Annotated in this window: 313 protein-coding genes, 3 tRNA genes and 4 pseudogenes (1 of these 320 only partly in view); 214 read left to right on the forward strand and 106 right to left on the reverse strand. The window is 37.6% G+C overall.

All coding sequences use genetic code 11. From position 1 onward, the window contains the following. A protein-coding gene (gene lpxC / locus H4J67_RS00850; protein WP_070374771.1) for a UDP-3-O-acyl-N-acetylglucosamine deacetylase crosses the window boundary here: on the forward strand, positions 1-811 show its 3' portion. Its footprint begins 107 nt before the window's first position; the window shows 811 of its 918 coding nt (coding positions 108-918); the start codon falls outside the window, past its left edge; it ends in the stop codon at positions 809-811. 97 nt (positions 812-908) lie between these two features. On the opposite strand, the gene H4J67_RS00855 is transcribed toward lpxC, so the two are convergent. Beyond that, positions 909-1,379, reverse strand: coding sequence for a DUF721 domain-containing protein (locus H4J67_RS00855; RefSeq protein WP_070374770.1), 471 nt, complete (start codon positions 1,377-1,379; stop codon positions 909-911). 80 nt (positions 1,380-1,459) lie between these two features. Here H4J67_RS00855 and H4J67_RS00860 point away from each other — a divergent pair, with 80 nt between their 5' ends. The 3 genes from H4J67_RS00860 to mutT all read left to right on the forward strand — a co-directional run bounded on the left by H4J67_RS00860 (position 1,460) and on the right by mutT (position 5,770). Beyond that, a complete protein-coding gene (locus H4J67_RS00860; RefSeq protein ID WP_259368442.1) occupies positions 1,460-2,311 on the forward strand; it encodes a M23 family metallopeptidase in 852 nt (283 codons plus the stop codon). Between the two features lie 78 nt (positions 2,312-2,389). Beyond that, positions 2,390-5,089: a preprotein translocase subunit SecA gene (gene secA, locus H4J67_RS00865; RefSeq protein ID WP_182202586.1), complete on the forward strand. Its 2,700-nt coding sequence runs from the start codon at positions 2,390-2,392 to the stop codon at positions 5,087-5,089. A gap of 288 nt (positions 5,090-5,377) precedes the next feature. After that, complete coding sequence (gene mutT / locus H4J67_RS00870; protein ID WP_182176265.1) at positions 5,378-5,770, forward strand: 8-oxo-dGTP diphosphatase MutT; 393 nt, start codon at positions 5,378-5,380, stop codon at positions 5,768-5,770. A gap of 2 nt (positions 5,771-5,772) precedes the next feature. On the opposite strand, the gene yacG is transcribed toward mutT, so the two are convergent. From yacG to H4J67_RS00915, 9 genes are all read right to left on the reverse strand, one after another. After that, entirely contained in the window at positions 5,773-6,009 is a 237-nt protein-coding gene (yacG, locus tag H4J67_RS00875) for a DNA gyrase inhibitor YacG (RefSeq protein ID WP_070374766.1), read from the reverse strand. Positions 6,010-6,121: 112 nt separating this feature from the next. After that, the gene (gene zapD, locus H4J67_RS00880; protein ID WP_070374765.1) at positions 6,122-6,868 is read right to left on the reverse strand and encodes a cell division protein ZapD; all 747 of its coding nucleotides are present in this window, start codon (positions 6,866-6,868) and stop codon (positions 6,122-6,124) included. Between the two features lie 107 nt (positions 6,869-6,975). Continuing rightward, positions 6,976-7,590 (reverse strand): dephospho-CoA kinase, encoded by a 615-nt coding sequence (gene coaE / locus H4J67_RS00885; RefSeq protein ID WP_404842766.1) that lies wholly within the window; start codon positions 7,588-7,590, stop codon positions 6,976-6,978. Positions 7,591-7,600: 10 nt separating this feature from the next. Beyond that, positions 7,601-8,482, reverse strand: coding sequence for an A24 family peptidase (locus H4J67_RS00890; RefSeq protein WP_259368443.1), 882 nt, complete (start codon positions 8,480-8,482; stop codon positions 7,601-7,603). A 69-nt stretch (positions 8,483-8,551) separates the two neighbouring features. Then, positions 8,552-9,802, reverse strand: coding sequence for a type II secretion system F family protein (locus tag H4J67_RS00895; RefSeq protein ID WP_182202589.1), 1,251 nt, complete (start codon positions 9,800-9,802; stop codon positions 8,552-8,554). A gap of 82 nt (positions 9,803-9,884) precedes the next feature. Then, complete coding sequence (pilB, locus tag H4J67_RS00900) at positions 9,885-11,588, reverse strand: type IV-A pilus assembly ATPase PilB (protein WP_182202591.1); 1,704 nt, start codon at positions 11,586-11,588, stop codon at positions 9,885-9,887. Between the two features lie 136 nt (positions 11,589-11,724). Beyond that, positions 11,725-12,153: a prepilin-type N-terminal cleavage/methylation domain-containing protein gene (locus H4J67_RS00905; RefSeq protein WP_182202592.1), complete on the reverse strand. Its 429-nt coding sequence runs from the start codon at positions 12,151-12,153 to the stop codon at positions 11,725-11,727. A 160-nt stretch (positions 12,154-12,313) separates the two neighbouring features. Continuing rightward, entirely contained in the window at positions 12,314-13,192 is an 879-nt protein-coding gene (nadC, locus tag H4J67_RS00910) for a carboxylating nicotinate-nucleotide diphosphorylase (protein ID WP_404842769.1), read from the reverse strand. An 89-nt stretch (positions 13,193-13,281) separates the two neighbouring features. After that, on the reverse strand, positions 13,282-13,800 hold the full coding sequence (locus H4J67_RS00915; RefSeq protein WP_182202596.1) for a TIGR02281 family clan AA aspartic protease: 519 nt from the start codon (positions 13,798-13,800) through the stop codon (positions 13,282-13,284). Between the two features lie 42 nt (positions 13,801-13,842). Between H4J67_RS00915 and ampD the strand changes: the two genes are divergently transcribed. After that, complete coding sequence (gene ampD, locus H4J67_RS00920; protein WP_259368444.1) at positions 13,843-14,436, forward strand: 1,6-anhydro-N-acetylmuramyl-L-alanine amidase AmpD; 594 nt, start codon at positions 13,843-13,845, stop codon at positions 14,434-14,436. A gap of 113 nt (positions 14,437-14,549) precedes the next feature. Next, positions 14,550-15,473, forward strand: a complete 924-nt coding sequence (gene ampE / locus H4J67_RS00925) for a beta-lactamase regulator AmpE (RefSeq protein ID WP_182202597.1) — start codon at positions 14,550-14,552, stop codon at positions 15,471-15,473. A gap of 79 nt (positions 15,474-15,552) precedes the next feature. Here ampE and H4J67_RS00930 read toward each other — a convergent pair whose 3' ends face one another. Then, complete coding sequence (locus tag H4J67_RS00930) at positions 15,553-17,487, reverse strand: DNA topoisomerase III (RefSeq protein WP_182202599.1); 1,935 nt, start codon at positions 17,485-17,487, stop codon at positions 15,553-15,555. A 187-nt stretch (positions 17,488-17,674) separates the two neighbouring features. After that, on the reverse strand, positions 17,675-18,403 hold the full coding sequence (locus H4J67_RS00935) for a cytochrome b/b6 domain-containing protein (protein WP_182176256.1): 729 nt from the start codon (positions 18,401-18,403) through the stop codon (positions 17,675-17,677). Between the two features lie 363 nt (positions 18,404-18,766). Here H4J67_RS00935 and H4J67_RS00940 point away from each other — a divergent pair, with 363 nt between their 5' ends. The 5 genes from H4J67_RS00940 to H4J67_RS00960 all read left to right on the forward strand — a co-directional run bounded on the left by H4J67_RS00940 (position 18,767) and on the right by H4J67_RS00960 (position 25,500). Further along, positions 18,767-18,994: a glutaredoxin family protein gene (locus tag H4J67_RS00940; RefSeq protein ID WP_070374757.1), complete on the forward strand. Its 228-nt coding sequence runs from the start codon at positions 18,767-18,769 to the stop codon at positions 18,992-18,994. A gap of 119 nt (positions 18,995-19,113) precedes the next feature. Next, on the forward strand, positions 19,114-21,009 hold the full coding sequence (locus H4J67_RS00945; RefSeq protein WP_182176255.1) for a tetratricopeptide repeat-containing diguanylate cyclase: 1,896 nt from the start codon (positions 19,114-19,116) through the stop codon (positions 21,007-21,009). A 16-nt stretch (positions 21,010-21,025) separates the two neighbouring features. After that, positions 21,026-22,165, forward strand: a complete 1,140-nt coding sequence (locus tag H4J67_RS00950; protein ID WP_182176254.1) for a hypothetical protein — start codon at positions 21,026-21,028, stop codon at positions 22,163-22,165. Between the two features lie 18 nt (positions 22,166-22,183). Beyond that, positions 22,184-24,307, forward strand: a complete 2,124-nt coding sequence (gene ovoA, locus H4J67_RS00955; protein WP_182202601.1) for a 5-histidylcysteine sulfoxide synthase — start codon at positions 22,184-22,186, stop codon at positions 24,305-24,307. Next, on the forward strand, positions 24,253-25,500 hold the full coding sequence (locus H4J67_RS00960; RefSeq protein ID WP_182202602.1) for a pyridoxal phosphate-dependent aminotransferase: 1,248 nt from the start codon (positions 24,253-24,255) through the stop codon (positions 25,498-25,500). The genes ovoA and H4J67_RS00960 overlap by 55 nt, the downstream gene beginning before the upstream one ends. A gap of 228 nt (positions 25,501-25,728) precedes the next feature. Here the strand turns inward: H4J67_RS00960 and H4J67_RS00965 are convergent, their stop codons facing one another. Together H4J67_RS00965 and H4J67_RS00970 are read right to left on the reverse strand one after the other, a co-directional pair. After that, entirely contained in the window at positions 25,729-26,364 is a 636-nt protein-coding gene (locus H4J67_RS00965) for a hemolysin III family protein (RefSeq protein WP_182202604.1), read from the reverse strand. A 220-nt stretch (positions 26,365-26,584) separates the two neighbouring features. Next, a complete protein-coding gene (locus H4J67_RS00970) occupies positions 26,585-26,803 on the reverse strand; it encodes an EF-hand domain-containing protein (RefSeq protein ID WP_070374752.1) in 219 nt (72 codons plus the stop codon). A gap of 203 nt (positions 26,804-27,006) precedes the next feature. Between H4J67_RS00970 and H4J67_RS00975 the strand changes: the two genes are divergently transcribed. The 4 genes from H4J67_RS00975 (at position 27,007) to H4J67_RS00990 (ending at position 31,097) form a co-directional block, all read left to right on the forward strand. After that, entirely contained in the window at positions 27,007-27,357 is a 351-nt protein-coding gene (locus tag H4J67_RS00975) for a RidA family protein (protein ID WP_182176250.1), read from the forward strand. A 139-nt stretch (positions 27,358-27,496) separates the two neighbouring features. Continuing rightward, positions 27,497-28,633 carry a hypothetical protein gene (locus tag H4J67_RS00980; RefSeq protein WP_182176249.1) on the forward strand — a complete coding sequence of 379 codons (1,137 nt, stop codon included), beginning with the start codon at positions 27,497-27,499 and terminating at the stop codon, positions 28,631-28,633. 7 nt (positions 28,634-28,640) lie between these two features. After that, positions 28,641-29,060 carry a phosphate ABC transporter substrate-binding protein gene (locus H4J67_RS00985; RefSeq protein WP_182176248.1) on the forward strand — a complete coding sequence of 140 codons (420 nt, stop codon included), beginning with the start codon at positions 28,641-28,643 and terminating at the stop codon, positions 29,058-29,060. A 96-nt stretch (positions 29,061-29,156) separates the two neighbouring features. Continuing rightward, entirely contained in the window at positions 29,157-31,097 is a 1,941-nt protein-coding gene (locus tag H4J67_RS00990; protein WP_182202605.1) for an ATP-dependent DNA helicase RecQ, read from the forward strand. 79 nt (positions 31,098-31,176) lie between these two features. Here H4J67_RS00990 and H4J67_RS00995 read toward each other — a convergent pair whose 3' ends face one another. Together H4J67_RS00995 and ygfZ are read right to left on the reverse strand one after the other, a co-directional pair. Continuing rightward, positions 31,177-31,668, reverse strand: coding sequence for a peptidylprolyl isomerase (locus H4J67_RS00995; RefSeq protein WP_182202607.1), 492 nt, complete (start codon positions 31,666-31,668; stop codon positions 31,177-31,179). 36 nt (positions 31,669-31,704) lie between these two features. Further along, positions 31,705-32,691 (reverse strand): tRNA-modifying protein YgfZ, encoded by a 987-nt coding sequence (ygfZ, locus tag H4J67_RS01000; RefSeq protein ID WP_182176245.1) that lies wholly within the window; start codon positions 32,689-32,691, stop codon positions 31,705-31,707. Between the two features lie 171 nt (positions 32,692-32,862). Between ygfZ and H4J67_RS01005 the strand changes: the two genes are divergently transcribed. Then, the gene (locus H4J67_RS01005; protein WP_146797815.1) at positions 32,863-33,114 is read left to right on the forward strand and encodes a succinate dehydrogenase assembly factor 2; all 252 of its coding nucleotides are present in this window, start codon (positions 32,863-32,865) and stop codon (positions 33,112-33,114) included. Between the two features lie 373 nt (positions 33,115-33,487). Here H4J67_RS01005 and nadB read toward each other — a convergent pair whose 3' ends face one another. After that, positions 33,488-35,086 carry an L-aspartate oxidase gene (gene nadB, locus H4J67_RS01010; protein ID WP_182176244.1) on the reverse strand — a complete coding sequence of 533 codons (1,599 nt, stop codon included), beginning with the start codon at positions 35,084-35,086 and terminating at the stop codon, positions 33,488-33,490. A gap of 237 nt (positions 35,087-35,323) precedes the next feature. Between nadB and rpoE the strand changes: the two genes are divergently transcribed. From rpoE to H4J67_RS01090, 16 genes are all read left to right on the forward strand, one after another. Continuing rightward, entirely contained in the window at positions 35,324-35,902 is a 579-nt protein-coding gene (rpoE, locus tag H4J67_RS01015) for an RNA polymerase sigma factor RpoE (protein WP_146797811.1), read from the forward strand. An 82-nt stretch (positions 35,903-35,984) separates the two neighbouring features. Beyond that, positions 35,985-36,605 (forward strand): sigma-E factor negative regulatory protein, encoded by a 621-nt coding sequence (locus tag H4J67_RS01020; RefSeq protein ID WP_182202609.1) that lies wholly within the window; start codon positions 35,985-35,987, stop codon positions 36,603-36,605. Continuing rightward, a complete protein-coding gene (locus H4J67_RS01025) occupies positions 36,605-37,567 on the forward strand; it encodes a MucB/RseB C-terminal domain-containing protein (protein WP_182176242.1) in 963 nt (320 codons plus the stop codon). Before H4J67_RS01020 ends, H4J67_RS01025 begins: the two co-directional genes overlap by 1 nt. Further along, positions 37,564-38,073, forward strand: coding sequence for a SoxR reducing system RseC family protein (locus H4J67_RS01030; RefSeq protein WP_182202610.1), 510 nt, complete (start codon positions 37,564-37,566; stop codon positions 38,071-38,073). Before H4J67_RS01025 ends, H4J67_RS01030 begins: the two co-directional genes overlap by 4 nt. Positions 38,074-38,330: 257 nt before the next feature. Next, positions 38,331-40,121: a translation elongation factor 4 gene (gene lepA / locus H4J67_RS01035; protein WP_182176240.1), complete on the forward strand. Its 1,791-nt coding sequence runs from the start codon at positions 38,331-38,333 to the stop codon at positions 40,119-40,121. 10 nt (positions 40,122-40,131) lie between these two features. Next, positions 40,132-41,052, forward strand: coding sequence for a signal peptidase I (gene lepB / locus H4J67_RS01040; protein WP_182202612.1), 921 nt, complete (start codon positions 40,132-40,134; stop codon positions 41,050-41,052). Positions 41,053-41,054: 2 nt separating this feature from the next. Further along, a complete protein-coding gene (gene rnc / locus H4J67_RS01045; protein WP_070374736.1) occupies positions 41,055-41,744 on the forward strand; it encodes a ribonuclease III in 690 nt (229 codons plus the stop codon). Between the two features lie 17 nt (positions 41,745-41,761). Further along, positions 41,762-42,673 carry a GTPase Era gene (gene era / locus H4J67_RS01050; RefSeq protein ID WP_070374735.1) on the forward strand — a complete coding sequence of 304 codons (912 nt, stop codon included), beginning with the start codon at positions 41,762-41,764 and terminating at the stop codon, positions 42,671-42,673. Positions 42,674-42,702: 29 nt separating this feature from the next. After that, on the forward strand, positions 42,703-43,389 hold the full coding sequence (recO, locus tag H4J67_RS01055) for a DNA repair protein RecO (protein ID WP_182176238.1): 687 nt from the start codon (positions 42,703-42,705) through the stop codon (positions 43,387-43,389). 17 nt (positions 43,390-43,406) lie between these two features. After that, positions 43,407-44,138, forward strand: a complete 732-nt coding sequence (gene pdxJ / locus H4J67_RS01060) for a pyridoxine 5'-phosphate synthase (protein ID WP_070374733.1) — start codon at positions 43,407-43,409, stop codon at positions 44,136-44,138. A 124-nt stretch (positions 44,139-44,262) separates the two neighbouring features. After that, positions 44,263-44,643: a holo-ACP synthase gene (gene acpS, locus H4J67_RS01065; protein ID WP_182176237.1), complete on the forward strand. Its 381-nt coding sequence runs from the start codon at positions 44,263-44,265 to the stop codon at positions 44,641-44,643. 120 nt (positions 44,644-44,763) lie between these two features. Then, positions 44,764-45,009, forward strand: a complete 246-nt coding sequence (locus H4J67_RS01070) for a hypothetical protein (protein ID WP_182176236.1) — start codon at positions 44,764-44,766, stop codon at positions 45,007-45,009. Positions 45,010-45,321: 312 nt separating this feature from the next. Continuing rightward, the gene (gene acs, locus H4J67_RS01075; protein WP_182202613.1) at positions 45,322-47,268 is read left to right on the forward strand and encodes an acetate--CoA ligase; all 1,947 of its coding nucleotides are present in this window, start codon (positions 45,322-45,324) and stop codon (positions 47,266-47,268) included. 454 nt (positions 47,269-47,722) lie between these two features. Next, on the forward strand, positions 47,723-48,832 hold the full coding sequence (locus H4J67_RS01080; RefSeq protein WP_182176234.1) for a 3-deoxy-7-phosphoheptulonate synthase: 1,110 nt from the start codon (positions 47,723-47,725) through the stop codon (positions 48,830-48,832). A gap of 43 nt (positions 48,833-48,875) precedes the next feature. Continuing rightward, complete coding sequence (gene tyrA, locus H4J67_RS01085; protein ID WP_182176233.1) at positions 48,876-50,015, forward strand: bifunctional chorismate mutase/prephenate dehydrogenase; 1,140 nt, start codon at positions 48,876-48,878, stop codon at positions 50,013-50,015. Between the two features lie 74 nt (positions 50,016-50,089). Continuing rightward, on the forward strand, positions 50,090-50,578 hold the full coding sequence (locus H4J67_RS01090) for a thioredoxin family protein (RefSeq protein ID WP_182176232.1): 489 nt from the start codon (positions 50,090-50,092) through the stop codon (positions 50,576-50,578). Between the two features lie 117 nt (positions 50,579-50,695). Here the strand turns inward: H4J67_RS01090 and barA are convergent, their stop codons facing one another. Further along, entirely contained in the window at positions 50,696-53,521 is a 2,826-nt protein-coding gene (gene barA / locus H4J67_RS01095; RefSeq protein WP_182176231.1) for a two-component sensor histidine kinase BarA, read from the reverse strand. Positions 53,522-53,617: 96 nt separating this feature from the next. Here barA and rlmD point away from each other — a divergent pair, with 96 nt between their 5' ends. From rlmD to H4J67_RS01115, 4 genes are read left to right on the forward strand one after another with little or no spacing between them, the layout of a single operon-like run. Next, positions 53,618-54,940, forward strand: a complete 1,323-nt coding sequence (gene rlmD / locus H4J67_RS01100) for a 23S rRNA (uracil(1939)-C(5))-methyltransferase RlmD (protein ID WP_182176230.1) — start codon at positions 53,618-53,620, stop codon at positions 54,938-54,940. Between the two features lie 38 nt (positions 54,941-54,978). Further along, positions 54,979-57,186: a GTP diphosphokinase gene (relA, locus tag H4J67_RS01105; RefSeq protein WP_182202615.1), complete on the forward strand. Its 2,208-nt coding sequence runs from the start codon at positions 54,979-54,981 to the stop codon at positions 57,184-57,186. A gap of 35 nt (positions 57,187-57,221) precedes the next feature. After that, a complete protein-coding gene (gene mazG, locus H4J67_RS01110; protein ID WP_182176228.1) occupies positions 57,222-58,037 on the forward strand; it encodes a nucleoside triphosphate pyrophosphohydrolase in 816 nt (271 codons plus the stop codon). Then, on the forward strand, positions 58,034-58,840 hold the full coding sequence (locus H4J67_RS01115) for an enoyl-CoA hydratase-related protein (protein WP_259368445.1): 807 nt from the start codon (positions 58,034-58,036) through the stop codon (positions 58,838-58,840). The genes mazG and H4J67_RS01115 overlap by 4 nt, the downstream gene beginning before the upstream one ends. A gap of 107 nt (positions 58,841-58,947) precedes the next feature. Here H4J67_RS01115 and H4J67_RS01120 read toward each other — a convergent pair whose 3' ends face one another. The 5 genes from H4J67_RS01120 to H4J67_RS01140 form a co-directional block, all read right to left on the reverse strand. Continuing rightward, a complete protein-coding gene (locus tag H4J67_RS01120; protein ID WP_182176227.1) occupies positions 58,948-59,676 on the reverse strand; it encodes a YebC/PmpR family DNA-binding transcriptional regulator in 729 nt (242 codons plus the stop codon). Positions 59,677-59,976: 300 nt separating this feature from the next. Then, positions 59,977-60,906 (reverse strand): PDC sensor domain-containing protein, encoded by a 930-nt coding sequence (locus H4J67_RS01125; RefSeq protein ID WP_182176226.1) that lies wholly within the window; start codon positions 60,904-60,906, stop codon positions 59,977-59,979. Positions 60,907-61,082: 176 nt separating this feature from the next. Then, the gene (locus H4J67_RS01130; RefSeq protein ID WP_182176225.1) at positions 61,083-61,220 is read right to left on the reverse strand and encodes a hypothetical protein; all 138 of its coding nucleotides are present in this window, start codon (positions 61,218-61,220) and stop codon (positions 61,083-61,085) included. 35 nt (positions 61,221-61,255) lie between these two features. Then, a complete protein-coding gene (locus H4J67_RS01135; RefSeq protein WP_182176224.1) occupies positions 61,256-61,774 on the reverse strand; it encodes a hypothetical protein in 519 nt (172 codons plus the stop codon). A gap of 125 nt (positions 61,775-61,899) precedes the next feature. Then, positions 61,900-62,781, reverse strand: coding sequence for a LysR family transcriptional regulator (locus H4J67_RS01140; RefSeq protein WP_310650680.1), 882 nt, complete (start codon positions 62,779-62,781; stop codon positions 61,900-61,902). Between the two features lie 960 nt (positions 62,782-63,741). Between H4J67_RS01140 and astB the strand changes: the two genes are divergently transcribed. Further along, positions 63,742-65,079, forward strand: coding sequence for an N-succinylarginine dihydrolase (gene astB, locus H4J67_RS01145; protein WP_182202617.1), 1,338 nt, complete (start codon positions 63,742-63,744; stop codon positions 65,077-65,079). A 105-nt stretch (positions 65,080-65,184) separates the two neighbouring features. Here astB and glsB read toward each other — a convergent pair whose 3' ends face one another. Beyond that, positions 65,185-66,117, reverse strand: a complete 933-nt coding sequence (gene glsB, locus H4J67_RS01150; protein ID WP_182176221.1) for a glutaminase B — start codon at positions 66,115-66,117, stop codon at positions 65,185-65,187. 765 nt (positions 66,118-66,882) lie between these two features. Then, positions 66,883-67,920: a low-specificity L-threonine aldolase gene (gene ltaE, locus H4J67_RS01155; RefSeq protein ID WP_310650679.1), complete on the reverse strand. Its 1,038-nt coding sequence runs from the start codon at positions 67,918-67,920 to the stop codon at positions 66,883-66,885. A gap of 262 nt (positions 67,921-68,182) precedes the next feature. Here ltaE and H4J67_RS01160 point away from each other — a divergent pair, with 262 nt between their 5' ends. Next, the gene (locus tag H4J67_RS01160; RefSeq protein WP_182202619.1) at positions 68,183-69,697 is read left to right on the forward strand and encodes a leucyl aminopeptidase; all 1,515 of its coding nucleotides are present in this window, start codon (positions 68,183-68,185) and stop codon (positions 69,695-69,697) included. A gap of 109 nt (positions 69,698-69,806) precedes the next feature. Here H4J67_RS01160 and H4J67_RS01165 read toward each other — a convergent pair whose 3' ends face one another. The 13 genes and pseudogenes from H4J67_RS01165 to H4J67_RS01225 all read right to left on the reverse strand — a co-directional run bounded on the left by H4J67_RS01165 (position 69,807) and on the right by H4J67_RS01225 (position 88,438). After that, positions 69,807-70,508 (reverse strand): VC0807 family protein, encoded by a 702-nt coding sequence (locus H4J67_RS01165; RefSeq protein ID WP_182202620.1) that lies wholly within the window; start codon positions 70,506-70,508, stop codon positions 69,807-69,809. A 137-nt stretch (positions 70,509-70,645) separates the two neighbouring features. Beyond that, the gene (locus H4J67_RS01170; RefSeq protein WP_182202622.1) at positions 70,646-73,336 is read right to left on the reverse strand and encodes a nitrate reductase; all 2,691 of its coding nucleotides are present in this window, start codon (positions 73,334-73,336) and stop codon (positions 70,646-70,648) included. A 97-nt stretch (positions 73,337-73,433) separates the two neighbouring features. Beyond that, positions 73,434-74,936 (reverse strand): annotated as a pseudogene (nirB, locus tag H4J67_RS01175) (nitrite reductase large subunit NirB); the annotation flags it as partial. 68 nt (positions 74,937-75,004) lie between these two features. Further along, positions 75,005-76,189: an alginate export family protein gene (locus tag H4J67_RS01180; RefSeq protein WP_182202626.1), complete on the reverse strand. Its 1,185-nt coding sequence runs from the start codon at positions 76,187-76,189 to the stop codon at positions 75,005-75,007. A gap of 59 nt (positions 76,190-76,248) precedes the next feature. After that, positions 76,249-77,100, reverse strand: a complete 852-nt coding sequence (locus H4J67_RS01185; protein ID WP_182176214.1) for an ABC transporter ATP-binding protein — start codon at positions 77,098-77,100, stop codon at positions 76,249-76,251. A 24-nt stretch (positions 77,101-77,124) separates the two neighbouring features. Then, the gene (locus H4J67_RS01190) at positions 77,125-78,081 is read right to left on the reverse strand and encodes an ABC transporter permease (RefSeq protein WP_259368452.1); all 957 of its coding nucleotides are present in this window, start codon (positions 78,079-78,081) and stop codon (positions 77,125-77,127) included. A gap of 123 nt (positions 78,082-78,204) precedes the next feature. After that, positions 78,205-79,602, reverse strand: coding sequence for a CmpA/NrtA family ABC transporter substrate-binding protein (locus H4J67_RS01195; protein ID WP_220463341.1), 1,398 nt, complete (start codon positions 79,600-79,602; stop codon positions 78,205-78,207). Between the two features lie 350 nt (positions 79,603-79,952). Further along, complete coding sequence (locus H4J67_RS01200; protein ID WP_182202629.1) at positions 79,953-81,026, reverse strand: CmpA/NrtA family ABC transporter substrate-binding protein; 1,074 nt, start codon at positions 81,024-81,026, stop codon at positions 79,953-79,955. A 41-nt stretch (positions 81,027-81,067) separates the two neighbouring features. Next, complete coding sequence (locus H4J67_RS01205) at positions 81,068-81,712, reverse strand: ANTAR domain-containing response regulator (protein WP_220463340.1); 645 nt, start codon at positions 81,710-81,712, stop codon at positions 81,068-81,070. Positions 81,713-82,056: 344 nt separating this feature from the next. Continuing rightward, on the reverse strand, positions 82,057-82,392 hold the full coding sequence (gene nirD / locus H4J67_RS01210; RefSeq protein WP_182202631.1) for a nitrite reductase small subunit NirD: 336 nt from the start codon (positions 82,390-82,392) through the stop codon (positions 82,057-82,059). Between the two features lie 26 nt (positions 82,393-82,418). Beyond that, positions 82,419-84,962 (reverse strand): nitrite reductase large subunit NirB, encoded by a 2,544-nt coding sequence (nirB, locus tag H4J67_RS01215; protein WP_182202633.1) that lies wholly within the window; start codon positions 84,960-84,962, stop codon positions 82,419-82,421. A 215-nt stretch (positions 84,963-85,177) separates the two neighbouring features. Continuing rightward, the gene (locus tag H4J67_RS01220) at positions 85,178-86,959 is read right to left on the reverse strand and encodes a bifunctional protein-serine/threonine kinase/phosphatase (RefSeq protein ID WP_182176209.1); all 1,782 of its coding nucleotides are present in this window, start codon (positions 86,957-86,959) and stop codon (positions 85,178-85,180) included. 6 nt (positions 86,960-86,965) lie between these two features. Next, positions 86,966-88,438 carry a NarK family nitrate/nitrite MFS transporter gene (locus tag H4J67_RS01225; protein ID WP_182176208.1) on the reverse strand — a complete coding sequence of 491 codons (1,473 nt, stop codon included), beginning with the start codon at positions 88,436-88,438 and terminating at the stop codon, positions 86,966-86,968. 701 nt (positions 88,439-89,139) lie between these two features. On the opposite strand from H4J67_RS01225, the gene H4J67_RS01230 reads away from it, so the two are divergent. The 11 genes and pseudogenes from H4J67_RS01230 (at position 89,140) to H4J67_RS01285 (ending at position 105,987) form a co-directional block, all read left to right on the forward strand. After that, complete coding sequence (locus H4J67_RS01230) at positions 89,140-91,608, forward strand: S8 family serine peptidase (protein ID WP_182176207.1); 2,469 nt, start codon at positions 89,140-89,142, stop codon at positions 91,606-91,608. Between the two features lie 184 nt (positions 91,609-91,792). After that, a complete protein-coding gene (locus H4J67_RS01235) occupies positions 91,793-92,629 on the forward strand; it encodes a DUF6689 family protein (protein WP_182176206.1) in 837 nt (278 codons plus the stop codon). Between the two features lie 35 nt (positions 92,630-92,664). Continuing rightward, the gene (locus tag H4J67_RS01240) at positions 92,665-93,567 is read left to right on the forward strand and encodes an FHA domain-containing protein (protein WP_182202635.1); all 903 of its coding nucleotides are present in this window, start codon (positions 92,665-92,667) and stop codon (positions 93,565-93,567) included. 26 nt (positions 93,568-93,593) lie between these two features. Continuing rightward, complete coding sequence (locus tag H4J67_RS01245) at positions 93,594-96,947, forward strand: serine/threonine-protein kinase (protein ID WP_182202637.1); 3,354 nt, start codon at positions 93,594-93,596, stop codon at positions 96,945-96,947. Next, positions 96,937-97,659 (forward strand): sensor histidine kinase, encoded by a 723-nt coding sequence (locus tag H4J67_RS01250; RefSeq protein ID WP_182202639.1) that lies wholly within the window; start codon positions 96,937-96,939, stop codon positions 97,657-97,659. Before H4J67_RS01245 ends, H4J67_RS01250 begins: the two co-directional genes overlap by 11 nt. Then, on the forward strand, positions 97,656-98,294 hold the full coding sequence (locus H4J67_RS01255; protein WP_070374702.1) for a response regulator transcription factor: 639 nt from the start codon (positions 97,656-97,658) through the stop codon (positions 98,292-98,294). The genes H4J67_RS01250 and H4J67_RS01255 overlap by 4 nt, the downstream gene beginning before the upstream one ends. Before the next feature lie 101 nt (positions 98,295-98,395). Beyond that, positions 98,396-100,870 (forward strand): S8 family serine peptidase, encoded by a 2,475-nt coding sequence (locus H4J67_RS01260; protein WP_182202641.1) that lies wholly within the window; start codon positions 98,396-98,398, stop codon positions 100,868-100,870. A 178-nt stretch (positions 100,871-101,048) separates the two neighbouring features. Continuing rightward, positions 101,049-101,639: a PEP-CTERM sorting domain-containing protein gene (locus H4J67_RS01265; RefSeq protein WP_182176201.1), complete on the forward strand. Its 591-nt coding sequence runs from the start codon at positions 101,049-101,051 to the stop codon at positions 101,637-101,639. Positions 101,640-102,227: 588 nt separating this feature from the next. Then, positions 102,228-104,343, forward strand: a pseudogene (locus tag H4J67_RS01275) (putative bifunctional diguanylate cyclase/phosphodiesterase). A 51-nt stretch (positions 104,344-104,394) separates the two neighbouring features. Beyond that, the gene (locus H4J67_RS01280; protein WP_070374689.1) at positions 104,395-104,679 is read left to right on the forward strand and encodes a MazG nucleotide pyrophosphohydrolase domain-containing protein; all 285 of its coding nucleotides are present in this window, start codon (positions 104,395-104,397) and stop codon (positions 104,677-104,679) included. 486 nt (positions 104,680-105,165) lie between these two features. Beyond that, positions 105,166-105,987: an RMD1 family protein gene (locus H4J67_RS01285; protein ID WP_259368446.1), complete on the forward strand. Its 822-nt coding sequence runs from the start codon at positions 105,166-105,168 to the stop codon at positions 105,985-105,987. A gap of 95 nt (positions 105,988-106,082) precedes the next feature. Here the strand turns inward: H4J67_RS01285 and speB are convergent, their stop codons facing one another. The 3 genes from speB to H4J67_RS01300 form a co-directional block, all read right to left on the reverse strand. Beyond that, the gene (speB, locus tag H4J67_RS01290; protein ID WP_182176199.1) at positions 106,083-107,009 is read right to left on the reverse strand and encodes an agmatinase; all 927 of its coding nucleotides are present in this window, start codon (positions 107,007-107,009) and stop codon (positions 106,083-106,085) included. 12 nt (positions 107,010-107,021) lie between these two features. Beyond that, positions 107,022-108,932 carry a biosynthetic arginine decarboxylase gene (gene speA / locus H4J67_RS01295; protein ID WP_182176198.1) on the reverse strand — a complete coding sequence of 637 codons (1,911 nt, stop codon included), beginning with the start codon at positions 108,930-108,932 and terminating at the stop codon, positions 107,022-107,024. Positions 108,933-109,249: 317 nt separating this feature from the next. Then, a complete protein-coding gene (locus tag H4J67_RS01300) occupies positions 109,250-110,776 on the reverse strand; it encodes a carbon-nitrogen hydrolase family protein (protein ID WP_182176197.1) in 1,527 nt (508 codons plus the stop codon). Between the two features lie 289 nt (positions 110,777-111,065). Between H4J67_RS01300 and H4J67_RS01305 the strand changes: the two genes are divergently transcribed. Then, on the forward strand, positions 111,066-112,040 hold the full coding sequence (locus H4J67_RS01305; RefSeq protein ID WP_182176196.1) for a transposase: 975 nt from the start codon (positions 111,066-111,068) through the stop codon (positions 112,038-112,040). A gap of 501 nt (positions 112,041-112,541) precedes the next feature. Here H4J67_RS01305 and H4J67_RS01310 read toward each other — a convergent pair. The 7 genes from H4J67_RS01310 to mutY all read right to left on the reverse strand — a co-directional run bounded on the left by H4J67_RS01310 (position 112,542) and on the right by mutY (position 118,361). Continuing rightward, positions 112,542-112,925, reverse strand: coding sequence for a YdbL family protein (locus tag H4J67_RS01310; RefSeq protein WP_182202643.1), 384 nt, complete (start codon positions 112,923-112,925; stop codon positions 112,542-112,544). A 9-nt stretch (positions 112,926-112,934) separates the two neighbouring features. Continuing rightward, positions 112,935-113,117 (reverse strand): YnbE family lipoprotein, encoded by a 183-nt coding sequence (locus H4J67_RS01315; RefSeq protein ID WP_070374683.1) that lies wholly within the window; start codon positions 113,115-113,117, stop codon positions 112,935-112,937. A 2-nt stretch (positions 113,118-113,119) separates the two neighbouring features. Then, a complete protein-coding gene (locus H4J67_RS20975; RefSeq protein ID WP_182202645.1) occupies positions 113,120-115,753 on the reverse strand; it encodes a YdbH domain-containing protein in 2,634 nt (877 codons plus the stop codon). Between the two features lie 700 nt (positions 115,754-116,453). Next, positions 116,454-116,529: transfer RNA gene (locus tag H4J67_RS01325), tRNA-Thr, on the reverse strand. A gap of 121 nt (positions 116,530-116,650) precedes the next feature. Further along, positions 116,651-116,726: transfer RNA gene (locus H4J67_RS01330), tRNA-Phe, on the reverse strand. A 187-nt stretch (positions 116,727-116,913) separates the two neighbouring features. Continuing rightward, positions 116,914-117,186, reverse strand: a complete 273-nt coding sequence (locus H4J67_RS01335; protein WP_070374680.1) for an oxidative damage protection protein — start codon at positions 117,184-117,186, stop codon at positions 116,914-116,916. 101 nt (positions 117,187-117,287) lie between these two features. Continuing rightward, the gene (mutY, locus tag H4J67_RS01340; protein WP_182202647.1) at positions 117,288-118,361 is read right to left on the reverse strand and encodes an A/G-specific adenine glycosylase; all 1,074 of its coding nucleotides are present in this window, start codon (positions 118,359-118,361) and stop codon (positions 117,288-117,290) included. A gap of 141 nt (positions 118,362-118,502) precedes the next feature. On the opposite strand from mutY, the gene H4J67_RS01345 reads away from it, so the two are divergent. Then, on the forward strand, positions 118,503-118,841 hold the full coding sequence (locus tag H4J67_RS01345; protein ID WP_182176192.1) for a 50S ribosome-binding protein YggL: 339 nt from the start codon (positions 118,503-118,505) through the stop codon (positions 118,839-118,841). A 151-nt stretch (positions 118,842-118,992) separates the two neighbouring features. Further along, positions 118,993-119,727, forward strand: coding sequence for a tRNA (guanosine(46)-N7)-methyltransferase TrmB (trmB, locus tag H4J67_RS01350; RefSeq protein WP_182176191.1), 735 nt, complete (start codon positions 118,993-118,995; stop codon positions 119,725-119,727). A gap of 14 nt (positions 119,728-119,741) precedes the next feature. On the opposite strand, the gene H4J67_RS01355 is transcribed toward trmB, so the two are convergent. The 3 genes from H4J67_RS01355 to H4J67_RS01365 form a co-directional block, all read right to left on the reverse strand. Then, the gene (locus tag H4J67_RS01355; RefSeq protein WP_220463339.1) at positions 119,742-120,089 is read right to left on the reverse strand and encodes a hypothetical protein; all 348 of its coding nucleotides are present in this window, start codon (positions 120,087-120,089) and stop codon (positions 119,742-119,744) included. Between the two features lie 265 nt (positions 120,090-120,354). After that, positions 120,355-120,834 (reverse strand): methylated-DNA--[protein]-cysteine S-methyltransferase, encoded by a 480-nt coding sequence (locus H4J67_RS01360; protein WP_182176190.1) that lies wholly within the window; start codon positions 120,832-120,834, stop codon positions 120,355-120,357. 150 nt (positions 120,835-120,984) lie between these two features. After that, on the reverse strand, positions 120,985-121,416 hold the full coding sequence (locus H4J67_RS01365; protein WP_182202649.1) for a CBS domain-containing protein: 432 nt from the start codon (positions 121,414-121,416) through the stop codon (positions 120,985-120,987). Between the two features lie 192 nt (positions 121,417-121,608). Between H4J67_RS01365 and H4J67_RS01370 the strand changes: the two genes are divergently transcribed. The 7 genes from H4J67_RS01370 (at position 121,609) to H4J67_RS01400 (ending at position 129,605) form a co-directional block, all read left to right on the forward strand. Continuing rightward, positions 121,609-123,852, forward strand: a complete 2,244-nt coding sequence (locus tag H4J67_RS01370; protein WP_182202651.1) for an ABC transporter permease subunit — start codon at positions 121,609-121,611, stop codon at positions 123,850-123,852. Between the two features lie 16 nt (positions 123,853-123,868). Beyond that, positions 123,869-125,506, forward strand: a complete 1,638-nt coding sequence (gene pstA, locus H4J67_RS01375; RefSeq protein WP_182202653.1) for a phosphate ABC transporter permease PstA — start codon at positions 123,869-123,871, stop codon at positions 125,504-125,506. Positions 125,507-125,625: 119 nt separating this feature from the next. Continuing rightward, entirely contained in the window at positions 125,626-126,447 is an 822-nt protein-coding gene (gene pstB, locus H4J67_RS01380; RefSeq protein WP_182202655.1) for a phosphate ABC transporter ATP-binding protein PstB, read from the forward strand. A gap of 49 nt (positions 126,448-126,496) precedes the next feature. Further along, on the forward strand, positions 126,497-127,198 hold the full coding sequence (gene phoU / locus H4J67_RS01385; RefSeq protein WP_182176185.1) for a phosphate signaling complex protein PhoU: 702 nt from the start codon (positions 126,497-126,499) through the stop codon (positions 127,196-127,198). Positions 127,199-127,387: 189 nt separating this feature from the next. Further along, a complete protein-coding gene (locus H4J67_RS01390; protein ID WP_146799161.1) occupies positions 127,388-128,068 on the forward strand; it encodes a TIGR00153 family protein in 681 nt (226 codons plus the stop codon). Positions 128,069-128,077: 9 nt separating this feature from the next. Further along, a complete protein-coding gene (locus tag H4J67_RS01395; RefSeq protein ID WP_182202657.1) occupies positions 128,078-129,343 on the forward strand; it encodes an inorganic phosphate transporter in 1,266 nt (421 codons plus the stop codon). A gap of 186 nt (positions 129,344-129,529) precedes the next feature. Further along, positions 129,530-129,605: transfer RNA gene (locus H4J67_RS01400), tRNA-Phe, on the forward strand. Positions 129,606-129,770: 165 nt separating this feature from the next. Here the strand turns inward: H4J67_RS01400 and H4J67_RS01405 are convergent. The 3 genes from H4J67_RS01405 to tal form a co-directional block, all read right to left on the reverse strand. Beyond that, the gene (locus tag H4J67_RS01405; RefSeq protein WP_182202658.1) at positions 129,771-129,917 is read right to left on the reverse strand and encodes a hypothetical protein; all 147 of its coding nucleotides are present in this window, start codon (positions 129,915-129,917) and stop codon (positions 129,771-129,773) included. Positions 129,918-130,104: 187 nt separating this feature from the next. Further along, positions 130,105-130,278 carry a DUF3545 family protein gene (locus H4J67_RS01410; protein WP_083277925.1) on the reverse strand — a complete coding sequence of 58 codons (174 nt, stop codon included), beginning with the start codon at positions 130,276-130,278 and terminating at the stop codon, positions 130,105-130,107. A 148-nt stretch (positions 130,279-130,426) separates the two neighbouring features. Continuing rightward, complete coding sequence (gene tal / locus H4J67_RS01415) at positions 130,427-131,380, reverse strand: transaldolase (protein WP_182202660.1); 954 nt, start codon at positions 131,378-131,380, stop codon at positions 130,427-130,429. A 247-nt stretch (positions 131,381-131,627) separates the two neighbouring features. Here tal and yaaA point away from each other — a divergent pair, with 247 nt between their 5' ends. The 3 genes from yaaA to H4J67_RS01430 all read left to right on the forward strand — a co-directional run bounded on the left by yaaA (position 131,628) and on the right by H4J67_RS01430 (position 134,825). Then, entirely contained in the window at positions 131,628-132,404 is a 777-nt protein-coding gene (gene yaaA / locus H4J67_RS01420; protein WP_182176181.1) for a peroxide stress protein YaaA, read from the forward strand. Between the two features lie 106 nt (positions 132,405-132,510). Next, positions 132,511-133,029 carry a TIGR03546 family protein gene (locus H4J67_RS01425; protein WP_070374661.1) on the forward strand — a complete coding sequence of 173 codons (519 nt, stop codon included), beginning with the start codon at positions 132,511-132,513 and terminating at the stop codon, positions 133,027-133,029. Continuing rightward, a complete protein-coding gene (locus H4J67_RS01430; protein WP_182202661.1) occupies positions 133,029-134,825 on the forward strand; it encodes a TIGR03545 family protein in 1,797 nt (598 codons plus the stop codon). Before H4J67_RS01425 ends, H4J67_RS01430 begins: the two co-directional genes overlap by 1 nt. A 178-nt stretch (positions 134,826-135,003) precedes the next feature. Here H4J67_RS01430 and flgN read toward each other — a convergent pair whose 3' ends face one another. From flgN to flgA, 3 genes are all read right to left on the reverse strand, one after another. Continuing rightward, on the reverse strand, positions 135,004-135,432 hold the full coding sequence (gene flgN / locus H4J67_RS01435; RefSeq protein WP_182202663.1) for a flagellar export chaperone FlgN: 429 nt from the start codon (positions 135,430-135,432) through the stop codon (positions 135,004-135,006). A gap of 37 nt (positions 135,433-135,469) precedes the next feature. Continuing rightward, positions 135,470-135,784, reverse strand: a complete 315-nt coding sequence (gene flgM / locus H4J67_RS01440) for a flagellar biosynthesis anti-sigma factor FlgM (protein ID WP_070374658.1) — start codon at positions 135,782-135,784, stop codon at positions 135,470-135,472. A gap of 74 nt (positions 135,785-135,858) precedes the next feature. Then, a complete protein-coding gene (flgA, locus tag H4J67_RS01445) occupies positions 135,859-136,551 on the reverse strand; it encodes a flagellar basal body P-ring formation chaperone FlgA (RefSeq protein ID WP_182176177.1) in 693 nt (230 codons plus the stop codon). 184 nt (positions 136,552-136,735) lie between these two features. Between flgA and H4J67_RS01450 the strand changes: the two genes are divergently transcribed. The 22 genes from H4J67_RS01450 (at position 136,736) to H4J67_RS01555 (ending at position 158,948) form a co-directional block, all read left to right on the forward strand. Next, positions 136,736-137,683 (forward strand): chemotaxis protein, encoded by a 948-nt coding sequence (locus tag H4J67_RS01450; RefSeq protein WP_182176176.1) that lies wholly within the window; start codon positions 136,736-136,738, stop codon positions 137,681-137,683. A 65-nt stretch (positions 137,684-137,748) separates the two neighbouring features. Beyond that, positions 137,749-138,582: a protein-glutamate O-methyltransferase CheR gene (locus H4J67_RS01455; RefSeq protein WP_182176175.1), complete on the forward strand. Its 834-nt coding sequence runs from the start codon at positions 137,749-137,751 to the stop codon at positions 138,580-138,582. A gap of 69 nt (positions 138,583-138,651) precedes the next feature. Next, positions 138,652-139,053, forward strand: coding sequence for a flagellar basal body rod protein FlgB (gene flgB / locus H4J67_RS01460; RefSeq protein ID WP_182176174.1), 402 nt, complete (start codon positions 138,652-138,654; stop codon positions 139,051-139,053). 2 nt (positions 139,054-139,055) lie between these two features. After that, positions 139,056-139,475: a flagellar basal body rod protein FlgC gene (gene flgC, locus H4J67_RS01465; protein WP_070374653.1), complete on the forward strand. Its 420-nt coding sequence runs from the start codon at positions 139,056-139,058 to the stop codon at positions 139,473-139,475. A 21-nt stretch (positions 139,476-139,496) separates the two neighbouring features. After that, positions 139,497-140,183, forward strand: coding sequence for a flagellar hook assembly protein FlgD (locus H4J67_RS01470; RefSeq protein WP_182176173.1), 687 nt, complete (start codon positions 139,497-139,499; stop codon positions 140,181-140,183). A gap of 113 nt (positions 140,184-140,296) precedes the next feature. Further along, positions 140,297-141,712, forward strand: coding sequence for a flagellar hook protein FlgE (flgE, locus tag H4J67_RS01475; RefSeq protein WP_182176172.1), 1,416 nt, complete (start codon positions 140,297-140,299; stop codon positions 141,710-141,712). Between the two features lie 327 nt (positions 141,713-142,039). Then, complete coding sequence (flgF, locus tag H4J67_RS01480) at positions 142,040-142,783, forward strand: flagellar basal-body rod protein FlgF (protein WP_146799142.1); 744 nt, start codon at positions 142,040-142,042, stop codon at positions 142,781-142,783. 28 nt (positions 142,784-142,811) lie between these two features. After that, entirely contained in the window at positions 142,812-143,600 is a 789-nt protein-coding gene (gene flgG / locus H4J67_RS01485) for a flagellar basal-body rod protein FlgG (RefSeq protein ID WP_070374649.1), read from the forward strand. Positions 143,601-143,616: 16 nt separating this feature from the next. After that, complete coding sequence (gene flgH / locus H4J67_RS01490) at positions 143,617-144,300, forward strand: flagellar basal body L-ring protein FlgH (protein ID WP_070374648.1); 684 nt, start codon at positions 143,617-143,619, stop codon at positions 144,298-144,300. Between the two features lie 35 nt (positions 144,301-144,335). Beyond that, positions 144,336-145,460, forward strand: a complete 1,125-nt coding sequence (locus H4J67_RS01495) for a flagellar basal body P-ring protein FlgI (RefSeq protein ID WP_404842767.1) — start codon at positions 144,336-144,338, stop codon at positions 145,458-145,460. Positions 145,461-145,475: 15 nt separating this feature from the next. Continuing rightward, positions 145,476-146,591: a flagellar assembly peptidoglycan hydrolase FlgJ gene (gene flgJ, locus H4J67_RS01500; RefSeq protein WP_182176171.1), complete on the forward strand. Its 1,116-nt coding sequence runs from the start codon at positions 145,476-145,478 to the stop codon at positions 146,589-146,591. 54 nt (positions 146,592-146,645) lie between these two features. Next, positions 146,646-148,676, forward strand: coding sequence for a flagellar hook-associated protein FlgK (gene flgK / locus H4J67_RS01505; RefSeq protein WP_182176170.1), 2,031 nt, complete (start codon positions 146,646-146,648; stop codon positions 148,674-148,676). A gap of 9 nt (positions 148,677-148,685) precedes the next feature. Continuing rightward, the gene (gene flgL, locus H4J67_RS01510; RefSeq protein WP_182176169.1) at positions 148,686-149,888 is read left to right on the forward strand and encodes a flagellar hook-associated protein FlgL; all 1,203 of its coding nucleotides are present in this window, start codon (positions 148,686-148,688) and stop codon (positions 149,886-149,888) included. A gap of 114 nt (positions 149,889-150,002) precedes the next feature. Continuing rightward, positions 150,003-150,812 carry a flagellin gene (locus H4J67_RS01515; protein ID WP_182176168.1) on the forward strand — a complete coding sequence of 270 codons (810 nt, stop codon included), beginning with the start codon at positions 150,003-150,005 and terminating at the stop codon, positions 150,810-150,812. A 765-nt stretch (positions 150,813-151,577) separates the two neighbouring features. Next, positions 151,578-152,381, forward strand: coding sequence for a flagellin (locus H4J67_RS01520; protein WP_182176167.1), 804 nt, complete (start codon positions 151,578-151,580; stop codon positions 152,379-152,381). Positions 152,382-152,482: 101 nt separating this feature from the next. Continuing rightward, on the forward strand, positions 152,483-152,908 hold the full coding sequence (locus tag H4J67_RS01525; RefSeq protein ID WP_182176166.1) for a flagellar protein FlaG: 426 nt from the start codon (positions 152,483-152,485) through the stop codon (positions 152,906-152,908). Positions 152,909-152,975: 67 nt separating this feature from the next. Beyond that, positions 152,976-154,352: a flagellar filament capping protein FliD gene (gene fliD / locus H4J67_RS01530; RefSeq protein WP_182176165.1), complete on the forward strand. Its 1,377-nt coding sequence runs from the start codon at positions 152,976-152,978 to the stop codon at positions 154,350-154,352. A gap of 71 nt (positions 154,353-154,423) precedes the next feature. Beyond that, entirely contained in the window at positions 154,424-154,849 is a 426-nt protein-coding gene (gene fliS, locus H4J67_RS01535; protein ID WP_182176164.1) for a flagellar export chaperone FliS, read from the forward strand. Positions 154,850-154,859: 10 nt separating this feature from the next. Next, entirely contained in the window at positions 154,860-155,183 is a 324-nt protein-coding gene (locus tag H4J67_RS01540) for a hypothetical protein (RefSeq protein WP_182176163.1), read from the forward strand. A 10-nt stretch (positions 155,184-155,193) separates the two neighbouring features. Continuing rightward, positions 155,194-157,356 (forward strand): 6-hydroxymethylpterin diphosphokinase MptE-like protein, encoded by a 2,163-nt coding sequence (locus H4J67_RS01545; protein WP_182202665.1) that lies wholly within the window; start codon positions 155,194-155,196, stop codon positions 157,354-157,356. A gap of 12 nt (positions 157,357-157,368) precedes the next feature. Continuing rightward, entirely contained in the window at positions 157,369-158,694 is a 1,326-nt protein-coding gene (locus H4J67_RS01550; RefSeq protein ID WP_182176161.1) for a motility associated factor glycosyltransferase family protein, read from the forward strand. Beyond that, positions 158,679-158,948, forward strand: coding sequence for a hypothetical protein (locus tag H4J67_RS01555; protein ID WP_182176160.1), 270 nt, complete (start codon positions 158,679-158,681; stop codon positions 158,946-158,948). The genes H4J67_RS01550 and H4J67_RS01555 overlap by 16 nt, the downstream gene beginning before the upstream one ends. Before the next feature lie 111 nt (positions 158,949-159,059). Here the strand turns inward: H4J67_RS01555 and H4J67_RS01560 are convergent, their stop codons facing one another. From H4J67_RS01560 to H4J67_RS01570, 3 genes are read right to left on the reverse strand one after another with little or no spacing between them, the layout of a single operon-like run. Next, positions 159,060-159,785 (reverse strand): 3-deoxy-manno-octulosonate cytidylyltransferase, encoded by a 726-nt coding sequence (locus tag H4J67_RS01560; protein ID WP_182176159.1) that lies wholly within the window; start codon positions 159,783-159,785, stop codon positions 159,060-159,062. Positions 159,786-159,805: 20 nt separating this feature from the next. Continuing rightward, entirely contained in the window at positions 159,806-160,486 is a 681-nt protein-coding gene (locus H4J67_RS01565) for an HAD family hydrolase (protein ID WP_182176158.1), read from the reverse strand. Then, complete coding sequence (locus tag H4J67_RS01570) at positions 160,470-162,083, reverse strand: aldolase catalytic domain-containing protein (protein WP_182176157.1); 1,614 nt, start codon at positions 162,081-162,083, stop codon at positions 160,470-160,472. Before H4J67_RS01570 ends, H4J67_RS01565 begins: the two co-directional genes overlap by 17 nt. Before the next feature lie 381 nt (positions 162,084-162,464). Here H4J67_RS01570 and H4J67_RS01575 point away from each other — a divergent pair, with 381 nt between their 5' ends. The 3 genes from H4J67_RS01575 to H4J67_RS01585 are packed head-to-tail and all read left to right on the forward strand — an operon-like array spanning position 162,465 to position 165,114. Further along, a complete protein-coding gene (locus H4J67_RS01575) occupies positions 162,465-163,184 on the forward strand; it encodes an SAM-dependent methyltransferase (RefSeq protein ID WP_182176156.1) in 720 nt (239 codons plus the stop codon). Continuing rightward, positions 163,184-164,092 carry a hypothetical protein gene (locus H4J67_RS01580; protein ID WP_182176155.1) on the forward strand — a complete coding sequence of 303 codons (909 nt, stop codon included), beginning with the start codon at positions 163,184-163,186 and terminating at the stop codon, positions 164,090-164,092. Before H4J67_RS01575 ends, H4J67_RS01580 begins: the two co-directional genes overlap by 1 nt. Further along, on the forward strand, positions 164,092-165,114 hold the full coding sequence (locus H4J67_RS01585; protein ID WP_182176154.1) for a hypothetical protein: 1,023 nt from the start codon (positions 164,092-164,094) through the stop codon (positions 165,112-165,114). Before H4J67_RS01580 ends, H4J67_RS01585 begins: the two co-directional genes overlap by 1 nt. 17 nt (positions 165,115-165,131) lie before the next feature. On the opposite strand, the gene H4J67_RS01590 is transcribed toward H4J67_RS01585, so the two are convergent. The 12 genes from H4J67_RS01590 to pseB form a co-directional block, all read right to left on the reverse strand. Then, positions 165,132-166,430: an FAD-dependent oxidoreductase gene (locus tag H4J67_RS01590; RefSeq protein ID WP_182176153.1), complete on the reverse strand. Its 1,299-nt coding sequence runs from the start codon at positions 166,428-166,430 to the stop codon at positions 165,132-165,134. A 464-nt stretch (positions 166,431-166,894) separates the two neighbouring features. Continuing rightward, entirely contained in the window at positions 166,895-168,049 is a 1,155-nt protein-coding gene (locus H4J67_RS01595) for a class I SAM-dependent methyltransferase (RefSeq protein WP_182176152.1), read from the reverse strand. Positions 168,050-168,104: 55 nt separating this feature from the next. Then, on the reverse strand, positions 168,105-168,776 hold the full coding sequence (locus tag H4J67_RS01600) for a PIG-L deacetylase family protein (protein WP_182176151.1): 672 nt from the start codon (positions 168,774-168,776) through the stop codon (positions 168,105-168,107). Further along, positions 168,769-169,803: a pseudaminic acid synthase gene (pseI, locus tag H4J67_RS01605; protein ID WP_182176150.1), complete on the reverse strand. Its 1,035-nt coding sequence runs from the start codon at positions 169,801-169,803 to the stop codon at positions 168,769-168,771. Before pseI ends, H4J67_RS01600 begins: the two co-directional genes overlap by 8 nt. After that, positions 169,800-170,423 carry an HAD family hydrolase gene (locus H4J67_RS01610; protein WP_182176149.1) on the reverse strand — a complete coding sequence of 208 codons (624 nt, stop codon included), beginning with the start codon at positions 170,421-170,423 and terminating at the stop codon, positions 169,800-169,802. The genes pseI and H4J67_RS01610 overlap by 4 nt, the downstream gene beginning before the upstream one ends. Continuing rightward, complete coding sequence (locus H4J67_RS01615) at positions 170,417-171,319, reverse strand: ATP-grasp domain-containing protein (RefSeq protein ID WP_182176148.1); 903 nt, start codon at positions 171,317-171,319, stop codon at positions 170,417-170,419. The genes H4J67_RS01610 and H4J67_RS01615 overlap by 7 nt, the downstream gene beginning before the upstream one ends. Beyond that, a complete protein-coding gene (pseG, locus tag H4J67_RS01620; protein ID WP_182202667.1) occupies positions 171,320-172,984 on the reverse strand; it encodes a UDP-2,4-diacetamido-2,4,6-trideoxy-beta-L-altropyranose hydrolase in 1,665 nt (554 codons plus the stop codon). 51 nt (positions 172,985-173,035) lie between these two features. Beyond that, positions 173,036-174,325 (reverse strand): aminotransferase class III-fold pyridoxal phosphate-dependent enzyme, encoded by a 1,290-nt coding sequence (locus H4J67_RS01625; protein ID WP_182176146.1) that lies wholly within the window; start codon positions 174,323-174,325, stop codon positions 173,036-173,038. Continuing rightward, on the reverse strand, positions 174,318-175,085 hold the full coding sequence (locus H4J67_RS01630) for a cytidylyltransferase domain-containing protein (protein ID WP_182176145.1): 768 nt from the start codon (positions 175,083-175,085) through the stop codon (positions 174,318-174,320). The genes H4J67_RS01625 and H4J67_RS01630 overlap by 8 nt, the downstream gene beginning before the upstream one ends. Positions 175,086-175,114: 29 nt before the next feature. Next, positions 175,115-175,996, reverse strand: a complete 882-nt coding sequence (locus H4J67_RS01635; protein ID WP_182202669.1) for an aldo/keto reductase — start codon at positions 175,994-175,996, stop codon at positions 175,115-175,117. After that, entirely contained in the window at positions 175,993-177,144 is a 1,152-nt protein-coding gene (gene pseC / locus H4J67_RS01640) for a UDP-4-amino-4,6-dideoxy-N-acetyl-beta-L-altrosamine transaminase (protein WP_182202671.1), read from the reverse strand. Before pseC ends, H4J67_RS01635 begins: the two co-directional genes overlap by 4 nt. After that, positions 177,141-178,139 carry a UDP-N-acetylglucosamine 4,6-dehydratase (inverting) gene (pseB, locus tag H4J67_RS01645; RefSeq protein ID WP_182202775.1) on the reverse strand — a complete coding sequence of 333 codons (999 nt, stop codon included), beginning with the start codon at positions 178,137-178,139 and terminating at the stop codon, positions 177,141-177,143. The genes pseC and pseB overlap by 4 nt, the downstream gene beginning before the upstream one ends. Positions 178,140-178,449: 310 nt before the next feature. Between pseB and H4J67_RS01650 the strand changes: the two genes are divergently transcribed. The 33 genes from H4J67_RS01650 (at position 178,450) to H4J67_RS01810 (ending at position 212,401) form a co-directional block, all read left to right on the forward strand. Further along, positions 178,450-179,919 (forward strand): sigma-54 dependent transcriptional regulator, encoded by a 1,470-nt coding sequence (locus H4J67_RS01650; RefSeq protein WP_182202673.1) that lies wholly within the window; start codon positions 178,450-178,452, stop codon positions 179,917-179,919. A 246-nt stretch (positions 179,920-180,165) separates the two neighbouring features. Continuing rightward, entirely contained in the window at positions 180,166-181,353 is a 1,188-nt protein-coding gene (locus tag H4J67_RS01655) for a PAS domain-containing sensor histidine kinase (protein ID WP_182176141.1), read from the forward strand. Then, complete coding sequence (locus H4J67_RS01660) at positions 181,340-182,680, forward strand: sigma-54 dependent transcriptional regulator (protein ID WP_182176140.1); 1,341 nt, start codon at positions 181,340-181,342, stop codon at positions 182,678-182,680. The genes H4J67_RS01655 and H4J67_RS01660 overlap by 14 nt, the downstream gene beginning before the upstream one ends. Before the next feature lie 217 nt (positions 182,681-182,897). Then, the gene (fliE, locus tag H4J67_RS01665; protein WP_182176139.1) at positions 182,898-183,263 is read left to right on the forward strand and encodes a flagellar hook-basal body complex protein FliE; all 366 of its coding nucleotides are present in this window, start codon (positions 182,898-182,900) and stop codon (positions 183,261-183,263) included. Positions 183,264-183,344: 81 nt separating this feature from the next. Beyond that, on the forward strand, positions 183,345-185,042 hold the full coding sequence (gene fliF / locus H4J67_RS01670) for a flagellar basal-body MS-ring/collar protein FliF (protein ID WP_182176522.1): 1,698 nt from the start codon (positions 183,345-183,347) through the stop codon (positions 185,040-185,042). Continuing rightward, the gene (fliG, locus tag H4J67_RS01675) at positions 185,035-186,084 is read left to right on the forward strand and encodes a flagellar motor switch protein FliG (RefSeq protein ID WP_182176138.1); all 1,050 of its coding nucleotides are present in this window, start codon (positions 185,035-185,037) and stop codon (positions 186,082-186,084) included. The genes fliF and fliG overlap by 8 nt, the downstream gene beginning before the upstream one ends. Before the next feature lie 45 nt (positions 186,085-186,129). Then, positions 186,130-186,924 (forward strand): flagellar assembly protein FliH, encoded by a 795-nt coding sequence (gene fliH / locus H4J67_RS01680; protein WP_182176137.1) that lies wholly within the window; start codon positions 186,130-186,132, stop codon positions 186,922-186,924. 30 nt (positions 186,925-186,954) lie between these two features. After that, the gene (gene fliI, locus H4J67_RS01685; protein ID WP_070374630.1) at positions 186,955-188,325 is read left to right on the forward strand and encodes a flagellar protein export ATPase FliI; all 1,371 of its coding nucleotides are present in this window, start codon (positions 186,955-186,957) and stop codon (positions 188,323-188,325) included. A 66-nt stretch (positions 188,326-188,391) separates the two neighbouring features. Next, the gene (fliJ, locus tag H4J67_RS01690; RefSeq protein WP_070374629.1) at positions 188,392-188,838 is read left to right on the forward strand and encodes a flagellar export protein FliJ; all 447 of its coding nucleotides are present in this window, start codon (positions 188,392-188,394) and stop codon (positions 188,836-188,838) included. A 133-nt stretch (positions 188,839-188,971) separates the two neighbouring features. Beyond that, positions 188,972-191,092, forward strand: coding sequence for a flagellar hook-length control protein FliK (locus H4J67_RS01695; protein ID WP_182202675.1), 2,121 nt, complete (start codon positions 188,972-188,974; stop codon positions 191,090-191,092). An 89-nt stretch (positions 191,093-191,181) separates the two neighbouring features. Then, positions 191,182-191,730 (forward strand): flagellar basal body-associated protein FliL, encoded by a 549-nt coding sequence (gene fliL / locus H4J67_RS01700; protein ID WP_182176135.1) that lies wholly within the window; start codon positions 191,182-191,184, stop codon positions 191,728-191,730. Positions 191,731-191,773: 43 nt separating this feature from the next. Further along, positions 191,774-192,844 (forward strand): flagellar motor switch protein FliM, encoded by a 1,071-nt coding sequence (fliM, locus tag H4J67_RS01705; RefSeq protein WP_146799119.1) that lies wholly within the window; start codon positions 191,774-191,776, stop codon positions 192,842-192,844. A 51-nt stretch (positions 192,845-192,895) separates the two neighbouring features. Then, positions 192,896-193,285: a flagellar motor switch protein FliN gene (gene fliN, locus H4J67_RS01710; RefSeq protein WP_182176134.1), complete on the forward strand. Its 390-nt coding sequence runs from the start codon at positions 192,896-192,898 to the stop codon at positions 193,283-193,285. 5 nt (positions 193,286-193,290) lie between these two features. Next, positions 193,291-193,785: a flagellar biosynthetic protein FliO gene (fliO, locus tag H4J67_RS01715; RefSeq protein ID WP_182176133.1), complete on the forward strand. Its 495-nt coding sequence runs from the start codon at positions 193,291-193,293 to the stop codon at positions 193,783-193,785. Between the two features lie 53 nt (positions 193,786-193,838). Next, the gene (fliP, locus tag H4J67_RS01720; RefSeq protein ID WP_182202776.1) at positions 193,839-194,648 is read left to right on the forward strand and encodes a flagellar type III secretion system pore protein FliP; all 810 of its coding nucleotides are present in this window, start codon (positions 193,839-193,841) and stop codon (positions 194,646-194,648) included. Then, positions 194,648-194,917 (forward strand): flagellar biosynthesis protein FliQ, encoded by a 270-nt coding sequence (gene fliQ / locus H4J67_RS01725; RefSeq protein ID WP_070374623.1) that lies wholly within the window; start codon positions 194,648-194,650, stop codon positions 194,915-194,917. Before fliP ends, fliQ begins: the two co-directional genes overlap by 1 nt. After that, positions 194,917-195,699, forward strand: a complete 783-nt coding sequence (gene fliR / locus H4J67_RS01730) for a flagellar biosynthetic protein FliR (RefSeq protein WP_070374622.1) — start codon at positions 194,917-194,919, stop codon at positions 195,697-195,699. Before fliQ ends, fliR begins: the two co-directional genes overlap by 1 nt. Next, positions 195,699-196,829 (forward strand): flagellar biosynthesis protein FlhB, encoded by a 1,131-nt coding sequence (flhB, locus tag H4J67_RS01735; RefSeq protein WP_182176132.1) that lies wholly within the window; start codon positions 195,699-195,701, stop codon positions 196,827-196,829. The genes fliR and flhB overlap by 1 nt, the downstream gene beginning before the upstream one ends. A 127-nt stretch (positions 196,830-196,956) precedes the next feature. Next, on the forward strand, positions 196,957-199,059 hold the full coding sequence (gene flhA / locus H4J67_RS01740; protein WP_182176131.1) for a flagellar biosynthesis protein FlhA: 2,103 nt from the start codon (positions 196,957-196,959) through the stop codon (positions 199,057-199,059). Between the two features lie 87 nt (positions 199,060-199,146). Next, positions 199,147-200,721 carry a flagellar biosynthesis protein FlhF gene (gene flhF, locus H4J67_RS01745; protein WP_182176130.1) on the forward strand — a complete coding sequence of 525 codons (1,575 nt, stop codon included), beginning with the start codon at positions 199,147-199,149 and terminating at the stop codon, positions 200,719-200,721. Between the two features lie 112 nt (positions 200,722-200,833). Further along, positions 200,834-201,679: a MinD/ParA family protein gene (locus H4J67_RS01750; protein ID WP_182176129.1), complete on the forward strand. Its 846-nt coding sequence runs from the start codon at positions 200,834-200,836 to the stop codon at positions 201,677-201,679. 71 nt (positions 201,680-201,750) lie between these two features. Next, positions 201,751-202,470, forward strand: coding sequence for an RNA polymerase sigma factor FliA (locus H4J67_RS01755; protein ID WP_404842768.1), 720 nt, complete (start codon positions 201,751-201,753; stop codon positions 202,468-202,470). A gap of 51 nt (positions 202,471-202,521) precedes the next feature. Continuing rightward, complete coding sequence (cheY, locus tag H4J67_RS01760) at positions 202,522-202,905, forward strand: chemotaxis response regulator CheY (RefSeq protein ID WP_182176128.1); 384 nt, start codon at positions 202,522-202,524, stop codon at positions 202,903-202,905. Positions 202,906-202,953: 48 nt separating this feature from the next. Continuing rightward, a complete protein-coding gene (locus H4J67_RS01765) occupies positions 202,954-203,697 on the forward strand; it encodes a protein phosphatase CheZ (RefSeq protein WP_182176127.1) in 744 nt (247 codons plus the stop codon). A 13-nt stretch (positions 203,698-203,710) separates the two neighbouring features. After that, positions 203,711-205,807 carry a chemotaxis protein CheA gene (locus tag H4J67_RS01770; protein WP_182176126.1) on the forward strand — a complete coding sequence of 699 codons (2,097 nt, stop codon included), beginning with the start codon at positions 203,711-203,713 and terminating at the stop codon, positions 205,805-205,807. Between the two features lie 66 nt (positions 205,808-205,873). Beyond that, on the forward strand, positions 205,874-207,034 hold the full coding sequence (locus H4J67_RS01775; RefSeq protein ID WP_182176125.1) for a chemotaxis response regulator protein-glutamate methylesterase: 1,161 nt from the start codon (positions 205,874-205,876) through the stop codon (positions 207,032-207,034). After that, a complete protein-coding gene (locus tag H4J67_RS01780) occupies positions 207,027-207,773 on the forward strand; it encodes a flagellar motor protein (RefSeq protein ID WP_182202677.1) in 747 nt (248 codons plus the stop codon). Before H4J67_RS01775 ends, H4J67_RS01780 begins: the two co-directional genes overlap by 8 nt. Further along, positions 207,770-208,744, forward strand: coding sequence for a flagellar motor protein MotB (locus H4J67_RS01785; protein WP_182176123.1), 975 nt, complete (start codon positions 207,770-207,772; stop codon positions 208,742-208,744). Before H4J67_RS01780 ends, H4J67_RS01785 begins: the two co-directional genes overlap by 4 nt. A 26-nt stretch (positions 208,745-208,770) precedes the next feature. Continuing rightward, complete coding sequence (locus H4J67_RS01790) at positions 208,771-209,544, forward strand: ParA family protein (RefSeq protein WP_182202679.1); 774 nt, start codon at positions 208,771-208,773, stop codon at positions 209,542-209,544. A 7-nt stretch (positions 209,545-209,551) separates the two neighbouring features. Further along, positions 209,552-210,346, forward strand: coding sequence for a chemotaxis protein CheW (locus H4J67_RS01795; RefSeq protein ID WP_259368447.1), 795 nt, complete (start codon positions 209,552-209,554; stop codon positions 210,344-210,346). A gap of 91 nt (positions 210,347-210,437) precedes the next feature. Continuing rightward, positions 210,438-210,929 carry a chemotaxis protein CheW gene (locus H4J67_RS01800; protein WP_182176121.1) on the forward strand — a complete coding sequence of 164 codons (492 nt, stop codon included), beginning with the start codon at positions 210,438-210,440 and terminating at the stop codon, positions 210,927-210,929. Positions 210,930-211,004: 75 nt separating this feature from the next. Next, positions 211,005-211,475: a DUF2802 domain-containing protein gene (locus tag H4J67_RS01805; protein WP_182176120.1), complete on the forward strand. Its 471-nt coding sequence runs from the start codon at positions 211,005-211,007 to the stop codon at positions 211,473-211,475. Between the two features lie 113 nt (positions 211,476-211,588). Continuing rightward, positions 211,589-212,401: a VacJ family lipoprotein gene (locus tag H4J67_RS01810; protein WP_310650675.1), complete on the forward strand. Its 813-nt coding sequence runs from the start codon at positions 211,589-211,591 to the stop codon at positions 212,399-212,401. Between the two features lie 109 nt (positions 212,402-212,510). On the opposite strand, the gene H4J67_RS01815 is transcribed toward H4J67_RS01810, so the two are convergent. Beyond that, positions 212,511-212,816: a DUF6170 family protein gene (locus H4J67_RS01815; RefSeq protein WP_182176119.1), complete on the reverse strand. Its 306-nt coding sequence runs from the start codon at positions 212,814-212,816 to the stop codon at positions 212,511-212,513. 127 nt (positions 212,817-212,943) lie between these two features. Between H4J67_RS01815 and ribE the strand changes: the two genes are divergently transcribed. From ribE to H4J67_RS01845, 6 genes are all read left to right on the forward strand, one after another. After that, complete coding sequence (gene ribE, locus H4J67_RS01820; RefSeq protein ID WP_070374607.1) at positions 212,944-213,408, forward strand: 6,7-dimethyl-8-ribityllumazine synthase; 465 nt, start codon at positions 212,944-212,946, stop codon at positions 213,406-213,408. A 12-nt stretch (positions 213,409-213,420) separates the two neighbouring features. Then, positions 213,421-213,837: a transcription antitermination factor NusB gene (nusB, locus tag H4J67_RS01825; RefSeq protein WP_070374606.1), complete on the forward strand. Its 417-nt coding sequence runs from the start codon at positions 213,421-213,423 to the stop codon at positions 213,835-213,837. Between the two features lie 39 nt (positions 213,838-213,876). Continuing rightward, positions 213,877-214,854, forward strand: coding sequence for a thiamine-phosphate kinase (gene thiL, locus H4J67_RS01830; protein ID WP_182176118.1), 978 nt, complete (start codon positions 213,877-213,879; stop codon positions 214,852-214,854). 15 nt (positions 214,855-214,869) lie between these two features. Continuing rightward, on the forward strand, positions 214,870-215,337 hold the full coding sequence (locus H4J67_RS01835) for a phosphatidylglycerophosphatase A (RefSeq protein ID WP_182176117.1): 468 nt from the start codon (positions 214,870-214,872) through the stop codon (positions 215,335-215,337). 526 nt (positions 215,338-215,863) lie between these two features. Then, on the forward strand, positions 215,864-217,177 hold the full coding sequence (gene fahA / locus H4J67_RS01840) for a fumarylacetoacetase (protein WP_182202778.1): 1,314 nt from the start codon (positions 215,864-215,866) through the stop codon (positions 217,175-217,177). A gap of 674 nt (positions 217,178-217,851) precedes the next feature. Next, positions 217,852-220,446, forward strand: coding sequence for a TonB-dependent siderophore receptor (locus tag H4J67_RS01845; RefSeq protein ID WP_182176116.1), 2,595 nt, complete (start codon positions 217,852-217,854; stop codon positions 220,444-220,446). A 227-nt stretch (positions 220,447-220,673) separates the two neighbouring features. Here the strand turns inward: H4J67_RS01845 and H4J67_RS01850 are convergent, their stop codons facing one another. Beyond that, positions 220,674-221,954: a multifunctional CCA addition/repair protein gene (locus H4J67_RS01850; protein WP_182202680.1), complete on the reverse strand. Its 1,281-nt coding sequence runs from the start codon at positions 221,952-221,954 to the stop codon at positions 220,674-220,676. Positions 221,955-222,101: 147 nt separating this feature from the next. Between H4J67_RS01850 and H4J67_RS01855 the strand changes: the two genes are divergently transcribed. Further along, positions 222,102-223,730 (forward strand): AAA family ATPase, encoded by a 1,629-nt coding sequence (locus H4J67_RS01855; protein ID WP_182202682.1) that lies wholly within the window; start codon positions 222,102-222,104, stop codon positions 223,728-223,730. A 50-nt stretch (positions 223,731-223,780) separates the two neighbouring features. Here H4J67_RS01855 and H4J67_RS01860 read toward each other — a convergent pair whose 3' ends face one another. The 11 genes from H4J67_RS01860 to H4J67_RS01910 form a co-directional block, all read right to left on the reverse strand. Then, positions 223,781-225,013, reverse strand: a complete 1,233-nt coding sequence (locus H4J67_RS01860; protein ID WP_182176113.1) for an HD-GYP domain-containing protein — start codon at positions 225,011-225,013, stop codon at positions 223,781-223,783. A gap of 171 nt (positions 225,014-225,184) precedes the next feature. Continuing rightward, on the reverse strand, positions 225,185-225,781 hold the full coding sequence (leuD, locus tag H4J67_RS01865; protein WP_182176112.1) for a 3-isopropylmalate dehydratase small subunit: 597 nt from the start codon (positions 225,779-225,781) through the stop codon (positions 225,185-225,187). A gap of 2 nt (positions 225,782-225,783) precedes the next feature. Further along, entirely contained in the window at positions 225,784-227,217 is a 1,434-nt protein-coding gene (leuC, locus tag H4J67_RS01870; protein WP_182202684.1) for a 3-isopropylmalate dehydratase large subunit, read from the reverse strand. 3 nt (positions 227,218-227,220) lie between these two features. Then, positions 227,221-228,342 carry a 3-isopropylmalate dehydrogenase gene (leuB, locus tag H4J67_RS01875; RefSeq protein ID WP_182202685.1) on the reverse strand — a complete coding sequence of 374 codons (1,122 nt, stop codon included), beginning with the start codon at positions 228,340-228,342 and terminating at the stop codon, positions 227,221-227,223. Between the two features lie 40 nt (positions 228,343-228,382). Further along, on the reverse strand, positions 228,383-229,948 hold the full coding sequence (gene leuA / locus H4J67_RS01880; RefSeq protein ID WP_070374596.1) for a 2-isopropylmalate synthase: 1,566 nt from the start codon (positions 229,946-229,948) through the stop codon (positions 228,383-228,385). A gap of 330 nt (positions 229,949-230,278) precedes the next feature. Further along, positions 230,279-231,310, reverse strand: a complete 1,032-nt coding sequence (locus tag H4J67_RS01885; protein WP_182202687.1) for a CDP-glycerol glycerophosphotransferase family protein — start codon at positions 231,308-231,310, stop codon at positions 230,279-230,281. A gap of 9 nt (positions 231,311-231,319) precedes the next feature. Beyond that, the gene (locus H4J67_RS01890; RefSeq protein WP_182176108.1) at positions 231,320-231,922 is read right to left on the reverse strand and encodes an SDR family oxidoreductase; all 603 of its coding nucleotides are present in this window, start codon (positions 231,920-231,922) and stop codon (positions 231,320-231,322) included. Beyond that, positions 231,922-232,368 carry an adenylyltransferase/cytidyltransferase family protein gene (locus tag H4J67_RS01895; RefSeq protein WP_182176107.1) on the reverse strand — a complete coding sequence of 149 codons (447 nt, stop codon included), beginning with the start codon at positions 232,366-232,368 and terminating at the stop codon, positions 231,922-231,924. Before H4J67_RS01895 ends, H4J67_RS01890 begins: the two co-directional genes overlap by 1 nt. A gap of 69 nt (positions 232,369-232,437) precedes the next feature. Then, positions 232,438-233,508 (reverse strand): CDP-glycerol glycerophosphotransferase family protein, encoded by a 1,071-nt coding sequence (locus tag H4J67_RS01900; RefSeq protein ID WP_182202689.1) that lies wholly within the window; start codon positions 233,506-233,508, stop codon positions 232,438-232,440. Between the two features lie 3 nt (positions 233,509-233,511). Continuing rightward, entirely contained in the window at positions 233,512-234,951 is a 1,440-nt protein-coding gene (locus tag H4J67_RS01905) for a capsule assembly Wzi family protein (RefSeq protein WP_182202691.1), read from the reverse strand. A 67-nt stretch (positions 234,952-235,018) separates the two neighbouring features. Then, positions 235,019-235,618, reverse strand: a complete 600-nt coding sequence (locus tag H4J67_RS01910; protein WP_070374591.1) for a TIGR04211 family SH3 domain-containing protein — start codon at positions 235,616-235,618, stop codon at positions 235,019-235,021. Positions 235,619-235,945: 327 nt separating this feature from the next. Between H4J67_RS01910 and H4J67_RS01915 the strand changes: the two genes are divergently transcribed. Next, positions 235,946-237,442, forward strand: coding sequence for a CYTH domain-containing protein (locus tag H4J67_RS01915; RefSeq protein WP_182176104.1), 1,497 nt, complete (start codon positions 235,946-235,948; stop codon positions 237,440-237,442). 67 nt (positions 237,443-237,509) lie between these two features. After that, entirely contained in the window at positions 237,510-238,400 is an 891-nt protein-coding gene (locus H4J67_RS01920; RefSeq protein WP_182176103.1) for a L,D-transpeptidase family protein, read from the forward strand. A 1,459-nt stretch (positions 238,401-239,859) separates the two neighbouring features. Here H4J67_RS01920 and serA read toward each other — a convergent pair. The 4 genes from serA to H4J67_RS01940 all read right to left on the reverse strand — a co-directional run bounded on the left by serA (position 239,860) and on the right by H4J67_RS01940 (position 244,163). Beyond that, a complete protein-coding gene (gene serA, locus H4J67_RS01925; protein ID WP_182202692.1) occupies positions 239,860-241,089 on the reverse strand; it encodes a phosphoglycerate dehydrogenase in 1,230 nt (409 codons plus the stop codon). A 106-nt stretch (positions 241,090-241,195) separates the two neighbouring features. Beyond that, positions 241,196-241,852, reverse strand: coding sequence for a ribose-5-phosphate isomerase RpiA (gene rpiA, locus H4J67_RS01930; protein WP_182176101.1), 657 nt, complete (start codon positions 241,850-241,852; stop codon positions 241,196-241,198). Positions 241,853-241,903: 51 nt separating this feature from the next. Continuing rightward, a complete protein-coding gene (locus H4J67_RS01935; RefSeq protein WP_182202694.1) occupies positions 241,904-242,506 on the reverse strand; it encodes a 5-formyltetrahydrofolate cyclo-ligase in 603 nt (200 codons plus the stop codon). A 124-nt stretch (positions 242,507-242,630) separates the two neighbouring features. Next, positions 242,631-244,163 (reverse strand): peptide MFS transporter, encoded by a 1,533-nt coding sequence (locus H4J67_RS01940; protein ID WP_182176099.1) that lies wholly within the window; start codon positions 244,161-244,163, stop codon positions 242,631-242,633. Positions 244,164-244,599: 436 nt separating this feature from the next. Between H4J67_RS01940 and H4J67_RS01945 the strand changes: the two genes are divergently transcribed. From H4J67_RS01945 to H4J67_RS02180, 48 genes and pseudogenes are all read left to right on the forward strand, one after another. Next, positions 244,600-247,299, forward strand: a complete 2,700-nt coding sequence (locus H4J67_RS01945; protein WP_182202696.1) for an SLBB domain-containing protein — start codon at positions 244,600-244,602, stop codon at positions 247,297-247,299. A 44-nt stretch (positions 247,300-247,343) separates the two neighbouring features. Next, on the forward strand, positions 247,344-248,624 hold the full coding sequence (gene tviB, locus H4J67_RS01950; RefSeq protein WP_220471604.1) for a Vi polysaccharide biosynthesis UDP-N-acetylglucosamine C-6 dehydrogenase TviB: 1,281 nt from the start codon (positions 247,344-247,346) through the stop codon (positions 248,622-248,624). Between the two features lie 218 nt (positions 248,625-248,842). Then, positions 248,843-249,868 (forward strand): NAD-dependent epimerase/dehydratase family protein, encoded by a 1,026-nt coding sequence (locus H4J67_RS01955; protein ID WP_182176097.1) that lies wholly within the window; start codon positions 248,843-248,845, stop codon positions 249,866-249,868. An 867-nt stretch (positions 249,869-250,735) separates the two neighbouring features. Beyond that, positions 250,736-251,029, forward strand: a complete 294-nt coding sequence (locus H4J67_RS01960) for a hypothetical protein (protein ID WP_182202698.1) — start codon at positions 250,736-250,738, stop codon at positions 251,027-251,029. A gap of 13 nt (positions 251,030-251,042) precedes the next feature. Further along, the gene (locus H4J67_RS01965) at positions 251,043-251,327 is read left to right on the forward strand and encodes a GIY-YIG nuclease family protein (protein ID WP_182202700.1); all 285 of its coding nucleotides are present in this window, start codon (positions 251,043-251,045) and stop codon (positions 251,325-251,327) included. A gap of 1,248 nt (positions 251,328-252,575) precedes the next feature. After that, complete coding sequence (locus H4J67_RS01970) at positions 252,576-253,703, forward strand: polysaccharide export protein (protein WP_182202702.1); 1,128 nt, start codon at positions 252,576-252,578, stop codon at positions 253,701-253,703. Positions 253,704-253,708: 5 nt separating this feature from the next. Beyond that, positions 253,709-254,155 (forward strand): low molecular weight protein-tyrosine-phosphatase, encoded by a 447-nt coding sequence (locus H4J67_RS01975; RefSeq protein ID WP_182202782.1) that lies wholly within the window; start codon positions 253,709-253,711, stop codon positions 254,153-254,155. Between the two features lie 70 nt (positions 254,156-254,225). Then, positions 254,226-256,469, forward strand: coding sequence for a polysaccharide biosynthesis tyrosine autokinase (locus H4J67_RS01980; protein ID WP_182202703.1), 2,244 nt, complete (start codon positions 254,226-254,228; stop codon positions 256,467-256,469). Between the two features lie 180 nt (positions 256,470-256,649). After that, on the forward strand, positions 256,650-257,930 hold the full coding sequence (gene tviB / locus H4J67_RS01985; RefSeq protein WP_182202705.1) for a Vi polysaccharide biosynthesis UDP-N-acetylglucosamine C-6 dehydrogenase TviB: 1,281 nt from the start codon (positions 256,650-256,652) through the stop codon (positions 257,928-257,930). A gap of 185 nt (positions 257,931-258,115) precedes the next feature. Continuing rightward, a pseudogene (locus tag H4J67_RS01990) lies at positions 258,116-259,151 on the forward strand (NAD-dependent epimerase/dehydratase family protein). Positions 259,152-259,207: 56 nt separating this feature from the next. Continuing rightward, positions 259,208-260,635, forward strand: coding sequence for an oligosaccharide flippase family protein (locus tag H4J67_RS01995; RefSeq protein ID WP_182202707.1), 1,428 nt, complete (start codon positions 259,208-259,210; stop codon positions 260,633-260,635). 3 nt (positions 260,636-260,638) lie between these two features. Continuing rightward, positions 260,639-261,547 (forward strand): glycosyltransferase family 2 protein, encoded by a 909-nt coding sequence (locus tag H4J67_RS02000; protein WP_182202709.1) that lies wholly within the window; start codon positions 260,639-260,641, stop codon positions 261,545-261,547. After that, entirely contained in the window at positions 261,540-262,721 is a 1,182-nt protein-coding gene (locus H4J67_RS02005; protein WP_182202710.1) for a hypothetical protein, read from the forward strand. Before H4J67_RS02000 ends, H4J67_RS02005 begins: the two co-directional genes overlap by 8 nt. Continuing rightward, positions 262,718-263,824 (forward strand): glycosyltransferase, encoded by a 1,107-nt coding sequence (locus H4J67_RS02010; RefSeq protein WP_182202712.1) that lies wholly within the window; start codon positions 262,718-262,720, stop codon positions 263,822-263,824. The genes H4J67_RS02005 and H4J67_RS02010 overlap by 4 nt, the downstream gene beginning before the upstream one ends. A 1-nt stretch (position 263,825) precedes the next feature. Further along, on the forward strand, positions 263,826-264,935 hold the full coding sequence (locus H4J67_RS02015; protein ID WP_182202714.1) for a glycosyltransferase family 4 protein: 1,110 nt from the start codon (positions 263,826-263,828) through the stop codon (positions 264,933-264,935). After that, a complete protein-coding gene (locus tag H4J67_RS02020) occupies positions 264,935-265,525 on the forward strand; it encodes a sugar transferase (protein WP_182202716.1) in 591 nt (196 codons plus the stop codon). The genes H4J67_RS02015 and H4J67_RS02020 overlap by 1 nt, the downstream gene beginning before the upstream one ends. Continuing rightward, positions 265,522-266,286 carry a metallophosphoesterase gene (locus H4J67_RS02025; RefSeq protein WP_182202717.1) on the forward strand — a complete coding sequence of 255 codons (765 nt, stop codon included), beginning with the start codon at positions 265,522-265,524 and terminating at the stop codon, positions 266,284-266,286. The genes H4J67_RS02020 and H4J67_RS02025 overlap by 4 nt, the downstream gene beginning before the upstream one ends. Positions 266,287-266,294: 8 nt before the next feature. Next, complete coding sequence (locus H4J67_RS02030; RefSeq protein ID WP_220471605.1) at positions 266,295-267,305, forward strand: ATP-grasp domain-containing protein; 1,011 nt, start codon at positions 266,295-266,297, stop codon at positions 267,303-267,305. Next, complete coding sequence (locus H4J67_RS02035) at positions 267,306-267,992, forward strand: hypothetical protein (RefSeq protein WP_182202720.1); 687 nt, start codon at positions 267,306-267,308, stop codon at positions 267,990-267,992. Between the two features lie 5 nt (positions 267,993-267,997). Beyond that, complete coding sequence (locus H4J67_RS02040; protein ID WP_182202722.1) at positions 267,998-269,176, forward strand: DegT/DnrJ/EryC1/StrS aminotransferase family protein; 1,179 nt, start codon at positions 267,998-268,000, stop codon at positions 269,174-269,176. Positions 269,177-269,781: 605 nt separating this feature from the next. Continuing rightward, positions 269,782-271,722: a nucleoside-diphosphate sugar epimerase/dehydratase gene (locus H4J67_RS02045; RefSeq protein ID WP_182202724.1), complete on the forward strand. Its 1,941-nt coding sequence runs from the start codon at positions 269,782-269,784 to the stop codon at positions 271,720-271,722. 236 nt (positions 271,723-271,958) lie between these two features. Beyond that, complete coding sequence (locus H4J67_RS02050) at positions 271,959-274,076, forward strand: YjbH domain-containing protein (protein ID WP_182202725.1); 2,118 nt, start codon at positions 271,959-271,961, stop codon at positions 274,074-274,076. Between the two features lie 396 nt (positions 274,077-274,472). Continuing rightward, positions 274,473-275,513, forward strand: coding sequence for a Wzz/FepE/Etk N-terminal domain-containing protein (locus H4J67_RS02055; protein WP_310740475.1), 1,041 nt, complete (start codon positions 274,473-274,475; stop codon positions 275,511-275,513). A 17-nt stretch (positions 275,514-275,530) separates the two neighbouring features. Next, positions 275,531-276,565, forward strand: coding sequence for a UDP-N-acetylglucosamine--undecaprenyl-phosphate N-acetylglucosaminephosphotransferase (gene wecA / locus H4J67_RS02060; protein WP_182202729.1), 1,035 nt, complete (start codon positions 275,531-275,533; stop codon positions 276,563-276,565). A gap of 115 nt (positions 276,566-276,680) precedes the next feature. Beyond that, complete coding sequence (locus tag H4J67_RS02065) at positions 276,681-276,938, forward strand: hypothetical protein (RefSeq protein ID WP_182202731.1); 258 nt, start codon at positions 276,681-276,683, stop codon at positions 276,936-276,938. Positions 276,939-276,998: 60 nt separating this feature from the next. After that, a complete protein-coding gene (locus H4J67_RS02070; RefSeq protein ID WP_182202733.1) occupies positions 276,999-277,958 on the forward strand; it encodes a Gfo/Idh/MocA family protein in 960 nt (319 codons plus the stop codon). A 10-nt stretch (positions 277,959-277,968) separates the two neighbouring features. After that, entirely contained in the window at positions 277,969-278,553 is a 585-nt protein-coding gene (locus H4J67_RS02075) for an acyltransferase (RefSeq protein ID WP_182202735.1), read from the forward strand. Between the two features lie 5 nt (positions 278,554-278,558). Then, positions 278,559-279,638 (forward strand): DegT/DnrJ/EryC1/StrS aminotransferase family protein, encoded by a 1,080-nt coding sequence (locus tag H4J67_RS02080; protein WP_182202736.1) that lies wholly within the window; start codon positions 278,559-278,561, stop codon positions 279,636-279,638. After that, positions 279,638-280,807, forward strand: a complete 1,170-nt coding sequence (locus tag H4J67_RS02085; protein ID WP_182202738.1) for a glycosyltransferase — start codon at positions 279,638-279,640, stop codon at positions 280,805-280,807. Before H4J67_RS02080 ends, H4J67_RS02085 begins: the two co-directional genes overlap by 1 nt. A 53-nt stretch (positions 280,808-280,860) precedes the next feature. Beyond that, a complete protein-coding gene (locus tag H4J67_RS02090) occupies positions 280,861-282,276 on the forward strand; it encodes a lipopolysaccharide biosynthesis protein (protein ID WP_182202739.1) in 1,416 nt (471 codons plus the stop codon). 128 nt (positions 282,277-282,404) lie between these two features. Next, on the forward strand, positions 282,405-283,553 hold the full coding sequence (locus H4J67_RS20980) for a glycosyltransferase (protein WP_182202741.1): 1,149 nt from the start codon (positions 282,405-282,407) through the stop codon (positions 283,551-283,553). A gap of 21 nt (positions 283,554-283,574) precedes the next feature. After that, positions 283,575-285,494: an acyltransferase family protein gene (locus H4J67_RS02100; protein ID WP_182202743.1), complete on the forward strand. Its 1,920-nt coding sequence runs from the start codon at positions 283,575-283,577 to the stop codon at positions 285,492-285,494. Between the two features lie 38 nt (positions 285,495-285,532). Continuing rightward, a complete protein-coding gene (locus H4J67_RS02105; protein WP_182202744.1) occupies positions 285,533-286,837 on the forward strand; it encodes an O-antigen polymerase in 1,305 nt (434 codons plus the stop codon). Next, positions 286,834-287,745 (forward strand): glycosyltransferase family A protein, encoded by a 912-nt coding sequence (locus H4J67_RS02110; RefSeq protein WP_182202746.1) that lies wholly within the window; start codon positions 286,834-286,836, stop codon positions 287,743-287,745. Before H4J67_RS02105 ends, H4J67_RS02110 begins: the two co-directional genes overlap by 4 nt. An 8-nt stretch (positions 287,746-287,753) precedes the next feature. Beyond that, positions 287,754-288,476: a WecB/TagA/CpsF family glycosyltransferase gene (locus H4J67_RS02115; protein WP_182202747.1), complete on the forward strand. Its 723-nt coding sequence runs from the start codon at positions 287,754-287,756 to the stop codon at positions 288,474-288,476. 47 nt (positions 288,477-288,523) lie between these two features. Beyond that, positions 288,524-288,628: pseudogene (locus H4J67_RS02120) on the forward strand (UTP--glucose-1-phosphate uridylyltransferase); the annotation flags it as partial. A gap of 182 nt (positions 288,629-288,810) precedes the next feature. Further along, complete coding sequence (gene galU / locus H4J67_RS02125; RefSeq protein WP_182176067.1) at positions 288,811-289,710, forward strand: UTP--glucose-1-phosphate uridylyltransferase GalU; 900 nt, start codon at positions 288,811-288,813, stop codon at positions 289,708-289,710. 433 nt (positions 289,711-290,143) lie between these two features. Beyond that, a complete protein-coding gene (gene pgi, locus H4J67_RS02130; RefSeq protein WP_182202749.1) occupies positions 290,144-291,763 on the forward strand; it encodes a glucose-6-phosphate isomerase in 1,620 nt (539 codons plus the stop codon). A 188-nt stretch (positions 291,764-291,951) separates the two neighbouring features. Then, positions 291,952-293,481 carry a SulP family inorganic anion transporter gene (locus tag H4J67_RS02135; RefSeq protein ID WP_182176065.1) on the forward strand — a complete coding sequence of 510 codons (1,530 nt, stop codon included), beginning with the start codon at positions 291,952-291,954 and terminating at the stop codon, positions 293,479-293,481. A 56-nt stretch (positions 293,482-293,537) separates the two neighbouring features. Then, positions 293,538-293,843, forward strand: coding sequence for a DUF1289 domain-containing protein (locus tag H4J67_RS02140; protein WP_182176064.1), 306 nt, complete (start codon positions 293,538-293,540; stop codon positions 293,841-293,843). An 838-nt stretch (positions 293,844-294,681) separates the two neighbouring features. After that, positions 294,682-296,106: an amidohydrolase gene (locus H4J67_RS02145; protein ID WP_182202751.1), complete on the forward strand. Its 1,425-nt coding sequence runs from the start codon at positions 294,682-294,684 to the stop codon at positions 296,104-296,106. Positions 296,107-296,117: 11 nt separating this feature from the next. After that, on the forward strand, positions 296,118-297,386 hold the full coding sequence (locus H4J67_RS02150; RefSeq protein WP_182176513.1) for an amidohydrolase family protein: 1,269 nt from the start codon (positions 296,118-296,120) through the stop codon (positions 297,384-297,386). Between the two features lie 809 nt (positions 297,387-298,195). Beyond that, a complete protein-coding gene (locus H4J67_RS02155; protein WP_182202752.1) occupies positions 298,196-299,071 on the forward strand; it encodes a D-hexose-6-phosphate mutarotase in 876 nt (291 codons plus the stop codon). 121 nt (positions 299,072-299,192) lie between these two features. Next, entirely contained in the window at positions 299,193-299,732 is a 540-nt protein-coding gene (locus H4J67_RS02160; RefSeq protein WP_182176060.1) for a hypothetical protein, read from the forward strand. 3 nt (positions 299,733-299,735) lie between these two features. Further along, positions 299,736-301,346 (forward strand): GMC family oxidoreductase, encoded by a 1,611-nt coding sequence (locus tag H4J67_RS02165; RefSeq protein ID WP_310650674.1) that lies wholly within the window; start codon positions 299,736-299,738, stop codon positions 301,344-301,346. Between the two features lie 873 nt (positions 301,347-302,219). Then, the gene (locus H4J67_RS02170) at positions 302,220-302,510 is read left to right on the forward strand and encodes an OadG family protein (RefSeq protein WP_182176059.1); all 291 of its coding nucleotides are present in this window, start codon (positions 302,220-302,222) and stop codon (positions 302,508-302,510) included. Positions 302,511-302,520: 10 nt separating this feature from the next. Next, positions 302,521-304,302 (forward strand): sodium-extruding oxaloacetate decarboxylase subunit alpha, encoded by a 1,782-nt coding sequence (oadA, locus tag H4J67_RS02175; RefSeq protein ID WP_182202754.1) that lies wholly within the window; start codon positions 302,521-302,523, stop codon positions 304,300-304,302. 6 nt (positions 304,303-304,308) lie between these two features. Beyond that, complete coding sequence (locus H4J67_RS02180) at positions 304,309-305,439, forward strand: sodium ion-translocating decarboxylase subunit beta (protein WP_182176057.1); 1,131 nt, start codon at positions 304,309-304,311, stop codon at positions 305,437-305,439. Positions 305,440-305,652: 213 nt separating this feature from the next. Here H4J67_RS02180 and H4J67_RS02185 read toward each other — a convergent pair whose 3' ends face one another. The 4 genes from H4J67_RS02185 to H4J67_RS02200 all read right to left on the reverse strand — a co-directional run bounded on the left by H4J67_RS02185 (position 305,653) and on the right by H4J67_RS02200 (position 307,403). Next, complete coding sequence (locus H4J67_RS02185) at positions 305,653-305,844, reverse strand: hypothetical protein (RefSeq protein ID WP_182176056.1); 192 nt, start codon at positions 305,842-305,844, stop codon at positions 305,653-305,655. A gap of 80 nt (positions 305,845-305,924) precedes the next feature. After that, entirely contained in the window at positions 305,925-306,374 is a 450-nt protein-coding gene (locus H4J67_RS02190) for a hypothetical protein (RefSeq protein ID WP_182176055.1), read from the reverse strand. Between the two features lie 74 nt (positions 306,375-306,448). After that, on the reverse strand, positions 306,449-307,120 hold the full coding sequence (gene pdxH, locus H4J67_RS02195; RefSeq protein ID WP_182176054.1) for a pyridoxamine 5'-phosphate oxidase: 672 nt from the start codon (positions 307,118-307,120) through the stop codon (positions 306,449-306,451). A 115-nt stretch (positions 307,121-307,235) separates the two neighbouring features. After that, entirely contained in the window at positions 307,236-307,403 is a 168-nt protein-coding gene (locus H4J67_RS02200; RefSeq protein ID WP_157470838.1) for a PA3496 family putative envelope integrity protein, read from the reverse strand. Between the two features lie 240 nt (positions 307,404-307,643). Between H4J67_RS02200 and H4J67_RS02205 the strand changes: the two genes are divergently transcribed. Beyond that, a complete protein-coding gene (locus H4J67_RS02205) occupies positions 307,644-309,866 on the forward strand; it encodes a GNAT family N-acetyltransferase (RefSeq protein ID WP_182202756.1) in 2,223 nt (740 codons plus the stop codon). A gap of 12 nt (positions 309,867-309,878) precedes the next feature. On the opposite strand, the gene H4J67_RS02210 is transcribed toward H4J67_RS02205, so the two are convergent. After that, the gene (locus tag H4J67_RS02210) at positions 309,879-310,136 is read right to left on the reverse strand and encodes a hypothetical protein (RefSeq protein ID WP_070374530.1); all 258 of its coding nucleotides are present in this window, start codon (positions 310,134-310,136) and stop codon (positions 309,879-309,881) included. Further along, complete coding sequence (locus H4J67_RS02215; protein WP_182176051.1) at positions 310,127-310,357, reverse strand: hypothetical protein; 231 nt, start codon at positions 310,355-310,357, stop codon at positions 310,127-310,129. The genes H4J67_RS02210 and H4J67_RS02215 overlap by 10 nt, the downstream gene beginning before the upstream one ends. 179 nt (positions 310,358-310,536) lie before the next feature. Here H4J67_RS02215 and H4J67_RS02220 point away from each other — a divergent pair, with 179 nt between their 5' ends. Further along, positions 310,537-311,451, forward strand: coding sequence for an ABC transporter ATP-binding protein (locus H4J67_RS02220; RefSeq protein ID WP_182176050.1), 915 nt, complete (start codon positions 310,537-310,539; stop codon positions 311,449-311,451). 5 nt (positions 311,452-311,456) lie between these two features. After that, complete coding sequence (locus H4J67_RS02225) at positions 311,457-312,461, forward strand: ABC transporter permease (RefSeq protein WP_182176049.1); 1,005 nt, start codon at positions 311,457-311,459, stop codon at positions 312,459-312,461. Between the two features lie 144 nt (positions 312,462-312,605). On the opposite strand, the gene H4J67_RS02230 is transcribed toward H4J67_RS02225, so the two are convergent. Next, the gene (locus tag H4J67_RS02230; RefSeq protein ID WP_182202758.1) at positions 312,606-313,205 is read right to left on the reverse strand and encodes a DUF4202 domain-containing protein; all 600 of its coding nucleotides are present in this window, start codon (positions 313,203-313,205) and stop codon (positions 312,606-312,608) included. Between the two features lie 291 nt (positions 313,206-313,496). Here H4J67_RS02230 and H4J67_RS02235 point away from each other — a divergent pair, with 291 nt between their 5' ends. The 3 genes from H4J67_RS02235 to H4J67_RS02245 all read left to right on the forward strand — a co-directional run bounded on the left by H4J67_RS02235 (position 313,497) and on the right by H4J67_RS02245 (position 317,860). Continuing rightward, positions 313,497-315,134 carry a CTP synthase gene (locus tag H4J67_RS02235; RefSeq protein ID WP_182176047.1) on the forward strand — a complete coding sequence of 546 codons (1,638 nt, stop codon included), beginning with the start codon at positions 313,497-313,499 and terminating at the stop codon, positions 315,132-315,134. Between the two features lie 156 nt (positions 315,135-315,290). Continuing rightward, positions 315,291-316,589 carry a phosphopyruvate hydratase gene (eno, locus tag H4J67_RS02240; protein WP_182176046.1) on the forward strand — a complete coding sequence of 433 codons (1,299 nt, stop codon included), beginning with the start codon at positions 315,291-315,293 and terminating at the stop codon, positions 316,587-316,589. An 845-nt stretch (positions 316,590-317,434) separates the two neighbouring features. Then, positions 317,435-317,860 carry a hypothetical protein gene (locus H4J67_RS02245; protein WP_220463331.1) on the forward strand — a complete coding sequence of 142 codons (426 nt, stop codon included), beginning with the start codon at positions 317,435-317,437 and terminating at the stop codon, positions 317,858-317,860. Positions 317,861-317,984: 124 nt separating this feature from the next. Here H4J67_RS02245 and H4J67_RS02250 read toward each other — a convergent pair whose 3' ends face one another. Next, positions 317,985-318,878: a mechanosensitive ion channel family protein gene (locus tag H4J67_RS02250; RefSeq protein WP_182176045.1), complete on the reverse strand. Its 894-nt coding sequence runs from the start codon at positions 318,876-318,878 to the stop codon at positions 317,985-317,987. Between the two features lie 215 nt (positions 318,879-319,093). Between H4J67_RS02250 and H4J67_RS02255 the strand changes: the two genes are divergently transcribed. The 10 genes from H4J67_RS02255 to rpoS all read left to right on the forward strand — a co-directional run bounded on the left by H4J67_RS02255 (position 319,094) and on the right by rpoS (position 326,527). Further along, a complete protein-coding gene (locus H4J67_RS02255) occupies positions 319,094-319,711 on the forward strand; it encodes a hypothetical protein (protein ID WP_182176044.1) in 618 nt (205 codons plus the stop codon). A gap of 112 nt (positions 319,712-319,823) precedes the next feature. Next, entirely contained in the window at positions 319,824-320,126 is a 303-nt protein-coding gene (gene ftsB, locus H4J67_RS02260) for a cell division protein FtsB (RefSeq protein WP_182176043.1), read from the forward strand. Positions 320,127-320,133: 7 nt separating this feature from the next. Beyond that, positions 320,134-320,892: a 2-C-methyl-D-erythritol 4-phosphate cytidylyltransferase gene (gene ispD / locus H4J67_RS02265; protein WP_182176042.1), complete on the forward strand. Its 759-nt coding sequence runs from the start codon at positions 320,134-320,136 to the stop codon at positions 320,890-320,892. Next, the gene (gene ispF, locus H4J67_RS02270; protein WP_070374503.1) at positions 320,889-321,389 is read left to right on the forward strand and encodes a 2-C-methyl-D-erythritol 2,4-cyclodiphosphate synthase; all 501 of its coding nucleotides are present in this window, start codon (positions 320,889-320,891) and stop codon (positions 321,387-321,389) included. Before ispD ends, ispF begins: the two co-directional genes overlap by 4 nt. Position 321,390: 1 nt before the next feature. Then, positions 321,391-322,425: a tRNA pseudouridine(13) synthase TruD gene (gene truD, locus H4J67_RS02275; protein ID WP_182176041.1), complete on the forward strand. Its 1,035-nt coding sequence runs from the start codon at positions 321,391-321,393 to the stop codon at positions 322,423-322,425. Then, complete coding sequence (gene surE, locus H4J67_RS02280) at positions 322,425-323,171, forward strand: 5'/3'-nucleotidase SurE (RefSeq protein WP_182176040.1); 747 nt, start codon at positions 322,425-322,427, stop codon at positions 323,169-323,171. The genes truD and surE overlap by 1 nt, the downstream gene beginning before the upstream one ends. Positions 323,172-323,247: 76 nt before the next feature. Beyond that, positions 323,248-323,910, forward strand: a complete 663-nt coding sequence (locus tag H4J67_RS02285; RefSeq protein WP_182176039.1) for a protein-L-isoaspartate(D-aspartate) O-methyltransferase — start codon at positions 323,248-323,250, stop codon at positions 323,908-323,910. Between the two features lie 138 nt (positions 323,911-324,048). Then, positions 324,049-324,627: a YqaA family protein gene (locus tag H4J67_RS02290; RefSeq protein WP_182202760.1), complete on the forward strand. Its 579-nt coding sequence runs from the start codon at positions 324,049-324,051 to the stop codon at positions 324,625-324,627. Between the two features lie 29 nt (positions 324,628-324,656). After that, positions 324,657-325,517 carry a peptidoglycan DD-metalloendopeptidase family protein gene (locus H4J67_RS02295; protein ID WP_220471606.1) on the forward strand — a complete coding sequence of 287 codons (861 nt, stop codon included), beginning with the start codon at positions 324,657-324,659 and terminating at the stop codon, positions 325,515-325,517. Between the two features lie 86 nt (positions 325,518-325,603). Beyond that, a complete protein-coding gene (gene rpoS, locus H4J67_RS02300) occupies positions 325,604-326,527 on the forward strand; it encodes an RNA polymerase sigma factor RpoS (RefSeq protein ID WP_182176037.1) in 924 nt (307 codons plus the stop codon). A gap of 60 nt (positions 326,528-326,587) precedes the next feature. Here rpoS and mutS read toward each other — a convergent pair whose 3' ends face one another. Beyond that, complete coding sequence (gene mutS, locus H4J67_RS02305; protein WP_182202785.1) at positions 326,588-329,167, reverse strand: DNA mismatch repair protein MutS; 2,580 nt, start codon at positions 329,165-329,167, stop codon at positions 326,588-326,590. Between the two features lie 337 nt (positions 329,168-329,504). On the opposite strand from mutS, the gene recA reads away from it, so the two are divergent. The 3 genes from recA to metH all read left to right on the forward strand — a co-directional run bounded on the left by recA (position 329,505) and on the right by metH (position 335,684). Further along, entirely contained in the window at positions 329,505-330,551 is a 1,047-nt protein-coding gene (gene recA, locus H4J67_RS02310) for a recombinase RecA (protein ID WP_182176036.1), read from the forward strand. 427 nt (positions 330,552-330,978) lie between these two features. Then, complete coding sequence (gene metA, locus H4J67_RS02315; protein ID WP_182202762.1) at positions 330,979-331,926, forward strand: homoserine O-succinyltransferase; 948 nt, start codon at positions 330,979-330,981, stop codon at positions 331,924-331,926. Between the two features lie 59 nt (positions 331,927-331,985). Continuing rightward, a complete protein-coding gene (metH, locus tag H4J67_RS02320; protein ID WP_182202763.1) occupies positions 331,986-335,684 on the forward strand; it encodes a methionine synthase in 3,699 nt (1,232 codons plus the stop codon). 121 nt (positions 335,685-335,805) lie between these two features. Here metH and H4J67_RS02325 read toward each other — a convergent pair whose 3' ends face one another. Continuing rightward, a complete protein-coding gene (locus H4J67_RS02325) occupies positions 335,806-336,936 on the reverse strand; it encodes a HupE/UreJ family protein (protein ID WP_182202765.1) in 1,131 nt (376 codons plus the stop codon). Between the two features lie 237 nt (positions 336,937-337,173). Here H4J67_RS02325 and dinB point away from each other — a divergent pair, with 237 nt between their 5' ends. Beyond that, a complete protein-coding gene (dinB, locus tag H4J67_RS02330) occupies positions 337,174-338,235 on the forward strand; it encodes a DNA polymerase IV (RefSeq protein ID WP_182176032.1) in 1,062 nt (353 codons plus the stop codon). A gap of 439 nt (positions 338,236-338,674) precedes the next feature. Here the strand turns inward: dinB and H4J67_RS02335 are convergent, their stop codons facing one another. After that, positions 338,675-340,327, reverse strand: a complete 1,653-nt coding sequence (locus tag H4J67_RS02335) for a dipeptidyl-peptidase 3 family protein (protein WP_182176031.1) — start codon at positions 340,325-340,327, stop codon at positions 338,675-338,677. A 193-nt stretch (positions 340,328-340,520) separates the two neighbouring features. Continuing rightward, positions 340,521-340,781: a 30S ribosomal protein S20 gene (rpsT, locus tag H4J67_RS02340; protein WP_070374488.1), complete on the reverse strand. Its 261-nt coding sequence runs from the start codon at positions 340,779-340,781 to the stop codon at positions 340,521-340,523. A 310-nt stretch (positions 340,782-341,091) separates the two neighbouring features. Here rpsT and murJ point away from each other — a divergent pair, with 310 nt between their 5' ends. The 12 genes from murJ (at position 341,092) to H4J67_RS02400 (ending at position 355,778) form a co-directional block, all read left to right on the forward strand. Continuing rightward, the gene (murJ, locus tag H4J67_RS02345; RefSeq protein WP_182176030.1) at positions 341,092-342,681 is read left to right on the forward strand and encodes a murein biosynthesis integral membrane protein MurJ; all 1,590 of its coding nucleotides are present in this window, start codon (positions 341,092-341,094) and stop codon (positions 342,679-342,681) included. A 122-nt stretch (positions 342,682-342,803) separates the two neighbouring features. Beyond that, positions 342,804-343,730, forward strand: coding sequence for a bifunctional riboflavin kinase/FAD synthetase (gene ribF / locus H4J67_RS02350; protein WP_182176029.1), 927 nt, complete (start codon positions 342,804-342,806; stop codon positions 343,728-343,730). Positions 343,731-343,845: 115 nt separating this feature from the next. Further along, positions 343,846-346,683 carry an isoleucine--tRNA ligase gene (gene ileS / locus H4J67_RS02355; RefSeq protein ID WP_182176028.1) on the forward strand — a complete coding sequence of 946 codons (2,838 nt, stop codon included), beginning with the start codon at positions 343,846-343,848 and terminating at the stop codon, positions 346,681-346,683. A gap of 225 nt (positions 346,684-346,908) precedes the next feature. Further along, positions 346,909-347,436, forward strand: coding sequence for a signal peptidase II (lspA, locus tag H4J67_RS02360; protein ID WP_182176027.1), 528 nt, complete (start codon positions 346,909-346,911; stop codon positions 347,434-347,436). 1 nt (position 347,437) lies between these two features. Next, positions 347,438-347,872 carry an FKBP-type peptidyl-prolyl cis-trans isomerase gene (gene fkpB / locus H4J67_RS02365; protein WP_182176026.1) on the forward strand — a complete coding sequence of 145 codons (435 nt, stop codon included), beginning with the start codon at positions 347,438-347,440 and terminating at the stop codon, positions 347,870-347,872. Between the two features lie 41 nt (positions 347,873-347,913). Further along, complete coding sequence (ispH, locus tag H4J67_RS02370; protein ID WP_182176025.1) at positions 347,914-348,843, forward strand: 4-hydroxy-3-methylbut-2-enyl diphosphate reductase; 930 nt, start codon at positions 347,914-347,916, stop codon at positions 348,841-348,843. A 396-nt stretch (positions 348,844-349,239) separates the two neighbouring features. Continuing rightward, the gene (gene pilV / locus H4J67_RS02375; protein WP_182176024.1) at positions 349,240-349,857 is read left to right on the forward strand and encodes a type IV pilus modification protein PilV; all 618 of its coding nucleotides are present in this window, start codon (positions 349,240-349,242) and stop codon (positions 349,855-349,857) included. Between the two features lie 88 nt (positions 349,858-349,945). After that, complete coding sequence (locus H4J67_RS02380; protein ID WP_182176023.1) at positions 349,946-350,935, forward strand: PilW family protein; 990 nt, start codon at positions 349,946-349,948, stop codon at positions 350,933-350,935. Then, positions 350,926-351,447 carry a PilX N-terminal domain-containing pilus assembly protein gene (locus H4J67_RS02385; RefSeq protein WP_182176022.1) on the forward strand — a complete coding sequence of 174 codons (522 nt, stop codon included), beginning with the start codon at positions 350,926-350,928 and terminating at the stop codon, positions 351,445-351,447. Before H4J67_RS02380 ends, H4J67_RS02385 begins: the two co-directional genes overlap by 10 nt. Positions 351,448-351,449: 2 nt before the next feature. Further along, complete coding sequence (locus tag H4J67_RS02390) at positions 351,450-355,022, forward strand: pilus assembly protein (RefSeq protein ID WP_182176021.1); 3,573 nt, start codon at positions 351,450-351,452, stop codon at positions 355,020-355,022. Beyond that, complete coding sequence (locus tag H4J67_RS02395; protein WP_182176020.1) at positions 355,022-355,438, forward strand: type IV pilin protein; 417 nt, start codon at positions 355,022-355,024, stop codon at positions 355,436-355,438. Before H4J67_RS02390 ends, H4J67_RS02395 begins: the two co-directional genes overlap by 1 nt. Before the next feature lie 4 nt (positions 355,439-355,442). Continuing rightward, positions 355,443-355,778, forward strand: a complete 336-nt coding sequence (locus H4J67_RS02400) for a TapY2 family type IVa secretion system protein (RefSeq protein WP_182176019.1) — start codon at positions 355,443-355,445, stop codon at positions 355,776-355,778. Between the two features lie 9 nt (positions 355,779-355,787). On the opposite strand, the gene H4J67_RS02405 is transcribed toward H4J67_RS02400, so the two are convergent. The 3 genes from H4J67_RS02405 to nadE form a co-directional block, all read right to left on the reverse strand. After that, the gene (locus tag H4J67_RS02405; protein WP_182176018.1) at positions 355,788-356,369 is read right to left on the reverse strand and encodes a GspH/FimT family pseudopilin; all 582 of its coding nucleotides are present in this window, start codon (positions 356,367-356,369) and stop codon (positions 355,788-355,790) included. 214 nt (positions 356,370-356,583) lie between these two features. After that, a complete protein-coding gene (locus H4J67_RS02410) occupies positions 356,584-357,159 on the reverse strand; it encodes a GspH/FimT family pseudopilin (RefSeq protein WP_182176017.1) in 576 nt (191 codons plus the stop codon). Between the two features lie 84 nt (positions 357,160-357,243). Next, positions 357,244-358,095: an ammonia-dependent NAD(+) synthetase gene (nadE, locus tag H4J67_RS02415; RefSeq protein ID WP_182176016.1), complete on the reverse strand. Its 852-nt coding sequence runs from the start codon at positions 358,093-358,095 to the stop codon at positions 357,244-357,246. Positions 358,096-358,299: 204 nt separating this feature from the next. Between nadE and glnB the strand changes: the two genes are divergently transcribed. After that, the gene (gene glnB, locus H4J67_RS02420; protein ID WP_070374471.1) at positions 358,300-358,638 is read left to right on the forward strand and encodes a nitrogen regulatory protein P-II; all 339 of its coding nucleotides are present in this window, start codon (positions 358,300-358,302) and stop codon (positions 358,636-358,638) included. 135 nt (positions 358,639-358,773) lie between these two features. On the opposite strand, the gene H4J67_RS02425 is transcribed toward glnB, so the two are convergent. Beyond that, on the reverse strand, positions 358,774-359,538 hold the full coding sequence (locus tag H4J67_RS02425) for an outer membrane protein assembly factor BamD (protein ID WP_070374470.1): 765 nt from the start codon (positions 359,536-359,538) through the stop codon (positions 358,774-358,776). 187 nt (positions 359,539-359,725) lie between these two features. Between H4J67_RS02425 and rluD the strand changes: the two genes are divergently transcribed. From rluD to clpB, 3 genes are all read left to right on the forward strand, one after another. Then, positions 359,726-360,703: a 23S rRNA pseudouridine(1911/1915/1917) synthase RluD gene (rluD, locus tag H4J67_RS02430; RefSeq protein WP_070374469.1), complete on the forward strand. Its 978-nt coding sequence runs from the start codon at positions 359,726-359,728 to the stop codon at positions 360,701-360,703. Further along, positions 360,663-361,481: a peptidoglycan editing factor PgeF gene (gene pgeF / locus H4J67_RS02435; RefSeq protein ID WP_182202767.1), complete on the forward strand. Its 819-nt coding sequence runs from the start codon at positions 360,663-360,665 to the stop codon at positions 361,479-361,481. The genes rluD and pgeF overlap by 41 nt, the downstream gene beginning before the upstream one ends. Before the next feature lie 127 nt (positions 361,482-361,608). Further along, the gene (clpB, locus tag H4J67_RS02440) at positions 361,609-364,182 is read left to right on the forward strand and encodes an ATP-dependent chaperone ClpB (protein ID WP_182176014.1); all 2,574 of its coding nucleotides are present in this window, start codon (positions 361,609-361,611) and stop codon (positions 364,180-364,182) included. 11 nt (positions 364,183-364,193) lie between these two features. Here the strand turns inward: clpB and H4J67_RS02445 are convergent, their stop codons facing one another. Further along, complete coding sequence (locus tag H4J67_RS02445) at positions 364,194-364,640, reverse strand: DUF4124 domain-containing protein (protein WP_182176013.1); 447 nt, start codon at positions 364,638-364,640, stop codon at positions 364,194-364,196. Between the two features lie 180 nt (positions 364,641-364,820). Here H4J67_RS02445 and pssA point away from each other — a divergent pair, with 180 nt between their 5' ends. Then, positions 364,821-365,618 carry a CDP-diacylglycerol--serine O-phosphatidyltransferase gene (gene pssA, locus H4J67_RS02450; protein WP_182176012.1) on the forward strand — a complete coding sequence of 266 codons (798 nt, stop codon included), beginning with the start codon at positions 364,821-364,823 and terminating at the stop codon, positions 365,616-365,618. Positions 365,619-366,061 lie beyond the last annotated feature (443 nt).

The following is a 366,061-nucleotide window of genomic DNA, read 5'->3' on the forward strand; positions in this document are numbered from 1 at the left end:
TATTGTTTTTCGCCGCATAGATTTAGATCCGATTGTTGAAATTTCAGCAACGCCTGAAGCTGTGGGCGAGACAACTTTGTGTACGTGCTTAGTCAATGAACAAGGTGTGAAGATTTCCACCGTCGAGCACTTGTTATCAGCTGCCGCAGGTTTAGGTATTGACAACTTAATTGTTGAAATAGATTCTCCTGAAATCCCGATTATGGACGGTAGCGCATTGCCGTTCGTTTATTTAATACAGTCGGTTGGTATCAAAACATTAGCAGCAGCAAAACGTTTTATTCGCATAAAGAAAACTGTTCGTGTTGAAGAAGGTGACAAATGGGCAGAATTAAAGCCTTATCATGGTTTTAAAATTAATTTTGCTATTGAATTTGAACATCCTGTTATTTCTAAAACATGTCAGACGATGAGCATGGACTTATCTAGCTGTTCTTTTATTAAAGAAATTAGTCGAGCACGTACTTTTGGCTTTATGAGTGATATCGAATTTCTTCGCTCTCACGATTTAGCTTTAGGTGGCAGTTTAGAAAATGCCATTGTACTTGATGAATACCGCATGCTTAATAAAGATGAATTACGCTATGACGATGAATTTGTTAAACACAAAATACTCGATGCGATTGGCGACTTGTACATGTGTGGTCACAGTATTTTAGGTGAGTTAAACGCCTTTAAATCAGGACATGGCTTAAATAATATCTTATTAAGAGAAGTCTTTAAGCAAAAAGAAAGTTGGGAATGGGTGACTTACGAAGATGAAACACCGTCTCCTATCCAATATCAAGAAGTAACGGCTGCCGCATTTTAATTAATTTAAAGTTAATGTTATTCAATAAAAAAAACCAGTCAAATGACTGGTTTTTTATTTTAAGATAAAGGGTATAAATCATATCTAGGCAAAATTATTATATGGCGTTTTTGTCAGCGTGTTTTGCCAATTTTTCTAATTTTTTACGTAAACTCTCAGGCGCGTTTTTAGCAATAGCCAATAATTGGTTAGCGGTGTTTTGTGAGATATGTAATGGCTCCGCGGGTTTTTCTTCAGATTGATAAACGACTTTATTGCGATAAGGTGATACCTTAATTTCAATTTGATCAAAAGCCTTGTCGGTAGCGATGGCCAGTTCACGGCAAATATTCATCCGTTCAAACTGTAGTCTTTGGCTCCAAACAGCAGATGTGACTTCAATTACTAAAGAATTTTGCTTAAAATTGGCAATATGCCAGACATCTGCTGGCAGGTCAGGGCAAGTTTGGCGTACAATGTCAGACAAGATAGTTAAAGAGTTGGTTTTTGCTGCTATTTGTGCCAAAGTGCCTTTCGATGATTGAAAGAGCTCTGACATATCTGAAGGTTTTCTTGTTTTGCGTGCCATTAACCACTCTACTTTGGAATAGTATTTAAGTAATTATGAGTTTAACACTACTATATCGTGGAAAGAACGTTAGATTTTCAATGACGCTGAATAAGTTGCATTGGTTGTCTGCGATTACTGTATTTGCGCTAATATCAGGCTTTGTTGTTCATTTGATTTTTTCTGCTGATGACGTGCCAAAAGCTGTACCCTATGCTTTGAATTCACCCGCTAAGATAGATCCTCGGCAATTAAGTGAACCACAATTAACCGCACTAACGATGAAACTCGCTGAGTTGCAAAGCCAAGTGTTACGACTGAATGCTTTAGGTGACCGTTTAGCAAGTGAAGCTTCAATTCCAGAGAATGAATTTAATTTTCAACAATTACCACCATCAGGTGGTCCTATGCTGCAGAGTGAAAACCATTATAAAAAGCCACTGGCAGAGTTGTTAACTGAAATATCAACATTAGAAGAAAGTTTACACCACGAAGAAAATCAACTGACTACGCTTGAATCTTTGACTTTGGGTCACCATATAGAAAGTAGCAGCTATTTGTCTGGTCGACCAATAATTGGTGGTTGGCTCTCTTCATATTACGGTGTACGAAAAGACCCATTTAGTGGCAAACCAGCGATACATAAAGGTGTAGATTTCGCAGGTAAAGAAGGTGCTGCGATAATTGCAACGGCTTCAGGTGTTGTTTCTTGGGCAAGTGACCGGTACGGCTACGGGCAACTTATCGAGATTAATCACGGTAGGGGATTAAAAACTCGTTATGGTCATAATAAAAATTTACTCGTTAAAGTAGGAGATGTGGTTAGCAAAGGACAAATTATTGCACGTATGGGTAGCACGGGGCGCTCGACTGGACCTCATATTCATTACGAAATTTTACGCAATAATGCACAAATAGATCCAATTAAGTTCGTATATAGAAAAGCAAAATAAAAACAATTTATGTGACCCTTGTTGGTCACGTTATTTTCAGCGGAAGTATTTCTTCTAATATCAATATGGTTTAACAAGATGTTTGTAAAGTTAATGACAAAAATGTTTGGTAGTCGTAATGATCGATTAATTAAACAAATGAATAAAGAAGTTTTAAAAATAAACGCCTTAGAGCCCGTTATGGAAGCTCTTTCTGACGAAGAACTAAAAGCAAAAACCGCAGAATTTAAAGAGCGTTTAGCCAAAGAAGAATCTCTATCAAGTATCCTACCAGAAGCATTTGCTGTTGTACGTGAAGCCAGTAAACGTGTCTTTGGCATGCGCCACTTTGATGTACAAATGATCGGCGGCATGGTCTTAAACGATGGTAAAATTGCGGAAATGCGCACTGGTGAAGGTAAAACGTTAACCGCGACACTTCCTTCTTACCTCAATGCATTAACAGGTAAGGGTGTTCACGTTATAACGGTGAATGATTACCTAGCAACACGTGATGCTGACTGGTGTCGACCATTATTTGATTTTCTAGATATGACGGTAGGTTGTAATATTGCCGGATTAGCATCAGCTGAAAAGCAAGCGGCTTATAATTCAGATATTACCTATGGTACTAACAACGAATTTGGTTTTGATTATTTACGTGACAATATGGCCTTCTCGCCAGAAGAACGTACGCAAAAGCCATTAAATTTTGCTGTTATTGATGAAGTCGATTCAATTTTAATTGATGAAGCTAGAACTCCCTTGATTATTTCGGGTCAAGCCGAAGATAGCTCTGAACTTTACCGTCAAATTAACCTTGTTGTGCCTACGTTAGTACTACAAAACGAAGAAGACAAAGATAAAGATACCGGACAATCTAAAGATTTTGTTGAAGGTGATTTCACCATTGATGAGAAGTCTAAGCAAATCTATCTAACAGAGCATGGCCAAATAAGAATTGAAGAAATCATGAATGAGAAAGGTCTCATTCAAGACGGCGATTCTTTGTTTTCAGCAACCAATATTACCTTATTGCATCATGTTATGGCGGCATTACGTGCCCATAAGCTTTTCCAAAAAGATGTCGATTATATTGTTAAAGATGACGAAATCGTTATTGTTGATGAACATACCGGTCGTACGATGGAAGGCCGTCGTTGGTCAGAAGGGTTACATCAAGCCGTTGAAGCAAAAGAAGGAGTGAATATTCAAAACGAAAATCAAACCTTAGCTTCGATAACGTTCCAGAATTTTTTCCGTATTTACGAAAAATTATCAGGAATGACAGGTACTGCTGACACAGAAGCATTTGAGTTTAATCATATTTATGGTTTAGAAACCGTAGTTATTCCAACCAATCAACCGATGATCCGTAAAGATCTTGCTGATCTGATCTATTTAACCGCAGATGAAAAGTTTGAAGCGATTTTAGAAGATATTAAAGATTGTGTTGAACGCGGACAACCTGTGCTTGTTGGTACGATTAGTATAGAAACCTCTGAGTTTTTATCTGACTTCTTAAAGAAAGCAAAAATTAAGCACAAAGTATTGAATGCTAAGTTTCACCAGCAAGAAGCTGAAATTGTTGCTGATGCGGGTAAAGTTGGCGCAGTAACTATCGCAACCAACATGGCAGGTCGCGGTACTGATATCGTATTAGGCGGAAACTTTGATGCGATTGTTGCTAAATTAAAAGACCAAAGCAAAGAAAGCATCGCTAAAGCGAAAGAAGAATGGATAATACAGCATAATAAAGTCTTAGAATTAGGTGGCTTACACATAGTTGCCACTGAACGCCATGAGTCTCGTCGTATTGATAATCAATTACGCGGCCGTTCAGGACGTCAAGGTGATGCAGGTTCAACTCGCTTTTACTTATCGATGGAAGATGCCCTGATGCGAATTTTTGCTTCAGAACGTATTTCAAACATGATGCGCAAGTTAGGCATGGAGCACGGCGAAGCCATTGAACATCCATGGGTCACTCGCAGCATCGAAAATGCTCAGCGTAAAGTTGAAGGTCGTAACTTCGATATTCGTAAACAACTGCTTGAGTTCGATGATGTTTCTAATGATCAACGCCAAGTTATTTATGAACAACGTAACGAGTTAATGGACGAAGCTGATATCGCTGATGTTATTAAAAATATTCGTACAGATGTAGTAACTGGTATTATAAATCAGCATATTCCTCAGCAATCTATGGAAGAAATGTGGGATATCTCTGGTTTAGAAGAGCGCTTTAAGGGCGAGCTATCTTTAGAGTTCCCTATTGCAAAGTGGCTTGAAGAAGATACTAAATTGCATGAAGAAACTTTACGCGAAAAACTACTCGCAGAAGTTGAAGCTAACTATACCGAGAAAGAAGAGCAAGCTGGTGCTGATGTTATTCGTCAATTTGAAAAAGCTGTTATGTTACAAAGCTTAGATTCTCATTGGAAAGAACATTTAGCAGCGATGGATCATCTACGTCAAGGTATACATTTACGTGGCTATGCTCAGAAAAATCCTAAGCAAGAGTTTAAGCGTGAATCTTTTGAGTTATTTGGTGAATTACTTGAGACCCTCAAATATGACGTTATCAGTATTCTTAGCAAGGTAAAAATTCGTGCTGAGTCTGATGTTGAAGCTGTTGAAGAGCAACATCGTAAAGCTGAAGATATTCCAAAAGAATATACTCACGAATCTGCTAGCAGTACAGAGACAAAGCCAGAAATACAACGAGTGGGTCGTAATGAAGCTTGTCCATGTGGTTCAGGTAAGAAATATAAGCAATGTCATGGTAAATTAACCTAATCGTTATTTATTAAGATGTTTGAAAAAAGCGCCAGTTATTAACTGGCGTTTTTTATGTGCGCAATGCTAATGACGATAATTGTTGCAGTGTTCAGTTATAATTTTTGTTACAGACGAGTCATCACTAGCTAAATACGTTCGAACAATGTCGTTTTCAGCGATATGGCAATGCATGGTTATATATAATTATGCGTAGGGTATGATTAGACGCTTTGGTGTTTAAGCTTAGATTTGTTTTTTACGTTAACAACAAAATCATTGATTAATTTAAAGCTTTAGGAAAGAGTTATGCAAAAAGTAGTACATGTAGCTGTCGGTGTTATCATGCGAGAAGAGCAGTACTTTCTTACCAAGCGCCTCGATAATGCGCATCAAGGCGGGAAATGGGAGTTTCCTGGTGGTAAAGTGGAAAAAGATGAAACAGTTGCTCAGGCTCTGCACAGAGAGCTTCAAGAGGAAGTAGCAATAGATGTTCTCTCTTGCTACCCGCTCATTGAAGTTAGCCATGATTATGGCGATAAAAAGGTGTTATTAGACGTTTATGTGGTTGATAACTTCCAACACGAACCTATTGCCCAAGAAGGGCAGCAATCAGCTTGGTTCACATTAGCGCAATTAAGCCAATGTGACTTTCCCGCTGCTAATGTTGCGATTGTTGAAAAACTGCTGATGAATAATTAATACTATTCTGGTTCAACAAAAAACTTATTACTTTGCAAGAACTCACCTTCGAGTGCGTCAAGCATCTCTTCGGTTAACTGAATATCACCTTGTAATGGCTGGCTGATTTTATGTCCTTCATCAGCCCATTCACCAATGTCAATTAACTGGCAACGTTTGCAGCAAAAAGGGCGAAACTGACTCTCTGGTTGCCAAATAACTTCTTTTTGACACGTTGGACAAGATACTTTTAAGGTCATAGTTGGTGCTTGTAATTAAATATTTAGTGGTGGGATTATACCCTTCCTATACCAAGATGAAACCTGCATATTGAATGGATAAAGGGTATTTGTGAAATTAATTAAGGCAATGCTAACAGCGAGCTAATTGAAATGAAGTGGCTTTATTTGAATACTTACGTCCGGTTTCATCACAAAGAGACATAAAGCGAATAGAATAACGCAGACGATTGCCACTTACCGTTGGGTAATAAGGTGATTTTTGGTCAACTTTAATACGAAGTAATAAAATACCCTCACCATTATCTTGGTAAAAACCACTCTCGGTATCTATTTGTTTGAATTCTGCCCGTTGGCGAATAAACTTTAATATCATATCTAAAGCGCTTTTAACTTGTTCAAGCAGGGCGAGCCAGCCTTGGACATCTTTAGCAAGAATCTCACTGTCTTGATGTAACCAAAACTGTAGTTGTGGTAAATCAAAACTTGAGCTACCACCTTGCATGGCAAAGCGTTGTTTTAAGGTCGCTAGAAACTTGTCGTGTTTGAGTTGTGCCCACACAGGAGTATTTGGTTTTAATAGACAAATAAGCTCGACAGTTTGTTGTAGATTTTCAGCTAAGATACTGTCATCTATTTCAGGCGCTTGTGACCAGATCACTAAATTTTGTTCTAGTTTTTCAAGATCTTTAATTAAGTCACCGCGAACATCATTTCGTTCTAAGGTATCAATAATGGCAAATAAGGCGTTAAAGAAAACTTGATGGCTGACTGAAATTTTACGCTGCAGGCAATCTTGTGCCTGAGCAAATAAATGTTCAAGTTTAAGGTAGTTACGGATCCGTTCGTTAAGTGGATGTTCATATAAAATTTTAGTCATTAACCTGATGTCATCAATAAAGCTGAGTGTTTAGCTTTCCATACTAACGACACCCAACAGAAATGGCGAATTTTTTTGCTAAAAATAGTAAAATTTGTACAATTTTACTAACTCGTTGCTAAATTTCGATATTTTTGGTCGAGCTTAATGACACTCGCTTTTATCAAGTTCAAGTCAGAACTGGAGTTATCAATAATATCATCGGCATGTTTTAAGCGAGCTTCCCTTGATATTTGACTGGCAATAATACGCTTTATTTCATCCGACGAACTAGGATCACGCAATACCGCACGCTTAACTTGTGCTGATTCGCCGATATCAATTACTAAAATGCGGGCAACTAAACTCTGTAAGTTGTTTTCGATAAGTAGAGGGGCGACAAGCAAGCAATAGGGTGACTGACTTTGCTGGATCTCTTCGAGTATCGTTTGTCTTATTAACGGGTGAAGTAAATGATTAAGCCATTGTTTGTCAGCTTCATTACTGAATATTTGACTGCGTAATAAGGCCCGATTAAGGGTGCCGTCTGGCATAATAAACGTCTTGCCAAAATGCTGAGATATTTGCAGTAATGCGTTGCTGTTCGGTGCGACAACTTTTCTTGCCGCGATGTCGGCATCAATAATATCGATACCTAAGTTGGCAAAAAAATTAGCAACGGTTGTTTTGCCACAACCAATACCACCGGTTAAACCAATAACGATCTTTTTTGCTATAGTCATTGTCATCCTGCTAAAGCACTTGGGCTAAATACCAAGACCAGATATTTTCACCCCATAAAAGTGTTATCCAACCTGCGATCGCAAGGTAAGGGCCGAACGGAATCGCCTGTCCTTTTTGATGATTTTTAAATAGCATTAAACTAATGCCAATAATGGAACCGACTACCGACGCCATTAGAATAAGTAAGGGTAATAACTGCCAACCTAGCCAAGCACCAAAGAGTGCAAACAGCTTAAAATCACCAAAGCCCATGCCTTCTTTACCGGTAGCTAATTTGAACAGCCAAAAAATAGTAAAAAGGCTAGTGTAGCCGGCAATAGCGCCGATAACAGCATCTTCTAAGGGCACAATTCCATTTGATAGATTAACGATTAAGCCTAACCACATTAATGGCAGAACAATTTGGTCAGGGAGCAGCATATGATCAAAGTCGATCATCGTTAAGGTAATTAAGCCCCACGTCAATATTAAGGCGTAACAAGTGATAACAGTGACACCAAAATGTTGAGCAATAACTAAACTTAATAAAGTGGTACTTAATTCAACTAATGGATAACGCGCAGAAATTTTATTTTTACATTGGCTACATTTTCCTTTCAACACTAACCAGCTAACCACAGGAATGTTTTCATAAAAACGTATGCTATGTTGGCAATGTGGACAGGTAGAATCGGGCGTTGATAAAGTGAGGAGTTCTACTTGCTTTGTCGATGATGGCTTGAGCTCATCGGCAAGAAATTCTCGACACTCTTGATACCAACCTTGTTCTAACATTTTTGGAAAACGATAAATAACTACGTTTAAAAAGCTACCTATCATTAACGAGAAAACAAAAACAAAGCCATAAAAAATCAGCGAGTTACTTTCTAACAGATGAATAAATTCAGACAAGATAAAACCTTTTATTATTTATTAATTAACTATGGTGAAAACTAGGTATAAAAATATTAGCGCGCGACACTAAACAATTTTACCTATTTCAAAAATAGGTAAGTACATAGCGATAATTAATCCGCCAATCACTACGCCGAGTACTGCCATTATCATCGGCTCTAATAAACTGGTCAGTGAGTCTACCGCGTCATCAACTTGTTGCTCATATATTGTGGCAACTTTGGCAAGCATATCATCCACAGCGCCTGATTCTTCACCAATCGCAACCATTTGTATAACCATATCAGGAAAGATATTACAGTTACGCATTGCTAAATTCATTTGCATACCCGATGACACTTCGGCGCGAATTTCAAGAATTGCAATACGAAAAACCGCATTACCAGACGCACCTGCAGCCGACTCTAATGCGTCAGGTAAGGGGACACCGGCAGCAAAGGTGGTAGATAAAGTTCTTGCGTAGCGGGCAACGGCTGCCTTTTCGAGTAAGGCACCAATAACCGGAATTTTTAATATTATCCTATCAACTCGGTCTCTAAAACTTTGGCTGTTAAGATGAGCTTTTTTAAAAAAGAAACTGGCAATAAATAGCCCCGCTAACCCTATATACCAATAAGCTTGCATAAATTCTGATAGGGCAATAACAAATAAAGTAAACGCAGGTAGCTCAGCGCCAAAGCTGGTAAAAATTTCTTGAAATACCGGCACGACAAAAATTAACAATATTGAGGTAACAATAAATGCTATCACTAATACAGAGATAGGATAAGTCATCGCTTTTTTAATTTTAGACTTTAATGCTTCGGCTTTTTCTTTGTAAGTCGCAATACGATCATAAATGGTCTCAAGTGCGCCCGATTGCTCGCCAGAACTGACTAAATCACAATATAAGTCATCAAAGTATTTAGGATGGTCGCGTAAACATCCAGATAAAGGAATACCTGATTGCAGTTTATTACTGATATCAGCTAACAATCTTTGCATATTGCCATTGCTATGACCTTTACCAATCATTTCAACCGTTTGTACTAAGGGGACACCAGCGCCAAGCATGGTAGCAATTTGCCGTGTAACAATGGCAATATCTGCAGGTATTATTTTTTTATCATTGGCATTACCAAAAATAGATTTGGCTTTCTTTTTTACTTTCCCTGGGGTAATGCCTTGTTTGCGTAGCTGAGATTTTAGTTCTAGCATGCTGGTCGCGGGTAGCTCACCATTAACTTTTTTACCCTTACGGTTTACCCCTTGCCAAACGAACGTATCAAGAGCTTTAGCTTGCGGTATGTTTCTTTTTTTAGCCCCTGAAGTTGCCATATAGCGTTTACCTGTAACGTTAAAATATTAATCATTGTTAATACTAGTCAAGATCACTAAAAATAATAGTGAGCGGTTTATTTTATGCAGAAGTTACACGGTTTATTTCCGCCAAGCTTGTTACCCCCTGATGGGCTTTTTCTAAACCTGATTGGCGTAAGTTATTGTAACCTTCTTTTTGACACTGCTGAGCGATATCCATAGAATTACCGCCTTCCATAATAATAGAAGACATTTTTTCACTGATTTTTATCACTTCATAAATACCAACACGACCTTTGTAGCCGCCCGTACATTGATTGCAACCAACGGTTTTAAATAATTTTATTTCACTAAGTTGTTCAGGGGTAAAACCTTGTTTTTCTAGTTCAGGTTTAGGTATAACATCCTCAACTTTACAGTGGTTACATAAACGTCTGGCTAAACGCTGGGCAATAATAATACTGACCGAACTGGCAACGTTATATGAAGGAACACCCATATTTAATAATCTAGTCAGGGTTTCTGATGCCGAGTTTGTGTGCAACGTAGACAACACTAAGTGACCGGTTTGCGCGGCTTTAATCGCTATTTCAGCAGTTTCAAGATCACGAATTTCACCTACCATAACAATATCAGGATCTTGGCGAAGAAAAGAGCGCAGCGCATTAGGAAAGGTTAAACCAGCACGCACATTAATTTGTACTTGATTAACGCCATCTAAATTTATTTCTACCGGATCTTCTGCTGTTGATATATTACGCTCTTCGGTGTTAAGAATATTTAACCCAGTATAAAGAGACACTGTTTTACCTGAGCCGGTCGGTCCTGTGACTAATATCATTCCTTGTGGCTGCGCTAAAGCGTCTATGTAAATTTTTTTTTGCGCCGGCTCATAGCCGAGCATTTCAATACCTAACATTGCGCTAGAAGAGTCAAGAATACGCATCACAACTTTCTCACCCCACATCGTCGGTAGCGTTGAAACACGAAAATCAATTGATTTTTTCTTGGACAAGGCTAATTTTATCCGTCCATCTTGGGGAACTCGCCGTTCAGCGATATCGAGCTTTGACATGACTTTTAAACGTGCCGCCATACGAGAGGCAAGTGATACGGGCGGCTTTGCCATCTCAGTTAAAATGCCATCAACACGAAAGCGTATACGATAAGATTTTTCGTAAGGTTCAAAGTGTAAATCTGAAGCCCCTTTGCGAATAGCATCAAGTAGTATCTTATTGATATAGACAACAATTGGTGCATCTTCTTTATCACCGGTAGCGCTATCATCTTCTTGGCGCTCCTCTTGAACGTCAATACCTGCAAGTTCAGCAGCATCAATATCAGTAATATCTAAAGCATTACTTTCTTCTTCCAGAATTTTATCAATAAAGACTTGTAAGTTTTGATCATTGGTTAACACTAACTCGGTAGGAAACCCGGTGTTAAATTGAATATCTTCTAACGCATCTAAATTGGTTGGGTCAGACATCGCGACAAATAACACTTTGCCACGTAAAAATAAGGGCAGTGCATTATGCTTGCGGATCAATTTTTCGTTGCGAATACCATCAGGGATCATCGTACTATCGAAAGCGTTAAGATCGATTAGCGGAAAGCCAAAACTACGAGAGAGTATGACCGCGATACTGTCCGCGTTTAAATTTTTATCTTCAATAAGAAATCGTACGAAAGGTTTTGTTTGTTTAAGGAAGTCAGCACTAATCGATTCGAGCATATTCTCGGCGACAATGTCATGCTTTAAAAGTGCAGTTAACACACTTGATTGTCCGTGATGTCCTTTCATGTAAACCTTTTAGTCGTAAGGAAAATGTTAACTATAATTATATGTTAACCCGTTTTAAGTTGAGTAAAAAGAAGTGTTGATAAAATTTAGGTAAAAAAAAAGCTCCAGAGGAGCTTTTTAATTTTATTTAATACTATTAACAAAGAGCATTACAGTTATCAGTCCAAACAATTTTTCCGTTAGCGTATACTGCCGTCAAAGTATAATCACCGCCAATTGGATTGACAACGGTCAATACACCATTTGCATTATCTGTAACAACCCAGGCAATTGATGTTACATTGGTCGCTGCAACTCCAGCATCGTCTGCAGGAACACCATTACTTCCAGCGGCACAGTTTGTTAAGCCACCTTGTACTTGAGAGCAAACTTCAACAGCTGTTTTTACTGAACTACCAGCTAAAACAACTTCAGTGTATTTCGCTTTTTCAGTATATTGTTGATAAGCAGGTAGTGCAACTGCCGCTAAAATACCGATGATCGCAACAACGATCATTAATTCAATAAGGGTAAAACCCTTTGCTTTATTTAAAGATTTATTTCTTAAAGATTTAACATTGTTCATAATAGGTATATCCATACATGATTACGGGGGCTGAATTTATATTGCGACAAAAATCGGGAAATGTAAAATTTTGTGACACTTTTTTTATCATTTTTTTGATATTAGTTAAAAAAAAATCAAAAAGTAACTTCTTTTTAACTAATTATCACACACTAAAATGTTAAACAAAGCGCATAGAAAGGTCAATAGCATTGATATTTTTAGTTAATGCGCCCACTGAAATAAAATCGACACCTGCTTTTGCATAGCTTTTTAGTGATTCTATGGTCATATTGCCAGAAACTTCTAATTTGGTTTTACCTTGTGAAATTTCAGCGGTTGCTATAACCGCTTGCTCAATCATTTCATGACTAAAGTTATCAAGCATAATAATATCGCTGCCAGCCTTTAATGCTTGAGTGAGTTCTGCGATATTTTCAACTTCAACTTCAACCGTTTTATTTGGATGGTTTTTTCGAGCCGTTTGAATCGACTTCTCGATGCCACCACAGGCGGCAATATGATTTTCTTTAATTAAAAAAGCATCAAATAAACCAATACGATGATTAACACCGCCGCCACATGTTACCGCATACTTTTGCGCACTGCGTAAACCAGGCACTGTTTTTCGGGTATCAAGTAACTTAGTGTTACTCGCCGATAATTCTTTAACATAGCGACTAGTTAATGTTGCGGTTCCTGAAAGGGATTGTAAAAAATTTAAAGCACATCGTTCGCCAGTAAGAAGAACACGTGCGTTTCCAGATAATTCAAATAAAGTGCTATTGGCTTTGACACTTTCGCCGTCGTTAACAAACCAAGTAATATCCGTTTTTGTCTTATGTATCACATCGAGCTGGGCAAAAACTTCGTTAACCCAAGCCACACCACAAATAATACAATCTTCACGGGTAATGATATTAGCAACCGCTATATTTTCCAGTGGAATTAGCTCAGCTGTAATATCTTGGCTATTTTTTAATGCGTCGGCGTTATCAACACCTAAATCTTCACATAATGCCCAAGTTACTGTTTTTTTAATATCGTGTTGTAGTTGCACAGAAAGCATTGAATTTTATTCTCTTGTTGGTAAATAATTAAGTGAGTTTTTAGTGGGGCGTTTATCGCCAGTAAATCACAGCAGGTAGATCATTGCTCGCGTAAAATAAGTTTCTTACCTATCTGGCTGAATTCTACCCTTTTTAATGCACTCATGCCCAATAGAATTTCATTAGACTGCATGCTGGGATTGATGTGGGCGCTAACATCATACAAATAAATATTACCAATACTGAGCTGTTGTAATTCAGTTTGATAAACAGTGGTAGTGCCATTGGCCGTATTAACGAGTGACGGTCTGTTTCCCTTGAGCTGCAATTGCTCTGCTATATGAGCGGGAATCGACACTTGTGTTGCTCCAGTATCGAGTAAAAAAACCACAGGCATCTCATTTATTTCACCATGTACTACATAATGACCTTGGCGGTTTTGTTGTAACGTTACTTCCGCTTTACCCTGTGCATTTAAACTCATCTGCGGATCTTTGTTAGGATCCCATTGCTTATCAAGTACATCTTGAAAAAAAAACACCATTAATGCCAACGCAATTAACCACGCTAACCAAATAAATATTTTTCCCATTTTGTTTGTCGAATCAAATTCAGTCATACTCTGTTCACAAATTTTGAAATTAAATATTAACGCTATTGTATGACGAAAGACTTAAAAAATAAATTGTCCGCCAAGCAAAATAATAATATGCCTATTATCAGTGGCTGGCTTGTGAATGAAGAACAACAAAAATCACCACATTTTAGTGTGCGAGATAAAAATGATACGGTTCATTTATTGGTGGTACATAATATCTCAATACCGCCAAATCAGTTTGGTGGTGGCTATATTACTGATTTTTTTTTAGGAAAGTTAGATAGTAAAGCACATTGTTATTTTGAAGAAATTGCCCAGCTAAAAGTTTCTGCTCATTGTCTAATAACCAGAGTAGGGCATATTATTCAATACGTTTCATTTGATGATAAAGCTTGGCATGCTGGTGTATCCTCCTATCAAGGACTTGATAAATGTAATGATTTTTCTATTGGTATTGAGCTTGAAGGCGCTGATGATATTCCTTATGAAGCGGCGCAATATCATACTTTGGCGCAATTAACCCAAGCATTGCAACAATGTTATCCCGACATTAAAAGTAATATAGCCGGGCATAGTGATATTGCGCCAGGGAGAAAGACAGATCCGGGTGATGCTTTTAATTGGCAACATTTTCATGATTGTTTAAAGTCTAGTTAATTCAATAGCAAAGGGTATATACTCGTTACCAATGAAAATGCAGATATCAGAGTGTTTGAATGGCCACGGCGATATACTCATTCTACAAGTGGATAATAAATTAGGAAAACTATATGAGTCTTATTAGCTTACTTATTGCCTTGGCGGCAGAGCGTTACTTGTCGACGACAGCGTGGCAATTTCAAACCTATTTTCATGCTTATGTTGATCTATTTAAACGCACTAAATTAATGCATTTAGCCAAACTGTCAATTGTCTCACAGCTTATCTTTATTGCCATCCCCGTTGTTGTTTGTGACTTATTGCTCGAGCTCGTTGATGATGGCTTACTCTATTTAATCTTTTCAACCTTGATTTTGATTGTTTGTTTTGGTTGTACGAAAACGCGGCAGAGCTACAAAGCTTATTTATTGTCAGCTTTTCGAGGCGAGCCGACAACATGTGAATTGCATCACAGCCAACTGCAACAAGATACCTGCAGCGCACCAATGAGTTTTGGTCAATTATTAGTATGGCTAAATTACCGATATTTTATTGCCATTATGATTTTATTCGTTGTCTTTGGACCTGCTGGTGCATTATTTTATCGTCTACTAGTGACCATGAATGAATGTCCTGAAGTGCTTGCAGAAGAATGTTCAGACAAGCAAGAAAAAGCTAACGCTGAGGTTGATGAAGCCGATGTTGAAGTAAATAATGAGGTTAAAACAACAGATTCTATCGAAAAAAATGAATCTCAGTTATTGAAAGATATGCTCTTTTGGGTCGACTGGTTGCCAGTACGCATGGTTGCTTTTGGTTATATGCTGGTAGGACACTTCTCAAAAGCCATGCCGGTATGGTTAGAAAATTTATCTGATATCAACAAGCAGCCCAACCAAATATTGATTAGTGTTGCGCAAAAGTCTGAAGATTTTATGGTTGACCCTGATGACTGTACTGCTGAACCTTGTTTATTAGTGAGGTTGGCAAAGCGGACTCTGTTGTTATGTCTAGCTGTTATAGCGGTATTAATATTAACCGGTATCCTTAACTAATCTCTTTTATATACTTTTTGGATGGCACCTCGTGACATTCTTTTTCAAGTACTTAGTAGAGTCAATCATCAGTAAAATATTACCCTGCCTTTTTAAAGCGCGTCTTTCTTTTTGATTTTCGCTTAAAAGGCACTTTGGGTAATTGCTCAAAAGACTGTTGTTCAGCTTGAATGACCATACTTTTTAGCGTTGCAGTCAACGGCGTAATAAAATTTTGATAGTTACTTCTCCGCTCACTAATATCATTAAGTGTTGCTTCCCACTGTGCGGTCATATCAGGCGTAGTTGCCATTTTAGGTAAAGCGTTAATTAGTGAAGTGCCAATATCTGTAGCCGTTATATTTTTACCAATACGTTGTAAAAACCCTCGTTTAAAAAGTAGATCAATAATTCCTGCACGTGTCGCCTCGGTACCCAAGCCATCAGTTTCTTTGAGGATCTTTTTAATCTCGGAATTTTGTACAAAACGGGCAATACCTGTCATGGCGCCGAGCAGTGTTGCATCGTTGTAAGGGGTTGGTGCTTGTGTCACTTTTTCAGCAATTAAACCTTGTTGGCAATGCAGTATTTCGCCTTGGGTTAATTTTGGCAATAATTGCTCTGTAAAAGATGCTTGGTCATTACTTGTTTGGGGCGTTTTTTTTGTTTTGCTTGATTGGAACATGATTTTCCAACCAAGTTGCTGTGGAACTTTAGCATTAACGGTGAATTTACCTTGCGCTATCTCTAATTCTACTTGTGTTTGTTGGTAACAATAAGGCGGGTAAAATTGTGCTAGATATTGGCGAACAATGAGCTGATAAATGTTTTTTTCAAAAGAGTTAAGAGAAATATTATTGGCTGACTTCTCTGTAGGAATAATCGCATGGTGAGCACTTACTTTACTGTTATTCCAAGCCTTACCTTTAACCGTGCAGTTGGCATTTTTGGCAAACTCGGCATACTTGTCCTTTGACTCTGCTAAAATTTGTATAATAGCTTTGGCTTGTTGATGATGTTCTACCGGCAAGTATCTAGAGTCTGATCTGGGATAGGTGATTAATTTATACTTCTCATATAATGCCTGACAAACATCCAGTACTAGTTTTGCATTCATTGAAAACAGCTTCGCGGCATCAATCTGTAATGCTGACAAATTGTAGGGCAGTGCGGCAAATTGCTTTTTGTCTTGTTCGGTAAGCAAGGTCACTATAGCGGGCTTATCTGTGATACGACTAACAACGTTTTCTGCGAGTGCTTTATTAATTATTTTTTTATTTTCATCCATATAGGAAGTACAAGCTTGACTCGGCTGCCATTTTGCGATGAATTTTTCACCGCCAGGAGTGATAATATCGGCATAAACATCGAAATAATCATGGGGAACAAAGTCTGCGATTTGGCGATCTTTCTCAACCACTAAACCTAACAAGGGCGTCTGTACTCGCCCTACAGAAAGCACACCATTAAAGCCTACTTTTTGTCCTTGCAAAGTATAGGCGCGGGTAAGGTTAATACCGTATAACCAATCAGCACGTGAACGAGCCAGCGCTGATACAGATAAAGGCATAAAATCTTGGTTACTTTTTAATGCGTTAAGTGACCTTTTTACTGCTGGTAAATTTAAATCGCTGATCAATAAACGTTTTACTTGCTGTTTTTTTGTCTTAGACACTTTTAAGAAATCAATTACTTCATCAACTAATAATTGACCTTCTCTGTCGGGATCACCAGCGTGAATAATTTCACTGGCATTTTTTACCAATTTTCGTAAGACATTAAGTTGTGAACGTGTTTGAGCTTTTGGGGTCAGTTGCCATTGCTCGGGAATAATAGGCAAATGCTCCATTCGCCACTTTTTAAAGTCATCGTTGTAAACTTCTGGATCGGCTTGCTCAAGAATATGACCAATACACCAACTCACGATATCACCATTGCCGAGCGCTATATAGCCTTGTTGACTTTTATGGGGTTTGGGTAAAGCTGCCGCAATGGCACGTCCTAAACTTGGCTTTTCGGCAATATATAGTTTCAATAGAATTTCCAAGGGTTCAATACTAACCATTAGAATAAGTTTAGCACAATAACTGGTTTTTTATACAGTGCTTATTCTCAGTTATAGTCAAATTGTTTCATCCGTAACTAGGTTTAGTTAGGAGGCGACCCACTTATTCACTATGTGGTGAGTAGGTCATTATCACAGCGGTAGGATAAAAGTAGTTTTACTTGTCTTTAGGTAAATATTTAAAGCCGTGGATCATTGAAGAAACAATAGAATGTTTTTCACGTCGCTCAGCAAAAAATACCGCTAAAATATGTAGTGGGATCAACAGCAACAAAAAGTAAAAGCTGTAAACGTGAGCAGTTATAAAAGGCTTTCTTACATTACGCATTTCTTTATAAGCATCTGCATCAACATTTTCTTTACTGTAAGGCTTAATTAAGGATACTTGGCTTTTATCTTGAGCTATGTTGCTAGCAAAATACTGCCCAAAAGGAGGATAATAAATGTCAGTACCCGCAATCACTAAACCTGAAATCATTTGAATAGAAAGACTTAACATTAAAGCGCCAACCATAAGTTTACCCAGTGGACTATGACCTTTAAAGGTCTTATTTTTATCTTTTTTGAAATCGGCTAGTTCTTGTTTAAATACTTTGTTAAAAGGCAGTGTTTGTCCCCAGCGTTCATAACCTTTACCAATAAAACCAAGAATAATTCTAAAAATTAAATTTGCAGCAAAAACATAGCCCACACATACATGTATTGTTTTAAGCAGTATTTTACCTTCTGTTGAGATACCTAGGTCTTTACCAAAATAAATAACGCTACCAATAACAATAAGCAAAAGTACTGACAAGACATTCAACCAATGAAATAAACGAATATTTCTACTCCAAACAAAAGTTTTTACTATAGTGGAACTGATATTTACTGGGTTATCTTGCATGATGATGACTCTTTTTATTTGTTAACATTTTGCCTGTTTTTTAATAATAACCGAAATATTTATCTGCTTCTAACACTAAGTGATGGTTATTTGGATTATTGGTTACGAGTTATCTTATAGTAGTTGTGTGTCATTACAATTAAGCGGTGTTATTCTATTTTTCTGACGATTACCTAGCAGATAATTTAATTTAATTTTCTGCAAGTGTCAGCGTTTTTCAAGGTAAGTTCCTGTAAACTAGACAAACAGCCGTAAAATAATTCTGTGTATTAATTCTGTGCATTATAGTGTGTATTATGGACACCCATTTAACATTTATTTGTTGGAGGTCATGCAGCGAATAAATAACCAAGGAAACTTAGCATGAAGAAAATTGTCTTATATAGTATGAGTAACTGCCCTCATTGTGACACGGCGAAAGCGTACTTAGATAAAAACAACATTGCTTATCGTTTATGTAATGTGAAAACAGCCGCGGGACAAAAAGAGTTTCGCAGAGCAAACTTTAGATCCGTACCGGTAATAAAGATAGGCGAAGAATATCTGCAAGGTTTTAAAGTGGCGGCTTTTAAAGCGCTTTACGAGGATTAATATTGGTTAATATATTGCTGATGATACAATTTTATGGCTTTAACTCGTTTTAAAAAAAGGTCTATGTTAAGGTTAAAATACTTACATTAATTAACAAGATCATTAATTACGGATGTGTAATGAAATTTGATTTTTATCGGTTTTTTTCGGTTGTTGTTATTATATTTTTTTTGTCCTGTAGTCAATCACAGGCAAATAGTAGTGGCCAATTAGCCGCAGAACAAACCGATGAGCTAAGTCGCTTATTGAATATGGATGAAGAAATACGACAACAACCTCTACAGTCTTATCAACAATTATTAAACGCAGAAAAATCTTTTTCAACTATGCCAAAGCTACAACAATCTTGGTGGTTGTTACGTAAAGCTCAAGCAGAAAATTTACTCTATTTTTATGAAGACTTTAATAAGACCGTCGCACTAGCCAAAACGCTTATTGACAACAAAACTCCATTAATAATTCAAAGTCACCTTTATATTTATCAGGGGATAATTTATCGTCGTCATGCTCAGTATGCAGATTCTGTAATTATTCTACGAAAGGCTATGTCTATAGCAAAAAAAAATAATTTAACTTACCTTTTTATTCTTGCTAAACAAGAGCTTGCTTTTACAAAAAGTATAACTGAGCTCTTTGAGCTATCATTGAATGAAATGCAAGAAGCTTACTTAGACGCTTATTCGCTAAAAGAACACTTTCTAATTGCTGTTATCAATGAAACCTACGGTGCTATTTATGGCTATATGGACGATTATGAAAAATCGATAGAATATTACCAAAAAGCATTAAATACTTATGAACGTTTAAATTATCCAGCTCATATTTCAGAGGCTATTTATGGCATTGCTGTAACTTATCGATATTGGCAAAAATATGATTTGGCAATTCGCTACTTCGAGCTTTATCAAGAAAAAATTGCCTATACCCCTAACACTGAAATTTCTTTTTTTTCAGCTTACGGTTTAGGTATGACACTGGCCGAAAAAGGCGATTGTGTTAAAGCTATCAATGTTATTAATCATGCCCTAACATTAAATGGCTTGATTGATTATAATGCCGAATTATATAAGCAACAGGTTCACTGTTTTATTATCTTGGGTGAGTTAGCACAAGCGCAAGCATCGTTGACTAAAGCTGAAAATATATTCATGTCTTTACCTGAATTAGTCGGCACTAAGTGGCAATTAGAAGTTATAAAGCTTGGCTCAGAGCTTGCTCACGCAAGAAATAATGACAGTGAAGCTTTTCAATTATCTCGACAGTACTATCAAAAATACAATGAGTTATTGGTAAAAAATTCCAGCACACGATTAACCACAGCGCGTGCTGCGATGGAAAATGAGCGAAAATATATCGAACAAGCACTTACCCTGCAACGAGAAAAGGTCGCCGCTTTAGAAAATGATTCTTATGATCAACAAAAATTACAGAACCTTTATCTACTGATTTTTATGCTATGTGCCGGTGTGGTTGTTATTATCGTGATAACCATTCAGTATAAAAATAATAAGAAAATGTATGCACTGTCCATTAAAGACCCATTATCAAATTTATATAACCGTCGCTATATTTTTGAGTACTTATCGAATTATCTTAATGATGTCTTAGTCGAAAAAACTGAACTTTCGGTCATTTTATTTGATATTGATGATTTTAAAATGGTCAATGATAAGTTTGGTCATCCTGTTGGTGATACAGTTATTAAAAAAATAGCTGATCTTTGTCATGATGTCTTTCGTAATGAGGATGTCATTGGCCGTGTTGGTGGAGAAGAATTCTTATGTATTTTACCTCGTACCGACGAAAAGCAATGTAAAGTAATTGCTGAACGTTTTTTAAAAAAAATAAGTCAGCAAGATTTCCTAGTCGACCCAAGTTTACAGTTAACCGTAAGTATCGGTATAGCAACCTTGTCTCAACTTAGCCCAACGAGTGAAATGTTATACCTACATGCCGATACTGCCCTTTACCAGGCAAAGCGTAACGGTAAAAATAATGTGGTTATATATCAATAGAAAGCCATTATCTCATATGAATAATACAACACTGTTAGCCGTCCAAGCTATTACATTATTACAGAACTATATAAAACAGCTTGGCTTTACTCCTGTCATTCACTTTGAATTAGAAGGTTGTTATCAGCTCGATAGTAAAATAAAAAGATTTTCATTAGATTATCAAAGAATTAACCGTCAGTTAGCGCATGCTGGAATTGACGGAGAATTAGTGCCAGAATATTGGTATAGTCAGTGGGAGTATGTTTCTTTATTTAATGGCCAGTCGCCGTTAAAAGAAGCTAATAATTTAAGCCAAGCGTTACACCTTTTACCTCGTTTTTTTGCCGAACAAGGCATCAGTAAAACATTAATCAAACCAGTTGTCTGGTCTGGCGATAAAGGCAAGTTAGCCAGTGGTAGTGGTGATATTTTCACCACAGAAACACGGGCAGTGCATATCCCTAATGCTGTTCAAATGAATATTAGTGCACTTGATAGCGAAGGTAAAAACATTATTATTGAACGCGGCTTTGGTGAATATTTACAGCAATGCTTTCTAGATACTAGCTTAAATTGTTGTTTAATTTATTTACCTGAAGAAGAAGCTTTTGAGCGATTAGCATTAAAAACTAAATACGGTTTAGCGGCTGAGTTATGTTCACCCGTTGATATTTCAGGCGGACACCAAGGCAGTATTGCCTTGTATAAAGAAGTGGGTAAACATAATCAAGCGATGGGCGAAGAGCCGGTACTTTATAATCACAAAAATGAAGTGCTAGTTAAGCGACAAAATTGGCAAAAAACCGCTCGTATCGAGCATAGAATTGGTGCTTCAAGTATGCAATACAATGCCTATTTTAATATTATTTACTCTTTATTGAACTTAATTGACGCGCTTGAAGTATATAAGATGGATAACTGTCGCAAATTGCTCCGTAAAGAAGTTCATCATCAAGATTTACCTTTTTCATTGTATGATAATACAGTGCAAGAAAAATTGGGCGCAATATCACTATTTGCAAATGATCACTGGTTAAGCGAACGTTTAAATAAGCTATCGGGTCAATTTATAAATGGTGAGCAAATATCAGGACAGTTACTGTTAGGCGACAAATTAAAGCAAATGATTTTAGCGCCGTATCAACAAAAACTTATTCTCACTCATACATCATAATTAATTTAAAAATAAAATATGACACTTATTAATAATCAAAATATTACCCCACATCTTAATGGTTTATCTATAGATGATAAACGCGCCGAGCTAAAAAGCTACTTCCATAACACTTGGACGACTTACGAGTCGTTGTTTGCTTTAATCAACAAAGATGAAGCCTATTATTTACGGCCTGAGACTTTACGCCATCCACTTATTTTTTATTTTGGCCATACGGCCACTTTCTTTATTAATAAATTACTTTTGGGTAAGTACATTAATAAACGTGTTAATACCAAGTTAGAAGCTGTTTGCGCTGTTGGTGTTGATGAAATGAGCTGGGACGATCTCAACAGTGAGCATTACGACTGGCCTAATGTTGATGAAGTAAGAGAGTACCGCCAACAAGTGTTCACTGTGGTTAATAACTTAATTGATACGATGGAAATTAGCTTACCTATCCAACAAGACTCGTTAGCTTGGGTGATATTGATGGGCTGTGAGCATGAACGCATTCATCTTGAGACTTCATCAGTTATTATGCGCATGTTACCGCTAGATTGCTTAACACAGCCATCTGAAGTAGCTGGGCAATGGACAAGTTGTGCTCATTTTTCAATGGCTCCAGAAAACGAATTATTACCTGTTACAGAACAATCTATTGTATTAGGTAAAAAGTTGACCGACGAAACTTACGGCTGGGACAACGAATATGGTGAGTTATCTGTTGATGTTAGTGCTTTTTCAGCGTCTAAATATTTAGTCTCTAATCAAGAGTTTTTAGCTTTTATCGATGCAGGTGGTTACAAAAAGCCACATTATTGGAGCGAAGAAGGGCAAAAGTGGCTAAGTTTCACCAAAGCTGAAATGCCACGTTTTTGGCGAAAAAATAACGATGAATACGTGCAGCGCAACTTGCTTAATGAAATGCCGTTACCTTTGAATTGGCCTGCAGAAGTGAACTACTTAGAAGCGAAAGCTTTCTGCCATTGGAAAAGTGAAAAAACTCAAACAAATATTGCTATGCCTACTGAAGCGCAGTGGCATTGTCTAATGAATAATGCCAGCGATAATGAAGAGCAAGTATTAGGTAATATAAACTTGGCGCGTTACGCTTCTTCATGTCCGATTGATGAATTTTCAACGGGAGATTTTTATGATGTTATTGGTAATGTATGGCAATGGAATGAGTCAGCAATAGATGGTTATGAGGGGTTTAAAGTTCATCCACTTTATGATGATTTCTCTACGCCAACCTTCGATGGTAAACATAACTTAATTAAAGGCGGTTCATGGATTTCTACTGGTAATGAAACTATTCCGTCGTCTCGTTATGCTTTTCGTCGTCACTTTACTCAGCATGCTGGTTTTCGTTATGTTGAAAACATCGATGGCAAAATACCATTAACGCCGGTTAATCGATATGAAACTGATCGGGAAGTTTGTCAGCAACTCGACAGTCATTATGGTGAGCAACATTTAAGTGTTGAAAACTATTCACAACAAGTTAGCCAATTATTGCTCAGTAAAGTAAAAGATCTGGGCATTAATACCGATAAGTTATTGAACTTAGGCTGTAGTGTTGGACGAACGGCTTTTGAGTTGTCAGAGCATTTTCAGCATATTGATGCGGTAGATTTTTCTGCGCGTTATATTCAATTTGGTGTGCAACTTCAACAACAGAAAACACTCCGTCACACCAATGTTATTTCTGGTGACATACAGAGTTTTCATGAGGTGTCTCTTAAGGCTTTATCGCTAAACAACAACACTGACCATATTGTTTTTAGTCAGGGTGATGCGAGCAATTTAAAACCTATTTTTAAAGGTTATGATGCGATTTTAGTTGAGCATGCGCTAGAAAAAAGTTATCAACCCAAACAGTTGTTAGCCACACTGTCTAAGCGACTTAATAAACAAGGTTTACTTTTTGTATTAACCGACCATCAATACTCAGCGAAACATACTGAAAAAGAGAACTGGTTGGGTGGGCTTAAAGTCAATGGTGAAAATGTTATTGGCTTTGATGGTTTACAGGAAAAATTAGCAGAAGAGTTTACTTTTTTAGACGCACAGCCATTAACGCGTGTGATTAAGAAAAATCAATGCACTTTCACCGTAACAACCACCGAAATGTCGGTTTGGCAACGGAAAATATAGCAAGGGTGAAAAATATTTTACCTGCACATATCGCCTTTGGTCAACAGCTTGCAGAAAATCAAAAGGTCACTATTAAGCACAATTTGAGTAACTCTTGCGGACAGTCTTTGTCCGCAGCACAATTGTGTCTTTTAGGTGAAACGAGTCTTGATAATCTTCTGGGTGAACAAGCGTTATCCTATGCGTCGATAAGTGGTAGCCATTATTTGCGATCACTTATTGCTGGTTTTCATCAAGACTATAATCATCATCAAGTTGAGTTAACTGCTGACAATGTTCTAACTTTTTGTGGCGCTCAAGAGGCGTTGTTAGCTATTTACCAAACAGTGCTTAGCGAAAATGAACGAACACAAGATAATTCAGTTGAGCAACAAGCAGCGATTGAAATTGTTGTTATTACACCTTGCTATCCCTCTTTGGTGACGATGGCAGAGCAGATGGGGATTAAAGTAAGGTGCCTTACGGTTGATTTCCAACAAAACTGGCAAATTAACCAAGCGGCACTTTTAGCGCTAGTAAACGAAAATACCCGGCTAATTGTCTTAAATTCTCCCCATAATCCCAGTGGTAGCATAATAGACACCCAATTTTCGGAACAGATATTAGCCATTGCAAAACAGTTCAATTGTTACCTTTTAGCCGATGATGTCTCTCAAGCAAGTAACTATAATGATCTGAAATTAGCTCATCGCTATTTAGATTATGAGCGGACGATTGTTGTATCGGTATTATCGAAAAGTTTTGGTTTGGCTGGGCTACGTATTGGTTGGGCTGTGTCTAAGGATAAATCACTGTTAAAAAAATTATTAGCGGTAAAAGCTCAAGGTTCAATTTGTACTTCAATCGTTGATGAAAAGCTGGCAGAGCTTGCTTTAGAAAACCATGTTAAAATAATCAGTAAAAATAATCTTATTATTAAAGATAATATCGCGTTATTTCAGCAGTTTATCGAAAAAAATCAGTTTCATTTTAGTTGGTGTCCTCCTCAAGCAGGCTTACTTACATTAGTGAAGTGTCACAGAGATTTACCTATGCTTGAATGGGCAGAGCAACTCGCCGAACAAGCGGGAATATTCGCTTACCCATCATGCTTATTTGGACTTACTGGACCATATTTTCGTTTAGGGCTGGGTGCTAAAAACTTTTCAATGATACTGGAATCATTACAAGGATTTGTTGATAGTCGCTTATAGTTGACTGTGAATTGAAAATTGGATTGAAAGCTTAATTAATTTGTTTTTGTTATGAACCTATTAATTAGCAGCATTCTGCATTACCAAAAAAGTTGACGATAACTTGATAATTAAGCCTTAGGGCCTGTAAAATCGATAGCCTTTTAACCGCTGTTTTAGGTACCAATTAATTTATCCTCTTCACCAGCAATTATATTCCTGGTTATTTTTTGTCAGTCGTATCGGCGTTTATAAGTAGAGGTAGATCATAAAGAAGTGACATGCTGCACCACCTAAAACAAATAAATGCCAGATAGCATGGTTGAAATGTATACGCTTTTGAACATAAAAAATAACCCCCAAGCAATAAATAATACCGCCAAGAGCAAGTAGTGTTAAAGCTTGATTTGATAATTTTTCATTTAACTGTTCAATAATGGTTATAGATATCAGTCCCATACCTAAGTAGGTGATCAGTGATGTTTTTTTATAGCGGTGGCCAAATTTCATTTTAAAAAACACGCCTAATATAGCCATACTCCAAATAACTGTAAGCATAATGGTACCGAGTTGGTCGTTTAAGGCAACCATCATTAAGGGGGTGTAAGTTCCTGCGATTAACAAATAAATAGCACAATGGTCGAGCAATTTAAAAAGCTTTTTTTTGTTAGGATCCTGAAAAGCATGGTAAAAAGTTGAAGCGGTGAATAATAAAACCAAACTGGCACCGTATACGGCATAACTCACTATTTTTACTAATGAGTTATCGGCAAAAGCTGCAGTGAGTAGCATGTAACAAGCCATAACAGACAATATAGCACCAAGAGCATGAGTCAAGGTGTTGGCTATTTCTTCATTTTTACTGTAACTAGCTTGGCTTGTCATTTGTTATCCTGTTATTTTTCATTATTTCTTTAAATATAATTTCAGTGTACGCGTGTAAGCTGATTTTGGATGGTAACAGAAATAACAATTGAAACAAGAGGTCAGACCAATGAATTTAAGGTATAAAAAAAGAGCTTAGTTAAGCTCTTGATTAGATAAAAAATAGTAAAGTTACTTTCTCAACAAATAATTAGAGAAGGGTAATTTTTAATGAAAAACTCTACAAAGCTAACTCAATGACCATAGCTTTGAGTTCTTCTTTGGAAATTGAATTATTATGATTAACATCAAATTTATTAAAAATACTCTCACACATACGGATGCCTTTATCTTGCAAAAGACAGTCAATTAATTCAACAAATTCACTTCGACTAATCGCACCGTCTTTATCTTCATCAAAAAATTCAAATAGTTCGTCAACCCACTGATTAATGTCCATCAGTTATCCTTATAAGTAGTATTGCATCTACTAAATACTTTATCTTTTATTGTGCTATTTGTGAATGATTAATTGCAACATTGTGTTAATAAGCGTGATTTATTATCTACTAGCGTAAAGTTTCGTCACAGCACTAGTCTCAAAGCTACATTTATTAGTTAATAGAGTATATACTTTAACATATTTAATTATGACTAAATAAAATGACAATAATTAGGCAAGAAACAAAAACGCGAATGAGCCGCATCGTTAAGCACAATGGTGTTATCTATTTATGTGGGCAAGTTTGTAAAGATGCGAGCCAAGGCATTGAAGAGCAAACACGTTCAATGTTAGATAAAGTTGATGAATTGCTTGAACAAGCAGGTAGCGACAATAAGCATATTCTATCAGCAACTATTTATATTAAAGATATGAATGATTTTTCAAAAATGAATGAAATTTGGGATAATTGGATCCCTCAGGGATTCGCTCCTGCAAGAGCTTGTGTCAAAGCTTCAATGGCAAGAAATGAATTACTTATTGAAATATCGGTCATAGCGGCTGAAAGATAGTTATTTTTTAAACTTGTTCTCTAACATTTTTAATATATTAATCTATACTTCATTAGTTTACCTGTAAACTAATCGATTTTAATAAAATATAAACATGTAAAAAAATAAGCACATAAAAATACAAACTAAGGTGGATAATATGAAAAGTAAAATAGCGGTACTAGCGCTTGCTAGTAGCTTTATTTCCTATGCGGCTCAAGCAGATATCAATTTAAGTGGCTTTGCTTCAATAACAGGTGGTATTACTACATCGAGTGATGAAAAGTTATATGGTTTTAACGATACATTTGACTTTAAAAATGGTTCTTTACTGGCTATTCAAGCATCAAGTAATATAGGTGAAGGCCTTGATATTACTGCACAAATTGTTTCACGTGGTGAGAATGATTGGGATACTGAATTTGAATGGGCCTACGTTAGCTATAACGTAAACGATAAATTTAGGGTTTTGGCTGGGCGTCAACGAGCACCTTTCTTTATGTACTCAGACTTTTTAGATGTTTCCTATGCCTACCCGTGGATAACACCACCAAAAGGTGTTTACGATTTAATTTTTAATACTTTTGACGGTCTTAGCGGCATATACAGCAGTACTCTTGGAGAATTTGATACGACTTACCACTTTATTGCGGGTAATAACTCTGATGAAATCGAAGTATTTGGTGAAAAATCATCACCTAACATGGATAATATCTTAGGTGGCGCTGCTACCTTTAACAGAGATTGGCTAACCTTGCGAGCTGCTTATTTTAATGCTGATGTATCAATACCTTCAACAGGATTAGATGGACTTGCTAGTAATTGGAATGCCTTTGGTTACCCTGCATTTGCAGACAATACTAGTATTTTTGAAGACAAAGCAACGTTCACTGAACTTGGCTTTCAAATTGACTATGAAGGCATCTTAGTTGTTGGCGAATATACAACGCTTAAAATAGATAATACGATATTAGGAGAAGAAGAGTCTTATTATGTGATGCTAGGTAAGCGCTTTGATAATTATTTAGTACACATTACTTACGGTGTTGATGAAGACACTGCGGTGAACGATTTTACTAGCGTTATACCGTCAGGAACTCCTCTTGACGCTTTAAAATTACCAACACAAAAGACTATAACTGATCAAAAAAATGACTCTAGTTATGTTACTATTGGTTTACGTTGGGATTTTCATAGCTCTGCATCATTAAAATTTGAATATACCGGTTTTAATGATGACCTTAACGGTGCTAATGATGCTGGTTTATTCCGCACTTCACTTGTTACTGTTTTTTAGGGGATTGATGATGAAATATATAAAAGTCACTGCGATCTTACTTTCAATAGGCTTTAGTATAACGGCTTCTGCTGATATTGCTGTTATTGTTAATCCGGCTAATTCTAGTGCGCTTAGCGACAGAGACATATCTCGGATCTTTTTAGGTAAAAATAAGAAGTTTACTAACGGTGCTGCTGTTATGGCAGCCAATTTAAAAGATGAAAGTCCTGCTCGAGAAGAGTTTGAAAGCAAAGTGTTGCAAAAGACTAGCTACCAAGTTAAAGCTTATTGGGCTAAGCTAATTTTCTCTGGTAAGGCGAAACCTTTAGCCAAATTTGACAATGACGCAGATGTTTTAAGTTTTGTTGCTGATAACCCTGATGCTATTGGCTATATCGATGCTGCTAATGTCAGTGATAAAGTTAAAGTGATTAAAACCTTTTAAGTAACTCTGTTATTATAAAACGAGTATCAACAGTGATTTTAAATTGGCTGTTGATATTCGTTTTTTTTTAACTCATTTATTTAATAGGTATTTTTTGTGTTATCTCTTGTTAACTCACTCAAGCAAATCTTTGGTTTTGATGCATTTCGTGATGGACAGCAGCAAACGATTGAGCAGCTCCTCAATAGCCAATCTTCTCTCGCTATATTTCCAACTGGCTCAGGTAAATCATTATGCTATCAGTTAGCGGCTATAGAACTACCTCACTTAACGATTGTTGTTTCACCCTTGCTGGCGCTAATGAAAGATCAATTAGCTTTTTTAGCGACGAAAAATATAGCAGCGGCAAGCATCGATTCAACATTAACTCCACAGCAAAATCAACAAGTCATGGCGGATACGCGTTCAGGTAAAATAAAAATTCTTATGGTGTCGGTTGAGCGTTTTAAAAATGAGCGTTTTCGCCAATTTATTGAGTCTGTGAATGTATCTATGTTGGTTGTTGATGAGGCACATTGTATTTCTGAATGGGGGCATAACTTTCGCCCTGATTATTTAAAACTCCCTAACTATCGTCAAGAACTCAACATCCCGCTGGTGCTTTTGTTGACCGCAACAGCGACCAAAAAAGTCAAGCAAGATATGGCTACTAAATTTGCGATCTTGCCAGAGCACATCGTACAAACAGGCTTTTATCGTCAAAATTTAGATTTGTCGGTGTTAGCGGTTTCAACAAAAGATAAAAATCAAAAATTGCTAACAAGTATCGCTGATCAAACCGGTTGTGGCATTGTTTATGTAACTTTACAGCAAAGTGCTGAGTATGTGGCAAACTTTTTGACGCAACAAGGTTTGAATGCGCAACCTTATCACGCCGGATTTATAAGTGAAAAACGACAGAAAATTCAAGAAGATTTTATGTCGGGAAAAGTAAAGATTATCGTGGCTACTATTGCTTTTGGCATGGGCATAGATAAAGCAGATATCCGCTTTGTTATTCATTATGATTTACCCAAGTCAATTGAAAATTACAGCCAGGAAATTGGCCGAGCAGGGCGTGATGGCTTAGCGTCAAATTGTATTACCTTGGCAAATTTAGATGGACTAAATACCGTTGAAAATTTTGTTTTTGGTGATACACCCGAACTGAGTGGTATTGAATGTGTTATAAAAAACGTTCAACAAGAATCCCAAAATGATCGCTGGGAATTACAAGGTTTATCGCTGTCAAATGCCAGTAATATCCGTCAATTACCCATGAGAACCTTACTTGTTCAGTTAGAGCTGCAAGGTGTTATTAAACCGCTATTTTCATATTTTGCCGATTTTAAATATAAATTTACCACCAATAAAGACGAGGTGTTAAATTTATTTGAAGGTGAGCGCAAAGATTTTCTTGCGACTATTTTTAAATACAGCGGTTTTAAAAAAGTATGGGGAGAGCCAGACTTTGAGGCACTATTTCAGCATTATGGCTGTGACCGTGGCCGAGTGATTGTCGCTTTGGAATACCTACAAGAAAAGCAATTGATCACCTTGGAAACAAAAAAAATCACTGAAGTATTCAGTGTTAACAAGGCCTTATTGTCAGCTGATATAATTGCTAAGTCACTACATGATTATTTTGTCGAAAAAGAAGAAAAAGAAATAAAACGTATAGCGACACTGGTGCGCTTCTTTGAATTATCCTCTTGCCTAAGCCGAAATTTATCCTTGTACTTTAATGATAAAAATACCCCTGAAAATTGTGGGCATTGTTCAGTATGCCGTGGAAACGTTGCTAAGCTAAGTTACTCACAAGAAAGTATTCTGCCAGATGACACTGCGATAGTTGACATGCTAACGGCACTTATTCAGCATATGTCGACCAAGCACAAAGGTGTTTTATCTTTAGAAACGATGTGTCGATTTTTAACTGGATTAACCGTGCCGCTTTTTAGTCGTAATAAAATAAAACAGTTATCTGGTTTTGGCTGTTGTGAAAATATTCGCTATCAAGAAGTGCGTGAAAAAGTGATGAATGTGATGAATATTTAACGGCAACTAATTAATAAAAAAGCGAAATATAAGTACTTATATTTCGCTTTTTATTTTTACAACTCAGTATTTATGAGGATTAGTCGTGGTTGTGACCACAATCCCCTTCATCATGGACATGTCCATGTTTCAATTCATCTTCTGTAGCATCACGGACTTCTAAAATTTCTACATCAAATTTTAAATCAATGCCTGCCAAAGGGTGATTTCCGTCAACAGTTATTTCATCATCGGTGACATCAATAACAATAACTGTTTGCTCACCATCATCAGTCGTTGCACGTAATTGTGAACCAACCGCAAGATCTTCAACACTTTCAAACATACTTTTTGGTACGGTTTGTACAAACTCATCGTGGCGATCGCCATAAGCATTTTCAGCGCTAACTGCGATTTCGAATTTATCATCAACAACATGATCTGTTAAAGCATCTTCTAAGCCCGGAATGAGATAACCTGTACCGTGAATGATAGATAAAGGGCTGTGGTCATAAGAGCTGTCGATGAGTGTGTCTTCGCTGTCTGATACGGCATAGTGTAAAACGACAACTTTGTTTTCTGAAATTTTCATGATATGTCCTAAATTTTAAATAAATGTAACTCGCGACTATTCCGCTAAGTTATAAGGCAATTCTACTAAGCTTAATGCTGAGTTTTCGTGGTTTTTAATCCGTAAGTTTGTGGTGCTATCGATATCACTGGCTAAAACAGCCTGTAGATAATAAATGCCATCATCACTAATATAGCTCGCTAAGATGTCACCAGCTTTACGCCAGTTCGCACCTAACTGTTGTTCAATAATATCCCCTGCTTGCAAGGTTATTAACTCATTATTTGCTGATTTACTCTTTAACGAAAATAAAGCGCGTTTGTTTTTTCCTAAATACTGCATGCGAGCAACAGTCTCCTGCCCTAAGTAACAGCCTTTAGTAAAGCTTATGCCGTGAATTGCTTGTAAATTCAACATTTGTGGCACATAAGAAGCAACTGTTTCTGGCGCTAGTAAAGGAAAGCCTTCATTAATTTCGATTAAATTCCACAGCGCTTGAGAATAAGTGGCTAAGGCAAAGTCATTAATAATTTTTTCAGCAGCCTTCGCCTCATCAATTATAAGATAACGTTTTAATTTTCCTGCAAGGTAGACAATAGTGGTACTACCGACTTGTAAAACCGGTGTCAAACTATTAGGTAATTCAACAAACTGTTGATGGAGTATCTCTGTTGCCTTTTTTCCTGCAACCGCATAAAAAACTAACTCTGTGGCTTGTTCAATGGTTACTTTGGCAAATACGCCAAATTTTTTCAGTTCGGCTAGTGATTGGCTAATACTGGTTTTAGGTTGTAAAAGTAAATGAATGTTTTGACGATTTATCAATCTAAACACTGAAAAGACTTTACCTTTAGCGTCGCAATGACCCCCCAATAATAAATTATTATCTGTCAGTGTATTTACATCACAAGTCACTTGTCCTTGTAGGTATTTACTTTGTTCTGCTCCATGTACAGCAATTGCACCATATTCAGCTAAACTAATGATACAAGCATCAGGAAGGTTATCGTAACTAGGTAAGGTATTTTCAACAGAGATTGTCATAATTAAATTGGCATTTTTGTTTTATTGATAGGTTAAATAATGAGGACTTTCTTGTGAAATTCAAGGTGTATATGATATTCGTTAGTTTATTTTTCTAGATCTGATAAACAATATTGTAATGGCAAATGACTTTGTTAGAATAAGCCTAAATTTTACTTTACTGGGTGTTATATGTCTTTAACTGATAATAAACCGCGTTTAAGATGGGCTTGCCGTCGTGGAATGCTCGAATTAGATATACTTTTTATGCCTTTTGTTGAAGAGGCTTATGATTTGCTCTCAGAAAAAGAGAAGCAAGTGTTTGAACGTTTACTGGAAGAGCAAGATCCGGAATTATTTGCTTGGTTTATGGGGCATCAAGTTTGTGAAGACAAAGAACTCAACGCCATGGTGCAACTTATCCTTAAACGAGTTAAAGTTTAATATAGTTGTTGAGCATACGCATAATAAATTTAATCTTATGCGGATGTTCTATGTTGAACCTAACAGTTTCACTCTTGATATAATGGGTGAATGCCAGTTTTCGGCTAAAGGTAAAAGACAGTTAAGCGCGTCTAGTCGTATTGGTTTTTGGGGGTGTTGGTTGGTCTTTGAAGATAATTTACCAGCACCAGTTACCTTGCTGAAAAATCATTTTTTTAAAACGTGTCTTGCAAAACTGAATTTACCCAGTTTTTTTATTTTCAAAACGAGTTTGTCTGCTAAACATTATTCAAGGCTATGCCGTGTTATCGTTAAGTTAAATAACCCAAATTAGGGTGACTAAACTTTTGATAACTCAGCATAACACTTAATATTAAGGACGTAGAATGGTTGGGGTTGCTACCTGACTTAATTCAGGATAATCAAGCGTGTAGTGCAAGCCACGGCTTTCTTTACGTTCCATCGCACATCTAATAATTAATTCAGCTACTTGTACTAAGTTTCTTAATTCTAGTAAATTATTACTGACTCGAAAATTTTGATAGTAATCCTCTATTTCTCTTTGCAATAATTCAACACGGTGCAGCGCTCTTTCTAAACGTTTTGTTGTTCTAACAATACCGACGTAATCCCACATAAATAATCGCAGTTCATGCCAGTTATGTTGTATAACAACTTCTTCATCAGAATTTGTCACGCGACTTTCATCCCAAGCGGGTAACGCAATAATACTCTGTTGACGGTCAATTTTTTGTTCTATGTCTAATGCCGCCGCTCGAGCAAACACTAGACATTCTAATAACGAATTACTTGCCATACGATTAGCGCCATGTAAACCGGTATAAGCGACTTCACCAATAGCATACAAGCTCTCGACATCTGTTTTACCTTGTTTGTTAATCATGACACCACCACAAGTGTAATGGGCAGCAGGTACGACGGGCATAGGCTGTTTGGTAATATCAATGCCTAAAGATTGAGTTTTTTCATAGATATTAGGGAAGTGTTGTTTAATGAAATCAGCCGGTTTGTGGCTAATATCTAAATACATACAATCAGCGCCGAGGCGCTTCATTTCAAAATCTATGGCGCGTGCAACAATATCTCGGGGTGCAAGTTCGGCGCGTTCATCGAAGCTTGGCATAAATCGACTGCCATCGGGGCGACGTAAAAGAGCCCCTTCGCCACGTAATGCTTCCGTTAACAAAAAATTTCCTGCATCGGGATGGAATAAACATGTTGGGTGAAATTGGTTAAACTCCATATTAGCGACACGGCATCCTGCTCGCCACGCCATCGCTATACCATCACCGCTGGCAACCTCAGGATTTGAAGTGTATTGATAGACCTTACTTGCACCACCTGTAGCTAAAATTGTTTTACGGGCAAATATACGTTCAACGCATTCGCTGTTTCGGTTCCAAATGTAGGCACCAATACAACGTTTTTGCTGGTTATTGGTATCGTTTGGTTGTTCACAGACTAAATCAACAGCATTGTAACGTTCAAAGATTCGAATACGGGGGTGATTTTTAACTTGATCAACTAACGTGGTTTGAATGGCTTGGCCTGTGGCGTCAGCAGAATGAAGAATTCTGCGATGACTATGACCACCTTCACGGGTTAGATGGTAACGTAACTCACCTTTTTCATCTTCTTCTTGATCAAAGTCAACACCTTGGCCAATTAGCCATTCCAAACATGTTCGTGCATTTTCAGCGGTAAATTGTACTATTTCTTGGTCACACAAGCCTGCACCAGCAATTAAAGTGTCATTTACATGATCAGCAACACTATCATTCTCATCAAAAACAGCAGCGACACCTCCTTGAGCGTAAAAGGTTGAGCCTTCATTAACCAAGGATTTGCTGAGTACAACGATATCGGCATTATTTGCTAAATGTAAAGCAAGCGTTAAACCCGCGGCACCGCTACCAATAATTAATACGTCACAGTTGTGTTGTTTGTTCATAAAGTTATGATTTTAATGTATTCTACACATAGCATGAATCTTAACGGTTATTTACCTGCGGTAACAGATAAAACGGGCTGTATTTAGAAATAAAGACGAAATTTGGATAGTTTTATGACTTATTTTAATTTTTTTCGAACTTTTTCAAATTAGTGTAGTCCTACTTCATGTGTTTACCATGAGCCAAATGTTGAACCGGATTTTAGAAGTAAGTAATAATTAGGAGTATTGGCTCAGATGAGCGAAATAAACGTTGACCAAAAATTGGTTGAACGAGTACAACGCGGAGATAAAAATGCTTTTAACCTTTTGGTGACAAAGTATCAGCATAAAGTAGCAAATTTAGTGTCGCGTTATGTAAAAAATCACAGTGATGTACCCGATATAGTTCAAGAAGCATTTATTAAGGCCTATAGAGCTTTACCTAATTTTAGAGGAGATAGTGCTTTTTATACTTGGCTTTATCGTATAGCCGTTAATTGCGCAAAGAATCATATGGTGGCGAGTAATCGAAAACCACCGGGCTCTGATATCGAAGTAGAAGATGCTGAAATTTATGATTCAGGTGAAGCTTTACGAGAAAATGCTTCTCCTGAAAAGTTATTGTTAACCAATGAAATCAAAAAAGTTATTTTTGATACCATTGAGCAATTACCCAATGATTTACGAACGGCAATCAACCTTCGAGAGTTAGAAGGGTTAAGTTACGAAGAAATAGCACATATTATGGATTGTCCTGTTGGGACTGTGCGTTCGAGAATATTTAGAGCTCGAGACGCGGTAGATAAAAAAATTAGGCCATTATTACAAAGCTAGTTATTAAGAGTAGTTTTTTGGTATAAAAGATAAAATTAATTTAATTCACACGAATGTAAGTGTTAATTTTTAAGGTGTATATATGAGTGAAGGTAAGTTTGAGACAGTGTCATCTTGTGTTGATAATTTTCAACATAATGATAAAACGTTTGATGATATTATCAACGATGAACATTTGTCGACTACTTGGGATCGTTATCATTTAATTGGAGATGTTTTACGTAATGACACTCCTGATGTTTTACAACTTGATTTATCTGCTGAGATAGCAAAAGCTATTGCCGCTGAGCCCAGCGTTTTGGCACCGAAAACGACTAATATTTTCATGCTTAAGTTAAAAAATAAAGTGGTTGAGTTTGCTAAACCCTTCGGTCAATTGGCGATTGCTGCTTCAGCCGCAGGTTTAATGGTTTTAGGTGTACAAAGTAATGTTGCACAAAATAATGAAACTATTTTACCTAGCCAAATAGTAAAAACTATTCCTATGGCAGGTTTCGCTGAACCGGTAAGCTTGAACTTTCAAGAACCAGACAGAGCTTCACAAAAGCAAGCTTTTATTGATCAACAACGTCGTTTCCATGCTTTGCTGTCTGATCATCAACAACAAATTAAATTAGGTTCACTAACGGTTGATACCGCAAATACAGACAATGAAAGTGAAACAACTAGTATTGACAACAAAAAGGCAAATAAAAGTAATTAATGAAATTCTTAAGTTATGTTTTACTGCTGTTAAGCATCAGCTTTTCAGCAGTTGGTGAAGAAAGTGAGTCGGCAAAAATTTGGCTCGAACGTTTATCTAACGCATTAAATCAACTTAATTTTAGCACGTCTTTTGTTGTTGTTAAAAATAATCAAGCTCAGCCATATCACTGGTTTCACGGTGTCGATGAAAGTGGTAAAGAACTTGAGGTACTTTCTTTACTTAATGGACCGCGTCGCGATATTTTACGCAAAGGCAACGTAGTTAGCTATATCGAACCTGAACTGCCTCCTTATTCAGTTACTTCTCAACAAATTAGTGGTCCTATTCCTGCTATTTTAGCGGGCGATATTTCTCGCTTAGAAAATATTTATGACTTCATTTCTGTTGGCCGAAGTCGTGTTTTAGGCCGACCTGCACAATTGATCAGAATAGAGGCAAAAAATACCCATCGTTATGCCTATTGGCTTTGGTTAGACCAACAATCAAGTATGCTATTAAAGTTGTCTATTGTGACGAAACAAGGCCAACAATTAGAACAGATTCAGTTTACGCATCTTGAGATCACAGAAAAACCTTCAGAAAGTGTTTTACAGTTAAATGAGACTGAACTTCCTGTGCTAGTTGATATTCCTGAAGAATACCAACAGCAAGAGCTGCAATGGGATGTTAACTGGTTGCCAGAGGGCTTTACGCAAATTAACGCTAATCGACATAAAATATCACTAACAAAACAACCCGTTGAATTTATGCTGTTGAGCGATGGTTTAGTCGATATTTCAATTTATGTTAATGGTAGTCAAGAAAAACAACGCAATGCTGACTTTGTTATGGACGGAGCTACTTTGGTATTAAACCAAGTGAGCGATGGTATTGAAGTGAGTATTGTTGGAAAAATACCGTTTAAAACAGCGAAGGCTATTGCCGACGCAATCACAATAAAACCACCTCAAAAACCATGATTGAAGAAAACGCTACGGTTGTTGCTATAGAATTAGCGGCGGATGAAAATGCCGGTCTAACCGCTATGCATAAAGTGACTGTGGAGAGTCAAATTAAATCAAGCTGCAGTGGCTGTAAACAGGTTGATAACTGTGGCAGTGGTCAAGTGGCTAAAGCTTTCCCACAAGCTAAACTTAGCTTAGAATTAGAAACTGAATTAGCGGTAAAAATTGGTGATACTGTGGTCTTGGGTTTATCAGACAAGCATTTATTATTAACCGCTTGGCAAGTGTATCTATGGCCATTGATGGGGCTAGTCATCGCGTCAGTATTTGGCCAATGGTTGGTTGAAAATAGCATATTTAGCCACGAGTTATTTGCGATAGCGTTAGGCGTTTTGGGTGGGTACATAGGTTTTGCGCTTGCGAGGCACCAACAAAAACGTGGTAAATATTGTAATTTGTTAATCCCAAAAATTCTCCGTATAAATAAGTCAATGATCAATATTGTCGAAATTACCGATTAAAATCTTTGCGACTGATTCTGTGTTCAGTACAAGCCTTTAAAGTAGACGCTTCTGCGTATTAATATTAGCCGTTAAATAACGATTATCTGCGACTAATGCCTAACAATGTACCTATTTTCGACTTGCTTAAACCTCTATCTCGAAGTTGAATGGCTATATACACAAGTTAACACAACATAAAGATAGCCCCAGCGCGCTAAATTCGCTAAAATCTCATCACTATTGAATTAACCACAGCATTATTTGAACTTCCATTTATGAAAAATATACGTAACTTTTCAATTATCGCCCATATCGATCATGGTAAATCTACACTTTCTGATCGCTTGATCCAACATTGTGGTGGCTTACAAGAACGTGAAATGGAAGCACAAGTCCTAGACTCTATGGACATTGAGCGCGAGCGCGGCATCACGATTAAAGCGCAAAGTGTTACGCTTGATTACCTAGCCAAAAATGGTGAAACGTATCAGCTTAACTTTATCGATACGCCGGGTCATGTTGATTTTTCTTATGAGGTTTCGCGTTCACTTGCTTCTTGTGAAGGTGCCTTACTTGTTGTCGATGCCGGACAAGGCGTTGAAGCACAAACTGTTGCCAACTGTTATACCGCCCTTGAAATGGATCTAGAAGTTATTCCAATTTTAAATAAGATTGATTTACCTCAAGCCGATCCGGATCGCGTCAGTGAAGAAATTGAAGATATCATTGGTATTGATGCGACAGGTGCAGTGCAGTGTTCTGCAAAAACTGGCTTAGGTATCGAAGATGTTTTAGAAACCATCGTTGCCAATATCCCTGCGCCAACAGGCGATCCTGCGGGTAACTTACAAGCCTTGATCATTGATTCTTGGTTTGATAATTACCAAGGCGTTGTTTCATTAGTGCGTGTGATGAATGGCGAAGTGAAAAAAGGCGATAAAATGGTGGTCATGTCGACAGGACAAGTTCACCAAATTGATAAAGTCGGAATATTCACACCAAAACAAAAAGAAACGGGTATTTTAAGAACTGGTGAAGTTGGTTTTATTATTGCTGGTATTAAAGAAATACATGGCGCGCCAGTGGGCGATACTATTACCATTCATAAAAAAGAAGCTGCAAAAGCGCTTGCCGGTTTCAAAAAAGTTCAACCGCAAGTTTATGCTGGGATTTTCCCAATAAGTTCTGATGACTACGAAAATTTCCGTGATGCGTTGAACAAGTTAAGTTTAAACGATGCTTCTTTGTTTTTTGAGCCAGAAAACTCATCCGCGCTTGGCTTTGGCTTTCGTATTGGTTTCCTTGGTATGTTGCATATGGAGATTGTTCAAGAGCGTTTAGCGCGTGAATATGATCTTGACCTTATTACAACAGCCCCTACGGTTAACTATGAAATTGCTTGTACCAACGGTGACGTAATATCTATTGATAACCCTGGAGATTTACCGGCTATCAACAGTATTGACGAAATTCGTGAACCTATTGTTGAAGCCAATATCTTAGTACCCCAAGAACACTTAGGTAATGTTATTACTTTATGTATCGAAAAACGCGGTGTGCAAAAAGATATTATTTATCACGGAAAACAAGTAGCGGTAAGATATGAGCTGCCTATGGCTGAAGTGGTCATGGACTTTTTTGATAAGTTAAAGTCAACCAGTCGAGGTTATGCTTCACTTGATTATAATTTTATCCGCTTCGAAGCTGCCGACATGGTGCGCGTTGATGTGATGATAAATGGCGATCGTGTTGATGCTTTAGCAATGATCACCCACAGAGGTAACTCGGTCGCACGTGGCCGTATGCTCGTCGATAAATTAAAAGAACTTATTCATCGTCAAATGTTTGATATTGCTATTCAAGCGGCGATTGGTAATAACGTTATTGCTCGTACTACCGTTAAGCAATTACGAAAAAATGTTACTGCAAAATGTTATGGTGGTGATATTTCTCGTAAGAAAAAACTACTTCAAAAACAAAAAGATGGTAAAAAACGTATGAAACAAGTTGGTAACGTTGAAGTACCGCAAGAAGCGTTTTTAGCTGTACTTAAATTAGAAAGTTAGTAGGGAAGTTATGGCTGTTTATTTTTCAATATTTCTCGTTATTATTACTAGTATCACTGGCATTGTTTGGTTAGCTGATAAGTTTTATTTAGCGCCACAACGTAAATTAAAATTAGCTGACGCTCAAGCCCAATGTCAAGAAGTGTTGCCAGCTGACGTTATCACTAAATTAGCAGAGCCTTCAGCAATTGTTGATACGTCCGTACAAATATTTCCGGTTATCGCTTTTGTTTTGATTTTACGTTCTTTTTTATGGGAACCGTTTCAAATACCTTCGGGCTCTATGATGCCAACATTACTTGATGGCGATTTTATTTTAGTCAATAAATTCGTATATGGATTACGCGATCCTGTTGCACGTAATAAATTTATTGAGGTCGGGCTACCAGAGCGTGGCGATGTGGTGGTCTTTAAATATCCACAAGACCCAAAGATTGATTATATTAAGCGTGTTATTGGTTTACCTGGCGATAGAATTATTTATCGTAATAAATCCATATATATTAAGCCTGCTTGTCAAGAAAGTGACGTTAAATGCCCAGACTTTGAGCAAGTAATAAACACCTTTAAAAAAGAAAATGAGTCACCTGACGGTTCATACGGCCTGAGCCGTTACACGGCTGATATGCGAAACAAGACACATGATATTTTAGTGGATAATCAAATACTGCCACGCACGCAGCACTTTTATCAACAGAGAAATACCCAACGTGATGAGTTCTTTGTACCTGAAGGTCATTATTATGTGATGGGGGATAACCGCGATAATAGCCTTGATGGACGCTTTTGGGGCTTTGTACCCGAAGAAAATCTTGTTGGCGAAGCCGTAGCAATTTGGATGAGTTTTGATTTTGATCGTGACGAAGATAGTTTTTTACCTAAGTGGATACCGACTAATGTCAGGTTTTCACGTTTAGGTGGAATAAACTAATCGTGAAAAGCTCAGCAGTCGCACTAACTAGACTCAGTAAAAAGTTAGGATACACCTTTAATGATAATGACTTATTGCTTCAAGCATTAACACACCGAAGTGCTAAAGGAACTCATAACGAACGTTTAGAATTTCTGGGCGACTCTATACTTGGTTTTGTCATTGCTGAAGTACTTTATCAGCAATTTCCTTCTCATGACGAAGGTGATTTAACACGTATGCGCTCTAGCCTTGTGCGAGGTGTTACCTTAGCTGAAATTGGCCGAGGCTTTAATTTAGGCGAATACTTAATTTTAGGCCCAGGTGAATTAAAAAGTGGTGGTCATCGTCGAGATTCCATTTTAGAAGATGCCGTTGAAGCAATTATCGGCGCTGTCTATTTAGATTCAGATAACGACACCACTAAAGCGTTAGTGCTTAGCTGGTTTGCTGAACGATTAGATATTATTAGACCCGGTAACGAACAAAAAGATCCTAAAACACGTTTACAAGAATATTTACAAGCACGTAAAATTGCTTTACCACTTTATGAAGTCATTCACACCAGTGGTCAGTCTCATAATCAACAGTTTACTGTGCGATGTACAACCAATGTGATAAACACCGAAGTGATCACTAAAGGCACTAGCCGTCGTAAAGCCGAACAAGCCGCAGCGCAACAAGTACTCGCGCTCATTTTTGATAAAAAATAACTCAGCGAAATATTATCATGACAAGTGAAAATAAACATTGTGGCTTAATTGCTATTGTCGGTCGTCCTAATGTTGGTAAATCAACATTGCTTAACAGCTTGTTAGGCCAAAAAATTAGTATCACCTCACGCAAGCCACAAACGACACGCCATCGTATTTTAGGAATTTTAACAGAAGAAAATAAACAAGCGGTATTAGTTGATACTCCTGGTTTGCATTCTGATGAGAAACGCGCGATTAATCGCTTAATGAATCGTGCTGCAAGTAGTTCAATAGCAGAAGTCGAATTAGTGGTTTTCTTGGTTGAAGGTACACATTGGACAACTGATGACGAACTTGTGCTTAGTAAGATAAAAAAATCTGGCGCTCGTTGTATCTTAGTGATTAATAAAATCGATAATGTCCAAGATAAGGAATCATTATTACCTCACTTGCAGAAATTAGGCGAGAAGCACAACTTTAGTGATATCGTACCTATCTCTGCAGCGAAAGGCGATAACGTTGATACCATTCGTCAACTTTGTCTTAGTTCACTGCCCGAAGGTGATTTCTGGTTCCCAGATGATTATGTTACTGACCGTTCAAGTCGTTTTATGGCTTCTGAAATTATTCGTGAAAAACTTATTCGTTTCACCGGCGATGAATTACCCTATTCAACGACCGTTGAAGTTGAACAATTTAAAATGGACGAAAAGGGTATCATCCATATTAATGCGCTGATTTTAGTGGAACGAAAAAGTCAAAAGCGTATGGTTATAGGTAATGGTGGGGAGCGACTTAAAACAATTGGTCAAGAAGCTCGTCGTGATATGGAAGCGCTTTTTGAACAGAAAGTGTTTCTTGAAACTTGGGTGAAAGTGAAATCTGGCTGGGCTGATGATGAACGTGCACTGCGTAGTTTAGGCTATGGGGATGAATATTCAGGTTAGATTTCGAACCGTCTACTGGACTAAAAATAATGGAAGAATTTGAGCAAAGTGCTTTTTTATTGCATTCACGACCTTATCGTGAAAATCAAATATTGCTTGAATTCTTAACCGCTCAACAAGGAAAAGTGTCTGCTATTTCTTATTTAGGTAAGTCCTTAAAATCTAATAAAAAAGCTTTACTACAACCTTTCTCTCCGCTAAAAATTGTTTTGAAAGGTCAAGGCAGCCTCAAGTATTTACAACGTGTCGAACCCGAAAGAAAATCCTACCAGCTCAGTGGTAATTACCTCTACAGTGGCTTTTACCTTAACGAGCTACAAGTGCGTCTACTGGGTGAACATATCCCTTATGACGAACTTTTTAGTCAATATCAACAAAGTATTGAACAATTATCGGAACAACGTTCAATTGAATTTATATTGAGGAATTTTGAAAATAGATTACTAGAAGAATTAGGGTTAACTATTGATTATTCAACGATATTTTCAGAAAATAATCATCGTTATCATTATTTCCCAGAACAAGGTTTTGTCCCAATAATAAGCAATCAGGTACAGACCGGTTACAATGCTGTGCATTTAAAAGCGATAGCCGAAGAAGATTTATCATCTAAAGACGTCATGCAAACGTATAAAGTGCTGATGCGGCAAATTATTAATCATTTACTAGATGGTAAACCACTTAATAGCCGGAAATTATTTACAAAAAATTCATAAATTTAAGAGATAAAAAAATGAGCGAACTATTATTAGGCGTTAATGTTGACCATATTGCTACCTTAAGACAAGCAAGAGGCACAAATTATCCTGATCCTGTCTATGCTGCATCAGTAGCAGAGCACGCTGGAGCCGATGGCATTACCGTCCATTTACGTGAAGACCGCCGTCATATTCAAGACCGTGATATTTATGTACTAAAGCAAACATTGCATACCCGAATGAATTTTGAAATGGCGGTCACTGATGAAATGCTGGCTATAGCATGTGAGGTTAAACCAGAATTTTGTTGCCTAGTCCCTGAAAAACGTGAAGAGTTGACGACTGAAGGTGGCTTGGACATTGTTGGTAATTTTGATAAAATTAGCCGTGCAGTGGCACAACTCACTGCAGCAGGTATAGAAACAAGTTTATTTATTGATGCTGATAAAAGCCAAATTGATGCTGCTATTGCAAGTAAAGCTCCTTATATTGAAATTCATACTGGCCATTATGCTGATGCAAAAAATGAACAAGATCAAAAAATTGAATTGATCCGTTTAATTGAAGGTATTAAATATGCGCATGCTAATGGTTTGAAAGTTAATGCTGGGCACGGGTTAAATTACTTTAATGTTAAACCTATTGCGGCAATTGAAGAGATAATCGAACTTAACATTGGTCATGCTATTATTGCTCGAGCGGTGATTGACGGATTAGACAAAGCTATTCGCGATATGAAACAGCTAATGAGAGAAGCGCGTAGTTAGCTTTTTAAAGCACAGCACCTAGAACCTACTTGGCAGAGCTAATAAAGTTTTGCCTTATTTAACGAAGTGAAGCTAGATAAAGGTTAATACCACATTTATCTAGCGCTTAAAAAAGTGATTCATTATGTCTGTAGTTGGTATCGGTACTGATATTATTGAAATAAGCCGTATCGAAAAAATGGCGATTAAGGTGCAAGACCGATTAGCGCTTCGTGTGTTAACGCCTATAGAGTATGAAAAATACCAATCGTTAAAAACCCCTGCATTATATTTAGCAAAACGCTGGGCAGGAAAAGAAGCAGCATCCAAAGCGCTTGGTACCGGCATAGCCGATGGAGTTTCATTTCAAAATTTTGAAATAAAATCATTAGCTTCTGGTCAGCCACAACTACTACTAAATGGTCGTGCAGCAGAATTAGCAACTGAATTAGGGGCTGAAAACTGGCACATTTCGCTCTCTGACGAAGCATTATATGCTACCGCGTTCGTGGTACTTTCTCGCTAGTTAAAGCAATAAAAAAATCTTCGTTGGTAAAATCTGTTCTATACTGATAATAGGCACCGCTGTTTATCTGGGTTATATTGATACGATGACGTTAGTATCTATTTAACGGGTGAGTGAGTTATGCAATTACAAAAGCAACCTTTTAATGAGAGAAGACACGAATCTCCTGAGCATTCAGTTTGGTGGGAGAAGTTGACACTTGCTCAAAAGTTTTCCGCGGGTAGTCTAGGTAAGTTCGGTTATGAATTGCTTTTTATACGTAATAACAATGGGCGCAGCATTGCTGTATTATCAAATAATAGTGGTACTGTTATCATTACCAAAGATGGTGAAATTGACGGTTCCCCCGATATCACTATTCGTTAACGTATCTATTAAAGGCTTCTTAGTCCGTTAATAGCAATTTATTTTGCTTTTTTTTAACCCAGCAATGACAGCGTTGTCATTGCTGGGTTTCAATGTTATCTTATTAGCAGGCAATTATTTTTTTTCATTTTAATGTAAATTTAATCAGGCGTATTCGACTTTAGTTGAGTAGTCGCACTAATTAACTTCCTATATGATGTTGTCACTGTTTTAAAAATAACCTCAAAATCTATTAGTGCTTAGATGAATATCAATAGCATTTAAGCAATAATCAACTTGATATAATATCAGGTCAGCAATGAAGGACTCAACATGAAAGAATTGAAAAGCTGTTATCCAGTTTTAGAACAAGCTAAAGCACACACTCATATTGATAGTGCAACATACGATGCGATGTACAAGCAATCGATTGAACAACCTGATGTATTTTGGGGTGAGCAAGCTGAAAAATTTCTAGATTGGTATAAACCTTGGGACAGTGTCAGTGATGTTGACTTGAAAACGGCTGATATTAAATGGTTTTCTGGTGGTAAATTAAATGTAAGTTATAACTGTATTGATCGTCACTTGGCTACTAAAGCCAATGATACGGCTATTATTTGGGAAGGCGATGATCCCAGTGACGACAAAAAAATTACTTATCAAGAATTACATGATCATGTTTGTCGTTTAGCGAACTTATTAAAAGCACGTGGTGTTAAAAAAGGTGATCGGGTTTGTATCTATATGCCGATGATCCTTGAAGTGGGTTATGCCATGTTAGCCTGTGCTCGAATTGGCGCGGTACATTCTGTTGTCTTTGGTGGTTTCTCAACTGAGGCTATCCGCTCACGAGTTTCTGATGCTGATTGCCAAGTTGTTATCACTGCTGATGAAAGCTTACGTGGTGGTCGTGTTATTCCATTGAAAGTGAACGTTGATGAAGCTGTTGCCGAATGCCCCAATGTACATACAGTTATTGTCGTTGCTCGCACCGGTGGTGATGTCGCATGGAATCACAAAATAGACATCAGTTACGAAGAAGAAGTTGCCAAGCAATCAGCTGTTTGTGAACCAGAGGTCATGGATGCAGAAGATCCATTGTTTATCCTTTATACATCGGGTTCAACAGGCACACCAAAAGGTGTTTTACATACCTGTGGTGGTTATTCACTCTATGCCGCGATGACTCATAAATATGTTTTTGACTATAAAGATGGCGAAATTTATTGGTGTACTGCAGATGCAGGTTGGATCACCGGTCACTCTTATATTTTCTATGGCCCGTTAGCTAATGGGGCAACTACACTAGTTTTTGAAGGGGTACCTACTTACCCTGATGCTGGACGTTTCTGGCAAATATGTGAAAAACATAAAGTTAATATTTTTTATACGGCACCTACAGCGATAAGAGCCTTGATGAGTATTGGCGACGATTTAGTCCATCAATCAGATCTTTCATCGTTGCGTTTACTCGGTACGGTTGGCGAGCCTATTAATCCTGAAGCTTGGCATTGGTATTATGAAGTGGTTGGTAAGTCTAACTGTCCTATTGTTGATACTTGGTGGCAAACAGAAACGGGGGGTATTTTAATTACTTCGTTACCCGGTGCTGTTGATATGAAACCAGGTGCAGCCGGTAAACCCTTTTTTGGTGTTCAGCCAGCATTGTTTGATAAAGAAGGTAATACACTTGCAGGTGCTGACCAAGGTTTGTTAATGATAACGGGTAGTTGGCCTGGGCAGTTACGGACAGTTTATGGCGATCATGACCGTTTTTACCAAACCTATTTAAGCCAATATCCTGGTAATTATTTTACTGGAGATGGCGCACGTCGTGATGAGGACGGATTTTATTGGATCACCGGACGTGTTGATGATGTCCTTAATGTTTCGGGCCATCGTTTAGGTACTGCTGAGATCGAAAGTGCTTTAGTGCTTCATCCTGCTGTAGCCGAAGCTGCTGTTGTTGGTTATCCTCATGAAATTAAAGGCCAAGGTGTTTATGCTTATGTGACTTTAATGGCTAGTGCGAGTGAATCACCAGAGTTACTGAAAGAACTAACTGAGTTTGTTGCTAAGGAGTTAGGCCGTTTTGCAAAACCTGATTATATTCAGTATGCACCTGGCTTGCCAAAAACACGTTCTGGTAAAATAATGCGTCGCATCTTACGTAAAATTGCTGAAAACGATATTGATACTTTAGGGGATACATCGACCTTGGCAGATCCTAGCGTTGTAGAAAACTTAATAAGTAATCGAATTGTTCACGATAGTTAGTCATTAACGAGCACTTAATTAAAAGCGCCTTAGGGCGCTTTTATTGTTTTTATTAGCGGGGAAATGGCTCGAAGACGTAAACTAATGGCATAAGTCGAGCATGCTGCGAAAAGCCATGCTGGACTTATGCTTAGACCCTTTGCTCTGCATGCTAAATAGCTGCTGAGTTACTCTACTTCCTATATCCATGAAGTCACGTCACCACGTTATACCTTTTATCCTGAACATAACCTAGAATAAAAACACTAAAACTACTGTACCTTCAAAAAAAAAACCTGTAAGATATTGTTTACAAAAATAGTAAATAATTCTTTACGAAATAGCAATTAGCGGAACTATTATGAAAAGCCAACAACATCGATATTATTACTAACCCTTCTTTTACTAAGTCACACTTAGTTCTTTTGTTCTATATTTACTTTAATAAACAATCTTGCGATAAATGGAAAATACAATGTCTAACTCATTACCGAACGCTCAACCTAGTAAAGGTCCTCACGTAAAAACCCTTAACGATATTCATGTCAATTCAGAAGATGTATTAATAACGCCTGATCAATTAAGAGATGAACTCCCCTTATCAGAAAGTGGACGTAATTTTGTTAAAGCTGCCCGCAAGGTGATCGCTGACATTATTCATAAAAAAGACCATCGCTTACTCGTTATTTCAGGTCCTTGTTCTGTGCATGATCTCGATGCCGCTAAAGAATATGCGCAAAAGTTAAAAGCCTTACATGATAAGCATCAAGACAGCCTTTATATTGTTATGCGTGTTTACTTTGAAAAGCCTCGCACTACCGTTGGATGGAAAGGTTTAATAAACGATCCTCATATGGATGGTACCTTTGATGTTGAAACGGGTTTGCGTAAAGCTCGAGAATTATTGATTTACTTAACGGATTTAGGTTTGCCATTAGCCACCGAAGCGCTTGATCCCATTAGCCCACAATACTTGGCTGAACTTTTTAGCTGGTCGGCGATTGGCGCTAGAACAACTGAATCGCAAACACATAGAGAAATGGCGTCAGGTCTTTCTATGCCTATTGGTTTTAAAAATGGCACCAATGGTAGCCTAGATGTAGCTATTAATGCTTTGCAGTCAGCAGCGTCTTCACATCGCTTTATGGGAATAAACCGTCAAGGACAAGTATCATTGATTAAAACTTCTGGAAACCCTGATGGTCATGTTATTTTACGTGGTGGTAAAAAACCTAACTATGATGCTGCTAATGTTGCGTTATGTGAGAAAGAATTGAATGTACAAGGTTTAGAGCCTGGTATTGTGATCGATTGTTCGCATGGTAATTCAAATAAAGATTACCGTCGCCAGCCATTGGTGGCAGAAAATGTATTTGACCAAATTATTGAAGGTAATAAATCAATTATTGGTATAATGTTAGAAAGTCATATAAATGCAGGCAACCAAAGTACTAATGGCCCGAAAGAGTCATTAAAGTATGGTGTTTCAGTTACTGATGCATGTATTGATTTTAATGATACGGCACTTTTATTAGCAAATGCGACCGATAAACTTAATGATGTTTTAAAGAAGCGTTTATCTTAAATCGATATAAAGGCGAGTACGCGAAACGTAAATGAGTAAATTAATGGATAAGAAAAGTATAGCTCCTCAGTTAACCGCATTGAGAAATGAAATTGATGAGATAGATACTCAATTAGTCGAGTTATTAGCCAAGCGTCGCAGAGTGACCACTAAAGTAGGTGAGCTAAAAAGCCGAGTTGGCATGCCAATTTATGCACCTGACCGAGAAGCTCAATTACTGACGATGCGGCGTCAACAGGCGATGGAGGCAGGCGTGTCTCCAGAATTAATTGAAGATATTTTAAGACGGTTAATGAGTGACTCTTACATCAGTCAAGATGCGAGCGGTTATCAATGTGTCAATATAGAGAGTGGCAAAATAGTTGTTATCGGTGGTAACGGACAGCTAGGTAAAGTGTTTGTTGATTTATTTGAGCGCTCTGGCTATCAGGTAGTGGTTCTTGAACAAGATGACTGGCCAAACAGTGATAATATCCTTGCTCAAGCCGGTGTCGTTATTGTTGCTGTACCTATTCGCTTAACATCAATGATCATTCAAAAGCTTTCTCGTTTACCCAACACATGTATTTTAGCTGATGTGACTAGCGTAAAAGAAATGCCACTTTATGAAATGATGAAAGTTCATCAAGGACCGGTTGTTGGTTTACACCCCATGTTTGGACCTGATGTGTCAGGCTTGATTAAACAAACAATTATTACTTGTGAAGGGCGTTTACCCGAGCAATATAATTGGTTGCTGAAACAATTTCAGGTCTGGGGAGCAAAGATTTATCCCGTCGATGCGTCGGCGCACGATCAAGCAATGTCTATGGTACAAGTTATGAGACATTTTTCAACAATAGCCTACGGTTACCACTTAATGACTGAAGGGGCTGATATTTCTCAACTTGTTGAAATGAGTTCGCCTATTTATCGTTTAGAGTTAATTATGGTGGGTCGTTTATTTGCTCAAGATCCTGTACTTTATACTGATATCATTTTTTCAAATCAAGATAATGTTGCGATGATGAAGCGTTTTGCTTATCGGTTTCTAGAGTTGTTAGAAGATGTTGAAATGGGTGATAAAGATGCTTTTGTTACCATGTTTAGCCAAGTCTCTGATTGGTTTGGTGATTATGCCGATATCTTTTTACAAGAAAGCAAAGTCATGTTATTAAAAGCTAACGAATTAAAAAAACATTAAACAATTACCGCGCTACTAAAATATTGCTAAACAGCAGTTTGCGGTGTCACGGACATAACATAAGCAGAGTCGCAATGATAAAAGTCTTACTCACAGTATTCACTATAGCTTTTTGCCATCTATTGTCATTATCAGTTCACGCGGAGGATAATAATGGCTTTGCCTTAGGTGTGATCAGTGAAGCTAGCTTGTTGAGTGACTTTAGTGCTTTTAATAAAAACTTCAATGAGTCTTTAATTACTGAGCAAGAAAAAGAAATTGTTGCGCAGTGGCCTGAATCGTTAAAGGTTGACATTTATTTTGCGACTTGGTGTCATGACAGTGAACGTGAAGTGCCTAAACTACTTAAATTACTGCAAGGCAATAAGCAAATTAGTGCCACACTTATTGCACTTGATTACCAAAAAGAAGACCCTCAGCAATTAGCGAAAGATAATGATGTTAAATACACGCCAACTATCATTGTTTATCGAGATGAAAGTAAAACCGAAGAGCTGGGGCGAATTATTGAAAGACCCCAGACTAGTTTAGTTGCCGATATTAATCAGCTATTACTTGATTAGCCTTTAATCTTAATCGATTTTAGGCTCTACCATAAGATTTAACCTTAAGTAAGTCATTGAGCCTATAAGCTTAGCGGTGTCACTTGTTTTTAAAGCTAAAGTATTATCAAATAATTATTAGTGCTCAGTGTTAGGCTTTTTATTAAAAACTTCTGGTGCTTGATTGATGACATTATCAATGTGTTCAAAGAATTCAAAAAATTCAGGCTCTAAGTCATCGATAGTGACACCACTTTTCAGTTCTGTTTCTATCTGATGAACAACACGTCCTAGGCTGGGGACACCCGAGTAACAACAAGCGCCATTAAGCTTATGAATAAGTACTTTTAATTGTTCTACATCTTGAGAGGTCAATGCTTCAGAAATATTTAGTTTTGTTTCAGGCAGGCTTTGCACTAAACCTTTAAACATCTCTTTGGCAAGTTCTTCTTTATTGCCTGCTCGTTTTAATGCTAAAGGCCAGTCAATTACTTGATGGTTTCGTCGGTGCATAATCGTTGCGTTGTTAGCATTAAAAACTTGTTGATTTAAATCTGTGTTATCGATGTTTTTATTTTTCATTGTTTTAATATCTTGTGGCTGTGTTAAATCACAATATTCATAAATACAGTGGCGTAACATAGCTTCGTCAATAGGCTTAGTCATATAAGAGTCAAAGCCAAGTTTCAACAGTTTATCTTTTTCTTCTTTAAGGGCATGGGCGGTTACTGCGATAACGGGAGTATTGTCATTAAAAGTGATTGCTTTAATGCTTTTTAGTGCGGAGATACCATCCATAATCGGCATTTGAATATCCATGAATATCATTGCAAATTTTTCATGTTTACAAATATCTACCGCTTCTTGGCCATTAACGACAGTAGTAACCTCATTGACTTGTTCGAGTAAAAGTTCATTAATAAGCTTTAAATTGGCTTCATTATCGTCAACAGCCAAAATTTTAACTGGAATTTTATTGTCTTCTGACGTTGAACTTACGATGTCTAGCAGGTGATTTCGCGGTAACAGTACCTTATTTAATCGCTCTGGCGTAATGGGTTTACTTAAACAGCTTTTCGCTCCACAAGCGATCAATGCTTCCTGTAAATTAGGGGAGTTACTGTTAATTGCTAAATGAATTTGAGTCACGTTTTTTGAGAGTGTGACGATAAGCTCTTTTAGCTCAACTAATGCTGTGGGTGTTATATCATGACTTATTAGGGCAAAATCAAAATGTACCTTTTGATTCAATAAATCGTTAACTTGTACTAAGTTTTGGACCGGATGAACATCCAATTGCCAATCGGTAAGAATTTCGCTGGTCGCAATACGGCTATGCGTATGAGGTTCAAAATAAAGAACACTTTTACCGGCTAACTCATGATTATCAAAAATATTATCAATAGAGATAGGATTTACTTCACAACGAAAAGTAAACCAAAATGTTGAACCTTGACCTTGTTCGGTAGAAAAACCCATATTACCATTCATTTCAGTGACTAAGCGCTGAGAAATAACCAAGCCCAATCCTGTACCACCATAAAGTCGCGTAACACTTTTATCCGCTTGACCAAAAGCCTCAAAAATAGTTTTCTGTTGCTCATGGCTCATACCAATACCGGTATCTTTAATGGTAACTTTTAAAATCGCAATATTATTTTCAATACGCTCGCTTTCGACATCAATATCAACAGAACCTTTGTCAGTGAATTTCATGGCGTTGCTGGTCAGGTTGATCAAGACCTGCTTAATTCGCATGGCATCACCAATGAGAGCATCAGGTAATTGCGGATTAACACGTAAAGATAACTCAATATTTTTCTTGTGAGATGTTGGCGCAAGTAATGTTAATGTTTCCTCGACCGTTTCTCGCATCGAAAAAGGAATGTTTTCGATAACCATTTTTCCAGCGTCTAACTTTGAAAAATCTAAAATATCATTAATAATGGCTAACAAGTTAGCCGAGGAACGCTCTATGGTTTGTAAATAATCGCGCTGGGTAATTGTCAGCGGTGTCTTTAATACCTGGCGAGTAAAACCAATAACACCATTGAGTGGTGTGCGCAGTTCGTGACTCATATTGGCTAAAAATTCTGATTTAACTTTATTCGCTTCTTGTGCTTTTCGTTTAGCGATATCAAGTTCAACGTTTTGTATTTCAAATTGCTCTAAACTTTCTCGTAAATCGGTCGTGGCTTGATCTATGCTGCCTTGCATTTCTTCTTGGTAATCACCTAATGATTGTGCCATCGCATTGACACCATTTTTCAAAAAGTTTAATTCACCAATCAACTGTCCTGTGACCCGACTCTCTAGCTTTCCTTCTCTAATACGATCAACGGCAAGTACCATTGCGCCTATTGGACGCGTAAAGTTTTTAATTAATCGATAAGAGAAAAAGGCACTAAAAACACTACCAAGCAAAACAATGAGAAAAGAAAATAGCATCTGGTCTTGTTGTTTTAAACGTATATTACTGCTGTCAATCTGCATAGCAATATAGCCAATATTATCTTGAGACATTGAGCGAGTTGCCTCATTTATCAAGGTTTCATTAATAATAGGACTATGAAAAATAAAGTCATCACCATTTTTAGAGAAAATAGTACTATTGGGAATAACTTGTCCTGCTTTTAGACGTAATAAATTAGCGTCACCGTGGTAAGAGCTGGTGACAAAAACTTGGTTATCTTTAGTAAAAACAGCAATACTTTTGATAATTGATGATTGGCTGCGATGGGTGAAATTCATCAAATTACGCAGTTGAACACGATCTTTGTTTAACATACCTAAAGAGCTAGCAATTGCTAGGGGTTCAATAATACTTTGAGAGCGCTGCGTTAAAAAAGTATTTAATTCGTCATAACGGCTATATGAAAAATAGCTAGCTATCGAGAGAGCGATTAACGTGGTTGGCACTATGGTAAGTAAAATTACCCAATCTTTCAGACTTATTTTATGCATTATCTGCTGAACTTTAGTGTAAAATCATAACATTGAATAACCTTATCATGGCATATCGTCATATAAATTTATAGCACTTAACAGGTATATTTCGTTATGGCGAATTTTTTCAAAGCAACAGCTAAAAAACAAGAACTAGGTCAAGAAGTTAGCATTAAGGTAACTCGTCTTGATATTAATGGCTGTGGCGTAGGTTTACACAATAAAAAGCCTATATTTATTGATGGTGCTTTACCTGATGAAGTTGTGAAAGTGAAGGTTATTGAACAAAAAAACAAATATAGTCGTGGCAAGTTAATTGACGTATCTGTTGCTAATAAACAACGTATTGCCGCTAAGTGCCAACACTTTCTCAGTTGTGGTGGCTGTGATTTACAGCATTTAGCCATTAGTAATCAGCTTGATTTTAAGCAGCAGAAGGTCAGTGATTTATTTTCGCGAAGCAACCACGAACAGTCACTGCCTTGGCAAGCGCCTATCGTCAGCCAGCCTTGGCATTATCGCCGCAAGGCACGTATTGGTGTGCAATATAATAAAGCAGGCCAAGCCATTATTGGTTTTAGACAGCGGGGCAGTAATCAGCTGATTAATATTAAAAGTTGCCCTGTACTCGTCGAGCCGGTAAATAATATTTTTTTACCCTTAAGAGCATTGCTAAAAAAATTATCAGGTAAAAATGCTATTGGTCATATTGAAGTTATTGCCACAGAAAAAGTGACGGTAGTCGTGCGCCAGTTAGAGCCGCTGACCAAGCAAGATAAAAGTCATTGGCAAGCATTCAGTGATGATTTTTCTTGTGATATTCTCTTTGATTTAGGTAAAGAGGTAGTAACGCTCGATAAAGCGACTTTAACTAGTTTGCACTATAGTTTAGTTGACAATATTGTTATTTCTTTTAGTAGCGACAACTTTATTCAGGTTAACCACCAAGTTAATAAAAGCATGATAAATCAAGCTATTCAATGGTTAAACTTGACCGAGCAAGATATTGTTTTAGATTTATTTTGTGGTTTAGGTAATTTTAGCTTACCAATAGCTAAAAAAGTTGCGCAAGTTGTGGGTATTGAAGGTGTTGAACTTATGGTCAGCAACGCGCAGAAAAACGCTTTGCAAAATGGTTTAAGTAATTGTGAGTTTTATCAAGCTGACTTAAATAGTCATTGGAAAGAGGAAGCTTGGGCAAATAAAAAATATACTAAGCTGCTATTAGATCCCGCGCGTGCTGGCGCTTATCAAGCGTTACAACAATTAGTACATTTAAATATTAATAGCGTGTTATATGTCAGTTGTGATCCGGCAACCTTAGCCAAAGATAGTGAATTATTGCTAGCACAGGGTTATCGTATTGAAAAAATATCCTTAATGGATATGTTTTCTCAAACAAAGCATATTGAGACTATGGTATTGTTTGTGAAGTAGACATTTATTTTTTTTCTAAAATTTAGTAGGTTATTTTTATGGTTTCGGTACGTAAATCTCATCAAATATCGGAAATAAATTTTGAGCAATGGTTAAGTTCATTGGAGCTTAGTGAACAAAAAAATCAAGCACTTGAAAAGCTTTGGCAACAAGTCAGTGATTTTTATGTTGACCAGCAAGAATGCCAGACTAAGTCTTTAGAGATGGTTGAGATCCTTGCCAGTTTGAATTTAGATCGCGATTCTTTATGTGCTGCATTTTTACTGCCGTTATATGAATACCAATGCATATCATTAGAATATATAGAAGAAAATTTCTCTAAGAAAATTCTTAATTTATGTAATGGCGTTAGCCAAATGCAAGCGATAAAGACATTACAGCAAGGCCAATCTAATCAAGTGTCGGCCAATCAAGTTGATAATATTCGTAAGATGTTAGTTGCCATGGTTGACGATGTCCGTGCGGTCGTTATTAAACTTGCTGAGCGAGTCTGTTACTTAAGGCTGGTAAAAAATGCCGATGAAGAAACGCGAGTTTTAGCTGCCAAAGAAACCGCCAATATTTATGCACCACTCGCGAATAGATTAGGCATTGGACAACTAAAGTGGGAGCTTGAAGATATTTCCTTTCGCTACCTTCATCCCAAGGTGTATAAAAATATAGCGCAACAATTAGATGAAAAACGCTTAGACCGTGAACAATATATGGCTAATTTTGTGAGTAATCTTAGTGGGCAATTAAATGATTTAAATATTGCCGGTGAAGTATATGGTCGGCCCAAGCATATTTTTAGCATTTGGAAAAAAATGCAGCAAAAGTCGCTTGATTTTGAACAACTTTTTGATGTTAGAGCCGTGAGGGTTGTTGTTGATAAACTTCAAGATTGCTATGGGGCATTAGGTATAGTTCATACCAGCTGGCAGCATTTACCTAACGAATTTGATGATTATGTCGCCACACCAAAACCTAATGGTTATCAATCGATTCATACGGTTGTATTAGGCCCAGAGGGAAAATCAGTAGAAGTACAAATAAGAACTCAGCAAATGCACGATGATGCAGAAATGGGGGTTGCGGCTCATTGGCGTTATAAAGAAGGCAGTACTGGCAGTAAAAACACAGATAAAAAAACTGGCTTTGATGAAAAAGTTAGCTGGCTAAGAAAAATTTTACAATGGCAAGATGACGTCAGCGAAAGTGGCGATTTACTCGATGAATTACGTAGTCAGGTCTTTGAAGACCGTATTTATGTATTTACACCTAATGGCGATGTTATTGATTTACCTGCCGGCTCTACACCTTTAGATTTTGCTTATTATATTCATTCAAATGTAGGTCATTGTTGCATCGGCGCGAAAGTCTCTGGACGCATTGTACCTTTTACTTACCGCTTAAAAACAGGCGATCAAGTCGAAGTATTAACCAGTAAAACACCTAACCCAAGTCGTGATTGGTTAAACCCTAATCTGCATTATACCCATGCACCAAGAACACGGTCAAAAATTCAACATTTTTTTAGATTACTCGACCGTGACAAACATATTGCCATAGGTAAAGAACAGTTAGAGACAGAATTATCTAAAATCGATTTAACCGATACTGATTTAATGTTAGCGAGTAGGCGCTTTAATATAAAATCGATTGATGATTTATATGCAGCTATTGGTTCAGGTAATGCCCGTTTGATGCAAGTGATTAATCATTTGCAATATCACGACGAGAAAAACAAACCACCGGTGGAGCTTGACCCACAAAGTTTAGTCAAACCTCAACAGGCACAACAAAAATTTCAAGCCGATATTAATGGTATTACGGTTTCGGGCGTCGGTAATTTATTAACGCATATGGCCAAATGTTGTCATCCGGTGCCAGGCGATGATATTGCTGGCTTTATTACTCAGGGACGGGGTATCTCGGTACATCGTAATGATTGTGACCAATTAGCGAATGCGCTAGCTCAGCAACCTGAACGAGAAGTAGAATTACAGTGGGGTGAACAGAATCAACAGAGCTATTTAGCAACAGTGAAAGTTATAGCGAGTGACCGTCAAGGTTTAGTGCGTGATATTTCTACGATTGTTTCCAATGAACGCGTTAGTATTGTTGGCATGGAAAGCCGTTCTGATCCAAGCAAGCAAACAGTCGCTATGTTGTTAAATATTGAAATTCCAAATAATGAAATATTAGGACGTTTAATTGGCAAATTACTTCAACTTGATGATGTATTAGAAGTTAAGCGACTCTAGTTGTATTTTATCTACTTTATGGAAAATGTATAAATATGTTAACTGAACAAGCCTCAATGAATAAGCTACGTTGGATCATGACCGAGTTACGCGACCCTAAAACAGGTTGTCCGTGGGACATCAAACAAGACTTTGTTTCGATAGTACCGCATACCATTGAAGAAGCCTATGAAGTTGCTGATGCGGTCATTGACGCTGTTGAACAGCAAGACTTCTCAGAATTAGAAAAAGAATTAGGTGATTTGTTATTTCAGATTGTTTTCTATAGTCAGCTCGGGCAAGAACAAAAACAATTTGATTTTGACAGTGTCGTCGCGGCCATTTGTGAGAAACTCATTCGTCGACACCCTCATGTCTTTGGCGATAAAAATCTAACATCTGATGCAGAAATTAATGCCAATTGGGAAAATGAAAAAGCGCAAGAAAGACAACAAAAAAACCTCAACGAACACATCAGTATTTTAGCCGATATCCCGCGAAACTTACCCGCACTTTCTCAAGCCGCTAAAATTCAAAAACGCTGCGCACATGCTGGTTTTGACTGGCATAATATTGAAGATGTCTTTGCTAAGGTTGTCGAAGAAGTCGAAGAAGTTCATCTTGAAATTGAGCAAAATAATCCGCAAGCGCTCGCTGAAGAGTTAGGTGACCTAATGTTTGCCGTTGTCAATCTTTGTCGCCATGCCAAACAAGATCCTGAGCAGTTATTACGCCAAGCAAATCAGAAATTTACAAAACGGTTTCATGGTGTTGAAAAACAAGTGGCAAGCTCTGGCGTAGAATTTGAACAACATTCGCTAGTAAAACTTGAAGAATATTGGCAACAAGTCAAACTTGATGAGAAACAATGATGAAAGAAAATCTTCCCCAATTAACTGACTGTCTACTCGCACTAGATAATAATATTGCTACGCTAACCTTCAATCGCCATGACGTGCGTAATGCGCTAACAAGTACCACAATTGCTGATGATATTGTTACCACCGTCGAATGGGTTAATAAAACGTCTACTGTGGCTGTGCTGATTATTACCGGTGCCGGCTCTGCGTTTTCATCGGGGGGAAATATTAAAGATATGGCTGAACGTGGTGGTGATTTTGCTGGTGACGTACAAGAACTTGAAGCTCGTTATCGTCAAGGAATACAGCGTATTCCACTAGCATTACATAAATGTGAAGTCCCTATCATTGCTGCTGTTAATGGCGCTGCAATCGGTGCCGGTTTCGATGTTGCTAATATGTGTGATATCAGAATCGCCTCAACAAAAGCTAAGTTTGGCGAAACCTTTGCTAACTTAGGTCTTATTCCAGGTGACGGTGGTGCATGGTTTATGCAGCGTGTTATTGGTTATCAAAAAGCCGCGGAGTTAACTTTTACAGGCAGAATAATTAATGCTGATGAAGCGAAAGAAATGGGGGTGGTGTTAAATGTTGTTGATGCTGAGTGTTTAATGGATAACGTTATGGCTTTAGCAAATGATATTGCCAGTAAACCAACGGCGGCAATGCGTTTAACTAAGCGGTTAATGAAAATGGCACAACGTACTGACTTACCAGACTTTCTTGACATTTGTGCGGTATTTCAAGGAATGTGTCATAACAACCCTGAGCATTTAGACGCGGTAAACGTGATGATGGAAAAACTGGCTAAATAAAGGGGCGGTACCCTTTAACATCGATTATCCTGTAAGGTTGATACGTACTGATATGGTAAAAACAGGATGCCTGAGAAAATACATCCTGAACTTAATACTCTTACAGATTACGACTCTGCAATATCGGCATTATGATAAACGTTTTGTACATCATCACAATCATCTAACATAGCGATGAATTTCTCGAAATTTGCTGTGTCATCTTCACCGGTAATTTCAGTGTAGGTTTGCGGTACCCAAGTGATTTCTTCAACTTCTAAATCAAACTCTGGCATTGAATTAGCAAATTCAGTTTTTATTTTGAAAAACTCAGTATGTGGTGCATAAACAGTAATGATACCGTCTTCAAGTTCAACATCTGTTATATCAATGTCAGCCATCATTAAGGTTTCTAAAACAGTTTCATCATCTTCACCTTGAAAAGCAAAGACAGCTTGATGATTAAACATGTGAGAAACGGTGCCCGATGAACCAATTTTAGAATAGGTCTTGGTAAAACATTGGCGAACATCTTTAATCGTTCTATTACCGTTATCCGTTAAACAATCAATAATAACCATACAGTTACCTGGACCAAAACCTTCATACCTTGCGGCAACAAAATCTTCGCCTCCAGCACCCGATGCTTTCTTTATCGCATTTTCAATCACGTGAGTAGGTACTTGATCTTTTTTAGCTCTATCGATTAAGCCACGTAGTGTTAGGTTACCATCTGGGTCAACACCGCCTTCTTTGGCACTTACATAAATTGCTTTACCGTATTTTGAATAAACTTTAGTTTTTGCGCCTGCTGTTTTCGCCATTGATAATTTGCGATTTTGGTATGCTCTGCCCATCTGAATGCATCTCGTCGTTCTTAATAGATTGATGGGCTAGATTCTACCCGCTGAAGTCAATTTTGACTAGCCTGTAGTGAATTAATCATCGATATTTTTATTTTTAACGTCATTAAATCATAACTAAGGGGCTTGAACTCTTGGTTAACTAATGACGCAAAATATTGCTAAAGATAAATAGATATGACTTTAGTAAAACCTTAAATAACTTCTGACAGTAGTAACAGTGAATATTTTCATCCATTTAAGTGAAATAGACACTAAGGTAATCTTTTTGTTTATTATCTTCACTGAAAAGCGTTATTTTTTGAGTAGTGTTTCTGCTTTTGCGCCAAGGTAAACATATAGGCCTAACCCAACAAGTAGGCCAACTGAAGTAGCCATCATAGCAACAGCATTAACTAAATATTCAGGAGAGCCAAGTACTGACTTAAACATTAGCAATAAAGCTTCTATTGAAACAGCAATTAAGATAGTGGCAATAAATCGAGTGATTGTTCGTCTTGTTGAACTATGGCGTAATATATCTTTTTGCATTAATACTTCTTCTTCTATCGTTGTTTTGCCTAAATCAAAAATGGCCAGTGCTAAGGTGAGAAAAATAATAATACCAAAAGGTTTTATTTGTAGATCTTCAGGGGTTGGTGAGAGTAATAAATTAACTATTTCGCTACCGGCAGAATATAAAAGAATACCAACAATAAAGAATAGTCCAACGACAATACATGAATAGACACTGACGAAAAAAGGATGGAATTTTTTTCTTTTTACATCACCCATTAAAAATTCAATGGCTTGAGCTAAGTTAATATCAATCACCAATACACCAATAACATCGCCACTTTTATTAGCATATTTCATTGATGTAGAAATACATAGATTATGGCTAGAGGTTGATAAATAAGGCTCAGTAACAATGATGGTATTATTTTTATCTGCCTTTGTATAATAGGGGCGATAAGAGCGGTCTATCCCAAGGCCTTCGGCAATACCTTTATTTATATTATTTTTCTTAGAAATATTTTTACTACTTTGAACGCCATCGCTATCTAAAGTGAACATCAACTCAATAAAAGGGTAATGTTTAGTTAGCCAGTTCATTGAAGTTTTTAGCAGGGTTTCATCTTTAAAAAAGTTTTCATCAAAGGCTCCTGCGACGATTGACGCCATAAGTTCATGAATAGCATTATGATATTCATGATATCTATCTATTACACTTATATAATTCATTAAACTCTACTTTGATGATAAATATTACTTAGGGGGAGTAGTAAGTTGAATAGGGTTAACCTACTGGTATTTATATTATGAGTAAGCTGAGTGGAAAAGTAGCAACGCCATTGATACCCTTAAATATTTAGCATCTTCTGGTTTCGTTGCTACTGTTTATTAAATAAGCCATTCATCTACCTTGGTTGTCGAATTTCGTTAAAATTTTGGCTATTTTCTGTTTCTTCAACATCCCACTGACTAACAGATAAGTGCTTGATGTTAATGAGTAAAGTCGTAAAAGATAAAATACTGTTTAGCATTCGTTTAATCATGTTATATCTCCTATAAGCTAATATTAAGTTATTGATTAATCTGCAATCAGTGGTGACGTTTTTGAAAGTGATGCCAATCGATATGCTTTTTGCTTGATGATTTTTAAGTTACCTAACGTAATCGTGTTTTCATCAATTAATATCGCTTGGTTTAAATCAGCTAAAGCACCGTTAAGATCATTGTTTTTGTACCTTGAAATACCACGATTACTGTAACTTAATGACTTAAGGTAAAGTGCATTGGTGTTATTTAACTTCATGGCTTCAATACTGTCGATTGCGGCAGTACATGCTGACTCTGACTGTACTGCATTATCTGCTTGCAAATAGGCAACACATAAACTCATATGACTGTTATATGAACTTTCATCTTGATGGCGTTTAGTGAGTTTCTTAATGCTTTTATTAAAGTTACCTTTAACAATATCTTGAGTACCTCTGGTATCTTTAACTACCGCAACTTTTAATGCGATGTCACTTTCAAAAGCTGATACAGGGTTACTTACTAGTAAAGTTATCAATAATGGGGTTAATAAAGCTAATGTAGTTTTCATTTTTTTTCTCTCTATTTAAAAGCGCATCCAGTTGATGCAGGTCTACTATAGAAATTTTCATCTCGCGAGACAAACGATTAAAATCGACGTATTGAGTGAATAAATTTCATCCATCATTGGCATCGTTATCCGTTGTTATTGGCGAAGGTTTCTTTAACCCAGTCAGCAAATAAAGTTAGCTCAGTTTTATTTTCCATATTTTCATGTTGGATCAAATAGTATTTGTCATTGGTATTGAGTTCTTCATCGAAGAGTTTTACTAATAACTGTTCAGTAAACCATGTTTTACTGATTGGAAGAGGCACTAATGCTATGCCCATTCCTTGTTGAGCCGCTCGTGCAACGCCAAACATACTGTCAAACTGTATAATTTGTTTTGGATCAAAATCATTAATATTGACGTTGTCGGCCCATTGATGCCATGACCAAGGACGAGAGCGATGTAAAATCAGTGGGGTATTTCTTAATGCCGAAGTCCCCATGCTTTTAAGTTTTTTATAAAGTTTTTTATTACAAGCTGGTGTATAACGCACAGGGAATAATTCATGAACAATACTCGCATTTGGCTTGCCATTCGCCAATACTATTGATAAGTCAGCAATTTGTGAGGGTTCGCTGCCTGATTTTATCGTTTCTAATTGTAAGTTTATTTCTGGATTTTTTTCAGACCATGTACTTAACTGGGGAATAAATAACTCACTGGCAAAAAACTCAGGCAAACTAATGACAATAGTTTTATTTTGTTGATTATGAGTGAACTCCGAAATTGTTGATTCAAGCTGATGAATTATCGGTTGAATAGATTGATAAAACTGTTTCCCTGAACTGGTTAGCTCTATTGAACGTGTTCCTCTTTTAAAGAGGTCAAAACCTAATTGTTCCTCTAGCTGTTTTATTTGATGGCTAACCGCTGAAGGTGTTAAAAACAATTGTGCGGCAGCATGTTTGAAGCTTAAACATTTTGAAGCCACGCAGAATGACCGTAAACCACGGATGGGTGTTTGAATAGGCATGTGAGTAAAATAAATTGATGAAGACAGATAGTAATAGCAATAGTTATACCAAAGTGTAACTAGTTGATATTATTGTTAATACTTTTTTTGTAAAGCGGCCGTTTTTTTTGGTTTGCACCATGTTGGTTCATTTGCACTATAAGAACAATCTGTTTATAGAATTATAAGCAGAAAAAAAGGACATCAATGATGTCCTTAAATGTAGCAGTTTAGCAATACAAACAGGTGTTTTAAAGAATCTATAAATTATTATTAGAGCGACTCAACAAACAACTGCATCGTAAATTGATTTATTAGGCACAGCAAACGAGATAAATTCATTCGATGGATCAATATTTTTCACCTATAAAATTAAATGGGAATAAATCATGCTATTAAAAAGGTATTTTTTACCAATCAACATAGTGTAATCAAGGGCGTTGTAAAATTATTAGCAAGTGTCAGTATTCAGTATAATTGAGATCAATAATACTCATTCGTTAGAAATTTATTCGCTAGGCACAGTAAGTAAGATCCATTTTATAAAAGTTAGCTTATTTAATTGCCTAGCTAAAAAAAAGCTAAAAAAAAGGACATCAAATGATGTCCTTAAAATGAAACAATTTAACAATATAAGCAGTACTATTAAAGAATCGGGGAAGATTCAAAATACAAATGCATCGTAAATTGATTCGTCAGTCACAGCAAACGAGATAAATTCATCTGATAGGTTAACTTTTTTCATCTATCAATTTTTATACAATTAATAAGTGTTTTCGGGCTTATAGCCCTTATGATATTTATATCTTATACGCTTTATTTACATTATATATCGTTGCAGGTTATGTTCAGTTATGGCGCTATTACTATTGATAAATTAAACGTTAATATAAAAGTTTTATATATTGATGATCAATATTTTGATTGGTGCGTATTTTATTATATTGTTAAAAAAATTAAAAAGTTGAGGTAATAATGAAAAGTTTTGAAGTGAATTTTGATGGTTTAGTGGGCCCAACCCATAATTATGCGGGTCTTTCTGAAGGGAATGTTGCCTCATTATCAAATACCAATAACAGCTCAAACCCTAAAGAAGCAGCCTTGCAAGGTCTGAAAAAAATGAAAGCGTTGCACGATATGGGGTTAAAACAAGGTGTATTTGCCCCTCAAGAACGTCCTGACCTATATACACTTAAAAGGTTGGGCTTTCACGGCAGCAATGCACAAATATTGTCAGCAGCTTATGAAGCTTCGCCAACACTACTCGCCGCCTGTTGTTCTGCATCAACGATGTGGACAGCCAATGCGGCAACCGTTTCTCCATCAGCGGATACGGTTGATAAAAAGGTCCATTTTACCTCAGCTAATTTAGCGAATAAGTTTCATCGCTCACTCGAACCTGAAACGACCAGCAAAATCCTTAAAGCTATGTTCAACGATGATAAGTATTTTCAGCATCATCAGCACCTTAACGATAATGAACACTTTGGTGATGAAGGGGCTGCTAACCATACGCGATTATGTGAAGGCTATGGAGATGGCGGTATAGAGATCTTTACTTATGGTCGTTATGCTTTTAATCGAAATAAACCAGCACCCGTTAAGTTTCCTGCTCGTCAAACGTTGGAGGCTAGTCAGGCGATCGCAAGATTACATGGCCTTTCTGAAGATAAAGCTGTTTTTGTTCAACAAAACCCCGATATTATCGATCAAGGTGTTTTTCATAATGACGTGATTGCCGTCGGTAACCAGAATGTTTTTCTTTACCATGAGCAAGCATATTTAAATACGGCAGAATTCAAAGCCGAAGTTACTCGAAAGTATAACGGCGAAAAGCTGCACTTTCTTGAAGTTTCAACCGAGCAAGTGTCGATTGAAGCGGCGGTTAATACCTATTTATTTAATACTCAAATTGTCACATTAGCTGATAATTCTATGGCTATTATTGCCCCGATGCATTGTCGGGAAAATAGTCAGGTTAATCATTACCTACAAACATTAATTGCCGGTGATAACCCAATAAATCATGTTGAGTTTTTTGATGTCAATGAAAGTATGAAAAATGGTGGTGGTCCGGCATGTTTACGACTAAGAGTTGCGCTCACCGAGCAAGAGTTACTTGGGGTTAATCCTGACTGCTTGCTAACACCAGCATTATATAACCGATTAGTGACTTGGGTTAATTGTCATTATCGCGACAAATTAGTCATAGATGATTTACGAGACCCACAATTAATTATTGAGTCGCGCACGGCATTAGATGAACTTTCACAAATCTTATCTTTAGGTGCAGTTTATCGTTTTCAACAATAATTATATACTTGCACAATAAGTGACTTTGAGCAGCCGTTTTTAACTAGAAACGTGCTGCTTTTAGTTAACCTAGGTATTTAAGACACAAATAGCTGATGCCAGCGATTAATGGTAAATAGATAAGCCTAATTCTTCTGCAATACCTTCTACTAACTTCATACCAACAACAGAATTACCAAAACTGTTTAACGGTGGGCTCCATGTACAGATCACGCCATAATTTGGCACGATAGCAATTAAACCACCACCCACACCACTTTTAGCGGGTAAACCGACAGAAAAAGCGAACTCACCAGATTGATCATACATACCACTGGTTGATAATATTGCATTAACGCGATGTGCATCTTTTGGACTACAAATAACCTGTTTTGTTAATGGGTCGACACCTTTGTTGGCTAAAAATAGTAAACTTTGCGCGAGCTGCTCGCAACTCATGCTAATTGAACACTGAGTAAAATAATGGCTGAGTACATCAGGAATTTCGGCTTCAATATTACCAAAGCTTTTCATTAAGTAGGCTAGGGCGGCATTACGATTACCATGGGTGAATTCAGATTGATAAACTTCAAGGTCAACACGAATGTCTTCATTGTTTGCTAGCTTCCTAACAAAGCCTAAAAAAGCCAACTTACTTGCTGAGTAATGACTGGTTAATACGTCAGCCACTAATAAAGCACCCGCATTTATTACCGGATTTCTAGGAATACCTTTTTCCCACTCCAACTGAATAATAGAATTGAAAGGTTGACCTGAAGGCTCCATTCTCACACGTTGCCACAAAGAATCACCTAGGCGATTCATGGCCATCACTAAACCAAATACTTTTGAAATACTTTGAATAGAAAAAGCGTGCTGATAATCACCGGCGCCAATTGTTTTTCCGTTAATGGTAGCGACTGCGATGCCGGCAGAGTCGGCTTTTACGCTAGCAAGAGCAGGAATATAATCGGCTACTGCGCCCTCGACAAAGCTATCACGATAAGAAAGCAGTAATGCGTTTAGCTTACCTTGTAAGTCAACTATATTGTTTTTCATATAATGGCTCGATGTTAAAAGTGCAGAAGCGTTATTATGCACAAAATAAATTTAAGATGTTGCCTTAAATAGACTTATTTTCTTTGCCGTTTGCAAATGAATTTTATAATGTAATGTAAATTTACAGAGAAATAAGTGGTATAAAAATCATAGAATAATTACTTTTGACAATTTAATGTTTTAGTTTGCTGTTTTAGTTTGCTGTTTTAAATGAGATGAAATTTATTTATTGTTTAAATCTATCTTAGTTTTTTTCGAAACATCTATTAGTAATAAGATTTATTTAATCAAAAAAACAGAAATCAATGTGTTGTATTATGAAACCATCCCATTCATTAAAAAGGGTCAATATGTTTTTGTAGTGTAAGCACTTGCTTGTTCATTGCGTAGTTTTGCGGGCTTAATCGATTTTAGAGTAATACCTCTGGATGAATACCAGTGATAATAGTATTATTGGTTTAAATGACACCTTACAGCTGATGGTGTTTTGGTTTTAATACCGATACCGATGGCGCATTAGACAGTTATGGTGTTTTTGAAAAGGTTGGTGGTGGCAAAGAATCGGGTAATTCAGACTTTCTCAGTTCCTATGGTAAAAAGTATGATATTACTGCAACTAATATGAATCATCATTTTTCTTAATCAGGCTTCTGAGAAACTTATCAATTTGATTTTTCGTATATCAATTATTTAATATATCGAGTAGAAATAACTAAAAAATAATCGAATGCGAATAGCATTATATTTATTTTTTAGTTAAAAAATTTAACCTACGCTTGTTAATTGATTTTTTACGGCTGCAATAAAGCTATCGATATCTGTTTTACTAATATCTAAGTGGGTTACCAAGCGCATGTTTTCACTGGGTGATATTATAATGTTCTTTGTTTTTAGCGCATTAGCCATGGCATTAATATCGATAGATCTGTTAACCTTTACAAAGACCATGTTAGTGGTGACTTGCTCTACATTAACGGTAAATCCGCTAATGCTATTAAGTTGCTCTGCCAAGTAATAAGCATTTTCGTGGTCAATTTTAAGTTTTTCAACATTTTCGGTTAATGCTATTTTAGCGGCTGCGCAGAGAATACCCGCTTGACGCATTCCACCACCAAGCACTTTTCGCCATCTTCTTGCCTGCTTTATGATTTGCGTTGAACCTAGCAATAATGAGCCAATTGGTGCGCCTAAGCCTTTAGATAAACAAATTGACATGCTATCAAAATATTGGGCTATCTCAGTAATATCTACGTCTAATGCGGTCGCAGCGTTGTATACGCGTGCACCATCTAAATGTAAGCTTAATTGATGCTTATTAACAAACTCGCGCAGTTCTGCTAAATAGTGTAACGGCAGTACTTTACCGTTAATGGTATTTTCAATGCTAACCAGTTTTGTGTGAGCAAAATGCGAATCATCAGGTTTAATTGCTTGGGCAAGCTTAGTTAAGCAAAGGGTGCCATCTTTCTCATTTTCTATCGGTTGTGGTTGAATTGACCCTAGTACTGCAGCACCACCACCTTCAAATTTGTAGTTGTGGGCTTGTTGGCCACACAAATACTCGTCACCTCGCTGGCAGTGTGCCATTAAGGCGAGTAGATTTGCTTGTGTCCCTGAGCTACAAAAGAGTGCAGCATCAAAGCCATGACGTTTGGCAGACCATTGCTCTAATTCGTTTACGGTTGGGTCGTCACCATAAACATCATCACCGACCTCTGCCTGTGACATTGCATTACGCATTTTAAAGGAGGGTCTTGTTACGGTGTCAGAGCGAAAATCAATCATGTTAAATCCAAGTGCTATATTAATAGCAAGAAAGTATAAACGTTTATACCACCCTAAATATAGGTAATTAACACCATTTTTAAAAAGACATACATTGATAATGTTTTTTATTAAATACCAGATAAAAAATCAATGATATTAATCTTTAATAATAATTAATTGATCACTATAAGATCATATATTATAAAGATATTTCCTTTGAAATAGTCATTGAACTAATACGACTTCTATTGTCGTATATATTGATATTATTCTTATTACCCATCAAATAGAGGTTTTTATGTTGTTAAAACGTACCACCAGTTCAGTTGTTTTAGGCGCTATGCTTGCTAGTACAACGGTACTGGCAGAAACAATAACTTTTGCAGATTCTGTTACAACAGTTGCAGATACCTTAGTTATCTTTCATACAAAAGAGGGAAAAAATAGTGACTTCTCTGCATTCGATAAAGAAAGTAAAGGTCACTTAAGTAAAGCAGTGAAAGCAGAAGATTTTAGCAGTGAATACGGTAGTTTTTTACAAGTCGTTGCACCTTATGGTTTACATTATGACCGTATTTTAATTGTTGGAACAGGGCCACAAGCACAACTGAGTAAAGATAAGTTGACCGCTTTGGGTGGTAATTTATTGGCTAAATTAGACACTAAATTAACTAAGGTTATTAAAGTATCAACTGATGATTTAGTGTCTAGCAATACTGCAGCATCTTTATTGGCACATGGTGTAAGTTTACGCGCTCATCGTTTTGAGCAATATCACAATGAAAAGCGTAGTGAAAAAACGTTTATGTTTGATGTTGAAAATGGTGAGCAAGCTCAAGCCGCGTATGCTCCATTAGCTAATATCGAGCAAGGTGTATTTTTAGCGCGTGATTTAACCAGTGAAGTACCCACAGAGATGACACCTGTTGATTTCGCTAATGCGGCAAAAGAGTTAAAAAAACTCGGTGTTGAAATAAAAGTGTTAACACCTAAACAGATTAAAAAATTAGGTATGGGAGCACTTGAGGCTGTTGGTCGTGGTAGTAAAGAAGGGGCACGTTTAGTTGTTGCTCATTATCAAGGCAACAATGAGACACCGATCGCTTTAGTGGGAAAAGGTATTACCTTTGACTCTGGTGGCTATAGTATTAAAACAGGCGCATCTATTGCCCGAATGAAGTCGGATATGGCTGGTGCAGCGGCAGCCTTAGGGACTATTAAGGGACTTGCTTTAAATAAAGCTAAAGTGAATGTTGTTGCTGTCATGGGGATGGCGGCTAATATGGTCTCTCAATTTTCTATAGCACCTGGTGATGTCGTTAAAACAGCAGAAGGGCTAACGGTAGAGGTGGTTAATACAGATGCAGAAGGGCGCTTGGTTTTATCTGATGCACTTTGGTATGCGCGTCAATACTATAAGCCAGAAATCATGATAGATTTAGCTACTTTAACGGGCTCAAAAGTTCGAGCATTAGGTGATCGTTATGCTGGTTTATTCTCAGATGACGAAGCGTTAGTTACCGAATTAACCTTTGCAGGTAAACAAGTGAATGAAAATTTATGGCGATTACCGCTAGGGTATAAAGATATGCTTGAAACGGACATTGCTGATTTAAAGAATACTGGTTCAGGTGGACCAGGTGCAACCACAGCAGCCAGTTTTCTCCAGTACTTTGTTGGTGATGTACGATGGGCTCATCTTGATATTGCTGGTAATGCCCTTAGCAGTAAAGCAAAAGATGAAGTACCCACCGGCGGTACAGGCTTTGGGGTGAGGTTATTGTCTGAATGGTTAATGACTAAAGAAAAATAGTATAGGGTTATTAACTGAGCAACACAAAAATTGACTTTATTAAAAATAGACGGGGTAGGTCGAGCGTTAGCCATTTACATCCGTCTATAATTAATCGGTAATTAGGGGGTTATTTCTCACCGTTTAATATTTTTTCTAACGTTAAATCTGTTAATTTCATCGTACTTTTTACCACATAGAACATAATTGCAATTAGCATCACCATTGAAGGTATCGCAATCACGGGGTAACTTAACAATGTCATTTCGCCAAGTTGCTCATTAAACTCTACTGTGCCAGCGGGGCTAATAACAATCCATTTAGCTAATAGGTAATTCATCGTGGCAGAAAAAACAAAGGTTGAAGCTAAAAGATGATTTGCCGACTGAATTCTTGCTTTAAACTGATCCGTTTTGTTTTTGCTTGCTAGCGTTTGATAGATTAAATCTAAATTAAATAACAGTGGATTTAACAATATTTTAGCAATTAAGGGTTTTCCCCAAAAACCAGATATCAAGACAACTATGCCGATAACAGATGGGATGGCAGCTTCTTTAATAGCGAGCCATTCAACGTCCAGTTCAAATAAGCCTATGCCACCCGTTAACAAAGTACTGAAAAATCCTAATAAGGAAATAAAATTCATCGACTTGTTTTTAATGAAATCATACAAGCCATAACCGAGTGGAAACAATAAAGCGACAATTAAGGCTGGTACAGTGCCTAAATACTCATCTGTCGAAAGTTTCATTAAAATAATCGATGGAATAGCAATATTATAAAGGAGTTCTAAAAAGGTATTTGGGCGTTTAGCAGGTGTTTGAATTGGCATTATATTTCATATTTAGGCACAACTGACCATCGCCAGTTTATTTAAGTCTGCCGACATTTTATCTAATAATAGCTAAAATGTCATATTATAATCTACTAGTGCTCGCAAGCTTTACATTTACTGGCAAGCACTATCCATTATTCTTCCCAGGAGCTGTTAATTAATGTGGCTTTATCGATGTGATGTTCACTAAGTAATGCAGCTAATTCTGATTTACATGAACCACAGTTTGTGCCACATTTTAACCCCTCTCCTAATTGTTCAACAGAACTACAGCCGCCTTTAATGGCGCCTACAATGTCTTTTTCACCAATATTAAAGCAGCTGCAAATTTGTTTACCTTTGGCGAACGCTTCACTTGAAGTCCCTGCGAGTAAAGATTTAATATTGGCTTCGCTTAAAGATGACTGACCAAAAGCATAATTAAGCCATGCGCTTTCAATACGGGGCTGTGTTGTTGACACATAACACAAGAAAACTAATTTATTGGCTTGTAAGCAAATAATGTAAGAGGTGCCTGCTTGGCTAAATTGGTGCCACTCACCAGATATATGGCTGCTTGTTTGACACCAATTTAAAAGGTCATTTTCAAATTCAATATTAGCAAATTGATAACTGAGGCCATAATGGGTGCGTGCTTTATTCCAAAAGTCATTACTCATTTTGCATTGCACGATAAATTCTTCGCTAAGATGAAGTTGACCAAACTGGGTAAAGTCTGTTTTGCTTAATGCTATCGCCCCATGCTTTATTTCAGGTTGACCAGAAAATGGGTCGGTAATGCTCGCATACAAGTTGTTAACATTTGCGCTAGACGCAAATTGCTTATTCCAATGAATAGGCATAAAACATTCATTAGAACGTTGGTTTTTATCTAACTTTGCATGCACTTTTGCTTGCCCTGTTTCTGATGAAATATTGACTATTTCATCATCTATTATGCTTAATCGCGCCGCGTCATCAGGATTAATATAAAGGTAACATTTATCGGTATGAGCGGTGAGCTGAGGAGATTTACCGGTTCTAGACATCGTATGCCATTGATCTCTTAATCGACCACTGTTTAACCTAAAGGGAAATTTAGCGGATAATTTTTGAGTTGGCTGGCGTGGCGTAATAGGAAAAAAGACAGCTTTACCTGAAGGGGTAGAAAACTTCCCCTCTTCATAAACACGTTTTTTACCTTCAGGATAGGTATCATTAACGGGCCACTGCAGAGGCTTTAAACGGTTATACTGTCGTGGAGTAATGGCTGAAAATGCAGAAATATCAAAGACACGTTTGCCATTGTTTTCAAAACCTGACAATTGAGCGAATTCTCTAAATACCTCACTAACGTGTGAATAGTTAAAGCCTGAAAAACCCATGGCCGTGGCAACGTCCGCAATAATTTGCCAGTCGTGCTTTGCTTGTCCGCTCGGAGCTATAGCATTAGTTTGGCGCGAAATTCGGCGCTCTGAGTTGGTAACGGTACCGTTTTTTTCTAGCCATGGCGTTGCCGGTAGTTTTACATCAGCAAAGTCTAACGTATCATTGTTTTCAGCACAGTCTGAGACCACAACATATTCACATTTATTTAATGCTTGGGCTATTTTTTTAACGTCGGGCAAGCTTACCATCGGGTTAGTTGCCATTATCCAGACCGCTTTTATTTTACCTTCATCGATAGCGTCAAACAGATCAACCGCCTTATAACCTGCTTTAACAGCGATAGTGGGGGATTGCCAAAAACGTTGCACTGTTGAGCGGTGTTCAGGGTTTTCAATATCCATATGAGCGGCTAATTGATTAGATAAACCTCCCACTTCCCTACCGCCCATAGCGTTGGGTTGACCTGTGATAGAAAAAGGTCCACAACCGTCTTTGGCTATTTTTCCGGTGGCTAAATGACAATTAATAATGCTTTGACACTTATCCGTGCCTGAGTTTGACTGGTTGATGCCCATGGAATAAAAGCTGAGTACTTTTTCAGTGTTGGCAAATAGTTGATAGACACTGGCAAGGGTTTGTTGGTCAAGATCGCAATAGTCTGATACTTCAGCGAGTGACCATTTTTTTGCTGCTAATAAAGCTTGTTCGAAACCTTGGGTATGTTGCTCGATATAGTCATTATTTAAGCCATTGTTAGTGCTTAAATAATTTAATAGACCGTTAAAAAAGGCTGCGTCAGTGCCAGGCTTTATTGGTAAAAAATAATCAGCTATTTGACAGGTTGCGGTTTTACGCGGGTCAATAACCACAATTTTCATCGCTGGATTACGTTTTTTAGCACGTTCAATACGTTGAAATAATACCGGGTGAGTCCAAGCGGCATTTGAGCCGGTAATTAATAACAGCTCTGTGCTGTCTAAATCGTCATAGCTACATGGTACAACGTCTTCACCGAAACTGCGCTTATAAGCGGCAACCGCTGAAGACATGCAAAGGCGTGAATTGGTATCAATATTAGCTGAACCTATATAGCCTTTCATTAATTTATTCGCCAGATAATAATCTTCAGTCAGTAGCTGTCCTGAGACATAAAAAGCCACGGCATCAGGGCCATGCTCTTTAATAATTTGTGTTAATTTATCCGCAACATGATTTGTCGCCGTTGACCAATCAACCGTTTTATTATTTATTTGTGGCTCAAGCAAGCGGTTGGTTAAATCTGTGGTGGCTAATAAATTGGTACCTTTAACGCACAGTTGTCCAAAGTTGGCTGGGTGCTCTATAGTGCCGACTAATGCACTGGCCTTGCCATTGTTAACGGTAATATCAATACCACAACCTACACCACAGTATGCACAAGTTGATTGAACAATATGTGAGGATTGAGAACAACTCATAAAATTTACCTTTAAAACAGAGAATGATATACAGCCCGCTTTATATGGGATGTTTTGTTTATTTATTTATGTTCGAATTTTATTCGATGACATTTAGACAAATATCTTGTTTAACTTTCACAGCACGGCTTGCAAATTCTGCCTCAGCCAGATTTTTCAATAAAGCGCTACAACCGCCACATCCGCTACTGGCTTTAGTACAAATTTTAATATCATCTAGGGTACAAGCTCCTTGATCGATTGAGCTAATAATATGGCTTTTTGTAACCTGATGACATGAACAAATAATGGCGCTATCAGGTAGTGCACCAACGTCTAATGTTGGCTTTTCACCTGACCAAGGCAATATCAGCGCTTCGGGTGATGCCGGTAAATTTATGGCATTAAGCATATATTGCAATAACGTATCGTATTCACGGGTATCACCAATTAATACCGCACCAAGCATTTTGCTTTTATCATTAGAGATAACAATTTTCTTGTAAACGCCCGCCGGTTGATTTTGATAGGTATAAGTTATTGCCCCGGTTGTTTTTGCATGTGCATCACCTATTGATCCTACTTCAACCCCCATGAGTTTTAATTTAGTACTCATATCGGCACCGGTAAACAAGGCTTGTTCACCCATAATATGTTTTGCCGCCACTTTAGCCATCTGATAACCCGGCGCCACTAAACCAAAAATAAAGTTGTTCCAGAGGGCACATTCTCCAATAGCATAGATATTTTTATCTGAAGTTTGGCAGTGGTTATTAATCACAATACCGCCTCGTTCTCCCATTTCAAGTGCGAATGACTTGGCTAGGTTGTCATAAGGGCGAATACCTGCGGAGAATAAAATAAGGTCAGCTTCTAGCTCGGTATTATCACTAAAACAAAGCTTGTAACGACAGTTTTCGCCGTCTTCAATTACGCTGGTGGCTTTTGATGTATGCACCTCAACACCCAAAGCTTCAATTTTTTCTTTTAATAAGCGACCGCCACCCGCATCAATTTGCACCCCCATTAATTGTGGCGCAAATTCTACGACATGGGTTTTTAAGCCTAAGTGACTTAGCGCATTTGCAGCTTCAAGGCCGAGTAAACCACCGCCGATAACTACCCCTACTTTACTGACCTTTGCGCTGGCCTGAATCTTATCTAAGTCGTCTATGGTGCGATAAACCAAACAATGCTCGCGGTCTTTTCCTGGAATAGGCGGTACAAAAGGATAAGAGCCAGTGGCTAAGATGAGTTTGTCATAAGCGATAACTTGGCCGTTTTGCGTGACAACATGCTTATTGCTGCGGTCGATATCAACAACTTTGGCATTAGTTTGAAAATTTACCGTCCAATCTTGGTAAGTTTTTTCGTCAGCCATGGCCAGATCTGCCGCTGTTTTACCGCTAAAGTATGTTGAAAGGTGAACACGGTCATAAGCAAGGCGAGGCTCTGCTGACAAAACGGTTATCTCAATGGCTTGAACAGCTGTGTTCAATTGAGCCAATTGCTCAACAAAGTGGTGACCGACCATGCCGTTACCGACCACGACAACTTTTTGTTTCTCTATGATTTGTTGGTTACTTGAGCTAATTTTATTTACCTGCTGCAATAGTGACATGGGGTTACAATTTGTGATAACGCTTAACAAACCTGTAGAGCGTTATCATTATAAGTGTTTTTGGATAGCTAAAAATTTGCACTTACCCAAAGCCAGATTTTATCGGTATCAACTTTACCAGCAGTAGAATCGCCTGCTGAATAAGCCGCATACTTTAAGCCTGCCTTATAATTATTAGCGAATTTTTTCGCGTAAACGGCATTAATTTCGCTGCCTAAATCATCAACCGTATCGGTTGATTCATCAGCAGAATAATCATGAATTGTCACTGTCCAACCGCCGCCGAATGCTTTACCTGACACAGAGGCATAAAGATCAACCAAGCCTTCTTTTGGTGTGCCTAAAAACTGATCTGCCCAACCATTAAATTTATGCAGTGTCGCCAGTGGTGTTGAAAACCCAACCATTGAATCATCACTGCCCAGAACTTCTGCACCTAATTTAAGGGTTAGCGCATCAAAGCTATAGCCACCTTCTATGGCCATATAGCTTGCAGAGTAGTCAGTTGCGCCGCTTTCTGAATCTTGAGTAGCAAATTCGGCTGAATATGAAAACTTGTCTTTTTTACCGTTAAAACTCACCCCGAAAGTATCTAAGCTATTAGCGGTTCCTTCATCAACTTCTAAGAGATAGCTGTAAACAGTTAGTTTGCCATAACTGGTTTTGTAGGCGAGGTTAAGTAAATGGTCTTTTGCATTAAAATCTTTTTCATTGGAAAAAATACGATTACGTTTATTAATGTAGCTATAGCTCATTTTTACATTGTCTAATGCGTCATAAGTTATGGTCGCGGCATCAAATGTCTGTCTATCTTGACGCCATCCTACATGCCCAACATAACGATGATTATCTAAGGTCAGTACTTGGCGACCGACTTTAGCGGTGATCCCATCTTTTTTGTATTGCACATAAGCTTGGTCTAATTCAGTCGTTTCTGGATCGGCAATAACAGAATATTCAGTATTATTACCCACGGCATCGTTATACTTGTTAATACCCGCCAATTGGCGTGAGTCTTCAAATTCAACAACTGCGGTAAAATTATTGTAGCTAGCACTGGTGTAATTTAGACGAGTTCTTAGCGTTAACGCTGAGGCATCTTTTTTGGTATTGTCTTGATCAACTGTTTCATATCGCAAGTTTAAATCTATACTGGCCTTAGCTTTAGTCTCGCTATTTGCTGTTGCTGAAGCACTGGCACTTGCTAACAAAATCACTGCCGTAATTTTTGAGAATTTATCAACGTTTTTCATGGTTTATCCCTTAAAGTTTTTTAAATTATTTTTATAATTTTTCAATTTAGCGAAATGTATTAAGCAACACTGGACGTCTTTTGTTTTACTTCAGCTTTTTCAGTTGTTTTAGCTGTAGGAATAACTTCAACTTTTCTTTGTTTTTCATACAAAAAAGTTAAAACAGCTGAGCGCAACCGGTTATATTCAACATCTTCTGCTAGCGCTAAACGGTTTCTTGGATGAGGTAAGTTGACGTCTAATATTTCGCCTATTGTCGCGGCTGGCCCGTTGGTCATCATGACAATGCGATCTGATAATAAAACAGCTTCATCTACGTCATGGGTGATCATGATGACGGTGTTGTTAAGCTTTTGCTGAATTTCCATTAATGAGTCTTGCATATGAGCTCGCGTTAAAGCGTCGAGCGCACCAAAAGGTTCATCCATCAAAAGTACTTCTGGTTTCATTGCTAAGGCTCTGGCAATACCAATACGTTGCTTCATACCGCCCGAAATTTCGTCAGGACGTTTGTCTTTTGCATGATCCATATGAACTAAACGTAAGTTATGTTCGATCCATTCTTTCATTTCGCTTGAAGACATTTTATTTTTGAAAACTTGTTTTACCGCTAACTCAATATTTTGATAGGCGGTTAACCAAGGCAATAATGAATGGTTTTGAAAAACAACAGCACGTTCAGGGCCGGGTTCTGTTACTTCTTTGTTATTTAATAATACGCCACCTAATGTTGCTCTGTGCAAACAGGCAACAATATTCAATACGGTTGATTTACCACAACCTGAATGACCTATAAGTGAAATGAATTCACCTTTTTTGATTTGTAAATCAACACCCTTTAACGCGGTAAAGTCGCCTTTAGGGGTTGGAAATACCATATCTACTTTGCTGATGTCTAAAATAATACTCATGTGATTTCCTTAATCCTATATTGGCTAAAGTTGTGAGCTTGATTTGTCCCAAGACAACATTCTTTGCAGTTGCAGCATGGTTCTGTCAAGCATATAGCCAATAAGACCTATGGTTAATACTGCGGTCATAATGCGACTAAGAGATTGCGAGCTGCCGTTTTGGAATTCATCCCAAACGAATTTTCCTAACCCTGGATTTTGTGCCAGCATTTCAGCTGCAATAAGTACCATCCAAGCAATACCTAATGACATTCTCATGCCAGTAAAAATGGCAGGAATGGAAGCAGGTAAAACAATTTTTTGAATATGCACGTGTTTAGGCAGGCTTAATACTTTACTGACATTTACCCAGTCTTGATTTATTGAGGCCACACCGAAAGAAGTGTTGATGACCATAGGCCAAAGACTACATAAAGTGACTGTGACTAAAGAGGTGATAAATGATTTAGCAAACATAGGATCAGGGGATACATAAAGTGCACTGACTACCATGGTTACTATCGGTAGCCAAGCCAAAGGAGATACGGGTTTAAAAATTTGTATAATAGGGTTTATTGCCGTATTTAAATTTTTACTTAAACCAATGGCAATACCTAAGGGAATAGCAACAACAGCAGCCACTAAAAAGCCACTAATTACCGTCACTAAACTGGTGAATATTTGGTCTAAAAATGTTTCTTTACCAGTATAAACTCGTATTTTAGCTTGATAGCTTGGATCTTTTGCCATACGCACTTTATTTCGTACGTCCTGGCGAATATAAAAAGCATCTTCTTTGTCGCGTTCAGCATTATGCTCATCAATTAAATTAACTACTTGAGTAGCCACTGCACTGGGTCCAGGGAATTTTCCGAGCGAAGTATCAATGCTACTTGCCGTAAACGACCATAGCAGCATAAAACAGAAGATACCGGCCATAGGTAATATCAACGCTTGTGCCTTTTCTGAAATAAAGGACCCGATTATTTTGTTATTACTCATTGGCACAATACCTAATGTTTTTTTATTAATTACAGCCGTCATTTTTGTTCTCCTTTATGCGCTGCCAGTTAATTGACGGCGCATAACTACTCAGTAAAGTACTGGCTAAAATACGACAAGGTTCTAAAGTTTGTCACCAGCTTTTAGGCCAATTTTAAACTTGTTTATATAGGCGTTTGGTTGAGTACCGTCATAAACAATGTTGTCAATAAAGTGTTTTTGAGGAGTACGGAAACCGTCTTCACCGACTAAGTCTGAAAAGTCGCTTTTAGACAATAACTTGTCATCAACTAATGATTGCGCTGCAGCCATGTAAATATCAGGACGATAAACTTGTGCGGCAATATCTTTGTACCAACTATCAGGTTTGTCATCGCTAATTTGTCCCCAACGACGCATTTGTGTTAAATACCAAATAGCATCAGAGTAGTAAGGGTAAGTGGCGTTGTAGCGAAAGAATACGTTGAAGTCAGGTACTGAACGCACATCACCTTTTTCGTACTCGAAAGTCCCTGTCATGCTGTTTGCGATAACGTCGTAATCAGCACCAACATAGTTTGACTGAGATAAAATTTTCACTGCTTCTGGACGATTAGCATTATTGTTGTCGTCTAACCATTTAGCGGCACGAATTAGTGCGCGTGTTAAACGAATGGTGGTATTTGGGTATGTTTCAGCAAAGGCTTTAGTAATACCAAATACTTTTTCTGGGTTGTTCTTCCAAATTTCATAATCGGTAACGACCGGCACACCAATGCCTTTAAATACGGCTTGTTGGTTCCAAGGTTCACCTACACAATAACCATAAATAGTGCCGGCTTCCATTGTGGCTGGCATTTGTGGAGGAGGGGTTACTGACAACAGCACTTGTGCGTCAATCTTTCCTGATGTATCACCTTTATGAGGAGCGTAAAATCCAGGATGAATATCACCAGCCGCTAACCAATAGCGTAACTCGTAGTTATGTGTCGACACTGGAAACACCATACCCATGTTGAAAGGTTTACCTTCATCAAGATACTTTTCTACAACAGGTTTTAAGGCATCCGCTTTAATCGGATGAACAGGTCTTCCATCGGCTTGCTTAGGAATATTGACCTTCATTTGCTTCCAAATTTCATTAGAAACAGTAATCGCATTGCCATTTAAGTCCATTGAAAAAGGTGTGATGATTTCAGCTTTAGTCCCGTAACCAATCGTTGCTGCAATGGGTTGGCCAGCAAGCATGTGAGCACCATCTAAACGACCATCTATAACGCCATCAAGCAATACTTTCCAGTTCGCTTGTGATTCAATCGTGACGTATAGTCCTTCATCTTCAAAAAAGCCTTTTTCATAAGCAATCGCGATGGGGGCCATGTCAGTTAATTTAATAAAGCCAAATTTAAGTTCTTCTTTTTCTGGGTAGCCTAGCTCTGCTGCTTGTAAAGACGAAGTCAGTAGGGAGCCAGAAATACATAGTCCTGCAATTACAGTACGGCATAATTTTTTATATTCATTTTTTAAAGTTGTTTTCAACATACCTTTCTCCAAATAAAAAAGCCCACAGTACTTCGGATACAATCCGAGTACTGTGGGCTTCAATGCCAAACTAACAATGACTACGTCGTTGCAGTGCGATTAGTTTTAACGAAATAAGTTTTGAGTCAATTTTCACTTTATCGTTAAAACAACCGCTGTTGATTGAATGAACATGAAAACGCTATTAACTATGAAGCACAATTAGTGCCATTTATTAATTGTATTTAAAATCAGTGGTTTACTTTGTTTTATGTGTTTATGATTAAATATTTTGCTCCAACAGTGATAAGTATTTGCACTATTTTGGTGTCTATAGAGCTGCAGGCAGATACTCCATTTTAATAAGGGCTCTACTTATTCTTGTATATAGCAGCTTGATAAATATCTTCCCTGTAGATCGAAGCAATGTCTAGATCCGTTATTTGTTGTCTGTTTATGTGCCCACACGCTTGCATTAATTTGGCAATGTTTTCACCGTAATGATGTGCTGGCCTATTGAATGTGGGATCACCTAATGTCGAAAATTGTTGATAACTTTCTACTTTACGTGGTGATGTATTGTTAAGGGTTAGGCAACTTCCCATTAATGAAGGCGCAATTACGTCGATATGTGTGTCTAAATACTTTGCACGACTCAATAACCTCGCTGCTTCAAAGCGATTGGGAATATTTTCAAGCCATTGGCATGCTTCATATAAAGCAGATATTAAGGCAAATGTTGTTTCTGGGTGCTTAACTTGCCAATCAGACATTAATCCAAGCACCTTCTCAGGTGAATCTTCCCATAAGTCAGAAGAAGTAACACCTGTGATGCCAACACCTTCTCGAACCGCTTTAGCATTCCAAGGACTACCGACACAAAATCCATCAAGATCCCCTGAATGCATAGAAGGCACCATGTTTGAAGGAGGTACAATTAATAAATTAATGTCTGATGGATCGATATCACTATTCTTTAGCCATTCAATAAGTTGATAATGATGACAGCTATAAGGAAAAACGACAGCGAAGGTTAATTTATTACCTTCTTTTTTTCGTTGCTCTATTTCATGTCTCAATATATTGGCCGAAAATGGCATACTGATCTCATTGGTATTGTGTTGTAATAATATTTTTTGGTAGAGTTTAGTCGATAACGTGATGCCATTACCGTTACGGCTCAATATCATAGGGGCAATCACGGTTGACTTTTGTCTGTGTAAACCTAAGTTACAGGCAATGGGCATAGGGGCTAACATTTGGGCGGCGTCAATAACTCCGCTATGCAATTTATCTCTTAATGTGGCCCAAGAATTTTGTTTGGTTAGGTTTACGTTAAGCCCCCATTTTTCGAAAAATCCCATTTCATGAGCAATGACTAAGGGTGCACTATCTGTTAATGGCATAAAGCCAAGGGTTATATTTTTTTTTTCAATATTAAGCATAATTGATATTCTCTACAATTTTTTAACACGTCTTTAAATATCTAAAAAATGCTAGCAACAGAAAGGATATTTTTGGCAACATCATCCATTTTTTGGCTGTTATCCATCGCTATTTTTCGAATGAAGTGATACGCATCTATTTCAGACAGTTGTTTTGTTTCCATTAACCAACGTTTAGCTTTATCGATACTTTTCTGACTAGACAATTTTTGTTTAGTGTCAGCAAGTTCTTGTTTTAGTCCTTGAAAAAGCTCAAATCTCGCAATAGCCACATCAATAATTGACTTCACTCTTGTTTGGTTAACTTCCCCTACCACATAAGCACTAACCCCTGATTTGACCATCTGATTAATGGTAGTATTGGCACATTGTTGTTCTGAAAAAACTACGATAGGTTTAGGGGCGAATTGAGAAATTTTATTAAGGTTTTCAAGCATATCTCTGTTTGGAGATTCTATATCAATAATGATAACGTCTGGGTTTAGCTGTTTAACATCTCTTAATAAAGGTACGCCAGAATGAGCAACATGATAGATATCATATTGCTCATTTATCAGTACGCTCATTAATACCTTTGCTTTTGCATGGTTTATTTCGGCAAGCAATACTTTTAATCCTGAAGGAACATCCTGATGTATGGTATTTTTATTAGGCAAAGACAAGGTTTTATTTTTCAATTTATTCAAATTAAAATCAAGAATTAAGTATATTTAGAATATTAAAGCATAATTCACACCAGAAGTTTAATTTATTTAATATCAATTGGTTAAGTTATTACTTTTGTTTTCTATACTCGTTTTTATTAGTTTTTGATGCAGAGATGCACCAAAATAACCTCTTCCAGTATTAACTGTTTTAAACACGTTAGCATGTAGGATTGGGATAACTAATCTTCGCGTATGCTGACATTTTTGTAGCCGATGCTAAGTGAGTCATATTAGGCTTAAATTTAATGATGAATGGTAAAAAAATATAAATCCCAGCATTGTTGACTTTGCTAGGATTTTTATGAAAATAAAGGATGAAATCCTTAACCAAATATTTCTAACTTTCCATCAGTAACTCGTGTTTCGTAGGTTTTAATCGCTAAGGTATCATCATCTAAACAGGCTCCTGAATTTAAAACAAAGCGCTGTTTTAATAAGGGTGAAGCAACGTAAATATTACCTTTAGTTTCACCAATTAAACCACGGTATAAAACGTTTGCTTTACCAAAGGGATCAAAGTTAGAAATAGCATAAACGGTGTCCTTGCCTACTTGGAATAAAGCCACTTGTTCTTTGTTTGCTAATAATGCACAAACACCTGAATTTTTAATTAAATCACTGGTTGAGCAAATGGTTTGCCAGCTATTTTCTGTTGTCATTTTATTTTCCTTATTCGTAAACGTATTTATGAAGGTGTTAAATCAACGGCTTGAATTTGAACGCCATATTTTTTCTCATCACCTTGAGCGGGTCTAATTTGATCACGCTCAGTAACGAATTCGATGTTGCCATCGACAGTGTCAGAGTTAACAAACTGACGAAAACGCTTTAATTGCTCTTCACTTTCGATGGTTGTTTTCCACTCACATTGATAGGTATCAACAACATTTTGCATTTGCTTTTCTAATTCAGCATTAATCCCTAAGTGATCGTCCTTAACTATTTTCTCCATGTAGGCTAAGCCGCCTTCTAGGTTTTCTAACCAGACAGAAGTACGGGTTAAACGATCTGCGGTGCGCACATAAAACATTAAATAACGATCGATATATTTCACTAAGGTTTCATCATCTAAATCAGTCGCGAATAAGTCGCCATGGCGAGGCTTCATGCCGCCATTGCCACTGACGTATAAGTTCCAGCCGTTTTCAGTAGCAATAATACCAATGTCTTTACTTTGTGCTTCAGCACACTCGCGTGTACAGCCCGAAACCGCAAACTTAATTTTATGAGGAGAACGCAAGCCCTTGTAGCGATCTTCTAAGAAAATGGCCATTGCCATGCTGTCTTGTTGGCCGTAACGACACCAAGTGCTGCCAACACAAGATTTAACCGTACGTAACGATTTACCATAGGCATGACCAGTTTCCATACCTGCATCAATTAAGCGTTTCCATATCGCCGGTAATTGGTCAACACGTGCGCCGAATAAGTCGATACGTTGGCCGCCTGTTACTTTGGTATATAGGTTATATTCTTTAGCGACTTCACCAATAACAATTAACTTATCTGGGGTTACTTCACCGCCTGGCATACGGGGAACGACAGAATAAGTCCCATCTTTTTGCATATTACCTAGAAAGACATCGTTGGTGTCTTGCAGTGATACATGGTCGGGTTTTAATATGTAATCGTTCCACACCGAAGCGAGAACAGACGCTGCTGCTGGCTTACAAATTTCACAGCCTAGACCTGAACCGTGTTTTTCTATTAACAGGTCAAAGGTTTTAATTTGTTCTGCTTGCACAATGTGAAATAACTCAACACGGCTGTAAGCAAAGTGTTCGCAAAGGTCAGTGCTAATTTCTACCCCACGTTTTTCTAATTCGTGATCTGTTACTTTTTTCAATAAGGCGGCACAACCACCACAGCCTGTTCCTGCTTTCGTTGAAGACTTTACTTCACCGACATCAACGGCGCCACAATCAATAGCAGCAATAATATCGCCTTTGGTGACATTCAAACATGAACAGATAGTTGCAGTATTAGGTAAAGCATCCACGCCTAAGGTAGGTTTTTCGCCTGAGCTGGGTAAAATTAAACCGTCAGGATTTTCTGGTAATTCAATACCATTTAATGCGTATTGCAATAAGGTATCGTATTCACTGGTATCACCGACTAAAACCGCACCTATTAATTCTTTACCATTGGCACTGACCACTATTTTTTTATAAATTTGGTCAGGTTGGTTTGAATAGACGTAGCTTTTACAACCCTGAGTACGGCCATGAGCATCGCCGATCGATCCTACATCCATACCCATTAATTTTAATTTAGTGCTCATATCTGCACCAGTGAACTGCTGTTCACCGCCAATAATGTTATCGGCGGCCACTTTAGCCATAGTGTAACCTGGCGCCACTAAGCCAAAAATAAAGTTATTCCACAAAGCACACTCACCAATAGCGTAAATATTTTCGTTAGAGGTTTTACAGTTGTTATCAACCACAATGCCGCCTCGCTCGCCAACCGCTAAATCAAATTCACGTGCTAAATTATCATAGGGGCGAATACCGGCTGAGAATAAGATGACGTCAGTTTCTAAATGTGTTCCATCGGCAAAATTCATTCGGTGAACACATTCTTCACCGTCGACAATTTCATTGGTGGCTTTTTGTGTATGTACCTGAACACCAATGCCTTCGATCATTGAACGCAATAAAGCGCCGCCGTCTTTGTCTAATTGCACACCCATCAATTGTGGGGCAAACTCTACAACGTGTGTCTGCAGGCCTAGTTCTTTAAGGGCGTTAGCGGCTTCTAAACCTAATAACCCCCCACCAACAACCACACCAACTTTACCCGCTTTAGCTGACGCTTGAATGTCTTCTAAATCTTGAATAGTACGATAAACCAAACAATGGTCACGTTCTTTACCTGGAATAGGGGGAACAAAGGGGTATGATCCTGTCGCCATAACTAATTTATCGTAAGCGAAAATGTCACCCGACTCAGTCGTAACAGTTTTTGCAGCTTTATCAATATCAGTGACTTTTGCGTTGGTAAAAAAATTAACGCCTATTTCGTTGTAATATGCTGGCGTAGTCATGGCTAAATCATCAGCAGTTTTTCCAGAAAAGTACTCTGATAAGTGAACGCGGTCATAAGCTAAACGGTCTTCAGCTGATAGAACGGTAATTTCATAGCCGGCATGTTTCGCCATTTCATCAACAAAGTGATGGCCAACCATGCCATTACCAACGACGACGATCTTCTGAGGTTGTGTACTCATTTTTGGAACCCTACTTCTTTAAATTACTGCTGTATTAGCAGAATTAGATAATGATTTGTTATTAGCAATAAACGAACCAAGTAGTTTTCTCAATAAATTCAGTCAGATAGTTATTTAGGTGTGAGTTGTAACAGCGATTTTGCACTGCAGTGAAGGCATCAACGCACCAGAGGTGTGCACCATAATCATCAGCGGTAAGTGCAAAGGGGAACGGGTTAATTAATTAAAGATACCATCAAGGCAATAAACAATAAGGTTGATACTAATTGCCAAAAAAAGATAGGATCACGCTTTAACAAGGGTTGGTTTTTGTATTCTTCAACGGCAGATGAACTCGGTTTATTTAAATCACTAAAAAATTCTGAAAAGGCTCTATAGCGCTGTCTTGGGTCTGCAGCTGTTGCTTTTTGAAGGCTTAAATCTAACCACAAGGGCAGCTCTGGTCGAAACTGTTTAATGCTACGATATTGTATGTCGTTATAATTTTTAATGGTGACTTCAGCACGTTGCATTGGTTTGTAAGGAAGTTCACCAGATAACATTTCATAACAAATAACCCCCAATGAGAATAGGTCACTTTGATAATCAGCTTGCATATGCAATAAGGTTTCAGGCGCAATGTAATTTAATGAACCGTGTGGCACTTGTTCTTTTATTGTTTCTTGGTTTTCATCAAGTGAAGCGACAAATACGGTGCCGTAATCAATCAATTTAATTTGACCATATTCATCGATCATAATATTGTCGGGCTTTAAGTCGCGGTGAACTAAATCTAAACGTTGAAATGATCGTAATGCGCCGATCACTTGTTTCATTATATCGCGGACCTGCGCAATGCTAGGTTTAGGGTTGTCATGTAACCATTCACCCAGGGTTTGACCTTTAATGTATTCACATACATGGTATAAAAACTGGCTGTCTTTTTTAGCAGATAATACACGCATGACATTAACGTGTTTAATGCGTTCTCCCACCCAAGCTTCCCGCATAAAACCTTGTAAATAAAAGGCGTCATCTGAAAAGTTAGCAGAGGGTGCTTTTAACACATAAGGCTTATCTGTTTTAACATCGACGACTAAATACAAGTGTGAACGAATACTGGCGTGTATTATTTTTTTAACGAGGTAATTATCAAGCTTTTGACCAACTTTTAATGCCGGAGGGATCGCTTTTGAACTCAGGTCGCGTTCAATTTCTGCCAGTTTCCGATTCGGTATCGCGTCAATATAAACCAGTAAGCAGGTTACATTGTCATGACTACCGCGCTCAAGTGCGGTGGCAACAATTTTTTCAGAAAGAGCTTCTAAGTCAGACTTATTGGGTGATAACGGCAATGAATCAAAGAGTGTTTTAAAAGCAGCTTTACTAACAAAGTCATGAATACCATCACAACTTAGCATGAATAAATCTCCTGCCTGTAAATCGACTTGATAAACATCAACTTCTAAATGGCTATCAGCACCTAATGCGCGTGTTAATAAATCCTGTTGCCCTATTTGTTTACGATTATGATCACGGGTTATAATTTCTAATTGTTGCTGGCGATATTTTGTTATACGGGTATCGCCAACATGAAAAATATAACCGGTGTTTGATTTAGCAATAAGCGCTGAAAAAGTCGTTAGCCATTGAGGCGAGTCTTGATTAACTAGAGCATCAACAAATCCGCTTTGTGAATACAACCAGTTATTTAAACTGCTTAATACTTTAGCGGCAGATTTCTGTGTAGACCATGTTTCGGGCGTAGCAAGATACTCTTGAATAAATTGAGTGACCGCAAGTTGTGAAGCTTCAGCGGCTTTACTTGCGCTCGATACTCCATCTGCTATCGCCACAACCGCGCCTTTAGCGCGTAATTCAAGCTTTTTTGGCACAATAGCAGCAAAAGCGTCTTGGTTTTCTGCCTTTAAACCTTTATGAGAAAAACCACCAAAGCATAGTTGTAAATCTACAACCGTGCTTTGGAGCGTTTGCTTGTCTGTATTGATAACAGTCATGTTAGCTTAGTGACCGACATTAATTAATTCAACTGTGCCATCTTCACGTACCTCAGTCATTGTGCCTTTTGGCTCTACCATAAAGAGTAATGTAATAAAGCCTACCACAGCGGTAGCGGCAATCACCATAAAGAAAGTCGAGTAATCAACCATAGTTAATACGGTTAAGTAAACCACCGCACCCACGTTACCGTAAGCGCCTGTCATACCGGCAATTTGTCCCGTTAAACGACGTTTAATTAAGGGGACTGCTGCAAATACAGCTCCTTCACCCGCTTGCACGAAAAAAGAACAAGCCATAGCTGTTACTACTGCTAGGGCTAATGGCCATTCTCCGGTGATTTCAGACATGGAAAAATAACCCACAGCTAAACCTGCTGTTAAAATTAATAAGGTTTTCTTTCGGCCAAACTTGTCTGATAGCCAACCACCACCAGGACGAGACATTAAATTCATAAATGCATAAGTAGAGGCTAACATCGCTGCGTACACCATGCTTAATTCGAATGTTTCAGCGAAGAATAATGGTAACATCGAAACAACGGCCAACTCAGAACCGAAAGTTGCAAAATAAAGCACATTTAACACAGCCACTTGCTTGAATTCGTAACGATGAATTTCTTCGACCGGTTTTGAAAATAAGTGACCGTTTACTTTAATGGTTTGTTTTAATTCAATGGCAAACAAAACCACTAAGCTAATGTAGGCAATGACGGCACTTTGTTCTGTTAATAAACTGACACCGGCAGGTGATAATTTCCAGGTGAGTAAAGCTAAAGCGCCATACATAGGAATTTTCATAACGAGTAATAAGAAGAAGTCGCCCGTTGAGGTCACTTCCATTGCACCTGTTTGTTTAGGTTTGAAATACGTTGAACCCTTAGGTGTATCCGTTACGTTTTGATACCAGACAACACTGAAAACCAAGCTTAATACACCGGTAAAAGCAACGGCGTATCTCCAGCCATCTTCACCACCAAAGGCTAATGCTAGTGTAGGTAGTGACATGGCAGCAGCGGCTGAACCAAAGTTACCCCAACCCCCATAAATGCCTTCAGCCGTCCCTAATTCGTTAGCGGGGAACCATTCAGAAACCATACGGATTCCAATAACAAAACCCGCACCAATAAAACCTATTAAGAAGCGCGAAAGTGCCGCTTGTTCAAACGTATCTGCAAGCGCAAACATAAAACAAGGGATACTACAGACACCAAGCAAAACCGCGAATGTTAAGCGCGGACCGTATTTATCGGTGAGCATACCAATGACAACACGTGCTGGAATAGTTAACGCTACGTTTAATAACATTAATGTTTTTATTTCAGCTTTTGTTAGCCCTAATGAATCAGCAATAACTGACACCAAGGGAGCAAAGTTAAACCAAACAGCAAACGTAATGAAAAACGCTATCCAACTCATATGTAATGCTTTCATCTTACCTTTGAATGAAAATATATTGAGACCTTCTTGACCGCTCATGTACCACTCCTAAAATTGAGTCAATTAAATAAGCAGGTTTATTTAATACTCATCATTGATTGAGTTACGTAGAGCAAAGGTAGTGCCATCATTATTACTTTATCTATCACATTGTTTTAAAAGCTTTTATTGTTATTTCTCTTGCGCGGATGACTTTTAGTGCACAACACAATGACGATTACGCACACATAGAGTGCAAAAACAGAGTAAGTAATCAATGCATCATAAATGAGCGCTGATATTAGGCATATACCTTTAACAAGCAGTCAATAAAACAGTAATGGTATTACCTTCCTTACAAGTACAATCCTTAAAAAAACGATTGTTGTTGCGAGAGATTAGTTAGATGAGCGCTTTATGGTTGAGTCATTAGTGGGATTGATTTGAGCTTAGGTCACCAGAAAAATGATGACTGAACGGTCCGCTTGATTAAGTCTCAAGTGATGTTATTTCAGATGTAGTGGCTTGGTGTTTAAAAGTACCAAAGCCATTTATTAGCGTATGGATTAAGAGGGTGAATAAAATGGCTGTGCTAAAACAGAACGCCGCTTAAATCTCCTTAATGACTTATCTGGAAAATTAACGACTAGGGGTTTTCCCTTATATAAAGTAGGGGCTGTTCCCGATGGTCTTATTTGCCAAAATCTAGTCAAATAATAGCGTAAATAAAATACACTTTTAAAGACGGGTAGATATAAAGTATGAAGGCAACAATAAAGAACATGGCATTAACCATGTCAATCGCAGGTATCAGCCTAAGTGCAACCGCAGCTGCAGTAATTGGTTCTCAATTAGAGCAACAATTACAAAATATGACAGTAACGGACAGTGCTATGGTTGTTGTTTCCTATGATCAACTTGATGCATTAACAACTACCCAGTTGCAAAGCTTATTAAACCTTGGTTTAACTCAAGGTGTACAGTTTAAATCACTACCTATTGTTGGTGTGATGGCAAACGCCAGTCAGATTAATCACTTAGCGGCAATGCCAGGTGTTCGTTCGATATTCGCTAACCGTTCATTAGAATATTATAATGCTGAAGCACGTCAGATAACAGGTGTAGAAAAACTGCAATCTAGCACATTCGATAGTAACAATGGCATGAAATACACGGGTAAGGGCGTTACCGTTATTGTTAATGATTCAGGTATCGATGCAACATTAGATGATTTAGAATATGGCGTTAAAGTGATTGAAAATGTGCAAGGCGTTACCCATGCTCAAGCGCTTTCCTTAACAGGTTTTGACGGTATGTGGCTAGAAGGTCAACGTAACACTGACTTAAATGTTGGTCATGGAACACATTGTGCCGGTACTGTCGGCGGTTGGGGGACTCAGTCTGGCGGCAAATACCAAGGTGCGGCGCCTGGCGCTGATATTATTGGTTATGGCTCGGGCGCGGGTCTTTCTATTTTAGATGCGCTGGGCGGCTATGATTATGCTATTACCCACGTTTGGGATTTTAACTCGCCCATTCGAGTGATGAGTAACTCTTGGGGCTCTAGTGGTAAATATGACTCTGCAGGTCCAATATCTTTAGCGTCTTATAAAGCTCACAGAATGGGTATTATGTCGGTATTTGCTGCCGGTAATAGTGGTTCAGGCGAAGACACGCATAATCCATATGCTCAAATTCCATGGGGTATCTCTGTTGGTGCAAGTACCAAGCAAGGCGATTTAATCGATTTTTCATCGCGTGGTAAACGTGGTGAAAACGGTAATTTTAGTATGCCAGACGGTTCAGCTTGGACTTATATCAATGAAGTGACTATTGTTGCCCCAGGCGTTGATATTATTTCGACTCGTGCTAAAACCAATATCGCTTCTAATGGCGGTGCCGATGATATTGGCGTGATTGAAAACGAATACTTACCATTTTACACAAGAATTTCAGGCACTTCGATGGCAGCGCCTCATGTTGCCGGTATTATTGCCTTGATGTGGGAAGCTAATCCCAATTTAACCAATTTACAAATAAAAACTATTCTTCAAGAAACCGCTACTAATATGCCCGGTTACCAATCTTGGGAAGTGGGCGCGGGTCATGTCAATGCATATGCAGCAGTTGCTGGAGCCCTAGGTTATAACGAACAAAACAGTGCAACGGTGAACAATCTCAATACATTTAATGCCAATGCGATTATTATTGATGATGAAGCACCTGAGCCATTTAGCGTTTTATTTACCCCAGTAGGTGAACCTGAAGTCCATCTATTTAACGTTCAAGATGATGCCGCATGGATAAGTGCTTCGTCTGAAACATTGGCCAATCTGGTTAAACTTAAATTGGAAGCTCCAGACGGTACCGTCTATTTTGGTAACTTAACAACGCCTGTGCTAAGTAGCACCATGCGAGTTTCTGCACCAGCACAAACCGGGAAATGGAAACTATCTGCCTTTGGCATCACTTCTTTATCAGGTGTACAAGCTGATCCAACAGGTACCACTAATGGTCCTGGTATTCCTGAATATATCGAAGGTGATATTTCGATTTTAACCTCAGGTGGCTACGAGGGGTTAAACGACATTGCCGGACATCCTGCAGAAAAAGCAATTGAATTTGCGGTCAGTGAGCGTTTAGTTGATAGTAAAAACGATCAATCTTATCGTCCTGATGCTAAGTTAAGACGTAAAGAGCTGGCGCAATATTTAGTCATGGGTATGTCAATTAGGCAGCACCGTGGCTTCTTAAATGATAATAAAACCGTCTTTACAGATGTTAACGCAAAACACGCACCTTTTGTTGATGCCGTCACGGAAACTGGCTCAGCACTTAAAGATCGAGTACAAAACCAAGCACCGGTGATGATCTCTAATGGTGATAGTTTTCAACCACACGCTAAGGTGAATAAACAAGAGTTAGCTTATTCACTGGTACAGGCACTCGGATTAGAAAGACAAGTTAAAGACTTTAGTAGTGAGATAACCGTTGAATATAACGGTGAACGTATTGCTATTAGGGACTCAAGCGATATTAATGAAGCGCTAAAAAGTTATGTGCAGGCTGCAATAGATATGTCATTAATCGGGGTTCGTTTCGCGATTGAACAAGGACCTTATGACCTATCGCCAACTGTTGTTGCATACTTTGAACCAGCCAGCGTTGTTAAGCGTGGAGATTATGCCATTATCATTAGTCGATTATATGATGGATATTTACGTAAATAACTGTTAACAATTAACATTTATATAATTAACATCGATAACAAAACCAACCTTACTAGGCTTGGTTTTGTTGTTAGTAAAAGCACCATAGAACTTGCTAATTGACGTAGATCAACGTAGGTTCTAGTTAGAACAGTGTAAAAAATAATCTGATGACATTGTCAGGTTACTACCCAGAGGACAAAATATGTTGCATATAAAAAAGCTACTTACTTTAGTACTAACATCAACAGCTATGTTGGTCAGTACAATCTCATTCGCTTCTGAATCGGTGTCAGTCAACGTACAAGGTAATAAGGTCGAGGCGGTTATTCATTTACCAGGCAATATTTCTGCCGATATGACTCTACAATTTGAAAATGCAGTTGGTTTAACGAAAGAGAGTTTAGGACTAACGGCAGAAATTATTGACGTTACCTCATTAGATTTTATTGACCGTTTACCCGATGGCTTAAATATCTCTCCCTCTGCAGCATTTCCAATGATGATTACCATTGAGCCTTTGGCGAACAGTGGTTTTTCATTTTCAGGATTAGCTTCGGTTGATTTACATACGCATAATTTAGAATATACCGCGGGTACACCGCTGCGATTCTTTAAAGCGCCACTTAATGGTGAGTTTAAAGATATCACTATGACTATGGGTGCCGGTAGCTATAGAACACGTGGTTCAACAGGGCGTTTCTCACAATTTATTATTGTTGCCGATTTACGGGCTCCGTTGGTTGTTGTTAACCAAAAATTTAACGATTTACAAACCGCACTTAATGATTTTTCATCCAAAATAAATGCAGCGGTTTTTTCAATGTTACTGCAAGATGTAAATGAAATTAACCAACTTATTTTGTCGAACAATTACCATATGGCGAGTAGTAAGCTTAATGACTTTAATCGCCGTATTAATGATAATAAAGGTATAAATATTCCTGATGTTTGGCGTTCAAGTCGAGATATTCATAATGTTGCTGGCGAGCTTATGGCTTATGCCAACACCTTACGGTTCAGCTTGCGATTAATCAAATAGCATCGACAAAATAGTGTTCAATTAAGGGTGATCTTATGCCAGCTAAAATTACAATTTGTTATCCGGACCAACCAGCGATAGAAAGTTTTCTTTATGAAGATAATGGTTACCGTTTAGGGCGTTCTCACGAATGTGAGTTGTTGCTTGATCACCCAACAGTTTCTCGCCAGCATGCTAAAGTTGCCCATTTAAACGAAATTTGGCAACTCGATGATGAGCGCAGTCGTAATGGCACTAAAGTTAATGGTATAGCCATTACCCATTCTACTTTAAAAGATGACGCGATTATTTCTATTGGCGAACTCGATTGTCTTTTTGAAACTAAGTCGTCAAAACAAGTTGATGCGATAATTACTCACAATGCATGGCGGTTGTCGAGTAGCCAAACACCTACTTCAATACCGTTGACCGAGCATTTAAAACAAAATCTCTCTGAACAATTGCAAAATATTATCATGTTAACGGGCACTCAACGCGGTATCGTCTTACTTGGCGATACGTTAGCTTCACTTAATGTGAGTATTGCCCATGGTATGCAGCGAAATGATTTTAAACTATCAGAGTTTGAAGGCAGTGTTGGCGCGATAACACGTTGTTTTGAAAGCGGACAAAACGTGGTTGCCATGGATGTTTCATGCCATGAACTGTTAAGTGCTCGTAAAAGCATTGAACTGAAAAAAATTGCTGCTTTAGCCTGCATCCCACTGTTTTATGAGCATAAAGTGGTGGGAATTATTTATACCGACAGCAAAATGTCTGATAAAGTGCTGACCGAGTTGGATATAGAAATCTTAAGCAGTATGAGCCAACAACTCGAAGCAACCGTTCAGGTGATGTTGCTGCAACAATCTATTGATTCATTGCAACTAATTCTTAATGAGAACTCGATATGGACATCTAGCGAAAAAGACTGTAGTTTGCTTAATTTGTGCCACTAATACTATATTATTAGTAAAAAGGCTGTATGAGCGATTCGAAATCACCCAAGTTAATACATAGCGATGATGATCAGCTAAATGCGACTCAAATAATACCCTTATCTAAGCCGCTTGATGCTGGAGAGTGTCTTGTTGGTCGTTTTGAAATTGAAAGTCTGCAAGGACAAGGCCGTTATGGTTTTGTTTACCGGGCCTATGATAAGCAGCTCGATACCGTTATCGCCATTAAAGTCCTCAACACATCGCTGAGTCAAGATAAGCAAACCATTGCTGATTTTAAAAAAGAATTATTATTGGTTCGTCAATTAAGTCACCCCAATATTATCCGCGTTCATGAATACTACCAAGATGAAGATGTTCACTTTTTAACCATGGATTGGATTTCGGGTAGCAGTCTAGAAGAAGCTATTGCATCAAATTCACTCACAACTGAACAAACTTTTCAAATTATTGAGCAATTATTAGATGGCTTAGCCTTTGCTGAAAAAGCGGGCGTTACTCATAAAGATATTAAGCCTGAAAATATCATGTTAGATGAGTCAGGTCGGCTCTTTATTGCTGATTTTGGCTTGTCTGCTTTTAATAAAGAAAGTAACGCTGACCGTGTTTCAGGGACACCTTATTATGCGCCACCTGAGTATTTACAAACCGGTAAAATAAACTTAACCACTGATTTGTATGCCGCAGGTGTAGTGATCTTTCAATTATGTTGTCACGGTTTACCATTTAGTGGCCACTCGGTCGATGAAATTTTACAGACTAAGTTGTTAGATAAACCTAAATTTAAGGCCGTTAAAGAAGAGTTTACCTTTCTAAAGTCATGGTCATTAACACTCATTTCTCCGCATCCCGCATCCCGACCCACTAATATTAGCCATGCGCAGAATCAATATATTAGTTTATTAGCAGAAAAAGATAATAAACCTATCAGCAAAAAGCGGTTAATAGTGACGGTTATGTCGATGATGGTATTTTTTATCATCGCAGTGGTTTTGTTTATGAATCGTCAAACACCGATTAAAGCCAATGCGGTCGATCATTACGCGGTGGCGATATTGCCTTTGCAGACACAAGAGGGCGCATTTGATCAAACTTTTGCTAACTATTTGAATTACCAATTAACCGATATTAAGAACTTAAGGGTGATTGAACAATCGAGATTAAGCCAGCTATTAGCACAACTGGGTATTACACCTCCCATTGATGACGCTAATATGGAGTTGATATCTGACTTACTGCAGATTGACGTGCTTATTAGCCCACAAACCTTTATTGCCGGTTCTGAGGCTAAAGATATTCAGTTTCAGTTGGTATCTGTTGATGGTTTTAATATTCAACGCGAAACCTTAATAAAAGCTCCTTATGACAAGAAAGATTGGCAAGAAGTGACTCGACATTTTGTTGATAAATTTAGGCAGCGTTTAGACATAGAAGTGAATGCCGAAAAAACCATTGAGATTGAAGAAAACCCTTTAGTTGATTTATTTCCTATTAAAACACTTATTTTAAAGGGTGACTTTGAGCAGGCGCAGCAAGTGTTAAGCCAAATATTAGTGAGAGAACCTACTGCTGCGCAAGCTTGGCTGCAACAAGGTGAATTAAACCTGACGATAGGTTTATTCATGGAAGCCGAACAGGCTTATAGCCAAGCGATAGCATTAAGCGCCACTAATTCTTATACGGCGAAACTAGCGAGTGCACGCTTAAATGATTTAGCGGGTAAAGTCGAACAAGCTCAAGCTGATTATTTAAGCTTAGTGAATGCATTTCCTTACAACACTGAACTTAAGATGATGCTATCAGAGTTCTATTTTTTAATTGAACAACATAAAAAAATGGAAGTCTTATTACAAGAAGTGGTAAAAATTGATCCAAACCATCCTAGTGCATGGTTTATGTTAGGTAGAGTGGCATTTTTACAAGGTGATTTTGAAAAAGCGTTAAATGAATATTTTGTTAAGGCACTGATCACCGCTAAAAAACTAAAAAATCGTGTTCAAGAAGGTGAGGCGCTAAATGCCTTTGGTGTTGTTTATGAACAGTTAGGAGAAACAGAACTTGCCTTTGATTATTATCAACAATCGTTAAAAATTAGAAGACAACTAACTAACTTAGCCGATGCAGCGACCACTATGACTAACTTAGCCGCTATGCATTTAGCGGTTGGCGAATACCAGCAGACGGAACAATACCTAACAGAAAGTTTAGCTATCTATCAGAAGTTAGACGATCAAGAGGGCCTTTCGAATACTTATAATGAGCTAGGAAAATTGGCTGAAGAGCAAGCTTCGTATCAAACAGCCTTAGAAAATTATCGCCATGCGTTAAATATTCGAGTTGAACTCAATAACTTAATGCTCCAAGCAGAGAGTATGAATAATATTGGCTTCACTTATTTTATGTTGCTTGACCCAGAACATGCCTTGGTTTATTGGCGTCAATCAGAGCAGCTATATCAGCAAGTACAATTTCCCATTGGCATTATCCATGTACGACAAAACTTGGGGCAGATGGAACTCGCTAAGGGAAACTGGCGCAATGCCTATCACCTGTTTAACAACACTTTAACCGATGCTGAAAAACTCAATATTACCGAAGAGTCGATCGTTTCACGTAGCTACCTAACAAAACTCGCTTTTTTACAAGGTAATTTTTATGCGAGCATTGAAGAGTTAACGGTGACTTATCAAGCGGCTGTTAAAGCTAATGACGTTAGAGCTATGGCTGAATTTGGTCTATGGTTAGCCGATTGGTCATTACAGCTGGGCGACCAAGAGCAAGCGGCTAAGCACTTAGCCAACATAAACGATATAGTTTCGCATCATGGCAATAAAGAACATATGAGTAAATTTCAGTTCTTAAAAAGTCAGACGGTAGGGAGTTTATTGACAGCGGTTATTGAAAATAAAAATAATAGGGTTTTAGATCATGCTCATCAATCTATTTATATTCGCCAATTAATTTATCAGGCAAGACAGTCTCTACACCAAGGCAACAAAGATATCAGCGTTTATTTGACCCCACTAGCTAACGTTGATTTTAGCCTGCAACAATATCAGTATATTGAATATTTAGAGCTTTTAGCCGTACAACAATATTTTGCAGGAGCTTGGTTTGATTTAAAAGCCACACTAAGGTCAGCCGATATTTTATTAAGAAAAATGGGCGATTATTGGCGCAGTTTTCAATTTGATCGTTTACGTGCTCAATTGGCGATTGTCAATCAACAAGACCCAACAAAATATTATAAAAAAGTGACTAAAAAGCTGATGCATCTTAAGGTTAATTTACCTCCAGAATTCTCTGGTAAATTCATAGAAACTCAAGACTATTTTGAATTAAATGATTCATTAATGGAGTTATCACGCCATGACCAATAATGCCAATATTGCTAAAATGGTTAATCAACTTAATGAAAAGCAAAAACAAATATCACAACAGCTTTATTCGGGTAATGAGCAAATGCGTGGTTTGGCAAAACGCGTTTGGCGAGTGCAAGAAGATGAACGCAAGCATATCGCTCGAGAATTACATGATGGAGTAGGACAACTGCTAACGGCTTTGATTAATCAACTGCAGCAAGTTAAAAAAGGAGACGAGAGTATAGCGCTTGATGAGAGTATCGATCTTGCACGTCAAGCCTTATCAGACACTCGCGTGATTTCTCGTTTAATGCGCCCCAGAATTTTAGATGACCTTGGGCTTATTCCTGCCCTTGATTGGTTAGTGCGTATTATGGCGGACCCAGAAAAAGCGACGATTGAATTTCATCATCAAGTTGACAGTATTTTAGATAGTGATACTCAAACCCTAGCGTTTCGAGTAATACAAGAAGCGCTGACCAACGCGATTAAGCATGCACAAGCACAAAAAATTATTCTCAACTTAATTGCGACTGACAATCTTTTAATGATTAAAATAAAAGATGACGGTATAGGAATGAAAGCAGATCAAGAAGCGAGTCCTGAGGGTTTTGGCTTAGGCGCAATGCGCGATAGAATAAGTGCCTTCGGTGGTCAATTAACAATAATTTCGCAGCCAGGACAAGGCTGTGAAATAAAGATATTGGTAACGGGGAGGAATGGCCGATGATCCGTGTTCTTATTGCAGATGATCATACTATTTTACGTCATGGACTGGTCAGTTTATTAAGTAAAGATGATGATATTCAGGTGGTTGCTGAAGCAGCAGACGGACTTGAAGCAGTGAGCAAAGCGCTGGAATTAAAACCCACCGTTATCGTTATCGATATTAGCATGCCAGGATTGAACGGTATGGAAGCGGTTAAACGCCTAAATGGCCAACTGCCAGGCACAAAAGTGTTAGTGCTAACTATGCATGAAGAACAAGAGTACGTCATTCATATGGTTAGAGCGGGTGCTTCTGGTTATTTATTAAAAGACAGTGCGAGTGACGAGCTCATCGATGCGGTAAAAGCACTAGCTGCGGGGAAAACCTATTACAGCCAATACGCGGCAAGTGTGTTGGCATCACAATACAACAAACCAGCAGAAAATTGGCAAGACCCCTACAAAAACCTAACTAATCGTGAACGTGAAGTCTTTCATTTAATCATTGAAGGTAAAACCACCAAAGAAATTGCTCGTTCATTAGATATAAGTGTTAAAACAGCAGAAAACCATCGCGGTAAAGTGCTAGATAAATTGAGCGTTGCCAACGCTGCTGAATTGGTCCGTTATGCGGCCAAAAACAACCTACTGCTATAAACAAGGTATATTAACCTCTTCCTTGTAGGGGTTTTACCTGATTATTTTAAAGCTTAATGTTTGGCATGCTCGATGTATCAAAACATATAAGGGTTATTCCAATGCTAAAAACACAATTAAAAAATAAAATATTAATCGCTGGCCTTATCGGTGCAGGCTTAACTTTCATGTCGCTAAATATTGCCGCTAAATCTATCGGACCTGAACTGAAAGGTTTGATGGCGACTGCTGAAGTACATGAAGTTTTTAACGTCATCGTTACTTTCGAAGGTAAAGGAGCTATTAATGCACAACAGCTAAACGTTATTGAATCGACGGGTGTTATTGGTGGCGTAAGCTTTAAGCAGTTTCCTATTGTCGGTATAACGGCAACAAAGGCGCAAATAGAAGCTATTTATAAATCAAATAAAGTACGCTCTGTTTACTACAACGCACCATTGTCATTAGAAAATAATAGAGCAACACAAATTACCAGTGTTGACCGCTTACGTGATGATAAATCGTTACGTAGTAACGGTATGCCATATTCTGGACGTGGTATCGGTGTTGTGGTTAATGACTCGGGTGTTGATGGCACGCACAGCGACATTAAATTTCCTAACCACGTTGTTCAAAACGTATTGGCACAAACTAACCTAAAATCGTTATCAGATATTTTACCCATAACTTACCAAGAAGATATCGCAAACAGTGATATTGCTGGTGGTCATGGCTCTCATGTTGCGGGCATTATTGGCGGCAACGGTGCGATGTCCAGGGGTGAATATCAAGGTGTTGCTCCTGGCGCAAAAATTATTGGTTATGGCTCAGGTGCTGGTTTATTTATTTTAGACACTATTGGTGGTTTTGATTACGCTAAGACGCATCAATTTGATTATAATATTCGCGTTATTTCAAACTCTTTTGGTAGTACAAGTGATACAGGTACTGACTTTAACCCTGACCATCCAACCAATGTTGTCACTAAAACGTTATCAGATGCGGGTATTATTGTCGTTTTCTCTGCGGGTAACTCGGGTAGTGGCGAAGCGACAATCACTGGTAACTTCAAAAAAGCGCCTTGGGTCATTACCGTAGCAGCGGGTGATAAAGACGGTAAATTAGCTGACTTTAGTTCACGAGGTGTTAAAGGTAAAGGTGGTGAAGTTACGGTTGGTGGTGAGCTCTTTCAGTGGGAAGACCGTCCTACTGTTACTGCCCCAGGTGTTGATATTATTTCAACCCGTGCTTCATTATCTAGCTTAAGTGCCTTGAGTGTTGCCGATGATAGCGACGTGATGGAAGCTAATCACGTACCTTATTATACTTCTATGAGTGGTACGTCGATGTCGGCTCCACATGTTGCTGGTGTTGTTGCTTTGATGTTAGAAGCTAACCCTAGCCTAACGTGGCGTGAAGTGAAGTCAATATTGCAAGAAACCGCAACCAATATGCCAGGAAGAGAAACGTGGGAAGCAGGCGCAGGTTATGTCAATGCCTACGCGGCAGTACAATCAATTGTCGATAAAAGTTTAGCCTTTGGCAAAACAACTAAAATCAACCGTGATTTTAATGCTAAAGCGTTAACCTCAGTGCAGTCAGAAGATGATATGTCTGTGCCGTTTAGTCCTGTTGGTGATAATAAAGGTGTTGTTGTGACCGTCAATGCTGAAGCTTCTATGGTGATGGTTCGAGCAAACATTGATGATAATACGGTAGCACTTACCTTGACTAGTCCTTCGGGCAAACGTTACGGGTCAAGTATTGCTTTACCTGTTTTAGGTCAAAACATTGCAGTGACAGCGCCAGCTGAAGCGGGTGATTGGATACTTAAAGCAGGTGGTATTGGTAGTCTTTCCGGTGTTGCGCTTGACCCTACTGGATTAACCAATGGTTATGCAGTACCTGGTGATATTGACGTAACAGTTAAGATTATAAAAACTGACGGTTATCTTGGTCTTGATGACTTGACTAACCACCCTGCTAAAGCGTTTATTGAATTCGCAGTTAGTGAAGAATTAGTCGATGCAAATGCGCTAGGTTTCGAACCAGATAATAACCTTACCCGCCAAGACCTAGCTGATTTTTTAAGCTTAGGTGCTGGTATTCGTCAATCAAATTTGGCAACAACAACCACATTTGCTGATGTTACAGGAAATACTACTTACACTGCTGCTATTAATGCGGTTAGTGAAAAGGGTGCCGCTTTACGAAATGGTGCACAAGATCAACATGCGGTAATGTTGACTAATGGTACTCATTTTAACCCACAAGGCTCAGTTAATCGTAATGAGTTAGCTTATTCTTTTGTACAGTCACTGGCTTTGCAATCGGATGTAGAAAACTTTACCGGTGACATTAAAGCTCTTTATGGCGAGCAACTGATAGTGATAGCAGACCAAGCTGATATTCCACAAGAAATGAAAGGTTACGTACAACGAGCCTTGCAATTAGGGATATTAGGCGCAAGGTTTGACGTTCAACAGGGTGCTAACGATTTAGTCCCTACTATAACGGCGACCTTTAACGGTGAAACACGAGTTAGCCGCGCTGATTACGCAGTAGCCGCGACACGTTTTTTTAATAACTACCTATAGACTGAGTATCAAGGCAATTAAAGCCTATCGGGTAACATCAGATAGGCTTTAATTACCCACTATTATTACAATATATACCAGTACCAGATTAGCTTTTTATTAGCGCAACACATTGATGAATTATCTTTTTTAGCATTACTCATTAATATTATTTTTTGAGAATAAATAGGAATATCAAATGAAAACTAAATTTATAACAGCCAGTGTCACAAGCTTTATCTTCGCGTGTAGTTGTTTAGTTAATGTCGCATCGGCATCACTAATTACCATCGATTTTGAAAGCTTAGCTATAGGTGATTTTACAGAAGGTTTCGACAACGGCTTTTATATTAGTGCTATTGGGGAAGATACTAAGATTGTAAACCCAGAATTTTATACTGGTAAAACCGCTTTTTCTGATGGTGGTTCACAGGTACCATCAAATTGGTTTTTCTCAACTAACGGCTTATTTACTTTTGAAACGTTTGATATCGCTTCACTCTACAATCAGGGTGACCGTTTCATTGTGAAGGGTTTTCTAGATAACGTACTTCAAGGAATTGACGCATATACGACGACTACCTCACAATGGAATGGTCAGTTATCAACTGAAGAAGCGTCTAATTTGAAGGGGGTTATGGTAGATAAAATTAGCATATCGATGTTAAGTACCAATAATCTTTATGGTATAATGGATAATGTCGTAATGAATAAAGTACCAGAGCCGACCAGTTTAGCTATTTTTGCCTTAGGTATAATGGGATTAGCAGTAAGACGCCTTAAGCAATAAGCGTAATGATTGTTTAGGTTGTTAACTTTTTATAAAAAACACTGATGGTAATCATCAGTGTTTTTTTATCAGATGAATTTGGGTATTAAGCTTATAACCTTGTTAATAGCCGAACAAGGTTATAAGCAAAGCTAATAAAATAGCTATTTGCTTTAAATATATTGTCTGCACAAGGATAACAGTGAATCAGCTGGTTGTGATTTTTTATTGTTGTTCAAGATAGACCTGTTCGCTAAGGTCGCTAAGCACTTAACCTCGTTCGCAGAAAAATAGCTCGAATTATTCTCTGTATTAACATAATTATTTTTTAATAAAGAAATCTTTACTTTACTAAGGGATCAACCGCTGGCCAGTCAATAAACTGGCGAGTATCTGCGCACTTGACATCCTTTTAGCCTAACCTTATATTTAAAACACTTTGCCTTGAAACAATCAAGGTTGCCTAAAAAGTCTCAAGTGCAATATTTAGGCAGGCGAACTCTCCAATATCGATATAAAATAAACGTATAGTAAAGTGTATTACTTGCAACTTCCAGTAGTGTTATTGAATACTTTTTGCTTGAATTGTCCAACAAGGAACTATGTTAAATGGTGTTTGAACAGGATCAAAATACTACTGCGCTAGAGCAATTCGAGGTAAACCCCCATGATATAGAGATGTATCTCGATGTGGTTTTTAATAATCACGACGATCCTATATTCGTAAAGGATAATGAATGTCGATTGTTACTCGTTAACGATGCTTTTTGCCAGATTTTTAACTTAACTAGAAACGAAATCATCGGAAAAACACTCGCTGAAACAGTACCTCATAGCGAGCGTGATCATTTTTTAGCAATTGATAGGTTAGTACTAGATAAAGGGGAAGCGACTTTAAGTGAAGAAACCCTTACGATTAATGGCTCAGATACTAGAGCTATATTAACTGAAAGAATCGATTCATAGATGGTAAAGGTGACTATTTTATCGTCGGGGTCATTAATGATATTACCAAACGAAAACTAGCCGAAGAAGAATTAAAACTCGCTGCCAGTGTTTTTACTCATGCCGGTGAAGGCATCATGATAACCGACGCCAAAGGGACCATTATTAATGTCAATAATACCTTTGTCACTTCAATCGGTTATAGCGCTGTTGAGGTGATTGGACAGAAGCCGAATTTTTTACAATCAGGAATACACCCCGCCGAGTTTTATAGCGAGATTTTGCAAGTGCTGCAGACTAAAGGGGCTTGGTCTGGTGAAATATGGAACAGTCGTAAAAACGGTGAAATTTATGCTGAAATGCTTAATATTAGTTCGGTTAAAGATGTTAATGGTCAAATAAGTACTATGTTGCGTTATTTACCGACATCACTCCAATGAAAGAACATCAAAGTCAGTTAGAGCATATTGCCCATTATGACGTACTGACCAACTTACCAAATCGGGTGCTACTGGCCGACCGATTATCTCAATCTATGTTGCAATGTAGCCGAAATATGCAAACACTCGCTGTGGTTTTTTTAGATTTAGACGGCTTTAAACTTGTTAATGATGAGCATGGCCATAATGTGGGGGATGAACTGCTAGTTGAAATTTCCATACGCATGAAAGCGGCACTTCGCGAAGGTGATACTTTAGCTCGTATTGGTGGTGATGAATTTGTTGTGGTATTAACTAATTTAACAAAGGTTGAAGACTGTGAGCCGATATTAGATCGCTTGTTATTAGCCGCATTTGAGCCAGTGACCGTTAGTAACGTCGTGTTAAATGTATCAACCAGTATAGGCGTAACTCTTTATCCACAAGACAGCGTTGATGCTAACCAACTTATGCGCCATGCTGACCAAGCCATGTATGTGGCGAAAGAATCAGGTGAAAATCGTTATCATCTATTTGATACTGCGTAAGATGATGCGGTTAAAACACAACAGGAAAGCCTTGAGGCCATTCGCAGTGCACTCGATAACCAGCAATTTGTGCTTTATTATCAGCCTAAGGTTAATATGAAAACAGGCAAAGTGATTGGTGTTGAAGCCCTTATCCGCTGGCAACATCCCAGTAGAGGATTATTAAATCCCCTCGACTTTTTGCCTATTATTGAAAATAATCCGATGAGTATCGAATTGGGCGAATGGGTTATTGATACCGCACTAACACAAATAAGCCAATGGCAAAAAATGGGCCTCGACCTTCCGGCTAGCATTAGTGTAAATATTGCCGCGGTTCAATTACAGCAGCCTGACTTTACTCAGCGATTAACAACTTTATTAGCAGCGCACCCTAATGTTAAACTTTGCTATTTAGAACTAGAGGTATTGGAAACAAGTGCCTTAGATGATGTCCATCATGTTTCAACAACCATGCTGGAGTGTATTGCATTAGGCGTAAGCTTTGCCTTAGATGATTTTGGCACGGGGTATTCCTCCTTGACTTACTTGAGACGACTACCCGCAGACTTAATTAAGATAGATCAAAGCTTTGTTCGAGATATGCTGATCGATACCGATGATTTTGCCATTGTTGAAGGTGTTATCGCTTTGGCTAAATCATTTAAACGTGAAGTTATTGCTGAAGGTGTTGAAACGATTGAACATGGTAAGGCGCTGTTGCAACTAGGCTGTAATTTGGCACAAGGTTATGGTATAGCCAAACCTATGCCACCGTTTGATGTGCCAGCATGGATCAACAATTGGCGACCAGATGCGAGTTGGCAACTATAAGTACTAAATATGTACGATAAAAGACAAACGTAAACAAAATAAGTGAAAAAAATGAAGATTAACGAAATAGCAGAGAAGAACTATCTTTGGGTAGAAAAAATGGGTTGGCATAATAAAACAACGCTAGAAGCATTAGCCCTTGTTGCATCAGAAGTCGGTGAGGCTATTAATGAATGTCGGCACGAAAAACCTAGTGATGCCTTTGGCGAAGAGCTTGCCGATATTATCCTAAGAGTGCTTGATATTTCCCATTGGCAAGGAATTGATATTGAAAACGAAATTTTAAAAAAAATGAGCAAAAATGAAATCAGAGGCACTAGGGGAAGACTTAAATAAGTTAAAGATTAATGCTTATTTCTATTTACTTTCGCTGCAAGTAAACGCTCACATTTAATTTATCATAACGTACAGTAACAACCAGATTGTTGCTGTTAGTTTAACCTATAAAGAACATCCTCTTTTTACAAACAAAAAAATCACTACATCTTTTAACCATTCTTGTAAAACTCCCAGCAGATATTCATTACGCTTTTGTCTTCCGGTTAGTTTAAGCCCTATTTTATTTTTTAAGCTAAAAACATTAACTAAAATATAGCAAACATTGTCGCCATTATATGCGCCGTTAAACAACTAAACGATATCAATTTTTTTATCAGACTGATTAAAAAATTGATATTGAGTATTTCTATTAACGGCGCAGAATCTAGCAAATTTAGTTAGTTACTGTTCATCAAAACAACTTTTTTGTTGATCAATAGCGACTAAATTTTTTAATGTATTTTAAATCGAATAAAAATCAGACAACCACTTATAAGAGTAATCATGAGTAACTTAATGGCAGGTAATGAAGTCATTTTTAGCAACGATAAATTATCAGTTTATAATTTTGGCGATAATTTTTTATCAGAAAAATCGAATATAGATAAACGCTTTTATGAAGGCGGTACTCGTTACAGAGACGCCGTACAAATAATCGTGGCAACAGGAGAGTATTGGATATTTGACTATGGTGTAGTGGTTTTTTGGGCAGTAGCCACAGGTGAACGCCAAGCATTAATCAATCGACTTAAGAGTGATAACACCCTCTATATTGAAAATATTGAAGAACATTTATGCTTTACTTTTTCTAATGAACTGATCATTAAAAAAGATACCATAGTACTACCGGATAACGATCCGTTAACACGTCTTGCGATAAGCCATGCGTTGGCGCAATCAAACAAATTGATGGAATTTGAACTTCAAGCACAAAATAAAATAATGGATTATTCTCATATTTCTGAAGAGTTGTCTAAACTGGGTAAAATATCGATTAGCCAAAAAGAAATAGCTAAAATTAGAGGTACGCTACTGAGTACTAAAAGCGATATTATTTTACATTATGGATTACTTGATACCCCAGACTTTATTTGGGAATACCCTGAATATGAAGCGACTTACGAACGTATGGCGCGTTATATGGATATTCATCAACGCGTCGAATTATTATCTAAAAAGCTTTCGACTATACATGAACTATTTGAAATGTTAGCGGCTGAACAAAAGCATCAACATTCATCATTTTTAGAATGGATTATTATCGTGTTAATTGGTATTGAGATTGTTTTGTTTATTGTTCAAGAGTTGAAAATTTTGGCGAATTAACTCGCCAATCTTTATTGTTAACATTCACTTTTTTAATGTTGGCTTTAACTTAGTAAACAGGTAAGTTATTGCGTAAAAATAACTTACCTGCTTTGTTATACAAGCTTATGCTTAGCGGTCCAAATATGTGCTAATTCTAACGCTATTGTTGCAGCGGCTAACGCAGTAACTTCACTGTGATCATACGAAGGAGCAACTTCAACTACGTCCATGCCAATCAGATTAATACCTACTAAACCTCTCAATATCTTCAACACTTTATCTGTGGTTAAACCGCCACATACTGGCGTACCTGTACCAGGAGCAAAGGCGGGATCTAAACAATCAATATCAAAGGTTAAGTAAACTGGCGTATCGCCAACCCTAGCTTTAATTAATGCGGTGATCTCACTGACACTCATATCATTAGCTTGCATGGCATTAATGACAGAAAAACCATGGTCTTGCTCTTTGTAATTTGTGCGAATACCGACCTGAATAGATTTATCTCTATCTATGAGGTTTTCTTTAGGCGCATGATAAAACATAGTGCCATGGTCATAACAACTACCATTGCTATAAGTATCAGTATGCGCATCGAAATGTATCAGTGCCATAGTGCCAAATTTTTTCGCATAAGCACGTAGTATTGGCAAAGTAACAAAATGATCGCCGCCTAGCGATAAAACCGTTTTGTCTGCATCAAGTAACTGACCTACAGCCGTTTCAACTTGCGTACAAAAATGTGCAGAGTCTCCTGGAGAAAAAACCAAGTCGCCAGCATCAATGATTTTACAGTGTTTTAATAAGCTAAAAGGCCAAGGAAATCGCTTACCTTCCCAAGCCAAATTAATTGAAGCTTGCCTAATAGCAGTAGGGCCCATTCGAGCGCCTGAGCGCCCGGTGGTGGCCATGTCATAGGGTAAGCCTAAAACAACAATATCAGCAGCCGACTCAATGGGATTTTGCACTAAAGGCTGACGTAAAAATGTCATTGCATTTGAGTAAATTGACTCATCAACTTGATTGAAAATATTTTTCATTGTACTTAATCTCTATAAATCTTCAAGGTAGGTGTAGCCTTGTAAGCCATCAACTAACTCTTTAAAAATTTCTTCACCTTCGCTTTTTGATAATCTAGCATCGATAAGCTCGGCATAGGTTTTTTTAAATAATTCGGCATCTAAATGCACATAATTCAGCATATCTTCTACCGTATCGCCTTCATTAATTTCAGTGATTTCTGCTTCACCGTCGTCATTGATGAAGACTACCGCACTGTGAGTGTCACCGAATAAATTATGCATATCACCCAAAATTTCTTGATAAGCACCCACTAAGAAAAAGCCAAGTAAATAAGGCTCATCTTCTGTCCATGCCGGTACCGGTAATGTGCTTTCAATACCTTGTCCGTCAACATAATGGTCAATAGTGCCATCGGAATCACAAGTAATATCTAATAATACCGCTCGTTTTTCATGTGATTTTTCTAAGTTACTTAAGGGTAAAACAGGAAAAACCTGATCAATGCCCCATGCATCGGGTAGTGATTGAAATAAAGAAAAATTAACAAAAAATTTATCAGCAAGTTTTTCGGTTAAATCATCCATTATTGGGCGATGAAAACGATTTTTGCCATCCATTAATTGATTTAATTCATAACAAACACGTAAATTAATTTGTTCAGCCCAAGCGCGTTGGGTTAAATTTAATAATCCCATCGAAAACTGGTTGTGTACTTCAGCCAAATCACTTTGGGTGTCATGATAAATTTCAATTAAGGCGCGATCATCATTACGGTCATTTAGTTGCGTTAACGAACGCCACATATTACTTAATAAAATAGATTCATCAGGCGTAGGTGCTATTATATTTTCTGGTTCGTAAGACTCAGTGCCAATAACATTAGAAATAAGTACCGCATGATGTGCGGTTAATGCTCTGCCTGATTCCGAAATAATCATTGGCATAGGTTGATGATAACTTTTACAAATATCACCAATAGTATGGACGATGTTATTCGCGTACTCAGCAACGCTGTAATTCATTGAGTTATGAGATTGGCTTCGTGTACCATCATAGTCAATGGCCAAACCGCCACCAACATCCATGCATAAAATACCTGCGCCTAGGTTGCGCAGTTCGCAATAAAAACGTGCCGCCTCACTAACACCTAATCTTACATCTCTTATATTGGCTATTTGTGAGCCTAAGTGAAAATGCACAAGTTTTAAGGCGTCCAGCATGTTTTCTGCTTTAAGGACTTTTACAACATTAAGTACTTGCGAAGCTGACAAACCAAACTTTGATTTTTCACCGCCACTGGCTTGCCATTTACCTTTGCCTTGAGAGGCTAAACGAACACGGATCCCTAAGCGAGGTTCAACATTGAGTTTCTTTGCTTCGGTTAAAATCATTTCTAATTCAGACATTTTTTCTAAAACGATATGAACCTTATGACCTAATTTTTCGCCAATTAACGCTAAGCGCACATATTCTCGGTCTTTATAGCCGTTACAAACAATAACCGATGAAACCTTTTGAGCCATAGCTAAAACAGCTAATAATTCTGCTTTACTGCCTGCTTCAAGGCCAAGTTGTGTGGACTCTTTATTATTTTGGCTCGCCAAAATTTCATCAACAACTTCACGCTGTTGATTGACTTTAATAGGATAAACTAATAAATATTTTTCCTGATAATCATAATCTTCTATCGCCTTATTAAAGGCTTCACATAGACTGTGAATACGATGATGAATTATTTGCGGGAAACGCACTAATGCAGGCAGTGTTAAGCCTTTATCTTCAATCATTTTAGCGATATTGATTAAATCTACTGTGTGATCCTGACGCTCAAACTTTGGCGCAACATATACATTTCCAGCATCATTAATACCGAAATAGCCCTGACTCCAATGACGTACGTTATAGTGCGCGCGAGCGTGAGCAAGATTATCTTTGTTCATTGATTTTCCTTTACTTATCCTACTTAACAATAGAATGGCAATTCTTCATGGGTAACTAAGGCGAATTAGAATTTAACAGCCGCTTAATGTCCAACAAAATAAATAATGATAGGTAACAATTATTATTGATGAGTGCTGTTGATAATTCAACTTGAGACCTGTTGATAATTCAACTTGAGACCTGAATTAGTGCACAAATTGATAGGGGGAATTTAATTTGCGGGGCAAGTGCACTGATTTTGATATTCGATTTTAGTGCGTTGACCCCGCAGATTATGAGCAGGTAAATATATTTAATTGCTTATAAAAATGACCAACTAATCTTTTTTATGTTGGGTAATACTATACAAATCATGGCGTCTATCACGCATGGTATGTACAGCACCGTGACTATGTAACTGTTTCAATAAATCTAGATTTACGTCTACAATAACAGTCATTTCTGAGTTAGGTGTTGCTTCTGCTTTGATACCCGTTGTTGGAAAAGCAAAATCAGACGGTGTAAATACCGCAGATTGGGCATATTGAATATCCATATTATTTACTTTTGGCAAATTACCTACCGCGCCAGCTATGGCAACATAACATTCATTTTCAATCGCTCTTGCCATTGCACAGTGACGCACACGTGTGTAGCCATTCTGGGTGTCTGTTAAGAAAGGCACAAACAAGATATTCATTCCCTGGTCGGCAAGTATTCTAGAGTACTCTGGAAATTCAACATCATAACAAATCATGATACCAATTTTGCCGCAGTCAGTATCAAACACCTTGAGATTTTTACCACCGACCATAGACCAACTGCGCACTTCTGCTGGCGTTAAATGAATTTTATCATAACGTTCCCATGAACCATCACGGCGGCACAAAAAGCCTGAGTTATAAAGACTGCCATCAACAAAAAAAGGCATGCTACCGGTAATAATATTAATATTGTAACTTATCGCAAATTCGATAAATTTATCACGAATTTGTTCGGTATATTCCGATAGCCTGCGAATACTCTCTGTTAAACGTAAATGGTTAAATTCTGCCATCAAAGGTGCATTGAACAATTCAGGAAACAGCACAAAATCACTTTTATAATCGGATACTGCATCGACATAAAATTCCATTTGTTCAAATAAATCATCAATACTTTTCATCGAACGCATTTGCCATTGCACTAAACCTAAACGAACCTCTGAGCGCGGAGCATTGATAAGTTTTACCGATTTAGTATAAAAGATATTCGGCCATTCAAGTAACGTGGCATACTCCATTGATTCGCTATCACCCGATAGGTAACCGGTTAGTAACTTGCGGACATAAAAATCATTGGCGAGCTGAAAACTTAATACCGGATCATATAATTCTTTGATTTTTACTTTTTCAATATACTGTTTAGCGCTCATTTTATCTGAATGTTGCGCATAGTTTGGCATACGACCACCGGCTACAATAGCGCGTAAATTCAAGTTTTCACAAAGCTCCTTACGAGCATCGTACAAGCGCCTAGCTAATCGTAAGCCGCGATAATCAGGATGAATAAAGACCTCTATTCCATATAAAGAGTCGCCTTTAGGATCATGATTATCAAAGGTCATATTGCTAGTGATTTCAGAATAAGTATGTTCATCGCCAAAATCAGCATATTCAATTATTAATGAAAAGGCACAACCGACAACAATGCCATCAACAACTACACAGATTTGCCCATCTGGAAATTTAGTTAATAAGGCTTTAACCGTGGGTTCATTCCACGTTGCTAATTCTTTATTAAGGTAAACTGATTCACTCGCCTTGCGAAGCTCTGTCATATCTTGCAATGTTAAATGACGGACGGTAACACTATTTGCTTCCATTTAAATTCCTAATTAATTTTGGTATTAATCATACTTTTCTCTCATCGTAGAGTGCAAAAAGACGATTATTGTGATTTTTATACCAAAAAATCAACTTATACAAGCATATTAAAAAAAATCAGGACAAAGACACTCACTTCAAGACCTAAGCAGACACTCACTTAAAAGACCTAAGCAGACACTCTTTTAAAAAGTTAAAAAAGACCTAAGCAGACACTCACTTAAAATTGAACAATAACAGTCTTTGCACTAAGCTAAAATAACGTAGCTATGTTATTTAGGATGAATGATGGCAACGCCAAGGAAGCAACAAATTAGTTTAGAAGACACCCCTTATTATCATTGTGTAGCTCGTTGTGTTCGACGGGCTTTCTTATGTGGTGAAGATAAATATTCAGGCCAAAGCTATGAACACCGTCGAGGCTGGGTAGAAGACAAACTTCATTTTCTTACGCAAGTATTCGCTATCGATGTCTGTGCTTATGCGGTAATGAGTAACCATTATCATGTAGTCGTATTTATTGATGAGGCAAAAGCTAAGCAATGGAGCATGATAGAAGTTCTTGAACGTTGGCATACTTTATACAAAGGTACCTTACTGACCAAGCAATATTGTCAAGGTGAAGCCTTAGCAAAACCATTACTTGATATAGTTAAGTCAACCGCTAAGGTTTATCGAAAACGTCTGATGAAAATTAGTTGGTTTATGGGTTATATCAATGAGGGTATTGCTAGGGCCGCTAATCAAGAAGATGACTGCAAAGGTAGATTCTGGGAAGGTAGATTTAAATCACAAGCGCTATTAGACGAAGCTGCTCTTGCATCTTGTATGGCATATGTTGATTTAAACCCTATTCGAGCTAATGCTGCACAAACACCAGAAAATTCAGAACATACAAGTATTAAACTTCGATGTGAACAGGCAGAAAAAAGCAAGCAGCCTAGCACGCTATTACCCTTTATTGGCAATCCAATAAAGGGTATGCCAAAAGGTTTACCTTTTGAACTCAAAGATTATCTTAAATTAATTGAGTTAACAGGTAGATGCATTAGAGAAGGTACATCTGGTTTCATAGAAGAAAACCAACCTGCAATACTTAATCGATTAAATATATCGGCTGAAAATTGGTTGATAATCACCACTGAGTTTAATACCCAGTTCCATGGTGCCATTGGTCATGAAATTGCACTGAGTAATTACTGTCAGCATCAACAGTTAAAGCGACGACAAAATTTGAGTCATTGCAAACAACTATTTTCTTAAATAGTTAATCCATCAAAATATCTTCAGATTGTTAATCAGGTGCTTCCTGCGGACAAAATTGCCAAAATATCGATGATTTAAGAAATATAAAGTTGAAAAACTGTTTTAGCACACTTTCATATGACTAAAAATCGATATGACTGACGACAGAAGATCAGTTATTAAAATATTTCTGTTGTTTGAATTAAAGTGAGTGTCTGTGCTTTTTAGCACACTTTCATATGACTAAAAATCGATATGACTGACGACAGCAGATCAGTTATTAAAATATCTATGATATTTGAATTGAAGTGAGTGTCTGTGCTTTTTATTATGATATTTGAATTGAAGTGAGTGTCTGTGCTTTTTATTTTTATATCGAAACGAAACCTTAACATTGTTGTTAAGGTTTCGTTTCTTTCTAGAGAAGGCTATGCTTATACTTAAATACCATCAGTAACAGCATCTTTTTTGGTGGTTTTTGGTAACGTCCTTATAAATCATAATCTTGGTTTGTTCACTCTATGCGCTCGTGCTGTTCGCTTTAGGTGCAGTTACTAGACTTTGTTTTTTAACCCATTGCCCCGCGCTATTTTGGATAAAGTGGCTTGGTTGAGTTTTATCATAAGCTTTTTTACCCGCTAAAGCGGTGACTTGTTGCATGGTGATTTTATTGGTGCGTGCTAAATTCATATAAATACTTTTGCGCTTTTCGTTAACACTGGTGACTAGGCTTTTCGCGTCTGGGCTATCAATAATAAGACCTAAGTAACCATTAGACATTTCACCAACTAAACCTTGTTGTTTTGCATCGTCGAGTGAAATAGCCCAAGCTGAAAAGGCTATAGTAGAGACCAATAGAGCACAGCTTATTTTTATTATGAATTTCTTTGTTAAATTTTTCATGGTTTTTCCCTAAAATATGTCGCTTTCAGCACTAAATATGTCGTCTAGTTCTTTATCTACCTTCACCTTTATTTCATGATCAATTTTCAAATTTAAATTAATGGTGATCGGTTCTTTTGCACTAACTTCTATCTTATGTGTACAGGCACTGATAATGAAAACAGTGAATAGCACGATTAGTATTTTACTCATACTTACTCCTTCTTTTTTTGTAAACCTTTGATAAGGCTTTCTTCAAAACGTTGAGTTATTGATAATGATTCAAGTAAACCAAGTAAGTCATAACTCAAATTCAAATTTAAATTAACATCGTTATCAATATCTGGATTGCGACCTTTTATTACTGTGTTTAACTGCATGTAACCGTCGTCTGCCATTGTAACTGCGGAGGAAAGCTGATGATAATGCAAGTTTTGCAGTGCATCAAACGCCAGTTTTAGTTGACTGTTGTTTGCTTTAAGCTCTGTTACGGCTGGGTTATCAATGACCTGTATCAGTCCATTGCTAGTATTATGCAGTTCACCTTTTTCAATAATATATTTATCACCATCAAAAGTAACGGGAAGTTGGCCTGATATGTTACCCGTTACAACAATACCTTGTTTTTCATCTAATGCTAATACTTGCTCTAAGTCTATACTATTAAGCTGAACATTAACTGAATGCCCATGTTCGACAGGCCATTGTATATTTGGAATAAAGAAGCTGCCCCCTAAAACATTCGCCTTAAGTTTGTTGGCTGAAAGCTGAAAGCTTTTATCGAATGTCCAGTTAGTGTTAATTGATAGCTTTGAAATAGGGGTAACCGTTTCAATTAATTCAACGGTTAGGTTTTCTTTAGCATTAGGCAGAGTCGTTATTTTTCCTGCGAGTAAGGAAAAATGTTGTTGCCAATTGAGCTCTTGCAACCAAATGCCATTGATTTCACCACTGAGTGAGGTAATTGCCAGCGAAACGTTAAATGGTGTGTTTTCAATATTGTTTAAAGCGTTTATTTGACCCGAAATATTATAATCTAATAGGCCATCAATCAATTCAACTTCAGTCGGCAATTGGATATTTAACGATAATAAGTTGGTGAGTTGTAAATTTTTGGCGGTAATAACTAGATTAGGTGACTTGACTGGGCCAGTAAAAAAAATACTGCCTAGGTTTACTCCGTCAGCACTGGCTTGAGCATTAAGCTGAATATCGTCAAAGCTGCCGTTGATTTCACTAAAAACATTAAACGAAGTTATTTTTAGTTTGTTAGGAATATTCAGCTGTGAAGCGTGATTACCAACTTTTAGTTTAATACTTAGATTGTTGTCCCCTAACAGCGTTAAGCTACCCGTTAACTTTGTTGTTAATTTTTTTAGACTTAACAGTGTTTGAGGTTTTTGTGCAGTGGACGTTTTTGTGGTGATTTTATGGGGCGATTGATTATTATCTTTGCCCTCAGTCATTTGTTTAAGCACCACAATATTATTTAAGGTGATTGAAGAGTCTGCTGTTAAATTAATCGTTGTTGTTTGCTCGGTTTTATTTAGTGAGCCAATTAAGTGTAAAGCAATAGGCGCAGGAGTGTATTTGGCTATGTTGGCCAACTTCAGCTGACTATCAATAATAAAATGCTCTACTGCTAATGCATAAGGTGTTTGTGGGGTAGGTAAGGCAAAAGTAATATTATCAATTTTTACTTGGTGAGGTCGTGCGCCGCTAATGACGCTTATTTCAAGATGACTAAGGTAGCCCTTACTATCGTTCAGTGTTAATCGGGCATTACCTTGCGGTTTTATGGTTACGTGCGTCAACGGATTCTCTTTAAGTATTGACATCATCGTTGGTGATAGCCCTGTTTGGGTTAACTTCGCTAACAACTGTGGCTGACTATACTCCACTAATATTTCATTTTTTCCAACAAAGGTTAACGCGACGGTTATCTTGTCTTTAGCGGAAATATCAAGGGTCGTTTCTGTGGGGTTTAAATCAAATCGACCATCGAAGTTCAGCGCGCCTAATAGTTTAAATGGGCCGCTGTTGTCTATGCCGTTTTCAGAAATTATAGAGATATTGCTTATTTGATTTTGCAGGCTAATAGCGTTCGCATGATACTTTATCTGTGTGTTGATATCCCCTGTGATCTCGCTAGCTGCTAAGTTGTTTGTTAATGCTGCGGTAATAGGTAATCGATGGGCGCTTAAAAAGCTTTTGAGTAAACTTAATTTACTTGAGATCGCAATGGAAAAACCTTCTTTCTCTCGGGTTAGCTTAGCCTCAATAAACCCTACGCTTTCGGATGTTGTTAGTGTAAAAGACAAGTTATTAGCTAGTGTTGATAAATTAGCAATATATTTTGTCTCAGTTTTATTGCTAAGCGTAAACGGTGAATAGGAAAGTTTAGTGACATTTATTTTTGCCGGTAAATTAAACTGCTTAATCTGTTGTGCATAAGTTTGTAAGCTTGTTGAAAGCAATTGGCTTAAGTTTTGATTTTCTTGCTCTTTGTTTAAGATAGCATCATCTTTTTTGGAGAATAAATGATCTGTACCTTTAATCTCTGCCAACCCTATATCAATATCCGTTATATTAAGGGTAGGGGATAGTTGCCATTGTATAGTCATACCGACAATTTGAATATTAGCCTTTGGGGTCTGTAAACATGCCTTGTTGACTCTAATGGCCATATTACTGGTAAGGCTTACATTTAGGCAAGTCAGCGCTATTTTGTCTGAATTGAATTGTGTTTTTACAAGGTAATTGATAACTGAAACTCTAGCACTGTAAGTGATAGTGAAAATAATCAGTAAGGTGATAACAGCAATTAAGATAAATTTAAGAAATCGCACTTAGGCTCCCTTGCCATAGTTACTTTTTTAACCCAAGTAGAAAATATGTTAATTGTTATTAATTGCTGATGACCGTGAGTCGACAGTCTATTTATGGTCACAACAGTTAACAGGGTAGCCTAATTTTACACAATCGAATATAGCTAGTGATTGATGAATTACAGGAAAAAACAAGATTACAGGTACTTTTTACCATATCAGTAGGTGGTTTTACTTTTCTTAAGACGAAAAAAAACCTTAACATTGCTGTTAAGGTTTCTTTCCTTCCTTTTGGAATGGAAGAAAGGTTGCTGACTGCCGGAGTTAAACTGCAGCCCGTTAAGAGTGACTGAGTTTATCAGTAGGTGGTTTTACTTTTCTTAAGACGAAAAGAAACCTTAACATTGCTGTTAAGGTTTCTTTCCTTCCTTTCGGAATGGAAGAAAGGTTGCTGACTGCCGGAGTCGAATTGCCGCATGTTAAGAGTGACTGAGTTTATCAGTAGGTGGTTTTACTTTTCTTAAGACGAAAAAAAACCTTAACATTGCTGTTAAGGTTTTTTTCCTTCCTTTCGGAATGGAAGAAAGGTTGCTGACTGTCGGAGTCGAATTGCCGCATGTTAAGAGTGACTGAGTTTATCAGTAGGTGGTTTTACTTTTCTTAAGACGAAAAAAAACCTTAACATTGCTGTTAAGGTTTTTTTCCTTCCTTTCGGAATGGATGGTGCCGACTGCCGGAGTCGAACTGGCGACCTACTGATTACAAGTCAGTTGCTCTACCAACTGAGCTAAGTCGGCACACAAAGATGTGTGCGATAAATTTATTCTATTGAACTATCTATCTTGGCACCGAACAAATGTTTCTACACTATTTCTATATTAAAAAGTAAGCAACAAATATTCAAATAGGTTGAATAGATGGTGCCTCGACCCGGAATCGAACCAGGGACACGAGGATTTTCAATCCTCTGCTCTACCGACTGAGCTATCGAGGCAGTGTCTAATCTGCTGTCTTTTCGGCTTTGCCTTGAAGACGGGGCGTATTAAACTGTTTTTCGATTTGTTCGTCAACCCTTTTTTTTAAATAAATGTTTGTTTGCTTGTTTTTTCTGCTTATTGGCGGAATAGTCAGCGTAAAATCACCATTTAATCAAATTCTTAATAAAAAAAGTTGTTGAACCCTTACTTTTTCGGTGGAACGTAACCTTCAATTTCTGGTTCTTTTCCTTCAAAAAGATAAGCAACCATAGCCGTTTCTAAAAAAGCACGGTCATTTGGCTCCATCATGTTCATTTTTTTCTCATTAATAAGCATGGTTTGTTTTTGTTGCCAGTTTTTAAATGCTTCTTGACTGATATTATCAAAAATACGTTTACCGACTTCTCCAGGATAAAGTTGAAATCCTAGTCCTTCAGCATCTTTTTTTAAATTTTGGCAAAATATAATACGGCTCATAAGTTAATTCTCTTGTTCTAGGTTGTAAGTTGGTCTGTGCATTTATACTTTTACCACTTTAATATTCATCTGTATCTTAAAGTGGTATCGATATATAAATATCATGGTTTTAATAAGCTGATCAATTTTTGAGTTGATGCTGCTAAGCCAACCGATGCAGTTGTGGCTAAATTATACCACTGTTGTTGGTTGTTTTCGTTGATTTCTTTTGCTGGTAATTGTTCACAATCAATCACTACTGGTGATATATCTAAATGGAAGTGACTAAAGGTATGGCGAAATTTTGCCAAAGGTACAACGGACGTTTGTTTCAAATGGAGCTTCACTAATAATGCGGCAATCTCTTCTTCGTGCTCGACCTCTAAAAAACACCATAAACCTCCCCATATGCCACTTGGCGGCCGTTTCTCTAATAATACTTGCTGGTTAATACGAGGTATCACCATAATAGTTTGTTTTTCTGGAATGGTTTTCTTTGGTTTTTTTTGTGGGTAACTACTTTGTTCATTCAGTGAAAAAGCTAAACAACTGTCACTTAACGGGCAAAGATCGCATTTAGGTTTACTGCGCGTACAAATAAGTGCGCCTAGATCCATCATCGCTTGATTAAACTGAGCAACACCTTCTTTGGGCGTTAATACCTCTGCAATCGGCCATAACGCTTTTTCATACTTACTCTGACCATTATGGCCTTCAACCATATAACAACGAGCTAATACCCGTTTTACATTACCATCTAAAATAGCGTGATGCTTATTCAATGCCAAACTTAAAATTGCACCAGCCGTTGAACGACCAATACCTGGTAGAGCAATAACTTGTTCAATGTCCTCAGGAAAAGTACCTTGGTATTGCTGAGTAATTATTTTTGCTGTTTTATGTAAATTACGAGCTCGAGCGTAATAACCTAATCCTGTCCAGTGATGTAAAACGTTATCTTCATCGGCATTAGCTAAATCGGTAATTGTTGGAAAACTGTCCATAAAACGATGATAGTACGGAATAACCGTTGCTACTTGTGTTTGTTGCAACATTATTTCAGAGATCCATACACGGTATGGGGTTTTATTGTGCTGCCAAGGTAAGTGCTTTCTGCCTTGGGCTTGATACCAGTCGAGTGTTTGCGTGGCAAAAAACTGTGCTGATTTCAGTGATATTTGAGTTTTATTTGTCATAGCGACTTAGTTTACCTAATAAACGGGCGCGAATAAATGTGCATTTTTTATTGCAAAAATTTATAATGCCATTATGCTCTCGTCCATATTAATCTCGAGATTATTACTCGAAATATACTTGCTAAGATTTAAGGAATTAAAATGAAATTAAATGCTAAAAACCGTAACCGCCGTTTACGTAAAAAATTACGTGTTGATGAATACCAAGAATTAGGTTTTGACGTCGCTTTTAAATTAGCTGACGGTACAGACAATGATACGGTTGATACTTTTTTGAATAACTTTTTTAATGAAGTTATTCAACCTAATGGTTTAGGTTTTGGTGGCGAAGGCGATGTTTTATGGCATGGTATCGTTTGTACTCAAAATATCGGTAAGTGTACCGATGAACACCGCACCGCTGTAGAATCTTGGTTGAATGAAAATGGCGCTACAGCAGTAGCTGTTAGTGATCTTTACGATGTTTGGTGGGCTGAATAACTTTATTCATCATAAATGAACTTTACCCGGCATTGTAAGCATTTTTCAGTGCCGTTACTTATGTACAATAAGTGCAGACTCAGAAAATTTTGACCGCTTTGTTTAAAGCACATTTATTTAGAATAAAACTTGGATTATATTGAAGAAATATATGGTAGATAAAACTGAAAACACCCACAAAAGCATTGAAGAAGCTGAAAAAGAAGGCAAGTATATTCGCAAAGTACGTAGTTTTGTTAAGCGCGAAGGGCGATTAACAAAAGGACAAGCGAATGCATTGGAGCAATTTTGGCCAACAATGGGCTTAAACCACCTCGATGGAATGATTGACTTTGCTCACTTATTTAATAACAGCAATCCTATTATCTTAGAAATTGGTTTTGGCATGGGTAAATCTTTAGTTGAAATGGCAAAAAATGCCCCAGAACTAAATTTTGTTGGTGTTGAAGTGCATCGTCCGGGTGTTGGCGCTTGTATTTCATTAGCAGATGAAGAAGGCGTTAATAATTTAAAGGTTTTTGAACACGATGCGATAGAAGTACTTGCTGACTGTATTCCTAATGGTTCATTAACGACTGTGCAATTGTTTTTTCCTGATCCTTGGCATAAAAAGAAGCATCATAAACGTCGAATTGTTTCGTTAGAATTTGTCGAAACTATTCGTCAAAAGCTAAAGGTGGGTGGTGTTTTTCATATGGCTACTGACTGGGAAAATTACGCAGAATGCATGATTGAAGATATGATCTCAGCGCCGGGCTATAAAAACTTAGCCACCGATGGCGACTTTGTGCCACGTCCTGATTCTCGGCCATTAACGAAATTTGAAAACCGTGGTCATAACTTAGGCCATGGCGTTTGGGATATTCAATTTAAACGCCAAGATTAATATAGAATGAACAATTAATTTAAGTATTCTTGTTCAACGTGAAAAAGATGCTGGCTATTACGTAAGTTGCCGGTGTCTTTTAACCACTGCGTACTAATGATTTCTCGTTGCAAGGCGGCTTGCAAAATACGCACTTTATACTGCGACCAATAATAAATCGTTGCCTGTTGATGAATTTCGTTATTTGGGAAAACCTCACTTCTGCTTTCTTCTAATTCGGCTAAAATATCGGCAATAACTTTTGGCTTTAACTCTTTTTCTATCTGTAGCTTAAATTTAGTGAAACGTTTTGCTTTAACTAATAACCATGCCATCCACAATATTACGGCAACAGCAAAAAAAAATAAAATATCTATACTCATGACTGATTTATTCTATAAAAACATTGCGAGCATCTTATCAGTCAAATTGAATTTGGCTAAAGCTTATTTTTATTTTATAACTCGGATATCAGCAAAAATTAAGCCGCCTGTCTTCTGAGCTCTATGTTAGGTTAATTAAACGCTATATTGTGGTTTTTCCTCGGCGAGTCACTTTGCTTTTTTGCTAAGCAACATAGCAATTAAACGCTATATTGTGGCTTTTCCTCGATGAGTCACTTTGCTTTTTTGTTAAGCAATATAGCAATTAAACGGTGAATTGGGCTTGTTCATGCATAAGTAACTTTGCTTTTAAAGCTAAACCGCCAGCATATCCTGTTAATTTTCCATTGGCGCCTATGACACGATGGCAAGGGATAATTAAAGCGATTGGGTTTTTTCCGTTTGCTGCGCCAACTGCTCTTACGGCCTTTTCATTATTAATTTTTTTTGCTATCCATAAATAACTTTTTGTCTCACCTTGTTTGACAGTCAGCAATGCTTGCCATACTTTTTGCTGAAACGGTGTACCTTGTGGTGCAAGTGTCAAGTCAAAGACAGTACGATGACCAGAAAAATATTCTGCAAGCTGTTGAACCACCCGGGTAAAGTGAGTAGGGCTCTCTATGTAACTTTCATCAATAATCAGCGGTAAAGCGCCATCTTGAAAAGCAAGTGCAGTTAGCCCTTGGTCATTAGCGGTTAATGCAATATCGCCGTAAGGAGATGGGGTGATAGTAAAGTACATATTGATTCCTTTGTTAAAGCATAACCCATGAAATATCGTGAGGATAAATAACTATTTTAAAGATAATTAACGTTAATGCACAGCACTAAAATTGCTTCTTCAGTTAAAACGCTAAAGTGAAATAAAGCATAAGTCGTTTTATGTCAGTCGTTATTTATTAGTGGCTAACTTGTTACGGTATTGTCGCGCAATAACTTTTAAAATATCACGCCAACTGATAATACCAATGGGTTGCATTTCATCATTTACAATCGGCAGGCATGAAAGGTGGTTGTCATGAAACATTAATACTGCGTCATTCAAACTGACTTCTGCTTTGGCTGTCGTTAGGTCTCTGTTCATGATGAGGTGTAACTTCTTTTGTAACATTGAATGGTCACGGGGCGTTTCGTTTTTAGTGCCAATTGTTGGACTTAAATGCTTGTATATATCTCTATCGGTGACCACCCCGACAAGCTGTTTATCACAAAGTATCAAAATGTGGTGAATACGGTGTAGGTCAAATATTGCTTTTGCTTTACTTAAATCATCGTCAAGTTCTAAGGTAATTAAGTTTGTCGACATAATTTTACTTAAGCTCATCATTCTCTCCTAATATTTGATTTTTTGTTTGATCGTCACGATAAACAAAACTTTGTTAGTTAACAATCATCTTCTAGTCAAACTAGCTCTTTAGTGATTTATATAAAACTAATTGTTGGTTGTCACAAAAGTGTCACACAACTGTCTTATAATTCATATTGTACTAAAGTCTCCATAATTGAAGGTGTTTAAGTGGCAATTGCATTAAAATCGACTGGCCCACGCCAGTTGAAAAATACATTAGCACAATGGTTAATAACAATAGGCGGTATAAGTGTTTTATTTACACTTGTGCTGATCTTTCTATATTTACTGTATGTGATAAAACCTATTTTTGAGTCGGCAACAATAGACCCTGTTGGTCAATTTGAAATCAGTACCTCGGCACCCACGTTATCTGCGGGTATTGATGAACTAAAAGAAATCGCTTTTCAAATTACTGAGCAAGGTGATATTAACTTTTATCAGCTTGTCAAAAGTGCTGCTCATGAAAAAGGTACGTTAGTACTTAGTGAAAAATTATTGAGTGATGATAAAACCTTAATTAATGTGGTTAATTCTGGTATAGAAAAGAAACTGCTCATTGATAGTGACGGCGACATGCAGCTTATTGCCGCTAAATTCTTTTCTAATTTTGACTCAGGTACACGAGAAATTATTCCAAGTGTTACTTATCCTTTAGGAGAAAAGTCGATAGCCGTTGACGAAAGTGGCGAAGTTCTTACTGAACTTTCATTTGGTATGAATGATGAAAAAGCAGTTTTTGTTGCGTTTACGCAAGATCAGCGTTTAATTAAGACTAGCTTAATTGCTGAAGATGACTTTACTTACGACAGCGCTTACGAAACTATTTATCAAGAAATTGATTTTCCTGCTAATCATGTTAACGAAATCTTGGTCACTCCTGATATGGGTTTAGCTTTTGTTCGTAGTGATGACCAAGTTTTTGTTTTTGATCTTAGTGATGAAGATGAGGTTAAACTTAAAGCCACAATTATTCCGTCTTTAGAACAAACTAGAACCAAACCCCACCATGTTACTGCAATGGCATTACTTTCTGGTAGTAGCTCAATCTTATTAGGTAGCAGTGCGGGTGAAGTTACACAATGGTTTGAAGTGGCTACTGACGATGGTCGTCAATTTAAAAATGTTCGTACTTTTAACGTTAGTGACACAGAAGCCGTTACCCAAATTCATACTGAACAATTTCGTAAAAGTTTCTATACTTTAACGACATCAGGAAATATGGGGGTTTTTTATACCACCAGTGAGGCTGATTTATGGCGTGGTCAACTAACAACTGCCGAACCTAGCGTATTTGCAATTTCGCCTCGTGCTGATGGTTTAGTTGTGATTGACGAAAACCAGCTAAAAATATTCAGTGTTGAAAATGAACATCCCGAAGTGACTTGGAGTGCTTTGTGGGAAGAAGTCTGGTACGAAGGTTACCCAGAGCCAGAGTATATTTGGCAGTCAACTTCCGGTTCAGATGATTTCGAAGGTAAGTTTTCTTTAGTTCCCATTACATTTGGTACTATGAAAGCAGCCATGTACGCGATGTTATTTGCTGTACCTATTGCGTTAAGTGCTGCGATTTACACGGCTTACTTTATGACCCCCGGTATGCGGAGAAAAGTTAAGCCAACAATTGAATTAATGGAAGCATTGCCAACAGTTATTTTAGGGTTCTTGGCGGGTTTATGGTTAGCGCCAATAATAGAAAATTATTTGCCAGCAATCGCAATGCTATTAATTATGTTACCGCTTTCAGTTTTTGTAACTGCATTTGCTTGGCATAAACTGCCTAAAGATATGAAAAATATTATTCCTGAAACATGGGCGCCGATCATACTTCTTCCTGTCTTATTGATTGCCGGTGGTAGTGCATTTTTGTTATCTCCTTTCTTTGAAACCTTGTTCTTTGGTGGTGATGTTCGTCAGTATATTACTAACGACCTTGGTATTGACTTTGACCAACGTAATTCATTAGTAGTTGGTTTAGCGATGGGATTCGCTGTTATACCAACCATTTTTTCTATGGCAGAAGATGCAATATTTAGTGTACCTAAGCATTTAACCAGTGGTTCACTTGCTTTGGGTGCTACACAATGGCAAACGCTTGCGAAAGTTGTTTTGTTAACCGCTAGTCCAGGTATTTTTTCGGCAGTGATGATGGGCTTGGGCCGTGCAGTAGGCGAAACTATGATAGTGCTGATGGCTACGGGTAATACCCCAATTTTAGATTGGAGTATTTTTCAAGGTATGCGTACCTTAGCAGCAAATATTGCTGTAGAAATGCCAGAGTCCGAGGTAGGGAGTTCGCATTATCGAATTCTATTTTTAGCTGCTTTTGTTTTATTTGTTTTCACTTTTATTTTTAACACGTTTGCTGAGCTGATACGTCAGCGCTTACGTGAAAAATACAGCTCGTTATAGTTAAGGAACTGAGTTTATGAATAGTTGGTTTAAATCTGGTTCTCCGTGGGTGTGGTTGTCTGCTGGCGGAGTAAGTATCAGTTTAATTTCAGTTCTAGGTTTATTGTGGTTAATTGCTTCACGTGGTTTATCCTACTTTTGGCCTGCAGACATTTATCAATTTGAGACGGTTAATGAAAAAGGCCAAGTAGTTACTGTTATTGGTGAGATATACGATCGTGAAAGCCTGCCAAGCAGGCAGTTATCGCATTTAAATTTAGGTTTAGATCCGACTAAAGAAACCATTGAGCGAATTTTGGTGAAAACGGGTAACCGTGAATTAGTTAATCTAGACTTTCGTTGGTTGTTAATGCCACTTATTAACAAAACAACCATGCCTGAAGATGTTGTGGTGGTTGAGCGTCGCACCAATGGTAATTTTTATGGTTTCATTGAAGGGATTATCTTAGATGGTCAGCTTGTAGGCCTAGAAAAAATGTCTGAATTGCTTGAACGTGTTGATAACTTTCAAGACGAAATGGATGAATTACAAAAAGTTGATATCGGCGCTATTAATTATCAAATAGAACGCTTGCGGCTGAAAAAGCGTAAACATAAACTTGATGAGACTTTAACCGTTGAGCGTGAGCAAGAAATTGATGCAGAAGTTGCCCGTTATAACGCAGATTATCAAGTACTAGAAAAAAAGTTAATGGCTATCCGTGACAAAGTATCTCGTGATCAACTTGTGGTACGCGCTATGGGGGGGGAGGTTATAGAGATAAATTTTGCAGAAATACTCAAAGTTACTTATAACAATAGACTATCTATTGTTGGTCGAGCTGCGGTATTTATTCAGCAAATAGGCAGTTTCTTAATTGATGATCCTCGAGAAGCAAATACCGAAGGGGGAGTATTTCCTGCAATATTTGGTACTGTCTTAATGGTTTTACTGATGACGGTTATTGTTTCTCCTATGGGCGTTATAGCGGCTATTTACTTACATGAATATGCGGGTAAAAATGCCCTGACTAAACTACTTCGTATCTCCGTTATTAACTTGGCAGGTGTACCATCAATCGTTTATGGGGTCTTTGGCTTAGGTTTCTTTGTTTACATGGTGGGTGGTAGTTTAGATCAGCTGTTTTATGCCGAGACATTACCTAGCCCAACTTTTGGTACGCCAGGTGTTATGTGGTCGGCTATTACTTTAGCGATACTAACATTACCTGTTGTTATTGTTTCAACCGAAGAAGGTCTATCACGCATTCCGTCAGCTATGCGTCACGGTTCTTTAGCGCTAGGTGCAACCAAAGCAGAAACGTTATGGCGTATTATTCTACCAATTGCTAGTCCGGCAATTATGACGGGTATTATTTTAGCGATTGCGCGTGCGGCCGGTGAAGTTGCACCACTGATGCTGGTTGGAGTTGTAAAAATGGCACCAAATTTACCACTTGATGGTAACTTCCCATATTTACATTTAGACCGTAAGTTTATGCATTTAGGTTTTCATATTTATGATGTAGGTTTCCAAAGTCCTAACGTTGAAGCGGCAAGACCATTAGTTTTTGCAACTGCATTTTTATTGGTGACAATTATTGTCTCACTGAATATGACAGCGGTTACCATACGTAACCGTTTAAGAGAAAAATATCGCATGCTAGAGCATTAACTTTATTGAAGAATACTCTTCTTATTTTAGTTAAATATACTGAAATAAGAATGACCTAAAATATAAAGTAAAAAAGTTTTAACAGTCACGAACAAAATTAAGCATTGAAAGAGAAAACTATGATTTCAGTCATCCCAAGAACATTAGATCCAAAAGTTAAACTTGATCTTAACAATTTATCGCCAGAACAAGTGGCGTTAGAAATTAAAAATTTGAACTTATATTATGGTGATAAACAAGCACTTCAAAATATCAGCATGTCTATTCCTAAAGGACAAGTTACCGCGTTTATTGGTCCCAGTGGTTGTGGTAAATCTACGTTGTTACGTTGTATTAACCGTATGAATGATTTGGTTGATATATGTAAGATTGAAGGTGAAATTAATCTTCATGGCGAAAATATTTATGGAAAACATGTTGATGTTGCAGCGCTGCGTCGTCAAGTAGGTATGGTTTTTCAACGACCTAATCCATTTCCTAAAAGCATTTATGAAAATGTTGTCTACGGTTTACGTATTATGGGCGAAAATAATCGCCGTGTATTAGATGAAGCTGCAGAAGTTGCGCTGCGAAGTGCAGCATTGTGGAATGAAGTAAAAGACCGTTTGCACGATAGTGCACTGGGACTTTCTGGCGGTCAACAGCAACGTTTAGTGATCGCTCGCGCCATTGCGATTAAGCCAGAAGTTTTATTGCTTGACGAACCTACTTCGGCACTTGACCCTATTTCAACATTGACGATTGAAGAATTGATTAATGACTTAAAAAAGCAGTTTACTGTGGTCATTGTTACCCATAATATGCAACAAGCCGCACGTGTTTCAGATCAAACAGCATTTATGTACATGGGTGACTTAATTGAATACAGCGATACCAATACGCTGTTTACCACGCCGGCAAAAAAGAAAACTGAAGATTATATTACTGGCCGTTACGGTTAATAAAGACGATTAATATTCTACTTTTAATGTAGAATAACAAGGAAAAACAATGGATAACATCAATCTTGGTCGTCATATATCAGGCCAATTTAACGAAGATTTAGAAAACGTCATCAACCATGTCATGCATATGGGTGGTTTGGTTGAAAAACAATTAAGCGATTCACTCACGGCTGTTTATGATGCGGATGAAGTATTGGCAAAAAATGTGCTAGCGAACGATTATAAAATTAATGCCTTAGAAGTCAGTATTGACGATGAATGTACACGCATCATAGCAAAGCGTCAGCCAGCTGCTGGCGATTTACGTTTAATTATGGCTATTGTAAAAACAATTGCTGATTTAGAGCGTATCGGCGACGAAGCACAGAAAATTGCTCGGGTAGCACTCGAAAACTTCTCTGGAGAGCAAAAAGCGCTATTACTTAATTTAGATAATTTAGGTCGTAAGGTTTTAGAATTTTTACAAGCAACTCTTGATGCTTTTACACGTATGGATGTCGACTCAGCTGTTTTAACTCATGGCAATGACGAGAAGATTGATCGTGAATACGAGGCGCTAATGCGCCAATTAATGACTTACATGATGGAAGATCCGCGTTCTATCCCACAAATAATGAGTGTTATCTGGTCAGCTCGTGCTTTAGAACGTATTGGTGACCGTTGTCAAAATATTTGCGAATACATTATCTATTTTGTCAAAGGAAAAGATGTTCGCCACACAACAGCTGAAGATATTAAATCTTTGTAAATTTGGAAAAAGCCGCTACGTTTAAATAACTTTCTATATACCTGTTATGTTTCGACAAATCATAGCTATATCTAGTTAAAAGCACAGGAATTGTCAGGTGATCGTGATAAAACGCTTGAAGATCGTGTTAAATGGGTTAATATCCGCGACGAATAATAACAAAGAGCAATTTGGCTCTGGGAATAAATTATGGCTAGAAATTCAATACTAGGTGTCTTTGCAAAATCACCTATTAAACCATTAGAAAAACACATTCGATTGGTCACTAAGTGTTGTAATCAACTAACTCCTTTCTTTGCTGCTTGTGCTGAACAAGATTGGTCAAAAGCAGGGAAACTTCGCAGTAAAATCTCAAAATATGAACGCGACGCAGACAAATTAAAACGCGAAATACGCCTTGAACTTCCGGGTGGCTTATTTATGCCTGTTGATCGTGCTGATTTGTTAGAGTTACTTTCACAACAAGACAAAATTGCTAATAAAGCAAAAGATATTGCCGGACGTATTTTAGGACGCAAACTGATAATACCAGAAACACTACAAGATTCTTTTGTGGCGTATGTTGCTCGAAATATTGAAGCCGCAGAAAAAGCAGCTGACGCGATTAATGAATTAGACGACTTATTAGAAACAGGTTTTCGTGGTCGAGAAGTAGCATTGGTTGAGAAGATGATTAACCAATTAGATGAAATAGAAGATGATACAGACGGCATGCAAATTAAATTGCGTAGCGACTTATTGGCGATTGAGAATGACTTAAATCCTATTGATGTAATGTTTTTATATCAAATTATTGAATGGATAGGTGATTTAGCCGATTTAGCCGAACGTGTTGGTGCTCGTTTAGAAATTTTACTGGCTAGAAAATAAGGCTTATTCATGGATATATTATTAACACATGGCCCTATGTTGGTCATTATTGCCGGCGTTGTTGGTTTCTTTATGGCGTGGGGCATTGGTGCAAACGATGTGGCTAACGCAATGGGTACATCAGTTGGCTCTAAAGCGCTAACGATTAAACAAGCTATTATCATAGCGATGATTTTTGAATTTGCTGGTGCATATTTAGCGGGTGGTGAAGTTACTTCAACTATTCGCAAGGGTATTATTGATGCTTCTTACTTTGTTGATAGTCCGGAATTACTTGTTTTTGGTATGATTTCAGCATTATTTGCTGCTGCTACTTGGTTACTTATTGCTTCTATTTTAGGTTGGCCTGTATCTACAACACACTCAATTGTTGGCGCCATTGTTGGTTTTGCTGCCGTTGGTGTTAGTGTTGATGCTGTTGAATGGGCTAAGGTTATCGGTATCGTAGGTAGCTGGATAATTACGCCACTTATCTCAGGTATTATTGCATTTATTATTTTTAACAGTGCACAAAAATTAATTTTTGATACGGATAACCCATTAATTCAAGCTAAACGTTGGGTACCTTTTTACATGTTTTTAGCGGGCTTCGTACTTGCTTTAGTCACTATTAAGAAAGGTTTGAAGCATTTAGGCTTAGACATCGGCTCTGTTGAAGGTTATGTCTATGCGATTATTGCCGCAGTTATTGTAGCTCTTATAGGTAAAATATTCATAAACCGTTTAGAATTTGATGAAAGTGCTGCGAAGAAAACACATTATGCCAACGTAGAAAAAGTATTTGCGGTATTAATGATCGTTACTGCCTGTGCAATGGCATTTGCTCATGGTTCAAACGATGTTGCTAATGCGATTGGTCCACTAGCTGCGGTAGTAAGTATTGTTGGTAATGACGGTCAAATTGCAGCTAAGTCAGCTATCGCATGGTGGATTTTACCACTAGGTGGTTTTGGTATTGTTGCTGGTCTTGCATTATTTGGTCACAGAGTTATTGCAACCATAGGTAATGGCATTACACATTTAACGCCAAGCCGTGGTTTTGCAGCTGAATTAGCAGCAGCATGTACAGTTGTTATCGCCTCAGGTACAGGTTTACCTATTTCAACCACACAAACGTTAGTAGGCGCTGTGTTAGGTGTAGGTATGGCTCGTGGTATTGCTGCAATTAACTTAACGGTTGTGCGTAATATTGTTGTTTCTTGGGTTGTTACCTTACCGGTTGGTGCAGGTTTATCTATCATTTTCTTTTGGGGAATGGTGGCAATTTTCACCTAGGCACACTGAGAAAATTTACTTTTAAAAAACCAACAGTAGATGTTGGTTTTTTTTATTTAAACTCCTGAATTTGTAAACTTTCAGTGGTAACCACTATATAATTAAAAAGTGATTAGGTAATGCTTGCCTGAACCACTATTACCCTATATTATAGCGCCTCTTTGATGTTCTTTAGAATTTCAAACTGCCTTGATAGCTCAGTCGGTAGAGCAGAGGATTGAAAATCCTCGTGTCCCTGGTTCGATTCCGGGTCAAGGCACCATATTTCTCTTTATTGAGACGAAAAAGCCCATAAGCAATTGTGGGCTTTTTTTTGTTCTAATAGAAAAATTATTTTCAATTAAATGATTATCACCCCACTAAATTCAAGTTTTATATCAAACTATTTTTAATAGACATTATGTTATAAATATTGCCCTTGATATTACTAGAACTTAATAATGATGAGTACAAAACAAGCGGATGAATCATTAGGTATTTTTTTCGCTTCATAGAGTGAAAAAAGAGCAGGGCGAATACCTGGTAATATCCCTATTTGGATGGGAGTATTAGCTGAGTTAACTAAGTTTGGCATTTTTTTTAGCCTATTTTATTACCTTGATTTTAGTGCCGGTTAACTACTTGCTTGTTGAACAGATAAAGGCGTTTTTTGGTGTTAAACCTACGGGGTATGTTCTGGAGCAAGTTTAGCTTTTACATTTATGGTATTTCAAGCAATAAAAAACCCAGTTAAAAACTGGGTTTTTTCATTTGAAATAAAACTAGAAATCTTCCAGCATAAATTCTAACGAGTCTTCGTAGGCTTTTAGCTCTTTTTCTAATTGGAATCTTTCTTTTATAAGTTCTATTTCACGCCATTTTCTTTTCTTATTAGTGCTTTCTGAGGACTTAGGTCTTTTACCAAACGAGCCCATTACTTGTTCAAGTTTATCCATAGAACACTCCTTTTTATTTAACAGCACCTTTTTAATAACACATTCAAGATGATAAGCAAATAATTAAAGCAATAAACTCCGATAATACTTGGTGATAAAGTAACTGTTTTTAGGTTTTATTTTAAACTAACCGTATGAAAAATAGCTATTAAAGTAACTCAGCAAGCTGTTTTTCTAATTTTATCTGGTCAAGGGTAAAATTTCTGATCCCTCCAGCAAGCTTTTCTGTGGCCATAGCATCTTCATTCATTGCCCAACGATAACTACTTTCTGATAATTTTTCTTGAGCGGCTAATTTAGGTTGCTCACTAAATAATTTTTGCTCAAGCGGGTCACTACACTTCGATAATTCGTCTAACAGGTTTGGACTTATCGTTAAACGATCACATCCGGCAAGTTGACGTATCTCATCTATGTTTCTAAAGCTTGCTCCCATCACCACCGTTTTATAACCTTTACCTTTGTAATAGTTATAAATGCTAGTTACCGAGATCACACCAGGGTCTTCATCCGCTGCGTATTCACTTTTACCGCTATCCTTTTTGTACCAATCTAAGATCCGGCCAACAAAAGGTGAGATTAAATAAACCCCTGATTCGGCACAAGCTTGTGCTTGAGCAAAACTAAACAATAAAGTTAGGTTACAGTTAATACCAACCTTTTCTAGTTGCTCTGCCGCTTTAATACCTTCCCAAGTTGATGCCAGTTTAATAAGGATACGATCGTTATTAATGCCTGCTTCTTTATACATCGCCATAAGCTTATGCGCTTTGGCAATTGAAGCTTGAGTATCAAAAGATAAACGTGAATCTACTTCTGTTGAAATACGACCTGGTACTGTTTTTAAAATTTCTAAGCCAATTAATACTGATAGTTTATCAGCGGCATCAATAACTTGTTGTTCTGTATTTGATGACTGTGCCTTTGCCCATGTTACCGCTTCGGTAAGTAAATGTTGATAACCTTCAAGTGATGCTGCTTTTAATAATAGCGATGGGTTTGTGGTTGCATCTTGTGGTTGAAAATTTGCGATTGCTTCAATATCACCGGTGTCAGCAACTACTGTAGTCATTTTTTTTAATTGAGAAAGCTGGTTAGTCATGTCCTTTACCTTTTTACGAAAAACTTAAAATTGGAGAATTATTACAACATAAATGGCTGAAAAAGTGATAAACCTTTGATGTAATGCCTAATATGACTATATTTGTAACAAATTTTCAATATATAGCAAGTATGTTCGACATTTTTTTAACTATGACGGTAATTGGCTTATCATTTATCTTCATGTTTAGCGGATTTATTGTATTATATGGGTTATATATTTTGATATTGTATTAAACGGGACCGTTATGCTACTTGTTGTTTCTCCAGCTAAAAACTTAGACTTTGAGTCACCATTACCCACTAATAAATTTTCTCAACCTGAGCTTTTAGCGCACAGTAAAGATTTAATTGACCATTGCCAAAAATTAACACCTGCAGAGATATCAACCTTAATGGGCATTAGTGATAAACTTGCTGGGTTAAACGCTGCTCGATTTGGTGAATGGTCAATGCCTTTTACTGTTGATAATGCTCGCCCAGCGGTATTAGCGTTTAATGGTGATGTTTATACCGGATTAGACGCCAAAACATTTAATGAAGATGATTTTGATTTCGCACAAAAACACATGAGAATTTTGTCAGGATTATACGGTTTACTCAAACCTCTTGATTTAATGCAAGCCTACCGCTTAGAAATGGGCTCAAGGTTAGCGAATGATCGTGGCAGCAACTTGTATCAGTTTTGGGGAGACATTATTACTGACCATGTCAATGAAGCATTGGCCCAGCAGGGTGATAAAGTGTTAATTAACCTTGCCTCTAATGAATATTTTAAATCAGTAAATAAAAAAAAGCTTCAAGGTGAAATAATTACTCCAGCATTTAAAGATTGGAAAAATGGTCAATTTAAAATGATCAGTTTCTTTGCCAAAAAAGCACGAGGTTTAATGGCACGTTATATTATTGAACATCGCTTAACAGAGGTTGAACAACTTAAATCCTTTGATGTTGCTGGCTATCAATATAGTGAAGAAATGAGTCAAGGTAATGATTTTGTTTATACCCGTAAAGAAACGCAATAGTAGCGCTAATGTATAAGCCTGCTTTAGTTTATTTACTTAGTTATACTTAACCCACTAAGCTTTAAGTGGTAAATAGATAGTAAGAGAACACAAAAAAGGAAAAGGAATGCTTACATTACTCGCTAAACTGTTCAATGCACTGAACTCAGAAAGCTCTACTCGGCAAATATCATTGGCCATAGCGTTAGGTTTTATCGTTGGACTATCGCCACTGCTTACCTTGCATAATATTGCTTTTATATTCGTGGTTTTATTTTTAAGAGTCAATATCGGTGGTTTTATAGTCGCTTGGGGATTCTTTAAAGGGTTAAGTTATTTGTTATCATCATTGATCGTTACTGTTGGTGAGTCATTACTAACAGCAAAGTCATTACACCCTTTATTTGATGCTTTATATCAGTCTTCGTTATTTAAACTAGGCCACCTCCACCATACTTATACGTTGGGTGCTTTGGTGCTTGGCTGTTTATTAGCAGTGCCGTTATATTATCTGAGTAACTTTTTAATTGAAAAGTATCGACTACATATTAAAGCCTTCTTTGAGAAGTTCCGTATTGTTAAGGCATTAAAAGCATCAAAGTTCTACCGTATTTATAGCCACGTTTCTGGCCAAGGAGAGTTGTAATGAGTCGTTTTATTCGTTGGAAAGGGCTAATCGGTTTTTTTGTGGTTATGGGATTATTGATCGCTTTTATTTATTTATTTGCTGACGCTTTAGTTAAGAAAGGTATAGAAAAATCAGGTGAATGGTATTTAGGTGCTGAAGTTAATGTTAACGAAGTTGAAATTAACTATTTACCCTTAACACTGAGTATTGAAGGTTTCCAAGCAACCGATCCTGAAAAACCTAGCCATAATTTGGTGAGTTTTTCACAAGCCTCTGCCGGTGTTGATGTTTGGCAATATTTATTTGGTAAGTTATATATTAGCGAGTTAAATGTTGCTGAGTTAAGAATCAATCAGCCTAGGCAGTCGGTCGGTGAAGTCTATAGACTTGGTGACGATACTGAAAATGGCAGTGACGGCTTAGGTGATTCAATGTTGCCTAAACTTGATGTTAGCCTACCTAAAGCTGAAGATTTACTTAATAATAGTGATTTGCTAACAGTCAAGCGTGGCAAAGCTTTAGAGCAAAGTTATCAAATCGAAAAGATAAAGCTGCAAGCTGCTTATGAAACACTCCCAACTAAAGACGCGTTAGCAGACTATAAAAAGCAAGTAGAGCAACTTGCTAATATTAAGATAGAAAGTTTAGCCGATCTTGAAAAGCTTAATAAAAATTTTACCGTGCTAAAAACAAAGTTTGAAGCTGACCAAGCGGTCATGAAAAAAGCAAAGCAGCAAGTTAGCGCTTCAAAAACATTATTAAGTGAACAAACTAAAGCTTTAAAAGATGCGCCAAGCGCCGATTGGAAAAACATTGAGAGCAAGTACCAACTTGATAGTGTCGATGGTGCTGATTTTGCTCACTTGTTGTTTGGTGAGCAAGCAAGAGAATACTTTGGCTATGCTGATACCGTTTATCGAAATATAGCACCGTTAATTAAATCTTCAAAAGTTGATAAAGAAGCACCAGTAGCTAGCGATCAAGGTCGTTATGTGCAGTTTAATGATGAAAAACCTTTGCCTGATGTACTTATTGAACAAGCAAATTTTTCTTTAATATTGCCACAAGGTGAATTTGCAATTAGCGGCAAAGAATTGACGCATCAGCACTGGGTACGAGGTAATAATAGTGTTATTAACGTTAAAAGCGACAAAGTACAGGGCTTGGGGAAATTAACCTTAGGGTTAGCTTTCTCACTAGATAAGCAAGATGTTTTAGTAGGTAAGGGGCAGTGGCAACTTGTCGACGTCAACTTAAAAGATGTTTCACTACAAAAATCAAGTGCTTTTACTTTAGATCTTAACAGTGGCTTATTATCAGGTAAGGGGGCTTTTTCATTCATCGATGACCAAATTGACAGTGAAAATAAACTTAACCTGGCTAACACTCAATATAGTGGTGCTGGCACTTCGAAGTTAAGTACACTCTTTATTGACACAGTTCAGTCTCTTAAGTCGTTGGCATTAACCATAACTGCAAAAGGTAAAATAACGGCTCCGACGTTATCTATATCATCGCCACTTGATAACCAATTAAAAGATTCAATGGTGCAGCAGGTATCAACTAAATTAACAAGCTTCAAATCTGACATTAAAGCAGGGTTAAGCACTAAGCTTACTCAAGCTTTAGGGGTAAGTAATAAGGAAGCTGAGTCTCTAATGGATGTTGAAGCACTCATCGGAGATAGTGATAAAGCATTAGATGAGCTGATTAACTCAGATATCGTCGCAGCGAAAAAGAAAGAGTTTGAAGATAAACAAAAAGATAAGCTCAAAGATAAAGCAAAAGAAAAACTAGGGAAACTATTTGGTTAGGCTTGCTTAGCTTACTCATCATTAATGACAAGTTTACGCTCAGCTATCGTAGTTGCCAAAGGGGAGATGAGCGGCCAAGCTAAACTAGTTTAATAAAGTCGTTTTAGTTTTTTCTGTAAAAAAGCCTCAGCTTATTATTAAGTTGAGGCTTTTTTTGTTAATTAGCGTGTTGTTTTTACTAAGCTTTAATGCCTAAACTGCTAAGGCCACCACTTTTCTTTCCCTTACTATTGTAGGTCATTGATGAGCGGTTATGATTCTCAAGCAAGGAGTTTCTCATGCGTTCAGCGGCAAGTGAAGATTGCTGTATGATTTGACCGTTAACCTGATTTTTGTCTTTACAACGCAGTAAAATAGCTTCAATTTCAGCAATCTCTTGCTGATGAATACCTGATTTAACTTCGTTTTTCAAAATAATATTTTGAGCGTTTTGTTCATCAAGTTGCTGTATGGCTTTTAGCAAAGCCTCTTTTTGCTCGGTAACGGCAGTTAATGCTTGTGGGCTTTGTTTTTGTAAGACTTCTTTTTCAACGCTGAGCAGCTCATCAAGCTGCTGTAGGTTATGTAACTGTTGAGCAATTAATTGCTCTGCTGCTAACGCTGTCATCAGGTGTAACTCCTGTGATTAGGTTAACAGTAAACTGTTAGCCTAGTTTAAATTCGAAATTTGCTATACTGGCAGCAAGCTTTTCAGGATCAACTTTATACTCACCATTTGCAATGGCTTTTTTGAGTTGATCGATTTTTTTCTGATCAACGGCTGGTGCGTCATTCGCTTTCTTTTGTAACTCATTTAACTGTTGAGCTTGTGGTGTTAAAGAGACTGAATCTTTACCTACAGATCTTCCTTGTTCACTACTTGCTGCATTTTGTGTGGCTTGCTGTTTGACTTGTACTTGTTGATCAAGCTTTTGCTTTACTTGACTGTTATTTGACAAGTTATTGATATTTATAGCCATAATACTATCCTATAGATAACGGGTTGATATTCACTATCTTGTTATCGGCAAGCAGCCTAATAACTTAACCATTATTATAAATTAATTATCACTTCGTTGATAGCCGATACTCGCCCTGTTACCGTTCTACCACTGCCTTCATTTTCAACCGCTATTTGCTCGCCAAGCCCCCCGTCTTCAAGGGCTATGCCGGAGGTCTTTATTGTCAACGTATTCGATTGCGCAATAAGCGTGACATGGCTGCCTTTGCAAACAAAACAAATATTTTTTTTAGTTAGAATGACACCCGCCCTCAACTTTCTTTTAGCTCGGGTACCAATAACGATTCTGGTATCATCTAAGCTCTCACCACGAATTCTATATTTATCGCGATATTCAATGGTGACATTTGAACTATCAACTCTACTGCCCTTACTAATGATACTTTTTGCAACAACTACCGGTATGACCACTTGAATTTTTGCAGGAATATAAAGATACCAAGACGATGGGTCGTCGCAATTTATTTTAACATTTACGTTTCTACCATTATGATTTTCAGGTATATTTGCGATTAAAGGTGTTAAACAAGGTTGAATAATAATTCTGGGATCTAAAGTAGAGACTGAAACGTTTATCTTTCCTTGCTTTGGCAATGGTGTATTATTTTTTATAAATTGTGTAACAAAATCTTGAATTTGCTGTCTGTCCATCGTTTGGGCAAAGGCTATATTTGAAAAAAACGCTGAGATTAGCGAAAGAATGATAAATATCTTGAATATGCTCATAAATTTGTCAACTATTTGCTAGGGAAATTAAAATACTCGTCTATGCTTAATTTATGTATTAGTGTAACAATAATTAGAAGCAGACGAATACGCACTAAACGTCAAAAAATTGAACGTTCAACATATATCTATAAGCACAATCAAGAAGTGTGCCTTTTTGTGAATTAAGTAAAATGAGGTTTGTATGGCAGGAATTTTAGACTCAGTAAATCAACGCACTCAGTTGGTTGGACAGAATAGACTTGAATTATTACTTTTTCGTTTAGTCGGACCGCAACGTTTTGGTATTAATGTTTTTAAAGTACGTGAAGTTATGCCTTGTCCGCGCTTAACCTTACTGCCAGGACAAGACGCTTTTATTAAAGGTGTTGCCCATATTCGTGGCCAAACCATTTCAGTGATCGATTTGAGCAAATCGACAGGTGGCCCAGAAATAGTGCCAGATGAAAATTCTTTTGTCATTATTGCAGAATACAATCGCAGTGTGCAGGGCTTTTTAGTAGGCGGTGTTGAGAGAATCGTCACGTTAAGCTGGAAAGATATTATGCCTCCTCCAGAAGGCGCTGGTAAATCGAGCTATTTGACCGCTGTTACAGAAATAGACAAAAAAATGGTCTCTATTTTAGATGTAGAGAAAATTTTAAATGAAATTAATCCTATTTCAACAGATTTAAGTGAAGATGTTGTTGATGCGAGTGTTGGAGTGAGTCTTGGCGAGCGAGTCATTATGATCGCGGATGATTCAACCGTAGCTAGAAATCAAGTGAGAAGAGCTTTAGAACCTTTAGGCTTAACAATGTTGTTAGCTAAAAATGGCCAAGACGCTTTAGATCAATTACTCGCTATAGAAGCCGAGTGTCATTCATCCATTACTGAAAAAGTCGCTTTACTTATCTCTGACATAGAAATGCCTGAAATGGATGGTTACACCTTAACCGCTGAGATTAAAAATAATGACCGATTGAAAGCTATGCCGGTTATTTTACATACTTCGCTAAGCGGAGTTTTTAATAATGCTATGGTTGCTAAAGTAGGTGCAGAAGATTTTATTCCAAAGTTTCATCCTGATGAATTAGCCATAGCAGTAAAAAAATGGTTAAAGAAAGATGAACTAGAAAATAATGCTAATTAACCCATTGTTTTTAGCGTATTCTATCGTTAATAAATGATAATAATAATTTAAGGCGGAATATAGAAGTGTCAATCCGACAGCTTGATGATAGCAGTTATCATCAGTTTAGAGTCTTCCTAGAGAAACAATGTGGCATTGTCTTAGGTGAAAATAAACAATACCTAGTGAAAAGCCGTTTAGCCCCTTTAATGGCAAAATTTGATGTTACCACATTAGGTGATTTAGTCACTCGTACTCTCAGTCCAATTGAAAGGCAGTTACGTGCCGCGGTTATCGACGCTATGACGACTAATGAAACCTTATGGTTTCGTGATGAGTACCCCTTTGAACTATTGAAAAAACGCTTACTTCCTGAGTTTAAAAATAAAAGAACGCCTTTGAAAATTTGGTCAGCAGCAAGTTCTTCAGGTCAAGAACCTTATTCTATTGCGATGGCAGTTCAAGAATTTAAGCAAAGTAATCCTGCTGCATTTTCGGGAGGTGTTCAAATTATTGGCACTGATATCTCCAATACTATGCTTGAGCATTGTAAGTATGGCCATTATGACAATTTAGCGTTGTCACGAGGTTTATCAGCCGAACGTAAAAGAATGTTTTTTGAAAATGGCGATAAAGGTATGTCGAAAATCAAAGACTCGATTAAGAAAATGGTTAGCTTTAGGCAACTAAATCTCCTAAATAGTTATAGTTTAATGGGTAAGTTTGATATTGTTTTTTGCCGTAACGTACTGATTTACTTTGCACCAGAAATTAAAAAGCAAATAATATCTCAAATTGAAGGCGTGCTAAACCCTAACGGCTATCTCTTTCTTGGCGCCTCAGAATCCTTGACGGGTTTAAACCAAAACTTTGATATGGTTCGCTGTAATCCCGGTATCATTTACCAGAAAAAGACTTAATATACTCCACTCAAATCCCCGTTGGCATAGAAATTGTATAGTTATCTTCATTGATTTGGAGGTAACACTATGGCTATCACTTTTGAAAAAGCACTGGGCATTCACCCACAAACACTTGCTGTTCGTTCTAAACGTGCAGAAGTTATTGCTAGTAATATTGCTAATGCAGATACACCCGGCTATAAAGCCAAGGGCATGGACTTTAAGTCTGCCTTAGCGCAAGCCTCTCAAAAGCAACAATCAGGTATGTCACGAACCCACGAAAAGCATTTTGATGTTCGCATTGCAACCAATAATGGTGTGCAATTTAGAACACCCGATCAACCAGATACTGGCGATGGTAATACAGTAGATGCACAAGTGGAACGAAACTTGTATCTAGAAAACTCAATGCAGTATCAAGCCAGTATTCAATTTCTTACTGGCAGGATTCAAGGCTTGAAAAAAGCCATCACCGGAGCAGGGCAATAATTATGAGCCTATTTAACGTATTTACTATATCTGGCACGGGTATGAGCGCTCAATCTGTTCGCTTAAATACCACCGCAAGTAACATTGCTAATGCTGATAGCGTTAGCAGTAGTGTTGATGCAACCTATCGAGCACGGCATCCGGTTTTTGCCGCAGAGATGCAAAAAGCTGCCGCAGGACAAGATGACTCAGGCGTAGGTGTCAAAGTTTTGGGCATTGTTGAAAGCGATCAGCCTTTAAATATTCAGCACTCTCCGGGACACCCAATGGCAGATAAAGATGGTTTCATTTATAAACCCAATGTAAACGTGATTGAAGAAATGACCAATATGATTTCAGCATCACGTTCATATCAAACAAATGTTCAATTGGCTGAATCAGCAAAAAATATGCTGAATAAAACCTTACAGCTTGGCAAGTAACAATTAAAGGTGGGATAAAATATGGAAACAGTAAGCGGAAGTAAACCTTTAGATGGCATGCGCTGGCAAAAGGAAGATGTTACAAAGACGGATAATGGCAATGGTATGTTAACGCAAGAAGATTTCTTTGCGTTACTGACCAAAGAGCTTTCTCATCAAGATCCAACTAAGCCCGTTGAAAATAATGAAATGATTTCGCAAATGACCGCGTTTTCAACGACTGACGGTGTGGCAACACTAAATGAACAATTTACCTCATTTGCTGCATCCATGTCATCGAGTCAAGCATTACAGGCCTCCTCGTTAGTGGGTCGCAGCGTTTTAGTTGATGATAATGTTTTTGGTATGGCTGAAGGTGAAGCTGTTAAAGGCAAAATGGTCACGGATAAAGCGGCAAGTAATGTAAATATTTATGTTGAAAACACCGCTGGAGAACTTATTCAAACAGTCCCTGTTGGCAGTGTGGCTGCAGGTGAGTTTACCTTTAATTGGGACGGCAAGATGACAAATGGCGAGTCCGCTCCACAAGGTGCTTATCGTTTTAGAATTGCAGGATTAGTGGAAGGTGAAGCATCAGAATTACAAGCGATGACCTATCGTAAAGTTGATAGTGTGACGTTAGCCGGTGCAGGTGGAAATATTTTATTAAATCTTAATGGTGGCAGTTCCATGGCACTAGCAGATGTGGTGGAAGTATCAGAAGGTTAAATTAATAGTTTTTCGAACTAAATAAATTTAAGCCACTGTTATTTCAATGAAGAGTGAATACTCGAAAATTAGAAATAATTAAGATAAACAGTTTTTTTATATGAGGTGCAATTATGTCATTTAATATAGCGTTGAGCGGATTAAACGCTGCTCAAAAAGATTTGGATGTTACATCAAATAACATCGCTAACGTTAATACCACCGGCTTTAAAGAGTCGCGTGCGGAATTTGTTGATGTGTATGCGGCATCATTACTTGCTTCGGGTAAAACAAAAGTGGGTGACGGTGTTTTGACGGCAGATGTCGCTCAGCAGTTTCAGCAAGGTAGTATTCAGTTTACTAATAACGCGTTAGATTTAGCCGTTACGGGTAATGGTTTTTATGCAACAGTACCTGAACTTGACTCTTTAGAAACGTCATATACCCGGGCAGGTCAGTTTAAATTAAACGACAGTAATTTTGTTGTTAACTCTGCGGGTGAGCATTTATTAGGTTTCCCAGTTAACCCTGACGGCACCTCTGCGTCAGTAAGTTTAAGTACAGCGGAGCCTATTCGTATCCCTACTGCCTCTGGTGCTCCTCAGAAAACCAGTGAAGTAGATGTAAGAATGAACTTACCTGCTGGTGGTGATTGGATTAGTAGTGCGCCAGGTAACTTTGATCCCGAGGATCCGTTGACTTTTAACCATTCAACTTCGGTGACTATTTTTGATTCATTAGGTGATAGTCATATAATGACTTATTACTTTATTAAAGATAACCCTTCGACTAATGCTAATCAGTGGATGATGTTTGCTGGCGTTGATGGTATACCCGTAGACTTGGCTGATCCAGGTGGACAGACAGATCCAAATCCAACAGAACCCCCTGGAACACCAATATTAAATCCACAAGGTGGTGGTAATTCAGGTCCATTATCAGCAGGTGGCGGTGTTACTGGTATGCGTATGTACTTTGATTCTTCAGGTGATTTCGTTGCACAATTACCTATGCCAGGTGACGGTGGTGCTGTTACAGTTCCACTTGGAGCAACGATATTATCAAATGGTGCTGATCCAACTCAAACTGTGAAAATTAATTTCAATCTAGACCCTCTTGGCCCTAATCCAAATGAACCTACGCAGTTTGCTTCAAACTTTGAAGTGACTTCGCTTGAGCAAGATGGCTTAGCGGTTGGTCGATTAACGGGTATAGATATTGGTAGTGATGGTTTAATTCGAGCGACATACAGTAATGGTACTTCAGAACCATTATCACGAATTGCTTTAGTAAACTTTGCGAATGAACAGGGCTTAACACAAATCGGTAATACTTCATGGAAAGAAAGTATTAGTTCTGGTGAAGCATTGGCTGGTGAGGCGGGTTCAGGTACTTTTGGTACTATTAATTCATCGGCATTAGAGCAATCAAACGTTAACTTAACCACAGAATTAATCGACTTAATTTCAGCACAGCGAAATTTTCAGGCTAACTCTCGAGCACTAGAAGTTGATAACCAGCTAAACCAAACTATTTTACAGATTCGATAAATAAATTTTTAAAATAATGTCGTCTATGATAAATAAAAGAGATAAAACGTAAAGTGTTTTATCTCTTTTTATATTCAGGGTGAACGGTATAGATTTAGAGCGAAACATAGCCATTCTTAGGCATCCATGATTTCATCGCATTAATACTTTTTTACATGTCAATGCCCGAGCAGCGGACAGTCTTTAACTACTTGTCTTTTAAAACGTTAGTAGTCTCCTTTTTGTTGATGATAAAATGATTACTTTTTCATCTTCCTTTTCTTGTCATATTTCTTCTGGCACTGTTATTGCATTTCTCATTGTAAGATACAATTTTAGAGATCTGTTATGGACAAAATGCTTTATATCGCAATGAGCGGTGCGAAACAAAATATGCATTCGCTTGCCGTTAATGCTAACAACCTTGCTAACGCTAAGACTACGGGTTTTAAAGCCGATTTAGCACAGGCGCGTTCAATGCAAGCTTTTGGCGAAGGCTTGCCTTCTCGTGTGTTTGCCATGACAGAAAATGCCAGCCAAAACTTTGACAGTGGTTCTTTGATGCAAACTTCTCGAGATTTAGATCTTGCCATTCAAGGGCCGGGTTGGTTTGCTGTTCAAGCTGAAAATGGTACTGAAGGTTATACACGTGATGGCCAATTTAGACTCAACGAAGAAGGTGCTTTAGAAACCTCTAAAGGTGAGCTTGTCTTAGGAGATACTGGCCCGATATTTATACCTCTACCAGTCAATAATATTCATATCAGTAAAGATGGCACCATCATGGTTCAGCCTGAAGGAGCACCTAGTTCTCTTCAAGAAGAAGTGGGTCGTCTAAAAATGGTTAACCCGAGGGTGCAAGAGTTAGCAAAAGGTGCTGATGGCTTGTTTCGTCGAAAAGATGGACTAAATGAGAATGCTGACGTCAATGTCAAAGTCGAAAACGGCATGCTTGAAGCAAGTAACGTAAACCCTATTGGGGAGATGACCGCGATGATTTCTTTGCAACGTCAGTTTGAAATGCAATTAAAACTCATGAAAACAGCCGAAGAAGTTGATGCAAGTTCAGCATCTTTATTACGTGCTTTCTAATTTAAATAAATAATTTTTGAGGTGATTTATGAACCCAGCATTATGGATAAGTAAAACAGGGTTAGATGCGCAAACAAAAGATATTGCGGTAATTTCTAATAATTTAGCTAACGCCAGTACTATAGGTTTTAAGAAAAGTCGTGCCGTATTTGAAGATTTACTCTATCAAACGATTAATCAGCCAGGTGGTCGCTCTGCACAAGATACAGAGATGCCTTCAGGCTTAATGCTTGGCGCGGGTACAAAAGTGGTGGCTACGCAAAAAATTCATACCCAAGGTGATATGCAAACTACCGATAACGCTTTAGATCTAATGATCCAAGGTGAAGGTTTTTTTGAAGTGCAACTCCCTGACGGTACATCGTCATATTCAAGAAATGGTCAATTTACCATGGATGAAGAGGGCAATATGGTTACACCGGGCGCGGGTTATTTAATTCAACCACAAATAACTATTCCGCCTGATGCGTTGAGTATTATTGTTTCTCAAGATGGTGAAGTCTCTGTAACTCTTCAGGGGCAACCTGATCCTGCTGTTATCGGTCAAATTAATACAGTTAACTTTGTTAACCCGACCGGTTTGCAGCCAATAGGGCAAAATTTATACATTCAAACAGCGGTTAGTGGTGCTCCACAAGAAGGGGTTCCAGGTTTAGAAGGTTTTGGCATGATAGTGCAAGGCGCGCTAGAAACCTCGAATGTAAATACCACCGAAGAACTTGTTAACTTGATTGAAAGTCAACGGGTATATGAAATGAACTCAAAAGTAATTTCAGCAGTTGATGAAATGCTTAGTTATATTAATCAGCAGTTATAGCGTTAAGGAATCTCTTATGAAAATTCACTTAGTCTTAGTTATCTTCTTTTTATCAATAACGGGTTGTGCCAGTGTTGAACAGGCCAAAACGTTACCTGACGATCCTGACTTTGCGCCGATTTTACCGGAAATGGAAGAAGCCTCTATTATCCCGACGGGTTCACTGTTTAGAGCTAACTACGTTAATAATATTTATTCTGACTCAAAAGCTCATCGTGTTGGTGACATTATTTCAGTGACGTTAAGTGAAAGTACACAAGCACAGAAAAATGCTAAAACAGAGTTGAGTAAAGAAAATAGTGCCAGTTTAGATCCTATTATTGGTTTAGGCGGCGCTGCAGTAAACTTTAAAAATAATGCCATTCAATTTGGCTATAACCAAGGCTCTGACTTTAGTGGTGATTCAAAGTCTAACCAAGGTAATAGCTTAAACGGTCATATTTCTGTACATGTTTTGCGTGTTTTGCCCAATGGCAATTTGATGATCCGTGGTGAAAAATGGATGACTTTAAATAACGGTGACGAATTTATTCGCTTAACCGGTGTTATTCGCGCACAAGATATTAGCTCTAGTAACACAATTGTTTCTGGTAAAATCGCTAATGCGCGCATTGAATATGCAGGTACTGGGACTTTTGCTGATGTACAAGAACAAGGTTGGTTATCAAGTTTCTTTACGAGCTCTTGGTGGCCCCTTTAGGGTTAATTGAACATAAACTTTCAATAGGTATTATTATGAACACTTTTTTCAGAAGTATGAAAGTTACTATCTTGGTGCTAACATTTTTGTTTAGTTCGATGAGCTCTGCACAGCGAATTAAAGATTTAGCCGATGTTGCTGGTGTCCGAAGTAATCAATTGATAGGTTATGGTTTAGTGGTGGGTTTACCTGGAACAGGCGAACAAAGTCCATTTACCGAGCAAAGTTTCAAAACCATGTTAAGTAATTTTGGTATTACTATGCCGGCTAATTTAAAACCAAAAATTAAAAATGTTGCTGCGGTTGCAGTTCATGCTGAGTTACCCGCATTTACTAAACCTGGCCAAAAAATTGATATTACAGTTTCTTCAATGGGCAGTGCGCAAAGCTTACGTGGTGGAACATTAATACAAACTATTCTCATGGGTATTGATGGTAATGCTTATGCCGTTGCTCAAGGCAGTTTAGTCGTTAGCGGTTTAGGTGCTGAAGGTTTAGATGGCTCAAAAGTTATTGTTAATACACCAACCGTAGGCCGTATTGCTAATGGTGCTATGGTTGAACGTGAAGTTATTTCACCATTTACTTCTGGCGATTATATTACCTTTAATCTTAGAGATTCTGATTTCAGTAGTGCGAGAAGTTTAGAGCGAGTCATTAATAGCGAGTTTGCTAACATTAACGACCCCGCCACTTTTATTGCTCGCGCTATTGATGCAACCTCTATTCAAGTTAATGCACCGAGAGATGCGAGCCAACGAGTCAGCTTTTTGGCTGCCTTAGAAAATTTAGAATTCGAACCTTCACGTCCGGCGGCGAAAGTTATTGTTAACTCCCGTACCGGTACTATCGTGATCGGTTCTGATGTGCGCTTATTGCCTGCGGCTATTACTCATGGTGGTATTACGGTAACGATTAATGAAACACGAGATGTGTCACAGCCTAATGCTTTTGCTGATGGCAATACGGCGGTAACGAATCAATCTATTGTTAACGTTAATAAAGATGATAACCGGATGTTTGTTTTTAATCCGGGGGTAAGTTTAGACACACTCGTTCGAGCGATTAATGAAATTGGTGCCGGCCCTGGTGATGTTATGGCAATTCTTGAAGCACTATCACAAGCGGGCGCATTACGAGGAGAATTGATCATTATTTAATGATCAATAAAGCTTATGATTACACCGACTCAATCTTCACTAACTTCATTGGCACCGCAAGCATCTGTGACCGCTAATTCTCAGAATTTTTTAGACATCAATGGCTTGAATTCTATTCGCCAACAGTCTAAAGAAACTGATAAAGGCTCAAAAGATGCGGCTTTACAAACAGCGGCTAAGCAGTTTGAAGCGATTTTCATGCAAATGTTGATGAAAAGTATGCGTAAAGCACAAGACGTTTTAGAGTCAGATAGTCCCTTTAATTCAGAAAGTACAAAATTTTATCGTGATATGCATGACCAACAAATGTCATTAGAATTATCAAATAACGGCTCTTTAGGTTTATCAGACTTAATCGTTCGCCAGCTAGGTGGTGACACTGAAAGTTTTACCCCGCAGTCATTTTTACAAAGTGATAATCGCTTCAGTAAAAGCAACGGCTTACTCAGCGAAGATAATAATAAAGGCAAGTCAATTGTCGACACAGGGATCCTTATTTCGGCCGAGGATCGTCAAACTAATGACTCAGGTGATCGTTCAACTAATAATCGACAAGCATTATTTGATATGCCACAACGAGCGCCTTCTTCGTCTAACACGGCAAATTCGTTAGATAACAAACCGTCGGTTTATGAAATGCTTGCCATGCAAGAGCCTCAGTATCAGCAACCTAAAGACTTTGTTATGGCATTAACCGAAGATGCTAAACGCGTTGAAGAAAAGTTAAATATTCCCTTTGAAGTTGTTATAGCTCAAGCCGCATTAGAAACTGGCTGGGGACAAAAAATCATCAAAACAGAAAGTGGTCAAAGCTCTAATAACTTGTTTAACATTAAAGCCGATAAACGCTGGGATGGCGACAAAATTAATAAGGAAACCCTTGAATTTGAGCAAGGTGCTATGGTTAAAAAACGTGAACCCTTTCGCGTTTATGAAACCATTAGTGACAGCGTTAATGATTACATGCAGTTTCTCTCAAACAGCGAACGCTATAAAAATGCATTAGACAAAGCTGGCGATGTGGAACACTTCCTGCATAACCTACAGAGTGCTGGTTATGCGACGGATCCCAAATACGCAGAAAAAATTAAGGGAACACTACGAACCGTAACCAGTTTACTAAATAAGTAAATAAGCGCTCAGCATATAAATGCATTGAGTTTTGGTTAGGTTAGGAGTGAAGTCATGTCGGTTAACTTATATAACACAGGTGTTAGTGGTTTACTTGCCGCACAGCAGCAGCTGGCGACAACGGGTCATAATATTTCCAATGTTAATACCGAAGGTTATAACCGACAACGCGCAGAACAAAACTCCTCGGTTGGATTATACAGTGGGGGTAACTTTGTTGGTTCAGGCACTTATGTTCAAGACATTTCACGCATCTACAATCAATTTACTTATAAAGAGCAACTTAGTAATCAAAGTAATTTAGGTAATGCAGATACCTTGCATAAAGACTTAGATCAACTTAACGAAATTATGTCTTTTTCGGGTGCTGCAATTAATGGCTCAATCGAAAAGTTTTACCAAACAATGAATAGTATTGCTGATAACCCAAGTGATATAGGTCTACGTAGTATTGCGTTAAATCAAGCAGGTGTTTTAGCAAGTGACTTTAATACATTAAATGACAATATTGAACAATTAGAAAAATCAGCGAATGGTGAAATAGTACAAATGGCGAATGCTATTTCGAAAATTTCAGGTGAGTTGGCAAAAATTAATGAGCAAATATTACAAAGCCAAGATTTAACTTTGCATGGTCAACCAAATGATTTGCTTGATAAACGTGATCAACTGGTCGATGAACTTGGAGAGTATACTTCTGTTAATACAATCGTTGATGCCAATGGTGTTATGACAGTAATGATTGGTAATGGCGCGACTTTAGTTGCGGGAATAACACCTTTATCATTAAGTGTTGTTTCAGGAGATCCTGATTCTAAAGCTACAGAGCTTAGAATTGTTGGAGCTAATAGTTCAGTTGCGCTTAATGGTTCTGTTCTCGGAGGTTCGTTGGCAGCTAAATTTGAGCTTAGAGATGAGCATTTATCGCAACTAAGACGTGAAGTTGATCGAATGGCTATGGCTATTTCAGAGACTTTAAATCAATCACAATCCGGAGGCTTAGATTTAAATGCTCAACAGGGACTTAATATCTTTACCGATATAAATTCCACTGCTTTACAAGCCGGGCGTGTACTTTCACCTTCAACGAATGCTGGAAGTTTGTCTGCCAGTGTCAATATTACCGACATTTCTAAAATACCAACGGATGAATTCGAAGTTCGATTTGATGGTACAAATTACATCATGACAAATATGAATGATGGTAGTTTACAAAATCTTGGAGCACCAGGCTCTGGCACTTATACAACGTCAAATCCTGATTATGGTTTTGAATTTACAGAATTATCAGGAACACCTGCCATTGATGATAGTTACCTCATCAGACTGACAAAAAATAGTGCTTCATTAATGGCCGTAACGCTAAATGATGGTAAAAACATTGCCGCTAGTACCTCTGTAGGTGTGGCTGTTTCCGATAATAATGTCAGTGATGGTAAAATTAGTATTGTTAACGTTACCGATCCTGTTACCGCAAGAACATTCGCTGATACAACCAATAAGGGATTATTAGTTGATGTTTATGAAAGCTCTGCTGGTGTTTTTTCTTATCGTGTTTATGACGCTGACCCTTTATCTCCTCCACCAACTCCCCCATCAGTTGCTGGTGCAATTGCCTCGGGCACTTTTTTAGCGGGTAATAGTGCTGTTATTGGAATGCCTCCTTCTGCATCACCCGCTGCATTTCAAATTGAAATTACAGGTCAGCCAAAAGGTCAAGGTGCATTAGCACCAGAAGAATTTACCGTTGGCGATGCTTTTGGTTTAGGTAATGGAGCTAATGCCACTTTTATGGCGCTGACTCAAGAAAAGGGAGTCTTAAATTCTGGCCAAGAAACTTTCAGTCAAAGTTTAGCTATTTCAACATCTGATGTCGGAGCTAAAGCAAGTTCAGCTGAATTAGTATCAGAAACTGCTGAAGCTTTACATACTCAAGCTTATAACAGAAACCAACAGATTTCTGGTGTAAACCTTGATGAAGAAGCAGCAAATTTGATGCGATTTCAACAAGCTTATCAAGCATCATCACGAATCATTTCAATTGCTAATACCATTTTCGATACCTTGCTACAAGCGTCTAGGTAGGAGTTATATATGCGTGTATCTACAGCTCAATTTTATTTTCAAAATACTCAGCAAATCACTAATAAATCGTCTGATGTAAATGAACAAATAGGATATATTTCAAGTGGAAAGCGAATTCTAACTGCAAAAGATGATGCGGTATATTTTGGTACATTAGCCGGTTATAAGGAAGGTTTACAGAATATTGAAAAGTATCAACGCAATATTACCCAAGCCGAAAATAGAAACAGCTCTCAAGAAGTATCTTTTCTTAATGCAGAAGGATTAATGCAAGAGCTTAAACAGCTTTTTATTCAAGCGAATAATGGCACGTTATCAGATAGCGACCTAAATGCTTTGGCTGAATTAGCGAGTAATAGTCAATCACAATTACTTAATATTGCCAATAGTAAAGATGAAACAGGTAGTTATATCTTTGCTGGTTTTCAAACTGATAAAGAACCCTTTGCTATGCAACCTGACAAAAGCGTTAATTACTTAGGTGATAGTGGCGTTCGAGAAGTTCAAATTTCTAGAAACGTGATGGTAGCAACAAATCAAGCGGGAGATGAGGCCTTTATGGATGTACCTAATTCAATAGGAGACTTTACTCCAAGTTATACGACGAACACTTCGGGTATCCATGTTTCACAAGCTGTAATCGCTACTCCTGGCCAGTATGACGACGTTAATAATCCTCCGGGTTACACCTTTACTTTTTCTTTGCCTAACGATTTAACTGTAACTGATGGCAATAATAATACGGTCTATCCTACTGCTCCGTATATAGCTGGGCAAGAAATTGCCTTTAACGGTGTTGAAGTTCAAATAAGCGGCAACCCATTGCCCAATGACCAATTTACCTTATCACCAGAAGAAAATATTAGTATTTTTGACACCATTAAAGCTGCTACTGATTGGATGAATCAAAGTGGGAGTACGAGTGAGACTCAACGTGCGGTTGATTATCAAGAGATATTATCACAATTAGATAATGCTCTTAATCATATGACATCACGTCAAGTTGATGCCGGTGTTCGACGGTCCCTTATTGAACAACAGAAAGAGCATCACCTTGATAACGAGCTTGTTTTATCAAAGGGAGAATCAAATATTGAAGATTTAGATTTTGCTAAAGCGATATCTACTTTTGAGCAATCTCAAGTAGCACTTCAGGCCGCTCAGCAAATGTTTGTGAAAATGAAGGACTTATCGTTATTTAATTACATTTAAAAGTGTTGGCATACAATATGCTTTATTATTGATGTGTCAAAAAATATACAGTACGGTTCTTAAAGATGTTGTTATCGGCAAAGAACTATACGCTTACATTAGGAGATGATAACAATGGCTTTAGTCGTTAATAGTAATATCGCATCGTTGAATTCCCAGCGTCAGTTGGCAAATTCAACCAATGATTTAGGTACCTCGTATGAAAGGTTGTCTTCAGGTAAACGCATTAACAGTGCAAAAGATGACGCAGCTGGTTTACAAATATCAAGCCGTTTAACTGCACAAATAAATGGTTTGAATCAAGCATCAAGAAATGCAAATGATGGTATTTCATTAGCACAAACGGCTGAAGGCGCGTTAGATGAGTTTACTAATACCTTACAGCGTATGCGAACGCTAGCTGTTCAGTCAGCGAATGGATCTAATAGTACGGCGGACAGAGTAGCCTTAAATACAGAATTTACTGAGCTAGAGAATGAGTTAATACGTATTTCGAGTCAAACAAGTTTTGGTGGGGTTAATTTGTTAGATGGTACATATTCGGCATCATTTCAAGTAGGTGCTGATGCTAACCAAGTTATCTCTGTTTCAATTTCAACCGATTTTTCTGGTATTGGTACAGGGGGATCAGTAGATTCAGCCGCAAATTCTCAAATAGCTATTGGAAATATGGATGTCGCTTTAGCAGCGGCTACTGGGTCTCGAGCAGATTTAGGTGCTAAGCAAAACCGTTTTAGCTCTGCTATTCGCTCAAATGATAATACCGCACAAAATGTGTCAGCGTCACGTTCAAGAATTCAAGATACTGATTATGCTAAAGAATCTGCTATACTGGCAAAGAATAGTGTATTGCAGCAAGCATCGAGTTCAATGCTAGCCCAGGCTAATCAACAGCCACAAATTGCGTTAAGCTTATTACAATAAACTTAGCCTGATGAGTAAATATTAAAGCCTCGTTGAGGTTTTTTTTATGCCTAGCAAAGTTATTAAACATGTTAATTTAAAAAAGAATAGAGTCAACTTAGCTAAGGGATATGTAATTAAAATGGAAAATGCGCAACAGCTAACAGTAGAATGTGAATAAAGAGATAGGAAATTATAGGTACACAGCTAACCGTAACTTGGCACAGCGGTAGTGGTGAATTATCTAATAAAGCTATAAAATGAGTTTAGCACATAGTTAAAAAGAGTATCTAAACGTTCTTTTAGTCAAAAGTATTAATTGATTACGAAGAAAAGTTATACTTTCAAGTTGTAGTGTGTGATTTTATTGAAATACAAGCTAGTAAATTGAAGTACTCCAAGGTAGTGTCGACTTATAAGATACTTGTATGTGTGAGGTGTTTGAAGATGATTTTGTTAAATTCCTTTTAAGTTATAATGCAAAACCTGCATTAAGTTGTTATAACATTAAGGTTTGATTATCCCCCATGTCACATACAGCTTTGTAAGGGGATAATAGCTCACTTATTAGATATTTAAATATATTTCATAATTTTTTTTATAAAATATCATTTAAATTCAAAAGGTAATGGGTTTAGGTTGGTTTTTTTCTAATTTACTTACAAAAAAGGTTAAAGTTATTTTATGTAGACCCGATAACAATTGTACGACAAGTTACTGATAAAAATTTAGAGTAACTTTTAATATAAATTAATATATAAGAGTGTATACACTCAGGAGTTTACAATGGCTTTATCAGTAAATAGTAATATCGCATCATTAAATTCACAACGCCAATTGTCAAAAGCTACAAATGACTTAGGTACCTCATACGAGCGCTTATCTTCAGGTAAACGTATTAATAGCGCAAAAGATGATGCTGCTGGCCTTCAAATATCTAGTCGTTTAACTGCACAAGTGAATGGCTTAAATCAAGGCTCTCGAAATGCTAACGATGGTATTTCATTAGCGCAAACTGCTGAAGGTGCCTTAGATGAAGTAACGAATACTTTACAGCGCATGCGTACGTTGGCTGTCCAATCCTCGAATGGCTCGAACAGTACCGCTGACAGAACAGCACTTAATAATGAATATACAGAGTTAGAAAATGAAATTGTACGTATTGCCAGCCAAACAAGTTTTGGTGGGGTAGCTTTACTAGACGGTACTTACTCTGCAGAATTTCAAGTAGGCGCTGATGCTAACCAAGTTATTTCTGTATCAATGGATACGGATTTCTCTGGTTTAACCACTGGTGGTATAGATAGTGCTGTCAATGCTCAAGCAGCGATTACTTTGATGGATACAGCATTAGCAACTACCACATCCTCTCGTGCTGACTTAGGTGCTAAGCAAAACCGCTTTAGTTCGGCTATTCGTTCTAATGATAATACCGCGCAAAATGTAGCAGCATCTCGTTCACGTATTGAAGACACCGATTATGCTGCAGAATCGGCGATTCTAGCGAAAAATAGTGTGTTGCAACAGGCGTCAAGCTCAATGTTAGCCCAAGCTAACCAACAGCCACAAATAGCGTTATCATTACTGTAATAATAACGAGGTTAAATAATTAATGGCATAATTAAAGGGCTCTTACTAGTAAGTGCCCTTTATTGCTTTTTAATTTAGACAGTATGGATATGGTGAATGTTATGAATCATAATATTAGTGCAATTCCTGCTAAGGTGGAAAATAGCTTTGTCGCTCAGCCTTTAGAGCAAGGTAATGCTGCTAAACAAAATGATAATTTGATTGAACAAACAAGTAAGTCTGAACAAGATAAAAAGTCTATTGTTCAAAAATCACAATCAATAGAAGTAAAAGAGGAAATATCTAATACAGAGGTCGAAGAAGCAATTGAAGTTGTTTCTTCATTTATTAACAGTACACTAAAACAAGTTGCTTTTTCTCGAGATAATAACGCAGGAAAGATGGTGATTACTATGATTGACAAAGAAACAAATGAGGTAATTAATCAGTTTCCCAGTGAAAAAATTATTTCAATGGCTGAACGAATCAAAGAACTTCATCAGGAAGTTGAAAACATTTCGGGTTTGATTATCGATAGTCACGTATAAAGCACTAATGGCTTCATCTGAGAAGTTCTATTAGTAGATTAAAGGTTTGAACATTGAGGAATATATAATGGCTAATATTACTAGTTTAGGTATAGGCTCAGGCTTGCAGTTAGAGAGCATTGTTGAGGCTTACATTAATGCCGAAGCTATTCCTCAGGAATTAAGGCTACAAGAAAAAGAAGAACGCTTAGGGCTTGAACTTTCAGGGGTTGGTAGCTTCAAATCTGCAATGTCTACATTTAATGACACCTTATCAAAGTTAACCAAAAGTGATGCATTTAATAAACAAATTATTACTTCCTCAACTAGTGCTATTGACTTAACCAGTAATGGCTCTGCCAGTAATGGCGATTTCACTATTGATGTTGAACAGTTAGCGACTGGTACACGTTTGCATTCACAGAACTTTACCAGCTCTGCTGACTTTGTGGGCACAGGTACATTAACATTTGGTAATGGTACAGATAGCTTTGATGTGGCTATTGAAAGCGCAGACAGCCTCTCTGCAATTCGTGACAAAATAAATGCGCAAAGTGAAAACTTTGGTGTTACTGCCAATATAATTAATGGTAGTTCAGGGTCTTTTTTAGTCTTTGACTCTCAAGTTACGGGTGCTGCAAACGCCTTGTCGGTAACAAGCTCTGATGCTTCTCTTGATAGTATATCAACGAACAACTCGGTAGAGCGTATCGCTCAAGATGCTAGAATTGTTATTGACGCTTCTGATACTTCACCCGGTACTACGGTGACAAGTAGTACGAATGAATTTAAGAATACTATTGAAGATATTACTATTACTGTCAAAGAATTGACAGTAGCTGGAGAGCCTGCAGAGCTTTCTATTTCCCAAGATAAAGAAAACGCAAACGCACTGATTGAGGAGTTTATTAGTGGTTATAATGCACTTGCAGATGAGTTGATTGGTTTAGGTGCTGCTAAGCAAGGACGATTAGCTTTTGATCCTAATGTTAGACAAGTTAAACGAGAGTTAGCGGACACAGTGATACAAGCGGTAAGTGGCTTGACGGGGTCAATTGAAAGCTTGAGTGATATAGGTTTAGAGCTCAACCGAGATGGTAAACTTGAGAAGTCTACGTTTAGTTATGAAAATTTTGGCAGCGGCCAGCAAAGGCTAGATAATACCTTAGAGAATAAGTTAACTGAACTTGGCGAGCTTTTTGCATCACCTACAGGTATCGCCACACAAATGGCCGATATGATCGATGGTTATATTGGTAGCGATGGTGTTTTGACACAAAGAGTAACTATTTTAAATGAACGCGTTAGTGGTATTGCTGATGAATTTAGTGAATTACAAGCTCGTTTACGATCGTATGAAGAAACGTTAAGAAATCAATTTAGCTTTTTAGATGCGACAGTTTCTCAATATAACGCCACAGGTGCTTTTCTAACATCAGCGCTTGCTTTACCAGATAATAACTAGGGCTTAATTGACAGTTACTATCTGTATATGCAGAGTAATATCGCTAAAGAACATAATATAAAGGTGAGAGTATGCGTAATAATATAAGAACATATCAAAATATAAATGTGGTCAGTGCTATTAATTCTGCAGATCCTCATAGCATTATTTCAATGCTATTTGATGGGATTTTTAAGAGTGTTTCAATTGCTAAAGGTGCCATTAATCGTAAAGAACTTGAGGTCAAGTCAAAAGAACTCAATAAAGCTATGAGTATATTACGTTCATTACAAGATTCTTTAGATATGGAATCAGAGCCTGAAATTTCAACAAATTTTAATGAGCTATATGCTTATTGTATCGATCGTTTAACTCAAGTAAGCGTATCATTAGATTGTGGTATTATTGATGAAGTTGTTGATTTATTAAAACCATTAGCTGATGCATGGAAAAATATTCCTGAAAGTGATAAAGAAGAAGGGCACACTCTACTGAAATCAAAAGTTCAAGTTAGATAAGTTAGTTTTTGTGTTCACCCAACTTAGTGAAGAGATCCGTTTATTAACTCTTAAAGCTGCTAGTTTAGTTCTATGTGAAGAAATAGAACAGTGTCTCAGTGTGCTTGTAGAACGTCATGCTTTATTGGAAAAGTTAAAAATAATCTACCAAGAATCTTCTCAAAATAATCATGATGCATTATCCTCCAACTTTACTGAATTAATACAATGGATTCAGCAGCAAGATGAGGCTAATTGTTGCAAAATTATAAAATTAAGAGAACAAAGTAAAAAAGATTCAATTAAACAGGTTAGAGCTAAAAAAGCGATTCTTCATTATAAAAAACTTACTTGAGAATAATACTTTGAAAAATGAAAATGAAAATGAAATATTTGACCGTATTGCCTCTCTTGAACAAGAGATAGAAGAACTTAAAAAAAATTCCTCACATATACAAGAACATGAAGCTGCTTTGCAAAAATTAGCAGATAAAATGTCTTTACTTGTATCTTCTGATGAAAATTTAATGTCTCGGTATCAAAGTAATTTATTGGCATTTGAAAAGTATCACCCTCAAATTTATAAATTTTTTAAAGATTATATCCCTGAAAAATATATCGTTGATGCAACTGATGGTTTTGTAAATGCTATAAATGTAGAAACTGGACAACCTTTTTACTCTTATCCTTCTGTGTTATCTACACAATTGCAATTTGATAAATTTACCCTATCTCCTAATATCAAGAAATTTAATTTTAATGTATTATCTGAAAATGAGGCTGACTTTATTCACGTCGATTATCTCGATGCAATGTTAGCCTTATTACCTAAAAAGAATGATGGTGAAACACAGCAGAGCAGAAGTACAACAAATCAATTAAGCTCTCTTATTATATTTGGTGTTGGCGCTGGTTATCACCTAGAAATGTTTGCCCGAAACTATAATATTGCATGTATATATATTATTGAGCCTGATTTAGATCTGTTTTTTCTCTCTTTGTTTAGTATCAATTGGCAATTTGTATTGACTACCTTTGATCAAAATGGATGTCAACTTCATTTATCATTGGGTCCTCAAAAAGAAGCGTTTTTTGATGACGTGATGAAAAAGTCAGCCATGAATGGTCGATATCAAATGGCCAATGTAGCGGGCTATATCCATTACAAATCAGATGAAATAGATACACTATTAGGTGAATTTAATCGCCGATATTTAGAAATGGGACATGGTTGGGGCTTTTTTGATGATGCCGTAATGGCCATTGGGCATACGCTTGGAAATATTAAAAATAAAGTACCTCTGCTTAAGAAGTGTGCTGTTAATAATTTAGACTATACCCATTTACCTGTATTTATTGTCGGTAATGGACCGTCATTAGACCAAGGTATTGATACTATTAAGGCGTTGCAAAATAAAGCCATTATTATCAGCTGTGGTAGTGCGTTAAGCGCATTATATAAATATGGAATAACCCCTGATTTTCATTGTGAACAAGAAAGAACATTCCCTGTCGCTGAAAAAGTAGAGTTGTCTTGTCCTAGCGAATTTTTAGACAGTATCGTACTTCTTGCGCCAACAACAGTACACCCAGCTGTTTTCTCAATGTTTAAACGTTCAATTATGGCTGCAAAAGCCAATGAACCCTCTTCGTCATTATTATTACGCGATGAAGTGGGCGCGACATTATTTAAAGCGTATCACTATATCAATCCAACCGTGGCGAATACCGCCTTAGTGATGGGCTATAATTTGGGGTTTAAATCGTTTCATTTATTTGGTATCGATTTAGGGCATAAACAAGGTGGTAATCATCATAGCAAAAAAAGCATGTATTATAATGCTGACGAACAAGACTTAGATTTATACCCTGTAGATATTGAGAAGGCTATCGAAGTGGACGGAAATTTTGGTGGTAAATTTATTTGTGATTCGTTTTTTTATCAATCCAATAGCGCTTTAAGCCGACAAATACTAGCGTTTGATGATTTACACTGTATTAATTTAAGTGATGGTGCCGCTATTAAAGGTAGTGTACCCATGAACGTGGATCAACTTGAAGGGGTTTTAGATAAAAGCCTACCGATTGATAAAACACAAGTTATTGAAAGTATTCACCAGATAAGTGGATATGTTGATGATGATATATTATTCGAACGATTAGTTACTGATTTAGATTATGAATATTTTGAAGGTGTGTGCCAAAGGTTAGTTATCCTAAACAGTGAACCCGTTAATACCTTTAATGAAGCAACCGCACTGTTAATAAATAATACCGTGGTCATGGAAGCATTAACGGAGCATGCACACTCTTTGTTAATTGGTACCGTCATGCATATGCAGGTTGTGTTAACGCAATTACTTTATAGCTCCGCCAATATAGAAATAGCGATTGAAAACTTTAATAAGGGCTTGGGTTTTTATTGCAAGTTTATTGGAAAAGCGTCAAGTCATTATAAAGAAAATGCTGAACAAGCCCATTATATAAAAGATGGTAAATGGATAGTTAAGCTAAGGAACAATAAATAAGTAGGGAATGTTTTGGATTTTTTTATAGATAACTTAGCGATTATAAGTCGGCAATGGCCAGAAATAGCGCAGAAATTAACAAGAAGTCATTTTGATGTAAGTCAAATAGAGTTAGTAAAAGATGAAGAACTTTCACTTGTATTTGACAAAATACAAGTTGCCAGCAGTTATAACCAAAGTGAAGAGGCTAGATTACAAATTAGTCAGCTGCCTATTAACACACCTAATGTTACACTTTACGGTACAGGGTTAGGTGTCGTTCAAAGCACACTGCTTGAAAGTACTCACCTGAAACGGTTAAATGTGATGGTTTTTAACTTATCGTTATTTAAAGCAAGCCTTACTTATTTTGATCATAAAGAATGGCTCTCGGATCCACGCATTAACTTAAGCCTACCTCAAGACACGAATAAAGTTGAAACCCCCTTTATTGCTTTACCTGCTGAATTAGAATTATCAACAAATAGCAGTGCTCATATTAGGGATCGTCTGTGTTTAGCGCTTGATAATGATTATATTGAGCAGTCTCAAGGTATATTAAATACTGCATTACAACAAAAAATTATGGGTAATATTGACTGCATAGCCAAAGAAAAAGATGTAAGTGAACTCTTTTCAACCGATCTGAATACTTCTTCTAAAACTGATTATATTGTTTGTGCTGCAGGGCCTAGCTTAGCCGTGCATATTAACTGGTTAAAACAATCTGCTACCAGAAAAAAATTTACCATTATAGGGGTAGATACCGCGGTTAAATCCTTGGTAAAAGCGGGGGTAATACCTGATATTATTGTATCGATTGATGCTAATGACAAAGGATCTTTTGACGGTTTGGATGGTGATATTTTTATAAATACACCATTAGTTTATTTTCCAGTCGTAAAAAGTGATTTATTGTCCTTTTGGCAAGGACCAAAATATACAGCGTACTCAATGAGCCAATTATATAATACGGTCAATGAATTATACCCAAGGGGTCGATTATATTGTTGTGGCAGTGTTATTCATCCGAGTATTGACCTCTCTGTAAAAATGGGGGCAAAGAAAGTATTACTCTTAGGTGCTGATTTTTCCTTTCCTGGAAACAAAATACATACGCCCTATAAAAATTCTCCTGAAGAAGTTACGTCTCAACAAACGGCAGAGCAGACCAAACACTGGGTTATTAATGGCGAAAATGAAAGAGTACCAACCTTGTTATGTTATCGAGGTTACCTACGTGATTTGGAAGACTATATAGCGTTAACTAAAGGTGTCGATTTTTATAATGGTAGTAGTAAAGGCGCACTAATTAAAGGGACATCAATTAAAGGAGCTACTTCATGGGAGAAACGTTAGTTAACACAGAAAAATTATCTAATTTAATTGATGAAGCAACCTTATTATTACTCCATGCTAAAGAAGGTGAAGCAAATAAATGTTTGGATACCGTATTTGGTGAACTATTACGACTATCTTCTTCACTTGACAGTAGTACGGTAGCTAATTTATCGAAAATAATACCTATTATGTATGATGCTCAGCAACGTCGTGACCATGTCTATTTAGTCGATATTCTAAAGTATGAATTACCTAAGTATATCCCATTATGAAGTTAGGTTTTGATGGTCATATTGATTAATATTTTGCCCTGTATATAAATTATGTATTGAATGTATTGTTTTATTCTTCAATGACAACATATAGATGTCTGTAACGAAAAATCACTTCACTGACAATAAAGTAATCACTTTAGCAACATCAGCAGGCACGTCAACGGCAGCGCTAGATGTTTTTACTTCAATCATTTGTACTGGGATATCATTTTCTAAGAACCGTAAAATCTCAATATCCTCAACTTGTTCTGTAGGTGTTTTTTCAGTGTGTAAAGAAAAAAATTCAAGATGTACTTTTGAGAAAACATAAATACACACTTGTTTATAGCCAAAGTGATAATCGTTGCTTTTAGTGATAGGTATCGGTGAACGACTCATATAAAGTAGGCGTCCAGATTTACTGGTAACAACTTTAGGTACGTTGAATGAACGAAATTCAGCTTCATCCTTTATAGCGCACATCGCATTGATAACCGTATGTGGAGTCGCTAGATAAGCTTGAATGAGTGTATTTATATCGGCAGGCTTTATTAACGGTTCATCGCCTTGAACGTTAATAATAAAGTCACAATCGAGTGTTTTATTGGCCTCTGCTAAACGATCAGTACCTGTCATACACGTATCCGAAGTCATAATCACTTTAGCACCAAAATATTCAGCTTTATTTTTAATCAACTCACTGTCCGTGGCAATATAGACATGTTCACTGCCAACGGCTTTACAGCATAGCTCCCATACATGCTGAATCATAGGTTTCCCTAATAAATCAATAAGCGGTTTACCTGGAAATCTACCTGACTGATAACGAGCGGGGATAACGACTGCATACTTCATAAAAAACCTTATTACAAATACTAGATGATTTCTGACCATGAGTTATATGAAGAGAACCCATGTTCAATGGACAATAAATTAAGTTTTTGTTTTACATTAGAAAAAGGTAAATAAGCAATAAACTCTATATTATTAGTAATAGAGGCTTGTAAGTCTGAAACAGCATCACCAAACATAATGGCATGATTCTTACCCTGACTATTACTCGTACTGCTTGGGGATGATTGTAATATGTTCTTTATATTTTCTGATTTAGACGTTGGAGAACCATAAATACCATCAAACAGAATGTCGAGCTGACGTTGTTTAAATACAATTCTAAGCTCTTCTTGTTCAGAACCACTGGCGATAAATTTCTTACCCTGTAGCCCATTTATAAAGTTCAAAAACCCTGGTGTTATATCAGCGTTTAAATAGAGTTTCTTACACATTGAAGCGTATGAACTCAGCAGTGATTGACGATAATGCTGTAGATCTTCGTCTACTACCGTTAAGTATTTTAACAAAAATACATCGATATGATGAAACCTAGACTTACCAAAATTATTCGTAAAGTAATGAATACAATTATCTATTTCTGATTTTTTAGTGAAATGCGTGCTAAGCGCTGTCTCCATCGCGTCAATTTTCAACTGATTAGAGTTTAATATTACGCCGTCACAATCAAAGATATAAATATCATAATCAGATATTTGGTGCATAAATAGAACCTTTGTTAATAGGGTAACTCGTTGGCGTTAAGGAGATAATAGGATTGTGGATGTATATTTCAGTATATAAGCCAAATATTGTGAGCATTTCTTGCTGGCGCGGATCATTTTTTTCATAACCATCAAAGCCAACAACTTTTATGGAACTAGGCTTCGACTCTACTAACATTGCGAAGATATAGGCAGCGGTAATGTCGAAAGGTATTACGGCATGTGTTTTTTTAGCGGATAGCTCATCTTTATTAACGTCCAAGCCATAATCAATGATCTCACAATGACTAATCAGCGCTAATTCAGATTCTGAAAAACGATGTTTTGGTAATATGAGTGGTTTGTTTAGCTCGGTATAACGACTTAAATCCGCTAAATATTTTGAATTATGCGATAGGGCATAGTAGTCAATCAAATCCGCTGAAATAGCAGCCGAAATATTAATTGAAATAACCGTAGGTTTTTGATTTCGTATATATAATTCAATCGCGTCAGCGTACTTTTCAGTGTTCGGCCCATTGGTAATCACCATGACATGTATGTCATTGAATAGTGAGTTTACAGCGGTTGTCCCCGATACTTTATTTTTGCTGAAATTAAATGATAAGGCTGAATTTAGCTCTGCACCGTTATAAGAAGTTGTGCCCTCTAATTTACTTAAATAGTCAATGGCACCAATTATTTCATCGGTACCATAATGTGTATTTGAGAGTAAATTTTGAATGTAAGTTGGGTGAACATCATTCTGAGCACCTAAAAAATAGAGTAAGTTACTTCCCCAGCCATAGTTTTTTTGCATGGATTCAAAATAACGAATAACTAACTCATAGATAGGTTTCGGGTTATAGGGGGAGTTGGATGTATCTAAAACCGCTAATAAACATTCTGTTTGAGTATTACCCGCACCACGTCCCATGCCGGTAATGGTGGTATCTAACCACGTTACACCTAAGCGATGCGCCTTTAATGTATTGTCTAATCCTTTGCCCATATTATTATGAGTATGGATCCCAATAGGCCCAGTCCATTCTTGACGAAGTGCACTAACAATTCGTTCAACTTCATCCCCGTCCATATTCCCCAAAGAATCAGCAAAATACAGAACATCTAATACACCCCATTCGTTAGCTTGACGTGCTTTATCTGCAACAATATTTGAAGCCTTACCTCCTGCTTGCATTAGGTTCAAACTTACCAGATAACCTAATTGCTTTAGGTACTTTACTATAGGGCCACATTGTTCAACTTCATCAAAGTGAGCGGCAACTCGTACTAAACCAATTTTACTTTCTGAAGCAGTAACAAATAATATATCAATAGCTTCGGCCATATTTAATGAGCTGGCTAATATAGTTTTAGCATCAACCATAACACCATAAACAGGACCAGTCGGTAATCGAAGTGTATTAAGGTAATCTTCAGTTGTATAAGCATATGCGCCCAAAAAATCATCTTTAGGGAAGTTTCTTAAACCTAATTCGACATAATCAATTTTCGCTTTTGCTACAGCTTGAAAATAAGCTTCAGCAACCTCTGAGGGAAAATCCCAGTTATTATAATAACCACCATCACGTAAGGTACAATCTAAAATTTTCATAATTCACTCTTTGATTTATATCCGACATTCGTCATTACTTCTATAAATAAATTTGTTGGTGTAAAGTATAAGCGATAATAGTACCGTTCATTTCTTCATTGATTACACGTTGGCTGATTATAAATTGCTAATTATCTACGATTTATGTGATCAGCTAAATCAATCACCCTAGTTAAGCTATCTAATTTATTAATTATCACTACAAATTATTAGGGCTTTATACCCTAAGTGAGAATATAGTCGGTTACTGTTATATCACATGGTTACATACTCGTTCCAGCGATCAATAATTTGAGCGCTTACATCTAGTATCGCTAAATATCTTACTGTAAACTTAGTGTGATTTTCACTTGTAAATATAACTTGATAATAGGAAAAACTGTGAAGTATTTTGATTATTATAAAGAAAAAGCGGCGGATAGCAGCTTAACCAACACCGAAAAATGTGGGCGCTATTTGAAGCAGAGTGACGATGAACTTAATATTTTTGACGATATTTGCTCAAAACTACCCGCTCTTACTCAAGAAAATACGCTTATTATTGATATTGGTTGCGGTTGTTCAGACCCAGTAAAAAAACTCATTAAGAACAGCCAACAGCACAATAATAATTTGGTGCTGGTTGATAGTGAAGAGATGTTATCCCTATTACCTGATTTAGATAATGTCACTAAAATAAATACACAATTCCCCGATAAACCTTTTGTAGAGGCTTATCAAAATAAAGCAGATGCCATAATTGTTTATAGTGTATTTCACTGTGTTTACCTCGAAAGTGACTTTATTATGTTTGCAGATTCTTTAGTCAAACTTTTAAACAATGGTGGTACTTTATTACTTGCTGACTTACCTAATGCAACCAAAAAGAAACGTTTTTTGTCGTCAGAGGAAGGAAAAGCATTTCATAAAGACTGGAGTGGTGAAGAGTCTATTCCTGAAGTCAATTGGAACCAATTTGAAGCCGGTAGTTTAGATGATTCATTAGTGATGATGCTAATGATGAGGTATCGTCAGATGGGCTACGAAACCTATCTGGTACCACAAAATAAACAGCTTCCTTTTTCTAATACACGTGAAGATATACTTGTTAGGAAGTGGTAATGAAAAAAATTTGGATGTGGCCCCAGACTGATATTAATAGTACAACGGTTATCAGTGACCAAGCGGTACTAACCGAAATAGAGCAATATTTTTCTGCTTTATATGCGCCATATAGAGTCGTTTATTTTTCCCGAGCTAGAGTCAGTATTATGGCTATATCTGCTGTTCGAGACCTATCAAGGCCGCAGTTAACTTTTGTACAACCTTTTTCATCACATTGTGTACTTTCAGCGATATCGCAGCAAAGCACCCCCACAACGATTTTTCCGCAACATTCTGATCGGCAAGTTATCTATCATCAATGGGGTCATAAAACACAGGTAAATAATCAAATATATCAAAATGTATTAGTGGAAGATGCAGTGGATTCGCTTATTCTTACCAACGAACAGAATGAATTATTTCCAAATAATGCCCCTTTTTGTCTTATTTCGTTACCTAAAATTTGCCCTGTATCAGTAGGTGCTATCGTTATTTGTCAACAAGATACTGATTATCAAAAATTAATCAAGCAACGGACTAGGATGGAGCAGGATATAGGTTCGTCTATCGAACCTATTAATACACCTTCATTTCAAGAGGCTACTCTGCAAGCAAAACCAACGCTAGTACCAATAATAGAAGAAAGCATCCAAGCTTTAGTTGAAAGTTCTTCAAAAAAAATACAAACAAATGTAGCTCATATTAGCCAGGTATTTCCAGAGTTAGCATTAACGATTGAAAACTCAAGCAAACGATTACCGTCCAATATTATTATTTCGAAATCAAAATATACGGAGGAAGAATTATACTCGTTAGTGCCTTTTAATGTTATTGAACAGCAACGAACCTATTATAATTATCAACACCAAAGCTGTGAAAAAGTTTGGCTATTACCCTGCCATTGTCAGGCAGACTGGTCAGAATAATGGTAAATAATAGCACTTCATTTAAAACATTGGCCAATAAGACCTTTTCAAATATAGTGTATTTAGAAGATGGCGCGACTGATTGGCAAAGAGTCTTTTCACTGAGTGACTACGCATCGTCTGAATACTTGGTTTCAATAATCGGTTATCACAACGCCTATCTATTAACCGCACAAGATTGCTCTTTTATAATTTACGAAAATAATGTACCTGTAGCCATTTGGCCATTAACATTATATTCAGTGGATAATGTTATGACTTTGCAAAGTAACTGTAAAAATATTATCCCGCCACTCTTTACGTGTGGTGCAAGCAAAAAGACAATTAAAAAAATCTATCAACAATGCTTTTTATTATTAAAAACCTTCAGTTTAAAGAGTAATCAATGCATTAAATTGTCATACAGCCCTACTGTAGATATTTTATGGCAGCGTACTTTTTTACCTGTCATTAAAGATATTGACTATCAGCAATACTTAATTGCCGATATTACTGGTTCAATTGATGATATAAAAAAAACGTTTAGAAAAAGTTATCGCTCACTAATTAATAAGGGGTTAAAATTATGGCAGTGCGAATTACATACGCAGATGCCAGATACATTACTAGCTCAGTTTAGAGCGTTTCACATCAAGACCTCTGGTAAGGATACTCGCCCGATCACTACCTGGATAATGATACAAGCCATGATTAATAATCATGAAGCATTTTGTATTACGTTGCATGATGATAATGAAAACTTAGTTGGTATGGCGCTTTTTAATATCAGCCCATTACAAGTTTCATACAGTGTTGGTGTTTATGACAGAAGTTTGTTTGACTTACCATTGGGTCATGTTATTCAACTTAAAGCCATTGAATATATGAAAGCACTGGGTGTTAAGCGATACTTTTTAGGAAATCGCCATCATTTATTTGAAACACACATGCCGACAAAAAAAGAAAATTCCATCGGTTTTTTTAAAGAGGGCTTTAGTAATGAAATACATATTGAAGCAAATGCCATTTTAACTTTTGAATAAAATTTTTATTTATATACTCACTGACAACTCATATAAGCATCAATCAATAACTCTGACATAAAGAAACCTTTTGATGAACTACGCCCTAATAATTTAATATTGGGGTACTTGGTTGATATCTCTAAATTTAGTTGCCTGAGTAATTTATCATTTTCTTTAGTCATAATCGGAAAACCTTCATTAATAGCACGGTATTGGCTAAAAATGCAGGTATTCGTTTGTTCAATTAACCCCATCTCGCTCAATTCAGCCGATACTTTAGCCAATAACTGCACATTATCTTTTATTTCATCCACAAGCACTTCTACGGTAATCGCATAAAACTCACTCTTGGGTAACAAATTTTGATAGCAAGTGAGTCTAGTCGATACATGGGTTGATGAGAAATTATTAATATATTTACAGCTCGTCAACACGGGGAGTTCATAAACAAAATCAAACAATACAGTTTTTCTAAATGTAGGCTTTTTAATAACGCTAGTAATAGGAAGGTAGTGAGGCAATAGCGCGGAAGGTATAGTCCAAATTAGTTCATCAACGGATTGATCACAATCACCATAATAAACACGTATTTTATCGTTTTTATAGTCAATAGACGTTACGGTAGTATTAAGTAAAACCTTGACTCCAGCGGAAAGAATTTGTTGAAAAAGTCCTTTTGTCCAACTCGCAATTCCTCCCTCTTTTGGATAATACTTTTCCACTCCAGGCGTTGCTTTTTGAAAACCAAGTCTCTCGTTTATATAGTCAACATGCTTTAATGCACAGGTGGTTTGTTCATCAAAGGCAACGACACGATACATATCAAAAAAGTTTATGTAATTAGCAGGAAGCTCTGACGGCTCTGTGCCGAGAGTAGCTCTAACATAAGGAAGGAAGGCGTGTTGGTAGGCAGTTTCACCATATAGTGTTTTTAATGCGGTCTCTAAATCATCAAAATCAGTTAATGTCGGCGCTTTGATAAGCTCATAGCCAGCAATTTTTGCTTGTTGCTGATCTAAAGAGTTAAGGTTTAGAAAAGGAGAGAAATCAGTAAGCTGATTGTTAAAAAAACTACCTGCCTGTTGAGTGTCGAATGAATGTAGATGTTCATTATTATTCCCAAATAAAAAATGATCTAGCTCTGGCTCGCCTGTGCGACTCGCAATATGAACACCATAATCAAAGCTACCAAAATGTGAAGGACTACTTTTAAGTAAGCCACCAATTTCATCTGATGCTTCAACCAAAGTTACGTTATAACCTTTCAAGGCTTTAAAATAAGCAGTTGTAATACCAACTATCCCACCACCAACTACTAATACATGCTTAGTCATACAATTTAACCTAGATTTATTATGTAATAATTTACAGAAGTTAGTTCAACATAAATGTTCGAACACCAAGAATACGCTCACCTTTACTAGGAGCTCTGTCTATAAATAGAAAACCTTCTATACCCATATATGCTTTAAGCCCAAAGTGAAATATAAATAGAGTGTTTTTTCAGACCTAATGGACTTATCAATAAAAAAGTAATGTTAGCTAGTTAGATTACTTTGTAAACTTGATAAATAAGTGTTCATTATAAGTACTTAATTACTGATAATTTACATTCAAGTAATACTTCTTCAGTTCGAGTGTTAAATGCAATTGTTATGCCGCCACTCATAGCTATTATTGTACTGTAGATAATTCATAGTATCCTTATCATCTTCCTGATCTAATCCAGAAGTTGAGCATATAATCTGTACTTTTACCTGACTAATCAAAGGATACATAAAATTTAACATTATATATTTTAAAATATTTCAGGAATATATACATCACCTCTCCAGCCTAGTGTTTGTAAAATTTCATTTATTTCGAAATAAAATGAAGATGATATGATAACAAGCATATTAATATCCTCACCTTTTTCTATTAATTCTTTAATTACTGTCGGAGCAAATAATACAGCTTTGTCAAAGCCACAAAAATATTTACCTGCTTTATCTGGATTGCCATCGATGAGGTAAGCTGGGTTGATATTAGCATTAGAAATGAGTGAAATACCACAAGTTCCAGCGCCCCATAAAATCGTTTTTTTATTTCTTGATATCTTACTAATATGTATCGAAACGGCCTTATTTCTCTTTTGCATATTTTCAATATGTATAGTAAAAACCGGCTGTTTAGCCATTACGTTGTACTTAGTAAATGACGCGATGAGATTGCCAGCATCAGTAATGGTGCTTGACTCTTTATGCCAACCAAATTTATTCGCTAGCTTTACTAAAGAGTATTCTGAAAAAACATGAATATGCTCAATGTGAAAAGCGATGGTTGAACTATTGTGTATTGCCCAGTCAAGGCTAGGTGTTTCAATGAGCAATCGTGTATTGGCATGGCTGACCATATTTGTCGCTTTAAAAAAATCTTCGAAATCAAAAATATGTTCTATGACATGGCGTGAATATACTAAGTCATAACTTTCATTTAATACCTTTACCGAGTCATTTGTAAAAAAATGAGTAAAGACTCTTAGCCCTTTCTCTTTAGCTGCTTCAGCAGATTCAATATTTGGTTCAAAGCCATCGGCATATTTTGCTGAGAATTCAGTTTTTAATGTGGTAAGCATTTCACCACTAGAGGATCCAATCTCTAATATTGAAAATATACTTTCTTTGTCTAAGTGCAGTGTTTGCAAAAACAGGAGGAAATCGTCTCTTAATGTTGTACCCAGATCACTTGGAGGTGGGGTGTAATAATGATAAGAGTATATTTTTTCTAATATATTTTGGTAATTTTCTTGCTGATAAACGTGTGAGCAATCAATGCATCTGAGGTAATTTAAGCTAACGGAGTAGGGAGGTGGAATAACGCTAGGGTCAGGAACGGGATGTTGATAAACAGGGCTATTATCTAACGTAAGATAATGTTTGTTGTTTTCAGAATGACAAACTGGACAATTCATAATGAACCTTTATTTATATGTGAGTAGTGCATTATATTCATTCTTAAACTCAGGGTTAGTTAAGTTCTCTGATAAGCATAAATGCTTCGGCATAACTTACGCCAACACTTGTCCCTCTTACCACCGCTAATGCTGTTATAGCTTCTTTAGAACGAGTGTGAGGATAGGGTCTCATTTCTTTTGCATAGATATCTAATAGTCTATTTTTATCTGCTAATTGCTCTGCAATGTTAATAAAACTGGTTGGTAAAAAATTATTTGCTGTGCTTTTTATTCCCCATTCAGTACTCGAGTTAACTTCAAATGTATAAATGCTAGCCACTTTTGTACCTGGCTGTGGCCTATTCGCGGTAATGACTGCTTGATGTACTATTTGGTGATCTACATTCAAGTCGCCAAAATGATGTGTGTAAATAATATCAGGTAATACCTGTACTAAAATAGACTCAATGGATTGAACAATGTCGATTAGTGGTTCTTGATCCATTCTGTTATCAGGGTAATTAAAAAAATATTGCTTTGCAGTTAAAAATGCTCCAGCGGCATGCGCCATCTCATTACGAATACTAACGTCTGTATCTTCTGAATTAATTCGGGCGGATACCCCATCTGTCATATAGATGATATGAATTTTATCACCACGTTCTTTGTGTTTTGCCAGAGTGCCGCCACAGCCTATTGCTTCATCATCGGGATGCGCGACAATAGCAATTATTATTTTACTCATGAATATGTTCCCATGTTAAAGCACTACCAAAAGAGATATCAGTACGTACTTTTTTACCTAAAATTTCATCGTAATATATTGGAGACAAACCAAAACCTGGTCGAATGATACGAGTGTTTTTTTCTGATAGAGTATCGCCAGCTTTCATGGGGTTAGTGACATAAATAGATCTACCATGATGTTTTCCTGGCCTTTTAGTGTCATTAAATATATTTTTATTACCTAAAGCCAGCCAAGTAGATTCAGTTTCATTGACCAGAGATGTCAACTCTTCTGGGTTGATTGAAAACGCTGCATCTGGCCCTCCTAATGCACGGTCTAAGGTAAAGTGCTTTTCTATAATCGTTGCTCCCATTGCTACGGCGGCAATAGCAGGAATGTTCGTTAAGCTGTGATCAGATAAGCCGTAAAGTAAATCAAGTGACGCTAACTCTTTTATTGCTAATAAATTCATTTGTTCGAAACTACAAGGGTATGAACTTATACAGTGAAGAATAGCAACATCCGAACACCCATGTTCTTTTAAAAAACTAACACTTTTTCTTATTTCGTCAAGTGTTGCAATACCGGTCGACATAATGACAGGCTTACCTGTTTGCGCTACCGCTTTTAATAAAGCGAAGTCTTGAATTTCAAAAGAGGCTATTTTATAGAGAGGGCAATTGACTGTTTCTAATAAGCGAACCGATTCTTCATCGAAAGGAGAGCTAAAGATAATAATGTTATGCTTTTTAGCATGTTCAAAAAGAATCGAAGTCCATTCCATTGGCATAGCTATATCTTTATATAATTGATAATAGCTTTGCCCCTTCCATAATGGATCTTGAATGATGAATTCTGGTTTATCGCACTCAATCGTTAGAGAGTCAGCGGTATACGTTTGAATTTTTATTGCATCAGCGCCACACTCTGCTGCTTTTTCAATGATTTTTTTGGCTATTGAAAGGTCACACAGGTGATTGTTTGACATTTCAGCGATGATAAAGGGCTTGTTTTGTTTAGAAATTTTAAAATTATTTATATTCATTTGTCATCTTGGGTTATATCAAAGTGAATAAAAGGGATATTTACATTAGTGGCAAATAAACCGTCGGTAGAGTGATCATCACCAACCATTACTGGTTTAATGAAATAGTTTTTTTTAGATAGTTCATCGAAAGCATAGCTATTAGGCTTTAATTGCTGAGGCTCTTTAGATGAACAGATAACAATAGTGGCGTACTCTTCTAACGCTAAACGCCTAACTTTAGTTTCCTGTACCATTATTGGTCCATTGGTCACCACAAATATTCTATTGTTGACGAGGTGTTTTTTTATTAAAGGCATTAAACCACTTTCTTTGTTTATATAGCGCCCATTATGCGAAAAGTAATTTGTAAGCATTATAGGTAGTAAGGACTGAGATAAGTGGTATTTGTCTAAAGTATCATTAAATAATTTATTGTATTTATTACCTTTAAATTTTTTATGAGTCATTAAAAAGTCTTCCATACCGTCAAGTGTTAGCTGGCTTTCTTTTTTTAATGCGGCAGTTATATCTTCAAAAGCACCACGGTCAAAGTCTTTTTGTTGGTAAAGTGTATTATCTAAATCGAAGATTATTTCCTCAAATTCCGCTAATTGTTCAAATAACTGTTCAGCTAACATGAGTATTCTTGCCAATAACGAATGAATTTTTTATTTTTTATTTCATCAGGGTGAGGAATATTGATTGTTTCTTTTGACCATAATTTAAGAGCTAAATCGATAATATCAAAACCCGCTAAAGTAGAAAATATTAAACTACCTGACAGACGAGGATTTATTTCTATTAAGTGTGGTATGTTATTTTTATCAAGCATGATCTGTATATTAATGGGCCCTATAAAATTGAAAGTAGCACAACACTCTTTTGCTAGCGAAAGTACTGTTTCATTCTGTTCAACTTCGCCAACCCTAGACACCCCTGCAGTTTCAAGCCTTTTTCTTGCAACACCAAAGACCCATTTTGAGTCATTATCAGTAAGTACATCGATAGTATATTCAACACCTTCAATAACGTTTTGAATAACGCCATCTTGTTTTAAAAAGTAAGGAATCAATTCATTATCTTCAATATAAAAAATACCTTTACTACCTCGCCCATAATTAGGTTTAAATATGGCGGGGGCAGACGTTGTTAATGGAGCCACGGGCAAACCATACACTCGGCACTGTTGCTGGAAATTTATTTTACTTGTGCAAGTTAACACCGTCTCTTGGGGGTTTAATAATATTTTATCAAAGGCGGTTTTTAGTAAGTCAGGATGTTGACATAACAAAATTAATTCTTCGTCAATAAATGGAATATACAAGTCAAATTTATTAACAAGACTGTTAATAAATGGAATGAAATCGTTAGATTTACACAATGGTGATAAATAAAACTCATCACAAATATTTATAGCGAGGGGGGCACTGTGGTGATTTGCATCAATACCAATAACATAATGACCTAGACGTTTAATATGCCTTATTATTTCTGTCGCTGCCGACGAGCCAGCAGCACTCATTAATATTTTCATTTAATTATTAGGCCCTAGTTTTTTGATATTATCAGATCGAAAGTTGATTACATTCAGCTGATAAGATGACGGAGAAACTTTTTTAAATCCGGCTTTGGTAAAGGCTTTTTGTGATTGAATATTTTTATTGTGTATTGTGGCCATATAGGTTGCATTTTGTTTAAGTTGACTTAGGTTTGTTAAGGTACTTACTGCCAGACCTTTACCCTGGTGATCGGGAGCAATGATAATAGATATTTCGTATGTCGGTATATCCGTATTGCACTTATTTTTTGTTAATTGATCGAGTCGTAATAAACCAACGCTATTACCCTGATCATTATGTAGTAAGTAGAGTATTCTGTTTGGATCTAGCAAGCAGGTATTATACCACTGCATGTGCTCTAGCCAGCTTGGTGTTTTTGGATTTATAAAGTATTTTCTAATGTTTTTATTGGATTGCCAACCGTATATTAATTCACAATCATCTGCTTTTGCTGCATGAAATATGATTTCTTTGGGGATGGTTAAAAGGTGCTTGGTTGTTTTTTGTACAAGCTTAGCTGCAACTCTAGCTGCACCTTTGCCATCGCATACTTCAAAACAGCAATTACTCATTTTTTCATAGGCACTTGTATCATTAAGTAAACTATTTAAGGCTGAAACGATAGTATGAATCGTAATGTTTTTATACCAACCTAAGTTAATAGTTGCACCCGCTTGAGCTAAATTATTCGCGATTACCTTTTGGTTTTCAGCATTAACCGTCGTTAAACAAGGTAAACCTGAGCAACAGCGCTCCCAAGCGGTCCCACCACTCGCCCCTATAGCTATATCAGCTGATAGCATCAATTCTGCCATATTTTGACTATTAACTATTAAATAGATCCAAGAATGTTCATTACAAAACGTTGTTAAGGAGTCTACATGTATTGATTGACTTGATATCACCAGATTAACGGTGATTTTAGGTAGTGCTTCAATAAGCTCACCTACAGCGAGCAAAGCTAATTGTGATAAATTATCGGGATCACTACCCCCCATCGTAATAAGAATATTAGTTGGTGTTAGTTCGTTGTTATATTCATCAATACGTTTTTTTCGTCGGAGCAGTGCTTGATCCCTTAATAATGAAAATTCATCTCTAAGTAAAATATAGTCTTGCCCTACTAAAAATTGGCACTGGCTTGGCACTAACGCTTGGTATTCTGCCTTACTACGATTATACGTTTGGTCTAGTAAAAAATCACAGGCGAGGGAACGGTTTGCTAAGTCATCTATCACTAACAGTTTTTGGTAATAAGGCTTCATTAAGCTATGCCATTTATGATCAATCGCATAATGATCAACGATGAATAATTCAATTTTGGGTAATTGTTTAACTTGGGTAATGCATTGTTGAGCATCTTGCTCAAAAGTAGCACCTAGCCAGCTATCACTGCATTGCTGACTAATTTTTTGTTCAACAGGTGGCAGTTGCAGCAGGTTAAAATCGGAATCTAGGATTAACTGATTGATATGACCTTGATGATCACGACAGAGAAAACTGATTAATAAATTATCATCAACATTTTTTTGTGGTATCGTTTTTAACTCGTATACAAGTGCGTGCGCTAAGGTTAAACACCTCATCACGTGGCCGTATCCAATAATAGTTGAGCTATCAACACGAAAAGCAATATGCATAAGTACTTTATTTACTCAGCTTGTTATATTTTAAAATTAAGGGAGTCATACTTAACGCACCTTAAATACAGGTTGTAATAACTCACCTTTAAAAACACTATCAAAATTATTTTTTTTAATGGTGTTGGCTAAAATAGGTAACACGGCTTTATAAGCTAATAATAGCTTGTCAATATCAGCTGATTTATGGGCGTAACTTAAGTTATGTCCTCCACCTAGCAAAATTCCTCTTCTCGCCATTTCTTGCAAAAATAATGATTTTAATTCGATGGCGCTATAACGGCCTTGTTCAGCTATGTTTAAAAATGACCAAACAGGGTGACCGCTTAAGCTTAGCCATTTTTGGGCTTGCATGTCGTCAATTATTTTTTCTAAACCTGCTTGTAACTTTTCTCCCATGGCCGTTAAATGTGCAATCACATTATGTTGTTCCATAAAGTTTAACGTTGCTTGTGTTGCGGCTAACGACAAGGTTTCACCTGCAAATGTACCCGAGAAAAAGATATCTTCCATAAGCATCATTATATCTTTTCGACCGACCACCGCAGAAATAGGATAACCATTGGCCATTCCTTTGCCAAACGTCGCTAAATCTGGCGTTACATCAAATAACTCCTGCGCACCGCCCATCGAGAAACGAAATCCGGTGATGGTTTCATCAAAAATTAATACCGCACCTTGTTTCTTACATAGCTCTTTTACTTTTTGTAAAAAATTATCTTGAGGAAAGTGAGTATTCATCGGCTCTAAAATAACCACGGCTATTTTGTTTTCTTGCTGTCTGAATATTTGTTCTAGTGATGAAATATCATTATATTTAAAAGTGTGCGTTAACGACTTAGTGCTTTCTGGTACGCCTAAACTTCGCGTTGTTGAACCTATGTACCAGTCTTGCCAGCCGTGATAACCACATACCGCAATATGTTCTTTACCAGTATAAGCGCGAGCAAGTCTGATGGCTGCAGAGGTTGCATCACTACCATTTTTACCAAATCGTACCATATCAGCACAGGGAATTAACTCAACCAGTTTTTCAGCAACTTGCATTTCAAGTTGATGTGGTAAAGAAAAAGTTACGCCAGATTTTATTTGCTTAATAACGGCATTATCAACAGTCTCGTTGCAATAGCCTAATGATACTGAAAGTAAACCGCTGACAAAATCAGTATATTGATTATCATCAGCATCCCATACTTGGCAATCTTGGCCGCGTTTAATAAAGAGAGGAGAAACACCTTTAGGGTAAGAAATCTGACTCTTGCTGAAGGTTTGTGATCCTAAAGGAATAGTTTTTTCAGCGCGAGTTAACCATGTATTTGATTGTTCGTATTTTCTAGGCATAACCTTGCTCTTTATCATTTTTGAGTGATGTTAATAACCCTTGATTGCGGGTGAAATCCTGGTTTATTTTCAATAAAGCAGGGTGTTTTGCTAAGTATTTTAATATATCTTGGAAACTAAAATTGTTGTTTTTTGGGTATAGGTCATTATATATTCTTTCAACTAATTCAAAATCTTCTTGTTCATCAACTGTCCATCTATGTGCTGAAAGATCACATTCATGTAGGTATGAGCCACAACTAAATTGCTCTGGATGGTTTCTAATAAAGAGGGTGACATGTTCTAATTCAGAAGGTTTAACGGCTTGTAACCACGAAGATTTCAATGTTTTTTTTGTCATCACTTCAACATCTAAGCCATCAGGGAAAGTGGCTGGTTCACAATTGTTGGTGTAATCAAAGCCGCCAGTTAAATGCGCTAAAATAACATGATCAATAACTTGGGCGTCAATTAATGGACAGTCACCGGTGATCCTAACGATATGTTCACTCGGATAAAGCAGACTAGCTTGGTAATACCTGTCAAGTACGTTGTTTAAATTTCCCCTAAAACACGCGATGTTGAGTGTATCGCATAAACGATCAATCGCATCGTCACTTGGCTCTGTGCTGGTGGCAATAATAAGTTTGTTCACTTGAGTTACTTTAGCTAAACGTGCAATTTGAAGTGCTAGTATAGGTTGCCCTAAAATAGGCATTAATACTTTTCCAGGTAAACGGCTAGAGTTCATTCTTGCTTGTAAAATTATATTAACTGTCATTTTGGTTCATTACTTTTATGGATAAATAGTTACTTATATTGTATCGACCAGTTGCTCGGATTAATTAATGCTTCGTTGCTACAGGATAGTTGTGCAATGGCATTTTTGTGCGTTTTACTGAGTTTCTTTGCTAAATAATAATGCTCAATAATTTGTTCAAGTTGTTGTGTTGAACAACAACCTATGACTGCCTTATTAATAAATGGATTTTGATGAATAATTGATAAAGCTAACGTTAACGCCTGGCAATTTAATTGTTTACATAAAGAATGAAAACTATTTAACTGAGGGTGGAATGGCTGAAAGTAAGGGGCAAGTTCAGGTAATGGCATCAGTAACAAGCCTTGTAAAAAAACAGAGCGAACATGTACTTCAATCTTTTTTGTTTGTAATTGTTGGCGAAGTTCAGTGTTAGTAAAGCGTTGGTCCATGCAGTTTAATGGCACTTGAACGATATCAAGATCAAATTTTTGCATAAGTTTATCCAATTGTTTAGGGTTATACACAGACACGCCAAGCTGATTAATTTTTCCTTGCTGTTTTAATATGCTCGCTTGCTGATAATAATGTTCACCCTTTGCTCCTAATAAATCCTTAGCGCTGTGAAACATCAAAGCTTGTACTTGCTTAGTTTTAAGATGGGCTAAACTGATTTCTAGCAAATCACTTATGGTCGACGTGACCTTTGCTAAAGTGGGAATTTTCGTAACAATGGAAAAGCCGCTACTAGCATTTAATGTACCAATAGCTTGCTCACTATCACCATAAGCGGCCGCCGTGTCTAAGGTGGTAATACCATGAGCTCTCGCCAAAGATAAGATGTTTTCTACTTCGTGGAGGACTACTTTCCCTTGTCGGTTACTTATACCGTAATCGATACCGAATTGAACTGTACCTAAGGCGAGTTTCATAATAAATTTATTACAGTATCAATAACATATTGTTGATCTTCACGCGTTAGTTCTGGGTATAAGGGGAGCGATATAGCACGATGGTAATAATCTTCAGCGATAGGGAAATCCCCCCAGTTAAAACCTAACTCTTGATAATAAGGCTGAGTATGAATAGGAATGTAATGAACATGAGCAAAAATTTTTGCGGCTCTTAATCGTGTGATCATTTTATGGTGTTGTTTTGTATCAGCTTGTGGAAGTAAAACTATATATAAATGATAAGCGGAATAGTTATCTGCGGTTGGTGTTAATGGTGTTAGGTCGGTTTGAGCGAAAGCTTGGTCATATACATGTGCCAAGGTGTTTCGTTGTTTAACAAAAACATCTAATTGAGTTAATTGACTAACACCAAGCGCAGCTTGCAGCTCTGTCATTCGGTAGTTATAGCCGAGAGCTATTTGTTGGTAATACCAAGGACCGTGGCTTTCACCTTTAAATTGCTGTGGATCAGCAGTAACACCGTGGCTCCGGTATAAACGTAACTTTTCAATTAATTCCGGGTTATTGGTTAATGCCATGCCTCCTTCTGCACTGGTAATAATTTTTACTGGATGAAAACTAAAAATACTAATGTCAGAATACTGGCAATTTCCAACGGCTTTATTTTGATAATACGCACCAATTGCATGTGAAGCATCTTCAATAATGGTAAAATTATATTGTTGGCTCAATGTTTTAATTTCTTGCATCAAACATGACTGTCCAGCCAAGTGCACAGGGATAATTACTTTCGGAAGTGTATGGGTAATTTTAGCTTGCTCTAGCTTTGCTCTTAAAGCCAATACACAAATATTTCCGGTAGTAATATCTATATCGACAAAATCAATAGATGCTCCGCAATAAAGCGCACAATTAGCCGAAGCTACAAAGGAAATCGGCGAAGTCCAAACTATATCATTAGCTTGAACCTCTAATGCAAGGCAAGCTATATGCAATGCAGACGTTGCGCTATTTACCGCACAGGCAAAGTCAGTCTGACAATAATTGGCTAGCTTTTTTTCAAATAAAGGGACCTGAGGGCCCTGAGTTAAAAAGTCAGAAGAAAGAACACTAATAACGCTATCGATGTCTTCTTGGCTGATTTTTTGTTTACCGTAAGGGATCATTCTTCAGCCATATGATTAAAACTGATAAGTTCTTTTTCGGTTAAGAAGTGCTTGTTATTTTTTGAATTATATTCAAACCCAGGTTCAACAACTGCCCCCGTTTCATTTAAGGCATTGTGTGTAAAGTCATTACTTCTACTTGAAAAGCTAATACTTGGAGCAATAACAAAGTGGTCATCATATTCATAAGTATGGTAACAATCGTCGGCAGGACACATTATTTCATGTAACTTTTCACCGGGACGAATGCCAATAATATCAATAGTTGATCTAGGCGCCATCGCCTTTGCTAAATCCATCACTCGCATTGAAGGGATTTTAGGAACGAAAACTTCGCCACCGAGCATGCGTTCAAAGTTCTTCAAAACAAAGTCTACACCTTGTTGCAGAGTGATCCAAAAACGAGTCATTTCTTCATGGGTAACCGTGATGGGGGCTTTTTCGTTAACAAGCTTTTGAAAAAAGGGAACCACTGAGCCACGAGAACCAACAACATTACCGTAACGTACTACTGAAAATAATGTTTTGTGACCGCCACTCATGTTATTCGCTGCAACGAATAACTTATCAGAAGCTAATTTCGTTGCACCGTAAAGACTTATCGGATTCGCGGCTTTGTCGGTGGATAGAGCAATAACCCTTTCTACATCATTATCAAGAGCCGCTTCAATGACATTTTCAGCACCATTAATATTTGTTTTAATACATTCCATGGGGTTATATTCAGCGGCAGGAACTTGTTTTAATGCAGCTGCATGAATGACTAAGTCAACCCCTTTCATTGCTCTTCTTAAGCGGTTCCCATCTCTTACATCGCCAATAAAGTAACGCATACAAGGTTGATTGAAAACTTGTTGCATTTCAAACTGCTTCAACTCATCTCTTGAATAGATTATGATTTTTTTAGGGTTATATCGTTCAAGTAATGTCTTAACATAAAGCTTGCCAAACGAACCTGTACCGCCAGTAATAAGAATACTCTTATTATCAAACATAGTTGTCATATTTATCCCCACAAATTCTAGCTTATTTTTAATAGCCACGGTAAACGAATGACTTGCTAATAATATATATTTTAATAAGCAAATTATGTGCCTAGTTACAATAAGACACAATAGCGTATCAATTATTTTTTATTGATTCTTATGGTTTTTCGCTAGTTTCATTACTATTTTTATTATTAAATTATATATCTCTTATTTTTTGTCAAATTAATGACCAATTAGCGTCAATCTTTTGTTGCTTGTTTAGAATATCTCGCTAGAATAAAATTATAGATAACAAAAATATGGTTTTTTTAGATATATGCAGGGTCAAAAACATGTACTTGTCGTTGATAACGACATTGCCAGACGCGATCAAATAGCGACCGTATTATCATTTGTCGGTGAACATTTTCATGTGTGTCCTGAAGATGATATTGAGCAGTATTTTAAAGAAACTGATAATATTCTTACGGTGGTTTTGTGTGGCAAGGTCAGTGATTTACTGGTCGGTTTTGTTAAAAAACACCCTGAAACACCTTTTATCCTTCATGATGTACTCGACGCTACTTTATTAAGTGGTGCTGTTAATGTTTTAGGCAGTTTAGCGGTGCCTTTAAATTATGCTCAGCTTACTGAGCAAGTACACCACTGTCATCAATACCATAACCAATTACCCTCAAAGCGAAACCACAACGGCCCTAATTTGTTATTCCGCTCTTTGGTGGGCGCCAGTGAACCTATGTTACAAGTGCGCTTTTTAATTGAACAAGTTGCTTGTACGCAAGCCAGTGTCTTGGTTTTAGGTGAGTCAGGTACGGGTAAAGAAGTTGTCGCACGTAATATTCATAATTTATCTGACCGCGCTAAGGGGCCTTTTGTTCCGGTTAACTGTGGCGCTATACCCGGTGAATTATTGGAAAGTGAATTATTTGGTCATGAAAAAGGTGCCTTTACGGGCGCTATTTCTACCCGTAAAGGACGTTTTGAAATGGCTGAGGGTGGCACGTTATTTCTTGATGAAATAGGTGACATGCCTCAACCCATGCAAGTGAAGCTACTTCGTGTTCTGCAAGAACGTACTTTTGAGCGTGTCGGTGGCGCAAAGAGTATTAAAACCAATGTTCGTATTATTGCTGCAACCCATCAGCACTTAGAAGATATGATCACCGCGGGCACATTCCGCGAAGATTTATTCTATCGTCTTAATGTTTTTCCTATTGAAACACCAGCATTACGTGATAGAAAAGAAGATATTCCATTACTAATTAAAGAACTTATTTCTCGTTTTGAAGCAGAGCAAGGACAAAGTGTTCGTTTTACTGAGCAAGCGATTGAATCTTTAAAATTACATGCTTGGGCAGGTAATGTTCGAGAATTATCTAACTTAATTGAACGTATGATCATTATGTTTGCTGAGCAAGTGGTTAATGTCAGTGAATTACCGGCAAAGTATCGTCATATCGATGTTGAAGAGTATCAACCTGAATACCCTGATGAGTTGCAAGAACGTGATGCGATAAATGAGCTATTTTCTGGCTTTGATTATGATGACGAAGAAGATACCAGCAGTTTTGATGACCAACCAGAAGAAGCATCTGTGGTTGATGTTTTGCCAAACGTTGGCTTGAATTTAAAAGAATATTTAGCAGACCTTGAAGTGTCGATGATAAACCAAGCACTTGAGAAAAATGATTGGGTTGTTGCACGCTCGGCAGAATTATTAGGGATGCGTCGAACCACATTAGTTGAAAAAATGCGTAAGTATAACTTACAAAAAAACATTAACTAATATCCTAGGTTAATCATAGATATTGAATGTTATATCCGTTATCACAACAGCCGTTGTACTGGAAAGTATCGCAAGGGTTAGCGTCTTTATCTTTGGCTGAATTGAATGCTTTTAGACAGTAAAGCCAAATCTTTGACGGCAAGAATTGTTCTAAAAATAGCTTCTAACATCATGTAAATTAATAAAAAACCTCTTTGGCATAGTTAATGCTTTATTCAGTTGGTATTTCTAAATTGAGTAAAGTATATGGCCGTTGCAGTTTCACATTCATCAGCATCTTCTAAATTGTCTACACCCATTCATTGTGTGGACGATAATCTGTTTCATAAAGCTAAGTTTGCTTTTACTCCGCAGTCATTTGCCCATAGCGATACGTTAGAAAGTGAAGCATACCGTGGCGAGCTATCGTTACTTCGTCAAAAGTCTAATCAACTTGAGCAAATTATTGATGTTATGCCGACCGGGATGATAATGCTTGATGGTAACGGTATTGTTATTAAAACCAATAAAATTGCTAGTTTGTTACTCGATGAACCGATTCTTGGTCAAGCTTGGTTTGATGTTATTAAACGCTCGTTTAAACCTCGTGCCGACGATTGGCATGAAGTGTCATTAAAAGACGGCCGCCGAGTTAAATTAGAAATTACTGCTTTAGGTGATCAACCTGGCCAGTTAATTATGATCACTGATTTGACCGAAACGCGTTTATTACAAGATAAGCTTAGCCATATGCAGCGTTTATCGTCATTAGGTCATTTGGTTTCAAAGCTTGCTCATCAAATTCGCACACCGCTTTCTGCTGCTATGTTATATGGCGCAAATTTAAAAAATAAAAAGCTTTCTTCAGACGATCGAAGTAGCTTTCAAGACAAATTAATGGCGCGCTTGCACGACCTAGAACAACAAGTTAACGATATGTTGTTGTTTTCAAAAAGTGGCAAGCAAAAAGTTGTTGAACCACTTTCAATTAATAAATTGATTACCCATTCAGTTAACGCCGTAGAAGCATTAATTGTTCAGGCCAAAGCGAAAGTAAACATTAAGCTTTGTGATGATGATTGCCAAATCTTAGGTAATAAACGTGCGTTAAGCGGTGCTATTGAAAACTTAATTCACAACAGTTTACAAGTTATTAAGCAGGGTGCGGAGATCTCTATTACCACCTACTGCCAAAATGAATACGCTTATATTAGTGTACAAGATAATGGTCAAGGTATTAGTGAAGAGCTTGCCAATAAAATCTTTGAACCTTTTTATACATCAAGGGCACAGGGAACCGGCTTAGGTTTAGCGGTGGTAAAGTCAGTTGCTAAGGCTCATCAAGGCGACGTTCGCTTAGTGAGTAAGCCAGGAGAGGGCGCGCACTTTTGTATTCACTTACCTATTCTAGACACAAACAATGTTAACGGGGAGAACACTAATGAATCAAAGTAAAATATTAGTTGTTGAAGATGATGCAGGATTACGTGAAGCCCTGATGGATACTTTAAAGTTATCAGGTTATCAATGTATTGAAGCTCAATCAGGTGAAGATGCTTTACTCACGCTTAAAGAACAAAGTGTTGATCTCGTCGTTAGTGACGTGCAAATGGATGGTATGTCGGGCTTAACACTACTCAATAGTATTAAAAGAAACTGGCCAAATTTACCTGTGCTGATGATGACGGCATACGGTACGATTCATGATGCTGTTCAAGCGATGCGTGATGGGGCCTGTAACTATATGGCAAAACCTTTTGCACCAGAAGTGCTGCTCAATATGGTCAACCAATATGTGCCATTGAATGTGACTAGTCGCTATGAACCTGTGGTTGCCGACGCACAAAGTATTGAACTATTGGCGTTAGCAAAGAAAGTCGCGACCACCGATGCTTCTGTTATGGTGCTTGGCCCCAGTGGTTCTGGTAAGGAAGTATTAGCACAATACGTTCATTATCACTCGAACCGAAGTGATAAGCCCTTTGTTGCTATAAATTGTGCTGCAATTCCAGAGAACATGCTGGAAGCGACTTTATTTGGTTATGAAAAAGGTGCCTTTACCGGAGCCATTCAAGCGTGCCCGGGTAAATTTGAACAAGCACAGGGCGGTACCATTTTATTAGATGAGATCACAGAAATGGATCTCGGCTTACAAGCAAAAATTTTACGGGTCTTACAAGAGCGAGAAGTTGAACGCTTAGGGGGTCGTAAAACTATTAAGCTTGATGTTCGTGTTATCGCAACCAGCAACCGTGATTTAAGAGTGGCTGTAAAAGATGGTATCTTCCGTGAAGATCTCTACTACCGTTTAAATGTCTTTCCATTAACGTGGTTAGCATTAAATAAACGCAGAGATGATATTGTGCCATTAGCCAAACATTTAATTACTCAAGCATCGTTAGCGAACAACATGGCTATTCCAGAACTAACCGCTTCGGCGAGAAATAAACTGATGAGTTACGATTGGCCAGGCAATGTTCGTGAATTAGACAATGTTATTCAACGAGCCATTATTTTGCATAGCGACCAGATTATTAATGCTGGTGACTTGTTAATTGAAAATTTCGACAGTGAAATTATTACTGATGTGGCGTTAGAAAATAATAGCGAAGACATGCTTGGTAATGAATTAAAAATACAAGAGCATCAAATTATTCTTGATACCCTCACCGCTTGCCAAGGTAGCCGTAAAGATGTTGCTGAACGATTAGGCATTAGCCCAAGAACGCTACGCTATAAAATAGCAAGAATGCGTGATTCGGGCATTCAAATACCAGCCTAACAATCGCTAAAAACGGTAATATTCCTATAAAGCCAATATTTTCATTTAAAATATTGGCTTTACTGCTATCTGCAGTTTCCACTGATTAAACCTTCCACAGCCTCGATAATTCTTTAATTCTCATACTGGCACCATGCTTGCAATATCATCGTTATATCGTTACTTAAACCGTTATTTATAGGCTTAGTAGCAAAAAATTGACACAAGTGAGTAGCTCATGAATATCGATACCAATTCTTTATACGCACAAATGCAAAGTATGTCGCTTGGAAACTCTTCGTTGCAGGGGGCTTCATTTGAAAAAATGGGCAATAACCTTGGCATGGAAGACAGCGCTATTCCAGCGCTAAACAAGTCGACCAGTAATTTTGGCGATATGCTTAAAGATGCGGTGAATAATGTCAATGATATTCAAAAAGAGTCTGGAGCAAAGAAAATAGCTTTTGAAATGGGCGACCGTAGCGTTACGCTTGCTGACACCATGGTTGCTTCCGCTAAAGCCGGTATTGCTTTTGATGCCACCGTACAAGTACGTAATAAGTTTGTTGAAGCATATAAAGAAATAATGAATATGCCAGTTTAACAATACCTTTGTATAAAATAGATAGTATTTCGTAATAAAATCAAGTGGTAGTGGAGAAATTAAGTGGCTGATAATAATTCAATGGTTGCTGGCGATGGCGGCACCGGGCTAATGGCAAGTGATGGTGTTGATAATATGGCTGATGAGCAAAAATCAGGCTTTGCTTCTGCTATGGGTAATGTCGACTTATTACGCCAAGTCACCTTAATTATGGCATTGGCAATATGTTTAGCTATTGCTGTTTTTGTTATTATGTGGGCCAATCAAGCCGAATATAGATTTCTTGCCAAACAACCTACCGAACAATTAATCAAAACAATGGACTTTCTAGACGCTAACCAAGTGGATTATCGTCAAGCAAACAACACTATTTCAGTACAAAGTGATCAATATCAAGAAATTAAAATTTTACTGGCCCGTGAAGGTTTATCTGATGAACCAACAGAAGGTAGTGAAATTATTATGCAGGATATGGGTTTTGGTGTCAGTCAGCGCCTTGAAACAGAACGTCTCAAGTTTTCTCGTGAGCAGCAATTGGCTCGCACCATTGAAGAACTGCAATCTATCTCTAGAGCAAAAGTCTTACTGGCGATACCCCGTGAAAATATTTTTGCTAAACGTACCCGCAGCCCATCGGGCACTGTGGTATTAACTATGCGTAAAGGGCGGATGTTATCTGAAGAAGAAGTTGACTCTGTTGTTGATATTATTGCTTCTGCCGTTCAGGGGATGGAGCCTAACCGAGTTACAGTGACAGATCAAAATGGTCGTTTACTTAATTCTGGTTCACAAACCTCTGTTTCTTCTCGCTCACGCAAAGAATTTGAAATGGAGAAAAAAAGAGAAAATGAATATTTAAACAAAATAGATAGCATACTCATCCCTGTCGTTGGCTTAGGGAGCTACACCGCACAAGTTAATGTGACTATGGATTTCACCTCAAGTGAAGAAATGCAGCGTCGTTATAATTCAGATTTACCAGCATTGCGTAGTGAAATGAAAGTGGAAGACAGCACTATCGGTGGTTTACTGGGTGGTATTCCAGGAGCATTAAGCAATCAACCACCACTTGATTCAAATATTCCAGAAAATGCTAATGGTGGTGCACAACAAAGATCAATGCCTGGTCGTAAACACCTTGAATCAACAAAAAATTATGAATTAGACGAAGCCATTAGCCATACCAAGCAGCAAGCTGGTGTCGTTCGTCGAGTAAGCGTTTCTGTTGCACTTGATTACTTGGCAACTGCTGATGCTGAAGGCGTCATTACCGATTCACCGAGATCTGTTGAAGAAATGTCAAATATTCGTCGCTTATTACAAGGGAGTATTGGTTTTAATTTACAACGTGGTGATGTATTAGAAGTCGTTACCTTACCATTTTCTCGTCAAATTATTGAGGATGCTCCTAAAGTTCCTTTCTATGAGAATCCGGATATATTAAAGTTTTTCAAATTAGGTATGGGCGCATTAGTTATTATTGTATTGATACTTGCCGTTGTTAAACCTATGCTTAAACGTCTTATTAACCCTGATCAAACACCTGATGATTACGGTGATAAATCACTTGATAGCCACATTGATTTGGGTGATGAAACCATGGATATGCTAACATCAGATTTTGATGCGGCGGCAGTAGGTTTTGCACCTGATGGTAGTTTACAATTACCTGATTTACATCGCGATGAAGATATACTAAAAGCTGTTCGAGCGCTTGTTGCTAATGAGCCTGAACTTTCCTCTCAAGTGGTTAAAAGTTGGTTGAACGAAGATGAGTGATGAAATGCAAGAGTTAGCCCCTGCACCTAAGGGGTTTGACGTTGACAAACTAGATGGTGCAGAGAAAGCTGCGATATTATTACTAAGTTTATCTGAAGAAGATGCCGCGCAAATATTAAAACACTTAGAGCCTAAGCAGGTTCAACAAGTGGGCATGGTTATGGCTGCCATGGAAGATTTCACCCAAGAAAAAATTACCGCTGTTCATAAGCTCTTTATCCATGAAATACAAAACTTCAGTACCATTGGCTTCCAAAGTGAAGAATTCGTTCGCAAGGCATTAACTGCAGCATTAGGTGAAGACAAAGCCGGTAATTTAATTGATCAAATTGTCATGGGAGGCGGTGCAAAAGGTTTAGATTCATTGAAATGGATGGACTCAAAACAAGTAGCCAATATTATTCGTAACGAGCATCCTCAAATTCAAACCATTGTACTTTCCTATTTAGACCCTGATCAATCGGCTGAAATTATGAGCCAGTTTGCCGAAAAAGTGCGTTTAGATTTAATGATGCGTATTGCCAACCTTGAAGAAGTTCAACCGGCAGCATTACAAGAACTTAATGAAATTATGGAAAAACAGTTTGCCGGTCAAGCAGGTGCACAAGCCGCTAAAATGGGCGGTTTGAAAGCAGCAGCTGACATTATGAACTATTTGGATACCAATGTTGAAGGTATGCTAATGGATTCAATTCGTGAACATGACGAAGAGATGAGTCAACAAATTCAAGACTTGATGTTTGTTTTCGAAAACCTTGCCGATGTAGACGACCGTGGTATTCAAGCGATATTACGTGAAGTACAACAAGATGCGTTGATGAAAGCAATTAAAGGCGCAGATGATGTGCTGAAAGAAAAAATTATGGCTAATATGTCCAAACGTGCCGCTGAAATGCTGGTAGATGACCTTGAAGCTATGGGACCTGTGCGTATTAGTGAAGTTGAAGCCGCACAAAAAGAAATATTATCTGTTGCTCGACGATTATCTGACGCTGGAGAAATTATGCTTGGTGGCGCTGGTGGCGGTGATGAGTTCTTATAAACCTTATATTTTTAGGTCAGTCAAAACTTACTGTTATAAAATATTATGAAATTATTAAATAAATCGAATGCTGAAGTTATTAAACATAATGCCGAACAAGAAACCGATGTTTGGTCATTGCCGACAGTTGAATCTGAAAATAAAATTAAAGATGAAACAACCAATGCTATGGGAAAGAAAGTCGCTTGGCGTTTCGAGCCCCCTGAAGATTTTGTTGAAGAAGAAATCGCGCCATTAACGGCAGAAGATATTGAAAATATTCGTCAAGCTGCATTTGATGAAGGCCTTAATCAAGGCAAGGAAGAAGGTTTTGCGAAAGGTTATGAAGAAGGTAAAGTCTCTGGCCATGAAGAAGGTGTGGTACTCGGTCACCAAGAAGGCCTTGAAACTGGCTTAGCTGAAGCAAAAGAAAGTATCGATGAACAATCAGCTGCATGGGCGTCACTTACTGAACAGCTTCATAAGCCATTACTCGATGTCGAAAAAAATGTTGAACAACAATTACTTCATCTTGTGGTAGAACTCACTGAAGCGATTACCTTAGAAGAAGCTAAAACTAATCCTAATATTATTATTGCTGCGATTTCTGCAGGTATAAAAGCGTTACCTAGCCAAGAAGCACAAACGCAAATTTTATTACACCCCAACGATATTAAGCGTGTTGAAAAGCAATTTGGCGCTAAACATGTGCAAGAGCAAGGTTGGCGTTTACTCGCTGCTCCGCAATTAGTTCCGGGTAGTTGTCAAATTGAAAATAGCACCTCTAATATTGACCTTAGTGTTAAATCTCGAATAAAAGAAGTATTGGACTCGTTTTTGCAAGATGCACTACATCAGTAATTTCTTGTACAAAAGAGTCAAAATACCGCTATGGTTGATATTTCTCGCCTTAATGAAAGACTAAAAAACTGCCAAGAGTTTGTGCACCCGCATAAAGTCTCTGTTGCTGGGCGTTTAGTCCGAGTAGTTGGATTAACGCTTGAAGCTGTTGGCGTAAAAGCGGCAGTTGGCAGCCAATGTTTAGTCGAAACGGCGCAAGGCGATTTAATCGCTGAAATTGTTGGTTTCTCCAAAGACATAACTTTTCTAATGCCAGAGCAAAGCTTACAAGGCGTTTTACCGGGTGCACGCGTTGTGCCACTAACAACTAAAGCTCGCTTACCCTTTTCAATGGATTTACTCGGCCGTGTCGTTGACGGTGTTGGTAAACCACTCGATGGCAAAGGGCCAATCAAGAACTCAGGCAATTATCAAATAAACAATAAGCCGATTAATCCGTTATCAAGGCGTGGTATTACTGAACCACTTGATGTTGGTGTACGCGCTATTAATAGTTTTTTAACGGTTGGTATTGGTCAGCGTATGGGCTTATTTGCTGGCTCAGGTGTTGGTAAAAGTGTCTTGTTAGGTATGATGACACGTGGCACAACTGCTGATGTTATCGTTGTGGGGCTCATTGGCGAACGTGGTCGAGAAGTTAAAGAGTTTATCGAAGAAATTTTAGGTGAAGAAGGGCGAGCGCGTTCAGTTGTTGTTGCGGCGCCTGCCGATAATTCGCCATTAATGCGTTTAAAAGGCTGTGAAACTGCCGTACAAATTGCTGAGTACTTTCGTGATCAAGGTCTGAATGTCTTGTTACTGGTTGACTCGCTAACGCGTTATGCCCAAGCGCAACGAGAAATAGCACTGGCTGTCGGCGAACCACCGGCAACCAAAGGTTATCCGCCCTCGGTCTTTTCAAAGTTACCCCAACTGGTTGAACGAGCCGGTAATGGTGGCGATGGTCAGGGATCAATTACCGCATTTTTCACCGTATTAACCGAAGGTGATGATTTACAAGATCCGATTGCTGATGCGGCGCGTGCTATTTTAGATGGACATATTGTTTTATCTCGTGCCTTAGCCGATTCAGGGCATTACCCCGCTGTTGATATTGAAGGCTCGATTAGCCGTGTTATGCCGATGGTGACCAGTGATGAGCATCAACAACTTGCTCGGCAACTAAAGCAAGTCTACTCACTCTATCAGCAAAATAAAGATTTGATTGCTATTGGCGCTTATAGCCGTGGTAATGATCCTCGCATTGATCAATCCATTGATTTAATGCCGGTGATCAAGTTCTTCCTACAACAAAAAATGTTGGAAATTATTCCTTATGATCAAAGCTTAACGCAACTTCAAGAAATACTTTCTGCAGCGCAAGCACACGCGCAAGCAAAACAAGGCCAGCAAAATGCCTAAACATAATAACGTTAACACTATTTTCGAAAAATTTATTAGCTGTTTAGCATTATCTAGGAGGACGTTATGCCATTAAAGCAACTGAATACCTTACATCGCTATGAACAGGATAAAGAAAAAAAAGCAGCGCAAGCACTGCAAACTGCTGAATTTGAATACCAACAAAATCTTGAACGTTTACAAAGTGTCAGTGACTATCGTCTTGAATATATGAAACGTTTGAATGCTCGCTCTATGGTGGGTATTGATAGCGCGACGTTTAGTCATTTTCATGCCTTTATTGCTAAGCTCGATTATGCTGCTGGGCAAGTTGATATTGCGATTATGCAGAGTAAGGCGATGGTGGAGAAGAGCAAACAGCTCTGGCTAGCGCAGCGACAAAAAATTCAAGCGGTAGAACTATTGCTTGATAAAAAAACACAAGCGCTGACTCTTATCGCTAACAAGCAAGAACAAAAAATGTTTGATGAAATTGCTACTCAACAATTTGTCCGTCGTAAAATGCGGGGATAAAGTGAATTAAATTGTAATTTCTAAGTGGAACAATACTTGCTTATTTAACTAATATAAAAAGTATTCGCAATAAACGACGTTGTCATCATTGTAAATATAGCTCAAATTTACCATTGAAATAAAAAGGTTTACTATGCCGCAAGTTACTCCATTAGCCATAGATATCTCGCCAAGTAAGGACTTTAGCCCTGTTCAGTCAGGAGCGATTAGCACATCCAAAAATTCATCTAAAGATTTTGCACAAATGGTTGACCAGCATTATCAAAGTCAACAAAGCGGCAAAAAGCAACAGGCAAGTGGCAATAACATGAAACTTGCTAGCGAAATTAATGCTGAAAAGAAAGCATCCCAAGAAAAATTTTCAAAAACGGATGTTCAACCAAAAGAAAAGGAAATGGGTGGAGTTTCTGATGAGAACGTTAATACAGAAATTAACCAAAGCGAAGCTTCACAAAGATTACCTTATGATGATACAGCGACACGTAAAAAAAATGTTCGAGTAGAAAATAGCCAAGAAGAGACACCGGAACACAAAGCTAGCGGATTAAGTAATCTTGATACTAATTCCACCGCACCTGAAAATACAGATAAGAGTACCGAGCAATTAATGTCGTTGTTATCTGCGTCACAACAACTATTAAATGATACGGTGAAAAATGATGGTGTGATACCATCACAACTTAATGAAAAACCATCAATAGTTGTGGCTGGTAGTCATCAACAAGAAAAAACACAGTTAGCAGCAATGTTAAGGCAAGTGCTTGGTGGCAATAGCCAAGAAAATGTAGCGACCAGTGATAATATCTTAGCAAAAGATAGCGTTGCGCCGGAGTTAGCTAAATCATTAACCGTTCCAGTAAAGGTTAACAGTGAAATGCCATCAAAGAAAGTTGACCTAGTTAGCGAACCCAAAGTCGTTGTTGATAAAGTTGTGCAAGGGGAAGCTGAATTAGTCTTATCCGCATTATTGGAGAAAAAAACAAACAGTGAAGGGCAAGATCCCTCACTAAAAACAACGAATATTAATAGCCAACTTTCCACTCAAACCGTTCCTCCTGCTCAAAGCGAAACGTCGTTAAAAGCAGAGCCTATTGTAGATAAAACCAATAATGTACCGAAACAGGCGATGCCTTTAAGTGATCTTGAAGCGCTATTAGCGGATATGGAAAAAGCGCCCACGGATACTGAACTTGAACAAATTAAAGCTGCACTTAACGCCAATCAGGACAAAGCTGTAATTCCTGACAAAAGTAATCAAAGTATCAGCAATAGTAAAACGTCGGTCGATAAAGAGTTGGCTGGAGCGGTATTACCTGTAACCCTTAAAAATGAAAGCTTGGTTAACGAAATAGCAATTGATGCTGAGAAGGTCAATACGGATAATATTGTTTTTTCAAGTGTAGCTGTTCCAGGTGAAAAACAAGCTCAGGAAAAAAACGCAAATAATAGTCGTGCGGTTAATCAGATAAACCAGAAAACCCTTGAAACACAAAATTTAAATGCCGGTGAACAATTTAAAGAGCTAGCTAAAGATCAATCTGCAGAGCAACAAAACCAAAAGCAGGCACAAAGCTTAACTCAGCTTGATAAAGTGGCTAACAATGACGCTCAAGTCAAAGAAAAAACCATTAATGAAATATTTGATAAGAAACAAATAAGCACAAGTATTGAGAATACTCTTAATAGAGATATGCATCGAGCCAATAATGAAGTAACCAAATCTACGGCTTCTGCGGAGGAGATGATCACCAAATTAACCAGTGACCATGTGCAATCGACAGCCCAATCAGCAACCAATGCCAAGCAAGTGACAGCGTTACAAAATGAAGCCTTATCGGTATACCGTAAAGACTTTACTGGCGCATTGAATGATAAAGTCATGGTGATGATGAACCAAAAGCTTCAGCAGGTTGAAATTCGTCTTGATCCACAAGAATTAGGGAATGTGAACGTAAAAATAAATCTGCAAAATGAGCAAGCGGTTGTTAATTTTACTGTTCAAAATCAGCAGGCTAAAGAAGTGTTCGATCAAAATTTAGGGCGATTAAGAGAGATGCTTGCTGAAAGTGGCGTGAATGTCGGTGATGCGAATGTCGAACAGCAAAGTAAACAAAAGAATGAAGAAGAACTCGGTGAAGGTCGCCAAGGTAACGGTAACGGTAACGGTAACGAGAATGAATTTTTAGATTTAAGTGATACTCAAACGCTGCATTTGGTTAAAGGTTCGTCAACTGGTATAGATTACTACGCATAAATGACAAAACTCATTGGCTCGCTGACCATTCAACGATATAGTTGACCGAAAGTAATTTTAACATTTAAATAGATAATAAAGGCTTGATGATGGCTGATGATAAAGGCGAAGGTAAAGAATTAGAATTAGACGGTAAAGGCAAAAGAAAGAAGATGATCATTATCATTGCTGCTGTTGTAATATTGGCTGTTGGCGGTGGAGCGGCTTATTTTTTTCTGGCTGGAGATGATGCTGTTTCTCAAGAGCAACTTGATGCTGAGCTAGACGGTGATAGTGCCACTGAAACCGAAGCCGCTGAAAGTGTTACTGCCATTACAGGCTCTGCGCTTTATGTACCTATGCCAAGACCTTTTCGCTTTAATGTTCCCGGTGCTGCCCGCGACAGATTTGTAGAAATTAGAGTGCAGTTATTAGTTCGCGGCGCTGATAATGAAGAAGCTGCAAAGAAGCATGTACCATTAATTGAAAGTACTTTACTGGCGACTTTTTCTCAATCAAATGCCGATGATTTAGCAACCAGTGCCGGAAAAACCTCATTGAAACAGAAATCTTTAGTAGAAGTTCATAAAATTATGAAAGAAGTTGAAGGTAGCAATGTGGTTGAAAAAGTATTATTTACCGGTTTTGTAATGCAATAAGGCTATGCGATAAAACAATGCATTTAATTAAAGAGACTATTCAGTGAGTGATTTATTATCTCAAGACGAAATTGATGCGCTATTACACGGTGTTGATGACGTTGAAGAAGAGGAGCTAGTTGAAGACTTTGCCCGTGAAGCTGGCAGCACGTCTGACTATGACTTTTCATCACAAGATCGCATTGTTCGTGGCCGGATGCCAACACTGGAAATGGTTAACGAACGTTTTGCGCGCCATATGCGTATCAGTTTATTTAATATGATGCGCCGCACTGCTGAAGTATCAATTAATGGTATTCAGATGATCAAGTTTGGCGAATATGTTCATACCTTATTCGTGCCCACAAGCTTAAATATGGTACGTTTTCGCCCATTAAAAGGCACCGCATTAATTACTATGGAAGCGCGGCTAGTCTTTATTTTAGTCGATAATTTTTTTGGTGGCGATGGTCGCTACCATGCAAAGATTGAAGGTCGTGAATTTACGCCAACAGAGCGTCGTATTATTCAAATGCTGTTAAAGTTAATTTTTGAAGATTACAAAGAAGCTTGGTCACCCGTGATGGATGTTTCTTTTGAGTATTTAGATTCTGAAGTTAACCCGTCGATGGCCAATATTGTTAGTCCTACCGAAGTGGTAGTGATCAGCTCTTTTCATATTGAACTTGATGGTGGTGGTGGTGATTTTCACATTGCTTTGCCTTACTCAATGCTCGAACCTATCCGTGAGCTACTTGATGCCGGTGTGCAAAGTGATAAAGAAGATACCGACATGCGATGGTCGAAAGCCCTACGCGATGAAATAATGGACGTTCCCGTTGAATTAACCACTAAATTTATCTCTGTAGACCTACCTTTACAAAAGATTATGGACTTAGAGAAGGGCGATATTATTCCTATTGAGATGCCAGAACATATTACGGTATTAATTGAAGGTTTACCGTCGTTTAGAGCAAAACTAGGCCGTAGTCGCGATAATGTTGCGATTAAAATATCTGAAAAAATTAAACGTCCTGAATCAGTGAAAAACGAATTAACGATATTAACTAAAGGAGGTAAGCGCTTAGATAGCGACGCTGAATTACATCTTTTAGAAGACGATTTCGATTATTAATAATTTTATTAAAGCAGCAGTAAACAAGAAAATAAATTTGAGGCCAATGGCATGAGTGATAAAGACGATGATTTAGGCATGTGGGATGAAGCGATGGATGAACAAGCCAAAGCTGCAGCCAAAGCCGAAACTGTTGAGTTAGAAGAGCTTGAAGAAGATGCACCAATAACGGGTGATGAAAAACGTAAACTTGATGCAATTTTAGATATTCCTGTGACTATTTCAATGGAAGTTGGACGTAGTCATATTAGTATTCGTAATTTATTACAGTTAAACCAAGGCTCTGTTGTTGAGCTTGACCGAGTTGCGGGTGAATCCCTCGATGTGTTAGTCAATGGTACGTTAATTGCCCATGGTGAAGTTGTTGTGGTAAACGATAAGTTTGGTATTCGATTAACCGATGTTATTAGTCAAATTGAACGTATTAAAAAGTTGAAGTAATACTGATGCGTTTTTTACTTTTGAGCTTGTTAAGCTTACTTACTTTTTTGGGCCATGCTCAAGAAAGTATCGTCGCAACAACCGTCGTTGAAAAAGACGACGCTCCCGTTATAGCGCAAACAGCACCGGCGACCGTCGAAGTAGGACGACATGTTATGGGTAATATTGATGCCGGTAGCATGATAGTTTCATTATTGGCGGTACTCGTTGCTATCGTTATTGTTGCTTGGCTATTAAAAAAGCTTCAAGTAGGGGGCAACTCAGTAAATGGCTTGAAAGTGGTGACTAGTTTAAATTTAGGCTCCAAAGAACGATTAGTGGTGGTGCAAGTCGGTAAAAAACAATTGTTACTCGGTGTTACCGGTCAACAAATTAATATACTTGATACGCTAGCCGAACCTATTGAAGTTAAAAGTGGTGTGCCGATAGAACTTAGCCAAACATTAGCACGCTTTAGCCGTAATTCTGCTAATAAAGCCAATAGTGAAAAATACTCATGAAAGACTCGATATTAAACGATGGTGCTAAAACGGCGCAATGTTCTGCTAACGCTATGGCAAAAAGAAATCCACTCGAAAATTTACTGACCCGTTTATTTTCTGTAAAAGGTTTTATTTTTTTATTTTTCCTCCTTGTTGCTTTTTTTGCCAGTCAAACAGTATTAGCCGCTGACGATTTAGGTATGTCGGCATTGAAGCTGACCACTAACCCTGACGGTTCACAAGAATATACGGTAACCCTGCAAATATTAATGTTTATGACCGCATTAGGCTTTATTCCTGCTGCGATTATCATGATGACCTCTTTTACTCGTATTGTCGTGATCATGGCCATTTTAAGACAAGCGATAGGATTACAACAAACACCGTCTAATCAAGTGGTTATAGGTTTAACGCTTTTTATGACCATGTTCATTATGACACCTGTCTATAATGAAATAAATCAACGAGCGATTGAACCTTATTTAGCCGATCAAATGACATCAGTACAAGCAATAGATAGTGCAAAAATTCCTTTAAGAGCGTTTATGCTTGAACAAACCAGAATTAAAGATCTACAAACCTTAGCCAATATGGCGGGTATTGTTGAAGTTGATCAACCCACTGATTTACCGATGACAGTGATTATTCCTGCCTTTATTATTAGCGAGTTAAAAACGGCTTTTCAAATAGGTTTTATGCTCTTTATTCCTTTTTTGATTATTGATTTAGTCGTTGCTAGTATTTTAATGGCAATGGGTATGATGATGCTATCGCCGATGATCGTTTCTTTGCCCTTTAAGCTAATGTTATTTGTGCTGGTAGATGGTTGGAACTTGGTGATAGGCACTATCGCAACGAGTTATGGCATGGGGAGTATTTAATGAATCCAGAAGTTTTTGTCGACATACTCAGTGATGCACTATTTTTAGTGATTGTTTTGGTGTCTGCGATTATTATTCCGGGTTTGTGTGTCGGCTTAATCGTTGCTGTATTTCAAGCGGCAACATCGATTAATGAACAAACATTAAGCTTTTTACCTCGACTAATCGTTACCCTTTTAGCCCTTATCTTTGGAGGGCATTGGTTAGTACAAAAACTCATGGATTTTACTATCCGACTGATTGCAAGTATACCCAGTGTGGTGAGCTAGTGGAATTCACCGAGTCAGTTGTGATGCAATATATTGCTGACTTTATTTTACCTTTCGCGCGCATTTCTGCACTTATTATGGCAATGATTGGTTTTGGTTCTAAAATCATTCCGGGTAAAGTTAAAATTTTTCTGTGCGTAACATTAACGGTCGCCGTTATGCCGGCAATCCCGCCAACACAAGTTGGCAGCCTGATTTCTTTTGAAACGGCGCTGCTTATGTTCGAACAAATGGTTATTGGTGTTGCACTTGGCCTAGTTACCGTTATGGTCCTTAATACCTTTACCTTAGCGGGTCAAATTATTGCTATGCAAACGGGCTTAGGTTTTGCATCACTCGTTGACCCGGTTAGTGGCATGAACGTTCCTGCTGTTGGCCAATTTTTCTTGATTTTATCTACCCTGATGTTTTGGGCGATGGACGGACATTTAGCCTATATACAATTTATTGTTGCCAGTTTTGAAACCTTGCCCATCGGGGAGTACAAGTTTACGGCCGATAAATTTAAAGAAGTGGTTGAATGGGGCGAGTGGATGTTTGTTACTGCGTTATCGTTAGCATTAGCGCCACTAACGGCTATGTTATTGATTAACTTTTCTTTTGGAGTTATGACGCGAGCAGCCCCGCAATTAAATATTTTTGCGATAGGTTTTCCGGTAACTATGTGTGCTGGTTTGTTGATTATGTGGTTAACGATGGGTAACTTTTTTACGCATTATGAATTGCAATGGCAACGGGCACTCGATTTTAGCTGTTACCTCATTAATTGTAAGGCAAACTAATGGCTGATGCAGGTAGCGGTGAAAAAACAGAAGAACCTACGGCTAAGAAAATTGCTGATGCGAGAAAAAAAGGTCAAATAGCACGTTCAAAAGATTTAGGCACTATGTTTGTGTTGGTAGGGAGTGCTGTTGCGATAATGCTGGTTGGCGGTATGTTAACTGAAAGCTTAGCCGGAATTATGAAACGGTCATTTAGCTTGAGCCGCGAAGAAGTCATGGACATTCATGCGTTATACAATGTGCTTAGGGGCTCGGTAGGCTCCTTAGTAGCACCAATGTTGTGGATATTCTCTATTATTATTGTCGCCGCTTTTATTGGCAATACTATGTTGGGAGGGATGAGTTTTTCTGCTGAGGCTATGGCGCCAAAAGCTAGTAAATTGTCACCTTTAGCCGGTTTAAAACGTATGTTTGGCATAAAAGCTTTAGTCGAATTATTCAAGTCGTTAATGAAATTTTTTGTGGTTTTTATTGTCGCGTATCTGTTGTTAAGTAGTTTGTTTCCAGAGATATTAGGTCTTAGTTTGGAGCTGATCCCACTCAGTTTAGAGCACTCGGTAACTTTATTGCAGTGGATGTTTTTAGCATTAGCCTTATCGGTAGGTATTATTGCTGCGATTGATGCGCCCTATCAAACTTGGGATCACAACCGTCAGTTAAAAATGACTAAGCAAGAAATTAAAGATGAAATGAAAAATTCTGAGGGTAGTCCTGAAATTAAAAGTCGTATTCGTCGAACTCAATATGAAATGTCACAGCGTAAAATGATGCAAGAAGTGCCAGACTCTGATGTGGTTATTACCAACCCGACCCATTATGCGGTTGCGTTGAAATATGATGTCACCGCCGGTGGTGCGCCAATGTTAGTGGCAAAAGGTATTGATGAAATGGCGATGCATATTCGTACTATCGCTAAAGAAAATAATGTGGAAATTATTGCTTCTCCGGCATTAGCACGGTCTTTATATTACAGTGCAGACGCCAATCAAGAAATCCCAGAAGAGCTCTTCGCTGCGGTTGCTCAAGTGTTAGCTTTTATTTTTCAACTTAACGAACATAAAAAAGGTAAAGCCAAAAGGCCGAAACCGATTGCAAAAAATCTTCCTATCCCCGATGAATTCAAATATTAATACTCTTTATAATTATTAAGTTAAATGTTTTTTGTAGATTTATTCATCACTCTAAATATTTTTAATCGACGTTGGTCTACTTATTGCTATTTAATGGTATGCGTCAAAAAAATATCATAAGAGTAATATGCAGTTAATTGCTTCATTTAAAGCGTTCAAAAAAAGTAAAATAAACCTATTTTCTGGTTTAGGTACGCCAATATTAATTATGGCGGCGCTCGGTATGGTTATTTTACCTATGCCGGCATTTTTACTCGATATACTTTTTTCTTTTAATATTGCCTTATCTTTGGTGGTATTACTGATCACCGTTTATACCTTAAAACCTCTTGAATTTGGCTCTTTTCCTGCCGTACTGTTAATTGCTACTATTTTACGCTTAGCGCTAAATGTCGCGAGTACACGAGTAGTGCTACTTGAAGGCCATGAAGGGCCTGATGCTGCGGGTAAAGTTATTGAAGCCTTTGGATCGGTGGTTATTGGTGGTAACTATGCGGTTGGTTTAGTGGTTTTTGTTATCTTAATTATTATTAACTTTGTGGTTGTTACTAAAGGTGCAGGGCGTATTGCTGAAGTAACCGCGCGCTTTACCCTCGATGCTATGCCTGGTAAGCAAATGGCAATCGATGCTGATTTGAATGCTGGCTTTATTACTGCTGACCAAGCAAGAGAAAGACGTATCGAAGTCACCAGTGAAGCTGATTTCTATGGCTCTATGGATGGTGCCAGTAAGTTTGTTAAAGGTGATGCAGTTGCCGGCATATTAATTTTATTGATTAATATTATCGGTGGACTCGTTATCGGTATGGTACAGCATGATTTAAGCTTTGACAGAGCGGTTGAAATATACACCTTATTAACGATTGGTGATGGCCTAGTTGCGCAAATTCCAGGTCTACTTTTATCGGTAGGTACGGCAATTGTTGTTACGCGACAAAATACCTCTCAGGACATGGGCGAGCAAGTCAGCAGCCAATTAGGTCAAGAACGTTCTTTGTATATTGCTGCCGCCGTTATGTTTGTCATGGGGGTTATTCCGGGCATGCCACACTTTGCGTTTTTATTCTTTGCTTTCATGATCGCTGGAACCGCCTTTTTAAGTGGAAAGTACAAAATTGCCAAAGAAAAACAATTAGCGGATAAGTCAGATGCTGAGCAGGTTGAAACTCAGCAACAAGAAGCAGAAGTAAAAGACTTAGGTTGGGACGATGTTAATCATGTTGACATTATTGGCTTAGAAATTGGTTATCGCCTAATACCTCTAGTAGATAAATCTCAAGGTGGGGAACTCCTTAACCGTATTAAAGGTGTTCGTAAAAAACTTTCTCAAGAGTTTGGCTTTCTAGTGCCAGCGGTACATATTCGCGATAATCTTGATTTAGACCCTAATGTTTATCAAATATCATTAATGGGCGTCACTATCGGTGAAGCTGAAATTAGACACGATCATGAATTAGCGATAAATCCAGGGCAAGTGTTTGGCAAACTTGACGGCGTGGCAACAATCGATCCTGCTTTTGGATTAGAAGCGGTATGGATAAAACCAGCACAACGCGAACATGCACAGTCTTTAGGCTATACCGTGGTTGACTCATCGACTGTCCTTGCCACTCATTTAAGTCAAATACTGACGAATAACGCAGCACAGTTACTTGGTCATGAAGAAGTACAAAACCTTCTTGATATGCTAGGCAAAAATTACCCTAAATTAATTGAAGGGTTCATCCCAGATGTTTTATCACTGGGTACTTTGGTTAAAGTACTACAAAACCTGATGAATGAAGGTGTTGCCGTTCGTGATATGCGCAGTATTATTCAAACGTTAGTAGAGTATGGCCCTAAGTCCCAAGATCCTGAAATTTTAACCGCAGCTGTTCGTATTACCTTGCGTAAATTCATTGTTCAAGAGTTAGTGGGCCCAGTGTCTGAGGTACCTGTCATAACTTTGGCGCCAGAGTTGGAACAGATGTTGCACCAGTCCATGCAAATGGCTGGCGATGATGGTGCTGGCATTGAACCAGGTTTAGCAGAACGATTACAAAAATCACTAGCTGATGGTGCTCAACAACAAGAAATGGCGGGTGATACGCCAATATTGTTAACCTCAGGGATTTTACGAGCGGTACTGGCTAAATTTGTTAAATATACTATTCCAGGTTTGCGGGTAATTTCGTACCAAGAAATTCCAGATGATAAGCAGATAAAGATAGTCAGCGCCATAGGTCAATAATTACAATGTCAGTAATGAACAGCAGAAAATATTTGCGGTTAAATGAATCAATCATTAATAGCAATTGCAGTTGATAAGGGGTTAGTTTTGAAAATTAAACGTTTTGTAGCAAAAGATATGAGAAGTGCGCTGACACAAATCAAAGACGAGCTAGGTGCTGACGCTGTGATTATGTCAAATAAACGTGTACCTGAAGGCGTTGAATTAATGGCTGCGGTTGACAACAACGTAGAAATTAAAGCAACACAACCTGTAATGCAAAATTCTCGTGAAAACAACTCTACAGCGCAAGCAACAAAAAGTTTTGACCGTTCGATAGACAATGATGTAGTCAATATTAGACAAAATAATCCCTTGACCAGTCCTAGTGTTTCGCACAACTCTACAGCAGAAGATAGCCGCTTACCCTCAGACAGTTTAGCGGCTTTATTAAGCCGTCAAGTTCAGCAAGCACCTGCAAATATTGGTCAAGGTATTAATCAAGTTCAGCATGATAAAATTGTCCAGGCAGCCGCTAAGCTAAATAACCCTAGTAACTCAGTGCCAGTTTCAACGCCAACACCGTCAAGTAATATTGAGCAGCAATTTAAAAGCTTCACCGACCGTTTGGAGCAAAATAGCCAAGAACAAGGTGATGAACAATCAAGCGACTCCTATCAACAGCCGGTAATGAACCAAGCACAGTCTTTAGTAACCGATGGGTTACCGCCACAAAATGTAAATAACGCCGACTTAGAGAAGATGAAACACGAAATGTCTTCTATTCGTGAATTATTAGAACACCAAATTTCGGGGTTAATGTGGCAGGATATGGCGCAAAAAGATCCCACTCGCGCGATGTTGGTTAATCGACTAATGTCTTTGGGTATGAGCGAACAAGTTTCAGATCAAATTGCAGGCTATATACCAGCACAAAAAAATGACCAAGATACTTGGTTATTAGCGAAGAAATTTATCAGCCAACAAATTAATACCACTAATAATGACATTATTCATCGTGGTGGTGTGGTTTCATTAGTGGGACCTACCGGCGTAGGTAAAACAACTACCGTCGCTAAACTCGCAGCGCGGTTTGCTCAGATTCATGGCGCAGACCAAGTGGTGATGATCTCAACAGATAATTACCGTATTGCTGGATTTGAACAATTAGCTACTTACGGGCGAATTATTGGTTGTGATGTAAAGCTTGCCAGTGATGCTAAAACCTTAGATACATTGTTGCAACAGTTCTCCAAAAAGAAACTAATACTTATTGATACTGCAGGTATGGGGCAACGTGATATGCGTTTAGCTAAACACCTAACCACTTTAGTTTCTAATGCAAGGGTCAGAATTCGCAATTATTTAGTGTTAGCGGCTAATACTCAGCAACGAGTTATGCAAGAAAATGTTGATCGCTTTAAAAAAGTACCTTTAGCAGGCTGTATTTATACTAAACTTGATGAAAGCCTTAGCATAGGGGAAATAATTTCCACTTCGATTCAAAACGGTTTAGCGATAGGCTACTTAACGGATGGACAAAGAGTTCCTGAAGATATTAAAGTTGCAAATGCTGAAAAACTCGTTACGCTAGCAGATAAAATGAGCGCGAAAAATCAAATTAATAATCCAATAAATTGGCGAACAGCACCGATGAGTGCTAATACAGCTGTATTTCCATAACATGTTCTAAATATGTGATTTTAAGACTATAAAAATATGCAGAATAAATGATTATAGGGTTATACTAAATTAAATTGATGGCTATTCGTAAGAAAGTAGAGAAAGACGATAAATGAATGATCAAGCAAGTGGCTTAAGAAAAATGCAAAATTCAGCTCCGGTAAAAGTTATTGCTGTATCTGGTGGTAAAGGCGGAGTAGGTAAAACTAACGTTTCGCTTAATACCGCTATTGCACTTGGACAATTAGGACAACGAGTTTTAGTTTTAGATGCCGATTTAGGCTTGGCTAATGTCGATGTTATGCTAGGTTTGCGGGTAAAACGTAACTTATCACATGTGCTTTCTGGGGAATGTGAATTAGACGATATAATTATTGAAGGTCCCGCTGGCATTAATATCATTCCTGCTACGTCAGGTTCACAATCTATGGTCGATTTAACGCCAGCTGAACATGCGGGTTTAATTCGCGCTTTTAGTGATATGAACACAAAATTTGATGTACTTATTGTTGACACTGCAGCCGGTATTTCCGATATGGTACTAAGCTTTTGCCGTGCCTCACAAGATGTAATGTTAGTGGTCTGTGATGAACCTACCTCTATTACTGATTGCTACGCCTTAATGAAATTATTAAGTCGAGATCATGGCGTATTTAAATTTAAAGTTGTTGCCAACATGGTGAGAACACCAAGAGAAGGACAGCAACTCTTTGGTAAGCTTTCTAAAGTTACCGATCGATTTTTAGATGTTGCACTTGAACTCGTTGCGGTGATTCCATTTGACGAAAATATAAGAAATTCCGTTAGAAAACAAAAAGCAATTGTTGAAGCTTATCCACAATCGCCTGCAGCGGTTGCTTTTAAATCTTTAGCAGGTAATTTAATTAAATGGCCAGTGCCTAAAGAAGCATCAGGTCATTTAGAGTTTTTTATTGAACAATTGTTAGAACATCAATAACAATAGTAATCAGATATGAGTAGTTTGTTGAAAGTTCTTTATCTTTCCTATAATTTAGCGAGTGAGCGATAGTGGTAAAATCAAATGCTTACAGTATTCAAACTGATAAATCTGCTATAATTTCGCAGCATACAGTTTTAGTTAAAAGAATCGCTTATCATCTATTAGCAAGGTTACCTGCGAGCGTGCAGGTTGATGACCTTATCCAGTCAGGCATGATAGGCCTGCTTGAAGCGTCTAATAATTTTGATCACGGCAAAGGTGCAAGTTTTGAGACCTTTGCTGGTATCCGTATCCGTGGTGCTATGCTTGATGAAATACGCCGTGGTGACTGGACTCCCCGCTCTGTTCATAAAAATAGCCGCATGGTCAGTGAAGCGATAAAATTGCTTGAAGCAAGTTTAGGTCGTGATGTAACTGATATTGAAGTTGCTGAAAAACTTGATATTTCGTTAAATGACTACCATCATATTCTAAGTGAGGTCAGTACTGGTAAAATAATTGGTATTGAAGACTTAAGTACGGGGGCAGATGCTATATCGAATATGGAAGATGTGAATAATAACGATCCCTATGATAATTTTGAAAAAATAGTTTTTAAAAAATCGTTAACAGCATGCATTTCCACTTTACCCGAACGCGAAGCTCTAGTACTGTCACTATATTACGACGAAGAATTAAATCTTCGAGAGATTGGTCAAGTGCTTGATGTAAGTGAGTCGCGTGTTAGCCAAATTCACAGTCAAGCGATGCATAGGTTAAAAGGACGTATGCAATCTTGGCAAAGTTGAGTAGAATATACATATAATTACAATTTTAAAATGTTCTCACCGGAGGGTGCCTTGGATAAAAATATGAAAGTTCTTGTTGTTGATGATTTTTCAACGATGAGACGTATCGTCAAAAACTTGTTACGAGATTTAGGTTTCACTAACATTTCAGAAGCAGATGACGGTAGCACTGCTTTACCGATGTTAAAAGAAGGCTCTTTTGACTTTGTTGTAACTGATTGGAATATGCCAGGTATGCAAGGTATTGATTTGCTCAAAGCCATCCGTGCCGATGCAAAATTATCACATATCCCAGTTTTGCTGATCACTGCTGAAGCCAAAAAAGAACAAATTGTGATGGCGGCTCAAGCGGGTGTTAATGGCTATATTGTAAAACCATTTACCGCAGCGACGTTAAACGCCAAGCTAGATAAAATATTTCAACGCTTAGGTTAATTCATTAATTAGATAGATAATTAATTAATCTAAACGTGAGGTTTTTGCATGAGTGCGAATACAAATGTGCATGTTTCTTTGGAAGAAGCAAAGCTATTGGTCGAATATTTAGAAAGTGGTCAACAAGACAAGGCAGATGAATTAATTGCTGAAATTCAAAATCCAATTAATTCTGAATTGTTTGTTGAAATAGGCAAGCTGACTCGTCAACTACATGACTCATTAAATAATTTTCAATTAGATTCTAGGTTAAATGATTTAGCGACAGCAGATATCCCCGATGCTCAAGAACGTCTAAATTACGTTATAACGCGAACGGAAGAAGCTGCTAATAAAACCATGGATGCTGTAGAATCTATTTTTCCCGTTGTGGATACAATACAAAAGCAAATAAAGGCTGTTAATCCGTTATGGCAAAAATTAATGCATAACAAATTGGAATTAACCGAATTTAAAAGTTTATGTGTTGATATAGATTTATTATTAAAAACGACAGATAGAGAATCAGTGCGTATGCATGATTTAATGACTGATGTTTTGATGGCGCAAGATTTTCAAGATTTAACCGGACAAGTTATTCGTAAAGTTATTGATCTAGTTCGTGAAGTAGAGGATAGCTTAATTGGTATGCTAACCGCTTTTGGTATTACGACAGATAGTAATGCAGAACGAAGTAAACCTAAAGTAGGTGATAACTTAGTTGAAGGCCCGATCGTTAATGCAGCACAACGTGATGATGTTGTCGCTGACCAAGATGATGTTGATGACCTTTTATCAAGTTTAGGATTTTAATAGGAGTTGCTGGATGTCATTTGAGCAAGATGAAGAGATTCTTCAGGATTTTTTAATAGAAGCTGGAGAAATACTTGAAACGCTTTCGGAACAACTCGTAGAACTTGAAAACGACCCTGATAATGCCGAATTATTAAATGCTATTTTTAGAGGATTTCACACCGTTAAAGGTGGGGCTGGTTTTTTAGCATTACATAATTTAGTTGACGTATGTCATGGCGCGGAAAATATTTTCGATCTGTTACGTACCAACCAACGTAGTGTTAGTGCCAGCTTAATGGATGTTATTTTACAAGCGCTTGATGTTGTAAATGAAATGTTTGTACAAGTTCAAAACGGCGAAAAACTTGATAAAGCAGATGCTCAATTACTTGCAGAACTGCATCGTTTAAGCCAACCCGAAGGCAAAGATCAAGTGCCTGCGCCAGTAGCTGTTGAAGCAGTCGCTACTCATGAAAGCGAAAGCTTTTCTTCTAGCGACGAAATGTCAGAAGATGAATTTGAACGGCTTCTTGACGAACTCCATGGTGGTGGCTCAGCTTCAACGCCAGCACATGCAGCAACAGCAACGTCTTCAGACAGCAATGATATTTCAGATGACGAATTTGAATCCTTGCTTGATGAACTTCACGGTCAAGGGGCTTTTTCGCCCGAAGTCGCTGCTAATAATTCAAGTAAGCCATCTTCATCAAATAGCGGTTCATCAGATGAAATAAGTGACGATGACTTTGAAGCCTTATTAGACGAATTACATGGTCAAGGTCAAGCGCCGAAATTATCGGTTACTCCAGCACCTAGCGCACCAACACCAACTCCTGTTGCTCAAACACCAGCCGCGAAGACAGCAATTGTAGCGCCTGCAGCTAAACCTGTCGCTAAAGCGCCAGTACCAGAAAAAGCACCTGCTAAAGCAATGCAGGGTGAAACGACTGTTAGAGTTGACACTAAACGTCTTGATCAAATTATGAATATGGTGGGTGAGCTTGTTTTAGTGAGAAATCGCTTATCAAGTTTAGGCTTAACTAAAGAGGATGAAGATTTAACAAAAGCTGTTTCTAATCTTGATGCGGTAACGACTGATTTGCAAGGTGCGGTAATGAAAACCCGTATGCAGCCAATCAAAAAAGTCTTTGGACGATTTCCTCGAGTTGTTCGAGATTTAGCGCGCAGTTTAGATAAAGAAATTAAATTAGTCCTTAAAGGTGAAGAAACCGATCTGGATAAAAACCTTGTTGAGGCACTCGCTGATCCATTAGTGCATTTGGTGCGAAACTCTGTAGATCACGGTATAGAAATGCCCGATAAGCGCGAAGCATTAGGTAAACCAAGAGAAGGTGTCGTGGTGCTTTCTGCTTCTCAAGAGGGTGATCATATATTATTAACCATCAAAGATGATGGTGCTGGCATGAATGCAGAAAAGCTCAAAGAAATTGCGATTACTCGTGGAGTTCTAGATGTTGATTCAGCTGCTAGAATGACAGATAAAGAAGCTTTTAGTTTGATTTTTGCTCCAGGGTTCTCTACCAAGACTGAGATTTCAGAAGTTTCAGGCCGTGGTGTTGGCATGGATGTAGTCAAGACTAAAATTACCCAGTTAAACGGAACGGTAAGTATAGATTCTGAAATGGGTGTAGGTACAATCTTAGAGATTAAAGTACCGTTAACGTTAGCTATTTTACCGACATTAATGGTTATTGTTGGTAAACAAACATTTGCCTTGCCACTTGCTGGTGTCAATGAAATATTTCATCTTGATTTAACCACGACCAACGTTGTTGATGGACAACTAACCATTATTGTTCGTAAAAAGGCGATACCACTCTTTTACTTAGATAAGTGGTTAGTTCGTGATTTTGTTGAAAAGCCAAGAGAAAAAGGTCATGTGGTCATCGTTCAATTGGGCAATCAGCAAGTTGGCTTTGTGGTCGACAGTTTAATTGGTCAAGAAGAGGTGGTGATAAAACCACTCGACCGTTTATTACACGGCACACCAGGTATGGCTGGCGCAACAATTACCAGCGATGGTGGTATCGCGTTAATTATTGATGTACCTAACATGCTGAAGTTTTACGCAAAAAAATCTGTTGTTAATAAAAGATTACGCTCTTAACGCATAATAAAGCCCTACTAAATTTTATTAGGGCTTTTTCATTCATAATAACAAATGAGATAATAAATGCCCTATAAGGTGTTGGTTGTTGATGACTCGAGTTTCTTTAGACGTCGAGTTACCGATATTTTAAATAAAGATCCGAACCTTACTGTTATTGATGTTGCTGTAAATGGTAAAGATGCTGTTGAAAAGGCTGTGTCTTTAAAGCCTGATGTGATCACCATGGATATAGAAATGCCATTACTTAATGGTATTGAAGCTGTGAAACAAATAATGGCAAAAGCACCAACATCAATCTTAATGTTTTCATCGCTCACTCATCAAGGTGCTAATGCGACCCTCGAGGCCTTAGAAGCTGGAGCACTTGATTTTCTCCCGAAAAAATTTAGTGAAATAGCCAAAACAACTGATGATGCGGGTAGTGTGCTGCGTCAACGAGTGGTTCAATTAGCTAAGACTAACGGTTTATTGAAAAGAAAACTGGCAGTAAAAGCACACGCGTCAAGAATTAGCCTCTCTTCAACGGCTACTAAACCTGTAAATCAATTCGAAATTCAATCGAGAACTCCGCTGCGTACAACTAAAACTGAACCGCATCAAAGCGAAAGTATTCGCAGTCAGGTTGTTAAAAGAAGCTCAGGTAAAAGTTATCAACTACTCGCTATAGGTACATCAACGGGGGGGCCAATTGCCTTACAAAAAATATTAACGCAATTGCCGCAAAACTTTCCGTTACCCATTATTTTAATACAGCATATGCCCGCTGCTTTTACTTTTGCTTTTGCCAATCGTTTAAATACCTTGTGCAATATTAATGTCAAGGAAGCAGAAGATGGGGATATTTTAAAACCTGGTTGCGCTTACCTAGCGCCTGGTGGCAGGCAAATGATTATTGACGGCACGCCAAAATTAGCAAAATTAAAAATTATAGAAGATAAGTCTGAAAAGATTGCTTTTAAACCAAGTGTTGATGTGAGTTTTGGCTCAGCAGCTAAAGTATTTGGTGGCTCAGTATTGGGTGTTGTACTGACCGGTATGGGCTCTGATGGTCGAGAAGGTGCTCGCATGCTAAAAGGTAAAGGAGCGACAATATGGGCACAAGATGAAGCTTCTTGTGTGGTTTATGGTATGCCGCAAGCCGTTACCGTTGCCGGTATTTCTGTTTTATCTTTAGCATTAGAAGATATCAGCCAAAGTATTATCAAGGAAGTTGACCATGGATAAGTTAACCGTTGCTGGGCTTTTTGTCGCAATTACTGCCATATATTTAGGTTTTATTCTTGACGGTGGCTCCCTTGCTGCGTTATTTGAGTTACCTGCCTTTATCATTGTCTTTGGCGGTACTTTAGGGGCTGTAATGTTACAATCATCTTCAGCGCAATTTTTTCATGCGTTGTCTTTATTAAAGTGGATATTTTATCCACCAAAGTATGATATCAACCAAGGCATTGATTCGATAGTTTCTTGGTCTGAAAAAGCACGAGAATCTGGATATTTATCACTGGAAAATATTGCCGAAGAAGAACAAGATTTTTATACCAATAAAGCGCTAAACTTATTAGTTGATGGTATAGAAGTAGACAATTTGCGTGTCTCATTAGAATTAGATTTAGATCTTTATCGCGAGCATAATTTGCGCTCTGCTCATGTTTTTGAGTCTATGGGCGGCTACAGTCCTACCATAGGTATTTTAGGAGCGGTACTTGGCCTCATTCATGCGATGAGTAACCTTACCGATCCAACTTTACTGGGGCAAGGCATTGCAACAGCTTTTATTGCGACTATTTACGGTGTCGGTTTTGCCAATTTAATTTACCTACCCGTTGCTAATAAAATAAAGGCTATTATACACCAGCAAACGATGTACCGCGAAATGATTGCTGAAGGCCTTATCTCTATTGCATTAGCAGAAAATCCACATGCCATTGAAAACAAGTTGTCGGCCTTTCGGTTAGAGCAATGAACCACTTAAGGAAACGCCGACATTCAGTCGAAAATGATAATGTCGACAGATGGTTAGTTTCATATGCCGATTATATGACCTTGCTCTTCGCTTTATTTGTTGTCTTATATGCGATGGCAATGGTTAATGACGAGCCCTTTGAATCTGCGACAGAATCGATAGGTAAAGTTTTTCAAGCCAATGATAAATTACCGAAAAATCGGGGGCATGGTGAGGACATCCTCGATGTTAACACCTCAAAAACGAATAAGCGCTTGTATGGCAATGGTATTTTAGATGTGGCTGGCCCTGAACTTTTTGACGGTGAGAAAACACTATCTAATGTTTCTGACAGTCAGGTAGGCACTAATCTAACGTCACTAGAAAAAGAATTACATACCGCCTTGTTCGAATTAATCGAATCAGGTTATGCGCAACTGCAGATTGATGGCGATTGGTTAGAAATAGAATTAAACAGCGGTATGCTTTTCCCCAGTGGCTCATCATCAGCAACCAACAACGCGACAACAATACTTGCGGTTATTTATGATGTAATTGGTTCTTCCAGTAATTTTATTCGTGTAAGGGGCTATACTGATAACGAACCAATTAATACTGAGATATTTTCTTCTAATTGGGAATTATCAGTTTCTAGAGCAACTGCTATTTTAAGAGTGCTTGAATACTTATCCCTTGACCCTGCTCGAATGGCCATTGAGGGTTATGGGCAATATTACCCACGAGAAGATAATGAAACAGCACAAGGGCGCGCTCAAAACCGTCGTGTTGTTATTGCTATATCAAAGTATGGTTTAGAAAAGTCAAATTTACTTGCGACCCCTACCATCAGCATTAAAGACGTCGAAGCTATAAAGCAGATAGATAATGGTGATGAGGATAATGAAATACGTATCATAAGACTTGATAACGGTGGCATTAGAATTACAACACGAGAAGATGACAACCCCTCTTCTGAGCAGAACAATAATTAGCATAACGAAATAAGTAGGTTAGCAACTTGGTAGTATGGACCGTAGCAAATCAAAAAGGTGGCGTTGGTAAAACCACAACAACAATCTCCTTAGGTGGGTTATTAGCTGAGCAGGGCTATAAAGTGTTGTTGGTAGATACTGATCCCCATGCTTCTTTGAGTTATTATTTTGGTATCGAATCTGAAGATCTTGAGTTAAGTGTTTACGATTTATTTGTTCAATTTTCAACCAAAGAACAAATAATGCAAAGCTTATGTCCAACGAAATACGACAATATAGATATACTCCCGGCAACTATGGGCTTAGCCACTTTAGACCGTTCACTCGGTAATAAAGGTGGTATGGGCTTAGTGTTGAAAAAAGCGATGATAAAAATAGCCGATGAATATGATTATGTCTTAATCGATTGCCCACCGATTTTAGGTGTGCTGATGGTGAATGCTTTGGCGGCATCGCAACGTATTATTGTGCCAGTGCAGACTGAGTTCTTAGCCTTGAAAGGCTTAGACCGCATGATGAAAACAATGGATATTATGCAAGTTGAGCAAGATAAGCCGTTTAAATATACCATAGTGCCGACCATGTTTGATAAACGTACTAAAGCATCATTACTGACCTATAGAAAGTTACAAGAGTTATACGATGATAGTGTTTGGGCTGGTGTTATACCTGTCGATACTAATTTTAGAAATGCCAGTTATGCAATGCAGGTACCTTCAGATTACGCACCGTTAACACGTGGTGTTAGTGCATATAAAAAACTACTAAGCAGTTTATTAGAACTGCAAAAATTAGGTTAATTGTCCAATGGCAAAGTCACTCGCTGCAAGTAAGAAACTAATGCAGAATTATTTATCAGAATTGTTGACTGAAGATCAGCAAGAATCTGACCTGCCAATTATTGCTGTAAAAGCAAAATATCAGCAACCGTTAGAAAAACTTTTGCAAAAAATTGATATTACTGAGCGTATTGCCGACCCAGTAGATGAACCTGTTTATACTGTAAAAAGTTCTGTGAAAGATGAACGACCTAAAATAGTTGAAGAAAAAGTTCAGGAAAAAGTCAAAGAAAAAACACCATTGACTCTTGATGAACCGCTTAAGACAAGAAAAAGTGATCAGCCATTAATTGTTCATCAGAGTAAGAATTATCGAAAGGGTAGTTTTCAAGCGATGTTCTTTAATGTTGCGGGTTTAACGATTGCAGTACCCTTGATTGAATTGGGGGGCATACATAACGAAGACAAGACAACGAGTCTCATGGGTAAGCCTAAATGGTTTACCGGTGTTATGTTACATCGAGATGAGAAAATTAACGTAGTGAATACCGCTTTATGGGTAATGCCAGAAAAATGTGACGAAGCGTTAATAAATTCGTTAAACTATCAATATATTGTCATGCTAGGTAATAGTCATTGGGGATTATCGGCGGAAACATTAGTCGATACAGTGACCTTAGAGCAAGAAGATGTAAAATGGTTAGACCTACCGAACAAGCGACCTTGGTTAGCCGGTTTAGTCAAAGAACGTATGTGTGCACTGCTTGATGTTGATTCTTTGATTAAGTTACTTGACGCAGGCGCAAATATTAACCAAGATTAATGGCTAGATCTTCAGATAGTATTATACTATATACACTAGAAGAATAATCAAACAGATTGATTTTCAATAAGATATTTAAGAGGCAGGCTGTATGGCTGATGATAGACGTAATGCAAAGGAAAACGTAGACAACGATGAAGTGTTGCAATGGGTAACCTTTAAGCTCGATAGTGAAACCTACGGTATTAATGTAATGCAAGTGCAAGAAGTCTTGCGCTATAGTGAAATTGCACCGGTGCCAGGTGCACCTACATATGTATTAGGTATCATTAATCTGCGAGGGAACGTTGTTACTGTTATTGATACCAGACAACGCTTTGGGCTTAAACCTGCGGATATTTCTGACAATACTCGTATTGTTATCATTGAAGCTGAAAAACAAGTTATTGGGATTTTGGTAGATAGTGTCGCTGAAGTTGTTTACTTAAAAAATTCTGAGATAGATGATGCTCCGAATGTTGGTAATGACGATAGTGCACGATTCATTCAAGGTGTTTCAAACAGAGAAGGTGAGTTATTGATTTTAGTCGACCTAAATCAGTTACTTTCTGACGACGAATGGGATGAACTTAAACAGTTCTAGGCTGTTTATTAGGTCTCTTTAAATAAAGCCTGACTTATCAGGCTTTATTTATTTGTAATGGTTTAAGAAGCGTTTATGTTTATTATCTCGCCACTTTTTATTTCAGTTAGCAGTTTTGTGCTTTTTATAGTGCTAATCGGTTATATATATCGACAAAAAACTTATTTTTATCGAGCCCATAAAGTGTTAAAAACACAACTTGAAACGCAAGAGTTGTTTATAAATGAGCTACAGTCGTCACACAATACAGTAAATAAAAAATTGCTTGAGTTTAATCATAAGCTTGAAAGTCTGCAGTTAGAAAACGAGCAAGTCAGTAAACAACTTGAACATCGTATTAAAACACTGCAACAAGAGAGTGTGCTACAAAAGCAATTAATCGACCAATTTCAAAATCAGCAACCGCAAGATAAACTCTATTCACGTGCTTTTAAACTCGTTGAGTTAGGTGCAGAGATAGATGAAGTCGTTCGAGAATGTGATATCCCACTTGCTGAAGCTGAGATGTTAATATCTGTCCACAGAAATAAAACATCGCCTTCTTAAAACCAATCATTTTATGCTTTTACCACAGATAAATAGTTAAAGATTTATGTTGCATTGCATTCTTGCGTGGTAAACTGCGTTATTATTTTTTTACTCTATATCAAGGACGCTAAGTGAAAGTAGCCGCTATATTTTCTTATTTGTTCAATAACCCAACAAAAAAAATTGTGATCATTCTACTGGCTTTAGTTATTTCTGCCTGTTCATCAACACCTACTGAAAATAGTGCTAGTGTTTCAGATCCTAAAGATCCATTAGAGTCGATTAATCGACCGTTTTGGACTTTTACCTGGGATTATGCAGACAAATATGTACTTAAACCAACAGCCCAAGCGTATGTTGAATATATGCCAACAGATTTTAGGTCTGGGTTACATAATGTTGCCTTAAACCTGAATGAACCATCAACGGTTATAAATAACCTGCTGCAAGGAAAGTTTAGTGAAGCAGGTAAAAGTACCGGTCGTTTTATGCTTAACTCTACAATCGGCATATTTGGATTTTTTGACCCAGCAAGTGACTTTGAATGGACCAGAGCAGAAGAAGAGTTTGGTGAAGTCTTAGGCTCATATGGTGTTGGAGATGGACCTTATATAGTTATACCAGCTCTTGGGCCAAGCTCAGTTCGTGAAGAAGTAGGTGACTATGTGGATAAATACTACTGGCCGTTAGCTATTATTGATTTTTGGCCCAACTTACTTCGCCAAGCCGTACTCGGGCTTGAACAACGAGCAGCGCTTGTTGACCAAGAGCAAATTATTAATGAATCTATTGATTCGTATGAATTTGTTAAAAATGCTTACTTTCAAAATATGGAATTTAAAGTTTACGATGGTAACCCGCCCATCGTGATTGATGAAGACAGTGAAGACGAAATTAATGCATTTTTAGAAGAACTCGATAACATGGCAGATGTTGATCAATAAACTTGCTTTGCAGAGTGAAGCTTAGAATACTTCAAGCTTCACTCATTTTGAAAATAAAGGCAGTGAGTGTTAATGTAAACCGCAGATTTTTCGATGTGTTAATTAAAGATTAAGCTAATTTATTATACTGCTTGATCGCAACACTGAGATATTTACGGGTAAAAATTAATGATACTGGCCGAAGTAAAATAAAATACACGGCTAGAAAACTAAACAAAGAGACCATAAAGAGCAGCCCATCTAATTGTGCCATAAATATAAAGGGTGGCACCAACATGATTAACTTCAAAATATTTAATACGAACTTCTCTGGTGCGGTCAATTTAGCGGCTGCTAGTGTTAAAATCTGCTGTCTTTGCCCAAGCGTATAGCTTTCGAGTTCAGGAAGTTTATTTGTGGAAAATATAAAAGCCATAGGTATCGTATTTTTAGTGAGTAATAGCAGTATTCTACAGTATTTTTACACTTAATTAAGCAAACAAGTACCGAATTGTCTCTGGGTTTGGTAGAATTGCGGCAAATTTTTTGTGAGTGAATTATAAATGAATATCATTGAAGCTAATTTTGACGCAGCAGGTAAAAAGTTTGCCATCGTTGTTTCACGTTTTAACAGTTTTGTAGTTGAAAATTTATTAGAAGGTGCAGTCGATGCACTTAAACGCCATGGCAATGTTGCAGATAACGACATTACTATTGTTCGTGTTCCTGGCGCATATGAATTACCCCTTGCCGCTAAGCGCATTGCAAGTAAAGGCGAGTTCGATGGCATTATTGCTATTGGTGCCGTTATTCGTGGCGGAACTCCACATTTTGATTTTGTTGCGGGCGAATGTAATAAAGGCTTAGCGCAAGTTTCAATGGAATACACTATTCCTGTTGCCTTTGGTGTTATTACCACCGATACCGTTGAGCAAGCAATAGATCGTGCCGGACTTAAAGCAGGTAATAAAGGCGCAGAAGCGGCTTTAAGTGCTTTAGAAATGGTTAATGTTTTAGATAAAATATAAGCGGGAATTTTTGTGAAACCAACTCCTAGAAGGAAAGCTCGTGAGTTAGCTGTTCAAGCTATTTACTCATGGCAGCTTAGCCAAAACTCAGTAACTGATATCGAAGTTAATTTTTTGACTGATAACAGTGCACGACGTTTTGATATTCCATATTTTCAACAATTACTCCACGGTGTAACCAAATCAGTTGGTTCTATCGATGAAGCTATTTCTCCGCACGTTGACCGTCCTTTAAACGACGTTGACCCAGTAGAAAAAGCTATTTTACGTGTCGCCATTTATGAATTGAAAGATTGTAAAGATGTACCATACCGAGTTGTTATTAATGAAGCCATCGAATTAGCAAAATCTTTTGCTGCTGACGATAGTCATAAGTTTGTTAATGGCGTCCTTGATAAAGCCGTTAAACTGATTCGTCCAGAAGAATAATTTGCACTCATATTCTCAAAGCAAAGGATTGGTTGTTGTATGAAAGAATTTGAAGTCATTCGACGTTATTTTACTGAACAGGTAGTGAAGCGCAAAGACGTTTATTTAGGTATTGGTGACGATTGTGCACTGGTTACTCCGGGTGAACGCCAACACATTGCAGTAACGACAGATACCTTAGTGGCAGGTGTTCATTTTCCTTTAAATACATCGCCACGTGCTATTGGTCATAAATCGATAGCTGTTAATTTGTCTGATCTTGCTGCTATGGGGGCAGAGCCTAGTTGGCTTTCTTTAGCTCTTACGCTTCCTGAAATTGATGAAAATTGGATCAATGAATTTTGCGTTGGTGTTTTTGACCTTTGTGAATTTTATAATGTCCAGCTTATTGGTGGTGATACGACGCAAGGACCATTGAGTATAACCATTACAGCGCAAGGACAAATTCCTTTTGGACAACATATTTCCCGTTCAGGTGCTAAAGCTGGAGAATGGTTATATGTTACCGGTGAGATAGGTGCAGCGAACCTCGCTTTACAACATATCCAAGGTAAAGTGAAAGTAGCAGCTAAATATCAGCAAGAAATACAAAAACGCTTAGACTTTCCAAAAGCAAGGATTTTGGCTGGACAAGCTTTACGTAAATATGCGACTTCGGCGATAGATTTATCTGATGGTTTAGTCGCAGACCTAGCTCATATCTGTAATGCTTCGGGTGTTGGTGCTAATATTTTTCTTGATGCTTTACCGCTTTCTGCCGCATTAAGTGATACAGTTGGTATAGACGCAGCGTACGATATAGCTTTAGAAGGTGGCGATGATTACGAGCTATTATTTAGTGTGACTGAAGATAACCGAGTAGGCATGGAAACAGCCTTAGCTAACACAGGCAATAAGATCACCTGTATTGGCCAATTGAATGGTTCAGGAAAAATTACCACGACATTAAATAAAAAAGCGGTAGATATTAAGGTTCAGAGCTATCAACATTTCTCTAATACCCCTTCTAATAAATAACTTAAGTTAAATCTAATGAGTAAATCTACCGAGAACTTTCGAATAACTAACCCCATCCATTTTCTTGCTTTGGGTTTTGGTAGTGGTTTATTACCTAAAGCACCAGGTACTTATGGCACGCTTGCCGCCATTCCTTTGTACCTGCTGTTAGCGCCTGCTTCATTTAGTACTTATTTAGCTATTGTTATTATCATGAGTATTGCCGGTATCTATATTTGTGGAAAAGCGGCAGAAGATGCAGGTGTACCTGATCATGGCGCAATTGTCTGGGATGAAATTGTTGGTTTTTTAATCACTATGTTTCTTGTTCCTTTGACATGGCAAAGTATTGTTGTTGGTTTTATTTTATTTAGAATTTTTGATATTTTTAAACCTTGGCCTATTTCCTATGTAGATAAAAATTTACATGGCGGTCTAGGTATTATGGTCGACGATATTCTTGCGGGCTTAGCGGCACTGGCTTGCATGCACCTAATTTTTTAATCAATAGCAAAGAACGTCGAGTTTTAGTTTCTGTTCACTTCTTTTTAAAACCTTGATTAAATAACGGGTTACTTGATACATATCAGCCTATTTATTCGCTGGAAAACCTAATGACATAGTTCATTAGCTAGGCCGTTTTGGTATTTATGATACTCACCAAGCTATTGCTAAGCAAATAGCTTCGGTATTAAACCGTTTTGTCTGATCATTAACCAAAAAGCAGAAGAGTATTTATCTGATGTATTAGGTCGTGATCGCTTCAGCGTTATTTTACGACCAGCACAATTATCGAGATAGCTTTTTAATAAAATTATTGGCTGTAAACTTGTTAGTGCAACTATTTGTTGACAGCTTAACCCTCAGAAAAATAACTCAATGTTATCATTAATACCAATTATTGTTCTCGCTGGTATAATGCAGCCATCTTATATCGTTATCTTCTATACTTATTTTTATTTTAAAACGTATTTTGACGTTTTATTAAGGTAAGCCTTAAATTTCAGGAGTTCTTCAATCAATGTCTACTATGAATTTGTTAAATGAAACCCACAATTCAGCCCGAGTTAGTTGGCTTGTTACTGCGAATAAAGCAGATACCGACTTTCCTATTCAGAACTTACCTTTTGCGGTTTTTAAACGTGCAAATAGCGAAGAAGCATTCCGTGGCGGTGTTGCCATTGGTGATCAAGTTATTGATTTAGCTGCTTTGGCTAACGCAAATGTTTTTGATGGTCTAGCACAAGCAGGCGTAGAATCCTGTAATGCGCCACAGTTAAACGATTATATGGCGATGGGTAAAGCGACATGGAGCGCTTTACGTTTAGCACTCTCTAATGCCTTAAAAGAAGGCTCAGCTTTACAAGAAAAAGTGGCCGCTTGTTTAATCGCTCAAGCTGACGTTGAATATGCACTACCTTGTAATATTGGTGATTACACTGATTTCTACACCTCAATTCACCATGCTACGTCAGTGGGTTTGAAGTTCCGTCCAGACAATCCATTATTACCTAACTATAAATGGGTACCTATTGGTTACCATGGTCGTTCATCTTCTATTGATGTTTCTGGTCGAGATTTTAAGCGTCCTTCGGGACAAACTAAAGCGCCGACGGCAACTGAACCATCATTTGGCCCTTGTAAGCGTCTCGATTATGAATTAGAAGTGGGCATATTCATTGGTAAAGGTAATGACTTAGGCGACGCTATTTCTATTGATAACGCTGAAGATCATGTCTTTGGCTTATGTTTATTTAATGATTGGTCTGCGCGTGATATTCAAGGATGGGAATACCAACCTTTAGGGCCATTTTTGTCGAAGAACTTTGCTTCAACAGTCTCTCCTTGGATTGTGACAACAGAAGCATTAGCACCTTACCGCTCGGCTTGGACACGTGTTGAGTCAGATCCTCAACCAATGCCATACCTAGAGTCAGAGAGTAATCGTGCGATCGGTTCATTTGATATCCAGCTACAAGCCTTGCTTGAAACGCAAAACATGCGTGAAAAAAGTGAAGAAGCCGTTGAAATGTCACAATCTAACTTTAAAGACTCATACTGGACAGTGGCACAAATGGTCGCTCATCATACTGTTAATGGTTGTAACCTTCGCGCGGGTGATATGTTTGGCAGTGGCACACAATCTGGACCTAAGCCTGAAGAAGCCGGTTCAATGTTAGAGCTTTCAAATGCGGGTGCCGATCCTATTACTTTACCTAATGGTGAAAAACGTACTTTCTTAGAAGATGGTGACAACGTCATAATGAAAGGTTGGTGTCAAAAAGAAGGAGCAGTGCGCATTGGTTTTGGTGCCGTATCAGCGAAAATTTTACCAGCGAGTTAACCGTTTAATTAGCTAATTGCTCATTAAGTTAATCGCAAAGCGTTGGTTGTTTATGATCAGCGCTTTTTTTATCACTAAATTTCAATAGCAATAATCTATTTTATTCTCTCACTACTTCTCATTAAATTTTGTTTTGATCTAGATTGCTTTTTTTAGAAACCAGATCTGTGAATACAAAATTATTCAATAAGTGTGCATGAATAAGCGACGAAATGCTAAATAAAGACGATGAATTACCTTGTATATTGTATACACTGTGATTTTAGTGTTAATTTTTAGTGGTTAGACTGTGACTTCCCTAAATAGTGCAATAATTTTATAATTTATTTTTATGCTAATTTGGAATAAGGAAATTCTTTTAGGTCTATTTTGGTATATTTGATTACGAAGATATTTGGATACTAATTTCTGGCTGATAAGCCTGCAGTCACTAGCCTATATAGCCTTTACAGAGAAAATCTCTTTATCAATGACTAGACTTTTATTCGTAATTAAATGTTATTTAATGGAGCACAACTATTTTTGCGGTATTTTCAATTAATTTCGCTCTTGTAAACACTTTTAGCCTGTTTTATAAAGTACCTGCAAGTCTAGGTAGTTTCACCTATTTAATACCTAGTCTAAAAAAAGATAAAAAGATAAAAATATAAACATAAATTTATGAAGGAAGTAACATGTCTACTCAATTATTTCGTACAGCAACGTTAACGTTAGCGGTAAGTATTGCACTTGGTACTGCGCCAGCATATGCAGAAGAAAACAGCTCAAAAGTAAAGGTAAAAGATGTAGAAAGAATCGCGGTTGTTGGCTCACGTTCAGCGCCTCGTTCTGTTGCTGACTCTCCTGTTCCAATTGATATTATTGGTGGCGAAGATTTAGAGAAAATGGGTTCAAGTGACATGCTTGATCAACTTGTCGGCAGTGTTCCTTCATTTAACGTACACGCTAACCCAATTAGTGATGCGGCGACACTAGTTCGTCCGGTAAACTTACGTGGTTTGTCTTCAGATAGCACATTGGTGTTATTAAATGGTAAACGTCGTCATCGCGCTTCAGTTATTGCATTCCAAGGTGGCGGCATTAATGATGGTGCACAAGGTCCAGATATTTCTGTTATCCCAAGCATAGCGTTAAAGCAAGTTGAAGTGCTTCGTGACGGTGCAGCAGCACAATACGGTTCAGATGCAATCGCTGGTGTAATGAACTTTGTGTTAAAGGATGCTGCAGAAGGCGGTAGTTTTTCAGTTAAGCACGGTGAATATTATGAAGGCGATGGTGCTACAACAACTTACGCAGGTAACGTTGGTATGCCATTAACTAAAGATGGTTTCGTTAACTTAAGTTTTCAATATAAAAATGCTGATGCGACTAGCCGTAGTATTCAAGTCGCCAATGCTGCGACCATTTCAGCGGCAGGTAACTCATTCATCGCAGAAGAAGCTCAGGTTTGGGGTTCTCCAGAAGTTAATGATGACACAACAATTTTTGGTAATATTGGCCTTGATTTAGGTAACGATAAAAAATTCTACATGTTCGGTAACTATTCTGAACGTGATGTAAAGGGTGGCTTCTACTGGAGAAACCCACATAACCGTTCAAGCATTTATTCAAATGATGGTGGTGAAACACTACTTGTTGGTGATTTAGATGGCGTAGATAGCGGTATTACTTGTCCTACTATAGCTATTGGCGCTAATGTTTTAGACCAAGCTGATTATCAGTCTATTGCCGACAATAGTACGGCTTTAGGTAAAAACTGTTTTGCGGTTAACGAAACATACCCAGGCGGTTATACGCCAAACTTTGGTGGTAATGTAGTTGATACATCATTAACTATGGGTGTTGAAGGTGAAATTAATGGCGGAATGCTAGACGAGGTTTTCTTCGATATCAGTGGTTCTGTTGGTCGTAATAAATCAAGCTTTAGTATTGTAAATACCATTAACTCTTCAATGGGTCCTGAATCTCCACGTGATTTTGATTTAGGTGATTACACACAATTAGAAAAAACGTTTAACTTAGATTTATCTAAGGGCGTTGAAGTTGGTCTAGATTCACCTATGAATGTTGCGGGTGGTTTAGAATGGCGCGAAGAGACATTTGAAATTGGTGCGGGTGATCAATACTCATTCCTTGCTGGCCCATTAATCGACCAAGGGTTTAACCTAGGCTCACATGGTTTTCCTGGTTTTCAACCATCACAAGCCGGTGCATTCTCTAGACGCAGTGTTGCTGCATACGTAGATGTTGAAGCATACATGACTGACGACCTTTTACTTGGCGCAGCTTTACGTTATGAAGACTTTTCATCATTTGGTGATACGTTAAATTATAAATTAACGGCTCAATATTCTATTAATGATGAGTTATCAATACGTGGCTCTATAAGTACTGGTTTTAGAGCTCCTACCGTTGGTCAAGCTAATGTAAGTAATGTTTCTACCGCATTAGAAGATGGTGAATTAACCGATTCAGCGTTATTACCGCCAACAAGTGAATTTTCAAAATTATTTGGTGGTAAAGAATTAGAGCCAGAACAGTCAAACAGCTATGCATTTGGTGTTGTTTATCAAAATGGAGATTTTTTCTTTACGGCTGATTATTATAATATTGAAGTTGATGACCGTATTACACAATCTGACCGTACAAAATTAGAAGAAGCTGACTATGCTAAATTAGAAGCATTAAATGTAGCTAACCCTCGTTCAGTAGGTACAGTAAGTTTCTTTGCTAACGATTTTGATACCACAACACAAGGTATTGATATTGTTGCAAACTACGGCATGCAGTTGTTTGAAGGTGATACTAAACTTAGCTTAGCTTACAACTGGAATGAAACCGATGTTACGGGTAGTTCTGATATTACAGGTGCTTTTAAAGTTAAACGCTTAGAAGAAGGTTTACCACAGCATAGAGGTTCATTCACTGTTTCTCAAAGCTGGGATAATATTAGTATGTACGTTCGTGGTAACTACTTCGGTGAATACCATGCGGTACACGTAGATTATGACCTAGCGGCTCAAGATGCTGATGCAGCAATTACCTTTGATGCTGAAGTGAGTTACTTTATTAATGACTCATTTACAATCGCAGCGGGTGCACAGAACATCTTTGATCAACAAGCTGAAGAGTTAGATTTTGAAGAAGCTTCACGTAATCATCCTGATGGTTTCACACCTAATAACAACTGGGGTGGTAAGTACTATGAAACATCTCCATTTGGCTTTAACGGTGGCTTCTACTACGTAAAAGCAACTTATAGCTTTTAATTGAGTTGTAAATAGCGGTTAGAACATTAATCGTCTTACTTAAAAAGTCAGCTAATTTAGCTGACTTTTTTGTATAAAAATATCGAGGAGTTGAATTGGTTAGTTAACTCTATCGAGCATAATAACTTGGTCGAGAATAGTAACGTGCTCACCGCTAAGTTAAATTACCGTGCGGGCCAGGCAGATTTACTTTGTACTTGAATGTTTTTTTATTTTTCAGCCAAAGGTTAAGGATTGTTAGTCTGTTCATGGCCTAATTTAAAGCGCTGAACAAACTCAATGCGTTTTTTATTTATGGCTTCTTTAATATCTGCACCTCGTATTCCTTGTTCGATAAACTCTTTAGCGGTTACCGTTAATGCGGCTTCAAAAGCACCACGTAAGTAATCTACTTGTGGATAGGCTCTGTTCTCATTGTACAATCGACCGCGAAAATCAGCCGTACAGACAGACAAGAAATCAGTAAACTCTTCAGGCTTGCGCCATACATCTAAACTATTAAATAACTTAACTAGCGTGTTGGCTTTTAATTCGAATGCTTTATGGCAATGTAAATGAAATTCACAGACTTTGCGCGCTAAAATTTTGTGACCTTTAGGCACTTTTAATTGCTCACATATTTTGTCAACTAATGCTAAACCTGAGGTTTCATGACCTCGGTGGCTGGGCCAATTTTCTGCTAAGGTTAAAAACTTACCCAAGTCATGACAAAGTGCTGCGAATCGTACAGATGTTTTAGGGGAGAGCTTTACCGCTTGTTGCAGTACCATCATAGTATGAATACCCGAGCAAATTTCTGGGTGCCATTTTTCTGGGTTAGGGATCCCCCATAGCGAGTTAAGTTCAGGCCATATTTTCGCTAACGCACCACATTCACGTAACACTTGAAAAAATACTTCGGGGTTATTTTCAGTCAAACTCCGCTGCATTTCTTGCCAAATACGTTCACCTGACAGTGTCGCTAATTCTCCGCTTTCACTGATTTTAGTCATCAAGTCTACTGTTTCGCCAGCAATGGTAAAACCATAATCATGATAACGGGCAGTAAATCGAGCTACCCGTAAGACACGAAGCGGGTCTTCAACAAAAGCTAATGAAACATGTCGCAGTATGCGGTTTTTTAAATCAACTTGGCCATTATAAGGGTCAATAATAGTGGTGCTTTCAGCGCTATCGTTAAAAGGCATCGCCATTGCATTAATAGTGAGATCGCGACGAAGTAGATCCTCTTCAAGGGTAACCGCGCTACTGGCATCGCAAATAAAACCGGTATAACCATGGCCTTGCTTACGTTCAGTTCTTGCTAAGGCATACTCTTCTTTAGTCTTGGGATGCAGAAATACTGGGAAGTCTTTACCTACTTGCGTAAAGCCTAATGTCAGCATCTGTTCAATGGTTGCGCCAACAACGACATAATCATGATCATAGACCTTGTGTCCTAAAAGTTTATCGCGAACGGCACCGCCGACTAAATAGCGGTTAAGTACTGAAAGGTCATTGTTGATCATTATTACTCTTTATTTATTAAAGCTGACATATTTTCAGAAAGCTTAGCATATTTATATAAATTATTTACCTGCTAGTTTTGACTTATGATGGACTACAGGGTAGTTTCTATGACAGTTTATTGACTTTAAAAATTACTTAAATCTATTATGTATAAAGGTTATTTTGGTTTAAAAGAAAGCCCTTTTTCAATCGCACCTAATCCTCGCTTTTTATTTATGAGTGAACGCCATAAAGAGGCCTTGGCTCATTTAAGTTATGGCTTGGGTGAAACAGGAGGCTTTGCACTGTTAACGGGTGAAGTCGGCACCGGAAAAACCACAATCAGTCGGCGCTTAATGGAGCAGTTACCCGAAAATACGCAAGCGGCTTTTATTCTTAATCCAACATTATCAAGCCAAGAGCTACTGGCTACTATTTGTGACGAGCTAAAGATTCGTTACCGAAAGACGGGGGCAACGTTAAAAACACTCACCGATAAAATATATGAAAAACTCAATAAAAATCACCAAGCTAACCTAAATACGTTATTAATTATTGACGAAGCGCAACATTTGGCGCCAGAAGTTTTAGAGCAGTTACGTTTATTAACAAACTTAGAAACAGATACTAAAAAATTACTACAGGTCATTTTAATTGGTCAGCCTGAATTAAAACAATTGTTGCAACGTCGAGACTTGCGACAATTGGCACAACGCATTACTGCTCGCTATCATTTGCTGCCGTTAACTAAGGGCGAAGTAGGGCATTATATTCAACACCGCTTGTCAGTAGCACAATGTGAACGTATGTTATTTGAACGTGCCGCAGTGGCTGAAATTCATCGCATTTCACAAGGTATACCGCGTGTAATTAATTTATTATGTGAGCGTTCACTGACCAACGCCTATTGTAGTAATAATGCTTTGGTGACTCAAAAAATTGTTTTGTTATCTGCACAAGAAGCATTAGGCGATGAATATCAAGCAACCTATTGGTGGCAACACAAAGCGGTTAAGGCGCTAGCCGCATTTACAGTGTTAGCGGTTATTGTCAGTAGCTCGTATTTCCTAGGTCAATTTTTTGGTGAAGATATTAACGAAACGTCGGCGCTCAATATTACTGAGCCTGCGGTTAATAATCTTATAAGTGACACTAGCGCTACAGCGCTTATTATTGCGGCTAATGAAAGTTTAGCGACTAACAATAAAAAAACACCAGATGAAAATTTAGTTGCAGTAACAACAGACAATGCTTCTAAAGTATTTGAAATAGAAAGCGATGGTGACAAAAAACGTGCTGTTGAGCAGCGTATCGTAACAGCTAATAGCACAGCAAACGAGGTTATGCCGGACAAGAATTCTTCAGAGCAACTACCTACCTTAGCAGAGAGTCAATTAGCTGAAGATAAAGCGACAAGCAAAGTTAAAGAAAAGCTTTCTGTGAAGGCGGTTGACGGTGTTTCTGATGATTTGCTGGCGCTTTTTCAAAGCGCAATAGATGATACCGAGCAAGACCCTCAATTCAAAAATAGCGCAAACCAAACTGTCGAACCTGAGGTTAATGCACCAGCATTATCAGATATGCCTGCTTGGGTGCAAAGTGAGTTACCTTCATTAAATTTTCAACAACATATTTATACCAGTGAAGGTGAAAGTTGGGTAAACGTTAATGGCAGAGATCGCTATGAAGGCGACACTATTTCTGAGAAATTAGTGTTAAATCATATTTACGGTCAGAAAGTTATTTTAACATTTAAAGGCCAGCAGTTTAGCTTGCCGGCGCTTTCTTCTTGGTAATATCATTGTGTTAAGTTGTCTGACTAATGTTTATCGGCAAGCGCTAAACGTTAGTCGATAAAGGCAGTTTTGAAAAAACCTAATAAATTAAGGTTAAATTCTTCAGGTCGAATACAGCAGTCAATTTGATCTTTATATTTTGATTCACTCAAGTTAACTTCTTTAATCGGTATCGCTTGGTTGAGGCGTATATTATAAAAAACGCGTACGTACGGGTGTAAGGGTTTTTGTTTATTTAAACGGCTAATTAGCCCTAATTGACCACTGTTAAGTTTGACTAAGGTACCTACTGGATAAACGCCCATACACTGAATGAAGCTTTCAACTAATTCTTCGTCATAATATTTGGGGGACTCTGTAATGAGTTTCTTAAAAGCATTAATAGGGTGAATACTCTTTTTATATGGGCGATCACACGTCATGGCGTCATAGCTGTCGATGATAGCAAGCATTTTACCATATTTTGATATGTCATCTCGCTTAAGGTTATGAGGATAACCAGAACCATCTAAACGTTCATGATGCTCTTGTATCATAGTCATCGCGACATGAGAAATGCTAGGACTGTTTTCTAATATCTTCAAGCCAAGTGCAACGTGACTGCGAATAATACTTTGCTCTCTAGCGGTTAAAGTACCTTTTTTATTTAAAATATCCTGAGGTAATAATATCTTACCAATATCATGCAAAAAGGCACCGAGTGCTATTTCTTGAATCAAACGTTTATCAAAGCCTAAATGTTTAGCAAAAACAGCCATTAAAATTGAAACATTGAGCGAGTGTTCAATAAGATAGGAGTCTTTAGTTTGAAAACGGGACATGCAGGTTAGGGCATCTTGATTTCGAAAAATAGAGTCAACCATAGCGTTAGCTGATTCTTCGACCTCTGAAATGTGAATTGATTTTTTTTGTCTAATTTGCGAGAGAATTTTTTCTTGCAGTAATTTTGCGTTTTTATACAAGTCGTTGGCTTTTTTCATTTCACTGTCAAATGATATAGCTAACTTTTCCAGCGAATTACTTTTTAGTTTAATCAGTTGCTTGGATTTAATATCAGCAAAAACTTTTTCAACATTAACGGTTTGCTTCTCTTTATCAGGCACAATAACGAGCTGAATAATATTAGCCTTACGTAATTGAGTAATACTTTCAAGACACGAAATATAACCTTCAGATTTGATAGAAAGATGATTGTTATCGGTAAATGATTTTACATACATGCCAGGTTTTAGCTGATCGATAGAAATAATTTTGGTGATATCATTTGTTGTTATTTTGGACATATTGTTGGTCGGCTAGTTACAAAGCTATAATCATTAACTGATAATAACGTATTACTAGACATTACTTTAGATTAATTTTAGTCATTAGTGCAATTGATGGGGGAAAAAATAAAGCGTCATCTACTTTTTATGGGTAAAGAGCAGATGAGGCTCTAGCAGGTTATACTTTACTTATTGCCAGCTTGGCATTTTTGCTTCAAAAGCTTTTATCGTGTCTAGCTTGTTTAATGTCCAGCCAACACTGTCGATGCCTTGTTCTAAACAATATTGATGAAACTTATCTAAACTAAACGTGAAACTTAATTCGCCACAAGTGATTGTGTTATTGGTTAAGTCGACGGTTAACGCGAGGTTTTCTTGGCTGCTCATTTTAAATAACGTGTCAATTTCTTCATTACTGAGCTTTATTGGCAGTAAACCAATGTTAATACAGTTACCATAAAAGATATCCGCAAAACTTGGTGAAATGATGGCTTTGAAACCGTATTCCTCTAATGCCCATGGTGCATGTTCTCGACTTGAACCACAGCCAAAATTTTCACGGGTTAGTAGAATGCTCGCACCTTGGTACTGAGGTTTGTTCAAAATGAATTCAGGGTTATTTACTTTCCCTGATACGTCTAGATAGCGCCAGTCATGAAATAAATGCTGTCCAAAGCCTACTCGCTCTGTTTTTTGTAAAAACTGTTTTGGGATTATCTGATCGGTATCTACGTTTGCTGCATCTAAAGGAACAACTAACCCCGTATGTGTTGTAAATTTTTCCATGATTATATTCCTTGTGAATTCAAGTCAACAAAATGACCGGTAATTGCAGAAGCAGCAGCTAGCTCTGGGCTCACTAAGTGCGTTCGGCTGCCACGGCCTTGTCGGCCTTCAAAGTTACGATTACTGGTTGAAGCACAGCGGTCACCTTCTGTTAGCACATCATCGTTCATGCCTAAGCACATTGAACAACCGGGTAAACGCCATTCAAAGCCGGCATTACTAAATATTTTGTCTAAACCTTCCGCTTCTGCTTGCGCTTTTACGCGATATGAACCGGGAACAACGATGGCATCAACATTTGCAGAGACTGATTTTCCCTGTGCTTGATAGCTTGCAACAACACTTGCGGCTGCGCGTAAATCTTCGATACGTGAATTTGTACACGAACCAATAAAGACTTTGTTAATGGTAATATCTGTAATTTTTGTACCCGCCGTTAAACCCATGTAGGTTAAGGCGGCCGCACATGAGTCTTTCTCTACTTGGTCGGTAAAGTCATCGGGCGAAGGCACTACGCTATCGACTGAAGTAACCTGTCCTGGTGTGGTTCCCCAGGTTATTTGCGCTTTAATCTCTTCGGCTTCAAGGGTTAATATCGTGTCAAACTCAGCGCCTTCATCAGTTTTGAAGGTTTTCCAATCATTTAACGCTTCAAGCCATACGTCGCCCTTTGGCGCATATTCTTTACCTATTAGATAATCGAAGGTGGTTTTATCAGGAGCGATTAAGCCCGCTTTCGCGCCAAATTCAATGCTCATGTTACAAACGGTCATGCGTTCTTCCATGCTCAGTGCTTCGATAGCACTACCGCAATATTCAACGACATAACCGGTCGCCCCCGCACTACCTGTTTTGCCAATAATCGCTAAAATAATATCTTTTGCGCTAATTCCAGCGCCTACTTGACCATTAACTTCAATCTTCATGGTTTTTGCTTTTGTTTGGCGTAAGGTTTGCGTGGCAAAAACGTGTTCAACTTCTGAAGTACCAATACCAAAGGCTAATGCGCCAAATGCGCCATGGGTTGCGGTATGAGAATCACCACAGACAATTGTTGTACCCGGTAATGTTAAGCCAAGTTCTGGCCCAATAACATGAACAATACCTTGATTTTTATGACCCATACCAAATAGTTCAATACCAAACTCTTTACAGTTTTTTTCTAATGTTCTTAATTGATTGGCTGCGCCTTCACCCGCAGCATCAATTTCTATTGAGCGGGTTGATATGTTGTGATCCATCGTGGCAATCGTACGCTCAGGATGACGAACAGGGCGGTTATGAAACTTTAAGTTAGCAAACGCTTGTGGTGAGGTAACTTCGTGGATCAAATGACGGTCAACATAAAGCAAAGGTGTTTCACCTGCTTTTTCTTCAACAACATGCTGTTGCCATAATTTTTCATATAAGGTGGTTGCAGATTTTTTAGGACTCATCGGTTATGCCTCTGTTATTTTTTGATTAGCACTATTTTGTCGCGCAATAATTTGTTGGCAAATATAATCACCCACTTCAGTGGTGTTTTTTGCCTGATGTCTTTGGTTTGCCGGCAGTAAATCAGCCGTTAGCACGCCATTGTCTAATGCGCTTGCTACGGCATCTTCAATCGCTTGTGCCGCTGCACTTTCATTTAAGCTGTAACGTAGCATTAATGCTGCTGATAAAATTTGAGCGATAGGGTTAGCGATACCTTTTCCGGCAATGTCAGGTGCACTACCACCGGCAGGTTCATACATACCAAAACCATCGCTATTTAAACTTGCCGAAGGTAATAACCCCATAGAGCCAGTTATCATTGCACAGATATCCGAAAGAATATCGCCAAATAAATTAGGGCATAACAAAACGTCAAATTGGTTGGGATCGCGAACAAGTTGCATGGCGGCGTTATCTACATATAAATGCTCTAAGGCAACATCGGGGTATTCACTCGCGACTTCTTCAACCACTTGGCGCCATAATTGACTGGTCGCTAAAACATTGGCCTTATCAACAGACGTTACCTTATTGTTACGTTTTTGCGCCGCTTGAAACGCCAAGTGAGCAATACGCTTAACTTCTCGACGAGAATAAAACATCGAGTCAAAGCCAGTTTCTTCTTCACCTTCACCGCGACGTCCTTTTGGCTCACCAAAGTAGATGTCGCCGGTTAACTCGCGAATAACCAGTACGTCGAAGCCTTGCTGTGAAATATCACTGCGCAATGTCGATAATGATGATAAAGCCGGTTGTAAGGTCGCCGGTCGCATATTACAAAATAAATCAAAACGGCTACGCAATCCTAATAATGCACAACGTTCAGGTTGCTGTGTAGGAGGTAAGTTAGCCCATTTTGGACCGCCAACCGAGCCAAATAAAATAGCATCGGCTTGTTCACAACCTTTCATGGTCTCATCGGGAAGGGCGTGACCGTGGCTATCAATAGCAGCACCGCCTACAGCGTAATCTTGTGTCGATATTTTTATATCAAATATTGTTGCGATGGTACTTAATACTTTTTTAGCTTCAACCATTACTTCTGGTCCGATGCCATCACCGGCTAGTATTGCTATGTTCGACATGTCTTTTATACCTTTAGTCAATCTTATATGTTTGAATTTACTATAATGAAGCTTGAACGTCGTTTTTTAGTTCGCTTTTTATTTCATTAATGGTAATAGCGCGATGAATACTATTCAGTGCGTGTATCAAGGCTTTTGCTGAAGCGTCGATAACATCGGTCGCTAAGCCGTAGCCATGAAATTTTCTATCTTGCCAGGTAACCACTAAATCAGCTTTACCTAAACCGTCTTCACCTTCACCTTTATTTGATATTTTGTAATCAGCGACCTCAAAGTCAATATCAACCGCTTTTTTAATCGCTCTATATAATGAGTCAACCGGGCCATTACCCGTTTCAGAAACAATATGGCTCTCTTTACCGGCTAATAATTTAATACTTGACGTAGAAAACTCTCCGCCGCCACACTGCACGTTTAATGTTTCTAGATGATAAAATTCTTGCTCTTCACCTTGTTGTTGAATATTAAAGTGCAACGCTTCTAAATCATCATCAAAGACTTGGCCTTTTTTATCGGCTAACGCCAAAAAGTCACTGTATAACTCTTCTAAGTCAAACTCAGCTTCGGTATAACCTAAACTTGCCATGCGGTGCTTAATAACGTGACGACCACTGCGTGAGGTTAAGTTTAATTTTGTTTTACTGATGCCGACACTTTCTGGGGTCATGATCTCATAAGTATTACTGGCTTTTAACATGCCGTCTTGGTGTATACCTGACGAATGACTAAAAGCGTTACCGCCAACAATCGCTTTGTTTAATTGCACGGGCATATTACATAATTCGCTGACTAACTTTGAAGTGCGGGCAATTTCTTGATGGTTAATATTGGTGTGTACATTTAAGAAGTCATGGCGGGTTTTCATGATCATCGCGACTTCTTCTAATGAACAATTACCGGCGCGTTCACCAATACCATTAATGGTACATTCAATTTGTCTAGCGCCTGCTTGTACCGCAGTCATTGAGTTGGCAACGGCTAAACCTAAATCGTTATGGCAATGCACCGAAATTACCGCTTGGTCAATATTAGGCACACGATTAAATAATTGGGTAATAATGCCGCCAAATTCATTGGGTAAGGTATAGCCAACCGTATCAGGAATATTAATGGTGGTGGCACCGGCTTTTATGGCGTTTTCAACCATGCGACATAAATTGTCGATAGGGGTACGGCCAGCATCTTCACAAGAAAACTCGACATCATCAGTAAATTTTCGGGCAAATTTAATGGCATGGATTGCCATTGCTTCAACATCGGCAAAATCTTTCTTCAATTTTTGTTGAACATGAACATCTGACGTTGAAATAAAAGTATGAATACGGAATTGGTCAGCGACTTTTAACGCATCGGCACAGGCTTGAATATCACCTTCAACAGCTCGAGCTAAAGCACAAACTCGGGAATTTTTAATCGTGCGGGCAATTTGTTGCACTGACTTAAAATCGCCTGGCGAAGAAACAGGGAAGCCAACCTCCATTACATCTACCCCTAAGCGTTCAATAGCTAGCGCAATTTGTAACTTTTCATGCACTGAAAGGCTTGCATTTAGTGCCTGCTCTCCGTCACGTAAGGTGGTGTCGAAAATAATGACCTTGCTGTCCATGTTTATTCCTTAATATTTATTGTGCTTAGGGTATTGGCTACTTACATAAAATGCGGGTATAAAAAAACCCGCGGTAATGTGCGCGGGTTTTAATGTTTATCTTTAATTTACAACAATAAAAAACCTATCCGCGCATTGATAATGTGAGGAGGAGGTTAATGCGAATAATGTCTTTTATGGTGATGGTCGTTGTCATTAAAGTCGTCTTATTAAGTTAGTTTAGCTCGCTAGAGCAAACAGTCATCTATTAATAGCGTATTTACTCAAATAATGTCAATTAATTATTAATATTTAAAAAGTATAATGATGGCGCTAATGAATATAAGGCGTTCAAAACTTCCAATAATTAAGGATTTTGCGTTGCTTTAAGTTTCTGATGATATTGCGCGGTAGTGTTTTTATTGCCTGTTTGCCATTGAGTGTAATATCTTCTACAGCCTCTAATATCCGAAATGACGACTTACCATCGCGATAAGGATGCAACTCCTGGGCATAACGATTTATCGCCAATATAAGTGCTTCTGAAGGCGATAATGCAACAGTTAATGCGTGGGGTAATTCTTTGGCATCGGTAAAGTTAATTAAGTAATCACCCGGTTGGCTATTATTGAACGCGATAACTGGCTTACCTAGTAAAGCAAACTCCCCGATAACTGATGAAGTATCCGACACCATAATATCAGCCGACTGCAATAAACTATTTATATTTGACGATGTTATTATTTTCAGGTTTTCTGAAGAGAGTTGAGCATAAAGCTCTAACCACTTTGTATCCATTTTTGGGTGAAACTTAATCAGCCAATTATATTTTTTATCATGCACTAAAGCGGTAATTTCTTCATATAAAAAAGGTGCGCAAGTCAACGTGGGTGAAAAAGTGGGCGCAAAGAGGATTGTTGGCAGGTTATTACTAAAATATTGCTCTTTGGGGGTATTAAATAAATTATCTAATTTTGGCCAGCCTGTTTCTTTAACATCGAAAAACTTATGTTGGTTAGCTAATTCATTAAAGTGATTGGTGGTCGCTGCCCCATGAGTGCAATAGAGATCAAAGCAGTCTCTAATAACAAAGTGACCTTTTTTCTTCCACTCTAAACCATGGAAAACTTGTACTTTAATACCGGGAATAAATCGTGGGATGATATTACCCGGCACAAAGCTAGCGACAGGGTTAAAACTAATCACATCAGCAACACTGTTAAGCACCACTTCATCGGCAGCAAAGTTACTCAGATTAACATCACTACCGGCAACAAACCACGCAACTTGGCTGCCTTGGCTTAGTATTTCTTGCTGTAAAGGTCGCAAAATTTCAAAAGAATAATTTTGTGAGATATAGAAAAGGTATTTAGATGCTTTCATTGATATAAATTAACTCGGATTTAAGATGAACTCACCTTTACGGACAAACAAAATATCACCTGATGTGTATTTTTCATCAATGATATCTAATACATGTTTTGAAAGATCTTCGCATGTTAAAACATTGTCGTTGGGTAAGTCGAATTTGTCTCTGAATTTTGTCATTATTGCTCCAGGACACAAACAATAAGAATTAAAACCATCTTTAGCTAAACATTTAGATAGGGTAACAACACCTGCTTTTGAAGCACAATAAGATGACCAATCAGGGTAGGCATTAAACGCAGCCGTTGATGATATATTAATGATAACTGTATCAGGGTTTTTGGTTAATGCCGCTTTAGCGGTAAGGTAAGTGCCAATTAAATTGACTTGAATATCATTAATCCAAAGATGTGTGTCGCTCTCTAATATTCTTTTTGGATGGATTGTGCCAGCATTGTTTATAACAATATCAAATGAATGGCTCTTAAAATAATCGTTGACGCTCAACTCATTACTTATATCTAATTCAGTTCTACTTGGTGTAGAGATTTTGAAGGCATTTTTGAACTGTTGATAAAAGCTTTGTGCCCAGTCACCCGCACCACCGGTAATTAATATAGATTTCATTACGCTTTCACGTCTGGATTGATATGTTTGTCGGCATTTGTTATTAATTCTTTATATTGATCAACAATTTGAGCTTTTAAATTTGAACTACTGACACCGGAGCCATAGGGGAAATAGAATACTTTAACTCCAAGATCTCTGAGGTAGTCATATTTTCCTTTCCAGTCATCACCGATAACAAATATATCAATGTTAAGATCTTTTACTCTGTCAGTATGTTCTAAAGATCTTTGTGGGATAACGACATCAGGGTATTTTAAGGCACTAACAATTGCTATGCGTTCTTCAAAAGGTATTGCGGGAGGGTTTTTGTAGCTGCATACTAATTCATCAGTACTCACGCCTACAATTAGTGTGTCGCCCAAACCTGCCCCATATTCAATCATTTTCAGATGATTGCGATGAAACAAGTCGAAAGTACCAGAAACGTAAACTACAGAACTCATATTATTAACCTAACTTAGTAAAAAAATATTATATAGCTTTACATGTACAACCTACAGAGTAAATGTTTATTAATCAGTATGATTTATCAAATAATCCGCAATTCGCTTACTACAATTACCATCAACTTTACCAATAAGAAGTTCAGTTAATTCAAGCCTCTGCATTTCTTTTAATTGAGGGCTCTTGAGTTGAATTTTAACTTGCTGAACTAATTGCTCAGTATTGATTACTTGTTGGGCAACTTTTGCAAAGTATTTCAAATCATCATCAAGACGATTATTTAAACGCCACTTGAATATACCTCTGTAGCTCCAACGCACTTTAAAAAAATCACACCAAATAGCGGGTTTATTAAGCGCAGTAAATTCAAACAAAGTAGAAGATGTATCGCTGATTAACAAGCTTGCGGTATTCATAAAAGGGATAATACAGGCTTCCTCTACAGAAGAGATATATACGTTATTGTACTGAGACCAAGATTCAAAAATCGTTTGATGATTCTTGTATTTCTCTTTAATTAAGGAAAAATAATGAGGTTTAATTATAAGGTTATATTCTTCTAAAAGTTCAGGAAAATTATGAGGTAAACATTCAATACTACTTGGGTAATAGGTGGGTGCATATAATATCGTTTCTTTTTCTGGATCTAAACCTAACTGTTTTAAGTCTAAACTAGAAGATTCGTTATTAATGATAGGGTCTAATTTTGCATAACCCGTATCAATAAAGCTTTTAGAGGGAAATCGTTCTTTCAAACGATTCAATCGGTGTTTCCCTTCGACAAATCGATGCTGAATGTCACAATCTGACCAATCATAATAACATGACTTTGGACCAACCCCGTGATTCATCATAGCTGTTTTAGAACATTGATGAACATTTTCTAGATGATGAAACGCATTACCAAAAATTATCCAGTCAGGTTTTTTATTGGAATAAAATTCTTTTGCTTCATTTGAATTATTTACAAGGGTGTAGTTTAATTTTTCACTTTCAACATAATTTATTAATATATCTTGCAGCTGTTTTTGATTGTATAAAATAAAGTGGCAAGACACTGAATTTTTTTCAAGTACATCTTTTACCGGTAAATATTGCGGTAAATAATACAGGTGTTGAATATCAAAAAAAACATTCATAAATTACCAGTTATAACCTAAAGTCGCACGGTAGAATGACTCTCCATAAATATCACTACCAGCTGTTAACGAATAATTAATAAATCCATTTTTATATACTTGTTTTAAACTTAATTCTAGCTCTTGAGCTCTAGAGTACTTATTTTGCGTCGAAGAATCTATAGCAGCGGTTCTAAAGAGTGTTTGTAAATGATACTTGGGTGAAAAGTCCCAGTTTAGTCGAATTGCCGAAGCATTCCCGGCAGAGCCATCCTTCAGCTCTTTGTTATTACCCCACCAATGCCCCATTACAACTTTATCATTACGATAACCTTCACCGTAAATATGGTGAACATACCATAAATCGTGAAATTTAGAGTGCTCAGCATACAATGAAAAATCCTTGTTAATATAGGGAAAGAATAACCCGTAGGTTTGACTTATGTTACCTAACTGAGTGTTCTTGTGTTCTTTGGTATCCTCACCTGCATATTCCATATAAAAGGTAAAAGGGAACCCCTGATAAGACAAGTCAAATTTATTGGTTAACGAAGCAATTTGATTACCCACTTCTTCATCAGAATTGGCACAACCAGTTAAACCTGAGCCACAGTTATCTGAGTTAACGGGGTCAATAATCGCATTCCAAATATCACTTAGGCCAGTACTTCTTTCGCCACCACCAAATTGAAAGGTTCTATTAGCACCTATCGTCCACCAGCTAAAGGGTTGAAAACTCATATGCATAGTCATTAATAATGGCTTTCCTGATGATGTCGAATCCTTATATCTTATCCCCTCCATTTCCTTTAACTGTCCTAATGAAAATTCGTATTTAACATGCCAAGAGGTGATAGGTTTTACATTACTCATGGTAATAGAAAAGGTCGGAGCAGCGTTAGTGGACAGTAATGATGCACTTTCTTGTGAGGGTGATAGCCAATGTTCGCGGTAGCCAATATCAAATTGAGCATATTCATAACCCAATGAAAAGTAGCTGTTATGGGGAATAATATTCTTACCATCGACGATGGTCCCCCCTAAATTTGCGATGGCATATTGATTGAACTGATAAAATCCAGCGGCACTTGCTTGGGCCGTGCTGTCCATGGCAATACCACGATTATTAGCTATGGTGAAGTTTTTATTGTTAGATGTTGAAAGCGTGGTTGATAAATGAGTGATCGCACGCTGCTTTTTATAACGTTTTATATAAGCAGAAATTCTATAAAAAAGCTCAGGATGAGAATCTTTAATTTTATTTAGATAATCTACAACCGTGACAATATGGTAGGGTTTACTCAACATTGGCATTCGAGAAATTGTCGCTAAACGCGCGATTTCAAGTTCAATAAGAGCATCAGTTTTTAACGGTAAGTAAGGGCTAACACCATCGGCATTAGCCTGTTTTGTATAGAATAGTATAAATAAAGCGATAAAAAATAAGTATTTAGTTTTGTGCACAAAAAAAGCCATCATGTAATCTAAAAATCGCAGTGATTATACGCGAGTTTTTCTAACATAATAGGGGTTACTTCCAATTATCCATTGAGCCTTTGCGGCGAGAAGTTAATCTTGGCAGAATTAAACCTAAAAGTAAGCCAATAACTAATACTATAGCGCCATTATAAAACCATTCTTTTTTGATATTGGTATCTTGGTCTTTTAACTTGGCTCGTATCGTTATCAGCGTTTTATTAAGCTGGCTTATTTCGTTGTTAAGTTGGGCTTTTTCACTGCTAAGGTTTTGAATAGTATTTCTACTTTGGGAAAGTTCCTCTGACATACTGTCAGTATTGCTGCTGGTATTGGCTAATTTTTCATTAAGCTCGGCAATAACAAAACGTAAACCGGGTTTTAATGATAGGTACTTACTTTCAACCCATACGTTTCTATTTTTATCATCAATGATTTCAGAGTAATCATTTTCATTTTTACCGGTTACTTTCACTTCAGTGCCCGAATTTATACTGCCTAGAATTCGATAATTATTACCCGCTCCTGAATGCATATAAATAAATAAATCGTCTGAAATATAGCCAGAAGGAAGGTTGGTTGGGCTGTCTTCTGCAAAAAGAGGGGAAGATGAACTGAGAACTAAACCAACCAATAAAGCTTTTATTATTTTCATGAAACTACCATTAACCTTTATAAAATTATGCATAGCAAAATACTAGGGGTTTGGCGGATTGATAGCAAGTTAAGTTTACGAACATTAAGGTTTTATTGATAAAATAAATAAGTGTTCTCAATATTTTGTAAACAAGATATTACATAGCTAATTCATTATGATAGTTTTTACTAAAAGTTTATTAGGGCATCAGCAGCGAGTTAAATTTTTGTATATTGCTATATTATATGAAAGAAACTTATGGGAATTGGTATTCGCTATTTGTTTTCATATGTTGCTGTTGTAAACTCAGTACGTTGACATAATAAAACAAATTATTGGAAGAATATGGTTACCGAAATTGAGCTTAAGTATTTTGTTACAAGTGATAATACTCAAGAAAAAATCACCCAGTTATTCACCACAAAACAGCTGTCATTTAGCTGTGAAACAAAGCAATTATCGAACTGCTATTACGATACAACTCATTTAGATTTTCGCCGTCATGATATGGGGCTAAGAATTAGAGGTTGTGACGGAAAGTTAGAGCAAACCATAAAAACAGCTGGGGTGGTAATTGCAGGTTTACATCAGCGACCAGAGTATAACGTTAATATTGTTAATAACTTCCCTGAACTTTCCTTGTTCCCAAATGAAATTTGGCAGTCAACCCAAAAAGTAGAGCAGTTACAAGAATCATTAATCCCCCTTTTTTCAACGGACTTCACCCGTATTATTTGGTTAGTTACTTTGTCGTCGGGTACCGTGGTAGAAGTTGCCTTCGATCAAGGCGATATTAGTAGCGATGGTCGCAGTATTAAAATTTGTGAACTCGAACTAGAACTTGTCAGTGGCATAACTTCAGATTTACTGTTGCTTGCCAACTTATTATTTTCTGTACTGCTTGTTAGGCCAAGTAGCCAAAGTAAAGCGGCTCGTGGCTATGGTTTATGGAAAAACATCCCCGTTAATTATAAAAAAAATATTACAGATATTCTTCCCATTGACCGTAGTCACTCTATTTCTAATGCCTTTTCTACCGGTATCAATTATTGCCTAGTTAACCTACATGATCATATTGAATACTATATAACGTCGCCAAGCTTAGTCGAGTTAGAAAAAATAACAGAAACTTTATCGTTAATTCGCCACGGTTTTTGGCTATTTGCAGACTATCTACCCGAAGAAGCCGTAAAAATTCGTGATGACATAAGCTATTTTGTGCACTTACTCTCGTGGGTTGATAATGCCGTTAACCTACAAGAACTTACTAATAAAACGGGTAATTATAGACGCAAGTTAAACTACAGCGAACAATTGGTAGAACAACTAAGAATGGAGAAACGTCGTCTTCCAACGAGTGAAAATGTTATCGAATTATTGCATGGCCAGCGTTTTAATACCCTGCAGGCTCATTTGTTAGAAATGCTATTAACTGAAGATACACAGTTTAGTGACTCGTTGTTACCTTTTGCGCAGCAAAGTTTAACGAAAAGTATGGCGGTGTTATTTGCTGATAGCACGCCATCGCAGTCGCTGAGCAGTGAGCAATACTTATCACAAGCAAAACTGTTAAACCGAAGTTTACTGACAGGCACTTGGTTTGGTTTATTGTTTGGTGAAGAAGAACGTAAACAATACAGGGCACCTTGGTTGGACATTCAGCAAGGGATCAGTGAATTACAAACATTGTGGATTATTCACCAGCAACTACAAACGTTAGATGAAAAACCTAAAAAACTCGTTTTATGGCAAGGAAGCAAAGTCGAAGGGTTACTCATTGCGTTAGACAGTTCTAGAAATATGGCATTATTAACAAAACCTTACTGGTTAGATGAGTCATAGCTGTTTATCGGTTCGAATAGAAAAGATTTTAGATAATGTTGAAGATAATTCGTAGGGTTATAAATTAATGAAGTGGGTTGTTAAATTAAGTTTATTGTTAAGTAGTTTTATTACCTGTGTAAGTATGGCGAGTGTCTATAATCTCCCTGCCGCCAATTCAAGGTTATTGGGCGAGGATACGATCCATAAAGCAGTAAAAGGCGATTACTTTCAAGCTTTAGCTGAAAATTATAACGTAGGCTTTTTTGCATTGCTGGCCGCCAACCCCGGTGTTGATCCTTTTTTATTGGCTCTAGATGATAATATTGTTATTCCTAAGCAGATGCTTCTACCTTTTGGTAAGCGTGAAGGTATTGTCATTAATCTAGCTGAGTTACGCTTGTACTACTACCCGAAAGGAGAGAAATTAGTTTACGTTTTCCCTGTGGGTATTGGTAGAGAAGGACTAGAAACACCGCATTTAACCAGTACTATTGGCGACAAACGTAAAAACCCAAGTTGGCGTCCAACAGCAGAGATGCGCGCGCGTTATTTTGCCGAACATGGTAAAGAGATGGTAAGAGAAGTCCCCGCAGGACCCAATAATCCCTTTGGTAAATATGCATTACGTATTGGCACAAGTGAATACCTAATTCATGGCTCCAATAAGCGCTTTGGTATCGGTATGCGAGCAAGCTCTGGCTGTATTCGTATGTATGATGATGACATCGAATGGTTATATAATAATATTCCCGTAGGCACACCTATTCGCATATTCGAACAGCCCATTAAAATGTCTTATGAACAGGATGGCAAAAAGATAGAAGTACATCGTCCATTAACACCTGATGATGGCGCCGAAGTTGAATTAGCGATGACAAAAGCAGTAAAACATTTTATCGGCAATGATGCTCAAATGTTAAAAAAAGTGAGTTCACTACTAGCTAATCCTGAAGGTGTAGTCATATCATTAAATTGAGCTAAAGGATATTGTAAATGGGCATGAAATCAAACGCTGTTAGGATGAACTCAAACTTCGTTAGGATGAACGTAAGCTCCGTCAGTATGAACAAAACTCCGTCATCCTGAACTTGTTTCAGGATCTCGTCCCTAACAACTCAAAGCCCAGATACTGAAATAAATTCAGCATGAACCCAAACCCCATCAGAATGAACCCAACCACCATCAGCATGACCCAACCGCCGTCATCCTGAACTCGTTTCAGGATCTCGTCCCTAACAACCCAAAGCCCAGATACTGAAATAAATTCAGCATGACGAGAATGGAAGCTGAAATAAATTCAGCATGACGGGAATGGAAGCTGAAATAAGTTCAGCATTAAAGCAACACCCATCAGAATGAAGCCAACCGCCGTCATCCTGAACTCGTTTCAGGATCTCGTCCTTAACAACCCAAACCCCAGATACTGAAATAAATTCAGCATGACGGGAGTGTATACTGAAATAAATTCAGCATGACGGGAGTGGAACAGAAATAAATGCAGTATGATGGGAGTGGAAACTGAAACAAGTTCAGTATGAACCCAACTTCCGTCAGCATGAACCCAACCGCCGTCATCCTGAACTCGTTTCAGGATCTCGTCCCTAACAACCCAAAGCCCAGATACTGAAATAAATTCAGCATGACGGGAGTGTATACTGAAATAAATTCAGCATGACGAGAGTGGAAACTGAAACAAGTTCAGTATGAACCCAACTTCCATCAGCATGAACGCAACCGCCGTCATCCTGAACTCGTTTCAGGATCTCGTCCTTGACAACCCAAAGCCCAGATACTGAAATAAATTCAGCATGACGGGAGTGGATACTGAGATAAATTCAGCATCAACGCATCAACGCATCACCCATCAGCATGAACGCAACCGTCGTCATCCTGAACTTGTTTCAGGATCTCGTCCTTAACAACCCAAAGCCCAGATACTGAAATAAATTCAGCAAGACGAGAATGGATACTGAAACAAGTTTAGTTTGAACCCAATCTACCATTAGCATGAACTCACCCCCCCGTCAGCATGAACCCAACCGCCGTCATCCTGAACTTGTTTCAGGATCTCGTCCTTAACAACCCAATGCCCAGATACTGAAATAAATTCAGCATGACGGGAGTGGATACTAAAATATATTCAGCATGATGGGAGTGGATACTAAAATAAATTCAGTATGACGAGAATGGATACTGAAATAAATTCAGCATTACGGGAATGAATACTGAAATAAATGCAGTATGACGAAAGTAAATAACTACAAAAGATCTGAGTTTTTTAAATTCAGTATGACTACAAGTTCGTTCATTTCAGTATTATCAGGCTGTAATAGGTTTTTTTACACGGTCAAATGATGGATTGTTAATGTGGCAATAAAAAAAACGAGACTTATTAAGTCTCGTTTATTATTGTTTACGCTAAATACTTAGAAAAACTAATGAAGAATACGTACGCGTATTGTGCCGTCAATTTGTTTTAATTCACGTAATGCTAGTACACTATCTTGTGCTTCAATATCAATAACTACATAACCAATTTGATCGTCTGTTTGTAAGTACTGTGCTGCAATATTAATATTGTGCTTAGCAAATGCTTGGTTAATTTGGGTTAACACGCCCGGTTGATTGCGGTGTATATGTAATAAACGGCTTGTTCCCGTATGACCAGGCAAAGAAACTTCAGGGAAGTTTACTGCCGAAAGTGTTGAACCGTTGTCAGAGTATTTTGCCATTTTACTGGCAACTTCTAAGCCGATATTAGATTGGGCTTCTTTAGTACTACCACCAATATGTGGCGTCAAAATAACGTTGTCGAATGCACGTAGTGGTGAAATAAACTCTTCATCATTACCTTTGGGTTCAACAGGGAAAACATCGATTGCTGCGCCCGCGACTTTTTTACTTTTAAGCGCTTCAGCTAATGCATCAATATCAACAACAGTACCACGAGAAGCATTGATAAAAATAACACCGTCTTTCATGAGTGCAAATTCTTTTGCTGCCATCATGTTTTGCGTTTGAACCGTTTCAGGCACATGCAAACTAACTACATCAGCTTCTTTTAATAAAGCTTTTAAACTAGGTGCTTGGCTCGCATTACCTAAGGAAAGTTTAGTTTCGATATCATAAAAGCGAACACGCATACCTAACGTTTCAGCTAAAATACCTAACTGTGTACCAATATGGCCGTAACCAATAATACCTAAGGTTTTGCCACGAGCTTCTACCGAGCCAGCTGCAGATTTATGCCATTCACCGCGATGAGCTTTAGCACTTTTTTCAGGAATACCACGTAATAATAATAAAGTTTCACCTAATACAAGTTCGGCAACCGAGCGTGTATTTGAAAACGGGGCATTAAATACTGGAATGCCACGTTTTTGTGCAGCTTTAATTTCAACTTGGTTAGTACCAATACAGAAACAACCAATAGCCGCGAGTTTTTTAGCATGGCTTAGTACATGGTCAGTTAACTGAGTACGAGAACGAATACCAATAAAGTGAACATTAGCAATTTTTTTGATCAAATCTTCTTCAGCAAGCGATGTACTAATACATTCAATATTGCTGTAGCCTTTCATTTTTAACTCTTCAACAGCGCTCGGGTGGACACCTTCAAGTAATAAAATTTTAATTTTTTCTTTTGCTAATGAATTATTGCTCATTTTCTAATATCTCATGTGGGACTATAGTGGTCATTGCCTTAAAAAATATAAAGCATTTAGATGGCTAGATATCTAAACTAGCATATAGTGTATAAACTCTAAAGATTTATTTTACCAGTTTTGCGCCATCTTGAGTGCCTAAAATTAAAACATCAGCGCCACGTAGTGCAAACAAACCATTAGTAACAACACCTACAATGGCATTAATATCATTTTCAAGTTTTTTGGGATCAAGTATCTCTAAGTTATGTACATCGAGAATTACACAACCGTTATCGGTAATTACACCCTGACGATAAACGGGATCGCCACCTAACTTAACTAATTCACGAGCCACATAGCTTCGTGCCATCGGAATAACTTCTACCGGTAGTGGAAATTTACCTAGCACTTTTACTTGCTTACTTTCATCGGCAATACAGACAAATGTTTTTGCTACGGCCGCGACAATTTTCTCTCGGGTTAGTGCAGCACCACCACCTTTTATCATCGACAGATATTCAGTAATTTCATCGGCGCCATCAACATAAACATCAATGCTACCGACATTATTTAATTCAAACACTTCGATACCATGGGCTTTCAATCTTTGAGTCGACGCTTCAGAGCTAGAAACTGCACCTTCAATGTCGTCTTTGATTGTTGCTAGGGCGTCAATAAAGTGATTAACAGTAGACCCGGTGCCTACGCCAACGATGGTATCGTTTTTAATAAATTCGAGTGCTTTAAAGGCTGCTGCCTTCTTCATTTCATCTTGTGTCATGTGAATCCTAATTAGCGAGGAGAAGTTAGGTAGAAGTATATCAGCAGATGATTAAATATCGAAGTGATAGCTGGTGGTTGGGGTGATAATTTTAGGCAGTGGAATATCCCAACTTTCAAAGGGAATAGTGTTAACTTTTTGGCAATCGTGAGCTAAGCCAACTGGTAAGGGTTTAGCGTGTTTGTTTTGTTGATATTGAGCATGCCAAGCCGAAAGTGTTCGGTCATAAAAACCACCGCCCATGCCTAAACGATTGCCATATCGGTCAAAGGCGACTAAGGGGGTAAAAATAATATCAAGCTGAGCGACCGTTATTATATCTTGAACGTTAAGCTTAGGTTCTAAAATACCATATTTATTTTTGACGAGAATAGACGCCTCAGCATATTTTAAAAAGAGTAAATTATTCTTACTAAAAGGATGTATTACCGGTAAGTATACGGTGATGTTATTTTGCCAGCACCAATCAATAAAAGGCTGAGTATTTAACTCGCCATCATTGGCTAAATAAATAGCGATGTGTTTAACGCCTTTAACTACTTTTTCTTTAATGAGTCTTTTCGATAATAAAAGTGATTGTTCTGCTTGCTGGTCAGCGTTTAATAAACTGCGTTGATAGCGAATTTCTTGGCGAAGAACATCTCTTGTTTTCATGATATTTAACCCCTTATAAAATAAGTCTAACGACAACAAGTAAGTTACAGTAAAAATCAGCTATAAAAAAGCCAACAATAAATGTTGGCTTTTCAAAATCACTTTAACGATGACTAACAGTTAATTAAGCGTTAGTTGTTGCCGTTGAACCATTTGCGTTAGTTGTAGATACTTCTGAATCATCAGGCAAATTTTCCCAAAATCTAGATTTGAAACCAACCAGTAAAATAATGATACCAATACCAATACTGAATAAGCTCACTTGGAGATAAAGTGAAGGAATTTGTGCAACGTTATTTGGATCATAGTTACCCGCTAACAAACCAGAAATAATATTACCAATTGAATAGGTTAATACAAAAACACCCATCATTTGTCCAGCGAAACGCTTAGGAGATAATTTACTTACGGCACTTAATGCTACAGGGCTTAAACAAAGCTCACCAACTGTATGTAGGAAGTAAGTTGCTACTAACCAATAAGGGGCAACTTTCATTCCTGAAGCAGCGTATTGTGCAGCAAAAAACATCACGATAAAACCACTGGCCATAATAATTAAACCAAAAGCACATTTTATACCGTAAGAAGGGCTGACCATTCTTTTACCTAAGTTAATCCATAGAGCAGCAAAAAAAGGTGAGAGTAAAACGATAAAGAACGAGTTAGTCATTTGGAACCAACCCGTAGGTATTTCAAATGATCCCACTATACGGTCAGTATAATCACGCGCAAATAAGTTGAGTGAAGAACCGGCTTGTTCAAAGCCAGACCAAAAACAAGCTGAAGCAATACAAATAAGTAATAACGCCCAAAGCTTTTTCTTCTCATTAGGTGTTATTGAGCTACCAAAATAAATAACTGCGTAATAAATAACAAATATTAGAGAAAATGCTACAGCAACATATTGGGCAACAGTGACAGGTTTAATGGTTAACATGCCCTGAAATACAGCAACCGTTACCAGTGCAATAACTGCTAAAACGACACCAATAACTGTCCAGCTTGTTTTTTGTGCTTTAACTGATAATGGATATACCGGCTTTTCTCCTATACCGTTAAGCTTAGGGGTAGTCATTTTGTATTGAATTAAACCTAATGCCATACCAATGGCTGCAGCGCCAAACGCCCAATGCCAACCAACATTTTCCATTAAGTAGCCACAAACTGCATAGCCAATAACTGAACCTAAATTGATGCCCATATAATAAATGGCATAACCACTATCACGGCGAACATCTTCATCTGAGTATAATTGACCTACCATAGCGCCAATATTCGGCTTTAATAAACCCGTACCTAAAATGACGACAATTAAACCAATAAAAAAGGTGGTGTCATTAGGAATAGCTAAGATGATATGGCCAATCATAATAATGATGGCGCCGTACCAAACTGCTTTTTGACCACCAATTAATCTGTCAGCTATCCAACCGCCAGGTAAGCCCATAAAATAAACACTACCGGTATATAAACCATATATAGCCGCTGCAGAAGCGACGGTTAAACCTAAGCCTCCTTCTTGTAAAGTAGCGGTCATAAATAATACAAGTAGCATACGCATGCCGTAATAACTCATGCGCTCCCACATTTCTGTAACAAACAGCGTTTGTAACCCTGCCGGATGGCCAAAAAAAGAACCTGAATCAGGTTTGCTCATAAAAAATTCCTCTAAGATAAGTGTAAATTACAGATAAATATTATTATTTTAATTCGCTAAAAACATTTTAAAATATTGAAATAAGTTCTTTGCGCTGTAATTATTGTCAAATTTATTTGCGAAAGTCAGCGTGTGTTATACCTGTGCTTGCCATGAAAGGCAATAGTTTGGCACCGAGATTTGATTAAGCAGATGTAATGTTTTAGTTACTTTTGATACTTTTAGAAAGAAAAATAATAAACAGACTCTCCAAAATTAATTATTTGACGTCATAAAAGGTAAGCAAGTTACTTTATTCAATAGCTTGTTACTGATAAACTCCAAAGGTTAATTTTAGAACTTATTTAGTCGATATATTTGGCCATTATTAATTTTTATGGTTTATAAGTATTGAGCTAATGTTATACCTCGCATTTATAGGAAATTTATTGCCCCAATGATGAACATTACTCGCTATCTGATAGCAACCTTTTTACTTTTTGCGCTTTCTTTAAATTTACATGCCCAGCAAGTGTCTGCTCAGCAAATTGAACAATTTAAAAAGTTACCTAAATCTCAACAACAAGTATTAGCCAAAAGTATGGGCGTCGATTTAAATGCTATTGAGGCTCAGTTATCAGGAAGTAACACACAAAACTCTCCTATTAATACACAGGTAATGCCACGCGATATAAATAGCCTGAACAATGAAAACCTCAAAGCCAAAGATGCCGAAGAAACAGAGAAAGCTGAAGCGATTTTTAAGACCTTGCCACGGTTTGGTTTAGATGTATTTGCAAATTCGCCAACAACATTCTCTCCGGTTATGGATATTGCCATTCCAGAAGGGTATATTTTAGGTACAGGAGACTCAGTTTCAATACAGGTTTTTGGTAAAGAAAATCGTGAAATGCAATTAACGGTGACACGTGAAGGTGAGTTGGTTTTTCCTAATCTTGGCCCCATTAGCGTTGCAGGATTAACATTTTCAGAATTAAAGACTTTTGTTGTTAATAAAATTCAACAAAAAATTATTGGTGTTAATGTGGTGGTTAGCTTAGCCGAATTACGCTCTATGCGTATATTTGTTTTAGGCGAAGCTTATAAACCCGGCCCCTATACGTTAAGTTCATTATCTTCAGTTACCCATGCCATTTTTGCTGCAGGTGGTGTCAGTGATATTGGCTCATTAAGAAATATTCAAGTAAAACGTTCAGGAAAGCTAATTCAACAAGTCGATCTATATGACTTATTAATTGAAGGTGATTCATCAAGTGATATTTTGTTGCAATCAGGCGATGTCGTTTTTATTCCCCCTCAAGGCAAGTCTGTGTCAATTGCCGGTGAAGTAAGACGTCCTGCTATTTATGAATTGAGCCAATCAGACGACTTTTCTAATGTCATTAAAATGGCTGGCGGACTTTTACCCGCGGCTTACCCAAAATCTACCATCGTAGAGCGTTATAACAAAAGCGATTTACGCAGTATCCTAAGTATTGATTTATCTGATAAAGCCCAAAAAGCTGAAAAAGTTCAAGCGGGCGATTTTATTAGAGTGTTAAAAAGCTCAGATTTATATGTCGATTCAATTACTTTAATAGGCGCTGTAGCGCGTCCAGGTAAATACCAGTTGCAACAAAACATGTTGTTATCCGATGTTATTACCAATGCTGACGCTCACCTATTACCTTACGCCGATTTAAATTACGGCATTGTCGTTAGAGAAATTGATAGTGCCCGTAATATAGAAATTTTACAGTTTAATTTAGCCAATGTGTTTGCTGATAAAAATTCTAAGAGCAATATCCAACTCAGCAGTAATGATAAAATTATCATCTTCTCGAAAGCCTTTAAATTCTCTGAAGAACAATTCTTATTAGACGAGCTCGCCTACACTCAAGAAGAGCTATTAGCGAAAGAAAGAAACTTAGCGATTGAAACGAGTAAGAAAAAAGAGTTTTGGGAAATCCATGAGAAAAATCATGTTATGGCTGAGACTAAAGATGAAAAAATTTATACCTCTATCAATAATATTAACAGTGGTGCAGAGCATGAAAACGTAACAATTCGTGAAATGGCATTGTTTTCTCGCCAACGTTTACTGGTGCCTATTGTTAACAAACTTCGATACCAAGCAGGATCCGGTCAAGCGGTAAAGTTAATTGAAATTGATGGTGAAGTTAAATTTCCAGGGGTTTATCCATTAGGGAAAGGGGCTCGGGTAATCGATTTGATTATAGCCGCCGGTGGCGTTAAAGAATCAGCTTACTTATCAAGAGCTGAGTTAACACGTAATGATATGAGTGGTATTAACTCTGTAAAAATCTCTAAGAATATTCATTTAGTGAATGCCCTCAATAATATTGATGAAGATAATATTCTGCTAAAAAGTAAAGATCGCCTTAATATTCACCGTATCCCTTCATGGAGTGAAAATAATGTTATAGAGTTGCGCGGCGAAGTCCTTTTTCCGGGTAAATATACAGTTCGTCGTGGAGACAGCTTATCAAGTATTATTCTTAAAGCGGGAGGATTAACCGCTTTTGCAGATCCCAATGGCTCTGTTTTTTCAAGAACAAAGTTAAAACAACTTGAAAGACAAAACTTAATAAAAGTAAGTGCCGACTTACGTATTGAAATGGCAACTAAGTCTTTATCAAGTAACAGTGGTATAACTTCATATAGTGAAATTCAATCGTTATTAGCAGACCTCTCTAAGGTAGAACCGCTAGGGCGTTTAGTCATTAATTTACCGCAAGTTATTGCCAAAAATAATTATGATATTGCAATAGAGGGCGGTGATGTACTGTACATCCCAACTCAGAATCGCTCAATTAATGTCATGGGGCAAGTGCAAGTGAATAGCTCGCACATGTTTGATTCATCAAGCAGCGTTGAAGATTATATAACGCAAAGCGGCGGCTTAAAAAAACGTGCTGATGATGAGAGAATTTATATTATTTCATCAAACGGTAGTATCCAAATGTTTGAAGAAAGCAATTGGTTTAGCGGCGGTGCTGACTCAGCTTTAAAGCCGGGTGACTCAATTGTTGTACCACTTGATTCAGAGTACATGAACAATTTAACCTTGTGGACAACAGCGACAACAATTATGTATAACACAGCAGTTGCCATAGCGGCAATTAGTGGACTTTAAAACTTATTTTTTAATAAGTTTAATAAATTAAAAATGGAATGATAATGATTAAAGATTTAAATGAAGTTAAATTAGCGATAATTGGATTAGGCTATGTTGGTTTACCTCTGGCTGTTGAATTTGGAAAAAAATATCCAACATTAGGTTTTGATATCAATAAGCCAAGAATAGCAGAGCTTCAAAGTGGCATCGATAGCACACTAGAAGTTAGTAGCGAAGAGCTTGCTGCGACTAAAGCATTATCATACTCGTGTACTGTCGAAGATTTAAAGTCGTGTAATATATATATTGTTACTGTGCCTACACCCATTGATGAGCATAAACAACCTGACTTAACGCCGTTAATTAAAGCCAGCGAAATGCTGGGTAAAGTCATTAATAAAGGCGATATTGTTATTTATGAATCAACTGTTTATCCAGGGGCTACAGAAGAGTCATGTATCCCTGTTGTCGAGAAATTTTCGGGTTTAACCTTCAATAAAGATTTTTTTGCGGGATACTCCCCTGAACGAATTAATCCAGGCGATAAAGAACATCGGGTGATAAATATTTTAAAAGTTACCTCTGGATCAACGCCTGAAATTGCCGAATTTGTTGATCAGTTATACCGCTCCATCATTATTGCTGGCACACATAAAGCAAGCTCAATAAAAGTGGCAGAGGCGGCAAAGGTCATCGAAAATACCCAGCGTGATGTCAATATCGCATTAATTAATGAGTTATCAATCATTTTTAACAAATTGGGCATTGATACTTTAGAAGTATTAGAAGCTGCTGGTACTAAATGGAACTTCTTACCCTTTAGACCGGGTCTAGTAGGTGGACATTGTATCGGTGTCGATCCTTACTACTTAACACATAAAGCACAATCTGTTGGATATCACCCTGAGATGATTTTAGCTGGTCGTCGTTTAAATGATGGTATGGGGGCATACGTCGTATCGCAACTTGTTAAGAAAATGCTGAAAAATCGAATTCAAGTTGAAGGGTCTAACGTATTAGTTATGGGCTTAACCTTTAAAGAAAACTGTCCAGATTTACGTAACACCAAAATTGTTGATATCGTTAGCGAGCTAAAAGAATACAACATAAATGTCGATATTACCGATCCTTGGTGCTCAACTGAAGCAGCCGAGCATGAATATGGTTTATCTATTACACAAACCCCAGAAGCGGATAGCTACGATGCAATAATTCTAGCTGTTTCTCATGATGAATTTAAAAAACTAGGTGCGGAAAATATTCGTAAACTAGGTAAAAAGAACCATGTACTTTACGATCTAAAATATTTACTTCCTAAAGATAGTGTTGATATGCGTTTGTAGCGTTAATTCTCTTTTCAAGAAATTACCGTTATTGTTATTAGGCATTTGCCACCCGATACTGAAATAAATTCAGCATCAGGTGGTATTACGCCAATACACTAAATATAGATATTGAAAGACAGTTTTTCCATAAAAAATGAGTTCTACAATAAAGTAGGTAAGTTAAACATCACTTCTCAGCATATCAAAACAAACCAAATATAAATTAAAGGAAAATTATGTCTCGCTATAACGAAATCAAATTACAGCTGCAAACAGCGCCTAAAAAATGGCTTGTTACCGGAGTAGCTGGATTCATTGGTTCAAACATCCTTGAAAAATTATTAAAGCTTGATCAAACGGTTACTGGGTTAGACAATTTTGCTACCGGACACCAGCACAATCTAGATGAAGTACAGTCAGAAGTTTCGGCTGAGCAATGGGCAAGATTTACCTTTATTAAAGGAGATATCCGAAATTTTGATGATTGTCAAAAAGCAGTTTCAGGCGTTGATTACATCCTTCACCAAGCGGCATTAGGCTCTGTACCACGTTCAATTGCCGATCCAATATTAACTAATTCTGCAAATATTACCGGTTTTGTTAATATGTTAACAGCCGCTAAAGAAGAAAAAGTAAGTACTTTTGTTTACGCTGCATCAAGCTCTACTTATGGCGATCACCCTGCATTACCTAAAGTAGAAGAAAATATAGGTAAACCATTATCACCTTATGCCGTAACTAAGTATGTAAACGAGCTATATGCTGACGTGTTCAACAGAACCTATGGTTTGAACGCTACAGGGTTACGATACTTTAACGTTTTTGGTAAACGTCAAGACCCTGATGGCGCTTATGCAGCTGTAATTCCTAAATGGACAGCCGCTATGATCAACAATGAAGATTTATATATCAATGGAGATGGCGAAACTAGCCGAGATTTCTGTTTTGTTGAAAACGCAGTACAAGCAAACATATTAGCCGCTACTGCTGATGATGCCGGTAAAAATCAAGTTTACAACGTTGCTTTAGGCGACAGAACAAGCTTAAACACTTTATTTGATAGTTTAAAAATAGCATTAAAAGCGAACAGTGTGAATTATGATAAATCAGCAATTTATCAAGATTTCAGAGCAGGGGATGTTTTACATTCTCAAGCCGATATCTCTAAAGCTAAAAACTTATTAGGTTTTGAACCTGAGTTCAAAATACAACAAGGCATTGATAAAGCGATGCCTTGGTATATTAATTTTTTAACAAAATAGATAATTTTTAACAAAAAATAAGTAAAGTCCGATTTTATCGGACTTTACATTGTTAAATGAAACCCCCGAACATAAACCAGTTCAGCCAATACAAAAAAGCCCACCACCATAGCGGCAGTGTAAACCTTAATCCTGATTGTCCCCCCCCCGTCATATTGAACACGACACCGTCATCCTGAACTCGTTTCAGGATCTGTACTTGGTCAACAAACCCAAGATACTGAAATGAATTCAGCATGACGACAAAAGAACTACGTAATTCTACGTGTATGTCCCGTTATCAAGACACAACCACTGTCAGCCAGAAACCAAGACCGTCAGCCAGACACCACTACCGTCATCCTGATTTTGTCCCCCGTCATATTGAACACGACACCGTCATCCTGAACTCGTTTCAGGATCTGTATTTACTCAACAAACCCCAGATACTGAAATGAATTCAGCATGACGACAAAAGAACTACGTAATTCTACGTGTATGTCCCGTTACCCAGACACAACCACAGTCATCCTGACACCACTACAATCATCCTAAACACAAACCCGTCATCCTGAACTTGTTTCAGGATCTGTATTTAATCTACCAAACCCAGATACTGAAATGAATTCAGCATGACGACAAAAGAACTACGTAATTCTACGTGTATGTTCCGTTACCCAGACACAACCACCGTTATCCTGACACCACTATCATCATCCTAAACCCTCCACCGTCATCCTGAACTAGTTTCAGGATCTGTACTTAGAACGCAAAAAACACAAATACCAAAAGAGTATTTTTAATTTTATATGAGAAACCTGACAAAACAATAAAGCTCAACTACAATATTAATAACATGTAAAAATCATGTTAACAAAGGGAGTTGGTATGAATACATTAGTTTATATTTATATATTAGAGTCGGTGGATGGTAGTTACCACACTGGCTGCTGTGATGAACTTGGCATTGTGTTAGCGAAATACGATAAATATAACCAACTTCTTTTAGGTACTGAAATAAAGCCCCCAGTCAAACTTATCCACCAGCAGAAATTTAAAACTGAACAAGAAGCAAGATTGATAGAAAATGAAATTAGAAGGTGGTCTAAAAAACAAAAACAATTTCTTATTAACAATGATTGGCCTGAAATATCTAAATTAGCGAAAAAATTTATTTACTAACAGGGTCGTCAATATGAAACAGCCGCATATTTATATAATGACAAATATAAAAAACACGACGCTATACATAGGTGTAACGAGTCAGTTAGTTCAAAGGGTCTATCAACATAAATCTAAACTGACATTAGGCTTCACCAATAAATATAACCTGAATAAATTAGTATATTTTGAGTCATTTGAAACTATGTACGATGCGATAACAAGAGAAAAGCAACTTAAAAACTGGCGAAGGGCCTGGAAGAAAAATTTAATAGAAGAAATAAACCCGAATTGGCTAGATCTGAGCAAAGATTTATAAGCCACCCCACCCCCGTCATCCTGAACTCGTTTCAGGATCTGCACTTACTCAACAAACCCCAGATACTGAAATAAATTCAGCATGACGACAAAAGGGCAACGTAACTCTACGTATGAAGCCCGTCAATCAGACCCAGCCACCATCAGCCTGACACCATAAGCCAGACCCCACCACCGTCATCCTGAACTCGTTTCAGGATCTGTACTTACTCAACAAACCCCAGATACTGAAATGAATTCAGCATGACGACAAAAAGGGCAACGTAACTCTACGTATGAAGCCCGTCAATTAGACCCCACCACCGTCATCCTGAACTCGTTTCAGGATCTGTACTTACTCAACAAACCCCAGATACTGAAATGAATTCAACATGACGACAGAAGGGCAACGTAACTCTACGTATGTACCCCGTCAAACAGACAGAACCACCGTCACCTGACACCACCACTATCAGCCAGCCACTAATACCGTCAGCCAAACCCACACCACCGTCATCCTGAACTCGTTTCAGGATCTGTACTTATTCAACCAACCCAGATACTGAAATAAATTCAGCATGACGACAGAAGGGCAACGTAACTCTACGTATGAACACAGTCAAACAGGCAGGACCACCACCAACAGACACCACCACTATAAGTCAACCACCACCGTCATCCTGAACTCGTTTCAGGATCTGTACTTACTCAACAAAGCCCAGATACTGAAATGAATTCAGTATGACGACCAGGGGTAACCCATCTAAACAAGATACTGAAATAAATTCAGCATGACGACAAGGGGGCAATGCGCCTAAACAAGATACTGAAATAAATTCAGCATGACGAAAAAAGGGCAATACACCTAAACAAGATACTGAAATAAACTCAACATAACACCATCAACATAACGACAAACAGCAACGTACCCAAACCAAATATTGACATAAATCCAGCACCACAAGGAGAGAACTCTGTTACTCCCATACTTTCCTTTTTTCTGACTAGACAATAGTTAATAACTTGCGTATTATTCTGCGCAATACAGCTTTAACTATCTAAGCCCAAACGTTCATATATTGAAATGTATATATCGTTTAGATGAAAGCATGCAATTATATTTGTCTGCTGACTATTCCGGCATTAAAATGGCCATAATAATAAAGCGAAAACTGTACGCATTGTTAAGATGTTTTTACAATAAACATCAAAAATTTCAAAACAACACGGCAGTTGACTCACTTAGCGAAGGATTGAATAAACTTACACGATGTTAAAATACTCTAAAAAACTAGTTGTCTCATTGTCATTATTGATGCTGAGTAGTTGTAGTATGATCCCTGGCAGTCATATGGAAGGGGTTGATGTTGAACCTGAAACTTCTACGCTAGCGCAAGACTTATCGAATGTTAGTATTTCGGTGATCGATTCAGCGCTTATCTCTGAATTAAAAGACAATCAACAAGTCTTCACTAAAGCCAAAAAATACAATCCAATGTCAATCGAAGGTTATGATTATGTGCTTGGTATTGGTGATGTGTTATCTATTGGCGTATGGGACCATCCCGAACTTACTATTCCGGCAGCTGTTCAAAGAACGGCTGCATTTGACGGTTTTAGAATTCAAGCTGATGGCACCATTACCTATGCTTATGCCGCCAATGTACCTGCTGCCGGTAAAACCATTAGACAATTACACGCGATATTAGTAGAAAAACTAAGCCGAGTTATTGAAAAACCACAACTAGATATAAAAGTAGTCGGTTTTAATAGCCAAAGAGCTTATGTTACCGGCGAAGTAAACAAGCCAGGCGTATACGCAGTTACCGAAATCCCACTGACGTTAATCGACGCAATTAACCAAGCAGGGGGTTTAAGTGAGAGAGCCGATTGGCGCACAGTCGCTTTTACACGAAACAATAAAACCGAAATCATTAAGCTAAATGATTTTTATACCAAAGGTGATATCAGTCAAAACCGTTTACTAAAACACGGTGATATCCTCCATGTAAATCGCACAGACAATCAAAAAGTATTTGTTCTGGGTGATGTAAACAAAGCGGGTAGCATTGAAATTAATCGTTATGGCTTAAGCCTTGCTGAAGCATTAAGCGACGTTGGCGGTTTAAACGAGCAAACAGCCAATGCTAATGGTATTTTTGTTTTACGCAAACGCCCAGACAACCAAGAAGGTATTATTGCTGATGTTTATCAATTACATGCACAAAATGTAATTGCACTCGTATTAGCCGATCAATTTAAGTTACAACCTCGTGATATCGTGTATGTGACTACGGCACCAATAGCACGTTGGAATCGTTTAATCAGTCAACTAATACCAACGATTCAAACCGTTTACTCTATATCTACTATTAAAAATCAAGGGACGATATTCTAATGGGAATGTTTAACTCCATTTTAGTGGTATGTGCCGGTAATATTTGTCGAAGCCCTACGGGTGAATACTTACTTATAGATAAGCTAAAGAACAAGCTAGGCAATAACGATATAAAAGTTTCTTCAGCAGGACTAACCGCATTAGTGGGTAATAGCGCAGAAGCAACGGCAACGAGTATTGCCTTAAGCAATAATATTGATATGAGCCCACACCAAGGCAGACAACTCAATTCAACATTAATTACTGAAAATGATTTGATTTTAGTGATGGAAGAACGTCACTTAACCGATTTGTTAGGTAAATATCCACAGGCCAGAGGAAAAACCTTCTTGTTAGGTAAATGGATCGATAATACTGAGATACCTGATCCTTATCGCCAAAGTCATGAAGCGTTTGAGCATGTTTATCAATTGGTTGATAAAGCCTGTTCTGCTTGGACCAAATACCTTTAAACTAGCGTTTTAATTTACCCTTAAACAAAAAGTTTAAATTCAGAATTATTTATTAAAAAGTACACTTAATATGTCAATTAATGAAAATATAGCTCAGCCTACTGTTAAAAATCAGCAAAGCAATGATGCACCAGCGAACGAAATTGACTTAATGTCTCTCTTTGGCGCGTTAGTCGATCGTAAGTTTTTCATCTGTATTATCACAGCTATCTTTATGCTGGTGGGCGTTGCTGTCGCCATGTTTTCAACGCCTATCTATCAAGCAACAGCAATGATTCAAGTAGAAGAAAGTGGTGGCTCAGTACCAGGGTTAGATGACATGGCTGGCATGTTTGAAAGTAGCTCTAAATCAATAACAGAAATTGAATTGTTAAAGTCACGCTCAGTTATCGGCGAAGCCGTTGATGCGTTGAAACTAGATGTTGTTGCCAAGCCGAAATTATTCCCAATAATTGGTGGTCGTAGTTTTAGAAAATTCAACCCGACAAAAATAGGCGATGTGGCACCAGCAAATTTTGGTGCAGTAAGTTACGCTTGGGGTGGTGAAAAAATTGATGTGTTCCGCTTCGATGTACCTAAGTACGCTATCAATCGTGGGTATATAGTTATAGCTGGCGAGAATAATACCTATAAACTTTTATCAGCAAATAAAGAAGTGATTTTGCAAGGTAAAGTAGGCGAAGAACTCACTAATGGCATTTTCAGTATTACCCTTAAAGCGTTAACGGCAAGAGCAGGCACTGAATTTACTGTAACCCGTAAAGATCGTTTAAATACCATTGTTGATTTGCAGGCCGCCATTGGTGCCAGCGAAAAAGGTAAAGATTCAGGTATTGTTAATTTAAGTTTGCAGCATGCAACACCTGCTTACGCTGAAAAGGTATTAAACAAAGCCGCTGAAATATATGTACGTAGAAATGTTGATAGAAACTCAGCAGAAGCTAAGAAATCACTCGACTTTTTAGAAGTACAATTACCTGAAATTAAAAAGCAATTAGAAGTGTCTGAAGCCTTATTTAACGATTATCAAATAAACCAAAAATCAGTCAATATCACTCTCGAAACTCAAGGGGTATTAGAGCAAATAGTTGAGCTAGATACCAAGTTACAAGAACTTGACCTTAACCGTCTTGCTATGTCTCGAAAATTCAAACGTACCCATCCTAACTACCAAGGTATTGTTGAACAAATTGATGCCGTACAAAAACAACGTGATGGCCTAGCACAAAAAATAGCTAACTTACCTGAAATGCAACAAAAACTATTAGGCCTAACCCGTGATGTTGAAGTAGGTAACGAAATTTATATGATGCTGCTAGGTAAGGTACAAGAGTTAGATATTGTGCGTGCCGGTACGGTAGGTAATGTGCGTATCATTGATGTCGCAGAAGTGAATACTACCAAGCCAGTAAAACCTAAAAAAGCATTAATTGTGGTTATGGCTACTATGCTAGGCGGTATGTTAGCGATAGCGATAGTACTTATACAAAAAGCACTGCATAAAGGCGTTGAAGACCCAAGTGAAATAGAAGCTATTGGCATGCCAGTATATGCCAGTGTGCCTTTCTCAGTAGATCAAGATAAATTGTCAAATTTAATTAGTGGTAAGAAACGAAACAATCAGATAGGAAAAAAAGTATTAGCCGTAGATAACCCAGCAGATTTATCTATAGAGGCATTACGTAGCCTGCGTACCAGTCTGCACTTTGCCATGATGGAAGCTAAAAATAATGTTATTGCTATCTCTGGACCTTCTCCAGGTGTCGGTAAATCTTTCATATCAACAAACTTAGGGGTAGTGCTCGCGCAGAGTGGCCAAAAAGTGTTGTTGATAGATGCCGATATGCGTAAAGGCTATATTCATAAGCATTTTAGCTTTGCATGGAAAAACGGTTTGTCTGAATATTTATCAGGCCAAAAAACGCTAGAGCAGGTCACTAAATCGACTGATGTAGCAGGTTTTGACATTATTACACGGGGTCAAGTACCACCTAACCCGTCTGAGCTATTAATGCATGCCAATTTTAGTCAATTAATCGCAGAGATAAAAACTAAGTACGACATTATTATTATTGATACCCCCCCTATTTTAGCGGTTACAGATCCAGCGATTGTCGGTGGCCATGCGGGAAGCATGCTACTTGTTACGCGCTTTGGTCAAAATGGTATTAAAGAAATAGATTACGCTCGCCAACGTTTTGAACAAAACGGTATCGATGTGAAAGGTGTGGTATTTAATGGCGTGCTTAAAAAAGCCAGTAACGCCTACGGCTATTACGGATACGCTAACTACGAATATAAATCTGATAAATAACCCGTAGGCGCGAATTTGGCGATACTGTCATTCCCAAGTTGTTTTATTGGGAGTCAATGGGCTTTGTATGTAGATTTACCCGCGCAATTACTATAAAAACATAAATGGATTTTGTTCACAAACAACATCCTTAATAAATTGAATAAATTGAATAAATTGAATAAATAAGTGAAGAAAGAAATGAATGCATCATTAAAGGATCTAAAAATAGGTGTAATTGGCCTAGGCTACGTAGGGCTACCATTAGCAGTAGAATTTGGTAAAAAATACCCAACACTGGGCTTTGACATTAACCAAGCAAGAGTTAACCAGTTATTAAGTGGTCATGATTCAACGTTAGAGGTAAGTGACGAAGAGCTAAAAGATACCCCTTTAATGTCTTATTCATTCTCCGTAGATGATTTAAAAAACTGTAACGTTTATATCGTTACCGTACCAACCCCCATAGATGAACATAAACAACCTGACTTAACGCCTTTGGTTAAAGCCAGTGCAATGCTCGGTAAAGTGGTAAGTAAAGGCGATATCATTATCTATGAATCAACTGTTTACCCAGGCGCAACAGAAGAAACCTGCTTACCCGAAGTGGAACGCGTTTCAGGTCTAACCTTTAATAAAGATTTCTTTGCAGGGTACTCCCCAGAGCGTATCAATCCTGGTGATAAAGAGCACCGTGTTACTAATATTTTAAAAGTAACCAGCGGTTCAACCCCTGAAATAGCTGAAATCGTTGACCAACTATATAAGTCAGTAATTACCGCAGGTACCCATAAAGCATCAAGCATTAAAGTAGCAGAAGCGGCAAAAGTGATTGAGAACACTCAACGTGATGTAAACATCGCGCTAATCAATGAACTTTCAATCATCTTTAATAAGCTAGACATTGATACCTTAGAAGTATTAGAAGCTGCAGGCACTAAATGGAACTTCTTACCATTCCGTCCTGGTTTGGTCGGCGGACACTGTATCGGTGTTGATTCTTACTACTTAACCCATAAAGCACAAAGTGTTGGCTACCACCCTGAAATGATCTTGGCCGGTCGCCGTTTAAACGATGGCATGGGCAAATATGTGGTTTCACAACTAGTTAAAAAAATGCTCTCTAAGCGCATTCATGTTGATGGTGCCAAGGTATTAGTAATGGGCTTAACGTTTAAAGAAAACTGCCCTGACTTACGTAATACCAAAGTGGTTGATATTGTCAGCGAGCTGAAAGAATACAAAATTGATGTTGATGTAGTTGACCCTTGGTGTTCAAGTGAAGAGTCAGAACATGAGTATGGTTTGTCATTAGTAAAAGAAGTAAAAGCTAATACTTATGATGCAATAATCCTAGCGGTTGGGCACAACGAATTTAAAGCGTTAGGTGCAGAAAATATTCGTGCTTATGGCAAAGAGAATCACGTTCTTTACGATTTAAAATATATTTTAGATAAAGAATCTGTAGATATGCGTTTGTAGACGTGAATTTATCCATGCTATTTAAACTCCTTCATTCCCGAGTTGTTTGATCGGACGTGGCATATATGCTACTCATTAGAAAATGCAGGACGTACATTCTCCTGAATCTAATAGATATTGCTAGGTGGGAACTTGGTCGCCTTTTGTATGCAGATTTACCCTTAAAAGTTAAATAAAGAATTAAAATGTCACGATATAATGAAATCAAAACAGAATTACTAGCTGAACCAAAAATTTGGTTAGTAACAGGTGTTGCAGGCTTCATAGGTTCAAACCTATTAGAGACTTTACTTAAATTAAATCAAAAGGTTGTAGGTTTAGATAGCTTCGCCACAGGTCACCAGCGTAACTTAGATGAAGTGAAATCACTAGTGAGTGATGACCAATGGAATAACTTTAGTTTTATTGAAGGTGATATTCGCAACGCACAAGATTGTGAACAAGCGTTTAAGTATAATCACGACGCAGTGGATTATGTTCTGCACCAAGCAGCTTTAGGCTCAGTACCACGTTCAATCGCAGACCCTATTACTACTAACGCCGCTAATATTACCGGTTTTTTAACCATGTTACAGGCAGCCAAAGAAGCGCAAGTAAAAAGCTTTATTTACGCAGCGAGCAGTTCAACTTACGGTGATCATCCGGCTCTACCTAAAGTAGAAGATAATATTGGCAATCCATTATCACCTTATGCAGTAACTAAATACGTAAACGAGTTATATGCTGGCGTTTATGCAAAAACGTACGGTTTTAAAACGATTGGCTTACGTTACTTTAACGTATTTGGTCAACGTCAAGATCCCGGTGGTGCTTATGCTGCTGTGATCCAAAATGCACAGCTTCGATGAAAAAAAAGAAGATGTATTTATTAATGGCAACGGTGAAACCAGCCGAGATTTTTGCTTTATAGAGAATACTGTGTAAATGAATATTCTTGCTGCGACAGCATCAGATGAAGCAAAAGATGAAGTTTATAATGTCGCTGTAGGTGACAGAACTACGCTTAATGTTTTACATAAAGTAATTCAGTTTGGCTTACAAAAAAATAATATTAAGGCAAATTCAGCGCCTATTTTTCAGGATTTTAGAGCCGGTGATGTACGCCATTCTAAAGCTGATGTGTCAAAAGCAGTCAATAACTTAGGCTATGAACCAGAGTTTCGTATATACCAAGGTATTGCTAAAGACATGCCTTGGTATAAAGTATTCTTAAGTAAGTAACTGAAATAGTGTCCAGCTTTTTTCTAGTGTTTTTAATTTAACTATTTTGGAAAATAATGAAAACTAGCTTTATCTACTACTTTCTATCCAAAGGTGGAACTGGAATTATTTCAATTCTGTCAATAATAATATTCACAAGAATGTTATCGCCTGAAGAGTATGGTCAATTATCAATTACGTTGTCGATAGTGTCACTTTTTTGTTCTATTGGATATCAATGGATTGCATTATCAATTGTTAGATTTAACTCTTCTCAAGAAACATCACCAAACCTGGTTACAGCGACAGCCACTTTGTTATTTGTACTGTCATCTTCTCTTATTTTTATAACTTCCTATTTATGGAACAAATTTGTAATAACTACACCTTATAGTAATTTAGAGTTCCTTTTACTAAATATTATGTGCATATCCCTCGGTGCATTTACTTTAGTGGTTCAAGTGCTAAATTCAAACGGGCAAGCAAAGAAATTTGCACTTTTAAACTCTATAAAATCAGTGATGGTGTTCATTATATCTGTAAGCATTTTTAACTATTTTGGTTTCTCAGTGTTATGGGTTGTGTTGTCAAATATAGTCGTAATTGCTTGTTTATTACTTCTATATAGTCCGTCTTTTATTAATTTAAATTTATTGAGTAAATCCAAACACAGTGATTTATTTAGGGCTTTTGTAAACTATGGATTTCCACTAGCTATATCGACGTTGGCCATATTGGTGATCGATCTGTCAGATAGGTTTATGATTGTATATTGGTATGGGAATTCAGAGCTTGCGGCCTATACTGCTGCTTACGATCTAATTCAACAGAGTGTTGGTTCTTTATTTAGTATATTAAGTCTTACATTTTTACCTGTAATTATTAAAAGTTATGATAGTAGTGATAATTCAACTTATCGAAAATATTTAAATAAATACTATGAGTTTGTTTTGTGTTTGGCATTTTGTGTCATCGCATTATTTTGTGGGATGAATGAAGTCATAGCTAACATTATATTTGGTGTTGAGCTTAGAGAAGGAGCATCCAATTTAACACCTATAGTAGCAGTAGCAATTCTAATAGGCTCAATAAAAACGCATTTTATTGATATCCCTATGAAAACAAATAGAAAAACAAAGATTTTATTAAATATATCAATATTTATGGCAATAACTAACCTTGCGTGTAATTATATTTTAATACCAGAAATTGGTGCTTATGGTGGTGCAGTAGCAACATTAATAGCCTTTACCGTTGGTGGGGGGTTAAGTTTGCACTACTCTAATTACCAGGTAGTAGCTTATTGTGAAAAGTCTCTGTTATTAAAAATTTGTTTTTGCCTAGCTGTGCTTTTATTAATAACAAAGGTTGTGTTAGTACCTTCAAATTATGGTCTGACAAGTTCAATTTTATATATGGGATGCTATACATTAGTTATGCTCTCAATCATATATATGTTGGATTTTTTCAAAATAAGAACGAATTTTAAAATGAAAAGGTTTTAGTATATGTTTTCAATAGTTACAGCCAGCTACAATAGAGTGAATCTTCTTCCAAGGCTATATTATAGTCTTTACAATCAGAAGATGAAAATTGATTGGATAATTGTTGACGATGGTTCAACTGATAATACTAAAGAGTATTTAGATTCAATTAAAAATAATGAATTCGTTAACATTATATATATTTATCAAGATAATCAAGGGAAGCATCGCGCATTAAATAATGGGATGAAATATGTTAAACTACCATGGGTAGCGGTTATTGATTCAGATGATATGATTGAGGAAAGTTGCCTTGAAAATGTGAGTAATCATATTTCGCGACTTAATCTAGATGAGGAAGCTTCTGTCGGAGCTATAATTTTTAATAGTAAAGATATGAATGGTGATCTTATCGGTACTAATTTCCCATTCGGCGAAATGAAAGCAAAAACCTTCGAATATTATGATAAATACAATATCACGGGTGATAAATTTGATTTTTATAAGTCGATAGTTTTAAAAAAGTTCCCTTTTCCTGAGTTTACTAATGAGAGGTTCATTTCAGAAAGTACAGTTTGGTCACGGATTAATGAAGAGTACGATTCATACTTCATTAATGAAGCTTATCAGATTGTGGAATATCAGGAAGGTGGGCTTTCTGATATGTCATTTCTTAATAGAGTTAAATCACCAAATGGTGCATGTCTATGCTATTACGAAGCATCTAAACGAAGTTTGTCTACTAAAAAGAACATTAGAAATAAGTCGAATTATTATCGTTTCAGGTTACATGGTGGGCATGAAGTCAATCTTGGTTTAAAAATAAACTTTAACTTAGAGTGTATAACACCCTTATTAATAGGCTTAAGTTTATTTTTAAAAGATCAATATAAAATAGTATTTCATCGTAGGATAAAAAAAGCAAATGACTAGAGGGATTGACCGCTTCGGCTTCATAATACTTTTGTTCTCAACTTTGCAGGGAGTATACTTCACATCTATTGGTGTGGCCCCCTTGACATTACTTGCTGGTGTTGGTGTTATTTTCATGTCAATCCTAATTTCTAGGAATGATACATATTCTTTGCAGGGTATATATAGTGGTTCAAGTGCGATAGTAGGCTTTTATTTTTTAACTTTCATATCTTCTGTATTATCGCTTATTTACTTTGGTGACAATCCTGATCTAAAACGTATGTTAGCTTATCTCCTCGTAATAATGGTAGCTGTGGCAGCACCGGTTTTTTTTAAATATATAAATATTGAATATATTTTACGTATGACGTTGATATGCCATTTTACTTATTTTTATATTCAGTTTATTTTGTATTATCAATTTCAAGTCGATTTTGACCTTATCGGAAATTTGACAGGGCAAAATCAGAAAGGCTGGGGAGGTAGCTTTTCAACAGAAGGAATGGGTCATGTTAGAAGGTTAGGTGGAATGTTTAATGAGCCTGGTTCTTATGCAACATTTATATCACCTATTACTGCAATATTTTTAAATTTTTATTCCAAAAATTTATTTAATAAAATGGTTGCCTACTTGTCATTAGCTTCAATAATTCTATCTTTTAGTGTATTTGGTTTTATCTTTGCGTCACTTATGTTTATTGCGATAATGCTGTCCTATAAAGGAAAGGAGATTGTTTTTTTAACAGTATCATATTTACTTTGTCTTTCTGTTACTTTGCCATATTTCACCTACCGCTTCATAGACAGAAATACAGCAGGGCTTGATACAGGTTTATCGTTTAGGGAAACATTTATAAGTGAGCTTATGACTTTTCTAGGCTCAGGACCTTATGAGTTTCTCTTTGGAACAGGTTTAATCTCCACTTCACTTGATGATAAAGTCAACCTCATTGGGGCTGTAAATGATACATCTATTTTTCTAGCATTAATTTTGAACTTAGGTGTTATTTTACCAACTGTATTTGTTTCATATTTAGCACTTCTGAATTTAAAGAAAAAAGAATATTTTTGTTTGATCGCACTAATTATTATCTTTTTGTCGAAGCTTTCGATTTTTTATATTTTTTTTCCAATTATTTTAACTTTCACATTTATGCAGAATAACTCGTCTATTGATAGGGAAAAATATTGACAACCTTAAACCATATAATAACAAACTTTTCAGGAGTAGGCGGTGCAGAAATGATGCTCATTAAGCTCATAAAATCGATGCCAAGTTATAACCACCGTGTAATAAGTTTAATGGGTATTTCAGATGAATTTAAACTAAAGCTTAGCAGGGAAAATGTGCACTTTTATTCTTTAAATTGCAAAAATGCACTTAGTCTATTTTTGTCTGTATTTAAAATTAAAAGACTATTGAAAGAGAAACAGGAAACTAGCTTGATTATTGCTTGGATGTATCACGCATGTTTTGTTGCAGGAATTCTAGCTTTGTTAGGACGTTCATTTAAAGTTTTTTTTAATATACGTCACTCTCTTGATAATATTTCATCAGAAAAGTTTAGTACTAAATTAGCCATCAAGTTTACGTGTTTTTTGTCGAAATTTGTAAATGGTAGTATTTTTTGCTCCCAAAATGCTTTGATACAGCATCAGGAATATGGCTACAAAGGAAAATTGATTTATATACCTAATGGTATTGAGGTTGATCTACAGACAAAACTTGAAAATAGGGAGTTTCATTCACAAAATGTTATAGGCACTTTAGGGCGTTTTCACAGTGCGAAAGATTACCCAAACCTTTTAAAGGCATTTCGCTTCGTTTTAGATAAGAGACCTAATACTCAATTGAAAATTGGAGGAAATGGTGCAACCTTCAGTAATCGTAAATTTAGAAAAATAGTCGATGAAAACAATATACCTTATAATAGGATTACTCTTTATGGTCAAGTTAAGGAAACCCAACAATTCTATTCAAATATAGATGTTTTCGTTTTGGCAAGTAAAACAGAAGGTTTCCCGAACGTCCTATTAGAAGCTATGTATAATTTTTTACCTGTGGTCAGTACTGATGTTGGAGATGCTCGGCAGATAATTCCAAGTAAAGGTATGCTTGTTGAAGCACAAAATCCACAATATTTAGCAGATTTAATTCTTAGTGTGTTAGATCTTAATGAAGACAAACTAAAAAATATGGCAAAAATTAATCATCAATATATCATGGACAATTATACTATAGAAAGCGTATCGAAAAGTTATCAATCGGTTTTGTCTGAAGTGAATTGGAGCTAATTTGAAAATAATAATTATAGGGGCGTTACCGAAATCACTCACAAACTTCAGAAAAGAATTAATTGTGTCTTTGGCTAAACATAATGAAATTACAGCACTAGCCACAAACGCAACAAGAGCAGAAATAAATATTATTGAGGAGCTTGGTGCAAATTATCTAAACTATTCTGTACAGAGAAATGGATTGAATCCAATAAAGGATATCAAAACATACTTGAAGTTAAAAAAAATATTTATTCAGGAGAAACCTGATTTAGTGGTTGCGTATACAATAAAACCTATTATTTGGGGGGGACTAGCAGCTCGATTTTCAGGTGTTAATAATTTTTATGCCTTGGTAACTGGTCTGGGCTTTGCCTTTCAAAAAGGTAGCTTTATAAAAAATATATTAATGAAAACTGTAAAAGTTTTATATCGGTCTTCATTAAAAAATGCCAAAGGTGTTATCTTTCAAAACAAAGATAATATGCAAGTTTTTATTGATAATAAACTCATTGATAGTGAACGTTGTAGTTTAGTCAATGGCTCTGGTGTTGACCTATCACTTTTTTCTAAGTCTAAACTATCGAATGAATACTCTTTTCTATTAATCGCTCGCTTGTTAGGTGACAAGGGGATTAGGGAATATGTTAAAGCAGCAGGAATTGTAAAAGATAAGTTCCCTAACGCAATTTTTAATTTGGTTGGGCCGGAAGATCCATCACCTGACGGTATTTCTTTAAATGAAGTTACTTCATGGCATGATGAGGGCATTATCAACTACCATGGTGGGACTGATGATGTCAGGCCTTATATAGAAAAATCTAATATATTTGTTTTGCCATCTTATCATGAAGGTATGCCTAGAACTGTGCTTGAAGCAATGGCAATGGGAAGACCAATACTTACTACTAATGTGCCCGGTTGTAAAGAAACCGTTGTTAATGGTGAAAATGGTTGGTTAGTGGAAAAAGCAAATGTTGAACAATTAGCAGAAAGAATGATTTGGTTTATCGAAAATCAAGGAGAATGGCAACGTATGGGCGATAAAAGCCATGTAATAGCAATTGAAAAATTCGATGTTCATAAAGTTAATCAAGAGTTGTTAAAAATAATGGGATTGGATAAATAATGAAACGAATATTTGATCTTTTTATTAGTGTTTTTGCTTTGATAATTCTTTTTCCGATTGTATTGAGCACTGCCATTTTAGTGCGTATTAAACTTGGATCGCCAATATTATTCACCCAACAACGTCCTGGCTTGCATGGTAATTTATTCAAAATGATGAAGTTCCGCACTATGTTAGATGCAGTAGATAAAAATGGGGAGCAATTACCCGACGAACAACGTTTGACTTCATTCGGTGTTTTTTTACGGTCTACGAGCTTAGATGAGTTACCAGGTTTACTTAATGTAATTAAAGGTGATATGAGCTTAGTTGGGCCTAGGCCACTTTTAGTTGAATACCTGCCTTTATACAGTAAAACTGAATCACAGCGCCATAATGTGCGTCCCGGCATTACTGGTTGGGCGCAAGTTAATGGCCGTAATACGGTAAGTTGGGAGCAAAGGTTTTCATATGATGTATGGTATGTTGAGAATCATAGTTTTTGGATAGATATAAAAATATTATTTTTGACTATAAAAAAAGTTTTTGTACGAGATGGTATATCGCATTTAGCGTCAGAAGCAGAATCTAGGTTTAAAGGTCATAAATGAAATTTGTTGTCATAAATGATATTCATGCTAATTACTATGCTTTAAAAGAGGTAAGTAAAACGTTATCAACATTGAAGTTTGATAAATTGATTATCTTGGGAGATACCCTAACTTATGGTGTATTGGTGCAAGAAACGATAGATATATTGAAACAGTTTGAACGAGAATATAACTGTATATTTATCAAGGGTAATCATGACCAAATATATTTTGATATTCAAAATGATAAAGAATATCAATATAAGCCATTTCCATTCTTTATCAATGAGTCAGTACTATTCACTGCTGATAAGTTAACTAGTGACTTTGAGGGTATGTTTAAGTGGCAGGAATCATACCTTTGGAAAGGTGTTTTGTTTACTCATGCAAATATGTATAGATATGGGAATTGGTCTTACTTAAATACAGAAGATGAGTTTTTAAATAATTATAATGAATTAGAAAGGAGGAAACTTCGTGGCGCTGTTTTTGGCCATACTCATCGTGCAAAATATCAAATGTATCAAAATGGGGAAGCCCAATCTGAATTATTGGCGTTAACTGAAAAGGTTGAAATAACTTCATCGTTTTTATTAACAAATGGAAGTTTGGGACAACCAAGAAGCGCCGATGCTTCTTTTTTAATTTGTGAACTCAATGATAATATTTATACATTTGAATCTAAGATTATCAATTATGATGTAGAAGCTCATTGTAGATCACTGTCTGAGTCGAGTCTTAGTTTAGAAACACAAACAAAATTATTAAGTTTTTATAAATGAAGGGTAAAATGATAAATATTCTAGTTACAGGTGCTGGTGGTGGTGTAGGTCAAGGTATCATTAAATCGATTAAGTTAATTGATGATTTAGACATAAATGTTATTGCTGCCGATATGAGTCCACTGGCTTCAGGTTTATACGGTGGCGATGAAGCTATATTAGTTCCGGCTGCATCTGCAAGTGATTATTTTGATGTTATAAGTCAGATATGTGTAGAAAACAATATTAACTATTACTTTCCTGGCACTGATGTCGAATTATTAAAAGCGGCTGATTTTTCATCAGAGTTATATCAAAAATGTCAAACGGAAACCGCAGTGTGTCCTAAGGACGTTATAGAAATTGCGGATGATAAATATTCTACTTACAAATTTCTTGTAGATAATGGCTTTGATGCTCCTAATACAAGGTTCCCTAATGATGTCGATTTAAATAATTTACACTACCCTATAATTATTAAACCAAGGGTTGGTTGTCGTTCTATCGGTGTATATAAAGTAAATAATGCACAGGAGGCTAAAAATGCCATAGACTCTGTGGATGGTCCGGTTATACAAGAATATTTAGACGGTGATGAATTCACCTGTACGGTTGTGGCTGTTAAAGATAAGATCTCGGACGTTCTTTGTTTGAAACGTGATCTTCGTGCGGGAGACACTTATAGAGCTTTCCCTGAAAAAAATACTGTCATTGAAAGTTACGTAAAAGCCTTAGCATTAAAGCTTGGGATCTATGGGTCATGTAATTTCCAATTAAGACTTGATGATGGGGTGCCTAAGTTATTCGAAATTAATAGTCGTTTTTCTGGAACAACGCCTTTTTGCGCTCAACTTGGTTTTAATCCAGTAGAGTTTTACTTGAAGGCTCAATTAAATATGCCTTATGAAAGTGATATTAATTATGATGCTATGGTATTACGACACTGGACAGAGGTTGTTGTTTCTAAGTCTATATTAAATGAGAAGACGATTGCAAAACCCTTTAAAGTTGAGTCATTGAAAGTGTCGAGTATGATATAAATGCAAATTTTAGTGACTGGTTCTAGAGGTATGTTAGGGACAGAGATATGTTTGGAGTTAGAACTTCATAAAATTGATTTTATCAAGTACAGTCAATTTATGTCTTTAGATGATATTAAGTGGGTGGAAATCACTCATATTATTAATTGTGCGGCTGTTGTTCCTCATGCTAAAGAGACATTAGAGTCATATTGGACAGGTAACGTTGCTTTTGTATCCGAATTGTTAAAATACTCTACAAACAAACACTTTATTCATTTTTCATCTTTAAGTGAACAATATAAATTTGATGAATATCAAATAACAAAGTTACTTGGGTCAAATTTATTGAGTTGTAATAGCCATATTTTTTCAAGTTTACAAATTATTCCTGTTCCTACACTTGAAGATAAGTCATTAATCAACAGTTTAGTAGAGAAGTCAAAATATGAAAAAGTAACTGTTGATAGATTAAAGTATAATTTTATAGAAGTTAGTAGATTAGCAAAATTAATTATCAAATCTATCCAAAGCAATGAAAAATTTAATGTTATTGATAACTATATCGAAAAAGATCTATACGAAGAAGTTAAAAAACAAGCGAACCTTGAAAATTTATTTGAAGGTTCAACTATTGACCGTGGATCAGTTAATAATAGCTTAGTTACATTCTCTTCTAATTTACTCAACGATATTTCTAAAAAGTAAAACTTATGTTAAATACAAAATTCTCCCCGTGGCCTAGCTTTACCCCAGAAGAAGCTGATGCTGTACAAAACGTTTTATTATCTAATAAAGTCAATTATTGGACCGGCCAAGAAGGTCGTGAATTTGAAAAAGAATTCGCTAGTTTTGCTAATAGTAAATATGCCGTTGCATTAGGTAATGGCACCTTAGCACTAGACATTGCATTAAAGGCTATGAGTATAGGTGCTGGTGATGAAGTTATTACCACGCCGCGTACTTTTTTAGCTTCGGCTTCAAGCATTGTAACGGCAGGCGCAAAACCTGTATTTGCTGATGTTGATTTAAATAGCCAAAATATTACAGCTGAAAGCATTGAGGCCGTTCTAACTGATAATACTAAAGCTGTAATTGTGGTGCATTTAGCCGGCATGCCTGCTGAAATGGATGCCATTATGGCGTTAAGTGAAAAGCATGGTTTTTATGTGATTGAAGATTGTGCTCAAGCGCATGGCGCTAAATATAAAGGCCGTAGTGTCGGATCTATTGGTCATGTTGGCGCTTGGTCTTTTTGCCAAGATAAAATTATGTCTACCGGCGGCGAAGGCGGCATGGTTACTACTAATGATGAAACATTATGGAAAACCATGTGGGCGTATAAAGACCATGGCAAATCGTGGGATGCCATTTACAACAAGGAACATCCACCAGGATTTAGGTGGTTACATGAAAGTTTTGGTACCAATTGGCGTATGACAGAAATGCAAGCTGCTATTGGGCGTATTCAATTAACTCGCATGAATTCTTGGACTCAATCTCGCCAAGCTTATGCCAAACAACTAGATGAAGCGGCAAGTGCTTTTGATTTGGTGCGCTTAGTTGAAGTACCTGAATACAGTGAACATGCCGAATATAAGCATTATATGTTTATTAAGCCTGACTTTTTAGCTAATGGTTGGGATCGTGATCGCATTGTTAATGAAATTGTTGCTAAAGGCGTTCCTTGTTTTCAGGGGAGTTGCGCTGAAGTTTACTTAGAGAAGGCTTTTGATAATACGGGTTTTAGACCTGAAAAGCGTTTGTCTAATGCCGTTAAATTAGGTGAAACCAGTTTGATGTTTGTAGTTCATCCGACATTAACTCAAGCTGAAATTGATAAGACTGTTAGTGTTGTTAAGCAGGTGTTTGGTTTGGCTAGTAAAGGTTAGTCACGCTTGAAAGTTGTGGACTCAAAGAAATGCAGCATTGGCTATAATTACTAAGTTATATTAGTAGGAATTAATAACAATTAAAAAACCGGATTCCCGATAAGATACTTCGGGAATTACGGCTGAAGAGTATCGTGCTGTTAGATCTGGATTCAGGATAATGGCTCCGGTATTATCTAATAAGTAACTTCCACCTTACGTTGGTTTAATAGACAATCAGAATGCCGATAAGTTATTTTTGTGGATGTTGTTTTAATTGATAGCCGGAATAACTAAAGCAAAGGAAGTGGATCTTCGAGCAGATACTTCTAAGGTGACGGTTTGTAAGTTTGCAGATACAAGTCGTTATTGAACTATATTATCCGAAACAGTAAGTGAGACTTTAGAGTAAAAAATTTAGAACCTCGAATTCCATTAATACAAAAGGCTAATTATTGTGTAAATGTACAGAAATGGATTTCCCCGACCCCATAATAAAATCTGTTATAGGTTCTTTTTTTCAGTTAAATTTCAGTTAAATTTCAGTTAAATTTCTATCTTTTTAGTTTATACTAAGTCGTTCTGTAAAAAGAATATGTATTTTAATTTATAAAAGGAATTAGTTAGTGACTTTGATTCAATCAATTTTGAAATTACCACGCCCCTATAAGCGCGCCATTTCACTATTAATAGATTCAGTATTTTTATTTTTAGCCTTTTGGTGCGCCTTGTTTATGCGTCTTGAAAGCTTCTTTCCTCTATTTAAACAAGATTACTGGCTAGTTTTTTCCTGTGTGTTGCCGTTTAGTTTACTCGTTTTTGTAAAACTAGGTTTGTATCGTGCCGTTTTACGTTATATGAATATGCAAGCTATTTGGGCTATTGGGCTAGGTAGTATTTTTTCTGCGGTATTAATCATTGGTTTTTCTTACTTCTTTACAGCTAATATACCTCGTACTGTTCCTTTTATTTTCATGAGTTTATGTTTAATATTGATTGGTGGTTCAAGAGTTGGCGTAAGGGCGGTTATTAGCCACCCACGCTGGCATAAAAAAAACTCAGTCTTAATTTACGGTGCTGGCTCTGCAGGGCGTCAGTTATCAACCGCTTTATCACAAGGGCCTGAATATCACGCGGTTGCTTTTGTTGATGATGATGTTGCATTACAAAAAAGTGTAATTCAGGGGATTCATGTTTATGCTCCCGAGGCAATTCCAAGCCTTATTAAAAGTAAAAGTATAGAAAAAATATTACTAGCTATGCCCAGTGCTTCAAGGTCACGTCGCAAAGAAGTGTTGAGTAAAATTGAGTCACTCGGTATTCAGGTATTAACTATTCCTGGCATGGCTGATGTTGTTGACGGTAAGGCTAACCTTGAAGAGTTTAAAGATGTTGGTGTTGAAGATTTATTAGGCCGCGACCCAGTAGAGCCTAAACCTGAGTTAATGAATGCTAATGTCGCGGATAAAATTGTTATGGTTACTGGCGCTGGCGGCTCTATTGGCTCTGAATTATGTCGCCAAATTATTCGGCTACAGCCAGCTAAATTAATTTTATTTGAGTCGTCTGAATTTGGTTTGTATACCATTGATAAAGAGCTCAATGAATATAAATTAACACACGGTTTAATCGTAGAAGTATTGCCTATTATGGGCTCAGTGCAACGCGTTAATCGCATTGAAACGGTGATGAAAAGTTTTGCCGTTCAAACTGTTTACCATGCTGCCGCATACAAGCATGTACCATTGGTTGAGCATAATGTTGTTGAAGGTGTCAGGAATAATGTTTTTGGTACTTATTATGCAGCGCGTGCTGCCATAAACGCCAATGTTGAGACTTTTGTATTAATTTCTACCGATAAAGCCGTTAGACCTACTAATATAATGGGGACCACTAAACGTGTGGCTGAGTTGGTACTACAGGCGCTGTCTAAAACACAAGATAAAACGCGTTTTTGTATGGTTCGCTTTGGTAATGTTTTAGGTTCGTCTGGATCTGTGGTTCCTTTGTTTAGAAAGCAAATTAAGGGCGGTGGTCCGGTAACATTAACGCACCCAGACATTACTCGTTATTTTATGACGATACCTGAAGCCTCTCAACTTGTTATTCAAGCCGGTGCTATGGGCACAGGTGGAGATGTATTTGTACTTGATATGGGCGAGCCAGTAAAAATTTATGACCTAGCCTGTAAAATTATTCACTTGAGTGGTTTTTCGGTTAAATCTGATCACAAGCCTAACGGTGACATTGTTATTAAATGTACTGGGTTAAGGCCTGGTGAGAAGCTTTATGAAGAACTTCTTATAGGTGATAACGTTTCAGGGACTATTCATGAGCGTATTATGAGTGCACAAGAAGCCATGCTTGATTGGCATGAGCTAGAACCCTTGCTAAAAAAACTCGATAATGCCTGTCATGCGTTCGACCATGAGTTAATTCGTGAGATATTGCTTAAGGCCCCAACAGGATTTAACCCCACCGATGGAATCTGTGATTTAGTGTGGCTACAAAAAGAAAAAGAGCCAACAAAAACAGCTGAAATTATCGAATTGAAAAAAGTCACTTAATACGCCAGTATTTTAAAACTAATGGCTTGGTGTTTAAATGGTCATTAAACTGTGGATTTTTTTTGTTATGATGATTTAAAAACTATTCGGGATTGAATATTTGGCATAGATTTTTTAGTTATAGCATTACAAACCCTATGATTTTGTTGAGCCAAGTAACACAGCATCTGGCGCTATTTTTCTCTACGACCTCTTATTATCAATAGTTAGAATTAACCTTGTTAGGATTTATTAAAATGAAGCACCGTATTTTGTTTGTATTGGCTTTACTGCCTTGTTTTATTACTGCCGCTGAACCTGAGGCAACTATGTCTTTTCAAGGGTATAGCGGACTAATAAATACCCCTACAGCCACATTGTTTGATGAAGGTACGCTTTACCTTAAATACAGTAATCAAGTTGAAACAAGGGATGGTTATAGAAACGGAGATAATTACAACTTTGGTGTGGGCTTGTGGAAGTATATTGAAGTTTCAGCCCGGTTAGCTGATTACCAAGCCCCCAATGGTGGTAATAGCCCTACAGATCTATCAGCTAACATTAAAATAGGTATTCCTTTTATTCCAAAGGACTGGTTTAGTTTAGCGGTAGGTATTCAAGATCTGGGTGGCGCAGCGAACTATTTTGATGCTAAGTATGCTGTGGCGACAAAAAATATCCTAGAAGACGTTAATATTTCTGTTGGTATCGGACAAAGCGACTCAAACCAAGGGCGCCTTGATGGTGTTTTTGCGGGTGTTGAGTGGCAGCCTTATCAATGGGTAAAGCTTTCAGCAGAATATGATGCAGCTGATACTCAATTAGGTATGCATTTATCTTCACCTAAAAAGTGGTTGAGCAGCGGTATTCAATTAACTTCTGAACTACTTATCTCTAGTAGTAACGAAGCATTAAAAGATGATGTTTATTATGGAATAGGGTTAACTATACCGCTTGATTATGACGCAGGCACTCATTCATCGCACCCAAAAAGTAACTCGATAAACCATGGCAAAGGTGATGGTGGATTAGCACGAACGGGTGAATATGTAGCATTAGCTATAAATAATATTGAGTTAGATGATGCTTATCGCTCAGGTGCACTTGAGCGATTACGGTTAAGAAAATTACTGGTTAAAGGAGGTTTTGAATCAATCAGGGTCGCTGAAGCTGACGTAAATACGGTCTATGTAGAACTTGAAGATCACATTTATAACCGTAACAAAATAGATGGGCTTGGCGTTATTCTAGGGATTATAAGCAAAAACATACATCATAATTACTCGCACTTTACGTTAGTACTGAAAGAGCGAGAAATTTCAACTTTAGTCGTAAAAGGTAGTATTGCTGAATATGATGCCTTCTTAAGAGATGATAAGCCTTTAAAAATTGATATATCAACCGATACTTTTGCCACTGAGCGGTTGACATCGGAAGATGCTGATAATAGCAATAATTTTTGGCTAAAACCACGCTTTACCTTTTGGCCTGGAATAGCCTCCAGAGTAGGTACAGAGCTTGGCGTTTTTGATGCATCTGTAGCCTTAATTAGCCACGTTGAATTACCCTTATGGACTGGTGCTGCTTTAACCGCTGCACATGTTGCACAGTTTGCTGAAACCAAGAACTTTGAAGATGGTCAATATTTCGCTGATGATAAGCAAACAACAGGACTAAAAGAATATAGCTTTCATCAGACCTTTTCATTACCGTATTCGGTAAAAAACATGACTTTTTTTGGTCGCTATCGTGATACTTATAACTATGTAGCGAACGAAGCTCGTTGGCAAAGTGTTGGTGGTGCTCATAAATTAAACCTGTTCACGGCAATATATGAAAACCAATTAGTACCAACAGGCAGGGCTTACGCGGGGTGTAATATTTTAGCTTTGCGTTGTAGGTCGCCAAAAGAACCTGAACCAAGAGAGGTGCTTGTTGGTACGTATAAATATTATAACGCTCATCTTAATGCGACTGCTGAACTACAGGTAGGAAAATACTGGCAACGCGATAAAGGTTTAATCTTTAAAGTAGAGAGAATGTTTGGTGATGTGTCGTTAAATTTAACCTATAAAAATACAAAAATTGATGGTGAAGAAGCTAATCAATTTATTGGCCTTGGCTTTTCAATACCGTTAACACCACGTAAAGATTACAATAATAAATACTTCCAAGTAAGAGGCAAGCCTAAGTGGAATTATTCAGTGAATACGCTCATTGGGGAAAGCCAGAATAGATTAACACCAGGTACTGGCGATAACACTAAGCAGTTTTATAACCTTGATAGTGCCTTTTATAATCATGACCGTTTAGGCAGTGAATATATTTATGAAAATTCGAATCGCTTAAAAGAGGCGTATTATCAAGCGCGTTAATATGTTTACCATTATTAATAAAACCCAGTGATGATTTGAGTTGTTGGGAGTGAGATGAATTTGTAAATACAGATAAAACGGCTATGTAGCCGTTTTTTTGGTTATCGATAATTGAATTATTATTACTTTTTTTTAAGCTTGCTCTGAATACCTTATATGATTTTATTAAACTTATAGCTAACAACACCTGTCTTTAATTCTCGACCGTCGATATCTTTCTCCAAACTTATTTTTGGAGATAATCATGAGTATTACACTTAGCCAAGAACAATGACAAACCATCATTGAAGATCAGCAAAACGTTGGCTTAACTAAATCTAATGCAGTATAATTCGCAAGCTTTAATAGGGAAGTGTCCTATTGTTATTCAAATAGTTAAGTATGGAAAATCTGCAAGTGTCAAATCAGAATCAATCGGATCATAATAGTACTCAGCAATCCACTACATCGTTTTCTCCAGAAGTACTTTTGCTTGCTGAACAACTTGCCGAAAAAAACAACTCAGACGATGAAATTAACTTAGCCGAATTATGGCAAGCTATATGGTCAGGGAAATATATTATCATCGTTATTTCATTTATATTTGCTGTTTCATCTATAGCTTTTGCTTTATCAAAACCCGATACTTATAAAGCGTCGGTTTTACTAGCTCCAGCCTCATCAGATTCTGCCGGTGGAATGGGGGCTCTTGCCGGACAATTTGGTGGTCTAGCTAGTCTTGCGGGTATTAGCTTAGGTGGCGGTGGCACTGATAAAACGGCTTTAGCCCTAGAAATTATAAAATCACGAGCTTTTCTTGAAACCTTTATTATTAAACATGAATTGCTCGTACCGCTTATGGCCAGTGAAAATTGGGATAGAGCAACAGACTCTCTCGTTATTAATAAAGAACTTTATGATAGTAAAAATAAAAAATGGTTAAGAAAAGTCTCACTTCCTAAAATTTCAGCGCCATCTTCATGGGAAGCTTATCAACAATTTTTAAGCTTATTGACAATTTCACAAGATAAAGCAACAACACTAGTGACAATCGATATTGAGTTTTATTCACCTGATATTGCAAAAAAATGGCTTGTTTGGTTAATTACAGACGTTAACAACTTTATGCGAGAGCAAGACGAACAAGAAGCACAGTCGTCTATTGATTATTTAACGAAACAACTTGAGAAAATAGAAGTAAGTGCGATGGAAACAGTTTTTTATCAATTGATTGAAGAGCAAACAAAAAATATGATGCTAACTAAGGTTTCAGCAGAATATGTTTTAAAAACGATTGACCCTGCTCAAGTACCAGAAAAAAAGTCTGGCCCTAAGCGTGCATTAATTGTAGTACTAGGTACAATGCTGGGTGGTATATTGTCGGTACTTATCGTATTAATCAGACACTTTACTAAGAATAATAAATCGACTAAACCAAAGGACGAAAATTTAGCGTAAGCTAATATGAAATTATGATGGAAGTATTTATCTCTGCACTTACCGCTTTTTGCTTTGCCTTTATCGCAATTAAGTTTTTTAAACCGGTAGCAATAGAAGTTGGCTTAGTTGACAAACCAAGCGAACGAAAACTGCATGCCGGACATATTCCGCTTATTGGCGGAATTTCAATCTTTATAGCGGTACTTATGGCTAGTCTTTTATGGCTCCCTAATACTTTAGAACTTCGCATGTACCTCATTGCCTCAGCAATGATGGTTTTCATTGGTGCGGTAGACGACAAATTTGACTTGAAAGTACGTATTAGAATTATTGGCCAGCTTATTGTCGCAAGTCTGATGATTTATGGTGTAGGTGGTTATATTTCAAACTTAGGTGATTTGTTTGGTTTAGGTGATGTAACACTAGGCCCTGTAGGTATTATATTTACCTATGTCGGTATTATTGTTGTTATCAATGCTTTTAATATGGTTGACGGTATTGATGGATTGATCGGTAGTTTAAGCATTAATACTTTTACTGCTATAGCTATATTATTTATTATGAGTGGACAAAACGATTACGTGAGTTACCCGTTAATACTCGCTACGGCGACTATCCCCTATTTAATTTTTAATTTAGGTTTAGCGTCCAAAGCAAGAAAAATATTCATGGGTGACGCAGGAAGCATGTTCATTGGCTTGAGTGTTATTTGGTTGCTTACTATGGGGACTCAAAATGAAAACGCGTCATTTAGGCCTGTAACCGCACTGTGGATTTGCGCCGTACCATTAATGGATATGTTAGCAATAGTGGTACGTCGTTATAAAAATGGTAAATCACCATTTAAACCAGACAGAGACCACCTTCATCATATACTTCAACGAGTAGGTTACAGCTCTCGTAAAACTTTGCTTATTATCTCTATATCTGCAGTAGCAATGTCAATAATTGGTCTTGCGGGTGAATACTTTAATGTTCCGGATATCATTATGCTGACAGGATTTATTTTCATGTTTGTCTGTTATGTCGTGGTAATCAGAAAAATTACAAAATTTGAAAGAGTAAAATAGATAGGTATAATAAATAACTATCCCCCCATGTAGACTCTTATTACTTAACACATAAAGCAAAAAAGTAGACTGCATACCCGAAATTATTTTAGCTAGTCGAAGATTAAATGATGATATGGGAAGTTATTTAGCGACACAACCGGTGCAAAAGCTTTCTAGTAAAAAAAATGGTATGGATGAAGCGAAAATTTTAGTTTTGGGGCTCACCTTTAAAGGTGGTTTCCCCATATATGTAATACAAAAGATTATCGATATTGTTGATAAACTCAAAGACTTTAATATGTCCGTTGATGTTTATGATTCTTGGGCAAATCCTACAGAAGTTAAACAAGAGTATAGTATCGAAGCAATTAGAGCTGTAGGTAAAAATTAGTGTAGTTTACGACGTTAAGCATATTTTAGACAAAGACTCTTCAGATTTAAGGTTATAAAAATGAAAAATTTTGCCATGATTGGTGCCGCAGGATATATCGCACCGCGCCACATGAAAGCGATTAAAGAAACAGGTAACCATTTAGTTGCCGCATTGGATAAAAATGACTCCGTTGGTATTATTGATAGTTATTTTCCAGAGGCTGATTTTTTTACTGAATATGAACGTTTCGACCGTCATATAGATTTATTAAAAAGAAGCGGTACCCAAATTGATTATGTAAGTATTGCAACACCAAACTATTTACATGACTCTCATATTCGTTTTGCTTTACGAAATGATGCACACGCTATTTGTGAAAAACCTCTAGTACTGAATCCTCACAATATTGATGCTTTACAAATAGTACAGGAAGAAACAGGTAAACAAGTTTATAATATTCTTCAACTTCGTTTACATCAAAGTATCATTGATCTTAAAGCCTATGTTGCAGATGAAATTGCTAAAAATCCAAACAAAATTTTTGATGTTGATTTAACCTATTTAACTAGTCGCGGACACTGGTATTTTAATTCTTGGAAGGGTGATGATAATAAATCAGGTGGTATCGCAACTAACATCGGTGTTCATTTTTATGACATGTTAGGTTGGGTTTTTGGTGAGCTTAAACAGAATGAAGCTCATCTAAAACAGCAAGATAGTAGTGCTGGTTATTTAGAGTTTAAACACGCTAAGGTACGTTGGTTTTTATCAGTAAATTATGACTATATTCCTGAAGAAATAAAAGCTTCAGGTCAAAGAACCTATCGTTCAATCACGGTTGACGGTAATGAAATTGAATTCTCTGGTGGTTTTACTGATCTCCACACAAAAAGTTATGAGCATATTATTAACGGCGGTGGGTTTGGTTTGGAAGAAGCACGTAAAAGTATAGAAATTGTAAGCAGTATTCGTAATCAAGATATTGTAACAAATACTTCAGATATTCATCCTTTTGTAAGTAAAGTTTTAAGCAAATAAGAGCACTGTAATGGCGACATATTATAAACATGAAACTGCCATCGTTGATGATGGCGCTGTAATCGGCGATGACTCAAGGGTGTGGCATTTTGCACATGTTTGTGGACAAGCTCAAATTGGAACGGGAGTGTCTCTTGGACAAAATGTTTTTGTAGGCAATAAAGTTACCATTGGTAACAAATGCAAAATTCAAAACAACGTTTCAGTTTATGACAATGTTCATCTCGAAGATGAAGTTTTTTGTGGCCCAAGTATGGTATTCACTAATGTCTATAATCCACGCTCTGGTGTAGAACGTAAAAATGAATACTTAGATACGATCGTTAAAAAAGGCGCAACATTAGGTGCAAATTGCACCATTATTTGTGGCGTTACCATCGGCGAATATGCTTTTGTTGGTGCGGGTGCTGTAATTAATAAAGATGTGAAACCTTATGCTCTTGTGGTGGGTGTTCCGGCTAAGCAAATTGGCTGGATGAGTCAGTACGGTGAACAACTTGATTTGCCTGTTCTAGGTGAAGGAAAAGCCACCTGTCAACATACGAGTGCTACTTACCAATTAATAAATAATCAACTAATAAAAACATCTGAGTAAACTTGATGCAATTCATCGACCTACAAGCACAGTACCAACATTTAAAAACACGTATAGATAAGCGCATTCAAACGGTGTTAGACCATGGTAATTATATCATGGGCCCTGAAGTTCAAGAGCTTGAAGAAAAACTTGCAGAATACGTTGGTGTTAAACATGCAATAACTTGTGCGAATGGCACTGATGCATTGACTTTAGCTATGATGGTTTTAGATGTAAAAGCAGGAGATGCCGTTTTTTGCCCTACATTTACTTTTTTTGCGACGGCTGAGGTGATTAGTTTTGCTAATGCTACGCCAGTGTTTGTAGACTCTGATGAAAACACTTTTAATATTTGTCCTATTGATTTAGAAAAAAGAATTCAAAAAACGATTGCTGAAGGAAAGTTGGTTCCAAAAGCTATCATCGCGGTTGATTTGTTTGGCTTAACGGCTAGTTACCCCGAAATAGAAAAAATTTCCAATAAATATGGTCTAAAGTTAATAGAAGATGCTGCCCAAGGCTTTGGTGGCTCAATTAATGGAAAGAAGGCAGGGAGTTTTGGTGATATTGCCACAACAAGCTTTTTTCCGGCAAAACCATTAGGTTGCTATGGTGACGGTGGTGCTGTTTTTACTAATAATGATGAGTATGCTGAATTATTAAAGTCATACCGTGTCCATGGTAAAGGACAAGATAAATACGATAACGTACGCATTGGCATGAATAGTCGTTTAGATACTATTCAAGCAGCCATACTACTAGAAAAACTGGCTGAATTTCCGACAGAATTAATTAATCGAAATAAAGCTGCAGCTAACTACGAACGAGAATTAGCTACTACCTATAAAACACCAAAAGTACCAGAAGGTTACTTAAGTTCATGGGCGCAATATACCTTGGTAGATGAAAACCGTGATGAGGTGATGGCAAGCTACAAAGCTCAAGGCATTCCAACCGTTGTTTATTATGGTAAGTGTATGCATCAGCAAACAGCGTTTCATGGTTTGGGCTATCAAAAAGGTGATTTCCCTGTTGCTGAAAAATTAGCAAAAGAGGTGTTTAGTTTGCCCATGCATGGTTATTTACAAGGTCTCACTGATTAATGGCTAATCATTTATGCTTATTCCCGTCATGGTATCCTGAAAAAGAAGGGGATGTCGGAGGGAGTTTTTTTCGTGAACAAGCAATAGCTTTATCTAGACATGGACATCAGGTAGGTGTGGTATACGCAAATATTTTTTCCTTTAAAAAATTTAAAAATTATCTTAAAGCGCCAAAGGGGACTTTAATATTTAACGATGAAGGAGTCGAAACATATATCAAAAATGATTTATGTTTTTTACCTAAGGTGCCTAATGCCTATTCTTGGTTTTGCCTAAATACGGGGATGAAACTATTTGAGAGGTATATTGAGGGAAATGGAAAACCTGATGTAATTCATGTTCATTCTATTTTACATGGTGGGGTGTTAGCTAAAGCTGTTAAAGAAAAATATGGAATCCCTTATGTAATAACGGAACATAGTACTCATTATGCGCGAAAATTATTAAATGATAAACAGTTGGAGCTTGCTCAAGGTGTTGTTAATCAAGCTAATAGTTGTATTGCAGTTAGTGAACCCTTTGCTCAAGTGTTGAGTGATATCTTTGATTCTAATACAAATTGGCTTACTATCCCAAATATACTATCTTCTCGATTTGAGCAGGTAAGTGATTTAAGTTTGACACAAAAGAAAATTTTCACTTTTTGTAACGCCTCGTTACTAACCGATATAAAAGGAATAGACATATTACTGAGGGCTTTTACCTCTGCATTTAAAGGTAGTAAGCATATTCAGCTAAAAATTGGTGGTGATGGACCAAGTAAAGTCAAATTGATCGCATTATCGAAGGAGCTAGGAATAGAACAACAAGTTAAATTTTTAGGGCGTTTAAGTCGAGCTGAAGTAGTCGACATGATTTTAGAAAGTAATGCCTACGCATTATCTAGTCATGTCGAGACTTTTGGTGTTTCTATCATAGAATCACTGGCCTTAGGCCGTCCTGTTGTTGCCACTAGATGCGGAGGTCCAGAATCTATAGTCCAACCTTCGGACGGCTATTTAGTTGAGAAGGATAACGTGCAAGCACTTTCTGATGCTCTAATCGAAATGTACGATAATTATGAAAAATTTGAGTCCTCTGACATTCGTAAATCATGCCTTAATCGTTATAGTGAGTCCGCAGTGATTGAATTGCTTTCAAAAGTTTATGCCAAAGTTATTGGCTGCTAAAAGCACATGGCATTAAAATAGGCTTTGCTCTTCAAATTATGGATTGTTAAATAATGGCAGTTAGAAAGTTATTAGGTTTTTCGCTTGGACCTGCAGTTGCTTCATTCGTAAGTTTGATAAGCGTACCTATATTAACCCGTATCGTTACCCCTGAAACCTATGCTCAAGTATCACTAGCACAGGTCACTATCCAACTGTTATTATTCGCAATTTTTTCTGGTTTTGATCAAGGTTATGTCCGGGAATTTTATGAAGAGAAATCTAAAAGAAAATTACTATTACATACATTAGGATTAAATCTTGGACTTTATGCAGTTGTTGTTTTAAGTTTATGGTGCTTTAGCGAACCGATTTCTAATTTTTTATTTGGTTATATTGATTTTACCTTACTGATTTTAATCGCTGTTATTGCATTTCAATCTGTGATTTTGAGGTATATACAACTTGCTTTTCGAATGGAGGGGAGTGCGATCTCTTTTTCATTGGTTCTCATTATTCAATCTATAACCAATGTACTGTTAATTTTAAGTTTTATCTCACTGAATATAGCTACAGACTTGAAAGCGATATTAAGTGCAAATGCTATTTCAATCTTCATTGTTATTGTATTTGGTATTCTGAAACTGAACCCTCCCGTTCATACTAAAGAAATAGTTAATTTCGACAAATCACTTTTCTTAAAATTGGCAAGATATTCACTTCCTTTGCTCGTATCAACTTTATTTATGTGGGTTCTTTATTCGGCTGATCAGTATATGCTCCGTATTATGAGCGATTATCAGCAATTAGGTTTATATGCGGCTTCTTATAAGTTAATTGCAGCCCTGGTATTGTTTCAAACTATTATATCTACCTATTGGGTGCCAGTAAGTTTAGCTTGGGCGAAAGAAGATAAGTCTAGCTACGAATATGAAAGAGTTGGTTTAATCGTGTCAGGATTATTATTAATTGTATTTTTATTAGCTATTTTGTTTAAAAGCTTATTAGTTCTGATCTTGGGAGTTGAATTTAGAGGCGCAGTGGATATTTTTCCCTATCTACTACTTTTTCCTATTTACTATACATTGGCAGAAGTCGGTAGTTCTGGGATTGCTATCGCGCGGAAAACTAAACTATTAATGCCTATTACTTTTATTTGTGCCTGTCTAAATGTTAGTTTGAATTTATATTTAATCCCTATGATGGGGGCAAAAGGAGCGGCTATCTCTACGGCTTTTACTTTTATTCTATATTTTTATTTAAGAGCATATGTATCAAATAGATATTGGAAAAAATTGACTTTGAAAAACTATAATTATGTGACGCTTATTTGTATAATCACATTAATGTTTCACGATAATAGTTATATTAATTACCTCTGTATTTTGTTATTGCTTTTAACCCTGATTTTTTTGTATTTTAAAGAAAAAAAATTAATAAAATTTTTTATTAATCAAAAAATATTTTCTTCAAAGAATCATACCCCCTAGGATTTATTCGCTGAAATACTATTAGGGGGTTATGTTATAGTTCTCCTATCAGACATATCGCAATGAATACACATAAATAACTGAGGTATATACAACCTCTATTTTATTTTATAAGTTTTGGAAATATAGTGAACAAAAAAAAATCACTGACAATTATTATATATAGCAATTTATCAATTGGCGGCGGCGGTCGTGAAACCTGGTTAAATAACTTCGTTAACTCAGCTGATATATTGAGTTATTTTGAAAAAATCACAGTCGTGAATGCGCTTTCTGTGCAGGAAATGGGTAGTAAAATCATTTTCCCTTTGACGGTTCAGCATAAAGAAATCGACGTAACTGCCTATGGCAAAATCAAAAGGATTATTAAATTTTCTCGATTTTGTCGGAGACATCTTAAAGAAGAAATAAACAATCCGAATCACTATGTTTTTTGCATTGGCACCTTTATTGACAATATTGCGGCTAGCTATGGCTGTTTTGGCTCTAAGTGTATTAAAGGTACATGGATTAGAGGGATTTTAGAAAAAGAGCTTGCTCAACGTCGTTCAGGCTTTATGTTAAGCGTTATAAAGTTGATTGAAGTTTTTTTACTAAAGATATCGAAAATAGTCATTTCAAATGGACAAGATACAGCTGACTTTTATAAGTTAAAAGGCGTAGATTCTACAGTTATCAATAATGGTATTTATCTAGACAAGTTTACCCAAAAACAAAATGGTAATCCTATAGTCATTGGTTTTATCGGACGTCTTAATCTCGAAAAGGGTATAGACTTTTTTATTGATAGTTTACCTAGTTTTATTGGCGTTAAAAATCTTAAAGTTATCGTTGCTGGTGATGGAAGTGAAAAGAATCATTTAATTGAAGCAATTACAAAGCTAAAAGGTCAAGTTGAGATTCAACACTTAGGTGTTGTCGATAATGATAAAATACCTGCCTTATTAGCTACCCTGGATATTAGCATCCACCTCACAGGTACAGGTTTATTAGGGGGGGGAGGAGTTTCACATTCATTAATAGAAGCTATGGCTTCTGGAAATAGAATTATTTGTTGGGATAATGCTATTTATAATCAAGTTTGTGGTTCGTCCTTTTTTTATAAGGCAAAGGAAGATAATTTAGACTCCCTAAATGAAGTTCTAAAATTGGCTATCGAGACTGCAGCTAAAGAAAATAAACCTGATACTAAAATGATCGAATCAGTAAAAGAATACTCATTCCAACATCATGTAAAATCTTTTCTTTCTCTAATTTCTCAAACAATTACTAAATAAATTTATCACAGGAATAGTATTTTGACATTTCGTTATGATCTCAATTTTTTAAGGGCTGTTGCAGTATCTTTAGTGGTACTTTTTCACTTTCAAGTCAATGGGCTTAATGCAGGGTTTATTGGGGTCGATGTTTTTTTTGTTATTTCAGGCTGGCTAATGACAAAAATAATTTATGAGGGGTTAAGGGAAGAAAAATTCTCATTTATTGACTTCTACTTGGCGAGAGCACGTCGAATTCTTCCAGCTCTAATTGTTTTGTGTATAGCTCTACTCATTATAGGGTGGTTCTTTCTACTTCCATCTGAATTCAGGCAGTTGGGGAAACATTTAGCGGCGACACCAGTATTCTTATCAAATATTATATTTTCTTCTGAAGCTGGCTACTTTAATGGAGCATCATATGAAAAATTGTTATTACATACCTGGTCCTTGTCGATAGAGTGGCAGTTTTATGTGATTTTTCCTATCATTTTATTTATTATTGTTAAATTTTTGAAAGTAGGAAAAGTTTCTTTAGTAATACATTGTTTATTGCTGTTGTCACTAATTTACTCGATATGGCTAGGAGTTAATAGGGTCGACAGCAGTTACTTTAATTTGTTCTCTCGTGCTTGGGAGATGCTAGTTGGCGCTGTCGCATATTTTCATGCTTCAAGAATACAGTTTAAGAATAGTCCCGTTATATTTTATAGTGGTGTTTTACTAATATTTTTTAGTGCATTTTTTTTGGATGATACATACTATTGGCCAAGCTTTTGGGCTATTTTACCTACATTAGGGGCTTATTTAATTTTAATAGCACGGTATCAAGAAGCCTTTTTGATCAAAAATAGGGTTGTTCAATATTTAGGAACAACGTCTTATTCTATCTATCTATGGCACTGGCCAGTATTTGTATTCATGTTGAGGTATTATGAGAATATTGAATATCAAAATGTCCTCAGTGGAATAATTATTACCTTAATATTAGCCGATTTCTCATACCGGTATGTTGAAAAAAAAGCTAATAAATTGAAATTTTCATCGCTCAGACAGACTGTTTTTTTTCTTGGTATAATTGGCGCAGTATCACTGTCTTCGGTTGTTGTGTATGTTACTAATGGATTTAGTGAGTATGGTCGTTTTTCAAACAAAATAGTTTTAGCTGACCAAGAGTATAATAATAGGGAAGTAAGAAAAAAAGAATGTTTAAGTGAGTTATCTTTCCGATCATCAAGGTGTATTTATGGGGATAAAGATGGGGAGATAGATTTTATCGTTTTCGGTGATAGTCATGCCAGTGCTATCATCACCGCTTTGCTTTCTTCAAGTAATGAACCGAAGACAATATTATTTATAGCACAGGCAGGCTGTATGCCTTTAAAAGGAGCGTATAAAAAAAATCAACTTAATAATTCTTGTGAGGAGTTTTTTAATACAGAGTTTAATTATATTCAAGAACACCTTTTTGAAATACCTATTTTATTTGTTAGTCGTTGGTCCTATTACCTCGAAGGAAAAATTGGCGAACATGAGCAAGGCTCGTTTCAATTCTATGATGCTATAGGTATGACTCGCCAAGAGTTATTTATGAAATCAGCAGAAGAAACCTTTTGTCCTCTTACTAAATCTAGGTCGGTATATCTCTTGAGCCCAATTCCTGAGTTTGGATATGAAGTACCTAAAAAAATGGCTAGAAATATGCTTTTAAAAGGGGATTATCAAGATCTTTTCATTTCATATGATGACTACATCAAGCGAAACTCTAATGTTATTAATGTATTTGATACGTTGGTAGACATGTGTGGTGTTAAGGTTATACATGTGGAAGAATCATTGTGTAAACAAAATAAATGCTCGGGAACCGAAAATAATCGTCCAATTTATTATGATGATAATCATCTGTCTGAATGGGGGAATCAGAGGTTGATTGAGTCTTTTAAAAAGCTAGAAGCTCTATAGATGTTAAATAAACAAACCAATCAGTATATAGCTCGATTATGAATGAAATCAAAGTAAGCTCTCTTTTTATTTCAAAACGGCTTTCTATATTTAATCAACTCATACAATTAAAAATGACATATTTATATTTTGTTACTTTTTATTGTGTTTTTTTATTGCCATTTTTTGATTCATTAACAGGCGCTTTGTTTAAACTAGGGATTATGAGTGAGGGTGCTCTTGGTTCTCCGTCTCAACTGGGTCGATTAATAGCCCTTTTCTTTCTTATTGTATTTATTTTCAATTCAAAGATTGAAAATAAAATTAAAAAAGGCATATTTTATTTTTCACTTTATTTTTTATTGATAGAAATCGTTGCTGCTTTTATACACCATGAATTAAAGCCGTTTTTGTCAGGTGTTGTTTTTTTTAGTAAAATACTTTTTTGTATTTTAGTGTATATATTTCTCAGTGATTGGGTTAATAAAGATCTAGTGACCTACGATTTTTTTTTTAGGATAGTCATTATCTATGGTGTGATTTTAAGTATATTGCTATTAGCATCCTTTTTGAGTGGCTTTCATATTTCTAATTATGGAAGCAAGTTTGCTACTCGGGGGCTATTTGCTTCTGGAAACGGTATTGGAATTACTATTGGGGTATCAGCATTATTGTCATTATATTACTCCTATATCTCAGGTAAAAATCTATACTTTTTTCTAGGTTTACTTATGATTATAAGTACAGCCATCATTGGCACCAAGGCTGCATTTTTATTTTTAATTCTATCTACTATCTACCTTACTTATGTGAGTTGTAAGAAATTTCCGATAATATCGATTGTCATTGCTATTCTGCTTATTATTTTTGTAGTACCAGCGTTAATTGAAATTTTAGCATTAGTTTTTGAAAATATTATTTCAAAATTTAACAAAATTGAGGATAAGACGGTCTTACTCGCAAGCTCAAGAGATGTCTTCATAAGAGATGCATTTGATAAGCTAAATGTTGATGGCTTCTCTAGTTTAAAAGTACTTTTTGGAGGAGGAGCATTTTATGCTTATGAGTCATTCGAGCTATCAAGCTCATTTCAACGTAAGTTTTTAGAGAATGATCTGTTTGAGCTATTCTTTTGTTACGGTTTAATTCCCGCTATTGGCTATTTGTTTTTTGTTAGCCATGAAATTGTCAAGGCAGTGCGTAACAAAAGGCTCTTTCTAAGTTTCTGTTTACTTATGATTTTTTTACATTCTATTTTAGCTGGTCACGTCATTTTTAATGGGACATCATCGATTATGCTTGTGTTCGTTTTATTATTAACTAAATCTTCTTTTCATCCTAAACACTTAAGGTTAGTGAAATGAATATCAGTATTATTATCCCGTTGTACAATAAGGAAAAGTTCATTGAAAGATGTCTAAATTCAATTTTTTCACAAACATTAAAATCATTTGAAGTTATTATCGTTGATGATGGCTCTACTGATAAAGGGGCTGATCTTATACGAGAGAAGTTCAGTAAAGGTAACCTCAGACTTATTACCCAGGAAAATTCAGGAGTATCTAAAGCTAGAAATACTGGTGTTTCCGTTGCCAAATATTCGTGGGTTGCATTTTTAGATGCAGATGACTATTGGGAAAAGGACTTTTTACTTGAGATTTTAAACACGGTAAAACTATTTCCAAATATCAGCTTATGTTCATCAGGTTATCAATTTTTATCTGGGGGAACATACCGGAAAGCTAATCTAAGTGTTCCAGGCAAAAGCAGTTATAGAATCATTGATAACTATTTTCGCTCTTCTTGTGATGGTGATTTACCAATTACTGCATCTTCTGTTGTCATCAAAAAATCTGATTTTCTAAAGATAGGAGGCTTTCCAGAAGACTGGAACATGGGTGAGGATATATATGTATGGATGAAAATGGCTATCAACTTCCAATTAGCTATTTGTACTAAAACATTAGTTACCTATGATCATTCTGATGAAAATAGTGCCACTAAAAATAACTTAGTGTTGGATATATTGCCTCATGTCAATGCTCTTGAGGATTGGCTTAAAAATGACAACATACCAGAACATTTAAAAAAACATGCTGCTTACTTACTTCATAGAAGTTATATCTACACTGCTTTTCAAAACATAAAGTATGGTAGTAATTATAAGGCTGCTACCTTAATATCAAGCCCAAATGTATTCAATGGTTGGCATAAGTTAGTTATTAAAACTCTTACTCTTTGCCCTGATTGGCTTATCAAGCGATTGAACTAAGGAAAATAATGAAATATCTAGAGTTAGACAGTAAAATTAAAGGGCGTGAGCATTTTTCAACGTTACTTAAAGAAGCAGATGTGCGCTCAAACTTTCACATAATCTCTTTTGTGAATCCTTTTTCCTATATTGAATTGTTAAAATCGCCAGCTTTGATAGATGGTGTAGACAGTTTCTTTACTGACGGCGCATTATTAAAAATATTTCATAACCTATTCTACTCGACAAAAAAAGTTGAGCGATTGAGTTTTGATTTTTCTTCTATAGCAAATGATGTTCTCGAGTGGTGTCAATGTAAAAACAAAAAGGTTGCTTTAGTTGGCGCAGAACCTTCTGAGATTATTGAAGCCGTAAAAAATATAAGCAAGTTATACCCGACTTTAAATATTGTTTACAGTCATGATGGGTATGTAAAGAATAAAAAGGTTAGCGAAAAGGTTATAAATAATATAATAGAAAGTGAAGCTGAAATATTAATATGTGGAATGGGAACCCCCCTTCAGGAAGAGTTTTTACTAGGTTTTAAAGATATAAGCACAAGCCTCCAACTAGGTTTTACTTGTGGAGGATTCTTAACTCAAACTTCTATAAAGCCAGATTACTATCACCCCTTAGTGAAAAAAACAGGCTTAAGGTGGTTACAAAGAATGATAATGCACTCTCACGTTAGAAATCGAGTTTTTAAAGACTATCCAAAGTTTTTATTATTGTACTTGACAAAGCATTTTTAAACTTTTTAAAATAAATTATTAACGAACAATTACCGATTGTAAAATAAATAACAAATAAAATAACAAAAGCGGTAATTCTATTGACGGGTCTTGGTACTCGTATGTTGCCAACAACTAAATCAATTCCCAAAGAAATGTTGCCAATTGTAGACAATTATACCGAATTTTTTTCTTAATTTATTCGTTGGTATCGAGAGTTCTACAAAGAGTTAACCTATAGATAAATGATACCCGTCGGTATCATTTATCATTTTAGGATAGAAAAAACCATTTCACCGTGACAATTGCTAAAAGTCCCTTTAATATTAGTTATCGTAAAAATTTAGGGACGAAAATGACAAATAAAATAACAAAAGCGGTAATTCCAGTAGCGGGTCTTGGTACTCGTATGTTGCCAGCAACTAAAGCAATTCCCAAAGAAATGCTGCCAATTGTGGACAAGCCGATGATCCAATACATAGTTAATGAATGTGTTGCGGCAGGTATTAAAGAAATTGTCCTAGTTACCCATTCTTCAAAAAACGCCATTGAAAACCATTTTGATAAATCTTTTGAACTTGAAACTACTTTAGAAAATCGTGTAAAGCGTCAGTTGCTTGAAGAGATTCAAGCGATTTGTCCGAAAGACGTTACCATACTGCATGTTCGACAAGGTGAAGCGAAAGGGCTGGGTCATGCTGTATTGAAGGCTCGTCCTATTATTGGTAACGAACCTTTTGTTGTGGTACTTCCTGATGTTATTTTAGATGATGCTACGGCCGATTTGAAAACCGAAAATTTAGCGGCGATGTTAACGCGTTATAACGAAGTTGGTGGCTACAGCCAAATTATGGTTGAACCTGTGCCAATGGAGCAAGTCAGTAGTTATGGTGTGGTTGATTGTGGTGGTGTTGACCTTGCCCCTGGTGAGTCAAAAACTATGACGGCTATTGTTGAAAAACCAGCGATGGAAGACGCGCCATCAAACTTAGCTGTTGTTGGTCGCTATGTACTTTCTGAGAAAATTTGGGATTTATTAAAGTTAACACCTCCAGGTGCTGGTGATGAAATTCAATTAACTGACGCTATTGCGATGTTAATGGAAAAAGAAACGGTTGAAGCTTTCCATATGACAGGCAAATCACATGACTGTGGTTCTAAACTAGGCTATATGAAAGCGAATGTTGAATACGGTTTACGCCACCCAGAATTAGCTGATGATTTCAGAGCATATTTAACCGACTTGATGAAGTAACAACTATTTTTGTACTCTTTTGTACTTTTGCAGTTTGTACTTTAACATTTTTGCATTTTCGTCGTCATGCTGAATTTATTTCAGTATCTGGTCTTTGTTGTTGTAAGTACAGATCCTGAAACAAGTTCAGGATGACGGAGTAGTGTTCAGGATGGCGTTGATGTTATCAGGTTGACGGTTATCCCGCAGGATGATGGTGTTGGTATCAGAGAGTCGGTGATCGTTTAGCACTTCTGTCGTCATGCTGAATTTATTTCAGTATCTGGTCTTTGTTGTTGCAAGTACAGATCCTGAAACAAGTTCAGGATGACGGTGTTGTTTTGAGGATGACGGTGATGTGTTGAGGATGACGTTTATCCTACAGAATAACGGTGTTGGTATCAGCATGACGAGCCTTCACCTATTTTAAATTTACTATAAGAAAAGTCTACATATGGATATATCTTCTTTATCAGCGCTTTCAAAAGCGGCTAGGTCTCGGGCAATTATTTCATTATTCTCTAATGACCAAAGCCGTGTTGATCAATACTCAACTAGCAATGCCGGTCTATACCTCGACTTCTCTAAACAAAACATTAACGCAACAGAACTTAATCAGCTTTTTGACCTAGCAGAAAAATCTGATTTAGCTGAAAAAATTAACGCGCAGTTCTGTGGTGAGGTTATCAATAACACTGAAAAACGTGCCGTGCTTCATACCGTTCTTCGTGCCCCAGATGAAAAAAAACAAGCAATATTAGGTGCACAAGCTGACGAAGTTATTGCCACTGAGCAGCACATGGCCGACATCATTAATGATATTAGCTCGGGAAGGTTACTTTCAGCTTCTGGTGAAAAGTTTACTGATATTATCGCTATTGGTATTGGTGGCTCTTATTACGGTATTAAAGTGGCGCTTTCTGCATTAAGTACTTTTCATACCACTGGCTTGAATGCCCATGTTCTTGCCAATGTTGACGGTGCTGCCGTTGAAGAGAAACTCGCTAAGCTGAATGTTAATAACACCTTGGTTGTTGTTATTTCTAAAACCTTTACCACCCAAGAAACTTTGCTTAACGCATTAGCGGTTAAAAACTGGATGCTAAAGCATTCTTCTGATACTGACATTATTGAAAAACAGTGGTTTGCAGTTAGCACTAATATCGTTAAAGCGACTGAGTTTGGTGTTTTAGAAAAAAACATTCTTCCGATGTGGGATTGGGTAGGCGGACGATTTTCGCTTTGGTCTGCTGTTGGTTTACCGCTGGCTTTAGTGATTGGCAATGACAATTTTAATAAGCTTAAGCAGGGCGCTTATCAAATGGACCAGCATTTTCAAAATGCTCCCTTTGAGCAGAATATGCCGGTGTTAATGGCACTGCTTGGTATTTGGAATCGTAATGCTTTGCAGTATTCAAGCCTTGCTATTTTACCTTACGACCATTCTTTGCGGGCTTTACCCGGTTATCTACAACAAACAGATATGGAAAGTAATGGTAAGTCAGTATCTAATACTGGCGAGAAGTTAGCATGGCAAACCGCCCCCACTGTTTTTGGTCAAGAGGGGACGAATGGTCAGCATGCTTTTATGCAATTAATGCATCAAAGCGATGACATTATTCCTACCGACTTTATTGTCTGTTTAAAAGGCGCGAGCCATTTACCTGAACATCACCAAGTATTAGTGGCTAATTGTTTTGCGCAAAGTGAAGCGTTAATGCGCGGTAAAACCTTAGCAGAAGTTAACGATGAACTTGACGCTGCAGGCTTAACACCTGACGAAATTTCTACACTTGCGCCACATAAAACCATGAAAGGTAATACACCCAGTAACACCTTATTACTTGAAGAAATGACACCCGAAAATTTAGGGGCATTACTTGCACTTTACGAGCATAAAATTTTTGTACAAGGTGTTATTTGGCAGTTAAATTCTTTTGACCAATGGGGTGTTGAATTAGGCAAACAATTAGGCAACAGTATTTTATCAGCAATCAATGGTGGCGAAATGTCAATGCTGTCAGCTTCAAGTCAAAATCTAATCAAACGTTTTAATAGTTCTACTAATAAGTAGCATTGAAATATGAACAATAACTAGTCATAAAAGTGGCTAGTTATTGACTTTTTCATGGCAAATCTATAGTATTCCCGCGCTTTTACCTTGATATACCCTCAAATAAGTCAATTAACACTTCTTGTTAAGTTTTCCTATTATTAGGACGTTGTCAGGTTACACCCCACTATCCATAAAATGAGAGTGCAATGTTCGAATTACATGCCAGTAAAGTTTCTAACCTGAAGAACGATGTTCTTTCAGGACTTACCGTCGCCTTAGCGCTAGTGCCCGAAGCTGTTGCTTTTGCATTTGTTGCTGGTGTTGACCCTCTTGTTGGTTTATATGCTGCTTTTATGGTGGGTTTAATTACCTCTGTTTTCGGTGGACGCCCTGGCATGATTTCTGGTGCAACCGGCGCTATGGCTGTTGTGATGGTGAGTCTAGTGGCTATTCATGGTGTTGAGTATTTATTCGCTACGGTGGTATTAACAGGCTTACTGCAAATTCTTGCTGGTATCTTTAAACTGGGTAAGTTTATCCGCTTAGTACCCCATCCCGTTATGCTTGGCTTTGTTAATGGTTTAGCTATCGTTATATTTTTAGCTCAGCTTGGTCAATTCAAATTTACTAATGACGCGGGTGAATTAGAATGGATGCAAGGAGCACCTCTTTATACTATGGCAGGGTTAATTCTTTTAACCATGGCAATTATACATTTTTTCCCTAAGTTAACTAAAGCGGTACCGTCAACATTGGTCGCGATAGTTGCTGTGTCATTCTTAGTTTTCGGCCTTAACCTCGATACTAAGTTAGTAGGTGATGTTGCCTCTATCGCCGGCGGATTACCAACATTTAGCATACCTAGCGTACCGTTTGATTTAGAAATGTTAAAAATCATCTTTCCATTCGCTATCGTATTAGCAGCGATTGGTTTAATTGAATCATTATTAACGCTAACCCTTATTGATGAGTTAACCGGTACTCGTGGCCGTGGTAACCAAGAATGTATTGCACAGGGTGCAGCAAATACTGTTACGGGTTTCTTTGGTGGTATGGGTGGTTGTGCAATGATTGGTCAATCAATGATCAACGTGAACTCGGGTGGTCGAGGTCGAGCATCAGGCATTACTGCAGCACTAGCATTACTTGGCTTTATTTTATTTGCCTCAGGGTTAATTGAACAAATCCCTCTAGCGGCCTTAGTCGGCGTTATGTTTATTGTTGTTATTGGTACCTTTGAATGGTCGAGTTTCCGTATTTTAGGCAAAGTGCCTAAAGCTGATGCCTTTGTGATAATTCTTGTCTCAGGTGTGACTGTTTATTCAGATCTTGCTATTGCTGTTGTTGTTGGTGTTATTGTCTCAGCGTTAGTGTTTGCTTGGGAACACGCTAAACACGTTACTGTCCATCGCTCTACTAACGAGCATGGCTCAACCGTTTATGATGTTAAAGGGCCGTTGTTTTTTGGGTCGGTTTCAAACTTTTTAGAGCAGTTTGATATGGATGAAGCAAGTAGCGACATTATCGTTGAATTTAAAAATTCACGCGTTGTTGACCATTCTGCTATCGAAGCAATTGATACCTTAGCTGACCGTTACTTGTCACGTGGCAAAACCATGCACTTAAGACATTTAAGCAGTGAATGTACAAAGTTATTGACCAAAGCGGGTAGTCTAGTTGAAATCAACGTGATTGAAGACCCTGACTATCATATTGCTACTGATAAATTAGACTAATATGATACAAGCCTATACATTATGTATAGGCTTTTTAAGTTTGGCCGAAGGTTTTTATGCAATTAGAGTTTTTTGATGTTCCCAGCCCCTGTGTGGGTGTGTGTCAGTCTGATGAAAAAGGCAATTGTCTTGGCTGCTACCGTACGCGTGAAGAACGCCAAACGTGGATAAACTTAACGTCTGATAACAAACAAAAAGTAGTTAAACGCTGCTTACAACGCAAAAAACGTAAAAATGCCAAACCGAAAGTCAAAGTTATTCCTACTCTAATAGAAACGCAGCAGCCTTTGTTACTTGAACCCCAACCAAAAGCAAAGCCAGATCCCTCAACAGATCTTGATTTCGGTGACTTTGAACTCTAAGTCTATCATTCTGAAGAGACCCTTGAGTCTAGAAAATACTCTGTCATCCTGAACGAATACGTCACTTTTCACAAATATTCAGCCCTAAACAAATACCGTCATCCTGAACTCGTTTCAGGATCTGTACTTGATCTACAAAGACGAGATACTGAAATAAATTCAGCATGACAGCATGGGAGTGAACAAAGACGAGATACTGAAACGAGTTTAGCATGACGGCATGGGAGAGAACAAAAACCAGATACTGAAATAAATTCAGCATGACGGTACGGGAGTGAGGCAATGCGAATCGTGAACCGACGACTCTCCGTCATCCTGAACTCGTTTCAGGATCTGTACTTGCTCTACAAAGACCAGATACTGAAATAAATTCAGCATGACGGCAAAAAGGCTACACGATTTCCAACTCCCTGATACCAACACCGTCATCCTGAACTTGTTTCAGGATCTGTACTTGCTCTACAAAGACCAGATACTGAAATAAATTCAGCATGACGACACGGGAGTGAGAAAATACGAATAATAAACAAAACACTCTCCGTAATCCTGAATACTACTCCGTCATCCTGAACTTGTTTCAGGATCTGTACTTGCTCTACAAAAACCAGATACTGAAATAAATTCAGCATGACGGCAAGAGAGTGAGCAAAATCCAAAAGGCAAATTATCTATGTGCTTTTAATCTCGGAAATACTTTTATTCACTTGCTTCATTCTCCATTCACCTTAAATGTGTAACCATTTAACGTAATTGGTTAAGGTTCACTTGCTGTATTGTTCAAATCATTTTATTGTTATCCGTCATAACCCAAAATAATAATCCGCACAGGAAGCATTAAATGCATATCAAGCAAAGCATCGCGCCTACGTTGTTGGCGCTTAGCGTATCACTCGCGCTATCTGGCTGTTTAGAGTCTGAGCAGCAAGACCCAAAAGTATCTATTAATAAAAACCCTTATCCGAGTACTTATCAACCTCTACCTAAGCAAACAACATTAATCAAAAATACCACGGTATTAATTGGTAATGGTGAGCGTTTTGATAATGCTGATGTATTGATGACTGATGGAAAAATATCTCAAGTCGGCAAAAACTTGTCCGCTGTGGGTGCTGTCGAAATTGATGGAACTGATAAGTGGGTTACGCCTGGTGTTATCGATGTGCATTCGCATTTAGGGGTTTATCCAAGCCCGTCGGCTGAGTCACATTCAGACGGTAATGAAATGAGTTCGCCCAATACCTCTGAAGTTTGGTCTGAACATAGTATTTGGCCACAAGATCCTGGTTTTAATGCTGCCCGCGCGGGTGGTGTTACTACAATGCAAATTTTACCTGGCTCTGCTAATTTATTCGGTGGCCGTGGTGTAACGCTTCGTAATGTATCAAGCCACACGATGCAAGGCATGAAATTTCCAGAAGCGCCTTATGGTTTAAAAATGGCTTGTGGTGAAAACCCTAAGCGTGTTTATGGTAGCCGTAAAATATTACCCTCAACTCGTATGGGCAACATGGCAGGTTACCGCATGGCTTGGGCAGAAGCGACTGAGTATAAACATGCCTGGGAAAAATACGACCGTGACTACGAAGCGGGGAAAAATCCTTTAGCGCCAGCACGAAATTTAGAGCTTGATACCCTTCGTGGCGTACTTGACGGTGAAATTTTAATTCACAATCACTGTTACAAAGCTGAAGAAATGGCGATGATGATTGATCTGGGAAAAGAGTTTAATTACCCGTCAGGGACTTTTCATCATGCGATTGAAGGTTACAAAATTGCTGACTTATTAGCTGAAAACGGAAACTGTGCAGCCATGTGGCCTGATTGGTGGGGTTTCAAAATGGAAGCTTACGACATGATCCACGAAAACGTTGCGGTTGTTAACGCGGTGAAAAACTCTTGTGCGATTGTTCACTCAGACTCAAACAGTACTATTCAGCGTTTAAACCAAGAAGCAGGTAAAGTCATGTACCGTGCTAACGAGAATGGTTTTGCCTTAAAACCAGCAGAAGCTATTCGTTGGATCACTTTAAATGCAGCTAAATCTTTAGGTATTGATGATAAAACCGGTAGTTTAGAAGCGGGTAAAAATGCGGATGTAGTGCTTTGGAATCAAAGTCCTTTCAGCGTTTATGCACAAGCTGAACAAGTATTTGTTGATGGTGCAAAAGTGTATGACCGTTTTGATGATAAATACCAAGCAACAAGTGACTTTATGTTAGGGCAAGCTGAAGTTCCGGCTTTACCTAAAAAGGGAGGGCAGTAATCATGAAAAAAATTAAGCTATTTAAAGCCTCGTTAGTCGCACTTGCTTTAGCAGCAATAAGCCATGCTAACGCAGAAAGTTTAGCAATAACCAATGCCACTATTCATACGGTTACTGAACAGGGTGTTTTAAAAAATGCCACGGTTGTTATTGATGACGGAAAAATTATTGCGATTAACCCTGAAAAAATTGATGCTGATGTAACCTTCGATGCGATGGGGAAAATATTGACACCGGGTTTAATTGGTTCAATGAATACATTAGGTTTGGTTGAGGTAAATGCGGTATCAAGAACACGTGATGCTAGTGATAAAAAAGCAGACATTACTTTTGATGCATCAATCGCCTTTAATCCCCGCTCAACGGTTGTGCCTTATACACGCAAAGGTGGTATCACCAGTAACGTTTCAGTGCCTAGCGGTGGCGATAGTATGTTCAAAGGGCAAACCTTTGTAACAGACCTCTCCGGCGAATTTGACAGTGTTTACCTTAAAGAAAATGCCGTCATTATAGATCTTGGTGCTAAAAGCAGTGGTTCACGCGCTCTAAACTTACAAAAACTACGCTATACGCTTGAAGACGCCCAAAAAGCCTTAACCAAAGCTGCTGAAGACGCTAAAACAGCGAAAAAAGACAAAAAGGCTGACGACAAGCAAAAAGAACCGAAAGAACTAAAGCGTGATGAAAAAATTATCAACGCCTTATTAGCCGGTGATAAACCGCTTGTAGCTTATGCCGACCGCGCCACAGACTTACTCGAATTACTGAAATTAAAAGCTGAGTTTAATCTTGATTTAGTGATTGCTGGCGGTGCTGATGCGATATTAATTACCGAGCAATTAGCTGCAGCGAAAGTACCGGTTATATTTGGCGCTTTAGATAACTTACCGAGTAGTTTTGATTCGCTGCATTCATCATTAGACAATACGGCGAAATTAACTCAAGCCGGTATCAATGTTGCTTTAGCGATAAACGACGCACATAACTTATATCAGCTTCGTTTCGAAGCAGGTAATGCAATTGCTAATGGTTTAACTAAAGACCAAGCACTTGCGGCTGTTACTGCCAATGTTGCCGATGCTTTTAACATTAATGCGGGTCGTATTGCCGTTGGTAAAAAAGCTGATTTAGTTTTATGGAGTGCTGACCCTTTCGAGCTTAGTACTAAAGTAGATAAAATGTGGATTAACGGCAAAGAAGTCTCAACACAGAGTCGTCAAGATGAGTTACGTAAGCGTTATACCACTGACAGTGATATGCCAAGAGGTTACACGAAGTAACCCTTATTGGCAGTTTGCTATTCGATAGCGAAAGGCATTAAACGATAATTCGTTTAATGCCTTTTTTTTGCGCTTTGTTATTTAGCACTTTTGCCGTGATGTTGAATTTATTTCTCTTGTCGTCATGCTGAATTTATTTCAGTATCTGGTCTTTGTGGTTGTAAGTACAGATCCTGAAACAAGTTCAGGATGACGGTGTTGGTATCTGGGAGTCGGAGAGTGGTATTAGGATGACGGTGTTGGTATCTGGGACTCAATAATTCTTTTGTATTTTTGCCGTCATGCTGAATTTATTTCAGTATCTGGTCTTTGTTATTGCAAGTACAGATCCTGAAACAAGTTCAGGATGACGGGGTTGGTATCAGGGAGTCGGAGAGTGGTATCAGGACGACGGTGATGGTATCTGGGAGTCGGTAATCGTGTAGCCTTTTTGTCGTCATGCTGAATTTATTTCAGTATCTGGTCTTTGTTGTTGTAAGTACAGATCCTGAAACAAGTTCAGGATGACGGAGGGTGGGTTGCTTATTATTCGTATTTTCTCACTCCTTGTCGTCATGCTGAATTTATTTCAGTATCTGGTCTTTGTGGTTATAAGTACAGATCCTGAAACAAGTTCAGGATGACGGAGATGGCATCAGGGAGTCGGACAATGGTATTAGGATGACGGGGTTGGTATCAGGGAGTCGGAGATTGTATCAGGATGACGGAGTAGTATTCAGGATAACAGTTATTTGTATTCAGGATGACGGTTATTTATTTTATCGTTATAATGATTTATTTATTACTTTTTAAATACCGCTTGGGGTTGTATGTCGTCAATTATTGCTGAAAATGAATTTGGTCAAATTAAGCAAGTTTCGCTTACCGATCAGATAAATGCACTAGAAATTATCCATAATACTTGTACCGCAAAAATAAGTTTATATGGTGGTCATGTTCTCGCTTGGCAACCGGCTAACCAAAAGCCAGTATTTTGGCTAAGTGATGACGTTATTTTTGAACAAGGAACGCCTATTAGAGGTGGGATCCCTTTATGTTGGCCATGGTTTGGTCCATATCAAGCACCTAGCGGTGAAAAAGCGAGTAATCATGGTTTTGCTCGTCAACGAAATTGGCAACTTGATGACGTGATCGTTGCTAAAGACAGGGTTACGGTAACTTTATCTTTGTCTGGAGAAAATGAGCATCAATTATGGCCTCATCAATACCAATTAAAGCAGCAGTTGATTTTTTCTGATCAATTTGAACAAAAATTATTTATCAGTAATTTATCATCCAAGGCGTTTGAATATTCAGCGGCATTACACAGTTACTTTGCCGTTAGTACACCAGAAAATATTACGGTAGCGCCGTTAGCTGAGTTTCCCTTTGATGACAAAGTTACGGGTAAAGAGCAGCAGCTTGCTGCTTTAGAAAATTGTCTGGGTGAAGTCGATCGTATTTATTACACTAATCAACAATGCTTAATCGAAGATAAACAATGGCAAAGAACGCTTACAGTATCGTCAACAAATTGTCAGCAGTGGGTTTTATGGAATCCCGGCGTTGAGGTTGCTCAGCGAATGAAGGATCTTCATGTTGGCGCTGAAAAGGAATTTGTTTGTTTAGAGGCAGCTAATACTGACAGGCTAGTTGTCCAAGCGAATGAGACCGTGATGATCGGGCAGAAAGTCACGCTAACATAAACACATCAAAAACAGCACTCAATTTAAGCCACTAGACTTTGTCGCTATTATCCTTTATCTTTTGATGATTAATTAACAGGTAATACCAGTTAGTATTACCTTTTATCATTTTGGTATCTGTGTGAATACAAGTCGTAGAGAATTCTTTAAAGTTAGTCTGCTTGGCAGTGCCATCTTGCTGGTTGGCAGTAGTTTGTCTACTATAGCACTGACTAGCCCAGCCACAAAAAAGTTACAACAATTTGATTTTCTTCAAGCATCTGATGCTGATTTTTTATTAGCGCTAGCCCCTGTTATGTTAAAAAGTAATTATCCTGGTGTATTAGCTGAAGACGCTGGATTGCGCTTATTAATGGCTGTTGACCAACAAATTATTACTTTAGGGGCTCACTCTCAAAAGCAATTACGGCAGCTGTTTGATTTAATGTCATCGGCGACATTTCGTTATCTTGTTGGTGCACCGACCAGTGATTGGACCGTAACCCCAGCGAAAGAAATTGAAAGCTTTCTACAAGGTTGGAAAAATAGCCTGTTTTCATTAAAACGTACTGGCTACGCTTCTCTAGGTAAGCTGATTATTATGAGTTGGTATGCTCAATCAGAAAATTATTTACAAGCGGGATACCCAGGCCCTCCTAAAATATATCCATCGCAGGAATAAAACGTGAAAATAGTCTCTGAAATTCGTGGTATTAGCGATCCGTACTCAGCAAATAAAGCGATCACTAAGCAAACGGTCAATGCTAATCAGCTAGATACCAATATTATTAGCGCTGATGTCATTATTATTGGCACTGGGGCGGGTGGTGGCACAAGTGCTGAAATACTTGCGCAGGCAGGGCTGAAGGTGTTGATGATAGAAGAAGGGCCATTAAAGTCGACCCGTGACTTTAAAATGGATGAGCGAACTGCCTATGCCGATTTGTATCAAGAAAATGCTGGGCGAGCTACAAAAGATGGTGGCATTGGAATCTTGCAAGGGCGCTGTGTTGGCGGAACTACCGTAATCAACTGGACCTCAAGCTTTAGAACACCGTCACCAACGCTAGATTATTGGCAAAAAACATTTCAGGTAAAAGGCTGTAGCACCAGCGATATGGTCCCTTGGTTTGAAAAAATGGAAAAGCGCTTAAATGTAACGCCATGGCAAGGTGGAGCGAATGAAAATAATGCGGTGCTAAAAGAAGGTTGTGAGCAACTCAATATTCCATGGAAAGTTATTCCGCGCAATGTCAAAGGCTGCTGGAACCTAGGTTACTGCGGTATGGGGTGTCCGACCAACGCAAAACAATCGATGCTAGTTACCACTATCCCAGATGCGCTTGAACATGGCGGCACATTACTTTATCAAGCTCGTGTCGAACGGTTAATTATTGAGAATAAAAAAATAACAGCCGTAGAATGTTTTGCGCTCGATAATAATAAGAAAAAGACAGCGAAGAAAATTATCGCCAAAGCACCTTATATTATTTTAGCAGCTGGTGCGATTAACGGCCCAGCACTGATGTTACGCTCTAAAGCGCCAGATCCGAATAATCGTATTGGTAAAAGAACCTTTTTACATCCAACTGTTTTTTCATTTGCTCAATTTGATAAAGAAATATCACCTTTTTATGGCGCGCCACAAACTATTTATAGTGATCATTATCAATGGCAAAATGGTGCTACCGGGCCGTTAAGTTATAAGTTAGAGGTACCGCCATTACACCCGGCTATGTCATCAATTATGTTAATGGGCCACGGCACTAAACATGTTGAGGATATGGCAAAGCTGAATAATACCCATGCAATGTTAGCCTTGTTACGTGATGGCTTTGACGTTGATAGTGAAGGCGCTGAAATAACGCTTTCTGATGACGGTAGCCCAGTTGTTGATTATCCGATGAATGATTATTTATTTGATGGGGTTAAACGCGCTTATTTATCTATGGCTGAAGTGCAGTTTGCTGCTGGTGCTAAAAGAGTTCGCCCCGCACATCAACACGGACAATGGTTTGAAAGCTTTGAGTCTTTTAAAGCCGGTTTTAATCAACTTGAGCATAAAGTCAGTAACAACTTAATTGGTAGCGCTCACGTTATGGGAGGCTTAGCGATGGGTGAAAACAAAGCGCTATGCTTAGTTGATAGCGATTGTAAGTACCATTATTTAGATAATTTATGGGTATTTGATGGTTCTGTTTTTCCTACCTCTATTGGTACTAACCCACAACTTTCTATTTATGGCTTAGTTTGTAAACAAGCGAACAAACTTGCTAAAAAATTGAATGAATCATAAAGGTTTTATTTTTGGCGTTAAGCAATAAAATAACTAAACTTACGATGAAAAATAGACCGAATTATAATTATTAGCACAATTTTCATCATGCTGAATTTATTTTTTTGTCGTTATGCTGAATTTATTTCAGTATCTGTGTTTTTGGTTCTAAGTACAGATACTGAAACAAGTTCAGGATGACGGTGTTGTGATTAGGATGACGTTGTTGTGTTCAAGATTACGGTGCTCGCTTTACCCTCTTCTCGTCATGCTGAATTTATTTCAGTATCTGGTTTTTGGCTCTAAGTACAGATCCTGAAACAAGTTCAGGATGACGGAGATGTGTTCAGGGTGATGGTGTTGTATTCAGGGGGGCGGTGTCGTGTTCAGGATTACGGTGCTCGCTTTACACTTTTATCGTCATGCTGAATTAATTTCAGTATCTGGTTTTGGTTGTAAGTACAGATCCTGAAACAAGTTCAGGATGACGGTGTTGTGTTCAGGATGACTGAGTAGCAATCAAGATTTTTGACTGTGCTATCTTGTGTTTACTTTTTTCAAAATAGCTATCTCATACACATGCTAAAGCAGTTGATTATTTGTTAATTAAACCCCCTTTATATATTTATGCACATATTTAGAATAAACCAAAGCTATGTGTATATTGTATATTATACTGACTTTTATCTCGCTAGCTCAGCAATATCAGAATACCATATTGTATACAATATGGTAAGTATACAGTTTTTTCTTAATAAAACGCTAAAAATACTGAATATTTACTCTAATCTAGATTGACACGAAATTATTTTTATGAAACTGCAATAATTAGTTTGCTTTTTAGGCATTGGAGTGATTATTCTAATAAAACTTTTTGTTTGAATGAGACTTTTCATGGAACACCTAAACCAATTATTTGTAGAAGCGGGCACGTTAATGTTTGCTGGCATGGTCTTCGTTTTTATCTTTTTGGGATTAATGATTGTTTTTATTAATGTCGTTTTAAAACGCCTCGCCATCAAATTTCCAGATGCCGTTGTCCAAACAAGATCTACCCGCTCAAATCAAAAAACAAAACAAAATGTTGATGGTGTTTCACCTAAAGTGGTGGCAGCAATTACTTCTGCTGTATCGCAATACCGCAAACAACATAATCAAAGCTCAAGCACCCATAAAACTAAATAGGAATAAACTCATGACAAAGCCATTAGGTATCACTGAAGTTGTTTTAAGAGATGGTCATCAATCATTGCTCGCCACTCGTTTACGCCTTGAGGATATGTTACCCATTGCGCCAAAACTTGATGAAATTGGTTTTTGGTCAATTGAGTCTTGGGGTGGTGCTACGTTTGACTCTTGTATTCGCTATTTAGGTGAAGATCCTTGGGAACGTTTACGCGCATTAAAAAAAGCGATGCCAAAAACTAAACAACAAATGTTATTTCGCGGTCAGAATATTTTAGGCTACCGTCATTATGCTGATGATGTGGTCGAGAAGTTTGTTGAACGTGCTCATGTTAACGGTATTGACGTGTTTCGCATTTTCGATGCAATGAATGATGTACGTAATTTACAAACAGCGATTAAATCAGCAGTAAAAGTTGGCGCTCATGCGCAAGGCACATTAAGCTATACCGAGAGTCCAGTGCATACTCTTGAAGGTTGGCTGACGATGGCTAAGCAAATTGAAGATATGGGCGCGCATTCTTTATGTATCAAAGACATGTCTGGTTTATTAAAACCTTACGACGCTGAAGAATTGATCGGTCGTCTGAAAGAAACGGTCTCTTTACCTATTGCTTTACATTGTCATGCGACCACAGGTTTAAGTATTGCTACTCACATGAAGGCTATTGATGCCGATGTAGATGTTATCGATACGTCTATCTCTTCAATGAGTATGACTTATGGTCATTCACCGACAGAAACGATTGTTTCGATTGTTGAAGGTACCAAACGAGATACCGGTTTAGACATGGTGAAGCTTGCTGAAGTTGCCACTTACTTTCGTGAAGTTCGTAAAAAGTATGCCAAATTTGAAGGTAGCTTAAAAGGTATCGATGCGCGTATTTTACTTGCACAAGTTCCTGGTGGCATGTTAACAAATATGGAAATGCAGTTAAGAGAACAAGGTGCTGCAGACAAGCTTGATGAAGTATTAATTGAAATTCCAAAAGTAAGAAAAGATTTAGGTTATATCCCATTAGTGACACCAACCTCGCAAATTGTTGGTACGCAAGCGGTATTAAATGTACTAACTGGTGAGCGTTATAAGTCAATCACAAAAGAAACAGCGGGTGTCTTAAAAGGTGAATATGGCGCAACTGCCGATAAAGTTAATGCCGAATTACAAGCGCGTGTTTTAGATGGCGCTGAAGCGATAACTTGTCGTCCCGCTGATTTAATTAAACCTGAACTTGATAATCTTACTGCAGAATTAGAAAAACTTGCTAAAGAGAAAAAGATTGATTTAGCCGATGAAGTGATTGATGACGTTTTAACGTATGCATTGTTTCCGCAAATAGGACTGAAATTTCTAGAAAATAGAAATAACCCGGATGCATTTGAACCTGTGCCTTCGATTGAAGATGCGGTAGCAGCCTCTGCACCCGCTAAAAGTTCAACCGCGCCAGAAAGTTATGCCGTCAGTGTAGATGGTCAGGTATTTGAGGTTGTTGTAGGTCCTGGAGGCGATATTAGCCAAATTACTCAGCCTAGTAGCAGTCAATCATCATTACAGGCATCAAAACCGTCATCATCAACTTCTGAAGCGTTAAATGCACCACTTGCTGGCAATATATTTAAAGTGTTAGTTAATGAAGGTGATGAAGTTGAAGCCGGTGAAGTTGTTATCATTATGGAAGCAATGAAAATGGAAACTGAAATTCGTGCAGTTAACTCAGGTACCGTTACTTCAGTGGATATTAAAGAAGGCGATTCTGTAACTGTTGGTCAAGCTTTATTGAGTTTAGGATAGATAATAATGGATTCGTTAAATAAACTTTGGTTGTCTACTGGCTTAGCTAACTTTGAGTCGGGTCAGGTGATCATGATGATAGTTGGCTGTTTGCTACTTTATCTTGCAATAGCACGTAACTTTGAACCGTTATTGTTATTACCTATGGGCTTTGGTGCGATATTAACCAATATACCATTAGCTGGATTTTCAGAAGTTGGTGGTTTATTACATTTCATCTACTATGCGGGTATTGATACGGGGATATTTCCGTTGATTATCTTTATGGGAGTGGGTGCAATGACTGACTTTGGCGCGTTAATCGCTAACCCTAAAACTTTATTACTTGGTGCTGCTGCCCAATTCGGTATCTTTGCCACCTTATTTGGTGCTATTGCCTTAAACACAATACCTGGTATTGAATTTACGCTTAAAGATGCATCAGCTATTGCTATTATTGGTGGTGCAGATGGTCCGACAGCGATATTTTTAGCATCAAAACTAGCGCCAGAATTATTAGGTGCTATTGCTGTTGCTGCTTATTCTTATATGGCTTTAGTGCCAATTATTCAGCCACCTATTATGCGCGCATTAACCACTGAAGATGAACGTAAAATTGAAATGGCGCAATTACGCCCAGTAGCGAAAATTGAAAAAATAGTGTTCCCGTTAGCTGTTCTCATGATGTCTATTTTCTTTTTACCATCAGCAACACCTTTAGTTGGCATGTTCTGTTTGGGTAACTTGATGCGAGAATGTGGTGTTGTTGACCGATTAAGCTCAACAGCGCAGAACGAGTTAATTAATATCACCACCATATTCTTAGGTTTAGGGGTCGGTTCTAAATTAAGTGCCGAAGCCTTTTTGAATATAGAAACCTTAGGTATTTTAGGTTTAGGTGCTGTTGCATTCTCAATTGGTACTGCTTCCGGGGTATTAATGGCTAAGTTAATGAATAAACTTTCATCAACACCTATTAATCCTCTCATTGGTGCTGCCGGTGTTTCAGCCGTACCTATGGCGGCACGTGTTGCTAATAAAGTGGGTTTAGAAGCTAATCCACACAACTTCTTATTAATGCATGCGATGGGGCCTAACGTTGCCGGTGTGCTTGGTTCAGCGGTTGCGGCAGGTATCTTACTGGCATTAGTAGGATAAGAATTGCGGTAGGCTTAGCGCGTTAACTAATAAAAACGGGAAGCTTTGCTTCTCGTTTTTTTTTCATTTTAGCTGCGCTAATACCTATGTACGACAACAAGTGTCATCTTTGCTAGCTTATCTGTCTATTACTCAATTATACCGTTATCAGGCAATTGGGCGTAAGGGGCTATTTTTTAAAGTAGTTACCAGTATTGTTAGACAGTAACGCATCTAATTGTTTTTTAGCTTTTCTCCTACTGCATTCTTTGCAACAGCAAGACTGGCTGCAATAACTTTAAACTTTTGATAATAAATTTTTTGTGGGCTTTCGGGGGAATTAAATTCTGTAGGAACTCTGGTGAAAAGATCATCTTGTAATTCTTTAATCGTCGACATCATAGCCACCCGTTCGAAAAGTATCACTTTAAGTCTCCCGCGTGCCATCATCATAATTAGTTGCGCTAAACTACTTACCTCAACAAACTTTTCTCTGGGGACTTGCGCTAATTCAGCGAAAAAATCGCATTGCCAATTAGCGTACTTATACTCCCTTCGGGCAAATTTTTGATGTCAAAGTTAGCGGGGGACGTTGAATAAAGATCAACGGTAGTGTCAAAGTGCCAAGATAACTCTTGTGCGTATTGGTAAAAGCTTTCTGTTTCACTATCTTTAGGCGTTAAACCTACCATGTCGATACGGTAACTGTTTAATTCTAGCTTCGCCCAAGCATAGGTCATTATTTGATAATTAAACATTAGTGTGGAACTTTCTTGCAGCCCATTAAGCATATCAATAACAAAACCACTGCCGTCTTCGTTTACTAAAGGAGGAAATGGCTCCAACCCAACTAAAATATTAGTAGGGTTGGCTAATGATTTAACGCTAAATAAAGAACATAAAACAGCAACACTGACAACTTTATATAACACTGATATGTTGTTTAAAATAGACATCTTATAAATTCAAGGGTTAACTATTAACGATAATTTTTTGCTATAAATACCGTTTGAATATTAAAAGATAGCCATTAAGGGTTTAATTTAAATTGACGCCATAGTACCTTTTTGTCCTCTTGATTTTGGTCTTGTTCAAAGCAAATACGGTCATGTAAACGATTAGCTCGACCTTGCCAAAATTCAAGGTAATGAGGCTTTATTCGCCAGCCACCCCAAAACTCGGGTAAGGGGACTTCTTGGCCGGCAAACTTTTCAGTGTAATAAGCTTCGCTTTGCTTTAATGCTTCTTTACTCGCCAGTGGTGAGCTTTGCTTTGACGCCCATGCGCCAATTTGGCTACCGCGGTCTCTGCTATGAAAATACTGTTCTGATTGTTCAGGTGTTACTTTTTCTACCCTACCTTCTATCCTGACTTGGCGTTGCAGAACATTCCAATGAAATAATAAGGCTATCTTATTGTTCTCATTTAAATCTTGGCTTTTTCGGCTGGCGTAATTAGTATAAAAAACGAAACCATCGTCATTAAACTCTTTTAACAACACCATACGTGAGCTAGGTTGGCCCTCTTGATCGCAGCTGCTGACAGACATCGCTTCAGGTAATAAAATGCCTGATTTTTTCGCGTCATCAAACCATTGACTAAACAATTCAATGGGTTTTGTTTGTTCAGAAATATCGGGCAGTGGTAAGGCAACACCTTGACCAAATGTTAATAAGCAGCGTAATTTTTCAAATAATGTCATAACGGTAAATTTAAATTATGTAGGGAGAATAGGTTCGTTAGATAGTAGCATGAATGTTTTATCTAACAATAAGAGATTATCGGCTTAATGCAATCAAAAGTTACAGCCGTGATGATTATATTTCCCAATCATCACTGAAGTCTAATGCTTCACGAAGGCGCTTCTTTTCTAGCAAATCATCGATACGTTTACGCACCTTGCTATTTTTATCTGCTTTTTTACCGGTGGCAAGATCTTTGTCGTAGTTATCAGACTCGTCATTTGCTTTATATTCATCTGCCATTATCGTGTTTTTCTCACGGTTAAGTATTTTTATTAATAAGGATTAATTTCAAGATAGGCAACAACTGAGAAAATTTCAATAAATTAGCTCAATTGCCTACTAAATAAATTAGCTCAATCGCCTACTATTAATGCCATTATTTTTTAGTAAATAACCGCAGATAAAAATAAACTATTTGAATTGCGGTAGCAGATTGATAAACTGCTTTCACTTTAGTTTTACTGAATTTAGCGCCTGCTTATGTCTAACCGTAATTTCGTCGAATGGCTTGAAGAAATGCAATGTCAGGCTTTGAGCAAATTTCAGCGACAACTGGTGTTACTGGTTGGTGATGCTTGCTGGGTGAAACAGTTACTGCAACTTAATGAACAAAACCAGAGTAAAGATGCTTGGCTGGTATTTAGTCACCACCCCGAAATTTCTGCCACGATCAACAACAAACACTTTGCTCAGCAACTTGGGAGTGAGCATAATCGAATATTATTTTCAGGTGTTGAAAATAGCGACTGTTCTGCGCTTAATAGTATCAATTTAGATGCTTTTGCCGCGCTCTCTGGCACCCTAGTCGCTGGTGGCGTTATGTGTTTATGGCTTGAAAAACCATTAATACAAGCGATTGAGCAAACAAAGCCAGCTTCACTTAAATATTTTTATCGACAGCTTCTCGACAATAAAGCCTTAATTACGATTACACAAAGTGACGAGCAAACGTTTCCGTTGTTAGATGATATCGCACCAGCAATATCGACAATCTCTAGTGATTTTTTATATCAATGTAAAACCAAAGAACAACAAATAGCCGTTGAACATATTATTAAGGTCAGCCGAGGTCATCGAAACCGTCCATTAGTGCTAACCGCTGATCGTGGTCGTGGAAAATCATCAGCGCTTGCTATTGCTTGTGTTGAGCTCATTGCAAATAACACCGCTATGGGCCATGAAAAAATTAATATTGTTATTACTGCACCCCATGTTCGTTCTTTATCGGTTTTTTACCGTCAACTTGCTTGTTCATTAGCGGCACTTGGCGAAAAATTTGACTATGCTAATACCAGCAAAACCGCTTTGGTTCACCCCTTGGGTTCGATAACCTTTGTTGCGGTCGACCAACTCATTCGCCGCAATGATTCATTGAATGTTTCACTATTACTGGTTGATGAAGCCGCCGCCATTCCGGTACCTTTATTAACAAGCTTAACTGCTCTTTTTTCTCGTGTTGTTTTTTCAAGTACGGTTCATGGTTATGAAGGAGCAGGGCGCGGCTTTACGGTAAAGTTTCAACATGCATTAACAAAGCAAGTGCCGCAGTGGCGAAGCTTTCATATGCATCAGCCTATTCGCTGGCGTCAAGACGATCCGCTAGAAGTCTTTGTTTTTGAAAGTTGTTTACTCAATGCCAAGTTAACAGAATTGCCGTTACTAACTCAGCCTGTAAGCGAAATTTCTTTGAATAAAGCAATCTTAAGCCAATCATCGACAGTGCAGTTGGCTAAAGAGTCGTTATCTTTTAGCCAAGTGTCATCAACCTTGTTGATTGAAGACACGGTGTTATTAAAGCAAGTTTTTGCTGTGCTGGTAACCGCTCATTATCAAACGTCACCAAACGATATTACGCTATTACTCGACAATAAAGCGCTACAATTATTTGTTGCCAAATTAGGTGATGATATTGTCGGTGTTGCCTTACTTCTTGAAGAAGGGTGTAATAAAGTAGGCGATATTCAAGCGATAGCAACAAATCAACGTCGACTAAAAAATCAGTTTATTCCCCAGTCTTTATTGACTCATTGTGGTTTTAGTGAAAGTTTTAGTTATCAATATCTAAGGGTTTTACGCATAGCTATTCATCCACAATATCAAGGATATGGTTTTGGCCGTTGTTTTATTAAAACGCTAGAAAATTTTGCAAAAAAGCAGCAAATTGATTTTATTGGCGCGAGTTTTGGTGCCAATGCGCAGTTACTTAAGTTTTGGCAAGATGCTGATTATCAAATTGCTCGAATAGGTTTCACTAAAGACCAAGCCAGTGGTGAGCATTCCGCGCTAGTGGTTTCTGCAATGAGCGACCGGGGGCAATTTTTTCAACGAAAGATTGCCAGTGAATTTTATAGTTCATTCGATTATTTACTCACCGATGAGTACAAAGGTTTATCGCCTAAGTTAGTGTGGCAAATATTACATCATTGCCCTGATAAAAGTTTACCACAGCTAAGCGCCCATCAGCTGAACAGTATTAGCGACTTTATTCAACAAAAACGGCAGTTTAGTCATTGCGTAAAAGCGTTACATTATTGGTGTCTTTTACACTGTAAAGAAAATTATCAAGCAAGTATACTCGTGTTAATCGAGCGTGTTTTACAGAAAAAGTCCGTTGATGAAGTATGTAAAAATCATCAATTAACCGGTAAAAAAATGCTAAATCAGGCCTTAATTGATTACATTGCGCAGGCTCAAGCGCACTAGCTATTCAATCGCCTAGGCGATCTGTTGTTGCCAAAATTTAAGCATAGTAAAATAATGACAAGGCTGACTGGCGAAAGCGGTGAAGTCGTCATGTTTAATAAGGCGAGTTAAATAATAGCTGATCACCTTTGCTAATTCATTACTGGGATGTTGTGCATAAGTTTTGGTTAATACGCTCAACCAATCTTCTATTTGATAAAGCTCACTTGAATAAGCAATAGCGCAATGAATACTGTCTTTATGAGAGCTCGCTGAATAAGTTAACGACATCTTGATTGCTCTCCCTGCAAGCTGCTTTGTAAGAGTGATTGCCACAATGTTTTACGCGCAGCATCATCTAAGCACCTGCACTCATTACCAGGCAAAGCGCCAGACAAGATTAACTTTTCTAATAATATGATGGGTAATTCAACTTTTGCCTTCTCAGTGTGTATTTGGTGATAATTGTCTTGGATATTTTTTCTATTGATAGAATATTGTTGCGCACCCATGATGAAACTCCTTTGCTTAGCCGATGACGTTAGATTTAATTTAATGTAATAGTTACCACAATGCAAATGATAATTGTTATCATTTGCATTGTGGTGATGTTTTATTATTTTTAGTGATGTGATTTTTACACATATCCCATTACAATAACGAGTAAGCATTAGGTATTATTAGGAAAGTTATGACACAGAGTCAGCAACGGGTTGGTCAAACAAAAAACGATGTTATTGAAGTTAATCATTTAGTTAAAAGTTATAAAGGTGTGCAAGCGGTTGATGATATTAGTTTCACCATTACTAAAGGGCATTGTTTTGGTTTGTTAGGGCCAAATGGTGCAGGAAAAACGACGACCATTGAAATAATGGAAGGGATAATTCCAGCGACCAGTGGTGAAGTGCTTTATTCAGGAAAAAGCATAGGTAAGGATATAAGTCAGCAAATAGGCATTCAATTTCAAAGTACTGCTTTGCAAGATTTTTTAACGGTACAAGAGACCTTAAATCTATTCACCGCATTTTATGACAACACTGTACCTCATCAGCAATTAATTGAGCTTTGTGGCTTAAAAGATTTTTTAGATAGAGATAATCGTTTGTTGTCGGGTGGACAGCGTCAACGGTTATTATTAGCACTGGCGTTAATTAATGACCCCGATATTATTTTTCTTGATGAGCCCACCACTGGGCTTGATCCACAAGCGAGACGTAATTTTTGGCAGTTAATAAAAAATATTAAAGCCCAAAATAAGACGGTTATTTTAACCACTCATTACATGGACGAAGCGGAACAACTTTGTGATGAAGTGGTTATTATGGACAATGGTAAAATTATTGAAAGTGGTACACCGAATAGATTACTTGCTAAGCATTTTCAAGAGGTCTTTATTTATTTACCTCAAGAGCAAGTACCTCAGCCATTAATTGAAAAACATCAGTGGACTATCGAACACGAGCGCGTCGAAATAACGACGCAACATGTGGAAGAAACTATTAGCTTGTTAATTGCTGAGAAAATTCCATTAGAAGGTTTACAAGTAAAGTCTCCTAATCTTGATGATCTTTTTCTAAAATTAACTGGCCATTCATTGAGAGAATAAAAGATATGAATTTTAAACGTTTTTTTGCGGTAGTCAAAGCCCGTAATATTGAATTTTTTCGCGATCGTTCATCATTAGGATGGAATTTGTTTTTCCCTATTCTCATGTTAGCAGGTTTATCTTTTGTTTTTGCTGGTGACGGAAAAGCTGTTTACAAAGTGGGGGTTATCGACAGTAAAACCGTTCAATCAAGTTTTATGGAAACACGTTACGTTGACTTTATCGACTATCAAGATAAGGCGTTAGCAACCGTAAAATTAGAACAGCATGCTATTGATTTTTTAGTCGACTTTAGCCAAAAAAGTTATTGGGTTAACCAAGGTTCGCCAAACAGTTACCTGGTTGAAAAAATCTTTTTAGGACAGCACAATAACTTTCAACGCCTAGAAACCTATGGTAAGAAAATTCGTTATGTCGATTGGGTGCTGCCTGGGATCCTTGGAATGAACATGATGTTCAGTTGCCTATTTGGTGTTGGTTACGTCATAGTACGTTATCGTAAAAATGCGGTATTAAAGCGTTTAAAAGCGACACCGCTTTCAGCGTTTGAATTTGTATCAGCACAATTAGTGTCACGCATTTTTATTGTGATGTTTATGTCGAGTGTTGTTTATATTGGCTGTAATTTCTTTTTTGATTTTTACATGCTGGGCAGCTATTTTGATCTATTTATTATCGCAGTTCTAGGCGCTATTAGCTTAATATCTTTAGGTTTGCTGGTTGCGAGCAGAAGTAAGAGTGAAGAGCTTATTGGCGGTTTACTTAATTTGACCTCATGGCCAATGATGTTGTTATCAGGTGTTTGGTTTAGTTTAGAAGGTGCGCCCAATGCGGTAAAAGTTTTTGCTGACTTTTTACCTTTAACTCATTTAGTGGCTGGAGCTAGAAAAGTGATCACTGAAGGTGCAACCTTAGCTGATATCAGTTATCACCTGACCGCACTTTTGATTATGAGTACTATCTTTTTAGCGTTAGGCTCTTACTTATTTAGTTGGAATACCGAGCGATAATAGCGGTTGCTGTTTTATGGTGAGACCTATTAATCATTATATTAGGTCTCGTTGTGCAACAAAATCTGGCCGTAACACGCCCCTTTATTTTTCTATGGCGTTTGCCTCTTTCAGCGGAGGTGGAGCAAACTTAACGGTTAATTATTAATCAGCGAGTGCTTTACCCACTAAGGTCGCTAAATGGTTAGGTAGTGTTAATGAAAGTGCTATTTCGTGGCCACGCGCTGACATTTTTCCCCAAGTTTTCTTTACTATCCTAATGATTTTAGCTTCGTTGTCTGCTTCGGTATATTTAGCGGCAAAAGCGTCAAAGTAATATTGTAAGAATACTAAGCAAGCGACATCCTCTAACGTTTGCGTGTTGGCATTTGTTTTGAGCTGTTCTTTTCTTAAAATACAAGCGGTCAATTCAGCCTCATGCTCAGAATAATCATTTTCTATCATTAATGACTTAGTGAGTTCAGCGTGGAACTTTCCTTGGGAAATTCGCCATTGATAATAGCCAGCTTTGCCTTCATCAAATTGGGTACGCTTTAAGTCCCAGCGTTTAATATGCTGTGCCCGCACAGCTATTTGTAATAATTCATTTGACTGAGGAAAATACTGCTCAAGACAAGAGGTCATGTATTGACCATAAAGTAATTCATTGGCTTGAGGATGCCCATTAACAAGTGTTTGATTGGGATCTTCACTATTTATTTTATCGATGGCACAAAGTACGGCGGTTAAACGAGATGAAGTCATAAAGGGTATCCAAAGCCTAGGGCGAATTAAAACAATATGTTAGCTTTTTATCGATAAAATAAACACAGTGATTAAACATTTTTGTCAAAATAACAGAAATTGATCGGTTGATCATATTGTCGTGGTAGCTAGTTTTAAGTATAATGTTTTCCCGTCCTGCTAGGTTGGTGCGTTTTTCAAGATCATGACTAAACTTACCTCATTATTCGCTCATTAATTCGCGTAATAAGCCAGCAAAACAACTTAAGTAAAACACACAAAATTCCTGCTCACTCTGACTTTTGGTATCACATGACAACTAGATATATTTTTGTAACCGGCGGCGTTGTATCGTCTCTTGGTAAAGGTATTGCCGCGGCTTCTCTTGCTGCAATTCTTGAAGCACGCGGCTTAAAAGTCACAATGTTAAAACTTGACCCTTATATTAATGTTGACCCGGGTACGATGAGTCCTATTCAACATGGTGAAGTGTTTGTTACCGAAGACGGCGCGGAAACTGATTTGGATTTAGGGCATTATGAACGATTTATTCGTACCAAAATGACCAAGCTTAATAACTTCACCACCGGCAGAATATATCAAGATATTCTTGCACGTGAGCGCAAAGGTGAGTTTTTAGGTGCCACTATTCAAGTTATTCCTCATATTACTAACGACATAAAGCGTCGCGTTATCGAGGGTGCTGAAGGTTATGACGTTGCTATGGTTGAGATTGGCGGCACGGTTGGTGATATTGAATCACAACCTTTCTTAGAAGCTATCCGCCAGTTAGGTACAGAATTAGGACGTGAGCGTGCGATGTATATGCACCTAACGTTAGTGCCTTATATTAAAACAGCCGGCGAAATTAAAACAAAACCAACTCAACATTCAGTGAAAGAGCTACGCTCAATCGGTATCGTCCCTGATATTTTAGTGTGTCGAAGTGAACGCACTGTACCTGCTAATGAGCGAGCAAAAATATCTTTGTTTACCAATGTTGCTGAAAAAGCGGTTTTATCAATGCGTGACGTTGATAGTATCTATAAAATTCCGGCGTTACTTAAAGCCCAAGGTATTGATGAATTAGTGGTTAAACGTTTTGGTCTTGATGTACCCGTTGCCGATTTAAGTGAATGGGAAAAAGTACTCTATCAAGAAGCTAACCCTTTTGGTGAAGTTACCATAGGCATGGTAGGTAAATATATTGAATTACCAGACGCGTATAAATCTGTTAACGAAGCATTAAAACATGCCGGCTTGAAAAACCAAGTAACGGTAAACATTAAATACATTGACTCACAAGATCTTGAGAGCAAAGGAACCGATGTTTTAGGAACCGTTGACGCGATACTAGTGCCAGGTGGTTTTGGTATTCGTGGCGTTGAAGGAAAAATTTTAGCGGCGAAATATGCTCGTGAAAACAAAGTGCCTTATTTAGGTATTTGTTTAGGTATGCAAGTGGCGCTTATTGATTATGCCCGCAATGTTGCTGGTCTTACTGACGCTCATAGCACCGAATTTAACCCTGAAACCCCACATCCAGTGGTAGGTTTAATTAATGAATGGTTAGATGAAGAAGGCCAAGTTGAATACCGTCATGAAAATTCAGACTTAGGCGGCACGATGCGTTTAGGTTCACAATTGTGCCACATTGTGAAAGGTACCAAGGCATATGACGTATATGGCAGTGAAACAATTTATGAGAGACACCGTCATCGTTATGAGGTAAATAATAACTACCGTGAGCAAATTAGCAAAGCTGGTTTGGTGTTCTCGGGGTTATCTACGGATAAAACATTAGTTGAGATGATTGAAATACCGGATCATCCTTGGTTTATTGCTGGGCAGTTTCATCCTGAGTTTAATTCAACTCCACGTGATGGACACCCATTGTTTGAAAGCTTTATTGCTGCTTCATTTGAGCATCAAAAACAGCAATCAAGTTAAACCTGAAAATTAATAAAACCGTAGCATAGTGCTGCGGTTTTGCTTTCTGGCATAATTATTTATGGCAAAATGTTTTATCAGTAAAATGTAAACTAAAACTATTACCAACTTAATAGCGGTTCATTCGCTTAGTGCACTCAATTTAAAGGAATTATAATGTCGAATATCAGTAAAATTATCGCCCGTGAAATTATGGACTCTCGTGGTAACCCAACCGTTGAAGCTGACGTTTTTTTAGCATCGGGTGCTTGGGGCCGTGCTGCTGCACCCTCTGGCGCATCAACCGGTTCACGTGAAGCGTTAGAGTTACGTGATGGCGATAAGTCTCGTTATTTAGGTAAAGGCGTATTAAAAGCGGTTGCGGCGATAAACAATGACATTCAAGCGGCATTGATCGGACAAAGTGCTTTAGAACAAGCCACTATTGATCAAATCATGATCGACTTAGACGGTACCGAAAATAAAGAAAAATTTGGTGCCAATGCTATTTTAGCGGTTTCATTAGCAAATGCAAAAGCAGCCGCAATGGAAAAGAAAGTACAATTGTTTGAACATATTGCTGATTTAAACGGAACTCCAGGTCAATACTCATTACCTTTACCTATGATGAATATCATCAATGGCGGTGAACATGCAGACAATAATGTTGATATTCAAGAATTCATGATCCAACCGGTAAGTGCTAAAAGTTTCAGTGAAGCATTACGTATGGGCGCTGAAATATTTCATGCCTTGAAAAAAGTATTATCTGCAAAAGGTTTAAATACTGCAGTTGGTGATGAAGGTGGTTTTGCACCAGATTTAGCCTCGAATGCTGACGCTTTAGCCGTTATTAAGGAAGCCGTTTCTGCTGCCGGTTATGAATTAGGTAAAGACATTACGTTAGCGATGGATTGTGCTGCTTCAGAATTTTATGATAGCGAGAAAGGCATTTACGATCTGAAAGGCGAAGGTAAGCAATTTACAGCTAACGAATTCTCTGATTTCTTAGCAACGCTATGCGAAGAATACCCTATCGTTTCTATTGAAGACGGTTTGGACGAGTCTGATTGGGATGGTTTTGCTTACCAAACAAAATTATTGGGCGATAAAATACAAATTGTTGGTGATGATTTATTTGTAACGAATACTAAAATCTTAGCTCGTGGTATTGAACAAGGTATTGGCAACTCAATTTTAATTAAGTTTAACCAGATTGGTACCTTAACTGAAACATTAGCAGCGATTAAAATGGCGAAAGATGCTGGCTTTACTGCTGTTATTTCTCATCGTTCAGGCGAAACTGAAGATGCAACGATTGCTGATTTAGCGGTAGGTACAGCGGCAGGCCAAATTAAAACCGGTTCACTTTGTCGTTCAGACCGTGTTTCTAAGTATAACCAATTGCTACGTATTGAAGAGTACCTTGGTGATAAAGCTATATTCAACGGCCTGTCAGAAGTTAAAGGCCAATAACGATTAACTATGTTTATTTCTTCCTACCACGTTATTAGAAGTACTCATTGACTATCGTCAACTCCGTGCGTCTGCCTAGTGGTAGTTTGAACTAACTCACATTTTAATTCGTTATTTTTGTTATAAATATAGTCATAAAAAGCCACTCATTTGAGTGGCTTTTTATTTTTAGGGATAACTGATTTAGGCAAGTGGTTACTTTAATAACATAGCTAAAGCATGTTTATTTCTTCCTACTTCGTTGTTAGAAGTACTTATTGACTATCGTCAATTTCGTGCGACGTCTTCGCTCTAAAAGCAATTAGCAGCTAAACTAATAATTATTCGTTATATTTTATGATTATGCGTAAGGGTGAGATTAGCCTTACTTACAGTCGTTTATTTTTAAAAGGCTCTCATAACATTTAATTATGTAAAAAGGCACGTTTTCGATCATAATATCAGAGATTCAGTCAGCAATATTTAAAATCACTTATGCGCTTTATAGACATTAGTTATAAATTATTAGTCATAGGTTATCTAATTAATCACTAACCAAATTTATTGGCATGTTATTTAAATATATGGCGAAGCCTCGTTTATCCCAAATTAATTGGTATTAAATTGTTTTTATTACCTTTAATTTACATGGAATACATGTATGACGAACCATGTCTGGGCTCAGATATATCATGGTTCGTTATGCAAAGTTATATACGATGTTGAATACAACAAAAATTGCTGATAACTTATAAGATATATTATAAAAAAATGTGGTGCGTAAAAGATTGTCGTTGAAATTTTCGACGGTTTAATCTGAAATGCGTATTAATAGGCTGTTATAGCTTCAAAAATAGAAAGAGGAATTGTTCATCAACGAAAAATACAACCTTAGCTCCACTCGTCGAAATCCTTGGATTTATATTAGTGTCATCGTATTGATATTTATATTTATAGGATTTGCAGTAACGTTGATGCCTAAAGCTTTTAAGATGACTCACGAGCAAATAGGCACCGGCTTGCCGGCTCTAGTGTTTATTTACGATCCAAACCTTGTAGTTAGCATAAGCCAGACTGAACAGATGAATAAAGCTCGTGATCAGCTTGGTGTCCAAGTTCTCTTTCTTATCGCCAAAATTAGGACCCCAGAGGGAGACCAGTTTATCGCTGAATATCAAGCTAGCCCTGCGGAGCTTTTACTCTTTGATCCATCAGGGAGACTGATTAAAAGGCAGTTCGCTTTGAGAAATTCTAGCGAACTAACAGAGTGGATAACGGTAGATGAGCTTTAATTTTGGCATGCTAGTTTCGAACATTATCCGCAGCTACAATTTTCCTCGAAAAAAAACCACTCAATAAGTGGTTTTTTTATGCATTGAATTTATGGTGGAAAGTCAGACTTATTCAACTGTTATACTAAGCTTGTGAGATTAAATGAACATCGCGTTGTGGGAACGGGATCTCGATATTGTTTTCTTTCAGGGCTAAGTAAATTGCTTTGTAGGCTTTAAATTTAGCATCATAATAATTAGCCGTGGGCGTCCATAAGCGTATCGAAATATTGATAGAGCTGTCAGCAAATTCGCTAATACCAATTTGTGGTTCGCGCGATTCACCAACGATATTGAGTTCCTCTATCGTTCTTTCTAAAATAGTAACCACTTGTAATGGATCTTCTTTATAAGCGATACCCACTGTTAACTCTAATAATGAGTCATGTTTGGAGTTGTGTAATATCTCGCCAACAATATGTTTGTTCGGTATGGTAATCGCAACACCGTCTTGGTCATGAATTATGGTATAAGCCAGGAGAACTTCTTTGACTATGCCGGTAACACCGCGCACAGTTATGGTATCGCCAACCACGAAGGGGCGAATAATAATAATATTAAAACCAGCTGCATAGTTAGCTAATAAACCTTGTAAGGCTAAGCCTGCACCAAGAGAAATGGCACCAATGGCAGCTATAAATGGCGTAACACTAATGCCTAATTTACTTAACGAGATAACGGTTATCATAATAACGATAAGCATTTTGGTGGTACTGGCCAAAAACTGACTTAAGGTGATATCAAGTTTATGTTTTGTACATAGTCTCAATACAACATTGGATATTTTGCCTGCGACGATATAACCGAGCGCGAAAATGATGAAGGCGCCAATCAATTGGAAGGTATAATTAGCAAAAAAATTAACAATGATATTATAAATATAACTGACCTGATCTATTTCTTGTCGTAATAAATCGGTTGGCGCTAGAGAGATAGTTTTTTCTACTACTGGGCTTTTACTTGCTACTTTTTCAAACATATATTTTCCATGAGTTTTCGGTGTTAGGTTATGTGGAGTTCAATTAACAGCATAGCGCTATTGGTTAATATTAAGGGCGATAAAGCTAATAATGTGTATGATAATAGCCATAAATAAAGACTGTAGCTTTATTTTATCTTTTTCACCCAATAGGTTATGCTTAAACTTCAGGTTAAATTCTACCCAGTAACGTATTAAAAAGCACTCAATTATTCATGAATGAACAAACCACAATATGGCAAAGGGACTATCAATCAGCTGATTTTGCTGAGCTTTGTAATGCGCTATACGAAAGAGAGTTGGGGCAGTTGAGTATAGATCCTCTTTTATCAGCCCCATTGATGCAGGGTCGATTAAAAAGTTTACCTCATTATATCAAGCGTACGGCAAATTCCATGTTACAAGTGCAAACACCTCTAAAGCTTGATGTGCAAAATGCAACTTGGTCAGCTAAACAAGGTTTACAGATGCCATTAAATGGTCAAGACAGCGAGTCAGTAAAACAGTGGTATTTATCGGCAACGTTGCATCATGGCCTAGTGGTGCCTATTGCAAAAGATGCCACGATATTATTAGACTCTATTGACAGAATTGATCTTGAGCAACAGCGTTTTCGAACCAATCTTCATGGTTGGTTTTCTTTAACTGGACTTGAACAAAACCAAGCAATAGGGCAATTACTCAAACCCAATAAGAAAGTGATGACTGCAGCTTGTAGTGGCCATTGTTGGTTAAATGCTCACCGAGCAAACCCTTTAACACCGAGTTTACGTGAGTTGTTGTTATCTTGTGCTATTAACTGGCGTAACTTTAAACAATCGTTAGCAATTTAATTTTTAAACATTATTAATGTGTTAATAATGTTTACACCAGCAAACACCCATTTATAATGGCAATCGTACTGGCACTTTTTTGACTGAATTTTAAGCTTTATATTAGGTTTTTATGCGCGCTATAACCGTACTTTTACTGGTTTTTCTGATGTTATTACAACACCGACTATGGTTTGGGAAAAACAGTGTGCCTGACTATCTAGCTTTGGAACAAGAAGTTAAACGTGAAATAGCGGACAATAACAAGCTAAAACAACGTAATAAATTATTATATGCTGATACCGACGATTTAAAATCAGGCGTCGAAGCTATTGAAGAGCGCGCCCGAAATGAGTTAGGGATGATAAAAGAAAACGAAACATTTTTTCGTGTAATACCCTCTGAAAAAAACACCATGCAAATAGATCCGGAATAACAACGTTATGCTAATTAATTCAAAAGATCTCACTCAACAATTTATTGCTGTTGTTCCTGCTGCGGGTGCAGGTAAACGTATGCAAGCAAATTGTCCTAAGCAATATTTAACTATTGATAATAAAACGATTTTAGAACACACCATTGAACGCCTGTTAAGTCATCCGTCGATAAATAAAGTCATTATCGCGCTTAGTGCAAATGATGAATATTACCCACAAACTTCATTGATCAATAATGCTCAGGTTGAAACGGTTATTGGCGGCAAAGAACGAGTTGACTCTGTACTGGCTGGATTAACAGCGATTGACCCTGAGCACTATTCTTGGGTATTGGTGCATGATGCCGCGAGACCTTGTGTTACTCATGATGATATTTCAACGTTAATTGCTCGTTGCCTAGCAAAAGAAGTGGGTGGATTATTAGCTGCACCGGTGCGAGACACCATGAAACGATCGGTTTTGAGTACGTTAAATGGTCCGCAAGTTTTGTCAACGGTAGCGCGAGAGCATTTATGGCACGCGCTAACACCACAAATGTTTCCCGTGCGAGAATTAAAAGCCGCGATTATTAATGGCCTTAATCAGGGAGCTGAACTCACTGATGAGTCATCAGCAATTGAACGGGCTAATTTACCTAGTCTGTTAGTTTCGGCAAGCAGTGAAAATATAAAAATTACTCATCCAGATGATCTCGTTTTAGCTGCTTTTTTCTTAGCTAAGCAAAAACAACAGCAACAAAAACCAACATTACAGGAAACACCATGAGAATAGGTCACGGCTTTGATGTACACAAATTTGGTGGCAAAGGCCCTATTGTTTTAGCCGGTGTAGAAATAGATTATCCGCAAGGCTTTATTGCTCACTCGGATGGTGATGTTGCTATTCACGCTTTGTGTGACGCAATATTGGGGGCGCTTTGCTTAGCCGATATTGGTAATCACTTTCCTGATACAGATGGCCAGTATGAAAATATCGATAGTCGAATTTTATTAAAGCATGTTGTCGGTTTAATGATTGAAAAAGGCTATCAACTCGGTAATGCCGATATTACTATCGTTGCACAAGCCCCTAAAATAGCACCACATTTATTGGCGATGCGTACTTGCTTAAGTGAAGACTTACAAGCAGAGCTAGATCAAGTGAATGTAAAAGCAACCACGACTGAAAAGTTAGGTTATGCAGGTCGTAAAGAAGGTGTGGCTGTTCACGCTGTGGTCTTACTGACAAAATCTTCTGCAGCCGTTATAGAGAATAATCAATAAAATGAGCAAGTCATTACAATATTTATATACCCAACCGAATGCCACTGGTCAACTTCGTAGTGAAATGTCTGATTTTAAGGTCTTTGAAAAATTACCTTTTGAACCTTGCGGCGAAGGTGAGCATTTATTTATTCATCTGAGAAAAACTGGCGCCAATACGCTAGTTGTTGCCCGTGAGTTGGCTAAATACTTTAAGGTAAAAGAAGGTTTAGTTTCTTATGCCGGCTTAAAAGACAGATTTGCTGTTACCGAGCAGTGGTTTGGTATTCACCTACCAGGCAAAGCGATTTATGATTTAAGTAACTTAGCCATCGAAGGTGTCGAAGTTCTTTCCCAACAACGTCATAACAAAAAATTACGCATCGGTGCCTTGTCAGGTAATCACTTCGAATTAGTGTTACGTAATGTCAGTAATACCGATGATGTCTTACGCCGCTGGGCAGCAGTTAGCCAATTTGGTGTGCCTAACTACTTTGGTGAACAACGCTTTGGTATTAATGGCGGCAACCTTGAAAGAGCGTTGGAGTTATTTCAAGGTAAGAAAGTAAAAGATAAAAAGAAACGTGGCCTTTATTTATCGGCGGCTCGCTCAGAAATATTTAATCAAATAATCAGTACTCGTATTGAAAGAAATCAGTTTGAATCTTTACAAACGGGTGATGTTTTTATGTTAAGCGGCACACAGTCGGTATTTTTGGCTGATGAAATCGATGCAACCATTCGTCAACGCTTTCAAGAAAAAGATATCGACTTAACGGCTGCGCTGTGGGGCGCTGGCGAATTAATGTCGCAAGGTGAATCACAACAGCTAGAGCAACAGGTTGCCGATGGTTACGCTGACTTTTGCCAAGGTTTAGCTAAATTTGGCTTAAAGCAAGAACGACGTAGAATTAGGTTGTCGTTAACTGAAGGCAGTATAAAGTCGGTTGATGACACTATAACATTGAGCTTCTTTTTACCTTCTGGTTGTTATGCAACCACCATTTTACGTGAATTAATCAGTTATCAAGATATGACAGAGCGAGCGGTAAACTAATGAAAATATTACTCAGTAACGATGACGGTGTTCATGCTTTAGGTATTAAAGTTTTACACGACGAATTAGTAAAAATAGCTAAGGTAACGGTAGTCGCACCCGATAGAAACTGTAGTGGTGCCAGTAACTCTTTAACGCTAATGAATCCGCTACGCATTCAAACGTTAGACAATGGTTTCATTTCAGTAAACGGCACACCAACCGATTCAGTTCATCTTGGCATCAGTCAGCTGCTGACACCTGATTTAGTTGTTGCCGGTATTAACTGTGGCGCAAACCTAGGCGATGATACCTTATATTCAGGTACGGTTGCGGCGGCAACCGAAGGGCGGCACATGGGGATGCCAGCAATCGCTGTTTCCTTGGTGGGTCAAAGTGAACAAAACTACCAAACAGCTGCCGTGGTTACGGCAAAATTTATTCAACGTTTACAATCTCACCCATTAGCCGTTGATCAAATTATCAATATTAATGTCCCTGATATTCCGCTTAGTGAATTAAAAGGTATCAAGGTGACACGCTTGGGTAATCGTCATAAAGCAGAAATGATGGAAAAAACGCAAGACCCATGGCAACGTGATATATATTGGTACGGTCGATTAGGCCAAGAGCAAGATTGTGGCGAAGGTACAGACTTTCATGCTATTGCCAATGGTTATGCATCGATAACCCCGTTAACCGTTGATATGACCGCCCATGATAGTTTGGCATCGATCACTCGTTGGGTTGGCGACTTAATCATTTAAGTTACCCTTGAGTTATTGCTAAATTTTAGATAAATCACATGTTAATTTAAAATAAAAAAAATAAAAAGAGCAGGTTATGAATGTAAGGGTAGGGAGCAATGTGAGCGGTAAATCACGTCGTAGCGGCGAGCTATTAGCGCAAAAATTATACACAGAAGGGATACGTGATCAGCGAGTGTTGCAAGCAATTGCTCAATCACCTCGTCATATTTTTGTTCCTGAAATCTTAGCGCATAAAGCATACGACAATACGGCTTTGCCTATTGGGCAGGGACAAACTATTTCTCAACCTTATATAGTGGCAAAAATGTCAGAATTATTATTAGCGGACGGTGTCCCTGACAGCATTCTAGAAATAGGAACAGGGTCTGGTTATCAAACATCCATCCTTACACAATTGGTTGCTAAAGTTTTTTCGGTCGAGCGTATTAAGGCATTACAATGGCAGGCGAAACGTCGCTTGCAATCAATAGATTTAAATAACGTCTCAATGAAGCACGGTGATGGCTGGCAAGGTTGGAGTAGTAAGTCTCCTTTTCAAGCGATTATTGTTACTGCAGCGCCAACTGAAGTGCCTAAGGCATTACTCGAACAGCTAGCTGATGGTGGGCGCTTAGTGATACCTGTTGGCACAGATACGCAAATACTGAAAGTTATTACTCGTCATGGCGATGAGTACAAAGAACAACAAGTTGAAATGGTTAAATTTGTACCGCTTGTGCCCGGTGCGTTAATTTAATTTCATCGCTTGATATAAAAAACTGTGCGAGTACGTTACTGCCATAGCCCTAGATTTGCTGCAGAGTATTGCGGTCTTTGCATAAATAAACTAAACAATATTACTCGGTCTTTATTATCTAAAAAAGGTATGATTTAATTGAAAATTTTTTCAAAAATGTATGAATGGACACTTCGTTTTGCTGAACATAAATTTGCGCCAAGAATACTGGCACTAATAACTTTTGCTGAATCTATATTTTTCCCTATTCCCCCCGATGTGCTTTTAGCACCCATGGTGCTGGCTAAACCACATAAAGCATGGTCTTATGCAACACTAACAACGATAGCTTCAATTTTGGGAGGTTCTGTTGGTTATTTACTCGGTTATTATATGTTTGAACCTTGGATACAACCAGCAATTACCGCTTTGGGTAAGCAAGATGCTTTTGACGCCGTTGTGCTGTGGTTTCAGCAATGGGGTGTTTGGGTCGTCTTTATTGCTGGATTTTCACCGATCCCTTATAAACTATTCACAGTCAGTGCTGGCTTCTTACATATGGCTTTTCTGCCATTTTTAATCGCTTCAGCAATTGGTCGTGGGATGCGATTTTTCTTAGTTGCCGGTGTTATTCGCTGGGGAGGTGCCGCTATGGAACAAAAGATAAGACAATGGGTAGATATACTGGGTTGGCTGATTGTTGGGCTTATTATTGTGGCTTATTTTGTTTTACGTTAAATCAATACAGACAACACTAGGATGGTTTTTTGATTTTAAATCGTGAAAATTATGTTCTATTAAGTACTAAAACAATCACTTATGTGGTTTTTTTAGTGCTTAGTTTGTCTGTGGTAAGTTGTTCTTCTAACCATAAACCCGCCCCCGTTGTTGATGTTCAAGGCTCAGTTCCATTAAGTAAGCGTGTTAAAAATAGCTTAAAGGGTCGCGAGTACATCGTTAAAAAAGGTGAAACTCTATACTCTATTGCTTGGCGAGCTAATGTTGATATTAGTAGCTTAGCCACTTTTAATAATCTGGTATCTCCTTACAAAATATTCCCTGGACAAAAATTATTTTTAGTTAAAAATTCGAGCCAAGCCACTAGTAATATAGCGCGCAATGAAAAGCAGAAAAGTAACATACCAACAAGGGTAAAAAAACCTGTTGCATCAAATAAAAAGCAGGCGTATGGTAAAAATGTTAGAGGGCAAAAAGTAAACAATAAAACCTCTACAAATGGCACAGTTTTTTCTCAAAAAATAAGAAGTTGGTTGTGGCCTGCTCAAGGAAAAGTTACAGAAGGTTTTTCTACAGCAAAACAAGGTAATAAAGGAATAAACATCGCAGGTATACGTGGTGACTCGATTAAATCGACAGCTGATGGTGTGGTAGTTTATGCCGGAGATGCTTTACGAGGATACGGTCAGCTAATTATTGTTAAACATAATGATGATTACCTTAGTGCTTATGCTCATAACGATAGTATCTTAGTGAAAGAAAAACAGTCGGTAAAAGCGGGTCAGGTTATAGCGAAAATGGGTGATACAGACGCTGAAAGAGTCATGCTTCATTTTGAAGTTCGCTTTCGCGGTAAATCAGTAAATCCTATGAAGTACCTGTCTAAATAACGACAAATAATAATAATAATAAATTGGAGTTAGTGTGCATATTTAATCATTGATAGTTGGCTTTGCTAAATATCGGGAGATACATCATGGGTATAGAAAAAGAATTGGTAAGTACTAGTGTAGATAACAAAGAATCAACTAGAGCATCATCTAAAGATAGAGAAGATGTGCCATCGAATTTAGACGCCACCCAATTGTATTTAAGCGAAATTGGATTTTCTCCATTACTTAGCGCAGAAGAAGAAGTGTACTTTTCTCGCCTTGCCCTTAAAGGTGATGAACCCTCAAGAAAACGTATGATCGAAAGTAATCTGCGTTTAGTTGTTAAAATTTCCCGTCGTTATAATAATCGTGGTTTACCCCTACTTGACCTTATTGAAGAAGGTAACTTAGGTTTAATCCGCGCGGTAGAAAAATTTGATCCCGAACGTGGATTTCGTTTTTCAACTTATGCAACATGGTGGATACGTCAAACAATTGAACGTGCCATTATGAATCAAACACGTACTATTCGTCTCCCTATCCATGTCGTTAAAGAACTCAATATTTATTTACGCACTTCGCGTGAATTAGTGCAAAGGCTTGATCACGAACCTACTGCAGAAGATATTGCTGAAGCGCTTGATGTGCCAGTCGCTAATGTCACTAAAATGTTGCGTCTAAATGAACGTATGACCTCAGTCGATTCACCCTTCGGTGGTGAAAACGATAAAGTATTACTTGATGTGATCCCTGATGATAAAAGTGGTGGTCCAGAAGGTAGCTTGCAAACATCCGATATTAAAAATAATATTATCCACTGGTTAAACGAACTTAACTCTAAGCAACGTGAAGTACTTGCCCGTCGTTTTGGTTTATTAGGATATGAAGCGGCAACATTAGAAGATGTTGGTGTAGAAATTGGTTTAACACGTGAACGTGTTCGTCAAATTCAAGTTGAAGCGCTTAAGCGTTTACGCGATATTTTAAGTCAACAAGACTTATCGATTGAAGCTTTGTTTCAAGCGTAGATATTTTAGCTTCGATAAAAAAACCAGCAATTGCTGGTTTTTTTTACTTATTATTAAGAGCTAAATTTTGCTTTTAAACTCAAATAATAAATCCAATGCTTGTTTGGGGGTTAAATCGTTTACATCAATTGATGACAATGATTCGAGTACGGGGTGAGTGTTATCAATAAATGAAAGTTGCTCGAAGGGTTGTTGTTCAACATTGATAACAGAAGGAGCTTGTTGTCTTTCCAGTTCAGCCAAGCGTTGTTTAGCCCGTTGAATAACGGTCTTGGGCACACCAGCAAGTTGTGCAACCTGTAAGCCAAAGCTCTTACTTGCAGCGCCTTCTTGAACGGTATGCATAAAGACGATGGTATCACCATGTTCAACCGCATCTAAATGAACATTAACCAAGCTTGGTATCTGATCGGCTAACAGAGTTAGCTCAAAATAATGGCTAGCGAATAAAGTAAAGGCTTTAGTTTTAATCGCCAGCATTTCAGCGCACGCCCAAGCAAGAGATAAACCGTCATAAGTACTGGTTCCTCTGCCTATTTCATCAAGTAACACTAAACTTTTTTCTGTTGCATTATGGAGAATGTTTGCGGTTTCTGTCATTTCAACCATAAAGGTTGAACGACCACTCGCTAGGTCGTCAGAAGCACCAATACGGGTGAATATTCGATCAACCATACTAATATTTGCCGCATCAGCAGGGACATAACAACCAATATGAGCCAATAAAACAATGAGCGCTGTTTGGCGCATATAGGTAGATTTACCGCCCATATTAGGACCCGTAATGATCAACATCTTACGTTCATTATTTAATGTGACTGGGTTAGCGATAAAGGGCTCACTAGTCATTAACTCAACGACAGGATGACGACCGGCTTTGATCTCAATACCGTCATTTTGGCTTAGACTTGGTTTAACATAATTTAGGCTTTCTGCACGTTCTGCAAAGGTATTTAAAACGTCTAGTTCTGCGACAGCTTGAGCAAGTAATTGCAGTTTTTCTAAATCAGGTAATACTAAATCGAACAATTCATCATATAAACGTTTTTCTAAGGCGAGAAACTTACTCTGTGCACTGAGTACTTTTTCTTCGTGTTGCTTTAGTTCATTGGTAATAAAACGTTCGTTATTTTTTAAGGTTTGTCGGCGAATATAATCATCAGGTACATCGTTCGCGGCAGTACGACTCATTTCAATAAAGAAGCCATGAACCCTGTTATAACCTACTTTTAAGGAACTAATACCCGTACGTTCTTTTTCACGTGCTTCGAGTTGGGCAAGAAATTCAGTTGCGCCATCACTTAAGTCACGTAACACATCAAGTTCTTCATGATAGCCTTTGGCAATAACGCCACCATCACGGATAAGAACGGGTGGGTTTTCAACTAAAGCATGCTGCAATAAGTCGTGTAAGTTGGGTATTGGAAAGCTTTTTGATGCTAATTCAGTGATATGTGCTTGCTGACAAGTTTGTAAATGTTGCTGAAGTTCAGGCAATTGACTTAAAGCATTACGTAAGCGAGCAAAATCTCTTGGACGTGCAGAGCGTAAGGCAATGCGAGAAACAATACGCTCAATATCACCAAAAGATTTAAGTTGGCTAAATAATTCAGTCGTTAAATCTTGTGACAACAGTTCACTAATTGCATTTTGACGTGCAGTTAATATGTTTAAATCACGTAAAGGAAAATGTAACCAACGTTTTAGTAATCTAGAACCCATTGGTGTCGCTGACTTGTCTAATACCGATGCTAGAGTATTTTCAAAGCCACCTTGTAAGTTTTGCGTGAGTTCTAAATTACGACGAGTTGCCGCATCTAAAATGACACCAGAAGCAGAAGACTCACAAATAATGGCTCGAATGTGAGGAAGCGCACTGCGTTGACATTCCTTTACATATTGAAATAAACAACCAGCGGCCATTAAGCCTAATAATTTATCACCAACACCAAAACCAGAAAGTTCTTTAGTGCCAAATTGTGTATTGAGTAAATTAGTAGCTGTGTCTAAATCAAACTCCCATTCAGGTCTTCTTCTTAATCCTTGATAGCCTTTTAGTAACTCTGGCGCTGAGAACGATTCACTGTATAGTAATTCAGCAGGAGATAAACGCTGTAGTTCAGCTTGTAACTGTTCAATGGTATTTGGCTCAGTCAGTACAAAGCGGCCACTGGTCATATCAAGATAAGACAGCCCAAAGCGTTGCGATGACTTATTATTACCTTCACTTACCGCAACAATTAGGTTGTCATGCTTATCAAGTAATAATGCTTCATCACTCACCGTACCTGGAGTAATAACCCTAACAACTTTACGTTCAACAGGGCCTTTGCTGGTTGCTGGGTCACCAATTTGTTCACAAATGGCAACAGATTCACCCAGTTGTACTAATTTTGCTAGATAATTCTCCACCGCATGATAGGGAACGCCCGCCATAGGTATTGCATTGCCACCTGTCTTGCCGCGAGCGGTTAATGAAATATCGAGCAAATCAGATGCTTTTTTTGCATCATCAAAAAATAATTCGTAAAAGTCACCCATGCGATAAAAAATTAAAATATGAGGGAACTCAGCTTTAATGGTTAAGTACTGGCGCATCATAGGGGTGTGTGAGGATAAGTCTAAGTTTGCTGTCGTCATTTCTATGCGGTAACTCATAAGTTCAATGAAAGAGTAAGGTGGCAATTATGTCATAACTGGCAAATTTAGACTCTATTTATTTAACTAAAATTTTTACTGAATACGATAATATTTATGTGATGATTTTATACTAACAATATAAATAGTAACTTTTTGGTGAGCAATGGTTGAAAGTTATCTTTGTTGGTTATTTTATTATTTATCAATAACTTAAAAGTCACATTTTTTTGTTTTTTGATAATAAAATGAAAATAGTTGTAAAAAAGCTTGATACTGTATGATCATACAGTATACTTGCCTCATCAAACGAAATCTTAGTAACATCGGCGGAATAAATATGAAAGATGATAAAGAAAAAGCATTAGCAGCAGCATTAAGTCAAATCGAAAGACAATTTGGTAAAGGCTCAATTATGAAGCTTGGTGATAACAACACCATGGATGTTGAAACCATTTCTACAGGTTCATTAGCGCTTGATGTTGCATTAGGTGCTGGTGGCTTGCCACTTGGGCGTGTTGTTGAAATTTATGGTCCTGAATCAAGTGGTAAAACAACGTTAACGCTTGAAGTTATTGCTGAAGCTCAGCGTAATGGTAAAGTTTGTGCATTCGTTGATGCCGAGCATGCATTAGACCCAATTTATGCTGAAAAGCTAGGTGTTAATATTAATGAGTTACTTGTTTCTCAGCCTGATACCGGTGAGCAAGCGTTAGAGATTTGTGACATGCTAACGCGTTCAGGTGCTATTGACGTTATTGTTGTCGATTCTGTTGCTGCCCTTACACCCAAAGCTGAAATTGAAGGCGATATGGGCGACTCGCATATGGGTTTACAAGCTCGTATGCTCTCACAAGCAATGCGTAAGTTAACGGGTAATCTGAAAAAATCAAATACCATGATTATTTTTATTAACCAAATTCGTATGAAAATTGGTGTGATGTTTGGTTCCCCTGAAACCACAACGGGTGGTAATGCACTTAAATTTTATGCTTCTGTTCGTTTAGATATTCGACGTATTGGTGCTGTAAAAGCAGGCGACGAAATTATTGGTAACGAAACCCGCGTAAAAGTAGTTAAAAACAAAATAGCGCCTCCCTTTAAACAAGCTGAATTTCAGATTTTATATGGCCAAGGTATTAATAGCTTAGGTGAATTAATTGATTTAGGTGTTTTGCATAACATGGTTGAAAAAGCTGGTTCTTGGTATAGCTACAATGGCGATCGCATTGGTCAAGGTAAAGCAAATGCAGCTAAATCTTTAGCAGAAAAACCTGCAATGGCAAAAGAGCTTGATAAGCGTTTACGCGACTTACTGTTAATTAAAAGTGTAAGAGCAAGTGAGAAACCACCTAAAGAAGATAAAGAAGAAGAAGCTGTAGAATAAACATTAAAAGTTTAAACTATTATTAAGCCACTGTATTTACAGTGGCTTTTTTATATTTAATTAATGATTTTTTTCTCTTGTTTCATTTTTATTTAATAGGCTGATAGCCTATTTACTGACCGAATACCTCCCCATTTTTCTACGTAACACTCTATTAGGCTAGTTACACCAATATTTACTCGCTAAGGCTATAGATGACAAATAATATTAACGTAAAAAACATTATAGACGTCTATACGTTTAGATGTTGACATAGCTAAAAATACACGTACCATAAAATGATAATATTTATATATCCGTTATCATTCGTAGTGCTTGAGTTAGTCGAAACCTGTATGTTGATTGGTAGCCAGAATATAAGTTAATAAATGAAAGTAGAGAACGAAGTGTTCATGCTTGTTTGACATTATTTGATTAGGTAAACGCTATGCCCATTAAAATTCCAGATTTATTACCTGCTTTGTCTATTTTAGGTGAAGAAAATATTTTTGTAATGTCTGAGCGTAGAGCGGCAAGTCAAGAAATTCGCCCAATGAAAGTGGCTATTCTCAATCTAATGCCTAATAAAATTGAAACAGAAGTTCAAATATTACGGGTATTGTCTAATACACCTTTACAAATAAATGTCGATTTTGTGCGTATTCACGCCAATGAATCCAAACATACGCCAAAAGAGCACTTAGATGATTTTTACCGTCTCTTTGATGACATTAAGAATACTCAATACGATGGCTTAATTATAACCGGTGCACCATTGGCGTTAATGGAATACGAAAAAGTAACTTTCTGGGATAAAATTTGTGAAATATTTGATTGGGCTGAAGAAAATGTCACTTCAACAATGTTTTCTTGTTGGGCTGCTCATGCCGCTCTATATCATCACTATGGATTACGACGACATTTAAGAAAAGAAAAATTATCCGGTGTATTTCAGCATAGCCCCATCGACCAAAAAGAACAGCTTACCCGCGGCTTTGAAGAATTTTTTAATGTCCCACACTCACGATTTGGATATATTGATAAGTCTGATTACCTGTCAATTCCTGAATTAAAGATTATTGCTGAATCTCCACAAGCAGGCGTTTATGTCGTCGCGAGCAAAAATAAACAGCAGGTCTATTTAACCGGCCATCCAGAATATGACTCAACCACATTAGATGAAGAGTTTCAACGTGACCTTAAGGCTGATGTTGATGCAGTTATGCCCAACAATTATTACATTGATGGTGACATAACAAAAGTGCCACACAGTTCATGGCGTAGTCATGCCAGTTTATTATTTACTAATTGGTTAAACTATTATGTCTATCAGATCACACCGTACAAGCTAGACGCAACAAATATTAAAGCAATACATCCAGATGCAGAAATATAAACAGTGTCGGATATATGTAGCCATCAAATTAAGTTTGAAAGTAAAAGTAGAGAAATCGTATGAAAAAATCAGCATCGTTTAGTCGTCTTGAGCAACAAATACAAAAAAGAATTCTTATTTTAGATGGTGCTATGGGAACAATGATCCAAGCCTATAAATTTGAAGAGCAAGATTATCGTGGTGAACAATTTGCTGATTGGCATCTTGATGTCAAAGGCAATAATGATATGTTAGTGCTTACACAACCCGAGGTAATTAAAGCTATTCACTATGAATACCTTGAAGCGGGTGCTGATATTCTTGAAACGAATACTTTTAACGCCACCACGATTGCGATGGCAGATTACGATATGCAGTCGTACAGTGCGGCAATAAATTTAGCTGCGGCACAAATAGCCCGTGCAGCAGCGGATGAATTTACCGCTAAAAATCCTGATAAGCCTAGGTTTGTTGCCGGTGTTTTAGGGCCAACCAACAGAACATGTTCTATTTCACCCGATGTTAACGATCCGGCTTATCGTAATGTGACTTTTGATCAGTTAAAAGATGCCTATATAGAATCAACTAAAGCACTGATTGAAGGTGGCTCAGATATTATTCTTATCGAGACTATTTTCGATACCTTAAATGCTAAAGCCGCTGTTTTTGCGGTAGAAACTGTTTTTGATGAATTACAGTTACGTTTACCAGTAATGGTGTCTGGTACTATTACTGATGCATCAGGTAGAACATTATCTGGGCAAACAACTGAAGCTTTTTATAATTCATTACGCCACGCAAAACCTATTTCATTTGGTTTGAACTGTGCATTAGGTCCGGTTGAACTAAGACAATATGTGGCAGAATTGAGTCGAATATCAGACTTTGCTGTTTCAGCTCATCCTAATGCAGGCTTGCCTAATGCCTTTGGTGAATACGATTTCAGCGTCGAAGATATGAATGTTCATGTCAACGAGTGGGCTGAGTCGGGATTCCTTAACATTATTGGTGGCTGTTGTGGTACAACGCCGGCGCATATAAAAGGTATGGCCGATGCGGTTGCCAATGTAACACCTAGGGAAATTAGCGCCAGGAAAATTGCTTGTCGTCTGTCCGGGCTTGAAGCGTTAACCCTAGATGAAACTTCATTGTTTGTTAACGTTGGCGAACGAACTAATGTTACTGGCTCTGCTGTATTTAAACGCTTAATTACCGAAGAAAATTACGAACAAGCGGTCGCAGTTGCCCTGCAACAAGTTGCCAATGGCGCGCAAATTATAGATATAAATATGGATGAAGGCATGCTTGATTCAAAAGCGGCGATGATCCGTTATTTGAACTTAATTGCTGGTGAGCCAGATATCGCGAAAGTGCCTATTATGCTTGATTCTTCTAAATGGGATATTTTAGAAGAAGGCTTGAAATGTATTCAGGGCAAAGGGGTTGTTAACTCAATCAGCTTAAAAGAGGGCGAAGAAAACTTCCGTAAACAAGCTGAACTTTTACGCCGTTATGGCGCGGCTGTTATTGTGATGGCCTTCGACGAACAAGGTCAAGCAGACACACGGGTACGTAAGTATGAAATATGTAAACGTGCTTATGAAATTTTAGTCAATGAAATAGGCTTTCCTGCAGAAGACATTATTTTTGATCCGAATATTTTTGCGGTAGCAACCGGTATCGAAGAGCATAATAACTATGCAGTAGATTTTATTGAAGCGGTTGCCGATATAAAAGAAAACCTGCCTCATGCGATGATTTCGGGCGGTGTTTCTAACGTGTCATTTTCATTTCGTGGTAATAACCCAGTACGTGAAGCGATTCATGCGGTGTTCTTATACCACGCAATAAAAAATGGTATGGACATGGGCATTGTAAATGCAGGTCAGTTAGCTATTTATTCAGATATTCCTGACGATCTCCGCCTTGCTGTCGAAGATGTTATACAAAATAGTGATGACGACGCAACAGAACGCTTACTTGATGTGGCTGAGTCTTATCGCGGGCAAGCGGGGAGCAAAAACAATAAGGCTGATTTAACCTGGCGTGAGCTACCGATTAAAGAGCGTTTAGAATACTCTTTGGTTAAAGGCATTAATGAATTTATTGTCGAAGATACTGAAGCAGCAAGGCTAGTGGCTGAACGACCTCTTGATGTCATTGAAGGACCATTAATGGATGGTATGAATATCGTTGGCGATTTATTTGGTGCTGGCGAAATGTTTTTGCCACAAGTGGTAAAGTCAGCCCGCGTGATGAAACAAGCTGTTGCTCATTTAAATCCATTCATTGAAGCTGAAAAAACTGAAATAAAATCAAACGGTAAAATCTTACTGGCAACAGTAAAGGGTGATGTCCACGATATTGGTAAAAATATAGTCGGTGTTGTTTTGCAATGTAACAACTACGAAATTATTGATTTAGGTGTCATGGTTTCTTGTGATGATATCTTGCGTGTGGCGAAAGCCGAAAAAGTCGATGTGATTGGATTATCAGGTTTGATAACACCGTCACTTGATGAAATGGTGCATGTCGCTAAAGAAATGAAACGTCTTAATTTTGACTTGCCGTTACTTATTGGTGGCGCGACAACATCAAAAGCTCATACTGCCGTTAAAATAGAGCAACAATATCAACATCCGGTGATATATGTGCCTAATGCATCGCGTTCAGTTTCAGTCGTTAGTACCTTACTTTCAGATGATAGTGAGAAACGTGTGGCATTTTTAGCGCGTCAAGATGATGAATATGTGCGGGTGCGTGAGCGTCATTATAAAAAAGGACCACGTTCAAGCTTAATATCACTAGAAGATGCACGCGCTAATGCTGCGCCGATAAGTTTTGAAAACTATACCCCTAAAATACCCAATAAACTTGGTATTACGGTACTTGATAATCTTGATTTAAATGTCATTCGAAACTACATCGATTGGACGCCATTTTTCATGACCTGGCAATTATCAGGCAAATATCCGCTTATTTTACGACACGAAGTGGTCGGCGAAGAGGCAACTAATCTATTTAATGATGCTAATGCTTTATTAGACGATATTATTAACAGTAAAAAGTTAACGGCAAAAGCGGTTTTTGGTCTGTTTCCAGCTCATCGTCAACAAGATGATTTAATATTGTTTGCAGATGAAAACCGAGATAAACCATTGATGAAATTACATCAATTACGTCAACAAAGTAAAAAACCAGCAGGGCAGTTTAACCGTTGTTTGGCTGATTATATCGCCGATAAAACGTCGGGTATTAAAGATTATGTTGGTGCTTTCGCGGTATCTGCTGGTTATGGTTGTGATGACCTAGTGAAGGAGTTCGCCGCTCAACATGATGACTACAATAGTATTTTAGTTAAAGCTGTTGCCGACCGATTAGCAGAAGCGAGTGCTGAATATCTCCATGAAAAAATTCGCAAAGAATACTGGGGATATGCCCCACAAGAGTCGCTTGCTAATGATGATTTAATTCGTGAAAAATATCAAGGTATTAGACCTGCGCCGGGTTATCCTGCCTGTCCAGAGCATACTGAAAAAGGTTTGTTGTGGGAACTACTCAATGTTGAAGAAAACATCGGCATGGAGCTCACCTCAAGTTTTGCCATGTGGCCTGGAGCCGCGGTTAGTGGTTGGTACTTTGCTCATCCAGAATCAAAATACTTTGCGGTCGCTAAAGTCGCTAAAGACCAAGTGATTAATTATGCTACTCGCAAAGGGATGACATTGCCACAAGCAGAGCGTTGGCTGTCAGCTAACTTGGATTATGAACCTGAGTAATTAATATAGCCATTATCAATTAGTTTATACGGCAACGGTCTTAAATCTCTATAAAGTAGGTTTAAGGCCGTTGTTCATTTTACGACTCAATATTAAGCGACGATATGCCCTGTGTTTCGTATTAAAAGGTTCTTTCGATAAACCAATAAATAGCGATAACGGCGATAAGCACACTTAACGGTATCACCACGTATTGTCTATATTGAGGTTTTTTAGCAAACCAGCGCGTCGCTAATAAAGCCAAGGCAATGACCGTTATTTGACCGAACTCAACGCCAATATTAAATGAAATCAAGCTACTGATATACTCACTCTTGGGTAAGCCCAGTTCAACAAGTACTGCTGCAAACCCTAAACCGTGCAGTAAACCAAAAGCAAAGATAATGGGTAAGCGCCACTTTGTCAGTTTGTGATAAAAAATATTCTCAATAGCCACGTAAGCAATTGATAAGGCAATAAGTGGCTCTACAATGCTGCTAGGAAGGTTGATAATACCAAAGATACCCAAAGCTAGCGTAATGGTATGGGCAAGCGTAAAGGCACTTACCTGCCAGAGCAGTGTCGATGTCTTAGTGGCTAATAAAAATAGCGCGAGTACAAAGAGAATATGATCAAGCCCTTGTGGCAGAATATGGACAAACCCCTGATAGATATACTCAACAATATTAAGCAGTTTAATTTCGGCTGTTGAAAGTTTACGTACACCACCCTTGATGTCATCAGTAGAAAAGTGATGGCTGTTCTGGCCGGATAGCACTAAAGATTTCTCTGAACGGCTAACTGTTAATAAGACATCCCCTAAAATAGGCGAAAATATCAAGGCTGCTTTTTTACTTTTTTGTGGCAATTGACCCTGCGAAAATAGCTTAATGATTTTATTTGGTGAGTCAGAGCCAAGTATTGCTTTTAATTCAAATACCGTTAGCCCTGAAAAAGGGGCAACAAGTACATTTTCTTCATCAATAATAAAAGCGCTTTGTTGATTTATCATTTGTAATATTTTTGAGAGTAATTGCTTTATTTCAATTAAAGAGAGGTTTTTCAGATAATTAATTAAATCTGCCTCATCTACTGATGATTTTTGATGACTTTTAATAACATGCAAAACATCAATATCGATACTAAGTTGGTAGTTATTCTCTACAAGTAAGTTTAGCTCTGCTTGGTTAGCTTCATTGGTGTGAGCATTCACTAGTGCAGGTGATAAAAGTAGTAATAGGGCAAAAGTTGTTTGTAAAAGGCGCGTAATCATAAAAGTAATATCAGCTAGTCATTGATAAAAAATAAAGCGACAAATTAACGTATTTAGTATGAAATTAACAGCGGTCAAATTATTATTTCAGTATTGAACTATTAACTTAAAAGTTTATACTGTGTTTGTATACAGTCTAGGTTGAGTTGTCCATAGCGAAAATATGCTTTATTTTTTCACAGCGAAATAAGGGACTTTTGATAAACATGATTACTATAATTAAAACATGACTAAAATATGACTCAAAGCCGAAAAATAATACATATAGATATGGACTGTTTCTATGCAGCTGTTGAAATGCGTGATAATGAGTCTTTACGTAATGTGCCACTTGCGGTCGGTGGTACAGGGCCCAGAAGCGTCTTGTGTACGTGTAATTACCAAGCAAGAAAATTTGGTGTTCGCTCGGCAATGCCAGCAATTAAGGCGATGCAACTTTGCCCTGAGCTAGTTATTGTTTCAGGAAGAATGGCTGTTTACCAAGAAGTTTCTGCACAAATAAGGGCGATATTTCAACGTTACACTCAGTTGATTGAACCATTGTCGCTTGATGAAGCTTTTCTAGATGTTACCAATAACAAAGAGTTTAACGGCAGTGCGACGCTTATTGCGGAGCAAATACGTCGTGATATTTTTAATGAGCTCAATCTAACCGCCTCGGCAGGTGTTGCCCCTAATAAATTTATCGCTAAAATTGCCAGTGATGAAAACAAACCTAATGGTCAATGCGTTGTTACACCCGCAGATGTTAGTGGTTTCGTTGAAAATTTACCGTTGAAAAAAATTCCGGGTATTGGCCCTAAAACCGCACAAAAGTTATTGGGTTACGGCTTTTCGTCATGTGCAGATATACGAGCAAGTTCTGTCGCCGTATTAACACCTATTGTCGGCAAGTTTGCGCCTGCATTGTACCAACGTAGTTTTGGTATTGATCATCGCCAATTAGAAACCGACAGAGTAAGAAAATCATTAGCGATAGAAACCACTTTTTCTCAAGATTTGTCTGGTGAAAAAGAGTGTGAAAGTGCCGTTGAGCTTTTATATGAGAAGCTTTTAGTGAGATTAGAAAAACATCAACATATGGTTATTAGTAAGCAAGGGATTAAACTTAAGTTTAATGACTTTACCCAAACAACAGTTGAACAGCAAAGCAGCCAATGTGATGAAAACACCTTTAAAAAATTACTGTTAAAAGCACTGCTGCGCAGCCAATCTAGGGGAATACGTTTAATAGGATTAACCCTAGGTTTTGCTGAGCATAATAATAAAGAAACACAGCAGCTTTGTTTTAGTTTATAACCGGTAGTGACTTGATCTGATGTCAGTAGCATTATTTTAGCTAATATTGTGCTTATTTGGGTTTAATGATTTCTTTAACCGCTAATTCTAATTTTGGATCGTCAATATTTGAGCCGGTTGATTTGAAAACAACTTGTCCACTTCTATTGATAAAAAAAGATGTTTTTATCGAATCGACACTTAAAATAATTTCTCCTGGTCAGTATGAGTTATTCTGTTTATAAAGCCTGTTTAAACTCATCGAATTATTTTTGCTTTCATGATGTACGGTTTGTGTGGTGCTGCAAGGTTCGTTGTTATTTTTACTCGACTTTTTCTTCTAAATGTTTATAAATTTAAATACCTCCTGTTTTTATTTAAAAAAAGCCCATCGTAGTAGATAGGCTTTAGATAGGTTTTAATTAGACTTTAGTTAAGAACACATATTATATTTATAAAACTATAAACCCAACACTTTTTTACCTTGCTTAAAGGTAATGTCAACGGGAATATTAGCCGCTTCAATACGCGCTAAGTCTTCTGCTAAATCGGCTTTAATGACACCGCTTTTTGCAACAAGTGCAGCTACACCCTCATAATCACCATTACCTTGTAGAGTTAAAATAAGCTCAGACAACGAATTAATAGCGGCAGTCATTTTATCAATGTTGACAGAGTATAACCCTTGCGAGTTACGAGTAAACGCCCCTTGCTCAGCAAAGTAATTAAACCGTACCATGTTGGCTTTACCGTGAGCAGATGTTGCGCCAAAGCGCACTGAACGGAAAATTCCCGCTAAGAAGGTTGTGTAATAATCTTGCAATGTACCTTCTTCAATGGCGCCTTTAATGAGTAACTGGCGGATCATATAAAGCCCAAGGATATCGGCTTTACCTTCTTCTAGTGCTGACGCATGTTCTTTTAATGATTGGCGTACTGTGCCCTTATCATTAATCGTATTTTTGATACCCAAACCATGGGCAACCTCATGAAACATCGTATTAGCAAAGAAGGCATTGAATGTTACATTTTCACGTTGCTCAGCAACGATTAAGGTACTAGCAATGGGTAACATAATATTATCGAACTTGGCTTGCATCGCATTCTTAAGCTGTAAACGGCGTGTACCTTTTTCTAACTGTACTTTTTCGTCATTGGGGAGATTAATCGCAATGGTTTTACTACCGGCATTAGAATGACCTGCATAATAAATGACGTCGTATGCGTTTAAGTCTGCATCAGAGCCGGGTACTTCTTTTTTATAGGCTTTTTTAACGGGTAAGTCTTTTTGTAATTCGGGTAAATATTCAGCATATTTAGCGAGTTTTTCACTCCAGGCTAAATCTTTAATGAGCACATAAGATTCAAAAGCAGCGCGGTAACCATAAAGCTGATCTTCGTAGGTTTCTATTGGGCCAATAACGACATCAATAGGATTGTTTTTCATATCCATCCAAGCAAAATCAGACGCTTGAAAGTCATCATGACGGATTGCTGTCGCACGTAAATTTAAGTAATTTGCAAATTCTTTATCATCAGCAAAGCTTGATGCTTTTTCCAATATAGCCGCAATACGATTAATGCTATCGCTATAAAGCTCAGAAAAAGCCACTGACGTTAATTGTCCATCGCTGGTACGCTTAACGACCGAATATAAGCCACTTTTGTCAGCAAAATCTGCTTGCTCAAATTCAGCTTTGGTTAAGTCATTAGGGTAAAACTCTGCGCCAGCCGCTTTTGCTTGATATCCAGAAAGGAAAGGTTTATCGCCATCTAATCTATCCCAAGGACCATAATTGATACGGGCAAATTCACGGACTTTTTCATCATCAATACTAGCAAGGAAGCTTGCTTTGTCTTCACCAAAAGCCTGTTGCCAGAAAAGTTCATCAATAATATCTGAAGCTTCAATAAGCAATACGATCATTTTTTTCTGGTTTTCAGACAAGTGGCTCAAATCAGCACTAAGTGTTACTGGCTTATATATGTCTAAACGACTTTTGGCTTCTGCTAATAAAGTAGGCGCTGAACGTGGTTGTTTATTATTTTCACTACAAGCGCTTAATAGGCTAGTGGCAAGCAAAAGGCCAGTAGCGAGTTTTGTTAGTCTCATTTTTATTCTCACGTATTTTTTGAATATGTATATATAACGCAAAGAGATTACCAAAAATGGCAGGATGCGCAAGGTCTTAATCTATGGGATGGGATCAGGTTTTAGTGAGTTTGTTTTATTGGCGGGGTAAAAAAATTAAATAATAGGCAAAAAAAAACCAGCATAAGCTGGTTTTTTAATTCAATAACAAAAATTAAAGCGCTTTAATAGCAGCGTTTAAACGACTCTTACTACGAGCAGCTTTATTTTTGTGAATAAGACCTTTGCTTGCAAAACGATCTAAGATCGGTTGTGCAGCAGCAAATTCTTTAGATGCTGTGTCTTTGTCACCAGCTTCAATTGCAGCGAGTACTTTTTTGAATAGAGTGCGCATCATTGAACGACGACTTGCATTATGTTGACGGCGTTTTTCTGATTGAACCGCGCGTTTCTTCGCCTGCTTTGAATTAGCCAAGGTGAACTCCTAAAATATGATTGTATATATAGCCTAAATTTAAGGCGAGGAAATATGCCTTTTTTTAGCTCGATTGTCAAACCTTTTACCGGTTTAATTTACTTAATAACGATGAATTTACTATTATATAATAATTATCATTATTGGTTACTAAATAATGGCGCTATTTTACCTGTTATTTACAGGATTTAAAATAGATTAAAAACTTCTTTGCATTTACTTGTTTATCACAGGTAAAAAGCTGCATAATATTAATGAAAAATTACATCTTGGAATATGATGATTTATATCGATTTATTGGAGCTATGCATTGAGTAAAAAATTAATAAAATCAGGTCTTATAGTGAGTTTTATGACCTTGATTTCTCGTGTGCTCGGCTTAGTTAGAGACGTTGTTATTGCGAACATTATTGGTGCAGGTTTAGCGTCTGATGTTTTTTTCTTTGCCAATAAAATTCCCAATTTTCTACGTCGATTATTTGCCGAAGGTGCTTTTGCACAAGCTTTTGTACCTGTATTGAGTGAATATCATACCAAAGATGAGGCCGATGGGCTGAGTTTGAAAGAAGGTGAAACACGTAAATTAATCGCTCAAGTTTCAGGCACCTTAGGTGTAATTGTTACCATAGTAACGCTTATTGGCATGATAGCCTCGCCGTTATTTGTGATTTTATTTGGTTTTGGTTGGTTTGTAGATTGGCTTAACGATGGTCCCAAAGCCCAACAGTTTGAGTTAGCCGCATCACTACTAAAAATTACCTTCCCCTATTTATGGTTTGTTAGCTTTACCGCACTTGCCGGCGCGATTTTAAATACTTTTGGTCGATTTGCTGTTTCTTCTTTCACCCCTGTTTTACTTAATGTTTGCATTATTGGCTGTGCAATCTACTTGTCACCCTTATTCGACAATCCTGCTTTTGCATTAGCTTGGGGCGTATTTTTAGGGGGCTTAGCTCAGTTCTTATTTCAAATACCTTTTTTAATTAAAGCCGGTGCCTTTGTTAAACCAAAATGGGCTTGGCACGCGAAAGGTGTAAAAAAAATCCGCAAACTTATTGTTCCTGCTTTGTTTGGCGTTTCTGTTACGCAAATTAATTTACTGCTTGATACCCTAATAGCCAGTATCTTAGTCACTGGCTCGATTAGTTGGCTTTATTACGCCGATCGTTTATTAGAATTTCCCTTAGGGTTATTTGGTATTGGTATAGCTACCGTTATTTTGCCCAGTTTAGCTAAATTGCATACTAAGCAAGACAAAGAAGAGTTTAGTGAGACGATTACTTGGGGCTTAAAAATTGTTTCTTTATTTGGCTGGCCCGCACTTGCAGGGTTAATGGTATTAGCTCAGCCGATTATTATGATTTTATTTATGCGTGGTGAGTTTTCTCAAGAAACTGTTTTACAAGTCTCTTATGCCTTATTTGCTTACCTGTCGGGTTTAATCAGCTTTATGTTTATTAAAATATTAGCACCGGCTTATTACGCACGCCAAGATACTAAAACCCCCGTTAAAATAGGTATTAAAGCGATGGCGGCTAATATGATTTTCAATCTGATGTTGGCACCTTTTTTTGGTTATGTAGGTTTGGCCATTGCGACAGCTATGTCGGCAACACTCAATGCGTTAATGCTTTACCATGGTTTAAAAAGTAATAATATTTTTGCATTGTCTAAAACAACGTGGTGGTTTTTTGTGCGGCTTATCTTTTCTGCAGGGATTATGGCAGTGGTTGTTTTTACGTTATCACCCCCGTTTACAGTTTGGTTAGCGATGGAAACCACCTTGCAAATTCAACAATTACTTATTTGCATTACTTTAGGTATGCTCAGTTATTTTATTTCTATTGCTGCACTGGGAATTCGAGTGAAAGATTTCAAAGTTAAAGTAACTGAAAAATAAATTGATGAAATTAGCTTCAGGTGCTGATTCTTAAGCCTGAGTGATATATAATTTATAGGTTTTTATTCATTAATGGCGACACTAGTATACTAATGTCAGTCAAATTTAGGTTTTTTAATTAAATGCAGTTAATACGCGGTATCCACAATATTCAAGCTGAAGATCATGGCTGTGTGTTAACCATAGGCAATTTTGACGGTGTTCATTTAGGACATGCTCGCGTTATAAAAGCTTTAATTGCAAAAGCTAAAGTATTGAATTGTACACCAGCAGTGATGATTTTTGAGCCTCAGCCGCAAGAGTTGTTTTCTCCTGAGACGGCTCCTGCAAGATTGACACGTTTAAGAGATAAATATTTTCTGTTGAAAAATTTGGGTGTAGAACGTTTAATTTGTGTTAATTTTCATCGAGAATTTGCCCATAAAAGCGCGTCAGAGTTTATCGAACTTTTATTAGTTCAACAGCTAGGCATTAAACATTTAATTATTGGCGACGATTTCTGCTTTGGAAAAAACCGTTTAGGCAATTTTAGTCTGTTGAAACAAGCCGGTGAAAAATTTGATTTTGCTGTTTCTGATACCGCAAGTTTCAAACTTGAAAATTGTCGGATTAGCAGTACTCAAATACGTAATGCTTTAGAGAATAATCAATTAGCTGACGCAGAAAGAATGCTAGGTCGTGCTTATTCTATTATCGGACGGGTTTTTCATGGTGATAAGCGTGGCCGAAAACTAGGGTTTCCTACCGCAAATGTTTTATTAAAAAGACGAGTTTCACCTATCTCCGGTGTTTTTGTGGTAAAAGTAAATACTGTTAAAGAATGCTTTTATGGTGTGGCTAATATTGGTTCAAGACCAACAGTGTCTGGTATTAGGCAGCAGCTAGAAGTACATATTTTTAACTTCAATGAAGACATCTATGGTCAAACCATCGAAGTGGTTATGCTAAATAAATTAAGAAATGAAATAAAGTTTTCATCACTAGATGAATTAACTAAGCAAATATCACAAGATAGTGAGCAGGCAAAAGCCTTTGTTCAAGATCTATAAGTAAACAGATACGTGAGTTAATAGTAAAATTGATATCAAGCCAATGTCGATTTTACTATTAACTTATTAGAGGCTAACCACCAGTTAGCGAATATAACAACGGATAATGATTTAAATGAGTGATTATAAACAAACCCTAAACTTGCCAGCTACTTCTTTCGCGATGAAAGGTAACATGGCAAACCGTGAACCAAATATGCTGAAAGAGTGGGCTGAAAAAGATCTGTACGGCCAAATTCGAGCGGCTAAAAAAGGTAAGAAATCATTTATTTTGCATGACGGTCCTCCGTATGCAAATGGTGATATTCACTTAGGTCATTCTGTTAATAAAATTCTTAAAGATATTATTGTTAAATCAAAAACGTTATCTGACTTTAATGCACCGTTCGTGCCTGGTTGGGATTGCCATGGTTTACCGATTGAATTAATGGTTGAGAAAAAAATTGGTAAACCAGGTCATAAAGTATCTGCCAGTGTCTTTCGAGAAAAATGTCGTGAATATGCAGCCAAGCAAGTTATTGGTCAGCGTGAAGACTTTAAACGCTTAGGGATTTTTGCTGATTGGGGAAAACCTTACCTTACTATGGATTTTGGTACTGAAGCCAATATCATACGTGCTTTAGGTAAAATAGCTGAGAATGGTCATTTACATCAAGGGTTTAAACCTGTGCATTGGTGTACAGATTGTGGTTCTTCTTTGGCTGAAGCTGAAGTTGAATACAAAGATAAACAATCGCCAGCGATTGACGTAAAATTCACTGTAGTTGACCAAAGTGTTGCTGATAAGTTTGATCACCCTGAAAATCATCAAGGTGAAGGTGAAGTATCGGTTGTTATTTGGACCACTACACCTTGGACACTTCCGGCTAACCGAGCAGTTTCTGTTAATGCCGACGTTGAATACACTTTAGTACAATGTGAAACCGAGCAGGGCAAAGTACGTTATATTTTAGCGTCGGACCTAGTGACCGCATGTATGGACCGTTTTGGAATTGATAAATATCATGCATTAGGGTTTTGTAAAGGTAGCGATTTAGATTTAGTGCAACTTAAACACCCATTTTATGATTTTACTGTACCAATGATCTTAGGCGAGCATGTAACGACTGACTCTGGTACGGGTTGTGTACATACAGCACCTGGTCATGGTGTTGAAGATTTCGTGGTGGGCAAAATATATAACCTTGAAGTAGCTAACCCTGTTGGCGCTAATGGTGTTTATTTAGAAGATACACCATTGTTTGCTGGCCAACATGTTTTTAAAGCCAATGCCAATGTCGTTGAAACATTGAAAGAACATGGCACTTTAGTACACCACCATGCAATAGAGCATTCTTACCCGCATTGCTGGCGCCACAAAACACCCTTAATTTTTCGTGCTACACCACAATGGTTTATTAGCATGGATAAAAAAGGTTTACGCCAAGATTCATTAAACGAAATTGAAAAAACGCAATGGATCCCTGATTGGGGTCAACGCCGTATCGAATTGATGGTTGAAGGTCGCCCTGACTGGTGTATTTCACGTCAACGTACTTGGGGCGTGCCAATGGCATTATTTATTCATCAAGACTCGGGTGCTTTACATCCACGCAGCATTGAACTGATTGAAACGGTTGCTAAGCGTGTTGAAGAAAAAGGCATTCAAGCATGGTTTGATTTAGACGCTGCTGAGCTTATTGGTGATGACGCTAAAGAATATATTAAAGTACCAGACACCTTAGATGTATGGTTTGACTCTGGAACGACTCATTACTCCGTTGTTAATGCACGTGAAGAATTTGATGGCGTTGCAGATTTATACCTTGAAGGTTCAGATCAACATCGTGGTTGGTTTATGTCGTCAATGATTTCATCGGTAGCGATGAATGGTAAAGCGCCTTATAAGCAAGTACTAACACATGGCTTTACCGTTGATACTAACGGTCACAAAATGTCTAAGTCATTAGGCAATGTTATTACACCAAAAGAAATCACCAGTAAGTTAGGTGCAGACATTTTGCGTTTATGGGTAGCTTCAGTTAACTATACGCAAGAAATTACTGTCTCTGATGAAATCTTTAAGCGTCAAGCCGATGCGTACCGTCGTATTCGTAATACCTCGCGTTTTTTATTATCAAACCTTAATGGTTTTGATCCTAAAACTGATTCAGTCGCTTTTGACGATATGGTTGCACTTGACCGTTGGGCTGTTGATAAAGCTGCACAACTGCAAAAAGAAATTGTTAGCGCTTATGATGACTACGAATTTAATGTTGTTGTTCATAAGCTGATGAACTTTTGTACCACAGAATTAGGTGGCTTCTATTTAGATATTATTAAAGACCGTCAATATACAGCGAAAGAAGACAGTAAGGCTCGTCGCTCTTGTCAAACCGCTATGTATTTAATCGCTGAAGCGATGACTCGTTGGATGGCTCCTATTTTATCTTTTACTGCACAAGAAATTTGGCAAGCGCTACCAACACCGTCAGGCGAAACGCGTGATGAATTCGTTTTTACCGGTGTTTGGTTTAATGGTTTGCCTAAGGCAGAAACAAGTAATACCTTAAACAATGATTACTGGAATGAAATTTTACTTGTTCGCACCGAAGTAAATAAAGCATTAGAAAATGCCCGTAAAGAAAAACAAGTGGGTAAAGCGCTTGAAGCAGCAGTTGTTTTATACACCAATGCAGAGCTTGCTGAAAAATTACAACAATTAGGCGAAGAACTTCGCTTTGTTTTGATCACCTCTAAAGCTACGGTTGAAGTGGTTGACAGTGCACCAACGGGCGCTTTAGCAACTGAGATTGAAGGCTTATGGTTAACGGTTGCACCAGCAACAGGCACCAAATGTGAGCGTTGTTGGCATGTAACTGAAGACATTGGGGAAGATGAAAAACATCCAGAACTTTGTGGACGTTGTATTACCAACATAGAGGGTGAGGGCGAGGAACGCCAATTCGCCTAAATATTTGTGTATTCTTTGCTATTTCATCCAAGAATTGCAGAAAAAGTACTCATCTAGTTAACTAGGCTGTGTACTTTAGCTTTATTCTTGAATGAACTAGCTTTGAATAAGCCAATAGTTCATCAATTAGTTTTGTTGAAAAGGCTTAGGTCAGACATTCAAAAAACATGCTAACTATCTTATTAGTTAAATAACAACAACTATTAGCACAGTAGAAATATGAAAATGAATAAACTTTTTACAGAAACGGGTTTTAAATGGTTATGGTTAACCGTGTTATTTTTGATTATTGATCAAGTAACCAAGCAACTGGTTGTTAACTCATTTGATTTATATGAGTCGATGAACATTTTACCTTTCTTTGATTTGAGATATGTACAAAACCCAGGGGCAGCCTTTAGCTTTCTTGCTGACCAAGACGGTTGGCAACGTTGGTTCTTTACCATTATTGCTGCTATTGCCAGTGTGGTTTTTTTAGTGTGGTTGGCTAAAACGCCAAAGAATAATGCACTATTAAGTATCGCTTTAGCGTTTATGCTCAGTGGTGCTGTGGGCAACTTAATTGACCGGGCATTATTTGGCTATGTTATCGACTTTTTAGACTTTTATATTGCCGATAATCATTGGCCAGCCTTTAATGTCGCAGACTCTGCTATTTTTATTGGCGCGGCATTGATGATTTTTGATTCCTTTAAAAATGGTGATTCAGCCAAAAAAACTGAAATTACTAAGACAAAAGTAGACGAGAAATAAAATGACAATGTTAATTACTGATAAATCTAAAGTTATCGCTCATATCACTATGAAATTATCTGATGGCTCAGCGGCAGACAGTACCAAAGTAAACAAAAAGCCTGCTAAAATTATTATGGGTGATGCCAGTATTTCTCCTGCCTTTGAAGCGCAATTGTTAGGCCTTGCCGCTGGAGATTCTAAAGAATTTACCCTCGAAGCAAAAGATGCCTTTGGCGAACCTAATCCAGATAATTTCCATTACGTTGATGCAGATAAATTTGGTAGTGACGTACCAGCAGAAGTGGGCAGTATCATTACTTTCACACAACCTGGCAATATAGAGTTACCTGGTATGGTCAAAGAAGTGATCGGTACATCGGTCACTATTGACTTTAATCATCCGCTAGCGGGACAAGCAGTAACATTTGTTATTGACGTTGTTGAAGTTTTATAATCGTTAACTCTTAGGACTTTTGAGTCTCTCAGGAACAAATTATGGAAATTATTTTAGCTAACCCTCGTGGTTTTTGTGCTGGCGTAGATCGAGCGATTAGTATCGTAGACCGAGCGCTAGACTTATTTGGTGCGCCTATTTATGTACGCCACGAAGTAGTACATAACAAGTTTGTTGTTGATGGCTTAAAAGACCGTGGCGCGATATTTGTTGATGAACTTTTTGAAGTTCCTGACGATAATACCGTTATTTTTAGTGCTCATGGCGTCTCTAAAGCAGTACGTAAACAAGCTAAAGACCGAGGTCTAAAAGTATTTGACGCTACTTGTCCGTTAGTAACTAAAGTACATATGGAAGTGTCACGTACCAGTCGTAAAAATATTGAATGCATTCTTATTGGTCACGCGGGACACCCTGAAGTTGAGGGTACGATGGGACAATATGAGAGTAAGCAAGGGGGGATATATTTAGTTGAGTCTGTTGCTGATGTAGCAACACTTGAAGTAAAAGACCCTACTCAATTGTATTATTGTAGCCAAACGACTTTATCCATTGATGATACATCAGAAGTTATTGACGCGTTGAGAAATAAGTTCGCTTTAATTAAAGGCCCCCGCAAGGACGACATTTGTTATGCAACACAAAATCGTCAAGATGCGGTACGTACTATTTCTGCACAAGTTGATTTACTGTTAGTTGTTGGCGCCAAAAATAGCTCTAACTCTAATCGCTTACGTGAACTCTCTGAGAAGTTGGGCACACCTTCCTACCTGATTGATACTTTTGCCGATATTCAACCACAATGGCTTGAAAATGTTAATAAAATTGGTGTTACTGCCGGAGCTTCTGCACCCGCAATACTTATCCAACAAGTTATTGACGCACTAAAAGACTTTGGTGGTCAAGAGGTTATCGAATATCCTGGTCGCAAAGAGAACACAGTATTTGCGGTACCTATAGAATTGCGCTAATCTTAAAATATCAGGTTAAGTGGTTGAATGTAATTTTATCCGTTATATGAGTGCTTAAATTTAAAGCATTTTAATAACAACATTCATGACTTAACCTTATTATTCTGAATAGTCACTATGTAAATAGACTATTCAATAATAGATTTTTAAGGTATGAGTTAATGCGGTTCACGTTAGTGACTTTTAACACATATAAGTTATCCGTCGAATTCTTAGCGCTCTGCTTAGTTTCTTTTTTCTTGGCCTTTAAAATTCTATTTGGGTCTGTTTTGTGTTTGTCACTTAAAAGTATACTCATCAATGCTGTTTCTTTTATTTATCTCCCATTCACTCTATATTTTAAAGTATTATTTTTCTGGGTAGTCAGCAATTTTTGTCAGTGTATTAAGGAGTCTCATGGGTAACAGCACACTTAGGACGAGTTATCCTAAAAGAAAACCACCCCAAGTACAAAAGGGCATGACACTAATAGAGGTTTTAGTCGCTTTAGTTATTTTAGTGACGGGGATTTTTGGTGCAGTTGCCATGCAGGCGTCAGCTAAGAAAGGCAGTTTTGATGCGATGCAACGCTCTGTAGCCTCAGCGTTAGCTCAAGATATTATCGAACGAATGCGCAGTAATGATTCTGATATTCTTACTTTAGAGAGTTATCAAGGTGTTTATGGCGCAGCATTAAATACTCCGCCTGATGCTGACGTTAGGTGTAATTCAGTTGCTTCCTTGTGTACAAGTGCACAAATGACCACCAATGATTTGTATGAATGGGAAGTCAAACTTATGGGCGCTGATGTTACTGCTGGTGGTAAAAATACCGGTGGCTTAGTTGGTGCTGTCGGTTGTATTGATCATAATAAAAATGCAGTTACTGTTGTGATCAGCTGGCAGGGCAGAGTCGCAACGGCTGATGGTTATGACGCCGATAACAATAGTTCTGCAGCTGCAACACTGGCCAACGCGTGTGGTACAAGTACCCGTAAACGTCGACAAGTTACGGTTGAAGCTTTTATATATTAAGGCACGCAAAGCAATCACTGTTAACGTTCATCGTGATGTTAATGCTTAGAATTATAGACAATATTGATTTTTTTAGTAAGAGATAATAATGGTTAAGGCTCAACGAGGTTTTAGTTTAATCGAAATATTTATATCGCTTGCGGTAGGTTTAATGTTGCTGCTAGGTATATTAAGTGTTTTTGTTGGTATGAAAACGACCACTGTTGAGACCACCAGTTATGGAGAGTTACAAGAAAATGGCAGGTATGCGATTAGCTTACTCAGTGATGACTTATTACGACAAAGCTTTTGGGGCGACTTATCAGGAAACCTCGATGTAAGTGGCTTGGTAAGTTCACCTTTACCATCAACAGTTTCTGGTGATTGTATTGGTGAAGGCGTAAATAATGCCAGTTTTCCTGCAGCTATTGGCCATTTTAGAACCTTATGGGGGAAAACAGTCAACAATGTCAACTTAATGGGCTGTATTACCAATGCTAAAATTGATTCCGATGTATTGCAATTAAAAAGGGCTGTTTCATCAACGACAGCGCTAGCCGATATTTCTAGTGACAATTACTATATCATTTCAAACCCTAATACGGCTGCGATATTTGCGGGTGGCGCTGCCATACCAACATTAAATTTGGGCAAGATCTGGGAATATCAGCAGCACATTTACTATGTGCGTGAAGATAATCAAGGCACCAATAAAGTGCCGGTTCTAGTGCAAGGTCGATTACAAAATAAAGCTTCGGTGATGAATCTTGATATGGTCGTTGAAGGCATTGAATACATCCGCTTTATGTATGGCGTAGATACGACCAACAACGGTATCGTCAATGCTTTTATTTCTGCAGATAACATGACAACAGCTTACTGGGATAATGAAAGTAATGTACGGATACTTGCGGTTAAGATTTTTGTCTTAGCGCGAAATATCTTGCCTGACAGAGATTATGAAAACCTTAACACTTATCAGCTTGGTGATCTTCCTATCAACTTTATTGATGGTGAAGGTAAAGGGGATAATTATCGACGTTTATTATTTAGTTCTACCATCACACTTTACAATGCGAGGGTCGACTCATGGCCATAAAAGTTATAAGAAACCGTTGTTTAATTTATTCTGGTAATTTAAAACTAGGTCACAAACAAAGCGGTGTTGTGCTAATCGTTTCACTAGTTTTTTTGATTGCTTTAACCGCTGTTGCTGCCGCATTAATGCAAAATACCACTATTGATATGAAAATGTCAGGAGCAAGTGAAGAAAAGGTGGTTGCTACCCAAGAAGCGGTTAGTGCTATTGATGAAGTTATTTATAAAGAAGTCACGCAAATAAGTGGAACCAATGCTTTTGCTTCTGAAATCGCCAAATTTCCACTCTCACCCGTAGTGAGTAGTGCAAGTAATACCAGTGCAGAAATTACGCTGGCTAATCCGTATAAGATTGCAGCCGATTGCCCCCACTCTCGAGCAGCTTCTTCCGTACAGGTATTTAAGTGTAATGTACTTAAAGTGCAGGTCACTCGACTGTATGGTCGCACCAACAAAAGCACCATAGAAGTTAATTCTGGTGTATCGCAACAACTACTTAATGTGGGGAATTGATCATGAAAAAATTATTATGTAGCGCATTGATATTTACATCTCTTGCTTCTTATAGTGAAGATATTGAACTCTATATTGGTGATGCAGCTCAGCGTACCGGTAATAAACCACAAGTACTGATTATTTTTGATAATTCTGGCAGCATGAATAGTTTAGAGTCAGTCGATGAACCCTATGATCCTAATAGAGTTTACCCCGCGGTTGGAAGCGATAACTCCTTATCAAGTAAATTTATTTATTTTACTCGAAGTGGCATTGATGGCTCTTCTTCCCTTGTTCCAGATAGTCCTAGTGAAAGCCGTCGTTTTCTTGATGCTATTAATAGCTGTGCAACTGCCCGTGAACGTTTAGCATCTGTTGGCTTTTATACGGGACACATTCGTGAATATGCCTTTCAAGGAAACTCAGGTAGCTGGCAAGAAATCCCCGATAACAATGGTGCTAATATTGATGTCATTGACTGCGAAGATGATGTTAATTTAGTGCCTGCAAACCCTGAGGATAATGCAGGTATAAAAACAAATAACGGTTCTGTCGTTGATTTACCCGATGGCTTTCCCATCGATGGAGAGGGTTCGAAACAAAGTCCTGTTTATTATACGGCAAACGCCAATAACTCAAATGTTGTCTGGTCAGGCGAAGTTGTAACCCTTTACACTGACAACTATTTGCGTTGGGCAAACAGTGAAACGCTTGAGCAGGTTAATCGTACCCGTTTGGAAATAGCACAAGATACCGTTACTGATTTAATTGAATCGGCACCTTCTGTTGATTTTGGTTTACAAGTTTTTAATTATAATCATTCTGGCGAATTTGTTCGCGATGGTGGCAGAGTCGTTTTTGGTATTCAAGAAATGACCGCAGCAGCTCGCGCTGAATTAGTAAATATTATTGATTTAGAGATTGATGGTGAAACGAATACCCCGCTTTGTGAATCTCTTTATGAAGCGTCACGTTATTTTAGTGGCCTGTCGGTGGATTTTGGCAATAACGACTCTAATTCTGGCAGTAGCTACAAAGGTAATACACCGCCAAGAGATACCTCAATTGAAGATGCGGGTGTTTATCAATCACCCTTTAATTCATGTACTAATGAAGTTTATGTGATTATGATTACAGATGGGGAACCGACTAGGGATCTTGCCGCTAACACTTATATTCAAAACTTACCTGATATTGGCCTACCGTTTAACGTTAATGGTACTAATAACTATTTAGCGGCACTTGCTGGTTGGATGCACACCCATGATTTACATAGCACCTTACCTGATGTGCAATCATCAACACTCTTTACGATAGGGTTTGGCCAAGATGCTATTGATGATGCGGGAGCGTTATTACGTGAAGCTGCAAAATTGGGGGGTGGTCAATATTACCCGGCTAAAGATCCCAGTGCTTTACTGGCTTCACTTCAATCGGCATTAACCAATATTTTGGAAGTGAATACTAGCTTTACAGCTCCTTCGGTTGCCTCAAATAATTTTGATAGAACTGAAACGTTAGATTCAGTTTATTATGCGATGTTCGTTCCTGATCATGGTGCAAGGTGGCAAGGAAATTTAAAAAAACTAAAAGTGACCGATGGCCAGCAAGTTGATAGAACGGGTGCTGGTGCTATTGATGATAATGGCAATATTTCAAAAAATGCCAAAACCTTTTGGAGTACAGATACCAATGCAGATGGTAACGATGTTAAAAAAGGTGGTGTAGCTGAAATGTTACGTACTAAATCTACACGCGTTATTGTCAGTGATATTGGTGTTAATGGTGCCTTAATGCCACTTACACGAACGAATGCCGAAACATCCTACGGTGACGAAGCCACGTTAGCAAGTGAATTGGTTACTGAAATTGATGACATTGGTGACATGCTCAATTGGGCCAAGGGAATTGATGTTGATGATGAAGACAACGATAATTCAACTACAGATATCCGCAGTGATGTTTTTGGTGACCCATTGCACTCTAAACCATTAGTTATTAATTATGGTGGTGCAAGTAATGATCAAGATATTCGTATAATAGTTGGCACCAATGCCGGCGTTTTACATATGTTTGACGATAATGGAGCAACAGTTGATGAAAATTGGGCTTTTATGCCTAAAGAATTTTTTTCAAAAATAAAAGCTTTACGTGAAAATTTTACGTCATCAGGTAAATCATACGGCATAGACAGCCCAGCCGTTTCATACTTACTGGACGTCAATGGTGATGGGTCTATTGATAGTGCAAGTGGAGATAAAGCATGGATATTTTTTGGTTTACGCCGTGGTGGCTCTTCATATTATGCTATGGATGTTAGTGACCCCGATACTCCTAAGTTATTGTGGCACCTAGATGCAAACTCACCAGGATTTAGCCATTTAGGACAATCATGGTCGCAACCTAAAATAGGGTTTTCAGCGCTTAATATAGAAAATGGTACACCAAAACCTGTACTCTTTTTTGCTGGCGGGTATGACACAACTAAAGATAACTTAACTGTTGGGGCAGATGATACCTTAGGCCGAGCTGTTTATATGGTTGATGCAGAAACAGGTGTACTAAAATGGAGTTTAAGCCCTGATGCAACGAGTGCGACTAATACTCAATTTACTGAGATAACTGATAGCGTGCCTTCTAGCCTCGCTATCTTAGACAGTGATTCTGATGGCTTAACCGATCGTCTTTATTTTGGTGATACCGGTGGAAATTTTTGGCGTGTTGATATGCCAGGCGATGCTCCCTTTAGTGGAACATCGCCATGGACTGCTTTTAAATTAGCTGAGTTGGGTGGAACAACTCATGCGACAGATCGACGCTTTTTTAGCGAACCTTCAATTGCTAGAACGTATATTGCAGATACGATAGAAACTACATCAGTTGATACTAATGGTACTAGTTCAACCGTGGTAACAAAACAGGAAAGGCCCTACGAAGCGATACTTATTGGTAGTGGCGACCGATCAACACCTGCGGCCAATGATACTGACGATAAATTTTTCATGCTTAAAGATGCCAATATTGTAACTACATCATTTGTTACTTCACCTACGCACCCACAATTGGCAATACCCACTGCTATTTTAGCGACAGATCTTTATGACTATACAAACAACCCGTTTGGGCAGGCATTGACTGCCGAAAATTTACAGACACTTGAAATAAACGTCGGTAATAAAAAAGGTTGGTTTATGGATTTCGTTGGTGATGGTGAGAAAAACACGGCCTCAGCCATCGTTATTAATGGCGTTGCTTACTTCACTTCATTTACGCCTGCCGCGGTCTCTACTGATCCTAACAGTTGTGAATTAAGTGATGGTTCGGGTATTTTATATGCTGTGGACCTAGCGCTTGGCACGACTGTCTATGACTGGAGAACATGGGAAATAGCGGCCGGTATTCCTGATACTCCTTCAATTATTATTACTAAAGACCCAAAAGCGCCTCAAGAACCTTGCGAAGGCGATTGTCCGCCTGATGAAGAGGAAGCAGAAGTCATTGCCACGATAAAACTATTAGCTGGGAAAATTATTCCGTTAGGCGTTAGCCTAGAAACGTCAAGAATTTACCTTTATGTAACGGAGTCAAATTAATGATAGTGAGTAAAAATAAGGGACGAGCTAAAGGTTTCACTTTGCTTGAGCTAATGATATCGGTTGCTGTAGTGGGTATTCTAGCTTCGATTGCTTATCCGTCATATATTGATAATATTTCAAGGGCAAATCGTAGCGAGGGCCAACGTGAATTATTGCGCTTAGCAAGTTTGCAAGAACAGTATTTTATTGACCATCGAGCATATACCACAGATATGAAAAAATTAGGTGCGCCTGCAGATCCTTATATTACCGACTCGGGCTTTTATAGCATTGATGCTGCAGTAGTTGGGGTAACATATACCCTTAAAGCTACTGCGAGAGGTACGCAAGCGACTAATGATTCTTCTTGTTTAACTTTATCGGTAACCGATAGTGGCCAGAAAACAGCTACATCCACCAATTGCTGGGAGTAATATAATGAAATTGTTATTTAAGCATTGCTTAGCACTTAACTTACTTTTTGTAAGTCTATTTTTTATAAGTATTGATAGCGTGGCAAAGACGACAGACAAATCGACAAAAATTAAGGTTAAATGTCATGTTGAACTAATGGGCGGGACAGACATTATTCATTTTGGCATTATTGACTCCAATAAACTGTCAAAATATGCTGATTGGTTAGTCAGCAAAAAAATAGCAACTGGCTTTTCAAAGCAAAAGCAGAAAGTTCATCAAGTAAAGGAATGTGTTAAATCAAATGATGATTTTTCCAATGCACTTTCAAAAAAATTAGATGAAAACACTGCTCGTTAAATAGGAGACTTAGCTGCAAGTAATCTCATTGCCTGAGCGGTCTTCATCAATGCCGTCGCTATCTGTGTCTGAGGTAACGTAGGAACGTCCAGAGGTAGTTACTGTAATACCTCTTGACTTGGCCGGGTAGTCTTTTGGACAATATTTAAATGGGCTAGCACTAACGCCACCCATGATGTTGCCTGTAGGTCTGTATATAATGCTATCTTGGCCGTACTGAAGTTTGTCATTAGTTTTTATCTTAGCTTTTACTGCAACTATTCTTTCGTCACTGGCGGGCTCATAAGTTTTATCGCCATCTATATCAATAAAAACACTGACTTCGTTTTGCCAATTAGTATCACAACGATTACTTGCATTAAGTGGGCACAAGGTAACCGATTGTTCTGCATTTATGGCGGTATTTCTTGCTGTTAATAGTAGTCTTTGTAAATGAGAAATTTCATTGTCAACGCGTGTTTCAACTAAAAAACTATTGAATTTTGGTAGCGCTATCGCCATTAACGTTGCTCCAATAGCGATAGTTATCATCAATTCAACGAGTGTAAAGCCCTGTCGCCTTTTATTTGATTGCAAATAATCATACTTCATAATATAAGCCTTAATTTCTTGTTATACCCATGAGAGCACTGAGTTAGTCTCATGGGGATTACATCATATTCAAAACTGTGTGAGAATATTTCAAGATAATTAAGTTATATCACTTAAGTCACTCTTTCGCTAGGTTGCTGTTATCGATATCAGGGCTTGTTATTGTTGGAATGATAATAAGCTATATACCTTTTAAAGCGCTTGTTGTCATAGATTAGTGACAGCGAATGAGTCGACCGCTACGATTTTCATCGGTTCCATCCATATTTTGGTCGCTCGATAAATAAAACCGTCCAGCGCCTGAAATGATAATTCCTCTTGATCTATTACTGTGTGATTTTGGGCAATAGCGGAAAGTACCATTACCTCCCCACACTGCAAGCCGTCCACTGGGTGCGTAAATTAATGCTGTTCTACCTTGAGCATACTGTAATTTATCGCCTGATTTTATAGCTAATTTTATTTTTATAATCACTTCAGCACTTGAGGCATCAAGCGCTTTGTTTTTGTTATCATCATAAAATACAGTCAGTGTTTTATGCCATTCGTTTGAGCACTGATTAGAAGGGGTAAGTGGGCAAACAGTAACAAAACGTTCCTGATTAACCGCATGATTTCTTGTTAATAATAATAGTCGATGTAAGGCTGTGATCTCATTATCAACACGTATTCTTATCCTTAAATCTGCAAACGTAGGAACAGCTATAGCGGTAAGAACAATTAATATAGCTAGCGCGATTAAGGTTTCAATAAGAGTGAAACCCATTATTTTAAACGATAAGTATGACATAACATTAAGCCGTCCGTTGGCTAGAGTAGATGTATTACTAGGTATAGCTGTTAACGTTAAATTTACAAGTTTAACGCTTAAAAGTTAATCGTAGATTGTTGGAATAGGTAATCGCTTATGTTGGGTTTTTTGATAAATATTAATGATAAGTGCTTGCACCTCTGCTGCTACTGGTTTGCCTTCCAAGAAATCATCTAACTGTTCATAACTCATACCTAGTGCATCTTCGTCAGTTTTTCCCGGATCCAATTCTTCAAGATCCGCGGTTGGAGCTTTATTAATTAATAAGTCTGGCGCACCTAAATTTTCTGCTAATAAGCGTACTTGGCGCTTAGACAAACCAAATAAAGGCGCTAAATCACAGGCACCATCACCCCATTTAGTGAAAAATCCGGTGATGTTTTCTGCTGAATGATCTGTCCCTAAAACAAGTGCGCCAATAATACCTGCAATGTGATATTGCGTTACCATTCGGCTTCTAGCTTTGGCATTACCTTTTGAAAAATCGATTCGTGCATCGTCTGCCGATAAGATATTTGCTTGGTTAAGCGCGTTAAGCGTTTCGATGTGAATGCCATTAACTGCATTCAAAATATTGGTTACTAAACTATGTGTTGGTTGAATAAAGTCCAAAGCGAGCTGGGCATCGTCTTCATCTGCTTGCACACCATAAGGTAAACGAACCGCAATAAATTGATAGGGCGATATCGAATTATTGTTAGCTATTCTTTCTTCATAATTGAGCTCATCAATAGCAAGTTGTGCAAGACGTCCACAGGTAGAAGAGTCGACACCACCACTAATGCCTAGCACTAAATTTTTTAGTCCGGCAGTCTTAAGTGTTTTTTTGATAAATTCAATACGGCGCTTTATCTCAAACACGGCATCTATTTGAGGTAATACTCTCATTTCATTTATGATCAATTGCGTTTCCATTCAACTTCCTTTGATAGTTATTCGATAAGTTAAATTATCTTAGTGTAACGTATACCTGTGATACTTCAATATATAGGTAACCGGTATTAACTAGTTTGTTCGCTATCTGAAATTTAAATCGCTTACAACAAATATAGCGCTTGGGTTTATTTGATATAATTGTGTACAATTCAAAGTATATTTCGCGGTTAATGGATAAAAACAATGAAAAAAATAGAAGCAATTATCAAACCATTCAAAATGGATGATGTGCGTGAAGCATTAAGTGAAATTGGCATCACAGGTATGACTGTTTCAGAAGTTAAAGGTTTTGGCCGACAAAAAGGGCACACTGAGCTCTATCGTGGTGCAGAATATATGGTCGATTTCTTACCGAAAGTAAAATTAGAAATTGTTGTCACCACAGAACAAGTTGAGCGTTGTGTTAATGCTATTATAGAAACAGCGCAAACCGGTAAAATTGGTGATGGAAAAATATTTATCACTGATGTTGAGCGGGTGATCAGAATCCGTACGGGTGAAGAAGATGAAGCCGCTATTTAATTTTATCAGTTAATCTCATCATAAAAAAAGCCCATTGAGTATTATATCTCAATGGGCTTTTTAATCATTTAAACGTTACCATTGATAAAGAAAATTTTTATAGCTTCTATTTCAATGCTAACAAACAGTTAAAATTTAACGAGTTAAAAACTTATTATTTGGATAATTTGCTGCTAAGACTTGCTTCGCATTAATTTTTAAATCCATTAAATCTAACTTGTCGTAACACTCAATCATAATCTCTAAGGCTTGTTCCACTTCCTGGCTAGGCGAGAAGTATTCAACAATGTACTTACCACGATTTGCTGCTGATGCCCAAGCATCACGTTTCATATAAAAACGAGCGACGGTCAATTCATACTTAGCTAAACGTGACTTTATACCAATCATACGTTTGCGTGCATCAGCGGCATATTTACTTTGCGGTAGCTCAGTCAAAATCGTTTTAAAGTCTTTGAATGCTTCGCGAGCAGCCGTTGGATCTCTGTCGGAACGATCAATGCCTGCTAACTCTTGAAAAAGATTCTCTTCAGTTGAAATATTGATTAACGCTCGCATGTAATAAACATAATCAAGATTGACATGATCAGGATTTAAACGCAGGAATCGATCCGCCAAAGCAATACCTTGAGCTGAATTACCACTCTTATAATAGGCGTAAATTAAGTCTAATTGCACTTGATGAGAGATAGGACCAAATGGAAAGCGTGAGTCAATTGCTGATAAAATCTGGATAGCTCGTTGATATAAACCACTATCAAGCGCAGTTCTAGCATCGGTGAACAATGCTTGTGCTGACTTGTCTGGTACTTTTTCAATGTCGGTTTTGTTTGATGATGAACACGCCGCTAGCCCTAATGAAAGCACTAGTATTATCATTTTTATTGTCAAATTTTGCATAGACTTTGTTATCACTACTTTGTTTTAGTTAAAGGTATTAGTTAAATAAATATACGCCCTTTGCAAATTACTTAATGTAATTAATAGAGCAAAGAGGTAAAATAAACACTGGCATTCTAACCTAGCATACTTGCCTTGCACAGCGCTAATTCATAGTAAATTTATAGAGAGTTAAATAGAAATTTTAATGGCTGAAATAATTCAACATACAGATACGGTTCCTGAAACTTGTTTAGGTAAACGATTCGACCAAACATTAGCTGAGATGTTCCCTGAATATTCTCGTTCTCGCATAAAAGAATGGATCTTAGCAGGTCACGTTACTTTAAACGGCGCTATTTTGATAATACCACGCGAGAAAATGTTTGGTGGGGAAGTGATCAAAATATCAACTGAAGTTGAAGGCGACGTGCGATTTGAACCACAAAATATTCCTTTAAATATTGTTTATGAAGATGACGATATTATAGTTATTAATAAACCTGCTGGTTTTGTAGTTCACCCAGGTGCAGGTAATCCTGATGGCACGGTACTTAATGCTTTACTGTATCATTGCCCACAGCTTGATGTTGTCCCTCGTGCCGGCATCGTCCACAGACTAGATAAAGATACAACGGGTTTGATGGTTATTGCTAAAACAATTGCAGCGCAAACAAACTTAGTCGATGCTATACAAGAACGTGAAATAACGCGTGAGTATGAAGCGATTGCTAATGGTCTAATGACAGCTGGTGGTATGGTTGATGAACCTATAGGTCGCCATTCAACTAAAAGAACACACATGGCTGTTAGTCCTTTTGGACGTCCATCGGTAACGCATTATCGTGTAATGGAAAAATTCCGTTTGCACACACGTTTAAGATTACGTCTTGAAACGGGTCGTACACATCAAATTCGTGTTCATATGGCGCATATTACCCATCCATTGATTGGAGATCCTAATTACGGTGGTCGTCCTCGTCCTCCTAAAAATGCGACAGAAGATTTGCGGGATTTATTGCGTAGTTTTAAGCGCCAAGCATTACATGCGGCAATGTTGTCATTATTTCACCCTATAACGGGTGAAGAAATGACTTGGCATGCACCTATTCCAGATGACATGGTTAATTTAACAAATGTTTTGCGTGAAGATTCGAAAATCAACGCAACAGACGACTATTTATAACAGTCTCTACAATATAGAATGGCCAGTACTAAATGTACTGGCTTTTACTACGACAAGACTCCATCCTCAAAAAAAATCGTTATCTTTTAATCACAGCTATTCTTCAGTATACGGCCAATTTAACTTGGGCGAACATGTTGGTGATGACTTGGTTAATGTCAACAAAAATAGAGCTTCGTTACTCGCATACTTACCGCTTAATACAAAAATTCAATGGCTTGAACAAGTTCATGGTAATAAAGTTGTGACCATAGAATCTTATTCAAAAACGCCTTTAGTGGCTGATGCTATAATCACTCCGCAGAAGAATATTGCTTTAGCCGTGATGACCGCTGATTGTCTACCGATATTATTAACTGCGATAGACGGCAGTGAAGTTGCTGCGATTCATGGTGGTTGGAAACCCTTAGCTAAAAATATTATTACCAATACCGTCAATAATATGAAAACAGACAATAAAAATATCATTGCTTGGTTGGGGCCTTGTATTGGTGAATATGCTTTTGAAGTAGGGCAAGAAGTAAAGTGTGCCTTTGAAAGTCAGTCAGAAAAATTTGTATCGGCTTTCACAGCTATAAATGAACCATTAGCGCTAGAAAAACATAAAGCTAAATACCTAGCTAATTTAGCAATGATAGCAAGAATCCAACTAAATACGCTTGGTATTAATAAGGTTCATCATTTAAACCATTGTACCTATTCTAATGAACAGCAGTATTACTCTTATCGACGAGATACCATTACCGGACGAATGGTTTCCATCATTTGTCGACAATAAGTTTAAAAAACAAACTAAATCTTATTTCAAATCAAAAGCTTTTCACTTTGTTCCTTGAAAAATTTCAATTATATCCTTATCTATAAGGTATAAAAGAATATTTTTCTTTGTTAGGCAGGAGAGCCTCATGCGTTTAGACAGATTAACCCAAGCATTTCAAGTCGCTATTTCAGATGCACAGTCAATAGCATTAGGTCGGGATCATCAATTTATAGAACCCGTGCATATCATGTTAGCGCTATTAAACCAAAACGCGAGTAGCATTATACCCCTATTGAAAAGTGCAGGAATTAATGTTCTTTCACTGCGAACACAAGTAGAAACAGTTATAGAACAACTTGCGCAAGTGTCTGGATCGGGTGGCGACGTACAACTTTCTTCTGCTATGGGGAACTTACTTAACCTTTGCGATAAGTTCGCACAAAAAATGGGTGATAAGTATATATCTTCTGATGTTTTTATCCTTGCCGCTATTGAAGACAAAGGTAAGCTAGGTCAAATATTAAAGTCGCTCGGGGCAAGTGAACAACGTGTTCAAGATGCAATATTACATGTGCGTGGCGGTCAAAAAGTTGATGAGCCTAATGCTGAAGATATTCGACAAGCCCTTGATAAATATACGGTGAACCTAACAGAGCTTGCTGAGCAGGGCAAACTAGATCCCGTTATTGGGCGAGATGATGAAATACGTCGCACGATACAAGTTTTACAACGTCGTACGAAAAATAATCCGGTATTAATTGGTCAGCCAGGTGTTGGTAAAACAGCCATCGCCGAAGGGTTAGCACAACGTATCATTAATTACGAAGTTCCTGAAGGGTTAAAAGGTAAGCGGGTATTGTCATTGGATATGGGGGCTTTGGTTGCTGGCGCAAAATATCGTGGTGAATTTGAAGAACGTTTAAAGGCGGTATTGAGTGAGCTAGCCAAAGAAGAAGGGCAAGTCATTTTATTTATTGATGAACTTCATACTATGGTCGGTGCAGGTAAGTCAGATGGTGCGATGGACGCAGGAAATATGTTAAAACCAGCACTTGCCCGTGGTGATTTACATTGTGTCGGCGCGACAACATTGGACGAATATCGTAAATATATTGAAAAAGATGCAGCTTTAGAGCGTCGTTTTCAAAAAATATTAATCGAAGAACCTAGTGTTGAAGATACGATTGCCATATTGCGCGGCTTAAAGGAGCGTTACGAACTTCATCACAGTGTTGATATTACCGATCCAGCCATAGTCGCCGCTGCTACTTTGTCACATCGTTATATCAGTGATAGACAATTACCCGACAAAGCGATTGATCTTATCGATGAAGCGGCTTCTAGTATTCGTATGCAAATAGATTCTAAGCCTGAAGACTTAGACCGATTAGAGCGGCGCATTATTCAACTGAAATTAGAACAACGGGCATTAGAGAAAGATTCAGATGAGGCTTCTAAAAAACGTTTAGGACTTATCTCATTGGATCTAAGCGTTTGTCAGACTAATTTTGATGAGTTAGATGAAATTTGGAAAACCGAAAAGGCTGCTTTACATGGTACACAGGCTATTAAAACAGATCTAGAACAAGCTCGACTTGACTTAGAGGCTGCCAGACGATTGGGCGACCTTAACCAAATGTCAGAACTACAATATGGCAAAATACCGGAATTAGAAAAACAACTCGACTTAGCAAGCCAAGCCGAAATGCAAGAAATGACGTTATTAAAAAATAAAGTCACTGAAGTTGAAATTGCTGACGTATTAAGTCGAGCAACGGGTATTCCTGTTTCTAAGATGCTTGAAGAAGAATGCGATAAGTTACTGCAAATGGAGGATAACTTACATCAGCGTGTTATAGGACAAAACGAAGCGGTTATCAGTGTTTCGAATGCTATCCGACGTTCAAGAGCTGGGCTTGCCGATCCAAGCCAGCCGATAGGATCGTTTTTATTTTTAGGTCCTACTGGTGTGGGTAAAACCGAACTTACGAAAGCATTAGCCCATTATCTTTTTGACAGTGAAGATGCACTTATTCGTGTCGATATGTCTGAATTTATGGAAAAACATTCAGTTTCTCGATTAGTGGGGGCTCCTCCCGGATATGTAGGGTATGAAGAAGGGGGCTTTTTAACGGAAGCTGTTCGACGCAAACCTTATTCTGTTATTCTTCTTGACGAAATTGAAAAAGCGCACAGTGATGTTTTTAATATATTATTACAAGTGCTCGATGATGGACGTTTAACGGATGGCCAAGGGCGAACCGTTGATTTTAAAAACACTGTTATCATTATGACTTCTAATATTGGCTCTGATCACATTCAAAAATTTGCTGATGATGGTCAGTATGAAGAAATGAAATCTAAGGTAATGTCAGAAGTGAGTTTACATTTTAAGCCTGAGTTTATTAATCGCATTGATGAAACAGTTGTTTTTCATCCATTAATATCACAACAGATAGAAAAAATAGCAGCAATACAAATTGATGGTCTAAGAGATCGTTTAGCAGACCAAGATATTAAGCTATCAATTAGCCAAGAAGCACTTGCGCTGATTTCTTTGGCTGGATTTGATCCTCTATTTGGAGCAAGACCTTTGAAAAGGGTAATTAGACAAAAAATTGAAAACCCATTAGCTCAGAAAATATTGTCAGGAGCTTTTAAAAACAAGGCAGAAATAAGTATTGAAGTCAGTGACGGAGAATTAGTTTTTACTCACTAGCAAATTTTTTATTATGGCATGTCACTTAAAGACGCACAGTAAACTTCTGTGCGTTTTTGGTTTATCGCTAATTGCTGTTGTTTCTCTGTTTTTGTTAATATCTGTTTACTGCCTTTTTCATCCGTATATTGGACCTTATCAAAAGCCATTAACATGGCAATATTTTCTTGTGCCTCTAGACATTTTTCAGGTCTGTTTATAGTCGCCGTGAGGTTATCTTGATTTTGTTGAGAGATCACATCGTCATCTGAAACTAGCGGGTTTGTAATAATGTCTGCGCGACTAGTTACACTTGACTGATTAGACACTAGAAATTGGGTGTACTCACCACCAACAGGTTGATGTTGACTAAAATGAACAACATTGTTTTCATCTACCCAGCGATAGACCATTAGTTCACTCGCCGAACAAAAGCCAAAATAAAATATCAGCCCAAATAACAGAATACGAAAACTCATTGATCACCTATTAACAACATAAAGAAAAGCCCTAATACTTTATATAACAATACAATTGGGACTTTACAAATTATAACGAGGAATTATTATGCTATTACTCTCTAATATACCCATAATAGTTTTTTATGTTAGTTTTGAGTAACTATACCTATATATTTTTAAACAAGCGTTGTAACAATAATGAATGATAAAAAAACAAATACCAGTAGTCCTTCGAAAGGTATTTACCTATTACCGAACCTATTAACAACCGCAGGACTTTTTTCTGGTTTTTTTGCCATAGTTTCCTCAATGAATGGTCATTTTATTAGTGCAGCTGTAGCAATATTCATTGCCATGATATTTGATGGTTTAGATGGGCGCGTTGCTCGGATGACAAATACACAAAGTGAATTTGGTGCCGAATATGACAGTATGGCTGATATGGTCTCTTTTGGTATAGCCCCCGGACTTGTCGCTTATAATTGGGCGTTATCGAGTTACGGAAAATTTGGTTGGTTAGCCGCTTTTGTCTTTGTTGCCTGTGCAGCACTTCGTTTAGCACGTTTTAATACGCAGGTTGGTATTGCTGATGCACGCTTTTTCCAAGGTTTAGCAAGCCCCGCGGCTGCGGCAGTTATTGCCAGTTTGGTCTGGGTTGGTGCAGAATATCAAATAAATGGCCAAGACTATGGCATTGTTGTTGGCATTATTACTATGCTTGCAGGATTATTGATGGTCAGTAACTTTCGTTACAACAGTTTTAAAGAAGTCGATTGGAAGGGGAAGGTTAATTTTTTTGTGGTTTTGCTGATTGTACTCGCCTTCGTCATTATCGCTTCTAGCCCAGAGAATGTTTTACTTATCGTATTTGGCTTTTATGCTTGCTCGGGGCCGTTTACGACTATCCGCTCTGTTAATAAGTTAAAATTAGAAGATGTCGTCGGTGATGACAAAGATGAAGACTTTAATACGGTTGATAATTCGAAAGATAAATAACAGCAGTAATTAACTGTCTGTAGCACCAGCTTTATGAGAAAAAGGCATTAGTTGTTTGATTAAACCACAATAAAAATACAGTTTGTACGTTAATCGAGCGAATAAATGTTTATTTCAAAGTTATTACAAAAAAGGGTTGACGCCCAGCGAGAAATGTCTAGAATGCGCTCCAGTTCCAAGGGGTAACCCAAACGAACGTTTTGATAAGTTATCTACATCACTTTAGGGTAAAGTAGTTAACTTAATGTTTTATAGGTAAGGTTTGAATCTTCGAAAAGAAACTTCAAATTAAATTAAATAAAACGTTGACATCAAAATTGAGAAGCGTATCATGCGCATCTCGCTTCAGGCAAGGCCTGCAGCAACGGAGCAACGCTCCAAAGGTATAAACGAATGGGTTTTATATCTAACTCTTTACTTTAGGTAAACGAGTTTTTCTTTAA

The organism is Colwellia sp. BRX10-4, assembly GCF_014077465.1.
Lineage (GTDB): Bacteria > Pseudomonadota > Gammaproteobacteria > Enterobacterales > Alteromonadaceae > Colwellia_A.

Excerpts from the sequence above, each read along its gene's own strand:
- H4J67_RS00855 (WP_070374770.1), bottom strand. The coding sequence starts at position 1,379 with ATGGCACGCAAAACAAGAAAACCTTCAGATATGTCAGAGCTCTTTCAA.
- H4J67_RS00860 (WP_259368442.1), top strand. The coding sequence starts at position 1,460 with ATGACGCTGAATAAGTTGCATTGGTTGTCTGCGATTACTGTATTTGCG.
- secA (WP_182202586.1), top strand. The coding sequence starts at position 2,390 with ATGTTTGTAAAGTTAATGACAAAAATGTTTGGTAGTCGTAATGATCGA.
- mutT (WP_182176265.1), top strand. The coding sequence starts at position 5,378 with ATGCAAAAAGTAGTACATGTAGCTGTCGGTGTTATCATGCGAGAAGAG.
- yacG (WP_070374766.1), bottom strand. The coding sequence starts at position 6,009 with ATGACCTTAAAAGTATCTTGTCCAACGTGTCAAAAAGAAGTTATTTGG.
- zapD (WP_070374765.1), bottom strand. The coding sequence starts at position 6,868 with ATGACTAAAATTTTATATGAACATCCACTTAACGAACGGATCCGTAAC.
- coaE (WP_404842766.1), bottom strand. The coding sequence starts at position 7,590 with ATGACTATAGCAAAAAAGATCGTTATTGGTTTAACCGGTGGTATTGGT.
- H4J67_RS00895 (WP_182202589.1), bottom strand. The coding sequence starts at position 9,802 with ATGGCAACTTCAGGGGCTAAAAAAAGAAACATACCGCAAGCTAAAGCT.
- pilB (WP_182202591.1), bottom strand. The coding sequence starts at position 11,588 with ATGAAAGGACATCACGGACAATCAAGTGTGTTAACTGCACTTTTAAAG.
- H4J67_RS00905 (WP_182202592.1), bottom strand. The coding sequence starts at position 12,153 with ATGAACAATGTTAAATCTTTAAGAAATAAATCTTTAAATAAAGCAAAG.
- H4J67_RS00915 (WP_182202596.1), bottom strand. The coding sequence starts at position 13,800 with ATGACTGAATTTGATTCGACAAACAAAATGGGAAAAATATTTATTTGG.
- ampD (WP_259368444.1), top strand. The coding sequence starts at position 13,843 with ATGACGAAAGACTTAAAAAATAAATTGTCCGCCAAGCAAAATAATAAT.
- ampE (WP_182202597.1), top strand. The coding sequence starts at position 14,550 with ATGAGTCTTATTAGCTTACTTATTGCCTTGGCGGCAGAGCGTTACTTG.
- H4J67_RS00935 (WP_182176256.1), bottom strand. The coding sequence starts at position 18,403 with ATGCAAGATAACCCAGTAAATATCAGTTCCACTATAGTAAAAACTTTT.
- H4J67_RS00940 (WP_070374757.1), top strand. The coding sequence starts at position 18,767 with ATGAAGAAAATTGTCTTATATAGTATGAGTAACTGCCCTCATTGTGAC.
- H4J67_RS00945 (WP_182176255.1), top strand. The coding sequence starts at position 19,114 with ATGAAATTTGATTTTTATCGGTTTTTTTCGGTTGTTGTTATTATATTT.
- H4J67_RS00950 (WP_182176254.1), top strand. The coding sequence starts at position 21,026 with ATGAATAATACAACACTGTTAGCCGTCCAAGCTATTACATTATTACAG.
- ovoA (WP_182202601.1), top strand. The coding sequence starts at position 22,184 with ATGACACTTATTAATAATCAAAATATTACCCCACATCTTAATGGTTTA.
- H4J67_RS00960 (WP_182202602.1), top strand. The coding sequence starts at position 24,253 with ATGCACTTTCACCGTAACAACCACCGAAATGTCGGTTTGGCAACGGAA.
- H4J67_RS00965 (WP_182202604.1), bottom strand. The coding sequence starts at position 26,364 with ATGACAAGCCAAGCTAGTTACAGTAAAAATGAAGAAATAGCCAACACC.
- H4J67_RS00970 (WP_070374752.1), bottom strand. The coding sequence starts at position 26,803 with ATGGACATTAATCAGTGGGTTGACGAACTATTTGAATTTTTTGATGAA.
- H4J67_RS00975 (WP_182176250.1), top strand. The coding sequence starts at position 27,007 with ATGACAATAATTAGGCAAGAAACAAAAACGCGAATGAGCCGCATCGTT.
- H4J67_RS00980 (WP_182176249.1), top strand. The coding sequence starts at position 27,497 with ATGAAAAGTAAAATAGCGGTACTAGCGCTTGCTAGTAGCTTTATTTCC.
- H4J67_RS00985 (WP_182176248.1), top strand. The coding sequence starts at position 28,641 with ATGATGAAATATATAAAAGTCACTGCGATCTTACTTTCAATAGGCTTT.
- H4J67_RS00995 (WP_182202607.1), bottom strand. The coding sequence starts at position 31,668 with ATGAAAATTTCAGAAAACAAAGTTGTCGTTTTACACTATGCCGTATCA.
- ygfZ (WP_182176245.1), bottom strand. The coding sequence starts at position 32,691 with ATGACAATCTCTGTTGAAAATACCTTACCTAGTTACGATAACCTTCCT.
- H4J67_RS01005 (WP_146797815.1), top strand. The coding sequence starts at position 32,863 with ATGTCTTTAACTGATAATAAACCGCGTTTAAGATGGGCTTGCCGTCGT.
- nadB (WP_182176244.1), bottom strand. The coding sequence starts at position 35,086 with ATGAACAAACAACACAACTGTGACGTATTAATTATTGGTAGCGGTGCC.
- rpoE (WP_146797811.1), top strand. The coding sequence starts at position 35,324 with ATGAGCGAAATAAACGTTGACCAAAAATTGGTTGAACGAGTACAACGC.
- H4J67_RS01020 (WP_182202609.1), top strand. The coding sequence starts at position 35,985 with ATGAGTGAAGGTAAGTTTGAGACAGTGTCATCTTGTGTTGATAATTTT.
- H4J67_RS01025 (WP_182176242.1), top strand. The coding sequence starts at position 36,605 with ATGAAATTCTTAAGTTATGTTTTACTGCTGTTAAGCATCAGCTTTTCA.
- H4J67_RS01030 (WP_182202610.1), top strand. The coding sequence starts at position 37,564 with ATGATTGAAGAAAACGCTACGGTTGTTGCTATAGAATTAGCGGCGGAT.
- lepA (WP_182176240.1), top strand. The coding sequence starts at position 38,331 with ATGAAAAATATACGTAACTTTTCAATTATCGCCCATATCGATCATGGT.
- lepB (WP_182202612.1), top strand. The coding sequence starts at position 40,132 with ATGGCTGTTTATTTTTCAATATTTCTCGTTATTATTACTAGTATCACT.
- era (WP_070374735.1), top strand. The coding sequence starts at position 41,762 with ATGACAAGTGAAAATAAACATTGTGGCTTAATTGCTATTGTCGGTCGT.
- recO (WP_182176238.1), top strand. The coding sequence starts at position 42,703 with ATGGAAGAATTTGAGCAAAGTGCTTTTTTATTGCATTCACGACCTTAT.
- pdxJ (WP_070374733.1), top strand. The coding sequence starts at position 43,407 with ATGAGCGAACTATTATTAGGCGTTAATGTTGACCATATTGCTACCTTA.
- acpS (WP_182176237.1), top strand. The coding sequence starts at position 44,263 with ATGTCTGTAGTTGGTATCGGTACTGATATTATTGAAATAAGCCGTATC.
- H4J67_RS01070 (WP_182176236.1), top strand. The coding sequence starts at position 44,764 with ATGCAATTACAAAAGCAACCTTTTAATGAGAGAAGACACGAATCTCCT.
- acs (WP_182202613.1), top strand. The coding sequence starts at position 45,322 with ATGAAAGAATTGAAAAGCTGTTATCCAGTTTTAGAACAAGCTAAAGCA.
- H4J67_RS01080 (WP_182176234.1), top strand. The coding sequence starts at position 47,723 with ATGTCTAACTCATTACCGAACGCTCAACCTAGTAAAGGTCCTCACGTA.
- tyrA (WP_182176233.1), top strand. The coding sequence starts at position 48,876 with ATGGATAAGAAAAGTATAGCTCCTCAGTTAACCGCATTGAGAAATGAA.
- H4J67_RS01090 (WP_182176232.1), top strand. The coding sequence starts at position 50,090 with ATGATAAAAGTCTTACTCACAGTATTCACTATAGCTTTTTGCCATCTA.
- barA (WP_182176231.1), bottom strand. The coding sequence starts at position 53,521 with ATGCATAAAATAAGTCTGAAAGATTGGGTAATTTTACTTACCATAGTG.
- rlmD (WP_182176230.1), top strand. The coding sequence starts at position 53,618 with ATGGCGAATTTTTTCAAAGCAACAGCTAAAAAACAAGAACTAGGTCAA.
- relA (WP_182202615.1), top strand. The coding sequence starts at position 54,979 with ATGGTTTCGGTACGTAAATCTCATCAAATATCGGAAATAAATTTTGAG.
- mazG (WP_182176228.1), top strand. The coding sequence starts at position 57,222 with ATGTTAACTGAACAAGCCTCAATGAATAAGCTACGTTGGATCATGACC.
- H4J67_RS01115 (WP_259368445.1), top strand. The coding sequence starts at position 58,034 with ATGATGAAAGAAAATCTTCCCCAATTAACTGACTGTCTACTCGCACTA.
- H4J67_RS01120 (WP_182176227.1), bottom strand. The coding sequence starts at position 59,676 with ATGGGCAGAGCATACCAAAATCGCAAATTATCAATGGCGAAAACAGCA.
- H4J67_RS01125 (WP_182176226.1), bottom strand. The coding sequence starts at position 60,906 with ATGAATTATATAAGTGTAATAGATAGATATCATGAATATCATAATGCT.
- H4J67_RS01130 (WP_182176225.1), bottom strand. The coding sequence starts at position 61,220 with ATGATTAAACGAATGCTAAACAGTATTTTATCTTTTACGACTTTACTC.
- H4J67_RS01135 (WP_182176224.1), bottom strand. The coding sequence starts at position 61,774 with ATGAAAACTACATTAGCTTTATTAACCCCATTATTGATAACTTTACTA.
- astB (WP_182202617.1), top strand. The coding sequence starts at position 63,742 with ATGAAAAGTTTTGAAGTGAATTTTGATGGTTTAGTGGGCCCAACCCAT.
- glsB (WP_182176221.1), bottom strand. The coding sequence starts at position 66,117 with ATGAAAAACAATATAGTTGACTTACAAGGTAAGCTAAACGCATTACTG.
- H4J67_RS01160 (WP_182202619.1), top strand. The coding sequence starts at position 68,183 with ATGTTGTTAAAACGTACCACCAGTTCAGTTGTTTTAGGCGCTATGCTT.
- H4J67_RS01165 (WP_182202620.1), bottom strand. The coding sequence starts at position 70,508 with ATGCCAATTCAAACACCTGCTAAACGCCCAAATACCTTTTTAGAACTC.
- H4J67_RS01170 (WP_182202622.1), bottom strand. The coding sequence starts at position 73,336 with ATGAGTTGTTCTCAATCCTCACATATTGTTCAATCAACTTGTGCATAC.
- H4J67_RS01180 (WP_182202626.1), bottom strand. The coding sequence starts at position 76,189 with ATGAAAAACGTTGATAAATTCTCAAAAATTACGGCAGTGATTTTGTTA.
- H4J67_RS01185 (WP_182176214.1), bottom strand. The coding sequence starts at position 77,100 with ATGAGTATTATTTTAGACATCAGCAAAGTAGATATGGTATTTCCAACC.
- H4J67_RS01190 (WP_259368452.1), bottom strand. The coding sequence starts at position 78,081 with ATGAGTAATAACAAAATAATCGGGTCCTTTATTTCAGAAAAGGCACAA.
- H4J67_RS01195 (WP_220463341.1), bottom strand. The coding sequence starts at position 79,602 with ATGTTGAAAACAACTTTAAAAAATGAATATAAAAAATTATGCCGTACT.
- H4J67_RS01200 (WP_182202629.1), bottom strand. The coding sequence starts at position 81,026 with ATGCTTAATATTGAAAAAAAAAATATAACCCTTGGCTTTATGCCATTA.
- nirD (WP_182202631.1), bottom strand. The coding sequence starts at position 82,392 with ATGACAACAGAAAATAGCTGGCAAACCATTTGCTCAACCAGTGATTTA.
- nirB (WP_182202633.1), bottom strand. The coding sequence starts at position 84,962 with ATGAGTACACAACCTCAGAAGATCGTCGTCGTTGGTAATGGCATGGTT.
- H4J67_RS01220 (WP_182176209.1), bottom strand. The coding sequence starts at position 86,959 with ATGACTGTTATCAATACAGACAAGCAAACGCTCCAAAGCACGGTTGTA.
- H4J67_RS01225 (WP_182176208.1), bottom strand. The coding sequence starts at position 88,438 with ATGAGCGGTCAAGAAGGTCTCAATATATTTTCATTCAAAGGTAAGATG.
- H4J67_RS01230 (WP_182176207.1), top strand. The coding sequence starts at position 89,140 with ATGAAGGCAACAATAAAGAACATGGCATTAACCATGTCAATCGCAGGT.
- H4J67_RS01235 (WP_182176206.1), top strand. The coding sequence starts at position 91,793 with ATGTTGCATATAAAAAAGCTACTTACTTTAGTACTAACATCAACAGCT.
- H4J67_RS01240 (WP_182202635.1), top strand. The coding sequence starts at position 92,665 with ATGCCAGCTAAAATTACAATTTGTTATCCGGACCAACCAGCGATAGAA.
- H4J67_RS01245 (WP_182202637.1), top strand. The coding sequence starts at position 93,594 with ATGAGCGATTCGAAATCACCCAAGTTAATACATAGCGATGATGATCAG.
- H4J67_RS01250 (WP_182202639.1), top strand. The coding sequence starts at position 96,937 with ATGACCAATAATGCCAATATTGCTAAAATGGTTAATCAACTTAATGAA.
- H4J67_RS01255 (WP_070374702.1), top strand. The coding sequence starts at position 97,656 with ATGATCCGTGTTCTTATTGCAGATGATCATACTATTTTACGTCATGGA.
- H4J67_RS01260 (WP_182202641.1), top strand. The coding sequence starts at position 98,396 with ATGCTAAAAACACAATTAAAAAATAAAATATTAATCGCTGGCCTTATC.
- H4J67_RS01265 (WP_182176201.1), top strand. The coding sequence starts at position 101,049 with ATGAAAACTAAATTTATAACAGCCAGTGTCACAAGCTTTATCTTCGCG.
- H4J67_RS01280 (WP_070374689.1), top strand. The coding sequence starts at position 104,395 with ATGAAGATTAACGAAATAGCAGAGAAGAACTATCTTTGGGTAGAAAAA.
- H4J67_RS01285 (WP_259368446.1), top strand. The coding sequence starts at position 105,166 with ATGAGTAACTTAATGGCAGGTAATGAAGTCATTTTTAGCAACGATAAA.
- speB (WP_182176199.1), bottom strand. The coding sequence starts at position 107,009 with ATGAAAAATATTTTCAATCAAGTTGATGAGTCAATTTACTCAAATGCA.
- speA (WP_182176198.1), bottom strand. The coding sequence starts at position 108,932 with ATGAACAAAGATAATCTTGCTCACGCTCGCGCGCACTATAACGTACGT.
- H4J67_RS01300 (WP_182176197.1), bottom strand. The coding sequence starts at position 110,776 with ATGGAAGCAAATAGTGTTACCGTCCGTCATTTAACATTGCAAGATATG.
- H4J67_RS01305 (WP_182176196.1), top strand. The coding sequence starts at position 111,066 with ATGGCAACGCCAAGGAAGCAACAAATTAGTTTAGAAGACACCCCTTAT.
- H4J67_RS01310 (WP_182202643.1), bottom strand. The coding sequence starts at position 112,925 with ATGAAAAATTTAACAAAGAAATTCATAATAAAAATAAGCTGTGCTCTA.
- H4J67_RS01315 (WP_070374683.1), bottom strand. The coding sequence starts at position 113,117 with ATGAGTAAAATACTAATCGTGCTATTCACTGTTTTCATTATCAGTGCC.
- H4J67_RS01335 (WP_070374680.1), bottom strand. The coding sequence starts at position 117,186 with ATGAGCCGTATTATATTTTGCCAAAATTTAAAAAAAGATGCTGAAGGA.
- mutY (WP_182202647.1), bottom strand. The coding sequence starts at position 118,361 with ATGACAAATAAAACTCAAATATCACTGAAATCAGCACAGTTTTTTGCC.
- H4J67_RS01345 (WP_182176192.1), top strand. The coding sequence starts at position 118,503 with ATGAAATTAAATGCTAAAAACCGTAACCGCCGTTTACGTAAAAAATTA.
- trmB (WP_182176191.1), top strand. The coding sequence starts at position 118,993 with ATGGTAGATAAAACTGAAAACACCCACAAAAGCATTGAAGAAGCTGAA.
- H4J67_RS01355 (WP_220463339.1), bottom strand. The coding sequence starts at position 120,089 with ATGAGTATAGATATTTTATTTTTTTTTGCTGTTGCCGTAATATTGTGG.
- H4J67_RS01360 (WP_182176190.1), bottom strand. The coding sequence starts at position 120,834 with ATGTACTTTACTATCACCCCATCTCCTTACGGCGATATTGCATTAACC.
- H4J67_RS01365 (WP_182202649.1), bottom strand. The coding sequence starts at position 121,416 with ATGAGCTTAAGTAAAATTATGTCGACAAACTTAATTACCTTAGAACTT.
- pstA (WP_182202653.1), top strand. The coding sequence starts at position 123,869 with ATGAATAGTTGGTTTAAATCTGGTTCTCCGTGGGTGTGGTTGTCTGCT.
- pstB (WP_182202655.1), top strand. The coding sequence starts at position 125,626 with ATGATTTCAGTCATCCCAAGAACATTAGATCCAAAAGTTAAACTTGAT.
- phoU (WP_182176185.1), top strand. The coding sequence starts at position 126,497 with ATGGATAACATCAATCTTGGTCGTCATATATCAGGCCAATTTAACGAA.
- H4J67_RS01390 (WP_146799161.1), top strand. The coding sequence starts at position 127,388 with ATGGCTAGAAATTCAATACTAGGTGTCTTTGCAAAATCACCTATTAAA.
- H4J67_RS01395 (WP_182202657.1), top strand. The coding sequence starts at position 128,078 with ATGGATATATTATTAACACATGGCCCTATGTTGGTCATTATTGCCGGC.
- H4J67_RS01405 (WP_182202658.1), bottom strand. The coding sequence starts at position 129,917 with ATGCCAAACTTAGTTAACTCAGCTAATACTCCCATCCAAATAGGGATA.
- H4J67_RS01410 (WP_083277925.1), bottom strand. The coding sequence starts at position 130,278 with ATGGATAAACTTGAACAAGTAATGGGCTCGTTTGGTAAAAGACCTAAG.
- tal (WP_182202660.1), bottom strand. The coding sequence starts at position 131,380 with ATGACTAACCAGCTTTCTCAATTAAAAAAAATGACTACAGTAGTTGCT.
- yaaA (WP_182176181.1), top strand. The coding sequence starts at position 131,628 with ATGCTACTTGTTGTTTCTCCAGCTAAAAACTTAGACTTTGAGTCACCA.
- H4J67_RS01425 (WP_070374661.1), top strand. The coding sequence starts at position 132,511 with ATGCTTACATTACTCGCTAAACTGTTCAATGCACTGAACTCAGAAAGC.
- H4J67_RS01430 (WP_182202661.1), top strand. The coding sequence starts at position 133,029 with ATGAGTCGTTTTATTCGTTGGAAAGGGCTAATCGGTTTTTTTGTGGTT.
- flgN (WP_182202663.1), bottom strand. The coding sequence starts at position 135,432 with ATGACAGCGTTAGCAGCAGAGCAATTAATTGCTCAACAGTTACATAAC.
- flgM (WP_070374658.1), bottom strand. The coding sequence starts at position 135,784 with ATGGCTATAAATATCAATAACTTGTCAAATAACAGTCAAGTAAAGCAA.
- flgA (WP_182176177.1), bottom strand. The coding sequence starts at position 136,551 with ATGAGCATATTCAAGATATTTATCATTCTTTCGCTAATCTCAGCGTTT.
- H4J67_RS01450 (WP_182176176.1), top strand. The coding sequence starts at position 136,736 with ATGGCAGGAATTTTAGACTCAGTAAATCAACGCACTCAGTTGGTTGGA.
- flgB (WP_182176174.1), top strand. The coding sequence starts at position 138,652 with ATGGCTATCACTTTTGAAAAAGCACTGGGCATTCACCCACAAACACTT.
- flgC (WP_070374653.1), top strand. The coding sequence starts at position 139,056 with ATGAGCCTATTTAACGTATTTACTATATCTGGCACGGGTATGAGCGCT.
- H4J67_RS01470 (WP_182176173.1), top strand. The coding sequence starts at position 139,497 with ATGGAAACAGTAAGCGGAAGTAAACCTTTAGATGGCATGCGCTGGCAA.
- flgE (WP_182176172.1), top strand. The coding sequence starts at position 140,297 with ATGTCATTTAATATAGCGTTGAGCGGATTAAACGCTGCTCAAAAAGAT.
- flgF (WP_146799142.1), top strand. The coding sequence starts at position 142,040 with ATGGACAAAATGCTTTATATCGCAATGAGCGGTGCGAAACAAAATATG.
- flgG (WP_070374649.1), top strand. The coding sequence starts at position 142,812 with ATGAACCCAGCATTATGGATAAGTAAAACAGGGTTAGATGCGCAAACA.
- flgH (WP_070374648.1), top strand. The coding sequence starts at position 143,617 with ATGAAAATTCACTTAGTCTTAGTTATCTTCTTTTTATCAATAACGGGT.
- H4J67_RS01495 (WP_404842767.1), top strand. The coding sequence starts at position 144,336 with ATGAACACTTTTTTCAGAAGTATGAAAGTTACTATCTTGGTGCTAACA.
- flgJ (WP_182176171.1), top strand. The coding sequence starts at position 145,476 with ATGATTACACCGACTCAATCTTCACTAACTTCATTGGCACCGCAAGCA.
- flgK (WP_182176170.1), top strand. The coding sequence starts at position 146,646 with ATGTCGGTTAACTTATATAACACAGGTGTTAGTGGTTTACTTGCCGCA.
- flgL (WP_182176169.1), top strand. The coding sequence starts at position 148,686 with ATGCGTGTATCTACAGCTCAATTTTATTTTCAAAATACTCAGCAAATC.
- H4J67_RS01515 (WP_182176168.1), top strand. The coding sequence starts at position 150,003 with ATGGCTTTAGTCGTTAATAGTAATATCGCATCGTTGAATTCCCAGCGT.
- H4J67_RS01520 (WP_182176167.1), top strand. The coding sequence starts at position 151,578 with ATGGCTTTATCAGTAAATAGTAATATCGCATCATTAAATTCACAACGC.
- H4J67_RS01525 (WP_182176166.1), top strand. The coding sequence starts at position 152,483 with ATGAATCATAATATTAGTGCAATTCCTGCTAAGGTGGAAAATAGCTTT.
- fliD (WP_182176165.1), top strand. The coding sequence starts at position 152,976 with ATGGCTAATATTACTAGTTTAGGTATAGGCTCAGGCTTGCAGTTAGAG.
- fliS (WP_182176164.1), top strand. The coding sequence starts at position 154,424 with ATGCGTAATAATATAAGAACATATCAAAATATAAATGTGGTCAGTGCT.
- H4J67_RS01555 (WP_182176160.1), top strand. The coding sequence starts at position 158,679 with ATGGGAGAAACGTTAGTTAACACAGAAAAATTATCTAATTTAATTGAT.
- H4J67_RS01560 (WP_182176159.1), bottom strand. The coding sequence starts at position 159,785 with ATGAAGTATGCAGTCGTTATCCCCGCTCGTTATCAGTCAGGTAGATTT.
- H4J67_RS01565 (WP_182176158.1), bottom strand. The coding sequence starts at position 160,486 with ATGCACCAAATATCTGATTATGATATTTATATCTTTGATTGTGACGGC.
- H4J67_RS01570 (WP_182176157.1), bottom strand. The coding sequence starts at position 162,083 with ATGAAAATTTTAGATTGTACCTTACGTGATGGTGGTTATTATAATAAC.
- H4J67_RS01580 (WP_182176155.1), top strand. The coding sequence starts at position 163,184 with ATGAAAAAAATTTGGATGTGGCCCCAGACTGATATTAATAGTACAACG.
- H4J67_RS01585 (WP_182176154.1), top strand. The coding sequence starts at position 164,092 with ATGGTAAATAATAGCACTTCATTTAAAACATTGGCCAATAAGACCTTT.
- H4J67_RS01590 (WP_182176153.1), bottom strand. The coding sequence starts at position 166,430 with ATGACTAAGCATGTATTAGTAGTTGGTGGTGGGATAGTTGGTATTACA.
- H4J67_RS01595 (WP_182176152.1), bottom strand. The coding sequence starts at position 168,049 with ATGAATTGTCCAGTTTGTCATTCTGAAAACAACAAACATTATCTTACG.
- H4J67_RS01600 (WP_182176151.1), bottom strand. The coding sequence starts at position 168,776 with ATGAGTAAAATAATAATTGCTATTGTCGCGCATCCCGATGATGAAGCA.
- pseI (WP_182176150.1), bottom strand. The coding sequence starts at position 169,803 with ATGAATATAAATAATTTTAAAATTTCTAAACAAAACAAGCCCTTTATC.
- H4J67_RS01610 (WP_182176149.1), bottom strand. The coding sequence starts at position 170,423 with ATGTTAGCTGAACAGTTATTTGAACAATTAGCGGAATTTGAGGAAATA.
- H4J67_RS01615 (WP_182176148.1), bottom strand. The coding sequence starts at position 171,319 with ATGAAAATATTAATGAGTGCTGCTGGCTCGTCGGCAGCGACAGAAATA.
- pseG (WP_182202667.1), bottom strand. The coding sequence starts at position 172,984 with ATGCATATTGCTTTTCGTGTTGATAGCTCAACTATTATTGGATACGGC.
- H4J67_RS01625 (WP_182176146.1), bottom strand. The coding sequence starts at position 174,325 with ATGCCTAGAAAATACGAACAATCAAATACATGGTTAACTCGCGCTGAA.
- H4J67_RS01630 (WP_182176145.1), bottom strand. The coding sequence starts at position 175,085 with ATGACAGTTAATATAATTTTACAAGCAAGAATGAACTCTAGCCGTTTA.
- H4J67_RS01635 (WP_182202669.1), bottom strand. The coding sequence starts at position 175,996 with ATGAAACTCGCCTTAGGTACAGTTCAATTCGGTATCGATTACGGTATA.
- pseC (WP_182202671.1), bottom strand. The coding sequence starts at position 177,144 with ATGATCCCTTACGGTAAACAAAAAATCAGCCAAGAAGACATCGATAGC.
- pseB (WP_182202775.1), bottom strand. The coding sequence starts at position 178,139 with ATGTTTGATAATAAGAGTATTCTTATTACTGGCGGTACAGGTTCGTTT.
- H4J67_RS01650 (WP_182202673.1), top strand. The coding sequence starts at position 178,450 with ATGCAGGGTCAAAAACATGTACTTGTCGTTGATAACGACATTGCCAGA.
- H4J67_RS01655 (WP_182176141.1), top strand. The coding sequence starts at position 180,166 with ATGGCCGTTGCAGTTTCACATTCATCAGCATCTTCTAAATTGTCTACA.
- H4J67_RS01660 (WP_182176140.1), top strand. The coding sequence starts at position 181,340 with ATGAATCAAAGTAAAATATTAGTTGTTGAAGATGATGCAGGATTACGT.
- fliE (WP_182176139.1), top strand. The coding sequence starts at position 182,898 with ATGAATATCGATACCAATTCTTTATACGCACAAATGCAAAGTATGTCG.
- fliF (WP_182176522.1), top strand. The coding sequence starts at position 183,345 with ATGGTTGCTGGCGATGGCGGCACCGGGCTAATGGCAAGTGATGGTGTT.
- fliG (WP_182176138.1), top strand. The coding sequence starts at position 185,035 with ATGAGTGATGAAATGCAAGAGTTAGCCCCTGCACCTAAGGGGTTTGAC.
- fliH (WP_182176137.1), top strand. The coding sequence starts at position 186,130 with ATGAAATTATTAAATAAATCGAATGCTGAAGTTATTAAACATAATGCC.
- fliI (WP_070374630.1), top strand. The coding sequence starts at position 186,955 with ATGGTTGATATTTCTCGCCTTAATGAAAGACTAAAAAACTGCCAAGAG.
- fliJ (WP_070374629.1), top strand. The coding sequence starts at position 188,392 with ATGCCATTAAAGCAACTGAATACCTTACATCGCTATGAACAGGATAAA.
- H4J67_RS01695 (WP_182202675.1), top strand. The coding sequence starts at position 188,972 with ATGCCGCAAGTTACTCCATTAGCCATAGATATCTCGCCAAGTAAGGAC.
- fliL (WP_182176135.1), top strand. The coding sequence starts at position 191,182 with ATGGCTGATGATAAAGGCGAAGGTAAAGAATTAGAATTAGACGGTAAA.
- fliN (WP_182176134.1), top strand. The coding sequence starts at position 192,896 with ATGAGTGATAAAGACGATGATTTAGGCATGTGGGATGAAGCGATGGAT.
- fliO (WP_182176133.1), top strand. The coding sequence starts at position 193,291 with ATGCGTTTTTTACTTTTGAGCTTGTTAAGCTTACTTACTTTTTTGGGC.
- fliP (WP_182202776.1), top strand. The coding sequence starts at position 193,839 with ATGGCAAAAAGAAATCCACTCGAAAATTTACTGACCCGTTTATTTTCT.
- fliQ (WP_070374623.1), top strand. The coding sequence starts at position 194,648 with ATGAATCCAGAAGTTTTTGTCGACATACTCAGTGATGCACTATTTTTA.
- flhB (WP_182176132.1), top strand. The coding sequence starts at position 195,699 with ATGGCTGATGCAGGTAGCGGTGAAAAAACAGAAGAACCTACGGCTAAG.
- flhA (WP_182176131.1), top strand. The coding sequence starts at position 196,957 with ATGCAGTTAATTGCTTCATTTAAAGCGTTCAAAAAAAGTAAAATAAAC.
- H4J67_RS01750 (WP_182176129.1), top strand. The coding sequence starts at position 200,834 with ATGAATGATCAAGCAAGTGGCTTAAGAAAAATGCAAAATTCAGCTCCG.
- H4J67_RS01765 (WP_182176127.1), top strand. The coding sequence starts at position 202,954 with ATGAGTGCGAATACAAATGTGCATGTTTCTTTGGAAGAAGCAAAGCTA.
- H4J67_RS01770 (WP_182176126.1), top strand. The coding sequence starts at position 203,711 with ATGTCATTTGAGCAAGATGAAGAGATTCTTCAGGATTTTTTAATAGAA.
- H4J67_RS01775 (WP_182176125.1), top strand. The coding sequence starts at position 205,874 with ATGCCCTATAAGGTGTTGGTTGTTGATGACTCGAGTTTCTTTAGACGT.
- H4J67_RS01780 (WP_182202677.1), top strand. The coding sequence starts at position 207,027 with ATGGATAAGTTAACCGTTGCTGGGCTTTTTGTCGCAATTACTGCCATA.
- H4J67_RS01785 (WP_182176123.1), top strand. The coding sequence starts at position 207,770 with ATGAACCACTTAAGGAAACGCCGACATTCAGTCGAAAATGATAATGTC.
- H4J67_RS01795 (WP_259368447.1), top strand. The coding sequence starts at position 209,552 with ATGGCAAAGTCACTCGCTGCAAGTAAGAAACTAATGCAGAATTATTTA.
- H4J67_RS01800 (WP_182176121.1), top strand. The coding sequence starts at position 210,438 with ATGGCTGATGATAGACGTAATGCAAAGGAAAACGTAGACAACGATGAA.
- H4J67_RS01805 (WP_182176120.1), top strand. The coding sequence starts at position 211,005 with ATGTTTATTATCTCGCCACTTTTTATTTCAGTTAGCAGTTTTGTGCTT.
- H4J67_RS01815 (WP_182176119.1), bottom strand. The coding sequence starts at position 212,816 with ATGGCTTTTATATTTTCCACAAATAAACTTCCTGAACTCGAAAGCTAT.
- ribE (WP_070374607.1), top strand. The coding sequence starts at position 212,944 with ATGAATATCATTGAAGCTAATTTTGACGCAGCAGGTAAAAAGTTTGCC.
- thiL (WP_182176118.1), top strand. The coding sequence starts at position 213,877 with ATGAAAGAATTTGAAGTCATTCGACGTTATTTTACTGAACAGGTAGTG.
- H4J67_RS01835 (WP_182176117.1), top strand. The coding sequence starts at position 214,870 with ATGAGTAAATCTACCGAGAACTTTCGAATAACTAACCCCATCCATTTT.
- fahA (WP_182202778.1), top strand. The coding sequence starts at position 215,864 with ATGAATTTGTTAAATGAAACCCACAATTCAGCCCGAGTTAGTTGGCTT.
- H4J67_RS01845 (WP_182176116.1), top strand. The coding sequence starts at position 217,852 with ATGTCTACTCAATTATTTCGTACAGCAACGTTAACGTTAGCGGTAAGT.
- H4J67_RS01850 (WP_182202680.1), bottom strand. The coding sequence starts at position 221,954 with ATGATCAACAATGACCTTTCAGTACTTAACCGCTATTTAGTCGGCGGT.
- H4J67_RS01855 (WP_182202682.1), top strand. The coding sequence starts at position 222,102 with ATGTATAAAGGTTATTTTGGTTTAAAAGAAAGCCCTTTTTCAATCGCA.
- H4J67_RS01860 (WP_182176113.1), bottom strand. The coding sequence starts at position 225,013 with ATGTCCAAAATAACAACAAATGATATCACCAAAATTATTTCTATCGAT.
- leuD (WP_182176112.1), bottom strand. The coding sequence starts at position 225,781 with ATGGAAAAATTTACAACACATACGGGGTTAGTTGTTCCTTTAGATGCA.
- leuC (WP_182202684.1), bottom strand. The coding sequence starts at position 227,217 with ATGAGTCCTAAAAAATCTGCAACCACCTTATATGAAAAATTATGGCAA.
- leuB (WP_182202685.1), bottom strand. The coding sequence starts at position 228,342 with ATGTCGAACATAGCAATACTAGCCGGTGATGGCATCGGACCAGAAGTA.
- leuA (WP_070374596.1), bottom strand. The coding sequence starts at position 229,948 with ATGGACAGCAAGGTCATTATTTTCGACACCACCTTACGTGACGGAGAG.
- H4J67_RS01885 (WP_182202687.1), bottom strand. The coding sequence starts at position 231,310 with ATGAAAGCATCTAAATACCTTTTCTATATCTCACAAAATTATTCTTTT.
- H4J67_RS01890 (WP_182176108.1), bottom strand. The coding sequence starts at position 231,922 with ATGAAATCTATATTAATTACCGGTGGTGCGGGTGACTGGGCACAAAGC.
- H4J67_RS01895 (WP_182176107.1), bottom strand. The coding sequence starts at position 232,368 with ATGAGTTCTGTAGTTTACGTTTCTGGTACTTTCGACTTGTTTCATCGC.
- H4J67_RS01900 (WP_182202689.1), bottom strand. The coding sequence starts at position 233,508 with ATGAATGTTTTTTTTGATATTCAACACCTGTATTATTTACCGCAATAT.
- H4J67_RS01910 (WP_070374591.1), bottom strand. The coding sequence starts at position 235,618 with ATGAAAATAATAAAAGCTTTATTGGTTGGTTTAGTTCTCAGTTCATCT.
- H4J67_RS01915 (WP_182176104.1), top strand. The coding sequence starts at position 235,946 with ATGGTTACCGAAATTGAGCTTAAGTATTTTGTTACAAGTGATAATACT.
- H4J67_RS01920 (WP_182176103.1), top strand. The coding sequence starts at position 237,510 with ATGAAGTGGGTTGTTAAATTAAGTTTATTGTTAAGTAGTTTTATTACC.
- serA (WP_182202692.1), bottom strand. The coding sequence starts at position 241,089 with ATGAGCAATAATTCATTAGCAAAAGAAAAAATTAAAATTTTATTACTT.
- rpiA (WP_182176101.1), bottom strand. The coding sequence starts at position 241,852 with ATGACACAAGATGAAATGAAGAAGGCAGCAGCCTTTAAAGCACTCGAA.
- H4J67_RS01935 (WP_182202694.1), bottom strand. The coding sequence starts at position 242,506 with ATGAAAACAAGAGATGTTCTTCGCCAAGAAATTCGCTATCAACGCAGT.
- H4J67_RS01940 (WP_182176099.1), bottom strand. The coding sequence starts at position 244,163 with ATGAGCAAACCTGATTCAGGTTCTTTTTTTGGCCATCCGGCAGGGTTA.
- H4J67_RS01945 (WP_182202696.1), top strand. The coding sequence starts at position 244,600 with ATGATGAACATTACTCGCTATCTGATAGCAACCTTTTTACTTTTTGCG.
- tviB (WP_220471604.1), top strand. The coding sequence starts at position 247,344 with ATGATTAAAGATTTAAATGAAGTTAAATTAGCGATAATTGGATTAGGC.
- H4J67_RS01955 (WP_182176097.1), top strand. The coding sequence starts at position 248,843 with ATGTCTCGCTATAACGAAATCAAATTACAGCTGCAAACAGCGCCTAAA.
- H4J67_RS01960 (WP_182202698.1), top strand. The coding sequence starts at position 250,736 with ATGAATACATTAGTTTATATTTATATATTAGAGTCGGTGGATGGTAGT.
- H4J67_RS01965 (WP_182202700.1), top strand. The coding sequence starts at position 251,043 with ATGAAACAGCCGCATATTTATATAATGACAAATATAAAAAACACGACG.
- H4J67_RS01970 (WP_182202702.1), top strand. The coding sequence starts at position 252,576 with ATGTTAAAATACTCTAAAAAACTAGTTGTCTCATTGTCATTATTGATG.
- H4J67_RS01975 (WP_182202782.1), top strand. The coding sequence starts at position 253,709 with ATGTTTAACTCCATTTTAGTGGTATGTGCCGGTAATATTTGTCGAAGC.
- H4J67_RS01980 (WP_182202703.1), top strand. The coding sequence starts at position 254,226 with ATGTCAATTAATGAAAATATAGCTCAGCCTACTGTTAAAAATCAGCAA.
- tviB (WP_182202705.1), top strand. The coding sequence starts at position 256,650 with ATGAATGCATCATTAAAGGATCTAAAAATAGGTGTAATTGGCCTAGGC.
- H4J67_RS01995 (WP_182202707.1), top strand. The coding sequence starts at position 259,208 with ATGAAAACTAGCTTTATCTACTACTTTCTATCCAAAGGTGGAACTGGA.
- H4J67_RS02000 (WP_182202709.1), top strand. The coding sequence starts at position 260,639 with ATGTTTTCAATAGTTACAGCCAGCTACAATAGAGTGAATCTTCTTCCA.
- H4J67_RS02005 (WP_182202710.1), top strand. The coding sequence starts at position 261,540 with ATGACTAGAGGGATTGACCGCTTCGGCTTCATAATACTTTTGTTCTCA.
- H4J67_RS02020 (WP_182202716.1), top strand. The coding sequence starts at position 264,935 with ATGAAACGAATATTTGATCTTTTTATTAGTGTTTTTGCTTTGATAATT.
- H4J67_RS02025 (WP_182202717.1), top strand. The coding sequence starts at position 265,522 with ATGAAATTTGTTGTCATAAATGATATTCATGCTAATTACTATGCTTTA.
- H4J67_RS02030 (WP_220471605.1), top strand. The coding sequence starts at position 266,295 with ATGATAAATATTCTAGTTACAGGTGCTGGTGGTGGTGTAGGTCAAGGT.
- H4J67_RS02035 (WP_182202720.1), top strand. The coding sequence starts at position 267,306 with ATGCAAATTTTAGTGACTGGTTCTAGAGGTATGTTAGGGACAGAGATA.
- H4J67_RS02040 (WP_182202722.1), top strand. The coding sequence starts at position 267,998 with ATGTTAAATACAAAATTCTCCCCGTGGCCTAGCTTTACCCCAGAAGAA.
- H4J67_RS02050 (WP_182202725.1), top strand. The coding sequence starts at position 271,959 with ATGAAGCACCGTATTTTGTTTGTATTGGCTTTACTGCCTTGTTTTATT.
- wecA (WP_182202729.1), top strand. The coding sequence starts at position 275,531 with ATGGAAGTATTTATCTCTGCACTTACCGCTTTTTGCTTTGCCTTTATC.
- H4J67_RS02065 (WP_182202731.1), top strand. The coding sequence starts at position 276,681 with ATGGGAAGTTATTTAGCGACACAACCGGTGCAAAAGCTTTCTAGTAAA.
- H4J67_RS02070 (WP_182202733.1), top strand. The coding sequence starts at position 276,999 with ATGAAAAATTTTGCCATGATTGGTGCCGCAGGATATATCGCACCGCGC.
- H4J67_RS02075 (WP_182202735.1), top strand. The coding sequence starts at position 277,969 with ATGGCGACATATTATAAACATGAAACTGCCATCGTTGATGATGGCGCT.
- H4J67_RS02080 (WP_182202736.1), top strand. The coding sequence starts at position 278,559 with ATGCAATTCATCGACCTACAAGCACAGTACCAACATTTAAAAACACGT.
- H4J67_RS02085 (WP_182202738.1), top strand. The coding sequence starts at position 279,638 with ATGGCTAATCATTTATGCTTATTCCCGTCATGGTATCCTGAAAAAGAA.
- H4J67_RS02090 (WP_182202739.1), top strand. The coding sequence starts at position 280,861 with ATGGCAGTTAGAAAGTTATTAGGTTTTTCGCTTGGACCTGCAGTTGCT.
- H4J67_RS02105 (WP_182202744.1), top strand. The coding sequence starts at position 285,533 with ATGAATGAAATCAAAGTAAGCTCTCTTTTTATTTCAAAACGGCTTTCT.
- H4J67_RS02110 (WP_182202746.1), top strand. The coding sequence starts at position 286,834 with ATGAATATCAGTATTATTATCCCGTTGTACAATAAGGAAAAGTTCATT.
- H4J67_RS02115 (WP_182202747.1), top strand. The coding sequence starts at position 287,754 with ATGAAATATCTAGAGTTAGACAGTAAAATTAAAGGGCGTGAGCATTTT.
- galU (WP_182176067.1), top strand. The coding sequence starts at position 288,811 with ATGACAAATAAAATAACAAAAGCGGTAATTCCAGTAGCGGGTCTTGGT.
- pgi (WP_182202749.1), top strand. The coding sequence starts at position 290,144 with ATGGATATATCTTCTTTATCAGCGCTTTCAAAAGCGGCTAGGTCTCGG.
- H4J67_RS02135 (WP_182176065.1), top strand. The coding sequence starts at position 291,952 with ATGTTCGAATTACATGCCAGTAAAGTTTCTAACCTGAAGAACGATGTT.
- H4J67_RS02140 (WP_182176064.1), top strand. The coding sequence starts at position 293,538 with ATGCAATTAGAGTTTTTTGATGTTCCCAGCCCCTGTGTGGGTGTGTGT.
- H4J67_RS02145 (WP_182202751.1), top strand. The coding sequence starts at position 294,682 with ATGCATATCAAGCAAAGCATCGCGCCTACGTTGTTGGCGCTTAGCGTA.
- H4J67_RS02155 (WP_182202752.1), top strand. The coding sequence starts at position 298,196 with ATGTCGTCAATTATTGCTGAAAATGAATTTGGTCAAATTAAGCAAGTT.
- H4J67_RS02170 (WP_182176059.1), top strand. The coding sequence starts at position 302,220 with ATGGAACACCTAAACCAATTATTTGTAGAAGCGGGCACGTTAATGTTT.
- oadA (WP_182202754.1), top strand. The coding sequence starts at position 302,521 with ATGACAAAGCCATTAGGTATCACTGAAGTTGTTTTAAGAGATGGTCAT.
- H4J67_RS02180 (WP_182176057.1), top strand. The coding sequence starts at position 304,309 with ATGGATTCGTTAAATAAACTTTGGTTGTCTACTGGCTTAGCTAACTTT.
- H4J67_RS02190 (WP_182176055.1), bottom strand. The coding sequence starts at position 306,374 with ATGTCTATTTTAAACAACATATCAGTGTTATATAAAGTTGTCAGTGTT.
- pdxH (WP_182176054.1), bottom strand. The coding sequence starts at position 307,120 with ATGACATTATTTGAAAAATTACGCTGCTTATTAACATTTGGTCAAGGT.
- H4J67_RS02200 (WP_157470838.1), bottom strand. The coding sequence starts at position 307,403 with ATGGCAGATGAATATAAAGCAAATGACGAGTCTGATAACTACGACAAA.
- H4J67_RS02205 (WP_182202756.1), top strand. The coding sequence starts at position 307,644 with ATGTCTAACCGTAATTTCGTCGAATGGCTTGAAGAAATGCAATGTCAG.
- H4J67_RS02210 (WP_070374530.1), bottom strand. The coding sequence starts at position 310,136 with ATGTCGTTAACTTATTCAGCGAGCTCTCATAAAGACAGTATTCATTGC.
- H4J67_RS02215 (WP_182176051.1), bottom strand. The coding sequence starts at position 310,357 with ATGGGTGCGCAACAATATTCTATCAATAGAAAAAATATCCAAGACAAT.
- H4J67_RS02220 (WP_182176050.1), top strand. The coding sequence starts at position 310,537 with ATGACACAGAGTCAGCAACGGGTTGGTCAAACAAAAAACGATGTTATT.
- H4J67_RS02225 (WP_182176049.1), top strand. The coding sequence starts at position 311,457 with ATGAATTTTAAACGTTTTTTTGCGGTAGTCAAAGCCCGTAATATTGAA.
- H4J67_RS02230 (WP_182202758.1), bottom strand. The coding sequence starts at position 313,205 with ATGACTTCATCTCGTTTAACCGCCGTACTTTGTGCCATCGATAAAATA.
- H4J67_RS02235 (WP_182176047.1), top strand. The coding sequence starts at position 313,497 with ATGACAACTAGATATATTTTTGTAACCGGCGGCGTTGTATCGTCTCTT.
- eno (WP_182176046.1), top strand. The coding sequence starts at position 315,291 with ATGTCGAATATCAGTAAAATTATCGCCCGTGAAATTATGGACTCTCGT.
- H4J67_RS02250 (WP_182176045.1), bottom strand. The coding sequence starts at position 318,878 with ATGTTTGAAAAAGTAGCAAGTAAAAGCCCAGTAGTAGAAAAAACTATC.
- H4J67_RS02255 (WP_182176044.1), top strand. The coding sequence starts at position 319,094 with ATGAATGAACAAACCACAATATGGCAAAGGGACTATCAATCAGCTGAT.
- ftsB (WP_182176043.1), top strand. The coding sequence starts at position 319,824 with ATGCGCGCTATAACCGTACTTTTACTGGTTTTTCTGATGTTATTACAA.
- ispD (WP_182176042.1), top strand. The coding sequence starts at position 320,134 with ATGCTAATTAATTCAAAAGATCTCACTCAACAATTTATTGCTGTTGTT.
- ispF (WP_070374503.1), top strand. The coding sequence starts at position 320,889 with ATGAGAATAGGTCACGGCTTTGATGTACACAAATTTGGTGGCAAAGGC.
- truD (WP_182176041.1), top strand. The coding sequence starts at position 321,391 with ATGAGCAAGTCATTACAATATTTATATACCCAACCGAATGCCACTGGT.
- surE (WP_182176040.1), top strand. The coding sequence starts at position 322,425 with ATGAAAATATTACTCAGTAACGATGACGGTGTTCATGCTTTAGGTATT.
- H4J67_RS02285 (WP_182176039.1), top strand. The coding sequence starts at position 323,248 with ATGAATGTAAGGGTAGGGAGCAATGTGAGCGGTAAATCACGTCGTAGC.
- rpoS (WP_182176037.1), top strand. The coding sequence starts at position 325,604 with ATGGGTATAGAAAAAGAATTGGTAAGTACTAGTGTAGATAACAAAGAA.
- mutS (WP_182202785.1), bottom strand. The coding sequence starts at position 329,167 with ATGACGACAGCAAACTTAGACTTATCCTCACACACCCCTATGATGCGC.
- recA (WP_182176036.1), top strand. The coding sequence starts at position 329,505 with ATGAAAGATGATAAAGAAAAAGCATTAGCAGCAGCATTAAGTCAAATC.
- metA (WP_182202762.1), top strand. The coding sequence starts at position 330,979 with ATGCCCATTAAAATTCCAGATTTATTACCTGCTTTGTCTATTTTAGGT.
- metH (WP_182202763.1), top strand. The coding sequence starts at position 331,986 with ATGAAAAAATCAGCATCGTTTAGTCGTCTTGAGCAACAAATACAAAAA.
- H4J67_RS02325 (WP_182202765.1), bottom strand. The coding sequence starts at position 336,936 with ATGATTACGCGCCTTTTACAAACAACTTTTGCCCTATTACTACTTTTA.
- dinB (WP_182176032.1), top strand. The coding sequence starts at position 337,174 with ATGACTCAAAGCCGAAAAATAATACATATAGATATGGACTGTTTCTAT.
- H4J67_RS02335 (WP_182176031.1), bottom strand. The coding sequence starts at position 340,327 with ATGAGACTAACAAAACTCGCTACTGGCCTTTTGCTTGCCACTAGCCTA.
- ribF (WP_182176029.1), top strand. The coding sequence starts at position 342,804 with ATGCAGTTAATACGCGGTATCCACAATATTCAAGCTGAAGATCATGGC.
- ileS (WP_182176028.1), top strand. The coding sequence starts at position 343,846 with ATGAGTGATTATAAACAAACCCTAAACTTGCCAGCTACTTCTTTCGCG.
- lspA (WP_182176027.1), top strand. The coding sequence starts at position 346,909 with ATGAATAAACTTTTTACAGAAACGGGTTTTAAATGGTTATGGTTAACC.
- fkpB (WP_182176026.1), top strand. The coding sequence starts at position 347,438 with ATGACAATGTTAATTACTGATAAATCTAAAGTTATCGCTCATATCACT.
- ispH (WP_182176025.1), top strand. The coding sequence starts at position 347,914 with ATGGAAATTATTTTAGCTAACCCTCGTGGTTTTTGTGCTGGCGTAGAT.
- pilV (WP_182176024.1), top strand. The coding sequence starts at position 349,240 with ATGGGTAACAGCACACTTAGGACGAGTTATCCTAAAAGAAAACCACCC.
- H4J67_RS02380 (WP_182176023.1), top strand. The coding sequence starts at position 349,946 with ATGGTTAAGGCTCAACGAGGTTTTAGTTTAATCGAAATATTTATATCG.
- H4J67_RS02385 (WP_182176022.1), top strand. The coding sequence starts at position 350,926 with ATGGCCATAAAAGTTATAAGAAACCGTTGTTTAATTTATTCTGGTAAT.
- H4J67_RS02390 (WP_182176021.1), top strand. The coding sequence starts at position 351,450 with ATGAAAAAATTATTATGTAGCGCATTGATATTTACATCTCTTGCTTCT.
- H4J67_RS02395 (WP_182176020.1), top strand. The coding sequence starts at position 355,022 with ATGATAGTGAGTAAAAATAAGGGACGAGCTAAAGGTTTCACTTTGCTT.
- H4J67_RS02400 (WP_182176019.1), top strand. The coding sequence starts at position 355,443 with ATGAAATTGTTATTTAAGCATTGCTTAGCACTTAACTTACTTTTTGTA.
- H4J67_RS02405 (WP_182176018.1), bottom strand. The coding sequence starts at position 356,369 with ATGAAGTATGATTATTTGCAATCAAATAAAAGGCGACAGGGCTTTACA.
- H4J67_RS02410 (WP_182176017.1), bottom strand. The coding sequence starts at position 357,159 with ATGTCATACTTATCGTTTAAAATAATGGGTTTCACTCTTATTGAAACC.
- nadE (WP_182176016.1), bottom strand. The coding sequence starts at position 358,095 with ATGGAAACGCAATTGATCATAAATGAAATGAGAGTATTACCTCAAATA.
- glnB (WP_070374471.1), top strand. The coding sequence starts at position 358,300 with ATGAAAAAAATAGAAGCAATTATCAAACCATTCAAAATGGATGATGTG.
- H4J67_RS02425 (WP_070374470.1), bottom strand. The coding sequence starts at position 359,538 with ATGCAAAATTTGACAATAAAAATGATAATACTAGTGCTTTCATTAGGG.
- rluD (WP_070374469.1), top strand. The coding sequence starts at position 359,726 with ATGGCTGAAATAATTCAACATACAGATACGGTTCCTGAAACTTGTTTA.
- clpB (WP_182176014.1), top strand. The coding sequence starts at position 361,609 with ATGCGTTTAGACAGATTAACCCAAGCATTTCAAGTCGCTATTTCAGAT.
- H4J67_RS02445 (WP_182176013.1), bottom strand. The coding sequence starts at position 364,640 with ATGAGTTTTCGTATTCTGTTATTTGGGCTGATATTTTATTTTGGCTTT.
- pssA (WP_182176012.1), top strand. The coding sequence starts at position 364,821 with ATGAATGATAAAAAAACAAATACCAGTAGTCCTTCGAAAGGTATTTAC.